Annotated in this window: 293 protein-coding genes, 7 pseudogenes and 1 riboswitch; of the genes and pseudogenes, 128 read left to right on the top strand and 172 right to left on the bottom strand. The window is 72.6% G+C overall.

All coding sequences use genetic code 11. From position 1 onward, the window contains the following. The 4 genes from IE244_RS23645 to IE244_RS23630 form a co-directional block, all read left to right on the top strand. On the top strand, positions 1-270 hold a 270-nt coding region (locus tag IE244_RS23645), incomplete at its 5' end, for an alpha-glucosidase C-terminal domain-containing protein (RefSeq protein WP_191875557.1). Between the two features lie 28 nt (positions 271-298). After that, positions 299-1663 carry a maltokinase N-terminal cap-like domain-containing protein gene (locus tag IE244_RS23640; RefSeq protein WP_191875556.1) on the top strand — a complete coding sequence of 455 codons (1365 nt, stop codon included), beginning with the start codon at positions 299-301 and terminating at the stop codon, positions 1661-1663. A 4-nt stretch (positions 1664-1667) separates the two neighbouring features. Next, positions 1668-3908 carry a 1,4-alpha-glucan branching enzyme gene (gene glgB / locus IE244_RS23635; RefSeq protein WP_191875555.1) on the top strand — a complete coding sequence of 747 codons (2241 nt, stop codon included), beginning with the start codon at positions 1668-1670 and terminating at the stop codon, positions 3906-3908. A 95-nt stretch (positions 3909-4003) separates the two neighbouring features. Continuing rightward, positions 4004-5092, top strand: a complete 1089-nt coding sequence (locus IE244_RS23630) for a glutamate--cysteine ligase 2 (protein WP_191875554.1) — start codon at positions 4004-4006, stop codon at positions 5090-5092. A 15-nt stretch (positions 5093-5107) separates the two neighbouring features. Here the strand turns inward: IE244_RS23630 and IE244_RS23625 are convergent, their stop codons facing one another. Continuing rightward, the gene (locus IE244_RS23625) at positions 5108-5341 is read right to left on the bottom strand and encodes a DUF6480 family protein (RefSeq protein ID WP_191875553.1); all 234 of its coding nucleotides are present in this window, start codon (positions 5339-5341) and stop codon (positions 5108-5110) included. A gap of 150 nt (positions 5342-5491) precedes the next feature. Between IE244_RS23625 and IE244_RS23620 the strand changes: the two genes are divergently transcribed. From IE244_RS23620 to IE244_RS23600, 5 genes are all read left to right on the top strand, one after another. Beyond that, a complete protein-coding gene (locus tag IE244_RS23620) occupies positions 5492-7390 on the top strand; it encodes an AMP-dependent synthetase/ligase (RefSeq protein ID WP_191875552.1) in 1899 nt (632 codons plus the stop codon). A 151-nt stretch (positions 7391-7541) separates the two neighbouring features. Continuing rightward, complete coding sequence (locus IE244_RS23615; protein ID WP_031162477.1) at positions 7542-7976, top strand: ATP-binding protein; 435 nt, start codon at positions 7542-7544, stop codon at positions 7974-7976. 204 nt (positions 7977-8180) lie between these two features. Then, positions 8181-9554 (top strand): NAD(P)/FAD-dependent oxidoreductase, encoded by a 1374-nt coding sequence (locus tag IE244_RS23610; protein WP_191875587.1) that lies wholly within the window; start codon positions 8181-8183, stop codon positions 9552-9554. Positions 9555-9650: 96 nt separating this feature from the next. Then, positions 9651-9860 (top strand): DUF4287 domain-containing protein, encoded by a 210-nt coding sequence (locus IE244_RS23605; protein WP_191875586.1) that lies wholly within the window; start codon positions 9651-9653, stop codon positions 9858-9860. A gap of 96 nt (positions 9861-9956) precedes the next feature. Beyond that, entirely contained in the window at positions 9957-12179 is a 2223-nt protein-coding gene (locus IE244_RS23600; protein WP_191875585.1) for an FUSC family protein, read from the top strand. Between the two features lie 19 nt (positions 12180-12198). Here IE244_RS23600 and IE244_RS23595 read toward each other — a convergent pair whose 3' ends face one another. Beyond that, positions 12199-13050 carry a SigB/SigF/SigG family RNA polymerase sigma factor gene (locus tag IE244_RS23595; protein WP_191875551.1) on the bottom strand — a complete coding sequence of 284 codons (852 nt, stop codon included), beginning with the start codon at positions 13048-13050 and terminating at the stop codon, positions 12199-12201. Between the two features lie 239 nt (positions 13051-13289). Further along, positions 13290-13721 (bottom strand): ATP-binding protein, encoded by a 432-nt coding sequence (locus tag IE244_RS23590; protein ID WP_191875550.1) that lies wholly within the window; start codon positions 13719-13721, stop codon positions 13290-13292. Between the two features lie 120 nt (positions 13722-13841). On the opposite strand from IE244_RS23590, the gene IE244_RS23585 reads away from it, so the two are divergent. Beyond that, positions 13842-14084 (top strand): hypothetical protein, encoded by a 243-nt coding sequence (locus IE244_RS23585; RefSeq protein ID WP_191875549.1) that lies wholly within the window; start codon positions 13842-13844, stop codon positions 14082-14084. A 278-nt stretch (positions 14085-14362) separates the two neighbouring features. Then, complete coding sequence (locus IE244_RS23580) at positions 14363-14821, top strand: cyclic nucleotide-binding domain-containing protein (RefSeq protein WP_031162493.1); 459 nt, start codon at positions 14363-14365, stop codon at positions 14819-14821. A gap of 1 nt (position 14822) precedes the next feature. Here IE244_RS23580 and IE244_RS23575 read toward each other — a convergent pair whose 3' ends face one another. Continuing rightward, positions 14823-16118, bottom strand: coding sequence for an MFS transporter (locus tag IE244_RS23575; protein ID WP_191875548.1), 1296 nt, complete (start codon positions 16116-16118; stop codon positions 14823-14825). A gap of 102 nt (positions 16119-16220) precedes the next feature. Next, complete coding sequence (locus tag IE244_RS23570) at positions 16221-16838, bottom strand: LysE/ArgO family amino acid transporter (RefSeq protein WP_191875547.1); 618 nt, start codon at positions 16836-16838, stop codon at positions 16221-16223. A gap of 66 nt (positions 16839-16904) precedes the next feature. On the opposite strand from IE244_RS23570, the gene IE244_RS23565 reads away from it, so the two are divergent. Both IE244_RS23565 and IE244_RS23560 read left to right on the top strand, forming a co-directional pair. Then, positions 16905-17792, top strand: a complete 888-nt coding sequence (locus tag IE244_RS23565; RefSeq protein ID WP_191875546.1) for a LysR family transcriptional regulator ArgP — start codon at positions 16905-16907, stop codon at positions 17790-17792. A 350-nt stretch (positions 17793-18142) separates the two neighbouring features. Continuing rightward, positions 18143-18391, top strand: coding sequence for a WhiB family transcriptional regulator (locus IE244_RS23560; protein WP_191875545.1), 249 nt, complete (start codon positions 18143-18145; stop codon positions 18389-18391). A gap of 63 nt (positions 18392-18454) precedes the next feature. On the opposite strand, the gene IE244_RS23555 is transcribed toward IE244_RS23560, so the two are convergent. From IE244_RS23555 to IE244_RS23535, 5 genes are all read right to left on the bottom strand, one after another. After that, positions 18455-18904 carry a DUF6098 family protein gene (locus IE244_RS23555; protein WP_191875544.1) on the bottom strand — a complete coding sequence of 150 codons (450 nt, stop codon included), beginning with the start codon at positions 18902-18904 and terminating at the stop codon, positions 18455-18457. Positions 18905-18979: 75 nt separating this feature from the next. After that, a complete protein-coding gene (locus IE244_RS23550; RefSeq protein WP_191875584.1) occupies positions 18980-20815 on the bottom strand; it encodes a sensor histidine kinase in 1836 nt (611 codons plus the stop codon). 49 nt (positions 20816-20864) lie between these two features. Then, the gene (locus IE244_RS23545; RefSeq protein WP_191875543.1) at positions 20865-21572 is read right to left on the bottom strand and encodes a response regulator transcription factor; all 708 of its coding nucleotides are present in this window, start codon (positions 21570-21572) and stop codon (positions 20865-20867) included. A 20-nt stretch (positions 21573-21592) separates the two neighbouring features. Further along, the gene (locus tag IE244_RS23540; RefSeq protein WP_229854293.1) at positions 21593-22132 is read right to left on the bottom strand and encodes a hypothetical protein; all 540 of its coding nucleotides are present in this window, start codon (positions 22130-22132) and stop codon (positions 21593-21595) included. Positions 22133-22173: 41 nt separating this feature from the next. After that, positions 22174-23601, bottom strand: a complete 1428-nt coding sequence (locus tag IE244_RS23535) for a M1 family metallopeptidase (RefSeq protein WP_191875542.1) — start codon at positions 23599-23601, stop codon at positions 22174-22176. Between the two features lie 170 nt (positions 23602-23771). On the opposite strand from IE244_RS23535, the gene IE244_RS23530 reads away from it, so the two are divergent. Next, positions 23772-24119, top strand: a complete 348-nt coding sequence (locus IE244_RS23530) for a DUF488 domain-containing protein (RefSeq protein ID WP_191875541.1) — start codon at positions 23772-23774, stop codon at positions 24117-24119. Positions 24120-24122: 3 nt separating this feature from the next. On the opposite strand, the gene IE244_RS23525 is transcribed toward IE244_RS23530, so the two are convergent. Beyond that, on the bottom strand, positions 24123-25796 hold the full coding sequence (locus IE244_RS23525; RefSeq protein WP_191875540.1) for an FAD-binding dehydrogenase: 1674 nt from the start codon (positions 25794-25796) through the stop codon (positions 24123-24125). Positions 25797-25822: 26 nt separating this feature from the next. Continuing rightward, positions 25823-26464: a TetR/AcrR family transcriptional regulator gene (locus tag IE244_RS23520; RefSeq protein ID WP_229854292.1), complete on the bottom strand. Its 642-nt coding sequence runs from the start codon at positions 26462-26464 to the stop codon at positions 25823-25825. A 105-nt stretch (positions 26465-26569) separates the two neighbouring features. On the opposite strand from IE244_RS23520, the gene IE244_RS23515 reads away from it, so the two are divergent. From IE244_RS23515 to IE244_RS23505, 3 genes are all read left to right on the top strand, one after another. Next, complete coding sequence (locus tag IE244_RS23515) at positions 26570-27199, top strand: alpha-ketoglutarate-dependent dioxygenase AlkB family protein (RefSeq protein WP_191875538.1); 630 nt, start codon at positions 26570-26572, stop codon at positions 27197-27199. A gap of 87 nt (positions 27200-27286) precedes the next feature. After that, positions 27287-28033 (top strand): MBL fold metallo-hydrolase, encoded by a 747-nt coding sequence (locus IE244_RS23510; protein WP_191875537.1) that lies wholly within the window; start codon positions 27287-27289, stop codon positions 28031-28033. A 31-nt stretch (positions 28034-28064) separates the two neighbouring features. After that, complete coding sequence (locus IE244_RS23505; protein ID WP_191875536.1) at positions 28065-29285, top strand: DUF4032 domain-containing protein; 1221 nt, start codon at positions 28065-28067, stop codon at positions 29283-29285. A 1-nt stretch (position 29286) separates the two neighbouring features. On the opposite strand, the gene IE244_RS23500 is transcribed toward IE244_RS23505, so the two are convergent. Next, on the bottom strand, positions 29287-30153 hold the full coding sequence (locus IE244_RS23500) for a universal stress protein (protein ID WP_191875535.1): 867 nt from the start codon (positions 30151-30153) through the stop codon (positions 29287-29289). Positions 30154-30452: 299 nt separating this feature from the next. Between IE244_RS23500 and IE244_RS23495 the strand changes: the two genes are divergently transcribed. Genes IE244_RS23495 through IE244_RS23480 form a run of 4 tightly spaced genes read left to right on the top strand, consistent with a single transcriptional unit; the run spans position 30453 to position 36956 of the window. Next, positions 30453-32129, top strand: coding sequence for an NAD(P)/FAD-dependent oxidoreductase (locus tag IE244_RS23495; RefSeq protein ID WP_191875534.1), 1677 nt, complete (start codon positions 30453-30455; stop codon positions 32127-32129). 13 nt (positions 32130-32142) lie between these two features. After that, positions 32143-33603: an ATP-binding protein gene (locus IE244_RS23490; protein ID WP_191875533.1), complete on the top strand. Its 1461-nt coding sequence runs from the start codon at positions 32143-32145 to the stop codon at positions 33601-33603. Continuing rightward, a complete protein-coding gene (locus IE244_RS23485; RefSeq protein ID WP_191875532.1) occupies positions 33600-33953 on the top strand; it encodes a UBP-type zinc finger domain-containing protein in 354 nt (117 codons plus the stop codon). The genes IE244_RS23490 and IE244_RS23485 overlap by 4 nt, the downstream gene beginning before the upstream one ends. A gap of 45 nt (positions 33954-33998) precedes the next feature. Beyond that, complete coding sequence (locus IE244_RS23480) at positions 33999-36956, top strand: helix-turn-helix transcriptional regulator (RefSeq protein WP_191875531.1); 2958 nt, start codon at positions 33999-34001, stop codon at positions 36954-36956. A gap of 12 nt (positions 36957-36968) precedes the next feature. Here the strand turns inward: IE244_RS23480 and IE244_RS23475 are convergent, their stop codons facing one another. Both IE244_RS23475 and IE244_RS23470 read right to left on the bottom strand, forming a co-directional pair. Then, positions 36969-38186 carry an SGNH/GDSL hydrolase family protein gene (locus tag IE244_RS23475; protein WP_191875530.1) on the bottom strand — a complete coding sequence of 406 codons (1218 nt, stop codon included), beginning with the start codon at positions 38184-38186 and terminating at the stop codon, positions 36969-36971. 384 nt (positions 38187-38570) lie between these two features. Continuing rightward, positions 38571-40352, bottom strand: coding sequence for a M4 family metallopeptidase (locus tag IE244_RS23470; RefSeq protein WP_191875529.1), 1782 nt, complete (start codon positions 40350-40352; stop codon positions 38571-38573). 320 nt (positions 40353-40672) lie between these two features. Between IE244_RS23470 and IE244_RS23465 the strand changes: the two genes are divergently transcribed. The 10 genes from IE244_RS23465 to IE244_RS23420 all read left to right on the top strand — a co-directional run bounded on the left by IE244_RS23465 (position 40673) and on the right by IE244_RS23420 (position 51726). Further along, positions 40673-41839 carry a serine hydrolase domain-containing protein gene (locus IE244_RS23465; protein ID WP_191875528.1) on the top strand — a complete coding sequence of 389 codons (1167 nt, stop codon included), beginning with the start codon at positions 40673-40675 and terminating at the stop codon, positions 41837-41839. A 105-nt stretch (positions 41840-41944) separates the two neighbouring features. Continuing rightward, on the top strand, positions 41945-43231 hold the full coding sequence (locus IE244_RS23460) for a CAP domain-containing protein (protein ID WP_191875583.1): 1287 nt from the start codon (positions 41945-41947) through the stop codon (positions 43229-43231). Between the two features lie 56 nt (positions 43232-43287). Continuing rightward, positions 43288-43965, top strand: a complete 678-nt coding sequence (locus IE244_RS23455) for an AIM24 family protein (RefSeq protein WP_191875527.1) — start codon at positions 43288-43290, stop codon at positions 43963-43965. Positions 43966-44143: 178 nt separating this feature from the next. After that, the gene (locus IE244_RS23450) at positions 44144-45184 is read left to right on the top strand and encodes a tetratricopeptide repeat protein (RefSeq protein ID WP_191875526.1); all 1041 of its coding nucleotides are present in this window, start codon (positions 44144-44146) and stop codon (positions 45182-45184) included. Then, positions 45181-46200: a polyprenyl synthetase family protein gene (locus tag IE244_RS23445; RefSeq protein ID WP_191875525.1), complete on the top strand. Its 1020-nt coding sequence runs from the start codon at positions 45181-45183 to the stop codon at positions 46198-46200. The genes IE244_RS23450 and IE244_RS23445 overlap by 4 nt, the downstream gene beginning before the upstream one ends. 103 nt (positions 46201-46303) lie before the next feature. Further along, the gene (locus tag IE244_RS23440; protein ID WP_191875524.1) at positions 46304-47272 is read left to right on the top strand and encodes a threonine/serine dehydratase family protein; all 969 of its coding nucleotides are present in this window, start codon (positions 46304-46306) and stop codon (positions 47270-47272) included. 204 nt (positions 47273-47476) lie between these two features. After that, a complete protein-coding gene (locus IE244_RS23435; protein ID WP_191875523.1) occupies positions 47477-49045 on the top strand; it encodes a serine/threonine-protein kinase in 1569 nt (522 codons plus the stop codon). 49 nt (positions 49046-49094) lie between these two features. After that, the gene (locus tag IE244_RS23430) at positions 49095-50066 is read left to right on the top strand and encodes an LLM class F420-dependent oxidoreductase (protein WP_191875522.1); all 972 of its coding nucleotides are present in this window, start codon (positions 49095-49097) and stop codon (positions 50064-50066) included. A 122-nt stretch (positions 50067-50188) separates the two neighbouring features. Continuing rightward, complete coding sequence (locus IE244_RS23425; RefSeq protein WP_191875521.1) at positions 50189-51238, top strand: hypothetical protein; 1050 nt, start codon at positions 50189-50191, stop codon at positions 51236-51238. 62 nt (positions 51239-51300) lie between these two features. After that, positions 51301-51726 carry an SsgA family sporulation/cell division regulator gene (locus tag IE244_RS23420; protein WP_191875520.1) on the top strand — a complete coding sequence of 142 codons (426 nt, stop codon included), beginning with the start codon at positions 51301-51303 and terminating at the stop codon, positions 51724-51726. A 42-nt stretch (positions 51727-51768) separates the two neighbouring features. On the opposite strand, the gene IE244_RS23415 is transcribed toward IE244_RS23420, so the two are convergent. From IE244_RS23415 to IE244_RS23390, 6 genes are all read right to left on the bottom strand, one after another. Then, positions 51769-52314 (bottom strand): DUF6328 family protein, encoded by a 546-nt coding sequence (locus IE244_RS23415; protein ID WP_191875519.1) that lies wholly within the window; start codon positions 52312-52314, stop codon positions 51769-51771. Between the two features lie 52 nt (positions 52315-52366). Continuing rightward, the gene (locus IE244_RS23410) at positions 52367-53350 is read right to left on the bottom strand and encodes an aldo/keto reductase (RefSeq protein WP_191875518.1); all 984 of its coding nucleotides are present in this window, start codon (positions 53348-53350) and stop codon (positions 52367-52369) included. 118 nt (positions 53351-53468) lie between these two features. Then, entirely contained in the window at positions 53469-54479 is a 1011-nt protein-coding gene (locus tag IE244_RS23405; RefSeq protein ID WP_191875517.1) for an NADPH:quinone oxidoreductase family protein, read from the bottom strand. A 46-nt stretch (positions 54480-54525) separates the two neighbouring features. Further along, a complete protein-coding gene (locus IE244_RS23400) occupies positions 54526-54891 on the bottom strand; it encodes a MerR family transcriptional regulator (protein WP_191875516.1) in 366 nt (121 codons plus the stop codon). Between the two features lie 65 nt (positions 54892-54956). Next, on the bottom strand, positions 54957-55556 hold the full coding sequence (locus tag IE244_RS23395; protein ID WP_191875515.1) for a TetR/AcrR family transcriptional regulator: 600 nt from the start codon (positions 55554-55556) through the stop codon (positions 54957-54959). 4 nt (positions 55557-55560) lie between these two features. Next, a complete protein-coding gene (locus IE244_RS23390) occupies positions 55561-57045 on the bottom strand; it encodes an MFS transporter (protein WP_191875514.1) in 1485 nt (494 codons plus the stop codon). 491 nt (positions 57046-57536) lie between these two features. Between IE244_RS23390 and melC1 the strand changes: the two genes are divergently transcribed. Beyond that, positions 57537-57917 carry an apotyrosinase chaperone MelC1 gene (gene melC1 / locus IE244_RS23385; RefSeq protein WP_191875513.1) on the top strand — a complete coding sequence of 127 codons (381 nt, stop codon included), beginning with the start codon at positions 57537-57539 and terminating at the stop codon, positions 57915-57917. A 34-nt stretch (positions 57918-57951) separates the two neighbouring features. Beyond that, positions 57952-58773, top strand: a complete 822-nt coding sequence (melC2, locus tag IE244_RS23380) for a tyrosinase MelC2 (RefSeq protein WP_191875512.1) — start codon at positions 57952-57954, stop codon at positions 58771-58773. Between the two features lie 49 nt (positions 58774-58822). On the opposite strand, the gene IE244_RS23375 is transcribed toward melC2, so the two are convergent. Next, positions 58823-59515: a ribonuclease H family protein gene (locus IE244_RS23375; protein ID WP_191875511.1), complete on the bottom strand. Its 693-nt coding sequence runs from the start codon at positions 59513-59515 to the stop codon at positions 58823-58825. A gap of 60 nt (positions 59516-59575) precedes the next feature. Next, on the bottom strand, positions 59576-60370 hold the full coding sequence (locus tag IE244_RS23370; RefSeq protein WP_191875510.1) for a VOC family protein: 795 nt from the start codon (positions 60368-60370) through the stop codon (positions 59576-59578). Positions 60371-60513: 143 nt separating this feature from the next. Here IE244_RS23370 and IE244_RS23365 point away from each other — a divergent pair, with 143 nt between their 5' ends. The 4 genes from IE244_RS23365 (at position 60514) to IE244_RS23350 (ending at position 65192) form a co-directional block, all read left to right on the top strand. Beyond that, positions 60514-61521: a zinc-binding alcohol dehydrogenase family protein gene (locus tag IE244_RS23365; protein ID WP_191875582.1), complete on the top strand. Its 1008-nt coding sequence runs from the start codon at positions 60514-60516 to the stop codon at positions 61519-61521. A 219-nt stretch (positions 61522-61740) separates the two neighbouring features. Then, positions 61741-63183, top strand: coding sequence for a family 2B encapsulin nanocompartment shell protein (locus IE244_RS23360; RefSeq protein ID WP_191875509.1), 1443 nt, complete (start codon positions 61741-61743; stop codon positions 63181-63183). Between the two features lie 19 nt (positions 63184-63202). Continuing rightward, complete coding sequence (locus tag IE244_RS23355) at positions 63203-64255, top strand: family 2 encapsulin nanocompartment cargo protein terpene cyclase (protein ID WP_191875508.1); 1053 nt, start codon at positions 63203-63205, stop codon at positions 64253-64255. A gap of 52 nt (positions 64256-64307) precedes the next feature. Next, entirely contained in the window at positions 64308-65192 is an 885-nt protein-coding gene (locus tag IE244_RS23350; protein WP_191875507.1) for a geranyl diphosphate 2-C-methyltransferase, read from the top strand. 117 nt (positions 65193-65309) lie between these two features. Here the strand turns inward: IE244_RS23350 and IE244_RS23345 are convergent, their stop codons facing one another. Continuing rightward, the gene (locus IE244_RS23345; RefSeq protein ID WP_191875506.1) at positions 65310-65792 is read right to left on the bottom strand and encodes a VOC family protein; all 483 of its coding nucleotides are present in this window, start codon (positions 65790-65792) and stop codon (positions 65310-65312) included. A gap of 121 nt (positions 65793-65913) precedes the next feature. Between IE244_RS23345 and IE244_RS23340 the strand changes: the two genes are divergently transcribed. Next, positions 65914-67116 carry an epoxide hydrolase family protein gene (locus IE244_RS23340; RefSeq protein WP_191875505.1) on the top strand — a complete coding sequence of 401 codons (1203 nt, stop codon included), beginning with the start codon at positions 65914-65916 and terminating at the stop codon, positions 67114-67116. A 23-nt stretch (positions 67117-67139) separates the two neighbouring features. Here IE244_RS23340 and IE244_RS23335 read toward each other — a convergent pair whose 3' ends face one another. Then, on the bottom strand, positions 67140-67589 hold the full coding sequence (locus IE244_RS23335) for a helix-turn-helix domain-containing protein (RefSeq protein WP_191875504.1): 450 nt from the start codon (positions 67587-67589) through the stop codon (positions 67140-67142). Between the two features lie 263 nt (positions 67590-67852). On the opposite strand from IE244_RS23335, the gene IE244_RS23330 reads away from it, so the two are divergent. Beyond that, on the top strand, positions 67853-68740 hold the full coding sequence (locus IE244_RS23330) for an RNA polymerase sigma factor SigF (protein WP_191875581.1): 888 nt from the start codon (positions 67853-67855) through the stop codon (positions 68738-68740). A 2-nt stretch (positions 68741-68742) separates the two neighbouring features. Here IE244_RS23330 and IE244_RS23325 read toward each other — a convergent pair whose 3' ends face one another. Both IE244_RS23325 and IE244_RS23320 read right to left on the bottom strand, forming a co-directional pair. Further along, entirely contained in the window at positions 68743-69207 is a 465-nt protein-coding gene (locus tag IE244_RS23325) for an ATP-binding protein (protein WP_191875503.1), read from the bottom strand. A gap of 285 nt (positions 69208-69492) precedes the next feature. After that, a pseudogene (locus IE244_RS23320) lies at positions 69493-70731 on the bottom strand (DUF6777 domain-containing protein); the annotation flags it as partial. Positions 70732-71007: 276 nt separating this feature from the next. Here IE244_RS23320 and IE244_RS23315 point away from each other — a divergent pair. Continuing rightward, positions 71008-72189, top strand: a complete 1182-nt coding sequence (locus IE244_RS23315) for a streptophobe family protein (protein ID WP_229854301.1) — start codon at positions 71008-71010, stop codon at positions 72187-72189. 5 nt (positions 72190-72194) lie between these two features. Here the strand turns inward: IE244_RS23315 and IE244_RS23310 are convergent, their stop codons facing one another. From IE244_RS23310 to IE244_RS23295, 4 genes are all read right to left on the bottom strand, one after another. Next, positions 72195-73196, bottom strand: coding sequence for a serine/threonine-protein kinase (locus tag IE244_RS23310; RefSeq protein WP_191875500.1), 1002 nt, complete (start codon positions 73194-73196; stop codon positions 72195-72197). Next, entirely contained in the window at positions 73196-73747 is a 552-nt protein-coding gene (locus tag IE244_RS23305) for a hypothetical protein (RefSeq protein ID WP_191875499.1), read from the bottom strand. The genes IE244_RS23310 and IE244_RS23305 overlap by 1 nt, the downstream gene beginning before the upstream one ends. Positions 73748-73799: 52 nt before the next feature. Further along, a complete protein-coding gene (locus IE244_RS23300) occupies positions 73800-76139 on the bottom strand; it encodes an ABC transporter ATP-binding protein/permease (RefSeq protein ID WP_191875498.1) in 2340 nt (779 codons plus the stop codon). Between the two features lie 73 nt (positions 76140-76212). Continuing rightward, positions 76213-76623 carry a hypothetical protein gene (locus IE244_RS23295; protein ID WP_191875497.1) on the bottom strand — a complete coding sequence of 137 codons (411 nt, stop codon included), beginning with the start codon at positions 76621-76623 and terminating at the stop codon, positions 76213-76215. Between the two features lie 313 nt (positions 76624-76936). Here IE244_RS23295 and IE244_RS23290 point away from each other — a divergent pair, with 313 nt between their 5' ends. Beyond that, on the top strand, positions 76937-77320 hold the full coding sequence (locus IE244_RS23290; protein WP_191875496.1) for a nuclear transport factor 2 family protein: 384 nt from the start codon (positions 76937-76939) through the stop codon (positions 77318-77320). 769 nt (positions 77321-78089) lie between these two features. Here the strand turns inward: IE244_RS23290 and mgrA are convergent. Beyond that, positions 78090-79082, bottom strand: a complete 993-nt coding sequence (mgrA, locus tag IE244_RS23285) for an L-glyceraldehyde 3-phosphate reductase (protein ID WP_191875495.1) — start codon at positions 79080-79082, stop codon at positions 78090-78092. Positions 79083-79225: 143 nt separating this feature from the next. On the opposite strand from mgrA, the gene IE244_RS23280 reads away from it, so the two are divergent. Both IE244_RS23280 and IE244_RS23275 read left to right on the top strand, forming a co-directional pair. Beyond that, complete coding sequence (locus tag IE244_RS23280; RefSeq protein ID WP_191875494.1) at positions 79226-80161, top strand: LysR family transcriptional regulator; 936 nt, start codon at positions 79226-79228, stop codon at positions 80159-80161. Between the two features lie 28 nt (positions 80162-80189). Then, positions 80190-80705 carry a mycothiol transferase gene (locus tag IE244_RS23275; protein WP_191875493.1) on the top strand — a complete coding sequence of 172 codons (516 nt, stop codon included), beginning with the start codon at positions 80190-80192 and terminating at the stop codon, positions 80703-80705. Here the strand turns inward: IE244_RS23275 and IE244_RS23270 are convergent. From IE244_RS23270 to IE244_RS23215, 11 genes are all read right to left on the bottom strand, one after another. Continuing rightward, positions 80687-81766: an adenosine deaminase gene (locus IE244_RS23270; RefSeq protein ID WP_191875492.1), complete on the bottom strand. Its 1080-nt coding sequence runs from the start codon at positions 81764-81766 to the stop codon at positions 80687-80689. The genes IE244_RS23275 and IE244_RS23270 overlap by 19 nt on opposite strands. Positions 81767-81799: 33 nt before the next feature. Continuing rightward, positions 81800-82195, bottom strand: coding sequence for a VOC family protein (locus tag IE244_RS23265; RefSeq protein ID WP_191875491.1), 396 nt, complete (start codon positions 82193-82195; stop codon positions 81800-81802). Positions 82196-82336: 141 nt separating this feature from the next. Next, entirely contained in the window at positions 82337-83263 is a 927-nt protein-coding gene (locus IE244_RS23260; protein WP_191875490.1) for a M48 family metalloprotease, read from the bottom strand. Next, positions 83260-83640 (bottom strand): BlaI/MecI/CopY family transcriptional regulator, encoded by a 381-nt coding sequence (locus IE244_RS23255; RefSeq protein ID WP_191875489.1) that lies wholly within the window; start codon positions 83638-83640, stop codon positions 83260-83262. The genes IE244_RS23260 and IE244_RS23255 overlap by 4 nt, the downstream gene beginning before the upstream one ends. Before the next feature lie 303 nt (positions 83641-83943). After that, entirely contained in the window at positions 83944-85266 is a 1323-nt protein-coding gene (locus tag IE244_RS23250) for an aldehyde dehydrogenase family protein (RefSeq protein WP_191875488.1), read from the bottom strand. A gap of 113 nt (positions 85267-85379) precedes the next feature. Beyond that, complete coding sequence (locus tag IE244_RS23245) at positions 85380-86579, bottom strand: RNA polymerase sigma factor (protein ID WP_191875487.1); 1200 nt, start codon at positions 86577-86579, stop codon at positions 85380-85382. A 124-nt stretch (positions 86580-86703) separates the two neighbouring features. Further along, positions 86704-87069 (bottom strand): ATP-binding protein, encoded by a 366-nt coding sequence (locus tag IE244_RS23240; protein ID WP_229854291.1) that lies wholly within the window; start codon positions 87067-87069, stop codon positions 86704-86706. A gap of 218 nt (positions 87070-87287) precedes the next feature. Then, positions 87288-88079: a zf-HC2 domain-containing protein gene (locus tag IE244_RS23235; protein WP_191875485.1), complete on the bottom strand. Its 792-nt coding sequence runs from the start codon at positions 88077-88079 to the stop codon at positions 87288-87290. A 25-nt stretch (positions 88080-88104) separates the two neighbouring features. Then, positions 88105-88725, bottom strand: coding sequence for a sigma-70 family RNA polymerase sigma factor (locus IE244_RS23230; RefSeq protein WP_373305770.1), 621 nt, complete (start codon positions 88723-88725; stop codon positions 88105-88107). Positions 88726-88974: 249 nt separating this feature from the next. After that, positions 88975-89187 (bottom strand): hypothetical protein, encoded by a 213-nt coding sequence (locus IE244_RS23225; RefSeq protein WP_191875588.1) that lies wholly within the window; start codon positions 89185-89187, stop codon positions 88975-88977. A 293-nt stretch (positions 89188-89480) separates the two neighbouring features. Next, entirely contained in the window at positions 89481-89831 is a 351-nt protein-coding gene (locus tag IE244_RS23215; protein WP_191875483.1) for a YciI family protein, read from the bottom strand. Between the two features lie 111 nt (positions 89832-89942). Between IE244_RS23215 and IE244_RS23210 the strand changes: the two genes are divergently transcribed. Beyond that, positions 89943-90983 (top strand): acyl-CoA dehydrogenase family protein, encoded by a 1041-nt coding sequence (locus IE244_RS23210; RefSeq protein WP_191875482.1) that lies wholly within the window; start codon positions 89943-89945, stop codon positions 90981-90983. A gap of 217 nt (positions 90984-91200) precedes the next feature. On the opposite strand, the gene IE244_RS23205 is transcribed toward IE244_RS23210, so the two are convergent. After that, positions 91201-91737, bottom strand: a complete 537-nt coding sequence (locus IE244_RS23205; RefSeq protein WP_191875481.1) for an HXXEE domain-containing protein — start codon at positions 91735-91737, stop codon at positions 91201-91203. Positions 91738-91886: 149 nt separating this feature from the next. Here IE244_RS23205 and IE244_RS23200 point away from each other — a divergent pair. Continuing rightward, positions 91887-92132, top strand: a pseudogene (locus tag IE244_RS23200) (LysR family transcriptional regulator); the annotation flags it as partial. A gap of 299 nt (positions 92133-92431) precedes the next feature. On the opposite strand, the gene IE244_RS23195 reads toward IE244_RS23200, so the two are convergent. Then, a complete protein-coding gene (locus tag IE244_RS23195) occupies positions 92432-92608 on the bottom strand; it encodes a DUF8839 family protein (RefSeq protein ID WP_191875480.1) in 177 nt (58 codons plus the stop codon). Between the two features lie 165 nt (positions 92609-92773). Here IE244_RS23195 and IE244_RS23190 point away from each other — a divergent pair, with 165 nt between their 5' ends. Both IE244_RS23190 and IE244_RS23185 read left to right on the top strand, forming a co-directional pair. Then, positions 92774-94177 carry a cryptochrome/photolyase family protein gene (locus IE244_RS23190; protein ID WP_191875479.1) on the top strand — a complete coding sequence of 468 codons (1404 nt, stop codon included), beginning with the start codon at positions 92774-92776 and terminating at the stop codon, positions 94175-94177. Positions 94178-94256: 79 nt separating this feature from the next. Next, on the top strand, positions 94257-94691 hold the full coding sequence (locus IE244_RS23185; protein WP_191875478.1) for an SPW repeat protein: 435 nt from the start codon (positions 94257-94259) through the stop codon (positions 94689-94691). A gap of 114 nt (positions 94692-94805) precedes the next feature. On the opposite strand, the gene IE244_RS23180 is transcribed toward IE244_RS23185, so the two are convergent. Next, the gene (locus IE244_RS23180; RefSeq protein WP_191875477.1) at positions 94806-96239 is read right to left on the bottom strand and encodes an APC family permease; all 1434 of its coding nucleotides are present in this window, start codon (positions 96237-96239) and stop codon (positions 94806-94808) included. Positions 96240-96356: 117 nt separating this feature from the next. On the opposite strand from IE244_RS23180, the gene IE244_RS23175 reads away from it, so the two are divergent. Both IE244_RS23175 and IE244_RS23170 read left to right on the top strand, forming a co-directional pair. After that, positions 96357-97541, top strand: a complete 1185-nt coding sequence (locus tag IE244_RS23175) for an ROK family transcriptional regulator (RefSeq protein ID WP_191875476.1) — start codon at positions 96357-96359, stop codon at positions 97539-97541. A 107-nt stretch (positions 97542-97648) separates the two neighbouring features. Beyond that, positions 97649-100372: a glycoside hydrolase family 2 protein gene (locus IE244_RS23170; RefSeq protein WP_191875475.1), complete on the top strand. Its 2724-nt coding sequence runs from the start codon at positions 97649-97651 to the stop codon at positions 100370-100372. A 39-nt stretch (positions 100373-100411) separates the two neighbouring features. Here IE244_RS23170 and IE244_RS23165 read toward each other — a convergent pair whose 3' ends face one another. Beyond that, entirely contained in the window at positions 100412-101863 is a 1452-nt protein-coding gene (locus IE244_RS23165; protein WP_191875474.1) for a M6 family metallopeptidase, read from the bottom strand. 210 nt (positions 101864-102073) lie between these two features. Here IE244_RS23165 and IE244_RS23160 point away from each other — a divergent pair, with 210 nt between their 5' ends. Next, the gene (locus IE244_RS23160; RefSeq protein WP_191875473.1) at positions 102074-102337 is read left to right on the top strand and encodes a GlsB/YeaQ/YmgE family stress response membrane protein; all 264 of its coding nucleotides are present in this window, start codon (positions 102074-102076) and stop codon (positions 102335-102337) included. A gap of 8 nt (positions 102338-102345) precedes the next feature. Here IE244_RS23160 and IE244_RS23155 read toward each other — a convergent pair whose 3' ends face one another. Beyond that, a complete protein-coding gene (locus tag IE244_RS23155) occupies positions 102346-103122 on the bottom strand; it encodes a GNAT family N-acetyltransferase (protein WP_191875472.1) in 777 nt (258 codons plus the stop codon). A gap of 40 nt (positions 103123-103162) precedes the next feature. Then, entirely contained in the window at positions 103163-103534 is a 372-nt protein-coding gene (locus tag IE244_RS23150; protein ID WP_191875471.1) for a MerR family transcriptional regulator, read from the bottom strand. A 59-nt stretch (positions 103535-103593) separates the two neighbouring features. Between IE244_RS23150 and IE244_RS23145 the strand changes: the two genes are divergently transcribed. Continuing rightward, positions 103594-104874 carry an MFS transporter gene (locus IE244_RS23145; protein ID WP_191875470.1) on the top strand — a complete coding sequence of 427 codons (1281 nt, stop codon included), beginning with the start codon at positions 103594-103596 and terminating at the stop codon, positions 104872-104874. Positions 104875-104935: 61 nt separating this feature from the next. Here the strand turns inward: IE244_RS23145 and IE244_RS23140 are convergent, their stop codons facing one another. Continuing rightward, positions 104936-105790, bottom strand: coding sequence for a GNAT family N-acetyltransferase (locus IE244_RS23140; RefSeq protein ID WP_191875469.1), 855 nt, complete (start codon positions 105788-105790; stop codon positions 104936-104938). Between the two features lie 138 nt (positions 105791-105928). On the opposite strand from IE244_RS23140, the gene IE244_RS23135 reads away from it, so the two are divergent. Further along, a complete protein-coding gene (locus tag IE244_RS23135; protein WP_191875468.1) occupies positions 105929-106891 on the top strand; it encodes an SDR family NAD(P)-dependent oxidoreductase in 963 nt (320 codons plus the stop codon). A gap of 110 nt (positions 106892-107001) precedes the next feature. On the opposite strand, the gene IE244_RS23130 is transcribed toward IE244_RS23135, so the two are convergent. After that, a complete protein-coding gene (locus IE244_RS23130) occupies positions 107002-107649 on the bottom strand; it encodes a response regulator (RefSeq protein WP_191875467.1) in 648 nt (215 codons plus the stop codon). Next, positions 107634-108857, bottom strand: a complete 1224-nt coding sequence (locus IE244_RS23125) for a sensor histidine kinase (protein ID WP_229854290.1) — start codon at positions 108855-108857, stop codon at positions 107634-107636. Before IE244_RS23125 ends, IE244_RS23130 begins: the two co-directional genes overlap by 16 nt. A gap of 110 nt (positions 108858-108967) precedes the next feature. Between IE244_RS23125 and IE244_RS23120 the strand changes: the two genes are divergently transcribed. Together IE244_RS23120 and IE244_RS23115 are read left to right on the top strand one after the other, a co-directional pair. Further along, positions 108968-109735: an ABC transporter ATP-binding protein gene (locus tag IE244_RS23120; protein WP_191875466.1), complete on the top strand. Its 768-nt coding sequence runs from the start codon at positions 108968-108970 to the stop codon at positions 109733-109735. Beyond that, positions 109735-112158 carry an FtsX-like permease family protein gene (locus IE244_RS23115; RefSeq protein ID WP_191875465.1) on the top strand — a complete coding sequence of 808 codons (2424 nt, stop codon included), beginning with the start codon at positions 109735-109737 and terminating at the stop codon, positions 112156-112158. Before IE244_RS23120 ends, IE244_RS23115 begins: the two co-directional genes overlap by 1 nt. Before the next feature lie 96 nt (positions 112159-112254). Here the strand turns inward: IE244_RS23115 and IE244_RS43025 are convergent, their stop codons facing one another. Beyond that, on the bottom strand, positions 112255-112914 hold the full coding sequence (locus tag IE244_RS43025; protein ID WP_191875464.1) for a chaplin: 660 nt from the start codon (positions 112912-112914) through the stop codon (positions 112255-112257). A 283-nt stretch (positions 112915-113197) separates the two neighbouring features. On the opposite strand from IE244_RS43025, the gene IE244_RS23105 reads away from it, so the two are divergent. Next, entirely contained in the window at positions 113198-114808 is a 1611-nt protein-coding gene (locus tag IE244_RS23105; RefSeq protein WP_191875463.1) for an alpha/beta hydrolase, read from the top strand. A 130-nt stretch (positions 114809-114938) separates the two neighbouring features. After that, positions 114939-115463 carry a DUF4232 domain-containing protein gene (locus IE244_RS23100; RefSeq protein WP_191875462.1) on the top strand — a complete coding sequence of 175 codons (525 nt, stop codon included), beginning with the start codon at positions 114939-114941 and terminating at the stop codon, positions 115461-115463. Here IE244_RS23100 and asnB read toward each other — a convergent pair. Both asnB and IE244_RS23090 read right to left on the bottom strand, forming a co-directional pair. Then, on the bottom strand, positions 115456-117297 hold the full coding sequence (asnB, locus tag IE244_RS23095) for an asparagine synthase (glutamine-hydrolyzing) (protein WP_191875461.1): 1842 nt from the start codon (positions 117295-117297) through the stop codon (positions 115456-115458). The two genes, IE244_RS23100 and asnB, sit on opposite strands and share 8 nt — an antisense overlap. A gap of 280 nt (positions 117298-117577) precedes the next feature. Then, positions 117578-118357: an alpha/beta fold hydrolase gene (locus tag IE244_RS23090; protein WP_191875460.1), complete on the bottom strand. Its 780-nt coding sequence runs from the start codon at positions 118355-118357 to the stop codon at positions 117578-117580. 158 nt (positions 118358-118515) lie between these two features. Between IE244_RS23090 and IE244_RS23085 the strand changes: the two genes are divergently transcribed. Together IE244_RS23085 and IE244_RS23080 are read left to right on the top strand one after the other, a co-directional pair. Further along, positions 118516-119610: a baeRF3 domain-containing protein gene (locus tag IE244_RS23085; protein WP_191875459.1), complete on the top strand. Its 1095-nt coding sequence runs from the start codon at positions 118516-118518 to the stop codon at positions 119608-119610. Positions 119611-119710: 100 nt separating this feature from the next. Continuing rightward, positions 119711-120736 (top strand): Gfo/Idh/MocA family protein, encoded by a 1026-nt coding sequence (locus IE244_RS23080; RefSeq protein WP_191875458.1) that lies wholly within the window; start codon positions 119711-119713, stop codon positions 120734-120736. Here the strand turns inward: IE244_RS23080 and IE244_RS23075 are convergent. Both IE244_RS23075 and IE244_RS23070 read right to left on the bottom strand, forming a co-directional pair. Next, on the bottom strand, positions 120726-122789 hold the full coding sequence (locus IE244_RS23075; RefSeq protein ID WP_191875457.1) for a phosphocholine-specific phospholipase C: 2064 nt from the start codon (positions 122787-122789) through the stop codon (positions 120726-120728). The genes IE244_RS23080 and IE244_RS23075 overlap by 11 nt on opposite strands. 163 nt (positions 122790-122952) lie before the next feature. Beyond that, on the bottom strand, positions 122953-123369 hold the full coding sequence (locus tag IE244_RS23070) for an SsgA family sporulation/cell division regulator (protein WP_191875456.1): 417 nt from the start codon (positions 123367-123369) through the stop codon (positions 122953-122955). A gap of 348 nt (positions 123370-123717) precedes the next feature. On the opposite strand from IE244_RS23070, the gene IE244_RS23065 reads away from it, so the two are divergent. Then, positions 123718-125157 (top strand): PP2C family protein-serine/threonine phosphatase, encoded by a 1440-nt coding sequence (locus IE244_RS23065; RefSeq protein WP_191875455.1) that lies wholly within the window; start codon positions 123718-123720, stop codon positions 125155-125157. A 54-nt stretch (positions 125158-125211) separates the two neighbouring features. Here the strand turns inward: IE244_RS23065 and IE244_RS23060 are convergent, their stop codons facing one another. Beyond that, on the bottom strand, positions 125212-126705 hold the full coding sequence (locus IE244_RS23060; RefSeq protein WP_191875454.1) for a DNA-binding protein NsdB: 1494 nt from the start codon (positions 126703-126705) through the stop codon (positions 125212-125214). A gap of 335 nt (positions 126706-127040) precedes the next feature. Between IE244_RS23060 and IE244_RS23055 the strand changes: the two genes are divergently transcribed. Beyond that, a complete protein-coding gene (locus IE244_RS23055) occupies positions 127041-128186 on the top strand; it encodes an aminoglycoside phosphotransferase family protein (protein ID WP_191875453.1) in 1146 nt (381 codons plus the stop codon). A gap of 298 nt (positions 128187-128484) precedes the next feature. Beyond that, positions 128485-130452: an N-acetylmuramoyl-L-alanine amidase gene (locus IE244_RS23050; RefSeq protein WP_191875452.1), complete on the top strand. Its 1968-nt coding sequence runs from the start codon at positions 128485-128487 to the stop codon at positions 130450-130452. A 16-nt stretch (positions 130453-130468) separates the two neighbouring features. Here the strand turns inward: IE244_RS23050 and IE244_RS23045 are convergent, their stop codons facing one another. From IE244_RS23045 to IE244_RS23005, 9 genes are all read right to left on the bottom strand, one after another. Then, on the bottom strand, positions 130469-130966 hold the full coding sequence (locus tag IE244_RS23045) for a hypothetical protein (RefSeq protein WP_191875451.1): 498 nt from the start codon (positions 130964-130966) through the stop codon (positions 130469-130471). Positions 130967-131123: 157 nt separating this feature from the next. Next, the gene (locus IE244_RS23040; protein WP_191875450.1) at positions 131124-132545 is read right to left on the bottom strand and encodes a 3-hydroxybutyrate oligomer hydrolase family protein; all 1422 of its coding nucleotides are present in this window, start codon (positions 132543-132545) and stop codon (positions 131124-131126) included. Positions 132546-132680: 135 nt separating this feature from the next. Beyond that, positions 132681-133913 (bottom strand): extracellular catalytic domain type 1 short-chain-length polyhydroxyalkanoate depolymerase, encoded by a 1233-nt coding sequence (locus tag IE244_RS23035; protein ID WP_191875449.1) that lies wholly within the window; start codon positions 133911-133913, stop codon positions 132681-132683. A gap of 212 nt (positions 133914-134125) precedes the next feature. Beyond that, a complete protein-coding gene (locus IE244_RS23030; protein WP_191875448.1) occupies positions 134126-135028 on the bottom strand; it encodes a universal stress protein in 903 nt (300 codons plus the stop codon). 138 nt (positions 135029-135166) lie between these two features. Further along, a complete protein-coding gene (locus IE244_RS23025; RefSeq protein WP_191875447.1) occupies positions 135167-135409 on the bottom strand; it encodes a DUF397 domain-containing protein in 243 nt (80 codons plus the stop codon). Positions 135410-135491: 82 nt separating this feature from the next. Then, a complete protein-coding gene (locus tag IE244_RS23020) occupies positions 135492-136658 on the bottom strand; it encodes a thiolase family protein (protein ID WP_191875446.1) in 1167 nt (388 codons plus the stop codon). Continuing rightward, on the bottom strand, positions 136655-137704 hold the full coding sequence (locus IE244_RS23015) for a thiolase family protein (RefSeq protein WP_191875445.1): 1050 nt from the start codon (positions 137702-137704) through the stop codon (positions 136655-136657). The genes IE244_RS23020 and IE244_RS23015 overlap by 4 nt, the downstream gene beginning before the upstream one ends. After that, positions 137701-138642, bottom strand: coding sequence for a Zn-ribbon domain-containing OB-fold protein (locus IE244_RS23010; protein WP_191875444.1), 942 nt, complete (start codon positions 138640-138642; stop codon positions 137701-137703). The genes IE244_RS23015 and IE244_RS23010 overlap by 4 nt, the downstream gene beginning before the upstream one ends. 121 nt (positions 138643-138763) lie before the next feature. Further along, the gene (locus IE244_RS23005; RefSeq protein WP_191875443.1) at positions 138764-139564 is read right to left on the bottom strand and encodes a crotonase/enoyl-CoA hydratase family protein; all 801 of its coding nucleotides are present in this window, start codon (positions 139562-139564) and stop codon (positions 138764-138766) included. 199 nt (positions 139565-139763) lie between these two features. On the opposite strand from IE244_RS23005, the gene IE244_RS23000 reads away from it, so the two are divergent. After that, complete coding sequence (locus tag IE244_RS23000) at positions 139764-141380, top strand: acyl-CoA synthetase (RefSeq protein ID WP_191875442.1); 1617 nt, start codon at positions 139764-139766, stop codon at positions 141378-141380. Here IE244_RS23000 and IE244_RS43020 read toward each other — a convergent pair. The 4 genes from IE244_RS43020 to IE244_RS22985 form a co-directional block, all read right to left on the bottom strand. Then, positions 141335-142006, bottom strand: coding sequence for an alpha/beta fold hydrolase (locus tag IE244_RS43020; protein WP_308436280.1), 672 nt, complete (start codon positions 142004-142006; stop codon positions 141335-141337). The genes IE244_RS23000 and IE244_RS43020 overlap by 46 nt on opposite strands. Next, a complete protein-coding gene (locus IE244_RS43015) occupies positions 141937-142176 on the bottom strand; it encodes an alpha/beta fold hydrolase (RefSeq protein WP_308436279.1) in 240 nt (79 codons plus the stop codon). Before IE244_RS43015 ends, IE244_RS43020 begins: the two co-directional genes overlap by 70 nt. Before the next feature lie 39 nt (positions 142177-142215). Then, positions 142216-143082, bottom strand: coding sequence for an alpha/beta fold hydrolase (locus IE244_RS22990; RefSeq protein ID WP_191875441.1), 867 nt, complete (start codon positions 143080-143082; stop codon positions 142216-142218). Positions 143083-143165: 83 nt separating this feature from the next. Continuing rightward, positions 143166-143615 (bottom strand): hypothetical protein, encoded by a 450-nt coding sequence (locus tag IE244_RS22985; protein ID WP_191875440.1) that lies wholly within the window; start codon positions 143613-143615, stop codon positions 143166-143168. A 142-nt stretch (positions 143616-143757) separates the two neighbouring features. On the opposite strand from IE244_RS22985, the gene paaK reads away from it, so the two are divergent. The 3 genes from paaK (at position 143758) to IE244_RS22970 (ending at position 146512) form a co-directional block, all read left to right on the top strand. Next, complete coding sequence (paaK, locus tag IE244_RS22980; RefSeq protein WP_191875439.1) at positions 143758-145062, top strand: phenylacetate--CoA ligase PaaK; 1305 nt, start codon at positions 143758-143760, stop codon at positions 145060-145062. Positions 145063-145200: 138 nt separating this feature from the next. After that, on the top strand, positions 145201-145533 hold the full coding sequence (locus tag IE244_RS22975; protein WP_191875438.1) for an ArsR/SmtB family transcription factor: 333 nt from the start codon (positions 145201-145203) through the stop codon (positions 145531-145533). Positions 145534-145630: 97 nt separating this feature from the next. Further along, a complete protein-coding gene (locus tag IE244_RS22970; protein ID WP_191875437.1) occupies positions 145631-146512 on the top strand; it encodes a TIGR03620 family F420-dependent LLM class oxidoreductase in 882 nt (293 codons plus the stop codon). Here the strand turns inward: IE244_RS22970 and IE244_RS22965 are convergent. Continuing rightward, entirely contained in the window at positions 146502-147998 is a 1497-nt protein-coding gene (locus tag IE244_RS22965; RefSeq protein WP_191875436.1) for an acyl-CoA synthetase, read from the bottom strand. The two genes, IE244_RS22970 and IE244_RS22965, sit on opposite strands and share 11 nt — an antisense overlap. 209 nt (positions 147999-148207) lie before the next feature. Here IE244_RS22965 and IE244_RS22960 point away from each other — a divergent pair, with 209 nt between their 5' ends. The 3 genes from IE244_RS22960 (at position 148208) to IE244_RS22950 (ending at position 153758) form a co-directional block, all read left to right on the top strand. After that, positions 148208-149671, top strand: coding sequence for a cytochrome P450 (locus IE244_RS22960; protein WP_191875435.1), 1464 nt, complete (start codon positions 148208-148210; stop codon positions 149669-149671). 28 nt (positions 149672-149699) lie between these two features. Continuing rightward, positions 149700-150671: a (-)-alpha-amorphene synthase gene (locus tag IE244_RS22955; protein ID WP_191875434.1), complete on the top strand. Its 972-nt coding sequence runs from the start codon at positions 149700-149702 to the stop codon at positions 150669-150671. Between the two features lie 177 nt (positions 150672-150848). Then, positions 150849-153758, top strand: a complete 2910-nt coding sequence (locus IE244_RS22950) for an ATP-binding protein (protein ID WP_191875433.1) — start codon at positions 150849-150851, stop codon at positions 153756-153758. Positions 153759-153806: 48 nt separating this feature from the next. Here the strand turns inward: IE244_RS22950 and IE244_RS22945 are convergent, their stop codons facing one another. The 7 genes from IE244_RS22945 to IE244_RS22915 all read right to left on the bottom strand — a co-directional run bounded on the left by IE244_RS22945 (position 153807) and on the right by IE244_RS22915 (position 163210). Beyond that, on the bottom strand, positions 153807-155357 hold the full coding sequence (locus tag IE244_RS22945) for an acyl-CoA synthetase (RefSeq protein WP_191875432.1): 1551 nt from the start codon (positions 155355-155357) through the stop codon (positions 153807-153809). After that, positions 155354-156466, bottom strand: a complete 1113-nt coding sequence (locus IE244_RS22940) for an NAD(P)H-dependent flavin oxidoreductase (RefSeq protein ID WP_191875431.1) — start codon at positions 156464-156466, stop codon at positions 155354-155356. The genes IE244_RS22945 and IE244_RS22940 overlap by 4 nt, the downstream gene beginning before the upstream one ends. Positions 156467-156560: 94 nt before the next feature. After that, the gene (locus tag IE244_RS22935) at positions 156561-158126 is read right to left on the bottom strand and encodes a phytoene desaturase family protein (RefSeq protein ID WP_191875430.1); all 1566 of its coding nucleotides are present in this window, start codon (positions 158124-158126) and stop codon (positions 156561-156563) included. A 177-nt stretch (positions 158127-158303) separates the two neighbouring features. Next, positions 158304-160556, bottom strand: a complete 2253-nt coding sequence (locus IE244_RS22930) for a serine/threonine-protein kinase (RefSeq protein ID WP_191875429.1) — start codon at positions 160554-160556, stop codon at positions 158304-158306. 116 nt (positions 160557-160672) lie between these two features. Beyond that, positions 160673-161515, bottom strand: coding sequence for an oxygenase MpaB family protein (locus tag IE244_RS22925; RefSeq protein WP_191875428.1), 843 nt, complete (start codon positions 161513-161515; stop codon positions 160673-160675). Positions 161516-161524: 9 nt separating this feature from the next. Further along, the gene (locus IE244_RS22920; RefSeq protein WP_191875427.1) at positions 161525-162703 is read right to left on the bottom strand and encodes an acyl-CoA dehydrogenase family protein; all 1179 of its coding nucleotides are present in this window, start codon (positions 162701-162703) and stop codon (positions 161525-161527) included. A gap of 135 nt (positions 162704-162838) precedes the next feature. Continuing rightward, complete coding sequence (locus IE244_RS22915; RefSeq protein ID WP_191875426.1) at positions 162839-163210, bottom strand: four-helix bundle copper-binding protein; 372 nt, start codon at positions 163208-163210, stop codon at positions 162839-162841. A 176-nt stretch (positions 163211-163386) separates the two neighbouring features. Here IE244_RS22915 and IE244_RS22910 point away from each other — a divergent pair, with 176 nt between their 5' ends. After that, positions 163387-163752, top strand: a complete 366-nt coding sequence (locus IE244_RS22910) for a DUF6479 family protein (RefSeq protein ID WP_229854288.1) — start codon at positions 163387-163389, stop codon at positions 163750-163752. Positions 163753-163796: 44 nt separating this feature from the next. Here the strand turns inward: IE244_RS22910 and IE244_RS22905 are convergent, their stop codons facing one another. The 5 genes and pseudogenes from IE244_RS22905 to IE244_RS42145 all read right to left on the bottom strand — a co-directional run. Next, on the bottom strand, positions 163797-164252 hold the full coding sequence (locus tag IE244_RS22905) for an RpiB/LacA/LacB family sugar-phosphate isomerase (protein WP_031162782.1): 456 nt from the start codon (positions 164250-164252) through the stop codon (positions 163797-163799). Positions 164253-164646: 394 nt separating this feature from the next. After that, complete coding sequence (locus IE244_RS22895) at positions 164647-166176, bottom strand: ANTAR domain-containing protein (RefSeq protein WP_229854287.1); 1530 nt, start codon at positions 166174-166176, stop codon at positions 164647-164649. A 123-nt stretch (positions 166177-166299) separates the two neighbouring features. Continuing rightward, the gene (locus IE244_RS22890; protein WP_191875425.1) at positions 166300-166764 is read right to left on the bottom strand and encodes an STAS domain-containing protein; all 465 of its coding nucleotides are present in this window, start codon (positions 166762-166764) and stop codon (positions 166300-166302) included. Between the two features lie 339 nt (positions 166765-167103). Next, on the bottom strand, positions 167104-168108 hold the full coding sequence (locus IE244_RS22885; RefSeq protein WP_191875424.1) for a glycosyltransferase family 2 protein: 1005 nt from the start codon (positions 168106-168108) through the stop codon (positions 167104-167106). Further along, positions 168105-168638 (bottom strand): annotated as a pseudogene (locus IE244_RS42145) (carbamoyltransferase C-terminal domain-containing protein); the annotation flags it as partial. The gene IE244_RS22885 and the pseudogene IE244_RS42145, both read right to left, overlap by 4 nt. A gap of 456 nt (positions 168639-169094) precedes the next feature. Here IE244_RS42145 and IE244_RS22875 point away from each other — a divergent pair. Further along, positions 169095-169658, top strand: coding sequence for a hemerythrin domain-containing protein (locus IE244_RS22875; RefSeq protein ID WP_191875423.1), 564 nt, complete (start codon positions 169095-169097; stop codon positions 169656-169658). 209 nt (positions 169659-169867) lie between these two features. On the opposite strand, the gene IE244_RS22870 is transcribed toward IE244_RS22875, so the two are convergent. After that, the gene (locus IE244_RS22870; RefSeq protein WP_229854286.1) at positions 169868-170221 is read right to left on the bottom strand and encodes a DUF3040 domain-containing protein; all 354 of its coding nucleotides are present in this window, start codon (positions 170219-170221) and stop codon (positions 169868-169870) included. A gap of 356 nt (positions 170222-170577) precedes the next feature. Here IE244_RS22870 and dhaK point away from each other — a divergent pair, with 356 nt between their 5' ends. The 3 genes from dhaK to IE244_RS22855 all read left to right on the top strand — a co-directional run bounded on the left by dhaK (position 170578) and on the right by IE244_RS22855 (position 172649). Continuing rightward, positions 170578-171570, top strand: a complete 993-nt coding sequence (dhaK, locus tag IE244_RS22865; protein ID WP_191875422.1) for a dihydroxyacetone kinase subunit DhaK — start codon at positions 170578-170580, stop codon at positions 171568-171570. A 66-nt stretch (positions 171571-171636) separates the two neighbouring features. Next, positions 171637-172236, top strand: a complete 600-nt coding sequence (gene dhaL / locus IE244_RS22860) for a dihydroxyacetone kinase subunit DhaL (RefSeq protein ID WP_191875421.1) — start codon at positions 171637-171639, stop codon at positions 172234-172236. Between the two features lie 2 nt (positions 172237-172238). Next, positions 172239-172649: a PTS sugar transporter subunit IIA domain-containing protein gene (locus IE244_RS22855; protein ID WP_191875420.1), complete on the top strand. Its 411-nt coding sequence runs from the start codon at positions 172239-172241 to the stop codon at positions 172647-172649. A gap of 22 nt (positions 172650-172671) precedes the next feature. Here the strand turns inward: IE244_RS22855 and IE244_RS22850 are convergent, their stop codons facing one another. Continuing rightward, a complete protein-coding gene (locus IE244_RS22850; protein ID WP_191875419.1) occupies positions 172672-173373 on the bottom strand; it encodes a glycoside hydrolase family 75 protein in 702 nt (233 codons plus the stop codon). Between the two features lie 488 nt (positions 173374-173861). On the opposite strand from IE244_RS22850, the gene IE244_RS22845 reads away from it, so the two are divergent. Beyond that, a complete protein-coding gene (locus IE244_RS22845) occupies positions 173862-174836 on the top strand; it encodes a fibronectin type III domain-containing protein (protein WP_191875418.1) in 975 nt (324 codons plus the stop codon). Between the two features lie 181 nt (positions 174837-175017). After that, positions 175018-175557, top strand: coding sequence for a hypothetical protein (locus IE244_RS22840; RefSeq protein ID WP_191875575.1), 540 nt, complete (start codon positions 175018-175020; stop codon positions 175555-175557). A gap of 7 nt (positions 175558-175564) precedes the next feature. Here the strand turns inward: IE244_RS22840 and IE244_RS22835 are convergent, their stop codons facing one another. Both IE244_RS22835 and IE244_RS22830 read right to left on the bottom strand, forming a co-directional pair. Then, positions 175565-176107 carry a PadR family transcriptional regulator gene (locus IE244_RS22835; RefSeq protein ID WP_191875417.1) on the bottom strand — a complete coding sequence of 181 codons (543 nt, stop codon included), beginning with the start codon at positions 176105-176107 and terminating at the stop codon, positions 175565-175567. Between the two features lie 31 nt (positions 176108-176138). After that, positions 176139-178154 (bottom strand): NADPH-dependent 2,4-dienoyl-CoA reductase, encoded by a 2016-nt coding sequence (locus IE244_RS22830; protein ID WP_191875416.1) that lies wholly within the window; start codon positions 178152-178154, stop codon positions 176139-176141. Positions 178155-178327: 173 nt separating this feature from the next. On the opposite strand from IE244_RS22830, the gene IE244_RS22825 reads away from it, so the two are divergent. Next, entirely contained in the window at positions 178328-178741 is a 414-nt protein-coding gene (locus tag IE244_RS22825; RefSeq protein ID WP_031162813.1) for a tautomerase family protein, read from the top strand. Positions 178742-178753: 12 nt separating this feature from the next. On the opposite strand, the gene IE244_RS22820 is transcribed toward IE244_RS22825, so the two are convergent. Next, positions 178754-179125 carry a hypothetical protein gene (locus tag IE244_RS22820; protein ID WP_191875415.1) on the bottom strand — a complete coding sequence of 124 codons (372 nt, stop codon included), beginning with the start codon at positions 179123-179125 and terminating at the stop codon, positions 178754-178756. 107 nt (positions 179126-179232) lie between these two features. Beyond that, positions 179233-180114 carry a hypothetical protein gene (locus IE244_RS22815; RefSeq protein ID WP_191875414.1) on the bottom strand — a complete coding sequence of 294 codons (882 nt, stop codon included), beginning with the start codon at positions 180112-180114 and terminating at the stop codon, positions 179233-179235. A gap of 328 nt (positions 180115-180442) precedes the next feature. Between IE244_RS22815 and IE244_RS22810 the strand changes: the two genes are divergently transcribed. Further along, positions 180443-182521, top strand: a complete 2079-nt coding sequence (locus IE244_RS22810; RefSeq protein ID WP_191875413.1) for a SpoIIE family protein phosphatase — start codon at positions 180443-180445, stop codon at positions 182519-182521. A gap of 22 nt (positions 182522-182543) precedes the next feature. Here the strand turns inward: IE244_RS22810 and IE244_RS22805 are convergent, their stop codons facing one another. Further along, complete coding sequence (locus IE244_RS22805; protein WP_191875412.1) at positions 182544-183323, bottom strand: putative protein N(5)-glutamine methyltransferase; 780 nt, start codon at positions 183321-183323, stop codon at positions 182544-182546. Between the two features lie 313 nt (positions 183324-183636). Here IE244_RS22805 and IE244_RS22800 point away from each other — a divergent pair, with 313 nt between their 5' ends. Genes IE244_RS22800 through IE244_RS22790 form a run of 3 tightly spaced genes read left to right on the top strand, consistent with a single transcriptional unit; the run spans position 183637 to position 187794 of the window. Then, positions 183637-185259, top strand: a complete 1623-nt coding sequence (locus tag IE244_RS22800) for a hypothetical protein (RefSeq protein ID WP_191875411.1) — start codon at positions 183637-183639, stop codon at positions 185257-185259. A gap of 43 nt (positions 185260-185302) precedes the next feature. Beyond that, positions 185303-186556 carry an AAA family ATPase gene (locus IE244_RS22795; RefSeq protein WP_191875410.1) on the top strand — a complete coding sequence of 418 codons (1254 nt, stop codon included), beginning with the start codon at positions 185303-185305 and terminating at the stop codon, positions 186554-186556. Next, on the top strand, positions 186553-187794 hold the full coding sequence (locus tag IE244_RS22790; RefSeq protein ID WP_191875409.1) for a vWA domain-containing protein: 1242 nt from the start codon (positions 186553-186555) through the stop codon (positions 187792-187794). The genes IE244_RS22795 and IE244_RS22790 overlap by 4 nt, the downstream gene beginning before the upstream one ends. Positions 187795-188090: 296 nt before the next feature. Here IE244_RS22790 and IE244_RS22785 read toward each other — a convergent pair whose 3' ends face one another. Continuing rightward, positions 188091-189203, bottom strand: coding sequence for an ABC-2 transporter permease (locus IE244_RS22785; protein WP_191875408.1), 1113 nt, complete (start codon positions 189201-189203; stop codon positions 188091-188093). 126 nt (positions 189204-189329) lie between these two features. Here IE244_RS22785 and IE244_RS22780 point away from each other — a divergent pair, with 126 nt between their 5' ends. Then, complete coding sequence (locus IE244_RS22780; RefSeq protein ID WP_229854299.1) at positions 189330-189728, top strand: MarR family winged helix-turn-helix transcriptional regulator; 399 nt, start codon at positions 189330-189332, stop codon at positions 189726-189728. A gap of 22 nt (positions 189729-189750) precedes the next feature. On the opposite strand, the gene IE244_RS22775 is transcribed toward IE244_RS22780, so the two are convergent. Together IE244_RS22775 and IE244_RS22770 are read right to left on the bottom strand one after the other, a co-directional pair. Beyond that, positions 189751-190512 carry a GNAT family N-acetyltransferase gene (locus tag IE244_RS22775; RefSeq protein ID WP_191875406.1) on the bottom strand — a complete coding sequence of 254 codons (762 nt, stop codon included), beginning with the start codon at positions 190510-190512 and terminating at the stop codon, positions 189751-189753. After that, positions 190509-191432, bottom strand: a complete 924-nt coding sequence (locus tag IE244_RS22770) for an NADP-dependent oxidoreductase (protein ID WP_191875405.1) — start codon at positions 191430-191432, stop codon at positions 190509-190511. The genes IE244_RS22775 and IE244_RS22770 overlap by 4 nt, the downstream gene beginning before the upstream one ends. Before the next feature lie 169 nt (positions 191433-191601). Between IE244_RS22770 and IE244_RS22765 the strand changes: the two genes are divergently transcribed. The 5 genes from IE244_RS22765 to IE244_RS22745 all read left to right on the top strand — a co-directional run bounded on the left by IE244_RS22765 (position 191602) and on the right by IE244_RS22745 (position 196094). Beyond that, positions 191602-192207, top strand: coding sequence for a sulfite oxidase-like oxidoreductase (locus tag IE244_RS22765; RefSeq protein ID WP_191875404.1), 606 nt, complete (start codon positions 191602-191604; stop codon positions 192205-192207). Positions 192208-192298: 91 nt separating this feature from the next. Next, positions 192299-193006 (top strand): ferredoxin reductase, encoded by a 708-nt coding sequence (locus IE244_RS22760; RefSeq protein ID WP_191875574.1) that lies wholly within the window; start codon positions 192299-192301, stop codon positions 193004-193006. Positions 193007-193220: 214 nt separating this feature from the next. Beyond that, positions 193221-193805: an Rv1733c family protein gene (locus IE244_RS22755; RefSeq protein WP_191875403.1), complete on the top strand. Its 585-nt coding sequence runs from the start codon at positions 193221-193223 to the stop codon at positions 193803-193805. A 99-nt stretch (positions 193806-193904) separates the two neighbouring features. Continuing rightward, positions 193905-194873, top strand: a complete 969-nt coding sequence (locus tag IE244_RS22750; protein ID WP_191875402.1) for an acetylxylan esterase — start codon at positions 193905-193907, stop codon at positions 194871-194873. Between the two features lie 477 nt (positions 194874-195350). After that, a complete protein-coding gene (locus IE244_RS22745; RefSeq protein WP_191875401.1) occupies positions 195351-196094 on the top strand; it encodes a GntR family transcriptional regulator in 744 nt (247 codons plus the stop codon). On the opposite strand, the gene IE244_RS22740 is transcribed toward IE244_RS22745, so the two are convergent. Together IE244_RS22740 and IE244_RS22735 are read right to left on the bottom strand one after the other, a co-directional pair. Continuing rightward, positions 196064-196816, bottom strand: a complete 753-nt coding sequence (locus tag IE244_RS22740; RefSeq protein WP_191875400.1) for a class I SAM-dependent methyltransferase — start codon at positions 196814-196816, stop codon at positions 196064-196066. The two genes, IE244_RS22745 and IE244_RS22740, sit on opposite strands and share 31 nt — an antisense overlap. Positions 196817-196820: 4 nt before the next feature. Continuing rightward, positions 196821-197384: a PadR family transcriptional regulator gene (locus tag IE244_RS22735; protein ID WP_191875399.1), complete on the bottom strand. Its 564-nt coding sequence runs from the start codon at positions 197382-197384 to the stop codon at positions 196821-196823. 72 nt (positions 197385-197456) lie between these two features. Between IE244_RS22735 and IE244_RS22730 the strand changes: the two genes are divergently transcribed. Further along, positions 197457-197882: a nuclear transport factor 2 family protein gene (locus IE244_RS22730; protein WP_191875398.1), complete on the top strand. Its 426-nt coding sequence runs from the start codon at positions 197457-197459 to the stop codon at positions 197880-197882. A gap of 3 nt (positions 197883-197885) precedes the next feature. Here the strand turns inward: IE244_RS22730 and IE244_RS22725 are convergent, their stop codons facing one another. After that, positions 197886-198758: a hypothetical protein gene (locus IE244_RS22725; protein WP_229854285.1), complete on the bottom strand. Its 873-nt coding sequence runs from the start codon at positions 198756-198758 to the stop codon at positions 197886-197888. 107 nt (positions 198759-198865) lie between these two features. Beyond that, the gene (locus IE244_RS22720) at positions 198866-199303 is read right to left on the bottom strand and encodes a nucleoside deaminase (RefSeq protein ID WP_191875397.1); all 438 of its coding nucleotides are present in this window, start codon (positions 199301-199303) and stop codon (positions 198866-198868) included. Between the two features lie 498 nt (positions 199304-199801). On the opposite strand from IE244_RS22720, the gene rho reads away from it, so the two are divergent. Continuing rightward, positions 199802-200950 (top strand): transcription termination factor Rho, encoded by a 1149-nt coding sequence (rho, locus tag IE244_RS22715; RefSeq protein WP_229854284.1) that lies wholly within the window; start codon positions 199802-199804, stop codon positions 200948-200950. A 101-nt stretch (positions 200951-201051) separates the two neighbouring features. Beyond that, positions 201052-201885, top strand: a pseudogene (locus IE244_RS22710) (D-alanyl-D-alanine carboxypeptidase family protein); the annotation flags it as partial. Between the two features lie 59 nt (positions 201886-201944). On the opposite strand, the gene IE244_RS43010 reads toward IE244_RS22710, so the two are convergent. The 14 genes and pseudogenes from IE244_RS43010 to IE244_RS22640 all read right to left on the bottom strand — a co-directional run. Then, entirely contained in the window at positions 201945-203330 is a 1386-nt protein-coding gene (locus IE244_RS43010; protein WP_373305767.1) for a glycosyltransferase family 87 protein, read from the bottom strand. Beyond that, positions 203327-204721, bottom strand: a complete 1395-nt coding sequence (mptB, locus tag IE244_RS22700) for a polyprenol phosphomannose-dependent alpha 1,6 mannosyltransferase MptB (protein WP_191875395.1) — start codon at positions 204719-204721, stop codon at positions 203327-203329. Before mptB ends, IE244_RS43010 begins: the two co-directional genes overlap by 4 nt. Before the next feature lie 169 nt (positions 204722-204890). After that, the gene (locus IE244_RS22695) at positions 204891-205829 is read right to left on the bottom strand and encodes a glutaminase (protein WP_031162873.1); all 939 of its coding nucleotides are present in this window, start codon (positions 205827-205829) and stop codon (positions 204891-204893) included. 50 nt (positions 205830-205879) lie between these two features. Then, positions 205880-207292 carry an aspartate ammonia-lyase gene (gene aspA, locus IE244_RS22690; protein WP_191875394.1) on the bottom strand — a complete coding sequence of 471 codons (1413 nt, stop codon included), beginning with the start codon at positions 207290-207292 and terminating at the stop codon, positions 205880-205882. 133 nt (positions 207293-207425) lie between these two features. Beyond that, positions 207426-208442: an asparaginase gene (locus tag IE244_RS22685; protein ID WP_191875393.1), complete on the bottom strand. Its 1017-nt coding sequence runs from the start codon at positions 208440-208442 to the stop codon at positions 207426-207428. Positions 208443-208483: 41 nt separating this feature from the next. Then, positions 208484-209923 (bottom strand): amino acid permease, encoded by a 1440-nt coding sequence (locus IE244_RS22680; protein ID WP_191875392.1) that lies wholly within the window; start codon positions 209921-209923, stop codon positions 208484-208486. Beyond that, positions 209920-210597 carry a FadR/GntR family transcriptional regulator gene (locus tag IE244_RS22675; protein WP_191875571.1) on the bottom strand — a complete coding sequence of 226 codons (678 nt, stop codon included), beginning with the start codon at positions 210595-210597 and terminating at the stop codon, positions 209920-209922. Before IE244_RS22675 ends, IE244_RS22680 begins: the two co-directional genes overlap by 4 nt. Positions 210598-210770: 173 nt before the next feature. Further along, positions 210771-211607: an undecaprenyl-diphosphate phosphatase gene (locus IE244_RS22670; protein ID WP_191875391.1), complete on the bottom strand. Its 837-nt coding sequence runs from the start codon at positions 211605-211607 to the stop codon at positions 210771-210773. Between the two features lie 75 nt (positions 211608-211682). Beyond that, the gene (gene crcB, locus IE244_RS22665; RefSeq protein WP_031162892.1) at positions 211683-212057 is read right to left on the bottom strand and encodes a fluoride efflux transporter CrcB; all 375 of its coding nucleotides are present in this window, start codon (positions 212055-212057) and stop codon (positions 211683-211685) included. Continuing rightward, a complete protein-coding gene (locus tag IE244_RS22660; RefSeq protein ID WP_191875390.1) occupies positions 212054-212434 on the bottom strand; it encodes a DUF190 domain-containing protein in 381 nt (126 codons plus the stop codon). The genes crcB (IE244_RS22665) and IE244_RS22660 overlap by 4 nt, the downstream gene beginning before the upstream one ends. Further along, complete coding sequence (crcB, locus tag IE244_RS22655) at positions 212431-212892, bottom strand: fluoride efflux transporter CrcB (protein WP_191875389.1); 462 nt, start codon at positions 212890-212892, stop codon at positions 212431-212433. Before crcB (IE244_RS22655) ends, IE244_RS22660 begins: the two co-directional genes overlap by 4 nt. Before the next feature lie 66 nt (positions 212893-212958). Then, positions 212959-213927 (bottom strand): SMP-30/gluconolactonase/LRE family protein, encoded by a 969-nt coding sequence (locus tag IE244_RS22650; protein ID WP_191875388.1) that lies wholly within the window; start codon positions 213925-213927, stop codon positions 212959-212961. Between the two features lie 67 nt (positions 213928-213994). Next, positions 213995-214282 carry a helix-turn-helix domain-containing protein gene (locus IE244_RS22645; RefSeq protein ID WP_191875387.1) on the bottom strand — a complete coding sequence of 96 codons (288 nt, stop codon included), beginning with the start codon at positions 214280-214282 and terminating at the stop codon, positions 213995-213997. A gap of 76 nt (positions 214283-214358) precedes the next feature. After that, positions 214359-215093 (bottom strand): annotated as a pseudogene (locus IE244_RS22640) (glycosyl hydrolase 53 family protein); the annotation flags it as partial. A 149-nt stretch (positions 215094-215242) separates the two neighbouring features. Between IE244_RS22640 and IE244_RS22635 the strand changes: the two are divergent. Next, positions 215243-215728 (top strand): hypothetical protein, encoded by a 486-nt coding sequence (locus IE244_RS22635; protein ID WP_191875386.1) that lies wholly within the window; start codon positions 215243-215245, stop codon positions 215726-215728. On the opposite strand, the gene IE244_RS22630 is transcribed toward IE244_RS22635, so the two are convergent. Together IE244_RS22630 and IE244_RS22625 are read right to left on the bottom strand one after the other, a co-directional pair. Beyond that, entirely contained in the window at positions 215687-216028 is a 342-nt protein-coding gene (locus IE244_RS22630; RefSeq protein ID WP_191875385.1) for a hypothetical protein, read from the bottom strand. The genes IE244_RS22635 and IE244_RS22630 overlap by 42 nt on opposite strands. Before the next feature lie 395 nt (positions 216029-216423). Beyond that, positions 216424-217209 carry a helix-turn-helix transcriptional regulator gene (locus IE244_RS22625; RefSeq protein ID WP_191875384.1) on the bottom strand — a complete coding sequence of 262 codons (786 nt, stop codon included), beginning with the start codon at positions 217207-217209 and terminating at the stop codon, positions 216424-216426. A 149-nt stretch (positions 217210-217358) separates the two neighbouring features. Here IE244_RS22625 and IE244_RS22620 point away from each other — a divergent pair, with 149 nt between their 5' ends. Beyond that, positions 217359-218096, top strand: a complete 738-nt coding sequence (locus tag IE244_RS22620) for an SDR family oxidoreductase (RefSeq protein ID WP_191875383.1) — start codon at positions 217359-217361, stop codon at positions 218094-218096. A gap of 70 nt (positions 218097-218166) precedes the next feature. On the opposite strand, the gene IE244_RS22615 is transcribed toward IE244_RS22620, so the two are convergent. Beyond that, a complete protein-coding gene (locus tag IE244_RS22615) occupies positions 218167-218541 on the bottom strand; it encodes a DUF6333 family protein (protein WP_229854298.1) in 375 nt (124 codons plus the stop codon). 403 nt (positions 218542-218944) lie between these two features. Then, entirely contained in the window at positions 218945-219826 is an 882-nt protein-coding gene (locus tag IE244_RS22610) for an NAD(P)-dependent oxidoreductase (RefSeq protein ID WP_191875381.1), read from the bottom strand. A 96-nt stretch (positions 219827-219922) separates the two neighbouring features. Between IE244_RS22610 and IE244_RS22605 the strand changes: the two genes are divergently transcribed. From IE244_RS22605 to IE244_RS22585, 5 genes are all read left to right on the top strand, one after another. Then, a complete protein-coding gene (locus tag IE244_RS22605) occupies positions 219923-220285 on the top strand; it encodes a winged helix-turn-helix transcriptional regulator (protein WP_191875380.1) in 363 nt (120 codons plus the stop codon). Positions 220286-220428: 143 nt separating this feature from the next. After that, positions 220429-221670, top strand: a complete 1242-nt coding sequence (locus IE244_RS22600) for an outer membrane protein assembly factor BamB family protein (RefSeq protein ID WP_191875379.1) — start codon at positions 220429-220431, stop codon at positions 221668-221670. Positions 221671-221994: 324 nt separating this feature from the next. After that, positions 221995-222909, top strand: coding sequence for a hypothetical protein (locus IE244_RS22595; RefSeq protein ID WP_191875378.1), 915 nt, complete (start codon positions 221995-221997; stop codon positions 222907-222909). A gap of 99 nt (positions 222910-223008) precedes the next feature. Further along, a complete protein-coding gene (locus IE244_RS22590) occupies positions 223009-223359 on the top strand; it encodes a VOC family protein (protein WP_031162939.1) in 351 nt (116 codons plus the stop codon). A 72-nt stretch (positions 223360-223431) separates the two neighbouring features. Next, on the top strand, positions 223432-223830 hold the full coding sequence (locus IE244_RS22585) for a MarR family winged helix-turn-helix transcriptional regulator (RefSeq protein ID WP_191875377.1): 399 nt from the start codon (positions 223432-223434) through the stop codon (positions 223828-223830). On the opposite strand, the gene pqqB is transcribed toward IE244_RS22585, so the two are convergent. The 8 genes and pseudogenes from pqqB to IE244_RS42135 form a co-directional block, all read right to left on the bottom strand. After that, the gene (gene pqqB / locus IE244_RS22580) at positions 223827-224723 is read right to left on the bottom strand and encodes a pyrroloquinoline quinone biosynthesis protein PqqB (RefSeq protein WP_229854281.1); all 897 of its coding nucleotides are present in this window, start codon (positions 224721-224723) and stop codon (positions 223827-223829) included. The genes IE244_RS22585 and pqqB overlap by 4 nt on opposite strands. 61 nt (positions 224724-224784) lie before the next feature. Then, the gene (locus IE244_RS22575) at positions 224785-225909 is read right to left on the bottom strand and encodes a hypothetical protein (protein ID WP_191875376.1); all 1125 of its coding nucleotides are present in this window, start codon (positions 225907-225909) and stop codon (positions 224785-224787) included. 47 nt (positions 225910-225956) lie between these two features. Continuing rightward, positions 225957-226355 (bottom strand): SseB family protein, encoded by a 399-nt coding sequence (locus tag IE244_RS22570; protein ID WP_031162948.1) that lies wholly within the window; start codon positions 226353-226355, stop codon positions 225957-225959. 170 nt (positions 226356-226525) lie between these two features. Then, on the bottom strand, positions 226526-227233 hold the full coding sequence (locus tag IE244_RS22565) for a GntR family transcriptional regulator (protein ID WP_191875375.1): 708 nt from the start codon (positions 227231-227233) through the stop codon (positions 226526-226528). After that, positions 227230-227781 (bottom strand): cysteine hydrolase family protein, encoded by a 552-nt coding sequence (locus IE244_RS22560; RefSeq protein ID WP_191875374.1) that lies wholly within the window; start codon positions 227779-227781, stop codon positions 227230-227232. Before IE244_RS22560 ends, IE244_RS22565 begins: the two co-directional genes overlap by 4 nt. Continuing rightward, the gene (locus tag IE244_RS22555) at positions 227778-229292 is read right to left on the bottom strand and encodes a purine-cytosine permease family protein (protein ID WP_191875373.1); all 1515 of its coding nucleotides are present in this window, start codon (positions 229290-229292) and stop codon (positions 227778-227780) included. Before IE244_RS22555 ends, IE244_RS22560 begins: the two co-directional genes overlap by 4 nt. 108 nt (positions 229293-229400) lie before the next feature. Then, entirely contained in the window at positions 229401-229724 is a 324-nt protein-coding gene (locus tag IE244_RS22550) for a DUF2795 domain-containing protein (protein WP_191875372.1), read from the bottom strand. Positions 229725-230003: 279 nt separating this feature from the next. Further along, positions 230004-230267, bottom strand: a pseudogene (locus IE244_RS42135) (MFS transporter); the annotation flags it as partial. Between IE244_RS42135 and IE244_RS42130 the strand changes: the two are divergent. After that, a pseudogene (locus IE244_RS42130) lies at positions 230266-230385 on the top strand (AraC family transcriptional regulator); the annotation flags it as partial. The pseudogenes IE244_RS42135 and IE244_RS42130 overlap by 2 nt on opposite strands. A gap of 112 nt (positions 230386-230497) precedes the next feature. Continuing rightward, the gene (locus tag IE244_RS22540) at positions 230498-231580 is read left to right on the top strand and encodes an NAD(+)/NADH kinase (RefSeq protein WP_191875371.1); all 1083 of its coding nucleotides are present in this window, start codon (positions 230498-230500) and stop codon (positions 231578-231580) included. Between the two features lie 59 nt (positions 231581-231639). On the opposite strand, the gene IE244_RS22535 is transcribed toward IE244_RS22540, so the two are convergent. Both IE244_RS22535 and msrA read right to left on the bottom strand, forming a co-directional pair. Then, positions 231640-232638 carry a hypothetical protein gene (locus IE244_RS22535; protein ID WP_229854280.1) on the bottom strand — a complete coding sequence of 333 codons (999 nt, stop codon included), beginning with the start codon at positions 232636-232638 and terminating at the stop codon, positions 231640-231642. A 225-nt stretch (positions 232639-232863) separates the two neighbouring features. Further along, positions 232864-233385 carry a peptide-methionine (S)-S-oxide reductase MsrA gene (gene msrA, locus IE244_RS22530; RefSeq protein WP_191875370.1) on the bottom strand — a complete coding sequence of 174 codons (522 nt, stop codon included), beginning with the start codon at positions 233383-233385 and terminating at the stop codon, positions 232864-232866. A 230-nt stretch (positions 233386-233615) separates the two neighbouring features. Between msrA and IE244_RS22525 the strand changes: the two genes are divergently transcribed. Then, positions 233616-235334 carry a carbohydrate binding domain-containing protein gene (locus IE244_RS22525; RefSeq protein ID WP_191875369.1) on the top strand — a complete coding sequence of 573 codons (1719 nt, stop codon included), beginning with the start codon at positions 233616-233618 and terminating at the stop codon, positions 235332-235334. Here IE244_RS22525 and IE244_RS22520 read toward each other — a convergent pair. After that, positions 235331-236122: a TetR/AcrR family transcriptional regulator gene (locus IE244_RS22520; RefSeq protein WP_191875368.1), complete on the bottom strand. Its 792-nt coding sequence runs from the start codon at positions 236120-236122 to the stop codon at positions 235331-235333. The genes IE244_RS22525 and IE244_RS22520 overlap by 4 nt on opposite strands. 204 nt (positions 236123-236326) lie before the next feature. On the opposite strand from IE244_RS22520, the gene IE244_RS22515 reads away from it, so the two are divergent. Continuing rightward, positions 236327-238039 (top strand): MFS transporter, encoded by a 1713-nt coding sequence (locus tag IE244_RS22515; RefSeq protein ID WP_191875367.1) that lies wholly within the window; start codon positions 236327-236329, stop codon positions 238037-238039. A gap of 121 nt (positions 238040-238160) precedes the next feature. Here the strand turns inward: IE244_RS22515 and IE244_RS22510 are convergent, their stop codons facing one another. The 4 genes from IE244_RS22510 to IE244_RS22495 are packed head-to-tail and all read right to left on the bottom strand — an operon-like array spanning position 238161 to position 242889. Continuing rightward, positions 238161-239204, bottom strand: a complete 1044-nt coding sequence (locus IE244_RS22510; protein WP_191875366.1) for a 2-hydroxyacid dehydrogenase — start codon at positions 239202-239204, stop codon at positions 238161-238163. A gap of 25 nt (positions 239205-239229) precedes the next feature. Continuing rightward, positions 239230-239835 (bottom strand): histidine phosphatase family protein, encoded by a 606-nt coding sequence (locus IE244_RS22505; RefSeq protein ID WP_191875365.1) that lies wholly within the window; start codon positions 239833-239835, stop codon positions 239230-239232. Beyond that, entirely contained in the window at positions 239832-241346 is a 1515-nt protein-coding gene (locus tag IE244_RS22500; RefSeq protein WP_191875364.1) for an FGGY-family carbohydrate kinase, read from the bottom strand. Before IE244_RS22500 ends, IE244_RS22505 begins: the two co-directional genes overlap by 4 nt. Next, positions 241339-242889, bottom strand: coding sequence for an FGGY-family carbohydrate kinase (locus tag IE244_RS22495; RefSeq protein WP_191875363.1), 1551 nt, complete (start codon positions 242887-242889; stop codon positions 241339-241341). Before IE244_RS22495 ends, IE244_RS22500 begins: the two co-directional genes overlap by 8 nt. 303 nt (positions 242890-243192) lie before the next feature. On the opposite strand from IE244_RS22495, the gene IE244_RS22490 reads away from it, so the two are divergent. The 3 genes from IE244_RS22490 (at position 243193) to IE244_RS22480 (ending at position 246711) form a co-directional block, all read left to right on the top strand. Beyond that, positions 243193-244014: a DeoR/GlpR family DNA-binding transcription regulator gene (locus tag IE244_RS22490; RefSeq protein WP_191875362.1), complete on the top strand. Its 822-nt coding sequence runs from the start codon at positions 243193-243195 to the stop codon at positions 244012-244014. 243 nt (positions 244015-244257) lie between these two features. Next, complete coding sequence (locus IE244_RS22485; RefSeq protein WP_229854279.1) at positions 244258-245580, top strand: MFS transporter; 1323 nt, start codon at positions 244258-244260, stop codon at positions 245578-245580. Positions 245581-245913: 333 nt separating this feature from the next. Continuing rightward, entirely contained in the window at positions 245914-246711 is a 798-nt protein-coding gene (locus tag IE244_RS22480) for an IclR family transcriptional regulator (RefSeq protein ID WP_191875361.1), read from the top strand. An 86-nt stretch (positions 246712-246797) separates the two neighbouring features. On the opposite strand, the gene IE244_RS22475 is transcribed toward IE244_RS22480, so the two are convergent. The 5 genes from IE244_RS22475 to IE244_RS22455 form a co-directional block, all read right to left on the bottom strand. Further along, positions 246798-249236, bottom strand: coding sequence for a GcvT family protein (locus IE244_RS22475; protein WP_191875360.1), 2439 nt, complete (start codon positions 249234-249236; stop codon positions 246798-246800). 208 nt (positions 249237-249444) lie between these two features. Further along, complete coding sequence (locus IE244_RS22470; RefSeq protein ID WP_191875359.1) at positions 249445-250410, bottom strand: ABC transporter substrate-binding protein; 966 nt, start codon at positions 250408-250410, stop codon at positions 249445-249447. 13 nt (positions 250411-250423) lie between these two features. Further along, the gene (locus tag IE244_RS22465; RefSeq protein WP_191875358.1) at positions 250424-252400 is read right to left on the bottom strand and encodes an ABC transporter permease; all 1977 of its coding nucleotides are present in this window, start codon (positions 252398-252400) and stop codon (positions 250424-250426) included. After that, positions 252400-253491: a quaternary amine ABC transporter ATP-binding protein gene (locus IE244_RS22460; protein ID WP_191875357.1), complete on the bottom strand. Its 1092-nt coding sequence runs from the start codon at positions 253489-253491 to the stop codon at positions 252400-252402. The genes IE244_RS22465 and IE244_RS22460 overlap by 1 nt, the downstream gene beginning before the upstream one ends. Before the next feature lie 20 nt (positions 253492-253511). Further along, complete coding sequence (locus IE244_RS22455) at positions 253512-254981, bottom strand: aldehyde dehydrogenase family protein (protein WP_191875567.1); 1470 nt, start codon at positions 254979-254981, stop codon at positions 253512-253514. 215 nt (positions 254982-255196) lie between these two features. Here IE244_RS22455 and purU point away from each other — a divergent pair, with 215 nt between their 5' ends. Next, positions 255197-256057, top strand: a complete 861-nt coding sequence (gene purU, locus IE244_RS22450; RefSeq protein WP_191875356.1) for a formyltetrahydrofolate deformylase — start codon at positions 255197-255199, stop codon at positions 256055-256057. A gap of 137 nt (positions 256058-256194) precedes the next feature. Here purU and betA read toward each other — a convergent pair whose 3' ends face one another. Beyond that, the gene (gene betA / locus IE244_RS22445) at positions 256195-257865 is read right to left on the bottom strand and encodes a choline dehydrogenase (protein WP_191875355.1); all 1671 of its coding nucleotides are present in this window, start codon (positions 257863-257865) and stop codon (positions 256195-256197) included. 152 nt (positions 257866-258017) lie between these two features. Here betA and IE244_RS22440 point away from each other — a divergent pair, with 152 nt between their 5' ends. Continuing rightward, positions 258018-258815: an IclR family transcriptional regulator gene (locus IE244_RS22440; protein ID WP_191875354.1), complete on the top strand. Its 798-nt coding sequence runs from the start codon at positions 258018-258020 to the stop codon at positions 258813-258815. An 18-nt stretch (positions 258816-258833) separates the two neighbouring features. Here IE244_RS22440 and IE244_RS22435 read toward each other — a convergent pair whose 3' ends face one another. The 9 genes from IE244_RS22435 to IE244_RS22395 form a co-directional block, all read right to left on the bottom strand. After that, on the bottom strand, positions 258834-259967 hold the full coding sequence (locus tag IE244_RS22435) for an aromatic ring-hydroxylating oxygenase subunit alpha (RefSeq protein WP_191875353.1): 1134 nt from the start codon (positions 259965-259967) through the stop codon (positions 258834-258836). Positions 259968-260097: 130 nt separating this feature from the next. Then, positions 260098-261261, bottom strand: a complete 1164-nt coding sequence (locus IE244_RS22430; protein WP_191875352.1) for an NAD(P)/FAD-dependent oxidoreductase — start codon at positions 261259-261261, stop codon at positions 260098-260100. Then, positions 261258-261620, bottom strand: a complete 363-nt coding sequence (locus IE244_RS22425; protein ID WP_191875351.1) for a bifunctional 3-phenylpropionate/cinnamic acid dioxygenase ferredoxin subunit — start codon at positions 261618-261620, stop codon at positions 261258-261260. Before IE244_RS22425 ends, IE244_RS22430 begins: the two co-directional genes overlap by 4 nt. A 295-nt stretch (positions 261621-261915) precedes the next feature. Beyond that, the gene (locus IE244_RS22420; RefSeq protein ID WP_191875350.1) at positions 261916-262548 is read right to left on the bottom strand and encodes an MBL fold metallo-hydrolase; all 633 of its coding nucleotides are present in this window, start codon (positions 262546-262548) and stop codon (positions 261916-261918) included. Next, positions 262548-263633, bottom strand: a complete 1086-nt coding sequence (locus IE244_RS22415; RefSeq protein ID WP_191875349.1) for an S-(hydroxymethyl)mycothiol dehydrogenase — start codon at positions 263631-263633, stop codon at positions 262548-262550. Before IE244_RS22415 ends, IE244_RS22420 begins: the two co-directional genes overlap by 1 nt. Positions 263634-263870: 237 nt before the next feature. Next, entirely contained in the window at positions 263871-264224 is a 354-nt protein-coding gene (locus IE244_RS22410; RefSeq protein ID WP_191875348.1) for a hypothetical protein, read from the bottom strand. Positions 264225-264568: 344 nt separating this feature from the next. After that, a complete protein-coding gene (locus IE244_RS22405) occupies positions 264569-265036 on the bottom strand; it encodes a DUF6294 family protein (RefSeq protein WP_191875347.1) in 468 nt (155 codons plus the stop codon). Beyond that, positions 265033-265401 carry a hypothetical protein gene (locus IE244_RS22400; RefSeq protein WP_191875346.1) on the bottom strand — a complete coding sequence of 123 codons (369 nt, stop codon included), beginning with the start codon at positions 265399-265401 and terminating at the stop codon, positions 265033-265035. The genes IE244_RS22405 and IE244_RS22400 overlap by 4 nt, the downstream gene beginning before the upstream one ends. 22 nt (positions 265402-265423) lie before the next feature. Further along, a complete protein-coding gene (locus IE244_RS22395; RefSeq protein ID WP_191875345.1) occupies positions 265424-265768 on the bottom strand; it encodes a hypothetical protein in 345 nt (114 codons plus the stop codon). 282 nt (positions 265769-266050) lie between these two features. Between IE244_RS22395 and IE244_RS22390 the strand changes: the two genes are divergently transcribed. Further along, positions 266051-266392 (top strand): hypothetical protein, encoded by a 342-nt coding sequence (locus IE244_RS22390; protein ID WP_191875344.1) that lies wholly within the window; start codon positions 266051-266053, stop codon positions 266390-266392. A gap of 103 nt (positions 266393-266495) precedes the next feature. On the opposite strand, the gene IE244_RS22385 is transcribed toward IE244_RS22390, so the two are convergent. From IE244_RS22385 to IE244_RS22375, 3 genes are all read right to left on the bottom strand, one after another. Further along, positions 266496-266687, bottom strand: a complete 192-nt coding sequence (locus IE244_RS22385; RefSeq protein WP_229854278.1) for a hypothetical protein — start codon at positions 266685-266687, stop codon at positions 266496-266498. A 220-nt stretch (positions 266688-266907) separates the two neighbouring features. After that, positions 266908-267891: a L,D-transpeptidase gene (locus IE244_RS22380; RefSeq protein ID WP_229854277.1), complete on the bottom strand. Its 984-nt coding sequence runs from the start codon at positions 267889-267891 to the stop codon at positions 266908-266910. Between the two features lie 143 nt (positions 267892-268034). Then, entirely contained in the window at positions 268035-269150 is a 1116-nt protein-coding gene (locus IE244_RS22375) for a glycosyltransferase family 4 protein (protein WP_268252906.1), read from the bottom strand. A gap of 269 nt (positions 269151-269419) precedes the next feature. Between IE244_RS22375 and IE244_RS22370 the strand changes: the two genes are divergently transcribed. The 4 genes from IE244_RS22370 to IE244_RS43005 all read left to right on the top strand — a co-directional run bounded on the left by IE244_RS22370 (position 269420) and on the right by IE244_RS43005 (position 274619). Continuing rightward, complete coding sequence (locus IE244_RS22370; protein WP_229854276.1) at positions 269420-270193, top strand: class I SAM-dependent methyltransferase; 774 nt, start codon at positions 269420-269422, stop codon at positions 270191-270193. A 63-nt stretch (positions 270194-270256) separates the two neighbouring features. Then, the gene (locus IE244_RS22365; protein ID WP_191875341.1) at positions 270257-272944 is read left to right on the top strand and encodes an NACHT domain-containing protein; all 2688 of its coding nucleotides are present in this window, start codon (positions 270257-270259) and stop codon (positions 272942-272944) included. Positions 272945-272985: 41 nt separating this feature from the next. Beyond that, complete coding sequence (locus IE244_RS22360; protein WP_191875340.1) at positions 272986-273828, top strand: SDR family NAD(P)-dependent oxidoreductase; 843 nt, start codon at positions 272986-272988, stop codon at positions 273826-273828. Positions 273829-274118: 290 nt separating this feature from the next. After that, a complete protein-coding gene (locus tag IE244_RS43005; RefSeq protein WP_308436277.1) occupies positions 274119-274619 on the top strand; it encodes a hypothetical protein in 501 nt (166 codons plus the stop codon). A gap of 694 nt (positions 274620-275313) precedes the next feature. Here IE244_RS43005 and IE244_RS22350 read toward each other — a convergent pair. The 3 genes from IE244_RS22350 to IE244_RS22340 form a co-directional block, all read right to left on the bottom strand. After that, positions 275314-276432 (bottom strand): FAD-dependent oxidoreductase, encoded by a 1119-nt coding sequence (locus IE244_RS22350; protein WP_191875339.1) that lies wholly within the window; start codon positions 276430-276432, stop codon positions 275314-275316. A gap of 176 nt (positions 276433-276608) precedes the next feature. Further along, positions 276609-276800 carry a 30S ribosomal protein S18 gene (gene rpsR / locus IE244_RS22345; protein WP_191875565.1) on the bottom strand — a complete coding sequence of 64 codons (192 nt, stop codon included), beginning with the start codon at positions 276798-276800 and terminating at the stop codon, positions 276609-276611. A 36-nt stretch (positions 276801-276836) separates the two neighbouring features. Next, a complete protein-coding gene (locus tag IE244_RS22340; RefSeq protein ID WP_191875338.1) occupies positions 276837-277511 on the bottom strand; it encodes a hypothetical protein in 675 nt (224 codons plus the stop codon). Between the two features lie 228 nt (positions 277512-277739). Between IE244_RS22340 and IE244_RS22335 the strand changes: the two genes are divergently transcribed. From IE244_RS22335 to IE244_RS22290, 10 genes are all read left to right on the top strand, one after another. Continuing rightward, entirely contained in the window at positions 277740-280097 is a 2358-nt protein-coding gene (locus tag IE244_RS22335; RefSeq protein WP_191875337.1) for a hypothetical protein, read from the top strand. Positions 280098-280163: 66 nt separating this feature from the next. Then, positions 280164-281471 carry a CHAT domain-containing protein gene (locus tag IE244_RS22330; protein WP_191875336.1) on the top strand — a complete coding sequence of 436 codons (1308 nt, stop codon included), beginning with the start codon at positions 280164-280166 and terminating at the stop codon, positions 281469-281471. A 435-nt stretch (positions 281472-281906) separates the two neighbouring features. Beyond that, complete coding sequence (locus IE244_RS22325; RefSeq protein WP_191875335.1) at positions 281907-282569, top strand: hypothetical protein; 663 nt, start codon at positions 281907-281909, stop codon at positions 282567-282569. A 138-nt stretch (positions 282570-282707) separates the two neighbouring features. Next, positions 282708-284390: an ABC transporter substrate-binding protein gene (locus IE244_RS22320; protein WP_229854275.1), complete on the top strand. Its 1683-nt coding sequence runs from the start codon at positions 282708-282710 to the stop codon at positions 284388-284390. Further along, entirely contained in the window at positions 284387-285331 is a 945-nt protein-coding gene (locus tag IE244_RS22315; RefSeq protein ID WP_191875334.1) for an ABC transporter permease, read from the top strand. The genes IE244_RS22320 and IE244_RS22315 overlap by 4 nt, the downstream gene beginning before the upstream one ends. Continuing rightward, positions 285328-286320, top strand: coding sequence for an ABC transporter permease (locus IE244_RS22310; protein ID WP_191875333.1), 993 nt, complete (start codon positions 285328-285330; stop codon positions 286318-286320). The genes IE244_RS22315 and IE244_RS22310 overlap by 4 nt, the downstream gene beginning before the upstream one ends. Then, on the top strand, positions 286317-287138 hold the full coding sequence (locus tag IE244_RS22305) for an ABC transporter ATP-binding protein (RefSeq protein ID WP_191875332.1): 822 nt from the start codon (positions 286317-286319) through the stop codon (positions 287136-287138). Before IE244_RS22310 ends, IE244_RS22305 begins: the two co-directional genes overlap by 4 nt. After that, entirely contained in the window at positions 287135-288106 is a 972-nt protein-coding gene (locus IE244_RS22300; RefSeq protein WP_229854274.1) for an ABC transporter ATP-binding protein, read from the top strand. The genes IE244_RS22305 and IE244_RS22300 overlap by 4 nt, the downstream gene beginning before the upstream one ends. Next, entirely contained in the window at positions 288106-289386 is a 1281-nt protein-coding gene (locus tag IE244_RS22295) for an alpha/beta fold hydrolase (RefSeq protein WP_191875331.1), read from the top strand. Before IE244_RS22300 ends, IE244_RS22295 begins: the two co-directional genes overlap by 1 nt. A 53-nt stretch (positions 289387-289439) precedes the next feature. After that, a complete protein-coding gene (locus IE244_RS22290; protein WP_191875330.1) occupies positions 289440-290675 on the top strand; it encodes a M6 family metalloprotease domain-containing protein in 1236 nt (411 codons plus the stop codon). Here IE244_RS22290 and IE244_RS22285 read toward each other — a convergent pair. Beyond that, the gene (locus tag IE244_RS22285) at positions 290662-291651 is read right to left on the bottom strand and encodes a LysR family transcriptional regulator (protein ID WP_191875329.1); all 990 of its coding nucleotides are present in this window, start codon (positions 291649-291651) and stop codon (positions 290662-290664) included. The two genes, IE244_RS22290 and IE244_RS22285, sit on opposite strands and share 14 nt — an antisense overlap. A gap of 243 nt (positions 291652-291894) precedes the next feature. Between IE244_RS22285 and IE244_RS22280 the strand changes: the two genes are divergently transcribed. After that, on the top strand, positions 291895-292716 hold the full coding sequence (locus IE244_RS22280) for an SCO6745 family protein (RefSeq protein ID WP_191875328.1): 822 nt from the start codon (positions 291895-291897) through the stop codon (positions 292714-292716). Here IE244_RS22280 and IE244_RS22275 read toward each other — a convergent pair. From IE244_RS22275 to IE244_RS22265, 3 genes are all read right to left on the bottom strand, one after another. After that, on the bottom strand, positions 292703-293395 hold the full coding sequence (locus IE244_RS22275) for an HAD family hydrolase (RefSeq protein ID WP_191875327.1): 693 nt from the start codon (positions 293393-293395) through the stop codon (positions 292703-292705). The two genes, IE244_RS22280 and IE244_RS22275, sit on opposite strands and share 14 nt — an antisense overlap. A 176-nt stretch (positions 293396-293571) precedes the next feature. Next, positions 293572-296409 (bottom strand): type 2 lanthipeptide synthetase LanM family protein, encoded by a 2838-nt coding sequence (locus tag IE244_RS22270; RefSeq protein WP_229854273.1) that lies wholly within the window; start codon positions 296407-296409, stop codon positions 293572-293574. A gap of 179 nt (positions 296410-296588) precedes the next feature. Beyond that, positions 296589-296789, bottom strand: a complete 201-nt coding sequence (locus IE244_RS22265) for a DUF6229 family protein (protein ID WP_031163102.1) — start codon at positions 296787-296789, stop codon at positions 296589-296591. Positions 296790-297202: 413 nt separating this feature from the next. On the opposite strand from IE244_RS22265, the gene IE244_RS22260 reads away from it, so the two are divergent. Then, positions 297203-297652 (top strand): hypothetical protein, encoded by a 450-nt coding sequence (locus tag IE244_RS22260; RefSeq protein WP_191875326.1) that lies wholly within the window; start codon positions 297203-297205, stop codon positions 297650-297652. 8 nt (positions 297653-297660) lie between these two features. Here the strand turns inward: IE244_RS22260 and IE244_RS22255 are convergent, their stop codons facing one another. Genes IE244_RS22255 through IE244_RS22245 form a run of 3 tightly spaced genes read right to left on the bottom strand, consistent with a single transcriptional unit; the run spans position 297661 to position 302062 of the window. Next, positions 297661-298308, bottom strand: coding sequence for a hypothetical protein (locus tag IE244_RS22255; RefSeq protein ID WP_191875325.1), 648 nt, complete (start codon positions 298306-298308; stop codon positions 297661-297663). Continuing rightward, complete coding sequence (locus IE244_RS22250) at positions 298305-298619, bottom strand: hypothetical protein (RefSeq protein WP_191875324.1); 315 nt, start codon at positions 298617-298619, stop codon at positions 298305-298307. Before IE244_RS22250 ends, IE244_RS22255 begins: the two co-directional genes overlap by 4 nt. After that, entirely contained in the window at positions 298616-302062 is a 3447-nt protein-coding gene (locus IE244_RS22245; RefSeq protein ID WP_191875323.1) for a CHAT domain-containing protein, read from the bottom strand. Before IE244_RS22245 ends, IE244_RS22250 begins: the two co-directional genes overlap by 4 nt. 331 nt (positions 302063-302393) lie before the next feature. Here IE244_RS22245 and IE244_RS22240 point away from each other — a divergent pair, with 331 nt between their 5' ends. Genes IE244_RS22240 through IE244_RS22220 form a run of 5 tightly spaced genes read left to right on the top strand, consistent with a single transcriptional unit; the run spans position 302394 to position 307822 of the window. Then, the gene (locus tag IE244_RS22240; RefSeq protein WP_229854272.1) at positions 302394-303410 is read left to right on the top strand and encodes a GlxA family transcriptional regulator; all 1017 of its coding nucleotides are present in this window, start codon (positions 302394-302396) and stop codon (positions 303408-303410) included. Then, positions 303407-305158 carry a thiamine pyrophosphate-binding protein gene (locus IE244_RS22235; RefSeq protein WP_229854271.1) on the top strand — a complete coding sequence of 584 codons (1752 nt, stop codon included), beginning with the start codon at positions 303407-303409 and terminating at the stop codon, positions 305156-305158. The genes IE244_RS22240 and IE244_RS22235 overlap by 4 nt, the downstream gene beginning before the upstream one ends. Then, positions 305130-305783 (top strand): SRPBCC family protein, encoded by a 654-nt coding sequence (locus tag IE244_RS22230; RefSeq protein WP_191875322.1) that lies wholly within the window; start codon positions 305130-305132, stop codon positions 305781-305783. Before IE244_RS22235 ends, IE244_RS22230 begins: the two co-directional genes overlap by 29 nt. Beyond that, positions 305780-306799 (top strand): ketoacyl-ACP synthase III family protein, encoded by a 1020-nt coding sequence (locus IE244_RS22225; RefSeq protein WP_191875321.1) that lies wholly within the window; start codon positions 305780-305782, stop codon positions 306797-306799. The genes IE244_RS22230 and IE244_RS22225 overlap by 4 nt, the downstream gene beginning before the upstream one ends. Positions 306800-306802: 3 nt before the next feature. Next, positions 306803-307822: a histidinol-phosphate transaminase gene (locus IE244_RS22220; protein ID WP_191875320.1), complete on the top strand. Its 1020-nt coding sequence runs from the start codon at positions 306803-306805 to the stop codon at positions 307820-307822. A 41-nt stretch (positions 307823-307863) separates the two neighbouring features. Here the strand turns inward: IE244_RS22220 and IE244_RS22215 are convergent, their stop codons facing one another. The 7 genes from IE244_RS22215 to IE244_RS22185 all read right to left on the bottom strand — a co-directional run bounded on the left by IE244_RS22215 (position 307864) and on the right by IE244_RS22185 (position 316824). Further along, positions 307864-309960, bottom strand: coding sequence for a SpoIIE family protein phosphatase (locus IE244_RS22215; RefSeq protein ID WP_191875319.1), 2097 nt, complete (start codon positions 309958-309960; stop codon positions 307864-307866). Positions 309961-310230: 270 nt separating this feature from the next. Then, entirely contained in the window at positions 310231-310626 is a 396-nt protein-coding gene (locus IE244_RS22210; protein WP_229854270.1) for a (2Fe-2S) ferredoxin domain-containing protein, read from the bottom strand. A gap of 38 nt (positions 310627-310664) precedes the next feature. Then, positions 310665-310804, bottom strand: a riboswitch (cobalamin riboswitch). Between the two features lie 81 nt (positions 310805-310885). Continuing rightward, entirely contained in the window at positions 310886-312610 is a 1725-nt protein-coding gene (locus IE244_RS22205) for an acyl-CoA dehydrogenase family protein (protein WP_191875318.1), read from the bottom strand. Positions 312611-312696: 86 nt separating this feature from the next. After that, positions 312697-313269: a PadR family transcriptional regulator gene (locus IE244_RS22200; RefSeq protein WP_191875317.1), complete on the bottom strand. Its 573-nt coding sequence runs from the start codon at positions 313267-313269 to the stop codon at positions 312697-312699. Positions 313270-313396: 127 nt separating this feature from the next. Continuing rightward, complete coding sequence (locus tag IE244_RS22195) at positions 313397-314164, bottom strand: thioesterase II family protein (RefSeq protein ID WP_191875316.1); 768 nt, start codon at positions 314162-314164, stop codon at positions 313397-313399. 88 nt (positions 314165-314252) lie between these two features. Next, positions 314253-315863 (bottom strand): GMC oxidoreductase, encoded by a 1611-nt coding sequence (locus tag IE244_RS22190; protein WP_191875558.1) that lies wholly within the window; start codon positions 315861-315863, stop codon positions 314253-314255. Between the two features lie 382 nt (positions 315864-316245). Then, the gene (locus tag IE244_RS22185) at positions 316246-316824 is read right to left on the bottom strand and encodes a LuxR C-terminal-related transcriptional regulator (RefSeq protein ID WP_191875315.1); all 579 of its coding nucleotides are present in this window, start codon (positions 316822-316824) and stop codon (positions 316246-316248) included. Between the two features lie 484 nt (positions 316825-317308). Here IE244_RS22185 and IE244_RS22180 point away from each other — a divergent pair, with 484 nt between their 5' ends. After that, positions 317309-320803 carry an ATP-binding protein gene (locus tag IE244_RS22180; protein ID WP_229854269.1) on the top strand — a complete coding sequence of 1165 codons (3495 nt, stop codon included), beginning with the start codon at positions 317309-317311 and terminating at the stop codon, positions 320801-320803. 48 nt (positions 320804-320851) lie between these two features. Here the strand turns inward: IE244_RS22180 and IE244_RS22175 are convergent, their stop codons facing one another. The 6 genes from IE244_RS22175 to IE244_RS42110 form a co-directional block, all read right to left on the bottom strand. Further along, on the bottom strand, positions 320852-321046 hold the full coding sequence (locus IE244_RS22175; protein WP_191875313.1) for a ferredoxin: 195 nt from the start codon (positions 321044-321046) through the stop codon (positions 320852-320854). 44 nt (positions 321047-321090) lie between these two features. Further along, positions 321091-322305, bottom strand: a complete 1215-nt coding sequence (locus IE244_RS22170; RefSeq protein ID WP_191875312.1) for a cytochrome P450 — start codon at positions 322303-322305, stop codon at positions 321091-321093. Between the two features lie 55 nt (positions 322306-322360). Beyond that, positions 322361-323560: a cytochrome P450 gene (locus IE244_RS22165; RefSeq protein ID WP_191875311.1), complete on the bottom strand. Its 1200-nt coding sequence runs from the start codon at positions 323558-323560 to the stop codon at positions 322361-322363. A gap of 47 nt (positions 323561-323607) precedes the next feature. Further along, positions 323608-324858, bottom strand: a complete 1251-nt coding sequence (ccrA, locus tag IE244_RS22160; protein WP_191875310.1) for a crotonyl-CoA carboxylase/reductase — start codon at positions 324856-324858, stop codon at positions 323608-323610. Between the two features lie 60 nt (positions 324859-324918). Continuing rightward, positions 324919-334974: a type I polyketide synthase gene (locus IE244_RS22155; RefSeq protein WP_191875309.1), complete on the bottom strand. Its 10056-nt coding sequence runs from the start codon at positions 334972-334974 to the stop codon at positions 324919-324921. A gap of 46 nt (positions 334975-335020) precedes the next feature. After that, positions 335021-338528, bottom strand: a 3508-nt coding sequence (locus IE244_RS42110) for an SDR family NAD(P)-dependent oxidoreductase (protein ID WP_229854268.1), incomplete at its 5' end; no start/stop codon positions are given.

Raw genomic sequence — 338528 nt, 5'->3', positions numbered from 1 at the left:
AACGAGCTGCAGTCCTCCAACCCGGCGGTGCTCGCCTTCCTGCGCGAGTTCGAGGACGACCTGGTGCTGTGCGTCCACAACTTCTCCCGCTTCGCGCAGCCCACCGAACTCGACCTCAGGGCGTACGACGGGCGGCACCCGGTCGAGCTGATCGGCGGGGTCCGCTTCCCCGCCATCGGCGAACTCCCCTACCTGCTCACCCTGCAGGGCCACGGCTTCTACTGGTTCCGGCTCACCCGAGTCGCATCCCGCACCGGCCGCCGCCGCTGACCGCCCGGCGCCGAGGAAAGGACGCGTCATGCCGAAGACCATCACCGCACGGCCGAGAACCGCGGCCGGCCTCGAAGGGCCCCTGGTCTCGCTGGGCGGGCTGCTGCGCCACTGGCTGCCGAGGCAACGCTGGTTCGCCGGCAAGGACCGGCCCGTCACCGATCTGACGGTGCTGTCCCTGACCGAGCTGTTCCCGGGGTGCCTGCACCTGCTGGTGCACGCCTCGCACGCGCCCGTGCCCACACCGGGCGGCACTCCCCCGCCCGGCGACTGCTACCAGCTGCTCCTCGGCCTGCGCGACCACCTCGCGCCCCGGCTGGAGCGGGCGTACATCGGGCGGGCCGAACAGGGTCCGTTCGCCGGGCTCGCGGTGTACGACGCGCTGCACGATCCGCGCTCGGCCCATCTGCTGCTGGAGCGGCTGCGGCAGCCCGGCGCGGCCGGCCCGCTGCGGTTCGACGCGGCCCCGGGCGCCGATCTGCCCGGGGGGCTGCCGCCGCGCCTGCTGGACGTCGAGCAGTCCAACTCCTCGATCGTGTACGGCGACGCGTACATCCTGAAGGTCTTCCGCCGGATCCAGCCGGGCGTCAACCCGGACCTGGAGGTGACGGCCGCGCTGGCCGCGCAGGGGTGCAGCCGGGTACCCGCGCCGGTGGCCTGGTTCGGTACGACCGCGCCGCAGCCGGCGACGCTGGGCGTGCTGCAGCCGTTCCTGCCGGACGCGTCCGACGGCTGGACGCTGGCACTGGGCGCGCTCGCCGCGGGCGACGACTTCACCGCCGAGGCCCATGAGCTGGGCCGGGCCATGGCCGAGGTGCACCTGGCGCTGGCCGAGGCGTTCGGTCCGGCCGACCCGCGGGAGAACAGCCGTACGGCACAGGCGATGTGCGCACGGCTGGACGCGGCCGCGCACGCCGTACCGGGGCTGCGGCCCTTCGTGCCCGGGCTGCGGGCCGCGTTCGGGGCCCTCGCCACCTGCGACACCGGGCCGCCCGCCCAGCGCATCCACGGCGACATGCACCTCGGTCAGGTACTGCGGGCGGGCCGCGACTGGTTCGTCATCGACTTCGAGGGCGAGCCGTCCCGGCCGCTCGCCGAGCGGCGCGCCCCGCACTCCCCGGTACGGGACGTGGCGGGGATGCTGCGTTCCTTCGACTACGCGGCCCGGCAGCGCCGCCCCTGGCGACCCGAATGGGCGCGCCGCTGCCGCGAGGCGTTCTGCGCGGGCTACGCGGCCCGCGCCGGCTGGGATCCACGCAAGAAGCACGCGCTGCTGCGCGCGCACGAGACGGACAGGGCGGTGTACGAGGTGCTGTACGAGGCGAGACACCGGCCGGACTGGCTGCCGGTTCCGATGGCGGCGATCAAGCGGCTCGCCGTGTGGGGAGGCTGACGTCATGGCCCTGCGCGACCCCGCGCTTCCCGAGCCGGCCGGTGCCATGCCGGCCACGGCCGTTCCCGCCCCGGGCCACGTCCGGGGCGGCCCCCCGCTCACGGCGCTCGACCCCACCGAGCGCGCTCGGCTGCTCGGCGGTGCCCACCACGACCCGCACGCCCTGCTGGGCGCCCACCCGGTCCCGGGCGGCGTCCTGTTCCGGGCGCTGCGCCCGAACGCGCGGTCGGTGAGCGTCATGACCGACGGGGTGCGCCACGCCCTCCGGTCGGAGGGCGACGGTCTCTTCGCGGCCGTCCTGCCGTACCCGGAGATCCCGTCGTACACGCTGCTGGTCGCCTACGACGAGGCCGAGCAGGAGGTGCACGACCCGTACCGCTTCCTGCCCGCTCTCGGTGAGCTGGACCTGCACCTGATCCGGGAAGGCCGGCACGAGCAGTTGTGGCAGGCGCTCGGTGCCGAGCCGATGACCCACCAGGGTGTGCCGGGCACCCGCTTCACCGTGTGGGCGCCCAACGCCCAAGGGGTGCGCGTGGCCGGGGACTTCACGTACTGGGACGGCACGCAGTACCCGATGCGGTCGCTGGGCGCCTCCGGGGTGTGGGAGCTGTTCCTGCCCGGGATCGGCGAGGGCGACCGGTACAAGTTCGAGATCACCTCGCGGTACGGCCACCGGTTCCTGAAGGCCGACCCGATGGCGCGGCGCACGCAGGTGCCGCCCGACACGGCGTCGGTCGTCGCGGTGTCGCGGTACGAGTGGGGCGACGCGGAGTGGATGGCCCACCGGGGCGACACACCCGTGCACCAGGCGCCGTTCTCCGTGTACGAGGTCCATCTGCCGTCCTGGCGGCCGGGACTGACGTACCGCCGACTGGCGGAGGAACTGCCCGCCTACGTCAAGGAGATGGGCTTCACGCACGTGGAGCTGATGCCGGTCGCCGGGCATCCGTTCAGCGGCTCCTGGGGTTACCAGGTCACCTCCTACTACGCGCCGACGCCCCGCCTCGGCTCTCCGGACGACTTCAAGTACCTGGTGGACGCGCTGCACCGGGCCGGCCTCGGTGTGATCATGGACTGGGTGCCGGCGCACTTCCCCAAGGACGACTGGGCGCTGGCCCGGTTCGACGGGGACCCGCTCTACGAGCCCGGGAACGCCGCGCGCGCCGAGCACCCGGACTGGGGGACGTACGAGTTCGACTACGGCCGGACCGAGGTGCGCAACTTCCTGGTCGCCAACGCCGTGTACTGGTGCGAGGAGTTCCACATCGACGGCCTGCGCGTGGACGCGGTCGCCTCGATGCTCTACCTGGACTACTCGCGCGACAGCGGCCAGTGGGAGCCGAACGTCTTCGGCGGCCGGGAGGACCTGGACGCGGTCGCCTTCCTGCAGGAGATGAACGCCACCGTCTACCGGCGCTGCCCGGGCGTGGTCACCATCGCCGAGGAGTCCACCGCGTGGGACGGCGTCACCCGCCCGACGGACAGCGGGGGGCTCGGGTTCGGGCTGAAGTGGAACATGGGCTGGATGCACGACTCGCTGCAGTACGTCCAGAAGGAGCCGGTGCACCGCAGGTACCACCACCACGAGATGACCTTCTCGATGGTGTACGCCTACAGCGAGAACTACGTGCTGCCGATCTCCCACGACGAGGTCGTGCACGGCAAGCAGGCGCTGGTGTCGAAGATGCCGGGTGACTGGTGGCAGCGGCGCGCGAACCACCGTGCCTACCTGGGCTTCATGTGGGCCCACCCCGGCAAGCAGCTGCTCTTCATGGGGCAGGAGTTCGCCCAGGGAGCGGAGTGGTCCGAGGCGCACGGCCCCGAGTGGTGGCTGCTCGACGACGACTACCACTCGGCCGGTGATCACCGGGGGGTGCGGGATCTCGTGCGGGAGCTGAACACCGTGTACCGGGCGACGCCGGCCTTGTGGCAGCGGGACACCGATCCGGGCGGCTTCCGGTGGGTGCTGTGCGACGCGGCGGACGACAACGTCTTCGCGTTCCTGCGCTTCGCCGCCGACGGCTCGCCGCTGCTCGCGGTGTCGCACTTCTCCCCGGTCGTCCGGCGGGACTACCGGCTGTGGGTCCCGGACGGGGTCTCCGTCTGGCAGGAGGTGCTGAACACCGACGACGTCCGCTTCGGCGGCAGCGGGGTGGGCACCGCGGGACCGCTGAAGCCCGAGAACGGTTCCCTGGGGCTCACCCTCCCTCCGCTCGCCACGGTCTGGCTGGCACCACAGCGCTGAAAGCCGGAGGTGTCGGCGGCCCTCCCAGGGGCAGTCGGGGTCGTACAGACCCACGACTGCCCCTCGTGGCACGGACACGGAAGGGTGGCACCACGTTGCGCACCGTCGGAGTGGAGGAGGAACTCCTTCTGGTCGACCCGGACACCGGCGACCCGAAGGCACTGGCGGCGGCCGTCCTCGCCCACGTCGCCCATGACGATCCCGGCCAGGACGTGTTCGAGAAGGAGCTGTTCCGGCAGATGCTGGAGTTCGCCACCCATCCTCAGTCGGACATGGCGGCCCTCGCCGAGGAGATCGTGCGCTGGCGCAAGGAGGCGGCCCGGCACGCCGGCGGGATCGGCAGCGCGGTGGCCGCGCTGGCCACCTCTCCCCTGCCGGCCAGTCCCTCCCTCAGCGTGAACGAGCGCTACCAGTGGCTCGCCGAGCGGTACGGCATACCGACATGGGAGCAGCTGGTGTGCGGCTGTCATGTGCATGTAGCGGTGGAGTCCGACGAGGAGGGCATCGCGGTCCTCGACCGGATCCGCCCCTGGCTGCCGGTCCTTCGCGCGATCAGCGCCAACTCGCCCTTCTGGCAGGGGCAGGACACCAGCTACGCGAGCTATCGCAGCCGGGTGTGGAACCGCTGGCCGTCGGCCGGGCCGACCGAGCTGTTCGGGTCGGCCGAGCGCTACCACCGGCGGGTGGCGGACATGGTGGCCACCGGTGCCCTGCTGGACGAGGGGATGGTCTACTTCGACGCGCGGCTGTCCGCCCGCTATCCGACCGTGGAGATCCGGGTGGCCGACGTGTGCCTGAGCGCGGACACCGCCGCGCTGATCGCGACGCTCAGCCGCGCGCTCGTGGAGACGGCCGCACAGGACTGGCGGGCCGGGCTGCCGGCGCCCGGCCACAGCGTCAGCCTGCTGCGCCTCGCCGACTGGCAGGCCGCCCGGTTCGGCCTGGAGGAGAATCTGCTCGACCCGGTCACCATGCGGCCCGGGCCCGCGGCGCAGGTGCTGCGGTCGCTGCTGGAGCACACCGGGGACGCCCTCACCCGCTGCGGCGACGCGGAGCGCGCGGAGCAGGGCGTCGCGGAGCTGCTGCGGCGCGGCAACGGGGCGCGCGAGCAGCGCCGGCTGCTGGAGCGGACCGGCAGCCTGCGGGACGTCGTCACCGAGTGCGTGCGGCACACCCAGGGCTGAGCGCTCCGCCCGGCATCAGAGGATGAGCGACAGCGCGTAGCCCAGGAAGCCCACCGCGACCAGGACGACGAGAACGATGATCAGCGTCATCGGCGCCTTCGCCCAGCCTCTGCTCTGAGCGTGCGGCTCCCGGGGCCCGGCCTCGGGCAGGCTGCTCTCGGCGGGCGGGGTCTCGCCGGGCGGGACCGAGCCCCCGGGTTCCAGCCCGGTGGTGCGTTCTGGTTCCGGATCGGGGTTCACATGACTCATGTCCACCGAGTCCCCAGGACACGGCCACATCATCAGCCGATCACGACTTCTCCGTTCCCGGCACCGAACGCGCTCGGCTGGGCTACATTCGAGCACCGCCGACACAGAGCCGATCGGCGGTGTGACCCTCTGTACACCCAGGAGCAGCGCATGCGCGACGTCGCCTTCGCTCCCGCCGTTACCCCGCCGCTCACCGGCGGCCTCGCCGACAGCGTCTTCGACACCGCGGAGCGCGACCCGGCCCTGCCGGTGCTCGCGCACCGGGTGGATCCCGCCGCCACCGTGTGGCAGCAGGTGACGGCGGTCGAGCTGCGGGACGAGGTGGTCGACCTGGCCAAGGGGCTGGTCGCCGCCGGGATCTCGCCGGGCCACCGGGTGGCCGTGATGTCCCGCACCCGTTACGAGTGGACCGTGTTCGCCCACGCGCTGTGGGCCGTCGGCGCCGAGGTCGTACCGATCCATCCGGCCTCCGCGCGCGACCAGGTCGAGTGGATCCTGCGGGACGCCGGCTGTGTGGCCGTGGTCGTGGAGGACGAGCAGGGTGTCATGACCGTCGGCACGGTGTGTGCCGCGCTGCCCCGGCTGCGCCATGTCTGGCAGCTGGACGCGGGCGCGCTGCCCGACCTCGCGCGGCAGGGCGCGGTCGTGCCGTACACCACCGTGGAGTCGCTGCGCCGGATCGTGCTGCCGGACGCCACGGCGGCGGTCGTCTACACCTCCGGTACGACCGGCCGTCCGCAGGGCTGCGCCCTGAGCCACCGCGGTCTCGCCTATCCGTGCGACACCCTGCTGGCCGGCTGGGCGCACACCGCGGCCCCACCGGGTGAACAGGCGTCCGTGCTGGCTTTCCTGCCCTTCTCGCACGTCTACGGCATCATGATCATGCTGACCTGTGTGCGCGGCGGCGTCCTGATGGGGCATGAGCCGGAGCTGAGCGAGACCGCGCTGGCGTCGGCGCTGCACACGTTCCGGCCGACGTACCTGTACGGCGTGCCGTCGGTGTTCGAGAAGCTCTACAAGCGGGTCCTGCGGACCGCGCAGCAGGCGGGCCGGGGTGCCCTGTTCGAGCGGGCCGCGCAGACGGCCCAGGACTTCGCCGCGGCCGAGGAACGCCACCGGCTGGGCCGGGGCCCGGGTCCCGGACTGGAGCTGAGACTGCAACACGCCCTCTACGAGCGGACGGTGTACCGCAGGCTGCGGGCGGCGCTCGGCGGGCGCGTGGTGCGCGGCACCTCCGGCGGCTCCTCGCTCAGCCGTGAACTCACGCTGTTCTACGCGGGCATCGGCGTGTTCGTCCACGACGGGTACGGCCTCACCGAGTCCTCCGGCGGGATCACCATGCAGCCGCTCGGCCGGGAGAAGTCCGGGACGGTGGGCCGGCCGTTGCCGGGCACCGAGGTCCAGGTGGCCGACGACGGCGAGATCCTGGTGCGCGGACCGTCGGTGTTCCAGGGCTATGTCGGCGACGAGGCGGCGACGCGGAGCGCGCTGCGCGGCGGCTGGCTGGCCACCGGGGACATCGGGCGGCTGGACTCCGAGGGCTATCTGACGATCACCGGACGCAAGAAGGACGTCATCGTCACCAGCGGCGGCAAGAGCGTCGCCCCGGCCCCGTTGGAGCAGCGGCTGCGTATGCACCCGCTCGTCCACCAGGCGGTCGTGATCGGCGACGACCGGCCCTGCGTCGGCGCCCTGATCACCCTGGACCCGGAGTTCCTCGCGCACTGGCGGGCCGCCCTGGCGCTGCAGGGGGACAGTCCGGGCCGCGAGACCCGCGAGGAGAACGCGCTGCGGGAGGAGATCGCACGGGCCGTCGCCTCGGCGAACACCGCGGTGTCCCGTGCGGAGTCCATCAGGGTCTACCGTGTCCTGCAGGAGCCGTTCGCCGCGGACAACGGACTGCTCACGCCGTCGTTGAAGCTGCGCCGGGACGCGATCGTGCGGCACTACGCCGCCGAGATCGACGCAATGTACCAGGCGCGGTCCCGGGCGGCGCGCGGTCCGCTGGAGGCGGCGGACTGGGACGAGCCGGACGACGTCTTCCGCTGAGGGGGTGCAGCGTGCGGGCCGCGGGCGGTGCGGACGGATAGGCCGGGCGGGGACGGGAACCCGCAAGCAAGGAATGGGACGGGCACCTACGACCGTCCCGGTCCAGGGGCCCGCCACGGGTTCCTGACCTGCCGGGACCGGGGAATGCGAGATGGCGACGGAGCCGCGTTGGGACGACACACCGTCCGCGGAGGACAGGTACGAGCGCACCTTCTCCTTCGCGGGTGAGCTGCGCAACGTCACGGAGGCGCGGCTGGCCGCGGAGGGGTTCTTGGGCGCGCTCGCCGCGCAGTCGCCCCCGGCCGCGCACGAGTACTGGGACGACATCCTGCTGGTGGTGACGGAACTGGCCGCCAACGTGATCCAGTACGCCCCCGGTCCGTTCGGGCTGCGGATGCGCCGCACGTTCGACGGGGTCCACGTGACGATGCGCGACACGAGCACGACCAAGCCGGAGCCGCGGCCCTTCCACCCGCGCACGGGTGGCGGCGGCATCGGCTGGCACCTGGTGCACACGCTGTGCACGCAGGTCAGCGTCGTCGTCCACGACGAGGGCAAGGACATCCACGTCTTCCTGCCCTGGTGACGGCGTCACGTGTACGACGTGTATATGTGCGACAACCGGTTACTCCACGCGTAGCGGGGGCATGCTGGTGCCCACGCGTTCGTCTGCCTGCCGCGCCCAGCTGGCGGAACGGCTCGGGCCACGGTGGCATCGGAGGTGCCGCACACCACCGACCCGGGGCAGGCGAACGGCGTGGAGTCGGACCGCCTGGAGCCGCAGAAAGGGATGAACACCGTGACACGACCCAGGATCCTGGTGGTTGGCGCAGGCTTCGCCGGCGTCGCGTGCGTCCGCCGCCTGGAACGGAAGCTCGCTCCGGCCGAGGCCGACGTCACCTTGGTGACGCCGTTCTCCTATCAGCTGTATCTGCCCCTGCTGCCGCAGGTGGCCTCCGGTGTGCTCACGCCACAGTCGATCGCCGTCAGCCTGCGCCGCAGCAGGAAGTACCGCACCCGCATCCTGCCGGGGGGTGCGATCGGGGTGGACCCGAAGGCGAAGGTCTGTGTCGTCCGCACCCTCACGGACAAGATCGTCAACGAGCCGTACGACTACATCGTGCTGGCGCCCGGCAGCGTGACCCGCACCTTCGACATCCCGGGGCTGACCGAGCACGCCTTCGGGATGAAGACCCTCGCCGAGGCCGCCTACGTCCGCGACCACGTCATCACGCAGCTCGACATCGCGGACGCCAGCGACGACCCGGCCGAGCGGGCGGCGCGGCTGCAGTTCGTGGTGGTCGGCGGCGGATACGCCGGCACGGAGACCGCGGCGTGTCTGCAGCGGCTGACGCATGCCGCCGTCACACGCTACCCGCGGCTGGACCCCGGCCTGATCAAGTGGCATCTGATCGACATCGCGCCCAAGCTGATGCCGGAGCTGGGCGACAAGCTGGGCCGCAGCGCGCAGGAGATCCTCAAGCGGCGCGGCATCGACGTGTCGCTGGGCGTGTCGATCGACAAGGCCGGCGCGGAGGAGGTCACCTTCACCGACGGTCGCGTGGTGCCGACGCACACGCTGATCTGGACGGCCGGTGTGGTCGCCAGCCCCCTGATGGCCACCCTCGGCGCGGAAACGGTCCGCGGCCGGCTGGCGGTCACCCCCGAGATGTGTCTGCCGGGCCACGACGGGGTGTTCGCGCTCGGCGACTCGGCCGCCGTGCCGGATCTGGCGAAGGGCGACGACGCGGTCTGCCCGCCCACCGCGCAGCACGCGATGCGCCAGGGCAAGCGGGTCGGCGACAACGTCATCGCGATGCTGCGGGGCCAGCCGATGCAGCCGTATGTGCACAAGGACCTGGGTCTCGTCGTCGACCTCGGCGGCAAGGACGCGGTGTCCAAGCCGCTCGGCGTCGAGCTGCGCGGGGTACTGGCCCAGGCGGTGGCCCGCGGCTACCACTGGTCGGCGCTGCGTACCAACGTCGCCAAGACCCGGGTGATGACCAACTGGCTGCTGAACGCGCTCGCGGGCGACGATTTCGTCCGCACCGGCTTCCAGGCCCGCAAGCCCGCCCGGCTGAAGGACTTCGAGTTCACCGACGCGTATCTGACACCGGAACAGGTACGGGCACGGGTGGAGGGCACGGCGGTGCAGAACCCCTGATGTGACGCGGATCACGCAAGGCCGCCGATCACCTTCCGGCGGACCGGCGGTCTTGACCGGTGATCAGTTCACGTCACACGGATGGGACACACCACGATGGCCGAGAAGACCGTCAAGGGCCCGGCGAGCTACTTCCCCTCGATCGAGAAGAAGTACGGCCGGCCGATCGCCGAGTGGCAGGAGCTGATCCGTTCCTCGCCGCTGACCAAGCACATGGAACTGGTCGGCTGGCTCAAGTCCGAGCACGGTGTCGGGCACGGGCACGCGAACGCCCTGGTGGCCGCCACCCTGGCGAAGGGCGAGTAGCCGGGGCCGCCGTGCGATGCTGGGCCGGAGACCGATTTCTGGCACGGGAGAGAGCACGGCGGCGTGAGCACAGCGGGACGGTCGGGACGGGTACGGATGTGGGACCGGCTCGCGGCGTCCGATCCCGGGCTGCTCAGGCTCACCGCGGCACTGCGCACGGTCACCGCGATCACGCTCACCCTCGCCGTCCTGGCCGCCCTGCGGATGCCGGTGCCCCAGTTGGTCGCCGGCGCCATGGCGGCGATGGTGTCGACCTTCGCGATCCGCGAGAAGCAGCGCGGCCCGCAGGCCGTCACGCTCGCGCTCGGGCTGCCGGTGGCGCTGGCCTCGGTGTCACTGGGCGCGCTGCTGCACCAACGGGTCGTCGCCGGGGACCTGTTCTTCGTCGTGCTCATCTTCTGCGCGGTCTACGGCCGGCGGTTCGGCGACCGCGGCACCGCGCTGGGCCTGATCGGCTTCCAGATCTACTTCCTGTCCCTGTTCGTGCGCGCGACAGTTTCCGCGCTGCCCGCGTTGTACGGGGTGATCGGTGTGGCGTTCGCGTGCAGCGCCGCCGCGCGGTTCCTGCTGCTGCCGCAGACCCCGGCGGGCACCCTGGACCGGCTGCGGCGGGCGTTCCGGGCCCGGCTCGCGCAGCTGATCGCCGTCCAGGCGCAGTTGCTGGACGCCGGCCCCGACGACGTGGACAAGGTCCTGGAGGACCTGCGCACCGCCACCGCCCGGCTGCACGAGAGCGCGCTGATGATCCAGGGGCGGCTGGAGGACGGCACCTCCGACGCGGCGGGGGCGCGGCTGCTGCAGCGCCGGGTCGCCGACGCCGAGATCGCCGCCGAGCGGCTCGGCCTGCTGCTGCTCACCGCGCGCAGCGCCGAGCGGACCGACACCCTCACCCTGCATCTGCCGGGAGCCTCGCTGCCCTCCGGCGGGGAGCTGCCGGTGCGGGACGAGGCGACGGCGGCGCTGCGCCGGGACCTGCAGGCGCTGCGGCTGCTGATGCTGCGGCCGGTCGGTGAGGCGAGGGGCACCGCGCTCGCCCAGGTGCGCAACCGGCTGCTCGGCTACCGCGAGGAGGACAACGTACCCAAGGCCGCCCCGGCCGTGCAGGACGTCTTCCGCGGGCTCGGCGAGGCCGCCCGTGCCTCGCTGGGGCTGCGCCTGGCGCTGGACGGGCCGCAGGACGAGTCCGACGACAGCCCGGCGACGACCCGCTCGCGCGAGGAACTGGACGCGGAGGACGCCGCGATCGAGGCGGGCGAGGAGCGGGAGGCGGAGGAGCCGGAGCCGGCGGGGCTTCGGCGGCCGACGACACGGGCCGCGGTCCAGGTGGCCGTCGGCTCCGCGCTGGCCATCGCCGGCGGCGAGCTGTTGTCCAGTCAGCGCTGGTACTGGGCGGTGCTGACGTGCTGGATCGTGTTCCTCAACACCGCCTCCACCGGCGAGATCCTGGTGAAGGGCTACCGACGGCTGCTGGGCACGGTGCTCGGCGTGGTGGCCGGTATCGGGCTCGCCGGGCTGGTGGGGCACCACACGTGGACGGCGTTCGCGCTGGTGCTGGTGTTCATCTTCGCGATGTTCTACTCGGCCCCGCTGTCGTACACGTTGATGTCGTTCTTCGTGACGGCGATGCTGGGGCTGCTCTACACGCTGCTGAACACCTACAGCACGGCGGTGCTGCTGGTGCGTGTCGAGGAGACGGCGCTCGGCGCGGCCTGCGGGGTGATCGCCGCGGCGGTGGTGCTGCCGATCCACACCGACCGCCGTACCAACGAACTCCTCGTCACCGTCCTCGACCGGCTGGCCGAGGTCACGCGGGCCGCCGTCGACCAGTTGAGCGGCGGGGCGGGCGCCGGCCTGGTGGAGCAGGCGCGCGACCTGGACCAGGCGCTGTCCGACCTGCGCGCGGCCACCCAGCCGCTGACGCATCCGATCACTCCCCTGCGCTCACGCCGTGACACCGCCCGGTACGTGGTGGCGTTGCTGGAGACATGCGCCTACCACGCGCGTTCGCTGGCGGCCACGGCGGAGCTGCTGCCGACGCATCCTTCGATCGCGGCGGATCCCCGGCTGCGCGGGGCGTGCGGGCGGATCGTGCACAACATCGAGGCGATCGCCGCGCATGTGGCCGACCCGCAGGCCGCGGCGGAGATCGAGACCGGCCCCAGCATCGCGTCGATGCTGGAGCCGGGGACCCTGCGCGCCCCGCGCTACGGCCGCGTGACCGACCGGGTGTTGCGCCATCTGCAGCGGCTGGACGAGGCGGTCTCGGGACTGGCCCGGCCGCTGGGCCTGGCCACCGAGGCGGCCCGGCCCACGGGGTGACGCTCCGTCGCCCGCGCGCTCAGAGGGGGCCGGCCCCACCGGCGCGGTGGCCCAGGGCCTCGTCACGGACGCGGGCGCAGCTGCGGCTGATCAGCCGGGACACATGCATCTGGGAGATGCCCAGCCGGTCGGCGATGCGGCTCTGCGTCATGTCCTCGAAGAAGCGCATGTAGAGGATGGCCCGCTCCCGCTCGGGCAGCCGGCGCAGCCCTTCCCTGGCGGCCTCGCGGTCGACCACCACGTCGTACGAGGCGTCGGCCGCGCCCAGGGTGTCGGCGAGGCTGTAGCCGTCCTCACCGGCCGACAGTTCGGCGTCCAGGGACAGGGTGCTGAAGCTCTCCAGCGCCTCCATGCCCGCGGTGACGTCCTCCTGGGTGAGGCCGGTGTGAGCGGCGATCGCGGCCACGGTGGGCTCGGGGCTGCCGGGGTTCTGGGTGAGCTCCCGGCGGGCGGCCCGCACCCGGTTGCGCAGTTCCTGCACCCGGCGCGGCACCCTGAGGGCCCACATCCGGTCCCGGAAGTGCCGCTTGACCTCGCCGGTGATGGTCGGCACCGCGTAGCTCTCGAAGGCTCCCCGGGAGGGGTCGAAGCGGTCGATCGCCTTCACCAGCCCGAGCGCGGCCACCTGTCGCAGATCCTCGACGGACTCGCCCCGGTCGCGGAAGCGGCCGGCGATCCGGTGGGCCATGGGCAGCCAGGCGGTGACGAGTTCGTCGCGTACGGCGTCCCGCTCCGGGCCGTCGCCCAGTTCCGCCAGCCGGGCGAACAGCTCCGCGGTGTCAGGGGCGTCGTCATGAGGCCGCCGCGCGGGTGCCGCGGCGGCGGACGTGGTGGGCGTGCCGGAACGGCTTGTCGACATGTCGGTCAGCATGCGGAATCGCTCCTGAACGTGGTTTCAGGGCACACAGCCGGAACGAGGGTTCCGTGGCCTGGCCCGAACGGTGGTGTCAGGGTTCGCCGGGCGAGTCAGCGGCCCGGTCCGCCGGGGAGGGGGGAGCCAGGCAGTCGTACTGATCCCGCTGGGCGCGCGCCTCCGGTCCGAAGCACGAGATTCCGCCTGCCCCCGCCTCCCCGCAGCAAACACCGTGCGGACGGAACTTCCGCACGGGATCAGCGCAGCGGCACGACGGCCGTGATGCGCTTGCCCCCGCAGGGCAGCTCCGCCACCCGCACGTCCCGGGCGAGCCGGCACACGATGGGCCAGCCGCGGCCGCCGGGCCGGGCGTGGCCGCGCGCGTCGGCGGGCGCGGCCACGGGGAGCTCGTCGCTGCGGTCGCTGACGGACACCCGTACGCCACCGGAGTCGACGTCCACGTCGAAGCCCGTGATGCCGCCGCCGTGCAGGATGGCGTTGGTGGTGAGTTCCGAGGCGACCAGAAGGGCGTCCTCCATGGCCTCGGTTCCGCAGCACAGGGCACAGGCCCGGCGGCGCTCGGCCACCACTCGCTGCACCGTTCTGCGGGCGTCGGCCGGCCGGCACGGCAGCCGGCGGCACGGTTCCCGCAGGGTCGCGGAGGAGCTGGTCCGGTGCTTGTCGAGCATCCCTTCCTCCCTGAACGGTGCCGGGATTGCTTGGCTCTCCCTTTCCGGCTGACCCCTGTCGGCGCCGTCAAACACGGTCGGCGGTGCCATCACCGCGGACCGGACGGGTACCCGGGCGGTATGACCGATGTCGTGGACGCGGACGAGTTGTGGCGGCGCATCCGGCGCGGCCGGGAGCGGGCGGCCGCGGAGGAGCGGAGCTGGCGTGAGCGGGCGCAGCATCTGACGGCGACGGACCCGGACGGCGCGCGGGAGGCGGCGGTCCGGGCGCGGGCGTTCGAGGCGGTGCTGCGGGTGCTGGAGGAGATCATCAGCCCGGGCGGGCCACCGGCGACGACGGAAGGCGTGAAACAGGTCACCTGACCTGCTTCTGGTTACCCGAGCCGCCACCAGATGGTTTATCGTTCATACATACGTGATGCCGGAGTGGACCGGAACCGTCCTTCCTCCCTCCCCGCGTCACCGCATACGGCCCTGGCTGGCTTCCCCCGTCCAGCCAGGGCTTCTTACTGCCCGGAAACGGGCGGCCACCGGGAAACCGTGAGAAAGCCGCGTCCGCCGAGGTGCCCGGGACGGCGGCAGCGGCTGAAATGGGCTTAGGGAAAGCACCCGAACCGCCTCCGTGCGAGGAGCCCCGCGCCATGACCAAAGCGATAAAACTGCTGACCGCACTGCCCCAGGCGCAGCGCGAGCGCCTGATGGAACTGGCCAAGGAGATCTCGTTCCCGGAGGACACCCGCATCTTCGAGGCGGGCGGCACCGCCGACCGGTTCTGGGTGATCCGGTCGGGCGCGGTCCACCTGGACCAGCAGGTGACCTCCCGGCAGCGGGTCACGGTCGCCACGCTCGGCGCGGGCGACATGCTGGGCTGGTCCTGGCTGTTCCCGCCGTACCAGTGGGACTTCGGTGCGGTGGCCTTCAGCAACGTACGGGCCTACGAGTTCGACGGGCCCTCGGTGCTCGCGCTGTCCGTGGAGGATCCGCTGCTCGGGCTCTCCCTGGTGCGGACGGTGGCCGAGATCCTCGCCCACCGTCTGGAGACGACCCGCGGCAAGCTGATGGACCAGTACGCCATCCGGCGCCGCACCGGCCTGATGTAGCTCAGATCCGGTACCGGCGCAGCGCCGGGACGGCCACGGCCAGGGCCAGCATCACCACGACGACCAGGGCCCCGCCGCCGGCCACGGCGGCACGCGGGCCGAACGCCGAGCCGGCCGTGCCGTGCAGCACGTCGGCCAGCCGCGGCCCGCCCGCGACGACCACCGTGAACACGCCCTGCATCCGGCCGCGCATCTCGTCGGTCGCCGCCGACAGCAGGATCGCGCCGCGGAACACCATCGAGACCATGTCGGCGACACCGGCCGCGGCGAGGCAGGCCAGCGCCACCCAGAGGTTGCCGCTCAGCCCGAACCCGGCGACGGCCACACCCCAGCCGACGACCGCCCCGATGACCATCCAGCCGTGCCACCGGGCCCGCGAGAACACCCCGGAGAACAGGCCGCCGAGCACCGCGCCGACCGGGATGCCGGCGAACAGCACGCCGAGCGCGAGTCCCTCGCCGTAGGAGTGGTACGTCTGCGCGGCCAGCTGCGGGAACAGGGCCCGGGGCATGCCGAACACCATGGCGACGATGTCGGCGAGGAAGGACAGCAGCAGCACCTTGTGCCGGGACATGTACTGGAACCCGGCGGCTATCGCGCGCACCCCGGCCCGGCGGGCGGCGGCCTCGCCCAGCGGCGGAAGCGCGGGCAGCCGGAAGACGGCCCACACGGTGACGCACAGCGCCAGCGCGTCGATCAGGTACAGCTCGGGCAGCCCGATCACCGGGATGAGCACACCCGCGAGCAGCGGACCCGCCACCAGGCCGGTCTGCATCACCGTGGTGCCGAGCGCGCCCGCGGCCGGCAACTGCTCGGCCGGGACCAGCCGGGCGACGGAGGCGTTGCGGGCGGGCGCGTTGATCCCGAAGAACGCCTGCTGGAGAGCGAGCAGCACCATCAGTACGACGACCGAGTCCAGCCCGGTGACGGCCTGTGCCCAGAACAGCAGCGAGGTCACCGCGATGCCGGTGTTGGTGACCAGCAGCAGCTTGCGGCGGTCCACGGTGTCGGCGACCGCCCCGCCCCACAGTGCGAAGGCCACCATGGGCACGAGGCCGGCGAGGCTCGCGTAGCCGACCCAGGCCGAGGAGTGGGTGATGTCGTAGATCTGCTTGGGCACCGCGACGGCGGTGAGCTGGCTGCCGACGGCGGTGACGATGGTCGACGACCACAGGCGCCGGTAGGCGGGGACGCGCAGTGGACGGGTGTCCATCGCCCAGCGGCGCCAGCCGCGCCGGGGCGGGGCAGCCGCGTCCGGCACGGAGTCGGGTTCGGTGGTGCTCTCGCTGGTGTCCACGGGTGTCCTGTTGGGTGTCCTGGTGCCGACGGAGGTTGCTCGCTACATCTTTTCGCTTCGAGAGCCTAACTACCTCGGCGGCACCTGTGCACGCGGGTTTGTTCAGGATCCGGCCATGAGCGTGGCCCCCAGCGCCAGCATGGTGGCGGCGACCAGGCCGTCCAGGACCCGCCAGGCCGCCGGCCGGGCCAGGAAGCGGCCGAGCAGCCGGGCGCCGAAGCCGAGCGCGGCGAACCAGCACAGGCTGGCGAGCGCCGCGCCGAGCCCGAAGATCCAGCGCAGCGCGCCCCGGTCGGCGGCCAGGGAGCCCAGCAGGAACACGGTGTCCAGGTAGACGTGCGGGTTGAGCCAGGTCATCGCCAGGCAGCTGAGCACCGCCCGGCGCCGGGAACCGGCTGCCACCCCCTCGGTGCTCAGCCCGCCCGTGCCCGGCCCGAGCACCCGGCGGGCGGCGAGGACGCCGTAGCAGAGCAGGAAGGCACCACCGACGAGCCCGACCGCACGGACCGCCCCCGGCCACGCCACCACGACCGCCCCGACCCCGCCGACGCCGAGCGCGATCAGCAGCGCGTCGGACAGGGCGCAGATGCCCACCACGGCGAGGACGGCGTCCCGGCGCACCCCCTGCCGCAGGACGAAGGCGTTCTGGGCGCCGATGGCGACGATCAGGGAGAGGCCGGTGCCGAATCCGGCGGCCGCGGCGGTCAGGGCGTGGTTCATGAGCCTGAACCTAGGAAGCCGATTGGCGCAAAACCAGCTAAAGATTCTTACGTAACCTTAGCGATCGTGATGACCGAGCTTCCCCTGGACCAGGTACGGACGCTGCTCGCCGTGGTGGACGAGGGCACCTTCGACGCCGCCGCGGCGGCCCTGCACGTGACGCCGTCGGCGGTCAGTCAGCGGGTGAAGGCACTGGAACAGCGCACCGGCCGGGTCCTGCTGCAGCGCACCAAACCGGTACGGCCCACGGAGTCGGGCGCGGTGCTGGTGCGCTACGCGCGCCAGCTCGCCCGGCTGGAACGGGACGCCTGGGGCGAGCTGGGGCTGAGCGGTGCCGGAGAACCGACGCGGGTGTCGGTGGCGGTGAACGCGGACTCGCTGGCGACCTGGTTCCTGCCGGCGCTGCCCCGGGCGGCCGGGCTCTGCTTCGAACTGCACCGGGAGGACGAGGACCACACGGCCGCCCTGCTGCGCGAGGGCCTGGTGATGGCGGCGGTGACCACCGCCCCCGATCCGGTGCCGGGCTGCACCGTGCGGCCGCTCGGCCGGATGCGCTATCTGCCGGTCGCCGCACCGGAGTTGAGCCACGCCCTGCTCGCCGGGCCGCCGCTCCCCGACGCCCTGCCCGCGGCGCCCGTCGTGGTCTTCGACCGCAAGGACGACTTCCAGGACGCCTTCGTACGCCGGCTGGGCCGCGGGTCGGCGAGCCGGCTGCGGCACCATGTGCCCACGTCCGAGGGCTTCCTGGACGCCGTCGCGGCGGGGCTCGGCTGGGGCATGGTGCCGGAGGTCCAGGCGGAACCACTGCTGGCCGACGGACGGTTGGTCCTGCTCGCGCCCGGCACCTGGATGGACGTCACGCTGTACTGGCAGCAGTGGAAGCTCGACTCCCCCGCGCTGGCGGCCCTGGCCGAGGCGGTGACGGCGACGGCGGCCGGGGCGCTGCGCCGCTGACCGGCGCGTCACGATTCAGCCGTTCCGCACCGTAGCGGGCATCCCGCCCAGTACGGTGGTCGCGCGTCGGCGCACCCGCAGGCGGCCGGTACGGTCCTCGCCGCTGAACTCCTCGCCGGCACTGCTCGGTCGGGCCCGGCGTCCGCGGACCGGGGTGTCCCCGCCATGGCCGCTGCCCGACCTGTGGACCGCGTACGGCTCCCGCCGGGCCGCGCGCGACGTGGCCGGACCCGGTCCCTCACCCGATTCGACCGCCGGTCCCCCGTTTCACACCGTCCCGACCGGTCACCCGAGTCCGACGTACGCATTCAACCGGCACGGACGACTTCGATCCGATCCAGGAGACTTCCATGGACAACTGGCGCGACCATGCCGCGTGCCGTCACGAGGACCCCGACCTGTTCTTCCCCATCGGCACCACCGGGCCGGCGCAGGTGCAGACACAGCAGGCCAAGGCGGTCTGTGAGCACTGCCCCGTCCGGGAGCACTGCCTGGACTGGGCGCTGGGGACGGGCCAGAGCATCGGCATCTGGGGTGGGACGACCGAACTGGAGCGCCGGGCACTGCGCCGCCGCGCCCGTTCCCGTCCGCACTGCTGACCGGGCGCCCGCGCGGACCGCCGTCCCCCTGTCCCGGCCGGCCGGGACACCGCGGGTCCTGCCTCAGCGGCCGTCGCGCCGCAGGGTCCCCCACTCCCGCTCCTGCCGGCTCACCTCGGCCTTCGCCGCGTCGATGACCTGGTCGGCGATCCAGCACAGCGGCTCGGCATCGGTCACGAGGGGCTCGTTGTCGGGGCCCCGGCCCGTCTCCCGGCCCCGCAGGACCCAGGGACGGACACCGGGGCCCTTGTCGTGCGGCAGGTGCGCGTAGTCGTACAGCCGGCGCGCCACCCACAGCTCCACCGAGCGGTCCTCCCACCAGTCCTCGACGCCGAGCGGATTGGCGGACAGACCGGGCATGGGGACGCCGGTGAGGTCGTCGGTGCTGGAGACGTCGGCGAGGTCGGCACCAGGCCCTCGGGACCAGCGCACGTACAGCCCTCGGTGCTCGTCCACCAGGCGGGCCACCTCTGCGAGCGTGCGCACCACCGGCAGGTCCTGGGTTGCGCTCATGGGCCGACCTCCTCGACAGCACTGCAGCACTGCGCGACCGGAGTACCCCCGGGGCGCGCGGGGAATCCGAAGCGATCACGTGTCGTCGGCGGGCGGGCCGGCCGCGGGCAGCCGCAGCGTGAAGACGGCGCCCTCGCCGGGCTCGCTCGCCGCCTCGGCCGTACCGCCGTGCGCGGCGACCAGGTGCCGGACGATCGGCAGGCCGAGGCCGCTGCCTCCGGTGCGGCGGCTGCGGGACTTCTCCGGGCGCCAGAACCGGTCGAAGACGTGCGGCAGGTCGTCGGGCGCGATGCCCGTGCCGGTGTCGGTGACGGTGAGGACGGCATCGGGGCCGTCACGGCGGGCGGCGAGGGTGACCCTGCCGTCGGCCGGGGTGTGCCGCAGCGCGTTGGAGACCAGGTTGCCGAGCGCCTGCCGCATCCGTACCGGGTCGGCGTCCAGCCAGGCGGTGTCGTCGGCCTCGGTGCGCAGGGCGACCCCGGCGGCGTCGGCTGCGACCCGGTGGGCGGCGGCGACCTGGTCCAGCAGGTCCCCGGCGCGCAGCGGCTCGCGGTGCACCCGCAGCGTGCCGGCGTCGGCGGCGGCGAGGTCCTGCAGGTCGTCGATGATCCGCTGCAGCACGAGTGCCTCCTCGTGCAGCGAGTCCAGCAGGGGCGGGTCCGGCTCGACGACCCCGTCGCGGACGACCTCCAGCCAGCCGCGGATGTTGGTCAGCGGGCTGCGCAGCTCGTGCGCGATGTCGCTGACCATCGCCTTGCGCTGGGCCTCCAGGCGTTCGCGGCGCTCGGCCAGGTCGTTGAAGGCCTCGGCGAGGATGCCGGTCTCGTCGCGGGTGGTCACCGGCACCCGCGCGTGCAGCTCGGGCGGCTGCTGCGCGGCCTCGGTCAGCGCCCGCAGCGGCCGTACCAGGCGGATCGCGACGACGGCGGTCACGGCGACGGTGACGGCGAGGACCAGGCCGGCCGCGCCGATCACCTTGGCCTTGTTGGCCGGTGACATGTCGAACCGCGAGGGGTTCTGGTCGCCGATGCCGAGGAACAGCTCGGCCACCGGGGCCACGTAGGGCTCCAGTTGGGTGCGCCGGGCGGTCAGGACGCACCGCTGGGCGGCCCGCGCCGTGGCCTTGTTGCCCGCCTGGGCGTACTTGGCGATGAGGTGGCCGCCGGCGAAGGGGTCCCTCCCGCTGGGGTCGAAGGTGAGGAACAGCGGCCCGCGGAGGTCCAGCCCGGCCTGGTCCAGGCAGGGCCGCGTGAGGTCCGACAGGTCGTCCAGGGCCTTCTGCTCGGTCGGCGTGGGCGTGTTCAGCCGGCCGTCCTCGCACACCGTCGCGCCGTAGCCGGCGGGCTCGGTGCCGTCCGGGGCCTCGACCACCGGCCGCCCGCTCGCGGTCCTCACGACGGTGGACTGCAGGCCGTAGCGCTCGTAGCACTGCTTGCGCCGGGTGGCCAGCGTGTCGAGGCGTGCGCGTTCCTTCGCCGGGAGCCGGTAGGGGCCGACCACGCGCGGGTCGATGCCGCTGAGCTGGGCGCCGGCCTCGCTGTAGGTGTCGCTGCGCAGCGGGTCGACGGTGGCGGCGGGCCGGGGCGGCAGCGGGGTGCCATGGGGTGCGGAGTCGGCGACGAGGGTGCGGTCGGTGGTGGTGAGGGCGATCCGCCGTCCGGTCTCGGCGGCCAGCTCCCGCACGGTGCGCCGGACGTCCGTCCAGCCGGAGTGGGTGGCGGCGTACCCGCTGAGCCGGGCCAGGATGCTGTTGTCGGCCGCGAGGTCCTGGCCCTGCTCCTCCTTCAGGGCGCTGGTGGTGGTGGTCACCGCGAGCCAGGCGGTGGCGGCCACCGAGCAGACGGCGATCAGCGCGGAGACGGACAGCAGCCGCACGAGCAGCCGTTTGCGCAGCGGGATCCGGCGCCTCACGGACACCGGCCTTGCGTCCCCGGGCTCCCGGCCGCGGGCTTGGGGCGCTTCACGGCCGGGCACCGCTCAGCTTGTAGCCGACGCCGAACACGGTCAGCAGCCGCTTCGGCCGTCTCGGGTCGGCCTCGATCTTGCGGCGCAGGTTCATGATGTGCACGTCGACGGCCCGCTCGGTGGAGGCCCGGTCGAAGCCGCGGGTGCACTGCAGCAACTGCCGCCGGGTGAACACCCGTTCCGGCTCCCCCGCCATGGCCAGCAGGATCTGGAACTCCGCGGGCGTGCACTCCACGGGTACGCCGTCGCGGCGCACCTCGTGCCGTACCGGGTCGACGGTGATCCCGGCGGCCCGTACGGCCGGATCGTCGTCCCGGGTGCCTACGCCCCGTCCGCTGCGTCTGAGCACCGTGCGGATGCGGGCCATCAGCTCGCGCGGGCTGTACGGCTTGGTCATGTAGTCGTCGGCGCCGAGTTCGAGGCCGAGCAGGACGTCGTCCTCGGCGGAGCGGGCGGTGAGCATGACCACGGGGATCTCCGGGTCCCGCACGCCGCCGCGCAGCGCCCGGCACACGCCGAAGCCGTCGATGACCGGGAGCATCAGGTCCAGAACGACGAGGTCCGGCCCGAGCCGGCGAGCGGCGTCGAGCGCCGCCGCGCCGTCGTGCACCACCGTGGCGGTGTGTCCCTCGGCCAGCAGGGAGCGGCGGATCAGTTCGGCCTGCTTCTCGTCGTCCTCGGCGACCAGCACGTGCGCGCACACGAGTTCGGATCCTAGGCGGTTCAGCCGGCCGGCCGTTCGGCGTACCCCATGACGACGTGCAGCCACACTCCCCCGCCCCGGCTCGGGCCGAGGGGCTGGGTCCGGTCCAGCGGTGAGGTGCCGGGCTCGCGGTGGTGGTCGACGGCGATGACGTGGTCGAAGGCTCCGGCGAGGGGTTCGCCCTCGAAGCCGGTGCCGGGCGGGTGGAAACCGCGGGACCGGTGGCAGGGGAGCTTGCTGCCGGGTCCCGGGAGCAGGCTCCCCGCGTCGGAGTGGGTGTAGACGCCGAGCGGGGAGGGCGGGTCGCCGCCCACGTGGTGGGGGCTCCGGCCGCGCAGCGCGTGGTGGGCGGGCCAGGCGGGGCCCGCCTGGCCGGCCGGTGGCGGTGCGCCGGTACAGGACGACCGAGGAGAGCGGGGAGTCCTGCCCCGCCCGGTGACGACGACGGCCTGTCCGCATCGCCCGGGTGTCCGGCGCTCGGTCGCCTCGGCTCCGCCGCCGCAGCCGGTGAGCAGCGGCGGGGAGGCGAGGAGCGCGACGGCGGATCTGCGAGGGATCATGGTGTCGACCCTGGCCGACAGTTGTTTGGAACCGGTCAGGTTCAGGCGCGGTCCGGCTTGCCCTTGGTGTACAGCCAGGTGTGGAAGAGGCCGTCGAGCCGCTCACCCGACGTCCGCTCGGCCAGCCGCACGAACTGTGCCGTCGTTCCGTGGCCGCCGCGGTGTCCGGCCGCCCAGGCGCGCAGGATGCGGAAGAAGTCCCGGTCGCCGACGGTCTTGCGCAGTTCGTGGAGGGTCATGGCGCCGCGGGCGTAGACGGGCGTGTCGAAGATGTTCTCGCCGCTGCCCGGATCGCCGGGCGGGAAGGCCCACAGGTGGTCGTTCGCGGGACGGGCGTAGAGGGCGTCGAAGGCGTCCTGGGCGCTGTCGCCACCGTGCTGCTCGTCGTACAGCCACTCGGCGTAGGTGGCGAAGCCCTCGTTGAGCCAGATGTCCTTCCAGGCGGTCAGCGAGACGGAGTCGCCGAACCACTGGTGGGCGTTCTCGTGGACGAGGGTGCTGATGTCGGGCGCGGAGTCGTAGAGCGGCCTGGTCTGGGTCTCCAGGGCGTAGCCGATGCCCGGGGCGTGGTCGACGATCGATCCGGCGGAGCGGAACGGGTACGGCCCGAACAGCTTGCTCTCCCATTCCAGGACGGACGGCAGCTTCTTCAGCACCGGCGCCGCTCTGGCCGCCTCGCGTGGGTCGACGGCGTTGTACACGTGGATGCCGTCGTGCGTGGTGTACTGCTCGACCTTGAACGTTCCGACGGTGGCGGTGGCCAGGTAGGCGGCCATCGGCTGGGTCTCGCGCCAGTGGAAGGCCGTCTGTCCGTGCGCGGTGCGCCGCCCGACCAGGGCGCCGTTGGCGACGGCCGTGCGGCCCCGCGGGACGGTGATCGTGATGTCGTACGACGACTTGTCCCTGGGGTGGGCGTTCGCCGGGAACCAGGTCATCGCGCCCTGCGGCTCGTTTGCGACGAAGGCGCCGTCGTCGGTGGCGATCCAGCCGTCGGCGGAGCCGTCGGGGTCGGTGACCGGCTTCGGCGTGCCGTGGTAGGTGACCGTGACGTGGAAGCCCCTGCCCGCGCGCAGGGTGTGGCGCGGGGTGACGACGAGTTCCTGGCCATCGCGCCGGAAGGCCGCCGGCGTGCGGTCCACCGTGACGCCGGTGACCTTCAGGCCGGTGAGGTCGAGGTCGAAGCGGCTGAGATCGCGGGTGGCGCGGGCGGTGAGGACGGCCTTGCCGTCGAGGTGGCGGGATGCGGTGTCGTAACGGAGCGTCAGACCGTAGTGCCGTACGTGGTAGCCGCCGTTGCCGCTCAGCGGGAAGTAGGGGTCGCCCGCGCCGGGCGCGCCGGCGCTGCCCGCCGCGGGCCCGGTGGCGCCGATGAGTGCCGCCACGGCGACGGGCACGGTGGCGAGGACCGTCCTGCGGCGCGGGACGGCGGTACGGCGCCGGGCGGGCTGTCTGCGGGGTGGTGGCGTCACGGACGCTCCTCGGGAGGTGGCTGGTGATCGGCTGGCCGACAGACTAGGCGCGCCGGTGCCGGGGACTCGCTCTCCTTCCGGTCAAGTCTCGTCGCGTCACCGCCGGGCGGACCGGTGGCCGCCGGGTTACGCTCGCGTCACCGTCCGCCGTCCCTAGGGGGAGTGAGACCGTGAGCGTCCGCGTGCGCCGGATCTACGAACCGCCCGAGCCCGACGACGGCCTGCGTGTGCTGGTCGACCGGTTGTGGCCGCGTGGCCTCGCCAAGGACGAGGCACACGTCGACGAGTGGCCCAAGGCGCTCACCCCCTCCACCGAGCTGCGCAAGTGGTACCACGGCGGCGGCTCGTACGAGGAGTTCCGCCGCCGCTACGAGGCGGAACTCGACGCCCCCGAGGCCGCCGAACTGGTCGACGGCCTGCGCAAGGCGGGCCGCGGGAAGCGCGTGACCCTGCTGACCGCGTCCAAGTCGCCGGAGCAGAGCCACGCGCAGGTGCTGCTGGAGCTGCTGAAGGGCTGAGCCTCAGCCCGTGTGCCGGGCGGCGTGCCGGCCCGCGGCCCGCCCCGAGAACAGGCAGCCGCCGAGGAACGTGCCCTCCAGCGCGTTGTAGCCGTGCACCCCGCCGCCGCCGAAGCCGGCCACCTCGCCGGCCGCGTACAGGCCCTCGACCGGCGTTCCGTCGGCGCCGAGGGCGCGGGAGTCGAGGTCGGTCTGGATGCCGCCGAGGGTCTTGCGGGTCAGGATGTGCATCCGGACGCCGATGAGGGGGCCCGCGGCCGGGTCGAGGATGCGGTGCGGCGCGGCCACCCGGCCGAGCCGGTCGCCGATGTAGCGGCGGGCGTTGTGGATGCCCTGGACCTGGGAGTCCTTGCTGTAGGGGTGGGCGATCTGCAGGTCGCGCGCCTCGATCTGGCGGCGTACCCCGGCCGCGTCCAGGAGCGGCTTGTCGGTGAGGGCGTTCATCTTGCCGACCAGCTGCTCCAGGTTGCCGGCGGTCACGAAGTCCGCGCCCTTGTCGAGGAAGGCCTGTACCGGCGCGGGCGCGCCCTTGCCGAGCAGCCGGTCGCGCAGCACGGCCCCCCGGTCCTTGGCGGTGATGTCGGGGTTCTGCTCGGAGCCGGAGAGCGCGAACTCCTTCTCGATGATCTTCCGGGTGAGGATGAACCAGGAGTGGTCGTACCCGGCGATGTCCTCGGTGGTGCGCAGGTGCCGGAGCGTGTTGAGGGTGTCGTAGCCGGGCAGGCAGGGGTCGGGCAGCCGGCGGCCGAGGGCGTCCAGCCAGATGGAGGACGGGCCGGGGAGGATGCGGATGCCGTGGCCGGGCCAGATCGGGTCCCAGTTCTGCAGGCCCTCGGTGTAGTGCCACATACGGTCCCGGTTGACCAGCCGGACGCCGGCTTCGGCGCTGATGTCGAGCATGCGGCCGTCGACGTAGGCGGGGACGCCGGTGACCATCTCGGCCGGCGGGGTGCCGAGCCGGGCGGGCCAGTGACGGCGGACGATGTCGTGGTTGGCGCCGATGCCGCCGGTGGTGACGACGACGGCCTGGGCGGTGAGTTCGAAGTCGCCCACGCGGTCGCGGTTGGAGGCGACTCCGCGGGCCGAGCGGTCCTCGGCCAGGACGGTGCCGCGCACTCCGCGTGCCGTGCCGTCCCCGATGACCAGCTCGTCGACCTGGTGGCGGTGGTGGAAGGTGAGCAGTCCGTCCCGCGCGGCCTGGCGGGCGTACCGGACGAACGGTTCGACCACGCCGGTGCCGGTGCCCCAGGCGATGTGGAAGCGGGGTACGGAGTTGCCGTGCCCGCCGGCCCTGAGGTCGCCGCGCTCGGCCCAGCCGACGGTCGGCAGCAGCTCGATGCCGTGCCCCCGCAGCCAGGAGCGCTTCTCGCCGGCCGCGAACTCGACGTAGGCACGGGCCCAGCGCACCGCCCAGGAGTCCTCGTCGTCGAGCCGGTCGAACCCCGCGCTGCCCTGCCAGTCGTTCCAGGCGAGGTCGAAGGAGTCCTTGATGCCGAGGCGGCGCTGCTCCGGGGAGCCGACGAGGAAGAGCCCGCCGAAGGACCAGAAGGCCTGTCCGCCGAGATTGGCGGCGTTCTCCTGGTCGACCAGGGCGACCCGGCGGCCCCGGCTCGTGATCTCGTGCGCCGCGACCAGGCCGGCGAGGCCCGCTCCGACGACGATGACGTCCGCGTCCATCGTGACTGTGTCCTTCCTGAGGGTCCTCATGCGGGGTCGTGCGCGGGTCGATCGGGGGTGCGGCCGCCGTCCGTGAGGAGGGCGGTGAGCAGCTGTTTGAGCCAGGCCCGGGCGGCCTCGACGTCCTTGTCCAGCAGCAGTTGGACGGTGACGCCGTCGTACGCGGCGACGACCGCGTGCGCGGCGCCGTCCACGTCACCCAGCACGGCGGGCAGTCCGGTGTGGCCGCGGGCGCGGAAGAGCCGGTCGGCGATCGCCTCGCGGAGCCGGGCGCGGTGGTCGAGCAGAGCCCGGGCGACCTGGGGGTCGCGGGCGGCGTGCACCAGGAAGTCGGTCTTGACCAGCAGCCAGTCCACGTCGAGCAGCAGCACCTCGGTGACCCGGTCCACGGCGGCCGGCACGTCGAGTCCGGTCCCGTCCTGGGCGAGCGCCTCGGCCACCTGGGCGGCGATGAGCTCGGCGCGCTCCTGGTAGAGCGCGAAGAACAGGGCGTCCAGCGTGGCGAAGTTCGAGTAGAAGGCGCCGCGGCTGAAGCCGGCGGCTTCGCAGAGCTCCTCGATGGACACGTGCCCGAAGCCCTTGGCCGCGAAGACCTGGAACGCGGCGTCGAGCAGCCTGGCCCGGGTGGCGACCCGGCGCCGGGTGACGCGTTTGGGGTGGTCCGGCACCGCGGCACCTCCTTCGGATACGAAACCGTATCCGATACACCGATGTATCGAAAGCCTCGTGAACCAAAAGGAACACATTTTCGATTACCGGAGTACGCTGGCCCCATGTCCACGCATCTCCAGGGCTCCTTGTTCGACCAGACCGACGAGCTGCGGCTCGGCCCCCTCGGCGGGCTGCACCGGACCGAGCTGGGCGCCGGCGCCTGGATCGACGTACTGCCGGGCTGGCTGAGCGGGGCCGCCGCCCTGTTCGAGAGGCTGGCGGCGGACGTCCCGTGGCGCGCCGAGCGCTGGAAGATGTACGACAACATGGTCGCCGTACCGCGCCTGCTGGCCCACTACCAGGCGCAGGACCCACTCCCCCACCCGGTGCTCGACGAGGCGCGCGAGGCGCTGTCCCGGCACTACGCCGGGGAGCTCGGCGAGCCCTTCACCACCGCCGGGCTGTGCTACTACCGCGACGGACGGGACAGCGTGGCCTGGCACGGGGACCGCGGCGGGCGGGCCGCCCGCGAGGACACGATGGTCGCGATCCTCTCCGTCGGCGCACCCCGTGACCTGCTGCTGCGCCCGGTCGCCGGAGGGGGCGCCACGGTGCGGCGCCCCCTCGGGCACGGCGACCTGATCGTGATGGGCGGGTCGTGCCAACGCACCTGGGAGCACTGCGTACCGAAGACCGCCCGGGCCACGGGGCCGCGCATCAGCATCCAGTTCCGGCCGCACGGCGTGGGCTGACGCATCCGGTGTCGCCCCCTTGCGCGGGGCGGTACCCGATCTGGTTGGCTGTGCGCGACGAGCAGCAGCGCAGGCCTTGGGGAGATCATGCGGGCACAGGTACGCCAGGTCGCCGACGACACCTATCTGGTGCACGGCAACAACGTCAACTGGGTCATCCTCAAGGACGGGGACGCCGTCACGCTGGTGGACACCGGGTACCCCGGGGACCGGCAGGGGCTGCTGGAGTCGCTCGCCCAGGTGGGCAGTTCACCGGAGGCCGTCGCCGCCGTACTGATCACCCACGCGCACAACGACCACCTGGGCTCGGCCGAGTACCTGCGCGCCACCCACGGCACGCCGGTCTATCTGCACCCCGCCGAAGTCCCGCACGCCCGCCGGGACTTCCTGCAGCAGGCCACCATCGGTGACGTGGTGCGCAACGCCTGGCGGCCGGGTGTCCTGCCCTGGGCGGTGCACGTGATCCGCGCGGGCGGCACCGACCACAACCCCGTCACCGCGCCGGAGCCGTTCCCGCACGAGGGCCCGCTGGACCTGCCCGGCCGCCCCGTGCCGGTGCACACGCCCGGCCACACCGACGGCCACTGCGTCTACCACCTGCCCGGGGCGGGGATCGTCATCTCCGGGGACGCGCTGGTCAGCGGGCACGCGACCTCGCGGGTCAAGGGCCCGCAGATCCTGCCCGACTTCTTCCACCACGAGCGCCCCGGGGTCGTGGCCTCCCTGGACCTGATCGGCGCGCTCGACGGCGACACCCTGCTGCCCGGGCACGGCCCGGTGCACCGGGGTCCGGTGCGCGCGGCGGCCGAGCTGGCCCGGGACCGGGCCTCCTAGAACGGCAAGGCGGGGCCTTAGGGTTCGTGCCATGGCCCTGCAGATCAACGCCACGAACCCCGAGCATCCCGCGCTGCTGCTCGCCCTGCCGTGGGACGTGCCCCTGGAGGAGTGGCCCGAGGAGTACCTCGTGCCGCTGCCGCGGGGCATCTCCCGGCACGTGGTGCGCTACGCGCACGCCGGGGACGAGGTGATCGCCGTCAAGGAGCTGGCCGAGCGGCCCGCGCTGCGCGAGTACGGGCTGCTGCGGGACCTCGACCGGCTCGGCATCCCCGCCGTCGACCCCCTCGCGGTGGTCACCGGCCGCACCGATGGCGCCGGTACCCCACTGGAGCCGGTCCTGATCACCCGGCATCTGCGCGGCTCGATGCCGTACCGCTCGATGTTCGAGACGACCATGCGCCCGGCGACCATGCACCGCCTGATGGACGCCCTCGCCGCGCTGCTGGTCCGGCTGCACCTGACCGGGTTCGCCTGGGGGGACTGCTCGCTGTCCAACACCCTCTTCCGGCGCGACGCGGGCGCCTACGCCGCCTACCTGGTCGACGCCGAGACCGGCGAACTGCACCCCCGGCTGAGCCCCGGGCAGCGCGAGTACGACCTGGATCTGGCCCGGGTGAACATCAGCGGCGAGCTGCTCGACCTCGAGGCGTCCGGGGCGCTGCACCCGTCCGTCGACCCGGTGGAGTTCGGGCACGAGATCTGCACCCGGTACCAGGGGCTGTGGCAGGAGCTGACCCGCACCTCCGTGTATCCGGCCGGTGAGTACCACCACATCGAACGCCGGATCCGCCGTCTGAACGACCTCGGCTTCGACGTGGCCGAGATGCAGATCGAACACTCCGCGGGCGGGGACACGGTCACCTTCGTGCCGAAGGTCGTCGACGCCGGCCACCACCAGCGCCAGCTGCTGCGGCTCACCGGCCTGGACACCGAGGAGAACCAGGCGCGGCGGCTGCTCAGCGACCTGGAGAGCTGGATGGCCACCCAGGACGACTACGCGCCCGGCGACCCCCTGGCCGCACGCCCGGAGGTGCTCGCCCACCGCTGGGTGCGGGACGTCTTCCGGCCCACCGTGCGGGCCGTGCCGCCGGAGCTGCGCGGCTCCATGGACCCGGCCGAGATCTACCACGAACTCCTCGAACACCGCTGGTACCTGTCCGAGCACGCCCAGCACGACATAGGCCTCGACACCGCCGTCGAGGACTACCTCGAGAACGTCCTGCCGAAGGCGCGGGCCGCCCTGGAGTAGCTCAGCCGTGCGGGACGACGGCCACCGGGCAGTCGGCGTGGTGCAGCATCCCGTGCGCGACCGAGCCGATCCGGGCGCCCACCGCCGTACGGTGCGACCGGCGTCCGACGACCATCAGCTGGGCCCGGCCGGCCACCGACAGCAGCACCTGGCCGGCGCTGCCCATCTCGACGTGCTCGGCCACGGGGACGTCGGGGAACCGCTCCCGCCAGGGCCGGAGAGCCTCGGCCAGGGCCTGCTTCTCGTAGGGTTCGAGACCGCCCGTGTCGTCGAGGAGCTTGAGCGAGCCGGGACTGTAGGCGAAGACCGGGGGCAGGGTCCAGGCCCGTACGGCGCGTACGGTGGCGCCCCGGGCGGCCGCCGTCTCGAAGGCGAACCGCAGCGTGGCCGCGCTGTCCTCGGGGTCGCCGTGCTGGCCGACCACGACGTCCCGCCCGGCGGCCTCCGCCGCGGGCTGGTCCGTCGCGCGGACGAGGACCACCGGCCGGGTCGCCTCGGCGACCACCTGCTGGCCCACCGAGCCCAGCAGGAACCCGACGACGGGTCCGTGCCCGCGCGAGCCCAGCACCAGCATCTCGGCCTCCGCGGCCACCCGGGCCAGCGCGTGCGCGGGCTCGCCCTCGACGACGTCCACGCTCACCTCCAGCTTCGGATGCCGCTCGGAGACGGCGCGCACCGCGTCCGCCACGCCCTCCGAGACCCACCCGTGCTGGGTGTCCCGGTCGGCGGTGGCGAGGTTCTCGGCGTAGCTCCAGGCGTGCACGACGCGCAGGGGCAGCCCGCGGCGTACGGCCTCCCGGCCGGCCCAGTCCAGCGCGGCCAGGCTCTCCTCCGTACCGTCCACCCCTGCCGTGATCGGGCGTGTCATCCGTGCCTCCTCGTCCTCGCCGCTGTCCCGTGGTGCTGCTGCCCGCTGTGGGGCACCGTCGCACACGGCACGATGATCTCTTCCACGACCCGTCGGCCGCACCGCACGGGGGCGGGGCGGCCGGTGCTCTCGCACCCCGGGGCGGCGCGTCCCGCGGCCGGGGGAGCCGCTCCCGGGCTGATCGCGCGGCCTGCCGTATCCCAGGGCGGACCGGGGCGATCGAACATACGATGGCGGGGAACCGGTGCGGTGGTCTCCACGACACCGGCCCGTGGGACAACGCTCGGGGTGGGAGACGTATGGCACAGGCCGCCGACGCAGCGCGGACCGTCATCCTGACCGTGGACGACGACCCGGGAGTCTCCCGTGCCGTCGCCCGCGATCTGCGGCGGCGTTACGGCGAGTCGTACCGGATCGTGCGCGCGGAGTCCGGGGAGTCCGCGCTCGGGGCGCTGCGCGAGCTGAAGCTGCGCGGCGACCTGGTCGCCGTGATCCTGGCCGACTACCGCATGCCGCAGATGAACGGCATCGAGTTCCTGGAGCAGGCGCTCGACGTCTATCCGGGCGCGCGCCGGGTGCTGCTGACCGCGTACGCCGACACCAACGCGGCGATCGACGCGATCAACGTCGTCGATCTCGACCACTATCTGCTCAAGCCCTGGGACCCGCCGGAGGAGAAGCTCTACCCGGTCCTGGACGACCTGCTCCAGGCCTGGCGCTCCGGCCCCTACAAGCCGGTGCCCAGCACCAAGGTCGTCGGTCACCGCTGGTCGGCGCGGTCCTCGGACGTGCGCGAGTTCCTGGCCCGCAACCAGGTGCCGTACCGCTGGTACTCGGTGGAGGAGCCCGAGGGCCGGCGGCTGCTGACGGCCGCCGGGCAGGACGGGCAGCGGCTCCCGCTGGTCATCACCCCGGACGGCACCGCGCTGGTCGAGCCGGAGGCGCCCGAGCTGGCGGCGCGGGTCGGCCTGGCGACGACCCCGACGGCCGACTTCTACGACCTCATCGTCATAGGCGGCGGACCGGCCGGGCTCGGCGCGGCCGTCTACGGGGCGTCCGAGGGGCTTCGGACCGTGCTGGTGGAGCGGTCGGCGACCGGCGGCCAGGCCGGGCAGAGCTCCCGGATCGAGAACTACCTGGGCTTCCCCGACGGGGTCTCCGGCGCCCAGCTCACCGACCGGGCGCGGCGCCAGGCGGCCAAGTTCGGCGCGGAGATGCTGACCGCCCGCGAGGTGACGGGACTGGAGGTGAACGGCGCCGCCCGGGTCGTCCGGTTCGCGGACGGCTCGGCGATCGCCGCGCACAGCGTGATCCTCGCGACCGGTGTGCAGTACCGGCAGCTGGAGGCCCGCGGCTGCACCGACCTGACCGGGTGCGGGGTGTTCTACGGGTCGGCGCTGACCGAGGCTGCCTCCTGCCAGGGCCAGGACATCTACATCGTCGGCGGCGCCAACTCGGCGGGCCAGGCGGCGATGTACCTGTCCCGGGGCGCGAAGTCGGTGACGCTGCTGGTGCGCGGCCCCGACCTGTCGGCCTCGATGTCGCACTACCTGATCCAGCAGATCGACGAGGCACCGAACATCTCCGTCCGCCCGCACACGGTCGTGGACGCGGCGCACGGCTCGGACCACCTGGAGCAGCTGACGCTGCGTCACACGGTGACCGGGGAGAGCGAACAGGTCGACGCGCAGTGGATGTTCGTGTTCATCGGCGCCGCGCCACTGACCGACTGGCTGGGTGACGCGGTGCTGCGCGACGAGCGCGGCTTCATCCTGGCGGGGCCCGATCTGACCGCGGACGGGCGGGCGCCGGCCGGCTGGGAGCTGGACCGGCCGCCGTACCACCTGGAGACCAGCGTCCCCGGCGTGTTCGTGGCCGGTGACGCGCGTGCCGAGTCCGCCAAGCGTGTCGCGTCCGCCGTAGGAGAGGGAGCCATGGCCGTGATGCTCGTCCACCGGTATCTGGAGCAGTCATGAGGGGGGAGCAGTCATGAGCGGCCGGATCATGCCGTGCAGTCCCCAGGAGATCAGGTCGCTCTTCCTCTTCGAGAAGCTGGGACCGCAGCAGCTGGGGCGGCTGTGCAGCGAGGGGCGGGTGGAGCTGTTCGAACCGGGCCCGGTGTACACCGAGGGCGACCCGGCCACCTGCTTCTTCGTGATGATCGAGGGCACGGTGGTGCTCTCCCGCCGGGTCGCCGGCGACGACGTGGAGGTCACCCGCACCTCGCAGCGCGGCGTGTACGCGGGCGCGATGCAGGCCTACATCGGCGACAGGGTGCGGCAGGTCTACAACAACTCGATGCGGGTGACGGAGCCGACGCGGTTCTTCGTGCTGCCGGCGGACATCTTCGCGGACGTCATGACCGAGTGGTTCCCGATGGCCGTGCATCTGCTGGAGGGCCTGTTCTTCGGGTCGAAGAACACCCAGGCGGCGATCGGCCAGCGGGAACGGCTGCTGGCGCTCGGCTCGTTGTCGGCGGGGCTCACGCACGAGCTGAACAACCCGGCGGCGGCAGCGGTCCGGGCCACCGCCACCCTGCGCGAGCGGGTCGCGAAGATGCGCCACAAGCTCGCCGTGATCGCCGAAGCACCCTTCTCCCGTGAGACGTTGGCGAGCCTGATCGAGATCCAGGAGCGCACCGCGGAGCGGGTGGCGAAGGCGCCGGTGCTCAGCCCGCTGGAGGCCAGCGACCGGGAGGACACGCTCACCGACTGGCTGGAGGACCACGGCATCGACCACGGCTGGCAGGTGGCCCCCACCTTCGTGCAGGCCGGGCTCGACGTCGACTGGCTGGAGCAGGTCGCGGCGGCGGTGGAGGCGGAGATCCTGCCGGGCGCGGTGGGCTGGCTCAACTACACCGTCGAGACCGAGCTGCTGATGAGCGAGATCGAGGACTCCACCACCCGGATCTCGCACCTCGTCGACGCGGCGAAGCAGTACTCACAGCTGGACCGGGCGCCGTACCGGGTGGTGGACGTACACGAACTCCTCGACAGCACCCTGCTGATGCTGTCCGGCAAGAGGGGACCCGGCATCAAGGTCGTCAAGGAGTACGACCGCACGGTCCCGCCGGTGCCCGCCTTCCCGGCGGAGCTGAACCAGGTGTGGACCAATCTCATCGACAACGCCGTCTCCGCCATCAACGGCGCAGGCGGCGAGGGCACGCTGACCGTGCGGACCGGGCTCGACCACGAGCGGCTGCTGGTGGAGTTCCGGGACACCGGGCCCGGCATCCCGCCCGAGATCAAGGACCGGATCTTCGACCCGTTCTTCACCACGAAACCGGTCGGCGAGGGAACCGGGCTCGGCCTGGACATCTCCTGGCGGATCGTCGTCAACAAGCACCACGGGACCCTGCGCGTGGAGTCGGTGCCCGGCGACACCCGCTTCCAGGTGCTGCTCCCCCTGACCGCCGAGACGACGGCGGAGGAAGTGGAGGAAACGGCATGAGCGCTGACGACGGAGTGGACCCGGGCGTCCCGCCCAGCGGCACGGGATGCGTGGAGTGCGAGGAGGCCGGCGGCTGGTGGTTCCATCTGCGCAGGTGCGCGCAGTGCGGGCACATCGGCTGCTGCGACGACTCCCCCGCGAAGCACGCCACCGCGCACTATCACGCGACGGGGCATCCGGTGATCCGGAGCTTCGAGCCGGGTGAGGAGTGGTTCTGGAACTTCACCACGGACGAGTTGTACGCCAAGGGACCCGAACTCGCCCCGCCGGCCAGCCATCCTGCCGAGCAGCCGGTGCCGGGCCCCGCGGGACGGGTGCCGGTGAACTGGGCGGAGACGTTGCGGGGGTAGTGACCACGGGACGGGATCTGGGGTTCTCCGTGTCAGGATGGGGGCGTGTCACAGATCGCCTTCAGTGCGCCGCCGTTGATCGGGCGGGACGAGGAAACGGCCCGGCTCATGGGCGTGCTGGAGCGTGCCCGGGGTGGTGTGGCCCGGGCGGTGCTGGTCGCCGGGGACGCGGGCGTGGGCAAGACGCGGCTGCTGGACGAGGTCGCCGGGCGGGCGACGCGGGCGGGGACGACCGTGGTCACCGGGCACTGTGTGGACCTCGGCGACGTCGGCCTGCCGTACCTGCCGTTCACCGAGATCCTCGGCGCGCTCGCCGCTGACGGGCGCTTCACGGCGGTACTGGCCGCGCATCCGGCGGCGGACCGGCTGCTGGGTGCGGGCTCGGACCCGGCGGGCGGGCCGGACGGACGACTGCGGCTGTTCGAGGACGTCGCCGGGCTGCTGGCCGAACTGGCCGCCGTGGCACCGCTGCTGCTGGTCCTGGAGGACCTGCACTGGGCCGACCAGTCCTCGCGGGACCTGCTGCGCTTCCTGCTCAGCCGCGGCGTGCTGCAGCGCACGGGCGGCGGCCCCGACCGGCGCCTGGCGATCCTCGCCTCGTACCGCGCGGACGATCTGCACCGCCGCCACCCCTTGCGTCCCCTGCTCGCCGAGCTGGTGCGGCTGCCGGCCGTGGAGCGGCTGGAGCTGCGGCCGCTGCCGGACGGGGAGGTCGCGCGGCTGGTGCGGGCCCTGGAGGACCGCCCGCTGCCCGAGGCCGTCGTACGGGGCATCGTGGCTCGCGCGGAGGGCAACGCCTTCTACGCGCAGGAGCTGTTCGCGGCGGCCGGCGCGGACGCCGACGGGATGCCCAGCGGGCTCGCGGACCTGCTGCTCATCCGGGTCGAGCAGCTCGCCGAGACCGCCCAGCAGGTGCTGCGGACCGCCGCCGTGGCCGGTCGCCGCGTGGAGCACGAGCTGCTGCGCGAGGCGGCCGGGCTCCCCGAGGACCAGCTGGAGGCGGCGCTGCGCGAGGCCGTCGGACGGCAGTTGCTCGTCCCCGGGGACCGCGACACCTACGCCTTCCGCCACGCCCTCACCCGCGAGGCGGTCTACGCCGACCTGCTGCCCGGTGAGCGGTCCCGGCTGCACGGCGCGTACGCCCGGCTGCTGGCCGCCCGCGGCCACGTCCCGGAGACGGCCGCCGAGCGCGCCCACCACTGCCGGGAGAGCCACGACCTGCCCGGGGCGCTGACCGCCTGTCTCGAGGCGGCCGACCACGCCCGGCGGCTGGGTGCCCCGGCCGAGGAGCTGCGGCACCTGGAGACCGCGCTGGACCTGTGGCCGACCGTGCCGCCCGAGGCACGGCCGAGCGCCGACGGGATCGCCCCCGTCACACTGACGCTGCGGGCCTCCGCCGCGGCCGCGCGGGCCGGGGACTCCCATCGGGCGGTCTCCCTCAGCCGGGCCGCGCTCGCCGACGTCGGCCAGGACGCCGACTCCGCGCTCGCCGCCCGGATCCGCTACACCCTCGCCGGCAACCTGCTCAGCGTGGACCGGCTGCGGGCCGCCTTCCAGTACAGCAGCGAGGCGCTGGCGCTGATCCCCGCCGAACCCCCGTCGCGCACCTGGGTGTGGGCGGTGGCCACCCACGTCATGGCGGCCCGTCACCTCGGCGCCGACGACAGCGTCCTGGGCGTCGCCCACCGCGCCCTGCGCGTCGCGCAGGAGCTGGGCCTGCCCGACGCCCAAGCCGATCTGCTGATCTCCCTGGCCAATCTGGAAGGCGGCGGCCGGCGCTCCGCCGAGGGCCAGGAGAAGCTGCGGCGCGCCCGGGAGCTGGCGCGGTCGGCCGGGCACGGGCCGGTGGAGATGCGTGCGCTGTTCAACGAGGCCATCAGCCGTCTGGAAGCGGGCGAACTCGACGTCTGTCTGCCCCTGCTCGCCGAGGCGCTGGAGCGGGCGCGCCGAACCGGGCTGCTGTCCTCGCCGTATCCGCTGGAGATGCGGTATCTGCAGCTGCTGGCGCTGTACACGCTCGGCCGGTGGGACGAGTGCCTGCGCGCGGCGTCCGAGGCCGCGGCCGTCCTGCCCGCGACGGGCGGCTTCGCGGCGGGGCCCGCGTTGTACGTGGCGGTGGCGCGGGGCGACTCCGGGGCCGCCGAGCGGGCCGAGGCCCTGCTGCAGGGCCCGTTCAACTGGATGGGCACCCTGGTCGCCGGCATCGTCCGCACCGACGCCGCCGCGCAGCACGGCGAGCCGGAGGCGGCCGTGGAGCGGATGCGCGACGCACTCACCGCGCTGGCCGACGACTCCGGGCGGCGGCCCGACGTCACCGTCCGGCTCGCCGCGCTCTGTCTCACCGCGGTGGCCGACCGGACCGTGGAGCTGCGGCGTGCCGGGGACGAACCGGCCCTGCGCCGCTGGGTGGACACCGCCGCCGAGCTGGTCGAACAGGCCCGGGCCTCGACCGCGGGGGACGAGCAGGGCCGTCCGCAGGGACCGGAGGGCCAGGCCTGGCTGGCCCGCGCCGAGGCGGAGTGGGCGACGGCCGGGTCCGGTCCGGATCCGGCCGCCTGGGAGAAGGCGGTCGCCGCGTTCTCGTACGGCGATGTGTACGAGCAGGCACGCTGCCGGCTGCGGTACGCGGAGGCGCTGCTGGCCGTGGAGCGACGCGCGGAGGCAGCGGAGCAGGCGCGTGCGGCGAGGGCCACGGCGGCCGCGCTGGGCGCGGCACCGCTGCTGGAGCGGATCGACGCGCTCACCCGCCGGGGCCGCCTCGCCCCCGCAGCGGCCGGCGCCGCGGCGGCGTCGCTGACCGCCCGGGAGCAGGACGTGCTGCGGCTCCTCGCGCGGGGCCGCAGCAACCGGCAGATCGGCGAGGAGCTGTTCATCAGCGGCAAGACGGCGAGCGTGCACGTGTCGAACATCCTGGCCAAGCTGGGCGCCGCGAGCCGTACGGAGGCGGTGGCGCTCGCCTACCGGCGCGGGCTGATCACCCCGGAGCCGACCGGGTCGGGGTGACCCGGCCCCCGGTCAGCGGGCACAGCGGAGGCTGCGCAGGTCGACGGCGTCGGCCAGTGCCTGCATGCCCTTGTCGTCGGGGTGGAGGTGGTCGCCGCCGTCGAGGGACGGCAGCAGCCGAGCGGGGTCGCGGGGGCTGCGCAGGACGCGGTCGAAGTCGGTGACCGCGTCGAAGTCCCCGCCGGTGCGGATGTACCGGTTCACCTCCCGGCGCACGGCGTCGGCGGCGGGGTCCCACTCGGGCCAGCCCTCGAACGGGCCGATCGTGGCGGCGACCACGCACTTGCCCGCCGCGTGCACCCGGTGGGCGATCCGCCGGTACCCGGCGATCAGGTCCTGCGCGGTGACGCCGGTGTGCGCCTTGACGTCGTTCACCCCCTCGAAGAGGAAGACGGTACGGACCCCGGGCAGGGACAGCACGTCCCGGTCCAGCCGGTTCAGGGCGCTCGGCCCGGCGCCGTCCGCGAGCACCTGGTTGCCCGAGACGCCCTCGTCCGCCACACCCTGGACGGATGCGTGGGCGGTGTTCAGGCGCCGGGCGAGGTAGTCGGGCCAGCGGTGGTTGCGGTCGCCGGTGGAGGCCCAGCCGTCGGTGATGGAGTCGCCGAGCGCGGCGACGGCTCCGGTGTCCGCGCGGGACGGCCGTACGGACACGGCGTCCAGGTACCACCAGGAGCCGGTGGTCGCGCCCCAGTTGGTGGCGCCCTCCTCGCCGGTGTGGTCGCCCGGGCCGGTGTACGACGTCTGCATCGCCATCCAGTGGCCGGTCGCCGGGCCGGCCGCGTCCGGGGTGTGCAGGCTGACGGCCAGGTCGCGGCCGGCCGGCCAGCTGCCGGGCAGCGGGTCGCTCCAGGCGACGGCGCCCGCGGGGACGGTCACCGTGCGGGCGCCGCCGAAGGTGAGCCGCCGGTTGCTGCCGGGGCGCAGGGCCGCGCCCCGGCCGCGCAGACCGGCGTAGGCGCTGTCCAGGGTCAGCGGCCGGTCGCCGAAGGCGTTGGTGACGCGCACGCGCAGGCCGGTGCCGCCGACGCTGGTGTGCACGATCAGCCGGTAGCCCTGCCCGGCGGTGCCCGCACCCATGCGATCGGCGCTCGACGCCCAGGTGACGACCCCGGACGCCCGTTCGGCGGACGGGGGCGGGGCGGCCGCCCGGGCGGCCGGGGACTGGCAGGCGACGGCCGTGAGCAGCGCGGCGGCGACGCGGCAGCCGCGTCCGAGCCGGCCGGTCATCGGACGAAGTCCCGGAGTGTGACGGACCCGCCGGGTCGCCTGCGGACCGCCCGGGACGTGCCTGCGTGTCCCACGGAGGTCATGGTGCCGCCGTCGCAGCGATCGCGCACCTCGGTGGGTTCTGCGTCCCGAAGAGCGGCGAGAGGGGGCGGTGGGTGCTCTCGCCGAGGGTTGTCCGGGGACATCCACTCCTCCAGCCGGCCGGTCCTGGGTGCCGAGTTCCGCGGCCGCCGTGCGGTGGTTGCCGAACCGCGCCCACACCAGTTCCTGAGCATAGGTGATGCGAACCTCGGCGCGCGCGTACACCTCCAGCGGCCCGGACATGCGGGCCCGGACATGCGGATGCCCCGCGCGGGGCGGGGCATCCGGTGGTACGGCCGTCCGTCAGTGGGCGGCCGGCGTGTTGGCGGCGGTGACGTTGACCGCGGCCCACGCCTTGTCCACCGTCTTGTACTCGGTGCTGTTCGCGCCGTACAGGTCCTTGGCCGCCTTCAGCGTCGCGATGCGCGCGTCGTGGAAGTCGGTCGTGGAGACCATGTAGCGGGTGAGCGCCCGGTAGAAGATGGCGGTGGCCTTGGTGCGGCCGATGCCCTTGACCGTGGAGTGGTCGTAGGTGGGCGAGTCGTAGTTGACGCCGTTGATCGTCTTCTTGCCGCTGCCCTCCGCGAGGAGGTAGTACGCGTGCGAGGAGACACCGGAACCGGCGTGCACCTCGGCGCCGTACACGGACGGCGACCAGTAGTCGATCGTGCCCTCGAGCTTGTCCAGCGACGGGTGGTCGAGGCGGCGCAGGAACTTCTGGGCGAGGCCCAGCTTCTCGCCGATCAGGTAGTCCGGCGTGTCCTTGGCGTTCTTGGCGTAGAACTCGACGTTGGAGCCGAAGATGTCCGCGAGGGACTCGTTCAGCGCGCCGGGCTCACCGAACTGGTTGCCGTCCCGGTCGACGTGGGTCGGCTCCAGCTTGGCGGTGGCGTCCACCACGCCGTGGGTCAGCTCGTGACCGGTGACGTCCAGGACGACGAGCGGCTTCTTGAACATCTGGCCGTCGCCGTCGCCGTAGAGCATGCAGTTGCAGGTCGGGTCCCAGAAGGCGTTGGCGACCTTCTTGCCCCAGTGGACCATGCCCTGGGCGGCCTTGCTGTTGTTGGCTATGCCCTTGCGCCCGAAGGTGCTCTTGTAGAAGTCCAGCGTCTTGGTGATGCCGTACTGGGCGTCCGCGGCGGCGCTGGCACGGTTGGCGGTCGTGCCGTTGCCCCACACGTTGGTCGTGCTGGTGAACTTCGTGCCCGAGCTGAACTTCTCGGTGTACGAGCCCTTGGCGTCGCGCGTCTCGGTGCCGTACCGGCTCGGGTCCTTGAGCTGGTAGTGGCCGCGCGAGGTCGCCGTGGTGGTCAGGCCGACGCTGCCCACGAAGAGGGTCTTGCCGGTGCCCTGGGCGCTCGACGGGTAGCGCGTGGCACCGGAGGCGCCGGAGCCGAGCAGGCCGGCCGCGCCGGCGGAGCCGCTGCCCGTGGCCGGGTCGATCGTCTCGCCGTGCTTGCGCAGGCTGTCGAGCAGCTTCGGCGACAGGAACTCGTCGCTGTCGGGCGTGTTGCTGCGCACCTTGCCGGTGACGGCGTCGACGACGACGGTGTTGGAGCCGCCCTCGTCGGTCACGGTCACCTGGTAGGCGAGCGCGGAGGCGCCGTCGCGCGCGTCGACGACGAGCTGGGCGGTGCCCGCGTCGCCCTTGGCGGCCTGGGCGGCCTTGGCGGCGGCCTGGTCCGCGGTCAGCTTGGCCTGCGTGGTGGCCGGCTTGACGGCGTGTCCGGCCGCGCGGGTCACCCCGGCGAAGGCCAGCTTGTGGTCGAGGTGGACGATGAGGTCACCGCCGAGCACGGGCATGCCGTCGTGCGTGCGGACGAACCGGACGTGCCGGGCGCCCTCGGGGTCGAGCATGACGTCCTGGGCGTGCAGGTCATCGCCCTGGGAGACGCCGGTGGCCGAGGCGTGGGCGAAGGCCGCGGTGCGCGCCGCCTCCACCACCGCGGTGGCGTTCGTGGTGGCGGCGGCCGTGGACCGCTCCGCACCCGTGGAGGGACCCGCGAAGGCCGTACCGGCCAGGCCCGTGGCGGCGGTGGTCACCGCGATGGCGACGGCGACGCCGCGTATGTGCGGTCTACGCACTGATCAGGGTTCCTTCGTTCGAAGGCAGCCGGGATCACCAACCGCCTTGCGGCGTGACGCGATTGGGCGTCACGGGGGCTGGTCGGGCCCCGTACCGCCACCCTTGCGGATCAGTCATGTGCACGTAAAGGTGGAATGATCGATTTCGCGACCTTCTAGGGCAATCCTTTACAAATGCGCGCCACAGAGTGATCAGGAGCTGACCAACTGTGTGTCGGCTGTGGAGACGTCGTCTCCATCCCCTAGGTTCCAGGGCCGGAATGTGACCGAAGTCGCATCAAGGACCGTATGGATGCGCATCGCTGAAAGAGAGTCCCGGAATGGTCTCAGCAACGGTGGCACGGGGTGTGGTCCTCGGGGCGGTCGCGCTGTCGCTCCTGGCGGTCCCGGCGCGGGCCGCGACCGCCCGGTCGGACGCGCCGGGGCCAGCGGCGTCGCTCCCGGCTCCCGACACCGTGGGCCTCGACGCGGCACTGCGCTCCGCGGTGGACCAGGGCGCGCCGGGCGCGCTGGCCCGCATGGACGACCACGGCCGGACGTACACGGCGGCGCGCGGAGTCGCCGACCGGACCACCCGGCGGGCCCTCACCGCGGACGACCGGTTCCGCGTCGGCAGCGTCACCAAGACCTTCTCGGCCGTCGTCCTGCTGCAGCTCGTCGACGAAGACCGGCTGGCGCTCGACGCCCCGGTCAACCGGTACCTGCCCGGGCTGCTGCCGGACGACCGGATCACGGTCCGCGACGTGCTGAGCCACCGCAGCGGCCTCTACGACTACACCAACGACCTGTTCGCCGACAGCGTGTCCGGCTTCGAGGCGGTGCGGAACAAGGTCTTCACCTACCGTCAGCTGGTCGGCCTCTCCCTGCAAAAGCCCCTCACCCACGAGCCCGGCACCGCGTACTCCTACTCCAACACCAATTTCGTGGTGGCGGGGATGCTCATCGAGAAGCTCACCGGGCACGACGTGCGGACCGAGTACGAGAACCGCGTCTTCAGGCCGCTGAAGCTGCGGGACACGTTCTACGTCCATCCCTCGACGGTCATTCCGGGCCGGTACGTCCGTGGGTACCTCACACCGGACCAGAGCGGTGAGCCGTTGGTCGACGCCACCGACCAGACGGTGTCGTGGGCGCAGAGCGCGGGGGCGATCATCTCCAGCGCGCGGGATCTCGACACCTTCTACGGCGCGCTGCTCGGCGGCAGGCTGCTGTCCGCCGCGCGGCTCGCCGAGATGGAGCGGTTCACGCCGGTCGACGGCACGACGGCGTACGGGCTCGGGCTGCGGCGGCGCCACCTGTCGTGCGGGGTGTCCGTGTACGGGCACACCGGGGTGGTGCAGGGGTACTCCACGTACGCCTTCGCCACGAAGGACGGTGCGCAACGGCTCACGGCTGTCGCCAGCACGTCCAACAACAAGAAGGTGTCGGACGCGTTGGCGGGGGCCCTGGAGGCGGGGTTCTGCGGGAACTGGGCGGGCAAGGGGTAGAAGGGCGCCCGTGGAACCTTCCGGCACGTGCCGGGCGTTGACCCGTGTGTGACGAGCGAGCTGGTACCCGGGGGCAATCTGGCGCTGCCCCTCGGCGTGGTGCGGATGCGGGTGGCGGGCGGCTTCGATGTGTCCGCTCTGGTCACCGGGGCGGACGGCAGAGTCGCGTCCGACGCCGACTTCGTGTTCTACAACCAGCCTCAGGCGCCGGGTGTCCGGCTGCTCGGTGACACCCTGACCGTCGAGCCGGCCCGGCTGCGCGGCGGTGCGTGCCGGGTCACGGTCGTGCTGAGCGCGGCCGAGCCGGGTACGCCGCTCGGGCGGCTGCCCGCTCCCCGGCTCGACGTCACCGACGGATCCGGGCGTTCGGTGGCCCGGTTCGCACCGCCGCGTCCCGGCCCGGAGACCGTGCTGCTGCTCGCCGAGCTGTATGTGCGCCCAGGCACCGGCTGGAAGGTGCGGGCGATCGGGCAGGGGTACGCGGACGGGCTGGCCGGACTCGCGCGGGACTTCGGGGTGCAGGTCACGGACGACGGCGCAGCGCCGGCCACCGCCGCGCCGGGCGCGCGCGGCCACGCGGCACGGCCCACGGTGACCGAAGTCCGCGCGCCGCACCTCGGCGAAGGCGTCCCGGACGACTTTCTCCGTCTGGTCAACTCCCGCGCGCAGGCCGGTCGCCCGGCCGTCACCCTCGACCCGCGCCTCGGTGCCGCCGCGCGGTCCCACGCCCGGGCCATGGCGGACGCCGGACGGCTCGGCGGCGAGGGGCCGGACGGTGTCTCGGTGCACCAGCGCATCACCGGCGCCGGATACGCGTACGTCACCGTCGGCGAACACCTCGTCTCCGGTCCGCGCACCCCGGCCCGGTTCGTGGACTACTGCCTGCGGTCACCGGGACCCCGGCGCACCCTGCTCGACCCGGCCTTCCGGCACGCCGCCCTGGCCCACGCCGACGGCGGCGACCGGTACTGGACCGCGCTCTGGGCCGCTCCCCTGACCCCGGACGCGCTGTCGCGCACGGGCGCCGAGGTCCTCGCGCTCACCAACGCCGAGCGCGGCCGGGCCGGCCTGCGCCCACTGGCGGTCGACCCGCTGCTCACGGCCGCCGCCCAGGCGCACTGCGCGGACATGGTGGCCCGCGACTTCTACGCCCACGTCTGCCCCGACGGCTCCCAGCCCTGGGACCGGGCCCGCGCCGCCGGAGCCTCCAGGCGCACGATCGGCGAGAACATCGCCTGCGGCCAGCGCTCCCCCGCCGAGGTCGTGGACGGCTGGATGAACAGCCCCGGTCACCGCGCCAACATCCTCAAGCGGGACTTCGGCCACCTGGGCGTGGGCTTCGCGGGCGGCGGCCGGGCGGGCACCTACTGGGCCCAGCTCTTCGGTGGCTGACCGGTCACGTTCCGCGATCTTGGCGGAATGGAACCCTCCGGGACACCATGCCCCCCATGAAGGGTGATCTCTTTTCCAGTGAGCACATGGTGCAGCCGGCCGTCGAGCCCGGCATGTCCGTCGAGAACGCCAAGTGCGTCAAGTACGCCGTGAACGGCGAGATGTACGCCCGCCAGGGCGCGATGGTCGCGTATCGGGGGGACCTGAAGTTCGAGCGCAAGGGACAGGGCGTCGGCGGCATGCTCAAGCGCGCGGTCACCGGCGAGGGCCTGCCCCTCATGGCGGTGCGCGGGCAGGGCGAGGCGTGGTTCGCGCACGAGGCGCAGAACTGTTTCATCGTCGAGGTCGAGGCCGGCGACCAGTTCACGGTCAACGGCCGCAACGTGCTGTGTTTCGACGCCTCGTTGTCGTACGAGATCAAGACGGTCAAGGGCTCGGGCATCGCCGGCGGCGGCCTGTTCAACAGCGTGTTCACCGGGCAGGGCCGGCTCGGCCTGGTCTGCGAGGGCAATCCGCTGGTCATACCGGTCTCCGCGCAGTTCCCGGTGTACGTCGACACGGACGCGGTGGTCGGCTGGACGGCGCACCTGCAGACCTCGCTGCACCGCTCCCAGTCCATCGGCTCCATGCTGCGCGGCGGTTCCGGCGAGGCCGTGCAGCTGATGCTCCAGGGCGAGGGCTTCGTCGTGGTGCGCCCGAGCGAACTGACTCCGCAGAAGGCACAGCAACACTGAACCTTCACAGGGCACCCGGTGGAACCTTCACAGGGTGACCCGTACCCCAGGGGCAACCCCCGTCGACGTGCCTGCGTCTTGATCGACAACAGACCGACACGCCCCGGTCTTCCGGCCGGGGCATATTCCGAGATACCTATGCACGCGATGTATACACGGCGTGTATAGAAAGGTACGCATGTACGGCAAGGCTTTCGCCCCGGAGTACCAGGGCGCACTGACCACCCTGTCCGTGAACTCCTCGCTGGTCGACGTGCTGGCGGAGGGCACCGAGAAGCTGCGCGAGGCCGAACGGTCCGGGCGGCCCGCCGAGGCGGCCCGCTGCGGACTGGCCGTCGCCGAGGCGCACCGGCGGCTCGGTCACGTGCAGGACGCGGACCGCGCCTGGAAGGCGAGTTACCGCGCCGCCCGGGAAGCCGGGGACACCGCCGCGATGGCCTGGGCGCTGTGGAGCGGCGGCACCCTCGCCCGGCAGCGCGGCGCCTTCCCGCTGGCCTGGCGGCTGCTCGGGCTCGCGGCGGAACTCGGGGAGCGCGGCGGCGACATCGTCTGCCGGGGCTACTCACTGGCCGGCCTCGCCGAGACCGGCCGGATCCAGGGCGACTACGCGGCGGTCGGCCGGCTGCACGAGCAGCTGCTGGCCGAGGCACGCCGGCGCGGCGAGGCCCGGCACACGGTGTGGGCGCTGGAGGGCATCGCGCAGATGCACCGCAACACCGGCGACCACGACCGCGCCTACGCGCTGTTCGAGGAGGCGGCGGAGATAGCCGAGCGGGCGGAGGACCGGCGCGGGCACGCCTGGGCACTGCGCGGACTCGCGGACATCCTCTCCGTGCGCGACAAGGACACCGAAGGGGCGCTGGAGCTGCTGTCCCGTGCGGAGGCGGGCTGCCGGGCGATGAACCTGTCCAGCGCCCTCGCCTACAACCACAAGATGCGCGGCAACGTCCTGTACCGGGCGGAACGTTTCACCGAGGCGCGGGAGCTGTACGAGCTGGCGCTGGAGGAGTTCCGGGCGATGAGCGAGCCGCGGGGCGAGGCGCTGGCCCGGCTGGGACTGGCCAAGTCGCTGGCGCAGCTGGGCCGTGACCGCGCCGAGACGGCGGCCGAACTCGCCGACCTCGCCCGGACGCTGGAGCGCAGCGGGCTGAAGCACGCCCGGGAGATGGTGGCCCGGGCCCAGGAGGAGTTCGGCCTCGGCGCGGAGGTCGCCAGGTGAGCGCCGTACAGGCTCCGCCGTCCGCTCCTGAAGTCCTCGCCCGCTGCCGGGACCTGGTGCGGCCTGCGCTGCGGGATGCGGTGGGGCGGCTGCATCCCTGGGTCGCCGAGATGGCGGCGTACTCCTTCGGCTGGTGCGAGGTCGGCGGGGCCCCCGCCGCCGCGCCGGGTGGCAAGGGCGTGCGGCAGGCGCTGGCGGTGCTCGGCGCCGAGGCGGCGGGCGCCGACGGGCGGGCCGGCATCCCGGCCGCGGTCGCGGTGGAGCTGGTGCACGGCTTCTCGCTGCTGCACGACGACATCATGGACGGCGACGCGACCCGGCGCCGCCGCCCCGCCGTGTGGAAGGCCTACGGCACCGGTCCCGCGGTGCTCGCCGGGGACGCCCTGTTCGCGCTGGCGGTGGAGACCCTCTCCGTCGCACCGCGGGGCGCCGGCGCCGTGCGGCTGCTCTCCGCGGCCCTCGCCGACCTGGTGCGCGGGCAGGCCGACGACCTTCTGTTCGCCACCCGCCCCTGCACCGGCCCGGAGCGCGTGACGCCCGAGGAGTACCGGGCGATGGCGGAGGGCAAGACCGGTGCGCTGCTGGGCTGCGCGGCCGCGCTGGGGGCGGCGCTCGGCGGGGCGCCCGAGGCCACGGTGGGCGCGCTGGACCGTGCCGGACGGCATCTCGGCGTCGCCTTCCAGCTGGTCGACGACGTGCTCGGGATCTGGGGCGACCCGGCCGTCACGGGCAAGCCCGTGGGCGGCGACCTCCGGGAGCGCAAGAAGACCTATCCGGTGCTGGCCGCGCTCGGCTCCCCGGCGGCCCGCGGGCTTCCCGGGCTGCTCGGCGCGCCGGAGCGGGCCGAGGAGGCCGCCGCGCAGATCGAGGCGGCGGGCGGCCGTACGGCGGCACTGTCCGAGGCCCGGTCGCACACGGCCGCCGCCCGGGCGCTGCTCACGGGGGCGCCGCTGGCCGCCGAAGCCGCCGGGGACCTGTTCCGGCTGCTGGACCACCTGGTCCACCGCGAGCTGTGACCGTCCGCGCGCCCGGGGTGAAACCGTGTTGACCTCCACGGTCCCGGCGGGTCAGGGTGCGGGGGGCGCGGTCCACACCCCCGCGCCGGAAGGGTGGAGCACCTTGATCGGCATCACGGAGATCGAAGCCGCTGCGGAGCGGATCGCCGGGCATGTCGTACGGACGCCGACCGTCGCGAGCCCGGGTCTGACCGCGCTGCTCGGCGTCCCGGTCACGGCCAAGCTCGAACTGCTCCAGCGCACCGGCTCGTTCAAGGCGCGCGGGGCGACGGCGAAGCTGCTGTCGCTGAGCGAGGCCGAACGGGCGGCGGGCGTGGTCGCGGTCAGCGGGGGCAACCACGGGATCGCCCTCGCGGTGATGGCCGCCGCCCTCGATGTGAAGGCGACCGTGGTGATGCCCCGTACCGCGCCTGCGCGTTCCGTCGAGATCGTGCGGGAGGCCGGGGCGTCGGTACGGCTGACCGACGGCATGGACAGCGCCTTCGAGCTGGTGACGCGGCTGCGGGACGAGGGGCTGACCCTGGTCCACCCGTTCGACGACCCGGTGGTGATCGCCGGACAGGGCACGGTCGGGCTGGAACTGGCCGAAGACGTCGCGGACGCCGACGAACCGACGGACGTCGTGGTCAGCATCGGCGGCGGCGGGCTGATCGCCGGGATCGCGGCCGCGCTCGCCGCCCGACGCCCCCGGGTGCGGGTGTGGGGCGTGGAGACCGAGGGCGCGCAGGCCATGTCCGCGGCGCTGAAGGCGGGCGGACCGGTGCCGGTGCCCCTGTCGTCCCTGGTCACCACACTCAGCGCGCCCGCGGTGTCGCAGCTGACGTACGACCATGTGTCCGCGCTGGTCGAGGAGGTGCTGGTGGTCCCCGACCGGGAGGCCGTGCAGGGCTCGCTGGACCTGGCCGACCACGGCAAGGTGTGGGCCGAGCCGGCCGCGGGCTGTCTGCTGCCGGCGGCCCGCGAGGTGGCGGCACGGGTCGGCGACGGCGCCCGGATCGGCCTCGTGGTGTGCGGGGGCAATACGACACCGCGCGAGCTCACCGGCTGGGCGGAGCGGTTCGGACTGCTGTGAGGCCGGCCCGCACCGGGCACTTACCGTCGGTTACCCACAGGTCGAACGACCATCGGGTACGGCCATCCCAAACTCGCAAGCCCTTTCGAAGAGTTGAATAAAAGGCAGGAACGCGGCCCAGGTCACGGTTTCTTTGAACGCATCCCGGCGCACCCCGCGTACCTCTGTGAGACACACGACACACAACAGGGGTTCCAGCGAGGGATGACCATGGTCAAGGCGCACGTCTCCGCACACGAGTTGGTCGCCGGACGCTACCGGCTCCTGGAGGTCTTCGCCCGCGAGACGAACCGGCTGTGGTGGTACGCCGAGGACGTGGCGGCGGAGCAGCCCCGGCTGGTGGCCCAGACCGCCCTGCCGGAGGGGTCCGCCGAGGACACCGTGCGCCGGGTCACGGCCCGCCTCATCCGCACCTCCGAGACCATGCGGCTGCTGTGCCCCGGCCAGGTCGCCGCGGTCGTCGACGCGGTGGTGGAGACCGGCACCCTGTGGACGGTCACCGAGTGGATCGACGGCACGCCGTTGTGCGAACTCCTCGACCGCGAGGGCGCGTTCCACCCGGTGCGGGCGGCCCGGACCGGCCTGGAGCTGCTCGACGTGCTCCAGGCCGCGCACGACGAGGGCATCACACACGGTGAGCTGAGCCCGGGCCAGGTCTTCGTACGGGACAGCGGCCCGGTCGTCGTCACCGGCTTCGGGCTCGCCGGCGCGACCCTCGTGCCGCGGCTGACGGCGCCGTCGTACGCCTCCCCCGAGCAGGCCCGCGACGAGCGCATCGGGCCGGCCGCCGACCTGTGGGCGCTGGGTGCGCTCCTGTACACGATGGTGGAGGGCCGGCCGCCGTTCCGGGACCGCGGCCGGCCCGACGCCACCCTGAAGGCCGTGGACCGGCTGCCGCTGCGCACCCCGCTGCGCGCCGGCCCGCTCACCCAGTCCGTGCAGGGGCTGCTGCGGAAGAACTCGCGGGAGCGGCTGACCCGCCCGGTCGTCCGTGCGGCCCTGCTCCGGGCCCTCGACGAGGACGCCGACGCCGACCGGCAGCCGGCCCCCGTACCCCGGCTGCGCGGCGCGTACGCGGGCGTGCGCCTCGCCGGACGGGAGCACGGCAGACGAGCTCTGGCGGCGGGTACCGCGCTGGCCGCGCTCACCGTCACCGCCGCCGTCCTGGCCGCGACCCACCAGCTGCCGGGCACCGGAACCGCGCAGACACCGGACCACCCCTCCGCCACGGTCACCCCCACCGGCAGACACACCGGCGGCGGGGGCGGGACGCCGTCCGCGAGCCCCACCCCGAGCAGCCCGCCCGCCCTGCCGGCCGGCTACCACCCCTACACCGCCCCGGAGGGCTTCTCCGTGGCCCTGCCCGACGGCTGGCGGCGGCTGACCACCTCCCGCGTCAGCGGCGCCTACCGCGTCACCTTCGGCCGGGACGCCACCTCCCCCACGCTGGCCGTCACGCACAGCGAGCACGTGGGCCCGGACCCGGTCGCCGTCTGGCGGGACGACGTCGAACCGGATCTGCGACGGCTCCCCGGATACGGCCGCGTCGGCACCGTCCGGGCCGCCACCTACCAGGGGCACCGGGCCGCCGACCTGGAGTGGCTGGCCGGGTCGGGGGACGCGCGGGTGCACACCTTCGGGCGCGGTTTCCTGACGGGCGGCGGCGACGGCTTCTCCCTGCGCTTCACGACTCCGGCCGCGACCTGGGACGACGACGCCAACCGGCTGGCGCTGAAGACGTTCCTGCAGACGTTCCGCACGCCGGCACACTGACCGGCGTCCTGGTCCGTTTTCGAGCCGCCGACCCGGGGACTCGCCCCTTATGGTGCAAATCGGATACACGATGATGACCGAGCAGGCCGGCCCCCGGGACCTGGTGGACCACGTGGTGCGGGCCGAGGAGACCGGCTTCGACTTCTCAGTGATCTCCGACCACTACTTTCCGTGGCTGCGTTCGCAGGGCCACTCCTCCTACGCGTGGAGCGTGCTGGGCGCCGCCGCCCAGGCCACCTCGCGGATTCCGCTGATGACCTACGTCACCTGCCCCATCCTCCGCTACCACCCGGCGATCGTGGCGCAGAAGGCGGCCACGGTGCAGCTGCTGTCCGAGGGCAGGTTCCGGCTCGGACTGGGCGCAGGCGAGAACCTGAACGAGCATGTGGTGGGCGGCGGCTGGCCCCCGGTGGACGTGCGCCACGAGATGCTCGAAGAGGCCGTCGGGGTCATCCGGGCGCTGTTCGAGGGCGGCCATGTCACCCACCACGGACCGCACTACGACGTGGAGTCGGCCCGGCTGTGGGATCTGCCGGACCAGCCGCCGCCGATCGGCATCGCCGTCTCCGGCGAGCAGTCCTGCAAGCTCGCCGGGCACCTCGCCGACCTGGTCATCGCGACCGAACCGAAGCCCGGGCTGCTGGAGGCCTTCGACCGGCACGGCGGCAGCGGCAAGCCACGGGTGGGACAGCTGCCGGTGTGCTACGACCCCGACCGGGACACGGCGGTCAAGCGCGCCCACGCGCAGTTCCGCTGGTTCGGGCTCGGCTGGAAGGTGAACGCCGAACTGCCCCACCCCGACTCCTTCGAGGCCGCGACGCAGTTCGTGACCGAGGACGACGTCGCCTCCTCGATCCCGTGCGGCGACGACCCGGACGTCTTCGTGGAGGCCGTACGGCCCTACGCCGAGGCCGGGTTCGGCGAGGTCGCCCTCGTGCAGATCGGCGGCGACGCACAGCCGGAGTTCCTGGACTGGTCGGCGAAGACCCTGCTGCCCGCGCTGCGGGAGGCCCTCGGCTGACCACGTGGGCCGAGGGACACATCACGACGCGGGACACCACCGCCTGTGCGTCGCTATAGGCTTTCCTGTCCGCATCCGCACCCGGGTGCGGTCCCTTGAGCATCCTCGCAGGAGAGTCATCCGTGACCCTGGTCATCGAGCCGTCCGAGACGTCCGCCCCGGCCGCGCCGCCCCTGTCCGACCTGGTGGCGCGCGACGCCCGGGAGTTCGGCGGCTACGCGCGCACCGGCGGCTGGGCCTTCGCGCTGATGGTGGCCCGCAGCGTCCGGCCGGGCGGACAGCCGGCCGGTGCGACGCCGAAGGTGTCCGCGAAGGAGTTCGCCCAGCTGGCGGGCTGCTCCCCGGAGCGGGTCATGCGCTACTACAAGGCCTGGGACCGGGCCGCCGACGACGGGCTCGTCCCGCACTTCGAGACCCTTGAGCCGGGTCAGGAGGTGGACCTGCCGGACGCGGACGTGTGGCTCGGCTACTACGTCTCCCGCAACAGCGCGACCTCCGAGCGCGGCACCGCGATCGCCGAGGCCGCCGAGGCCGAGGGCATCCGCCCCACCAAGGCGCTGGAGGTCGCCGAGAACCCGACCGCGCTGCGCGCCGCGATCCTCGCCGACCCCTCCACCGCCCGCGCGGCCCGCTCCGCCCTGCTGGACCGGCTCCGGGAGGACCCCGGGCTGCAGGCGGAGCTGGCGCGTGACGTCGTACGGACCGACGACCTGAAGAAGGCCGTCGCGACCGAGAGCCGGGCCGCCGACCGGATCGGCTACGTCCGGCAGATCGCCGAGTCCGGACAGATCCGGACCCCGGCCGGGCAGACCGTCGAGGCCCCGGCCGAGCTGCGCGAGGAGGCCGAGCGTCATCTGTCGCTGATCGACGAACTGGAGGACGGCGAGGACACGGGCGAGTGGGCCACCGAGGCCTACGACACCATGAAGTCGCTCGTCGTCGAGGCGGTCGAGGCGGACCCCGAACTGCGCGTCCAGGAGCGCCGGACGAAGTTCTACAGCAGCCTGCAGAAGGCGACCAGGGCCTTCGAGGAGCTGACCTTCGACGACGCCCGGGACTTCTACGAGGACGACATGGTCCGGCGTCTGGAGGAGCTCCAGCAGGCCATCGGCAGCTGTCTGACCGCGCTGCGCGGATCCGGCGGGAACGCGGGGAATCAGTCTCACGGGTGAGCATCCCGGGCCCCAGGGGGGTACTAGAGGGCTCTACGCCGATTGTTGCCGGAGGCCCTCGCATGACCTCGTTCGTGCACAAGACGCTGGTGGTGCAGCTGCGCGCGGAAGGCACCGGCCGGTGTCCCGTGCTGGCCCATCTCAGCTACGACGCCGACGACCCGTTCGCCGTGACCGCCGTGTTCGGCCATGACGGCCGGGTGCTGGCCTGCTGGCGGCTGGACCGGGAGATGCTCTCCGACGGTCTGGTGCGGCCGGTCGGCGCCGGGGACGTACGGTTGCGGCCCACCGCGACCGCCGCGTGGCACGAGCTGCGCATGGAGTTCCTCGGGGACGCCCGGCCGGACGGCACCCGGCACCGCGCGGTGGTGTTCGCCTGGGCACCCGCGGTCGCCGCGTTCCTGCGGGAGACCCATCGGATCGTCCCGCCGGGGCGGGAACGCGTCCCGGTCGACGAGCTGCTGGCCGAGATCCTGTCCGCGGGCTGAGCGGCCGCCCCGCTCCCGCGTCCGGCCCCGACCGCTCCGCTCCTACGTCCGGTCCCGGTCGGGGGCGCCGCCGGCCGGCCCCGCGCCCGCGGCGCCGTCGGGCGAGCGGGTCGTGTGCCGGTGCCGGGCCCACAGCGGCAGGCCGTACCAGCACACCAGGTACCAGACGACGACAGCCCCCACCAGATACGGCACATAGCCGTTGTGGGTGGCCACCCGCAGGATCAACAGCAGGGAGGACGCCATCGTCACCAGGAGCATGACCAGCCCGACGAACGTCATCCGGGACGCCAGCCGCACCGCCTGCGGCTTCACGCGGCGGCCGGACACCAGGCGGTGCAGGGACACCGGTCCGATGAGGGCACCGGTCGCACAGGCGCCGAGGACGACGGTCACGATGTAGATGACCTGGTCGGTGGGGGCGAGCTGGGCGTACTTGGGCTGGAAGACGACGGTCAGCAGGAAACCGAACAGGATCTGCACGCCCGTCTGGGCGACGCGGACCTCCTGGATGAGTTCGACCCACATCCGGTCGGCCCGCTCCTCCTCGGTCTCGTTGCGCCCCCTGCGCCGTCCTTCCTCCGTCATGCGGTGCGTGTAACCGCGCGGCCGTTCGTTCAAACGGCGCGTGCTCCCCCGGCTACCAGCGGTGCTCGACCTGGTCCTTGATCCGCCTCTCGTACAGCTCGCGGATCGCGGTGAAGGTCTCCTCGGGCAGCGGGGGCAGCTTGGCGGCGGCCGCGTTGGCGCGGGCCTGCTCGGGGGTGCGGGCGCCGGGGATCACCGTGGTCACGCCGTCCTGCTCGACGATCCAGCGCAGCGCCAGCTGGGCCGGGGTGTAGCCCTCGGGGGCGAGCGCGGCGAACTCGGCGGCGGCCTCGACACCGGTCCCGTAGTCGACACCGGAGAAGGTCTCGCCCTGGTCGAAGGCCTCCCCGTGCCGGTTGAAGGTGCGGTGGTCGTTGGCGGCGAACACCGTGTCCTTGGTGTACTTGCCGGACAGCAGGCCGGAGGCGAGCGGCACACGCGCGATGACGCCGACGCCCGCTTCGCGGGCCGCGGGCAGCACCTCGTACAGGGGCTTCATACGGAAGGGGTTGAGGATGATCTGCACGCTCGCCACGTTCGGCCGGGCGATCGCGGTCAGCGCCTCCGCGCAGGTCTCCACGCTGACGCCGTAGGCCGCGACGCGCTCCTCCTCCACCAGGGTGTCGAGGGCGTCGAACACCGCGTCGCAGGAGTAGACGGGCGTCGGCGGGCAGTGCAGCTGGACCAGGTCGACGCGGTCGACGCCGAGGTTGCGCCGCGAACGGTCGTTCCAGGCGCGGAAGTTGTCCAGGACGTAGTTCTCGGGGATCTGCTCGACCCGGCGGCCCATCTTGGTGGCCACCAGCACGTGCAGGTCGGGCCGGCCGCGCAGGAACGAGGCGATGGTCTCCTCGCTGCGTCCGTCGCCGTAGACGTCGGCCGTGTCGAAGAAGGTGACCCCGGCCTCGGCCGCCGCCTCCAGGACGGCCAGGGCCTCCTTGTCGTCCACGTCACCCCAGTCGGCGCCCAGCTGCCATGTGCCGAGACCGACCACCGATGCCCACTGACCCGACCTGCGGATTGCGCGTTCGTCCATGCCGCCAGTCTGACATCCGGCACCCGACCGGGCGGAAGCGGCCGCTCCGGTGGGCGAGCCGTGCACCGGACGCGGCGCCGTGCACGCCATCGCCCTGCCCGGCAGGACACTTGGTGCCTCACAGGTGTTCCTGGCGCCAGGGATCAAGGGCGTGCTTGCCTCGGGTCCGGCCTGCTGCGAGCTGCCGGAGCACCGCCGGCCCCGCGGCCAGGGGATGCACCTCGGGGGTGCCGGGCGGGTACACGCCCTGGGCGATGAGGGCCTCCAGCTCCACGACCAACGACTGGTGGAGGGACGGTGCCTTGTCCGCCAGCGCACCGATGTGCAGGCCCTTGACCTGGACCTGGTGGGTGAAGACCAGGTCGTGCGTGGTCAGCGTGGCGTCGCCGGAAGCGGCACCGAACACGACCACGCGCCCGGTGAAGGGCTTGGTGACCGACAGACTGACGCCGAACGTGGCCTGTCCCACCGATTCCAGGACCAGGTCGACCCCGCCGGTCAGGCGGGTGATCTCCTCGGCCAGATCGGGGCGTGCGCTGTCCAGGACCGCGTCCGCGCCGAGCGCCTGGACGGTGCTGTGCTTGGCCGGTGACGCCGTGGCGATCACGCGTGCGCCGTAGTGTCGGGCGAGGCGGACGGCGGCCTGCCCCACCCCTCCGGCCGCGGCATGGACGAGCACCGCCTCACCGGTCCTGACATCGCCCAGCGGCTTCAGTGCGGCCAGGGCGGTGGCCCAGTTCAGCACCAGACCGAGGGCTGCGGCGTCGCTCCAGCCGGAAGGCACGGGGAGTACGCCGGTCGCCGGCATCGTCATGTACTGCGCGAAGGCGCCCGGGCCGGCTCCGACGACGTGGGTGCCGGTGGGGAGCGGGCTCTCGACGCCCGGGCCGGCACCCACGATCTCGCCGGCGGCTTCGAAGCCCGCCGCATAGGGCGCCCGCGGGCCTCCCTCGTAGGTTCCGCGGCTCTGCATGACGTCGGCGAAGTTGACCCCTGCGGCGCCCACGCGGATCAGGTACTCGCCGGGGCCCGGGACGGGACGCCGCCGATCGGTCGTGAGGGTCAGGTCCTTCGGTCCCTGGTGTGAGTGCTGGACCAGTGCGCGCATCGTCTGCTCGTCGGTGTTCATGCGCCGACCGTAGGAGTCTCACACTTACGTCAAGGTCAAGTGGGCCTCATGGGCCGGCGCGGCGGGCCTTCTGCAGGTAGGCGTCGAGCGCCGCCTGCTGATCGCTGAGAACGGCGATGCGCGCGGCGAGCCGATCGCGGAAGTCCTGCACCTCGTCCAGGAACCGGGCGCACACCGCGTCCGTGTCCCCGTCGGATCCGTCGGTGAGGCCGGGCAGCGCGTCCCTGATCAACCGCACGGGGAGGCCGGAGTCCAGCAGCGAGCGGATGACGAGCACCCGGTCGACGGTGGACTGGCAGTAGTCGCGGAACCCGTTGCCGCACCGGCCGGGGACGATCAATCCCTCGTCCTCGTAGTGCCGCAGCGAGCGTGCGCTGACGCCGCTGAGCCGGGAAGCCTCACTGATCTTCATACCCTGAGGCAACGTCCGGGCGCACCGCGGTCTTCCAGCGCTCGACGCCCGGCAGCGGGACCGTGTCAGGTTCCGGGGGTCAACTGGGCCTGTACCAGCGGTCCGTAGCGGTCGGCGATGGCGTCGATGTCGCTCTCGCGCAGGTGCGGGCCGCGCGCGATGCCGTACATCACGCCGAGGCCGACGAGCGCGGCGACGGCGAGTTCCGCGCGCAGCCCCGGGTCGGGGCCAGTGAGCCGGGCGGCGAGCCGTTCGGTCACCTGGGCGCGGAAGTTGGCGCGCAGGATGTCGCCGTGGTCGCCGTGCAGCGGGGCGAAGGCGATGCGCAGCAGCGGGTCGGCGCCGCGGTCGCGCTGGCTGGACAGGACGTGCCGGGCCATGTGCTGGCCGAGGCCGGACAGCGGGGCGTCCAGCAGCGCGTCGGCGTCGGTGGCGAAGGACATCACGCGGGCGAACAGGGCGTCCCGGTTGCCGAAGTACTTCACGATCAGCGGCGGGCTGACGCCGGCCCGTTCGGCGACGGCCTTGAGCGTGATGTCGGCGTGCGCGTGCCGGGCCAGGAGGTGGCGGGCGGCCTTGAGGATGGCGGCCTTGGTGTCCTCGGCGTCCCGGCGTGCGGGTGCGGTCGGGTCGGTGGGGTCGGTGGGGTCGGTCCGGGTGTTCACGTCCTCATGCTCCCTCCATCGCCTCGGCGCGGGTGCCCCGGGTGGCGCCCTCGGCGCGGCGGGTGCCGTCCGAGGGGCCGTCGCCGGGTATGGAGAGGGCGGCCGCGCAGGCGGCGAGGGCGACGGCGCCCGCCATCGCGAAGGCGAGCAGGTAGCCGTGCAGGGTGGGCACCTGGGCGCCGGCCACGGGGCTGCTGTGGTGGACGAGGACGACGGCGACGGCGGCGCTGGAGGTGGCCTGGCCGATGGTGCGCATCAGGACGTTGACGCCGTTGGCGGAGGCGGTCTGCGCGGCCGGCACGGCCCGCAGGATGAGGGTCGGCAGCGCCGAGTAGGCGAGCGTGGTCCCGGTCGCCACGACGGTGGCACCCACGATGATCATCCACAGGTCCCGGCTGTCGGCGACGCGGACGGCGTAACCGCAGGCGATGACGGCGGCGCCCAGCGCGAGGGTGATCCGGGGGCCACGCGCGGCCGAGATACGGGCCGACAGCGGCGAGAACAGCAGCATGGTCACGCCGCCGGGCAGCAGGCACAGGCCGGTGGCGACGATCGACAGGCCGAGGCCGTAGCCGCTGGCCTTCGGCGCCTGTACCAGCTGGGCGGTGACCAGGGAGTTGGCGTAGAAGGCGAACCCGGTCAGCAGGGCGGCCACATGCGACAGGCCCACCCGTGGCCGGCTGACCAGCCGCAGGTCGACCAGCGGCCGTTCGGCGCGCAGCTGCTGCCACCACCACAGGGCGAGGACGAGTGCGGCCCCGAGGAACAGCCCGAGGACCCGGGGGCTCCCCCAGCCCCAGGTGCCGCCCTGGGAGACGCCCAGGAGCAGGCAGACCAGGCCGGTGGCGAGCCCCAGCGCGCCCAGCACGTCGAACCGGCCGGCCTCGCGAACGGGCGACTCCTTGACCGCCCACCAGGTCGCCGCGACACCGAGCGCGCCGAGGGCGCTGGTGAGCCAGAACATGGTGTGCCAGTCGGCGTACTGGACGACGAGTGCGGCGAGTGGCAGGCCGAGCGCGGCGCCGATGCCGACCGTGGAACTCATCAGCGCCACGGCAGAGCCGCGGCGCTCCGGCGGGAGTTCGTCGCGCAGGATGCTGATCGACAGCGGTACGACGGAGGCGGCGGCGCCCTGGAGCGCGCGGGCGGCGATGAGCACGCCGATGTCGGAGGACAGCGCGCACATGACCGAGCCGACGGTCATCAGCACGAGCGCGCAGGTGAGCACCCGGCGCTTGCCGTACATGTCGCCGGCCCGGCCGAGGACGGGGGTGAGGACGGCGCCGGAGAGCAGGGTCGCGGTGACCGTCCAGGAGACCGCCGCGGGCGAGGCGCCGGTGAGCCGGGGCAGGTCCGGAAGCAGGGGGACGACGACGGTCTGCATGACCGCCATGAGGATGCCGCCCGACGCCAGCACCGGGATGGTGAGCCGGTTCCGCAGCGGGATCGGTCCGGCCGGGGGCGGGGGTGTCGGGGCGGTCTTGTCCATCGGCGCTCCTGCGGGCGACATGACGGCGAGGTGAATGGCAATTCACCTTATCGAGTGAATGGCCATTCACCAACATTCCCGGTCACGTGCCGTGAGCGCTCGGTGCCGCGGCGGGGAGGGCGGGGTGAAGCGGGCGCAACGAGACGGGCACGATCACGGACGGGACACCCGGCCACTCGGAGCGGCCGGGTCACCCCGCAGAGGCGCGGCGTCCACGTCGCCCGATCGCGTCAGTTTGGCGTGGTGAGCCGGACCACTCGGACGGACCGCGGGCGAGAAGGATCGCCGGAAACGCGGCCGGCACGGCAAGGAATTCCCCGTTCCGGAGCGGATCACCACCCAGGCGCGGCAAGATCATCTTCGTTCAACGCTGTACGACATGTAACCAATTGTCCGGATCACAGCCAACCGGTTCCGGGGGATTTCTTCCCGTCACCGAGCCCCCGATAGGCATGCGTCGTCACCACAGGAACACCCTCCAGGAGGACCGCATGCCCGACCTCACCCGGCGCCGCGCGCTCACCGCGACGGCAGCCCTCGCCGCGACGGCCACCGTCACCGCCCTCGCGGCGCCCGCGGCCTCGGCCGCGGGGCACGACCACACCATGCCGATGCCGGACACCTTCAACGAGGTCTACAAGGGCCGCCGGATACAGGGCCGTCCGATGAGCGGAGGCGGCCACCACCACGAGCACGGCGGCGGATACGAGGTGCTGATCGACGGCGTGCCGCTGCACCTGATGCGGAACGTCGACGGCACCTGGATCAGCGTCGTCAGCCACTACGACCCGGTGCGCACCCCGCGCGCCGCCGCCCGCGCCGCGGTGGACGAGCTGCAGGGCGCCGCGCTGCTGCCCTTCCCCGCCAACTGACCGCCCCCGCAAGGACTTCCGGAGCACCCGCACCATGACCGTACGCAAGAACCAGGCCAACCTGAGCGCCGACGAGAAGCGCCGGTTCGTCAACGCCGTCCTCGAACTCAAGCGCAACGGACGCTACGACGAGTTCGTCCGCACACACAACGCGTTCATCATGTCGGACACCGACACGAGTGAGCGGACCGGCCACCGCTCCCCGTCCTTCCTGCCCTGGCACCGCAGATTCCTGCTCGACTTCGAACAGGCGCTGCAGTCGGTGGACTCCTCGGTAGCGCTGCCCTACTGGGACTGGAGCACCGACCGCACGGTGCGTGCCGCGCTGTGGGGGCCGGACTTCCTGGGCGGCACCGGGCGCAGCACGGACGGCCGGGTGATGGACGGCCCGTTCGCCGCGTCGGCCGGCAACTGGCCGATGAACATACGCGTCGACGGCCGTACCTTCCTGCGCCGCTCGCTCGGCACGGCCGTGCGCGAGCTGCCGACGCCCGCGGAGGTGGAGTCGGTGCTGTCCATAGCGACGTACGACATGGCGCCGTACAACAGTGCCTCGGACGGCTTCCGCAACAACCTGGAGGGGTGGCGCGGGGTCAATCTGCACAACCGGGTCCACGTCTGGGTCGGCGGCCAGATGGCCACCGGGGTCTCCCCCAACGACCCGGTGTTCTGGCTGCACCACGCCTTCGTCGACAAGCTGTGGGCGGAGTGGCAGCGGCGGCATCCCGGCGCGTCGTACGTGCCGGGCGGCGGCACGCCGGACGTCGTGGACCTGAACGAGACGATGAAGCCGTGGAACGACGTGCGCCCGGCGGATCTGCTGGACCACACGAAGTTCTACACCTTCGACAGCTGAGACCGCCGCAGACGGCCCACGACGGCCGACGACCGTCGAAGACGGCTGATCAGGCCTCGGCGGTACGGCACTCCGGGTGACCCCAGCCCTGCGCGTTCTTGGCGATGGACTCGCCGGCCGCGTAGGCGCGGCCGCACAGGCAGCGGCCGGAGAACTTCGCCTTGATCGTACGGGAGGACGCTCCGCCGCCGGCGCGGCGGGGCGCCTTCTTGCGCGGGGCCGCCGCCTTCGGGGTGTCGGGCGACGGCGGCGGCTCGGGAGAGCCGAGCGCGCTGCCGGCCGCCTCCTGGACGGTGGCGGCCTGGCTCGCGGCGCGGTCGGCGAAGTCGTTCAGCGGATCGCCGTCGACCTGGTGGGCCGGGACGTAGCGGAACTCGACCGCCCGGCCGTCCAGCAGCGCGTCGATGCGGACGACGAGCTCCTGGTTGGCGACCGGCTTGCCGGCCGCGGTCTTCCAGCCGTTGCGCTTCCAGCCGGGCAGCCAGGTGGTGACGGCCTTCATCGCGTACTGGGAGTCCATGCGGATCTCCAGCGGCACGTCCGGCTCGACGGCCGCGAGCAGCCGCTCCAGGGCGGTGAGTTCGGCGACGTTGTTGGTTGCCCGGCCGAGCGGGCCCGCCTCCCAGCGGACCGCGGTCCGCTCGTCGTCGGAGATCACCCATGCCCATCCGGCCGGTCCGGGGTTTCCCTTCGAAGCCCCGTCGCACGCGGCCACCACACGTTCACGCATGTGCCCGATCATGCCATGGCCGAACGGCCGGCCGTGCTCCTCGTGCCGCGGGCAGCCTGCTGCGGGAGCCGGTCAGACCTCCGTGACCTCCGGCATCTCCCCTTCCGTGGTCGCGATGTCGATCACGGAGAAGTTCGCGCCCTGCGGATCGCTGAGGGCGGCGAACCGGCCGAAGGGACTGCTCATCGGCCCGAAGCGGAGGACACCGCCGAGCTTGGTGGCGCGCGCCACGGCCTCGTCGCAGTCGTCGACGGTGAAGTAGACATTGATGTAGGACGGCACCTCGGGCGGGAAGTCGTCGGTCATCCGCATCCGGCCGAGGACGGTGTCCTCGCCCACGTCGAACATCCGGAAGTCGACGGCCTGGTCCTGGATCTGCTTCATCCGGTACGGGAAGAGGGCGGAGAAGAAGGTGTCGGCCTTCTCGGGCTCACGGGTGAAGACCTCGGCCCAGCAGTAGGCGCCCGGGGTCGCGGTCGCCTCGAAACCCTCGTGGGTACCGCCCTGCCAGACACCGAACACGGCTCCGCTGGGCTCACGGGCCAGGCACATCGTGCCGAAGGTGCCGACCTGCATCGGCTCCATGAGCACCTCGCCGCCGTTCGAGCGGATCTTCTCCGCGGTGGCGGCGGCGTCCGGCGAGGCGAAGTACAGGCACCACTGGGACTGGCCCTCCTGGCCGGGCATCGGCGGGACCACGGCGGCCACCGCCTTGCCGTCCGCGTAGGCCTGCGTGTAGTTGCCGTACTCCGACGACGACTCGCCGAAGGTCCAGCCGAGGACGTCGGCGTAGAACCGCTTGGCCCCCTCGACGTCGCTGAACATCGCATCGGCCCAACAGGGCGTTCCCTCGGGTTGCACGGCCATGCTCGCGGCCCTCCTGGTGTTGTGCTGCCCCCGTGCTCACGCTAGCCAGCCCGCGTTCGGCCCGCGCGCCGAACGCGGGGCTGCCGGACACTGGGGAAGGGGCCCGCTGCTTCGGAAGGGCGGACGTGATGACGACGCCGACGATGCGGGCCTGGTCCGTCGTGCGGCCCGGGCCCGTCGAGGGTGACCCGCTGCGGCTCGTGGAGCGCCCCGTGCCGCTGCCCGGCGCGGACGAGCTGCTGGTGCGGGTGCGCGCCTGCGGGGTGTGCCGGACCGATCTGCATGTCACCGAGGGTGACCTGCCCGTGCACCGGGCGGGAGTGACGCCGGGACACGAGGTCGTCGGCGTGGTGGCGCGCGCCGGACCCGGGGCCGGTGACTTCGCCGTGGGCGACCGGGTGGGCATGGCGTGGCTGCGCCGGACCGACGGGCGGTGCGCGTACTGCGCCCGGGGCGCCGAGAACCTGTGCCCGAGCTCGGAGTACACCGGGTGGGACGCCGACGGCGGCTACGCCGAGTACGCCACCGTGCCGGCCGGCTTCGCCTACCGGCTGCCCGGCGCCTTGGACGACGTGGCGGTGGCACCGTTGCTGTGCGCCGGGATCATCGGGTTCCGTGCGCTGCGCCGGACCGGGCTGCCCAAGGGCGGACGGCTCGGCCTGTACGGCTTCGGCGGGAGCGCGCACCTGTGTGCGCAGATCGCGCTCGCCGAGGGCGCCACGGTGCATGTGATCACCCGGGAGCCGGCCGCCCGCCGGCTGGCCCTGGAGCTGGGCGCGGCCTCCGCGCGGGACCTGCGCGAGCCCCCGCCCGAGCCGCTGGACGCCGCGATCCTGTTCGCCCCGGCCGGCGAGCTCGTCCCGGTCGCACTGCGCGCCCTCGACCGCGGCGGCGTGCTGGCGCTCGCCGGCATCCACCTGAGCGACGTGCCGGCCCTGCACTACGAGACCGAGCTGTTCTACGAGAAGGAGCTGCGCAGCGTCACCTCCAACACCCGTGCGGACGGGCGGGAGTTCCTCGTGCTGGCCGCCCGGTACGGCGTCCGCGCGACGACGCACCCGTATCCGCTCTCCGAGGCGCCCAGAGCCCTGCGGGACCTGAAGGCCGGACGCTTCGACGGAGCCGCGGTACTGGTGCACGACCGTTCCTGACCCCGGCCGCCCGGGCACAGGCGGGACCACCAGCGCGTGATCAAGAAGCGCGCCCCCTTTCGCCCCGGACAGCCGGTTTACGCAACCAAGTCATGCAACCGCCCCCTTTGCGCCGTATCCCGGAGATCACCACGGCTGTTTGGCTTGTGCCTGCGCACTCGCACCTCGCGCACCACCGCCTCTTCACACCCCCTTGTTCACCTCTCCGCTGGAGGGAATGTGTCCACACCGGACAGCGTCGTCGGCTCCGCCGTAGACGAGCCTGAACCCGATCCGACCGCCGACCGGCAGCTCACCAGCCTGAGCACCCGGGCGGCACGCCAGCTCGCCACGACCACCAAGTCCGAACCGCAGATGCAGGCCATCACCTCCCGATGGCTGCTGAAGACACTGCCGTGGGTGGACGTCAAGGGCGGCACCTACCGGGTCAACCGGCGCCTCCAACTGCGCACGGGGCGCGGCCGGGTGAGCTTCGAGCACAACGGCGGGGACGACATCCGGGTCATCCCGCACACGCTCACCGAACTGCCCATCCTGCGCGGCTACGACGACCTGGAGGTGCTGACCGAGGTCGCCGGCCGTTTCCAGGCCCGCGAGGTGCGCGCGGGACAGGTGCTGTTCGAGGCCGGACAGCCGGTCACCGAGGCGTACCTCGTGGTGCACGGCAGGTTCACCCGGTACGCGGCGGGCAAGTACGGCGAGGAGGAGATCGTCGGGGTCGTCACCGACGGCGACCAGATGGGCGACGAGGCGGTCGGGCAGTCCGACCCTCTGTGGCTCACCTCGGTCCGGGCGGAGACCGCGGGCGTGGTGCTGGCGCTGCCCTGGGCCGTCGTCGAGGAGGTCATGGAGCGCGTGCCGTCACTGGGCGCCCATCTCCAGGCGTATGTGGACCGGCAGCAGCTGCCGATGAACCGCAAGGGCGAGGCCGAGGTTCCGGTGCAGGCCGGCCACGTCGGCGAGGAGACACTGGCCGGCGGCTTCGTGGACTACGAGCTCGCCCCGCGCGAGTACGAGCTGTCGCTCACCCAGACCGTGCTGCGGGTGCACACCAGGGTCGCGGACCTCTACAACCACCCGATGGACCAGACCCAGCAGCAGCTGCGCCTCACGGTCGAGGAGATCCGCGAGCGCCAGGAGTGGGAACTGGTCAACAACCGGGAGTTCGGGCTGCTGCACAACATCGACTACGGGCAGCGGATCAGCACCTTCACCGGCCCGCCGACGCCCGACGACATGGACGAGCTGCTGTCCATGCGCCGCAAGACCAAGGTGTTCCTGGCCCACCCCAAGGCGATCGCGGCCTTCTTCCGGCAGTGCAACCGACGGGGTCTGGTGCCCGGCACGGCGAGCGTCGACGGGCACGAGGTGCCGGCCTGGCGCGGGGTCCCGATCTACCCGTGCAGCAAGATCCCGATCAGTGAGAACCACACCACCAGCATCATCGCGCTGCGCACCGGTGAGGCGGACCAGGGTGTCATCGGCCTCTACCAGACCGGCATCCCGGAGGAGTTCCAGCCGGGCCTGAACGTCCGCTTCATGGGCGTCAACGAGCAGGCCGTCATCAACTACCTGGTCACCGCCTACTACTCGCTGGCGATTCTGGTCCCCGACGCGGCGGGGATCCTGGAGAACGTCCAGCTCGGCCGGACCGCCGACTGACACGGCCTGGAGCACAGTCATGAGCACATCCACCCACTCCTACGCGCTGCCCGGGCCGCCGAACATCGCCCAGAGCCTGCGCCCGGCCCGGCGCACCGGAGCCGTCCCCGGACTCCGCTACCGGCCGGCGGTACCCGCCGACCCGGAGAAGGCGGCCGAGGTCGACCGCAGGCTGGAGGCCTGGGCCCGCGAGCTGGACCTGTTCCCCGAGGCCTGGAAGGGGGACTTCTCCGGCTTCCAGTTCGGCCGGGCCGTCGTCCTGCAGCATCCGGGCGGCCTCGACCTCGACCGCCTCACCGCCGCCGGGAAGCTGCTGCTCGCCGAGAACATCGTGGACTCCTGCTACTGCGAGGAGGACGAGGGTCGGGGCGGATCACGGCGGGGCCTCGGCGGGCCGCTGATCATCGCCCAGTCGGCGCTCGACCCCTACCACGGCATCCCGGAGCTGGAGGCGGAGTGGCGGGACGGCATCCAGGCCGACGGGCCGCTGCGCTCCTACCACTTCGCCCTGGCGGACTACGCGACCTTCGCCACGCCCAGCCAGACCGGCCGGTTCGTGCACGACATGGCCCGGCTGCACATGGGCTATCTGGCCGAGGCCGCCTGGATGGAGACCCGGTACACACCGCGGGTCTGGGAGTACCTGGTGATGCGGCAGTTCAACAACTTCCGCCCCTGTCTGTCGCTCGTCGACGCCGTGGACGGCTACGAACTGCCCGAGCCGGTCTACGCCCGCCCGGAGATCCAGCGGATCACCGCCCTCGCCTGCAACGCGACCACGATCGTGAACGACCTGTACTCGTTCACCAAGGAGCTGGCGAGCGATCCGGACCACCTCAACCTGCCCCAGGTGGTCGCGGCCAACGACCGCCGTGGGCTGAAGGCCGCCTATCTGAAGTCCGTGGAGATCCACAACGGGATCATGGAGGCCTTCGAGGAGGAGTCCGCCGCCCTGTCGGCCACCTCACCCGTGATCGCGCGCTACGCCGAGGGCCTGGCCGCCTGGGTCTCGGGCAACCACGAGTGGCACGCCACCAACACCCACCGCTACCACCTGCCCGACTACTGGTAGCAGATCCACAGCTCACCTGAAACACCATCAGCACCACTTCGAGGAGCAACTGTTGACCACCGCCCCTGTCGCCCGGAAGACCAGCACGCCGGCACCGGTGCCGACCCAGTCCACGTACCAGAACCGCGTCGCGGACTACTGGAACGCCGAGGAGAACCCGGTCAACCTCGAACTCGGAAAGATCGACGACCTGTACCACCACCATTACGGCATCGGGGACGCCGACTGGACGGTGCTCGACGAGCCCGATCCCGATCTGCGCAAGGCGCGGATCACCACGGAACTGCACCGGCTGGAGCACGCCCAGGCCGAGCTGCTGGCGGGCCACCTCGGCCCGCTCACGCCCGCCGACCGGGTCTTCGACGCCGGCTGCGGCCGGGGCGGCGGCAGCATCGTGGCGAACCTGCGCCACGGCTGCCACGCCGACGGGGTCACCATCTCCGCCAAGCAGGCCGACTTCGCCAACGAGACGGCCCGCCGGCGGCAGGTCGACGACAAGGTGCGCTACCACCACCGCAACATGCTCGACACCGGCTTCGCGTCGGGCGCGTACGCCGCGTCGTGGAACAACGAGTCCACCATGTACGTCGAGCTGGACCTGCTGTTCGCCGAGCACGCCCGGCTGCTGCGCCGGGGCGGACGCTATGTGACGATCACCGGCTGCTACAACGACACCTACGGCCGGGCCTCGCGCGAGGTGTCCCTGATCAACGCCCACTACATCTGCGACATCCACCCGCGCTCGGAGTACTTCAAGGCGATGGCCCGCAACCGTCTGGTGCCGGCCCACGTCGAGGATCTGACCGAGGCCGCGATCCCCTACTGGGAACTGCGCAAGCAGGCCGACCACCTGGTCACGGGCATCGAGGACACGTTCCTCGACGCCTACCGCAACGGCAGTTTCCAGTACCTGCTGATCGCGGCCGACCGGATCTGAGCCGGGGCCCGGCGTCAGGAACTTCCGTCGGCATGGGACACCGGCCCGGCCCTGGCGGGGAACTCCCGGTATGTGATCACCGAGATCCCCGTCGAGGCCGGGTGGGGCCGATGGCCGCTACTCCCCCGCGTGTGCCCTCTCCAGCGCGGCGACGTCCAGCTTGCCCATGGCCATCATGGCCTTCATGGTGCGGGCCGCCTTCTCCTGGTCGGGGTCGCCGATCAGGTCGGGCATCCGGTCGTAGACGACCTGCCAGGAGACGCCGTACCGGTCCTTGAGCCAGCCGCAGGGGCCGGCCTCGCCGCCGTCCTCGGTGAGCTTGGTCCAGTAGTAGTCGATCTCGTCCTGGTCGGCGCAGAGGATCTGGAAGGACACGGCCTCGTTGAAGCGGAACTGGGGGCCGCCGTTGAGCGCGACGAACTTCTGGCCGTTGGCCGTGAACTCGGCGACCAGCACGGAGCCGGCCGGGCCGGGACCGGCCTCGGTGTAGCGGCCGACGCGGCCGATGCTCGAGTTCTTGAAGACCGAGACGTAGAACTCGGCGGCCTCCTCGGCCTGGCCGTCGAACCACAGACACGTGACGAATCCGTCGCTGGTCATGAGTACCTCCTGAGCGGGGAACGCGGTCATCTGTATCGACCGATCCTCGCGGCGAAACTCATCGGCGGGGGCGCCGGATAATCCGTGCGGGTGAACGGCGTCCGCGCCTAGCATCCCGATCATGACCTCCACGCCTGCCGAACGCATCGAACCCTTCCGGCTCTCCGTCCCGCAGAGCGACCTCGACGACCTGCACGACCGCCTCGACCGGACCCGCTGGCCGGCCGAGCTGCCCGGAGCCGGCTGGGAGTACGGCGTCCCGGCCGGCTATCTGCGCGAGCTGGTCCGGTACTGGCGGCACGAGTACGACTGGCGCGCCGCCGAGGCCGAGTTGAACCGGTGGCCGCAGTTCACCACCACGATCGACGGGACGAACGTCCACTTCGCCCACGTCCGCTCACCGGAGCCGGACGCCACGCCGCTGGTCCTCACCCATGGCTGGCCGGGGTCGGTCGTGGAGTTCCTGGACGTGGTCGGCCCGCTCACCGACCCGGTCGCGCACGGCGGCGACGCGGCGGACGCCTTCCATGTCGTCGTGCCGAGCATCCCCGGCTTCGGGCTGTCCGGACCCACCACCGAACGGGGCTGGGAGGCGCGCCGGGTGGCCGACGCCTGGGTGGAACTGATGCGGCGGCTCGGCTACGAGCGGTTCGGGCTGCAGGGCGGCGACTGGGGCGCGGGGATCTCCCGCGAGCTGGGGCGCGTCCATCCGGAGCGGGTGATCGGCGTCCACCTCAATCTGCTGCCCGGCGCGCAGGCGGCCACCGAGCCGGCCGAGGAGGAGCTGGCCGCGCTGGACCCCGGGGAGCGGGAGCGGACACTGCTGTCCTGGCGCCGGTGGGACGCCTGGCTCCGGGACGGCGCCGGATACGCCGGCCTGCAGTCCACCCGCCCGCACACCCTGGCCTACGCCCTGACGGACTCGCCCGTCGGTCAACTCGCCTGGATCGTGGAGAAGTTCCGGGAGTGGGCGGACTGCGAGGAGCTGCCGGAGGAGGCGGTGGACCGGGACCGGCTGCTGACCAACGTGATGCTGTACTGGCTGACCGGTACGGCCGGTTCATCCGGCCGTATCTACTACGAGCGGGCCCACACCAGCGGCGACCGGGCGTGGCAGCCGGCCGAGCCGTCGACCGCGCCGACCGCGCTGGCCGTGTTCCCGGCCGACCCCCAGATGCCGCTGCGGCACAAGGCGGAGCGCACCGAGAACCTCGTCCGCTGGACCGAGTTCGACCGGGGCGGCCACTTCGCGGCCCTGGAGGAACCGGACCTCCTGGTCCCCGACATCAGAGCGTTCTTCCGCGGGCTCCGCGAGAAGCCGTAGGGGCGTCGTACGGCGGGGCCGGCTCAGGCGGCCAGGCAGAGGCCGGTGGAGGGGCGGGGACGCGCGGCGGCCGGACGGCGATGCGGGGTCGTGTGGCGGGTCAGCTCCGCGTGGGTCAGGGACAGCAGGTCGGCGAGGCCCAGGCCGAGCGCGTGCGCCGCGGCGGCGAGGACCTCCGAGGAGGCCTCCTTGCGGCCGCGCTCGATCTCGGAGAGGTAGGGCAGCGAGATCCTGGCCGCGTCGGCCACGTCCTTGAGGGTGCGCTCCTGTGACCGCCGCTCGCGGCGCAGCACCTCACCGACAAGATCACGCCACAACGGCTCCTTGCCCTCCCGCTGCCCCGCGTTCTCTCGCGTCTCCCTGTTCTGCGTGTTCCCCGTGTTCCGCGCGGGCGAGGACTCGGGGCCCGCCGGGCGGGCGGGCACCGGTCGCAGCGGGATCACTCGGGCTTCGTTGCTCACCTGGTTGGTCACCCGCGCCAGCCTACGAGCCGGGGCCCGCGGGGCAAGGGCGCCGCGTTGCGCCCTGAGGGAAATCGGCGGGGCGTGTTTCGCGCCACTGCGCGACAACGCGTGCATGCCAGAGGTGACCGGGGGTACTCGCCCCGTGAGCGGCACCGTCGGCACACGTCGAGTACCGGGGTTCGGGTACCCGGAACAAAAGGTGGGAAACGGACAAAAACTGGCCGCTCAGGGCAGACGGCAGACGTGGCACCGTGACTTTCGTGGGAGAGGTAATGAACACCGCCGGGATCCGGTCAGAAGCAGAGGTCGCCGAGAGGGCCGAGCAGGACAGGACGGGCGAGGAATCACTGCCTGGAATCGCGGACCCGGCGTCCGTCGCGCCCCGTGACGCACGGGAGCTGTCCCGCCAGTTCTTCCGCCGCCTGACGGAGCTGGAAGAGGGCACGCACGAGTACCAGTACGCGCGCAACACCCTCATTGAGATGAACATGTCGCTGGTGCGGTTCGCGGCCGGACGGTTCCGGGGCCGCGGCGACGACATGGAGGACATCGTCCAGACCGGCATGATCGGCCTGATCAAGGCCATCGACCGGTTCGAGCTGGCCCGCGAGGTGGAGTTCACCTCCTTCGCGCTGCCGTACATCGTGGGCGAGATCAAGCGGTTCTTCCGGGACACCACGTGGGCGGTGCACGTGCCGCGCCGGCTCCAGGAGGCACGGGTGGAGCTGGCCAAGGCGCGCGAGGAGCTGTCCAGCCGGCTGGACCGGGACCCGACGGTGGCCGAGCTGGCGACGCTGATGAACATCTCCGAGGACGAGGTGGTCGAGGCCCAGCTCGCCTCCAACGGGTACAACTCCGCCTCCCTGGACGCCGCGCTCACCGGCGACGGTCCCGAGGACGGCGAGGCGGTGCTCGCCGACTTCATCGGTGTCGAGGAGGAGGGGCTGCGGCTCGTCGAGGACTTCCACGCGCTCGCCCCGCTGATGGCGGAGCTCAGCGAGCGGGACCGGGAGATCATCCATCTCCGGTTCGTCGAGGAGGCCACCCAGGCGGAGATCGGGGCACGGCTCGGCTGCTCCCAGATGCACGTGTCCCGGCTGATCAAGCGCATCATCACCCGGCTGCGCGAGGGGATGCTCGGCGAGCTGGGCTGCGCCTGAGGTCAGCCCGCTTCCGGGCGGCGCAGTTCGAAGCGGGCCTGCACCCGCTTGCCGACCGGTACGCGCTCCGCGGTGACCGCCGAGGCCAGGGCGCACACGATCTCCAGGCCGTGCCGCCCGACGCGCTCGGGATCCTTGGGGTAGCGGCGGGGCAGGGCGGAGCTGCTGTCGTAGACGGACACCGTGACGGCGCTGTCGGTGCCTTCCAGTTCCAGGATGTACGGGCCGTTGCTGTGCCGGTCGGCGTTGGTGACGAGTTCACTCACGAGCAGCATCAGCTCGCCGTCGGCACGCCGGTCGGCGGTGGCGCACCACTCGGTCCGCAACTCCTCCAGGAACCGGGAGGCGAAGGCACGCGCCTCGGCGATGCATCCTGGTTCGCCGGTGTAGTGCGCCGCGCGTCGCAGCGGCTCCACGGGTACGTCGAAACCAGTCGGTATCACTGCCCCGCCCAGATGTTCGGTCATGCTGTCTCTCTCGAAAAATCGGCCCGGCCGGTCGCCTGTCGCACCTGTCCTCGTACCCCGAGCCGGGCCCGGCAGTCCCCCTGGGCGTTCGCCCGCCGCGCACAGTGGCGAGGGTCACGAGGATGTCGTCGCGCCGGGAGCGGAGTTCTCTGAGGACGGCGGCGCGGAGCCGGTCGTCTGCTCCTGCGACGACTCCTCGCCCGAGCTCTCGGTCGCCGGGGAGCCGGCGGACGGCGACGTCGGCCCAGCGGTGGAGGACTCGGGCGAGGACTCCGGCCCGGACGAGGACTCCGGCCCCGACGACTTCGGCTCGACCGGCTTCGACCTCGACGGCGAGGACGAGGGCGACGAACTCGATGAAGACGGCGAGGACGACGAAGAGGAAGAAGGGGACGAAGCGGGCGAGGCGGACTTCGAAGAGGACGAGGCCGGCTTCGAAGGAGGCCGGGAGGACGGGCTCGACGAGAGCGAAGAAGACGACGTCGACCACGACGGCGAGGTGCTCGGCTTGCCCGACGTGGACCGGCAGGGCCGGGGCGAGGGGCCCGGCGTCCCGGTCCTGCCCGGCGAGGGCGGGCACGGCTCCGGCGGGTTCCAGGGGTGCGGGAACACCGGCGGCCTGGCGTGCCGGTCGTGCCGGCCGTCATGGTCGCCGCGCTGCCGGTGGATCCAGTCGTGGTGGGGGGCGTCGTAGAGCACGAAGACGTTGACGACCTTCGGCGCGGGCGTCACCACCACCACGTTCGAGGGCCGGTACGACGGCCAGCGGGTGCCCACCAGTTTCGGTGTGGCCTTCTGGGCCACCGGCGATGCCAGCGGGTTGCCGCAGGCGCAGCGCACCCGGGGCACGCCGTGGCCGTCCACCAGCACGGCGGTGCCCGCCTGGAGCACCGACTGGTAAGCGGTGGCGGCGCCGTCGCGGTAGCCGTGGTTGGTGACCCGGGTGTCGACGCGCAGCTGGACCGGGGTCAGCGAGCGCAGGTAGGCGGGCACGCCGGACGGCTGGACGCCGACCACGGAGGCGAACGCCTTGTTCTTGCCCGGTTCGGCCTGCAGGGCCTTGATCTGCTTCTCGACATCGCAGGAGGGAGCGCTCTGGGTGCCGCCGTACAGGCCGGGCGCCCCGCCCTCGACTCCCGGCACCGCGTTGGCCCCGCCGGAGGCGGCGGGGGCGGAGGGCGGGGGCACGGGCGGGGAGGAAGTCTGCCTCGCGGTCGATTCCGTGAACGGGTCCTGGCCGCTGCTGTTGGCGGACTGCAGGAAGACCTCGCCGCCCTTGGCGGACGAGCCGCCCCCACCCGGACGGGTGAAGACCACCGCGAGGACCACGGCCGCGACGACGGCGGCGCTGAGAGCAGCCACACGCGGTACCGACTTCCACCACGGCCTGTGCGGTCCCCCGGACCCGGCGCCGCCGCCCGGGGGCTGCGCGGGCGGTGGTCCGGAGGGGGGCCGGGAGGAGCCCGACAGCGGGCCGGAGGGCGGTCCGGTCGGGCGGCCGGAAGACGGAGGTTCGGCGCTCACGAGCACTTCTTCCCGTCGCGATCGTCGCGATACGCGGCGCGATACGCGGCGTTTCTCAGTCACATCCCGTGGGGTGCGTTCGGCTGCACGTTGATCCCATTGTGTGTGGCAGTGTGCTGACACGCGCAAGCCGACGCGGACGGCCCACTCGGCGGGCGCGGTGCCCTGCGGCTGCATAGCGTGGCAGGCGTGAGCGCTCCGACCGTCTCCGCGCGGCCCGCCGCCCACCACGGCTGGGCGCGGGCCGTGGCCACGGTGCTGACCGGGCTGGCCGTCATGGTGCTCGTGGCGGCATTCGGGCTGTGGGCGGCCGGAGCGGCGGACCTGCCGGACGGCGCGTTCCCCAGGGTGGTGGTCGCGACCCTGGTCACGGCGGTGGGCGGCAGCGTGGAACTGTCCGGCAACGCGGGCTTCCTGGCGCAGACCCGGGCCGGCATCACCGTGATCCCGTTGTCGGTGACGCTCGCCGGCGCCCTGGTGATCGGCGCGGGCTTCCTGCGCCCGCTGCGGCACCGGGCGGTGGCCTCGGCAGGTGAACTGGCCGGCTGGGCCGCCCGGATCGCGGTGCTGTGGCTGCTCGTGCTGGTCGGCCTGGCCTTCGGTGCCCGGCAGACCTTCGCCGTGGACGTGGGCAGCGGCACCCTGAGCGACCTGACCGGGCTGTTCGACGTGTCGCCGAAGGTGGGGTTCACCGCGAACGTGCCGCTGACCGTGCTGTTCGGACTGCTGTGGCTGGCCGGGGTGCTGCTGCTGGCCCTGCTGGTCGCGTACGGAGCGCCCCTGCCGGCGCGGCTGCTGCGTTTCCAGGAGTCGGTGCGCCCGGCGGCGCACGCGACGGTGGCCCTGCTCCTCGCGTACGTCGCCGTCGGGCTCGTCACCGCGCTGATCACGGCGGCGACCCGCGGGCACGCCCCGGCGACCTTCGCGCTGATCCTGCTCGGCCTGCCGAATCTGGCCTGGCTGGCCCTCACCCTCGGCATGGGAGCGACCTGGAACGGCCGCGTGGACGGCCCGTTCGGCCTGCCGATGCCGCACGTCCTGGACGCGATCCTGCGCACCCCGGACGTGTCCGCGCTGAACCTGCGCTCGCTCACCGCCGACGACGGCCGGTGGTGGTGGCTGGTGGTCGTGGACGCGATCCTGCTGCTGGCCGTGGCCTTCCGCATGGCGGTCCGCTCACCGGCCCGGATCCGCCTGTGGCAGCACGCCGTCCACCTGGCCGTGGCGCTGGCGCTGGCGGTGCTGATGATCTGTCTGACGGGCCGCGTCTCGGCGCACTACGGGCTGTCCCTGCTCGGCATCGGTGACATGGGCGGCGGGCTGTCCGGGGAGCTGTTCCTCAGGCCCCGGCTGTGGCAGGCGGTGGGCCTGGGCGCCGTGTGGGGGCTGGTCGGGGGGTTCGTGGGCGCTCTGCTGGCGCTCCCGGTGCGCCGGCGGGGCGCGGTGGAGCGGCCTTAGGGGCCTCAGGATCCGAACGCCGGCTCCGCCCAGTGCGGGGGCCGTGGAGCCTCGGCCGCCGTGTGGTCCGTCTCCGTGTCGGGCTCTGTGCCGGGCTCCGTCGCCGCGTGGACGTCGGCCGGGGCCGCGCCGGACGCGGTGGCGGCGCGCAGGGCGGAGACGAAGGACAGGCAGGTGTCGTAGCGGGCGTCCGGGCTCTTGGCGAGGGCCCGGGCGAAGACCGGGTCGAGGGCCGGGGCGAGGCCGGGGCGGGCCTCGCTCGGCGGGGGCGGCTCGTCGTACTGGTGCGCCCAGAGCAGGGCCATGTCGTCCTCGCGCAGGAACGGCGGACGGCCGGCGAGGGTCTCGTACACGACGCAGGCCAGGCCGTAGACGTCACAACGGCCGTCGACCGGCCGGCCGGAGATCTGCTCGGGGGCCACGTAGTCGAGGGTGCCCACGAACTGGCCCACGCTGGTGAAGCCGGTCAGGGACAGCGACTTCTTGGTGAGCCCGAAGTCGGTGAGGTAGACGTGCTCGGGATGGTCGCTGTCGATGCCCTCCGCGATCAGGATGTTGCCGGGCTTGACGTCCCGGTGGACCAGACCGTGCTCGTGCGCGGCGTCGAGGGCGGAGGCGACCTGCGCGGCGATCCGTACGGTGTCCGGCAGCGGCAGTGGTCCGCGCAGGTCGAGGAGGCGGCGCAGGTCGCTGCCGGAGACGTACCGCATGGCGATGTAGAGCACTCCGTCCGTCTCGCCGGCCTCGAAGACCGGCACGATGTGCGGGTGGTCGATCGCCGCGGCCACCTGGGACTCGTGGGTGAAGCGCTTGCGGAAGGTGTCGTTGCGGGCGAGTTCGGGGGCGAGCAGCTTGAGGGCGACCGTGCGCTCCAGGCGCAGGTCGCGGGCCCGGTAGACGACGGCCATGCCACCGCGCCCGATCTCGCCCTCGACGAGGTAGCCCGCCACCTGCCGGCCGATCAGCTCCGAGGGCCGGCCGGAGAACAGGCTGGTCTCGCGTGCCATCAGCGCTCACCCTCGGGCGCGACCAGCCGGGTCGGGGCGTGCCCGGTGTCGCCCTCGCCGGTGACCGCCCGGTCGGTGGCGTAGGTGGTCAGCCGCCGTCCGTCGCCGTAGACCCAGCGGCCCTCCTCGGGGTCGTACAGCCACATGGACTCACCGTCCACCACGACCCCGATCCTCAGGTCCCGGGTGCGGTCCTCGAAGTCCTCGCCGTCCAGGGCACCGGCCGCCAGCTCCTCGACCGCGGACCGGTAGTCGGCGAGGGCCTGTTCGGCGCGGGCCAGCAGGGGCCGCGGATCGGCGGTGCCGTCCGGACCGTCGCCGGCGGGCGGGTCGTCGGGTACGGCGACCAGCCGGCGGCCGTCGACCCAGGCGCCCCAGCCGTTGGAACAGCGGACGTACCCCCAGTCGCCGCGCCGCTCCACCAGCTCGACCGGGAGCAGCGGGTCGAGGGGCACGGTGGGCCGGGCCGGGTCGGGCGACTCCCAGGCGGGCATGCCGCGCCGCGGCACGACGTGCGTGGGCTGGAATCCGGGGCTGGGCGCTTTGGTCATCGGGGCGCCTGCTTCCGTGTGTGTGCCGTCGTCGTGGGTGCCATCGTGCCGCCTACCTCCGCATCACGGCGGGCTCGTGCCGGCGCAGCAGCCGGGCGACCGCGAGCCCGTAGAGGGCGGACAGCGCCACCAGCATGGTCAGGTCGAGCAGCCAGACGCCTGTCGAGTGCCGGAAGAGCGGGTCGGCGGTCAGCGTGCCGGGCGCGGTCCGGGACAGCCCGACCGTGCCGGCCATGGCGGCGAGCGCCCAGCGGGAGGGCACGAGCCAGGACAGCTGGTCCAGGCCGGGCACGCCGCTCAGCCTGAGCAGGGCCCCGCAGAGCACGACCTGGACGATGGCCAGCAGCACCAGCAGCGGCATCGTCACCTCCTCCTTGCGCACCAGCGCGGAGACGAGGAGGCCGAGCATCATGGCGGTGAACGCCAGCAGGGCGACGGCCAGGGTGATCTCGGCGAGCGGCGGCAACAGGACGCCACTGCCGCCGGGCGCGTTCAGGTCGACGCCGAGGAGGGCTACCAGGGTGAGGACGACGGCCTGGACGACGCTGATCGTGCCGAGCACCACGACCTTGGACATCAGATAGGCCGACCTGGGCAGGCCGACTGCGCGTTCGCGCTGGTAGACGACGCGTTCCTTGACGAGTTCGCGCACCGCGTTGGCGGCGCCGGTGAGCACGGCGCCGACGCACAGGATGAGCAGCGCGCTCGTCGCGTTCTCCCGGGTGAGCCGTGTGCCCGCGAGGGCCCGGGCCATGGCGCCCATGACGAAGGGCAGCGCGATCATGACGAGCAGGAAGGTGCGGTCGGCGCCGAGGACGGCCGCGTAGCGGCGGACCAGGGTGCCGAGCTGGGCGGCCCAGCCGCGCGGGCGGGACGGCGGCGCGGGGGTGACGGGAGCCGGACCGGGGTGGCGGGGCTGGCTGCTGGACTCGGTGATGTAGTGCCGGTGGAACGGCGACTCCCGGTACTCCCGCGCCCAGTCGCGGTCCTGGTCGCGGTCGAAGGCCTCGAACGCCTCCGGCCACTGGTCGAAGCCGAGGAAGGCGAGGGTGTCGCCGGGAGGGCCGTAGTAGGCCACCCTGCCGCCCGGAGCCAGCACCAGGAGGCGGTCGCAGAGGCTCAGGCTGAGGACGCTGTGGGTGACGACGATGACGGTGCGGCCGTCGTCGGCGAGGCCGCGCAGCATGTGCATCACCGAGCGGTCCATGCCGGGGTCCAGGCCGGAGGTCGGCTCGTCCAGGAAGAGCAGCGAGGGTTTGGTGAGCAGTTCCAGGGCCACGCTGACCCGCTTGCGCTGGCCCCCGGAGAGGCTGTGCACGGGCTGTTCGGCGCGCTGTTCGAGACCGAGTTCCCGGATGGCCTCCGCGACCCGGGCGCGCCGCTCGCCTTGGGTGGTGTCCTCGGGGAAGCGCAGCTCGGCGGCGTAGGACAGGGCGGCGCGCACGGTGAGCTGGGGGTGCAGGATGTCGTCCTGCGGGACCAGGCCGATGCGCTGGCGCAGTTCGGCGTAGTCGCGGTAGAGGTCGCGGCCGTCGTACAGGACGGTGCCGCGGTCGGCGGGCCGCTGTCCGGTGAGGGCGTTCAGCAGGGTGGACTTGCCGGCCCCGCTCGGCCCGACCACCGCGAGCAGGCACTTCTCGCCGACCGGGAAGGACACGTGGTCGACGAGCACCTTACTGCCACCGTCCACGGCGACGGTGAGGTCCTGGACGTCCAGGGCCACTTCGCCGGTGTCGACGTACTCCTGGAGTTCGTCGCCGGCCAGGCAGAACGCGGAGTGGCCGATGCCGACGATGTCACCGGGGCGCACGGGCGCGCGGGCGACGGGCCGGCCGTTGAGGTAGGTGCCGTTGTGGCTGCCGAGGTCGACGATCTCGTACGTGCCGTCGGTGCGGGGGCGCAGTTCGGCGTGGCGCCGGGAGACGACCAGGTCCTCCACCACGAGGTCGTTGTCGGCCGCCCGGCCGATGCGGACCGAGCGCGCGGGCAGCGGGCGGACGCTGGTGGGCCGGCGGAAGGTGCCGGTCAGCTGGGGCAGCGACACCGCGGAGGGACGGCCGGGGGCGGGCCGCGGGGCTCCGGCGAGTACCGCGCGGGGGCCGTCGGCGGGATTGCCGAAGCGGATCACGCTGCCGGGGCGCACGGCCCACCGCTCGATCCTGCGGCCGTCGGCGTAGGTGCCGTTGGTGCTGTGCTGGTCCGTCAGGGTCCAGTGGTCCTGGTCGCAGTGCAGCACGGCGTGGTCCCACGAGACCCGGGCATCGTCGAGGACGATGTCGCTCAACGGGTCACGTCCGACGTGGTAGTCGCGGCCCGGGCTCATCACCGTGGAGCCCGTGTCGGTCTCCAGGACGAGTTCGGGCGCCGTCGGGGCGACCGACCGCTCCGCCATGGCCAGGATTCTACCGATTCGCTCACCTGTACGCCCCTGCCGACGGGCCGGGCTCCAGCGGAATGGACACGTGTCAGGCGACGGGCACCACGAGCACCGGCAGGACGCGCTGCATGCGCAGCGCGTCCACGGACTCGGCGAGCAGTTCGTACTCGGTGGTGTCGTCGCTGGCGGCGATCCGCACCAGCCGTCCGCCCGCCAGCTCGTCGGCCACCAGCTCCTGCCGCGCGTCGTCGGCACACCAGCCGCGCAGCAGGGCGGGCACGTCGACGACCGTGTCCGGGACCGGCACCAGCGCGCCCGCCGGGAAGGCGGGGCCCTCCGGGGTCGGGTCGAGGCGCTCGGCGATCCAGGACGCCCGGTCCCGCAGCCACCACAGGGCGAGGGCCAACGTCGGTGCGCGGTAGGTGCCGAGCGGTACGCCGATGCGCCGGCCGTCGCACATGCCGTACGCCGTGACATGGCACAGGAATTCGTCGTGCATGTCTCACTCCCCCGTCGCCTCGCTGTGTGCCGGCCTGGACCTCGCTCTGCGTGCGGCTCCTGTGCGGTGAAGTGCCCCTGGCGTTCGAGTATCGCCACTCCCGAAACACAGTCACCATGACTTTCCGGCCAGTCTGTTGGCATATTCGCCGCCTGTTCTGGCCGGAATGCACCGGCGCGCACGCCCACGGGGCATTACCCGGCAGGTAATCGACCCGCCGCTCGGATCTCCGGCATGGTGGTCACACCGGATCGGCGAAGCCCCGGATCCGGCCCCGACCAGCAGCAACGACCTCGTTGGAGGATGATTCACCATGTCCGCGAACACCGACCGTTACGAGATCGCCGCCAGCCGTTACTTCGAGGCCTGGAACGCCACCGAGCCCGAGGCCCTGAAGAAGGCGGTCGCCGCCGCGTGGACGGCGGACGGCGGCTACACCGACCCGCTCGCCGAGGTCCGCGGCCACGAGGGCATCGCGGCCGTGATCGCGGCGGCCCACGAGCAGTTCCCGGGGTTCGTCTTCCGCCCGCTCGGCACGGTGGACGGCCACCACGACACCGCGCGCTTCGGCTGGGAGCTGGTGAACGAGGCCGACGGCTCGGCGCCGGTGGCCGGGTTCGACGTCGTCACGCTGGACGCGGAGGGCCGGATCCGGCAGGTCTTGGGCTTTCTGGACCGGGTTCCGGCGGGTGCCTGACGCCGTCTGGCCGACGAAGCGGCCGCCAGAGTACGTCTTGGCCGCGGGGCGGCTCTGGGGACCGTGCCGCTGCAGGAGCGGGATGGGTGAGCGCGCGGCCGCGGGCTGCCAGGGGTGAGCGCGCGGCCGCGGGGGCCGCGGGGCCGCCGGGGCTGAGCGTGCGAGCTCTCGGCCACAGGCCCCCCAGGGGTGAGCGTGCGCCGCCGGGCCGCCAGGGGTGGGGCATGCGAGCGGCGGCCACAGGACCGCCAGCGGTGAGCGCGCGACGGCAGAACCGCCCCAGGCGAGCCCACACCCACAGGACCCCCACGGGCGAGCATGCGGCCGCCGGGCCGCCAGGGATGGGCATGCGCGACGAGCGCGCGGCCACACAACCGCCACAGGCGAGCCCACACCCACAGGACCCCCACGGGCGAGCATGCGGCCGCCGGGCCGCCAGGGATGGGCATGCGCGACGAGCGCCCGGCCACACAACCGCCACAGGCGAACCCGCACCCACAGGACCCCAGGGGCGAGCGCGTGGCTCTGGGGGCTCATGGGCGGGCCCGCGACTCCCGGGGTGGCCCGGGGGCCCAGGTCCCGCAGGGACAGGGACGGTTCGGCCGGACCTGATGCCTTCGGGTCCGCGCGGTCGCCCCCGAGGCGGGCGGACACCTCACCGCAGGTTCGCCTCAGGGCCGGCCGGCGAGGGGCTCGGCTTTGGCCCCCTGTCGGCACCGCCCCCACCCGGCACCGGCCCACCTCCGCTCGTGGTGGGGGCTCGGTGGGTTCAGGCCTTCACGATCGCGTCGATCCGCGCCAGTTCCTCGTCGTCGAAGTGCAGGTTGCGGATCGTGCCCACGCTGTCCTCGATCTGCTGCGGGCTGCTCGCGCCGACCAGCGCCGAGGTGACCCGGTCACCGCGCAGCACCCAGGCCAGCGCCAGCTGGGCCAGGGTCTGGCCGCGGGACTTGGCGATCTCGTCGAGCGAGCGCAGCCGGGCGACCAGGTCCTCGGTGACCGCGTCCGAGTTCAGGAAGGGGCTGTCGCTCGCCGCCCGGGAGTCCTCGGGGATGCCGTCGAGGTAGCGGCCGGTGAGCAGGCCCTGTTCCAGCGGGGAGTAGACGATGGAGCCGACCTGGAGTTGGTCCAGGGCGTCGAGCAGGCCCTCGTCCTCGGGACGCCGGTCGAGCATCGAGTAGCGCGGCTGGTGGATCAGGAGCGGGGTGCCCAGCCCGGCGAGGATGCGTGCGGCCTCGCGGGTCTGCTCCGCCGAGTAGTTGGAGACTCCCACGTACAGCGCCTTGCCCTGCTGGACCGCCGAGTGCAGCGCGCCCATGGTCTCCTCCAGGGGAGTGTCCGGGTCGGGGCGGTGCGAGTAGAAGATGTCGACGTAGTCCAGGCCCATGCGCGTCAGGCTCTGGTCGAGCGAGGAGAGCAGGTACTTGCGCGAGCCCCATTCGCCGTACGGGCCCGGCCCCATGAGGTAGCCGGCCTTGGTGGAGATCACCAGCTCGTCCCGGTACGGCGCGAGGTCGGCCTTCAGGGCCTCGCCGAGCGCGGACTCGGCGGCGCCGGGCGGCGGGCCGTAGTTGTTGGCGAGGTCGAAGTGGGTGACGCCCAGGTCGAAGGCGCGGCGCAGGACGGCCCGCTGCGTCTCGACGGGCCGGTCCGGGCCGAAGTTGTGCCACAGGCCGAGGGACAGCGCGGGGAGCTTCAGTCCGCTGCGTCCGGTGCGCCGGTAGGGCATGTCGGCGTAACGGTCGGGGTGTGCGGTGTACAACGCGACTCCAGAGGGGTTGGCACACGTGTCTTCCCGGCTCCCGGGGGCTTTCGCTCCTGGTCACCGCTCCCACTCTTCCCCGCCCGCCGGGCAGCGGTCCAACAGAAGAATCCGATGGAATTCAGCGACTAGTCTTCTCAATCATGGAACTGCGCCATCTCCAGCACTTCGTCGCCGTCTCCGAGGACCAGCATTTCACCCGGGCCGCCGAACGCCTGATGGTGTCCCAGTCGGGGCTGTCGGCGTCCATCAGGGCGCTGGAGCGGGAGCTGCGGGCGCCGCTGTTCGTGCGCACCACCCGCCGGGTCACGCTCACTGAGGCGGGGCGGGCGCTGCTGGTGGAGGCCGAGCGGATCCTGGCGCAGGTGCGGGCGGCGCACGAGGCGGTGGCCGCGGTGCAGGGAGTCCTGCGCGGCACGCTGGCGCTGGGCACCGAGCAGTGCATCGCGGGTGTCCATCCGGCGCGGTTGCTGGCCGCGTTCCGGGGGCGGCATCCGGACGTGGAGATCCGGCTGCGGCAGGCCGGCTCGGGGGCGCTGGCCGAGGAGGTCACGGCAGGCCGGCTCGACCTGGCCTTCGCCTACCGCATCCAGGCGGACAGCGACCAGCTGCGCTCGGTGGCGCTGACGAGTGAGCCGATGACCGTGCTGTGCCATCCGGGCCATCGGCTGGCCTCGGCCGACGCGGTGCTGGCCCCGGACGACCTGGCCGGTGAGGTCTTCGTGGACTTCCACCCGGACTGGGGCCCGCGGCGCACCACCGACGCCGCGTTCGCCGCGGCCGGTGTCCGGCGCACGGTCGCACTGGAGGTCAACGACGTGCACAGTCTGCTGGACCTGGTGGACGAGAACCTGGGGATCGCGGTCGTACCGCGGCACTTCCGGCACAAGCGGCCCTCGCTCACGGCGCTGCCGCTGAAGGGCGCGGGCGAGGCGGAGTACCAGACGGTGGCCCTGCTGCCGCCGGACCGCGCGACCAGTCCCGCCGCCCGGGCACTCGTCACTCTCCTGGAAACAGGGGGTGGGACGCCGGACCGGGTGCCGCCCGGTGTCCACGGGAGCCGGATTCCGGACGCGTGAGCGCCCGCTGTTTGGGATGGTGGACGCTATGCATGCAAAGGACATCCTCATCGACGGCTACGGCCGCATCCAGGAAGAAGTCCATGCCGCCCTCGACGGCCTCGGACCGGACGAGCTGCACCACCGCCCGGCCCCCGACGCCAACTCCATCGCCTGGCTCGTCTGGCATCTCACCCGGGTGCAGGACGACCACATCGCCGACGCCTTCGACCTCGACCAGGTGTGGCTGTCCCAGGGCTGGGAGAAGCGTTTCGGCCTCGACCTGCCCCGCCATGACACCGGCTACGGGCACAGTCCCGCGAAGATCGCGAAGGTGCGGGTCGAGTCGGCCGACCAGCTGACCGGGTACTACGACGCCGTCCACGAGCAGTCGCTCGGCGCCCTGCGCTCGCTCGCCGCCAAGGATCTGGAACGCGTCGTGGACGAGCGCTGGGATCCCCCGGTCAGTCTGGGTGTGCGCCTGGTGAGCGTCCTGTCCGACGACCTTCAGCACATCGGACAGGCCGCCTACCTGAGGGGGCTGCTTCAGAGCGCTGCCGCGTAACCCGGCAGGACCACGTCGTCGATGAGGGCCTTGCGCTCGTCGAACGGGATGAACGCGCTCTTGAGGGCGTTCACCGTGACCGTGCGCAGGTCCTCGACCGTCCAGCCGGCCTCCTCGACCAGCAGGGACATCTCCCGGGTCATCGTCGTGCCCGACACCAGGCGGTTGTCGGTGTTGAGGGTGACCCGGAAGCCGAGGTCCTTCAGGGCCGTGATGGGGTGCTCGGCGATCGAGGTGGCGCAGCCGGTCTGCAGATTGGAGGTCGGGCACATCTCCAGGGCGATACGACGGTCGCGCACCCAGGAGGCGAGCCGCCCGAGCTTGCCGGCCGCGAGGTCGGGGATGTCCTCGACGAGGCGCACTCCGTGGCCGATGCGCTGGGCGCCGCACACCTGCAGGGCCTGGTGGATGCTGGGCAGGCCATGGGCCTCGCCGGCGTGGATCGTGAAGGGCACGCTCTCGCGGCGCAGGTGCTCGAAGGCCTCAAGGTGGTCGGCGGGCGGGAAGCCGTCCTCCGCGCCGGCGATGTCGAAGCCGACGACACCCGCGTCGCGGTAGGCGACGGCCAGGTCGGCGGCCTCACGGACCCGGTCGAACATCCGCATCCCGCACAGCAGGGTGCCCACGCGCACCGGGGTGCCCGCGGCGGCGGCCTTGGCCATACCGGCGGCGAGGCCCTCCTGGACGGTCTCCACGACCTCGCTGAGCGACAGCCCGCCGTTGGTGTTCAGCTCGGGGGCGTAGCGCACCTCGGCGTAGACGACGCCGTCGGCGGCGAGGTCGAGGACGTACTCCTCGGCGGTGCGCAGCAGGCCCTCGCGGGTCTGCATGACGGCGAGGGTGTGCTCGAAGGTGGCTATGTAGCGGACCAGGTCGCCGGAGTTGGCGGCCTCGAAGTACCAGGCGGCCAGCTCGTCGGGGTCGGTGGTGGGCAGCTGGTGGCCGACCGCGGCCGCGAGCTCGACGACGGTGGCGGGGCGCAGGCCGCCGTCGAGGTGGTCGTGCAGGACGGCCTTGGGGAGCCGGCGGAGGGTCTCGGTGTCGATGCGGGGCGCGGTCATGGCAGGGCTTTCCTCAGGTGGTGCGGTGGGATGTCAGTGGTCGGCCGGCTGGAGCAGGTCCCAGCGGTTGCCGTAGAGGTCCTGGAAGACGGCGACGGTGCCGTACGGCTCGTGGCGCGGCTCCTCCAGGAAGGTCACGCCGGCCGCGGCCATCCGGCCGTGGTCGCGGGCGAAGTCGTCGGTGTGCAGGAAGAACCCGACGCGTCCGCCGGTCTGGTCGCCGATCCGGGACCGCTGGCCCTCGCCCTTGGCGCGGGCCAGGAGCAGAGCGGTGCCGGCGCCCTCGGTCCCCGGCTCCACGACGACCCAGCGGGAACCGTCGGGGCGCGGGGCGTCCTCGGCCAGCCGGAAGCCCAGGGCCTCGGTGTAGAAGCGGATGGCCTCGTCGTAGTCGTCGACGACGAGGGTGACCAGGGCGACGCGTCGCATCGGGACCTTCCGGTGGGGGTGGTTAGCGGGTGAGGTTATACGTAAAACCCCCCGCGCGCCAGTCCTTGTTCTACGCGCGTTGCCCGGCGGTGGTTCCAGGCACGGACGCAGGGCTGCGGGCGGGTGCTCCGGAGGGGTTCGTCAGGGTGTCTCGTCGCCCTGGGCGACCTCGACCCGGTGGTGGAAGTCGGCCATTCCCGCGGCCGAGGCCACGCAGGAGACCGCCGTGCAGGCGATGAGGAGACCGGCGATCGTCCGGCCGGCCCGGGGTGCGCGCGGGGCGGCCAGCAGGGCCTGGACGCGCTGCGGGACGGGGCCGGTGGTCGCGGCGGGCACAAAGCCGGCTCGCTCGGTGCGGGCGGCCTGACCGGCGAGGGCCGCACGGGCGATGGCCCGGGCGATCAGGCGCCGGTCGCCGACCCGGACGGCGGCGGCCTCGTCGGCGGCGCGCTCGGCGGCCAGCCGGATGGTCTCGCGGACCGGGCGCAGGGCCGGATGGCAGTGCGCGGCGAGTTCGGCGGCGGCGAGGAAGTAGTGGTGTCCGCCGTCGTTGTGCGCCCGCTCGTGCGCGAACAGCGCCTCGCGCTCGGGTCCGTCCAGGCTGCGCAGCATCGCGGTGGTGACGACGACGCGGTGCGGGCGGCCGGGCAGCGCGTAGGCGTCCGGGCGGGGCGAGTCCACCACGCACAGGTCGCCGGCCGCGGGGCCGCGCCCGGCCTCCGTCCGGGCCGCACGGAAGGCGCGGGTCTCGCGCAGCACCGAGCGGACGAGGGTCCAGCCGCAGACGGCGAGCGCACCGACGGAGGTCGCGGCGGCCGGCAGGACGACGAGGTCCGAGGCGGTGCGCAGCGGGTGGATCAGCTCGCCGAGCGCGGCGAAGAGGGGGAGCTTGAGCAGCCCGACGAGGACGAACGAGCCGAGCGCGGCCAGCGAGCAGCCGGCGAGGAGCACCGCGCAGGCGGTGACGGCCCACAGCGCGGCGACCGGGGCCAGCCGGTCCAGCGCCCGGCGGGCCAGGGCCGGGAGGGCGAAGGGCAGCAGCAGCGGGAGCAGGAGGAGCGCGGTCATCGTTCGCCGGGTTCGAGCAGGTCTCGCAGAATGCGTTCGTCGTCGGGGCTGAGCTGGGCGACGAAACGCGCGAGGACCGTCTGGCGGTCGTCGTCCCGGTCCAGCTCACTGTGCATCCGGCGGGCGGTGAGGCCCTGGGCGTCCTGGACGTCCCGCACCGGGACGTAGGCGTAGCCGCGGCCCTGGCGGTGCCGCTCGACGACTCCCTTGTCGTACAGGCGGGTGAGGATCGTGGTCACCGTCGTACGGGCCAGGTCCGTGCCGAGGCTCCGCTGGACCTCGCCGGGCGTCCGTGGTGCGCCGGCGGCCCAGAGCGCGGCCATGACGCTCGCCTCGAGTTCACCGGCCGGCCGCCGCTCGTCCTTCGCCTCGGTCATGGAACGTTCCTCACCCCGTCCTCGTCTGCGGTCGTTGCGACCGTCTACACGATGGTAGTCAACCGGACCCTCGAACGGCCGTGCGCCCGGGGCACCCGTCCCCGAGGGGGCGGGGTGCAGGGCGTCCAGCCGTTTCCGGGCGTCCGCCGGTGTGAGGCCCAGGCGCGGCGACGCCCACCACGACGTGGCCGCGGTTCCCGGCACGCCGGCCGCGCCGGGGCGGAACGCGGCGCCGCCCGTCCGCCGCATGGCTGCGATGCCGGTGCGGCGAGCGGGCGGGGAGCCGGTGCGAAGGAGCGCGGTTCAGCCCAGCGGCTTCTCCAGGACGGCCTTGCGGTGGCTGAACGTCTCGATGGAGTACCGGCCGTGGTAGCTGCCCGTGCCGCTCTCCCCCACCCCGCCGAACGGCAGGTCGGAGACGGTGAGATGGGCGAGGGGAAGGCCGTGGCCGAGGCCGCCGGAGGAGGTCTCGGCGGCGATGCGGGCGCGGGTCTCCTCGGACTCGCTGAACACGTACAGCGCGAGCGGCTTGTCACGGTCGTTGATGAAGGCGATCGCCTCGTCCAGGCCGGACACGGTGACGAGGGGCAGGATCGGGCCGAAGATCTCCTCCTGCATGACGGGCGACTTCGGGTCGACGTCCGCGAGGACGGTGGGCGCGATGTACTTGGCCGTACGGTCGCTCGCCCCGCCGACCGCGACCCGGCCGGAGTCGAGGAGGCCGGAGAGCCGGTCGAAGTGCCGCTCGTTGACGATCCGGCCGTATTCGGGCGAGGCCTGCGGGTCCGTGCCGAACAGCGCCTCCACCGCACGCACCAGCGCGCGCTCCAGGGCGGCGGCGGTCTCCGGGTCGGCCAGCACGTAGTCGGGGGCGACGCAGGTCTGGCCGGCGTTGAGGAACTTGCCGCGGGCGAGCCGGTCCGCGACCACGTCGAGGTCGGTGTCCCGGTCCACGAACACCGGGGACTTGCCGCCGAGTTCGAGGGTGACCGGGGTGAGGTGCTCGGCGGCGGCGCGCATCACGACGCGGCCCACCGTGCCGTTGCCGGTGTAGAAGATGTGGTCGAAGCGCTCGGCCAGCAGGGCCGTGGTCTCCGGGACGCCGCCCTCCACCACGGCGACGGCGTCGGTGTCGAGATAGGCCGGGATCAGCTCGGCGAGGGCGGCCGAGGTGGCCGGGGCCAGCTCGCTGGGCTTGGCGACGACCGCGTTGCCGGAGGCCAGGGCGCCGACCATCGGGGCGAGCAGCAGCTGCGCCGGGTAGTTCCAGGGGGCGATGACGAGGACGACGCCGAGGGGGTCGTACTGCGTCCAGGCCCTCGCGTCGGCGCCGAGGTGGGCCGGGACCGGGGCGGGCTCGGGGCGCAGCCACTGCGCGAGGTGGTCGAGGGTGTGGTCGATCTCGCGGACGGTGAAGTCGATCTCGGTGCGGTAGGCCTCGGTGCTGCTCTTGCCGAGGTCGGCGCGGAGGGCGGTGGCGAGGTCGGCCCCGCGCTCGGTGAGCATCGCGCGCAGGCGGCGCAGCTGGCCGGTGCGCCACTCGACGGGCTTGGTGCGGCCGGTGGCGAAGGTGGCGCGCAGACGGGCCACGAGGTCGGCGGGCCGCTCGGGTGCGTGGTGGTTCACGGATGCCTCGCTGGGGTGCACGGGCTGGTTCGGCCCGAGCCTAGGGGTCGGTGGATGTATTTGCCAACCTTTCAGGTTCTCAAGTTCATTCCGGCTGCCCGGGGTGACGAGGGTCACGCGGCGGGGCCGGTCTCCCGTCGGCGTCGCTCCAGATAGGCCCGCTCGGCCTCGCTCGCGGCCAGCTCGGCGGCCAGGCCGTACGCGGTGGCCGCCTCGGTGGTGCGGCCCAGACGGCGCAGCAGGTCGGCGCGGACGGCGTGCAGCACGTGGTACCGGCCGAGGTCCAGGCTGTCGACCAGGTCGAGCGCCACGGCGGGACCCTGGGTCTCGGCCAGGGCGACCGCGCGGTTCAGGGCGACGACCGGGGACGGCGCCACGGCCATGAGCTGGTCGTACAGGCGCAGGATCTGCGGCCAGTCGGTGGCGGCGGCGCTGGGCGCGTCGCCGTGCACGGCGTTGATGGCGGCCTGGATCTGATAGGGGCCGGGCCGGCCGTGGCGCAGACAGCGCCGGACCAGGTCCTGGCCCTCGGCGATGAGGGCCCCGTCCCAGCGGGAGCGGTCCTGCTCGGGCAGCGGGACGAGGACGCCGTCGGCGTCGCGCCGAGCGGGCCGACGGGACTCGGTGAGCAGCATCAGCGCGAGCAGGCCGGTGACCTCGGGTTCGTCCGGCATCAGGGCCGCGAGCAGCCGGCCCAGGCGGAGCGCCTCGGCGCACAGGGCGGCCTCGCCGGTGTAGCCCTCGTTGAAGATCAGGTAGACGACGGCGAGAACACCGCCGAGCCGCGCGGGCAGATCGGTGTCGCGGGGCACGCGGTAGGGGATGCCCGCGTCCCGGATCTTGGCTTTGGCCCGCACCAGCCGCTGGGCGAGGGTCGGTTCCGGCACCAGGAAGGCGCGGGCGATCTGGGCGGTGCTCAGCCCGCCGAGGAGACGCAGGGTCAGGGCGACTTGGGCCTGGAGGGCGAGCGCGGGGTGGCAGCAGGTGAACATCAGGCGGAGCCGGTCGTCGCGCACGGGGCCCTCCTCGGGCGGCGCGTCGGACGCGTACAGGCGGGCGGCCTCGGCGTGCCGGGCGTCCCGGGAGGACTCGCGGCGCAGCCGGTCGATCGCCCGGTTGCGTGCGGTGGTGATGATCCAGCCGGCCGGGCTCGGCGGCACACCGGCCTCGGGCCAGGTGCGTACGGCGGTGGTGAAGGCGTCCTGGACGGCTTCCTCGGCGAGGTCGATGTCGCCGAGGAAGCGGACGAGGACGGAGACCGCGCGCCCGTACTCGGCACGGAAGACGGCCTCGACATCGACGGTGTCCGGCATGGGCGCCCGTGCCCTCCTGTCCGATCACGCCCCGGCCCGTACGACGCCGGCCATGGGGTGGGGTGCGGCCCGGTGGACGGCAGCGGTCCTGCCGGGACCGGCCGTCGCAAGCGTACGGGCTCCGTCATGCCGGGCACCGCAGACAGGCGCGTACTTCCCGGCCGCCGCGGGTCTGGTGGACCTCGGTGGACTGCGCGAGGGAGTCGACGATGCCGGTGCCGCGGCCGTGCTCGTCCGGGGCCACGTCGCGATGGACGCGCTCGACCGCCGTGCCGGAGTCGGTGACCACGATGTGCAGGGTGCCGCCGTCGAGGACGAGCAGCAGCGTCATGCGTTCGCGGCCGTACCGGGCGGCGTTGGCGGCGAGTTCGTCGACGATGAGGACGGCGGAGTCCCGCTCGCTCTCGGGCACGCGCCAGCACTCCAGCAGCTCGGCCGCGAGATGACGGGCGGCGGGGACATGCGCCTCCTGCGCGGGCAGGGTGAGCATCGCCTGGTGGTGGCAGGACCGCGCGGGGAGTGGGCCGGCACGGGGGGAATCGGTCACAAACATGGTCTTCTGGCTCTTCTGCGTAGGAACCTGTATGTGAGCACTCATTGAGTTCTACGGATGGCGAGCACATATGGTTCGAGCCATTCGCCCCTTTTGCGCATCTTGTGGGCATCGATTCGTCCGCTGGGCGGTGAGCCGGTGCACCCCCGCTCGCCTCATGCCCGGATCGTGACCAGCTTCTGGCCGTCGCCCGCGACGATCTCGAAGTGCTCGATGGCGGACGGGGGCATCGGGACCGCCCCGGGGATCGTGGTGCCGACGGGATACTCGCCCGCCCGCCAGGTGGCGGCGTCCGCCCTGGTCCCACCAGCCCCGATCGCCTGCAGCCGGCAGATGATGCCCGCGGGCGCCCCCCGGGCGGAGACCTGCAGCACACTGCCCCACGCCGAGGGCGAGACCCGCACCGAAGCGGTGACGCCGGTGGTGGGGTCGCTTCCCGAGAAGACGCGCGACGGAGCCGGGGTGACCGGTGCGGGCCGTGTCGCCCGACCGGCCACCGGTCCGCCGACCGCCAGCCAGGTACCGCCGACCGCCGCCCCGGCGACCAGCGTCAACGAGGCGGCCGCCCCGGCCAGTTGCCACCGCCAGGTCCTGCGGCGCCGGGCAGCGGCCTGCCGAAGCATCCGGTCGAGCAGTCCCGCCTCGGGAGCCCGCGGCACCGCGGACGGGCCGGGCGGCGCCCGGAACGAGCCCCCGGCGCTCTCCGCCGCCCGCCGCACCAGCTGATCGGCCGGGTCCTCGTCGCCGACGGACACGGGCCGGCCCTCGGCTTCCGCCGCGGTGACCGTCGCGAGCAGCGCCGGAAGTCCGGCCAGCTCGGCGTGTTCCGCCCGGCACGCGTCGCATTCGGCGAGGTGCGCCCGCACCTGTTCCGTCTCCGCCGGGGACAGCACGCCGAGGACATATCCTCCCAGCGCCAGCCGGAGGGCGTCATGGTCCGCGTTCATGGCCGGCACCTCCTCCATGCCGTGGTCATGGCTCGATGCCCCGTTCCCGCACGGCCAGCCGGAGGGCGTGCAGGGCGTAGTACGTCCGCGACTTGACGGTGCCCGGCGGGATGCCCAGCACCTCCGCGGCCTCCGCCACGGTCCGGCCCCGGTAGTACGTCTCCAGCAGGACCGCGCGATGGTCCGGGGACAGCGTCCGGACGGCGTCGGCCACGGCCCAGCTCTGCAACGCCTGCTCGATCCGGTCCTCGCCCGGCGCCTGCTCCGCGGCCCGCTCCAGCGCCTCGCCGCCCACCTCCGCCGGCCTCGCCTGCCGGGCCCGGAGCATGTCGATGACCAGGCGCCGGGCGACCGTGCACAGCCAGGCGCGCGCCGGACCGCGTTCGGGTTCGAACGCGGTGGGGTGCTGCCACGCCCGCAGCAGCGTCTCCTGGACGACGTCCTCGGCCCACTGCCGGTCTCCTGAGGTAAGTCGCAGCACGTAGTGGAACAGTGGGCCTGCGTGCTCGGCATACAGAGCCCGGAGCAGTTCCTCGTCCGTGGTCGAAACGGTCCCGTCACCCGGAACGCGGCGCCCGGAGCGATTCGGATCGGCCGCCTCGCCACGTTTTCGAGCACTCCATGGCATAAGCCGATCATCACGCATATGCGCTGGTTTGTCGTGCCATACCCACTGGCTGCAGAGATGCCCTGAGAAAGATGTGTGTCCACCGAACCGTGCGACACCACTGCCCGTGGAACCAGGCATGCGCCGTCACGGACGGCATCACCTGATCAGTGGGGACTGAACATCATGTACGTCAACTTCCGCCCCTTGGGCCGCCGATCGCGCTGTGCGGCCGGGCTGGCCGTCGCCACCGCCGGTGTACCGGGACTCCTGAGCGCGTGCGGCCAGTCACCCCTTTCCGCGGGCACCGGCTCCCTCGCGCCCGGCCCGGGCCGGCATCGGCCGGCCGGGACGCCCGGCGGCTCGGCGGCTCGGCGGCTCGGCGGCGCCCAGCATGACCATGCCCATGACCTCTCCGGGCAGGGGCGCCGCCGCGCCGGCGTCCGAACACGGCATGACCCGGCGCCAGCTCATGCGGCACGCCTGGAGAAACTCGGTCACCTCGGCACCGCACAGATCGACTTCGTCAGCAAGGACCTCGCCGGCCTGTCGTCGGACACCCCCGGCGTGGTCCCAGGCCGGGGCGGGCACCCGCGCCCACTCCGCAGGTCGTGCCCGCCCGGCAGCTGAAGGAGGCGCTCGGCATCCGCACCGTGGCCTACCGCAGGGGGGACCAGCAGCTGGCGATCAAGGACGAGAGGCTGGCGTGAGCCCCGGGCAGCGCCTCGCCACGCTCCCGGATCACCTCGCGACCGCCTCGTACGGGCCGCGAGATGGTCCGGCGGGATGCACGGCTAGTGCTGGTCCACGAAAGGCCGTACCTCGATGGGCAGCGTCGTGGCGAGGGCGGCCCTGCGGCCCCACTCCAGGGCCTCGTCCAGGTCGGCCGCCCGGATCAGGCACAGACCGCCGAGGTACTCCTTGCCCTCGGCGTAGGGGCCGTCGGTGATGAGGACCTCACCGTCCTTGGGGCGGAGCACGGTGGCGGTCTCGGGGCCGTGCAGACCGCCGGCGAAGACCCAGGCCCCGGCGGCGCGCAGCTCGTCGTTGAAGGCCTCCACATCGCGCATGATCGCTGCGAGCGCGTCGGGGGCGGGCGGGGTGCCGTCGGCCGGCTGGACCACACTGAGCAGGTAGTGCTTCATGACGTCCTCCTGTTGTCTTCAGGGTCTCTCGGGTGCCTGACACCTCCTACACGAACGGTCCGGCCCCGGATCGACACGACGCCGGAAGAATTCCTGGACAGAATTCCCCGCATGACGGCCACCACCGCGCATCCGCTCCTCGACCGCGCCCGCCGGCTCGCCACGGACCTGCTGATCCCCGAGGCCGAGCGCGTCGACCAGGAGGGCGTGCCGGTCAGCCACATCGAGGCGGTGAAACGGTCGGGGCTGCTGGGAGCGGGCGCCCCGGTCGCGTACGGCGGCTCGGGCGCGCCGCCGGACGTGGTCCGCCGGATCGCGGAGATCCTGTCCGGGGCCTGCTGTTCGACGTGGTTCGTGCAGACCCAGCACCACACTCCGGTGCAGACCCTGGCCCAGAGCGGGCTCCCGGTCCGGGAACGGTTGCTGGGCCCGCTGGCACGGGGGGAGCTGCTGTCCGGGGTGGCGTACGCGCATCTGCGGTCGTATCCGCGTCGCGTCCCGGTGCGCGTCCGGCGGGAGGGGGGCGGCTGGCGCTTCGACGGGACCGTGCCCTGGTACACGGGGTGGGGTCTGAACGACGTGATGCTGCTCGCCGGGGTGACCGAGGCGGACGAGGTGCTGTTCGCGTTCGCGGAGGCGCGCGAGCAGGCGGGGCTGCGGGCGTCGGAGCCGATGCGCCTCGCGGCGCTGACGGCCGCGCGCACGGTGTCGCTGGAGCTGGACGGGCTGTGGCTGCCCGAGGAGGCGGTGGCCCTGCGCGCGCCGTACGAGCACTGGGCGCCCGGGGACCGGGCCAGGACGCTGAACGCCACCCCGGCGGTCTTCGGCGTGGCGGAGGCCGCGCTGTCCCTGCTGGCCCCGGAGACGGCCGCGCCGCTCGCGGCCCGGCTCGCCGATGTGCGCCGCCGCGCCTACGCCCTGGCCGACCGTCCGGCGCCGCTGGAGCGGGTCACGGAGCGGCTGGCGGTGCGGGCGGAGGCGTACGAGGTGCTGCGGACGGCCACCACCGCGGCGGTGGTGGCCGGCGGCGGCCGGGCGATGTCCCTGACGAGCCGTGCCCAGCGCCTGGCCCGCGAGGCACTGTTCCTGCTGGTACAGGGCCAGACGACCGAGTCACGAACGGCGCACCTGCACGCCCTGGCAGCCACCTGAACCCGGGACTTCCCGCCACCGGGGACACCACCACGGCCCGCGGTCGGCGCCGGCGCGGCCGCGGCCGCCCTCGGTGCCCGAATCGGGGGCCCGGGCCGGAGTCCCGCGGTCCGTCCTCGGTGTGTTCGCGGGGGACGGAGCCGTCCGACAGCGGGGGCCTTGCCGTCACCCCGACGCGGCCGCGGGCGCCGACGCTGCCGGAGCCGGGTACCCGTCGTCATCGTCTGCGCAGGACGCCCTGGGCCAGTGCGTGGGTGCCGGCCGCGGCCGCCGCGGCGAAGGCGAGGCCCTCGGCCAGCTGGCGAGGCCGGGTGGGGCGCAGGACGCCGGAGCGGCGCAGTCGGCCACGGGCCCACACGGTGAAGGGCAGGACCACCAGGGGCGTGGTCGCGGAGCCCGGGGTGTAGCCGCGCAGGGTGGCCGCCTGGGCCAGATGGACCAGGCCGTGCAGACCGAAGGCGTTGAGCGCCGTCTGGTACACGGCCGAGCGGCCGCCGGTCCGATGCCCGTCGGCCGCCGCTGCGGCCAGCACCACCGCCATCGCGGCGACCGCGGTGCTGAACTCCCGGGTGTCCACGGCCTCCAGCCGCCGCCACACCGTCTCCGGCACCCGGGGGAACCTCTTGCGCAGCTCCGGCACATGGGTGCGCACCCAGCGCGGCACCATCACCACTTCCTCGGTGTCATGCACCGCCCATGCGGCCAGCAGACCCCAAGTGACCGCACTGGACGCGTCGTTCGGCTTCCGTGTCATGAACCCGCAGTCTGCCAGGGCGGTTGATCAACTCGCGAACGGCACCTGGGCCGAGGCGGCGGACACCGTGCCGCCTGGGATGCGTCCACAGTCGCGGCGCGGCGCATGCTGCGGCGGTTCGGACGGAACAGCCGGTATACCTCGCGGCCGTGACAGGGCTGCTGGAGCGCAGGCGTCGGGCGCGCGATGCGCGCGGCGGGTGGGGAGCTGCTGCCGCACATCGTGAGCGTGCTGGAGGCGGTGGACCGGTTGCGGTCGGCGGCCGGCGAGCGGCACCGGACAGCCCGCTGGTGCGGGGCGGCACGGTGAACGCGGCGAGGGTGCCGCTGCTGATCCCCGTGCCGCGCGCGTTGCGGGCCGCGCATCCGGTCACCCAGGTGGAGGTGGTCGGCGCACCACGCTGCTGTCCGGCCGTTCGCCGGCGCCCTCGTGCTCGGCCGACGGCGCGGAGATGGGCGAGCAGCCTCTTCCGGCCGATCGCGGACGGCACCACCCGGGTACTGCTCATGCTCCAGCGCCGGTACGCGGAGTCGGCGCCGCAGGCGGCCGGGATCTGCACGCCGAGTCGGTGCCGCAGGCGGCCGGGGATCCGCACGCCGAGTTCGTACGCCGGGCGGGGGAGCCGACGGCGCCCTGACACGCCGGGCTCCACGGCGACCGCCGTGCCCGGGGCGACGACTCCTCCGTCAGGCGTTCAGGAGCGGCCGTCGTCGTCCCGGGGCTGGGCCACGACGAGGAACGCGTCGGACTTCAGGTCCATCACCACGGTCACCCGCTCGCCCTCGGCGCGGCGCGCGGCCGCGTACTCCTCCGCGGGCCACGATCCGCGGGGGGCTCCGGCGGGGAACCGCTCCAGCACCTTCGCATTCATGACGGTCGGTCACCTCCGAGGTCGGCAGCCGGACGGAACGTACATCCTGTACTTCTGCGGCTGCCCCGTGTCGGTGCCGGCATGCCATCCGGTACCGGAGTACTCCTGATCGTCCGGTCCCTCTCGCCTGCCCCGCCCCGCCGCCCGCGCCCTCGGAGTCGCGCCATGAACACCTCGGTCGTCCTGTTCACCGCCGACCTGCGCCTGCACGACCACCCACCCCTGCGAGCCGCGTCGGCGGGCGGCCGCCAGGTGGTCCCGCTGTTCGTGCGCGACCGCGGTGTGGCCGACGCCGGCTTCGCGGTGCCCAACCGGCTGGCGTTCCTCGCCGACTGCCTGCGGGACCTGGACGCGGGGCTGCGCGAGCGTGGCGGGCGGCTGGTGCTGCGCTCCGGCGAGGTCGTCGAGGAGGTGTGCCGGGTGGCCGCGGCGGCGGACGCCGACGAGGTGCACCTGGCGGCCGACGTGAGCGCCTACGCCCATCTGCGGGAAGAGCGGCTGCGGCGCGCCCTGGAGGCGGACGGGCGGCGGCTGCACGTGCACGACACGGTGACCACGGTGGTGGCGCCCGGCGCGCTGACGCCGGCCTCCTCCGACCATTTCGCCGTCTTCACGCCGTACTTCCGCCGCTGGTCGGCACAGCGGCCGCGCGACCCGCTGGGCGCGCCGCGCTCGCTCTCGGTCCCGGACGGCGTGGGATCCGAGCGTCTTCCGTCCCGTGACGCGTTGCCGGGGGTGTCGGCAGGGCTGGCCGCCGGCGGGGAGGTGGTGGCCAGGAAACGGCTCGCCTCCTGGCTCCGCTCGGGCCTCGCCGCGTACGAGGAGCGGCATGACGACCTGGCCGGCGACGCGACCTCGCGGCTCTCCCCGCACCTGCACTTCGGCACGCTGTCCCCGGCCGAACTCGTCCACCGGGCGCGCAGGGCGGGGGGTCCGGGCGCGGAGGCGTTCGTCCGGCAGCTCGCCTGGCGGGACTTCCACCGTCAGGTGCTGGCCGCGCGTCCCGCGGTGGCCGCCGCCGACTACCGCACCCGGCACGACCACTGGCGCTCCGGCCGGTCGGCCGAGGAGGACGCCGAGGCCTGGCGGCAGGGACGTACCGGCTATCCGGTGATCGACGCGGCGATGCGCCAACTGCGGTACGAGGGCTGGATGCACAACCGGGGGCGCCTGCTGGCGGCGAGCTTCCTGACCAAGACCCTGTACGTCGACTGGCGCGTCGGGGCCCGCCACTTCCTGGACCTGCTGGTGGACGGCGACCTGGCCAACAACCAGCTGAACTGGCAGTGGGTGGCGGGCACCGGCACGGACACCCGGCCGAACCGCGTGCTCAACCCCGTCGCCCAGGGAAGGCGGCACGATCCCGAGGGTGCGTACGTCCGGCGCTGGGTGCCCGAGCTGGCCGGCGCCCCCGGGGCCGCGGTGCACGAGCCGTGGAAGCTGCGGGGAGCGGACCGGGTGGGCATCGGCGCGTACCCGGACCCCGTCGTCGACCTCGCCGACGGCCTGGCCCGCTTCCGGCGAGCCCGGTCAAAGACCGACACGGAGCTACACATAAAGAATAAATAAGAGCAAACTGGGAACATGCGGTGATATCCGCACACCGCACCAGACGCGGTCTGGCCTGCTAAGTCAAAGGAGACGAGTCATGGCCAACCTGCACAGGGGTGATATGACGACCCACCCCGATGTCTCCGAAATGCGGGAACGCTACGCCCGCATGCTCGGCGGTCGTGATGTGGCGCTCGTGGACGGGCCGGTCTTCCTGCTCGGGCTCTACTGCGCGGCATCTCCGTGGATAGTGCACTACACGGTGAGCCAGCCCGCCCTCATGACGCACAACCTGATCATGGGGATCGCCATAGGGCTGCTCGCACTGGGATTCACCCGTGCCCCCGAGCGGATGTACGGCCTCAGCTGGGCCATGTGCGCCATGGGCATCTGGCTGATCATCGCCCCGTGGATCGTGGGCAGCGGCCCGGACGCGGGCGTGATCATCAACAACATCATCATCGGCGCACTCGCGCTCGTACTCGGACTCGTGTGCGCCGGTACGGCGATGAAGAGCTCCCCCAGGGCGTAACCGGAGGCACGAGGGAAGGAAGACACGCAGAAGGTGAGGCCGGTCCGCACGGGCGGACCGGCCTCCGCCGTACCCGTCCAGCGGCCCGGCACCCACCAGCGGGCGCGCCGTGACCTAGCCCATCTCCAGGGCCTTGTACTCCTCGGCGATCTCCCTCGCGCCGAACGGCCACACCTTCTCCCGCCACGCCCAGACGACGAAGGCCACGCCGCCGAGGGCCAGCCAGGCCAGGGACCATTCGACGGGGTGGCGGCCCGGGGAGTTCTTGTCGGCGTAGCCGTAGATCACGCACCAGCCGGCGAACGCGAGGGCGCTCGGCAGGGGGTAGAGCCACATGCGGTACGGGCGGCGCAGGTCCGGCTGACGCCGGCGCAGCACGCTCAGCGCCACGATCTGGGCCAGCGCCTGGACGATCACCATGACCGTGGTCAGCAACTGGATCAGGGTCGCCAGGTCGGTGTGGCGGCCGATCAGGAAGCCGACCGCGGTGATCACGCCCATGGTCGCAAGGCCGAGCGTCGGGAAGCGGTGCCTGGGGTGCAGCTTCTCGTACGGCCGGAAGAAGACGCGGTCGCGGGCGGCGTCGTAGGGCACCCGGGAGCCGCCGAGCAGGCCGGTGAAGACCGAGGCGAAGGCCGTGACCAGGATCAGCACGGTGACCGTGTCGGCGGCGCCCCTGCCCCAGGTCTTCTCCAGCACCGCCGCGGCGACCGAGGTGGAGGCGATGTCGTGCGGGTCGGTCATCCGGCGCCAGTCCACGACGCCGAGGGTGCCGATCTGCAGCAGCAGGTAGATCGCCATGATGCCGAGGATGGAGAAGAGGATCGAGCGCGGCAGGGTGCGGCCGGGGTCCTTGATCTCGGCGCCCATGTACGCGGTGGTGTTGTAGCCGAGGTAGTCGTAGATGCCGATGGTCAGGCCCGCGGCGAAGCCGAGCCAGAAGTGGCCGCTCGTCAGGGCGAAGGCGCGCGCCGGGTAGGTGAAGGCCAGGTGCGGACTGAAGTCGGTGGCCGCGGCGACGATCACCAGGAGCACCGCGGCGATCATCACGGCCCACATCACGGCGGTGATCCGGGCGATGTGCTCGATGCCGCGCCACAGCAGGAGAACGACCAGGGCGATGACGCCGAGGCCGATCAGATCGCCCGCCGTCCGCCCGAGATCCGGGGCCAGATAGCCCAGGTACTGCACGAAGCCGACGACGCCCGTGGACATGATCAGCGGGATGAAGAGCATCGCCGTCCACACGAACAGGAACGGCATCAGCCGGCCTGTGCGGTACTGGAAGGCCTGGCGGAGATAGACGTAGCTGCCGCCGGACCCGGGCATCGAGGCGCCCAGCTCGGCCCAGACCAGTCCGTCGCACAGCGCGAGGACGGCGCCCGCGACGAAGCCGATGACCGCCTGGGGGCCGCCGAACGCGGCGACCATCAGCGGGATCGTGACGAACGGGCCGATGCCGCACATCTGGCTCATGTTGATGGCCGTCGCCTGGAACAGGCCGACACGGCGGACGAAACCACCCGTGGGTGGGGGACTACCGGACATGGGGACTCCTGACGCCACGGGCGGCCTCGGCGGCACCCGGCGGGCTGATGGCCGATAAAGTTAAGGAGCCTTACTAGGGGCGTCAAGTATGCGCCGGGAATACCTGAGAATGGTCCGATGACCGCCAGCGACGTCGAAGAGCAGCCGGAGCAGCCCTGGAGCCGCCGGCGGCTGCGCAGCACCAACGAACGGCTGCTGCTCGACCGTCTGCGCACCCTCGGCGCCGCGTCGCGCGCCCAACTCGCCCGGGAGACCGGCCTGTCGAAGCCGACGGTCTCCAGCGCGCTGGCCTCCCTGGAGACGGCCGGCCTGGTGCACGAGGTGGGCACGCAGGCCCCCGAGCGCGGACGCACCGCCGTGCTCTACGCCCCCGACCCGGCCGCCGGGTACGCGCTCGGCGTGGACATCGGCCGGGGCTGGCTGCGGGTGGCCGTGGTCGACCTGGACGGCACGGTCGTCGCGCGGGCCGACGTACGCAACCGGGCCCGCGCTTCCGCCGCGCTGGCCGACCTGGTCGTGGGCACCGCCCGCCAGGTGATCGCGAATTCGGGCGTGGACCCGGCCGAGGTGGTGCACGGTGTGGTCGGCACGCCCGGCGTCTACGACGCGCGACAGCGGCGGGTGCGGTACGCGATGCATCTGCCCGGCTGGGGGCGGGCGGGGCTGGTCGACCGGATGCGCGAAGAACTGGGCGTCCCGCTGGAGGTGCACAACGACGCCAATCTCGCCGCGCTCGGCGAGTACACCTACGGCGTCGGCACGGGCAGCCGGCTGTTCGCGTACATCCTGATCGGCACCGGCCTCGGCATGGGCGTCGTCAGCGAGGGGCGGCTGTTCACGGGGGCGCACGGGCTGGCCGGCGAGATCGGCTTCCTGCCCTGGCCGGGCCGGCAGAAGCCGGAGCGGCTGGAGGACGCGGTGTCCGGGGTGGCCGTGGTGGAGGCCGCCCGGGAGTTCGGGATGAGCGGGCAGCTCACGGCGAAGACGGTCTTCGACGCGGCCCGGCAGGGCCATCCGGCCGCCGCGCGGGCGGTGGAGCTGGAGGGCGAGCGGATCGCGCACACCGTGGCGGCGGCCGCCGCCGTGCTCGACCCGGACCTGGTGGTGCTCGGCGGCGGCGTCGGCCACAGCGTCGACCTGCTGCTGCGCCCGGTCCAGGAGCACGTACGCACCCTCACCCCACTGCGCCCGCGGATCGCGCCGAGCCGGCTGGGCGAGGACGCGGTCCTGCTCGGCGCGGTCGCTACGGCGCTGGACACGGCCCGCGACCTGGTGTTCGAGCGCAGGACGGCCGGAAGCTGACCGCACGAACACCGCCCGGGGCGACGGTCATTGACACGGCCCGCGCGGCACCCTAGCTTGATCCGGGTTAGTAAAGTTTCCTAACTTTACAAGGCCGGAGCTCTGCCATGTTCCCTCGCCCCTCCCCCACCCGCCGGTACGCCGTCAGCGCGCTGGTCCTCGGCCTGCTCGGCTCCCTGACCAGCGGCGCCTGGGCCGGCGCCCGGCATCCGGCACCGTCGCACGGGTCCGCCCCGACCACCCGCGTCCCCTCCGCGGCGGGCACCGGCACCCCGCTCCAGGGATACGCCATCCAGTCATCGGCGAAGGTGAGCGACTCACCGGCGGCCGTCTCCTCCCCCGGCTATCCCGCCCGGGACTGGTACCCGGCAGGCCCCCGCTCGACGGTCATGGCCGCGCTGCTCGCCGACGGCGTGTACGCCGATCCGTTCTTCTCCACCAACCAGCAGAAGGCGGCGAAAGCGGACTTCCAGGTCCCCTGGTGGTACCGCTCCGACTTCACCGTCGAGGACACCGCGCGGCGCACGTTCCTCGACTTCAGCGGGGTGATCTCGGCGGCCGACGTCTATGTCAACGGCCACCAGGTGGCGAAGGCCGCGGACATCACCGGCGCCTATCCGCACCACGAGCTGGACGTCACCTCGCTGATCAGGCCCGGCACCAACACGGTCGCCTTCCGCGTCCAGCCCAACGAGCCGAACAAGAACCTCACCATGGGCTGGATCGACTGGCTGCAGCCGCCGGCCGACCGGAACATGGGCATCGTCCGGGACGTCGTGGTGCGCCGGGGCGGCCCGGTGGCGCTGCGCGACGCGCACGTCGTCACCCGGCTGGCCGTGCCGTCGCTCGCCTCCGCGGACCTGACGGTGAAGGCGCGGGCCCGTAACGACACCGGCGCCGCGGTCACCGCCGAGATCACCGGACGCATCGGCGCGACGACGTTCACCCGGCAGGTCCCGCTCGCCGCCCACCAGACGAAGACCGTCGTCTTCTCCCCCGCCGACACCCCGGGCCTGCGCCTCACCTCGCCGAAGGTGTGGTGGCCGGCCGGGATGGGCGGGCAGCCGCTGTACGGCCTCGACCTCACCGCGTCCGTCGCCGGTACGACCTCGGACACCGCGCACGAGACCTTCGGCATCCGCGACGTCCAGGCGCCGCTGAACGCCGACGGCGCCCGTCAGTACCGGATCAACGGCCGCAGGCTGCTGGTCAAGGGCGGCGGCTGGTCGCCGGACGAGTTCCTGCGCTGGGACCGCACCTATGCCGAGGACCGGCTGAAGTACGCCGTGGACATGGGGCTGAACACGATCCGTCTGGAGGGGCACCTGGAGCCGGACGAGTTCTTCGACCTGGCCGACCGCCACGGTGTGCTCACCCTTCCCGGCTGGGAGTGCTGCGACAAGTGGGAGGGCCAGGTCAACGGGAGCGGCGAGTCGGGCGACCCGTGGACCGCCGCCGACTACCCGGTCGCCAAGGCGTCGATGGCCGCCGAGGCCGCCCGGCTCCGCGACCACCCGAGCGTGCTCTCGTTCCTGATCGGCAGCGACTACGCCCCCGACGCGACGATCGAGAAGAGCTACCTGGACGCGTTGGAGGCGGCCGACTGGCCCACCCCGGTCGTCTCCTCCGCCTCCGACCGCTCCTCACCACAGCTGGGCAGTTCGGGCATGAAGATGACCGGCCCCTACGACTGGGTACCGCCCGGCTACTGGTACGCCAAACGCGAGGGCGGGGCCACCGGCTTCAACTCCGAGACCAGCGCGGGACCGAGCATCCCCACCCTCGACACCCTGCACCGCATGATGACCCCCGCCGAACTGGACACCCTGTGGAAGGACCCGGACGCCAAGCAGTACCACCGCTCGCCGTCCCCGGTCTTCGGCACGCTCAAGATCTACGACGCCGCACTCACCGGCCGCTACGGCGCCCCCACGAGCCTCGCCGACTACGTGCGCAAGGCACAGCTGGCCCAGTACGAGAACGTCCGGGCCCAGTTCGAGGCGTACGACCGCAACGCCACGGACTCCGCCAAGCCCTCGACCGGAGTGATCCACTGGATGTTCAACAGTGGCTGGACGTCTCTGCACTGGCAGCTGACGGACCGCTACCTGGACCAGGGCGGGGCCTATTTCGGCGCGAAGAAGGCGAACGAGCCGCTGCACGTCCAGTACTCCTACGACGACCGCTCGGTGGTCGTCGTCAACCACCGGCACACCGCGGCGACCGGACTCACCGCACGGGCCACGCTCTTCGACCCCGACGGCACGCAGCGGTACGACAAGACCGTCACCGGAGTGGGCGTGAACGGCGACGGGGCGCACGGCACCGCGCTCACCCTGCCGTCCTCGGTGAGCGGACTGTCGTCGACGTATCTGCTCCGCCTGGTCCTGACGGGCGCGGACGGCAAGGAGGTGAGCCGGAACGTGTACTGGCTCTCCACCCGGCCCGACACCCTCGACTGGAACGGCACCACCTGGTACTACACGCCGACGACCGGCTACGCCGATCTCAAGGGGCTCGGCTCGATGGCGCCGGTGCCGGTGTCGGCGACGGCCGCCACGAAGTCGTCGGACGGTACCTCGACCACGACGGTCACCCTGCGGAACACGGGCGGCGGCAGGACGCCGGCGCTGCTGACGGACGTCCGTCTGGTGGACGGTCAGGGGAAGCCGGTCCTGCCGGTGCGCTGGTCGGACAACCAGGTGAGCCTGTGGCCGGGCGAGTCGGTGACCCTGACCGCCACCTACCGCACGGCCGGCCTGCACGGCTCGGCACCGCGTGTGCGGGTCTCCGGATGGAACACCCCGGAGCGGACGGTGCCGGCGTCATGACGGTGCGGGGGCGGGCCCGGCGGCCCGCCCCCGGCCGGTTCAGCCGACGTCGAGCGCGGTGTCGTCCACGACGAACGAGGTCTGGTACTTGGAACCTTCGGTGCCGGTGAACTTCAGGGTGACGGTCTGTCCCGCGTAGCCGCTGAGGTCGAAGCTGCGCTGGGTGTAACCGGAGGCGGCGTTGAGGTTCGAGTACGTCGCCAGGGTGCCCAGGACCGTGCCGGAGCTGTTCAGCACCTGCACCTTGAGGGTGTCGTAGGCCGTGCTGGTCGTGGTCTCGGCCGTGTCGACGTGCAGAGAGAAGCTGAGTTTCGCCGAGGAGCAGGCGGACGGAATGGTCACCGACTGGGAGAGGGTGTCGGTGGTGGCGGTGCCGTTGCCGTCGAGCCAGGCGTAGTACGAGCCCGAATGGGCCGACTCGCCGCTGGAGTTGGTGATGACCCCGCTGGTGGCGCTCCATGTGCCGTTGCCCGACTCGAAGCCGCTGTTGCCGAGGAGCTGGGCGGCCGTGCAGCTGCCGGTGCCACCGCCTCCGCCGCCGCTGCCGGTGCCGGAACCGGCCAGCCAGGCGGTGGCGTTGAGGGCGAGCGCGGCGTTGGTGGCGCCGGAGTCGTTCCACCCGTCGTACAGGGTGTTACCGGACTGGCCGGTGCCGTCGTCGACCGGGGAGCTGTCGCCCCAGAAGGCGACCCGGCCACTGCCGAAGGTGCTGGTGAGGAAGAAGGCGCCGGTGTTGCCGGAGTAGCCGCTGCGGTAGACCAGGCCCTTGGCGGAGGAGTTGTCGGCGGGCTTGAGGGTGGCGGTCGTGCCGTCGGCGATCAGGCTCTTGGTGACCGTGCCGAAGGAGCCGTGCAGGACCGGGTCGGTGCTGTCGCTGATCGCGGCCGGGTAGCCGGACTTGACGTCGAGCGAGTCGATGGAGAAGCCGAACGGGTCGGTGGAGTCGACGCTGTTGTTCGTCATCAGGTCGTTGAGGATCTCGACCGCGTCCTCGCCGTCGTTGTTGCGGTCGGCTCCGGTGTGGTCGGAGATCATGAACAGACCGCCGCCGTTCTTGACGAAGTTCATGATCGCCGTCTTCTCGGCGCTGGTGAACAGCGTGTTCGGCTCCGGCAGGACCAGCGTGTCGAAGTTCGACAGGTCGGTCGAGGAGGAGCCGCCGTAGCTGAGGCTGGAGCCGGACGGCAGCGTCTTCAGGCTGTAGTCGCCGGCCTTCTGCAGTGCCACGCCCCAGGAGGACAGGGCGCCGGTCCAGTCCGTCTCGGCCGACGGGGAGGAGTCCTGGCCGAGCGGGTCGGGCTGGCTGGTGGAGACGATCCAGTCGGCGTTGCCGGCCGTCTCGGCGTGGGCGTTGTCGAACAGGATGCGGTGCGTGGTCGCCGCGTGGGCGGCGGTGCCGCTGCCGAGCTGGACCGCTGCCCCGGTGAGCAGCAGCCCGAATCCGGCCAGGGCGGTGGTGAGTCTGCGGCGGGATCTCCTGGATCCGAACATCCGGCGAACCTCCATGAGGGGTGGGGAGAGGCGGTGCGGCGCCAAGTCTGCGCGCGTAGAGCCGGCTTGAGGGTTCTACACGCGTCGATTGGTTGAAAGGTACATGGCATGAAGGGGCGGTGAACAGAAAGCCGCGGCAATAACCGGAGCGGACTGCGTCCGCTTACAGCGGGCAGATGGTGAGCGAGAGACAACACCAAAGGGGTGGCCATGGAGATCTCGGGCATCATCAGTGCCGTCATCATCGGGCTCGTCATCGGTGTGCTGGGACGCCTCGTCGTCCCGGGGCGACAGCACATCGGCATGCTGTGGACCATCGTCGTCGGCATCGTGGCCGCACTGCTGGGCTCGGCCATCGCCGCCGGGTTCGGGGTCGCGAACACCAAGGGACCCGACTGGATCGAGTGGTTCATCCAGATCGCCCTGGCCGCGGTGGGCATCGCCGCGCTGGACCGGGCCCGGGTACACCGCTGACGCGGACGTCACCTTCCGTGGAGATAGGGGGTCGTGGTGCTCAGCGCGTGGAAGCCGAGGCGCTGCAGGATCGGGCGGCTCAGGGCTGAGGCGTCGACCTGCAGATAGCGGCAGCCGTGGGCGGCGGCGACGCGGGCCCGGTGGGCGACCAGGGCGCGGTAGACGCCCCGGCCCCGCCAGGCCTCCACGGTGCCGCCGCCCCACAGTCCGGCGAACCGCGTGCCGGGCACCAGCTCCATCCGGGCGGCACTGACCGGTTCGTCGCCGGCGAGGGCGACCAGGGCGACGAGCGTGCCGGGGTCGGCGGCCAGGCGCGCGAGCAGCCGGTGTCGCAGCCCGGTCCCGTCGGTACCGAAGGCCTTCTCGTGGACATCCACGACGAGGTCGACGCCGGCCGGGTCGGTGACCCGTACGAGGCGGACGCCCGCGGGCGGTTCGGCGTCCAGGGCGAGCCGGCCCGTCTCGCCGATCAGCAGGGTCTCCTCGGGTTCGGCCCGGAATCCGGCGGAGGTCAGCCGGGCGCCGAGATCCCCGGGCCGGTCATGGCCGTAGAGCTTCCACTCGAAGCCGCGGCCGAGGCCGGTGAAGCGGTCGATCTGCTCCTGGATCGCCCGGTCCGCGCTCCCCGGGTCCAGGTCGGACCAGAGCACGCCGTTCCAGCCGTGCGCGTCCGCGACCTGACGCACGACCGCGCCGGCCCGTTCGATCCGGGCACCGGGGCCGTCGGGGGTCGCGTTCTCGCGCATGTCACGGTCGTAGCGGGCGAGCACCGCGGAGTGGTCCATGCAACCAGCTCAGCAGGGACGTTCCGGCGGGGCAACGCAATTACCGCGGGTCCGGGCGCACGGCGGCCAGATAGGCGCTGAGCCGGTCGCGATTGCGGGACAGACAGTCGATGCGGGACTGGATGCGCTCGATGTGCCCCTGGAGCAGGGCGGCCGTCTGCGGCGTCACGCACTCGGCGGGCGGGTGCAGAACGCCGGGGCCGGAGAGGTACGGCATGATCGCGCGGATCATCTCGGTGGTCAGCCCGGAGTCCAGCAGGCCGCGGATCTGCTGGACGTCGGCGACGGCGGACTCGGGATAGCTGCGGTAGCCGTTGTCGGCGCGTTCGGGGTGGAGGAGATCCTGTTCCTCGTAGTAGCGCAGCAGCCGGGTGGGGACACCCGTGCGGCGCGACAGCTCACCGATCCGCATGCCTGTCTCCCGGTTCGCGCTTGACCTTCACACTGATGTCAGGCTCCGACCATGGTCGCATGACCGTGTCCTCCACGTCTTCCCAGGTCAAGGGCGTCCCGCTGCCGTGGTCGGGGCTGCTGGCCCTGTCCTGCGCCGCGTTCACCGCCGTCCTCACCGAACTCCTGCCGGCGGGCCTGCTGCCCGTGATGGCGCCCCCGCTCGGGGTCGCCGAGTCGCGGATCGGATTCCTCGTCACCGCCTACGCGGCGGCCTCCTTCCTGGCCGCCGTCCCGGTCACCTCGGCCCTGCGCGGGCTGCCCCGACGGCCCGTGCTGTGCGGTGCCCTGTTCGGCTTCGCCGTCAGCAACGCTCTGGTGGCGCTGTCGTCGTCGTATCCGCTCACGTTCGCGGCGCGGCTGCTGGCCGGCGCGATGGGCGGCACGCTGTGGGCGATGCTGGCGGGCTACGCGTCCCGGATGGTGCCGGCCGAACGGCGCGGGCGGGCCATCGCGATCGTGCTCGCCGGGATCACCCTGGCGCTGTCGCTCGGCGTGCCGGCCGGCACCGCGCTCGCCGGTGCGGTGGGGTGGCGGGCGGCCTTCGGCGCTCTGGCCGTGCTCGCCGTCCTGCTCGTGGCCTGGATACGACTGCGGGTGCCCGGCTTCCCCGGCGAACCCCCGCACGCGCGCGTGCCGCTCACCGGGGTCGCGCTCCGCCCCGGCATCCGCCCCGTGCTGTCGGTGACCCTGTTCCTGTTGCTGGGGCACCAGGCGCTGTACACCTACGTCGCCCCGTTCGCCCGGCATGCCGGGTTCGGCCGTACGGGACTCCTGCTCGCTGTCTTCGGGACGGCCACGGTGGCCGGGATCTGGGTGACCGGAACGCTGGTCGACCGGCATCCGCGGGCGACGCTGCTGTCGGCGCTCGCCCTGCTGGCCGGGGTGCTGCTGGTGCTGGGCCTGGGCGCGCGGACGCATGTGCCGCTGGTCGGGGCGGTGGCCCTGTGGGGTGCGGCCTTCGGCGGGGCGCCGACGCTGATCCAGACCGCGCTGGTGGACGCGTCGGGGCCGGCCGAGGCGGATGTGGCGACCTCGTTGCAGACGACGGTGTACAACGCGGGCATCGCCGCCGGCTCGCTCACCGGCGGGGTGGCGCTGGACGTCCTGGGCGCCGGGGCCCTGCCCTGGACCGCGCTGGTACCCGTGACCCTGGCGCTGGCGACGGTCGCGGCGGGCCGCAGGTACGCCTTCCCCGCCCGGCGGCACACCCACACCCCGCAGGCCGGGGCGCCGGCCGCGCCGGTGCACCAGCGCTCCGCTTGCGCTCCCGCGCCGTGCCGTCGGCCGTCCCGCCCGTGAGGCCGCGCGGGCCGGTGCCCGACGGTGCGCCGCGGTGCTGCCCGGCACGACGTGCCGAAGGTCAGCCCAGTTCGAGGGTGGTGACGCCGAACACGTGGTGCTGGGCGTGCGGGCGGACGGGGCCGGTGTACATGCGGGCGGTCTCGAACGAGGCCTGGAATCCCGCCGCTTCGGCGAGCGCGACGCCGGCCGCGTTCGGCTCGGGCACGTCGATGGCGACCTGGCGTCCGGCGACGTCGGCCGTGAGGGCGGCGAAGAGGGCGCGGGCGTCGTCGGCGGTGTCCGCGAAGAGGGGACCGATGCGCAGGGTGTCCCGGCCGGGGCGGAGCACGCCGTAGCCGGTGAGGCGTGCGCCGTCGTAGCGGACGAGGGCCTGGTGGCCGGGGCCGGTGAGCCACTCGGAGAGGAAGCGCGGACGGTCGGCCGGGTAGCGGGCGCTGTCGTAGGCGGTGATCGTGGCCAGGTCCGCGGGACCGGCCGGGCGGATCCCCGCGGGCGTCTCGCCCTGCGGCGCGGCGCCGGTGAACCGGATGGTGCGGTAGGCGAGTTCGAACCCGGACTGGCGGTAGTTGTCCTGCTGGGCGACGACGCCGTCCAGTCCGACGGTGCGCTCACCGGCATGGGCGAGGGCGGTCTTCCACGTGGTGAGGCCGTGGCCGTGGCCGCGCAGGTCGGGGCGGACCAGGTAGCAGCCCAGGAAGGAGTAGTCCGCGCCGTAGTTCACGACGGAGATGGCCGAGACCGGCTCGCCGTCGATGCGGCCGAGGAAGAACCCGCCGGGATCCTGCGCGAAGAACGCCGGCCCGTCGGACAGTCCGGGATTCCAGCCCTCCGCCGCCGCCCACCCGGCGATCACCGGCCAGTCGGCGAGGGTGGCCTGCGTGACGACGAGGTCGCGGGGGGCCGCAGAGGTCATCGTGTGCTCCGTTTTCCGTCGGGACCAGACTGCCGTGCCGCATCCTTCCGGATCTACGGGGGGCCGCGCCACGGGAAGATCAGCCGTTGCCCGTGCCGGGCTTGACTTCGAGCGCACTCGAATCCGTAGCGTTCGGAGATGAGCACCGCACAGCACAAGACCGGTTCCGGTTTCGGCGCCACCAGCACCGCCGACGACGTCCTGCGGGGCATCGACCTGACGGGAAGGCTCGCCCTCGTCACCGGCGGCTATTCGGGCATCGGTCTGGAGACCACCCGCTCGCTCGTCAGGGCCGGCGCCCGCGTCGTCGCGCCCGCCCGCCGCCCCGTCACGGCCGAGCAGGCGCTGGCCGGCGTCCCCGGCGTGGAGCTGGACGAGCTGGACCTCGGCGACCTGGAGAGCGTGCGCGGCTTCGCCGAGCGGTTCCTGGCGTCGGGACGGACCCTCGACATCGTGATCGGCAGCGCCGGGATCATGGCGTGCCCGGAGACCCGCGTGGGGCCCGGCTGGGAGGCCCAGTTCGCCACCAACCACCTCGGCCACTTCGCCCTGGTCAACCGTCTGTGGCCCGCCATCGCACCGGGTGGTGCCCGAGTCGTCTCCGTCTCCTCCCGCGGCCACCACTTCTCCGGCGTCCGCTGGGACGACGTCCACTGGCGGCGGAGCTACGACAAGTGGGAGGCCTACGGCCAGGCCAAGACCGCCAACGCCCTGTTCGCCGTTCAGCTCGACAAGCTCGGCCGCGACGCCGGCGTCCGCGCCTTCGCCCTGCACCCCGGCGGCATCCTCACACCGCTGCAACGGCACCTGCCCAGGGAGGAGATGATCGAGCGCGGCTGGATCGACGAAGAGGGCAACCCACTCAACCCCGAGGGCTTCAAGACCCCGCCGCAGGGGGCGGCCACCCAGGTGTGGGCGGCGACCTCGCCGCAGCTGGACGGGCTCGGGGGCGTCTATCTGGAGGACTGCGACATCGCCGAACGCGCACCGCGGGGCGACGAGCGCACCGGCGTCAAGGACTGGGCGATCGACCCCGAGCAGGCGGCCCGGCTGTGGAAGCTGTCGGCGGAGCTGACGGGCGTCGACGCGTTCGCCGCGTAGCAGCCGCGCAGCGGGACCCGGGCCGGGTCCGGCCGAGCGTATCGCCGCGCGCACCGTCGGGCGCCCGGTCACCGCGCACACCGGGGCCGGGTCCCGGCGCAGCGGACGGCTCAGGCGCGGAGAAAGGCCAGAACCGCCAGGACGCGGCGGTGCCCGTCCGTGTCCACCGGGAGATCGAGCTTGCTGAAGATGTTGCCGATGTGTTTGTTCACCGCGGCCTCGCTGACGAACAGGTGAGCCGCCATGTTGGCGTTGGAGCGCCCCTCGGCCATGAGGCCGAGCACCTCCTTCTCCCGGGCGCTGAGGCGCTCCAGCGGATCCGGGCGCAGCCGGACGAGCTGGTGGATCACCTCGGGGTCCACCACCGTCCCGCCGGCCGCCACCCGGTCCAGGGCGGTCATGAACTCGGCGACCGCGCCCACCCGTTCCTTCAGCAGATAGCCGACCGCCGCACCTCCGCAGGAGTCGAGCAGCCGCACGGCGTACGACCGCTCGACGTACTGGCTGAGCACCAGCACCGGCAGCCCGGCGCGCTCCTCCCGCAGGGCGACAGCCGTACGCAGCCCGTCGTCGCCGTTGCCCGGCGGCATCCGCACATCGGTGATGACCAGGTCCGGGCGGTGGCGGTGCACGGCTTCGGCGAGGGCGTCGGCGTCACCGACGGCGGCGAGCGTCTCGTGGCCGAACCGCTGCAACAGGCCGACGAGCCCCTCGCGCAGCAGCACGGCGTCCTCGGCGACGATCACGCGAAGTGGCATGGGATCTCCACGTGCAGCAGGGTCGGACCGCCGACCGGACTGGACACCCGCATCCGGCCGTCCAGTGCGGTCAGCCGGTCCGCGAGCCCGGTCAGTCCGCTCCCGGCGTCCGGATCCGCGCCGCCGCGGCCGTCGTCGGTGATCTCCAGGACCAGCAGGTCCGAGTGGTAGCGGCCGTGCACCTCGGCACGCGTGGCGCCACTGTGCCGAGCGATGTTCGTCATGGCCTCGTTGATCAGGTAGTACACATGGGTCTCCAGGGGGCGCGGCAGCCGCCCCGGCAGTTCGAGATCGACCGCGACCGGGATGGGGAAGCGGCCGGCGTGGTCCTGGACGGCGGCGACCAGTCCGTGGTCGGCGAGCACCGGCGGGTGGAGCCCCCGGACGAGACTGCGCAACTCCTGGTGGGCCGCCGCCAGTTGCTCCTCGGCCGCGGTGAGCTGCGCCGCGAGCGGCGATCCGCCGGGGATGTCGAGACGCATCAGTCCGAGCGTCATTGCGAGTGACACCAGCCGCTGCTGCGCCCCGTCGTGCAGGTCCCGCTCGATGCGCCCGCGCTCGGCGTCGAAGGAGTCGATGAGCCGGATGCGCGAGGCCTGCACCTTACGCAGGGACTCACCGAGTTCGGCGTCCCGCGGAGCCAGGAAGGTCCGGGCGAGCGCGGCTCGCGCGCCGGCCCACGATGTGACGGTGTACGGCGAGGCCAGCAGCACGAGGGACGCGAAGACCGCCCATGGCCAGGTCGAGCCGTCCCGCAGCGACGTGAACAGCAGCGCGGGCAGGCCGAAACAGAACATCAGCACCAGCAGATCCAGCCACCACAGAGCCGCGGCGGAGATGAGTGTGAAAAGCAGCTCGCGCCAGGTGACCTGCTCCTGCAGCCGCGTCGAGACCCAGGCCCGCAGGCCCGGCTCCGCCGGCCGGCGGTGCGGGTCCGCCATCGGGTCCAGGTCGACCAGGCGCAGCCGCCGCCGTTCGACGGTCGCCACGCATATCGAGGACAGCACGGCCCCCATGAGCGGGGCCACACCGACCAGGACCACCAGCAGGACCAGACCCACCGCGAGGCCGGTGACGAAGACGGCCACGGCAGCCGCGCCGACCACGACACCGGTCGCCAGATAGGCCAGCGAGCGCCATGGCCAGCTGGAGGTCAGAAAGCTCAGGGGCCGCTGAGCCATGGCCTGCCAGGCCGTTCTGGGACGCATGTGACCACGGTATCCCGGCCGTCCGTCCAACTACGGTGGAGCTGGCTCTACTTGCAAAGTGGTGCGCAGGTCAGTGCGGTGACGCGGGCGCCTCCGGTGCACTCGTCACCATGACAACCACCAGGCAGGAGCCCGCGTCAGACGCGGTTCGGCTCACCACCGTCCACAAGGAGTACGGAGTCGGCGACCACGCCGTGACCGCACTGGACGGCGTTTCCATCGGCTTTCCCCGAGGGACGTTCACCGCCATCATGGGCCCGTCCGGCTCCGGGAAGTCCACACTGCTGCAGTGCGCGGCCGGCCTGGACCGGCCCACCGGCGGCCGTGTGCTGGTGGCCGGTGCCGACATCGGGCAGATGAACGAACGGCAGCGCACGATCTTGCGGCGCGACCACATCGGCTTCGTCTTCCAGGCCTACAACCTCGTGGAGTCCCTGACCGCGGCGCAGAACGTCGAACTGCCGTCCCGTTTCGCCGGGCGCCGGGTCAGCCGCGGGCAGGTCGCCGACGCCCTCGCCGCGGTCGGCCTGGCGGACCGCGCCGGCCACCGCCCCGGCGAGCTGTCCGGTGGACAGCAGCAGCGGGTGGCTCTCGCCCGGGCGCTGGTGACCCGGCCGGACGTCCTGTTCGCCGACGAACCCACCGGCGCCCTGGACACGGTCACCTCGCGCGAGGTGCTGCGGACGATGCGCGGGCTGGTCGACGAGGAAGGCCAGACCACCCTCATGGTCACCCACGACCCGGTCGCCGCCGCGGCGGCCGACGTCGTCGTCTTCCTCAAGGACGGTCGCATCACGGACCGGATGAGCCTCGGGCGCCGTTCGGGCAACCGTGACGCCGCCTCGATCGCCGCCCACATGGCCCGGCTGGAGGCGTGATGCTCGTCCTCGCCAACGTACGCGAACGCTGGAGCGGCTTCCTGGCGGCCTTCGCGGCCGTACTGGTGGGCGTGGCCCTCGTCACGACGACGCTGACCATCTACGAATCGTCCCTGCCCGAGGTCCGGTCCCGGCTGTCCGCCGCGGCCGTGATCGCCCTTCCCGAGCGGGCCGTGGACGAGGACGGCAGCCCCGAAGACCGGGTGCCGTGGAGCCGCGGCGAGGCACAGCCGATCACCGACGGGCTGCGCGAGGTGCCCGGGGTGGCCTCCGTGGTCGTCGACCGCTCCTTCTACGCCCAGGCCTTCCGGGGTGACGAACCGGTGCGGGACGAGGGCGCCGAGGAGGCCGGCCACGGCTGGTCGAGCGTGCGGCTGGCGCCGTACCGGCTGGTCTCCGGGCGAGCCCCGGCCTCGGACGGCGAGGTCGTGGTGGACCGCTCTCTCGGTGTGGCCGCGGGCAGCAGCATCACGGTGAACATCACCGCCGGACGCACCCGGTTCCGCGTCGCCGGCACCGTCGACGGGCCCGGCTACTACTTCACCGACGACTTCGCCGCGCACCAGCAGCCCGGCGTCACCGCCATCGCCCTCCTCACCGCCAAGGACGTCCCACTCGACACGGTCAAGGCCGGGGCCGAGGCCGTCGTCGGCGCCCAGGCCAGCGTCGTCACCGGCGACGGCCGCTCGGCACTCCAGCCGGCGTACGTGACCCACAAGAGGTTCCTGGGCACGCAGCTCATCGGCGCCATGGCCGCGCTCGGCCTGTTCACCACCGTCTTCCTGGTCGCCTCCCTGCTGGTGCTGGCCACCGGTCTGCGCCGGCGGGAACTCGCCCTGCTGCGGTTGATCGGCGCCACACCGCGTCAGGTGCGCGGCATGCTCCTCGGCGAGGCCCTGGTCATCGGTCTGCTCGGCTCGGTGGCCGGGTGCCTGGCGGGCATCGCGGCCGCGCCGCTGCTCCAGGGCATCCTGCGGGGGCTCGACGTCGCTCCGCCCGGGGTGACGCTGCGCGTCGCGCCGTGGCCGCTGTGCACGGCCGCCGCGACCGGCGTCGCCGTCAGTGTCGCCGGAGCCTGGGCGGCCGGCCGGACGGCGGCCGGGGTGGCGCCGACCGAGGCCCTTCTGGACAGCCGCGCCGGCGGAGGCGCCATGAGCCGCACGCGCTGGATCGCCGGTGCCGGCGTGCTCGGCATCGGTGTGGTGCTCGCGATCGTCACCGCCTCGGTGGCCGCCGACCGCCGGATCGACACGGCGATCCTCGCCACGATGGTGTTCATCGTGGCGGCCGCCCTGCTCGCGCCGGTGCTCGTCGGGCCGGTCGGAAGGCTGCTCACCAAGCCGTTCGAGCGGTCCGGTTCGGCCATCGCGCTGCTGGTCCGGGCGGAGCTGCACGCGCACCCGCGCCGGGCCGCCTCCCTCGCCGCCCCGGTGATCGCCGCCGTCGGCTTCGCCGTCGTGCTCAGCGGCATGGTGGAGACCATGCGCGTGGCCTACCCCGCGGGCGACGCCCTCCGGCTCCGCGGGCAGGTCATCGTGACGCCGGACGGCACGCCGGGCAACACCGACGAGGTGGTCGCCGCCAATCCGGTCGGCAAGGCCGCGGTGCCCACGCGCGCGTTCGTCCGTGACAAGGGCGGCCGGCGGTCCGTCATCGATGTGCTCGGCTCGCGCGACCCGCGCTGGGACAGGCCCGGCCAGGCGGTGCTCGGCGCGCGCATGGCGTCCTTCCTCGGCGTCCGGGCCGGCGACGAGCACGACGTGCGGTTCGCCGACGGGGCGACGGTCAGGCTGCGCATCGCGCGGGTCCTCCCGGACGCCCCCGCGCGCGGCGACTTCGTGGTCGCCCGGTCGCTGGTGCGCCGGCACGACCCGGCCGCGCTCACCGACGACATCTTCGTCCCCGCCGGCGCCAAGGCCACCGCCGTCCCCGGTTCGGCCGTGCACGACGCGATGCGGTACGCGCTCGACGACTACGACACCGACGCGAGGCTGACCGACAGCCTCGCCGCCCTGCTGATCGTCATCGCCGTCGGTTACAGCGGCATCGCGGTGGCCAACAGCACGGGCATGTCCGCGCACAGCCGCGGGCGCGACTTCCGGGTACTGGGGTCGGCCGGCGGCACGGTGGCGCAGTTGCTGGTCCTCTCGGTCGCCGAGAGCTCACTCGTCGCCACCGTCGGCGCGGCCCTGGGCGTCCTGGTCACCCTCGGGCCACTGGCCGGCATGGCGTCCGGACTCTCCCAGGCGACCTCCACCGACGTCCGCCTTCACCTGGACGTGGCGACGGTCGCTTCGGTGGCCGGCGGCTCGGTCCTCCTCTCCGTCGTCGCGAGCGTGGCGGTCACCTGGCGCGGCACGCGCCGGCGAACCGGTCACGCGGGGAAGGCGCCGGCACCGCCACGAACAGTCCGCACGGGGTGACGGCGGAGCGGTCCACCGCGCCTGGTGACACCACCGGGCCGTGGACGGACCGGACCCCACCGGGCCGACGTCCGGTGGGGTCTCGGAGGGTGCCGGTCAGCCGGTGTGACCGGAGCGGAAACGGCGGTACAGGGCCGTGCCCGCGAGGAGGAGCGTGGCGCTGCCGGCGACGGCGGGCGTCGTCACGTCCATTCCGGTGTGGGCCAGCACCGCCGACTGCGCGACGGGCTGCACGCGCGGGCCCGCACGGTGCTTCGCGCGCACCGGGGGCTTGGGAGCCGGGGTACGCGGGTGACGGGGGGTACCGGGCGCCTCACCGTTGACGGACCGGTTGCCCCCGGCCGGGTTGCCCACGCCGACCACGTTGACGCTGTTGCCGGTGACGTCGACCGGAAGGTCGACGGGGAGCTGGATGTCGTTGCCGGACACCACGCCGGGCGAGTCCTGCGCCCCGCCGTGCGCGGACGCCCCGCCCGACGCGGACTTCCCGGCCTTGGCGCCCCCGCGGTTCGCGCAGGCGTTGCCGGCCGCCGGGTTGAGCAGCCCCACCACGTTCACGGTGTTGCCGCACACGTTGACCGGCACGTGCACCGGAAGCTGGATGCCGTTGCCGGAGATCAGCCCGGGCGAGCCGGCCGCGGAGCCGTCGGCGCCGGCGCCATCGGCAGCGAAGGCGGCGGACACCGGCAGCGCCAGGGCCATCGCCCCGGAAGCGGCGACGACGGCGATCACACCGTTTCGGGTAGCCCGTCTCATAGTTCCCTGCCTTCCAGAGGTCGTAGCGGGCACTCACCCGCACCTCATAGAACGCAGAAGAACCATCCGAGTTATGGCTTATCGGTCTTTCACCCCGTCGAGCGACACTGTTATCGAACTGCATGTAAAGCCTCTCAATGATCTCCAACGGGCATGGAGGGCGCGAAGGGTACGGCACCGGGCGCCGCCCCGCTCGTCCGGAGGCGGCCCCTCCGGGGCCCGCTTATGGTGGGTCGAGGGCGCCGTCCCCCCGGTCCGCGACAGGCGTCCCGGGAGGCGATCGATGCTGGCCAAGCTGTCCAGACGGCCCGCCGCGCGGCGCTGCGCGGGCGCCGGAGCCCTCGCCCTGGCACTGCTCGGTGCCGGGCTGCCCCGAGCCGCTACCGACCGGCCGGAGCCGCAGCCCGACCTGTCCCGGTTCTACCGGCAGAAGGTGACCTGGGCGGCCTGCAAGGGCCCGGACATGCCGAAGGACCTCCAGTGCGCGAAGGTCACCGTCCCGCTCGACTACGCCCGGCCCCGCGCGGGCACCCTCGACGTGGCCCTGGCCCGCTATCGGGCGACCGGCGCGTCGCGGGGGTCGGTGCTGCTGAACTTCGGCGGCCCGGGAGGCGCGGGCATATCCGAACTCGCCTCCGGCGGCAAGGAGTTCATGGATCTGACCAACGGCTACGACGTGGTCACCTTCGACCCGCGCGGCGTCGGCCGGTCCTCCCCCGTCAGCTGCGGCGAGGGCGGCGACGAGGCCTCGGACGCGGCGGGCGACCGCGCCGACCTCGCCCATCCGCAGGCCCTGCTCACCAAGTTGCGGACGGCTGTCGGCGAGTGCGCCCGGAACTCCGGCCCGGTGCTGCGGCACATAGGCACCGTGAACGCCTCCCGCGACCTGGACGTCATCCGCCAGGCCCTCGGCGACAAGAAGCTCAACTACCTCGGCTTCTCCTACGGAACGCGGCTCGGCGCGGTGTACGCGGCACAGTTCCCGGACAAGGTCGGCCGGATCGCCCTGGACGGTGTGGACACCCTGACCGAGCCGCTGTCCGAACAGGGGGTGGCCGGCGCCCAGGGGGAGCAGACCGCGCTGGACGATTTCCTGGACTGGTGTACGACGGACGTCGCGTGTCCGTTCGGCCAGGACCGGCGGGCGGCCGAGGACCAGGTGGTCCGGCTCGTGCACTCGCTCGACAAGAACCCGGTACCGATGGACTTCGGCGGCACCTTCTCCGGGCAGGACCTGGTGGGCGCGATCGGCCAGGCGCTCTACAGCAAGCAGCTGTGGCCCGCCCTGGAGCGCGCCCTGGCCTCCCTGACGGAGGACGGTGACACGCGGGGCGTGCTGAACTTCGCCGACGGCGGCGCCGCGCCGCCCCGTGGGGGACGTCCGCAGGACGGCGGTCTGGTCGATCCGCAGAACGTCCCGTCGGACAACCTGGCGTCCGCGCTGATGGCGATCAACTGCGCGGACGACCCCGACCGGCCCGACGCGGCCCAGCTCACCAAGGACCTCAGGAGCCTTCGGTCCGCGTATGACGAGGCCTCGCCGGTCTTCGGCCGCTACCGGCTCACCCAGCTGCTCATGTGCTACGGCTGGCCCCAGGGCACCGACTTCATCCGCGACCGGGTGAAGGACGTCCACTCGGCGAAGATGCTGCTGGTGGGCACACGCGGCGACCCGGCGACGCCGTACCGGTGGACCGTGGAGACGGCGGCACGGCTCGGCCCGTCGGCCGTGGTCCTCGACAACAAGGGCGACGGCCACACCGGGTACGGCTCGTCCAAGTGCGTCCACCGGAAGGTCGACGACTTCCTCCTCTACGGCACCCTGCCCCCGAGCGGCAGCTCCTGCCCGGCGGACGGTGGGGAATGGAGCAGCACCCCGAACACCACCAACTGATGACAGTGCCGGCGCAACCGGGTCACAGGTGCGAATCCGGCACAACCTCCGGCGCATCCCGGCCGTCACACTGGGCAGGCGCGCTGAAGCCGCCGCATCCCGTACGTGACCACGACTGGGGGAGACCACCATGCGCATCCGCGCCGCCATCGCCGTGCCCGCCGCCTCGGCCGCCACGGCGGTCCTGCTGCTGACCGCGCCGCAGAGCCAGGCCGCCACGGGCCACGCCCAGCCCGTCCGCTGTGCCGAGAAGTCGCTGACGGTCCGGGCCAGGGCCGCGGCCGGCGACCCGACCGTGGTGCGCGTGAGCGTCACCCACCACGGGCTGCGCGCGTGCGTGGTGGACCGGGTGCCCACGGTGACCTTCGGGGATCTGGACGGCGCCGCCCTGCCGACGCCGCGGGGCGGAGCCGGCAGCTACCGGCTCGCGGCGGGCGGGACCGCCTACGCCGACATCCGGACCATCGGCGATCCGGCGGATCCCGAGGCCCGCCGGACGGACACCATCACCGTGGCCGCCTCGGCCGCGCACTGGGGCCGCTCCTTCACCGCCGCACGGCTCGGCACCGGGAAGCAGGTCCTGGTGTGGGAGCCGGTGACGACGTGGTGGCAGCCCACGGCGGCGGCCGCGGACCGGGCCATCGGGCTCAGCTGAGCGTCACCTCGGGCGTGTAGACCTCCAGCCAGCGGGCGAGGTCCAGGGCGCGCTCCAGGCCTCGCCGGGCCGCCTGGGTGCTGACCGGCGCCTCGCGTTCGGCGGCCTGGCGGAGCCGGTCGCGGTCGATCAGGTCGAAGACCCGGTGGGAGGGCCGGGAGAGCAGTTCCTTGGCCTGTTCCTGCAGGGCGCGGGCGTACCGCGGGTCCTGCGTGGACGGGTACGGGCTCTTGACCCGCTCGTACACCGAGCGCGGCAGGACGTCCGCGGCCGCTTCCCGGAGCAGGCTCTTCTCCCGGCCGTCGAAGGACTTCAGCGCCCAGGGGGCGTTGTAGACGTACTCGACCAGCCGGTGGTCGCAGAACGGGACCCGGACCTCCAGGCCGACGGCCATGCTCATCCGGTCCTTGCGGTCGAGCAGGGCGCGGACGAACCGGGTCAGGTGCAGATGACTCATCCGCCGCATCCGGTACTCGAAGTCGCTCTCGCCGTCCAGCCGGTCGATGGCGGCGACGGCGGTGTGGTAGCCGTCGGCGACGTAGCCGTCCAGGTCCAGGGTCTTGACGAGGTCGGCGCGCAGCACGTCGGCGTCCTCGCCGAAGTGCCGGCCGAAGCTGGCCAGCCAGGGGAAGGTGTCGGCGTGGCGCGCCTCCTCGTCGAAGAACTGCAGGTAGCCGCCGAAGACCTCGTCGGCGGACTCGCCGGACAGGGCCACCGTGGACTTCTCGCGGATGGCGCGGAAGAGCAGCAGCAGCGAGGCGTCCATGTCGCCGAACCCGGCCGGCAGGTCGCGGGCGCGGAGCACCTGTTCGCGTACGGCGGGGTCGGCGAGGGACTGCGCGTCGAGCACGATGTCCTGGTGGTGGGTGCCCGCGAGTTCGGCCACGTCGTGCACGAAGGGGGTGTCGGGGGTGCCGCGCAGTTCGTCGGCGACGAAGTTGTCGGTCTGGCCGACGAAGTCGACGGCGAAGCTGCGTACCTTCTCGCCCTGTTCGCCGAGCTGCCGGGCGGCGATCGCGGTCATGGCCGAGGAGTCGAGGCCGCCGGAGAGCAGGGTGCAGCGCGGGACGTCGGCGACCAGCTGGCGGCGCACGATGTCGTCGAGCAGCGAGCGCACGGTGGCGATGGTGGTGTCGCGGTCGTCGGTGTGCGGACGGGTCTCCAGCCGCCAGTAGACACGAGTGGACAGGCCGGAGCGGTCGACGGTGACGACGGTGCCGGGTTCCACCTCGCGCATGCCGTCCCAGATCGCGTGTCCGGGCGTCTTGACCAGGACGAACAGTTCCCGCAGCCCGTTCAGCGCGACCCGTCGGCGGGCCAGCGGGTTGGCGAGGATCGCCTTCGGCTCGGAGCCGAACAGGACGCCGTCGGGGGTCGGGTAGCAGTAGAACGGCTTGATGCCCATGCGGTCGCGGATCATCACGAGCTTGTCGTGACGGCCGTCCCAGACGGCGAACGCGTACATGCCGTTGAGCCGTTCGGCCACCGCGTCACCCCATTCGAGGTATCCGTGCAGGACGACCTCGGTGTCGGAGTCGGTGGTGAACCGGTGGCCGCGGGCCTGGAGTTCCCGGCGCAGTTCCGTGTAGTTGTACGCCTCCCCGGAGTACACCATGGCGATGGGCCCTTCGGGGGTGTCGAGGGCCATCGGCTGCCGGCCGCCGGGGAGATCGATGATCGCGAGCCGGCGGTGCCCCAGGGCGGCCGGGCCCTGCACCCAGGTGCCGCGGTCGTCCGGGCCGCGGCAGGCCATCGTCTCGGTCATCGCATGCAAAGTGGTGGCCTCGGTGGTCAGATCGCGGTCGAAGGAGACCCATCCGGTGATGCCGCACATGCGCTACCTCCTGCCTCCGGCGCGAGACCGCCTCCCCCTCACCTCAGCCTTCCCAGGTGACCCAGGGACCGGTCCGCAAAACCAGTTGTATCTAGCACCTATATGGTCAGCCTCCGCCGGTTGCCCGAGGCAGTCAACGCGGCCGTAACACCGGCGGCCACCCTCTCCCCCATGATTTCGGCCGTATTTTGCTCGCGTGAAATCCCGTGAAGCCCGCGCCACCGGGCCGGTGCCGTCAGGAACCGGCCACAGGCAAAAACTTCCCCAAGCGCCGCGGGGGTCAGGCCTTTTCCGTCACGAATCCATCCAGTAGGGCGGTCAGCTCGGCCGGCCTCTCCAGAGGCAGCTCATGGCCCGCGTCCAGGATGCGCACGACCGCGTCCGGGTAGGCCTTGGCCATCCGGAGCATCTGCCGCACCGGCAGCTGGACGTCGTGGTAGCCGTGCACCATCAGGGTGGGCGTCCGGATCTCGCCGGCCCGGTCGAGGACGTCGAAGGCGCGCATCGCGCCGTACAGGGTCATCACGACCTCGCGCGGGGTCGCGGCGGAGGCGCGGATGTGCGCGCGGATCTCCTCGCGCGGATAGCCGGGCGCGAAGGCGCGCTGGATGTTGGCGGCGACGAACAGCCGGTACGGCACGAAGGTGGAGGCGGCCATGAGCAGACCCCGGCCGCGGCTGTAGGTCATCCGGCCGATGGAGCCCACCAGCACCATCCGCCGCACCCGCTCGGGATGGGACAGGGCGATGGTCTGCGCGATCATGCCGCCCATCGAGTGGCCGACCAGCACGAACCGTTCGACCTCCAGGTGATCGAGGAGGGCGAGGACGTCCCGCGCCAGCTCCGCGATGGTGCACACGCCGGAACCGGTGCTCTCGCCGTGCCCGCGCAGGTCCAGCCGGATCACCCGGCGTCTGGGCGAGAAGTGCGCGACCTGGTGGTCCCAGCGGTGCCGGTCGGCCGTCCAGCCGTGGACGAACACCAGCGGCACCTCCGGTGCGTCACGGGGACCCTCGTCGTCGTACGTCAGAGCCGCTCCGTCGAGTTCGAGCTGCGGCATGTCAGGCCTCCAGGGTGCGCCACGATCCGGTTACTGGCCGGTACGGTAACGGTCCGCGGGCCGCCGCGTCACCGTGGCCCGGCAGAGAGACCCGACGGTGACCTTCGGTCCGGATTACCCCGAATGCCGTACATGTGAATCGGACCTATCGTGCTGTCATGGAGCACGCACTGAGTCCCGCGACCCTCGCCGAACTCCGGCGCCCGCGCCCGTATCCGGCGGTGTCGGTACTGACCCCGACGCACCGCCGCGAACCCGAGAACGGCCAGGATCCCGTCCGGCTGCGCAACGTGGTCACCGAGGCCCGCAGGCGCCTGGAGTCCGACCCCTCCGTCACCCGTGAGCGGCGCAACGACGTCGTCGCGCAGCTCGACCGGGCACTGACGGAAGTGGACCTGACGCATGCCGAGGACGGCCTGGTGATCTTCGCCGCTCCGGGCGAGCACCAGGTGTGGTCCCTGGCCCGCACCGTCCCCGAACGGGTGGTGCTCTCGGACACCTTCCTCACCCGCAACCTGGTCGCCGCGCAGGCCGCCGAGCGTCCCTTCTGGGTGCTGTCGGTCTCCGCGGACCACGTCACCCTGTGGAGCGGCGGCGAAGACCGCGTGGTGCAGGACCGCACGGGCGGCTTCCCGCTGGAGCGCAGACAGGAGAACTTCGACCCCGAGCGCCAGATGCGCACGGGCGGCCTGCCGAGCACGTTCAGCGACGAAGGCACCCGCCAGTTCCTGCGCGAGGCCGACACCGCCATGAGCACGGTCCTGCGCGACCAGCCCCGGCCCGTGTACGTCACCGGCGATCAGGCGGCGCTGTCCCTGCTGGACGAGGTCGGCAGTGTCGCGAAGGCCGCCGTCCACGTCCCGCACGGCGGCCTCGCGCACGCCGGTCCCGAGGCCGTGTGGCAGGCGCTGCGGCCGGTGCTGGAGGCGGAGGCCCGCAAGGACACCACGGGCATCGTCCGGGAACTGACCTCGGCCCGCGGTCACCGTACCTTCGCGGCCGGTCTCGACGAGCTGTGGCAGAGCGCCCGTGAGGGCCGGGTCCGGCTGCTCGCCGTGGAGGAGAACTTCCGGGCGGACGCCAGCGACCTAGGCGCGCATCTGGTGCCGGCCGAGTCCGGCGACCTCGACGCCCGCGAGGACATCGTGGACGAGATCGTCGAGCAGTGCCTGGAGACCGGCGCCGACGTCCGCTTCGTGCCCGACGGCACGCTGGGCGACGCGAACGGGATCGCCGGAGTGCTGCGGTACTGACACTCCCCCACCGGGTGCCTTCCCCCGGCAACGGCCCCCCGGCGGCGCTCCCTGCCCGGCGTACGCTACGGCGTGATCGTCGGCGTAAGGGAGCGCACGCATGGGTGACCTGCTGGGAGTGGCGGTACTGGGTGCCGGGCACATGGGAGCCGACCACATACGACGTCTCGGCCGCGTGGTGAGCGGAGCCAGGGTCGCGGCCGTGGCCGACCCCGCGGCCGAGCGGGCCGGGGAAGCGGTGGCCGGCCTCGACGGAGTCACCGTGCACACCGACCCGGTGGCCGCGCTCGACGCGCCCGGTGTCGACGCCGTCCTGATCGCCTCCCCCGGTCCCGCGCACGAGGAGGCCCTGCTCGCCGCCTTCGCCCGCGGGCTGCCGGTGCTGTGCGAGAAGCCCATGGTGCCCGACTCCACCGGCGCGCTGAGGGTCGTGGAGGCCGAGGCACGGCTGGGGCGCCGGCTGGCCCAGGTCGGCTTCATGCGCCGCTACGACTCCGAGTACCGCCGGCTGAAGGCCCTGCTGGACGGTGGCGGCCTGGGCCGGCCCCTGATGCTGCACTGCACCCACCGCAACGTCTCCTCCCCCGGCCACTTCAGCAGCGCCATGCTGATCAACAGTTCCGTCTCGCACGAGATCGACGCGGCGCGCTGGCTGCTCGGCCAGGAGCTGACGGCGGTGACCGTGCTGCGCCCGAGGCCCTCCGCGCACGCCCCCGAGGGCCTGCTCGACCCGCAGTTCGTGCTGTTCGAGACCGACGGGGGCGCGCTGGTCGACGTCGAGGTCTTCGTGAACTGCGGCTTCGGGTATCAGGTGCGCTGCGAGGCGGTGTGCGAGCGGGGCAGCGCGCGGATCGGCGACGAGCACACCATGGTGGTCACCACCGCGGGCGGCGCCCGGGAGGACGTGGCACAGGACTACCTCGTCCGCTTCGCCGGGGCCTACGACCGTGAGGTGCAGGCCTGGGTCGACGCCACCCGGCGCGGCGAGGTCACCGGTCCGAGCGTCTGGGACGGGTACGCGGCGTCCGTCGTCGCCGAGGCGGGGGTCCGGGCGCTGGAGACCGGCGGCCGGGTGGCCGTCGGCCTCGCCCCGCGCCCGGACCTGTACGCCGGGGTCAGCCGCTGACGCTGGGCGCGCCCGTCTCCAGGTGCCCGGTGAACCTGCGCGACCAGGTCGCGTCGGAGTCGACCGTCACGGTGAAGTCGTACCAGCCGTTCTGGTACGCCACCGCGTTGAAGAAGTCCTCCGTCGAGGCGCCCGGGGCGACGGTGTAGGTCCAGGGGCCGTCGCTGCGGTAGTGGTCGGAGGTGATGGTGAACCTCACGGACGCCGTGCCCGAGTTGGCCATCTTGAAATAGACGGCGAGCTTGCCCGTGCCCGGCTCGACCGCGTACCGGGTGCTCACCTCCGCCGACTTGCCGGCCTTGGTCGCGTCGCCCTGGAAGCGGCGCAGGAAGCGGTTGGGCCCGACCATGGTGAGGTCGTACGCGCCGTCGCCGTAGCCCGTTCCGATGCTGAACGAGTCGGTGGCGGTGCCGCCGGCGTCGACCGTGTACTGCCAGGGCGTGGTGTCGCGGTAGGCGTGGGGATGGATGGAGAAGTGGGCGGCGCGGGCGGCCGGGCCGCCCTGGTTGGTCATGGTGAACCAGGCGAGGATCTTGCCGGCGGCGCCGAACTCCAGGTGGTCCAGGTAGCCGTTCGGCTGGTAGGGCAGCGCGCGGGCCGGGCGCGTGCCGGGTTCCTGGGAGGGCAGGGCGTTGTCCGTCGGCACCGGGTTGGGCAGCGGGCCGCAGGTGCTCATCCCGATGACGCTGGTCGCGGGCAGGGAGACCGGGCCGTGGACCGGGTGGGCGAAGTCGAAGACGCCGGTGAGGTCGCCGCTGACCTTGCGCCGCCAGTCGCTGATGTCGGGGCACTTGGCGGGCTTGCCCAGGGCGGCGGTCCAGGTCTCCAGGAAACGCAGCACCGAGGTGTGCTCGAAGACCTCCGAGGAGACCCAGCCGCCGCGCGTCCAGGGCGAGACGACGATCATCGGGACCCGGAAGCCGAAGCCGTACGGCACCCCGCCCAGGAACTCGCCCGCCGTTCCGGCGGGCGGTACCGGCGGGGGCACATGGTCGAAGTAGCCGTCGTTCTCGTCGTAGTTGAGGAAGAGGACGGTGGAGTCGAAGACGTCCTGGTCGGCGGCGAGGGCCTGGTAGACGAGGCTGATGAAGTGGGCGCCGTCGCCGGGCGGGGCGTAGGGGTGCTCGGAGAAGGCCTGGTTGGGGACGACCCAGGAGACCTGCGGGAGAGTGCCCGCGACGACGTCGGCCTTGATCGCCGCGGCGATGTCGTCGGGGGTCGAGCCGGTCGCCTTCGGCACCGAGGACATGCCGCGGTCGTACAGCGGGTCGCCCGCCTTGGCGTTCGCGAAGTTCTTGAAGTAGGCGCAGCCGTTGTCACCGTAGTTGTCGGCCGCGTTCTGGTAGACCTTCCAGCTCACCCCGGCGGCCTGCAGTGCCTCGGCGTAGTTCTGCCAGGTCAGGCCGGACTCGTCGCCGCCGTCGTAGGAGGAGGAGTCGACCTTGCCGCTCCACAGGTAGGTGCGGTTGGGGCCGGTCGCGCTGAGCGCGGAGCAGAAGTAGGCGTCGCAGACGGTGTAGTTGTCGGCGAGCGCGTAGTGGAAGGGGATGTCGGAGCGGTCCAGGTAGCCGAGCGAGCGGACGTTGCCGACACCCGCGACCCAGTTGTCCATGCGGCCCTTGTTCCAGGCGGAGTGCTGTGAGGACCAGGAGTGGGGCAGGTCGCCGTTGCACTGGGCCAGGGTCTCGCCGTCCTTGCCGCCGGCGGAGGGCGTCGCGCTGAGCTTCCACGGGTACTGGCGGCCCGTCCCGTTCGGCTGGTTGAAGACCGGGGAGCCGCCGCTGAGGGTGATGCCGCTGCGGTCGTCGAAGCCGCGCACACCCTTCAGACGGCCGAAGTAGTGGTCGAAGCTGCGGTTCTCCTGCATGAGGATCACCACGTGTTGCACATCCCTGATCGTGCCGGTCGCCGTGGTCGCGGCGGCCGCCGTGATGGGGGTACCTCCCAGAGCGAGCGCATCCGAGCTCCGGGGGAGTGTGCCGGCGCCCAGCGCCACACCCGCCGTCACGGACGCGCCGAGCCCCACGAAGCCTCTTCGGCTGATCGGTGTCATTGGCCCCGTCCTCGTCACCGGAGTGCCCCTGCGGCACACCGCGCGCCAGGGTGCCCGTGGTGAGGGACAGGGTCCATACCGGTGCGATGAGGCGGAGGTGAACAGAAGTCGAAGTGGTCCGGGGTTCCCCTCGCACCCCGCCGAAGCGCGGACCCCGCCGGCCCTACACCCCGCCGAACAGGGCGCTCAGTCCCCGCTCCACCACTCCGGCCACGTCCTCCTGCCCGGCCGCCACCGCCGCGTAGGTGCGCAGCAGGAAGCGGCGCAGGGCGGACGCGGGGAACTGCAGCAGCGCCAGGCCGTGGGGCGAGTGGAACTCCACGACGGTACGGGTGTGGCCGTACGGCCATATCTGCACGTCCCCGTGGCCGGCCGGGGCCCGCAGTCCCTGGTCGAGCAGGGAACGCGCGAAGATCCAGGTGACCTCCTCGCCCTCCAGGGCGGCCTCGGCGGGGAAGTCCACACGGACGGCCAGCGGGTCGTCCGCGGTGTAGCGCAGCGTGGCCGACACGGGGATCTCCACGTCGTCGGCGGTGATGAGCTGGGCCTGGGCGGGCTGTTCGACTGTGATGACGTCCATGCCTGTATGGAGTACTCGAAGGCGCCTCGCATGCCGCCAAATCCGGTCAGAGTTCGACGGGTACAAGACGAACGCGGCACCTGGGAACACAGGAGCGACGAACACGTGAGTGAGCGTCCACGAGAAACCGCCCACAGGGGAACAAGTCCCGTACATATCCTACGACTTGAACCGCCGAGCGCGTACGTCATTCGTGCGCGGGGATCACTCCGGGAAGACTCTGGCATATGCCGGAAGCACCACCGTATCGTGTGGTGCCAAATCCCTTACGGGCCGTCGCGGGCTGTGCGAGAGTCGTAACGGTCCCCCCTGTCCTCCCCGGCCGTATCGTCCCCATCGGAGTGCGTCATGCCGTCCCCAGTCTCCGCGGACCACCCAGCCGCCCAGCCACCCGGACGCGGCTCGGTCGAGGCGTTGATCACGCAGACGCGGCGGCTCAAGGGCGATGTGGACGCGGTACGGCGGGACGCCCGGAGCGACGGTGCGGACCCGGAGGAACGCTGGCAGCGCGCCCTGTACGACCTCGCACTGCACCAACTGGACGACCTGGACGCCCACTTGGCCCAGCTGCGGGACGGCCCCGAGGTCGCGCCGGCCGCCCCGGCCGGTCCTGCCGAGGCTCCCGTGGTCCCGCCCGTGCCGACCGCCGGTCAGAGCGGCTCGCTGCTCAGCCGGGTGGGCAGCGCCGAGTGGAACCTCCTGACGGACGAGGCGACCTGGTCCGGGGAGCTGTACCAGATCCTCGGCCTCGACCCGGCCGCCCCCGCCCTCACCCTGGACGAACTGCCCTCTCTGGTCCTGGAGGACGACCGGCCGAAGCTGACCGCGATGGTCACGGACTGCCTGGTCGACGGCAAGCCGATCGACGGCGAGTTCCGCATCGTACGGCCCGACCGCGGTGTGCGGGCGGTGCACATGATGGGCGAACCCGTGCTCGGTGCCGACGGCGGCACCGCCTCGATGTGGGCCGTGCTGCGGGACGTCAGCGAGCTGCGCCGCTGCCGGGGGACGCTGCGCGAGACCCGTGACTCGCTGCAGCGTCATCGCCGGCAGGAGCAGACCGAGCACCGGATGGCGGCCGAGTTGCAGGAAGCGGTGCTGCCGCCCTGGCGCGGCTCCCTGCGGCTCCCGCACCAGGGGCCCCGCACCCTCGACCTCGCGGCCCGCCGGCTGACCGCGACGACGACCACGCCGCTCGGCGGCGACTGGTACGACGCGCTGGAGCTGTCCGACGGCGAGACCCTGCTCAGCGTCGGCGATCTCACCGGGCACGGGGTGACCGTCGCCACCGGCATGGCGACACTGCTCGGCGCCGTACGCGGTATGGCCCTGGCCGGCTCCCGGCCCGGTGAACTGCTCGGCATGCTCAACCAGTTACTGGACGCGACCGTGCAGCCCGCCCTCGGCAGCGCCGTCTGCTGCCGCTACCGGCCCGACACCCGCACCCTGGTCTGGGCACAGGCAGGACACCCCGCCCCACTGCTGTACCGCGACGGGACGGGGCGCCTGCTGCACGCTCCGGACGGCGTTCTGCTCGGCGCCACCTCCGGCGCCGTCTACGGGCAGGCCGAGATGACCCTGGAACCCGGCGACCTCCTTCTGCTGCACACCGACGGAGTGGTGCCGGGGCAGAGCTCGGCCGACGCCGTGGACCGCCTGCTCGCCCTCGCCCCGCGGTTCGACGCGGCGCGCACCGCGCAGGACTGCGTACGCACGGTGGTCGAGGAGTTCGGCGGAACGGGACGTGAGGACGACGCCTGCGTGCTCGTCGCCAGGGTCACCGCATGAGCTGAACGGTGCGTGGGTGGGATGGTCCGGCGCACAGGTCCTGTGCCTGTGCGCTCACGCCTGTGCGCTGGTGTTGCCCTTGGCCCTCGGCTTGGGCAGGGCGAGCCGGATCTCCTCCCGCAGTTCATGGATCTTCGGATAGCCGGCGTACTCGGCGGTCAGCCGGTACATCTGGCGCAGCCGGTCCCAGGTGCGACGCGACGAGTTCGAGCCCATCGACATCAGGGCCAGCCGCGCGTAGCGATCGGCCTGTTCGGGGTCGTCGGCGATGAAGCAGGCCGACGCCATGGACAGATGGTCGAAGATCTTCGAGCGTTCCCGCCCGTCGACGCGCAGGGCCAGCGCCTTCTCCGCGTAGTGCTGGGCGTGCACGGCCGCGTCCGGGTCGAACTCGGCCAGCGTGCGGTAGGCCAGGGCCTGCATGCCGTACAGGTCCTCGTCCTTGAAGGTCTGCATCCAGTCCGGTGTCCGCGCCTCCTGCCGGTCGGAGACGAAGAGGTCCTCCGCCTGGCCGAGGGTGCGGCGCATCGCCTGACCCTTGCCCATCGACGCCTGCGCCCAGGCCTCGATGGTGTGGAACATCGCCTTCGTGCGCGGCTGCAGACCGTCACCCGCGCCGGACTGGGCGAGCTTCATCAGGTCCAGCGCGTCGTCGGGCCGGCCGAGGTGCACCATCTGCCGGGCCGCCCGGGACAGGGCCTCGCCGGCGCGTGGTCGGTCTCCGCCCTCTCTGGCGGCATGGGCGGCGATGACGAAGTACTTCTGCGCCGTGGGCTCCAGGCCGACGTCGTGCGACATCCAGCCCGCGAGGACGGCCAGGTTGGCGGCGACGCCCCACAGGCGCCGCTGGAGATGGGGTGGATGGTGGTAGGCGAGCATGCCGCCCACCTCGTTGAGCTGGCCCACGACCGCCTTGCGCTGAAGCCCGCCGCCGCGGGCCGCGTCCCAGGCGCGGAACACCTCGACCGAGCGCTCCAGTTCCTCGATCTCCTGCGACCCGATGGGGGCGGCCTCATAGCGGTCGAACCCAGCGGGGTCGGCGTGCAGGGGGTCGTCGAGAACGGGGGCGTCGGCCTTCAGGGCCGGGTCGGTGCGCAGCCAGTCGTACATGGCGCTGCTGAGTGCGGATCCCGCGGCGAGCGCGGCACCCGCGCCCACCAAGCCGCGTCGGTTGAGCATGAGGTCCATTCCCGTGAATTCGGTGAGGACCGCGGCGGTCCGTTCGGGCGCCCACGGCACGCCGTCGGGATGTTCCTCGATCCCGTCGCCCTGCCGTTTTCCCGTACGCCCGTGCCGCACCAGACCGAGGTCCTCGATGGTCACGACACGGCCGAGACGCTCGGTGAACAGAGCCGCCAGCACCCGCGGTACCGGATCGCGCGGGATCTCTCCCATGTCGATCCACCGACGGACCCGGGAGGTGTCGGTCGACAGCTGGGGGTGGCCCATGGCCGCCGCCTGCTTGTTGACCAGCCTCGCGAGTTCGCCCTTGGACCAGCCGGCCAGGCCGAACAGGTCCGCCAGACGGGTGTTGGGTTGTCCGCTCACGTCAAGCCCCCAGGTTCTCGGCTGAGTTGACAGTAGCCCGGTGGAGGTTGCCGGGCGACTATTCGCCAGGGTTCGCCAGGGTCCGCCAGATGGTGTGCCACTGGGCATCGGGTGTCGAGTAGGAACGCGCCACCCCGACCCGGTCGCAGCTCGGCCTCGTCGAGCTGTCGGGTGCATTCCCCAGGGTGCACCCGTACGGCCGGGCCGGGCAGGCGCACGCTCGCAGTGCATGCGATCGGAGTACGGGCTCCTCGAACGCCCGGGCCCCGCGCATGTGCGCCGAGCACGGAACCACAGGCAGGCACCGCAGGCACACGAAGGGATCTGTATCTCCCATGTACGCAGCATCGTCCTCCGTGTCCGCCCCGCCCCGGCCGCTGCGCTCCCGCCCGGCGGGCGGCGGACCGTATCTGGACCCGGTGGCGCGACCGGGCGGACCCGTGCCGGTCGCGGGCCGGCCCCGGCGGGTCCCCGGCCAGCCCGGCACCCAACCGCTCAGCGGGAGACTGGACTTGTCCGGCCCCCAGGGTGCGCAGCTGCGCACCGCGATCGCCTCGGTGCACCGGATCTGCCCGGAGTTCGCTCCGGTACAGGTGCTGCGGCGCAGCGGACGGTCCGTCCTCCTCGTCGGGACGACAGGGCGCAGCACGGCCGTGGCCAAGTGTCTGCTGGACCACTCGACCGCCTGGGCCGAGCGGTTCCGCCACGAGATAGCCGCATACCGCTCGTTCGTCCGGCACCGGCCCCCGGTCCGTGTGCCCCGGCTGATCGCGGCGGACCCGGACAACTGCACACTGGTGATCGAGCGTTCGCCGGGCCGGGTGGCGGCGCTCCAGCGGCATCCGGCGGAGGCGCCGCCCCGCGCGGACATCCGGGCCGCGCTCGGCGCGATCTGCCGGGTGAACGCCTGGCGGCCCCCGGCGGGCACGTTCGACATGCCGCTGGACTACGGCACCCGGATCTCCCGGTACCACGAGTTGGGCCTGCTCACCGACCGGGACCTCGGCGACCTGCAGAAGCTGCTGCACGGCATCGCCCACGAGGTGGGCCGCCACGGCATGCTGCAGTTCTGCCACGGCGACGCCCTGCTGTCGAACATCCTGCTGTCCCCGGCCGGTCCAGTGCTGGTGGACTGGGAGCACGCGGGCTGGTACCTGCCGGGGTACGACCTGGCGACGCTGTGGCTGGTGCTCGGGGACGCGCCGGCGGCCCGGCGCCAGATCAGCCAGATCGCCCAGTCGGCGGGGCCGGCCTCACGGGACGCCTTCCTGGTGAACCTGATGCTGCTGCTGACCCGGGAGATCCGTACCTACGAGACGGCCGTGCAGCGTTCGATGCACGACGCGGCCCCGGCGGCGACGGGCCTGGCCCACCCGGGTGCCGTGCCGTCCGGCGAGGAACAGCGGCTGCTGCTCAGGCGGCTGCACGACGACTGCCAGATGGCCCGCAGGGCCGTCCGTGCGGCGGTCGGCACTCGCTGACGGGGACGGAGGTCCGCGGTGCGCCAGAGCGGCGGCGCACCGCGGACCTTCGTATGTCCGGGCCGGGTACCGGGTCGGCGCCGCGGCCTTCGTACGCGCGTCCGACCGTGGCCACTGGTGTACGCCAGTGAAGCCCCGCAGGCCCGCGCGCCGCCGCCGCGAAACGCGCCGGAACCCCTCCGTGACAAGGGAAATCCCTGTCCTGACGGCATCATTGACGGATCGTCGGCAAGCCGGTACCACTGACCCAGCTCGGCGCCGCACGCCCCGCCACGCCCGTCCGTCCCAGGAGGCCGCATTGCGAGGTTCCGCCACCGACCCCACGTCCGCACCCGGCCACAGACACCTGCGGCGGGCCGCCGGCCCCCTGGCCTCCGCGGCCCTGCTGCTGCCCCTGCTCGGCGCGGCTCCCGCGCAGAGCGCCGCGGACTCCACCGACCATCTGCAGGAGGCGTTCGCCACCGCGGCGGCGGACTACCACGTGCCGCAGAGCGTCCTGCTGGCGGTCTCGTACCTGCAGTCCCGCTGGGACTGGCACGCCGGGGCGCCGAGTGTGACCGGCGGCTACGGTCCGATGCACCTCACGGACGCCCGGACCGCGCTCGCCGTCACGGAGCACCTCGCCGAGGGCCCGGGGGACGCCCGCGGCGACACGGCCCGCGCCGCCGTGCACCCCGACGTCCAGGTGCCGGCCGAGTCCGCGCTCCCGGCCCGCCTGAAGACGCTTCGGAAAGCGGCGGAGCTGACCGGCCTGCCGGCCGAGCGGCTGCGCACCGACCCCGCGGCGAACGTGGCCGGCGGCGCCGCCCTGCTCGCCGCCGCGCAGAAGGAGCTGGGCGAACCGCTGAGCGCCGACCCGGCCGACTGGTACGGAGCGGTGGCCCGCTTCTCCGGCGCCGACGACACGGCGACCGCGGCGGCGTACGCGAACGACGTGTACGACGTCCTGCGCACCGGTGAGGAGCGCACCACGGACGACGGCCAGCTGGTCGCGCTGGCGGCCCAGCCGCTGCTGACCGCGGACACCGCCCCGCTGCGGCGGGCAGGCCTGCGCACGCTGCCCCGGGACGGTGTCGAGTGCCCCAGCTCGGTGTCCTGCGAATCGGTCTGGGCGCCGTACGCGGAGTTCGGTGACGGCGACTACGGCAACCACGACCTCGGCGACCGCCCGGTGTCACAGCGCATCAGGTACCTCGTCATCCATGACACGGAAGGCACCTGGGACGGGGTCCTGAACCTGGTCCAGGACCCCACCTACGTGTCGTGGAACTACACCGTGCGTTCCACGGACGGTCTGATCGCCCAGCACGTCAAGGCGAAGGACGTGGCCTGGCACGCGGGCAACTGGGACGTCAACGCCCGGTCCATCGGCATCGAGCACGAGGGTTTCCTCGCCGATCCGGACGCCTGGTACACGGAGGCGATGTACCGGTCCTCGGCCCGGCTGGTGAAGTACCTGAGCGAGAGGTACGGCATCCCGCTGGACCGGCAGCACATCCTGGGCCACGACAACGTGCCCGGTCCGACCGCGTCCTCCGTCCCCGGCATGCACACGGACCCGGGTCCGTACTGGGACTGGCGGCACTACTTCCAGCTGCTGGGCCACCCGTTCAGGCGCAGCCCGGGCAAGTCGTCCGGGCTGGTGACGATCCTGCCTGACTACGCGGCGAACCAGCCGACGTACACGGGCTGCGCCACGAGCGGTGTCGCGTGCGCGGCGCACGGCTCCAGCGAGGTGCGGCTGTACACGGACCACGACGTGAACGCGCCGCTGGTCAAGGACGTCGGTCTGAAGAAGGACCCGACCGTCGACGTGAACGACCTGTCCTCCCGGGTGTCCACGGGCCAGCAGTACGCGGTGGCGGACCGCTGGGGCGACTGGACCGCGATCTGGTACCTGGGTCAGAAGGCCTGGTTCCAGAACCCGCGCAAGGCGGCGACGGCGGTGCCCGCCCAGGGGCTGGTGATCACGCCGAGGGACGGTCTGGCGAGCGTGCCGGTGTACGGCCGCGCGTACCCGGAGAAGGAGGCCTACCCGGCGGACGTCCCCGCCCAGGCGGTCGTCCCGCTGCCGTACACGATCCCGGCCGGACAGAAGTACGTGGTCGGTGACGTGGTGCCCGGCGAGTACTACTACGCGGTCACCTTCACCACCGATGCGCACCGGGTCGTGGTGGGCAAGGACCTGTACTACGAGATCCAGTACGGCCACCGGGTCGGGTTCGTGCGCGCCGCGGACGTGAGCGTCGAGGGCTCGGCGGGCTAGCCGCGCGCCGCCTGCGTCAGCCCTGCTGGAAAAGCTCCGCCGGGAGCGGCTTCAGCAGGGCGTACAGGTCGTCGGTGATGGGGCGGTCCCACGCGGCGATGGTGACGAGGACGCCGTCGCTGCGGTCGAACTGGACGCAGGAGATCCGTGACTCGGACAGCTTCAGCCGCCGCACGATGAGGAGGTTGTCGCCCTGGAGGACCGGGGTGTCCTCGACACCGACGACGGTGACCTCCTCGCCGTTCTCCAGCGCCAGCAGCAGCTGGCCCACCTCGAAGGGGATCTCCCCCTCGGCGACCTCGCGGGCCGGGGAGCCCTCCGGCAGATTGCCGATGATCATGGCGGGACCGCGGCCGCCGAAGAGGTCGTAGCGCAGGAAGACACCCTGGCAGGTGCCGTCGGGGGCGGGCAGCAGGCCCGCGCCGAGGTTGCCCGGCCAGTCGCCCGGGTCCATGGCCAGCACGTCGAAGTCGGGTCCGGCGGGAGTGGCGCTGCGGCGGCGGAGGAACGACATGCGGCCATGGTACGTGCCCGGGCACTGGTGGGTGACCTGGGCTCCGCCGGAAGTACCGTGACAGGCCGTCGATCATCGGCGGCCCGTCGTGGCCGGCCGGGCCCGCTCGGCGCGGCCGCCTGCCGAGCGCGGTCCGCCCCTTCGCGTGCGGGTCCGCTCAGCTCAGGGGGCAGGTGGTGAGGAGCGTGGCGGGGGCCGCGTCGGGCGGGCGGGGGACCGTGCGGTCCGCGGGCGGGAGCACGTTTTCGGTGATCCAGCGTTCCAGGGCCTCGAAGGCCGAGCGGTGGCAGGGCACCATCGGGCGCAGCCGGCCGGGGAAGGCGTCGACGAGCGCGTCGGTGTGGGTACCGTCCTCGATGCGGTAATAGCGCAGCAGGGAGCCCCGTCCGGCCGAGTGGACCATACGGGCGTAGACGTCGGAGTCCTGGCTGATCGGCAACAGCACGTCGAGGGTGCCCTGGAGGGTGATCAGTGGCTTGCCGATGCGTCCGGTGAGGGCGATCCGGCCGACCGCGCGGCGGACGGCGGCGGGGCGGGCCGCGTAGTCGTAGTCGGCGTCGCAGGCGGGGGTGCCGGAGGCGCAGAACGGGGTGCCGGCCTCGGTGGCACCGTCGTAGCCGGGGTCGAGTTCCTCCCGGTAGATGCGCTGGGTCAGGTCCCAGTAGACCTGGTGGTGGTACGGCCACAGGAACTCGGAGCCCGCCGGGAAGCCCGCCTTGTGCAGGGCGTCCCGGGCGGCGGCCGCCGCGGGGCCGCCGGCGGCGTAGACGGGGTAGTGGCGCAGTGCGGGCGGCAGGAAGGTGAGCGGGTTGGGTCCGGCCGTGCGCCAGAGGGTGCCTTCCCAGTCGACTCCGCCGTCGTACAGCTCGGGGTGGTTCTCCAGTTGCCAGCGTACGAGGTAGCCGCCGTTGGACAGACCCGTCGCGATCGTGCGGGCCGGGGGGCGGTGGTAGCGCTGGGTGACCACGGCGCGTGAGGCTCGGGTGAGCTGGGTGAGGCGGGTGTTCCACTCGGCGATGGCGTCGCCGGGGCTGTGGCCGTCCCGGTAGAAGGCCGTGCCGGTGTTGCCCTTGTCGGTGGCGGCGTAGGCGTAGCCGCGGGCGAGCACCCAGTCGGCGATGGCCTTGTCGTTGGCGTACTGCTCGCGGTTTCCGGGGGTGCCGGCGACGACCAGGCCGCCGTTCCAGTGGTCGGGCAGGCGGATGACGAACTGGGAGTCGTGGTGCCATCCGTGGTCGGTGTTGGTGGTGGAGGTGTCCGGGAAGTAGCCGTCGATCTGGATGCCGGGGACACCGGAGGGTGTGGGCAGGTCCTTGGGCGTGAGGCCGGCGTAGTCGGCGGGGTCGGTGTGGCCGGAGGCCACGGTGCCGGCGGTGGTCAGTTCGTCCAGGCAGTCGGCCTGTTGGCGGGCGGCCCCGGGGACCCGGAGGTGGGTGCGGCCGGCGCAGTGGTCGTCCGGAAGGCCGGTGGGTGCCGCCGTGGCCGGCGTGGTCAGGAGCAGGCAGGCCCCGGCGAGGGAGAAGGAGAGGGTGTGGACGGCGGTTCGGCGTGCGGGCCGTCCGGGGGGTGTGGTGGGCATACGGGGTTCCTCCGGCTGTGGGTGGACGGCTGGAGGCTAGGGGCGAGGTGGGCGCGCCGGACATGTGTGGGGCCGCCATGAAGGCGGCCCCCGCAGCGTCGTCGGCCACCATGGCCGGGCCTGGCTGTCCGTCGGTCAGGGGCAGCCGTTGTCGGCGATGGTGTAGTAACCCGTGGGTTGTTCCTTCAGGGTGTGGGTGACGAAGGTGTTGTAGAGGCCCATGTTCTGCTGGGATCCCTTGGCGTACGTGTATCCGCCGCTGGCGGTGGCCCGGCCTGCCTGCACCTGGGCGTAGTTGCTCGCCGTGTGGCAGGAGGCGCCGCCGCCACCGCCGCCGCCCGGGTCGGAGGTGTCGAGGCCGAAGAACCGGGCGATCCAGTAGCCGGCGCAGATCGAGGCCGGGAAGTAGGGGGCTCCGGTGCTGCCGCACTGGTCGGTGCCGGTGCCGGGGTCGACCGGGGTGCCGTGGCCGATGCCGGGGACCCGGTCGACCTCCACGGCGACCGTGCCGTCGGCGGCCAGGTACTGGTCCTGCTGGGTGGCGTCGGGGCCGATGGTCGTGGTGCGGCTCGGGGTCGGGGGGAGGCCGTGCAGGGCCGTCCACTGGTCGCGCAGCTCCGTGGCGTTGCGCGGGACGACCGTGGTGTCCTGGTCGCCGTACCAGATGGCGGTGCGCGGCCAGGGCCCGGTGTACGACGGATAGGCGTCCCGCACGCGCTGGGCCCACTGCTCCGGGCTGAGGTCGACGCCCGGGTTCATGCACGTGTAGGGGCCGTCGTCCCGGGTGCAGTCGTAGGGCAGGCCCGCGACGACCGCGCCGGCGGAGAAGACGTCGGGGTAGGTCGCGAGCAGGACGGCGGTCATGGCGCCGCCCGCGGACAGACCGGTGACGTAGACCCGCTGGGGGTCGGCGCCGTAGGCGGTCACGGCCTGGCCGGCCATCTGCCGTACGGACAGGGCCTCGCCCCGCCCGCGCCGGTTGTCCGTGTCCTGGAACCAGTTGAAGCACTGGCTCGCGTTGTTGGCGGTGCCGGTCTCGGCGAGGACCAGCAGGAAGCCGTCGCGGTCGGCGATCCGGGGCAGGCCGGAGTTGTCGGCGTAGACCTGTGCGTTCTGGGTGCAGCCGTGCAGGGCCACGACGACCGGAGGGTGCGCGGGCAGGGACGCGGGGCGGTACACGTACATGGTGAGGGCGCCCGGGTTGGATCCGAAGTCGCTCACCCGGGTGAGCGCCACGGAGGCCCGGGCGGCGGGTACGGGCCCGGTGAGCGCGGTGCCGAGGACCAGGGCGACGACGGCGAGGAGGCGGGCCAGGAAGCGGGCACGGGGCGGCGCTCCGGGCGGCTTTCGCAACGGTGGCAGCGGCATGAGCGGCTCCTTCGTCAGGACACGTGTCCCGGCCGCTCGTGTGTGGGCGGCGCACACGGCGCCGGGCGTGGCGGAACCGTATGTACGCGGGTGGGCCGCCACCATGGCGCGGGACACCACAGCCGGATCCATGCGGGTCGGCGTCGGGGGGATTGCTGAGTGCCGTGCGCTCTGCTAAGCCCACGCCGCCGCGCCCCGCCGGGCTGCCGGGCTCACGCCTGCGGTGGTCCCGGCGGCACGACCGCGACCGGGCTCGCGGCGTGCAGCAGGACGGCCTGGGTGACCGAGCCCATCATGCGGGCCGGCGCGAGCAGCCGCCGCCGGTGCCGGCCGACGACGACCAGCTCGGCGTCCTTGGACGCGGCGACGAGGTGGCCGGCCGCGTCGCCGGGCAGGGCCTCGGCGTCGGCGCGGACGTCGGGGTGCCGCGTGCGGTGCGGGGCGAGGAAGCCCTCGGCGAGGGCGCGGGTCTCGTTCTCGACGGCGTCCCGGTCGGGCTGGGGCGGCACGAGCTGGCCGGGCGCGGACCAGGTCTGCGTCGGCCACGGGTAGGCGGCGATCACCTGGACGCGGGCCCGCCGCAGGGCGGCCTCGGCGAAGGCGAAGGCGAGGGTGGCCTCGTCCGGGCTGTCGGCGTGCAGGCCGACGACCACGCGCGGCCCGGGCTCGGCCGGCCCCTCCCCGTGCACCTGACGGCCGGGCCGGGGTACGACGACCACCGGGCACTCGGCGTCCCGGGCGGCGGCCAGGCCGTTGGAGCCGAGCAGGAGGCTGGCGAAGCCGCCGCGGCCCCGGGAGCCGAGGACCAACAGCTCGGCGTCGGAGCCGAGTTCCGGCAGCACGGCGCCCGGTACGCCCTCCAGGGCGACGTACTCGACGGCGGGCTCCGCGCCGCGGTCCGCGAGCCGGGTGCGCACGTCGTCGAGGACGGGATCGCCCCCCGCCTCGGGCGGCGCGGCGACCAGCACGTCGGCCTGGCCCCAGGCGGCGTACTGGCGTACGTGCACCACCCGCAGCGGTGCGCCTCGGCGGCGGGCGGCGTCGAAGGCCCACTCCAGCGCACGCAGGCTGTCGTCCGAGCCGTCGACCGCGGCGATGACCGGCGCAGTGCTCATCGTCCCTCACCTTTCGGAACACGACCTTCCCCGTGCTGGGGCCAGCCTGGCGCAGGCGGTGGTCCCAGCGGGGTCCTGTGGGTCGCGTGTCCGGAAATCGGCTCGGAACACCCCCGGTTCAGGTCAGGTGGGTCCGGTTCAGGTGAGGTCGAACTCCCCTTCCCGGGCTCCGGAGACGAAGGCACCCCATTCCGCCGGCGTGAAGATGAGGGACGGGCTCTCCGGACGCTCGCTGTTGCGCATCGCGATGAAGCCCTCGACAAAGGCGATCTGGACATCGCCCAGCCCTCGGCTGCTGGACTGCCACTCGGCCTTGCTGAGGTCCAGCTCCGGCTTGTCCCAGGCCGCGAGCGGCTGCTGCTGGGTGGTGGTCTCGGCCACGTCCGTGCTCCTCCCGGTTCGTCGTCCGCGGCTCAGCCTAGCGACCGCCCACGATGCCCGACAGGCCACGTGGGGAGGACTTTCAGGACTGCGGTGGCCGCGCTCCCACGAGCCACATGGAGAAGAACTGGGAGCCGCCGCCGTAGGCGTGCCCGAGCACCCGGCGGGCGCCGTCCACCTGGTGTTCCCCGGCCTGGCCGCGGACCTGGAGGGCGGCCTCGGCGAAGCGGATCATGCCGGATGCGCCGATGGGGTTGGTGGACAGCACACCGCCCGACATGTTGACGGGCAGGTCGCCGTCGAGTTCGGTCACCCCGGCCTCGGTGAGTTTCCAGCCGCCGCCCTCCTCGGCGAAGCCGAGGTTCTCCAGCCACATGGGTTCGTACCACGAGAACGGCACGTACATCTCGACGGCGTCGATGTCCCGGCGGGGGTCGGCGATGCCGGCCTGCCGGTAGACGTCGGCGGCGCAGTCCTTGCCGGCCTGGGGGGAGACGAAGTCCTTGCCGGCGAACAGGGTGGGTTCGCTGCGCATGGCGCCGCCGAGCATCCAGGCGGGCGGCCGGGGCGCGCGCCCGGCTCCGGCGCGGTCGGTGAGGACCATGGCGCAGGCGCCGTCGGAGGACGGGCAGGTCTCGGAGTAGCGGATGGGGTCCCACAACATGGGTGAGGCCTGCACCTTCTCCAGGGTGATGTCGTGCTCGTGGAGGTGGGCGTAGGGGTTCTTCAGGGCGTTGCGCCGGTCCTTGTAGGCGACGAGGGAGCCGATGGTGTCGGGGGCGCCGCTGCGCCGCATGTAGGCGCGCACATGGGGGGCGAAGAAGCCGCCGGCGCCGGCGAGGAGGGGCTGCTGGAAGGGGATCGGCAGGGACAGGCCCCACATGGCGTTCGACTCGGACTGCTTCTCGAAGGCGAGGGTGAGGACGGTGCCGTGGACGCGGGCGGCGACCAGGTTGGCGGCCACGAGGGCGGTGGATCCGCCGACCGAACCGGCTGTGTGCACCCGCAGCATGGGTTTGCCGACCGCGCCGAGGGCGTCGGCGAGGTAGAGCTCGGGCATCATCACGCCCTCGAAGAAGTCCGGCGCCTTGCCGATGACCACGGCGTCGATGTCGGCCCAGGTCAGTTCGGCGTCGTCCAGCGCCCTTCGCGCGGCCTCGCGGACCAGTCCGGCGATCGACACGTCCCGGCGGGCGGCCACGTGCTTGGTCTGGCCGACGCCTACGACGGCGACGGGCTCCTTGCTCATCGTGGATCCCCTTCGAGTACGGCGACCAGGTTCTGCTGCAGGCAGGGGCCGGAGGTGGCGTGGGCGAGGGCGCGGTCGGACTCGCCGCGGTGGACGCGGGCGGCGGCCTCGCCGATGCGGACGAGTCCGGCGGCCATGACGGGGTTGGCGGCCAGCGCCCCGCCGGAGGGGTTGACGCGGACGTCGTCGCCGAGGCGGAGCGCCCTGCGCAGGATCACCTCCTGGGAGGTGAACGGCGCGTGCAACTCGGCGGTGTCGACGGGCCGTTCGAAGGCGCCGGCCCGCTCGGCGGCGAGCCGGGCGGAGGGCGAGTCGGTGAGGTCGCGCACGCCCAGGCCGTGGGCCTCGATGCGGTGGTCGATGCCCCGGATCCAGGCGGGCCGCTCGCACAGCTGCCGGGCCCGCTCCCCCGCCGCGAGGATCACGGCGGCGGCGCCGTCGGAGACGGGTGGGCAGTCGCCGGTGCGCAGGGGCCGCACGACGTAGTCGCCGTGCGGCTGCGGGCCCTTGAGCTGGGCGTGCGGGTTGGCGGTGGCGTCGGCCCGGCTGCGGGCGCCGACGGCGGCCAGGGCCGGTTCGTCCGTGTGGCCGGCGTCCATGAGGGCCTGCGCCTGGAGGGCGGCGAGGGCTACGGAGTCGGGCCACAGAGGTGCGAGGTAGTACGGGTCGAGCTGGCGGGTGAGCACGTCCCGTACCGAACCGGGCGAGCACTTGCCGTAGGAGTACACGAGCGCGGTGTCGGCGTCGCCGGTGAGCAGCTTGGTCCAGGCCTCGTACAGCGCCCAGGCGCCGTCCATCTCGACGTGCGACTCGGAGACGGGCGGCCAGGCGCCGACGCCGTCGAGGGCGAGGGTGAAGGAGAAGGCGCGGCCGGCGAGGTAGTCGCTGGAACCGGAGCAGGTGAAGCCGATGTCCGCGGTCCTGAGTCCGGTCTGCGCGAGGGCGCCGTGCAGCACCGGCATGAGCATCTCGACCTCGGAGGACTCCTCGGTGGAGCGCCGGTGGTCGGTCTGGGCGAAGGCGACGACCGCGATCTCCCGGGTCACAGCAGCTCCTTGTAGGTGTCGTAGTCGGCGTCGGGTTCGCCGGTGGGCCGGTAGTGGTCGGGGTAGCGGGCGCCCTCGGTCCACACGGGCTCGACGCGCAGGCCCATGCGCACCTGGTCGTAGGGGATGCCGCCGATGCGGGCGTGCAGGGCCAGGTCGGCGCCGTCCAGGGCGATGTGGGCGTAGACGTAGGGCACCTCGATGTCGAGGTTCCTGGCCTTGATGTTGACGATGCAGAAGGTGGTGACGGTGCCGCGGGGACCTACCTCGACCTGTTCCGCTGTGGCCACGCCACATGTGGGGCACGCACCTCTCGGCGGGACGTACACCTTGCGGCAGGAGGGACAGCGTTCGCCGACGGTCCGCTGTTCGGAGAGGGCGTGGATGTAGGCGGACTGGGCGCGGCCGGGTGAGTAGGTGTAGTCGAGGCGGGCGGGGGCGACGATGCCGGTGAGGGGCTCGGTGAACTCGCCGCTGTGGTTCCCCGGCTGCCCGGGCTCTGCGTCGTACGGCTCGAAGCAGGCGATGTCGGTGATGGCGCCGGTGCGTTCGCCGGCCCAGCGGACGCGGACCCGCATGCCGGTGTGCACGGCGTCGGGGCCGGGGGCGGCGAGGGCGTGCAGCAGGGCGGTGTCGGCACCGTCGAGCCGGACCAGGACCCAGGCGAAGGGGGTGTCGAGGGGCTGGCCGCGACGCGGCTCGTGGTTCCAGGCCCATGTGGTGACCGTGCCCGTGGGGGCGACTTCCACCAGGTCGTGGATCTCCTCGGCGGTGCGGGGGTCGTACTCGACGGGCGGGACGAGGGTGCGTCCGTCGGTGGTCCGCACGCCGAGGACGACGCGCTCGCGCAGACCGGTGAGGAAGGCGCTCTGGACGGGGCCGAGGGAGCGGGTGAAGGGGAATTCGACGACGAGGGGGGCTTTGAGCACTTCGGGCATCGGGAACCTGCCTCCTTCGAGCGAGGTCGGTGAGGTCGCGCCCTGCGAGGGCGCGGGGCTGTGTCGCTACGCGGCTCCGCCGCACGGCCCGCTGTGTCCGCACCGCACCTGCGGCGGAGCGTTACGCGCGCTTGTAGACGGGGGGCCGCTTCTCCGCGAAGGCACGGGCGCCTTCCTTGGCGTCGGCGGTGTCGAAGACCGGCCACCCGCGGGCTAGTTCGGATGCGAGCCCGTCGGTCTCCGTCAGCTCGGCGGTCTCGTACACGGACGCCTTGACGGCCTCGACGGCGAGCGGGCCGCAGGCGTTGACCTGCTCGGCGATGCGAAGGGCCTGGTCGAGGGCGGTGCCGTCGGGGACGACGTGGCCGATCAGGCCGATCGCGGCGGCCTCCCGGGCGCTGTAGGGCCGTCCGGTGAGCAGCATCTCCAGGGCGTGGGTGCGCGGGATCTGGCGCTGCAGCCGGACGGTGGACCCGCCGATCGGGAAGAGGCCGCGCCTGACCTCGAACAGGCCGAAGGTCGCGGACTCGCCCGCGACCCGGATGTCGGTGCCCTGGAGGATCTCGGTGCCGCCGGCGACGCAGTACCCTTCGACGGCCGCGATGACCGGTTTGCGTGGGCGATGGTGGCGCAGCATCGCCTTCCAGTGCAGGTCCGGGTCGGCCTTGAGCCGGTCGCGGTAGTGCTCCCCTTCCATGCCGTTCCCGGCGAGCGCCTTGAGGTCCATCCCGGCGCAGAAGGAGCCGCCGGACCCGGTGAGGACGATCGAGCGGATCCCGTCGTCCGCGTCGGCCTCCAGCCAGCCGTCGTGGAGGCCGACGAGCATCGGGAGCGAGAGCGCGTTCCTGGCGTCGGGCCTGTTGAGCGTGAGCACCAGTGTGGCGCCCTCGCGCCGCACGGTGAGGTGTTCCGTCCCGCCCATGGGCTTTCTCCCCTCGGTGAGAACGAGAACAGGTTGCAGGAGGCGGGGAGGCACTTCAAGGGAGCTTCCAAGCTTTTCTGACAGTCAGTCAGATTTCTTTGACGCGGGCCCTTCCCACTTGCCGCGCGCTTTGCTCTGATGACCGGCGAACCGACCGATGCGCCTGTGTTCGTCAGGACTGCCGGGGTCAGGAGGAGCGGTGGAGTACAACCTTGCCGACCTGTTCGAGTCGGTCGTCGACGTGGTCCCGGACCGCGAGGCGCTCGTGTACGTCGACCATCCGGGCACCGGCGCCGAGCGGCGCCTGTCGTACGCGGAGCTGGACGCGGCCGCCAACCGCATCGCCCACCACCTCGCCGACTCCGGGATACACCCCGGGGAACACCTGGGCCTGCACCTGTACAACGGCGTCGAGTACCTGCAGACCGTGCTGGCCTGCCTGAAGGCGCGGATCGTCCCGGTCAACGTCAACTACCGTTACGTCGAAGAGGAGTTGGTGTACCTCTACCGGGACGCCGATCTGGCGGCGCTGGTCTTCGACGCGGAGTTCTCGGACCGGGTGGCGGGTGCGCTGCCGCGCGCGCCGAAGCTGCGGCATCTGCTGCGCGTCGGACCGGAGGCGACCGGGGTGCCGGGCGCGGTGGCGTTCGCCGACGCGGAGGCCGCCGGCTCGGCCGGGCGGGGCTTTCCGGCCCGCTCGGGCGACGACCAGTTCGTCATCTACACCGGCGGCACGACCGGCATGCCGAAGGGTGTGATGTGGCGGCAGGAGGACCTGTTCTTCGCCGGGCTGGGCGGTGGGGCACCGACCGGTGAGCCCGTGAAGACGCCTCAGGAGCTGGCCGAGCGGGTCGCCGCCGGCGGCTCCGGGATCACCTTCTTCCCCACTCCCCCTCTGATGCACGGCACCTCCACGCTGACGGCGTTCATCGGCTTCAACTTCGGCCAACGCATCGTCCTGCACCGCAAGTTCGTGCCCGAGGAGGTGCTGCGCACCGTCGAGCGGGAGAAGGTCACCAGCATGTCACTGGTCGGCGACGCGATGCTCCGGCCGCTGATCGACGCGCTGAGCGGACCGATGAAGGGCACGGACTGCTCCGCCCTGTTCAGCGTGTCCTCTTCGGGCGCGATCATGTCGGAGACGGTGCGCCGGCAGTTCCGGGAGCTGGTCCCGAACGCCATGCTGCTCAACAACTTCGGCTCCTCCGAGTCCGGTTTCAACGGGACGGCGACGGAGGACTCGGGTCCCGAGCGCGGCTTCCGCATCCGGGTCAACTCCCGTACGCGCGTGGTGGACCCGGCGACGCGCGAGCCGGTCGCGGCGGGCGGGATCGGCCGCGTGGCACAGTGCGGTCATGTCCCGCTGGGCTACTACAACGACCCGCACAAGACGGCGGAGACCTTCTTCGAGAAGGACGGACGGCGCTGGGTCCTGCTCGGCGACATGGCGACGGTCGACGAGGAGGGCGTGGTGACCGTCCTCGGCCGCGGCTCGCAGTGCATCAACACCGGGGGTGAGAAGGTCTACCCGGAGGAGGTCGAGCAGGCGCTCAAGGCGCACCCCGACGTGTACGACGTCCTGGTCGCCGGGGTGCCCGACGCCACCTGGGGCAGTCATGTGGCGGCCGTGGTGCAGCTGCGCGCGGGGGCGGCGCATCCGTCGCTGGCCGACATCCAGAGCCACTGCCGTACCCGGCTGGCCGGCTACAAGATCCCCCGCCAGCTGGTCATCACGGAATCCGTCCAGCGGTCCCCGAGCGGCAAGGCCGACTACCGGTGGGCCCGGGAGGTGGCGGTCGCGGCCGACCGGCGGTGACACCCCGGGGTGTCCGGTCCCCTCACCGACCCGATATGACCACTCTGTGCCCATGACGGCGTCTTTCGATCACTTCTGGTGACCGGCGGTCGGACCAGTGCCACCGGCCCTGGTCTCCCGCACCGGCACCGGGCCCCGCTCGGTACCGCGGCTCCGTCGAGTACGCGCTGCACAGCCTCATCGGGTTCGTGCGGCGCTACGGCGACGACAACACCGTGCTGGTCTTCCTGGGCGACCACCAGCCCGTACCGGCCGTCACCGCGCACAGCCCGCGCAAGGACGTGCCGGTCACCCTCGTCGCCCACGACCCCAGGGTGCTGTCCCGGATCACCGGCTGGGGCTGGACGGAGGGCCTGAAGCCCGCGCCGAACGCCCGGGCAGCCGGGGCGGGTCGAGCGGCACGGGGCGCAGACGTCCTCCAGCACCAGCACCAGGTGTCGTACGGCACCGGGATCGCGCTGCGCCAGCAGGTAGGCGACGATGCCGCCCAGCGAAGGGCGCACGGCGTCGGCGCCGGCGAGGCCGAGGGCGGACAGCAGGGCATGGACGTCGTCGCTCATCGTCTCGGCCCGGTAGCCCCCCGGCCCGTCGCCGTGCCCGTGGCCGCGCAGGTCGGGGGCGTGCACCCGGCGGGGACGCGGGGTTCCGCGAGCCGCTCGGCGAGGTGCGCCCAGTCCCCGCCGTCCGCACCCCGGCAGTGCGACAGCACGAGGGACGGGGCGTCCGCCGGGCCCCAGGCCCGGCAGGCCAGGGTGATGCCGTTCGCTTCGACGGTGTGCAGCGCCGCGGTGTCCATGCCGGACACGCCAACCGGGCCCGTCCGCCTCCCGGTCGCCTACTTCGCCGGGGGCGGAACGGCGTCAGCGGGGCCCTCCAGGAAGGTGAGGGTGCGCTTGAGGAACCATTCCGGGTCGTCCAGCCAGGGGTAGTGGCCGGCGCCGGGCTGTACGGCGAGCTCGGCCCGCGCGAAGGTCCCGGCGGCGCGGCGGGCGAGGTCCGGGCGCGGGCCGCCGTCGAGTTCCCCGGCGTGGACGAGGACCGGCGCGGTCAGCGCGGCGAGGGCGGTCCGGGTCGCGTCCGGGGTGAAGGCGCCGTCGCCGAAGTAGTGCTCCGCCGCCTCGTCGTTGGTCTGCTCCGGCTCGGCGTCCGCGTGGGCCCGGGCGGTGTCGTCCCAGCGGCCGTGGAAGAACGGCACGAACACGTCGTCGAAGCCCGCGTCGCCCGCCAGCCAGGCCTGGAAGGCGGGGAACGCCCGCGCGAACCACGGCTCGTCCGCGCGCAGCCGGGCCGCGGCCAGCCGGTCCTCCGGGGTCGCCCGCAGCCCCAGGGCGGACGGGTTGGGGGTGATCAGCAGCAGCCGCCGTATCCGCTGCGGGTGGCGGGCCGCGTAGAGCATGGCCAGGGCCGCGCCCGCCGAGTGGGCGAGCAGGTCCATGTGCTCCAGACCCATGTGCGCGCGCCACGCCTCTACGTCCTCGACCATCCGGTCGCAGCGGTACGTCGCCGGATCCGCAGGGATGGCGGAGTCCCCGGTGCCCCGCAGATCCAGCAGGGCGAGGCGCCGGTGCGCGGACAGTCCGCCGAGGTCACCGAGATAGGCGGAGGCACGCATGGGGCCGCCGGGGAGGACGGCGAGGGGCTCGCCGTCGCCCCTCAGGTGGTAGGCGAGCCGGGTTCCGTCAAGGGCGGTGAAGATCGGCATGAGCATGATCATGTCGGTCCGCCCGGAGCGGCGCAACACTTCACCGCGGGAGCTCACGGCCGGGACGAGAGCGGGGTGCCGCCTCACAAGGCGATGGGCCGGTACGCGAGGAGTTCGTCCACGACGCGCGCGGGCGTGGCGTCCTGCTCGGTCACCCTGAAGGAGTCGGGATGCGCGACGTTCACCTCCAGCACGAGCCGGTAGTAGTCCGCGTCGGGATCTCCGTCCGCGTGTGCGGCCCGCATCCTGCGGACGATCTCGGTCAGTTCGTCCCGGGTGATGTCCGGCACGCGTGGCCACGCCGGCCGGGCGGCCTCCAGCGCGAACTCCCGCAGATCACGCGCCGCCCACCAGTCCAGAAAGGCGCCCGGCCCGTAGGCGTGCCCGGTGGCCACGTTGAAGGCACCGATCGCCCTGCGCCCGGCCTCCTCGTCCGCACGCAGCAAGGTGTCGATCCGTTCGATCTCCCCGGCCAACTCCGTCAGTCGCTCGGCGGGCACGGACGGGGGAAGCAGTTCGCGTCGCAGTTCCACATGCCCATGGTGCGGGGCGGCCCGCACAGAAAGTCGCCGCAGCCCTCTTGCCTGGAGCCGCAGGGCCTGAATTACTGACCCCGAAGGGATCGACCGAATGATCGGTCGTCCGGAATGTGAGGACGGCGAGGGAGACGGCTCCATGGCGGACGCGACGGACCTGCTCGACGCGGGCGAACGGCTCCGGCCCGATGAGCTGCGGGAACTGCAGCTGGAGCGTTTGCGCACCACGCTGCGGCACGCCTACGACAACGTGCCGTTCTACCGGGAGTCCTTCGACAAGGCCGGTGTCCGCCCGGAGGACTGCCGCTCCCTCGCCGATCTGGTCCGTTTCCCCTTCACGACCAAGGCCGACCTCAGGGACAACTACCCGTACGGCATGTTCGCCGTGCCGCGCGAGCGGATCCGCCGGCTGCACGCCTCCAGCGGCACCACAGGACGCCCCACGGTGGTCGGCTACACGGACAGCGACCTTTCCATGTGGGCCGACATGGTGGCGCGGTCGATCCGGGCAGCGGGCGGGCGACCTGGTGACATCGTGCATGTGGCCTACGGCTATGGGCTGTTCACCGGTGGTCTGGGCGCCCACTACGGTGCGGAGCGCCTGGGCTGTACGGTCGTCCCGGCCTCCGGCGGCATGACGGCCCGGCAGGTGCAGCTGATCCGGGATCTGCAACCGTCCGTGATCATGGTGACGCCTTCCTACATGCTCACCCTGCTGGACGAGTTCGAGCGCCAGGGCGTGGACCCGCGCGCCACCTCGCTGCGCGTGGGCGTCTTCGGGGCCGAGCCCTGGACCGAGCGGATGCGGCACGAGATCGAGGAACGGTTCGCGATCGACGCCGTCGACATCTACGGCCTGTCCGAGGTGATCGGCCCGGGTGTCGCGCAGGAGTGCGTGGAGACGAAGGACGGGCTGACCGTGTGGGAGGACCACTTCTATCCGGAGGTGGTCGATCCGATCACGGGTGAGGCGCTGCCGGAGGGCGAGCGGGGTGAGCTGGTGTTCACCTCGCTGACCAAGGAGGCCATGCCGGTCGTCCGGTACCGCACCCGCGACCTCACCCGGCTGCTGCCCGGCACGGCGCGTGCGTTCCGCAGGATGGAGAAGATCACCGGGCGCAGCGACGACATGGTGATCCTGCGCGGGGTCAACCTGTTCCCGACCCAGATCGAGGAGATCGTGCTCCGCACGCCAGGCGTGGCGCCCCACTTCCAGCTCCGGCTGACCCGGGAGGGCCGGCTCGACCGGCTGACCGTCCGCGCCGAGGCCCGCCCGGACGCGGGCGCGGAGGCGCGCGAGGCGGCGGCCAGGTCCATCGTCGCGGCGGTGAAGGACGGCATCGGGGTGTCCGTCGACGTGGAGATCGTGGAGCCGGAGTCGCTGGAGCGGTCGGTCGGCAAGATCCGCCGGATCGTCGACCTGCGCCCCAAGAACGCCGGGTAGGCCATGCGCACGGTGTCCCGGCCCGCGCGCAGCCCGGCACGGCCGGGTCCGCCTCGCCTCCGCCCGGGCTCAGCCCGGCCCGACCTGGGTCGTATCGACGTACCTCGAAACGTCGTCGGCGGCCTATAATCCCGAGCCATGACGGACAGCGCCCCCCTCCCGGACCCGGATCTCGTCAACGCCCTGCGGGCACTGTCCAACCCGATGCGCCTACAGATGCTGCGCTGGCTGCGGGAGCCCGAGCGGCACTTCCCGACGGAGGCCGCCATAGCCGATCCCGCCAAGGTCGGTGTGTGCGTCAGCCACATCCAGGCAAAGGCAGGACTGGCCCAGTCGACCGTGTCCGCCTACATGGCCGAACTCCAGCGCGCCGGCCTGGTCCGGGCCACCCGGGTGGGCAAGTGGACCCACTACAAGCGGGACGAGCAGCGCATCGCCGACCTGGTCGCGGAGCTGGGGCAGACGCTCTGACAGCACCCCTCCCGGACACCGGCGCCTCCTTGCCAAACATATCGAGAATCTGCGATATTGCGATTCACTGATACCTACTCCGCGAGGGAGCACACGGATGGACCTCGGCGCCTTCGGGATCTACACCTTCGACTTCGAGCACCAGCCGGCCGCGCGGATCCGCGACTCCGTCCAGGAACTGGAGGGCCTGGGCTGGCGGACGCTGTGGGTGCCCGAACTCCTCGGGCGGGACGCGTTCACACACGCCGGCTTCCTGCTCGCGGCCACCGGGCGGCTGGGCGTCGTCAACGGCATCGCCCGGATCTGGTCCCGGGAGGCCCGCTGGACACACGGCGCCGCCCTGCTGCTCGCGGACGCCTACCCGGGCCGGCATGTGCTGGGCCTGGGCTTCGGCGGGCAGCCACGCCCCGGCGTCAAGCCCCTCGCCGCCATGGCCGCGTACCTCGACGAGCTGGACGCCATGGAGACCCCCAACCCCCGCCCGGCGCAGCCGGTGCGGCGGCTGCTGGCCGCGTACGGCCCGAAGATGCTGGAACTGGCCCGCGACCGCGCCGACGGGGCCCAGACCTATCACGTGAACACCGACCACACGGCGCGGGCGCGGGAGATCCTCGGACCGGACGCCTTCCTGGCCGTCGAGCACGCGGTACTGTTCGAGGCCGACCCGGTGCGGGCCCGCGCCCTCGCACGCGAGCACCTGCACGGCTACCTCACCACCCCCTACAACCTCGCGAAGTTCCGCCGGCTCGGATACACCGACGACGACCTCTCCGGCGGCGGCAGCGACCGTTTCGTGGACGACCTGGTGTTCTGGGGCGATCCGGACACGGTCGTGCGGAAGCTGCGCGGGCATGGGGAGGCGGGGGCCGATCACGTCGCCGTACAGGTGATCGGTGTCGAGCCCGGCGCATCGGCGCTGCCCGCCTGGCGCCTGCTGGCGGACGCCCTGCTGCCGGAGAAGGCCCCGGCTAACCGCTGAAGCGGTTCCGCAGCGCGCGCTTGAGGATCTTCCCGCTGGCGTTGCGCGGCAACTCGCTGACGAACAGCACCCGTTTGGGCGCCTTGAACGGCGCGAGCTTCTCCTTCACATGGGCGATCAGCCGCTCCTCCGTCACCTCGCCGCGTGGGACGACGACCGCCGTGACGGCCTCGATCCACCGCTCGTCGGGCAGGCCGATCACGGCGGCCTCGGCGACGGCCTCATGGGTGTAGAGAGCGTCCTCGACCTGGCGCGAAGCCACCAGGACGCCACCGGAGTTGATGACGTCCTTCACCCGGTCCACGATCGTGAAGTAACCCTCGGCGTCGCGCACCGCGAGGTCACCGGAGTGGAACCAGCCGTCCCGGAAGGCCTCCGCGGTCTCCTCGGGCTTGTCCCAGTAGCCCTCGCACAACTGCGGTGAGCGGTAGACGATCTCACCGGGCGTGCCGTCGGGCACGTCCTCGCCCTGGTCGTCGACCACCCGCGCGTCCACGAACAGCACGGTACGGCCGCAGGAGTCCAGCCGGCCCTCGTGTTCGTCGGGGCCGAGCACCGTCGCCAGGGGGCCGATCTCGCTCTGCCCGAAGCAGTTGTAGAAGGCGAGCCCCGGCAGACGCTCGCGCAGCCGCTGCAGGACCGGGACGGGCATGATCGACGCGCCGTAGTAGGCCTTGCGCAGGCCGTCGAGGTCACGTGTGGCGAAGTCGGGCCGGTTGGCGAGGCCGATCCACACGGTGGGCGGCGCGAACAGGCTGTCCGCGCGGCCCGCCTCGATCAGGTCGAACAGCCGGTCCCCGTCGGGCGCGTCCAGGATGATGTTGCTCGCGCCGACGGCGAGGTAGGGCAGCAGGAACACATGTGTCTGCGCCGAGTGGTACAGCGGCAGCGCGTGCACCGGCCGGTCCCCGGCGCTCAGGTCGAGGGCGGTGATGGCGCTCAGGTACTCGTGCACCAGGGCCCGGTGGGTCATCATCGCGCCCTTGGGCAGAGCGGTCGTACCCGAGGTGTACAGCAGCTGCACCAGGTCCTCGGTGCGGGGTTCGGGCCCGTCGTACGGCGCGCTGTCCGCCAGCCGGGCGAGGAGCGAGTCCTCGGCGTCCCGGAGCGGCAGCACGCGTACGCCGTCCGGGAGCCGCCCGGCGAGGCCGGGGTCGGCGAGGACGAGGGTGCTGCCGGACTGGCCGACGAGGTACGCCAGGTCGTCCCCGGTCAGGTTCTGGTTGACCGGCACGTGCACCAGGCCCGCGCGGGCGCAGGCGAGGAAGGCGATGAGGTAGGCGTCGGAGTTGTGGCCGTAGGCGCCGACCCGGTCGCCGGGCGTGAGGTTCTGCGCGAGCAGTACCGAGGCCGCCCGGGAGACGGCGTCGTCGAGTTCCTCGTACGTCCAGCGGCGTTCGCCGTACTCCACCGCGAGGCGGGCCGGGGTGCGTCGGGCGCTGCGCCGCAGCACCCCGTCGACCGTGCTGCCGTGTCCCTGCGTCATGACTCATGATCCTCAGTCCGTCACAGAGGCAGGTCAAGCAGCAACGGCTGTTCACCGAATGCAACTTTTGCTTCTGCGTGCTCCTGTGCGCCCCTCTGGAGAAAGGTTTCCGGAAACCAAGCACCGTTGAACTTGGGCAGGACATTCCTCAGGCCAAGTCCGTAGCAGATTCACACATTTCACGTGTCTTCGTCGGGCAGGAGGTACCCATGAGCTGTGCTGTGCCTGAACAGAAACGAACGTGGCGAACAGGTACTGCTCCCGGCATATTCCCACTCCTCGGTCACGGTATCGCCTTCTACCGCCGGCCGCTGGCTTTTCTGAATTCTTTGCCCGCACACGGGGATCTGGTCGAGATACGGCTGGGCCCCCAGCGCGCCTGGATGGTGTGCCATCCGGAGCTGACCCACCAGGTGCTCATGGATCCGCACACCTTCGACAAGGGGGGCCCGCTGTACGACAGGCTCGGCAAACTGATGGGCGACGGTCTCGTCACCTGCCGCCAGCCGGCGCACCGGGACAAGCGCCGGCTGCTGCAACCCGCCTTCCGTCCCTCCCACGTCACCGCCTACACGGACCTCGTCACCGAGGAGTCCGCGTCGGTGTGCGAGACGTGGCAGGCGGGCCGGACGGTGCCCGTCACCGAGGCGATGACGACCCTCACGACCCGCGTGATCAGCCGGGTCCTCCTGTCCGACTCGCTGGACGACACGACCACCGCCGAGGTGCGGGACTGTCTCGCCGATGTCGTCCGTGGCCTCTTCGTCCGCACGGTCGTACCGATCGACGCCCTGTTCCGCCTCCCCACCCCCGCCAACCGCCGCTACCGCCACGCGCTCGTCCGGCTGCACGCGATCATCGACTCGGCCATCGCGGAGCGCCGCCGGGGTGCCGACCGCGACGACGTGCTCGGAACCCTGCTGACGGCCGCGCGCGGCGACGGCGAGGGCGCGGCGATCACCGGCCAGGAGGTCCACGACCACCTGATCACACTGCTGCTCACGGGTGTCGAGACCCAGGCGCTGTGCCTGGCCGCCGCCTTCAGCCTGCTGGCCCGCCATCCCGAGGCGGAACGCCGGCTGCACGACGAACTCGACACCGTCCTCGCCGACGGCCGTCGACCCGGTCCCGACGACCTGCCGCGCCTCGTCCACACCCGCTGCGTCGTCACCGAGACGCTGCGCCACTCGTCGCCCGGCTGGCTCTTCACCCGCGTCGCCACCCGGGAGACGGAACTCGCGGGGTGCCGTCTGCCCCAGGGGGCCACCGTTCTGTACAGCCCCTACCTCCTGCACCACGATCCCTCGTCGTTCCCCGACCCCGAGCGTTTCGACCCCGGCCGCTGGCTGCCGGGGCGGCCCACCGCCGAGCAGCGCCGCGCGCTGATGCCGTTCTCCGCGGGCAACCGCAAATGCCTCGGCGACGAGTTCGCCATGGTGGAGGCCACCCTGGCGCTCGCGACCATCGCCGGCCGCCGGCGCCTGCGCCATCTGCCGGGGCAGGCCGAACAGAAACCGCGGCCCGGAATCACCATGGGACCGCGCTCCCTGGTCATGGTCTGCGAACCGCGGTCCCACCGGCCCGCCGCCACCTCACTCGCGCCCGGAACAACGGCCGCCCCACGCACCTCGGACGCCCGAACGGCAGGTGACCACGTTGTCGACAACACATGAGGAAGTCACACTCGGAGTTCCAGACGGAATGCCGGCCTCCACCCTCCGGGACCTGATCGACTCCCACCTCCACATGCCCTTCCCGTTCGCGCGCAACCCCCATGAACGCGAAGCCGCGGCCGGCGTCGACGCATGGCTGAAGGTGTGGGGGCTGACCGACGCACCCGATGTGGCCGTGATGATCGCCCGCACCCGCCCCGCCGAGCTCGCGTCCTACAACAGCCCCACCATGGACGCCGGCCTCCTCCAGATCATGGCCAACCAGATCGCCTATCAGTTCGTCTTCGACGACCGTGCCGAGGACGTCGGCCGGCGCTCTCCCGGCAGGCTGCTGCCGATGCTGGGCGAGAGCGTCGCGATCCTGCGGGACGGCCGGCCGCCCAGCACCCGTCTCGGAGCGGCCCTGGCCGATCTCCACCGACAGGTCCGGGAACGCTGCACACCCGCGCAGGCCGCGCGATGGGCCTGGAAGAGCCGTGAGTATGTGCACGGGCTGTTGTACGAAGCGGTGGCGCAGGCCCAGCCCTACCTCCTGCGGACCGGGGACTGCACCTCCATACGGTCGCTGACCGCGGGCATCGAACCGTTCTACCCGCTGTCCGAGGCCGCCCAGCCAAACGAGCTGTCCCCTGCCGAGCTCCACCACCCCGTGGTACAGCGGCTGGGCCGCCTGTCGGCCGACGCGGCGGTATGGATACCCGACCTGTTCTCCGCGGTGAAGGAACAGCGCGCCGGCGGCATGATCAACCTGGCCCTGGCCCACCAGCGCGAACACCACTGCACCCTGCAGGCCGCCGTGATGCTGGCCATCCAGCAGATCAACGGCGCGATCGAGGAGTTCCAGCAGCTCTACGCGCAGGTCAAACCGGAGTTGAGCCCCGCAGGCATCGGCTACGTGGAGGGCATGATCGGCTGGATCCGCGGGTGCTACCACTGGTCCCGCACCGTGCCGCGCTACGCGGACGTCGCGTCGGTGCCCGCCGTGTCGCAAGGCACCTGACACGCTCCCGCGACAGCGCCACCGAGAGGTGGCCATTCACGCCCCCTACCCGATCGGCGGACATTATCCCACCTGCGATTCATGATTCACCCTATGGTGCCCAAACCAGCCTGCCGCACCATTGCGAGGCGTACGCTCGGCTTCCCCCGGGCCGAACGAAAGAAGGCGGTACGGCACATGGCGACGGAGCCGCGGCAATCGTTCACGGAGCAACGGACCTTGATCGAGCGCCGACAGGAACTTCAGGCCCTCGACGCCGCGTTCCAGGAACTGCGCCGCACCCCGGACGGGGTGCCCCGGGCGAGCCGCGGAGGACTGCTCGCCTTCACCGGTCCGGCCGGGCTGGGCAAGACGGCACTCATCACGCAAGCACGGGTGCGCGCCGCGGCACACGGATTCACCGTGCTGTCGGGAAGGGGCGGGGAGAAGGAACAGGGGTCGGCGTTCCGCGTGGTGCGCCAGCTGCTGCAGCCCTCGCTGGCACGGATGGACGGGGCGGAACTCCGCACCTTCCTGGGAAGCTGGTACGACATCGTGGCCGCGGTCCTCGGTCTCGAAGCGAGCGGCCCCGCCCCCGCGCCCGACCCGACCGGGGTCCGTGAAGGTCTCGACTGGGTCATGACACGGCTCACCGTGAAGAAGGCGCCCGTCGTCCTGCTCCTGGACGACCTGCACTGGGCGGACCTGGAGTCCCTGCGCTGGCTCTCCTCCTTCGCGGCACGAGTCGACGACCTCCCCCTGCTGATCGTGGTCGCCTACCGGCCCGACGAACTGCCCTGCGCGGCGGACGAACTCCGCGCGCTGGTCGGACACCACGGCGACCGCCCCCACGACCTGGCGCACCTCACCGCCGACGGCGCGGCGCAGATCATCAGGAAGGAAGTCGGTGAGGCAGCCGAGGACGTGTTCTGCAAGGAATGCTGGTCGGCCACCGGCGGGAGCCCGTTCGAAACGGTGGAGCTCGCCATCGGACTCGCCGAGCGGAAACTGAGGGGCACCGAGGACGACCTGCCCGCGATGCGTGAACTCGCCGCCGCGATCAAGGGCCCGGGACTGATCGAGCGTCTGGAACGACTCGACACGGCGACCGTTCGCTTCGCCCACACCGCGGCCGTACTGGGTTCGCCCTTCTCGCCGCGGCTCGCCGCGACCATCGCGGTGCTCGGCGACGAGGCCGCCACCGAGGCTGTCGAGAAGCTGCGCGCGGCCCGGATCCTCACCGACGGCCACGGCCCCGAGGGTGAGCTTGAGTTCCTCCACCCGCTGATCGCCACGACGATCTACCGGTCCATTCGCACCGGCTTCCGCGCCGGTTTGCACAACGCCGCCGCGCAGGCCGTCGTGGCCGCGGGACACGGCCCCACCGCCGCCGCCCGGCATCTGCTGGAGGTCCCCTGCGAGGGCCGTCCCGAAGCTGTCGCGTGTCTGCGCGAGGCCGCTCGGGAGTACCTTCACGCCGGAGCGACCGAGGCCGCCCAGCGCCTGCTGAACCGTGCGCTGCAGGAACCGCCCCTGCCCGAGGACCGTGCCGCGCTCCTTCACGAACTCGCCTGCGCCACGTTCCTGATCGAGCCCATGGCCACGGTGCGCTATCTCCGCCAGGCACTGGCGGAGCCCGACGTCGACCCGGATCTGCGCGCCTCCATCGTCTTTCGGCTGACGCAGGCCCTGGCTCACACCGATCAGCTGGCCAAGGCCGTGACCGTGGCCGCGGAGGAGGCGAGGCAGGCCGCCAGTCCGCGCGTCAAACTGCGGATGCAGGCGGACCATTTCGTATGGAGCATGATCCGTACCGACGACCCCGACTCGCCGGCCCGCTCCCGGACCCTGGCGCGTCTGGCCGAGCAGTTGCCCGGTCGCAGCCTGGAGGAACGCTACATCCTGGGCCTGCGGGCCTGGGATGCCGTCCTGCGGGGCGAACCGCGGCAGACCGCCCTCACCTATGCCGAGAAGGCCCTGCGTGGCGGCATGAGCTGGACCGACGAGAACCGCGGCTTCGAGGTACCCGCCTCGGTCGCCCTCGTGTTCATGTACGGCGACCAACCGCGGCGGGCCGAGGGGCTGTTCAACAAGGGGATCGCCGAATGCGTGGCCATGGGCTGGCGCGGCTCCCACCTGGCCCTCGGTCAGGCCCTGGCCGGCTATATCCGCTACCAGCGCGGCTGCCTGGCCGAGGCCGAGGACCTCGTCCGGGAAGGTCTGCGGATCGCCAAGAAGGTGGAGGGGGCCGTGCCCGCCCAGTGGTACGGCGTCAGCGTCCTGATCCAGACCCTGCTGGCCCGGGGGCGCATCACCGAGGCTCGTGCACTCGCCGACGAACACCACTTCGGGGAGGTGACCCCGAACGCCGTCATCTATCCCGATCCGCGCACCGTGTACGCGGAACTGCTCCTGGCGGAGGGGCGGCACGCGCAAGCGGCGGCGGTGCTGTCCGAGGTCGGGAACTGGCTGGACCAACGGGGCTGGCGCAATCCGGCCTGGTGCCCGTGGCAGCTGCGGCTCGCGAGCGCCCTCGCCCCCACCGCCCGGGACGCGGCACTCGCCCATGCCCAGGACGCCGTCCGCCGCGCCCGGGACTTCGGCGCCGCCTCCATCGTCGGCCAGGCCCTGCACACCCTCGCCGAGGTGACCGGCGGAACGGCGGCACTCGATCTGTACGCGCAGGCCGTCGACCACCTGGAGCAGTCGCCCGCCGCCTGCGAACTCGCCCGCGCCCAGATCGGCCACGGCGCCGCGCTGTCCCGCAACGGGCGGCTGCAGGAGGCCGCCGACCGGCTCTACCAGGGCCTGGAAGGAGCCGTCCACTGCGGAGCCGAGGGACTCGCCGCCCGGGCCAGGGCGGAACTCTCGGCGGCCGGACTGCGCCCACTGCCGTTGCGCTACGTGCAGCCGGACACCCTGACCGCCCAGGAGCGCCGTACCGCCGAACTGACCGTCCAGGGACACCCGGTGGCGGTGATCGCCAAGGAACTGCGCCTGACCGAGCAGGGCGTGCGGCAGTTGCTGTCCAGCGTGTACCGCAAGGTCGGCACCGACGCCGCCGGTCTCGCCGGGTTCCTGGAGGGCGGTCCCCGCCACCGCCCTTGAGGGCGTGCGTGCCGGCGGACGGCGTGCCGGCATCGCGCCGGACCGGGGTCACACCGGCCGGCTCCGCCCCTGCCAGTACGGGTCGCGCAGCCGCCGCTTGTACAGCTTGCCGTTGGGGTCGCGGGGCATCTCGGCGATGAAGTCGACGCTCTTGGGCCGCTTGTAGCCGGCGAGCCGCTGCGCGCAGTGGTCGAGGAGGGACGTGGCCAGGTCCGGGCCGGGTTCATGTCCGGGAGCGGGTTCGACGACGGCCTTGACCTCCTCCCCCCAGTCGTCGTGCGGGATGCCGAAGGCGGCGGCGTCGGCGACGGCGGGGTGGGAGAGCAGCACGGACTCGATCTCGGCCGGGTAGATGTTGACCCCACCGGAGATGATCATGTCGATCTTGCGGTCGCGCAGGAAGAGGTAGCCGTCCTCGTCCAGGTAGCCGAGGTCGCCGACGGTGAAGAAGTCGCCGATGCGGTTCTTGCGGGTCTTGGCCTCGTCCTTGTGGTAGGAGAAGGCGCCGGTGCTCATCTTCATGTAGACGGTGCCGAGCGCGCCGGGCGGGAGCCGGTTGCCGACGTCGTCGAACACCGCGAGTTCGCTGATGGGCCAGGCCCTGCCGACGGTGCCGGGCTTCTTCAGCCAGTCCTCGGCGGTGGCGAAGGCGCCGCCGCCCTCGCTGGCCGCGTAGTACTCCTCCACACAGTGCCCCCACCAGTCGATCATGGCGCGCTTGACGTGGTCGGGACAGGGGGCGGCGCCATGGATCGCGTGCCGCATGGACGAGACGTCGTAGCGGGCCCTCACCTCGTCCGGGAGGGCCAGCAGGCGGTGGAACTGGGTGGGGACCATATGGGTGTGGGTGCAGGTGTGGGTGTCGATGAGGCGGAGCATCTCCTGGGGGGTCCACTTGTCCATCAGGACCAGACGGTGGCCGATGTGCAGGGACGCGCCCGCGAACTGCAGCACGGCGGTGTGGTAGAGCGGCGAGCAGACCAGGTGGACGTTGTCGTCGAACGGCTTGATGCCGAAGATCCCGAGGAAGCCGCCCAGATAGGCCTCCTCGGGCGGCTTGCCGGGCAGCGGGCGGCGGATGCCGCGCGGGCGTCCCGTCGTACCGGACGTGTAGTTCATGACCCAGCCGAGTTCGCGGCCGGAGGGGGCCGACTCCGGCTGCCCGTCGAGGAGTTCGGCGTACGGCCGGAAGCCGTCGGCCGCGCCGACCCCGTACCGGTGCGTGGCCGGGAGCCCGGCCTCGTCGGCGGCCCGGCGCGCCGCGTCGGCGAACCGCTCGTGGGCGATGAGCACCTTGGCGCCGGAGTCGGCGACGATCCAGGCGATCTCGGGGCCGACGAGGTGGTGGTTGACCGGTACCAGATAGAGGCCGGCCTGGGTGGCGGCCAGGTAGGCGGTGAGGAACTCGGTGCCGTTGGGCAGGACGACGGCGAAGGCGTCACCGCGCTGCAGCCCGGCCGCGCGCAGCCCGTGGACGAGCCGGTTGGCGGCATGGTGCAGACGGCCGGCGGTCCATTCCTCGCCGTCGGGGGCGACGAGGACGGTACGGTCGGGCTGCTGGGCGGCCTGGGCCCAGAATCCGGCAGGGGGTGTGCTCACGACTGGCCGCTCCTTCCGGCGATGCGGTTGATGCGGTCCACGGCCTTCTCGAAGCCGCGGGTGAGGTCGTCGACGACGGCCTGGACGCTGCGTTCGCTGGTCATCCGGCCGACGATCTGGCCGACGGGCGTGCCGAGCAGCGGATCGACCTCGTACTTCTGGATGCGGGAGACCGCCTCGGCCACCAGCAGGCCCTGCAGCGGCATGGGCAGGGTGCCGGGGCCGGCCGGATCGTCCCAGGCGTCGGTCCACTCGGTACGGAGCTGGCGTGCGGGCTTGCCCGTCAGGGCACGGGAGCGGACCGTGTCGCCCGACCCGGCGGCGAGGAGCTTGCGGGTGAGGGCGGGCGCGTGCAGATCTGCTTCTGTGGTGGTCAGCCATACAGAGCCCAGCCACACACCCTGAGCGCCCAAGGCGAGGGCGGCGGCTACCTGCTGTCCGCTGCCGATGCCGCCGGCGGCCAGCACGGGCAGAGGGGCGACGGCTTCCACGACCTCCGGGGTGAGCACCATGGTGGCGATCTCACCGGTGTGGCCGCCGGCCTCGTAGCCCTGGGCGACGACGATGTCGATGCCCGCCTCCTGGTGCTTGCGGGCGTGCCGGGCGCTGCCCGCGAGGGCGGCCACCAGCACGTCCCGGTCGTGGGCGCGGGCGACGACGTCGGCGGGCGGGGAGCCGAGGGCGTTGGCGAGCAGCCGGATCGGGTGGTCGAAGGCGACGTCGAGCTGGGTGCGGGCGACCTGTTCCATCCAGCCGGTGATGCGCCAGCCGGACGCCTCGCCCTCGACCAGCTCGGGGACGCCGTACCTGGCGAGGGTCTCGCGCACGAACCGCCGGTGCCCCTCGGGGATCATGGCCTCGACGTCCGCCTCTGTCACACCTTCGACCTTCTTGGCGGGCATCACGACGTCCAGCCCGTAGGGCAGGCCGCCGGTGTGCGCGTCGAGCCAGTCGAGGTCTCGTTTGAGGTCGTCGGGGGCGGTGTAGCGGACCGCGCCGAGCACGCCGAAGCCTCCGGCCCGGCTGATGGCCGCGGCGACGGCGGGGAACGGCGTGAAGCCGAAGACGGCGTGCTCGACTCCCAGTTTCCTGCTCAGCTCCGTCTGCATGGGCGCAGGATGCCGCAGCCGGCCGGACGACGGAAGAGCTTTCCTGACGTCCCGTCAGATTATTTGCGGACCGCTGTGTTCGTCTGTGCCCGTGTCACGCGGTGGCCTCCAGCACCGCCATCGCCGCGTTGTGCCCCGGTACGCCGCTCACCCCTCCCCCGCGCACCGCGCCCGCGCCGCACAGCAGGACGTTCCGGTGCCGGGTCTCCACGCCCCAACGGCCCGTGTCCTGCTGGGCGTAGGGCCAGGAAAGGGCGCGGTGGAAGATGTTGCCGCCGGGCAGCCGCAGGTCCCGTTCGAGGTCGAGCGGGGTCTTCGCCTCGATGCAGGGGCGGCCCTCGGCGTCGGTGGCCAGGCAGTCGGTGAGGGGTTCGGCGAGGTGGGCGTCGAGCTGGGCGAGGGTGGCCTTCAGCAGTTCCTCGCGTACGGCGTCGTTGTCCCGGTCGAAGAGCCGGGCCGGGGTGTGCAGGCCGAACAGGGTGAGCGTCTGGTAGCCGCGCTCGGCGAGCTCGGGGCCGAGGATGGTGGGGTCCGTCAGGGAGTGGCAGTAGATCTCCGAGGGCGGGGCGGCGGGGAGTTCACCGGCGGAGGCCTGGGCGTGGGCGGTGGCGAGCTGCGTGTAGCCCTCGGCGATGTGGAAGGTGCCGGCGAACGCCTCGCGCGGGTCGACTGCCGGGTCGCGCAGCCTGGGCAGCCGGGTCAGCAGCATGTTGACCTTGAGCTGGGCGCCCTCGGCGGGTTCGGGTGCCGCGTCGCCGGTGAGCGCGGCCAGTTCCCGCGGGGAGGCGTTCACCAGGACGTACCGGGCGGCGGCGACGCCTTCCCCGTCGGCCGTGCGATAGGTGACCTCGGCGGCTTCCCCGTCGGTGGCGATCCGGACCGCCTCGTGCCCGGTCGCGACGACCGCGCCCGCCGAACGGGCCGCGCCGGCCAGGGCGTCGGTGAGGGCACCCATGCCGCCGACGGGCACGTCCCAGGCGCCGGTGCCGCCGCCGATGACGTGGTAGAGGAAACAGCGGTTCTGGACGAGGGAGGGGTCGTGGGCGTCGGCGAAGGTGCCGATGAGGGAGTCGGTGAGGACCACGCCCCGGACGAGGTCGTCCTGGAAGTTCTCCTCGACGGCGACGCCGATGGGCTCCTCGAACAGGGTCCGCCATGCGGTCTCGTCGTCGATGCGGCGGCGCAGTTCCTCATGGGTGGGCAGGGGCTCGGTGAGGGTCGGGAAGACGCGCTCGGCGACGTGGGTGGTCATGCCGTAGAAGCGCTGCCAGGCCTCGTACTCGCGCTCGCCGCCGGTCAGCCGGGCGAAGGCCTGCCTGGTGCGCTGCTCGCCGCCGCCGACGAGGAGTCCGGTGGGCCGGCCGTCCCGCTCCGTCGGGGTGTAGGAGGAGATGGTGCGGGAGCGGACGCGGAAGTCCAGGGCGAGATCGCGCACGATCTTCTGCGGCAGCAGGCTGACCAGGTAGGAGTAGCGCGACAGCCGGGCGTCGACACCGGTGAACGGGCGGGTGGAGACGGCGGCGCCGCCGGTGTGCCCGAGCCGTTCCAGCACCAGCACCGAACGGCCGGCCCGGGCCAGGTAGGCGGCGGCGACCAGGCCGTTGTGGCCGCCGCCGACGATGACGGCGTCGTACGCGCGGGTTCCCTCGTTGGCAGACATGGTTCTTGGTAACACGGGATGATCCCGCTCGGCGAGAGCGCGCTTGCGTGGTCCGCGTCGCCGCACGGCGGCCGGCCGCCCCGCGCCGGGGCCCGGCCCCGGCCGGACCGGCCCCCCGGTGCGGCGGTCGCGGCACATGCCGAGGTCAGTCCGGTCGCCGGCCCGTGGGCTCCGCTGTCACCGCCCGCCGGAGGCCCGCTGCCGGCTCAGTACAGCGACCCTCCGGTACAGCTCCACCGCTTCGGCACGGCGGCCGACGCGTTCCAGGCAGTGCGCCTCGTCGTTGCGGCCGGCGAGGGTGTCGGGGTGGTCCGGGCCGAGGATCTGCTCGCGCGCCGCGGTGATACGCCGGTACTCCGTGAGGGCCTGCTCCCAGCGGCCCAGCCAGCCCAGGGCGACCGCGACCTCACGGCGGCTGACGAGCGTGTCGGGGTGCGCGGGCCCCAGGGTCTGCTCGCGGACCAGGCACACGTCCCGGGCCTCGGTCAGGGCGTCCTCCCAGCACCCGAGCCGGCCGAGGTTGACCCCGAGGCCGTGCCGGGCGCGCAGGGTCTCGGGGTGCGTGGGCCCCTGGACGCGGGTGCGGTCCCCGATCAGCTCGCGGTACACGCGCAGGGCGTCCGCGCTGCGACCGAGGCGGCCGAGGCTGAGGGCGGTCTCGTAGCGCGCGGCGAGGGTGTCGGGGTGGTCGGCGCCGAGCACCCGCGCTCTGGCCTCGGCGACCTCCAGGTAGATGCGCAGCGCCTCTTCCCAGCGGCCCGACTGCCCCTGCGCGTAGGCGACTTCGCAGCGCGAGACCAGGGTGTCGGGGTGGTCCGCACCGAGTACCCTGGCCCGGGCGGCGGCCACGTCGAGGGCCGTACGGCAGGCGTCGTCCAGACGGCCGAGCCGGCCGAGGGTGCAGGCGAGGTTGTGGCGGCAGCGCAGGGTGTCGGGGTGTTCGGGCCCCATGACGCGCACCCGGGCGGCCAGGACCTCCGCGTACACCTGGTGGGCCTCGAAGTGGTGACCCAGCCGTCCCAGCGCATAGGCCGTCTCCTGACGGGCGGCGAGGGTGTCGGGATGGTCGGCGCCGAGGACGCGGGCTCTGGTCTCCGCGAGATCCGCGTAGGCGGTCAGCGCCTCGGCGACCCGCCCGGCGCGGAGGAGGGCGAAGGCGGCCTCGTGGCGGCCGGCCAGGGTCTCGGGGTGGTCGGGGCCGAGGAGCGCGGCCCGCTCGGCGGCCACGGCCGCGTGCGCCTCGCCCGCCTCGGCCCACCGGCCGAGCGCGGCCAGCCGGACGGCCTCGCGGTGCCGCTCGGCGCTCTGTGCGGGGAGTGCGGTGCGCTCCGCGGGGAGTGCCGGTTCGGGGTGGCGAGCCTCCGCGGGTCCGATGTGGCCGGCCGCGCGGTTACCCGCGCCCCTTCGGGGTGCGACCGCCCACCGGGCCGACAAGGCCGCCCCCGGGTCCGGGGGCAGCGCGCACAGTCCCGCGCCGAGCGCCTTGTGGCCGGTGGTCATCCCCCCGGTCCAGGACGGCAGGCGAAGTTCACGTGAGACATCCTGGCTCGCCGGGCCCACGGCCGTGCCGGCACCGGCCGTTGCGTGCCCGTCGCGGATCCTGCGTACCAACTCCCGGGCGTCGTATGGCCGTTCCTCGGGTCGTTTGGCCAGCAGGTCGAGGATGATCCGCTCCAGGTGGCCGGGCAGCTCGGGGCGCTGATCGCGCGGGGGCCGGGGCGGGGTGTCGCGGTGGCCGATGAGGATCGCCCAGGCGTCCTCCAGGTCGAACGGCGGTGCGCCGGTGGCGATTTCGTACAGCACGCAGCCCAGCGAGTACAGGTCGCTGCGCTGGTCGACCTCGCCGCCGCCGATCTGCTCCGGGGACATGTAGTGCGGGGTGCCCAGGGCGACGCCGGTGCCGGTGAGCCGGGCGGTGAGTCCGATGTCGTGGCCGAGGCGGGCGATGCCGAAGTCGCAGATCTTCACGGTGCCGTCGGTCAGCCGCACGATGTTGGCCGGCTTCAGGTCCCGGTGCACCACGCCCTGCCGGTGGGTGTAGGCGAGCGCGGCGGCGACCTGGGCGGCGATGTCCGCCACGTCGTCCACGGGCAGCGGATGCCCCTTGTTGTCCTCCAGCAGCCTGCTCAGGTCGCGGCCCTCCAGCAGCTCCATCACCAGGTACGGGGTCCCGTCGGACTCGCCGAAGTCGTGGACGACGGTCACCCCGCGGTGCGAGAGGGCGGCGGCCACCCGGGCCTCGCGACGGAACCGCTCCCTCAGGGAGCGGGTGAGGGATGGATCGTGGCAGGGACCGAGCGGTTTGAGGCACTTCACCGCGACGTGCCGGCCGAGGGACTCGTCCCGGGCCCGCCACACCTCGCCCATCCCGCCCCGCCCGATCAGGTCGAGCAGCCGGTACCGGCCCTGAACCAGCCTGTTCTCCCCCATAGCGATCCGCCGCCCCCGTCGCCGTCCGCCCCGCTGCCGGGGGCCGCCGCCGCGCCACGTCCGGCCGTCCCGCCGGCCCGGTCCGCGCCACACCCCTGCTCGTCCAGTATGGCGGCCTATCGTCCGACTTTGTACGGTGCCGGACGGGCCCCCGGTCCGAGCCTCGCCATGGCCCGCAGGATGTGTTTGGGAGGCAGCTGCCAGCGCACACGTGCCGGAACGCCGCGCAGCAGCGCGCCCGTGGCCCGCAGCCGGCGGGTGACGACGGCGGGTGCGGGGGCCGGTCTGCCGTACAGCTCGTGGGCGTACGGCGGCAGAGCGGCGTACGCCAGCTGCGCCACGCGCCGCCACAGCACCTCGCGCGCCGGGACGAGAAGGAGATGCGTCGGCGGGCGGAGCAGGAAGTCGTCCACGGCGCGCGCTTCGGGTCCCGCCGCCAGCTCCGGCCGCACCGCGCCGAAGTACGCGGCGAGTTCGGCCCGGCTCGCCGGTACGGTCGCCGGGTCCAGGCCCACCAGGCGCGCGCTGACCCGGTGTTCGGCCACGTACCGGTCGGCCTGCGCGTCGGTGAGCGGGAACCCGGAGCGGCGCAGCACGTGCAGATAGGAGTCGATCTCCGCGCAGTGCACCCACAACAGCAGCTCGGGTTCGTCGATGCCGTACCGCTCGCCACTGTCCGGATCGGTGGCCGTCAGCATGCGGTGGATCTTCCGCACCCGCGCACCGGCCCGCTCGGCTGCCTGCGTGGTGCCGTACGTCGTCGTGCCGACGAAGTCGGCGGTGCGCATGAGCCGGCCCCAGGCGTCGCGCCGGAAGTCGGAGTTCTGCATCACGCCGCGGACCGCGCGCGGGTGCAGGGCCTGGAGGTAGAGCGCACGGACGCCGGCGACCCACATCATGGGGTCGCCGTGCATCTGCCAGGTCACGGAGTTCGGCGTGAACAGCCCGGGGTCGCCCATGCCCGCAGGCTAACGCCGCACCCTCGGCATCCCCAGGCCGATCCACGAGATGATCTCGCGCTGGATCTCGTTGTTGCCGCCGCCGAAGGTGAAGATCACCGCCGAGCGGTAGCCGCGCTCCAGCTCACCGTGCAGGACGGCACCCGCCGAGCCCTCCTTCAGGGGTCCCGCGGCGCCGACGATCTCCATGAGGGAGGCGTAGGCGTCGCGGCGGGCCTCGGAGCCGTAGACCTTGACGGCGGAGGCGTCCTGCGGGGTGAGCGTGCCGTCCTGGACGGCCGTGACCATCTGCCAGTTCAGGAGCTTCAGCGCGTCGAGCCGGGTGTGGGTGCGGGCGAGCAGCCGGCGCACCCAGCCCAGGTCGGCCACGCGACGGCCGTCGCAGAGTTTGGTCTCCGTCGCCCAGCGCTGGACGTCGTGCAGGGCGCGGATGGCCATGGTGCCGTGCGCGGCGAGCGTGACACGCTCGTGGTTGAGCTGGTTGGTGATCAGCCGCCACCCCTGGTTCTCCTCGCCGACCCGCCGGGAGACCGGGACGCGGATGTCCTCGTAGTAGCTGGCGGTGGTGTCGTGGGAGGCGAGCGTGGTGATGAGTGTGCAGGAGTAGCCCGGGTCGGTGGTCGGCACCAGCAGCATGGTGATGCCCTTGTGCGGCGGGGCGGCGGGGTCCGTGCGCACGGCGAGCCACACCCAGTCCGCGGTGTCGCCGTTCGTCGTCCAGATCTTCTGTCCGTTGACGACATACGCGTCGCCGTCGCGTACGGCCCTGGTCTTCAGGGCGGCGAGATCGGTGCCGGCGTCCGGTTCGCTGTAGCCGATGGCGAAGTCGATCTCGCCCGAGAGGATGCGCGGCAGGAAGTAGGCCTTCTGTTCCTCGGTGCCGAAGCGCATGAGTGTCGGGCCGACCGTGTTCAGCGCCATCAGCGGCAGCGGTACGCCGGCCTGCGCGGCCTCGTCGAAGAAGATGAACTGTTCCATCGCCGTCATGCCGCGCCCGCCGTACTCCTTGGGCCAGCCGACGCCGAGCCAGCCGTCGGTGCCGAGCCGGCGGATGGTGTCCCGGTAGAACCGCTTCTGCGCGGCCGGGTCGGTGTACCGGGCGTAGGCGCCCGCCGGGACCAGTTCGGCGAAGTAGGCGCGCAGTTCGGCGCGCAGTCGCTGCTGCTCGGGCGTGTGGTCGAGATGCACGGCGCCTCCAGGCTCCCCAAGGGCGGTCCTGACGGCGCACACCGTAGAACGTGTTTCAGAAATAGGGAATGAGGTGTCCCGGGTGAATTCCGTGCCCCTGCCGGCCCGGCCGGCCTCCCGGGGACCGTACGAGGGTCACATGAGGCTCTGCAGGAACTCCGAGCAGGCCTCGGCGCAGGTCCTGCAGGTGACCGCGGCCTGCTCGGCGCCGGGCTGGTCGTCGAAGGCATGGGCGCACTCCAGGCACGTGGAGCGGCACCACTCCAGCCGGATGCGGATCTCGTCCTCGTCCTGCCGGGTCTCCTCGCACAGGACACGGCAGGTGGAATCACACACCTCGGCGCACATGATGCCCAGCCTGCGCACCCGCTCCTGACGGTCGGTGCCGTCCGGGTCGACCAGGCTCGCGCGCACAGCACAGGCCCGGGCGCACTCCGTACAGGCCTGCGCACAGGCGAAGCGGTCCTCCAGGAACCGGTAGAGCTGCTGCGAAGTCGGCGTGGTCACATGGTGCGGGTAGCCGGGGCGCAGCACGGCAAACACCGTCCGCGCCGGAGGATACGCCGGTCGGGCGCCACGCGCCGGGCTTCCGGCGCCCGAGGGCCGCCCGGGTCGCCGTACGTCTGCCCACCGTCACACAAGGTGTCCGGTTCGTCCTGTTCTGGGCGGGGTATTCCTGAGCTATGAGTACCGCATCGATGCAGCTGGCCGCAGCGAGCGGCCTGATGAGCCTCGTCCTGTTCATCGTGGCCGTGGGCGTACTGGCCCTGCTCGCCGGTGGCTTCTGGATGAACTCCCGCGTCAAGTACCGCGAGTCCCCCCGGCCGCGGCCCGAGGAACAGCCCAAGCTGCCGCCGGACGGCCCGGTGCGCGAAGTCCGGCAGAACAGGGAATCCCAGGAGGTTCCGCAGACCCCCAAGGGGGGCCGTCCCCTCACCCCCTACGAGCTGAGCAACATGGACTCCAGGCCGAGCGAGTCGAAGGACCGGCCACGCTGGAGCCGGGGGTCCAGCGGCTCGTTCGGTGGTGGCGGACTGGGCGCCCACTGAATCCCCACCCCACACACCGGCCCGCGCCGGATCGCCGTACGCCGCTAGGAATCCCTCCGGGCGGCGTCCAGGCGGCCGACGCGGGCCACGTTCTGCCGGTCCTCGGGGTCCTGGCTGGGTTCCGCCGCGAACCAGGCGTCGAGGATCTCCTTCAGCAGCGGTTCCGAGGTCAGGCGCAGGCTCAGCGCGAGAACGTTGGCGTCGTTCCAGCGGCGGGCGCCGTCCGCGGTGACGGCGTCCGCGCACAGCGCCGCGCGCACGCCGGGCACCTTGTTGGCCGCGATGGACGCGCCCGTGCCGGTCCAGCAGCAGACCACCGCCTGGTCTGCGGCGCCCTCGGCCACGTCCCGGGCCGCCGCCTCCGAGCAGGCCGCCCACTGCGCGTCGGCGCCCGGCCGCAGCGCGCCGTGCGCGCGCACCGCGTGACCACGGCGCTGCAACTCGGCGAGGAGCAGACGGGCCACGGGTTCGTCCATGTCGGAGGAGACGGAGATCCGCATACCGGCGAGCGTAGCGCGTGCGCCCGGACCGGGCGGGGGGCCAGGAACCATCGGGCGGGAGCCACGGGGCCCACTGCTCGCGGCGAGGCCGGCGGGTGTCCGGCCGGTGGCCGGACCGCGGGGAGCTGCGCGCATGATGTGCGTCTGGGCGCAGGCCGGGGTGGCCGCGGCTCGCCGGCCTCCGGCCCTGCTCTGCGGGTGCACGGTCGCGGTACGTGCCTGTCGGCGGCCGTGACGCGTTCACCGCTGCAGGGCCGGGTTCGTCACTCGCTCACCTCAGCCCGGTCACCGCGTCGCCGTCGCCGCCGGTCATCAGGGCGCGCCCCTGGCCCCGGCGGGCGCCAGGGGCGTCGGCGGGTCCGGTTTGCCGGGCGGTGGGCGAGGGGCGGTGCGGTCAGGGATGGTCGGGGCGCTGGGCCGGGGGCACGCCGCCGCCCTTCTCGCCCTTGTCCGAGCCGTGCGGGCGGGCACTCACGTCCCGCTCGGCCGCTTGGCGGGCCTTCAGCTCGCCGCTGTCCTGCGGCGTGGCGCCTCCCTGGTCACTGCGCCGCTGTTCGGGCTGCTGCGGATCGGACATGCGCCGGACTCCCTCCGGTTGGTGCGTGGTGCGTGCATGCTCCGGGTTCCCAGGGCGGCGCGGGTCACCCGCACCGCCCTCGGCGGGAGCGGCGGGCAAGAGGGCGGAACCCCTCGCCACCCGGTGGAGGTGTTCGAGGGCGTCGAGGAGGACCGAGCGGTTGTACCAGCTCAGCCAGGCCGCCGTGTCCGCGGCCAGCAGGCCGAGGGCCTCGGTCTGGGTGGCGCTCGGCCGGTGGCCGGCGTCGGCCCAGTGCAGGGTGACCACGCCGGTGCAGGAGCCGGACGAGGACAGCACCGGGACGCTGTGCAGCGCGCCGGTGCCCGTGGTCAGCAGGACGCGCCGGAACTCCTCGGAGAGCAGCGCGTCGGCGGCCACGTCGGGCACGCTCACCCGGCGTCCGCGCAGCCGCGCGACCGCGTCGGCCGTGCCCGCGTCCCAACCGCGCACGAGGTGGTCGACGAGCGCGTCCGCACAGCCGTAGTGGGTCTCCACCGTCAGCGTGTTCGCGGCCGGGTCGACGAAGCGCACGTACCCGGCCGGCGCCCGCCCGATGGCCAGTGCCTCGTGCAGCACGGCGTCGATCATCTGTCTGCGGCAGCGGGGGTCCCGGCCGTCGCGGGCCAGGATCCGCAGTTGTGGCACGGGCAGGGAGCACCGGCCCGGGAACCAGACCTCGCCGTCCGGCGGCCGGGCCACCACCACGGCGGAGACGAGGACGCGCAACGGGACGTTGAACCGCTGCGAGGCCTCGCGCAGCACCCGGAAGGCGTTGCCGGAGTCGGGCAGCCCGTAGCGGACCATGAGCACGCCCTGCGCCATGCCGATGACCGGGGCGGTACGGACCCGGGCGCGCAGCGCACGGACCTCCTTGCGCAGATCCTCGTAACTGGGCCGCAGCGGATCCGCCATCTGCGACCGCCAGGCGGGCAGGTCCTCCACGCGGGAGGCGGCCAGGGCCAGCTCCCGCAACGCCTCGTCGAGGGTGGCGTAGAGCCGCACGCCTTTCAGACGGGCCAGGTGCACCGCCTCGCGCACTCCGGGCCGGGCGCGGACGATGATCAGGTCCGGGCGTCCGGTGCGCGAGCGGGTCGTCTCACTGAGCGTGTGCAGCACGGCGGCGCCGCCGAGCTGCACATGAGCCATGTCCAGGACGGGCCGCAGGCCCGCGCGGTCCGCCTCTTCGAGGTGGCCGCGCAGTTCCGCCGACCAGGCCTCGGCTCCCGCCGCGTCCAGGCTGCCCGCCATCCGCAGCAGGAGCGCTCCTTCGGCGGGCAGTCCCTCGACGACGGACGACTCGATGACGAGCGGGGGCGGGGCGGCGGGCGGGTCGGAAGAGGGTTTCATGGCATCACCCGGATCAGTTCGTCACAAAGAGATCGAGCGGCCTCTTCCTGACCACTGTGCACGGTAGGTGTCCGGCCCGCGATCGCGCCATCCACCGCGCCGCGGGTGTGACGGCCCGTGTGTTCACCGCACGGTGCCGCCGGGCCGCGGGTCGGCGCGTCTCTCGGTCGCCACGGGGTCCCGCAGGGAGGTCAGGGCGGACGTCATCGTGGCGTGGGCCCGCACGCCCGGCAGCCCGGAGGCGCGCAGTGCCTCCCGTACGTGCGGCCGGGGCTGTACGACGGGCAGGGCGCGGCCGGAGAAGGCGAGGACCCCGGTCGCCCGGTCGACGGCCCGCACCGCGGCCGCGCAGGCGAGGTACAGCTCGGTCATGTCCAGCACCGGGTGTTCGCCGGCCCTGTCGGCCTGGGTGATGTGCTCGGCGAGCGCTTCGGAGAACTCGCCCGCGTTGGAGGCGTCGACCGTGCCACGGGCCCTGAGGAGGCTGACCGCGCCGGTCTCGGGCCGGTGTTCGTGCACGGTCTGCAGGAGCAGCGGGGCCGGGCCGCCGGGGCGGATCCGGGCACGGGGGCGCTGACCGTCGTCCATGGGGTTCGCCGCTTCCTGGGTGGGGAAGGATCAGGATCAGCCAGCCGCGTCTTGACCGGGGAGTTCACTGTGCCTGCGCCCCGCGCCGGGCGCAACGACTCGGTCCAGGCGTGTCGCGCTTCGGACGGTTCGGCCGGCATACCGCCGTGCGGGTGAACCGCGGACGGCCCGCTGCGGACCGCGAGCCGGCGTTCGTTCCAGGTCCGGCGGTACGGGGTCGCGTCGGCGCGGCACCCGGGCAGTCCGGCGGGGGCAGCCGGACGCTTGCGGGGTCGGCGGTGCAGGACGCGTCCGCCACGGGGGTGCCGTCGCGGTCGAACAGGACGGCACAGAGCGGGGTCACCCGGTGTCTCCCAGCGGTTGTGCGTGCCGGTGGCGGACGACTCCGCGCAGCCAGTGCCGTACCGCGAGGGGCGGTATGAGCACGCTGGTGCCGAGCATCCCGGCGATCTCACGGGCGGATCGGGGTCCGGGCAGGATGCGGTCGAGGGCGAACTCGGCCGTACCGAGCGTCCACAGGGCGGCGCAGGCGATGGCGGCCCTGCGGCGGCCGGCCAGCGCGCAGACGGCCGCGCCTAGGGCGGCACCGGTCACGGCCAGGTGGCGGGACAGCCGGCCGCGGGGCGCCCGGCCGTGGTCCCACCAGTCGCGCCCGTGCAGCCGGTTCCTCAGTGCGTCGTCGGTGCGGGCGCGCTGCGCGGGCAGCGAGGCCCACCCGTGCGCCGGGCGGACCGGGTGCCGGGTGACCCGTCTGCCCCGGACCAGCGACCAGCCGGCCCGCCGGACGCGCTCCGCGAGATCGGCGTCCTCGCGGAAAGCACGCGGGAAGCGTTCGTCGAAGCCGCCGACCCGGGCGAGCGCGGCGGTGCGGTAGGCCATGTCGGCCGTGGCCCAGGCGGCGTTCCCGGCGTTCTCCAGACCCTTGGTGTGGCGTTCCCAGTCCGTGAGCGGGCGGTCGGGCGGCAGGGGGACGCGCAGCCGCCCCTGGATGCCGCCGACCTCCTCGCCGGCCTCCCGCAGGTCCTCGGCGAGCAGCCGGGACCAGTCCGCGCGCACCTGGACGTCGTCGTCGAGGAAGACCGTCCAGGGGGTCTCGACGGTACGCCAGCCGGCGTTGCGGGCCGCGGCCGGGCCCTTGCCGCCGGTGCGCAGTATCCGCAGCCGGTCGAGCAGCGGACCGGCCGCGCGCAGCGGCAGCTCGCCGTCGGGCGCGGGCCGGTCGTCCACGAGGATCACCTCGTGCGGCGGATGTCCCGGAGCCGCGGCGAGCGCACGCAGGCACTCGGCGAGGCAGGGCCGGCCGATCGTCGGCACGACGACGGTGTAGGCGGGCACGTCGGTCATCCGAACGCCTTCCCGCGGCGGATCGCGGACGGGCCGGGCACCAGCAGGTCCCCGGGGGCGGAGCCGAAGCACCGCAGCGCGTCGCGCGGATGGTCGGTCATGGGCCGCCGGACGGTCTCCAGGCCGGTGTCGACGACCACCGGCGGCCCGGTGCGCCGCTCGAAGCCGCCTATCGTCCGCGCGGCCAGGGGATTCCGGGCGCGGTCGACGGCCCGGACGCGGGCCGTGCCGTCGGCGTGGACCACGGCCGGGACCCGGGCCTTCCCGTCGGCGACCAGGTGCGGGCCGGGCAGCGGTCCACCGAGGATCCCGGCCGCCCGCCGGGCGAGGACGATGGGTGCGACCGGCCGGAACTCCTCCCGTACCTCGGCCGCGTGGAGCCGTTCCAGGTCGCCCGCCCTGCCGGGGTGCGCGAGCGGCGAGCTGTGCCCGAGGGCGTGGGGCCCGTACTCGCCGCGGCCTTGGAACCAGGCCACGATCCGGTCGGCGGCCGGCACCTCGGCTGCGACGCCCGCATCCCGCGGGTTCTCGCACGAAGGGGGGCCGAGGGAGCCTGCGCCGCCGGTCACGAGGGCACGCGGCCGGGGCGACGGTGTGTCACCAGTCATGGGGGCCATTCCTTCGTCCACGTCGTCGCGCCCCTGGAACGCTCCTTCCCGGGCGTTCGGCGCGTACCGCGTCGACGGGCCGACATCGGCGGCCCGCTTGAGGGAAGCACCGGGGGAAGGGGGCAGGGTGCGGGTCCCGTGGGTGCGGAGGACCGGCTCCCTGTCCGGCCGCCGCTGGCTGGACGGCACCGGCAGCCGGGTGCGCCTGCCAGGGGGTTTCACCCGGTGGATTTCCCATTCTCCGGGCCCCCGCGTACTCGCGCGACTCCGACGGGCTACCCGTACGTGCGCGCCGTGTAGCGCGCCGCGCGTGGGGCACTCGGCGCGGCGACGGCAGGCCGCCATGGGCCGCCGCGATGTCTCGCAGGAGGTAACGACATGGGTCACGGCGGAAACGTCATCCAGGAGCTGACGACCGACCACCGCGAGGTCGAGGAGATCTTCGGCCGCATCGAGGCGCTGCCGCCCGGCTCCAAGGAACGCAAGGACCTCGCCGACCAGGCCACGATCGAGCTGGTGCGCCACTCGGTCGCGGAGGAGGCCTATCTGTACCCGGCGGTGCGCGAACACGTCTCCGGCGGGGACGCCCTGGCCGACAAGGAGCTCGAGGATCACGCCAAGGCCGAACGGATCATGAAGGACCTGGAGGGCATGCAGGCGGACGACCCCCGGTTCGACACGACGATGGCGCAGTTGATGAGCGAGATCAGGTCGCATCTGACGGACGAGGAGAACAATCTCTTCCCGCGGCTGGAGGCCGCCTGTCCCGCCGACGCGCTGATGGACCTGGGCGACAAGGTGCGCCGGGCGAAGAAGACGGCCCCCACTCGCCCGCACCCGTCCGCGCCGGACACTCCCCCGGCCAACAAGCTCCTGGCCCCGGGTACCGGTCTGGTCGACCGTATGCGCGACGCGCTGTCGGGGCGGGGCAAGCAGAGCTGAGCACGACGACTCGCGGGCGGTGCGGCCGATCCCCGGCCGGACTGCCCGCGTTCACGTGTGTCCGTGCCACAGAGGCCTCACGGAGCCTCACGGAGGCCTCACGCAGCCTCACGGAGGCCTCACGACGGTGGACCCCTCACGGCGGTCGGCAGGCGCCCGTACGGTGGCGCCTGCCGCAAGGACCGGCGCACCGGGGCAGTCGCGCGGCCTCAGAGCCACTCCCTCACCCTCTCTCCCGAGCGGGACCGGCCGCGGGTCAGGCGGCAGAGGAGGCGGAAGGCCTGGAAGAGGGTGAGGGGCCACAGGAAGGCGAAGCAGCACAGCAGCGCGGGGTCGGAGGTGCGGATGCCCATGGCGGCGACGAACGCCGAGGCCATGCTCAGCAGTAGTACGGCCGCGGGCAGCAAGCGCCCGCGCCCTCCGTCTCCCATGCTGCGGGCGAAACGGCGGTCCTGCCGAAGGCCGCTCTCGATCTGCAGCAGCACCAGCCGTTCACGCGGCGACAGCCGTGCCTCGTCGTGCATCTCCCACGTCTCCCAGTCGTCCATCTCCGAGTCGTCCACGGCAACCCCACCTCCTGTGCCGATCGGCGGGCCCCGTCCCCGGACGCCCGAGTGCCCCGGACGACCCGGCCGATGCGGGCCGCGTCCGTCACGCAGGCCAGGGTGGCGGTTCTGGACGCCGGCACGCCATCACGGCGGGTACGACGCCGGGGAGGGAGACCCGGCCCCCGACCCGGCTCGTGCCGCTCGCCCTCGGCGTCGAATAGCCGTCCTGGGCGCTCCGCTCACGATCCGGGCGACGCGGCTCGCGGTCCGTGACGACGGACGCTTGCGCGTGACCTCGTCTGGTACAGGGCCGATACTGCCAGTAGCTCCGTACTCCACCCAGCTCCCGCAAGGCGCACTAGGAGATACCGATGAGGATGCTGATCAACGTGCCGGAGACCGTCGTGGCGGACGCGCTGCGCGGGATGGCGGCCGCGTATCCGGACCTGACCGTGGACGTGGAGAACCGGGTGATCGTCCGCCGGGACGCTCCGGTGGCCGGGCAGGTCGCGCTCGTGTCCGGCGGCGGGTCGGGGCACGAGCCGCTGCACGGCGGGTTCGTCGGCCCGGGCATGCTCTCCGCCGCCTGTCCCGGAGAGGTGTTCACCTCCCCGGTGCCGGACCAGATGGCGCGCGCCGCGGCCGCCGTGGACAGCGGCGCCGGGGTGCTGTTCATCGTGAAGAACTACACCGGCGACGTGCTCAACTTCGACATGGCGGCCGAACTCGCCGAGGACGAGGGCATCCAGGTCGCCAAGGTGCTCGTCAACGACGACGTGGCCGTCACCGACAGCCTCTACACCGCCGGCCGGCGCGGCACCGGTGCCACCCTGTTCGTGGAGAAGATCGCGGGCGCCGCAGCGGCCGAGGGGCAGCCACTGGAACGCGTGGAGGCCATCGGCCGCCAGGTGAACGAGGGTTCCCGCAGTTTCGGCGTGGCCCTCAGCGCCTGCACGACCCCGGCGAAGGGCACCCCCACCTTCGAACTGCCCGACGGTGAGCTGGAGTTGGGTATCGGCATCCACGGCGAGCCGGGCCGGGAGCGGCGGCCGATGATGACCTCCGGGGAGATCGCCGACTTCGCGGTGAACGCGATCCTGGAGGACATGCCCCCGCGCAGCCCCGTACTGGTCCTGGTGAACGGCATGGGCGCCACTCCGCTGCTGGAGCTGTTCGGCTTCAACGCCGAGGTGCAGCGGGTGCTGCGCGAGCGCGGCGTCGCCGTGGCGCGCACGCTCGTCGGCAACTACGTCACCTCCCTGGACATGGCGGGCGCGTCGGTGACGCTCTGTCAGACCGACGAGGAGCTGCTGCGGTTGTGGGACGCGCCGGTGAAGACCCCGGCGCTGCGCTGGGGGATGTGATACGGCGGACGAGGCGACCACCACCGTGGCGCGCCGGTCATCATCCCTACCACGCAAGGAGATCCAGTGCTCGACGCCGACTTCTTCCGCCGTTGGATGGCGGCGACCGCCGCGTCCGTCCACCGCGAGGCGGACCGGCTCACCGCTCTCGACTCGGCCATCGGGGACGCCGATCACGGCAGCAATCTGCAGCGCGGCTTCACGGCCGTGCGCTCCGCGCTGGAGAAGGAGGCGCAGGACACCCCGGGTGCCGTACTGACCCTCGCCGGGCGGCAGCTCATCTCCACGGTCGGCGGCGCGTCGGGGCCGCTCTACGGCACTCTGCTGCGCCGCACCGGCAAGGCGCTGGGCGACGCCGCCGAGGTCAGCACGGAGCAGCTGGCCGAGGCGCTGCGCGCGGGCGTGGACGGGGTGATGGCGCTCGGCGGGGCCGCCCCCGGCGACAAGACCATGATCGACGCACTGGCGCCGGCCGTGGACGCGCTCGCGGACGGGTTCGCCGCCGCGCGGGCCGCCGCCGAGGAGGGCGCGGTGGCCACCACGCCGCTGCAGGCCCGCAAGGGCCGGGCGAGTTATCTCGGCGAGCGCAGCATCGGCCACCAGGACCCTGGCGCGACCTCGTCGGCGCTGTTGATCGCCGCGCTGGAAGAAGCGGCGGAGGGCTGACGGTGAGCGACAAGAGTCTGGTCGGGATCGTGCTGGTCTCGCACAGCGCGGAGGTGGCCACCTCGGTCGCCGAGCTGGCGAAGGGCCTGGCGGGCGGGGCCGCGGCGGTGCCCGTGGCCGCGGCGGGCGGCACGGAGGGCGGCGGCCTCGGCACCAGCGCCGAGCTGATCTCCGCGGCGGCGGCCTCGGTCGACCGCGGCGCCGGGGTCGCGCTGATCACCGATCTCGGCAGTGCCGTACTCACCGTGAAGGCGCTCATCGCCGAGGGCGACGAACTGCCGGACGGTTCACGGCTGGTGGACGCGCCGTTCGTGGAGGGCGCGGTGGCCGCCGTGGTCACCGCCGCCACCGGCGCCGGTCTGGACGCGGTGGAGAGCGCGGCGACGGAGGCGTACGGCTATCGCAAGGTCTGACGCGGCGTCGGGATCCGGCTGGTCACTTGTCCGTGACGAACAGTCTGGCCAGCCGAACTCCCGCCATCGCCGCGGCGGTGTCGTCCTCGATGGGGTCCATGTGCGAGTTCTTGAAGACGATGTAGGTGACGCCGGAGGGCGCCCCGCCGCCGCGCGGGTCGGCCCGGATGCCGAGGCGCCGGGCGGTGGCGTAGGAGGCCTCGCCGATGAGGTCGCGCGGACCGATGTCGCCGACCACGGCGTACTGCACCCGGCCGCGGTAGACGACGGCGGCGATGGATCCGCCCCGCACGCCGTCCTTGCGGGGGTTCCAGATGCGGCTCGGGGCCGGGACGACGATGTAGGGCAGGGTCTCGGCGTTCAGGGTGCGGCCGTCGGACTGCGGGTAGGCGGTCGCGCCGGAGAACTGCGGGTCGGTACGCCGGTTGCAGCGCGCGGTGGACTGTCCGTCGCAGTCGATGTCCAGGTCGGCCTTCCAGAAGACGGCGTCCCGGGTGCCGCAGACGGGCACGGTCGCGGAGCTGTCGGCGTCGGTGCGGTACCGGCCCCGCGAGATCTGGTGACAGTCGCCCAGCCGGGACAGCAGGTCGGTGGCGGCCACGGCACCGCTGCCGCGGGCCGTGGACCGTTCCCCGGGCGGGAGGGCGGCGGCCGGGACGGGCAGCGCGGCCGGGGCGAGCAGGGTGGCGCCGGCAACGGCCAGCGTCAGGGAAGGGACACGCACGACGAGGGACCCTCTCGACGGGGACGGGGCGACATCCAGCACACTGTGGTGCCGGTACACGGCACCGGCCGTCTTGGCCACTCCGAAGCGGCCGGATGGAGCACGGTTCTGACACCCCGTGAGGGACAAACGCGCCCACCGGCGTGACGGGCGGCGACAACAGGGGCCGGGGATCCGGGCCGCAGCCGGTCCGGATCCCCCGGCCACCCGCGCCGGCGCGGGTTCGGCGACGACAGCGTGTCCGCGCCACAGGCATGAACTCCCCCCGGTTCTCGGTGAGTTCATCCGCAGGGGACTCAGCATACGTAACGTCCCGGGACGGCCACCAACGCGGGCCCGCACCGGTCGGCCACGCGGCATCGGGATCCGCCGGCCCCGCGGGACCCGCACCGGTCACCCGTACGGCCCTCTTGCCGCCCCGCGCCCGCCGCGCCATATTGGTCCGGACCTTTATGTGAGTGCCGACGCCGTCCCGAGGAGGCAGAGCCGTGCGACGCGTTCCCTGGCCGCTCGTCCTGGTGTGCGGGGCCCTGCTGCTGATCGCGTCCTGCGGCTGGGGCCGGGCCGGAGACAGCGACGAGGGCCGGGTGCCCGGCCCGCCGACCGGGGTCACCGCACAGGCGGGCAGCGCCACGAGCGTGCACGTCATGTGGAACGCGGTGCCGGACGGGCCCGGTGTGCGTGCGTACGAGGTATATCGCGGCACCACGAAGGTCGAGGAAGTGCCGGGTTCGCAGCACATGGTGGACGTCACCAGGCTCAGGCCGTCCACCGTGTATGTCTTCACCGTGCAGGCCCGGGACACGGAGGGCCGGCTCGGCCCGCCGAGCCGTGCGGTGCGGGCCCGCACCCCGGCCAGGGTGGCGGCGGACCGTTCGGCTCCGACCCGGCCCTCGGGGCCCGCGGGCCGGATCGTCGGCAGCCGCGCGGTCCAGCTGTCCTGGGGCGCGTCCCGGGACGACCGGGGCGTGGTGTCGTACGACGTGTACCAGGGCGGCGCGAAGATCCACGGCGTCGGCGGGGGCCAGACCGCGACCGTGGTGACGGGACTGCGCCCCGGCACCGGTTATGTGTTCACGGTGCGGGCCCGCGACGCCGCCGACAACCTCTCCCCCGCGAGCGCCCCGGTCCGTCTCACCACCCCCGGTCGCGACGACGGCCGGAACACCGCGCCCGACGACTTCACCGCGGCTACCCACCGGGCGGGCGGGGCGTACTACCTCGACCTGTCCTGGGACCCGCCGCGCGCGGACGGGGTGATCGCCGAGTACCAGATCCGGCTCGACGGCACGTCGGCCACCTCGCTGGTGTGGGGCGGCACACCGCCGCGCGGGAGGGCGAGTTACAGCTTCTACGTCGGCCGGAACGCGGGTGAGCGGCACCGGGTGCGGCTGCGGGCGCGGTTGCCGGACGGCACCTGGGGCGGCTGGTCGGCGCAGCGTGAGGCGATCACGGGCGGCTGACGGACGCCCCTGCGCGGCGTGTCGCCTTGCGCCGGACGGAGGAAACCGTCACCTGGCCGGGCGCCTCCCGGGTGCGGGCGGCCCCGCGGCGGCGTTGGCTGCTGCCGAGGCAGCACGGACGCTTCCCTACCCCTGGCGGCGCATGGGACGTACCGCCGACCGTGCCGCCGGAGGCCAGCCCATGCACCCCTCGCGACTCCTCGTCCGCTCCGGTCTGTTCCTGGCGGCCGCCGCGGCGCTCCCGACCGCTCTCGCCTGGCCGTCCGCCGCGGTCTCGGGCATCTCCGTCAGCACCACCGGGTCCGTCGTCTCGGTGGTCACCAGCGCGTGCACCCAGATCAACGGCAGCTGGGGCACCGCGGCCCTGCTCGGCAGCAAGCAGGCGAACTTCGCCCAGGGCCGGCAGGTGGCGCTGTCCGGCACGACCATCAGCCAGTCCGCGGCCTGGTCGGGGGTGAGTCCGGGGACGTACACCGTGGTCGTGGTCTGCTCCAGCGGCAGTACGGCGGGCACCCAGTCGGTGATCGTCTCGGCACCCTCGGCGCCGACGATCTCGTCGACGGCCAAGGAGGCGCCCTCCCGGGGCGTGATGGGCGGCGCGGGCGGCGCCACCCGGGACTACGGGCCGCTGACGCTGGGCGTCGGCGCGGCCCTGGTCGGCTCCGGAGCGATCGCCGCGGGCTGGTACCTGCGCCGGCGTTCGCGGCCGTACCGGCTCTGAGCGGGACTCAGTCGTCGGGCAGTTCGGCGAACTCGGCCAGGGCGTGGGTGAGCCACTGGGTCCAGAAGGTCTCCAGGTCGATGCCGGCCCGCAGCACGAGGTGCCGGATCCGGTCCTCGGGGGCGTCCCGGTCCGGCGGGAAGTCGCGCTGCTCGATCTCCCGGTACTCGGCCAACTGCCGCCGGTGCAGCTCCAGATGGCGGCGCAGATCCGCTTCCAGGCCCGCCGTCCCGACCACCGCCGCGGCCCGCAACCGCAGCAGGAGCACGTCCCGCTGGGGTCTGGGGTCCTGGGCGGCGGCGGTCCAGCGGGCCAGTTCGGCACGGCCCGCGGGCAGCACCTCGTAGCTCTTCTTCTGCCCCCGGGCCGGCTGCTCGGCCGGCAGCGTGCGGATGAGCCCCTCCCCCTCCAGCTTCCCCAGCTCGCGATAGATCTGCTGGTGCGTCGCGGACCAGAAGTAGCCGATCGACTTGTCGAACCGGCGGGTCAGATCCAGTCCCGACGACGGCTTTTCCAGCAGGGCGGTGAGGATCGCGTGCGGGAGTGACATGGGCTCATCCTAGGGACGTGCGTCAGGCGCCCTACAGCGCCGCCGCCAGCTCCGTGCCCTGCTTGATGGCCCGCTTGGCGTCCAGCTCGGCCGCGACGTCCGCGCCGCCGATCAGGTGGACGCTGCGCCCGGCCGCCGCCAGCTCGTCGTACAGGTCGCGGCGCGGCTCCTGCCCGGTGCACAGGACGACCGTGTCGACCTCCAGGACCGTGCTCTCCTCGCCGACGGTGATGTGCAGGCCCGCGTCGTCGATCCGGTCGTAGCGCACGCCCGGGACCATGGTCACGCCGCGGTGCTTCAGCTCGGTGCGGTGGATCCAGCCGGTGGTCTTGCCGAGGCCGGCGCCGACCTTGGTGGTCTTGCGCTGGAGCAGGTGGACCTGGCGCGGCGGCGCCGGCCGGCGGGGGGCCGCGAGACCGCCCGGAGTCCGGTAGTCCATGTCGACGCCCCAGGCGCGGAAGTACGTCTCAGGGTCCTCGCTCGCCTTGTCGCCGCCGTCGGTCAGGTACTCCGCGACGTCGAAGCCGATGCCGCCGGCGCCGAGCACCGCGACCCGGTCGCCGACGGGCGCGCCGCCCTGGAGCACGTCGAGGTAGCCCAGGACGCGGGGGTGGTCCACGCCGGGGATGTCCGGGGTGCGCGGGGTGACGCCGGTGGCGACGACGACCTCGTCGAAGTCGGCCACGGTCTCGGCGGTGACCCAGGTGTCCAGGCGTACGTCGACCCCGTGCGCGTCGAGCTGGTGGCGGAAGTAGCGCAGCGTCTCGTCGAACTCCTGCTTGCCGGGGACCTTGCGGGCGACGTTGAGCTGGCCGCCGATCTCGCTCGCGGCGTCGAAGAGGGTGACGGCGTGTCCGCGCTCGGCGGCGGACACCGCGCAGGCGAGTCCGGCCGGGCCGGCGCCGACGACGGCGACGCGCTTCTTCAGCCGGGTCGGGGCGAGCACCAGCTCGGTCTCGTGGCAGGCGCGCGGGTTGACCAGGCAGGAGGTGATCTGCCCGCTGAAGGTGTGGTCGAGGCAGGCCTGGTTGCAGCCGATGCAGGTGTTGATCGCCTCCGGCGTGCCGGCGGCGGCCTTGGCGACGAACTCGGGGTCGGCGAGCATCGGGCGGGCCATCGAGACCATGTCCGCGTAGCCGCCGGCGAGGAGCTCCTCGGCGACTTCGGGGGTGTTGATGCGGTTGGTGGTCACCAGCGGCACGGACACCTCGCCCATGAGCTTCTTGGTGACCCAGGTGTAGGCGCCGCGCGGCACGGACGTGGCGATGGTGGGGATGCGGGCCTCGTGCCAGCCGATGCCGGTGTTGATGATCGTCGCACCGGCGGCCTCGACCGCCTTGCCCAGCGTGATCACCTCGTCAAGGGAGGAGCCGCCGGGGACCAGGTCCAGCATGGAGAGGCGGTAGATGACGACGAAGTCCTCGCCGACGGCCTCGCGCACCCGCTTGACGATCTCGACGGGGAACCGCATCCGGTTCTCGTACGACCCGCCCCAGCGGTCGGTGCGCTGGTTGGTCCGCTCGGCGATGAACTCGTTGATGAGGTAGCCCTCGGAGCCCATGATCTCCACGCCGTCGTAGCCGGCCCGGCGGGCGAGGCGGGCGGCGCGGGCGTAGTCGTCGATGGTGCGCTCGACGTCGGCGTCGGACAGTTCGCGCGGCACGAACGGGCTGATCGGCGCCTGCAGCGGGCTCGGGGCGACCAGGTCCTGGTGGTAGGCGTACCGCCCGAAGTGCAGGATCTGCATCGCGATCCGGCCGCCTTCGCGGTGCACGGCGTCGGTGACCACCCGGTGCCGCTCGGCCTCCGCCTCGGTGGTGAGCTTGGCGCCGCCCTCGTAGGGCCGACCCTCGTCGTTGGGTGCGATGCCGCCGGTGACGATGAGGCCGACGCCACCGCGGGCGCGGGCCGCGTAGAACGCCGCCATCCGCTCGAAGCCGCGCTCGGCCTCCTCCAGACCGACGTGCATGGAGCCCATGAGCACGCGGTTGGGCAGCGTGGTGAAGCCCAGGTCGAGCGGGGTCATCAGATGCGGGTAACGGCTCATCGGGCCCTCCGTGCGCGGTGTCGTCGCCTCTGTTGTAGAGGACACCCGCCTCCTTATGCAACTAGTTGCACAAACCCGGGGAGTGACACCAGCCACTCTGTGCCCACTCTCTGTACCTACTGGTATGTACACTGGCCGTCGCACGCACACCCGCTCCGAAAGGACGTCCCGCCATGCCCTTCGTCCGGATAGACGCGCTCGGCACCGACCCCGCCCGGCTCGGCACGCTCGGCCAGGCCGTCCAGGACGCCCTCGTGGAGACGCTAGGCGTCCCGCCCGACGACCGCTTCCAGGTGCTGACCGGCCACGACGGCGTCACCAGTACGCTGCGATACGACGACTACCTGGGCCTGCGCAAGGACGACGCGGTGGTGTTCGTGGCGATCACCATGCGCTCGGGCCGCACCCCGGAACGCAAGCGCGCGCTGTACCGGAGGATCGCCGAGCTGGTGCACGAGCGCACCGGCACCGACCCGCGCAACGTCCTCGTCACCGTCACCGAGAACACCTCCGTCGACTGGTCCTTCGGTGACGGCGAGGCGCAGTACGCCCCGGCCGGCGCGGAGCCGGCCGGGGCGCTGCCGTAGCGGGAGGGAGGGTCAGCGGCTCTGCAGCCGCAGGTGCAGATCCCTCTCCTGGTCACCGGAGGCCGTGCAGGTCTCCTCGACGGTGAACATCGAGTCCAGGGTGTGCCGGAACCGGTCCACGGCCCAGTAGCCGCCCTGGACGTCCGCCTGCACGTCCGCGCCGAGGTGGACCGGCGGGCAGCCCGCGCCACGGGGGTCCGCGACGTCGTACGTACCGAGCCACACCATCGGCCGGACCTCGTGGAGCTGCTGCGGGATCTCGTCCGCGCCCCGGTCGGACGCGAAGCAGGAGCTCAGCGCGTCGAAGACGAGACGGGCGTCCTCCTTGGAACCGCTGATCTCCACCGTGACGGTTTCCGGATGCGACCGCTCCGTGTGTGCCATTGATCGCTCCTTTCGTGGCCGCGCTGCGGTGGAACGGGGTACCCCGCCGAACCGCGTCCACCCCTCAGGAAAGCACCACCGGCCGGTCCGCACACCCTCAGCGGGGCTCAGCCGCGCGTGAACTTGTAGGTCTTGCTGTCGGTCAGGACGCAGAAGCCGGGAGACATCACGATCACGCGCAGGATGCCGGTGCGCCGGTCGTAGTCGACGCCCTCCGCCTCGAACGTGCCGGAGCAGGAGCTGCGCAGCGGCAGCTGGCGCAGGGCGGTGACATGGCCGGTGACGTCCCCGGAGCCGTTCGGCGCGGCCGACAGGTCGATCTGGAGCAGCGGCTTGGTGATGCCGAAGAGACTGCCGTCCGGGTCGTCGGAGGAGCACAACAGGGTGGTGGGGCCGGAGAAGTCGCAGCCCTGGACGTCACGGACGGCGTGGTCCAGGCGGACCGTGGAGGCCTGTGGGAGGTTCGCGGAGGGCGAGGTGGACGGGTTGACGCCGGGGGCCGGGAAGACCAGCAGGCGGTTCATCGTGCCCCACTCGCCCGAGAGCATCCACTGGCCGTCGGGCGAGATCGCGTCCCACGAGTTGTTCAGGGCCTCACCGGGGCTGAGCGTGTGGACGTACTCCGACCAGGTGCCGTCGGGCGCCTGCACCCGGTACATCTTCGAATTGCCGGAGTCCTGCTGATAGGGCTCGATGTAGTAGCCGTTGTACGAGGCGTCAGGGTCGCCGACATGGTTCCAGCCGCGACTGGAGACATCGAGGGGGATGGTGCCGATGCCGGTGTACCGGTTGGGGCTGTTCGCCGGGACCTCGACCGAGGTCAGCCCCTGGCTCTCGGTGAGGGGGCGGGCCCGGTCGGAACCGGTCTCCGTCCAGGTGTCGGCCGCGGCGGCGGACCCGGGTGCGGCGAGCGACACGACGGCGGCGGTGGCGAGGGTGACGAGTCCGGCGAGAGCTGCGTGACAACGTTGCCGGGCGGGCGCGGGCATGGCCGACTCCTCGGACGGGGGCGGGGACACAAGGGCGGGGGGCGAGCACACTCGATCGGCCGACAGTCTGGCGTGCCGCCGTGGTCATGTACAGGCCAATGAAGCAACATGAGCGTGAACTCTCCCGGCCGGCCGCCCCGGCGTGCACGATGTCCGGGAAAGGAGGCCCGCCCCGGCGTGGCGGCTTCGGCGGACGTGCACCGCCGCGGTGAGAGATGGTGGAGCTAGCCGGCGAACGCGCCGGGGAGTCGGGTGTGAGCGCGGTGGAACAAGGGGAGTCGGCACGGGGGACGACGTGCCGTGCCAACGGGCGAAGGCGGTGCATGGCATGAGTGCAGCCGAGGCTCCGGCGACGGAAGGCGGCGAGCCGGTACGCGGGCCGGTACGGCCCGGCGGTCTGCTCGACGTACTGGGCGTCGCCTCGGTGGTGCTGGACACCACCGGGCGGATCGTGCTGTGGAGCCCGCAGGCGGAGGAGCTGTTCGGGTACAGCGCCCGTGAAGCCCTGGGCCAGTACGCCGCCCGGCTCATGGTCCACGAACGGCACCAGGAACTGGTCGGCAAGCTCTTCGCCGATGTGCTGCGCACCGGGGAGAGCTGGGCCGGCGGCTTCCCGATCCGGCACAAGGACGGCAGCACCCGCCTGGTGGAGTTCCGCAACATGCGGCTGCTCGACGCCCGCGGTGACGTGTACGCGCTCGGTCTGGCCGCCGACCAGTCGACGGTACGGCGGCTGGAGCAGGAGGTGGCGCTGTCCGAGCGGATGGTGAAGCAGTCACCGGTCGGCTACGCGGTCCTCGACACAGAGCTGCGGTTCGTCTCGGTCAACCCGGCCCTGGAGAAGATCAACGGGGTCCCGGCCGCCGAGCACGTGGGGCGGACACTGCGCGAAGTGCTCCCCATGCTGAACTCCGAGCCGGTGGAGACCGACGCCCGGCGGGTGCTGGCCACCGGCCTGCCCGTCATCGACAACACGCTGATCGGCCGCACTCCCGCCGACCCGGACGAGGACCACGCCTGGGCCCACTCGCTGTACCGGCTCGAGGACACCATGGGCAACGTGCTCGGGGTCGTGGTCTCCGTGGTCGACATCACCGCGCAGTACCGGGCCTCGCAGGAGGCGGAGGCCGCCCGCCGCCGGCTCGCCATCATCGCCGACGCGTCCGCCCGGATCGGCACCACCCTGGAACTGGAACGCACCGCCTGCGAGCTGGCCGACGTCGCCGTACCGGAACTCGCCGACGTGGCCGCGGTGGACCTGCTCGAAGCGGTGGTGGAGGGCCGGCGCAGCACGCTGGGCCCGTCGGAGCCGGCGGTGATCCGGGCTCTCGCGGTGCGGCCGGAGGGGGGCTCGGAGGCGGTGCTGGCGGCCGACCCGCCCGGCCAGATCGCCCGGTACGCCCCGGACCGCCTGGTCACCGAGTGTGTGCGCTCGGGCGAGGCGGTGCTGGTGCCGTACGTGAAGGACGAGGACCTGCCACGCATCGCCCGCTCCGCCGAGGCGGCCGAACTGCTGGCCCGGGCGGGACTGCACTCGTACCTCGCGGTGCCGCTGATCGCCCGGGGCGAGGTGCTCGGCGCCCTGGACCTCAAACGCATCGCCAATCCGGCGCCGTTCGACGAGGACGACGTGCTGCTCGCCCGGGAGCTGGCCGCCCGGGCGGCCGTGCAGATCGACAACGCGCGCTGGTACCAGAACGCCCGCAACACCGCGCTCACCCTGCAGCGGAGCCTGCTGCCCGGCCATCCGCCGCTCATGACCGGTCTGGAGGTGGCTTCCCGCTACCAGCCCGCCGGGGCCACCGTCGAGGTCGGCGGCGACTGGTTCGACGTCATCCCGCTGGAGGGCGGAAAGACGGCGCTCGTGGTGGGTGATGTGATGGGCAGTGGGATCAGCGCCGCCGCGACCATGGGCCGGCTGCGCACGGCGACCACCACGCTGGCCGCCCTCGACCTCGACCCCGCACTGCTGCTGGAGCACCTGGACAAGACGACGTCCGCCCTGGACCACTCCATCGCGACCTGCGTGTACGCCGTCCACGATCCGCATCTGCGGCAGTGCCGGATCGCCAACGCCGGGCACCTGCCGCCGGTCCGGGTCCGCCCGGGCCGGCCGCCGGAACTGCTCGAACTGCCCACCGGGGTCCCGCTGGGCGTGGGCGGCGTCGGCTTCTCCACGGTCACCGTCGACTTCGAGCCCGGCGACGAGCTGGTGTTCTACACCGACGGACTGGTGGAGACCCGCCACCACCCCCTGGACGAACGCCTGGACTTCCTGCTGTCCCTGCTCGACGACCCCGCCCGTCCGCTGGAGGAGACCTGCGACTTCCTCCTGCGCACCCTGCATCACCCCGACAACCACGACGACGTCGCGCTGCTGATCGCCCGGGCTCAGCAACTGCCGTGACAGGGGCGTGGGATGACGGAGGCTACGGCCGTACGCCGATCACCACGTGCGCGGACAGCTCCTCCGACACCGCCAGCCGGGTCGTCAGACCCGCCCCGCTGAAAGCCCGTACGGCTGCCGGTGCCTGGTGTGCGCTGGTCTCGGCCAGCAGACACCCGTCCGGTGCGAGCCACTCGGGCGCCCCGGCGGCCACCCGGCGCAGCACGTCCAGGCCGTCCTCTCCGCCGTCCAGGGCGACCCGCGGCTCGTGGTCGCGGGCCTCCGCCGGCAGCAGGGGCAGTTCGGCGGTGGGGACGTAGGGAACGTTGGCGCTGAGGATGCCGACACGACCGCGCAGTGCGGTGGGCAGCGCGTCGTACAGGTCGCCGGTGTGGACCCGGCCCCCGAAGGCGGCGAGGTTGCGCCGGGCGCACCGTACGGCGGCGGGGTCGATGTCGGCGGCATGCACTTCGGCACCGTCGAGGGCGGCGGCGAGGGCCGCGCCGAGTGCGCCCGAGCCGCAGCACAGGTCCACGACCACGCTCGCGTACGGCGCCTGGGCCAGCGCCTGGTCGACCAGGAACTCGGTACGGCGACGGGGGACGAACACCCCCGGCTCCAGGGTGATGCGCAGCCCGCGGAACTCGGCCCAGCCGAGGACCTGTTCCAGGGGGAACCCGGCGACCCGCCGGTCCACCATCGAGGACAGTTCGTCCGCGGAGCGCGCGGTGGCGCGGATCAACTCCGCCTCGTCCTCGGCGAAGACACACCCGGCGGCACGCAGCGCGGAGACGACTGCGGTGAGAGAGCAGGAAGATGGCATGGAGGCGAAGGGCCTTTCGGAAGCGCGAGAACTGCAGGGCGCTCCCGCGGTCACCGCTGCCGGTGCACCGCGCCGTCCTGAGGAGAGAGCACCCCGGCTGACACAGCGGTGATGGGTCCCACCTCCTCGCCGATCGGGGCCGCGAACCGTCCGCGACCGGACGGCCACCATACCCCAACGCCCGCGACCGGGCCGCTGTGGCGGAACGATGGAAAACCGGGTGACGCGGCGCCGGGCACGCGGTTAGGCTCGCCGCGATGACGACTCAATCGACTCAGAGATTGGGGGTCCCGTCCGCGCAAGGTGAGCGCTGATGCTCCCTTCGACGTACGGGGACTCCCGGCTTTCGTTGTGGCTGCGCGTGCGCGAGTACGCCGTGCCACCATCCATGATCGAGACCGCGACCGGCCGCCGCGAGGCCGGTGACTGGGCCGGTGCCTGCGCCGCCGCCCGGATCGACGTGGACCTCGACCTGCGTTCCGTCGCCCGGACTCACGGCCGTCGGATGGCGGACCGGCTGCGCGCCGACCTCCGCCATCTCGCCCCGGATCTGCTGCGCTGGCACATGCCGAGGATCGCGCCCGACGGGCTGCTGCGTCCGGGCCTGACCCTCACCCTGGCGCGGTACGACCGGCCCGGCCGGGCCGGCCCACTCCACCTGGTGGCCCGTACCCCGCCGGCCTGGGCGGGCGCCGGCCAGCGGATCAGTATCTCGGTGTGGGACCCGGCGCGGCCGCCGGCCGGCGGTCATCCGCATCCGCACCCCAACCGGCGCTACCGACTCGACCTGCACCGCCATCTGTGGGACGCCCGCACGGCCGCCGACCTGCGCGAACGCGCAGGGGCCGACGGGGGCGTGCCCCCGCGGGCACGCGACCGCGCAGAGGCTGATGGGAGCGTGCCGCCGCAGGCCGGTCCGCTCGGGCTCGTACCGCCGGCCGACGGCTGTGCCGTGGGCCGGTGGGCGGCCGAGGCAGCCCTCCTGCTCACCGCCGAGGGCCGCTGCGTCGGCCCGTTCGCGGTACGGCTCGGCGGCCGACGCCGGCTGGCGCTGGAGCTGGAGCCGGTGGCGGATCCGGGCGGTGGCCGGGAGGCCACGAACCGCTCGACTCCCGCCGCACCGGGGGCCGGTGGCACCGTCCGACGGAATGCCCGCGGCGCTCCGGACAGTGGCCCCGAGCCGGCTGGCCGCCGGGTCCCGTGGGCCGACGGCCACAGCGGCCCTGATCCGGCCGTCGCGCATCCGCCTCATGGACACCCTTCGCCGGGTCCTGCCGGTGTCGCACTCGCGCTGCGGGTCCTGACGCAGCCGCCGCCGGGCGGGTTCTCCGCGCTGCCCGTGCTGCCCGACGCGGCGACCTGGGTGCTGCCCGACCTGGAGCTGCTCCGCGCCGGGCTGCTCGCACCGGGGCAGCTGCACCCGCTGGTCGCCGCCGCGCTGACGCCCGGATGGGAGCGGGTCGACCCGGTGCCCGTCGGCGACCCGGCCGCGGGAGCACGGCTCGTGCCATGCCGGGGAGCCACGCACCGCATCGGTCTGGTCGACGGTGTCCTGGCCCCGTTGGACCACGATCCGGCCGAGATCCGGCGCGAGGAACTGCTGGCCGCACTCGGCGGCCCACCGCTGCCCTGCCTGCGGGCCGTCGACGAGGCGCACCGGCGTCCGGACTGCCTGGCCGGGGTCCGGGAACGGCTGGACCACGGTGACACCGCCGGCGCCCTGGCCGTGGTCGAGGCTCTGCTGGGCCCCGGCGCCGTGCTGCGCGACGGTCCGCTGCGGGACGCACTGGCGGTGGCCGCCGAGCGGCGCGTCGCCCACGGGCTGTACCGGGCGGGTCTGACCGGCTCCGGCCGCACCTCCGCCGCCCCGGTTCGCCGCCCCGCCCGAGGCCGGCGCCTCACCCGGCGCCAGGCCGACACCGTCACCTTCTACTGAACTCCCTTCCTCTCTCCCCTACTTCACACCCAGGTGATCCTTCATGACCTCATACGCCTCCGCCACCCTGTCCGCAGAGCAACCGGACACCGCCCAACTGGCCGTGGCAGACGACCTGTTGACCCTGCTCCGGGACACCACCACCGAACCCCGCACGGACATCCAGCTGGAAGCGCTGACCCTGGCCGTGGCCGCCGACCTCCCGGTGCTGCTGTGGGGTGAACCCGGCATCGGCAAGACAGCGGCCCTGAACCAGCTCGCCACGGCCCTGAACCTGCCCCTGACCACGGTGATCGCGAGTGTCCACGAGCCGTCCGACTTCTCCGGGCTGCCCGTCGTGGGGGACGATCCCGCGGTCCAGGGCGTGCCGATGGCCCCGCCGGACTGGGCGGTACGGCTGGTGCGGGCCGGACGGGGACTGCTGTTCCTGGACGAGCTGTCCACCGCTCCCCCGGCGGTGCAGGCGGCCCTGCTGCGGCTCGTGCTGGAGCGGCGGATCGGTGCCCTGCGGCTGCCGCCCGGGGTGCGGATCGTGGCCGCCGCCAACCCGCGCTCCTCGGCGGCCGACGGCTGGGAACTGAGCCCGCCGCTGGCCAACCGGTTCGTGCACCTGCAGTGGACCCACGACCACGACGTCGTCGTACGAGGCCTGGGCGGGACCTGGCCGCGGGCGGCCCTGCCCCGGCTCGACCCCGAGCGGCTGCGCGAGGCCGTGGCCTTCGCGCGGCGCGCGGTGTGCGCGTTCCTCGTCGCACGGCCCGGACTCGTCCACCGGCTGCCGGAGGGTGACAGCCGCCGGGGCGGTGCGTGGCCGTCGCCCCGGAGCTGGGAGGCGACCCTGCGCCTGCTGGCCTTCGCGACCGCCGCCGGATCGCCGCGGGACGTGCTGTCGCTGCTGGTCCGGGGCACCGTGGGGGACGGTCCGGGACTGGAGCTGCTGGCGAGCCTGGACCGGATGGACCTGCCCGATCCCGAGACGCTGCTCGCCGACCCGGCGGGCGCCGAACTGCCCGAGCGCGGGGATCTGCGGCAGGCCGTGCTGGACGGCGTGGTGGACGCGGTGCGCAAACGGCCGGAGCGGGCCCGCTGGGACGCCGCCTGGGCGTTGCTGGTGCGGGCGATGGAGACCGGGGCTCCGGACGTGGTGGTCGTACCGGCGACCACACTGGCCTCGCTGCGCCGGGACGACTGGGACGTGCCGGCGGCCGTCGAGCGGCTCGCCGGGGCGGTGTCGCTGTCCCGGCGGGCCGACGAGGCCGCCCGCCACGCGGCGCGGACCGCCGGGGCTCGCCGATGACGGCCGGCACACCCGGCCGGCTGGATCTCGGCAAGCTCTTCGCCGCGCGGCTGCACGCGGCCCGCGCCCGCCCGTACCTGGCCACCGCCCTGTTCGCGCTGCGGCCGGTGGAGTCACGGGAGGTGCCGACCATGGGGGTCGACCGGTACTGGCGGTGCTATGTCTCACCGGTGTTCGTGGACCGCACGCCGGTGGCGGAACTGGCCGCGGTGTGGGTGCACGAGGTGGCGCACCTGCTGCGCGACCATCACGGGCGCAGCGAGCGGTACGCCCGCGAGCACGGACTGTCCGGTCCCGCGGAGCGGCTGCGGATGAACATCGCCGCGGACTGCGAGATCAACGACGATGTGTACGGCGACGGTCTGGTGCGGCCCGAGGACGCCGTGACACCTCAGCGGGTAGGGCTGCCTTCGGGCTGGTTGATGGAGGACTACCTGCCCGGGTTCCGGCTCGGGCCCCGACTGGAACGGCTGGCCTGGCTGGACTGCGGCAGCGGCGCCGACGGGCAGGACCGGGCGTGGGAGCTGGGGCCGGACGGCGCGCACGGGCTGAGCGAACAGGAGCGGGACGCGGTCCGGTTCCGGGTGGCGCGGGGCATCAAGGGGGATCCCGGCACCGCGCCGCGGGGCTGGCGGCGGTGGGCGGAGGAGGTGTTCCATCCACCGCAGCCGTGGCGTCAGTTGCTGGGCTCGGCACTGCGCTCGGCGGTTTCCGGACCGGGAGCGGGCGAGGACTACCACTACGGCCGGCCGGCGCGGCGTTCGGCCGGGCTCCCCCGGATCGTCCTGCCGAGTCTGCGGCGCAGGCCGCCACGGGTGTGCGTGGTCGTCGACACCTCGGGGTCGGTCAGCGACGCCGAACTGGGCAGCGCGCTGCTGGAGGTGGCCGCGATCTGCCGGGCCGTGGGCGGTCGGCGGGACCTGGTCTCCGTGCTGTCCTGCGATGCCGCGGCCCAGACCGTGCAGCCGCTGTGCCGGACGGAGGGCATCGAGCTGGTGGGCGGCGGCGGGACGGATCTGCGCACCGGGTTCGCGCGGGCCCTGCGGACGCGTCCCGACGTGGTGGTCGTCCTCACCGACGGGCAGACGCCATGGCCGGCGGCGCGGCCGTCCTGCCGGACGGTGGTGGGCCTGTTCCCCCGCACCGGCGGCTCGTACGACGAGGACGACCCGGACTACCGGCCGGACATGCCACCGGCCTGGGCCCGGGTGGTGACGATCGGGTCGGCGCGCCCCTGAAGGGCGGTGGCCCCGGAGCAACCGGCAAGACTCGCGAGGGACCACCGGCGCCAGACAGCCGACAGCACACGGAGCGCCGGTGGCTGCAGACGGCCGGCAGCGCACGGGGCGCCGGTGGCTCCAGACGGCCGGCAGCGCACGGGGCGCCGGTGGCGACACGGCAACCGGCCGCGGCCCGAAAGGCCGGCGGCGGGGTGGGGCCGGCGAGGGAGGGACGGCAGGCGCCCTGGAAAACCGGCAGGGAGCCCCGCCCGGTGCTGGGCGGTGTGCTCCCTGTCTCCCCGGTCGGCACCGGGTCAGACGCCGACCGTCTCCTCGACCTCTTCCTCGGCCTCCTCCTCGGCCGCCCGCTCCGCCGGCCGCGTGGCCGCCGCCGGGGCGGGCACCGTCACGGCCCCGACCTCGGTCACGGCCTCGGTCGCCGGGGCGGTGTGGCCGGCGGCGTGCCGGGCCTTGCGGGGTCGCTCGTACAGGGCCGCGATCCCGGTCACCACCAGGCCCGCCAGCAGCCAGGCCACGAGGGTCCACACACTGCGGGACAGACCGTCGTCGCCGAAGTACAGCAGGCTGCGCGCGCCTTCGACGAAGCCGGCGCCGTTCCAGAAGGCGTGCAGGGTGCCGAAGAAGCCGTTCTGCAGTTCAGGCCGGAACAACCCGCCGGAGCTGGTGAAGTTGAGCATCACGAACAGCACCATCATCGTGAGCGTGGTCCACCGCTTCAGGAAGGTGTGCAGGCCGAGGCCGACGAAGAGGATGCCGGCGGAGTACAGCCAGGCCATGCCCCACGCGCCCGCGAGGTCGTGGTGCGCGAGGTGGAACACCGGTCCGGCGAGCAGCGCGCCGATCCCGCTGACCGCGGCGGAGACCCCGAGCGTGAGCACCGCCCGCGCCCGCATCGCCAGGGCCGCGCCCGCGGCACCGAGGGCGGCGACGGAGGCGTAGGAGCCGATGCTGAGGGCGATCAGCAGGAAGAACAGGCCCTGGCCGGTGGGGTCGTCGGCGACGGGCTCGGCCACGTCGGTGACCTTCAGCGGCATGCCCTCCTTGGCGGCGACCGGGGTGAAGACCTTCTCGACGGCCGTCGCGCCCATGTCGGAGGCGGCGCTCGCCACGAGCAGCTCGGGCGCCTTGGGGCTCGGCACATAGGCGCCGGTCACCGTGCGGGACTTCAGCAGGCCGACGGCGTCGGCGCGGGTGGCGACCGTGCGGACGTCGAGCTTGTCCCCGGCGGTGTCCTTGACCGTCTGGGCGAAGACCTTGGCCTGCGGGGCGGTGCCGACGACGGCGACGGGCAGGTGGTGCGGCTCGGGGGTGACGAAGGCCCCCATGTATGCCAGCCCCATGCCTATGCACATCAGCAGCGGGGTGATCAGGTGCGTCAGCACATGGCGCAGCGCCGGTGACCTCATCGCGGCGACCTCCCAAATGGTTGGCTTATACAACTCTCGGATCAAGTTGTACTATACAACTAGAACGCCGGAGGAGGTATTCCCGTGAGCGCAGCGGAGTCGGCCGTCGAGACGATCCAGCGCGAGATGACCATCTTCGCCCGCCGGGCGCGTGCCTCGGCGGGCCGTATGCACCCCGAGCTGTCCCTGGTGTCGTACACCCTGCTCGGCCATCTGGAGGAGCAGAGCGGCTGCCGGGCGACCGACCTGGCGGCGCACTACGCGCTGGACAAGTCCACGGTCAGCCGCCAGGTGGCCGCGCTGGAGCAGGCGGGGCTGATCGAACGCCGCCTGGACCCGGAGGACCACCGGGTCCAGGTGCTGCATCTGACGGAGGCCGGCCGGGAGATCCTCGCCCAGGTCACCCGCAGCCGCCGGGCCGCGTTCCGCGAACGGCTCGCCGACTGGCCGGCGGAGGACCTGGTGCGCTTCGCGGCCTATCTGGAGCGGTACAACGCGGACCCGGGCGCCAAGGGGTCCGGCTGAGCCCCGTCCTGTCCAACGGCGCTCAGGCCACCGGTACCGCGGTCCGCCCGTCCACCGGCCGCTGCGGGGCGCGGGCCGCGAGGAACGCCGTACGACGGCGCAGCCGGAAGCCCAGGGACTCGTACAGCCGGATCGCGCCCGCGTTCCCGGCGCTCGTGTGCAGGAACGGCGTCTCGCCGCGCTCCCGGATGCCGTGCGCGACCGCGAGGATCAGCCGGGTGGCGAGGCCCTCGCCGCGGACGGCGGGATCGGTGCAGACCGCGCTGATCTCGGTCCAGCCCGGCGGGTGCAGCCGCTCCCCCGCCATGGCGACGAGTGCGCCGCCCCGGCGGATGCCGAGGTAGGTGCCGAGTTCGACGGTGCGCGGCAGGAACGGTCCGGGGCGGGTACGGGCCACGAGGTCGAGCATCTCCGGCACGTCCGCCGGGCCGAGGCGGACCGCCTCCGCGTCCGGCGCGGCGGCCAGGCCGTCGTCCACGAACTGCACGCCGTCGATCCGGAAGGTGGTCTCCCAGCCGTCCGGCAGTTCGCCGCGGTAGCCCGGCAGCGGGATCTCCGCGCCGGGGCCGGCGAGCGCGGCCAGGTCGGCCCAGTCCCGCGCGTCCGGCGTATCGGGCAGCGCCAGCCACGGGGAGACATCGACCGGGTAGCGCAGCACCCGGCCCCGCCGCTCGGCGAAGCGGGCGTGCGGGCCGGTGAGCGAGGCCAGGGCCGGGTTGTCGAGGACGTGCGGGGCCTCGGCGGCGCTCCGGTCGCCGACGCCCGCGCCGGCGGTGACGCTCACGCGGCCACCTCGATCACGATCTTGCCGAGGGCGTGCCCTTCCTCGACGGCCCGCAGGGCCGCACCGGCCTCCTCAAGCGGGAGGACGCGGGTGACGTGCGGCTCCAGGTCACCGCGTACGACGAGCCCGGCGACCGCGTCCAGCACGGCCGCGGTGCGGGCCCGCTCGATCCGGGCGCCCCCCAGGGCGGTGACGGCGTCGAGCGGTGCGGCGGCGCTGACCAGCCTGCTCCGGTCCTTCAGCAGTTCGGCGGCCTCGGCGAGCGCCTGGCCCCCCACCAGGTCGTACACCGCGTCGATCCCGTCGGGCGCGGCGGCCCGCACCCGCTCGGCCAGGCCGGGCCCGGATGACACGTGCACGGCGCCCAGCGCCTGCACGACGTCCTTCTTGCCCTCGCTCGCCACGCCCACGACCCGCAGTCCCACGGCGCGGGCGATCTGCACGGTGGCACTGCCGACCCCGCCGCCCGCGCCCGTCACCAGCAGGGTGGCCCCGCGGGGCAGGGCGAGCTGGCGGACGCCGTCGTAGGCGGTGGCCGCGGCGACCGGGAGGGTGGCGGCGTCAGGGAAGGACAGCGCGGCCGGCTTGTGGGCGGCCACGCCGGCGGTCAGCAGGGCGTACTCCGCGTAGGCACCGCCGACGGTGCTGCCGAACACCTCGTCACCGACGGCGAAGCCGGTGACTCCCGCGCCGAGCTCCGCCACGACACCGGCGGCCTCACTGCCGAGGACCGCGGGAAAGACGCGCTCGGGGTCGCCGGGACGGCGGAAGCCCTCGCGCAGCTTCCAGTCGACGGGGTTGACTCCCGCCGCACGGACCGCGATCAGGATCTGGCCGGGACCGGGGCGCGGCCGGTCCAGGTCGGTCAACGCCTCGGTCTCCGGTCCGCCGTCCCGCGTGTGCACATACGCCTTGGGCATGCTCTTCCTCGCTTCGCTCGCGCTGTCACCGGTGAACCGGTGCCGGCACCGAGCCCAAGGCGGAAGCGTCGCGGGGCTATTCCCCCCGCCCGGAAGAGTTCATACGGGCGCAATGATCCACGCGATGACCAGGGCCGGAGCACCCGGAACGACAGCGTACGGTTGAAGGATGAACGTTACGCGAGGCTTCACGGGCCGTCCGCGCGTCCACAACCCCGGGCTGCCGCCCGGACAGTACGACGCGGGTGCGGACTGGCCCGTCCTGTCCGCCGAGGTCACCCCCGACCTCGCGCCGGCCGACTGGTCCTTCCGCATCGACGGTCTGGTCGAGCGGCCGCACACCTGGGACTGGGACGCGGCACACGCGCTGCCGGCCTCGGCCTACGACGGCGGCATCCACTGTGTGACCGGCTGGTCGAAGTTCGGCGTGCGGTTCGGCGGTGTCTCGCTGGACGCGTTCTTCGCTGTGGTGCGGCCCCAAGTGTCCGCCACCCATGTGCTCGCCCGATCCCACACCGGCTACACCGCCAACCTGCCGCTCGCCGACCTCACCGGCGGCCGCGCCTGGATCGTCTGGGAGTACGACGGCACGCCGCTGCCGTCCGAACACGGCGGCCCGGCGCGGCTGCTGGTGCCCCACCGCTATTTCTGGAAGAGCGCCAAGTGGATCGCGGGCCTCACGCTTCTCGACCACGACGAGCCCGGGTTCTGGGAGCGCAACGGCTACCACGAGCGCGGCAATCCCTGGGAGGAGCAGCGGTACTCCGGTGACTGAGACGCCGACGACACACCCGAGCAGCCCGGCCGGGGCCTCCCCCGCCCCCGGCGCGGACGTTCCTGCGAGGCGGTTCGCGGTCCCCGGCCGCATCGCCGTGAGCGAGCAGGCGGCGGCGGTGTGGCAGACGGCCACACTGACGGAGATCCGGCGCGAGACGCCGCAGACGGCCACCTTCCGGCTGGCGGTACCGGACTGGGCGGGGCATCTGCCGGGCCAGCACCTGATGCTGCGGCTGACCGCGCCGGACGGTTATGTGGCCCAGCGCCACTACTCGATCGCCTCGGCGCCGGACGACTCCGGGCACATCGAGCTGACCTTGGACCATGTGCCGGACGGCGAGGTCTCCGGCTGGTTCCACACGGTCGCCCGCCCCGGGGACACGGTCGAGCTGCGCGGACCGCTGAGCGGATTCTTCGCCTGGCCCGGTGACCGGCCCGCGCTGCTGCTCGGGGCCGGCTCCGGGATCGTCCCGCTGATGTCGATGGTGCGGCACCACCGGCGGCGCGGCCTCACCGTGCCGCTGCGCATGCTGGCCTCCGCGCGCAGCCCCGAGGAGCTGATCTACGCCTCGGAGCTGGGCGCGGAGACGACACCCCTGTTCACCCGCAGCGCGCCCCACGGGGTACCGGTGGGACGTATGGCGGCCGCACATGTGGCACCGCTCCTGGCCCAGCAGCCTCCCGGTGGGTGGGAGGCCTATGTCTGCGGGTCCAACGGGTTTGCCGAGCACGCGTCCCGGCTGCTGGTCGCGGCGGGCCAGCCGGTGGACCGGATCCGCATCGAGCGCTTCGGCTGATCCGGGGCGCGCACCACGGTCGGTCGCGCGAACGCGGGGCGCACTGCGCGTTCCGTGCTCCAGACGGACTGGAACTCGCGGTTCGCGGTGTGAACGAGGTGCTCCGTACGGGGTACGAGACGGGTGTGGGTGCCCGTGTGCGTGAGCGGCGGGGGTGACGGACTCGGGGAGCGGTTCGCCGGCTCTCCGGCCCCGACGGAGCGAGGAGGTGGACATGCGTACCCGGGTGCATGGCTGGCGCTGGCGGCGCAATCCGCTGCGGCGCAGCTCGGATGTCGTGGAAGCGTGGACGGTGCTGATCGTGGCCGTCCTGCTGTTCGTCGTCGCGCCGCTCGTCGGCGCCGCCGCGGGCCTGCGCGCGCACGGTGAGGCCCGGACCCTCGCGGCCGCACAGCGGGCCGAGCGCCACCTGGTCCGCGCGCGGGTGATCGGCGACCCGCCCGAGCGGCCCTCCGCCGTGCAGGGCGACCGCGAACACCCCTACCGCGCCGAGGTCCGCTGGACCGAGCCCGGCAAGGGGGCCCGGACGGCGTGGGCCCGGGTGCCGGCCGGGACCCGGACCGGTGACACGGTGTCCGTGTGGTTCGACGCCCAGGGCCGCAATGTCGCACCGCCGGCGGGCGACGCGGCCGTGTGGCAGCACGCGGTGACCGTCGGGGTGTGCGCGGCGGGCGGTGCGGCTGCCGTCGTCCTCCTCGGGCACGCCGTCGAGCGCCGGATCGCGCTGCGCCACCGGCTGGCGGAGTGGGAACGGGAGTGGGCGCGGACCGGTCCGCGGTGGACCCAGCCACGGACGTGACGGCGATCCGGCCGCCGAGGGCGCAAAGGCTTACTGGTCAGCCCACGGCCCCGCACGTACGGTGAGCTGACGCTGACTCCCTCACAAAGGCGGTTGTCGATGGCGCTCTTCGACCTTCCCCTCGACGAACTCCGCACGCACCGCAGCGAGTCCACCGAGCCCGAGGACTTCGAGGCCTTCTGGGACAAGACGCTTGAGGAGGCGCGCGAGCACGAGCTGGACGCCCGCTTCGAGCCGGTGGACACCGGGTTGTCGACGGTCCGGGTGTACGACGTGACGTTCGCCGGGTTCGACGGACACCCGGTCAAGGGCTGGCTGCGGCTGCCGGCCGGCGCGACCGATCCCCTGCCGGTGGTCGTCGAGTTCATCGGCTACGGCGGCGGGCGCGGGCTGCCGCACGAGAACCTGCTCTGGGCGTCGACGGGCCGCGCGCACTTCGTGATGGACACGCGTGGTCAGGGCAGCGCGTGGGGAGCCGGGGGCGGCACCGCGGACCCGGTGGGCGCGGCACCGGCCTACCCCGGGTTCATGACGCGGGGCATCGACGCACCCGAGAACTACTACTACCGCCGGGTGTACACGGACGCCGTGCGCGCCGTCGAGGCGGCCCGCTCCCACCCGCTGACCGACGCGGCGCGCACCGTGGTGCTCGGCGCCAGTCAGGGCGGCGGCATCTCCCTGGCCGTCGGCGGCCTGGTCCCGGACCTGATCGCGGTCGCCCCGGACGTGCCGTTCCTGTGCGACTTCCCGCGTGCGACGGTACTGACGGACCGTCACCCGTACCGGGAGATCGGCCTGTTCCTCAAGACGCACCGTGGCCGCTCGGCCGAGGTGCGACGCACGCTGTCGTACTTCGACGGCGTGCACTTCGCGGCCCGGGGCCGGGCGCCGGCGCTGTTCTCGGCGGCACTGGAGGACCAGACCTGCCCGCCGTCGACGGTGTTCGCCGCGTTCAACGCCTGGGCGCACGAGGACAAGACGATCGAGGTCTACGACTTCAACGACCACGAGGGCGGCGGCCCCTTCCACGAGGCGGAGAAGGTGCGCTGGCTGCGCTCGTACACCTAGGCCGCGGGCGGCACCGGGCCCTTCCCACCGGTCCGACCCGTCGGTACGCTCTGGCCACCCGGGTCGCAGCGCCGCGACCCGGGTTTTCCCGCCCGTGCGGCGGCTCGCCGGGTGCGGCTTCGAGGGCGCGACCGGGATCGGGCCGGCTCCGTGGCCGATCGGCGCCCAGGCGCGTAGGGCCCGAACCCGCCGGCTTTCGGTCATGACGGGTGCGGCGGGTCCGGTGAGCCCCGGGCCCACAAGGCAGGCATACCGTGGGGCACGCGAGGGACCGGATGGCTCCGGGCATCGCCGACGGCCCGCGGAGGACGGCACCGCTCGACGCCCCGGACGACAGCGCTTCGCGACGGCGGGACAGCCTGGGCGGGTTTCGGCCGAACCGGTAGACCGCTCTTCCCTTGTGGTTTAGACCAATGCTAATTGTGGTCGCGCAACGAGTCCGCACGACTACTTCTTGTCACAACAGGAGGGCGCGGCATGGCCCGCACCACCCCGCACGAACCCGCCCAGAACGACGACCTGCCCCTGTACGGGCGGATCGCGGCGCTGCTGCTCGACGAACTGCGCGACGGCACCATTCCGCCGGGCGAACGACTGCCGGGCGAACGACACCTGGCCGCCCACTTCCAGGTCAGCCGGGAGACCGTCCGGCAGGCACTGGAGATGCTGCGGCGCAGCGGTCTGGTCGCCACCGACCGGCGGGGCAGCCACGCCGCGCTGCCCGCCCGGCCGGTCGACGCACCGGGAACGCCGGCCTTCCCGCTGGGCGCCCGCTCGGCGGACCCGTCCGCGGTCGACCGGTCCACGGTGACCTGGGAGACACCACCGCCGGAACACGCGCGGGCGCTGGGCCTGGCACCGCACCGGCCGACACTGGTGCACCGCTACCGGTCGGCCACACCGGACGGCCGCTCACTGCGGACGGCGGTGACGTCGTTCTCGGCGGTGGCGCTGGCCGAGGTCACCGAGCTGGCCCGCTACCGGGGCCGGGCCGACGGTGCCACTCCCGCGCATCTGCGGTGCGCCTACGACTGGATGCGCAAGGCGGGTCTGTCCCTGCATCACCGCGATGCCATCAGCCAGGTCGACGGCGCTTCCTCGGTGCGCGTGACCCGGCGCGTGCACGACCAGTACGCCCGGCCGCTGGAGATCACCGACCTCGTCGTGAACGCCGAACGTGACACCCTGGTCTACGAGTTCACGCTGCCCGCGGCGGGCTGAGTCCGCCGGGCCTCGACCAGCCGGGCCCGTGGGCTGCCGTCGCCGCGCCGTCCGAACCCGGGCAGCGCGTGCAGTTCGACGACGAACCCGGCCCGGCCCAGCTCGCCGAGCACGTCAGTGAGCCGGAAGGCCCGGTAGTACATGACGAACGGCGGCCGCCACAACGCGTTGCGCACCCGCATCACCGCGTCGAAGCCGAGCAGCGCCCAGAAGGCGGGCCGTGCCGGACGGGGCGGGGCGAGCACCGGAAAGGCGAACCGGCCGCCGGGCCGCAGGACGGAGTGGACCTGGGCGAAGAGCCCGGGCAGCTCGCGCGGCAGGAAGTGGCCGAACGCCCCGAAGGACACCACGAGATCGAAGGCGGCCCGGAACGGCAGGGCACGGGCGTCGCCGCGCACCCAGGCGACCCCGGGCCCGTCGGCGGGCCGCACCCGGTGCCGGGCGACGTCGAGCATGCCCGCGCTGAAGTCGACCCCGGTGACACTCCGGCGGCACAGCCCGGTCAGCGCTTCGACGCCCGCGCCGGTACCGCAGCACAGGTCGAGTCCGTCCTCGAACGGGCCGAGCGGGACCAGCGCCTCCGCCACCGCCTCCAGCACCTGGTCGGGTGTCCGGAAGGGGGTGTGGTCGAACTTGGGGGCGAGCAGGTCGTAGCCGTGCTCCACCGACGACAGCGCCTGCACGGCCAGTTCACGCAGCCGGGGGCCTTCAGGACCGAACATCTGCTCAGCCTAGGGCCACCCGCTCGGCCAGGACCACGAGGACCCGGTCGCACCAGCGCAGGTTCTCCTCCTCGAAGCCGATCCCGGCCATGAGGGTGAGGTAGGGGCCGACGCGGTCGGCGTCGCGGAGGTACTCGTCCTCGGTGCGGCCGTCGAGGAGGCGGGCCTGCACCCGCCGGTAGCGGTCGAGCTTTCCGCGGGACCACCCCCTGCGCTCCTCGACCAGCGCACGGGTGGTCTCGGGGTCGCCGCCGTCCATCGCCTGGATCTTGATGAGGAGTTCGTCGCGGACGGCGGTGGGCCGCTTCGGCGGCTCGGCGGCGAACGCGCTCAGCTCCGCCCGGCCCGCCTCGGTGAGCGTGAACATCCGCTTGTTCGGCCGCCGCTCCTGCTGCACCGTCCGGGCCTGGACCAGCCCGTCCTGGGCCAGGCGCTCCAGCTCCCGGTAGAGCTGCTGCGGGGTGGCGGGCCAGAAGTTCGCGAGCGAGACGTCGAACGACTTCGACAGCTCGTAGCCCGATGCCTCGCCCTCCAGCAGGGCGGCCAGGACGGCGTACTTGAGCGACATATGGACAGGCTATCAGTCGTTGATTAATCTCATCGGCACCTATTCAATAAATTGACTATGTGAGGTGGTCCGATGCGCGCGTTCCGTGAGGCGGTGGAGGCCGGGGACATGGACGCCGTCGAGGCGCTGCTGGCCGAGGACGTCGTCTTCACCAGCCCGGTCGTCTTCAAGCCGTACCCGGGCAAGGCGATCACCGCGGCGATCCTGCGCGCGGTCTCCCAGGTGTTCCAGGACTTCCGGTACGTCCGCGAGATCGGCGACGCGGCCGGCGCCGACCAGGCGCTGGTCTTCACGGCCCGCGTCGGCGACCGCGAGCTGACCGGCTGCGACTTCCTGCACGTGAACGAGGAAGGCCTGATCGACGACTTCATGGTCATGGTCCGCCCGTTGTCCGGCGCCCAGGCCCTCGCCGAGGCCATGGGCGCGCGCTTCGACCAGATCGTCAAGGATGCGCGGGCACGGTCGGCCCAGGGCCGGCCCGGCGACGTGCGGGGTTGAGGGTCAGCCCCGCAGCCGGCCCAGCGTGGACGTGGCGTCCTTCTTCAGCCAGCCGTCGACCTCGCTGAGCGAGGGCGGGTTCTTGTCCTGGTCGTAGGAGGAGAGGTAGACGCTGTAGCTCATCGTGTAGGTCACCCAGCCGTCGCGGACCGCGAGCGTGGCGTAGCGTGAGCCGCTGCTGGAAGAGCCGCTGGTGGTGTCCTGGCTGACGAGGTAGGCCTCGTCGCCGATGCCGCTGACCGTGGAGACGTCGTAACCGGTGTGGCTGTCGCCGTAGTTCTTCCACGTGGCCGTGAACTCGGGCCCCGGGTCGGTCTTCTTGTGCAGGTCCAGCTGCATGGACAGATAGGCGTCGGCGTACGACGAACCGGTCTTCTTCAGGCCGAGGCTGCAGTAGCTCTCGTCCAGCGCCGCGTTCTTGAGCGAGGTCTTGGTCGGCGAGGAGTCGCCCTCGGGATACTCGCCCTTGAAGGAGGAGTAGTCGGCGCTGGAGCACATGTTGGAGGGCGCCGAGTAGCCCCGCAGGTCCGCGCTGTCGCCCTTGCCGCCGACGAGGAGAACACCGGCCGCCCAGGCGGCGGAGGCGACGACCGCGCCGACCGCGGCCCAGAGCACCGCCTTGCCGGCCCCGCCGCCACCGGACGCGGGCACGGGCGCCGCGGGACCGAACTGGGCGGCCTGGGCGTAGGGATGCCCCGGCTGCGACGGCCCCGGCTGACCGAACTGGCCGGGCAGCGGCTGGACGGCGGGCTGGCCGATCACCGTGGGCTGCGCGTAGAACGGGCCCGGCTGCGGGGACTGCGGGTTCGGATAGGGGTAGGCCGTCGGCTGCGGCGGGACCGCCGGCTGCTGCGGGGGCTGTGGTGGCGTGGACATGTCCTGAACATAGTCGACGGTTGGCGGTGAAGTCCCTCGACGTCCTGGATCGTTACGGTCTGGGGATATCTGGGCGGCCTGCCCGGCCTGCGGGTGACGAGGCGGTGTCAGTTGGGCCGGTGGTAGGTGTCGAAGGGGACGCGTGCCTCGTCGAACAGAGCCGGGCCGTCCTGCGCCACCGTCGGCCAGTCGCCCGACTGTGGGTTGAGCGCCACGAGTTGCTCGGTGGAGAGCGCGTAGACGACCCGGCCGATGCCGGAGCGGACGATGCCGCCGGCGCACATGCCGCATGGCTGGCAGCTGGTGTACATGGTGGTGCGCGCGGCCGTGTCCGGAGCGAGTTCACGGGCAGCCCAGCGGGCGAGCTTCAGTTCCGGGTGGGCGGTGATGTCGTCGTCGCGCCGTACCGTGTTGTGGGCCTCGGCCAGGATCGCGCCGTCGGGGCCGGCCAGCAGGGAACCGTACGGTGCGTCGCCCAGGGTGACCGCGCGGGCCGCGATGGCGATGGCGCGCCGCAGGAGGCTCTCGTCGGCAGTGGTGATCATGATGGTTCCTCGAAGTCCGTCACGCTGACGCCACGTTGTATGCCCCGAGGGTATGCCGGTGATCACGGCAGACGGAATCCGGCCGGTCCTGACCAGCGGCAGATCCGCGCTCCCGCTGTAGTGCGGCCATCCCCTCGACCCCGCCGGGCATCCCGCGCCGACGGTCTCCGGGCAGCAACCGGAGGGCGGCTCACGCGGGCTCAGGAGGGAATGGACGCGGACGTCCTCTTGTTGACCCGGGCGAACGCATGGGTATAGTGCGGTCAGTGCATGTGCGTGTCCCGTCGTACGGACACCGATGCGGTTCTCTCTCCACCAGCCCCTCGGCCGAGGCTTCCGACCGGCCCGGGCTTCTTCTCCGCAGCACCTCGTGACCAGGGCGTCCGTGCCGTACCCGAGGTGCCGTTCCCGCCGCCCGGAGGCAGCTGTCCGCTCCTCCCGCTCGCGGCCTCTCCCCCTTCCCGCCTGTCTTCTTCCGTCCGTGAAAGGACTCCCGCCATGACCATCACACTCGAACACCCTCCCGTGGTCCAGCAGCCACCGGCCTCCCCGCTCGTCACCGGTGTTCTGGACATCGACGCGCACGGGAAGGGGCACCTGCGGGCCGCGAGCCTCCTCTCCTCCCCCGCCGACCCGCAGGTCCCTTCGGCCCTGATCCGGCGCCACGGGCTGCGCAAGGGCGACCTCGTCGAGGGCGTCCGGGGCACCCAGCGCGCCCTCACCGAGGTCACGCGCGTCGACGGCCGCGAACCGGCGGGCCTGCGCGGCCGGCGCCACTTCCGCGACCTCACCCCGCTCCACCCGCACGACCGCATCCGTCTCGAACACCCCGCGTCCGGACCGGCCGGCCGGGTCGCGGATCTCTTCGCACCGGTCGGCAAGGGACAGCGCGGGCTGATCGTGGCTCCGCCGAAGAGCGGCAAGACCGTGCTCCTCCAGCAGCTCGCGGCCGCCGTGGCCGGCAACCACCCCGAGTGCCGGCTGATGGTCCTGCTGCTGGACGAGCGCCCCGAGGAGGTCACCGAGATGCGCCGCTCGGTGCGCGGCGAGGTGTACGCCTCCACCTTCGACCGGACGCCCAAGGAGCACATCGCCCTCGCCGAACTGGTCGTCGAGCGGGCCAAGCGCCTGGTGGAGGCCGGTGAGGACGTCGTCGTCCTGCTGGACTCGCTGACCCGGCTGTGCCGGGCCCACAACAACGCCTCCGCCGCCGGCGGCCGCACCCTGAGCGGCGGTGTCGACGCGGGCGCGCTGCTCGGCCCCAAGCGGTTCTTCGGCGCCGCCCGCCAGGCCGAGGAGGGCGGCTCGCTGACCATCCTGGCCACGGTCCTGGTGGACACCGGCTCCCGCGCCGACGGCTACTACTTCGAGGAGCTGAAAAGCACGGGCAACATGGAGCTGCGGCTCGACCGGGAAGCCGCCGCCCGCCGCCTCTTCCCCGCCGTGGACCTCGACGCCACCGGCACCCGCCGCGAGGAACTCCTGCTCAGTGCGGCCGAGTTGACGGCCACACACGGCCTGCGCCGGGTGCTGCGCACTCGTGAGGGCGGTCCGTCCGGCCTGGAGACCCTCCTGGAGCGGCTGCGCTCCACTCCCGACAACGCCACGTTCCTGCGGCAGATCCGGCCCACCCTGCCCGGCGGCTGACACCACCCGCGGCCGGCCGGGGTGCGGCATCCGGGTTGCTCCCCTGGGCCGAACGGCCCCGACAGCGCGAGGGATGACGCCCCCGTTCGTACGTTGATCATATGTTCACAGCCCTTTCTCATCGGGCGGCCGTGTCGGCTTGTTCCCTGTGCGTGGCGGGCGTGCTGGCACTCGCGCCGGCCACCGCCTCCGCGCAGACCCGCGCCGGGGAGCCCGCCCCGCCAGGCCCCCGGGCGGCGATGCCCGGGCCGTCCCTGCTCTACCGCTCCGGCACCCAGGTCCGGCCGCGCCAGGGGGTGCCCGAGGTGCCTGAGGTGTCGGCGCTGTCCTGGGTGGTGGCCGACGCGGACAACGGGGAGGTGCTCGCCGCGAACGACGCGCACCGCAAGCTGCCGCCCGCGAGCACCCTGAAGACGCTGTTCGCCCTCACCGTGCTGCCGACGCTGCCCGCCGGGATGCAGCACACCGTGCAGAACGCGGAGCTGGCGGACATCGGCCCGGGCAGCAGCCTGGTCGGCGTCGAGGAGGGACACTCCTACCACGTGGCCGACCTGTGGCGCGGCGTCTTCCTCAGCTCCGGCAACGACGCCGTGCACGTGCTCGCCTCGCTGAACGGCGGCTGGCAGGCCACGGTCACGCGGATGCAGGCCAAGGCACGCTCGCTCGGCGCCCTGGACACCCATGTCGTGTCCCCCGACGGCTACGACGCCCCCGGCCAGGTGTCCTCCGCCTACGACCTGGCGGTCTTCGGCCGGGACGGGCTGCGCAATCCCGACTTCGCCCGCTACTGCTCCACCGCCCAGGCGCAGTTCCCCGGTGAGGGCTCGTCGTACGGCATCGAGAACACCAACCGGCTGCTGACCGGCGAGGACGGGGTGGCGCCGTATCCGGGGCTGATCGGCATCAAGAACGGCTACACCACCAACGCGGGCAACACCCTCGTGGCCGCGGCCCGCCGGGGCGGGCACACGCTGATGGCGACCGTGATGAACCCTCAGGAAGGCGGCGGACTGACCGTGTACGAGGAGGCACGCCAACTGCTCGACTGGGGCTTCGCGGCGGCCGGGCGGGTCGATCCGGTCGGCTCGCTGGACGGGCTGCGCGCCAAGTCGTCCCCGGCGTCCGCCGCGCCGGTGGCCGCGGCCACCTCATCGGCGCAGGACGACCCGGACTGGTCGGGCACCGCCGTCGTCGTGGGGCTCTCGGGGCTCGGCGCGGGGGCCGTGGCGCTGGCGTTGCGGGCCAGGGGCCGCAGAGGCGCGCGCGACTGACCCGTCGGCAGGCCGAGCAGCAGACCCAGCGTGATCCATGTGTAGGTGTTGCTGCCGAGGAGGCCGCCGATGCCGGAGGCGTCGTCGTACCACAGCCAGACCACGCTCGTGCACAGCACCGCATACAGGGCGCTCGCGATCCGCGGGCGTCCGGCGCGCACCAGTACGGCGAAGGACGGCAGCAGCCACACGAGGTGGTGCACCCAGGTGATGGGGCTGACCAGGCAGGCCGCCGCCCCGGTGAGCGCGAAGGCCGCCGTCCAGTCGCCGGCCGTCACCGCCCGGCGGGCCCGCCACGCCCAGACGCACAGGGTCAGCAGGACCGCCGTCGCCCACAGCGGGCGGCTGGGTTCGCCGAGGCGGGCCAGCACGCCCTGGAGCGACTGGTTGGACACATAGGCGAGCCGGCCCACCCGGCCGGTGTCCCACAGCGCCTCGGTCCAGTAGACCCGGGACGCCCCGGGGTCCGCCCAGGCGGCCAGCGCGCTCGCGACGGCGGCGACGGCCGTGGCGAGGCCGGCCGCCCGGCGCCGCCCGGAGAGCAGCAGCAGGCCGATGAACAGGGCGGGCGTGAGCTTCACGGCGGCGGCGAGCCCGATCCCGGCGCCCGCCAGGCGGTCCCGGCCGGTCGCCAGCAGCAGGCAGTCACCGAGGACGAGGGCGAGCAGCGCCAGGTTGACCTGGCCGAAGCTGAAGGTGTCCCGCAGCGGTTCGAACAGGGCGAGCAGGCACAGGCACAGCGACCAGCGGTACCAGCCGTGGCGCCGCCAGTCGGGCCCGGCCAGGACTCGCAGGACCACCGCCAGGGCGGCCAGGTTGACCAGCAGGGACGCCACGATCGCCGAGGTCCGGTCGAGCAGGGCCAGCGGCAGCATGGCGAGCGCCGCGAACGGCGGGTAGGTGAAGCCGTAGGAGGTGCCCGGCACCCGGTAGTCGTAGATCCGGCCGCCGTGGTGCGCCCAGGTGTGCACGGTGCCGTAGTAGACGCGCAGGTCGAAGAAGCCGCGCAGCAGCGGCACGGTGGCGGTGAAGACCGTGACGGCCACGGCGAGGGCGAGCACCAGCAGCACGCGGCCGCGGTCCGTACGGGGTCGCAGCGGCCCGCTCACGCCGTGCGTCCCGGAGCCGGGGCCTGCGCCGCCTGGTGGGCCTGCCACAGGACGACCACGCCGAGCACCCCGCCGGAGACGGCGAGTACCAGCTGGCCGAGGTCGGCCGGACCGCCGCTCGGCAGGACGGCGAGGGCGAGGACGCCGGCCAGGGCCGCGACCCGGTGCCGTACCGAGGTGTCGGGCGCGCCGGCGGCGATGAGGAACAGGCCCCACAGCACGTACCAGGGGCGGATCGCCGGGCCGAACACGGCGACCGTGAGCAGGCTGAGGCCGAGGGCGTACACCGGTCTCGGGCGCAGCCGGAGCCAAATCAGCGCCACGGCGACGGCGGTGGCCGCGAGCCCGAGCAGGTGCCAGGCAGGAACGGCCAGCGGGGCCAGGCTGCTGCCGAGGTGTTTCAGCAGAGCGCCGGTGGCGCGGCCTGCCAGGCTGGTCAGGGCCCAGTTCTGCGGGGAGACGGGGGTGGTCAGGGCGCCGATCCAGCCGTAGCCGGTGCCGGCGACGGCGGTGGCGGCGACCGTGGTCAGGGCGGAGGCGGCCGCCGTGGTCAGGACGGCCGGCAGCGGGCGGCGGCCGGCCCGGATCTGCAGGGCCAGGACGGCGAGCAGGCCGAGGGCCGCGGGTGCCTTGACCAGCGCGGCGAGGGTGACGAGGACGGCCCCGACGGCGGGCCAGCGGCCACGCGCGGCGACCAGCCCGAGGCCGAGCATGCCGAGCATGATGGCGTCGTTGTGGGCACCGGCCACCAGGTGCAGCAGGACCAGCGGATTGAGGGCGCCGAGCCACAGCGCGGCGGCGGGGTCTGCGCCGCTGTGCCGCGCCAGGCGGGGCAGCGCCGCCGCCATCAGGGCCACGCCGAGCAGGGCGACCAGGCGCATGCCCAGCAGGCCGGCCGGGAGCTGGCCGCGGGTCAGGCCCGCCAGGGCGGAGGCCACGGCCAGGAAGGCGGGCCCGTAGGGGGCGCCGGTGTGCTGCCACATCGGGGCGACCTCGTCGGCGAGCGGGCCGCCGAGCATGGCGGGCCCCTGGGCGTAGACGTCCATGTGGGCGTCGGCCATGGCGCCCTGCGCGAGGTAGCTGTAGACGTCCCGGCTGAACAGCGGCGGTGCGAGCAGCAGCGGGGCCGCCCACACGGCGAGCACCAGCAGCAGGGCGCGCGGGGTGGGCGGCTGGGGGCCGCGTACCAGGCGGCCGAGCAGCACCCAGGCGGCGACGAGCAGCACGACACCGAAGTACACCCCGACCAGGCCGAGCGCGGCCTTGACCGAGGCGGAGGCCAGCACGTCCTGGACGGGCAGGGCACCGGAGGTCTCACCGCCCAGCGCGAGGGAGGCGGTGCCGGCCAGCCCGAGCAACTGGCAGCGGCGGAGATCGACGGGGAATGCCATGGCCAACACTGGGGCAGCGTGTCAACGCCGGATGGCCGGAAGGCGACGGTGGCCCTGCCGGGTGGGGGCGACGATGTAACTGGTGAGTGCGGGTGGGTGGCCGGCTGCGGGTACGCCGGGGCTTGTGCTCCGCCAGGTTCTCGGCGCCGCCCGATGGAAAGGGGCGTCCTCAGAACACCGACAGACCCGTCAGTGTCGTGAACAGGTCCAGGGCCGCCACGCCGGCCACCGAGTTGCCGCGTTCGTCCAGCCCCGGGCTCCACACGCACAGGGTGCACCGGCCCGGTACGACCGCGATGATCCCGCCTCCGACCCCGCTCTTGCCGGGCAGCCCCACGCGGTAGGCGAAGTTCCCGGCCGCGTCGTACGTCCCGCAGGTCAGCATCACCGCGTTGACCTGCTTGGCCTGGCTGCGGGTGAGCAGGCGGCTGCCGTCGGCGCGGATGCCGTGCCGGGCGAGGAAGCCGGTGGCGAGAGCCAGGTCGGCGCAGGAGGCGGTGATGGAACACTGCCGGAAGTACTGGTCGAGCAGGGTCGGCACGTCGTTGTCGATGTTGCCGTAGGACGCCATGAAATGGGCGAGGGCGGCGTTGCGGTCGCCGTGGGCGGTCTCGGAGGCGGCGACCTCCTGGTCGAAGTCCAGGGAGGTGTTGCCGCTCTCGGCGCGCAGAAAGGCCAGCAGCTCCCCGGCCGCGTCCCCGGTACGGGTCTGGAGGCGGTCGGTGACGACGAGGGCGCCCGCGTTGATGAAAGGATTCCGCGGGATGCCGTTCTCGTACTCCAGCTGGACCAGGGAGTTGAAGGGGTTGCCGGAGGGCTCGCGGCCCACGTGCTCCCAGAGCTCGTCCCCCTCGCGGGCCAGGTCCAGGGCGAGGGTGAAGACCTTGGTGACGGACTGCGTGGAGAACGGCTCGCGCCACTCCCCCACCCCGTACACCGTGCCGTCCAGCTCGGCGACGGCCATGCCGAACCGGCGGGGATCGAGCGCGGCGAGAGCCGGTATGTAGTCGGCGGCCCGGCCGCGGCCGGGCGTGCGCTCCATCTCCTCGGCGATGCGCTCCAGGACCGGCAGGAAGGTGAGGGACGACGTCGTTGTCATGATCACCATTGTGCCTCCCGCTCGGTCCCGAAGCGCAATCGGCCGTACGTCGCCGCAGGTCAAGCGGCCGGTGCCCCGCTGCCCGCGACGACCTCGGGGCGCAGCAGCTCGGCGAGCCGCTCGGCCGGCAGCAGGCCCTTCTCCAGCACCAGTTCGGCCACTCCGCGGCCCGTGACGAGGGCCTCCTTGGCGATGTCGGTCGCGGCGGTGTAGCCGATGTGCGGGTTGAGCGCGGTGACCAGGCCGATGGAGTTCTCGACCGTGGCGCGCAGCCGCTCGGTGTTGGCGGTGATGCCGTTCACGCACCGCTCGGCCAGCGTCAGACAGGCGCTGCGCAGGTGCGTGATCGACTCCGACAGCGAGTGCAGGATGATCGGCTCGAAGGCGTTGAGCTGCAGCTGTCCGGCCTCGGCGGCCATGGTGATGGCGACGTCGTTGCCGATCACCTCGAAGGCGACCTGGTTGACCACCTCGGGGATCACCGGGTTGACCTTGCCCGGCATGATGGACGAACCGGCCTGGACCGGCGGCAGGTTGATCTCGCCGAGGCCTGCGCGCGGCCCGGAGGACAGCAGCCGCAGGTCGTTGCAGCTCTTGGAGAGCTTGACCGCGATCCGCTTGAGCACGCCGGACATCTGGACGAAGGCACCGCAGTCCTGGGTGGCCTCGACCAGGTTGGCGGCGGTGACCAGGGGCAGCCCGGTGATCGCCGACAGATGGCGGCGGGCGGCCTCGGCGTAACCGGCGGGCGCGTTGAGCCCCGTGCCGATCGCCGTGGCGCCCAGGTTGATCTCATGGATCAGCTCGACGGCCTCGGCGAGACGGCTGCGGTCCTCCTCGATCATGACGGCATAGGCGGAGAACTCCTGGCCGAGCGTCATCGGCACCGCGTCCTGCAACTGGGTACGGCCCATCTTGAGCACCTCACGGAACTCGACGGCCTTGCGGGCGAAGGCGTCCTGCAGGACGGCCATCGCCTTGAGCAGTCCACGGACCGCGAACACTGTCGCCACCTTGACGGCGGTCGGGTAGACGTCATTGGTCGACTGGCCGAGGTTGACGTGCTCGTTGGGGTGCAGCCGGGTGTACTCGCCCTTGGCGTGGCCGAGCATTTCCAGCGCGCGGTTCGCCACGACCTCGTTGGCGTTCATGTTCGTGGACGTGCCGGCGCCGCCCTGGATGACGTCGACGACGAACTGGTCGTGCAGCTTGCCCGCCCGGATCTCCTGGCAGGCGGCGACGATCGCGCGCGCCTTCTCCGGCTCCAGCAGGCCGAGTTCCTCGTTGGCGAGAGCGGCGGCCTCCTTGACGGCGGCCAGGGCGTCGATCAGATGCGGGTAGGCGGAGATCGGGGTGCCCGTGATGGGGAAGTTCTCCGTCGCGCGCAGGGTGTGCACACCCCAGTACGCGTCGGCGGGCACGTCACGGTCACCGAGCAGATCGTGTTCGCTGCGGGTGAGGGCGGCGGTCATGGGGAAACGGTCCTCTTTCTGAGGTACGGAGGTGAAGGCGCCCCGTCAGGGGCGCGGGGAACTGCGCGGTCGGCCACAGACGGCCGACAGACCGGCGACGGCCCGCGGTCCCCGTTGTGACAGCGGCGCATCCCTACGCGCAGGCAGGAAGCTCGACAGGGTCCAGCGCACGCACCGCACGCACACACCCCACCGGCTCCCCACCCCCGAGCAGCGGCTCCCCCGCGAACTCGGTCAGCAGCCGGGGATCCACGCCCGCGCGCGCGAGCGCGGCCGCGGCCACCGGAATCCGCGCCCGGTTCGCCCCGTCGGCGATCTTCACGGCGATCGCACGGCCGTCCGGCAGCGCAGCGACCTGCACGCCCTCGAACCCGTCCTTGGCGAGCAGCCCCGGGACGGCCCGCATCAGCGCGGCCACGTCCCGCCCCGAGCCGGAGGCCATCTCGGCGTGCGAGCGCATCGCGTCGGCGACCCGCGCCTCGGGCGTGCCGGGGGCGGCCGAGGCGATGCGGGACAGGGCACGGGCGAGCCCGTGCAGGGAGATGGAGAAGAGCGGCGCGCCGCAGCCGTCCACGGTGACCCGGGCGACCCGCTGGCCGGTCAGGTCCTCGACGATCTCCTCGATCGCCTGCTGCAGCGGGTGCCGGGGATCGAGGTAGTCCTCCAGGGACCAGCCGTTGAGCCTGGCGGTCCACAGCATGGCCGCGTGCTTGCCGGAGCAGTTCTGGGCGAGCCGGGAGGGCGTGCGGCCCTCGCGCACCCAGACGTCCCGGACCGCGGGGTCGAACGGCATGTCGGGGACGTTGCGCAGGTCGTCCTCGGTGAGCCCGGCGAGTCCGAGGATGCGCCGGGTGCCGGCGAGGTGGCGTTCCTCGCCCGAGTGGCTCGCGGCGGCCAGCGACAGCAGCTCGCCGTCGAGCGGCAGTCCGGCCCGCAGCATGGCCACGGCCTGCAGCGGCTTGACGGCCGAGCGCGGGTAGAAGGCGGCCTCGATGTCGCCGAGCTGGAACTGCACCCGTCCGTCGGCGCCGAGGACGACGACGGAGCCGTAGTGGATGCCCTCGACGACCCCGCCGCGGACGAGGTGGGCGACGGGAGCGTGGAGGGGTTCGCGTATGACGGGTGCGTCGGCGGGGGAACTGCTGTACATCACTGCCTGTATCGAGGGGTCGGGGCGGTCCGGGTCGCGGGTCACGCGTCGGCGCCGGTGGACATGCGCGCTATGCGGCCGCGGATGCCGTACCAGCCCGCGACCAGCACTGCGACGATCAGCGGCAGACAGAGCACGGTGGTGCGTCCGGCGCCGCCGTCGGCGTACATGAGGACCAGGACGGAGGCGAGGAACGCCAGCGTCACGATTTCGGTCCAGGGGGAGCCCGGCAGCCGGTAGGACGGCCGGGTCAGTTCGCCCTTCCGGGTCTTCCGCCAGAAGAGGACGTGACAGAGCATGATCATGCCCCAGGTCGCGAGGATGCCGATCGCCGCGAAGTTGAGGACGATCTCGAACGCGTCGGCGGGGACGACGTAGTTGAGGCCCACGCCGAGGACACACATACCGCTGGTGAGCAGGATTCCGCCGTACGGGACCTGGCTGCGGCTCATCTTCGCGGTGAACCTCGGGGCCGAGCCGCTCATGGCCATGGAGCGCAGGATGCGGCCGGTGGAGTACAGCCCGGAGTTCAGCGAGGACATGGCCGCGGTCAGCACGACCAGGTTCATCACGCCGCCGGCCGCCGGGACACCGATGTGCGACAGGACGGTCACGAAGGGGCTCTCGCCGGCGCTGTACTTGTTCCAGGGCAGCAGCATCGAGAGCAGGACGACGGAGCCGACGTAGAACAGGCCCACGCGCCACATGATCGAGTTGATCGCCTTCGGCATGATCTTCTCGGGGTTCTCGGTCTCGCCGGCGGCGACACCGACCAGCTCGACGGAGGCGTAAGCGAAGACGACGCCCTGGATGATCAGGAGCATGGGCAGCAGGCCGTCGGGGAAGACGCCGCCGTTGTCGGTGATCAGAGCGGGGCCGGGGTGGTGACCGTCGACCGGGTGCTGGGTGACCAGCAGGAAGATGCCGATCGCCATGAAGACCACGAGCGCGCCGACCTTGACGATCGCGAACCAGAACTCCAGTTCGCCGAAGATCTTGACCGAGATCAGATTGACGGTCAACACGACGGCCAGGGCGATCAATGCGATCAACCATTGAGGGATGTCCGAGAACATGCCCCAGTAGTGCGTGTACGTGGCGACCGCGGTGATGTCGGCGATGCCGGTGGTCGCCCAGTTCAGGAAGTACATCCAGCCCGCGGTGTAGGCGCCCTTCTCGCCCAGGAACTCCCGGGCGTAGGACACGAAGGCCCCGGAGGAGGGGCGGTACAGCACGAGCTCGCCGAGGGCCCGGACGACCAGGAAGGCGAAGACGCCGCAGACGGCGTACGCGATGAACAGGGAGGGTCCGGCGTCGGCGAGCCGGCCGCCCGCGCCGAGGAAGAGGCCGGTGCCTATGGCACCGCCGATGGCGATCATGTTGACGTGCCGGTGCTTCAGGCCTTTGCTGTAGCCGGCGTCTCCGGCGTCGACATGGCCGGACGAGGGGCGCGTCTCGTCTTTGAGGTGCTGCTCGCTCACGCCTCGGGTCCGCCTTCCATGGGGAGGTCCGTGCGCTGGGGACGCACGATGTCGGTGAGGGTCGTCTCGACGCGGTCCAGATGGTGGCTCATGGCCTCCACCGCGTCGTGCTCGGAACCGTCGATCAGCGCCTCGACGATCGCCCGGTGCTCGCGGTTGGACTGCTCGCGGCGCCCGCCCAGCTCGTTGAGGAAGGCCGACTGACGCGCCAGTGCGTCACGGATCTCCTCGATGACCCGGCGGAAGACCGGGTTCTGGGCGGCCTCGGCCACGGCGAGGTGGAAGAGGGTGTCCATCGCGACCCAGGCGGTGGTGTCCGTCTCCCGCTCCATGCGGTCGAGCAGGTGGGCCAGGTGGTCCAGGTCCTCCGGGGTGCGGCGTGCGGCCGCGTATCCGGCGACCGGGATCTCGATGTGCCGGCGCACCTCCAGCAGGTCGCTGGCCGCGTAGTCGCCGAACGTGGGGTCCTCGACGGCGTTCGCGACGACGAAGGTGCCCTTGCCGGTCCGGGAGACCGTCAGGCCCATCGTCTGCAGGGCGCGCAGCGCCTCGCGCAGCACGGGCCGGGACACCTCCAGCGTGCGGCACAGCTCGGCCTCGGAAGGGAGCTTGTCGCCTATGGCGTACTCGCCGCGCTCGATGGCACCGCGGAGGTGGGCGAGGACCGCTTCCATGGCGCTGACGCGCCGCGGGGCCCGACCACCTGTCTGGCTGTCTGACAGGTTCACGGGAGCGATCCTGCGGGTTGCGCGCCCGGACTGTCAAGGCATCCCGTAAGGAAACATTCACGGGGTGCGGCGCCTGAATGCAGGCATCCGCACCCCGTGGGTGATCAGCAGGGTTTCACTCAGGCGTTGAGCGTGCCCGTGGCGAGCAGGCCGAGCAGGCCCACGCCGATGACGATGCGGTAGATCACGAAGGCGTTGAAGGAGTGCTTGGCGACGAACTTCAGCAGCCACGCGATGGAGGCGTAGGCCACCACGAACGACACGATGGTGCCGACGGCCAGCGGCGCGGCGCCCACGCCCGCCCCGAGGGCGTCCTTGAGCTCGTAGATGCCGGCGCCGGTCAGGGCGGGGATGCCGAGGAAGAACGACAGACGGGTGGCGGCGACACGGTCCAGGTCCAGGATGAGCGCGGTGGACATGGTGGCGCCGGAGCGGGAGAAGCCGGGGAAGAGCAGGGCGAGGATCTGGGAGCAGCCGACCCACATCGCGTCCTTGAACGAGGTGTCGTCCTCACCGCGCTTGTGCCGGCCCATCTGGTCGGCGGCCCACATCACGGCGGAGCCGACGATCAGGGAGCCGGCGACCACCCAGAGCGAGGCGAGGGGGCCGTCGATCAGCGGCTTGGCGGCGAGGCCGACCACCACGATCGGGATGGTGGCGGCGATCACCCACCAGGCGAACTTGTAGTCGTGGTGGTAACGCTCCTCGCGGTGGGTCAGACCGCGGAACCACGCGGAGACGATCCGCTTGATGTCCTTGAAGAAGTACACGAGCACGGCGGCGATGGCGCCGACCTGGATGACGGCCGAGAAACCGACGACGGACTTGTCGTCGACGGGAATGTCCATGAGCCCCTCGGCGATCTTCAGGTGACCCGTGGAGGACACCGGGAGGAACTCGGTCACCCCCTCGACTACTCCGAGGACGACGGCCTGACCGACGGAGATGGCGCTCATGGGATCCAGTTCTGGGGAGAGTTGGTCGACAGTGCTGTAGACAGTACTTGTTGTGCCCGGCCGGGTGGCAAGCGCCTAGGCCCACAGGGCGCCGGCGAGCGAGACACCCGCGAAGGCCGCGGCGAGCCCGGCCACCACGCTCGCGACGACGTTGACGGCAGCGTAGAGGCCGGAGCCGGCCTCGGTCAGCCGCAGGGTCTCGTAGGAGAAGGTCGAGTACGTCGTCAGCGCGCCGCAGAACCCCGTGCCGATGAGAAGCTGCAGGTGGGGCCCGGCGGCTCCGGCCGAGACGGCCCCCGTGAGCAGCCCCAGGACCAGCGAGCCGGTGACGTTCACCACGAAGGTGCCCCAGGGGAAGACCGAGTCGTGCCGGGCCTGCACGGCGCGGTCGGTGAGATAGCGCAGCGGTGCGCCGACGACGGCTCCCGCGATGACGAGCAGCCAGTTCACAACGACTTCTTACCCTTCGGATCCGTGTCCCCCGTGACACCGGAGCGCCCCACGTACCGGACGACCTCGCACTCCTCCAGGGTCACGAGGCCTTCGTCGACGAGTTCGTCGAGTTGCGGCAGGAACGCCCGTACGCGCTCCTCGGTGTCCACGACGACGACCGCCACGGGCAGGTCCTCGCTCAGGGACAGCAGCCGGGAGGTGTGGATGCGGGAGGAGGCGCCGAAGCCCTCGATGCCCCGGAAGACGCTCGCTCCGGCGAGTCCTGCCGTGTGCGCGCGGTGCACGATCTCGGAGTAGAGGGGCTTGTGGTGCCAGGTGTCGTCCTCACCGATGTAGACGGTCAGCCTGAGGGCCCGGCCGCTGAGCGATGTCATCGCTGCCTCCTGATCAGCACCCGGCGGGCGGCGGCCGAGGCGAGCCACACCGCGGCGAGGGCCGCGCACAGCGTCGCGGCGAGATAGGCGAACCCGGTTCCCGGGCGGCCGGCGTCGGCCAGCCTGCGGATGTCGACGGCGTAGGTGGAGAAGGTGGTGAAGCCACCGAGCACACCGGTGCCGAAGAAGGGGCGGACGAGTCGGTGGGCGGCCCACACATCGGTGATGAGCACCATGAAGACACCGATCACCGCGCAGCCGATGAGATTGGTCCAGAAGGTCGCCCAGGGGAAGCCGCCGGGCGGTGTGGGCCAGGTCAGGGTGAGCCCGTAGCGGGCGCACGCGCCCAGGGCGCCGCCGGCCGCGACGACGGCGACGACGGGTGTCTGGGTACGCCACTCGGACCGCCGCCGTGGCGTGGGGCGGACACGGAGGCTCTCGGCTTCCGGGGCTGTCATGCTGGTGCGTCTCCTGTTCGGCCTGCCCCGACGGGTGATCACGGCCGGCACCAGCGTACCGCCGTGTCAGAGGGCGGCGGGCCGGGCGCAGACCGCGACGCCGGGCTCGCGGAGGCTGCCGAGGACGAGGTGGTCGCCGGTCGCGCAGACGCTGGTGACCATGCGGAAGCCGGAGCGGCGGCGGGTCAGGTGGTGGACGGTGCGTCCGGTGTCGTCGAAGGCCATGACCCCGATCGCTCCGCTCGGGCGGTAGGGCGCGTGGACGGCGGCCCGGGCGGCGGCGCCGCGCACGCCGGGCGGGGTGCGGTGCAGGAGGTCGAGCGGCGGGACCCGCGGACTGGCGAGCGCGACCCAGAGCGGGCCGTCGGGGCCCTCGCGCCAGAGGTTGTCCGGCATACCGGGCAGCGTGGCGAAGGGTTCGATGTGGCCGGCGCGCGGGCCCGTGAGGTGGTAGCGGGTGAGCCGGCAGGCACCGGTCTCGGCGATCACCAGGAAGGAGCCGTCGCCGCCGACCGCCAGCCCGTTGGCGAACTGCAGCCCCTCCAGCAGGACTTCCGGCTCACCGCCGTCGGCCGCAAGGCGCAGCAGCCGTCCGGTACCGGTGTGTTCGACGATGTCGCCGATCCACTGGCCCAGCGGGTAGCGGCGGCTGGAGACGGTGACGTACACGGTGCCGTCCGGCACGGCGACGACGTTGCTGCAGAACCGGAGCCGCTCGCCCGCCACCGAGTCCGCGAGGACGTGGACGGTGCCGGCGCCGCCATCGACGGGATCGACCCGCAGCAGGCCGCGCTCCGCGTCGCACACCAGCAGGCCCCCGTCCGGGAGCGGTTCGAGTCCGAGCGGACGGCCGCCGGTCTCGGCCAGCACCTCCACGCGGGCCGTGCGCGGGTCGCCGAGGTGGTGGACGCGCAGGATCCGGCCGTCCTCCGCTCCGGTCAGCACGCGTCCGTGCGCGTCGGCCACCACGTCCTCGGGGCCGCGGGCGCCCAGGGAGACGTAGTGGAGCGGGACGAGTGCCGTGGGTCGGTCCATGCGCGGTGTGCCCTTTCGCCGTCGGTCGCCGCCTGTGCCCGGCCACTCTGTCCTGCCCGGCGGCCTCTCACCACCCCTTCTCGAACATCCGGGCCACCTCGGCGATGCGGATCTCGTCGCGCCGGTAGTAGGTGCGGCAGCAGCTGCGGCGGGTGCGCAGCAGGCCGAGGCGGGTGAGGAAGTCGAGGTGGGCGAGGGCGGTCCGGCGCGGCACGCCCAGCTTGACGGCCACGGCCCGCGCGGTGACGCCCGTCTCGGCGAGGTCTCGGCGGAGGTACGCCGGGAAGTGCTCCGCCGGGTCCTTGAGCCACTCCAGGATGGTCCGCCGCACCCGGCCCGAGGGAGTTCCCATCATCCGTCCGCCTCCGTCCCCGGCCTCCTCGTACGCAGTCTTCCCACTGTCGCCCGGCCGATTCCGTCGCGCACGGGAGTCATCGTTCGTTGTCCGGTACCGAACGGCCGTGCGACCGCGAAGCGCCGGGCGGCCCCGGAAAACAGGGCGGGGCCCGGCCTCCCCTGCGGCCGGGCCGCGCATGGGTGGTTCGGCGGTGGCTGAACCACGTCATGGAGGACATCGCCTTGTCGTCGTAGCCGAACAGGCCCGGTTCTCGCAGCCGTTGCCCGAGGTGGCGTCGGCCGGGTCCCAGCCGTCTCCGGTGCCGGCGGTCCACGTCGCCTCCCAGTAGAAGACGCCGGGGCCGCGGCCGTTCGGGACGGCTTCCACGATGCTCACCACGTCGTTCATCCACTTGGTCTGGCCGGCCACGGTCGCCGGGTAGCCGCTCACCAGCTCGCCGCTGGTGTCGATCTGGTTCCCCAGGGAGTCGTCCCGGGCCGGCGTGAACGGGTAGGCCGTCTCGGCGACGAACACCGGCTCGCCGTAGCGGGAGGCCGCGTCCTCCAGGGGGGTCTGGAAATCGGAGAGCGGGCCGCGCCGGTGGCCGTCGTACGACAGGCCGGTCGCGTCGGACTTCACCCGTGCGCGGCCGCGTTGTCGGACCACCACTCCGTGCCTGACTTGTCACCGCCCTTGGCCAGGTGCAGCGCGACGGCCATGCATGGCGCGTCCACGCGGCCGGCTTGGTCTGTGCGCCCGGGTCGGCCCAGGTGTCCGAGTAGTGGAAGTCGACCTTCATGCCCTGGGACTTGACGCACTTGGCCGCTGACGTGGATGGAGCGGGAGACCGCTGTGAGCCGCTGAGGCGGGCAGGCGGGGACGGCTGCCGTCCGGCTGGAGACGGGCCGGTGGCGGACTGCTGGTCGCCGCGGCCGTAACCTACGACTCCGCACGTTCTGGACGAGGGGTGTGTTCTGGATGAGGAGATGGCTGGAGGGGCTGTTCGGAAGGGGGCGGCCCTGCACCCTGACTGCGTCCACCCCGGGGGCCCCGGTGTGGGCCGAGCCGGAGATCCCCGATGAGGAACGGGCCGTCCTGCTCGTCGGCATCCTTGACGACCCGATGGCTCGCGAGGACGAGAAATACGACGCGGCGGGCTGTCTGGAGTTCCTCTCCGGTCCGCTCGTCGAGTCGGGCCTGGCCCGGATCATCCGCGCCGAGGGCTTCACGAGCGTGCTGGCCCAGCACTGCGCGGAGTCCCTCGGCGGGATCTGGGCCAGGACCGGTCGGGTGGACCCCGCCTTCATGGCGGAGCTGCGCGGGCCGGCGAAGGACGAGGTCTTCGGCATCCTCGGCATCCGCGCCCCGCACCTGCTGCCTCCCGGCGCCGGTCGTGCGGCCCGGCGCCGGGAGGGGTGTGAGCTACTTGCCGAGGACGAGGGTGTTGTCGCACCCGAGGCGTGAGCCGACGTTGGTGGTCTGCTGGCCGGGAGAGCCCTTGCCGTTGGGCTGGTTGCCCTCGCGGCCGTTCTCGAATCCGGACTCACCCTGTACGTCGACGTTCTCTTCGGCCACCGTGCATGAGGTGCTCTGGCTGATGAGGACTGTCTCGCTCTCTCGACCCTGGTGTCCCTTCGCGTGTGAGTGCCCGTTTTTGTGCCCGTGCCCATGCCCCTGCCCGTGGGCGTAGGCGGTGCCGGTGCCGAGGAAGCCGACGGTGGCGAGAAGGGCGGCCACGACGGCGGTCTTGCGAGGCTTGCGCATGTCTTCTCCGAGCGTTGAAGCGGATGCGTATGCGATCCACCACGTCATAAGGTGACGAGAGGTTAATTCGCACATGTCCGGGATCTGCTCGTCGGCACGCCGGATCGTCTGATCAACGAGCACGGGCGCCGGCCCGGCGGCCGGCCCAAGTCCCTTGTGCGGTCAAGGCATCGCGAGGGGGAACGGGGGCTCAGGTGTTCTGCGCAGAACCACCCGTGTGGCCGCGCCACGAGCGCGGCACGGCGTGGGCTGTTCGGCGCTGTACGGGGAACACCGAGGAGACTCCCGTGCATTGTCGACGAGTTCCTCTCACGACGGCCAGCGGTCGTGCCTCCGGGCACCTGCGGACCCGTACGTGAACCTCTCGGCCGTGTATGACGGGCCGACGATCACACTTACGCCCTGTCGGAGTAGATCACCAGTGTCTGTTCCGGTTGTTCGGCCAGATGGAATGCGGTGTAGGCAAAGTCGACGATCCCGCGTCCGGGGAGCCGTATCCGCTTCCGTCCGCCGTGCCGGGCCTGCACGTCGTACTGCGGCCACCAGGCCCGCACTTCAGGGCTGCCCGCGTTCAGTTCGTCGATCAGCCGGGTGTACCGGGGGGCGCCCGGGTGGCGCCCGGCAAGTGTCCTCAGCCGGGCGAGCAGGCCGCGTGCCTCGATCTCCCAGTCGGCCAGAACGTTCCGGGCGACAGGTTCGAGGAACACCCATCGGGCGAAGTTGGCTTGCCTGTCAGCCGCGTTGAGGCGCGGGAACAGGTCGTCGGCCGCCTGGTTGTGGCCGAGCACGTCGTAGTTTCCGCCGATGATGTACGCCGGATGCGGCTGGAGCAGGAGCGGGACAGCTGCCACATCGGCGGTGAGGGACTCCCGTTCTTCGGGTTCGACCGCAGGCGCGCGCCCGGCGAGCCGGAAGAGATGACCGCGCTCGTGCCGGTCCAACTGCAGTGCCGAGGCGAGGGCGTCGAGCACCTGGTCCGAGGCGTGGACGTCCCGGCCCTGCTCAAGGTACGTGTACCAGGTGGCGCTGATGCAGGCGAGCAGCGCGAGTTCTTCCCGGCGCAGGCCCGGTGTCCGTCGTCGGCCGGTGTGCGGCAGCCCCACTTGGTCAGGGGTGATCCGCTCTCTGCGGCTACGTAGGAAAGCGCCAAGCTCACGGCGCTGATTGGGCTGTGACGGCATGCTGGATGGTATCTCCGGTTCCAGAATGACCGCGTTCTGGATACCAGGCTGAAGACCTCACAGACTGTCTCCCGAGTGGGGGGTGCAGCTCTCACCGGTGACCTGTGGGTCACCGGCTACCGGTACTTCAGGAAGACGAGGAAGACAACGTGTCCGGAATCGACGGCAAGGTCGTGGCGATCACGGGAGCCAGCAGCGGTATCGGCGAGGCGACCGCACTGCTGCTTGCCGGGCGGGGCGCGCGGCTCGTCCTGGGTGCGCGCCGGTCCGAGCGCCTCGCGAACCTGGTGGCGCGGATCGAGAGCGCGGGTGGCACGGCCGTGCAGACCCGCACGGACGTGACCCGGCGGGACGACCTGCACGCCCTGGTCGCACTGGCCGGCGAGCGATTCGGCCGGCTCGACGTGTTGGTCAGCAATGCCGGGGTGGGCACGATCTCGCCTCTGGACGATCTACGGGTCGACGAGTGGGACCGGATGGTCGACGTCAACGTCAAGGGCGTGCTGCACGGGATCGGCGCGGCGCTGCCGGTCTTCCGGGCCCAGGACACAGGCCACTTCATCACCATCGCCTCCACGGCCGCATTGCGCATCGTGCCGACCATGGCGGTCTACGCCGGCACGAAGTTCGCGGTCCGCGCCATCTGCGAAGGCCTGCGCCAGGAAGCCGGTGGCTCGCTGCGGGTGACCACCGTCTCGCCCGGCGCCGTAGCCACCGACTTCGCCGAGGCGTCAACGAATCCGCAGGTCCGAGCACAGATCACGGAAATGCGCGACCTGATCGCGATCCCGCCCGAGGCGATCGCCCGCGCCGTCGCTTTCGCCATCGAGCAGCCCCCGACCGTCGACGTCAACGAGATCGTCGTCCGGCCCACCGCCCAGAACTGACGTCGCTCAGCTTCGAGGCGCATGCCGGATCCGACCTCGCCTCGGGCGCCTGTGGAAGTCGCACGTCGTTTCAGTCCTCCGGCCGCCAGACCTCGTCCATCTCGTCCTGTTCGCAGACGGCCAGGACGCGCACTTCGGGATGCGCCTGGGCCTGGTACTCGAAGGCGTTGTCGAGGCTGTAGCCGGTGGTGCCGTTCTCGGCGAACGCGGGGTCGTTGATCTGCACAGCGGTGCCCCAGCAACCGACAGTGACGGTGTTGAGGTCGTCGAGGGTGTGGGGTGTGCGCAGGTACAGACGCGGGATGGACGGGAGTTCTTCCACGCCGGCGGCAACGGTGGGTGGTTCACTGACCACTTCGCGGGCACGGGCAGGGTCGTGGCCCGGTGCGGTGAGGATGGTGTGCTGGTCGTAGCGCGGCGGGGCCGGGGGGTGGACGCGGGTGATCTGGGTGAGGCTGTGAGGCGGCCAACGACCCGAAGTCGCCCAAGCGGAACATCACCAAGCTCCGCTTCCACAAGCCGTCCCCGACCGGGGAGCCGGCCGGCACGCCGTCTCGGACGTCGTCGCCCGAGCCGACGGCCTCGGCCGGGATCAGCAACGGACCCACCCCGCCCGGCATGGGTGACGACGATGGGGGCGGGGGCACGCAGGCCGGCATCGTCGCCGGACTGGGCGCGCTCCTGCTCGTGGCCGGCGCGACCCCGGTGTGGTTCAAGCGCCGTACGGCTTCCGGCCGGGAGCAGCCCGAGGAAGCCCTGACGGCGAAGGTCCCGCACCCGAGTCATCATCGGCGCGGGGCCTTCGCTCTTCTCAGCTGCGAACGGGGGGACGGCCCCCGCCGGGCTGGTCAGCGCGCCAGCAGGTCGATCAGGCCCGTCAGGCTCTCGTCGCCGCCGCCCTCGGCCAGGCGGCGGCGCATCAGCTCGAAGTAGGGGCTGAGCAGTTCCGCGCTGACGCCCTGCTCCTCGGCGGTCCTCAGGAAGGTCGGCGTGCCGGCCACCTGCATGGCGAGACGGGAGACGACACCCCTGGTGTAGTCACCGGTCCGCAGCTGGTCGGCGGTCTGGTGAACCGCCGGGGCCATGGCGACGAGCCAGTCGGCGAGCAGCGGAGCGAGCGTCGCGGGGTCGATGCCCTCCTTGCGGATCAGCGCGAAGGCGTGCGCGGTCCCGGCGAACATCCCGTACATGGCGCTGAGCAGGGCCACGTCGTACAGGGCTGCGAAACCGGCGTCCTCACCGACGTAGGTGGTGCCGGCCGGGACGCCCAGCGTGTCCTGGTGCCGTTCGAGCAGTTCCCGCGAGCCGCTGTAGAAGACGTGACCGCCGGCCCCTGGGGCACCGATCATCGGAGGGACAGCCATGATCCCGCCGTCCAGGTAGCGGGCGCCGCGGTCACGTGCCCACGCGGCGCGGACGCGGGCCTGGGCAGGGGTACCGGTGGTCAGGTTGACCACGTCCCTGCCGGCCAGATCGGTGCCGGACAGCGTCTCGCCGACCGAGGCGTCGTCCCGCAGACAGACGATGACGAGGGTGTTCGCCGCCACCGCCTCAGCGGCGCTGTCCGCGACGCTCGCGCCCTCGGCGGCGAGCGCGGCGGCGCGGGCCGGCGTGCGGTTCCAGACGGTGAGCGGGTGGCCGGCGGCAAGCCAGGTGCGGGCCAGCGCGCTGCCCATCGCGCCGAGGCCCAGCAGCGTGACGGAGGTCTTCTCAACGGTGTTGTGTGCCATGCCGATTAGGCTGGCCACAGGCCCGTGGGTGATCAAGTACGCACTTCGGAGTGGGTGGTTACCTCGGGGTGAGCGAGCACGTCAGAAGGGGTGGGCATGACGACGCTGAACCGGCCGGGCGCACCAGACGGACACGTCTGCGGGATCGACACCGCGATGGAGGTGATCGGGGGCAGGTGGAAGGTGTTGATTCTCTGGGCACTTCAGGAACACCCCCACCGCCGCTTCGGGGAGCTGCGCCGGCTGCTTCCGGGCATCACCGAGAAGGTGCTGGCCTCTCATCTGCGCGAGATGGAATCGGACGGCGTCGTGCGCCGCGTCGCCTATGAAGAGGTGCCGCCCCGCGTCGAGTACTCGCTCACCGAGGACGGCACGCGCCTCAACGCCGCTCTCCAGCCGCTGGCTTCCTGGGGACGCGAGCGGAGGACCGCCCCGGGGAGGGAAGCGAGGGTGAGGTAGGTCTTTCGGGCAAGTGCGGGTCGTAGCCGCTCGTTGTGGGCGCGATCAGCACGGCCGCCTCGTGGCCGTGCTGTGGAGGGGAGACGATGTGAACGTCGGCCGAAACCGCTGCCGGCCACGACAGTGACCCATATCGTCGCCATGTGAATCGTCCTGCCGATGTCATCAGCACGCAGTCCGGGCACCGCGTGCGACAGCTCGTGGGTCAAGTGCGGGGAGCGGCCGCGGACAGGCAGCCGGGGCCGGGGCACCTCACCCGCCGCGCAGCCCTGCGCTTCGGTCTCGGTGCCGGCGCCGTCATCACGGCCGGCTGCGGTGGTGGCGGCGGTCGGGGCGGTAGTGGTGGTGGCGGCCGTGGTGGCGGGGATGCCGACCCACCCCGTCCGTGGCGCCACGCCACCCTTGGCGAGGTGAGATCGTCGCCCGCGGTCGTCGGCGGGGTCGTGTACATCGGCAGCGACGACAAGCACGTCTACGCCCTGGACGCGGCCACCGGCGCACAGAAGTGGGCCACCCCCACCGGCAACGAGGTCCGTTCGACCCCCGCCGTCGTCGGCGGGGTCGTGTACATCGGCAGCGACGACAAGCACGTCTACGCCCTGGACGCGGCCACCGGCGCACGGAAATGGGCCACCCCCACCGGCAACGAGGTCCGTTCGACCCCCGCCGTCGTCGGCGGGGTCGTGTACATCGGCAGCTATGACGGCTATGTGTACGCGCTGGACGCGGCCACGGGCGCGAAGAAGTGGTCTTTCCAGACCGGCAGCTGGGTGAAGTCGTCACCTGCGGTCGTCGACGGGGTGGTGTACATCGGCAGCACCGACAGGAACGTGTACGCCCTGGACGCGGCCAGCAGCGCCAGACAATGGGCCTTCACGACCCTCCGTGAGGTCGAGTCGTCGCCCGCGGTCGTCGACGGGGTGGTGTACATCGGCAGCAACGACGGGCACATGTACGCGCTGCACGCGGCCACCGGTACCAAGAGGTGGTCCTTCTCGACCGGCGGCGAAACGATCGGTGCAACGCCCGCGGTCGTCGGCGGGGTGGTGTACGTCAACAGCGACCTGAGCGTGCACGCCCTGAGCGCGGCCACCGGGGCCAGGAGGTGGACGTCCGACCTCAACGGCACAGGCGGGTCGCCCGCAGTGGCCGGCGGGATGGTGTACGTCAGCGTGGGATCCGGCCTGTGCGCCCTGGACGCGGCCACCGGGGTGAAGAAGTGGGCCTCGCGCATGCGGGACATGGGCGTGTCGTCGCCCGCGGTCGTCGGCGGACTGGTGTACACCGGCAACTTCGACAAGAACGTGTACGCGCTGGACGCGGCCACCGGGGCAGGCCCCGCATCACCCTCCGCATCCGTCTCTACGCCCGCTCCGCCGGGGTAGTTGTCCGAGCCGTCCTGTCCTAGGGTGCTGAAACCCGTTCTCGGCGCGAGCGGTTGGCGAGGCCACGCGTTTCGGTCGCAGGAAAACCTGGGGGATTCCATGTCCACGACTCCACCCGTCCCACCGCCGTCGTCCGACCCGGGCCCACCGCGGCCCGGGGGAGATGCCGTAGGGCCTGTCCCCGCACCGCGCGCCGACCCCGTCCACAACGGCGCCCCGGAGCCCGAGCCGGAGGCCCCCGCCCCGTCGCCCGGACGGACCGCCTGGCACGTCCTGGCCGACGAACGCCTTCCTGGGCTCCGCTCACTTCCGCCCAGACACCGCGTGCTGTACGTGATGGTCGCGGCGGTCGTCGTCCTGGGCGGAATCCTGTTCGCCTACTACGCGAACTACGAGCTGGACCGGACCACGGCCACCGACCGAGCCCGCTCGGACAAGAAGGCGGAGAAGTCCGTCGACGACGAACTCCCCGCCTTCGTCTCGACCATCACCCCCCGTGACTACGCACAGGACATGCCCGAATCGGTCGTCGTGCTCCTTGACCGCCCGCTGACCGCGCGGGAACAGGCCACCCTCACGGCCACAAAGGGTGATGCCTCGCAGGTCTGGACGCTCCTGAAGCGTCTCGGCGGCCGGATCGTCGAGTACCCCCAGACCTTCCAGAAACCTCTGGAGGACGGTCATCGCGTACCGGAGGGCATGACTCAGACGTTCAACCTGAATCTGAACAGCGACCGCACCGCCGGGCTCACAATCAATGGCATGACCGCCGTGAAGGACATGTGCAGCGCACCCACCGCGCAGACCGTGGTCGACATACCACCGGCCGGCTCCGAGCCCCGGCAGGGCCTGATGTGGGACCTGTCCGGCGGGTCGGCGAACCGACCGCACGGGCCGTACGTCCTCGACGAGGGCGAGTCCCAGGGGGAGCTGTACTTCCGCCACAACGCCGTAGACCTGGGCAACGGCCAGGCGAACATGCCGTTGCGTATCCAGCCCGAGGTCTCCGTCCAGACGTGCAAGTGGCACATCAGCGTCTCGTACACCGACACGTCCGGCCCCCACACGCAGCGCATCCCGAACGGTACGGGCACGTTCACGACCGAGGCCGTACCGCACAAGCCCGTCCAGTACTTCAGGTACGTACCGGCGACGGGGTGGGGCTGCCTCGGCCGGACGAGCCAGAAAGGCTGCACGGCCACCCAGGAGCTTGAGCGGACAGGGGCCGCCCGGCCTTGAACGGTCAGGATCGGAGAAGCCATGGCGGGCTCCCCGGCCTTAGCGTGAAGTGCACCGGCGGACGACCCGCCGGGCCACGCACCCCAGAAGGAGAGTCCCATGACCGCCGGCCTGCAGACGATCATCTACCCCGTCAAGGACAAGGACCGGGCCAAGGCCCTGTTCACCGTCCTGCTGGGCGTCGAGCCGTATGTCGACGAGGCCTACTACGTCGGTTTCAAGGCCGAGGGGCAGGACGTCGGCCTCGACCCGCACGGGCATGCCCAGGGCCTGACCGGTCCGGTGCCGTTCTGGCACGTCACCGACCTCAGGGAGCGGCTCGCGGGGCTGCTGGAGGCGGGTGCCGAAGTCGTCCAGGACGTGCGGGACGTCGGCAACGGCCGGCTGATCGCCTCCGTGAAGGACGCCGACGGCAACCTCGTCGGCCTCCTTCAGGACCCGGCCGCCTGAGGCACGGCCGCGAAGCACACCCGCACTAGTTGCACACTCAATGATTGGCTGGATCGGTGCTACGGTGCGGGTATGGCAGTCAAGACGGCCGACGCCCGGCTTGAGGAACGGTGGCGGGACATCCTCGCGGTGCACGCGCACACGATGTGCGAGATCGACCGGGCTCTGCACCCGCACGGGCTGGGTGCCAGCGACTTCGAGGTGCTGGACATCCTGGCTGCCGAGTCGCCCGCGCAGGGCGACCAGTGCCGGGTGCAGAACCTGGTCGGCCGCGTCCATCTCAGCCAGAGCGCGCTGTCCCGGCTCATCGGCCGGCTGGAGAAGGACGGGCTGGTGGAGCGCTCGGTGTGCGCGGAGGACCGGCGCGGGGTGTGGGTGGCGCTCACCTCCAGGGGCCGCGCCCTGCACGCCGAGGTGCTGCCCCTGCAGCGTGCCGTGCTGGAGCGCATGCTGACCGGGCAGGAACGCTAGAGCACCAGCTCCGCACCGTCGGGCAGGACCTCCACGCCCTCCTTTGCGGCACGCGCGCGTGCCGCCGACGCCGGGTCGAGGAGCGGGTTCGTGTTGTTGAGGTGGGTGTAGATCCGGCGTGCGCCGGGATGCCGGGCCAGGCCGGCGAGCGAGCCGTCCGGGCCCGTGACGGGCAGGTGACCCATGGCGGCCTGCCCGGCGCCGGACCGCACCGCCGTGCCCATCTCGTCGGCCGCGAAGAACGTGCCGTCCAGCAGGACGCAGTCGGCCTGGGCGCACAGCTCCTCCAGCGCCGGACTCCAGGCCCCCACACACGGCGCGTACACCAGCACTCCCCCGCTGGCCAGGTCCTCGACACGGTACGCCGTCACCCACGGGCAGGCCGGGTCCGGCGTCGGCGCCGGCACGTACTTCGGGATCTTCATGCCCACCGGATGGGCCGTGACGACCAGCCCGCCGGCCAGCACGAACCCGCCGTCGGCCAGGCTGTCCGCCCATTCCCAGCGGGCGTAGCGGTCCAGCGCGGCGCGCGCGGGCGCCAGGACGGCACGGACCGGCGGGGCGGCGTAGACCTTCAGGTCCGCCGCTCCGCGCAGCTCGGACAGGCCGGTGACGTGGTCGGCCTCCGCGTCGGTGAGCAGGACACCGCGCAGCGGGGTGTCCCGGGGACCGGGGCCGGGCCACAGCGCCGGTGTGGCGGTGAGCTGGGTGCGCAGGTCCGGCGAGGCGTTCAGCAGCCACCAGTCCCGGCCGTTGCCGGTGACGGCGGCGCACTCCTGCATGCGGGAGGGCAGCTTGCCGTCCCGGGCGGCGGCGCACAGCGCGCAGGCGCAGTTCCACTGCGGGAAGCCGCCCCCGGCGGCGGTGCCCAGCAGGACGACCCTCACGAGCATCGGCTCCTTCCCACGCTTACGGATACGTCTCCGGTGGGACCTTCCCGTCTCGGGCCGGGGACTACCCGGTGGCAGGGGGAAGTTCCGGCCGTCCTTCGCCGGGCGGGTCGGCCGGGCGCCGGTCGGCGGGACGCAGCGGCGGGATCGGGCCGTCGGGGAAGTCCCGGGGACCGGTCCACAGCGCGGGTACGGCGTCACAGCGGCGGCACAGCTCGTAGGCGATCGCCTCGTAGTTGACCCGCCAGCCCCGGAAGTGCGGCCAGGCCTCCTTCGGCCGACGCTCGGCCCGGAACCCGGCCGACTCCAGCATCGCCACGGCCGCGTCGAACTCCGCGAAGGTGAGCCGGATGGAGGCGTCCGGCGGCGGGTCGGCGTCGAAGGGGATGCGCAGGGCACGCGCGATGTCGCGCAGGGCCGTGAAGCCGGCCCGCAGCACCAGCCGGGCCTCGGGCGGGGCGAGCCGTGGCTCCAGGGCGAGGTGTGTCGCGGCCGCGTCCATCACGGCGACGAGCCCGACCAGCCAGCTGCGGTACGGGCGCGGGGAACGGAAGGTCAGCAGGACGGGGTACGTCGAGTGGCTCTCGCCCATGTCCGAGGCGAGCCGCTCCCAGGCGCGGTAGAGGGCCGGCAGCGCGGTCTCGGTGTCGACCAGCCACTGCCGGGCGAGGATCTCCGGCCCCCACGCGGGCTCGCCGGCCCGCGCCTGCAGCAGGGTGACCTCCAGTTCGCGGCGGTTGTAGGCCGCGTACAGAGTGGGCAGGTAGGCGATCTGCAGGGCGATCAGGACCGGTCCGGTGGCCGCGGCGACGAAGTCCAGCACCGACAGTTTCAGCCGGGCGCCGCTGGCGAAGCCGAGCGTGAACAGGCTGGACCCCGCTTCCCGGAAGGCGTTGGTCCAGGACAGCGGGGACAGCGCGTACAGCAGGAGGCCGAAGCCCAGCAGCGCCCCGGCGAGCCAGGCGGTGAGCATGCCGATGAGCATCAGCGGGGCGAGCCAGGTCTGGGCGCGGTCGATCGCGGCGTAGTCCTTGCGGACGGCGAGGAGCCGCAGGAGCCGGCGCAGCGTCCACCAGAGCCGGAACACCAGCACGGAGTAGAGGCCTCGCGGTACCACCAGCGTGCGGATGATGCTGCTGAGGACCAGGACGAGGATGACGGCTCCGGCCGCGCCGGAGATGTATTCCATGGGCCCATTTTCACGCCCGAGGGAGTGGGCGCCCTACGGGCCGCTCGTCATCGGGCCAGCAGCGTGCGGACCCCCTGTGACGTGAGGGTCAGGGCGTGGGTGGAGTTGCCGTCGATGGCCAGCGAGAGATCCTCCTCGGGCCATTGGGAGGCCAGGGCGCCCAGCGGTATGAGGCGGTAGCGGGAGACGAACGGCAGCAGTTCGGCCATCTCGCCCTCGGTGGTGAACACGGGGACGACCGGGTCTCCGCCGGGCTGTTCGAGGACGGGCAGGGCCACGCTCGTGGCGTCGGCGCCCTCTCCGTCGATCGCGTCGTCCGGGACGGGGACGAGTACGTCGCTGTGGGCGAGGACGTCCAGCGCGGCCTGGTCCTCGGCGTTCGTGGCCAGCGCGTCCAGCGCCTGCTGGGCCGGCGTCGGCAGGTCGTCGTGTGCGGGTGTCTCCATGGCAGATCCCCAGGTAGCGGCGGTGGTACGGGCCACCCGGGGCGGTTGCGCACCGGGCGTGCTCCCGCCTCGCGTACCCGGTGGGCGACGGGGCATGCGTGAGGATCACCGGCGGGTCCGGTGGGGGCCCGGCGGTGATCCGGGGGAACCACAGCCGGCAGCGGTGCGGGTCAGCCGTAGGTGAGGGTCAGCTGGAAGTGGCGGGGGTCGAGGAGACTGACGGCGTGCTCGACGAAGGAGCCGTCGGCCGCCCGGCTCGTCCGCCGTGACTGCAGGAACCAGTCCCCCGGCGTGCGCCGCAGCAGCTCCGCCTCCCGGGCGTCGAGGGGCCGCCCGCAGATCCGCTGCTCCCCGTGGTCGGGCCGCAGTCCCGCCCGCAGCAGCAGTTCCGTGAGCGACTCCTGGCCGAGGCCGCGGGCGGGCAGTTCGCGGATCAGCGGCACCGGCGGCAGGAAGCTGCGCTCGTACGACACCACGGTGCCGCCCGCGACCAGCTCCCGGGTGCGCTCCACACGCACGAAGGCGTCCTTCTCCAGACCGAGTTCCGCGGCGAGGGCGGCATCGCGCGTCTCGTGTACGCCGAGGGTCCGCACGGTGGTGTCCGCGCCCCGCGGGCCCAGGGCCCGGGCCCAGCCGGACCCCTCGTCCAGCGGGCGGCCGTCGTAGCGGACGTAGGAGCCCTTGCCGGTGCGGGTGGTGATCAGGCCTTCCCTGGACAGTTCGGCGAGGGCCGCGCGGACGGTCGTACGGCTGACGCCGAACCGCTGGGCCAGGGTGTGCTCGCCGGGCAGCCGCTCTCCCGCCGGGCGGCTGCCGTCGCGGATCTCCCGGGCGAGGATCCGGCTGATCCGCTGGTGCTTGAGCGGGACGCCGGTCACGGTCCGGGCTCCGCGAGCAGATCGTCGACGGTGGTGACCCGGATCAGCGGCCGGTACAGCTCCATGATCTGCAGGGCCTTGAGGTGGGAGTCGTCGTCCACGCCGGCGCAGGCGTCCGCGACCACCAGGACCTCGGTGCCGGCGTCGGCGGCGGCCAGGGCGGTGGACAGCACACAGCAGTCGGTGCTGACACCGGCCAGGATCAGGCGCTCTCCCGGGCCGACGCGGGCGGCGAGCTGCGGGGTCCACTTGCCGAGGGTGGTGGCCGTCACGACGTGGCCGGCCAGGTCGGCGAACTCCTCGGACAGCTGCCAGAGTCCGGAGTCCGGGGGCTGGAGGGCGAAGGCCCACTGCGCGTAGTAGGCGCGCCAGGCGCCGGTGGGTTCGCCGGGCGCCTGGAAGCGGGTGAAGGTGACGCGGTCGGCGAAGGCCGGCAGCAGGCTGCGGACGCCCGCCACCGCGTCGGCGTACCGGGGAGTGGCCCAGGGGCTCGCCGGGTCGGCGAAGACGCGCTGCATGTCGATGACGGCGAGGTGTCCGGCGGTCATGGGTTGAGCACCCCCTCGTCGGTGACCCGGCTGGGCGCCTGTGCCTCCTGGGCCCGCACCCGGCCCCGGCCCAGCAGCAGGGTGCCGGCGAAGGCCAGGGCCAGCGCTGCCAGGACACCCAGGTTGGCGTACGCCCAGGCGCCGGTCCTGCCGCCGAGGCCGAACGGGCCGAGCAGGTACCCCTGCCAGGTGAGCCAGCTCGCGGCGGTGTTGGTGACCAGGCCCCAGCCGACGGCCGTGGCGGCGAGGGTGAGCAGCAGGGGCGGCAGGGGGATGTCGCCGTACCGGCCGTGCGGGCGGTAGAGGTCGCCGTCGTCGTAGTCGCGGCGGCGCAGGGCGATGTCGGCGAGCATGATGCCGCACCAGGCGGCGATCGGGACGCCGAGGGTGGTGAGGAAGCCCATGAACTGGCCGAGGAAGTCGTCGGCGAAGAAGACGATGTAGACCGAGCCGGCGATCATCAGGACGCCGTCGAAGAGCGCGGCCAGGTATCGGGGCACGCGCAGGCCGGCGGAGAGCAGCGCCAGGCCCGAGGAGTAGATGTCGAGGACGGCGCCGCCGACCAGGCCGAGTACGGCGACCACCGCGAACGGCACCAGGAACCAGGTGGGCAGGATCGTGGTCAGCGCGCCGATCGGATCGGCCGCGACGGCCTTGCTCAGGCTCGGGGAGGAACCGGCCAGCAGCAGGCCGAAGACCAGCAGGAGCAGCGGGGCCGCGGAGGCGCCGAAGGTGGTCCAGCCGATCACTCCGCGGCTGGAGGAACTCCGGGGCAGATAGCGGGAGTAGTCGGCGGCGGCGTTGACCCAGCCGAGGCCGAAGCCGGTCATCATGAACACCAGCGCGCCGACGAACTCCTGCGCGGAACCGGCCGGGACGGCGCTGACGGTGTGCCAGTCGACGTGGTCGACGACGAGGGCGACGTAGACGAGCGTGAGGACGCCCGTGACCACGGTGATGACCGTCTGCAGCCGCATGATCAGGTCGAAGCCCATGACGCCGCCGACGACGGTCAGCGCGGCCACCACCAGGAGGGCGACCACCTCGGTCTGCGTGCCGCCGCCCCAGCCGAGGCGGCTGAAGACGGTGGCGGTGGCCAGCGTGGCGAGCGCGGTGAGGACGGTCTCCCAGCCGACGGTGAGCATCCAGGAGATCACGGACGGCAGGCGGTTGCCGCGCACTCCGTAGGCCGCCCGGCTGAGGACCATGGTGGGCGCGGAGCCGCGTTTTCCGGCGACCGCGACGAACCCGCACAGCAGGAAGGAGACGACGATGCCGAGCACACCGGCGGTGAGGGCCTGCCAGAAGGAGATGCCGAAGCCGAGCGCGAAGGCGCCGTAGCTGAGTCCGAGCACGGAGACGTTGGCCCCGAACCAGGGCCAGAACAGCGTGCGCGGGCTGCCCTTGCGGTCCACGTCCCCGATCACGTCGAGCCCGTGTGTCTCCACCTGTATCGGGCGGGCGGGGGATCTTCCGCCGGTGCTTCTGATCGGGTCCTGCGGGTCCGTCATCGCCGAGCCACCTGTCCTACCTGTCCAGACGTGTCTGGTCCCGCACGCTAGGCGGGGGCGCAAGGGGCGTCAAGGGACGGCGGGCGGTGCCGGGTCGCCGGCGTCGGTTCAGCGGTCGAACTCCTCGTGGATCGGCGTCTTCGGCTCCTCCCACAGATGCTGGGCGACGCCGGGCTTGCCGCCCTCGCGGCCCCGCACCGCACGTGGAGCGGCGGTGTGGCCGAGATCCGGGTCCGGATCCACCCGGACCGACCTCGCCACGTCCTCGCGGCCCGCGTACCGTTCGGCGGGGATCCCGCGCAGGACCCTGACCACCTCGTCCGACGCGCCCGCCGCACGCGCGGCCGTGACCAGGCGCTCCCTGTCGGCCGGGTACGCCACGTCCTTCAGCGCGGCCAGCACCTCGGGGACGCTGGTGTGTGCCGTGCTCATGACTCCTCCCTCACTCGTCGCTCTGCTCGGCGTCCTGTCCGCGGTGTCCGGCCCCTCAGCCTGGGACGGAGTCGTGCGCGGCGGCTGCTCCGCCTGCGCGTCACCCGTCTCCCGCCCGCCCTCCGCCCGGAGGGCGTGGACTCGCTCATCGGACCTCCCGCGTGCGTGCCTGCTGCGAAGCCTTCGAGTACCCGTCGGCCCGGGACCCATGACCGCGGAGGATCCGTGCATCCGCGGACCCGGCCCGAGCGGCCGGCGCCGGACGGAGGCCGCGGCGGCTCACCAGGAGGTCTTGGGACGGGCCTCCCCTCCCTTGCCGGCCTCACTTCCGGCTCCGGTTTCGGCCGCCGGCGCTCCGGTCGGCGGACGGGGAGGGCCCGGCTCGGACAGGGTGCGCAGCAGCAGCCGGCTCAGCACCGGCATGAGGACGAGCGGGGCGAGGGCCGTACGCAGGGAGGTGGCGTCGGCGAGCCGGCCGATGAGCGGGCTCGCGAGACCGCCGACGCTGACGGCCAGACCGACGGTGCCGGCGGCCGTGCCGACCACGGTGGCGCACCGGTGCGGCTGGGCCTCGGCCAGCGCGTTCATCGACGTCTTCCGCCGGGCCTTCGGCCACACGCCGGGCTTGCGTCCGGACGACGGCGACGGCCCGGTCGGCTGACGCCGCGCGGAGGTCCAGGACCCCGGCGACGGGCGCCCGCGTGGCGCGTGCCGTGTGGCGGCGGTTCGCGGGCGAGGATGGCGAGGGGGCGCAGCCGGCTGGGAGGCGGTATATGACGGTGAACCGGGTCGGCCTGGTGGTGCACGGCGGCCGTGCCGAGGCCGTGGCCGCCGCACGGACGGTCCGCGCGTGGTGCGCGGAGCACGCCGTGGGGTGCGTCGCCATCGACGTGTGGCAGGAGGGGGCGCGGCACAGCGCCCGGGAGGAGGTCGACGCGGCGGACGATCCGGACCTCATCGTCACCCTCGGCGGCGACGGCACGTTCCTGCGCGGCGCCCGGCTGGCGGCCGAGAACGACGCCCTGGTCCTCGGCGTCGACCTCGGCAGGGTCGGCTTCCTGACCGAGGTCCCGGCCTCGGCGGTGCGCGCGGCGCTGGACGCGGTCCGGGCCGAGCGGATCACCGTCGAGAGCCGGATGCTCCTCACCCTGCGGGCCTCGTGCCGGCTGGAGGTGCCCGCGCAGATGGAGGCGCTGCTGCGGTACGGCCGCGGGCCGATGCTGCCGCCGCCCCGGGTGCGCAGGGAGTGCGTGACGGGTGACGACTGGGGCGTCGCGCTGAACGTCACGGCCCTGAACGACGTCGTCGTGGAGAAGCTCGCCCGGGACCGGCAGGTGTCGGTGGGTGTCTATCTGGCGGGGCGGCTCCTGGCCTCCTACTCCGCGGACGCGCTGCTGGTGGCCACGCCCACGGGCTCCACGGCGTACAGCTTCGCCGCCGGCGGCCCGGTGGTCTCGCCACGCGCGGAGGGTCTGGTGTTCACGCCCGTCGCCCCGCACATGGTGTTCAACCGCTCGGTCGTCGCCGCCCCCGACGAGCCCATCGCGCTGCGGATCCTCGAGCGGTCGGGCCAGGCCGCCGTGAGCATCGACGGCCAGCTGCGCGGTGTGCTGAGTCCCGGGGACTGGATCGGCGTGTACGCCGCGCCGCGCCGGCTGAAGGCGGTCCGGCTGGGTCCGGTGGACTTCTACGGCCGTCTGCGTGAGCGCATGAACCTCACCGACGCGCCGGCCGCGCTCGCCGACGGTCAGGCCGCTCCCCTGTGGCCGGTCACCACGCCTCCGCCGGGCGACCTCGCCCACCTGGCGCTGCCTCCGGCTCCGGAGGACCCGGCTCGGCCGTCCGGGAATGCGTAGGTGCGCGCGCCTCTCGGGTGCCGTGGGCGTCCGGGGGCGCCTGTGGTGCCGTGACCAGGTCACGGATGTCCGTCCCGGGCACGCGTGTCGCCGGCGGCCCCGGACGCCGTGGCGGATCCGTGGGTCCGGACGAGTGCCGGCAGCATCACCGCGCCCGCCGCGACGGCGACGGCGTGCAGTGCGGCCGCGAGGGCGGCGTGGTCCGGCAGGGCCGTGCCGGCGGGGTGCGCCAGCGCCGCGTGGAGGACGAACGGGAGTCTCCAGCCGCTCCACGCGCACAGCGACCCCGTCCCCAGCCAGCCGAGCGTCAAGGGGACCCAGCGGGGCAGCCGGGCGGGCCGGCCGCGGCCGACCGCCCAGGTGGCGGCCGAGGCGATGAACGCCCACAGCCCCCACACACCGCTCAACAGGCGCTCGCGGGAACCCTGTTGGCCTGGACACGGGACACCGGCCGTACCGCCGAGCGCCCAGTAGACCCAGACCGCCGCGACCAGCGCACCGGCGACCACCGCCCACCGCACGGGGCGTGCGAGGCCGCCGCTCGCGTCGCCCACCCGGCCGGCGAACACGCCGGGCCGGCGCCGCCGGAGGTGGGCGGGCAGCGCGACGGCCAGGCACAGTCCCATGCCCACGAAGCTGGTCTGGATCAGCGCGGCCTCCCAGCCCGGCATGACCGGCCCGCCGTCGCCGTGGTGCGAAGGCACGCCGGCCGAGGGCCCCAGCAGGGAGTCCAGGACGGCGTACGGCAGCAAGGGGACGAGGAAGCCCGTACCCACCCAGGCGACACCCGCGACCCACGGCACCGGCAGGCGCAAACCCCAGGGCCGTACCAGGGCGAGGGCCAGGGCGATCCCGAGGCCGGCCATGCCGATGGTCACGGCGTTGAGCGCGATCCACCCGGCCAGACCGAAGCCGTCACCGATCGGCAGCACCCCGGCGAGCGCGCCGGCCACCCATGAGATCTTGATCAGCGCGTACGGCGTCATCACCACCGCCGCTCCGTACGCCGCCAGCCGCCCCAGCCGGTCGAAGCGGTCGCACGAGTCCAGCCGGTCCACCGAGTTCCCCCCGCCGTCACCGGCAACGGGCCGTCCGCGTCCCGCTGCCTTCGGTGACCCACACTCGTCGCCGGCTGCGGCGGTCACATCGTGCGCCGGTGGGATCACCCTCCCCCGTCCGGCGGAGGAAGGGCCCTCCCGTGAGCCGGCCGGGGCGTGGGACGGGGCGAGCCGGCCCGGGCCGGATGCGTGCCGAGAAGCCCGGGAACGGTCCGCGAGTACCCGTCAGTCGGTCGTCGACGAGCCGCGCCGCGGCAGCTTCCAGTTCGGTCGCGGGAAGTGGCAGGTGTAGCCGTTGGGATAGCGCTCCAGGTAGTCCTGGTGCTCGGGTTCGGCCTCCCAGAAGTCGCCCACGGGCTCCACCTCGGTGACCACCTTCCCCGGCCACAGTCCGCTGGCCTCGACGTCCGCGATGGTGTCGACGGCGACGCGGTGCTGCTCCTCGTCGCCGTAGAAGACGGCGGACCGGTAGCTGCGTCCGATGTCGTTGCCCTGACGGTCCCTGGTGGTCGGGTCGTGGATCTGGAAGAAGAACTCCAGGACGTCGCGGTAGCTCGTGACCGTGGGATCGAAGAGGATCTCGATGGCCTCGGCGTGATCGCCGTGGTTGCGGTACGTGGCGTTCGGTGTGTCACCACCGCTGTAGCCGACGCGCGTGGACACCACGCCCGGCTGTTTCCGGATCAGATCCTGCATGCCCCAGAAACAACCGCCTGCGAGTACGGCCCGCTCGGTTTCCACGGTCATCGGTCACTCCTGACGTTCGAGCCCGGCACCGCTGTCGACATGCCGGTTCACACGGTCACCCAGCCTAATACCGCCCACGAACAGCCAACCGGTGAAGTCCACAGGACCTAGTTGGTCTAGTCCTCTTGACGGGGTCACACCCCGGCTGTTTGGTATGTACCAACGCTCGACCCTCTGCACGGCACCACCCCACCACTCCCCACGAGGGGCACCCCGAAGGGGGGAATGTCATGCACCTGGCAAGATTGGGATCCGCGGCTTCCACGTGCGCGCTCGCACTCGCGACCACCGGCGCGCTGGTCGCCGTCGCACCCGCCGGCAACGCGGCGGCGGGCGGCGTCTACTCCGTGGCGCCCTACGTCGACATGTCGAACGGTCAGGAAGGGCTGCTCGACACCGCCCTCACCGGACACCGCCTCAAGGCCTACACCGCCGCCTTCGTCCTCGGCGAAGGCTGCACCCAGATCTGGGGCGACACCCTCCCCGTCGGCAACGACTCCTACACCGACCCCGAGATCGCCAGGGCGAAGTCCGAGGGCGCCTCCGTCATCCTGTCCTCCGGCGGGGCGAGCGGCGAGCCGCTCGCCTGGACGTGCTCCACCCAGAGCAGCATCGACGCCGGATACCAGGCCCTCGTCGACGACTACGGCGTGAACCAGCTCGACTTCGACGTCGAAGGCGCCGCCGTCGCGGACACGGCGGCCGCGGCCCGCCAGATGCGGGCGATGAAGGACCTCAAGGCGTCCGACCCGGGCCTGCGGTTCTCCATGACCCTGCCCGTGCTGCCGAGCGGACTGACCGACGACGGCGTCAACATCCTCAAGGCCGCGAAGGACGCGGGCATCCAGATCGACGTGGTCAACATCATGGCCATGGACTACTACGCCGGCACCGGTACCGGGATGGGGCAGGCCGCGGTCTCCGCCGCCAAGGCCACGCTGGCCCAGATGCAGTCCGTGGACTCCGGCTACACCTACGCCAACCTCGGGATCACCCCGATGATCGGCAAGAACGACGACGGTTCCATCTTCACCCTGGCGGATGCCCGCACGGTGGAGAGCTTCGCCGAGCACAACGGGGTCGGGCGCCTGGCGTTCTGGTCGGTCAACCGGGACCAGCCGTGCGGCGGAAGCGCCAACTCGCTGCCCACGTGCAGCGAGATCGGCCAGAGCAGCCTCGCGTTCACGGACGCGTTCGTCCCCTACGAGGGCGGTTCCGGCGGCGGGGGCGGAGGCACTACCGGCGACTTCTCCCTGGCCCTGACCCCCGGCTCCGCGTCCGTCGCCCAGGGCGGTTCCGCGACCGCTGCCGTCTCCACGGCCGTCACCTCCGGCGGCGCCGAATCCGTCGGTCTCTCCGCCTCGGGCGCGCCCTTCGGCGTCGGCGTCTCCTTCAGCCCGAGCTCCGTCACATCCGGCGGGACCGCGACGCTGACGGCCACGGTCGGCCCGTCCGTGGCCCCCGGCACCTATCCGATCACCGTCACCGGCACCGCCGCGACCGGCAGCCACAGCGCGACCTACACCCTCACCGTCACCGCCGGCGGGAGCGGGGGCGGCGGGGACGGGGGCCCACTGACCAACGCCGGGTTCGAGACCGGCAGTCCGAGCCCCTGGACCTGCACGGGTGGCAGCACGGTGGTCGCCGGAACGGCCCACACCGGCGGCCACTCCCTCCTGGTCGCCCCGGGCTCCAGCAGCACCGGCGAATGCGACCAGACCGTCACCCTGTCCCCCCACCACAGCTACACGCTCACCGGCTGGGTCCAGGGCCCCTACGCCTACATGGGGGTCGGCGGCGGCGCCACCGCCGGCTCGTGGTCCAGCGGCACGGACTGGAACCAGCTGACCGTCACCTTCACCACCGGCGACAGCGGGACCGTGACCGTGTACGTCCACGGGTGGTACGGCCAGGACGACGTCCACGCCGACGACTTCGCTCTCGGCTAGGCATCAGCCACCCCGCCGCACGCCCCGGGGCCGGGCAGGTAGCTCGCCAGGCCGCGCAGGATGATCTCCACACCGGTGTCGAACCTCTCGTCGGACGAGTCCGACACGATCAGCCCGGCCAGGGCGCGCAGATGGGGGAATTCCGCCGCGGGCAGGGACGCGAAGTACTCCCGCATCTCGCCGGCCATCCCGGACCAGTCGGGGCGGGCCAGGGAGGAACCGTCGCCGCCGTGCCGAGCCGCCCGGTCCTGCCACATCCCCTCCTCCAGGACGAACCCGTCGATGTACGTGGAGATGAGGTCGCCGGCCTCCGCGGCGATACGGTCGGGCAGCCCGGCGGTGCGGAAGATGGCGAGCAACGCCTCGACGTGCGGCAGCAGTTCCGCGGTGAAGGGGACGTGGGCCATGGAGATCCTGGCCATGTCCCGGTGGGACAGCAGGCGCCGGCGTCCCGCGCGGGCGTAGTCCCGCACCTGCTCGCGCCACCGCTCCGGGTCGGGTTCGGGCAGTGCGAAGCCGTCGAAGAGCCGGGTGTACATCAGCTCCAGAAGGTCGTCCTTGGAGCTGACGTACGCGTAGAGGGCGGAGACGGTGACCCCGAGTTCGGCCGCGACCTGGCGCATCGACAGCCCGTCGAGCCCCTGGCGGTCCAGCACGGTGAAGGCGGCCTCGACGACCCGTTCCCGCGACAGCGGTGCGCGGGTGGGGGTCACGTGGGTACGCGCGCGGCGCTCGCGCTCCCAGGGGGATGGAGGGGGCGTAGGGGTCTCGGCGGCCTCGTCGGTCATGGGGGCCAGTCTATCGGGCGGGAGAACACTGTTCTCCCGCGGTGAGCGGCGTTCAGGTCAGACGCGATATATCTTGTCCCGGCGCAGGGCTTGCGCTATATCTTGATGAACGCCGTTCTCCAACTGAACGCCGTTCTGTTACGGTGAACAGTGTTCTCTCGCTTGTGCCGAGAAGCCCGTCCATCCCTGTCGTGAGGAGTTCCGATGTCCACCACCGGTGTCGCGTCCGCCGAGACGCCCACCGACACACCAGCGCCCTACCGGTGGCGCTGGGCTGCGCTCTTCGTCATTCTCGCGGCCGAGGTGATGGATCTCCTCGACGCCGTCGTCACGAACATCGCCGGACCCTCCATGCGGGCCGACCTCGGTGGCGGTGCCTCCACGCTGCAGTGGCTCGCCGCCGCGTACACGCTCTCGATGGCCGTCGGGCTCGTCACCGGCGGACGGCTCGGGGACATCCACGGGCGCCGCCGGATGTTCCTGGTCGGGGCCGCCGGGTTCACCGTGGGATCACTGCTGTGCGCGCTGTCGGTGTCCCCCGAGATGCTGATCGCCGCGCGCGTCGTCCAGGGGCTGTTCGGCGCGGTGATGCTGCCGCAGGGCCTCGGCATGATCAAGGAGATGTTCCCGCCGCAGGAGTCGCAGAAGGCCTTCGGCATGTTCGGCCCGGTCATGGGACTGTCCGCGGTGTGCGGACCGATCCTCGCGGGCTGGCTCGTGGACGCCGACTACTTCGGCACCGGCTGGCGGATGATCTTCCTGATCAACCTGCCGCTGGGCGTCGCGGCCTTCCTCGGTGCCCTGCGCTACCTTCCCCGGGGCCTGTCCGGCACCAGGCCGCGCCTGGACATCCCCGGCATGCTCCTGGTGTCCCTGGCCGCGCTGCTCATCATCTTCCCGCTGGTCCAGGGCCGTGAGTACGACTGGCCCGTGTGGACGTTCCTGATGATGGCCGCCTCGGTGGTCGTCTTCGTCGCCTTCGGCGCGTACGAGTCGCGCCGGAGCAAGGCCGGCCGGGACCCGCTCGTCGTCCCCAGCCTCTTCCGCAAGCGGGGATTCAGCGGCGGCATGACCCTTGGCCTGGTCTTCTTCTCGACCATGCAGGGCTTCATGCTGGTGTTCAACCTCTACACCCAGATCGGCCTCGGCTACTCGCCGCTCAAGGCGGGACTGGTGATGGTGCCCTGGTCGGGCGGCATGATCGTCGGCTTCGGTGTCGCCCAGGGCATCGCCCGGTTCGGACGGGCCGTCCTGCAGGCGGGAGCGCTGGTCATGGCGGTAGGCGTGTTCGGTGTGTGGCTGACCCTCGACATGGCCGGCTCCGGCGTCGGCCCCTGGCAGCTCGTGCCGTCGCTGCTCGTCACCGGCATCGGCATGGGCCTGCTCATGGCGCCGTTCTTCGACATCGTGCTCGCCAGCGTCGAGCAGCACGAGACGGGCTCGGCGTCCGGCACGATGACCGCGATGCAGCAGCTCGGCGGCGCGTTCGGCGTGGCCGTCCTCGGCACCGCGTTCTTCGGTCTGCTGGGCGGCGGGATCGCCAGCGCCGTCGACCACCACTCCGGGGGGCTGCGGGGGCAGCTGGCCGCCGCGCACGTCGCACCCGCCGCGCAGGAGCGCCTCGTGGCGGACCTGCGCAGGTGCGCCTCGGACCGCGCCGTCGCCAAGGATCCCGCCGCCACCCCGGCGTCCTGCACCCGTCTGGAGAAGGACACGCGCGCGGCGGTGACCTCGCCCCAGGCCGGCACCCGGATACCCGGCGCGCTGCGGGCGACCGCGTCGTCGGCCTTCCGGAGCGGTTTCGGCACCGTCATGAAGACGATGCTGTGGGTGGTCGACGGCTTGCTCGCCCTGACCTTCCTGCTCGCGTTCCTCCTGCCGCGCCACGCGCGCCCCGAGGGGGCCGGCGGGCACTGAACCGGGTGCGCCGGCATCGGACGGCGGGACGGCCGGGCAGCCCCTGCTGGGGCATGCCCGGCCGTCCCGGCTGCACCGGCGCCGTCCGCCGGGCGGTGCGTCCCCTGTGCGGAAAGCGGGCTCAGCCCTTCAACGCCTCGGGGTTGGCGCAGTGGGCCAGCGGTTCCTGCCGGAGGAAGCGGGCGGCCTCGGCGGCGACGATCCGGGCGGCCTTGTGGGCGACCTCGCGGCTCGCGCCGGCGATGTGCGGGGTGAGGACGACGTTCGGGGCCGACACCAGACGCGAGCCGGCCGGTACAGGTTCGACGGGGAACACGTCGAAGCCGGCGGCAGCCAGCTGTCCCGAGTCCAGCGCGTCGCGCACCGCGTCGTAGTCGACCAGGGCGCCCCGGGCGCAGTTGACGAGGACCGAACCCCGCGGCATGGCCGCGATCTGGGCCTGCCCGATCATGCCGCGGGTCTCGTCCGTCACCCGCGCGTGCAGGGAGACGATCCGGGAGCTGCTCAGCAACTCGTCCAGCGACACCAGCCGTGCCACGCCCCGCACCGCCTCCGGCCGCACATAGGGGTCGTGCACCAGGACCGTGGCCCCCATGGCGGTCAGGACCCGGGCGACGCGCGAGCCGATGGCGCCGAAGCCGACCAGACCCACGACCGAGCCGTCGATCTCGACGCCGCAGCGCGTGTAGTCGTAGTAGTCGCCGCGCCAGACGCCCTGCCTGAGGTCGGTGTGGACGTCACCGATCCCGCGCGCGGCGGCGAGGATGAGCGCGAGGGTGTGCTCCGCGGTGGCGACGGCGTTGCGGCCGGGGGCGTAGCAGACGGCGACGCCGTGACGGGTGGCGGCCTCCAGGTTGGCGTTGACGGGCCCGCCCCGGCTCACGCAGAACAGCTCCAGATCGGGGCAGGCGGCCAGCACCCGTTCGGTGAGGGGTGCCATCTGCGTGACGCAGATCCGTACGCCGCGCAGCGCCTCGATCATCTCCTCCTCGGTTCCGGATGCCTCGTCGACCTCGGCGATCTTCCCGAAGGGGGTGTGCGGCCAAGGAAGTTGGAGCTGCCGGACGTCCAGGTCGGTACGGGCGGGCACTGCGGCGCGCAGTTCCTGTTCGAGCAGCCCGGGCAGGACGAAGTGGTCGCCGGCGGCGAGGACGGTGGTGGGCACGGCGTTTCTCCCGGAGAGCGGTGGATCAGCGGACGGGTGCGTTGAGGCGGAGCAGGGACGCCTGGTCGTCGCGCAGCCGCAGTTCGGTCAGCGCGCCGTTGTGCAGGGCGGGGAAGACCTGGCGGTAGCGCGCGAGGGGAATGCCGAGGAACCGGCAGAGCACCAGGCGCAGCAGGGTGGAGTGGGCCACGACCAGGACGCGGCCGTCGGGGAGTTTGTGCGCGGTCTCGTGCAGACAGCCGACGGCGCGGTCGGCCGCCGCGGCGGGATGCTCGCCGCCGGGCAGGTGGTGGGCGACCGGGTCGGTCAGGAAGGCGGCGAGCGCCTCGGGGAAGGCCTCGGCCATCTCGGCGCGGGTGAGCCCGTCGCCGCGGCCGAAGTCCACCTCGTACAGGCGCTCGTCGATCCAGGGCGTGAGGCCGAGCGCCGCCGCCGCGGGCTCGGCGGTCTGCCGGGCCCGGGACAGTGGTGAGCAGAGCACGGCGTCCAGGTGCTGCCCCGCGGCCCAGGCCGCGAGGTCCGCGGCCTGCCGGCGGCCGAGTTCGGTGAGCGGCACGTCCGTGCGGCCCGCGTAGCGGTTGTCCGCGTGCCAGACGGTCTCGCCGTGGCGTACGAGGACGAAGTCGGTCACGGTGCGGCCTTTCCGCGCGCGTGGTCGGCCACGGCCGGTGCCAGCCAGCCGCGGCGGACCAGCGCGTCGACGAATCCGAGGTAGACGGGGAGCAGGCGCCCGGTGCGGGCGGCGTCGGGGTGGAGTTCCCCGCGCAGACGCACCATGGCGCCCGCGGCCTCGTCCAGCGTGGCACCCGAGGCGGTGGCGGCGAGCACCGCCATGCCGAGCGCGCTCTCCGCCTGCTCCGGAAGGCGGGCGGTACGGCCGAGCACGTCGGCGCGCAGCTGCGCCCAGTAGCGGTTGCGGGCTCCGCCGCCGGTGAAGGTGAGCGGGCCGTCGACCGGGGCGCCGAGGTGGTCGAGGTAGTCGAAGCAGAGCCGTTCGAGCAACGCGACGCCCAGCAGGCAGGCGTGGAACTCCTCCGCGGCGCCCGAGGGCGCGCCGAGGACGAAGGACTCGGCCTCGGGGGCACGGAACGGGAAGCGCTCGCCGCCCGATCCGACCAGCGGGTAGACGACGGCGGTGGAGCCGGTGGCGGCGGCCCGCGCGGTCAGCGCGTCCAGATCGGCGGGGCCGGCTCCGGGGAAACGGTGGGCGAGGACGCCGGCGCCGCTGCTGGAGGCGCCGCCGGGCAGCCAGCTGCCGCCGGGGCCGCGGTGGCAGTAGACCACGCCGCCCGGATCGCGGACGAGGTGGGGGCTGGCTCCCTTGAACACCAGGGTGGTGCCCAGCACCGAGTTCCAGGAGCCGGGCGTGAGCGCGCCGGCTGCGATCTGTGCCGCGCAGCCGTCGGTCATGCCGGCGGTGATGAGGGTGCCGGCGGGGATGCCGGTCTCGTCGGCGGCAGCGGCGCACACCGTGCCGAGGACCGTTCCGGGCCGGACGACGTCGGGCAGCAGCTCGCCCGGGACGCCGAGGGCGTCGAGTTCGGTCATGGGCCATCGCTCGGCCACCAGGTCGTAGCCCGTCTTCAGGGCGTGGCTGGCGTCGCTCGCGACCTGGTGTCCGGCGAGTCGCCAGGTGATCAGATCGGCCTGGTGCAGCAGCCGGGCGCCCGTCGGGAGCCGGCGGCCGCCCGGCCGGGCCGGGTCGTGCAGCAGCCAGAGCAGTTTGGGCAGCGCCCAGGACGGCTGCATGGCACGGTAGCCGAGTCCCTCCCACACCTGTGCGCCGTGCGTGTTGACGCCGTCGGTGTACGCGTCGGCCCGGCGGTCGTCGTACATCAGGCCCGGAGTCAGCGGGACCCCCGCCGCGTCGGCCAGGAGCACCGTCCCGGAGGTGGCGTCCACGGCCAGGCCCCGTACCCGGCGGGGGTCGATGCCGGTCAGGGCCTCGCGGCAGGCGGCGGCGAGGGCGGACCACCACTGCTCGGGGTCCTGCTCGTGGCGTACGCCCACGCGGCGGCCGGTCAGCGGGCGGGCGGCGGCGCCCAGCAGGCGGCCGGTGCCGTCCACGGCGACCGCGCGGGCGCTCTGGGTGCCGAGGTCGAGTCCGAGGTGGACGGCGTCGGGTGACAGGGCGTCAGACATGCGGGGTCTCCGGGGTGCGGGGCGGGGAGGCGGCCGGGACCGCGGCGGCGGCCCGGGCGGCCGGCGCGGGTGCCCAGCCGAGGGAGCGGGCGGCGTCGCGCCAGGTGAGGTAGGAGTCGTAGAACCCGTCGTAGAACGCGGCGCGTTCGGCGTCCGGTTCCCAGCTCGCGCGCATCCGGACGTACTTGGCGGCGGCGCTGTGCATGCTGCTCTCCGCCCCGGTCAGGACGAGGCCGGTCAGGAACGCGCCCTTGGCGCCCAGCTCCGTGTCGGCACCACGCGCCGTCGGCACGCCGGTGACGTCCGCGATGAGCCGGCACCAGGCGTCGCTGGCGGATCCGCCGCCGCACAGGCGCAGTTCATGGACGTCGGTCCCGGACGCGGCCAGGCAGTCGCGGACGACGAGGGACAGTCCCTCGAAGACGGCGCGGGCGACATGGGCGGGGGTGTGGTCGAGGGACAGGCCCCAGAAGACCCCGCGGGCGTGCGGGTCGAGGAACGGGGCGCGCTCACCCGCCGGCGACAGGTACGGCAGGAACGCCAGTCCGCCCGCGCCGGGTTCGGTGCCGAAGGCGAGCCGGCCGAGGTGAGCCGGGTCCTCGACGGCGAGGGTGCGGCAGGCCCAGTCGAGGACCTCGGTGCCGGACAGGGTGGGAAAGGCGCGCAGGACGCGTTCGCGACCGCGATAGGCGATGTTGATACCGCAGGGCTCTCCGCCGGTGTCCGGCTCGCGGGTGACGATCTCGGTGCACAGGGTGGTGCCGAGGATGGTGCACGCCTGACCGGGGTTGACGGCCCCGGCACCGCGGGCGGTGGCGGCGATGTCGTAGGGGGCCATGACGACGGGCAGCCCGGCGGGCAGGCCGAGTTCGGCGGCGGTGTGCCGGGTGATCTCGGCGATGCGCTCGTGCTCACCGAGGATCCGCGGCAGCAGCGGCTCGGCCCACCTCATCGCGAAGAGGTCGAGGATCACCGGGTCGTAGGCGCCGGTGGCGTGGTCGAGGAAGGGCGCCGACGCGTCGGACTCGTCGATGGCGGTGACCCCGGTGAGCTTCAGGAACAGCCAGCCCGCCGCCGTCAGCGCGGTACGGGAGCGCCGCAGTCGCTCCGGGTCGTGCGCGGCGAGCCAGCTGAGCACCGCGTTCGGCATGCCGCTGCAGGTGAGCGAGCCGTTGCGGCGGAACGCCTGCTCCAGCACACCGTCCGCCTGCCAGCGGGTGAGCAGGTCGCCGGCGCGTCCGTCGGACCACAGGATCGCCGGGCCGGTGGGGCGGCCGTCGCCGTCCACGAGCCAGCAGCCGTCGCCCTGGGCCGTGAAGCTCACCAGCCAGACCGGGTCCTGGGCGGGGCCGGGCTGCGCCAGGACGCTGCGCACGGTGAAGACGACCCCGTTCCACACCGCCTCCATGTCCTGCTCCGCCCAGCCGGGACGGGGCCGCAGCACCTCGGTGCCGATGCGGGAGACGGCCAGTTCCTGGCCCTGGTCGTCGAACACGACGGATTTGATGACGGAGGTGCCGACGTCGATCGTGAGAACCGACATGACTTCAATACCTGCCCCTTCTAGGCCACGCCCACGGAACGGACCTCGTGGATCCGACGGTCCGGCCACGCACGGTTCGGCTCGCGGAAATCAGGGAATCGCGGATCAGAAGCAGCCGTCAATCGGTCTTCCGGCTTATCCCGCGGCCGGAGCGGCACGTCGTGTGAAATTCCCGGCCGGGCCGGGTGCGCCACGTGGCGCATGCGCCGCTCGCCGCGGCACCGGCCAGGTCACGGCCCGCCTCCGCCGTGTTACGTTCATGTGGGATTCTCACGAGGCTCTTCTCAGGAAGGAGCGGCGGCCATGGCCGGTCCGGACGCCCGGACGGACGCCCAGGAGGGGCGCCGGAACCGGGTGCGTGAACGCGTCACGGGCAAGGGGTTCGTCCGGACCACCGACCTCGCGGCCGAGTTCGGCGTGAGTGTCATGACCATCCACCGTGACCTGGACGCCCTCCAGGCGCAGGGGTGGCTGCGCAAGGTGCGCGGCGGGGCGAGCTGTCTGCCCTCGGCGCAGTTCCACGGCAGCGCCAGCGAGCGCCTGTCGACGATGGTGCACACCAAGCAGCTGCTGGCGCGGGCCGCCGCGGAGGAACTCGCGCCCGGACAGGTCGTGATGATCGACGACTCCACGACCTGTCTGCATCTGGTCCGGCATCTGTCCGAGCACACCCCCATCACGGCGATCAGCAACTCGCTGCCCGTCATCTCGGCGCTGGCCCGCGAACCCGGTGTGGCGCTCGTCGCCCTGGGCGGCACCTACTTCCCGGCCTACGACGCCTTCATGGGCGCGCACACGGCACACAGCGTGGAGGCGTTCCGGGCGGACGTGCTGTTCATGTCCACGACGGCGGTGACCGGCGGCCGCTGCTATCACATGTCGCCCGAGACCGTGCAGGTCAAGCGGGCCATGATGGCCGCCGCCTCGCGCCGGGTGCTGATCATCGACCACACCAAGTTCGCCCATCAGGGCCTGTACGCGCTCGCTCCGCTCACCGACTTCGACCTGGTGATCGTGGACGACGCGGTCCCGGCGGGAGAGGTACGGCGGCTGCGCGACAGCGGAGTCCACGTCCGCGCCGTCGCCGGAACGCCCGCGGCGCCCCGCTCGCACGACGCCACGTGAACATCACACGGTTCTCACTTGGCGCACCCCCCATGGCGGCACTCCGCACACGGCCCTGACCAGCGGCGACCGGTCCTGCGCCGGGCCGGGCACAGAGGGGCGGAACGGCAACCTCACACGACGGGTCACACGGCCGGCGAGGTCTTTCCCACGACGGATTGACCCCACCCCTGAGCGGACTTTTCATCGGTCCCACGCCGTACGGCACTCCGCTCTCCCTATTTCCGCAAGAAGGTGTCCGCCGTGACCGTCCCCCTGAATCCCCCTTCCGTGACCGCGAAAAGCGGGCCCCATCACTTCCTGGACCGTATCGGCATTCCGAAGGCCCTTTCCTGGGGTTTTCTCGGTGTTCTGATCTTCATGATCGGCGACGGTGTCGAATCGGGATTCCTCTCGCCCTATCTGCTGCACGACGGCGTCTCCAAGGAGCGCGTGGCGCTGCTGTTCACCGTGTACGGCGTGACGGCGAGCGTGTCCGCCTGGTTCTCCGGTGCGCTCTCCGACCTGTGGGGCCCGCGCCGCGTGATGATGCTGGGCCTCGGCATCTGGGCCACGCTGCAGGTGGCCTTTCTCGGCATCGCGGTCCCGACGCACCACTACGGGCTGCTGCTGGTCAGCTATGGTCTGCGCGGCTTCGGTTATCCGCTCTTCGCCTACGGCTTCCTGGTGTGGGTGACGGCGGTGACGCCCCGGCACCGGCTCGGCTCCGCCGTGGGGTGGTTCTGGTTCGCCTTCACCGGCGGGCTGCCCACCCTCGGCTCGCTGGTCGCCAGTTTCACGGTGCCGTGGATGGGCACGTACCGCACCCTGTGGTTCGCGCTGGCCCTGGTGGCGGTGGGCGGCCTGATCGCCGTACTCCTCGTGCGCGAGCCGACGGGCAGGAGCCGGCTGGCGCCCCCCGGTGAGCGCCCGGTGGCCACGCTGCTCGGCTCGCTCTCCATCGTCTGGCGCAAGCCGCGCATCGGCGTCGGTGCGGTGGTGCGCACCATCAACACCGCCGCGCAGTTCGGGTTTCTGGTCTTCCTGCCGGTCTTCTTCACCGACACGCTGGGCTTCTCCCTGACCGAGTGGCTGCGGCTGCTGTCGGCGATGTTCGCCACCAACATCTTCTTCAACCTGCTGTTCGGCCTCGTCGGCGACCGGCTGGGCTGGCAGCGCACCGTCGCCTGGTTCGGTGGGGTGGGCTGCGCGATCACCACGCTCCTGCTGTACTACGGCACGGTGGCCTCCGGTGACGACTTCGCACTGGCCATGGTCCTGGTGAGCCTCTTCGGTGCGACGCTCGCCGGATACGTACCGCTGTCGGCGCTCATGCCCTCACTGGCACCGGAGCACAAGGGCCAGGCGATGTCGGCGCTGAATCTCGGCGCGGGGGCCAGCACGTTCGTGGGCCCGGCCGTGGTCGCCCTCTTCCTCGGGCCGCTCGGCGTCCAGGGCGTGATGTGGATCTTCGCCGGCCTGTACCTGGCGAGCGCCGGCATGACCCTCTTCCTCACCCTGCCCGCGCAGGACTCCACGGCCGGCGCCCCCGCGGCGCCGGCGCCGAGCCGAGCCGAAAGCGTGTAGCCACCCGCCGGTTCACGCACCGCTCCCCCGCTACCGGCACCGCGTCATCGCGACTCCTCGTGGACCATGCACTCGTCGGCCACATGGTGCGGACGGCGCGGGGACCTTCACCCCGGCCGGCAGAGGCCATGGCGGCCCTCGCCCCGTCATGGCGTCCGGGCTCACCGTGGCGGCCGGCGGCAGGGCGTCACGAGCGCCGCCGGCCCTCGGTGCGACACGCTCACAAGGGCGGGCCGTCACGGCGACCCGTGGGGGGCGAGCCGTGGTATACCGGCGTTCACCCCGGTGTTCCGGCCGCCGCGTTTCACGGCACAGCGCACGTATAGTTGCGCCATGAGCAACTACACCGCAGACAGCGAAACAGCAGCTCCCGCGGTGAGCGGGGTGCAGTCCGTCGACCGTGCCGTCAGCGTCCTGGAGATCCTCGCCCAGCGGGGTGAGGCGGGTGTCAGCGAGGTCGCCGCCGAGATCGACGTCCACAAGTCGACGGCGTTCCGCCTGCTCGGGGCGCTGGAGGCGCGCGGCCTGGTCGAGCAGGCCGGCGAGCGGGGCAAGTACCGGCTCGGTTTCGGCATCGTACGCCTGGCGGGGGCGGTCACGGGCCGGCTCGACATCACCCAGCAGGGCCGCCCGGTGTGCGAGCGCCTGGCCGAGGAGATCGGCGAGACCGTCAACATCGCGGTCCTGCAGGAGCACTACGCGGTCAACCTCTACCAGGTGCGCGGCCCCGGAGCGGTCGGCACCCACAACTGGGTCGGTCAGCTCACCCCGGTGCACGCCACCTCCAGCGGCAAGATCCTGCTGGCCCACCTGCCGGCGAAGGAGCGCGCCCGGGTGCTCGCGGCATCCGGACCGCAGAAGCTGACGCCGCACACGCTGACCGCCAGGACGAAGCTGGAGAAGAACCTCACCGAGGCGCGGGAGCGCGGGTACGCGGTGACGCTGGAGGAGCTGGAGATCGGGCTGCACGCCATGGCCGCCCCGATCCGTTCCCGGGACGGCGAGGTCATCGCCGCCCTCAGCGCCTCCGGCCCGGCGTACCGCTTCACCGAGAAGCGCATCCACGAGCTCGCTCCCCTGCTGCTCAAGGGGGCGGAGGAGATCAGCCACCGGATGGGTCACGTGGGCTGAGCCTCCCCCGCCCGCCGCGGGGCACGCCGCCGTCGGCCGGGCGGGCCGCACCCCGTACGGGTCACGGCCGCACCTGTTCCCCTCGGTCAGCCGCGCAGACGGGACATGGCCGGGTCGAACAAGGGCTCCTCGGCGACGACCGCCTCGACGCGCTGGTCGAAGTAGCCGATGTGCACGGTGGTTCCCGGCACGGCGAGTTCCGCCGGCAGCCACGCGTACGCGATGCCCTTGCCGATCGTGTAGCCGTACGCGGCGCTGGTGACGTACCCGACGGCCCGTTCGCCGTCGTACACGGGCTCCTTGCCCATCACGACCGACCGCGGGTCCTCGATGGTCAGGCAGGTCAGCTTCCTGCGCACGTCCGCCTTACGGCGCTCCAGCGCCGCCTTGCCGATGAAGTCGCCCTTGTCGAGCCTGACGGCGAAGCCGACGCCGGCCTCGTAGGGGTCGTGCTCGTAGGTCATGTCGGTGCCGAAGGAGCGGTAGCCCTTCTCCAGGCGGAGGCTGTTGAAGGCGCCGCGGCCGGCGACGATGCCGCCGAGCGGTCCGGCCGCGGCCCACAGGGTGTCCCACAGCTTCTGGCCCAGGTCGGCGGTGGTGTACAGCTCCCAGCCGAGTTCGCCGACGTACGACAGGCGCATCGCGGTGACCGGGACGGAGCCGATGTGGGCGCGCTTGGCGCGGAAGTACTTCAGGCCGTCGGCCGAGAAGTCGTCGTCCGTCAGCGGCTGCAGGACCTCGCGGGCCAGCGGACCCCACAGGCCGATGCAGCAGGTGCCGGGGGTGATGTCGCGGACCTGGACGCGGCCGTCGGCGGGCAGGTGGCGGGTGAACCAGTCCAGGTCCAGGTTGCCGTTGGCGCCGACCTGGAAGAGGTCGCGGGCGAGGCGGGCCACGGTGATGTCGCTGCGGATGCCGCCGTCGTGGTCCAGCAGCAGGGTGTACGTCACCGACCCGACGGACTTGGCGACCCTGCCGGTGACCAGGCCCTCCAGGAAGTCGGCGGCGCCGGGGCCGCTGACCTCCAGGCGCTTGAGGGCCGTCATGTCGTACAGCGCGACGGTCTCCCGGGTGACCTGGGCCTCGGCGCCGACGATGGGTGACCAGTACCGCGCGGCCCAGTCGTTGGGGGTGGGGATGTTCCTGCCCTCGACCAGCGGCGCGTTGGCCTCGTACCACTGGGGGCGTTCCCAGCCGTTCGCCTCCAGGAAGAACCCGCCGTGTCGCTGCTGGCGGGCGTAGAAGGGGCTGGTGCGGATCGGGCGTGGTGCACCCGAGGGCTGCAGGGGGTGGAGGATGTCGTAGACCTCGGCGAAGTTGCGGCAGTCGCGCGCCAGGACGTACTGCGGGGTCAGCTGGTGCGGCTCGAAGCGGTTGACGTCGCACTCGTGCAGGTCGAAGGAGGAGCAGTGGCCGTCGACCAGCCATTCGGCGACGGCCCGGCCGACGCCCGCGGAGTGGGTGACCCAGACGGCCTCGGCGACCCAGAAGCCCTTGACGTCCGGGGACTCGCCGAGCAGCGGGAAGCCGTCGGTGGTGAAGGAGAACAGGCCGTTGATGCCCTCCTCGACCTTGGCCTCGCGGGTCGCCGGGAGCAGGGACTGGGTCTCGGTCCAGGCGTCCTCGAAGTCCTCCTCGGTGAACTTCAGGACCGACGGCATCTCCTCGGCCTCGTCGAAGGAGAGGATGTCGTCGGCGGAGACGGGCATCGGCCGGTGCCCGTAGGAGCCGATGCCGATGCCGTCGAAGCGGTCGCGGTAGTAGAGGTCGGCGTCCTGGTGGCGCAGGATCGGGCGGACCGCCTCCTCGGTCTGGCCGGCGAGGGCGGGGACCGGGCCGGTCCAGGCGAGCTGGTGGGCGAGCGGCGTGAGCGGCAGGTTCATCCCGGCCATGCGGGCGATCCTCGGGCCCCAGATGCCGGCGCAGCACACCACGATGTCGGCGGGCAGCTCACCCTGGTCGGTCACGACGGCGGTCACCCGGCCATCGTCCTGCCGGATGTCGAGGACTTCGTGGCGCGCGAGGAAGCGCACGCCGCGCTCGGTGGCCCGGCGGATCTGCGCCTCGACGGCGAGGACGGCCTTGGCTAGGCCGTCGGTGGGGACCAGGAGGCCGCCGAGGACCTTGGCGCGGTCGACGAGCGGGTGCTGCTCCACGCACTCGTCGGGGGTCAGCAGGCGGCCCTCGATGCCCCAGGCGGTGATCCAGCCGTGGCGGCGGTGGAGTTCGGCGAGCCGCTCGGGAGTCGTCGCGATCTCCAGGCCGCCGACCTGCAGGAAGCAGGGCTCGCCGGCGACGTCGAGGGAGCAGAACTTCTCCACCGTGTAGCGGGCCAGCTCCGTCATGGTCTTCGAGGGGTTCGTCTGGAAGACCAGGCCCGGGGCGTGCGAGGAGGATCCCCCGGTGGCCGGGAGGGGGCCCTGGTCGACCACGGTCACTTCGGCCCAGTCGCGTGCGGAGAGCTCGTCCGCGAGGGCCGCTCCCACGACACCCGCTCCGATGATGACCACCCGGGGTCCCGCCATCGCCCAACCTCCGCATCTCAATGTTGCCCTTCACGCAACTTGATTCAGGTTGCGCAACTCAATGTGCCCCCCGCGGAAGGGGGTGTCAAGGGGGCCGTGACGTCGGAAAACGCCCCGGAACACCGCCCCGGGACACGGCAATGCCCGGCGGGCGGTGCGCACCTGGAACGCACCGCCCGCCGGGCGTGTTCGACCTGCCGGGGCCCGGTTACTTCAGCCAGGCCTCGACCTTGTCGCGGTGGGCGTCGACCCACTTCCTGGCCGCCGCGTCGTCGGTCATCTTGTCCACCGCGATGTACCTGGCCACGGTGTTCTGGTCGTCGTTGGTCCAGTGGAAGTTCTTCACCAGCCGGTACGCCGGGCTGTCCGACCTGGCGAACTGCGCGCTGACGATCTTGTCCAGGTCGTAGACGGGATAGTCACAGGCGATCTTGGCAGCGTCGGCGTCGCAGCCCGTCCGGTACGGGGGGAGGTTGACCTTGACCAGCGGCACCTCGGACAGGAACCACTGCGGCTCGTAGAAGTAGCCGATCACCCACTGCTTGTTCTTCTCGGCGGTCCGGTACGCCTGGATGAGGGCGGTCTCGCTGCCCGCGTACACCACCTTGAAGTCGAGTTTCAGGTTCTTCACCAGGGCCGCGTCGTTGGTGACGTAGGACGGGTCGCCGTCGAGCAGTTGGCCCTTGCCGCCGGACTCGGAGGTCTTGAAGTCGGCCGCGTACTTGTCGAGGTTCTTCCAGTCGGTGATGTCCGGGTGGGCCTTGGCGAGCCACGGCGGCACGAACCAGCCGATGACGCCCTTGTTGCCGGTGGTGCCCGCCTCGACGGCGGTCTTCTGTCCGGTGATGTACTTCTTCTTCAGATCGTCATGGCCCCAGTTCTCCAGGACGGCGTCGACCTCACCGGTTCCGAAGCCCTGCCAGGCGATCTCCTCCTTCAGGTCCTTCTTGGTGACCTTGCAGCCGAGGTCGTGCTCGGCGACGTACGCGACCACCGCCGCGTCCGCCTGGTAGCCCACCCAGGGGTTGACGGCCAGGTTGAACGTGCCGCACTTGCCACCCGAGCCCTTGGCACCCGCCGAGGAGGGGTCGCCGACCTTCGCCCCCGCGCACGCCGTGAGGGTGAGGCCGAGGACGGCCAGGCCGGCCGTGCCGGCTCGCCAGTGTCTTGCCATGGTGTCGTGCTCCTTATGCCCTGGTGCGTCGGGCCGCAGCCTGAGTGATCCGGTCGAACATGACTCCGAGCAGTACGATGGCGAGTCCCGCCGCCAGCCCCTTGCCGTACAGCTCTCCCTGCGAGAAACCGGCCACGACGTCGTAGCCGAGGGCGCCGGCCCCTACCAGGCCGCCCACCACAACCATCGACAGCACATAGATCAGACCCTGGTTGGTCGCGAGGGTCAGGGCGCCGCGTGCCATCGGCAGTTGGACCTTGGTGATGATCTGCCAGGTGTTGCACCCGGCCGAGGTGGCCGCCTCCACGGTGGACTCGGGCACGTTGCGCACACCGTCCGCGATGATCTTGATGGCGACCGGTGCCGCGTAGACGACGGCCGCGACGATCGCGGTGAACCGGGTGGCACCGAAGAGGGCCAGGAACGGCACGAGATAGACGAACGGCGGCATGACCTGCGCCGCGTCCAGGGTGGGCCGCACCAGCCGGTCCACCAGCGCGCTGCGTCCCATCCACACGCCGAAGACCGCGCCGAGCAGCATCACCAGCACCGTGGCCACGGCGGTCGAGGCGAGCGTCGTCATGCTGTCCGACCACAGGCCCGTGCCGACCAGCAGCCCGACGCACACCGCGGCCGTCACCGCGGCCCACCGGCCGCCGAGCACCGCGCCGAGCGCGACCAGGGTGACGCCGACGAGCCACCACGGGGAGTCGGTGAGCAGCGTCTGGAACGGGTTGAGCAGGCCGTTGGTGATCGCGTCCCGCACGGCGTTGGTCACGCCCGAGAGATGGTCCTGCAGCCAGGTGGTCGCCGTGTCGGCCGCGCTCGCGATGTGACCACCGGTGCCGCCGTTGCCGGGGAACTCGGCCGCCCAGACGTAGGTGTGGGACAGGTAGACCAAGGCGGCGGCCCCGATCCCGCCCGCCACCAGCAGCGGCCGGCGCCACCGCAGGAGCCGCCCGCCCGTGCGGCGGGCCGCCTCGGTGCGTGCGGCCGCCGCGGTGGTGACCCGGTCCAGCACGATGGCCATGACGACGATGGCGAGGCCGGCGTTGAAGGCGGTCCCGACGTCGAGCGACTGCAGGGCCTGCACGACGGTCTTGCCGAGGCCGGGGGCGTCGATCAGGGCGGCGATGGTCACCATGGCCAGGGCGGCCATGATGGTCTGGTTGACGCCCATGACCACGGTGCGCCTGGACATCGGCAGCAGCACCTTCAGCAGTTGCTGCGCGCGTGTCGTGCCGAGCGAGTCCGCCGCCTCGACGGTGGTCTCGGGCACGGAGCGGATGGCGTGCGCGGTGATGCGGATGGCGGGCGGCGCGGCGTAGATCACCGTGGTGATCACGGCGGAGGCCCCGCCGATGAGGAAGATCAGGGTCAGCGGGGCGAGGTAGACGAAGGTCGGCATCGTCTGCATGAAGTCCAGGAAGGGCGTCATGATCCGGTTGAAACGGTCGGAGAGGCCGGCCCACACGCCGATCGGGATGCCGATGAGCAGCGCCACGGCGACCGCCGACAGCGTCAGCGCCAGCGTGTCCATGCTCTCCTGCCACAGGCCCTGCAGCCCGAAGAAGGTGAAGCCTGCCACGGCCAGCAGGGCGACCCGCCAGTTGCCCAGGGCCCAGGAGACGTAGCCGGTGAGCCCGACGACGCCGAGCCAGCCGATCTGCGGCACCGGGCGGCTGCCGGTGGGCTGGGAGATCAGTGACTGGACGAAGGTGACCAGGTTGTCGATGGCCAGGCGGATCTCGTTGAAGAAGTACAGGAAGACCGGGTTGGAGTTGCGGCCCGCTCCGATGCTGTCGTTGAGGTCGTTCAGCCGGCGGTGCAGACCGGTGAGATCGGCCGCCGCGAGGGTCAGTGTCTGCCGGCCGCGCAAGGCGGCGAAGAGCACCAGCCAGACGATCAGGATCGCGGCCACCACCATGGGGCGGCTCACCCTCTGGCGCAGGGGCGCGGCCGGTGCGGCCGTCTCGGCGGCGACGGCCATCACGCACCGCCACCCTGTCCGGCGACCACGGAGAGGATCTCCTCGTCGCCGACGATGCCGAGCAGCTTGCCGTCCTCGACGACCTTGACCGGCTTCTCGGCGGCCAGCACCGCGCGCGTGGCCTCGCGCACGACGACGTCCGGGCCCAGTTCGGGGCCGTCGAGTGCGTCCCCGGGTTCGGCGGGGCGCATGATCCAGCGCAGGGTGAGGACGTCGCCGCGCGGCACGTCCTTCACGAAGTCCCGTACGTAGTCGTCGGCGGGGGCGCCGACGAGTTCGTCGCCGGTGCCGCACTGGACCGTTCTGCCGTCGCGCATGATCAGGATGCGGTCGCCCAGCTTCAGGGCCTCGGAGAGGTCGTGGGTGATGAACACCATGGTCTTGCCGACCTCGTGGTGCAGACGGATGACCTCGTTCTGCATGTCACGGCGGATCAGCGGGTCGAGCGCGGAGAACGGCTCGTCGAAGAAGAGGACGTCGGGGTCACCGGCCAGGGCGCGGGCCAGGCCGACGCGCTGCTGCATGCCGCCGGAGAGCTGGTCGGGGTAGGAGTTCTCGTATCCGGCGAGGCCCACCAGTTCGACGACCTCCAGGGCCTTCCTGGTCCGCTCGGCCTTTCCCAGGCCCCGTATCTCCAGGCCGAAGGCCACGTTGTCGACCACCCTGCGGTGGGGCAGCAGACCGAAGTGCTGGAAGACCATGGAGAACTTGCTGCGCCGCAGTTCGCGCAGCCGTCGGGGGTCGGCACCCCGGATGTCCTCGCCCTCGAAGACGACCTCCCCTGCGGTGGGTTCGATCAGCCGGGTCAGACATCGCACCAGGGTGGACTTGCCGGAGCCGGACAGCCCCATCACGACGAAGACCTCGCCGGGCGACACATCGAAGCCCACGTCGCGCACGGCGGCGGTGCAGCCGGTGCGGTCCATGAGCTCGCGGCGGGTCAGCCCGCACAGTTCCTCGGAGTCCGGCACCTGGTCCGCCTTCGGCCCGAACACCTTCCACAGCCGGCGCACGGAGATGACCGGGGTGCGCTCCTCGGGGTCCTGGGACGTGTCGCGCCGCTGCGACACCTCGGTCTGTGCTGGGGTCACGTTCGACCTCTTTTCGGCGTTCAGCCGCGGAACCAGTGCTGCGGCCGGGGTTGGATGTTCTGCCAGACGTGCTTGGGTTCGCGGTACTCGTCGAGGCCGGTCGGCCCCAGCTCGCGGCCCACGCCCGAGTGCCCGAAGCCACCCCATTCGGCCTGCGGCACATACGGGTGGTAGTCGTTGATCCAGACGGTGCCGTGGCGCAGCCGGCGCGCGACCCGCTGGGCCTTGCCGGCGTCCTGCGTCCAGACGGCACCGGCGAGTCCGTACTCCGTGTCGTTGGCGATGCGGACGGCGTCGTCCTCGTCGTGAAAGCGCTCGACGGTGAGCACGGGCCCGAAGGACTCCTCGTGCACCACGCGCATGTCCTGACGGCACTCGTCGAGGACAGTGGGGGGGTAGTAGAAGCCGCCGGCGAGCGCGGGGTCGTCGGGGCGGGCGCCGCCGCAGCGCAGTACGGCGCCCTCGGCGAGGCCCGCGGCGACGTACGCCTCGACCTTCTCCCGGTGCTGTGCGGAGATCAGCGCGCCGGTCTCGGCCTCGGGGTCGAAGGGCCCGCCGAGCCGGATGCGCCGGGCCCGGCGGACGACCTCGTCCACGAAGGCGTCGTGCAGGGAGTCCTCCACGATCAGCCGGGCGCCGGCCGAGCAGACCTGGCCCGAGTGCAGGAAGACCGCGGTGAGCGCGAAGTCCACGGCGGTCTCGAAGTCGGCGTCGGCGAAGACGACGTTGGGGTTCTTGCCTCCCAGTTCGAGGGCGACCTTCTTCACCGTCGCGGCGGCGGTGGCCATGATGCGCCGCCCCGTCTCCAGCCCTCCGGTGAACGACACCATGTCGACAGCCGGGTCTTCGGCCAGCGGAGCGCCCGCCTGCGCTCCGGCACCCAGCACGAGGTTGGCGGCGCCCCCCGGGAGCCCCGCCTCCTCCAGCGCCTTCATCAGCAGGATCGAGGTGGAGGGCGTCAGCTCGCTGGGCTTCAGGACCACGGTGTTGCCGGCCAGGAGTGCCGGGGCGACCTTCCAGGAGGCCTGCAGCAGCGGGTAGTTCCAGGGGGTGATCAGACCGCAGACGCCGACGGGCTCGTAGGTGACCCGGCTGACGGCGTCGTCGCGGCCGGTGTCGACCACCCGGCCAGCGCTGGTTCCGGCGATGCCGCCGTAGTAGCGGAAGCAGGAGACGACGTCGGCGATGTCGTACTCGCTCTCGATCAGCCGTTTGCCGGTGTCCAGCGACTCGGCGCGGGCGAAGTCCTTGGCGTCGCGTTCGATGAGGTCGGCGGTGCGCAGCAGTACGGCGCCACGCTCGCGCTCGGGGGTGTGCGGCCAGGGGCCCGCGTCGAAGGCGCGCCGTGCCGCGGCGATCGCCGCCTCGGTGTCGGCACGTGTCCCTTCGGACACGGTCGCGACCGTCGTACCGTCGGCGGGGCAGCGGATCTCCCGGTGGCCGCCGGCCACCGCCTCGCGCCATTCACCGTCCACGTACAGGTCTGCCACGGCGGAGCCCTCGCCCTCTTCGTTGCGCATCGCGCATCGAATTGCTTGTTGAGGAACCCTGTCCGAAGGGCCGACGTACGTCAAGGGTTCCTGCCGTATTCACAAGGGGCGGACGTCCCGGTCTTGACCGCCAAAGGTCCCAGAGCGAACTATGTTGCGTATCGCTCATCCAGTTGTGCATTACGCACCGATGCAGCACCGACGGAGGCCCGTGCATGTCCCCTCGACCGCGACCTGGCCATGAATACGTCCTCACCCTCGCGTGCCCGGACCGGGCCGGACTGGTCCATGCCGTCAGCGGCTTCCTCGTCCGGAACTCCGGCAACATCCTGCAGAGCCAGCAGTTCGACGACCGTCTCCAGGACCGCTTCTTCATGCGGGTCCACTTCGAGGTGTCCGACCCCGACGTCACCCTGGAGCAGCTGCGTGACCGCTTCGGCCCCGTCGCCGAGGCCTACGCCATCTCCTGGGTGCTGCGGGACGCCGCCACGCCGACCCGGACGCTGATCATGGTGTCCAGGTACGGTCACTGTCTGAACGACCTGCTCTTCCGCCGCCGTGCCGGCTCCCTCAACATCGAGATCCCGGCCATCGTCTCCAACCACTGGGACTTCGAGGCCCTGGCGGAGACCTACGGCGTCCCCTTCCACCACATCCCGGTGACCAGGGAGACCAAGCCCCGGGCAGAGGCCCGCCTGCTGGAGCTGGAGGTCGACGTCGTGGTGCTGGCCCGGTACATGCAGATCCTCTCCGACGACCTGTGCAAGGAACTGGAGGGCCGCGCGATCAACATCCACCACTCCTTCCTGCCGAGCTTCAAGGGCGCGAAGCCCTACCAGCAGGCGTACGCGCGCGGGGTGAAGCTGGTCGGCGCGACGGCACACTATGTGACACCCGACCTGGACGAGGGACAGATCATCGAGCAGGACGTGGTCCGTGTGGACCACTCCCTCGCCCCCGACGACCTCGTCACGGTCGGCCGCGACGTGGAGGCGCAGGTCCTGGCGCGTGCGGTGCAGTGGCACACCGAGAGCCGCGTCATGGTGGACGGCAACCGCACGGTGGTCTTCCGCTAGGCGACTGCACGGACGGACGCGACTTCACGGACGGACGTGCCTTCGCAGGCGGATGCCGGACGGGCTGGATTCCCGTCCGGCGTCCGCGTTCGGTCCCCGAGGCCCATGAGGCCCCGGAGCCGCTCCAGGAGCGCTGCCTACCCGGTCTGCTTCTGGGCGTCGCGGTGCCGGTAGTAGGCGGCCTTGGAGGGCTCCAGCGGCTCCTTGCCGAGGATGAGGTCGGCCGCCTTCTCGGCGATCATCATCACCGGGGCGTAGATGTTGCCGTTGGTGACGTACGGCATCACCGACGCGTCCACCACCCGCAGCCCCTCCAGCCCGTGCACCCGCATGCTCAGCGGGTCGACGACGGACATCTCGTCGGTGCCCATCTTGCAGGTGCACGACGGGTGCAGGGCGGTCTCGCCCTCCCTGGCCACCCAGGCGAGGATCTCCTCGTCGGTCTCGACGGAGGGGCCGGGCGAGACCTCGCCGCCGTTGTAGGCGCCGAGCGCGGGCTGGTTGAGGATCCGGCGGGCCACCCGGATCGCCTCGACCCACTCGCGGCGGTCCTGCTCGGTGGAGAGGTAGTTGAACCGCAGCTCGGGGTGGACCCGGGGGTCCCTGCTCTTGATCTTCACCGAGCCGAGGGCGTCCGAGTACATGGGCCCCACGTGCACCTGGTAGCCGTGGTCGCCGGCCGGCGAGGAGCCGTCGTAGCGGACCGCGACGGGCAGGAAGTGGAACATCAGGTTGGGGTAGTCCACGTCCTCGTTGCTGCGCGCGAAGCCGCCCGCCTCGAAGTGGTTGGTGGCCGCGGGCCCCTTCCCGAACAGCCACTGCAACCCGATGAAGGGGGCGCGCCACTTCGCCATGTACGGCTGCATGGAGACGGGTTGCCTGCAGGCGTACTGGACGTAGACCTCCAGGTGGTCCTGCAGGTTCTCGCCGACGCCCGGCAGGTCGTGGACGACGTCGATGCCGAGGGCGGACAGCTCCGCGGCGTTGCCGACGCCGGAGAGCTGCAGGAGCTGCGGGGAGTTGATGGCACCGCCGCAGAGGACGACCTCGCCGGCGCGGACCTGCTGGGGTGCGCCCTTGCCGCGCCGGTACTCCACGCCGACGGCCCGCTTGCCCTCGAAGAGCACCCGCGTGACGAGGGCGCGCGTGTGCACCGTGAGGTTCGGCCGCTTCATCGCGGGCTTGAGGTAGGCCTTGGCGGCCGACAGGCGGCGCCCGCGGTGGACGTTGCGGTCGAACTTGGCGAAGCCTTCCTGCCGGTAGCCGTTGACGTCGTCCGTGGGGGCGTAGCCCGCCTCCTCGGTGGCCTTGAGGAAGGCGCTGAAGAGGGGGTTGGTCGCCGGGCCGCGCTCCAGGACGAGCGGACCGTCGTGGCCGCGGAACTCGTCGTCGGGGTCGGCGGCGAGACAGTTCTCCATCCGCCGGAAGTACGGCAGACAGTGGGCGTAGTCCCAGGTCTCCATGCCGGCGTCGGCGGCCCAGCGCTCGTAGTCCAGGGGGTTGCCGCGCTGGAAGATCATGCCGTTGATGCTGCTGGAGCCGCCGAGCACCTTGCCGCGGGCGTGGTAGATGCGCCGGCCGCCCATGTGGGGCTCGGGCTCGGACTCGTACTTCCAGTCGTAGAAGCGGTTGCCGATGGGATAGGTCAGCGCCGCGGGCATGTGGATGAACACGTCCCAGGGGTAGTCGGAGCGGCCGGCCTCCAGCACGAGCACCCGGTTCGCGGGGTCGGCCGAGAGCCGGTTCGCCAGTGCGCTGCCGGCTGATCCACCGCCGACGATGACGAAGTCGTAGTGCAGGAGAGCCATGGTGCCTCGTCTCGCTCGCGTCGTCGAAGTGCGACGCATGCTAGTACGGGTGTCGCTATACGCACCAGGTTGCGAGCAACGCAACTTCCAGGCTCTCTGGATTCCGTCACATTACTTGCAAGCGTGTTGTTTACTGCGCGTATAGTTCCGCTATGAGCAACTACAGTCCGGATATCGAAACGACCGGCCCGCCGTCCGGCGGGGTGCAGTCCGTGGACCGGGCCATCAGCGTCCTGGAGATCCTGGCTCAGCGCGGCGAGGCGGGCGTGAGCGAGGTGGCCGCCGAGATCGAGGTGCACAAGTCGACGGCGTTCCGCCTGCTCGGGGCGCTGGAGGCGCGCGGCCTGGTCGAGCAGGCCGGGGAACGGGGCAAGTACCGGCTCGGTTTCGGCATCGTACGGCTGGCCGGGGCGGTCACGGGACGCATCGACATCACCCAGCAGGGGCGTCCGGTGTGCGAGCGCCTGGCCGAGGAGATCGGCGAGACGGTCAACATCGCCGTGATGCAGGAGCACTACGCGATCAACCTCTACCAGGTGCGGGGTCCGGGCGCCGTCACCGCGCACAACTGGGTGGGGCAGCTGACCCCGCTGCACGCCACCTCCAGCGGCAAGATCATGCTGGCCCATCTGCCCGCCGGGGAGCGCACCGCGCTGCTGACGGAGGCCGGCCTCAGGAAGGTCACCCCCCGCACCATCGGGTCGAAGGCGAAGCTGGAGAAGAACCTCGCCGAGGCGCGGGAGCGGGGCTACTCCTGGACGCTGGAGGAGCTGGAGATCGGGCTGCACGCCGTGGCCGCGCCGATCCGCGACCGGGACGGCGACGTCATCGCGTCGATCAGCGCCTCCGGGCCCTCGTACCGGTTCACCGAGGAGCGCCTGCACCAGCTGGCTCCGGTGCTGGTCAAGGGCGCGGAGGAGATCAGCCACCGGATGGGGTACCTGGGCTGAGCGCCCGGGCCCCCTGCGCTACTCGGGCTGCCGTGTCCCGAGGCGCTCGTGCACCCAGTCATGGAAGGCGCCGATGTGGTGCTCGCTGGGCACGAGCACGCCGCCCTTGGCGTACAGCCGCGAGCTCATGCCGGGCTGGGTGCGCTCACAGGCGTCGAAGTCCTGGCGGTTGACCCGGTCGAAGAGCTCCACGGAGCGGCTGACGTCCTCGCCGCCGTCGACGACGTGCGGGAGGAAGAGCCAGTCGCACTCGACGACCGTGCGGTCGACGGCGACCGGGTACATACGGTGGAAGATCACGTGGTCGGGCACCAGGTTGATGAAGACCTGCGGCTTGACGGTGATCGCGTAGTAGCGGCGGTCCTGGCCCTCGGCGACGGAGGGGATCCGGTCCAGGCCCTCGGAGCCGTCGACGGTGAAGCCCTTGATCTGCGCACCGAACTCGGCGCCGTGGCCGACGTAGTACTGGGCGGCGTAGCCGTCCGCGAACTCCGGGAGCACCTCGGTGAGTTCGGGGTGGATCGTGGCGCAGTGGTAGCACTCCATGAAGTTCTCGATGATCAGCTTCCAGTTCGCCCTGACGTCGTAGACGATCCGCCTGCCCACCGAGAGACGGTCGATGCCGTAGCGCTCGATCGACTCGACGTCACCGAGGCGCTGGACCACCGCGCCGATGACGTCCTCCTCGAAGGAGGGCGGGTTCTCCGCCAGGCAGACCCAGACGTAGCCGAGCCACTCGCGCACCGCCACGCCCACCAGGCCGTATTCGGTGCGGCCGACGTCGGGCATCTTGGTGAGGTTGGGCGCCGCGACGAGCTTGCCGTCGAGGTCGTAGGTCCAGGCGTGGTACGGGCACTGGAAGGCACGCCTGACCTCGCCCGACCCGTCGGTGCACAGTCTGGCTCCGCGGTGCCGGCAGACGTTGAAGTAGGCGCGGACCGAGTGGTCCCGGGCGCGGGTGACGAGGATGCTCTCGCGGCCCACGTCGACGGTGCGGAAGGCGCCCGGTTTCGGCAGGTCCGCGGCGCGTGCGACGCAGAACCACATCGCCTCGAAGATGCGCTCCTGCTCCTGGGCGAAGAGGCCCGGGTCCGTGTAGGCGGAGCCGGGGAGGGTGGCGATCAGGCTGTCCGGCAGGCTGGTCGAGGTCACGGTGCACTCCTCGGGAAACGTCGTGGGTCGGCAGGTCACGCGCCGGGAAAGAGCGACTTCGCATGATGTTGCTCATCGGGCAACATCGTGTGTGATGTGCAACGCACAAGGGGCGGCCGTGCGGGCGGTGTCAAGCCGCGGCCGCGCTGAGCTGCTTGCGCCAGCGGGTGAACAGCCGCGGCTGGTTCATCCCGAGTACGGCGACCGGGCTGCCGGCCCGCCGGTAGACGGCCAGGAAGCTGCGGTCGTCGGCGGCGCCCTCCTCGACCGTCACACTGTCGGCGCCGACGGCATGGCCGACGAACTGGATCTTCACGCCGTACTGGTCGGACCAGAAGTACGGAGGCCGGGGCGCGCCCGGCTGTGTCGCGCCGTACGCGAGCAGCGTGGCCACTGCGGTGTCGGGCCGTTCCAGCGCGCCCGTCCAGTGCTCGACCCTGCGGTGGCCTTTGGTGCGCGGGTCGTACCAGTTGGCGCAGTCGCCGACGGCGACCACCCCGGCCACGTTGGTACGGCCGTCGGAGCCGCACTTCACGCCGTTGTCGAGTGTCACGCCGGAACCTTCCAGCCACTCGACGCACGGGCGCGCCCCGACGCCGACGACGACGAGGTCGGCGGGAACGCTGCGGCCGTCCTCCAGCAGCACGGCGTCCACCCGGTGCTCCCCGCTCAGCCCCTTGACCCCGACCCCGCACAGCAGCCGTACGCCGTGGTCGGCGTGCAGGGCGGAGACGATCCGGCCCATGGTCTCGCCGAGCGGTCCGGCCAGCGGTGTCGGCGCCGCCTCGACCACGGTGACGTCCAGGCCGAGGGCGTACGCCGTGGAGGCGACCTCGGCCCCGATGAACCCGCCGCCGATCACCACCAGCCGCCCACCCCGGGTCAGCTCCTCCCGCAGGGCGCGGGCGTCGTCGAGGGTGCGCAGCACATGGACTCCGGCGAGGCCTTCGCTGCCGGGGAGTGTGCGGGCGGCCGCTCCGGTGGCGATGACCACGCCGTCGGCGCGCATCCCGCGGCCGTCGGCGAGCCGGATCGTCCGGCCGGTGAGGTCGAGTCCGGTGGCACGGACGCCGAGCACCCACTCCGCCCGGAGGTCCTCGTCGTCGCGCTCCAGCGCCAGGTCCGCCTCGCCGAGGGTGCCGGCCAGGAACTCCTTGGACAACGGCGGCCTGTCGTACGGGCGGTGCGGCTCGTCCCCGATGACGACCAGCCGGCCGTCGTACCCCCGTTGCCGCAGCGAGCGCGCGGCCGACAGACCGGCCAGCGAGGCGCCCACCACGGCAACGGTCCTCACGCGGGGCCCCCGGCCAGGCGGGCGGCGACGCACGGCGGCAGGTTGGGCGCCTCGGTGGACAGCCGCACGTAGACCATGCCGTCCTCGACGACGACCTCGTGGGTGCGCACCGGGAGCTTGGCCGGCGGTGCGTCCACGGCTCCGGTCCTCAGGTCGAACTTCGAGGCGTGCAGCGGGCATTCGACCTCGCAGCCCTCCAGCCAGCCGTCGGCCAGCGACGCGTCCTGGTGGGTGCAGGTGTCGTCGATGGCGAAGAGCTCGCCGTCGTCGGTGTGGAACACCGACACCGGTGGGTCGACAGGGAGCCGATGGGCCTCGCCTCGCGGCAGATCCACGAGACGGCACGCGGGAATCATCATGACACCTCGGTGCGTATAGCGAAACGGATTGCGATTAACGCAACGCCAGTCTGAGGGCCGCTCTGAACCGCTGTCAAGGCGTGCGGAGGCCGGGTTGCGCGGCGCGCGACGGGGGTTTTCAGGGCAGGCCGAAGCGCGTGCGAAAGCGCAGGTCAACAGGCAGATCGAGGGGTGCCGAGGGTGCGCCGACGGCCCTGCCGCCGGTGCCGTCCGCGAGGGCCGTCACCCGGGCAGGGCCGCTTTTCGCCGGTCTGCTTTTCGTCGGCCGGCCTTTCGCCGGCTTCTCATCGCGCGGTCAGAAGCCGCGGTCGATCCACTCCTGCAGGTGCGGCGCCTCGGCACCGAGGGTGGTGGTGTCCCCGTGGCCGGTGTGGACGACGGTGTCGCCCGGCAGCGTGAGCAGGCGGTCCCGGATCGAGGCGATGATGGTCGGGAAGTCGCTGTACGACCGCCCTGTCGCCCCGGGCCCGCCGGAGAACAGGGTGTCGCCGCTGAAGAGGGCGCGAAGACCGGGAGCGTGCAGACAGACCGCCCCGGGCGCGTGGCCCGGGGTGTGCAGCACGGTCAGCTCGATACCCGCGGCGGGGATGCGCTGCCCGTCGGCCAGTTCCCCGTCGGGCGCCCGGTCGGGATGGGTCTGCTTCCACAGCGGCAGATCGTCGGGGTGCAGCAGGATCGGGGCGCCGGTGCGGGCGGCGAGACCGGGTGCGGCGTCGATGTGGTCGTTGTGCGCGTGGGTGCACACGATCGCGCGCAGGGTGCGCCCGCCGAGGGCCCGGTGGATCGCGTCGGCGTCGTGTGCGGCGTCGATGACGACCGCCTCGTCGTCGTCCCCCACGATCCACACGTTGTTGTCGACGTCCCAGGTGCCCCCGTCGAGGTGGAACCGGCCGGAGGTGACGAGGCGTTCGATGCGGGCGCCCGCCATCAGAGGACCACCACGGAGCGCAGCACATCACCGTGGTGCATGCGCTCGAATGCCTTCTCGACCTCGTCCAGCGCGATGGTCTCGGTGACGAACGCGTCCAGGTCCAGGCGGCCCTGCAGATGGAGGTCGATGAGCATGGGGAAGTCGCGGGAGGGCAGGCAGTCCCCGTACCAGGACGACTTCAGTGCCCCGCCCCGGCCGAAGACGTCCAGCAGCGGCAGCTCCAGCTTCATCTCCGGGGTGGGTACGCCGACCAGCACCACGGTCCCGGCGAGATCGCGCGCGTAGAAGGCCTGCCGGTAGGTCTCCGGACGGCCCACCGCCTCGATGACGACGTCGGCGCCGAAACCGCCGGTCAGCTCGCGCACCGCGTCGGCCACCTCGGTCTCCCTGGAGTTGACCGTGTGGGTCGCGCCCAGCTTCTCGGCGGTGGCCAGCTTGCGGGCGTCGATGTCGACGGCGATGACCTTCGCCGCACCCGCCAGCTTCGCCCCGACGATCGCCGCACCCCCGACACCGCCGCAGCCGATGACCGCCACGCTGTCGCCGCGCCCGACGCCTCCGGTGTTGATGGCCGCGCCGATGCCCGCCATCACGCCGCAGCCCAGCAGCCCCGCGACCGCGGCCGACGCGGCAGGATCCACCTTGGTGCACTGCCCGGCCGCGACCAGTGTCTTCTCGGCGAAGGCGCCGATACCCAGAGCCGGCGACAGCTCCGTGCCGTCGGTCAGGGTCATCCTCTGGCGGGCGTTGTGGGTGTCGAAGCAGTACCAGGGGCGGCCCCTGCGACAGGCACGGCACTGCCCGCACACCGCACGCCAGTTCAGGATCACGAAGTCACCGGGGGCCACGTCGGTGACCCCGTCGCCGACCGCCTCGACCACCCCCGCCGCCTCGTGCCCGAGCAGGAAGGGGAAGTCGTCACTGATACCGCCCTCGCGGTAGTGCAGATCGGTGTGGCAGACGCCGCAGGCCTCGATCCTGACCAGCGCCTCGCCCGGGCCGGGGTCGGGCACGACGATGGTTTCCAGACTGACGGGGGCGCCCTTGCTCCGTGCGACGACAGCACTGACCTGCTGGGACATGGCCACTCCTCGGCTGACAGAGGGACAGGATGTTGCCTATTACGGCACTCATCTCATGTTTCGCAACACAGCATCGCGGAGCGCACAGCACCGGTCAAGGATCCGTCAGACGATCCCCCGCGCCTCGATCCCACCAGGCAGCCGGTTCACCGGTCGGTGGCGGCGGGCGGGCCGCCAGGTCGGCACGGGCGCACCACACCCCTGGGTGGAGGACATGCCCCCCGCAGCCGGAGATGATCAGATGCCGGGACTGAGCCGGAGCGCCGACCAGGTGTCGTCGATGGCCACCTGCCGCACGGGCCGCACGCCCTGCTCGGAAAGTGCGGCGGCGAGGGTGTCGCGGTCCAGGTCCGTTCCGAGCCGCCCGCCCTTCGGATAGGCCACCCAGGCGAGGGCATCGCGCCGCGCGGCGGCGGGCGCCGCCTGCGCACTCTCCCCCGGAAGGTCGTCCGAGCCGGCCAGGAAGGCGAGCACCACATCGGCCGAAGCCGCCTCAGCCGCGGCCTCGACCTCCAGGTGGACGTCGTCGGGCTTGCCCAGAACGGCGACACTCTGACCGGGCTTGATCTGCAGCTTGCTGACGACGGACATCTCCCTGATCCTCCCACTCCGGGTGCGGCTCCGCACACCGGAGAGGCTGACCGGTCCGTGCGTGCGGGCGACAGAGACCGTCATGATCCCGGCGCGGGGACGCTCACGGAGAGAAGGCTTTCCCTTGTCGTCGAGGGAGCGTGATGTCGATGCGGTCCCGGCGGGCCTGGAGAACCGGAAGGCCGACGCCTCGGGGAGGTGTGTCGACTCCGTTCGTGACCGCGGGAGTCGGAGAGGCGCCGGCTGTTTCGGGGGCGGCGGCTTGCCGTCCTAGGTACGCCGCGTCCGGCCGCCGAAGTGGCCTCGCGCAGCGCACAGCAGGCCCGCCGCCGCGTGGGGACGGCTCAGCAGGAGGCCCACTGCGTCACCCTGACCGTGGCGTCGTAGACGCTCGGTTCATAGGTGCCGTTCGCCGTCCAGTCGTGCTTCTTGCTGGCCCACATGGGTGGGCTGTCGTAGGTGGACGTGGTGAACAGGCCCTGGCCCGCGGAGTTCTTCAGCTCGAAGCGCGCATGCCACACATCGCCGCTGAGGGTGAAGTCCGTCCAGGTCCGCGCGCTGAACGTGAGGCGGCCGTCCGCGTACAAGCGGAGGTACCCACCGGTCTGGTGACAGTCACCGACCTTCAGGTCCCCCCAGCTGAACCACTTGTACGCGTCATCGGCGAGTCCGCTCCGGTACCCGGTCGACACACCCGAGCGAACAGCGTCGCTGTCCAGGGCGGCCCACGCCGGTGTGTGGAGGACGAGGACGGCCCCGAGAACGGCGACCATCGTCGTCACGAGTCGGCCGACGTGCCGGACAACGGTCATGACCGGGCTCCCTTCGAGGCCAGGGCGGTCGAGCCCAGACGGACCCCGAAGGCCTGGACGCCGGTGGGCGCGTCCCAGGTGGCGCCCACCCCGACCAGCGCCCACCCTCCGCTGCACGAGGAGTCCCCGTACAGGAAGGCCGTGTCGGTGGTGTCGTTGGAGAACCTGATGGCCCCGCCCACGAGCGGGAGGCAGGTGTCGCTCTGTGGTTCGTCGACACGGAAGCCCTGTCCGGCCGCCGTGATGTACGTGTAGCTTCCGCCGGCGGCTTGAGCGCTGCCGGGCACCGCGACCAGCAGCGCGAGCGCGAAGCCGGCCGCAAGGGCAGGTGTCCGCAGGCGGCGGAGTGCGAATGACAGTGTCACGATTCCCCTCTCTTTCGCCCAGTCAGCAGCTGCCGCACTGGTATTCCGAGAACCACGGCTGCGAACACACCAGTCCGTCGCAGTCCCGGCACCACTGGCCGCACAGCAGCCGGTGGTTGGGAGCGTCGCAGCGTGAAGTCCCGCTGTTCTCGCACACCGGTACCCTCACGCGGCCCTTCTTCCCGGACTTGACCGCCGCCGCTGCCCGGCGGTCCAGCTCGGTACGGGCCTGGTCAGGGGTGTAGCAGTGATGTCGGTGGAGCTTGGCCGGTGGACCGGCCGCCAGCGCGTCGGCAGCGGCCGTGGCGGGCATGCCGAGGGCGAGGCCCAGGGCGAAGAGAGCTGGTAAGGCTCGGCTGAGTCTCATCACGCTGCCAGGCTGCCCACCCGCCAAATGGGCTACTCTCGGGCCAAATAGGTCATATAAACGGCGCCCAATGTGCCGGGTCCGGGGCCCAACTCCGGTGCGTTCGAGGGGACTTCGAGGGGACTTGATCCAGAGCCCGTCATGCCGGGTGAGGGGATCCGGCCCTCCGATCACGGAGCTGGTTGTTGCAGGTGCACCCTCGGATGTCTCAGGTTCACACCTGGGCGCGTGTGCCCTTCACTGATCACAGGAAGACAGCAACTCGCTCTCACGGGGGTACACATGCACAGCACGAAGCGCATCCTCGCGGCCGGCCTGGCCTCGACGGTCTCCGCCCTCGCTCTCAGCGTCGCCGGTGTGGCGGTTCCGGCGCAGGCCGCCGCTGCCCAGGGGACCGTCGACTGCGAAGGCTGGGTGCACAACAACGATCCGAACGTCGGCATCGCCGGCTGCCAGAACAACACCGACCACACCGTCACGTTCCGCGCCGAGATCGTCTGCGGCTGGGCCCCGGACGTCTCCGGCAACTGGGTGACCCTGAACCCGGGGCAGTACAGCGAGTCCACGGGCTCCTGCGCGTTCTACAGCACGGGGGTCGGCAGCGTGGGCTGGACCATCCAGTGACACACCGCCGTGCGGGCGCCGTCGGTCGGCGCCACGCATCGCGGCCGGCATGAACGACCCCACCGTCGCGCGGGCCCCGCGGCTGCCGCGAGCGGTGGGGTCCTCATGCCTGTGTGCGCAGCCATGTGTCGCCCGTGCGGAGCCAGAGTGAGCCGTCGCGGCCCTGCCCGCAGCGCAGGACGACTCGGCCGGGCACCCGAAGCCGGCGGCGGCTGGTCACCGCCCACGTGGTGCCGTCGAGTTCGGCACGTACGAGTTCGACGGACCGCTTGTCGTGGTTCCGGCGGGTGAGCACCGCCCGGTGGCCACGGACCGCGAATCCGTCCGGCCGGGGGATGGTGTCTCCAGACTCCGGGAGTCGAGCCGCCCGGAGGGAACCACCCTACCGGCCCTCGGTCCGTCCCCCTCCGGTGACGGGGCGACCTGCGGCCGCCCTCGGGCTGAAGGGCCGGGTACGACGGTGGCCGCGCCCGTCGGCGCCATCGGGCGCTGACGGGCGCGGCCACCGCACCGCGTCACAGCGCTCCGGTCGTCCCCTCCCCGGACGCGCTGCCGGCGAGCCACTCGTCCCACCCCAGGTTGAAGGCGGCGTAGCCGTTGTCGGCCGACGCCTTGGCCCGGGGCGATCCGGTGATGGTCACGGGGTCGCCCTGCTTGACCTGGCCGTAGAACCACTTGGCGTCCGACAGCGACAGGTGGACGCAGCCGTGCGAGCCGCGGGCGCTCCCGCTGCCCGGGTTGGGGTCGCCGGTCGAGTAGTGCACGTAGGTGCCGGACTGGGTCAGGTGCACGTCCCAGGGCAGCGTGAGGTCGTAGAAGTTGGGGCTGCCCTTGTCGCAGCTGATGCCCACGCTGCAGGAGGTCATGTGGACCTTCTCCTGCTTGTCGATGACGGCCATCGTGCCGTTCCACGTCGGGTACTGGGCGCTGCCCGCGTTGATCGACAGGGTGCGGACCAGCTTGCTGTTCCGCGTCACCTTCATGGTGTGGCCGGTCACCGAGACATCCGCGCGCACATCGTCGCCGACCTTGAAGGTGTGCGTGTAGCTGCGCACGCCGTAGCGTCCGTTGCCGTTGCTGATGCCCTTCATGTCAGCGTCGATCTTCACCTGCGTACCGGAGGGCCAGTACTCCTTCGGCCGCCAGTCGGCGCGCTTGTCGCCGAACCAGTGCCAGGCGCCGACCACCGGCTGCGAGGTGCTCACCTTCAGGTGCTTCTCCACCGTGGCCCGTGCCTTCGCCGCCACCGGGTTCGTGAAGACCACCGAGATCGGCATGGCCACGCCGACCGTGGTTCCCGTCTGCGGGGTGATCGTCTCCAGCAGCATCGGCGGCCCGGCGGGCTTCGTCGGCGACGGAGAGGCGCTCACGCTCGGCTTCCCCGACGCCTTGGCGTCGCCCCCGCTCGCCTTGTCACTGCCGCCGCCGCAGGCACTCGCGCCCACCAGCATCGCACCCGTGACGAGTGCGACCCCTATGCCGCTCTTGCGCCGTCCCACGTCCTGCCCCGCTCTCTCGCTCCTCGGCCCTGACGGGCCCGACTCCCTGTCAGACAGACGAGCCACGGGCCACAGTTGCGCGCGCCGTGTAAAAGATCTCTCAAAAATCGGTGCGTCGGCGCGCACCGCCGGACCGGAGACGCTCAGTTCTCACCGGTCCGCTGCCGCACCCGAACCTGAGCCACCGCGAGCAGGACCTCGGCCGTGCGCCATGCGGTCGTCTCCCAGCGCAGGCGGGCCACGAGGTCGGCCGCCTGGGTCCCGAGCCGTCTGCGCAGGTCGTGGTCGGCGAGAAGCCGCCCGATGGCGGTGGCGAGTTGGCCGGGGGCCACCAGCAGTCCCGTGACGTCGTGCGTCACGGCGTCGCGGTGGCCCGGTATGTCGGTGACGACGGCAGGCGTCCCGCAGGCGGCGGCCTCACTGATGGTCAGACCCCACCCTTCGGCCGAGGAGGCGCTGACCAGCACCCAGGCCGAACGGTACCGGCGGATGAGTTCGGCCTGGTCCACGTGCCCGAGGAAGGTGACCGTGGCCGAGTGGCCGAAGCAGGAACGGCTCAGCCGCTGCAGGGCGGCGCGTTCGGGGCCGTCACCGATCACGTAGAGCCGGGCCGACGGACAGCGCTCCACCACATGGCGCATCGCCCGGATCACCAGCTCGATCCGCTTGGACTTCACTGTCCTGGCCACCACCAGCACCGACGGAAAGGGAGACCGGCCGTCACCTGCTGGGCCGGCTCCCGGCGGAGCGGCTGTGAACGCCCGGTCGACCCCCGGAGGGATGACGGTGATGGACGACAGCGGCAGACCCAGGCGCCCGACGAGATCGTCGCGCGTGGAGTTCCCCGGAGTACAGATGCGGGCGCGCCCGTACAGGCGTGGGGCCAGGCGTGCTTCCACCAGCCAGCCCAGGCGTCCGAGGAACGGCCCGAAGTGCTCCTGCCACACGTTTCCGTGTACATGGTGCACCCAGGTGACGGTGGGGCCCACGGCCCACAGCGGCGCCCACCAGGGAACACCGTTCCACACCTCCACGACCGCCGTACCCGGCCGCCGTAAGAGCCTCGGCTCCGCGACGAGTGCCGGGAACACCGTGAGTTTCCCGCCCCGGCGCACGACTCGGTATCCGTCCCGGAACACCTGACCCGGAAGTCCCGGTGCGCTCGAAGTCCTCAGTATCACCTCGACACCCGCGTCGGCCCAGACCTTCGCCATGGCGCTGGTGTGGTATTCGGAGCCGCCGGCGGCGGTGTCCTGCACATCACGCCACGCCAGTACGAGAATCCTTCGGACAGCTGCTTCTTCAAGGCCTTTCCTGAGGCTTTCCGGGCCGGTGATCCAAGGTGTTTCGTGCGGGCGCAAACCTGGTCTCCTGTCTGCCGCACGGAGCCGGACCGACCGGCCGGAGAGGGAACGGACGGGTCCGCGTTCCTGTCAACTTCACGCCCGCCACGACATCTTGACAGCCCTGTGGTTGCGTGTCACTCTCGGTTGCACTCTTTGGTTGACGTCGCAATCGGGGTCGTCGAATGAGGTACCGGTGCACGTCACCCACAGCCGAGGAAAGCGTCAGCGAGATCCTCCCCCGGGTCGCCGGCTGGCTCACACCGACGCAGGCGGCAATTCTTTCCGAGCTGGCATCCCGTATTCCCGCGGGTACACACATCGTGGAATTTGGATCATTTCTCGGGCGCTCCACGCTCTCACTTCTTTCGGGTGCCGCCGAAGGCGTCGCCCTGTACGCCGTCGACCCTTATGCCGGTGACGAAGTCGGCCCGAGACCGGGAAGGGCGGCACATTCCGGTGCCGATCCCGAGACGACCCATCTGGAGTTCCACAGAAACCTCGGACTCGCCGGTGCCGAGGGGCGCGTGACGCATTTACGGATACGGTCCGAACAGACACCGGACGATGTGCTGGAGGCGGCGGGGCTGGTCTTCGTCGACGGTTCGCACCGCTTCCGTGACGCGGCACAGGATCTGCGGCGTGTCTGCGGTCGGCTGCCACCCGGGGGCTGGCTCGCCGTTCACGACGCGTTCTACTCCGTGGGGGTCACGCTGGCGATCACGACCGTACTGCTGCGTCGCCCGGACTTCACCTATCGGGGACGCAGCGGAAGCCTGGCCGTCTACCGGCGTACCGGCCCGGGCCCCGACGGCGGTGGCGCACGGCCGAGCCGCGGCAACCGGCTCCGTCAGGTGGCCGAGTTGCCCACGCTCGGCGGTGTCTGTGTCCGCAAGGCGGGGCTGCTGATCGCGGCGGCCTGCTCGGCCGGCGACATCGACGCACGGTGGCCGCACTGAGTCCGGCGGTGCGGCACCGCGGTGCCGGGGCGCGGGACGCGCGCAGAAGGGATCGGTGGCCGGGTGCTGAGGAGGAAGCTGCTGGCCGCCCTGGCCGGAATCGGTGAGCTGAGGCCGTTTCGGTGGCCGTCCGCACGGCGGCACCGCATCACGTCCCTGGCGCTGGCGGTGCTCGTGGTCCTCGCGGGGATCCTCGGCTACGGACCGCTCACGGACGGTGCGGCCGACGACGTCTGTACCCGGCAGCCGGTGGCCTGCGGGCTGGTGACCAACCTGCTGTCCAGCATCATCGTCGCCTTCCTGGTGTCGCTGCTGTGGATCGGCACGATCTCCCGCTGGATCGTCCTTCGCCGTCATCTGCGCCGGATCCGCGAGAACCCCCGGCGGCTGGGGGCCGAGCTCGGGCCTGGCACGGGAGCGGACGACTTCATCGAACCCCCGGGTGTGCTCGCCATGCTGGAGGCGGAGCTGCGGTCCGGCGCTGCCGGCGTGCCGCTGATCGTCACAGGGGCTGCCGGCTCGGGCAAGACGATGCTCCTGGGTCGGCTCGCCGTGCGCCTGGCGGAGCAGGGGCTCGTACCCGTGATGCTGTCGATGCGTGGCCGGCATCCCGAGGACAGCGTCACCGCCCTGGCGAGGGCCACCTTCCTGAGCCAGATCGACCGCTTCGTCACCCGGGAGCGCGACGGCGAGCAGATCTGGCGCAAGGCGGCCGACCAGCGCCGCGTCGTCGTCCTCGTCGACTCGCTGGACGAGATGGGGAGCGACATCGGTTTCGTCGACGTGCGGGAGCTGACCCGTGCTCTGCTGGACCGGGTGGTGGACGAGGACGTCGGCCTGGTGCTGGCCGCGCGGCCGGAGTCGCTGCCGGCCGTGCTGCCCGGCTACCGGTTCCCCATGCCCGCGCTGCCGGTCGAGGAGACGGTGGCCCGGCTCGTCGAGTGGGGCGTCCCCGCTCCGCTCGGCAGCGAGCTCACCACCCGGCTGGCGCTGCACCAGGTTCCCTTCTACGCCGTCCTGTGCCGCGAGCTGGCCCTGGCCGAACTGTCCGAGGTCGCCGGCCTGCCCGGCCCCGTTCTCGGGCGCCGGGTCGCACTTCTCGACTCGGTGATCGCCCGGCGCACGGCCGATGCGGCCGTCTCCGAGGACACCCTGCGGGTGCTCGGTTCGATCGCCTGGACACAGATCCGGTTCGGGCACACCGTGTGCGGCGTGGAGGACTACCTGTCCGCCGGCGAGTCACCCGGTCTGGGCCGACGACCGCGGAACCGCGGGGAACTGCTGGCGGTGCTGCGTGCCGCCCAGTCGGTCGGCGTGTTGCGCATGGGCCTGCCCCAGGGTCAGATCGCCTTCCGGCATCCGCTGCTCCTCAGCCACGTCGCCTCGCTGAGCGTGGTCGACGGCCTGGGCAGCGGTCGCGGGCGGCGCTTCCTCGCCGCGGTGCTGGCCCGCACGGTCATGCGGGAGCCCATCATGGCCCTGGAGACGGCGCTGCTGCGTCAGCCCTCCCCCGCGTGTGCCCGCCGGCTGATGAGCATGGCCGAGGAGCTGCCACCGGTCGCACCGGTGCTCAGAAACCTCTCCCTGGTCAACATGCTCGCCTCGGTGGCCGCCGCGCTGTCGGACCGGCGCCTGAAACGGCGGTGTCTGCGGCTCTACCGTCGGCTGTGGACGGGTGCCCGGCCCGCCGACCGAGGGGCGGCGGTCCCGTACGTCGGTCTGCTGGACGTCGGACGCAGCGGCGCGTTCCTCTGGTCGATCCTGGATCTCGACGACCAGTACGTGGCTCGCTGGGCCTGCGCCCAGCTGCTGGCCGAGCCGGACGTCGAGCGCTTCATGCGTCTGGCCGAGTTCGTGGACGGCTTCACCGCCCGCATGCGGGCACCCGACGGCCCGACAGAGGGAAGCGACATCGTCGAACGGGCGTTCTGGTTCATCCCCGCACTCGCCGACGGTCTGCCGGCGGGCCCGGCACGGGACCGGGCGGCGGGCCACCTGCTGGAACTGCGACGCTGCCTGGAGCAGCTCACCCTTCGGGACGCGCCGGGCGCGCTCGGCGCGGAGTCGTCGCTGGCCCAGGGGTACAAGCTGGCCGCCTTCCGCCACCCCGCGCTGCCGCCGGACGCGGGCGCCTGCGAACTGCTGCGCTCCGGCAGGTTCTGGTACGCCCGGCTGGAGGCGGTCCAGGCCGTCGGCCGCCGACTGCACCACAACCCCGGCGACCGGCGGGCCCTGGGCGCCCTGCGCGACGCCCGGCGGGACAGCCACCCGTTCGTCCGGGCCATGGCAGCGCTCGCCCTGCGCTGCGCGGACGAACCGTGGTCCCGGCTGCTGTGGTACTCGGAGGAGAGTCTGAGCGGATCCGCCGTGTCGGCGCTGGCCCCCGAGGCGTTGCAACTGCTGGGCGAGGTCACCCTCTGGCTCAACCACAACGAGAAGGCCGAACAGGGCAAGCGCGACGCCAACAGTCTGCGGAGCAGTCTCCCGCGGTGCATGTCGGCCCGGGCGTCCCGCTCGCGTCTCACCGCGGACGGGCCCTGCGGTGAGGAGTGCGGCTTCGGCCTGTGCCCCTACACCGCCGAGGCGACCGGCCGCCATTCGCGTGATCTGCTCAACGAGGCCATCTGCCGTTCCATCCGGCAGGCCGGACTGAGGGCCGGCACGCCGGCCTGGTACGACTCCTCACGACGGAAGGAGTACACCGCGATATGGAAAACGCTGGAGACCTTCTACCAGAACCGGATGCGGTAGGTCCCCGATCGGGGGGACGGCGTTTCCAGGGCAAGCGGGTCATGGTCACCGGTGCCGGTCACGGGATCGGCCTGGCCGTCGCCCGCTCCTTCCTGCGTGAGGGGGCCACCGTCTGCGCGGTCGACGTCTCGGAGGAGAACCTGACCCGGCAGCTCGGCGGTGCGCAGGGAGCCGAGCTGGTGTGCGCGGACCTCGGCGGCGACCCGCGGCCGCTGGTGGCACGGCTGGTCTCGGGGAACGCGATCGACGTCCTGGTCAACAACGTCGGCGTGCGGTCCGGGAAGTCCTTCCTGGAGATCGAGCCCGAGGACCTGCGCAGGACCTACGCCACGAACATCGAGGGGCCGTGGTTCCTGACCCGCCAGTGGGTGCGGCGATGGCTTGACACCGGTCGGCGCGGATCCGTCGTCTTCGTGCTCTCGCTGCACTCCGACGCGATCCGTATGAACCCCGACTACAGCACCTCCAAGGCCGCGCTGGCCATGCTCGTCAAGGAACTGGCCGTGGAGCTCGGGCCGCACGGCGTACGCGTGAACGCGGTCGCCCCCGGTGCCATCGACACCTGGTCGGACGGCAGCGAACGGTCCCGCGCCCATGTCGAGCGCTCCAGCCGTGCCGTGCCGCTCGGCCGACTCGGAGCCACCGACGACGTCGCGCCATGGGTGCTGGCCCTCAGCGACGAACGGGTGGCGGCGTACACGACCGGATCGGTGATCACGGTGGACGGCGGGCTGGGGCTGCACAACTGGCTGCTCGATCTGTACGCGGACGCGGCGGACGAACGCGACAGCACACGCTTCGGCGCGGACACCCCTGCGTCGCCGCCGGGGCCGTCCGCCACCCCCGGACAGGAGTGGACAGGAGTGCACGGTCAACACCCCTGACGGGCCTGGATAGTGGACACCGCGTCGCACGAGTCCGTGCGCCATGAACCTCCCACGCACACCGCCGGGGCACACGCCTCCCGGCCCACGGCAGTCAGCGGCGCTCGCGGTGCTCGCCGCGGCCCAGTTCACCGTCATGCTCGCCACCTCGATCGTGAACGTGGCCCTGCCGCAGATCCGCGCCGGGGTCGGCCTGTCGGACAGCGGCACCACCTGGGTGGTCAACGCCTACGGCCTGGCGTTCGGAACGCTGCTCCTGGCGGGCGGCCGATCTGCTCGGTCGCCGCCGGGTGCTGGCCGTCGGCCTCGCCGTGTTCGCGGCCGCCTCGCTGGCAGCGGGAGCCGCCGCCGCACCGGGCGTGCTGATCGCGGCCCGCGCCGTTCAGGGCCTCGGTGCCGCCGCCATCGCCCCGGCCGCGCTCGCCCTGGCCGTGGACCTGTTCCCGGACGGCCCGCCTACGAGCGCAGCGTGGAGTGCTTCCACGCCGCGGCAGCACTGTTCACCCCGCGGATCGAACCGGTCCGCATCCCCTACGAGGGCGGCGCCCTGCCCGGCTGTCCGTACCGGGCCGGCGCCTCCACCACCGCCCGGCCGACCGTGGTCATGCACAACGGCTTCGACGGCACGGCCGAGGAGATGCACTTCTTCGGAGCGATGGCGGGTGCGGAGCGCGGCTACACCGTCCTCGTCTTCGAAGGCCCGGGGCAGCCGGGACCGCTGGACCGCGACGGGCTGGTCTTCCGGCCGGACTGGGAGAACGTCGTGGGCCCCGTCCTCGACTTCGCGCTGACCCTGCCGGAGGTCGACCGGGACCGGGTCGCGCTGCTCGGCGACAGCATGGGCGGACTGCTCGCCCCCAGGGCGGCGGCCTTCGAACGCCGGCTGGCCGCGGTGATCGCCCTCGACGGCGTCTACGACCTCGGCCAGGCGGTCACCGACGTCGTACCCGGCGACCGGGAGGAGGCCGAACGGCGGGTGCGCGCGGTCGCGGACCCCGGACTCGACGCCCGGCTGGACCACTTGACGGCCACCGACCCGGTCATGCGGTGGGCGTTGAACCACGGCATGTACGTGATGGGTACCGACACTCCCCGAGCCTTCGGTGCCGCGTATCTCGACTACCACCTCCGCGACGGACTCGTCGAGCGGATCGAGTGCCCCACGCTGGTCTGCGAGGCCGTCGAGGACCTGTTCTTCGCCGGACAGGCCCGGCAGCTCTACGACCACCTCACCTGCCCCCGGACCCTGGTCGAGTTCACCGCGGCGGAGGGCGCCGACGCGCACTGCCAGGCAGGCGCCCAGCGACCGGCTCTCGCCCGCATCTACGCCTGGCTGGGCCCTCTTCGGGAACGAGGCTTACTGACGACCGGCCCGCGTGTGGGGCGGGGTCCGGCCTCAGCGGCAGGGACTGGTCGAGCTGATGCTCGCCGGCATGGCCCCGCGCCCGAACTCCGGGCGCGGGTCATGCCGGGGATCCGCGAGGCTCACCGGTCCTTCTTGATCAGGCCTTGGGCCGTGGTGTCGCCGGAGTCGATCCCAAGGATCTCGGCGCCCTCGAATGTGGGGACCTCGGTGCTGCGGGGGAACATGGCCTGCTCGTACTCGGTGAGCGCGGCCTCGATGTCATCGGGGTGCGCGGCGAGGGCGTTGCCGAGTTCGGCGCCGTCGAGCATGGCCAGGTTGGCGCCTTCGCCGTTCGGGGCCGCGAGGTGGGCGGCGTCGCCCAGCAGGGTCACCCCGGGCACCCGGTCCCACCGGTGCCCGGTCGGGAGAGCGTAGAGGGGGCGCAGGACCGGTGCGGTGTCGCCGTCGGTGATCAGCGCGGTGAGCTCCGGTGCCCAGCCGTCGAACTCCTCCGCGATCCGCGCGGTGGCCCCGGCGGCATCGGTGAAATCGATGGCGGCGAACCAGTCCTGCGGCTCGGACAGTCCCACGTAGGTGTGGAGGGTGTCGCCGGTCTCCCGGTGAGCGAAGATCTCCCTGCCCGGTGTGGGCACGATCATCGACCCGCCGCCGACCGTCTTTGCGGCGGCTGGGTGCCGGGTGTCGGCGTCGAACAGGTAGAACTCGACGACCGACTTGCCGATGTACTCGGGTATGGCGGTCGAGAGCAGCGGCCGGACCCGTGACCACGCGCCGTCCGCGCCGACCAGCAGGCTGGTGAGGACGGTGCTGCCGTCGGCGAACGTCACCTCGTGGCGGCCCTCGCCGAGGGTACGGGCACCGCTGACCTTGTGCCCCCACCGTACGGTGCCGGCGGGGAGTGAGTCGAGCAGGATCTGCCGCAGGTCGCCGCGTTGCACCTCGGGGCGTCCGCCCGTGCCGTCGTCGGCCTTGTCCATCAGGACGGTCCCGTCCGGGGCGAGGACCCGCAGTGCCTGGCGGCCCTCCAGGACGATGGCGTGGAACTCGTCCATCAGGCCGGCCGCCTCGACGGCGAGCTGCCCGTTGTAGTCGTGGATGTCGAGCATCCCGCCCTGCGCGCGCTGCGCAGGGGAGGATTCCGCCTCGTAGACCGTGGCCGGGATGCCGTGGACGTGCAGGACGCGGGCGAGTGTGAGTCCGCCGAGTCCGGCGCCGATGATCGTGACGGGAGTGCGCATGATGGCTCCTTCGGAATCGGGTCGTCCGGTGAGCTCCGGCCGGCCGTCTCCAGAAAGGTGCCAGGCCCCGCCGACGAGTCGCCGACAGCCGACTGACAGCCCTCCGACAGGTCACCGACACCGTCGGGTGCCGTGCGGCGGCCGGCAGCCGGCACCGGAGGGCGACGGCGACACGGCTACCGGGAGGCGTGGGGCAGCAGCGCCGTCTCGCGTGCGTTCTCGGCGGCCCGCGCCGTCTGCCGCTGCTGCCGACGCGTCAGGTGGGTCACCGGGCGGCTGCGGATCCTTCCGCGGTCGGAGAGGAACTTCCGCAGCACATCGGGATCCTTGAAGCCCTCGGAAAGCCGGCCCGGCTGCCTCGCGGGGATACGGACCGCGAGGCAGCCGGGCGTGCGATCGGCGGATCAGCCGTGGACGACGAACGTCCTGGCCCTACCCGAGCGGCTGGAGCAGGAGCGCTTCTCCTGCTGGGTCATCTTCCTGGACTTGACGACCACCGCGTTGCTCCGGCCGTCCGTCCCGTTCGGGGCAGGCCCCGTGATGACGTCGGGGACGAACCAGAAGTAGTGGCCCCACTTCCGGTCGTCGTAGTGGGTCTGCCATGTGCCGGAGACGGTCTGCATCACCTGCGCACGGGAGATCCAGCCCACCTCCCCGGGCTTGACCGTCATGTTGACGGAGCTGGTCTCCGAGTGGCTGCTCGACCAGGTGTGGCTGTAGGTCGCCGTCACGCTGAGGTCGATGATGTCCGCGATCTTGCCGCCGGCGGTCACGGACACGCCTGCCGAGTCCGTGGAACCGACGGTGTCGGACCAGGTCATCGACTGGGTGGCAGACGAGGTGCTGCAGTTGTAGAGCGAGTCGGACACCCGGTGGAAGCCTCCGAGATACGCCTGGCCCAACTCGGGGTCGTTGAAGGTGCACTTCCCCGCGCCCGAGTCGCAGTCGGCTATGAGCTGCGCCCGGGTCGGCTGGTCATCGGCCGAGGCCGGACCGGCCATCGCCGCGACCATGCCCAGGGCAGCCGCTGAGAGCGCCAGCACCTGTCCGCCGTGGCGCATCCTGCGGTTGTTCGCCATACATGTGCCTTTCGCTGTGCATGAGGGGGGTCGGTGATCACCGGTGGAGCGACTGAGGAGTCACCGCGATCACCTCCTGTTGCGATCCAGAGGACGCAACAACTGGCTTATCTACACCATGAGTTGACGGAAGCCCAACCGCAGGCGCCGAAGGATTGCCTCCCGGGGGCCAGGCGGGCACCGTGGAGACCGACGTCGCCGGCTCCGCCTGTCCCAAGGAAGTCGCCCGTGGGAATTCGCAGCTCTGTGCAGATCATGGCCCTGTCGGTACGTCTGGACGCGCGGCTCAAACAGATCGACCTCACCGCTGGCACAGCCGGGCTGGTGGCGCTCGACGCGGCCCTGGAAGACGCGACACGGCTGAGGCGGTTGCTCGAACAGAGCCGCGAGACGCACGTGATCTCCACCGTGGTGCTGATCAGGTTTCACAGCCTTCGCCATCACCTGCTTCCCCTCGGGGAGGGCACAGGGGATCTGCACATCGCCGCCCGTCTGGTGGATGCGGCGCTGAAGTCGAATCCGGCGCTCGTCCCCGGAGCTCTCCGGGCCTGCCGGAACGCCGACGAGGTCGCGGCTCTCCTGGTCTGCGACCGGGTTCGGCGGATGCTCACCGAGGCGGACGCCACGAGCGACCGCTCTTCGCTGGACCAGGCCATCGGTCTGGTGCGTGCCGCCCTCCCCTGTATCTCCACGGCAAACCCGCAGCGGGGAGTGGTGGCTTCGCTGCTGTCCGCGGCGTACCTCACACGGCACCAGCGTTTCCACGAGCCGGAGGACTGCGACGAGGCCGTCAACGCGGGACGGGAGGGAGTGCGGTGTTCGGCCACACCGTCCGACCGGGCCCGCGCACAGTTCCACCTCGGCCGCGCGTTGCTCGCCGCGTTCGCCCGCACCACCGCCGCCACCGAACTGGAAGAAGCGATCGGTCTGCTCAGGGCCTCGGTCTCGGCCACCCCGAAGACGGACCCCGCACACGAACCGCGGCGCGACCTGCTGGCTGCCGCCCTGCAGTCGGCCGAGCATGTCGAGGGGCTGCTGGACGACGGCGTCGCGATCAGCCGGGCCGTCATGGAGATCACGGGCGACGGCGATCCGTACCGGGCGCAACGCCTGGAAGGCCTGGGCTTCTTCCTGGTCGGCCGGTACTACAAGTCCGGCTCCCTCTCCGACTTGGACGAGGGCATAGCCGCGTTGCGCGAAGCCGTCGCCGCGTCCTCGGCCGATGACGACGGACTCCCCTGGCGCAACCTCCAGCTGGGGGAATCGCTGCTCCTCCGGGCCCAGCACACCGGCGCCCCCGGCGACCTGGACGACGCCGTCGCGATCACCCGCGTCGCGCTGTCCCTCATACCGGAGGGCGACCCCCGCACGGCCGACTACCTCACCGCACTCGCCGGACAGTTGAGGGTCCGGGCCGAGCGCGGCTTCTCCGTCGAGGACCTGGACGAGGCCATCACGCTGGGCCGGGCGGCCGTGGCCCGCGCCGGGACGGACCGATCCCACGCGCGGGAGGGGAGCCACGGCCTGATCAATCTGAGCGGCGCGCTCGGCACCCGGTTCGCCTGGTTCGGGGCCCTGTCCGACCTTCGCGAGGCCATCGACGTCAGCCGGGCCGCCGTGGCCGCCGCCCACTCCGGAAACCGAGCGCTGTGCCTGTCGAACCTCGGCGCCAACCTGCAGCGGCTCTTCGTCTGGTCGCAGGAGCCGGCCGATCTCGACGCGGCGTTGGAGACGGCGCGCGCGGCAGTGGAGGCATGTCTGCGGTCGGACCAGGACCGCAAGCGGTATCTCGCGAACCTGGCCGCCCTGCTCAGCATGCGCGTGACCCTGGGCACGGGACCGTCCGGAGATCTTGACGAGGCGATCGCGGCGAGCCTGGCGGCCCTGGAGCTGACACCGGTGGGGCATGAGGACCGCCCGCGCTGGCTCGCCGGCCGAGCGCTGATGCTGCGCAGCCGGGCCGAGCGCGACCGGGCCGCGACAGAAGCGGCCGAAGCCGTCACGCTCGCGCAGACGGCCCTGGACGAGCTTCCCGCCGTCCACGCCGACAGGGGCCAGCTGCTGTCCGTCGTGGCGTCCTGCCTCGATCTGCACGCGGAGTTGGCCGCATCGCCCGCCGACGCGCGCCGGGCGATCGGGCTGTGGAGCGAGGCGGCGGAACTGGCGGCGTCGCCGGTGATGGCGCGCATCACGTCCGCGCGGGCCGCCGCCTACGCGGCGGCGTCGCTGGAGCCGGGGGGCACGGCGGCGGCCGACCTGTATGCGAAGGCGGTATCCCTGCTGCCCCTGGTCGCCTCGCGCGCGATCGAACGCCGCAGCCAGGAACAGCGGCTCCAGAGCGTGGTGGACGTGGCGGGCGACGCCGCTGCCTGCGCCCTGGCGACCGACCGGGCCGAGCGGGCCGTGGAGCTGCTCGAACAGGGGCGGAACCTCATCTGGAACCAGACCCTGGACGCGCACGACGACTTCGCCGACCTGCGTGCGCACCACCCTGAACTGGCCGATCGGCTCCGTGCCGTCTCCTTGGGGCTCAGCGACACGCGTCTCGACGAGACCGGCTTGTTCCCACCCCTCGCACCGCCCTGAGCGGGTAGCGCGGCAACGCCGGTGATCGACAGGAGTCCGCAACGCGCGGGGAATCGGGGATCCGACATGACGAGTGCCCCACGGCCCGAGGCGGCCGCCGCACACACGGCCGAACGACGCATGGCCCTGGCACGCGAGTGGGACCGGCTCATCGAAGAGATCCATGGGCTCGACGGGTTCCAGGACTTCCTCGCACCACGGCTGGGCACCCTCCTGCCCACCGCGCGCTCCGGCCCCGTCGTCGTCCTCAACACCAGCCGGTGGCGCTGCGACGCGCTGGTGGTCACCACGGGCGGGGTCCAGGCCGTGCCTCTGCCCCGGCTGACCGTCGAGTCGATCGCCGAGCGCACCGTGACCCATCTCGAAGCGCTCCAGGAAGTGGAGCTGGCCGTCCACGACCTGCAGACGGCCCGCCTGGAGTACGGCCGGGGCGAGCCCATGTCGGCCGCGGCCAGGCACCGTTCGCGGGCGATGGTGGCCCTGCACCGCGCTCTGGAGAGGCGCGAGACGACGCTGGTGTCGCTTCTGCGGTGGCTGTGGGACACCGTCGCCGAGCCGGTGCTGGGATTCCTGGGCTTCGTCGAGCCGCCCGGCGGCGACACCGCCGCATGGCCTCGGCTGTGGTGGTGTCCCACCGGTCTCCTCACCCTCCTGCCCGTGCACGGCGCCGGCTACCACGACGGAAGCCGCCGCACCGTCCTGGACCGTGTGGTGTCGTCCTACACCCCGACGCTGCGTGTGCTGGCGGAGGCCCGGCGGCCGCTCGGCTCGCGCCCCGACGACGAGCGCCTGCTGATCGTGTCGCTTCCCGACGATCCCGACCAGGCGCCGCTGACCGATGTCGCCCGTGAACGAGAGCTGCTCCTCTCCCTGTTCCCGGACCGGCACACCTTGCTGGAAGGCGCCGACGCCACGGTGCAGGCCGTACGTTCGCAGCTCCCACGACACCGGTGGGTGCACTTCAGCTGTCACGGGGGCCAGGACCTGCTGGACCCGTCCCGAGGGGGCCTCGCGCTCCACGGCGGCGACGTTCTCCGCATCACCGACTTCGGCGCCCAGCGGCACCGCGGCGAGTTCGCGTTCCTGTCCGCCTGCCAGACCGCCACCGGCGTGGCGACGCTCCCCGACGAGACCATCACGTTGGCGGCGGCCATGCACTACACCGGCTACCGGCAGGTCATCGGGACGCTGTGGTCGGTGTACGACGACATCGCCGCCGACGTCGCCACGGCGGTGTACTCGGACCTCACCTCCACCGGCCGTTTCGAGCCCGCCCGCTCGGCCCGCGCCCTGCACACGGCGGTGCGCGCGCTGCGTGACGACCGGCGCCTTGCGCCCGGTGTGTGGACACCGTTCACTCATACCGGGCCCTGAGGGACCGTCACCCGGAGACGGACCGCAGCCGTTCGTCCGTGGCCTCCCCCGACCCGTCACCCGTACCGGGCCCCGAACCGGGGCCCGCCACCGCGACCGCCCCTCAGGAGTGACCATGGCCTTCGCCCTGCCTGGCCGGAGGCGTCGTCGACCGCTGCCCTACCGGGAGACGACCGCCGCGGAATACGGAGCGCATGTGGCGCGGACCTTCACCGTGACCGAGCCGAGACCCGACACTCTCATCCTGAGCGGGCGCTGCCCCCGCTGCGCGGCGGCCATCGACGTTCCGGTCGTCAGCGGCGTCTTCCGGGCCGGCGGCCCCCGGTTCGGCCGACGACAGCGGGGGGCGCCGGACGGTGCGGCACGGTCGCGGGTCGAACTGATGATGTGCACGTGCGACGAGGATCACCCCGACCGGCCGGAAGGCCGGTACGGATGCGGCGCCTACTGGACCGTGCGCGTACCGGCGGCACCCCGGTGAGCCGCCCGCTCTCCCCGGACCCCACCCCGGCCACCCATGCCGACCTGCGCCTGGCGCAGGAACGCGACCGGCTGCTGCGCACGGAACTGCCCCGCGTACGCGCGGCGGCCGCCGCGTGGCGCAACGGGCTCGGCGGGCTGCTCGCCGCCCTCGTGGGGTTCAGCCTGGTCAGGGGCCGCTCGGACATCGGTCAGCTGGCCGAGCGCTGGGCCGTGGCCGTGGGGTTCCTGCTCCTGGCGGCGTTGGTCGTCGGCACGTCGGGAGCACTGATGCTGCTGCGGGCCGCCCACGGAAGGCCGGCCGTCACCGCGGCCGAGGATCTGCTGCCCTCCCCCGTCGGTGACCATCTCGAGGCGCTCGACTGTGCCAAGGCCCTGCGCAGTGGGATCGCCCTCACCCTCGCCTGTGCGCTTCTCCTGCTGAGCGCGGTGGCGACCACCTGGTACGGACCGGAGCGTACTGGCCCGATGACCCAGGTCACCACGCCCTCCGGCACGTTCTGCGGGTCCACGGTCCGGGTCGGTCACGGCACCCTGGTGCTCAGGACCGCGGCCGGCGAGGTCACGGTCGACCTCGCACGCGTCTCGACCCTCAGCGCCGCCACGGCATGTCCCTGAGCGGCCCGGCGGGTTCGGCCCGCTCCCTGCGTCCATAACCCGATGTTCTGGGGATTCGAGAGCTGGTCGTCGGGACCGGGCCCCTCCACCCTTGGCCCAAGCCCGCTGTGCAATGTCACATCACATAGGAGCTCAATCGTGAGAGCACGACGATCCGGGATGGTCATGGCCGCCGCCCTCGGGCTCGTCGCCGTCGCCGGCTGCGGAGGAGCCGGCGGAGGCGACGGGCAGGGCGGACCTGCGAGCAGGGGAGGCACCCTGCACGTGCTGTCCAGCACCGACCTGGAGCACCTGGACCCGGCCCGCAACTACGTCACGTCCTCCGAGGACGTGGGCCGCCTCCTCTACCGGACGCTGACGACATACGCGGCGGCACCCGGGCCGGCCGGAGGAAGGATCGTGCCCGATCTGGCGACGGACACCGGACGGCCGAGCGCCGATGCCCGCACCTGGACCTTCACGCTCAAGGCGGGGGTGAAGTTCGAGGACGGGCGGCCCATCACCAGCCGGGACGTCAAGTACGGGGTCGAGCGGACGTTCGCCGCGGAACTCCCCGAAGGGCCGCCGTACGCACGGATGTGGCTTGCGGGAGGCCGGAGTTACCACGGCCCCTACAAGGACAGGCGCGGGCTCGCCTCGATCCGGACGCCTGACGACAGGACGATCGTCTTCCGGCTCGACCGGCCGGTGGCCGACTTCGGTTCGGCGGTGTCGCTGCCGATCTTCGCCCCGGTTCCGCGGGACAAGGACACCGGGGTCCGTTACGACAGCAGGCCGTTCTCGTCCGGCCCGTACAAGATCGGGGACTTCGAACCCAAGAAGCGGCTCACGCTGGTCCGGAACACGCACTGGAGCCGGGCCACCGACACGGTGCGCAAAGGCCTGCCGGACAAGATCGTGATCGATCTCGACCTCGATCCGGCCGTCGTCGACCAGCGGCTCATCGCCGCTCAGGGACAGGACGCGGACGCCGTCGCCTTCGCGCCCCTCGGTCCGGCCTCGGTCGGGCCGGTGATGGCCAACCCCGCGGTACGGGCGCGACTGGTCACCGGCGAGTCGATCAACACGCGCTACCTGAGCATCAACACCCGGCACAAACCGCTGGACGACGTCCGGGTGCGGCGGGCGATCGCCTACGCGCTGGACAAGGACGCGCTGCGCACCGCCCGGGGCGGCCCGATCGCCGGCAAACTGGCCACCACCCTGCTGCCGCCGTCGCTCCCCGGCGCCGTCCCCGACGACCCCTTCCCGAGCCCCGGCGGCAAGGGCGACCCGGCCAAGGCCAAGGCGCTGCTCGCCCAGGCGGGCCACACCTCGGGCCTGACCCTCACGCTCGACACCCCGGCCACCGCGGGCGGACAGACGCAGGGCGAGGCCGTACAGGCGTCCCTGGCCAGGGCCGGGATCAAGGTGACCATCAACGCGATCAGCTCGTCGGCGTTCTACAGCACCGTCGGGAACACCTCCCAGGAGCACGACCTGGTGATCGACGGCTGGACCCCCGACTGGCCCGGCGCCTCCACCTATCTGCCCCTCGTGTTCGACGGCCGGCTGATCACCCCCGAGGGCAACAACGACCACGCCCAGTACAACTCGCCCACCGTCAACGCCCGCATCGACGCGATCGCCCGGATGAAGACCCCGGCCGCCGCCGCGACGGCGTACGGAGAACTGGCCCGGCACATCATGCGGGACGCGCCGGTCGTGCCCTTCCTGTGGGACAAGGCAGCCGTCCTGACCGGACCTCATGTCAGCGGCGCCTACGGGCACATCGCCTACGTCGGCGAGCTGGACCTGGTCTCGCTGGGGCTGCGCAAGTGACCGGGACCCTTCCCGCCCCGGTGCCGTCCGCCGCACCACCGCACGTCGGACCGCGCGAGTCGTCCCTGCTGCGCCGGCTGCTGGCCCAGCGCTCCGCCGCGGTCGCGCTGACGGTGGTCGTGCTCCTGGTGCTGGTCGCCCTCGCGGCCCCGCTGATCGCCTGGGCCGCCGGCACCTCCCCGACCGACTTCCATTCCGAAGCGGTGGATCCGGCGCTCGGCGGACTGCCCCGCGGCACCGGGGGCGGGATCAGCGCCACGCACTGGCTGGGCGTCGAGCCCGGCAGCGGCCGGGACATCCTCGCCCGGGTCGTCTACGGCGCCCGGGTCTCACTGCTGATCGCCCTGCTCGCCACCGCGGTGTCGGTGGCGCTCGGCACGGCGCTCGGACTGGTCGCCGGGTTCTTCGGCGGCTGGACCGACACCGTCGTCGGCAGGCTGATGGACCTGCTCATGTCCTTTCCCGCCCTCATCTTCATGATCGCGCTGATCTCCGCGGCGCCGGGTGTGAACCGGCAGCTGCTGCTGGTCGTCGTGCTCGGCTTCTTCGGGTGGCCGTACGTCGGGCGGATCGTGCGCGGGCAGGCCATGGTGCTCGCGCGGGGTGAGTTCGTGGCCGCGGCGCGGGTGCTGGGCGCCTCCCGGCGCGCGCTGCTGGCCCGGGAGGTACTGCCCAATCTGAGCGGGCCGGTCCTCGTGGTCGCGACCATGTCGATCCCCGGCTACGTGGCCACCGAGGCGGGCCTGTCCTTCCTCGGCATCGGAGTGCGCCCGCCGACCCCCTCGTGGGGGCAGATGATCGCCTCCGCCGTGCCGTGGTACGCCGCCGACCCCGTCTACTTCCTCGTCCCGGGCGTCTTCCTGTTCGTCACCGTGCTCGCCTTCAACGTGCTGGGTGACGCGGTACGGGACGCACTCGATCCCCGGAGCCGCCGACGATGATCCTCTATGTCCTGCGCAGGCTGGCCGCGACGGCGGCGATCCTGCTGGTGGTCTGCGCGGCCACCTTCGCGATCTTCTATCTGATGCCCGCCGACCCGGCCCAGGGCGCCTGCGGAAAGGCCTGCAGCCCGGAGCGGATCGCCGAGATCCGCACCACGCTCGGTCTGAACCACTCGGTGTTCGTGCAGTTCCGCGACTATCTCGTCGGCATCGTGGCCGGCCGCGGCTTCGGCACGGGGGCACATGCCGTGAACTGCCCTGCCCCCTGCCTGGGCTTCAGCTTCCAGACGGATCAGCCGGTGTGGCGGATGCTCACGGACCGGCTGCCGGTCAGCGTCTCCATCGCCGTGGGCGCGGCGGCACTGTGGCTGATCGTCGGGGTCACGGCGGGGGTGGTCTCGGCACTGCGCCGGGGCAGCCTGTGGGACCGGGCGGCGATGACGGCGGCGCTGGGCGGGGTCTCGCTGCCCGTGTACTTCACCGCGCTGGTGCTGCAGTACCTCCTCGTCGTCAAGCTCGGTCTGCTGCCCTATCCGCAGGCGGTCCCGCTCACCGCGGACCCGGTCGGCTGGGCGGGGTCGATGGTCATGCCGTGGATCACGCTGGCGATGCTCTACGCCGGCATCTATGCCCGGATCACCCGCGGCGAGATGCTGGACAGCCTCGGCCAGAACTACGTCCGCACCGCCCGCGCCAAGGGCCTGTCCGAGCCGGCCGTGCTACGTCGCCATGCGCTGCGGCCGGCGCTGATGCCCATCGTGACGATCTTCGGCATGGACCTCGGCGCGCTCCTCGGCGGCGCGCTCATCACCGAGTCCGTCTTCGGTCTGCCTGGTGTGGGCAAGCTCGCGGCCGATGCGATCAACAGCGCCGACCAGCCGGTGATCCTCGGGGTGACGCTCTTCGCCGCGTCGTTCGTCGTGCTCGCCAACGTCGCGGTGGACCTGGTCTACGCGCTCCTGGACCCGAGAGTGAGGGCCGTGGGATGACCCTGCTGACCGTACGTGATCTGACCGTGGACTTCGCGGGCGGCGTACGCGCCGTCGACGGACTCGATCTGGACCTGGCCGCCGGGGCGGTGCTCGGCGTGGTGGGTGAGTCCGGCAGCGGCAAGTCCGTGACCAGCCTGGCCGTCATGGGTCTGCTGCCGGATGCCCGTGTCACGGGTGAAGTCCGGTTCGACGGCCGGCGGTTGACCGGACTGGACGGGCGGTCGCTGCGCCGGCTGCGTGGCGACCGGATCGCGATGATCTTCCAGGATCCGCTGTCCTGTCTGAACCCCTACTACCCGGTGGGCTTCCAGATCGCCGAGGCCTACCGTGCGCACCGGCGGGCCGGGCGCCGCGAGGGGCACCGGGTCGCGGTGCGGATGCTGGACCGGGTCGGCATTCCCGAGCCCGAGCGGCGTGCCCGCGCGTATCCGCACGAGTTCTCCGGCGGTATGCGCCAGCGCGTGATGATCGCGATGGCCCTGTGCCTGGAGCCCGACCTGCTCATCGCCGACGAACCGACCACCGCGCTCGACGTGACCGTGCAGGCCCAGATCCTGGAACTGCTGCGGGAGCTGCGGGAGATGTCCGGCACCGCCGTCATGCTCATCACCCATGACATGGGCGTGGTCGCCGGACTGGCCGACGAGGTCGTCGTGATGTACGGCGGCCGTGCGGTCGAACGGGGCCCGGTCCGCGAGGTGTTCTACCGTCCGCGTGACACCTACACCAAGGGCCTGCTCGCCTGTGTGCCCCGGGTCGACGGGCCGCTGCCCGACCGGCTGCCCACCTTGTCGGCACGGGAGGTGACCGCGTGAACGCACCGCTGCTGCAGGCGCGCGACCTGGTCAAGCGGTTCCCGGTACGGCACGGCCTGACCAGACGGCTCGCCGGACAGGTCAGGGCGGTCGACGGTGTGTCGGTGCGGGTGGACGCGGGAGAGACACTGGGTCTGGTCGGCGAGTCCGGCTGCGGCAAGTCCACCGTCGCCCGGTTGCTGACCCGGCTCATCGAGCCGACCTCGGGCACGGTCTCGGTGTCCGGACGGGAACTGACCACGCTGGACGGGCGGTTGATGCGGCCCGTGCGCCGCGACCTGCAGATGATCTTCCAGGATCCGTACTCCTCGCTCAACCCCCGTCACACCGTCCGGCAGATCCTGACCGCCCCGTACCGCTACCAGGGGCTGACCCCCGACGAACCGGTGGAGGAGCTGCTGGAGCGGGTGGGCCTGCGGCCGGAGCACGCCGCCCGCTACCCCCATGAGTTCTCCGGCGGCCAGGCGCAGCGCATCGGGATCGCCCGGGCGCTGGCGCTGCGGCCGAGGCTGGTGGTGTGCGACGAGCCCGTCTCGGCGCTCGACGTGTCGGTCCAGGCCCAGATCCTCAACCTGCTCAAGGACCTGCAGCAGGAGTACGGGCTCGCCTACGTGTTCATCGCGCACGATCTCGGCGCGGTCCGCCAGATCAGCACGCGCGTCGCCGTGATGTACCTGGGCACGGTCGTGGAGACGGCCGACCGGGACACGCTCTACGGCCGCGCCGCGCACCCGTACACGCACGCCCTGCTCTCGGCCGTACCGCTGCCCGACCCGGACGCCGAACGGGCCCGTGAGCGGATCGTGCTGCGCGGTGACCTGCCCAGTCCGCTCGCTCCGCCCAGCGGCTGCCCGTTCCGCACGCGTTGCCCCCGGGCGGCCGACCGCTGTGCCGCCGAGCGGCCCCTCCTGCGCACGATCGCCTCGGGCCACGAGGTCGCCTGCCACTATCCCGAGGGAAGGACCTGATGAGCCTCAGCTACCGCCTGCCCGGTCTCGCCGTGACCGACCACACCTTCACCGTGCCGCTCGACCACGCCGACCCCGCGGGATCCTCGATCCAGGTGTTCGCCCGGGAACTGTCCGACCCGGCCCGCGCCGGCGAGCGGCTCCCCTGGCTGCTGTTCCTGCAGGGCGGCCCCGGAGGCAAGTCGCCCCGACCGCTGAACGCCGCCACCGGGTGGCTCACCCGTGCCCTCAGGAGCCACCGGGTGCTGCTGCTGGACCAGCGCGGCACCGGCCGGAGCACGCCGGTGACGGCCCGGTCGGCCGAGCGGTTCTCCGATGCCGGCGAGTTGGCCGGACACCTGGCTCTCTTCCGCGCGGACTCGATCGTCGCCGACGCGGAGCTGATCCGGCACGAGCTGTGCGGCGACGAGCCATGGGAGACACTCGGCCAGAGCTACGGCGGCTTCGTCACCCTGACCTACCTGTCCCAGGCCCCCGAAGGACTGCGTTCCTGCTACATCACCGGCGGCCTGCCCGGCCTGGACGCCACCGCCGACGACGTGTACGGGGCCACGTACCCCCGGGTCAGGGAGAAGGTGACCGCGTTCTACGCCCGTCACCCGGGTGACCGCGATCTGGTCCGGCGCATCGCCGACCTGCTCGACCGCCGGACCGTCCGGCTGCCCGACGGAGACCGGCTCACCGTCCGGCGGCTGCGCACCCTCGGTCTGATGCTGGGCATGGGCGACGGAGCACAGCGCCTGCACTGGCTGCTGGACGAAGCCCTCGGCACCGACGGCGCACTCTCGGCGACCTTCCTGCAGCAGGTGACGAACCTGACCGGGCTCGTCGACAATCCCCTGTTCGCCGTGCTGCAGGAGGCCTGCTTCGCACAGGGCGGGCGGCCCACGGACTGGGCCGCCGCCCGCGCGCTCGCCGGCCGCCCGGAGTTCGCCGAGGACGCCGACCCGCTGCTGTTCACCGGCGAGATGATCTATCCCTGGATGTTCGAGGAGATCGCCGGGCTGCGGCCGTTCCGCGACGCGGTCCGGCTGCTGGCCGAACGAGCCGACTGGCCCGAGCTGTACTCGCCGCCGCGGCTGGCGGCCAACCAGGTGCCGGTGGCCGCCGCGATCTATCACGACGACATGTACGTCCCGCCGGAGCTGTCACTGCCGACCGCGCGGTCGGTCGGCGGGCTGCGTGCCTGGGTCACCAACGAGTGGGAGCACGACGGGGTGAGCGCGTCCGGCGAAGGTGTGCTGTCCCGTCTGATGGACATGGCCGCCGGACGCGCCTGACATCCCCGCACCGACCGGACGAGACGGACCGGCCGCAGGAGAGAAGAGGAGACATGTCCGGATCCCCCCACAGGCTCAGGGCCTTTGCCGCGGGTGCCGCCGCGACGGCGTTCCTGTCGTTCGGCGCCGCCGCCGCGGCCCCGACCGCCGCCCAGGCCGCGGCCACCGCCCGGCCCGTGCTCGCCGTGCCCGAGCACGGCGCGGCTCCGGCCACGGAGTGCGCCCTTCCCGGCCGGACCGGCTGGACGGACGAGGGCCACACCACCGACTACACCACCCAGTTCCAGCGCCCCCTCGGCACCAGACACGTGCTGATGCTGTTCGTCGACTTCCCCGACGCCCAGGCCTCGGGCTCCACCTCCGGCTACTACCGGCAACTCGCCCCGGCCGCCGACTGGATGAAGCGCGACTCCTACGGACGGACCACGCTGGACATCACCCCGCTGGGCCGGTGGATCCGGATGCCGCAGGACTCCACCAGCTACGGCTTCCAGCGCGGAATCACCTTCGAGCAGCACGAGGCGTACGTCCGGCAGGCGGTGGCCGCAGCCGACCCGTACACCGACTTCTCCCGGTTCGACATGGTCTACGTCGTCCCGGTGAGGTCCGCCTCCGCGATCAGCTTCTCGCCGACGTACCTGTACGACCCCACGACCGCGGGCGTCAGCGCCGACGGCACACGCATCAAGTGGGCCGTGACGTTCGGGCAGGACATGTGGCACTGGGGCTTCAAGGTCGCCGACCACGAGACCAGCCACACCTTCGGACTGCCCGATCTGTACGCCTTCACCGGCACCGACTACCACCGCTTCGTCGGCGGCTGGGACCTCATGGGCGACATCGCCGGCGCCGCCCCGCAGCACCTCGGCTGGGAGCGGTGGAAGTTCGGCTGGATCGACGACCGCCAGGTCGCCTGCCTGCCCGCGAGCGGAAGCCGCACGGTCCGCCTCAGGGCCGTGGAAAGCCCCGGCGGTACGAAGATCGCGGTGATCCGCACCGGCGAGACCACCGCGTACGTCGCCGAATCCCGCAGGGCCGTCGGCGCGGACGGGCAGGCCTGCTCCACCGGAGTGCTGATCTACCAGGTGGACACCTCCCTCCAGACCGGCTACGGCCCGGTCCGGATCGTGAACGGCGATCCCGGCGCCACCCCGCCCCCGGGCTGCCGGGCACTGGACATGGCGGCCTTCCGCCCCGGCCAGTCCTTCACCGACCCGGCCACGCGTGTCCGGATCGACGTCGAGGGCGGCGACGCGCTCCAGGACGAGATCTCGATCACCAAGCAGTGAGACCGCCGGCTCTCCCGGACAACCGCGGCAGCTCCGGATGGCGGCGCCGCCATCGCGCGTACGCCGGTGCGGCGGCGCAGGCGGCGAGGTACCCCTCGGCCACCCTGCGGACGACCACGTCGCCGTGTGCGGCCAGCGGCCCGTCGCGGCGCCAGCCGAGTACATGGCGGTACCAGAGCGGGCTGCGGAAGAGGGGGCGCACCGCGACGCCGGGCACCTCGGTGAAGGTCGCCTGGCACAGGCTGACGGCCAGCCCCGCCCGCACCACGTCGATCAGTTGCTGGCCTTCGGCCTCGTAGGGAGCGTGAGGCTGACGGCCCGTCCGGGAGAAGACGGACGACCAGTACTCCCGGGTGCGATCACCGTCCGGGTGGGGCAGGGCCCAGTCCTCCCCGATGAGTTCCTCCAGGCGCACCTCGTCACCCGCGGCGAGCGGGTGGGCGGACGGCAGGAGGGCGAAGACGGGCTCGGTGGCGACCGGGCACAGGACGACCGCCTCGCGCGGCGGGAGTTCATGGCCGGGGTTGTCGCCGAGTACCGCCGCCTCCAGCCGTCCCGCCGCGAGGTCGTCCAGCAGGGGCGAGGGGGAGCGCCGGCACCGGGTCGTCACCTCCGCGCCGGGGATCAACTCCCTGGTCGCCACGATGAGTTCGGTGAGCAGCGGCGCGCCCGCCGACCCGAGGCGTATCCGGCCCGGGGTGGTTCCGCAGCGAGCCGCGCGGACGGTGTCGGAGAGCAGGCCGTCGATGCCCGGCAGGATGGCCCGCGCCCGGGGCAGGACCAGTTCACCCAAGGCGGTGGGTACGGCTCCCGCCTGCCCTCGGTCGAAGATCGCTCCGCCCAGCATGGCTTCGATACGCCGGAGTTGGGCGCTGAGCCCCGGCTGGGTCATACGCAGTGACGCGGCGGCACGGGTCAGGCTTCCGGCCTCCGCGATCGCGCAGATCACACGCAAGTGCCGTACCTCTAGATCCATGGCGCGGATGGTAGGGAGCGGCGAGGGCCTTCCGTCAGGGGGCGGCGCGGCATGGTCCCATATGAAATGTCACATGCCGTCCAAGTGTTATGGGACACGCCGCACACATGAGGCCGGCTCACGCCCTTGACAGGCCACTCTCCCCACTGAAGGCTACCGACCAGTTGGTATGCTGCGCGGACGCCCGGTGCGTACGGAACAGCAGCGCACACCCCGTTCGCCGACTTCCCGAAGAGGTGACCCATGAAGGCAGCGCGTGCGGCCTGGCGCGGACTCGAACCCGTACACGGCATGATCTACTTCGTCCCGGAGGCACGGCGACGGTACGGAGACCTGGGACTGAGCGCACGCGCCGGGTACTTCGCCTCGCGGAGCGCCGCGTTCGGCCGGGCATCCGCCGAGCTGGTCATCTCGACCTTCTACAACTTCAATCCCGATCTGGTGCGCCAGGCACTCGACGGGGCCTGGGACGCGACGACGCCGCAGCAGGTGCTGGAGGCGCGGTACGCGGCGGCGGGCGAAGCGCTGCGGCGGGCCGGGATCCACGAGCTGCCGCACCTGGCGGAGGTCGTGGAGCTGACCCGCCGGGCAGCCGAGGCGGCCTGTGAACACGCGGAGGGCCGCCCGTTGTTCGCCGCGCACGCCGCGCTGCCCTGGCCGCAGGAGCCGGTGCTGCAGCTGTGGCACGCCCAGACGCTGCTCCGGGAGTTCCGTGGGGACGGCCATGTCGCGTGTCTGCTCAGCGAGGGCGTCGGGGGCTTGGAGGCCCTGGTTCTGCACGCCGCCACCGATGAGATTCCCGTCGACTTCCTGAAGGCGAGCCGTGCCTGGCCCGAGGACAAGTGGGCCGGCACCCAGGAGCGCCTGCGCGAGCGAGGCCTCCTCGACGGCGACTCCCTCAGCCCGGCTGGCGTGCTCCTGCGCCGCCAGATCGAGGAGCGCACCGACCGTCTGGCCCTTCCGGCCTACGCCGCCCTGGGTGAGGGCGGCTGTGAGCGCCTGGCCGAACTCGGGAGCCCCTTCGGCCACGCCGTGCTCGAAGCGGGCCTTCTCACACTCGGCTGACCCCGCATCCCTCCCGCTGCCGGGTACGCGATCCGCCGGTCGCGAAGTCCAGGATGTGCGGGACCGCCTCACGCAGACTGGCGAAGTGGCGGTGCACGCCTTCCACCGCGACATCGGTGTTCACGCCCCAGACCGTCATCCCGGCCCCCCGTCCGGACCGCACTCCGGACGGGGCGTCCTCGATGACCAGACAGTCTCCCGGCTCGGCACCCAGCCGCTCGGCGGCCCGCAGATACGGGACGGGCGAGGGCTTGCCCTCCTCGACGGCGGCGGCGTCGACTATCAGGTCCGGCACCGGCAAGCCGGTCCGCAGGAAGCGGCCGCGCACCCGGTGCTCGTAGTTCGAGGTCACCAGCGCCCAGGATCCGGGCGGCAGCCCGTGCAGCAGCTCCGACGCACCGTCGAAAGCCGCGTAGACGCCGGACCGGACGTCCTCGTCCTCCAGCTCGTGCAGCGTGGCCAGGCACGCGCGGGGATCCCGGTCCGGGGCGACCTGGGCGAAGGTCTCCATGGGCCGTGTCCGCAGCGCCACCCGGTAGACGTCGTCCGCGTCCAGCCCGTAGCGCTCCGCCCATGTCCCCCAGACCCGGCGCTGGTTGCTCACCGCGTCGATCAACGTGCCGTCGACATCGAACAGGACGTACTTCGTGCGGGCGGGCCCCGCGGATCCACTGGTCACCCATCGATCATGCCAGGCGGCGAGGCCGCGTCCCAGGTGCCTGTCCCGCCCCCGGGGCGGAACGATCGGCTCGTCCCCTCGCGCGCCCGGTGTCAGGCCGTCCACGCCCTACGCGGCAGACGCTCGCCGCACCTTCACGGTCACGGACCGCCCGGTGCCCGGCCGCTGTTCCGGCTTCAGTCCAGGAGCAGGCAGTTGGGCAGGTCCGCCGCGGGATGCATGCGCAGGAGCGTGTGCAGGACACCGGCGAGGCCGGACATGAGGCTGGGCGAGAACGCCTCGCGGGCCAGGCCGCCGACGGGGCCGCGCTGTTCGAGACCGGTGAGGATCTCCGCGTCGAGGTCGAGCGGGTCGCCGAAGCCCAGGGAGGTGAGGAACTCCCAGAGGCCGAGGTCGCCGTGGCAGAGGGTGTGGCTCCACCCGAAGCCCTCGGCGGCGCAGGCGCGTGCGGCGCGTTCGGCCATGTCGAGGTGGACGGGATCGCCCGTGCGCCGGTGCAGGTCGAGCATGCCGATGCCGATTCCCGCACTGCCGTGGCACCAGCTGGTGAAGAAGTCCTCCTCGGCTCCGATCCGGACGTCGAGCCAGTTGCCCTGTCCGGGCCGCCAGAGCGACTCCTGGAAGGCGAAGGCCTGCTGAGCCAGGTGCCTCCAGCCGTCGCGTTCGGCCACGGAGCCGGCGTCGCTGAGGGCGAGCCGGGCCAGCGCCCAGCCGATGCCGGTGGCGCCGTGGGCGAAGCCGCCGATGCCCTCGGGGTTGAGCCGGGTCGTCCAGCGGGCGCCGCTCTCGTCGAGCGCGGCCAGCCCGGTCAGCCGGCGCCCGATGTGTGCGGCGGCGGCGAGCCACCGGTCCTGCCCGGTCGCGGTGGCCAGGTCGAGCAGGGGGACGATCGCGCCCGCGGCCCCGTTGAGGAGGTCCACCTCGATGTCGTTCTCGACCAGCTCAGCGCCCTCGGTGAGCAGCCGGGCGCGCTCGGCGGCCCGCTCCAGCAGGGAGTCCTCGCCGAGCACCCGGTGCAGCGCCAGCCAGGTCCACACCTGGGAAGCGGCGCCGCTGAAGGCTCCGGCCGACGGCGTCGGCGTGCGGTCCTCGGTGCCGAGCAGCACGCGCAGGGCGCCCTCGAACGTCTCGGCCACGCCCGGGATGTCGTCGGCCCGGCCGGCCCGTACCTCGGTCAGGTACTCCGCGAGCGTCAGCGCGACCCCGCCCTGCCCGGTGTAGAGGTCGGCGGGCAGCACCCGGATGGACCATCCGGCGGGAGTGAAGACGGGGCTGATCCAGGTGACGGTACCGTCCGCGCCGCGCACCGCGCCGTCGCACAGCCGCCGTACCATCTGCGCGGCCAGGTCCCGGCGGCGCCGCTCCCGGTCGCGCGCGTGCGGGTCGCGGGCGGCGGCCTGCACCCGGGCGGGCAGCGAACGCTCGTTGAGGTAGGCACCCACCAGCGCGTCCTGGATCACCGCCTCCTCCAGCGCCAGATCGGCGGTGCGCCAGTCCTCGACCGTGTCGTGTACGGACGTCGCGTCCACGGCGAAGGTGAACATCGGTACGTCCCCGGCCAGCAGGTCCGCGATCTCGCTGTCGAGGGTCGCCCGGTCGGCGGGCGCTCCGGGCAGCACCTCGGCGTTGCGCCGCAGGATGTCCCGGGCCCGCTCGACCGCTGCCGCCTCGTCGTGCAACGACGCCGGATGCCACAGCATCCGCCCGATGTCGACGTACGCCTGCGTCGGCCGCCGGATACGCCGCGCCTGGGTGCCCTCGAAGCGCTGCAGCAGCCGGTACGGGTCCCGGCCGGGCCGGTGCAGGTGCGCGGTCATCTCGCGAAAGCCGGTGAGGATCCGGTCCCAGTACGTGCTCAGGACGGGTGTGGGGCTGGGGTGGTTGCCGGTGGCGGGCATCGCCACCAGGTCCACCTGGAAACGGGCCGCCGCGGTGCCGCCGTCCGCGATCACCGGGTTCGGGATGAGCGGCTGCTGGCCGGGCAGCGCCCCGACCCCGGAGATGTCCACTCCGCCGAGTGCGAATCCGGTGCCGCGCACGGGCAGCAGTCCGGTCCGCAGCACCGTACGGCGAATCGCCGCCGCGGCCACGTCCACCGCGTCGCCCCGGTCGCCGGGCGGGAACGGCGCCGGGGCGTCGAAGAGTGTCTCGGCGTCCACGATCACCGGCACCGGACCGGCGGCGATCATGTTCTCGGCGTGCATGTCGGTGCCGCCGGTGAACCGGAGGACGGCCAGCCAGTGTCCGACAGCGCGGTAGAACGCGGCGAGTTCGGCGTCGTCCACGCAGTACCGGTGGGGGACGAACTCGGCCCAGCCGTAGCCCTCACGCGCCAGCGTGCGCGGCACGCGGATGCGCTCGTCCGCCGCCGGGGCACCGGGGAAGTCCGCGAACAGCTCGTCCAGCAGGGCGCCCAGTGCCACGTCGATTCCGGACGGCCGGGGCTTGTACATGACGCTTCCGCCCGCGAGGTCGACCCGGCTGACGGTCAGTCCGCCCCGGTGGCTGTCGCCCGCGCCGAAACCGACCGCGCGCAGCTCTCCCGGTGAGCGGCCCAGCAACGGCGCCAGCAGTGAACGGTCCGCGGCGAGCCGTGTCGCGAACGCCGCCGTCGCCGCCACCGACAGCCGCGCCACGGACGCGATCCGCCGGCCGAGGCTCGGGTACCGGCCGGCCAGCCGGTCGAGGTAGCCCGGGTCGCTGGCCTGCTCGATGAACGCGGACCAGGTCTCCTTGTCGGTGACGGGCTCCCCGGCACCCGCCGTTCCCACGTCACCCGCCGTCAGGCGCAGCGCGTGCAACTCGATCAGGAACAGGCGGGAGAGCTTGGCGTGCAAGGACCTGAGGAGGGCGGTGTGGCCGGCCTCCAGCACCACGTCCCGTTCTCCCCGGCCGAGTGCGTCCACGTCGGCCAGCCGCCGGGCCAGTTCGTCCCGCCAGGGCCGGGCGATGCCTCGTACGGGTTGGGTGAACCATTCCGCCTGGTCTCGCGTCTCCAGCCCCGAACCGCTCACCGTCCGCCTTCCCCGTGCCACCGTCGACGCGCCTCGAAGGCGCCCGGACGGAGCGTGGGGAATCGTTTCACCAGACCCGTCCCCCACACTCCTGCTCGCAGAAACTCACCCCGAGAAAGCGCTACGCAAGCGCAGGCCCTCACAGGGCACCGAATGCCTCGAAGGGCGAGGCCGACGTGTCAGCAGCACCAACTGCCGTGCGATCCGCTCGGGCTGGAACAGAAGCCGTAGAGGGAGTCGCTCGGGTCGGTCAGTGCGGCCTCGGCAGCCGTGCCGCCGACGTACAGCGGCCCGGCGGGGTTGGACTGGCCGTACGCGCTCTCGGCGCCCGACAGCCAGGCTTCGATCACGGCGGTGTGGGACACGCGGGTCTGGGGCATGGGTGGCCTCCGGACGTAGGAATGGGGCGGATTGCCCAGCCCTGAGTATGGCCGTTTCCGAACGCACGTCAGATGTCCGATTCGGCCACACGCAGGTGGTGCTGGTGCGGCGCCGCACCGTCTCCGGGGCCGACGAGGGGCTACGACGGCCACACCGTGCGACGTTCCGGGCAACGGCGGACTCCAGCGCACGGCACGGTCAGGGCGTGGGAGGTGGCGGAAAGAGGCCTCGACGTGCGGGGGGGTCGCGTGCGTTGCCGGCCGATCGGGCGCCCGCCGTCCCGACGCGAACGTCGTGCGTACGGCGCGGCCGTTCTCCTCGCCCGCCCGTGCAACTCTCCGGCCCCGCGGCCGGTCTCAACCACCGTACGGACCCACCCGGCCTTCCGTACAACTCACCCCAGGGGGAACACATGAGCATCGTCCGCAACCCCAGCCGCACCCTCGCGACCGCGGCCGGCGCCCTCCTCATGGCGGCGGCCCTCGGGACCGCCGGTGCCGGAACGTCCGCCGCCGAGGCCGCGGCGCCGCGGAGCCGGCTGATCGCCTCGTCCGTCCTCGGCAGCGACTACAAGGTCACGCTGACCGCGCTGCGGTCGACGCAGGACCAGTACGCCGCCTCCGTGCGACTGCGCGTCTACACGCGCACCGACGGCGGCTGGAAGGAGTCGGACCGGGTCACCGTGGGCGACGTCGACGGGTGGTTCTGGTACCCGCTCACGGGCAGCGGTGCCGTCTGCGCGTTCTCGACCGCGAGCACGGAGCCCGCGCCGCTCACCGTGAGCCTGCTGGTCACTCCGTCCATCGGCTGCTCCCGGCCCGCGCACTACGTCGTGAAGCATGGCAGGGTGTCCGCCGGCTGACCCGCCGCCTACCCGGCGGCGGGCGCGGGGCAGGAGGCGACCGGGGTGAGGGAGTCGGCCCGGGACAGGACCACGGTCGTGGCGACACCCCCCACCTTCAGCACGACCGTTCCCCGGCCGGCCGAGACGACCTCTCCGCACAGGGAGGTGGCGCCCTGCCGGACCAGCAGCCCCGGAGGGTCTTTCGGCGGGGCGTACCAGGTCACTCCGACCGCGGTGACCAGCAGTGCCGTGCACAGACAGGTCAGCACGGTGCCCGTGCGCAGGAAGCGGGCACTGGCCAGTGCCTCGTCGTGGTCCTCGACCTCCAGCGGCCGCCCGGTCGCGTCGTCGGCCTCGGACAGCCAGCGGGCGTACGGACGACCGTGCGCGGCGCGCAGCAGGCAGAAGGCGCCCGCTCCCCCCACCGTCAGGGCGGCCAGGAGCAGCAGTCCGACGGCCGTGGCCCAGCCGGGGGTGATCTGTCCGACGTCGCTGCGGCCTTTGATCAGGCTGAACCCCACGAGTCCGGCGAGGATCGCACCGAGCCCGTTGCGCCAGGCCACGGCGGCCTCGCGGACCCGGTCCAGCTCCCGCTCCAGGGCCCGGCGCACCGATCTGGCCCGGCGCAGCTGGGCGGCGGTCGGGGTGGGTCCGGGCAGCAGACCCCCGCTCATCCGCCCGCTCCGGCCGGGAGCTTCAGGCTCCAGAACGCACCGCAGCCGGGCCCGCCGTCCGGGGAGCCGTCGTACACCGCCTCGGCCGTACAGAACATCACGACCGGACGGCCGGGTGCCGCAACCGCTCCCGCGCCGTCCCGGAACAGTTCTTTCACCAGCGTGAACTCCATCTCCTGACCGCACCGCGGGCAAGGCCCGGACAGCACGAGCGCGGAGCCGAAGTCCTCCAGGGAGAAGGTGACCGCGGCGCGCTGCGCGAACTGCGGGTCGGTGCCGTGCTGATAGGGCAGGGGGGACGCTGCGCTCATCGGTGCTCTCCCGTGGGGTTCCGTCGGGGCCGTCCGTCCGGTGAACCGGTGCCGGCATGGCCCGTGTAGGTGAACGCCCCCCAGTCGGAGAGCGATGCGAAGGGGCGGGCGGGGGCCTGCGGGGGCGGGGCGGGCGGGGCCTTCGCGACGTCCGGGCCGCGCAGCACGCGCAGTCGCTCGGCCAGCGCGCCGTGCGGCAGGTCCCGTAGCGCGACCTGGGCGGCACGCAGCGCCTCCGCCGGTGCTGTCCCTTCGGCCCACCGGTCGACGAAGCCGGTCATCACCAGGCACGCGGCGAGGTCGTTGACCGGCCAGGACGCCGACACCACCCCCCGCGCGCCGGCGCCGATGAGGGTGCTCGGCAGGCCGACCACCTCGTCGGGCAGCTCCCGGCCCGCCACGGAGGTGGCGCATGCGGAGAGGATCACCAGGTCGAGTCCGGCGCGCAGGTCGAGCAGATCCCGTACGGCGAGGCGCGCGCCGCCGCCGAGGACGAGCGCGGAGGACAGGGGCTCGGCGGGGTCCGTCTCGGCGTGGCAGGCGAAGTGGGCGACGCCACCGCCCTGTCGGAGCCACTCCAGCACCCGCTCGGGTGTGGCTTCCTCGTCCACCAGCACCAGGGACTCGTCGAACCGGCCGGCGGCCGCCCGTACCTCCCGCTCGGCGAAGGGGAGTGCACGCAGGCCGGTGCCGCGCCCGACCGCCACTCCGAGGTACCGGGGTGCCCAGGCGGGTCCGCCCGTGGGCAGCACGCGCATGCAGGGCGCGAAGCCGACGGCGTGGCCGTCGAGCAGGAACCGGGGCGGCCGTCCGGCGCCGGGTGCGGCGTACGCCGTCTGCCACGGCAGGTGCACCAGCTCTCCCACGGGGATCAGGGTGAACGGCGCGCCCTGCCCGGGCACCACGTGGGCCAGGACGTCCTCCCAGGCCCACCGGGCGAACCGGTCGAGCCGCTCGCTGTCGCGCCACGTCCCGTCCTGCCAGGGGGCGAGCGCGGTCGCGCCCAGTCCGTCGAGGGGCGTGGCCCCTACGGCCGACTCCGCGACGGTGAAGGCCACGCCTGTTTCCGCGCCGGGAACGAGGTAGACGACGGTGCCGCTGCCGATGCGCGCGTCCGTGCCGGTCGGGCCGTCGGCCGTCCGGCCCAGCCGCAGGCGTTCGGCCAGCAGCAGGGCCCGGGTGTGTTCCAGGCGGGTGACCGCGCCGACCGCGTCGCCGGACCGCCAGGCCGCCACGGCCACCGCGGCGGGGAGACCGCGCGAGGTGCGCAGCCAGGTCTCCTTGGCCGCGCGCTGTCCCTGCTCGGCCACGAGCCGTCCCACCGCCTGCTCGGCGAGGTCGAAGGCGGCCACGGCCTGCGGATGCCGCTCCAGCCGGGTCTGCCACAGGCCCCACTCCATCGCGCCTTCCGCCGCGGCGGCCGGATACCGGTCACGGGCCACCTCGTAGCCCTGCCGGTAGCCCTCCTCGGCCTCCTCCAGCAGCTCCGGATCGGCGGTCAGCGCATGGCGCAGCCGGCACAGCCCGGCCCGTACGAACACGGCCGACACCCAGGTCCGCGACGCGGGGTGGGCCTCGGCGCGGGCCGCCTCGGCGTGGCCCGCGGCCTCCTCGGCCAGCGCCGCCGAACCGGTGCGTTCCGCCTGCGCGCCCAACGCGAGTGCCAGTCCGATGCGGGCGTTCACGGGCGAGCCCGCCTCCGGACCGCCCTGGGCGGTGGCCTCCCGTTGGGCGGCCACCGCGCGGGCCAGTTCCCGGGGATCGCCGGTGGCCTCGTAGCGCGCCTGGTGGGCATGGCCGAGGTTGTTCAGGACGGCTCGGCGTTCCGCCGGGTCCGCGGGCTGCGCCGCAGCGGCCAGCAGCCGCTCCACCGCCTCGTCCAGGTCGGCGGCCGTGCCACGCCGCTCGTACCGCTGGTGCAGGGCCACGGCCAGCCCGCTGTGCGCGGTGACGGTGTGCGGGGATCCCGGGCGCCTCCGGTCCGCGGCCTCCTGCCACAGCGCGACGGCCTCGTCCAGGTCGCCCATCGAGCCGCGCGCGAGGAACCGCTCGTACAGCCCGACCGCGAGGTTCCCCGCCGTCCGGGGCCGGTCGGGCAGCCCGCCCGGATCGGCCAGCGCCCGCCGCAGCAGATCCACGCCCCGGTCCAGGGCGTCGGCGTCGGAGGTGAGGCCCGCGAGCCGGACCAGCGCGCTGCCCCAGGCGTCGCGGAAGGAGGCGACCAGCTGTCCGCCCCCGGGCGGCAGATACGGTGCCGCCGCCTCCAGCTTCCGGCAGGCTTCCTCCCATTCCTGCGTGCCGCCGCCTCCGCCCTGCGCCTGCCGGGCGATCCGCGCCTCGGCCGCGGCGACGGTGGCAGCGAGGTACAGCGGGGACCGGGATCGCAGGGTCGCGGCCGCCTCCTCGGCCAACTCCACCGCCCGGTCGAGCAGTTCGGCCCCGTCGGCCGAAGCGGCGGCGGTCTCCCGGAGTACGACCGCGAGGTTGAGCTGCGCTCCGGCGCGCGCGGTGGAACCCTGTGGCAGTCCGGCCAGAGCCCGTTCGAGTGCCGTGCGGGCCCGTGCCAGGCCGTCGCGGGTGCCCAGCAGGCGGTAACGCTCGAAGTGGGCGATGCCCAGGTTCACCGCGCGCGCCGCCGGGTTCTCCGCCTGGGCGACCGGCCCGCAGGGATCGAGCAGCCGGATCACCTCGTCGAAGTCCTCCTCCGACTTGCGCCACACGGCCCGTACGAGCAGGGTGCGGGCGAGCCCCTTCTCCGGTGCGGCGCGCAGGCCGGGGTCGTCGCCCGCGAGGTCCAGCGCCTTTCGGGCACGGTCGAGGGCGTGGGTCAGCAGGCGTTCGTCGTGGTCGAGTTCGGCCTGTTCACGCAGGCATTCGCCCAGCACGTCGAGGGCGGAGATCCAGGTGTGCAGTTCCTCGGGGTCCTCGTCGCCGGCCGAGGGCGCCTCGCCCGCGGTGTCGAGTTCCCGCTCCAGCAGGGCCCGGGCCGTCTTCAGGTCGGCCGGGTCCCCGTCTGCCGCGAACCGGTCGGCCAGGCACCGCCCCAGGTGCGCCGCGGCCATGAGGCGCGGCCAGGTGCCTTCGTCGGCCACGGCCAGCACCGCCCGGAACAGGCCGATCGCCTCCCGGGCGTCGTCGAGGTCCCCGCGCTCCGTGAACCGCGAGTGGAGGGCGACGCCGAGGCGGAACTCCGCGTCAGGCCGGTCGTCGCTGTCACCGTCGAGCTCCGTCAGGGCGGCGCGGAAGTGGCGCACGGTGCCGTCCGGATCGCCCAGCCGCTCGCAGACCGCGCCCACCATCGCGTACCACGACTGCCGTTCCCCCGGCGCGAGGTCCGCGGGCGGACCGGCCGCGGCCCGGTCCCGAACGGGGCCCAGCACCCGCTCGGCGAGTTCCGGGGGCGGCACCCGCAGTTCCATCAACTCCGCCAGCGTCAACCGCACTTCGCTCCCCTGCGACGTCCGCGCTCGGCCCAGGTCCGTGCCGAGATCCTACGGGGCGTGGCGAGTCCGTACCGGCCGATGGGGAAAGACCCGGCGCAGTCCCCACGGGCCATCGACGACGCGCCGCCGGTCGCGTCCGGCACGGGGGCGGCGGCGCGGCCGCGGCGCACGGCCGTACCGGCGCCCTGTGAGCTGTCTCACCCCGCGCGGCCCGCGCGGTGCCCAAACCGCCTTGCCAGCGCCCTTCCCGACCGTCCGACGCCGCTCGTTGGCCGGATACGTCAGTAATCTGTCATTGCAGCCAGTGCGATTTCCGATACAGGCTGTGACCGTGTTGGAGCGACGTGTTGTTGTGGTGGTGTACGCGGGCGCGATGGCCCTGGACATCACCGGACCGATTGAAGTGTTCGATACCGCGAACCGGCTCCTGGGCCCCTCGGGCACCGCCTACCGGACCGAGTTCGTCTCCGCCGACGCACCCCTGGTGCGCACGAGTTCGGGGGTCGTGGTGGAGGCCTCGCCCCTGGAGGACGGGCAGGGCCCGATCGACACCCTCCTCGTGCCGGGCGGATGGAGTCTCAACAACGCTCTCGGGGACCAGGCGCTCGTGTCCTGGATCGGCCGGGCGGCGGCCCGGTCGCGCAGAGTGGCATCCGTATGCGGCGGATCCTTTCTGCTGGCCGAGGCGGGCCTCCTCGACGGCAGACGCGCCACCACGCACTGGGCGTACAGCGAGGCGATGGCGTGCCGCTACCCGGATGTGACGGTGGACGCCGAGCCGATCTTCGTCTGGGACGGCCCCTTCGTGACCTCCGCGGGCGTCTCGACGGGCATCGACATGGCGCTGGCCCTGGTGGAGGCCGATCACGGATCGGCGCTCGCGCTGGAGACGGCACGGTTTCTGGTGCTGTTCCTCAAGCGGCACGGAGGACAGTCCCAGTACAGCGCCGTCCTCGACGCCCAGTTGGCCGACCATCCGCCGATCCGGGCCGCGCAGGAGTGGATTCTGGAGAACCTGGACAGCCCGCTGCCCGTGGCCGAGATCGCGCGGCAGGCCAACATGAGTCAGCGCAACTTCGCCCGGGTCTTCCGGCGCGAGGTGGGCGCGACACCCGGCCAGTACGTCGAGCGGACGCGTATCGCCCGCGCCCGCGAACTGCTGGAGACCACCGACCTGACGATCAGCCAGATAGCCGGCCGCTGCGGATTCGCCGCCACCGAGACGTTCTTCCGCTCCTTCGGACGCACCCTGGGACTCACCCCCAGGGAATACCGGCACCGCTTTCAGGTGATCTCGCCGTCCGGACTCATCGACCACCGTCACGAGAGGGAGGGAAGCCCCGCATGACCACCATGGCCCCGGAGGCGGGCGCGGGAGGAACGGTACGCGTGGTCGACTACCTGGCCGGGGAACTCGCCAGGGCCGGCGTCACCCACGTGTTCGGCGTCGGCGGCGCGAACATCGAGGACCTGTACGACGCGGTGCACCGCGGCGGCGCCGTCCGCGGTGTCGTCGCCAAACACGAGTTCTCCGCCGTCACCATGGCCGACGGATACGCACGGACCACCAGGCGCGTCGGCGTCGTCGCCGCCACCTCGGGCGGCGGGGCGATGAACCTCGTACCGGGTCTGGCGGAGGCGTACGCCTCCCGGGTACCCGTGCTGGCCCTGGTGGGCCAGCCGCCGACCGGCCAGGAGGGGATCGGTGCGTTCCAGGACTCCAGCGGCAGGTCGGGCACCTTCGACGCGCGGGAGGTCTTCGCGCCCGTCTCCCGGTTCTGCGCCCGGGTCGAAGACCCGGACTCGATCGGCGAGTTGCTGCCCCGGGCGGTCGCCGCGGCGCAGTCCGACCCGCGCGGACCGGCCGTACTGCTGCTGCCCAAGGACGTGCAGCAGGCACGGATCCAGGTACCCGCCCGCCGCGCGGTCCCGGCACCGGGAGGTCCCGCGACGGCCCGCGCGGCGCGGCTCGACACCACTGCCGTCGCCGCCGTGTCGGACGCCCTTCGCGGGGCCGGTCACGTGCTCGTCATCGCCGGCGAGGACGTGGCCGCCGCCGACGCACGTGAGGAGCTGGCGGAACTGGCCCGATGCCTCGGGGCGTGGGTGGCGGTCACGCCGGACGCCAAGGACGTCTTCGACAACCGCGATCCACGGTTCGCGGGCGTGGCCGGGGTGATGGGCCACGCCAACGTCGAGGACTGTCTGCGCCGGGCCGACCTGTGCCTGCTGGTCGGCACCCGGCTGCCGCTCCTGGCACGCGGCGGTCTCGACGAGGCGCTGGCCGCCACCGACGTGGTCTGTCTCGGCCCCGAACCGCCGTTCGTGGCAGGCACCGCACTCGGCGGGAACCTGCGGGACGCGCTGCGCGCGGTGACCGCCCGGCTGCCGTCGCACACACGTCCCTGCCCGCCGCACGCCGGCCCCCTTCCCACCCCGCTGCCGGGTCCGCTCGTCCAGGCCCGCGAGGGGACCGTCCCCCAGGCCCAGGCGGTCGCCGCGGTGGAGGCGGCACTCCCCCAGGACGCCCACGTCTTCGTGGACGCCGGCAACACGGGGGCCGGCGCGGTCCATCTCCTGCCCGCTCCGCGCCACGGCCGCTTCGTGGTGGCGGTCGGCATGGGCGGCATGGGCTACACCTTCGGCGCCGGCATCGGCGCCGCGCTCGCCACCGGCCGGCGCACCTACGTCCTCGCCGGCGACGGGGCCTTCTTCATGCACGGGATGGAAGTGCACACCGCCGTGGAGTACGACGCACCCGTCACGTTCGTGATCTTCAACAACAACGCCCACGCCATGTGCGCGCTGAGGGAGGAGTTCCTCCAGGGCGGCGGGCGCGGCGACGACCTGTTCAGCCGGACCGACCTGGCCGCCGGGGTGGCCGCCGCCTTCCCGTCCCTCGATGCCACGGCAGCCGCCGACGCGGCGGAACTGCGCGCGGCACTGCTGCGCGGCAACGCGGGCGGCGGCCCGGCGTTCGTCGCAGTGGAGTGCGACCCACGGGAGATCCCCCCGTTCCTTCCCTTCCAGTCCTTCACCGAAGCCGCCGAGAGCAAGGAGAGTTCAGATGAGCGAGCCGTCGTCCACGTTGGCTGACATCCCCGGTCTGGTCCGGATCGAGAACACCGGCAAGGAGGAACTGACCGCCCACTGCATGGAGCTCACCCACGCGGTCTACCCCCACCACCAGGTCTACGGGCAGTACTGCACCATCCACGAACACGTCGACTGCCCCCCGGAGCAGGCCTACGACTACCTGCGCCAGGGGCACCACCTGGAGGAGTGGACCTGCAGTCTGCGGGACTTCGCGCCCACCGGCACACCAGGGCTGTGGGTCGGCCACGACCGCCTGGAGGACGACACCAGGATCTACTGCAGGGTGGCGGCGAACCCCGAGGCCATGACCGTGGACTACCACTGCTCCTGGGACCAGGGCGAGAAGCTGTGGATGATCTACCTGATGCGCGTCGTCCCGGCCCGCCTGGTACTCGACAAGCCGGGTTCGGTGATCACCTGGACCAACTGCCGGCACCCCTACTACGACGACAACCCTCACCCCGGCCTGGCGCCCCGCCCCGACCGGCCCTGGGTCGGCGACTACTGGGATCTCTTCTACGCGGGACACACCGTGGAGATGCGCAATCTCAAGGCCATCCTGGAACACCGTCACCGCGGCGGTCTGCCGGTCGGTTCGGCTCCGGCGAGGACGGTGGCTCAGTGACCACGGTCAGCCTCACCGACGTCGCGAGCTATCTGCCCGGCGAGCCCGTCCCCGCGGAGTTCTACACGGACTTCCCCGGAGCCGAGGACAAGCTCCGCAACCACCCCATGTTCAAGGTCCCGCCGTTGCGGCACCACGTGGCCGGGGACGAGACCAACGCGGACATGGTCGAGCGCGCCGTGCAGCCGCTGATCGAACGGCACGGTGCGGCGGAGATCCGGGGCGTCGACGTGCTGCTGGTGCACAGCCAGTTGCCGGACCTGCCGTTCGTGGGCGCCGGCACCGAGGTGGCGCGTCGGCTGGGCCTGAACCCGGAGTGGCTCGTGGACGTGGCCAACGCGGGCTGCGCCTCCTTCGTGCACATGGTGAAGCTGGCCCGGCAGATCCTGACCTCCACCGATGCGAAGACCGCGCTGATCTGCAACGCGCAGAGCGCCGCGGGGCAGTGGTTCACCCAGTCCGAGGTGCGTAAACTCGCGCAGGCGGCGATCCCGGGCGACGGGTGCGGCGTGGGGTACGTGACGACGTCGGCCGAGTCGCCGGTCCTCGACGTGGAGACCCGGCACATCGGCGAGTACGCCGGCGACATGACCCTGGCGGTCGACGACGGCCGCAAGTACTGGGAGCCAGGAGAGTCCCAGCTGCGGATCGGATTCACCGACGCGAGCGTCGCCAAGGTCCTCGCACGCGGGAACCGCCTGGTCCCCGAGGTGGTCATGGAGCTGTGCCGGCGGATCGGCGTGGCGAGCACCGACATCGACGTCCTCATCACCAACCAGCCCAACCGCACCTTCCTGCGGAACTGGCGGGAGGCGCTGCAGCTGCCGGCCGAACGGCACCTGAACACCTTCGACGCCTACGGGAACCTGTTCGGAGCGGCGCTCCCGGTCACCCTGGACCGCGCGCTCAGCTCCGGGCAGGTGGCGGACGGCGACCTGATGGTGCTCGGGGGATTCGCCCACGCGGGTGACTTCGCCGGTGCCGTCGCCGTGCGCTGGCACGGCGGGCGGGACTGAGCCGTGGACGTCCCCGTACTGCACCGGCTCGCCCTGAACGAGAGCCCGTATCCCCCACTGCCCTCGGTGCGCGAGGCGATGCAACGAGCCGTCGCACAGGCCCACCGCTACCCGCAGTTCCACCCCGACGACCTCACCGAGCGGATCGCCGCGTGGTGCCGGGTGCCCTGCGACCGCGTCGCGGTGGGCAGCGGATCGGTCGGCGTGGCCCTGCAGTTGCTCCAGGCGGTGGTCCGGCCCGGCGACGCGGTGGTCCACGCCTGGCGCACGTTCGACGCCTACCCCCTGCTGGCCGCCATGGCCGGTGCCCGCTCCGTCCCGGTACCCCTGGCGCCGGACGGACACCAGGATCTGAGGGCCCTGCTCGCGGCGTTCGACCACCGCACCCGCGTCGTGGTGCTGTGCAATCCCCACAACCCCACCGGAAGCCTCGTCACCGCCGGCGCGCTGTCGGCGTTCCTGTCCCAGGTCCCCCGGCACGTCACGGTGCTCCTCGACGAGGCGTACGTGGAGTTCGCCCGCGGCCCCGACCTGCCGGACACGCCCGCGCTCCTGGACGCGCACCCCAACCTGCTGGTCCTGCGCACCTTCTCCAAGGCCTACGGCCTCGCCGCCCTGCGGGTGGGCTACGGGCTCGGCGCCCCCGGTCTGGTGGAGCGGATCCGCCGGCACCAGCTGCCCTTCGGGATCAACGCGGTGGCGACAGCGGCGGTCAAGGCCTCACTGCGTGCCGAGAGCGAGCTGCGCCTGCGTGTGGACACCGTCGTCGCCGAACGTGAACGGCTCCGGTGTGAACTCGTGTCCCTCGGTTGGCGCGTCCGCCCCGGCCACGCCAACTCCGTCTGGCTCGCCGCGCCCGATCCGGTCGACGAGGGCGCCGCGGCACTCACCGACGCCGGTGTCCAGGCGCGCCACTACCCCGGCGAGGGAATCCGGCTGACCGTCGGCGACCGGAACGCCAACGACACCGTGCTGGGCGCGCTGGCGGGAGTGCGCGCGCACCGGAGCGCGTCGCGGACCTGAGGGCGTGCGGGCGAGGTGCCGCGGCAGGCCGGGGCCGGGCGTCACGGTTGGGTCCCCCGGGCGTCCGGCTGCGGTTGTGCGCGGGCGATGAGCAGCGCGACGTCGTCGTGGCCGGCCGGGTGCCGGAGCTGCTGCAGCAGCCGGTCACAGGTCTCCTCCGTGGAGTGGTCCGGGCCGGTCAGGAGGCGCAGGAGGTCGTCCAGGCGTTGGTCGATGGGGTCGCTTCGGGTTTCGACCAGGCCGTCGGTGTAGAGGACCAGTTGATCGCCGGGGCGCAGGTCGAAGGTGGTGGTCTCGAAGGGGACGCCACCGACGCCGAGCGGGGTGCCGGTGGGGAGGTCGAGGAGTTCCGGTGCTCTGCCGGCCCGGATCAGGACCGGGGGCAGGTGGCCGGCGGAGGCCACCTGCAGACGGGCGTGGTGGGGGTCGTAGATCGCGTACACGCACGTGGCGATGTACGGGTCCAGGCCACTGGTGATCTTGTCGAGGTGGGTGAGGATCCGGGCGGGGCCGAGGTCGAGGTCGGCGAGGGTGGAGGTGGCGGTGCGCAGACGTCCCATGGCGGTGGCCGCGGGGATGCCGCTGCCCATGACGTCGCCCACCGTGAGTGCGGTGCGGTCGCCCTCCAGGGGGATGACGTCGTACCAGTCGCCGCCGACCTCGCTGAACGCCTGCGCGGGCCGGTAGCGGGCGGCGACCTCAAGGCCGGGGTGCCGGGGCGAGAGCTGCGGGAGCAGGCTGCGCTGGAGGGTTTCCGCGGCGCTGCGGATGTGGTGGTGGAGGACGGCGTTGTCGATGCTCAGGGCCGCGGTGGAGGCGAGTTCGCAGGCGAGTGCGAGGTCGTCCTCGTCGAAGGGCACGGGGTTACGGGCGCGGGCCAGACCCATGACGCCGATGACCTGTTCCCGTGCGATGAGGGGAACCGCGATGTCGGTGTGCACACCGGCCCGCGCGAGCAGGGAGGCGGCCTCGGGGTCGGTGGCGATCCGGGTGTGTTCGCCGCTGTCCAGGTGGGTGATCAGATGGGGCTTGCGGGTGCGGACGCAGTACGCCGCCGGGTGGTCGGCGTGGTACGTGGTGAGCCGGCCGGGCGGCACGATCGCCTGAGCGGCGTTCGTGGGGTAGGCGGTCTTCACCGCCAGGGCGCGGAACAGCGCCGGGCCCTCGCCGATGTCCGTGCGGCCCGTCTGCAGGACGGAGTCCAGGAGGTCCACCGCGACCATGTCGGCCAGGCCGGGCACGACGACGTCGGCCAACTCCTGCGCGGTGCGCTCCACCTCCAGGGTGGTGCCGATGCGGGCCGAGCCGTTGGCCACCAGGCGCAGGCGCTGCTGGGCCCGGTCGGCCCTTCTGGCCGCCTGGTACCGGTCGGTGACGTCGACCACCACGTTGGCGACGCCCAGGACGTTCGCATGCTGGTCCTCCAGCCGGTACAACGACACCGCCCAGGCGTGGTCGCCTTCCGGGTCGGCGCGTGTGCGGCCCACCACCTGCCGGTCGACCACGGGGACTCCGGTCTCCAGGACCCGCCGCATGGCGGTCTCGGCGTCCTGGAAGGCCGCACCGGGCAGGATCTCGCCGAATCTGCGGCCCACGTGCTCGGCCTCGGCCACTCCGTGCATCGACGCCAGGGCGGGGTTGACCACCACGTACCGCAGGTCGGTGTCCAGGATCGCCAGCCCGATCGGCGCCTGGGTGACCAGCCGGGTGGACAGGGCCACACCCCGTTCCACCTGCCGGAGGGTGGTCCGGTCGGTGGCCAGGCCCAGGGCGTAGTGGTCGCCGGTGTTGTCGGTCAGCCGCATGTTGCGGAACTCGACCATCCGAGTGCTGCCGTCCTTGTGCCGCACGGGAAACGCGCCTGCCCAGCCCCGGCCCGTCTCCATCACCTCGGCGAACAGCATGATCGCCGCATCCCGGTGTTCCGGTTGCAACAGCAGCAGGGCCGCGTACTGCCCGAGCGCCTCACTGCCGGTGTAGCCGAAGAGCTGCTCGGCCTGCGGGCTCCACATGTCGATCCGCCCGTCGGCCTCCAGCAGCACCGCGGCGACACCCAGCAGATCCATCAGGCCGCTCGGGCCCGAGTCCGCGTCCTTCGGACCACCCGGTCGCTGTGGAGGTTGTTGCGCTGGGCTCATCACAGTGGCTCCTTTCACCTGCTGACCTCACCGGCGTGCCGGTCCCACGGCGAAGGTCAGGGGAAACGTCCTTCCTGCAGGTCAGCCACCGTTTCCACGATGCTCCACGGGGCCTGCGAGGGCCAGTGGGACGCGCCGTGGGGACCGCACCGTCCGCTCCGGGGACACGCGGGGCCGCGCACAGCGGGACGACACGCAGTGCCATGGAGATCCGTGGCCGGCCGGAGAGCCGGGCCTCGCTGGAGAACCGGGTCGCCGCGGGCCCGGGCGTCAGGAACCCGCGGTGCGCCGCGGTGGGGTGAAGACGTACAGGTCGAGGATGTCCGGCAGGGGCGCCACCCCCGGACCACCGGCGCGCACCCAGGTGACGATGTCCTCGGTGGCGTCCTGATCGTTGACGAGCCCGAGCCACACCGGCCGCGCCCCGGCGGCCCGGCCCGCGGCGGACGGCTGTACGACGATGACGTTGGCCTGGTCACACACATCGAGGCAGTCGGAGACGCGCACCGGCACCTCCGCCCGCAGCCGCGCGGTCTGCGCCGCGTGATCGACCCCGGTCACCTTGGGGCTGCCGCAGCAGCAGTCCCGGCACACGACGACCCGGCACGGCACCGTTCCGCCGGCCTCGTGCTTGCCTGATGTCCCTGCCGTCGGCCTTCCGGGCACGGCGCCACTCCCCTCCCGGGGAGATCCGCCCCGGTTCTGCTGAAGGAGGCGACCGCGTGAGTCTCCTGGCTTCCGGTGCGCCACTCGCCCCGCTGCGGGGAGTGGCTCACCGGTCACAGTGGCGGGACCGTGCCGGATTCACACCGGCTTCCTCGGAACGCCGTCGCCTTTTGTCGCCGGTCATCATCTCATCAACAGCGAGTGTGCCGAGCGGCGGCCGCTCCCACGCGGCTCGGCCACCGATGCGGCGCGGGAGCGGCTACGGAGCCATCTCGTACGCTCCGGACAGCGCCTCGACCCGCTGCCAGACCCGCTCCGTGCGTGCCGCGTCGACGACCGGCCGCCGGATCGAGGCCAGCGCCCAGTCCCGCTGCTGCTCGGTTGCCGAGTCCTTGCCGTGCAGTTCGACGGCGTGCGCGGAGAAGTCCCGCACGAGGACGGCGAAGAGTTCGTCGAGCACGTCCTCGTCGAGACCGGTCAGGGCGGCCTGCTCCAGGACGAGCTGTCCGTGCACGACGAGGGCGAAGAGCTGACCGACCGCGAGGACGAGGTCGAGGTCGCGGCTCTGCTCCGCGTCGGGGGCGGCGGTGGTGACGAACTCGCAGAGGGCGTCGGCCTGTTCACGCAGGCGGGTCACGTTGGGCAGGTGCGCGTACGCGTCGAAGGCGGGCCGCCAGTCGTGGAAGCGCACCGAGCCGAGGCCACGGGCCGGTCCCTGCCGGAACAGGAAGTCGTCGTCGGCCGCGTCGAGGCGGGTCGGCACGGCGGGGTACTCGACGGCGTCGAGGAGATGGCTGCGCATGAACTTCAGGATCAGCGCCAGGTTGACGTGGACGGTGCCCTCCAGCTTCGGAAGTCCGCGGATCTCCACGGCCGCCTGGCCGAAGTAGTTGTCCTTCTCGAAGCCCTTGGCGGCGATGACGTCCCACATGAGGTCGATGACCTTCTCGCCCTCCGTGGTCACCTTCATCTTCGTCATCGGGTTGAAGAGCAGGTAGCGGCGGTCGTCGGGGCCGGCGGAGCGGAAGTAGTCGACCGCGCGGTCGCTGAACGACTTCATGCCGACGAGCCTGACGTACGCGTCGGTCAGCTCCCGCCGCACGTGCGGGAAGCTGGTGACGGGGCGGCCGTAGAGGATGCGGTTGTGGGCGTGGGTGACGGCCTCGTACATCGCGTGCTCGCAGATGCCGATCGAGGCGGTGCACAGGTTGAACTTGCCGACGTTGACGGTGTTGAGGGCGGCGTCGAAGGCGGCGCGGCCCGTGTGCAGGACGTCCTCGGCGGCTACGGGGTAGTCCTCCAGGCGGAACTCGCTGACGAACTTGGAGGAGTCGACGACGTTCTTGACCAGGTGGTAGGCGGGGTGACGGCTGTCGGCGGCGAAGAACACGTAGCCGTCGGGGCCCTCGACGTCGCTGCGGCGGCCGAAGACGGAGACGAGTCCGGCCGCGTTGCCGTTGCCGATGTAGTACTTGGATCCGGTGGCGCGGAAGCCGCCGTCGCCGTCGGGCTCCAGCAGCATGTCGGTGGAGTAGATGTCGGCGCCGTGCTCCTTCTCGGACAGGCCGAACGCGAACACCTCTCCCCGGGCGAGGAGTTCCGCGGCGCGGGAGCGGGCGGCGGCGTTGTCGCTCTGCCAGACCGGGCCGAGGCCGAGGATCGTGACCTGCCAGGCGTACCAGTAGTCCAGGCCGTAGAAGCCCAGGATCTCGTTGAGCGCGGCGATCCGGGCGGTGTCCCACCGCTTGTCCGGCTCCCCCTCCCCCACGGCGGACGACGGCGTCAGGAAGGTGGCGAACAGGTTCTCCTTGGCCGCGAAGGCCAGGAAGTCACCGAGCCACGCGCGGGTCCGGTAGTCCTCGATCAGCCGCCCCTTCCCGCGCTCCTCGAACCAGTCGACGGTGGCGCGCAGCAGGCGGCGCGTTTCGGGGTCGAAGTGCGCGGGGTCGTAGGTGCGCGGGTTGAACAGCAGCTGGTCGGCCATGGTGAGGACGCCTTTCGGCTGGTGGACGAGTGGGAAGGGGGCTCTGACGGCTGGACCGGCGGGACCTGCGGGCGGTACGGCGGCGATCAGTGGCCCGGACCGAACCGGGCCAGCGTGGCCAGGACGTCGTCGAGCCAGTCGATCATCATCCGCTCGTACCTGATGCCGCCGCGCAGTACGACGTGCTGCAGCTCCCGCTCCGCGTCCGGCGGTGCCTGCGGACCGGTCGCGTCCGCCTCGGACCTCGGGAAGTCCCGCGCCTCTCCCGCCAGATAGTGCGCCAGCCGGTCCCGGTGTGCCTGCCGGTGCCGCTCCACCTCGCGGATCAGGGCGGCCGGATCGTCGAACGCGGCGCCCCGGATCTTCACGGCCAGGTCGTGGCGGACGCTCTCCGGCTCGATCGGATCGTGCAGCCAGGAGGACAGCGCGGCCCGGCCGAGGTCGGCGACGGAGTACTCCTTCTTGTCCGGCCGGCCCTGCTGCGGGACGTCCCGGACGTCGATCCATCCGTCGTTCTCCATGCGCTTGAGCACGCGGTAGATCTGTTGGTGCGTCGCGGTCCAGAAGTAGCCGATGGACCGCTCGAAGCGCCGGGCCAGCTCATAGCCGGACCCCGGCTTCTCCAGGAGCGACACCAGGATCGCGTGTTCGAGCGCCATGCCGTCGATCCTGCTATGCAACTCGTTGCATAGCAAGCCTCGCCCGCCTCGATGCGACGCGGCTCACCCCCGCGCGGCCCCGTCCCAGCGGCGGAGCTCCCTGCATCCGCCCGCATGCGTCCGGTCCTCAGGCCCGCTCGGGCACCGCCAGCTGGGCGGCCATGAGGCGGACGACCTCCGTCTGGTGCTGGGCCAGGAAGAAGTGGCCGCCGGGGAAGACCTTCAGCGTGAAGGGGCCGTCGGTGTGCCCGGACCAGGCGTCCGCCTCCGCCACGGTGACCTTCGGGTCGTCGTCGCCGACGAGGCAGGTCACCGGGCAGCGCAGGGGCGGCCCGGGTTCCCAGACGTACGTTTCGGCTGCGCGGTAGTCCGCCCGGATGGCCGGGAGGATCATGCGCAGGACCTCCTCGTCGCCCAGCAGCTGGGGGTTGGTGCCGCTCAGGCCGCGCATCTCGGCGACAAGCCCGTCGTCGTCGCGCAGGTGGACGGTCTCGTCGCGGTGCGTGGACGGGGCCCGGCGGCCGGAGGCGATGAGGGCGGCGGGCGTGATGCCCCGCTCCCGCTCCAGCCGTCGGGCGATCTCGTAGGCGAGGGAGGCGCCCATGCTGTGGCCGAACAGGGCGACGGGCTGGTCGGTCCAGGGCAGGAGGGCCTCGTAGATCTTGTCGGCGAGCGCCGGCACGGAGTCCAGCAGCGGTTCGGTGCGGCGGTCCTGGCGGCCGGGGTACTGCACGCACAGCACGTCGACGCTGTCGGGCATGGACCGGGAGACGGGGAAGTAGAAGCTGGCGGAGCCGCCCGCGTGGGGCAGGCAGACCAGCCGGACCCGGCTGTCGGGGCGCGGGTGGAACCTGCGGATCCAGAGGCCGTTGTCCTTGGTCAGCGGGGAGTGCACGGAATCGTTCCTTTTCGGTCGGGGTGCGAGCACCCACCGTGGCGGGGCATCGCCGGGAGGAGATGGGGCGGGCCCCGCCCACCGCTCGTCAGGAGTTCGCGACGTCCTCCTTGATGATGCGCTCGACGTTGCGCTCCGCCAGCGCCGTGATGGTCACGAACGGGTTGACGCCGATGCTGCCGGGGATGAGCGAGCCGTCGGTCACGTAGAGGTTCCTGTATCCGGCGACGCGGCCGTAGTTGTCGGTGGCCTTGCCGAGGACGCAGCCGCCGAGCGGGTGGTAGCAGAAGTCGTCGGCGAAGGCCTTGATCTGCTTGCCGAAGAGGTCGTACCGGTAGATGGTGGTGTTGGCCTTGTTGATGCGGTCGAACAGCGACTTGGCGGCTGCGACCGCGGGCGCGTTCTGGTCCCGGGTCCAGCGCAGGTCGGCCCGGTCCTTGGCGGCGTCGTAGACGAAGGTGCCGCGCTCCGGGTTCTTGGTGATGGCCAGGTAGAGGCTGACCCAGGTCTCCACACCCGCCGGCATGGGCGCGATCTCGGCGAAGACCGGGCTGTTCGGGTTGTCCCAGTCGTCGATGCCGAGGGCGGGGATCGACGACTGCTTGGTGCCCGTGGGGTTCCACATGTGGTTGGCCCGGGCGGTCATGATGTTGCCGTTGGGGCCCCAGCCTCCGCCGACCTCAGGGCTGAGGTTCGGGAGAGTACCGGTCTCCCGGGCGCGCAGCAGCAGTTCGGTCGAACCGAGGCTGCCGGCGCCGAGGAAGAGGTGACGACAGGAGACCTCCTTGGTGGCGAGCAGCTTGCCGTCGGCGTCCCGCTGCTCGACGGTCAGCAGGTATGTGCCGTCGTTCTGCTGACGAATCGTCCTGACCTGGTGCAGGGTCTCGATGGTGACCTTGCCGGTGCCCAGGGCGGCCGCCAGGTAGCTCTTGTCGAGCGAGACCTTGCCGTGGTTGTTGCCGTAGATGACCTCGGCGGCCAGTGCGGACTTGGGCACCGTGCCGTCCGCCTCACGGCGCATGTAGTCCCAGTCGTAGACGTTGGGCACGAAGGTGGTGCCCAGGCCCGCGTTCGAGGCCTGCTGGCGCGAGACCCGCGCGAACGTGTACCAGTCGGTCTGCTCGAACCAGCTCTTGTCGACGGTGTTGACCCGGAGGGTGGAGTTCGCGCGCGGGAAGTACTTGGTGTACATCTCGTCGGCGTCGACCTGGGGCAGCACCTCCTCGAAGTACGAGCGCCGGGGCGTGACCGCCATGCCGCCGTTGACGAGCGAACCGCCGCCGACACCGCGTCCCACGTACACGGACATCTGGTCGAAGTTGACCCGGTCCAGCACGCCCGCGTAGGGATCGATGTCCCGGTTGGCGAGGTCGAGCCACAGGAAGGAGCCGAGCGGGGCCTCGGTGCGGTTCTTGAACCAGCTGGAGCGCTTGTCGGGCTTGAGCATCCCGCAGAACACGTTGCCGTCCGGACCGGGCTGGTTCCACAGCTGACCCATCTCCAGCATCAGGGTGGTGACCCCCGCCTCGCCGAGACGCAGGGCGGAGACGGCCGCGCCGTAACCGGTGCCGACCACGACCGCGGGGACGAACGTGCCGCCGGAACCGCTGGTCGCGGTGGCGGCGGCCGCCCGGGGCGCCGCGGTGATGGTGGTCTGTCCCGCCAGTGCGGCGGCGCCCAAGGCGGCCATGCCGAGCATGCGGCGGCGCGACAGAGGCTGGTGTGCGATCACGCTGTGTCTCCTGAGCTTCGGATGAGGGAAGGGATGAAAAGGGAGGGCCGGCCGGAGCGGCGCGGCCTCGGGTGGAACGGACCGTGGGGAGATCGCTCGGCGGCGGTCACCGGCCTCCGGACCCGGCACGCCGGCCTGTGGAGCCGGGGCCCGGAGGTTCCGTCGCCCGGGGTGCGGAGGTGGGCGAGGGGATGCGGAAGAGGGCGTCGGGGTGCGGCGCCCTCCCGGTGCGGGCAGTGCTCAGGCACCCGTCTGCACGGGCAGCGGGGGCAGGGCGCGGCGCCCGGTCGGCGGGGAAGCTGCCGCCGTCACCGGCGCGAGCGGGCGCCCGGTGCGGGCCCCGTGCCGCTCACTTCACGAAGTCGTCCACGATCTCGGGCGGCCAGGTGCCGACCTTGAGTACGCCCATGGAGTAGGCGCGGGAGACCAGCGCGGCACGGTTGGGCACCTTCAGCTTCCGCAGCAGGCAGGTCACGTGGTACTCGACGCCCTGCCGGCTGAGGTAGAGGCTCGACGCCAACGGAACGGTGGAGACACCGGCGGCGATGCCCTCCAGGATGCGCGCGTCCATCGCGGACAAAATCGCCTTGCGTTTGGTCACCACACGTGTCCCCTCGGCGTCCCCTGCCGTGGGCATCATGACCAGGATCGCGGTCGTGTCGGGCAGGCCACCGCGGACCGCGACCGCCGTGAGGGGAACGGTGAAGGCGGACTCCTCGCCGGGCCCCACCGCAATGACGGGCGTGACGAATCGCTGGTGCTTCCCTTCCAGCAAATTGGAGAATTGGCGCACCAGTGGCTGCTGCACGCTCGGGTGCACCACGTCACGGAAATTGCGGCCGCATATGTCCTCGGACGAGCCGCTGAACTGCCGGAAGAACTCCTGGTTCGCCTGCTGGATGGTCAGGGTTTTATCGAGGCTCGCCATGCACAGGGCCGGAGCTGCAGGTGCTGGACTCAGCAAGAGTGGGGCTCCCTGTCAGGAAACTTGAGGGCGAAATCAATTCGAGGCTGGTGAGCGGCCGCGAAGGCCGTCGACAGGGGCGCCATCGGCCCTGGGACCAGCGGGTACTCCAGTTGTCGTCATCGTGCGCCACCGACCTTGCGGGGCGCTGGTCGAGCCGCTGGTGGCCCCTTGCCGTCGCCCGCCATCGTTTTCAGGACCCGGTGTCGAAATCCTTGCCGAACACCTGCCGCTTTCTTGCCAATCGACGGGCCTCCGCCCTGGAAGGCGCTTTCCCTGTGTCAAGATCCATAGGAGACACGGGGGTACGACCAGCCAGCTCGAAACCGTCCGTCAGCCAGCCGTATCCGCGAGAACGATGGGGACCACCATGCCCACACCTCCGACCGCAAACGTGTTACCCACGGAAACCGACCAGGCAGAGCTCATATTGAGTGTTCTGGGGCCCATGTCGGCGCGGCACAACGGGCATGATCTGCCGCTCGGCCCGCCACGCCGGCGGACCCTGCTCGCCCTGCTGCTCGTCCGCATCGGCCGCGTGGTGCCCACCGAACTGCTCGTCGAGGAGCTGTGGGGCGACACGGCGCCCCGTCAGGCCGTCGCCACACTCCAGAGCCATGTCTCCCATCTGCGCCGGGCCCTGCATCCCGTGGCGGGATCAGGCCGACTTTCGGTGCTGCGCCACCGGACGCCCGGTTACGTCCTCGATCTCGATCCCGAACATGTCGACGCCTGCCGCTTCGAGCGTCTGGTCACCGACGGACGGCGGCTGCTGGAGCAGCGCGATCCGCACACCGCGCAGGCCCGGCTCACCGAGGCCCTGGGGCTGTGGCGCGGCTCGCCGTACGCGGAGTTCGACAGCCATCCGCCGCTCAGCGACGAGGCCACCCGACTCGAGCAGATCCGGCTCACCGCGGTGGAGTCCTGCGCGGAGGCGCGGCTGACTCTCGGCGCGGCCGAGGAGGTCGCCGCCGATCTGGACGGGGAGGCGCGCCGTCATCCGACGCGCGAGCGGCTGGTCGGCCACCTCATGACGGCACTGTCCCGGCTCGGGCGGCAGGCCGAGGCGCTTGAGGTGTACGAGCGGACGCGCAGTCATCTGGTCGAGGAGTTCGGTGTGGACACCGCAGCCGAGCTACGCCGGGTCAGAGACGCGATCCTGCGCCAGGAGCCGGGAGCGAGCGCCCCCGCGAAGACACTCTCCGCCGCACCGCTCGAGTCCACCGGAGCGTCACCTGTCCTGCTCGTGAGGAAGGAGACGGGCGACGACGGAGTACCGCAGTCCGCGGGCTTCGAGGGCTCCGGGGACGGCAGGACGGCCGTCACGCCGCGGGGGGACGGCCGGGCGGTGGCCACCGGTGACGCCGACGGGACGGTCGACGCCGTCGCGGCCGTCGGACGCGAGGGGATCATGGGGGCCGACGCGCGCCCGGAGGCGCGCACCGAGGGGCCGCCGGGCGGGCGGACGGACGGCACCGGCACGCAGGCCGGGACGGACCGGTGGCGGCCGCTGCCGGGGCCGGAACAGGAACCGGCGGGCGGATCGCAGAAGTTCGAGTCGGGGTGGACGGCTGCCCCTTCGCCGTTCACCGGCCGCAGCCAGGAGCTCGACCGCCTGACCACCGCTGCCGCGAGCGCGGTCGTGGGCCACGGCCATGTGGCCGGCGTCCTCGGCCCTCCGGGCGTCGGAAAGACCCGCCTGCTGCTCGAACTCGCCGCCCGTCTGGAGAGCATGGACACGCAGGAGAAGGGCTCCCGTCTGGACGTGGTCTGGAGCCACTGCTTCCCCGGCGAGGGCGTCCCCGCGTACTGGCTGTGGACCCAGATCCTGCGCCGGCTGTCCGCCACCCGGCCGGATGCCTTTCGCGAGGCGACGGAACCGTTCGGCGCCCTGCTCGCCCCGCTGATGCCCGAGCGGTCGGCGGACCGGACCGGGGGCCCGAGATGGGCTTCCGACTGGAGCCAGGCCCGCTTCCTCGCCCACGACGCGGTCTGCGAGGTACTGCTCACCCTCGCCGGGCGACACCCGCTCGTGCTGCTCCTCGAAGACCTGCAATGGGCGGACACCGCCTCCCTCGACCTGCTCAGGCTGCTGAGCACCCGCTGCCAGGGGCATCCGCTGGGCATCGTGCTCACCGCCCGGGAGTTCGAGGCCGAGTCGGACGCGACGCTGCGCCGGATGGTCTCCGACGTGCTCCGCGGCCCCAGGACCGAGACGCTGCGGCTCCGCGGGCTCTCCCGGCAGGCCGTCGGCGCCCTCGTCGAAGCACACGCGGGGTCCGGGGTGGACCCGAAGGTCGTCGAGGTGCTGCACCGGCGCAGCGAGGGCAACCCGTACTTCGTCATGCAGCTCCTCTCCCTCGTGGGCGACGCGCGCAAGCTCCATCGCCCGGACGCGGTCGACGCGCTGCTGGCTCACATTCCCACCGGCGTACGTGAGGCGCTGCACCAGCGGTTCGCCGCACTGCCCGAGCCGGTCCTGCGGGTGCTCCGGCTGTGCGCCGTCATCGGCGCCGAGGTGGACACCGACCTGTTGCACCGGACCGCCACGCACGACGAACCGGTCATCGTGGGCCTTGAGTCGGCCATCCGTGCCGGCCTGCTCGGGGAGGACCCGCACCACCCGGGGCGGCTGCACTTCGCTCACGCGCTGGTCCAGGAGACGCTCGTCGACGAGCTCCCCCGTGAGGACCGCCACCGGTTGCACGCCAGGGTCGCCGACGCCCTGTGCGCACGCCGGCGCGGACAGGTGGGGGACGAGGAGGTCGAGCGGGTCGCACACCACAGCTGGCACGCCAAGAGCGCACTGCGCGCCGCCGAGGTGCTGCCCCGGCTGCTGCTCGCCGCCGAACACGCCGAGCAGTCCATGGCGTACGAACAGGTCGAGATCTGGCTGCGCCGCGCGGTACACCTGATCGGCTTCCTGCCGCCGGACGACTCCGCCACGGTGAGCCTGGAACAGACGCTGCACATCCAGCTCGGCCAGGTACTCGCCACCACGCGCGGCTACGGGCACCCCGAGGCCGAGGCGGCACTGACGCGCGGTCGCGCCCTCAGCACGGCCACGCATGCCCCCGAGGACCCGTCGGTGCTCTGGGCGCTGTGCGCGGCAGACCTGGTCACCGGCCGCTACGACGCCTCACGGCAGTTCTCCGGCCTGCTGCGGGACATCTCGCGGCAGACCCGGGAGCCCGTGGCGGCGCTCGGTGCGGCGTACGGCGAAGGCATCGTGTTGCACGTGCGCGGAATGCTGCCGCAGGCGCTCGCCGAACTGGAGCGCGCCGTCGGCATGGCGGATCGTTTCGCCGACGAGGGTCACGTGCTGGCCCGTACCTTCCAGCACGACCCGCGCGTCTCCTGCCGCTCCTACGACACCTTCACCCACTGGCTCCTGGGACACCGGAAGACGGCCCGCGCGCGCCGGCGTGAGCTGTTGAGCCTCACCGAGTACGACAGCAGACCGTCCGACCGCTCCTTCGCGCTGTACGTCGACGGGGTCGTGGCGGCCTGGGAGGGTGACACCCGCACCGCGCTCTCTTCGAGCGACGAGGGCGTCCGCGTCGCGGGCGAACACGGACTCCTGTACTGGAAGGCGATGCTGGGCGTCGTCAAGGGGTGGGGCCTGGCGCACGCCGGGGACCAGGACGAGGGCCTCGCCCTCGTCCACACCTCACTGGCCGAACTGGGCCAGTCCAGGACGTACCTGCGCCACCCGCTCCACCTGGGCCTGTTGGGCCAGGCGCAACATCACGGCGGACGCATCGAGGAGGCGAGAACCACCTTCCAGACGCTGCTGGCCGCTGTCGAACAACGCCGTGAGCGCGTGTACCTCCACCCGGCACTGCCCGCGACCCCGCTGCTCCACGAACTGCTGGGCCACGGTGCCGACGACCCGGTCAGGGACCGGGGCCCAGGACGGGACGGGCCCGGCTCGGGTCGATGAGCGGGGTGGAGCCACGCCCTGCCCGTCCGTCGGCTCGTCCGCTGCCGGTCAGTCCTCGAAGACCGCGACCGCCTGGACCGGACAGGCCATGGGGACGTCGCGCACGCGCTGGTCCCCCGCCCCGTCCTCACGCCCCGGGACCAGGGCGACCAGCGCGTCGTCGTCCTGCGTGAAGACGCCGGGTGCGGTCATGACGCACTGGCCGGAGCCGATGCACCGGTCGCGGTCGATGGTGATGCGCATGGCGTGGCCCGCCACCCTTTCTTCCGTTCCGTCCGGCCGGGCCGTCACCAGGTGACGGGGAGCTCGACCGGGCCCTGGGCGTCGTGGCCGGCCTTGATGGGCACCTCGTCCAGGGGTACGGCCAGCCGCAGGCCCGGGATGCGGGCGAAGAGCGTGCCCAGGGCGATCTCCAGCTCGGCGCGGGCGAGGTTCTGCCCCAGGCACTGATGGATGCCGTGGCCGAAGCCGACGTGGTGACGTGCGTTGCGCCGGGCGTCGAAGACGTCGGGGTTCTCGTACGCCCTGGCGTCGCGGTTCATCAGCGTGATGGAGACCAGCACCGCGTCCCCGGCCCTGATGGTCTCGCCGCCGACCTCGATGTCCTCCTTGGCCAGCCGGACCATGTAGTCGGAGACGGAGGTGAACCTCAGGAGCTCCTCGACCACCCCGGAGATCGCACCGGGGTCCTGCAGCAGCACGTCGATCTGCTCGGGGTGCTGCATGAGCGTGAGGGCCCCGAGGGCGATCGCGTTGACGGTGGTCTCGTGGCCGGCCACCAGCAGGACCAGCGCGATCATGACCACCTCGTTGTGGTCCAGCTCGCCCTCCTCCAACTGGCGTGCGATCAGCTCGTCCAGCAGGCCGTCCCCGGGCTCGGCCTGCTTCTTCATGACCAGGCCGTGCAGGTACTTGTACAGCTCGCCGAAGGCCGCGTCGGCCTCCGCCGACGTCGCGGCGCCCACGAAGTTGCGGGAGCACTCCTCGAAGAAGTCGTGGTCGCCGTACGGGACGCCGAGGAGCTCACAGATCGCCATGGAGGGCACGGGCAGCGCGAAGGCCGACACCAGGTCTGCGACCGGCCCCTTCGCCAGCATGTCGTCCAGGAGCCGGTCGACGAGGCTCTGCAGCGAGGGACGGATGGCGTTCATGCGCTTGACGCCGAAGCTGGGGATCAGCATGCGCCGCTGCCGGGCGTGCAGCGGGTCGTCGACGCCGATCAGCGGGAACGCGAGCCCGCCGCGTCCCTCGGTGCGCTGGACGACGACGGGGAAGACCGGATGACCCCAGTCCGAGGACAGCCGGGGATCGACGAGCAGCGCCCGTCCCTCGGCGTGCCCGGTGATCAGCCACGCCGGCCGGCCGTCGAACAGCGTGACCCGGCTCAGCGGGCTCTCGCCCCGCCAGTCGGCATAGGCCTTCGGCGGCTGGTACGGGCAGGTCCTGTCCTGGGGGAAGGAGCGGGTCGGCGTTCCCGTGAGGCGGATGTCGGTGTCGGTCATGTGGTGCCTTTCGAGCAAGGGGCGGTGCGGGCGTGCGTCGAGATGTGAGGCCGGGTCACCAGGTGACGGGCAGCTCGTGCACGCCGTAGAAGACCATGTCGGTGCGGAAGCGGAGCTCCTCGACGGGCTTGGCCAGGCGCAGGGTCGGGAAGCGGCGGAAGAGGGTCTCGAAGACGATCTGCAGCTCGATGCGGGCGAGTTGCTGGCCGATGCACTGGTGGGCGCCGAAGCCGAAGGCCAGGTGCGGGGCGGGGCGGCGGGTGATGTCGAAGCGCTCCGGCTCCTGGACGAAGGCGGGGTCGAAGTCGGCGGCGAGGACGTGCGCGACGACCTGCTCGCCCTTGGCGATGCGCACACCACCGAGCTCCACGTCCCGGGTGGCGACGCGCTCGCCGCCGAACTGGCCGATGGTGAGGTAGCGCAGCAGCTCCTCGACCGCGTTGCCGACCAGCGACGGGTCCTCGCGCAGCAGGGCCAGCTGGTCGGGGCGGTCGAGGAGCAGCGCCGCACCGAGGCCGATCATGCAGGCGGTCGTGTCGTGGGCCGCGATCAGCAGGGTGCCGGCCGCGTTCATGAGGAACATGTCGTCGACGACGCCGTCGGGGTCCTCGGTGGTGATCAGCGCCGAGATCAGGTCGTCCCCGGGCTCGGCCCGGCGCTCCTGGACGAGCTGGTAGAGCAGTCCGCCCAGGCGCATGCCGGCGGCCTCGGTGGCGGCGGCGTCCTGGTCGACCCGCATCATCGCCTCGGCGATCTCCTGGAACTCCGCCCGGCGCTCGACCGGGACGCCGAACAGGTCGGAAATCACCATGGAGGGCACCGGGTTGGCGAAGGTCTTCACCAGGTCGACCGGACCACCCCCCGCCTCGATGGCGTCGAGGTGCTCGTCGACGATGCGCTGGATGTTCGGCCGGAGCGCCTGCATGCGCCGGACGGTGAACTCCCTGGCGAGCAGCTTGCGGTCCGACGTGTGCTCCGGCTCGTCCTGCCACAGCAGGCTGCCACGGCCGGGTTTCTGGGTGACGACACCGTCCTGGGTGTGCAGCGCGTGGGGCACCTGGACGCTGAACGAGGGGTCGCGCAGCAGCGCGCGCACCTCCTCGTAGCCGGTCACCAGCCACGCCTCGTGGCCGCTGGTGAAGGTCGCCCGGGTCACCGGGGCGGCCGCCCGGACGTCGGCGATGCCGTCCGGCGGCAGGAACGGGCAGCTACGGGCCTTGGGGACGGCGGGCGCGGCGGCGGTGGGCTCGGGCATGGCTCTCCTTGGAGCTTGTGGGTGGGGGGGTCGTACGACCGGGACGGTCAGGCGGCGGCGAGCGCGGTCTCGCCGCGCCGGGGCGCGTTCACGAGGACGGCCATGTTCCCGGAGGGGTGCACGTTGTCGTGCATCATCTGGTGCATGCGCCCGATGTCCTGGAAGCCGTCGCAGGCGGACAGGCAGGGGTCGAGCTTGCCGGCGCCGACGAGCTCGATGACCTCGCGGCACTCGCGGGTGCCGGCGTAGTGCGAGCCCTGGAGGCGCTTGGAGCGCATCCACAGGTGGCGCAGGTCGACGTCCCCGTTGTAGCCGGAGGTGCCACCGCAGATCACCACCATGCCGGCGTTGTCGCACAGGTACATGGAGGTGGGCAGGGTGTCCTGGCCGCTGTGCTCAAGCACGATCCGCGGGGACCTGCGCTCACCGAGGATCTCCCAGATCTTCTTGCCGACCCCGCGGGCTCCGCGCAGGAACCGCGCCGAGGCCTCGGCGTCCCCGACGTCGGGCAGCCGGCCCCAGTGGTCGAAGTCGCGGCGGTTGATGGTGCCCGCCGCCCCGAGGCGGCGGCAGTACTCGGAGCGGTCCTCGCTGGAGACCACGGCGATCGGGACGCCGCCGGCCAGCCTGACGAGCTGGATGGCCATCGAGCCGAGGCCGCCCGCGCCGCCCCAGATCAGCACGGGGTCGCCGGGGCGTACCGTGTTGCCCTGCCAGCCGAACAGCTGCCGGTAGGCGGTGGGCCCGGTGAGCAGGAAGGCCGCCGATTCCTCCCACGACAGATGGGCGGGCTTGGGGTGGCACTGGTACTCGTCGACGCGGCAGAACTGGGCGAAGGAGCCGTAGTTGGTCTCGTACCCCCAGGCCTTGATGCTCTCCGAGACCAGGGGGTCCCTGCCCAGCCGGATGTCCTCGGCGGTCTCGTCCCACTGGCCGCTGGTGAGCAGCACGTGGTCACCCACCTTGACGTTGCGGACGCCTTCGCCGACGGCCCACACCACGCCGGAGGCCTCCGAGCCTCCGATGTGGAAGTCCTCAGGCTGGCCCTGGCGCTGCCGCATCCCGATGACGTCGACCGGCTGGCCCAGCGAGGACCACACGTTGTTGTAGTTGATGCCGGCTGCCATCACATAGACCAGCACCTGGCCCCGGCCGACCGCGGGGGTGTCGACGACCTCGGTACGGAACGCCTGCTTCGGCTCTCCGAAGCGGTTCTGGCGGATCACCGAGGCGTACATCTGCGGCGGTACCTCACCGAGCGGCGGGGTCTCGCCTATCTCGTAGAGAGCCTTGGTCATGATTTCTCTCCCACATCTGCTCTGTCTGGTTCCGGGGTGGCCGCGGTGGTCGCGGGCCGGTCATGCGGTCGTCGCGTCCGCGGGTGCGGCGGGGCCGGACGGATCGGTGACGACGCCGGCCAGCCAGGAGTCCACAGCCGCCGCGGTGGTGCCGGCGTGGTCCTCCAACATGGAGTAGTGGTTTCCGGGCACTTCGACGATCGTGTCCACGTGCTCGGGCGGTGCCGCGCGCCCGTCGCCGTCCGTGTCGCCGGCCGGCATCGGCTCGCTCGCCCGTACGAGCAGGGTCGGCGCGGCGATCTCCGGCGCGGCCCAGTCGTCGAACAGGCGCATGTAGCGGCCCATCGCGGTGAGTTGTTCGCCGCCGGACCTCATGAAGTCCAGGCGCTGCGACTGTGCCTGGGCCATCGCGTTGAGCACCTGGTGGTCGAAGGGGACCTCTCGGCTGAAGCTGTCGACCATCACCACGGCCGCCGGCTGCTCGCCCATGGCCTCCAGGTGGGCCGCCACGCCGTGGGCGATCCAGCCGCCCGAGGAGTAGCCGAGCAGGACGACCGGCTTGCCGCCGGCGCACTCCCGTACGGTCCGCGCGTGCAGCCGGAGTACGGCGTCCAGGTCGGACGGGACCGGCTCGCCCTTCTCGTAGCCGGGGTGGACCAGCGCCCACAGGTCCAGCCGGTCGCGGAAGGGGGTGGCGAACCGCGCGTACTGGTGCGCCCCGGCCGGTACGACGTACGGCGCGAAGCAGATCAGCGCGAGAGGGCGGTCGCCCTGCGACAGCCGTACCGGGGCGGGCGGCTGGGCCAGTTCCTCGGGCCGCTCGAACGAGGGCCGGAAGCGGGCCGCCTCCATCAGCATGCCCATGGCCTCGGCGGCCGTCCCGTTCTCGCTCGCGTGCCGGTAGAGCTGCACCAGCATGTCGGTGGGCCGCTCCTCCGCCGTGCCGCGGCCGGCGCCCCGGAGCCGCGTCAGCAGGTGTCTGGCGAGCCTGGCGGGCGTGGGGTGGTCGAAGGCCAGTCCGGCGGGCAGGTGGAGACCGGTCGCGGCCGCCAGGCGCCGGCGCAGGTCGATCGCGGTGAGCGAGTCGAAGCCGAGCTCCAGGAAGTGCGCGGTGGGCAGCACGTCCTCGGCCGACGCGTGACCGAGGACGACGGCGCTCTGGGAGCGGACGTGTTCCAGCAGCCGCTCCTCCTGCTCGGCCGGGGCGAGTGAGGCCAGCTCGGTCGCCAGCGCCGCTCCGGTGCCGGTCTCCTCGCCGGCGGCCTGCTCGGCCTCCAGCAGCCGCTGTACGTCGGGCAGGTCGGCCAGCAGCGGGCTGGGCCGTCCCACCGTGAAGGCGGGCAGGAACTTCTCCCAGTCGATCGGCGCGACGGTGATGGCCGCCTCGTCGTGCTCGACGGCCTGGCGCAGGGCGGAGATCGCGAGCTCGGGGGCCATGACGCCCAGGCCACGCCGCTCGCCGCGCTCCTGGACCGCCTCGTCGACCATGCCGCCGCCCGCCCAGCCGCCCCAGGCGACCGAGGTGGCGGTGAGGCCGCGGGCCCGCCTGCGCAGTGCCAGGGCGTCGAGGAAGGCGTTGGCCGAGGCGTAGGAGGCCTGCCCACCGCTGCCCCACACGCCGGCACCGGAGGCGAAGAGGACGAACGCGTCCAGTTCGCGGCCGGCGAGCAACGCGTCGAGGTGGAGGGCGCCGGTGACCTTGGCGGCCGCGGATTCGGCGAACTCGTCGAGACCGGCGTCGGCCAGCATGGACGAGCGTGCCGTGCCGGCGGCGTGCAGCACCGCGGTGAGCGGGTGCCGTGACTCGATGCCGGCGAGCAGCCGCGCGAGCGCGTCACGGTCGGCGATGTCGCAGGCGGCGATGGTCACTTCGGCACCCAGGGCGGTCAGCTCCGCGTGCAGTTCCCGCGCGCCGGGGGCGTCGAGCCCGCTCCTGCTGGTGAGCACCAGGTGCTGCGCGCCCGCGCCGGCCAGCCAGCGGGCGAGGTGCCGGCCCACACCGCCGGTTCCGCCGGTGACCAGGACGGTGCCGCGGGGCTGCCACGGTGTGGCGGGCTCCGCGTCGGCGGGCCGGGCCCGGAGCATGCGCCGGCCGTACACGCCGTCGGCACGTACGGCGAGCTGATCCTCGTCGTGCCGGGCCAGCACCCCGGCCAGGCGGCGCAGCGCGTGCTCGTCCAGCTTCTCGGGCAGGTCGACGAGACCGCCCCAGCGCCGGGGCAGTTCGAGTGCGGCGACGAGGCCGAGGCCCCAGAGCTGTGCCTGGGCGGCGTCGAACACCGGGTCGGTGGCTCCGGTGGACACCGCTCCGCGGGTCGCGCACCACAGCGGTGCCTGGACGTCCGCGTCGCCCAGCGCCTGCACCAGGGTGACGGTCGTGGCGAGGCTCGCGGACAACGTCGGGTGGGCGGGGTGGCAGCCGGGGGCGAGGCCGAGCATCGACAGGACGCCGGCGGGCTGTTCGCCGCCGAGTTCCTCGACGAGCCGTTTCGCGGCCTGCGCGCGGTCGCAGTCGACGGGGAGTTCGACGACCCGCACCTTGGCGCCGTGTGCGCCGAGCACGCCGACGACGCAGGGCGCCCACTGCTCGTTCGCCAGTCCGGCGGGGAGGACGGCGAGCCACAGGCCGTCCAGGCCCGGGGCCGGGTGGTCGGTCAGCCGCCGGAAGGAGACGCGGTAGCGCCAGCCGTCCACCGTGGACTTCTCGCGGCTGCGGCGACGCCATGTGGACAGCACCGGCAGCGCCGGGCCGATGAGCGCGGCGTCGTCCGCCCCGAGTTCGGCGGCGAGCCCGGGCAGGTCCGTGTTCTCGACCAGATCCCAGAACCCGGCCTCGGCCGGATCGGTGCCCGCCGGTACCGGGTCGGCGCTCTCCAGCCAGTACCGCTGCCGCTGGAACGCGTACGTCGGCAGGTCCACGGGCCGGACCGGACGCCCGGCGAAGGGGACCGCCAGGTCCGCGTGTACGCCGCTCACGTGCAGTTCGGACACGGAGCGCAGGAAGCGGTCCATGCCGCCGTGGCCTCGGCGCAGCGAGGCGCCGGTCACGGCGTCGGCACCGGCGTCCTCCGCGATCTGCTGCACCGCGTCGGCCAGCAGCGGGTGCGGGCTGCACTCGACGAACACCCCGTGCCCGTCCGCCAGCAGCGTCCGTACGGTCCGTTCGAACTCCACCGTGTGCCGCGCGTTGCGGTACCAGTACGCGGCGTCCAGGGCCGTGGTGTCCAGCACCGTGCCGGTCACCGTGGAGTAGAAGGGGACGTCCGCCGCGCCCGGCGTGACCGGGGCCAGCAGCTTGAGCAGTTCGGGGCGCAGGCCCTCGACCTGGGCGGAGTGCCCGGCGCCGGTGGCGCCGCGGACCTTGCGCACGCGCACGCCCTCGGCCTGGAGTTCCGCCAGGAGTTCGTCGACCGCGTCGGGCTCTCCGGAGACGGTCAGGGCTGCGGGCCCGTTCACGGCGGCGACCGACAACCGGTCCCCGTACTTCTCCAGCCTCGCGCGGGCCCGGTCGGCGGGCATGGCGACCGCCAGCATCGCGCCCTTGCCGATGAGCTTGGTCAGCGAGCGGCTGCGCAGGGCCACGATCCGGGCCGCGTCGTCCAGCGTCAGCGCGCCGGCGACGTACGCGGCGGCGACCTCGCCCTGTGAGTGGCCGACGACGGCGGCGGGCGTCACACCGTGGGAGCGCCACAGGGCGGCCAGTGACACCATCACCGTGAACAGCGCGGGCTGGGCGACCTCCACCTCGGCCACGTCCGGCGCACCGGGCTCGGCGCGCAGGACGTCGAGCAGCGGCCAGTCGAGGTAGGGGGTGAACGCCTCGGCGCAGGCCCGCGCCTGCTCGGCGAAGACCGGGGAGGTCTCCAGCAGGTCCCGGGCCATCTCCGTCCACTGCGAGCCATGGCCGGGGAAGACGAAGGCGACCTTGCCGCAGGCCGCCGCGGTGCCCTGGACCACGCTGTCCGCGGGTTCGCCGGCGGCGAGCGCCGCGAGCCCGGCCCGCAGCTCGTGCCGGTCGTGGCCGACGACCACGGCCCGCTGCTCCAGCTGCGTCCGCGTGGTGAGCAGGGCGCGGCCGATGTCGGGCAGGGAGAGCCCCTCGGTGCGGTCCAGGTGGTCCAGCAGCCGGCGGGCCTGCTCGCGCAGTGCCCGGGCGGTCTTCGCGGACAGCGCCCACGGGACCACGTCCAGGGGCCGGGCGGCGGTCGCGTCCCGCGCTGCGGGGGCCTGCTCGCCCTCCGTGGCGGGCGCGGTCTCCGGGGCCTGCTCGATGATGGTGTGCACGTTGGTGCCGCTCATCCCGAACGAGGAGACGGCCGCACGCCGGGGCCTGTCCTGGTCGGGCCAGGCGGTCTGCTCGGTGAGCAGGCGCACGGTCCCGCCGGACCAGTCGACGTCCGGGGTCGGCTCGTCGACGTGCAGCGTCCGCGGCAGGACGCCGTTGCGGATGGCCATCACCATCTTGATGACGCCGCCGACGCCCGCGGCCGCCTGCGCGTGGCCGATGTTGGACTTCAGCGAGCCCAGCCACAGCGGCCTGCCCTCGGAACGCTCCTTGCCGTAGGTGGCCAGCAGCGCCTGCGCCTCGATCGGGTCACCGAGCCGGGTTCCGGTGCCGTGGGCCTCCACGGCGTCCACCTCGTCGGGGGCGAGCCGGGCGTTGGCCAGCGCCTGCCGGATGACCTGCTGCTGGGCCTTGCCGCTGGGCGCGGTCAGGCCGTTGGACGCGCCGTCCTGGTTGACCGCGCTGCCCCGGACGACGGCCAGGACCTGGTGGCCGTTTCGGCGGGCGTCGGACAGCCGCTCCACCAGGACCAGGCCCACTCCCTCGGCGAAGCCGGTGCCGTCGGCGGACGAGGAGAAGGCCTTGCAGCGGCCGTCGGCGGACAGCGCGCGCTGCCGGCTCGACATCGTGAACGCGGACGGACCGGCCATCACCATCACGCCGCCGGCCAGTGCCATGGAGCACTCGCCGCCCCGCAGCGCCTGCACGGCGAGGTGGAGGGCGGTCAGCGAGGACGAGCACGCGGTGTCGACGGTGACCGACGGCCCCTGCAGGCCGAAGGTGTAGGAGAGCCGGCCGGAGATGACGCTGGCCGCGTTGCCACTGGGAAGGTAGCCCTCGACGCCGTCGGGCACCTTGAGCGGGCGGCCGGTGTAGTCCTGGTAGCCGGAGCCGACGAAGACGCCCGTGGCGGTGGAGCGCATCGTGTCGGGGGCGATCCCGGCGCGCTCGAAGGCCTCCCAGGTGGTCTCCAGCAGCAGGCGCTGCTGCGGGTCCATGGCGACGGCCTCGCGGGGGCTGATGCCGAAGACCGCGGGGTCGAACTCGTCCGCGTCGTAGAGGAATCCGCCGTGGGTGGTGTAGGTGGTGCCGGGGTGGTCGGGGTCCGGGTGGTAGAGCTGCTCGATGTCCCAGCCGCGGTTGCCGGGGAAGCGGGAGATCGCGTCGCGGCCGGTGGAGACCAGCTCCCACAGGTCCTCGGGCGAGCGCACGCCGCCGGGGTAGCGGCAGGCCATCGCGATGATGGCGATCGGCTCGTCCAGTACTGCGGCGGCCGCCTCGGCCGTGGCCTTCGCGTCCTGGCCGCCGGTGAGTTCGGCGAGCAGGTGGTCGGCGAGGTCGGCGGCCGTGGGGTGGTCGAAGACCAGCGTGGTGGGCAGGACGAGGCCGGTGGCCTCGTTGATCTTGTTGCGGAGTTCCACCGCGGTCAGGGAGTCGAAGCCGAGGTCCCTGAAGGGCCGGTCGGCATCGACGGCGCCCGCCGTGCGGTGGCCGAGTACGGCGGCGGCGTGCGTGCGCACGAGGTCCACGAGGGCGCGTGCGCGGTCTTCGTGCGACAGCCCGGCCAGGCTCTTGTCGAGTGCCCCGGAGCCGTGGCCCGTCCCGGGGACGTCCTGCGCGAGCGTCGCACGCACCTCGGGGAGGTCGCCGAGGAGCGGGCTGGGCCGGCCGAGGGTGAACGGCACGATGAAGCGCGACCAGTCCACGTCGGCCACGGTCAGCAGGGTCTCGTCGCGGTCGAGCGCGCGCTGCAGGGAGGTGATCGCCGACGCGGGGGTCATCGCGCTCAGGCCGCGGCGGCGCAGCCGCTCCTCGTCGTCGCCGTCCTCGACCATGCCGCCGTCGGCCCAGGGGCCCCAGGAGACGGCGGTCGCGGTGCGGCCGCGGTCGCGGCGCTGCCGGGCGAGAGCGTCGAGGTAGGCGTTGCCGGCGGCGTAGGCGGCCTGGCCGCCGCTGCCCCAGACGCCGGAGATGGAGGAGAAGAGGACGAAGGCGTCCAGCTCCTGGTCGCCCAGCAGCTCGTCCAGGTGCGCCGCGCCGCCGGCCTTGGCGGCGAGCGCGGCGGCGAAGGCGTCCGGCGTGGTGGCGTCCACCAGGCCGGCGTCGGCGACCCCGGCGGCGTGCACGACGGCGGTGACGGTGTGCTCGGCGAGCAGGGCCGCCACGGCGTCGCGGTCGGCCACGTCGCAGGCGGCGAGCGTGACGCGGGCGCCGAGGGCCTCCAGCTCGTCCCGCAGGGCGGCGGCGCCCGGGGCGTTTGCGCCCCGGCGGCTGGTGAGGACGAGGTGTCCGGCGCCGCCGCGCGCCAGCCAGCGGGCGACGTGGCCGCCCAGTGCGCCCGTACCACCGGTGACGAGGACGGTGCCGCGGGGCTGCCAGCGGCGGGTGGCGGCCCGTGCCGGTGCGTGGGCCAGCCGCCGGGCGAAGACGCCCGAGGAGCGGACGGCGAGCTGGTCCTCCTCCCACCGGCCGGTCAGCGCCTGTCCCAGCACGTCGGCCAGGCGTGCGGCGGCTCGCTCGTCGACGGACTCCGGCAGGTCGATCAGGCCGCCCCAGCGCCGGGGCAGCTCCAGGGCGACGGTGCGGCCCAGGCCCCAGACCTGGGCGTGCCGGGCGTCGCGTACGGCGTCGGAGCCGCTCACGGCCACCGCGCCCGAGGTGAGGCACCACAGCGGGGCGTCGACGCCCGCGTCGCCCAGGGCCTGGACGAGCATCAGGGTGGGCAGCACGGGGTCGCCGGTGACGAGCAGGGACAGTACGCCGTCGACCGGCCCGGTCCCGGCGAGCTCGCCGGCCAGACCGGCGCGGTCGCTCGACGCGCCGACGACCAGCGTCTTCAGCGTGGCGCCGCGAGCGGTCAGCGCGGTGCGGACCGCGGCGGTCTGCTCGTTCTCCTCCTCCGGCACGGCGACCAGCCAGGTGCCGCCGAGGCCGGCCGGTGCGAGCGCGCCCAGGCGCTTCCACGACTCGCGGTAGTGCCGGTCGTCGACGGCGGACTGTTCCCTGCGCTGCCGGCGCCACGACGACAGCCTCGGCAGCACGTCGCTGAAGGCGTCCTCCGCCCCGATGTCCAGGGTTTCCGCGAGGGCCTGCAGGTCCTCGCGCTCCACGGTGTCCCAGAACTCCGCGTCCACCGGGTCCACCGCCGCGGCGGGCTCCGGGGCCTGCACCCAGTACCGCTCGTGCTCGAACGCGTACGTCGGCAGGTCGGTCTGGTGCGCACCGGCGAAGAAGACGCTCCAGTCCACCGCGACGCCGTGCGTGTGCAGACCGGCCAGGGCCGTGACGAGAGCCTGCCGCTCGGGGCGGTCGGCCCGCAGCATCGGGACCGTGACGGCGTCGTCCAGGCAGCCCTGTGCCATGCCGCTGAGGACACCGCCGGGGCCGATCTCGATGAAGGTCCGCACGCCCAGGTCGTGCAGGGTACGGACGCCGTCGGCGAAGCGGACGGCCTCGCGGACGTGCCGGACCCAGTACTCGGAGGTGTAGGCCTCGACGAGCTGACCCGTGAGGTTGGAGACGACGGGTAACCGCGGCTTCTCGAAGGCCAGGCCACCGACGACCTCGGCGAACTCCTCCAGCATCGGGTCCATCAGCGGCGAGTGGAACGCGTGGCTGACCTTCAGCCGGGACGTCTTGCGGCCCTGCTCGGCGAAGGCCGCGGCGAGCGCCAGGGCCGCCGTCTCGTCCCCGGAGACCACCACCGACGAGGGGCCGTTGACCGCGGCGACGCTCACCCCGTCGGTGAGGCGGGGCAGGACTTCCTCTTCCGTGGCCTGCACGGCGACCATCGCGCCGCCCGTGGGCAGCGCCTGCATCAGCGCGGCGCGGGCGGACACCAGCTTCGCCGCGTCGTGGAGGGACAGCGCACCGGCGACGTGCGCGGCGGCGATCTCGCCCACGGAGTGGCCCACGACGAAGTCGGGCCGGACGCCCAGGGATTCGAGGAGCCGGAACAGGGCCACCTCGACCGCGAAGAGCGCGGGCTGGGTGCACCCGGTCCGGTGCAGTGTTTCGGCGTCGACGTCGACGGGGGCGTCCAGGTGCGCGCACACCTCGTCGTAGGCCATGGCGAAGGCGGGGAACGCCGCGTACAGCTCGCGCCCCATGCCGATGCGCTGCGAGCCCTGCCCGGAGAAGAGGAAGCCGGTCTTGCCGCCGGCCGGCCGTCCCAGCAGCACCCGGGCCGATGGGGTTCCGGCGGCCACGTCCTGCAGCCCCAGGAGGAGTTCCTCGCGGCTGTCGCCCACGACCGCGGCCCGGTGACGCATGGCCGCGCGGGTCGTGGCCAGCGACAGCCCGACGTCCTGCGGCCGGACCTGGCCCCGTGCGACGGGCAGCAGCCGGGCCGCCTGGGCCCGCAGCGCCGCGTCGCTCCTGGCGGAGAGCACCCACGCCAGGGGGCCGTCGGCGGGAGCCCCCGCGGGCTCCTCGTCCTGGGCCGGCGGGGCCTGTTCGATGATGGTGTGGGCGTTGGTGCCGCTGACCCCGAAGGACGACACGGCGGCCCGGCGCGGGTGATCGGTCTCCGGCCAGTCGACGGCCTCGGTCAGGAGCCGCACGTCACCGGCCGACCAGTCCACGTGCGGCGTCGGCTCGTCCACGTGCAGCGTCCGCGGCAGCACACCGTGGCGCATGGCCATGACCATCTTGATGATGCCGCCGACACCCGCGGCCGCCTGGGCGTGACCGATGTTGGACTTCAGCGAGCCCAGCCACAACGGCAGTCCTTCGGGCCGCTCCCGGCCGTACGTGGCGAGCAGCGCCTGCGCCTCGATCGGGTCACCCAGCCTCGTCCCCGTACCGTGCGCCTCCACGACGTCGATCTGGGCGGGAGACAGGCCGGCCGAGGCCAGGGCCTGGCGGATGACCCGCTGCTGCGCGGGACCGTTCGGCGCGGTCAGGCCGTTGGACGCGCCGTCCTGGTTCACGGCGCTCCCGCGTACGACGGCCAGCACCCGGTGGCCGTTGCGGCGGGCGTCGGACAGCCGCTCCACCAGGAGCATGCCGACGCCCTCGGCCCAGCCGGTGCCGTCGGCCCCGGCGGCGAACGGCTTGCACCGTCCGTCCGGGGCCAGCCCGCGCTGCCGGCTGAACTCCACGAACGCGGTGGGCGTGGTCATCACCTGCACACCGCCGGCCAGCGCCATGGAGCACTCGCCGCCGCGCAGCGCCTGGATCGCCCAGTGCAGCGCCACCAGCGACGACGAACACGCCGTGTCGACGGTGACCGCCGGGCCCTCCAGGCCGAAGGTGTAGGCGATGCGGCCGGACATCACACTGGCGGAGTTGCCGGTCCCGAGATGGCCGTCGGACTCGCCGCCCACCCCGACGAGGAGGTTGACGTAGTCCTGGTAGCCGGAGCCGACGAAGACTCCGGTACGGCTGCCCCGCACCGACTCCGCGTCGATACCGGCCCGCTCGAACGTCTCCCACGTGGTCTCCAGCAGCAGGCGCTGCTGCGGATCCATCGCCACGGCCTCACGCGGACTGATCCCGAAGAACCCAGGGTCGAACTCCCCCGCCTCGTACAGGAATCCACCGCGACGCGCGTACGTCTTCCCCGTCGCCTCCGGATCCGGATCGTAGATGCCGTCCACGTCCCAGCCCCGGTCCGCCGGGAACTCCCCGACCGCGTCACCACCGGCGGCCACCAGCTGCCACAGGTCCTCGGGCGAACGCACCCCGCCCGGATACCGGCACGCCATCCCGACGATCGCAATGGGTTCCTGGTCCTTCTCCTCGACCTCGCGAAGGCGCTCCCGGACCTGACGAAGGTCTCCGGTGACGCGCTTGAGATACTCGAGGAGCCTGTCTTCGTTGCTGCTCATCCGCCTCATCCGTCCTCGGCTGTCGTTAAAGGTAGAGCGCCAAGAACTAGGAATTTTCTAGATCTTGATCGATCAGATCGAAGATGTCGTCGACCGTCGCGTCCTGGAGCTGTCGCTCGGCATCGGCGGATTCCGCGCCCTGGCCGCCGGCGGAGTTCACCAGGGACAACAGCTCCTGCAGCCGCCTGCGCACCCCTGACCGGACCGTCTCCTCGGCACTGGCGGCCGTCGAGATCACCGACTCCAGACGGTCGAGCTCGCTGAAGACCGACACCTCGTCCGGGCCCGTCTCGCCGGCGAGTTCGCTCCCCAGGTGGCGGGCGATCGCCTCGGGCGTGGGGTGGTCGAAGACCAGTGTCGCGGGCAGGGTCAGACCGGTGTCGGCGCTGAGCAGATTGCGCAGCTCCACCGCGGTCAGGGAGTCGAAGCCGAGGTCCCGGAACGCCAGGTCCGGTTCCACCGCCGCGGAGCCGCTGTGGCCGAGTACGGCCGCCGCGTGCGCGCACACCGTGTCCACGAGCAGGCGTTGCCGTTCGCCTTCGGACAGCCCGGAGAGCTTCTCCTGCAGCGCGGACGGCTCCGCCGACTGCTCGGCGGGCTCCGCCGCGAGGGCGTTCCTGACCTCGGGCAGGTCGCTGAGCAGCGCGCTCGGCCTGCTGACGGTGAACGGGACGACGAACCGCTCCCAGTCCACGTCCGCCACGGTGACCGTGCCTTCCCCGCCGCTCAGCGCACCGTGCAGCGCGGAGATCGCCCGGTCCGGCCGCAGCACGGTCAGGCCGCGCTGCCGCAGCCGCTCCTCGTCCCCGGCGTCGGCGACCATGCCGCCCTCGCCCCACGGCCCCCAGGCGATCGCGGTCGCGGCGAGGCCCCGGGCCCGCCGGTGCTGCGCCAGGCCGTCCAGGAAGGCGTTCGCGGCCGAGTACGCGGCCTGTCCGCCGCCTCCCCACACACCGGAGATGGAGGAGAACAGGACGAAGGCGTCCAGCTCCTGATCACCGAGCAGTTCATGGAGGTGCACGGCCCCGAGGGCCTTCGCGGCGACCGTCGCCGAGAAGTCGCCGAGGCTCGTCTCGGCGAGCATGCCCGCCTCGGCGGTGCCGGCCGTGTGGACGACGGCGTTCACCGGGTGCGCGGCGAGGAGCGCGGCCAGCGCCGCCCGGTCGGCCACGTCACAGGCGGCGACGGTCACACGCACGCCCGCCTCCTCCAGCTCGGCCCTGAGTTCGGCCGCCCCGGGGGCGTCGGGGCCCCGGCGGCCGACGAGCACCAGGTGCTCCGCCCCGGCACCGGCGAGCCAGCGGGCCACATGCCCGCCCAGCGCACCCGTACCACCGGTGATCAGGACGGTGCCGCGCGGCGACCACGAACCGTCGCTCCGGGCTGCGGGCAGCCGCGACAGGCGCCGCGCGAACACCCCACGGTCGCGGATCGCGACCTGGTCCTCGGCCGACTGTCCGAGCACCGCGGCGAGGCGGCCGGTGACCCGGTCGTCGACCGTGCCGGGAAGGTCGACGAGACCGCCCCAGCGCGGCGCGTGCTCCAGCGCCGCCACCCGGCCCAGACCCCAGACCTGGGACTGGTACGGGTCCGCCACCTCGTCGGCGGTGCTCACGCCCACCGCGTCGCGGGTCGCGCACCACAGCGGGGCGCCGATGCCCGCATCGCCCAGGGCCTGGACGAGCAGGACCGACAGCGCGACACCGGTGGTCAGTGCGGCGGCCGCCGGGGCGGCCCCGCCGTCGACGGCGAGCAGCGACAGGACGCCCGCCACGGTCTCGTCACCGGCCGCTCGGACGAGCTGTGCGGTCAGCTCCTCGCGGTCCGTGGCCGGTTCGACCGGGACCGGCAGCGGGGCCAGGCCCCGCTCGGTCAGCCCGCCGAGGCAGGCGGTGACCCAGTCGTCGCCGAGTCGCGGGGCACTGACCGGAACCAGCCACACACCCTTCCGGGCAGGGCCCTCCGGTGCGGGGTCGGGTATCGCCTTCCAGGTGACGCCGTAGCGCCAGCCGTCCACGGTGGACTGTTCCCTGCGCTGCCGGCGCCACGACGACAGCCTCGGCAGCACGTCGCTGAAGGCGTCCTCCGCCCCGATGTCCAGGGTCTCTGCGAAGGCCTGCAGATCCTCGCGCTCCACGGTCTCCCAGAACTCCGCGTCCACCGGATCCGCCACCGCGCCGGCGGCAGCGGTTTCCGGGACGTCGACCCAGTACCGCTCGTGCTGGAAGGCGTAGGTCGGCAGGTCGGTCTTCCGCGCACCGGCGAAGAACGCGTTCCAGTCGACGGACACGCCGTGCGTGTGCAGATGGGCCACGGCCGTCACGAGTGCCTGCCGCTCGGGGCGGTCGGCCCGCAGGACGGGCACCGTGGCGGCCTCGTCCACGCAGCCCTGCGCCATACCGCTGAGGACGCCACCGGGGCCGACCTCGACGAACGTGGTCACGCCCAGTTCGTGCAGGGTGTGCAGGCCGTCGGCGAAGCGGACCGCCTCACGGACGTGCCGGACCCAGTACTCGGGCGTGTACGGCTCGGCCAGCCGGCCGGTCAGGTTCGAAACGACCGGGATCCGCGGCTCGTTGAACGCCAGATCGCGGACGACCTGTGCGAACTCCTCCAGCATGGGATCCATCAACGGCGAGTGGAACGCGTGGCTCACCTTCAACCGTGAGGTTTTGCGGCCCTGTTGGGTGAAGACCTCGGCGATTGCGGTGACCGCCTCGTCGGCTCCTGAGATCACGACGGAGCGCGGACCGTTGATCGCCGCCACGCCGACCTCGTCGGTCAGGTGCGTGAGCACTTCCTCCTCGGTCGCCTGGACCGCGACCATCGCACCCCCCGCGGGCAACGCCTGCATCAACGCCGCACGCGCCGACACCAGCTTCGCCGCATCCCCGAGCGACAACACACCCGCCACATGCGCGGCCGCGATCTCACCCACCGAGTGACCGGCCACGAAGTCCGGCCGCACACCCCACGCTTCCAGGAGCCGGAACAGGGCCACCTCGACCGCGAAGAGCGCGGGCTGGGTGCACCCGGTCTGGTCCAGTGTCTCGGCATCGACATCGACCGGCGCGTCCAGCCGCGCACACACCTCGTCGTACGCATCGGCGAAGACCGGGAACGCCTCGTACAACTCCCGCCCCATACCGAGGCGTTGCGAACCCTGACCCGAGAACAGGAAACCGACCTTGCCTCCCGGCCGGCCCTGGACCACTCCGGGCGACGGCGTTCCGGTTGCCAGGCAGCCCAGTTCGCGGCGGAAGTCGTCACAGCTCTCGCCGATGACGGCCGCCCGGTGGCGCAGGGCGCTCCGGGTGGTGGCCAGCGAGAAACCGACGTCGGCCGGTGACGTGCCGTCCTGGACGAAGGCGAGCAGCCGTCGTGCCTGCTCGCGCAGTGCGGCGTTGCTCTTGGCGGAGAGCACCCACGGCAGGAGGGCCGGGGCCGGGACGGCGGTGGCTTCTTCGTCCTGGGCCGGCGGGGCCTGTTCGATGATGGTGTGGGCGTTGGTGCCGCTGACCCCGAAGGACGACACGGCGGCCCGGCGCGGACGC

It is taken from the genome of Streptomyces filipinensis (genome assembly GCF_014649495.1).
Taxonomy (GTDB): domain Bacteria; phylum Actinomycetota; class Actinomycetes; order Streptomycetales; family Streptomycetaceae; genus Streptomyces; species Streptomyces filipinensis.
This window is presented reverse-complemented; position numbering and strand designations above follow the sequence as displayed.

Excerpts from the sequence above, each read along its gene's own strand:
- IE244_RS23640 (WP_191875556.1), top strand. The coding sequence starts at position 299 with ATGCCGAAGACCATCACCGCACGGCCGAGAACCGCGGCCGGCCTCGAA.
- glgB (WP_191875555.1), top strand. The coding sequence starts at position 1,668 with ATGGCCCTGCGCGACCCCGCGCTTCCCGAGCCGGCCGGTGCCATGCCG.
- IE244_RS23625 (WP_191875553.1), bottom strand. The coding sequence starts at position 5,341 with ATGAGTCATGTGAACCCCGATCCGGAACCAGAACGCACCACCGGGCTG.
- IE244_RS23620 (WP_191875552.1), top strand. The coding sequence starts at position 5,492 with ATGCGCGACGTCGCCTTCGCTCCCGCCGTTACCCCGCCGCTCACCGGC.
- IE244_RS23615 (WP_031162477.1), top strand. The coding sequence starts at position 7,542 with ATGGCGACGGAGCCGCGTTGGGACGACACACCGTCCGCGGAGGACAGG.
- IE244_RS23610 (WP_191875587.1), top strand. The coding sequence starts at position 8,181 with ATGAACACCGTGACACGACCCAGGATCCTGGTGGTTGGCGCAGGCTTC.
- IE244_RS23605 (WP_191875586.1), top strand. The coding sequence starts at position 9,651 with ATGGCCGAGAAGACCGTCAAGGGCCCGGCGAGCTACTTCCCCTCGATC.
- IE244_RS23600 (WP_191875585.1), top strand. The coding sequence starts at position 9,957 with ATGTGGGACCGGCTCGCGGCGTCCGATCCCGGGCTGCTCAGGCTCACC.
- IE244_RS23595 (WP_191875551.1), bottom strand. The coding sequence starts at position 13,050 with ATGCTGACCGACATGTCGACAAGCCGTTCCGGCACGCCCACCACGTCC.
- IE244_RS23590 (WP_191875550.1), bottom strand. The coding sequence starts at position 13,721 with ATGCTCGACAAGCACCGGACCAGCTCCTCCGCGACCCTGCGGGAACCG.
- IE244_RS23585 (WP_191875549.1), top strand. The coding sequence starts at position 13,842 with ATGACCGATGTCGTGGACGCGGACGAGTTGTGGCGGCGCATCCGGCGC.
- IE244_RS23580 (WP_031162493.1), top strand. The coding sequence starts at position 14,363 with ATGACCAAAGCGATAAAACTGCTGACCGCACTGCCCCAGGCGCAGCGC.
- IE244_RS23570 (WP_191875547.1), bottom strand. The coding sequence starts at position 16,838 with ATGAACCACGCCCTGACCGCCGCGGCCGCCGGATTCGGCACCGGCCTC.
- IE244_RS23560 (WP_191875545.1), top strand. The coding sequence starts at position 18,143 with ATGGACAACTGGCGCGACCATGCCGCGTGCCGTCACGAGGACCCCGAC.
- IE244_RS23555 (WP_191875544.1), bottom strand. The coding sequence starts at position 18,904 with ATGAGCGCAACCCAGGACCTGCCGGTGGTGCGCACGCTCGCAGAGGTG.
- IE244_RS23540 (WP_229854293.1), bottom strand. The coding sequence starts at position 22,132 with ATGATCCCTCGCAGATCCGCCGTCGCGCTCCTCGCCTCCCCGCCGCTG.
- IE244_RS23525 (WP_191875540.1), bottom strand. The coding sequence starts at position 25,796 with ATGGACGCGGACGTCATCGTCGTCGGAGCGGGCCTCGCCGGCCTGGTC.
- IE244_RS23515 (WP_191875538.1), top strand. The coding sequence starts at position 26,570 with ATGTCCACGCATCTCCAGGGCTCCTTGTTCGACCAGACCGACGAGCTG.
- IE244_RS23510 (WP_191875537.1), top strand. The coding sequence starts at position 27,287 with ATGCGGGCACAGGTACGCCAGGTCGCCGACGACACCTATCTGGTGCAC.
- IE244_RS23505 (WP_191875536.1), top strand. The coding sequence starts at position 28,065 with ATGGCCCTGCAGATCAACGCCACGAACCCCGAGCATCCCGCGCTGCTG.
- IE244_RS23500 (WP_191875535.1), bottom strand. The coding sequence starts at position 30,153 with ATGACACGCCCGATCACGGCAGGGGTGGACGGTACGGAGGAGAGCCTG.
- IE244_RS23495 (WP_191875534.1), top strand. The coding sequence starts at position 30,453 with ATGGCACAGGCCGCCGACGCAGCGCGGACCGTCATCCTGACCGTGGAC.
- IE244_RS23490 (WP_191875533.1), top strand. The coding sequence starts at position 32,143 with ATGAGCGGCCGGATCATGCCGTGCAGTCCCCAGGAGATCAGGTCGCTC.
- IE244_RS23485 (WP_191875532.1), top strand. The coding sequence starts at position 33,600 with ATGAGCGCTGACGACGGAGTGGACCCGGGCGTCCCGCCCAGCGGCACG.
- IE244_RS23475 (WP_191875530.1), bottom strand. The coding sequence starts at position 38,186 with ATGACCGGCCGGCTCGGACGCGGCTGCCGCGTCGCCGCCGCGCTGCTC.
- IE244_RS23465 (WP_191875528.1), top strand. The coding sequence starts at position 40,673 with ATGGTCTCAGCAACGGTGGCACGGGGTGTGGTCCTCGGGGCGGTCGCG.
- IE244_RS23460 (WP_191875583.1), top strand. The coding sequence starts at position 41,945 with ATGCGGGTGGCGGGCGGCTTCGATGTGTCCGCTCTGGTCACCGGGGCG.
- IE244_RS23455 (WP_191875527.1), top strand. The coding sequence starts at position 43,288 with ATGAAGGGTGATCTCTTTTCCAGTGAGCACATGGTGCAGCCGGCCGTC.
- IE244_RS23450 (WP_191875526.1), top strand. The coding sequence starts at position 44,144 with ATGTACGGCAAGGCTTTCGCCCCGGAGTACCAGGGCGCACTGACCACC.
- IE244_RS23435 (WP_191875523.1), top strand. The coding sequence starts at position 47,477 with ATGACCATGGTCAAGGCGCACGTCTCCGCACACGAGTTGGTCGCCGGA.
- IE244_RS23430 (WP_191875522.1), top strand. The coding sequence starts at position 49,095 with ATGGTGCAAATCGGATACACGATGATGACCGAGCAGGCCGGCCCCCGG.
- IE244_RS23420 (WP_191875520.1), top strand. The coding sequence starts at position 51,301 with ATGACCTCGTTCGTGCACAAGACGCTGGTGGTGCAGCTGCGCGCGGAA.
- IE244_RS23415 (WP_191875519.1), bottom strand. The coding sequence starts at position 52,314 with ATGACGGAGGAAGGACGGCGCAGGGGGCGCAACGAGACCGAGGAGGAG.
- IE244_RS23410 (WP_191875518.1), bottom strand. The coding sequence starts at position 53,350 with ATGGACGAACGCGCAATCCGCAGGTCGGGTCAGTGGGCATCGGTGGTC.
- IE244_RS23405 (WP_191875517.1), bottom strand. The coding sequence starts at position 54,479 with ATGAACACCGACGAGCAGACGATGCGCGCACTGGTCCAGCACTCACAC.
- IE244_RS23400 (WP_191875516.1), bottom strand. The coding sequence starts at position 54,891 with ATGAAGATCAGTGAGGCTTCCCGGCTCAGCGGCGTCAGCGCACGCTCG.
- IE244_RS23390 (WP_191875514.1), bottom strand. The coding sequence starts at position 57,045 with ATGGACAAGACCGCCCCGACACCCCCGCCCCCGGCCGGACCGATCCCG.
- melC1 (WP_191875513.1), top strand. The coding sequence starts at position 57,537 with ATGCCCGACCTCACCCGGCGCCGCGCGCTCACCGCGACGGCAGCCCTC.
- melC2 (WP_191875512.1), top strand. The coding sequence starts at position 57,952 with ATGACCGTACGCAAGAACCAGGCCAACCTGAGCGCCGACGAGAAGCGC.
- IE244_RS23375 (WP_191875511.1), bottom strand. The coding sequence starts at position 59,515 with ATGATCGGGCACATGCGTGAACGTGTGGTGGCCGCGTGCGACGGGGCT.
- IE244_RS23370 (WP_191875510.1), bottom strand. The coding sequence starts at position 60,370 with ATGGCCGTGCAACCCGAGGGAACGCCCTGTTGGGCCGATGCGATGTTC.
- IE244_RS23365 (WP_191875582.1), top strand. The coding sequence starts at position 60,514 with ATGCGGGCCTGGTCCGTCGTGCGGCCCGGGCCCGTCGAGGGTGACCCG.
- IE244_RS23355 (WP_191875508.1), top strand. The coding sequence starts at position 63,203 with ATGAGCACATCCACCCACTCCTACGCGCTGCCCGGGCCGCCGAACATC.
- IE244_RS23345 (WP_191875506.1), bottom strand. The coding sequence starts at position 65,792 with ATGACCAGCGACGGATTCGTCACGTGTCTGTGGTTCGACGGCCAGGCC.
- IE244_RS23340 (WP_191875505.1), top strand. The coding sequence starts at position 65,914 with ATGACCTCCACGCCTGCCGAACGCATCGAACCCTTCCGGCTCTCCGTC.
- IE244_RS23330 (WP_191875581.1), top strand. The coding sequence starts at position 67,853 with ATGAACACCGCCGGGATCCGGTCAGAAGCAGAGGTCGCCGAGAGGGCC.
- IE244_RS23325 (WP_191875503.1), bottom strand. The coding sequence starts at position 69,207 with ATGACCGAACATCTGGGCGGGGCAGTGATACCGACTGGTTTCGACGTA.
- IE244_RS23315 (WP_229854301.1), top strand. The coding sequence starts at position 71,008 with ATGGTGCTCGTGGCGGCATTCGGGCTGTGGGCGGCCGGAGCGGCGGAC.
- IE244_RS23310 (WP_191875500.1), bottom strand. The coding sequence starts at position 73,196 with ATGGCACGCGAGACCAGCCTGTTCTCCGGCCGGCCCTCGGAGCTGATC.
- IE244_RS23305 (WP_191875499.1), bottom strand. The coding sequence starts at position 73,747 with ATGACCAAAGCGCCCAGCCCCGGATTCCAGCCCACGCACGTCGTGCCG.
- IE244_RS23300 (WP_191875498.1), bottom strand. The coding sequence starts at position 76,139 with ATGGCGGAGCGGTCGGTCGCCCCGACGGCGCCCGAACTCGTCCTGGAG.
- IE244_RS23295 (WP_191875497.1), bottom strand. The coding sequence starts at position 76,623 with ATGCACGACGAATTCCTGTGCCATGTCACGGCGTACGGCATGTGCGAC.
- IE244_RS23290 (WP_191875496.1), top strand. The coding sequence starts at position 76,937 with ATGTCCGCGAACACCGACCGTTACGAGATCGCCGCCAGCCGTTACTTC.
- IE244_RS23280 (WP_191875494.1), top strand. The coding sequence starts at position 79,226 with ATGGAACTGCGCCATCTCCAGCACTTCGTCGCCGTCTCCGAGGACCAG.
- IE244_RS23275 (WP_191875493.1), top strand. The coding sequence starts at position 80,190 with ATGCATGCAAAGGACATCCTCATCGACGGCTACGGCCGCATCCAGGAA.
- IE244_RS23270 (WP_191875492.1), bottom strand. The coding sequence starts at position 81,766 with ATGACCGCGCCCCGCATCGACACCGAGACCCTCCGCCGGCTCCCCAAG.
- IE244_RS23265 (WP_191875491.1), bottom strand. The coding sequence starts at position 82,195 with ATGCGACGCGTCGCCCTGGTCACCCTCGTCGTCGACGACTACGACGAG.
- IE244_RS23260 (WP_191875490.1), bottom strand. The coding sequence starts at position 83,263 with ATGACCGCGCTCCTCCTGCTCCCGCTGCTGCTGCCCTTCGCCCTCCCG.
- IE244_RS23255 (WP_191875489.1), bottom strand. The coding sequence starts at position 83,640 with ATGACCGAGGCGAAGGACGAGCGGCGGCCGGCCGGTGAACTCGAGGCG.
- IE244_RS23245 (WP_191875487.1), bottom strand. The coding sequence starts at position 86,579 with ATGCCGGACACCGTCGATGTCGAGGCCGTCTTCCGTGCCGAGTACGGG.
- IE244_RS23240 (WP_229854291.1), bottom strand. The coding sequence starts at position 87,069 with ATGCTCACCCTGCCCGCGCAGGAGGCGCATGTCCCCGCCGCCCGTCAT.
- IE244_RS23235 (WP_191875485.1), bottom strand. The coding sequence starts at position 88,079 with ATGAACGCGGACCATGACGCCCTCCGGCTGGCGCTGGGAGGATATGTC.
- IE244_RS23230 (WP_373305770.1), bottom strand. The coding sequence starts at position 88,725 with ATGCGTGATGATCGGCTTATGCCATGGAGTGCTCGAAAACGTGGCGAG.
- IE244_RS23215 (WP_191875483.1), bottom strand. The coding sequence starts at position 89,831 with ATGAAGCACTACCTGCTCAGTGTGGTCCAGCCGGCCGACGGCACCCCG.
- IE244_RS23210 (WP_191875482.1), top strand. The coding sequence starts at position 89,943 with ATGACGGCCACCACCGCGCATCCGCTCCTCGACCGCGCCCGCCGGCTC.
- IE244_RS23205 (WP_191875481.1), bottom strand. The coding sequence starts at position 91,737 with ATGACACGGAAGCCGAACGACGCGTCCAGTGCGGTCACTTGGGGTCTG.
- IE244_RS23195 (WP_191875480.1), bottom strand. The coding sequence starts at position 92,608 with ATGAATGCGAAGGTGCTGGAGCGGTTCCCCGCCGGAGCCCCCCGCGGA.
- IE244_RS23190 (WP_191875479.1), top strand. The coding sequence starts at position 92,774 with ATGAACACCTCGGTCGTCCTGTTCACCGCCGACCTGCGCCTGCACGAC.
- IE244_RS23185 (WP_191875478.1), top strand. The coding sequence starts at position 94,257 with ATGGCCAACCTGCACAGGGGTGATATGACGACCCACCCCGATGTCTCC.
- IE244_RS23180 (WP_191875477.1), bottom strand. The coding sequence starts at position 96,239 with ATGTCCGGTAGTCCCCCACCCACGGGTGGTTTCGTCCGCCGTGTCGGC.
- IE244_RS23175 (WP_191875476.1), top strand. The coding sequence starts at position 96,357 with ATGACCGCCAGCGACGTCGAAGAGCAGCCGGAGCAGCCCTGGAGCCGC.
- IE244_RS23170 (WP_191875475.1), top strand. The coding sequence starts at position 97,649 with ATGTTCCCTCGCCCCTCCCCCACCCGCCGGTACGCCGTCAGCGCGCTG.
- IE244_RS23165 (WP_191875474.1), bottom strand. The coding sequence starts at position 101,863 with ATGTTCGGATCCAGGAGATCCCGCCGCAGACTCACCACCGCCCTGGCC.
- IE244_RS23160 (WP_191875473.1), top strand. The coding sequence starts at position 102,074 with ATGGAGATCTCGGGCATCATCAGTGCCGTCATCATCGGGCTCGTCATC.
- IE244_RS23155 (WP_191875472.1), bottom strand. The coding sequence starts at position 103,122 with ATGGACCACTCCGCGGTGCTCGCCCGCTACGACCGTGACATGCGCGAG.
- IE244_RS23150 (WP_191875471.1), bottom strand. The coding sequence starts at position 103,534 with ATGCGGATCGGTGAGCTGTCGCGCCGCACGGGTGTCCCCACCCGGCTG.
- IE244_RS23145 (WP_191875470.1), top strand. The coding sequence starts at position 103,594 with ATGACCGTGTCCTCCACGTCTTCCCAGGTCAAGGGCGTCCCGCTGCCG.
- IE244_RS23140 (WP_191875469.1), bottom strand. The coding sequence starts at position 105,790 with ATGACCTCTGCGGCCCCCCGCGACCTCGTCGTCACGCAGGCCACCCTC.
- IE244_RS23135 (WP_191875468.1), top strand. The coding sequence starts at position 105,929 with ATGAGCACCGCACAGCACAAGACCGGTTCCGGTTTCGGCGCCACCAGC.
- IE244_RS23130 (WP_191875467.1), bottom strand. The coding sequence starts at position 107,649 with ATGCCACTTCGCGTGATCGTCGCCGAGGACGCCGTGCTGCTGCGCGAG.
- IE244_RS23125 (WP_229854290.1), bottom strand. The coding sequence starts at position 108,857 with ATGCGTCCCAGAACGGCCTGGCAGGCCATGGCTCAGCGGCCCCTGAGC.
- IE244_RS23120 (WP_191875466.1), top strand. The coding sequence starts at position 108,968 with ATGACAACCACCAGGCAGGAGCCCGCGTCAGACGCGGTTCGGCTCACC.
- IE244_RS23115 (WP_191875465.1), top strand. The coding sequence starts at position 109,735 with ATGCTCGTCCTCGCCAACGTACGCGAACGCTGGAGCGGCTTCCTGGCG.
- IE244_RS43025 (WP_191875464.1), bottom strand. The coding sequence starts at position 112,914 with ATGAGACGGGCTACCCGAAACGGTGTGATCGCCGTCGTCGCCGCTTCC.
- IE244_RS23105 (WP_191875463.1), top strand. The coding sequence starts at position 113,198 with ATGCTGGCCAAGCTGTCCAGACGGCCCGCCGCGCGGCGCTGCGCGGGC.
- IE244_RS23100 (WP_191875462.1), top strand. The coding sequence starts at position 114,939 with ATGCGCATCCGCGCCGCCATCGCCGTGCCCGCCGCCTCGGCCGCCACG.
- asnB (WP_191875461.1), bottom strand. The coding sequence starts at position 117,297 with ATGTGCGGCATCACCGGATGGGTCTCCTTCGACCGCGATCTGACCACC.
- IE244_RS23090 (WP_191875460.1), bottom strand. The coding sequence starts at position 118,357 with ATGCCGCAGCTCGAACTCGACGGAGCGGCTCTGACGTACGACGACGAG.
- IE244_RS23085 (WP_191875459.1), top strand. The coding sequence starts at position 118,516 with ATGGAGCACGCACTGAGTCCCGCGACCCTCGCCGAACTCCGGCGCCCG.
- IE244_RS23080 (WP_191875458.1), top strand. The coding sequence starts at position 119,711 with ATGGGTGACCTGCTGGGAGTGGCGGTACTGGGTGCCGGGCACATGGGA.
- IE244_RS23075 (WP_191875457.1), bottom strand. The coding sequence starts at position 122,789 with ATGACACCGATCAGCCGAAGAGGCTTCGTGGGGCTCGGCGCGTCCGTG.
- IE244_RS23070 (WP_191875456.1), bottom strand. The coding sequence starts at position 123,369 with ATGGACGTCATCACAGTCGAACAGCCCGCCCAGGCCCAGCTCATCACC.
- IE244_RS23065 (WP_191875455.1), top strand. The coding sequence starts at position 123,718 with ATGCCGTCCCCAGTCTCCGCGGACCACCCAGCCGCCCAGCCACCCGGA.
- IE244_RS23055 (WP_191875453.1), top strand. The coding sequence starts at position 127,041 with ATGTACGCAGCATCGTCCTCCGTGTCCGCCCCGCCCCGGCCGCTGCGC.
- IE244_RS23045 (WP_191875451.1), bottom strand. The coding sequence starts at position 130,966 with ATGTCGTTCCTCCGCCGCCGCAGCGCCACTCCCGCCGGACCCGACTTC.
- IE244_RS23040 (WP_191875450.1), bottom strand. The coding sequence starts at position 132,545 with ATGCCCACCACACCCCCCGGACGGCCCGCACGCCGAACCGCCGTCCAC.
- IE244_RS23035 (WP_191875449.1), bottom strand. The coding sequence starts at position 133,913 with ATGCCGCTGCCACCGTTGCGAAAGCCGCCCGGAGCGCCGCCCCGTGCC.
- IE244_RS23030 (WP_191875448.1), bottom strand. The coding sequence starts at position 135,028 with ATGAGCACTGCGCCGGTCATCGCCGCGGTCGACGGCTCGGACGACAGC.
- IE244_RS23020 (WP_191875446.1), bottom strand. The coding sequence starts at position 136,658 with ATGAGCAAGGAGCCCGTCGCCGTCGTAGGCGTCGGCCAGACCAAGCAC.
- IE244_RS23010 (WP_191875444.1), bottom strand. The coding sequence starts at position 138,642 with ATGCCCGAAGTGCTCAAAGCCCCCCTCGTCGTCGAATTCCCCTTCACC.
- IE244_RS23005 (WP_191875443.1), bottom strand. The coding sequence starts at position 139,564 with ATGGGCGGGACGGAACACCTCACCGTGCGGCGCGAGGGCGCCACACTG.
- IE244_RS43015 (WP_308436279.1), bottom strand. The coding sequence starts at position 142,176 with ATGGACACCGCGGCGCTGCACACCGTCGAAGCGAACGGCATCACCCTG.
- IE244_RS22990 (WP_191875441.1), bottom strand. The coding sequence starts at position 143,082 with ATGCCGATCTTCACCGCCCTTGACGGAACCCGGCTCGCCTACCACCTG.
- paaK (WP_191875439.1), top strand. The coding sequence starts at position 143,758 with ATGGCGGACGCGACGGACCTGCTCGACGCGGGCGAACGGCTCCGGCCC.
- IE244_RS22975 (WP_191875438.1), top strand. The coding sequence starts at position 145,201 with ATGACGGACAGCGCCCCCCTCCCGGACCCGGATCTCGTCAACGCCCTG.
- IE244_RS22970 (WP_191875437.1), top strand. The coding sequence starts at position 145,631 with ATGGACCTCGGCGCCTTCGGGATCTACACCTTCGACTTCGAGCACCAG.
- IE244_RS22965 (WP_191875436.1), bottom strand. The coding sequence starts at position 147,998 with ATGACGCAGGGACACGGCAGCACGGTCGACGGGGTGCTGCGGCGCAGC.
- IE244_RS22960 (WP_191875435.1), top strand. The coding sequence starts at position 148,208 with ATGAGCTGTGCTGTGCCTGAACAGAAACGAACGTGGCGAACAGGTACT.
- IE244_RS22955 (WP_191875434.1), top strand. The coding sequence starts at position 149,700 with ATGCCGGCCTCCACCCTCCGGGACCTGATCGACTCCCACCTCCACATG.
- IE244_RS22950 (WP_191875433.1), top strand. The coding sequence starts at position 150,849 with ATGGCGACGGAGCCGCGGCAATCGTTCACGGAGCAACGGACCTTGATC.
- IE244_RS22940 (WP_191875431.1), bottom strand. The coding sequence starts at position 156,466 with ATGCAGACGGAGCTGAGCAGGAAACTGGGAGTCGAGCACGCCGTCTTC.
- IE244_RS22935 (WP_191875430.1), bottom strand. The coding sequence starts at position 158,126 with ATGTCTGCCAACGAGGGAACCCGCGCGTACGACGCCGTCATCGTCGGC.
- IE244_RS22930 (WP_191875429.1), bottom strand. The coding sequence starts at position 160,556 with ATGGGGGAGAACAGGCTGGTTCAGGGCCGGTACCGGCTGCTCGACCTG.
- IE244_RS22925 (WP_191875428.1), bottom strand. The coding sequence starts at position 161,515 with ATGGGCGACCCCGGGCTGTTCACGCCGAACTCCGTGACCTGGCAGATG.
- IE244_RS22910 (WP_229854288.1), top strand. The coding sequence starts at position 163,387 with ATGAGTACCGCATCGATGCAGCTGGCCGCAGCGAGCGGCCTGATGAGC.
- IE244_RS22905 (WP_031162782.1), bottom strand. The coding sequence starts at position 164,252 with ATGCGGATCTCCGTCTCCTCCGACATGGACGAACCCGTGGCCCGTCTG.
- IE244_RS22895 (WP_229854287.1), bottom strand. The coding sequence starts at position 166,176 with ATGAAACCCTCTTCCGACCCGCCCGCCGCCCCGCCCCCGCTCGTCATC.
- IE244_RS22890 (WP_191875425.1), bottom strand. The coding sequence starts at position 166,764 with ATGGACGACGGTCAGCGCCCCCGTGCCCGGATCCGCCCCGGCGGCCCG.
- IE244_RS22885 (WP_191875424.1), bottom strand. The coding sequence starts at position 168,108 with ATGACCGACGTGCCCGCCTACACCGTCGTCGTGCCGACGATCGGCCGG.
- IE244_RS22875 (WP_191875423.1), top strand. The coding sequence starts at position 169,095 with ATGGGTCACGGCGGAAACGTCATCCAGGAGCTGACGACCGACCACCGC.
- dhaK (WP_191875422.1), top strand. The coding sequence starts at position 170,578 with ATGAGGATGCTGATCAACGTGCCGGAGACCGTCGTGGCGGACGCGCTG.
- IE244_RS22840 (WP_191875575.1), top strand. The coding sequence starts at position 175,018 with ATGCACCCCTCGCGACTCCTCGTCCGCTCCGGTCTGTTCCTGGCGGCC.
- IE244_RS22835 (WP_191875417.1), bottom strand. The coding sequence starts at position 176,107 with ATGTCACTCCCGCACGCGATCCTCACCGCCCTGCTGGAAAAGCCGTCG.
- IE244_RS22830 (WP_191875416.1), bottom strand. The coding sequence starts at position 178,154 with ATGAGCCGTTACCCGCATCTGATGACCCCGCTCGACCTGGGCTTCACC.
- IE244_RS22825 (WP_031162813.1), top strand. The coding sequence starts at position 178,328 with ATGCCCTTCGTCCGGATAGACGCGCTCGGCACCGACCCCGCCCGGCTC.
- IE244_RS22820 (WP_191875415.1), bottom strand. The coding sequence starts at position 179,125 with ATGGCACACACGGAGCGGTCGCATCCGGAAACCGTCACGGTGGAGATC.
- IE244_RS22815 (WP_191875414.1), bottom strand. The coding sequence starts at position 180,114 with ATGCCCGCGCCCGCCCGGCAACGTTGTCACGCAGCTCTCGCCGGACTC.
- IE244_RS22810 (WP_191875413.1), top strand. The coding sequence starts at position 180,443 with ATGAGTGCAGCCGAGGCTCCGGCGACGGAAGGCGGCGAGCCGGTACGC.
- IE244_RS22805 (WP_191875412.1), bottom strand. The coding sequence starts at position 183,323 with ATGCCATCTTCCTGCTCTCTCACCGCAGTCGTCTCCGCGCTGCGTGCC.
- IE244_RS22800 (WP_191875411.1), top strand. The coding sequence starts at position 183,637 with ATGCTCCCTTCGACGTACGGGGACTCCCGGCTTTCGTTGTGGCTGCGC.
- IE244_RS22795 (WP_191875410.1), top strand. The coding sequence starts at position 185,303 with ATGACCTCATACGCCTCCGCCACCCTGTCCGCAGAGCAACCGGACACC.
- IE244_RS22790 (WP_191875409.1), top strand. The coding sequence starts at position 186,553 with ATGACGGCCGGCACACCCGGCCGGCTGGATCTCGGCAAGCTCTTCGCC.
- IE244_RS22785 (WP_191875408.1), bottom strand. The coding sequence starts at position 189,203 with ATGAGGTCACCGGCGCTGCGCCATGTGCTGACGCACCTGATCACCCCG.
- IE244_RS22780 (WP_229854299.1), top strand. The coding sequence starts at position 189,330 with ATGACCATCTTCGCCCGCCGGGCGCGTGCCTCGGCGGGCCGTATGCAC.
- IE244_RS22770 (WP_191875405.1), bottom strand. The coding sequence starts at position 191,432 with ATGCCCAAGGCGTATGTGCACACGCGGGACGGCGGACCGGAGACCGAG.
- IE244_RS22765 (WP_191875404.1), top strand. The coding sequence starts at position 191,602 with ATGAACGTTACGCGAGGCTTCACGGGCCGTCCGCGCGTCCACAACCCC.
- IE244_RS22755 (WP_191875403.1), top strand. The coding sequence starts at position 193,221 with ATGCGTACCCGGGTGCATGGCTGGCGCTGGCGGCGCAATCCGCTGCGG.
- IE244_RS22750 (WP_191875402.1), top strand. The coding sequence starts at position 193,905 with ATGGCGCTCTTCGACCTTCCCCTCGACGAACTCCGCACGCACCGCAGC.
- IE244_RS22745 (WP_191875401.1), top strand. The coding sequence starts at position 195,351 with ATGGCCCGCACCACCCCGCACGAACCCGCCCAGAACGACGACCTGCCC.
- IE244_RS22740 (WP_191875400.1), bottom strand. The coding sequence starts at position 196,816 with ATGTTCGGTCCTGAAGGCCCCCGGCTGCGTGAACTGGCCGTGCAGGCG.
- IE244_RS22735 (WP_191875399.1), bottom strand. The coding sequence starts at position 197,384 with ATGTCGCTCAAGTACGCCGTCCTGGCCGCCCTGCTGGAGGGCGAGGCA.
- IE244_RS22730 (WP_191875398.1), top strand. The coding sequence starts at position 197,457 with ATGCGCGCGTTCCGTGAGGCGGTGGAGGCCGGGGACATGGACGCCGTC.
- IE244_RS22725 (WP_229854285.1), bottom strand. The coding sequence starts at position 198,758 with ATGTCCACGCCACCACAGCCCCCGCAGCAGCCGGCGGTCCCGCCGCAG.
- IE244_RS22720 (WP_191875397.1), bottom strand. The coding sequence starts at position 199,303 with ATGATCACCACTGCCGACGAGAGCCTCCTGCGGCGCGCCATCGCCATC.
- rho (WP_229854284.1), top strand. The coding sequence starts at position 199,802 with ATGACCATCACACTCGAACACCCTCCCGTGGTCCAGCAGCCACCGGCC.
- mptB (WP_191875395.1), bottom strand. The coding sequence starts at position 204,721 with ATGGCATTCCCCGTCGATCTCCGCCGCTGCCAGTTGCTCGGGCTGGCC.
- IE244_RS22695 (WP_031162873.1), bottom strand. The coding sequence starts at position 205,829 with ATGGTGATCATGACAACGACGTCGTCCCTCACCTTCCTGCCGGTCCTG.
- aspA (WP_191875394.1), bottom strand. The coding sequence starts at position 207,292 with ATGACCGCCGCCCTCACCCGCAGCGAACACGATCTGCTCGGTGACCGT.
- IE244_RS22685 (WP_191875393.1), bottom strand. The coding sequence starts at position 208,442 with ATGTACAGCAGTTCCCCCGCCGACGCACCCGTCATACGCGAACCCCTC.
- IE244_RS22675 (WP_191875571.1), bottom strand. The coding sequence starts at position 210,597 with ATGGAAGCGGTCCTCGCCCACCTCCGCGGTGCCATCGAGCGCGGCGAG.
- IE244_RS22670 (WP_191875391.1), bottom strand. The coding sequence starts at position 211,607 with ATGAGCGCCATCTCCGTCGGTCAGGCCGTCGTCCTCGGAGTAGTCGAG.
- IE244_RS22660 (WP_191875390.1), bottom strand. The coding sequence starts at position 212,434 with ATGACATCGCTCAGCGGCCGGGCCCTCAGGCTGACCGTCTACATCGGT.
- crcB (WP_191875389.1), bottom strand. The coding sequence starts at position 212,892 with ATGACAGCCCCGGAAGCCGAGAGCCTCCGTGTCCGCCCCACGCCACGG.
- IE244_RS22650 (WP_191875388.1), bottom strand. The coding sequence starts at position 213,927 with ATGGACCGACCCACGGCACTCGTCCCGCTCCACTACGTCTCCCTGGGC.
- IE244_RS22645 (WP_191875387.1), bottom strand. The coding sequence starts at position 214,282 with ATGATGGGAACTCCCTCGGGCCGGGTGCGGCGGACCATCCTGGAGTGG.
- IE244_RS22635 (WP_191875386.1), top strand. The coding sequence starts at position 215,243 with ATGAGGAGATGGCTGGAGGGGCTGTTCGGAAGGGGGCGGCCCTGCACC.
- IE244_RS22630 (WP_191875385.1), bottom strand. The coding sequence starts at position 216,028 with ATGCGCAAGCCTCGCAAGACCGCCGTCGTGGCCGCCCTTCTCGCCACC.
- IE244_RS22625 (WP_191875384.1), bottom strand. The coding sequence starts at position 217,209 with ATGCCGTCACAGCCCAATCAGCGCCGTGAGCTTGGCGCTTTCCTACGT.
- IE244_RS22610 (WP_191875381.1), bottom strand. The coding sequence starts at position 219,826 with ATGGCACACAACACCGTTGAGAAGACCTCCGTCACGCTGCTGGGCCTC.
- IE244_RS22605 (WP_191875380.1), top strand. The coding sequence starts at position 219,923 with ATGACGACGCTGAACCGGCCGGGCGCACCAGACGGACACGTCTGCGGG.
- IE244_RS22590 (WP_031162939.1), top strand. The coding sequence starts at position 223,009 with ATGACCGCCGGCCTGCAGACGATCATCTACCCCGTCAAGGACAAGGAC.
- IE244_RS22585 (WP_191875377.1), top strand. The coding sequence starts at position 223,432 with ATGGCAGTCAAGACGGCCGACGCCCGGCTTGAGGAACGGTGGCGGGAC.
- pqqB (WP_229854281.1), bottom strand. The coding sequence starts at position 224,723 with ATGCTCGTGAGGGTCGTCCTGCTGGGCACCGCCGCCGGGGGCGGCTTC.
- IE244_RS22575 (WP_191875376.1), bottom strand. The coding sequence starts at position 225,909 with ATGGAATACATCTCCGGCGCGGCCGGAGCCGTCATCCTCGTCCTGGTC.
- IE244_RS22570 (WP_031162948.1), bottom strand. The coding sequence starts at position 226,355 with ATGGAGACACCCGCACACGACGACCTGCCGACGCCGGCCCAGCAGGCG.
- IE244_RS22560 (WP_191875374.1), bottom strand. The coding sequence starts at position 227,781 with ATGACCGCCGGACACCTCGCCGTCATCGACATGCAGCGCGTCTTCGCC.
- IE244_RS22555 (WP_191875373.1), bottom strand. The coding sequence starts at position 229,292 with ATGACGGACCCGCAGGACCCGATCAGAAGCACCGGCGGAAGATCCCCC.
- IE244_RS22550 (WP_191875372.1), bottom strand. The coding sequence starts at position 229,724 with ATGAGCACGGCACACACCAGCGTCCCCGAGGTGCTGGCCGCGCTGAAG.
- IE244_RS22540 (WP_191875371.1), top strand. The coding sequence starts at position 230,498 with ATGACGGTGAACCGGGTCGGCCTGGTGGTGCACGGCGGCCGTGCCGAG.
- msrA (WP_191875370.1), bottom strand. The coding sequence starts at position 233,385 with ATGACCGTGGAAACCGAGCGGGCCGTACTCGCAGGCGGTTGTTTCTGG.
- IE244_RS22525 (WP_191875369.1), top strand. The coding sequence starts at position 233,616 with ATGCACCTGGCAAGATTGGGATCCGCGGCTTCCACGTGCGCGCTCGCA.
- IE244_RS22520 (WP_191875368.1), bottom strand. The coding sequence starts at position 236,122 with ATGACCGACGAGGCCGCCGAGACCCCTACGCCCCCTCCATCCCCCTGG.
- IE244_RS22515 (WP_191875367.1), top strand. The coding sequence starts at position 236,327 with ATGTCCACCACCGGTGTCGCGTCCGCCGAGACGCCCACCGACACACCA.
- IE244_RS22500 (WP_191875364.1), bottom strand. The coding sequence starts at position 241,346 with ATGTCTGACGCCCTGTCACCCGACGCCGTCCACCTCGGACTCGACCTC.
- IE244_RS22495 (WP_191875363.1), bottom strand. The coding sequence starts at position 242,889 with ATGTCGGTTCTCACGATCGACGTCGGCACCTCCGTCATCAAATCCGTC.
- IE244_RS22490 (WP_191875362.1), top strand. The coding sequence starts at position 243,193 with ATGGCCGGTCCGGACGCCCGGACGGACGCCCAGGAGGGGCGCCGGAAC.
- IE244_RS22480 (WP_191875361.1), top strand. The coding sequence starts at position 245,914 with ATGAGCAACTACACCGCAGACAGCGAAACAGCAGCTCCCGCGGTGAGC.
- IE244_RS22475 (WP_191875360.1), bottom strand. The coding sequence starts at position 249,236 with ATGGCGGGACCCCGGGTGGTCATCATCGGAGCGGGTGTCGTGGGAGCG.
- IE244_RS22470 (WP_191875359.1), bottom strand. The coding sequence starts at position 250,410 with ATGGCAAGACACTGGCGAGCCGGCACGGCCGGCCTGGCCGTCCTCGGC.
- IE244_RS22465 (WP_191875358.1), bottom strand. The coding sequence starts at position 252,400 with ATGGCCGTCGCCGCCGAGACGGCCGCACCGGCCGCGCCCCTGCGCCAG.
- purU (WP_191875356.1), top strand. The coding sequence starts at position 255,197 with ATGTCCCCTCGACCGCGACCTGGCCATGAATACGTCCTCACCCTCGCG.
- betA (WP_191875355.1), bottom strand. The coding sequence starts at position 257,865 with ATGGCTCTCCTGCACTACGACTTCGTCATCGTCGGCGGTGGATCAGCC.
- IE244_RS22440 (WP_191875354.1), top strand. The coding sequence starts at position 258,018 with ATGAGCAACTACAGTCCGGATATCGAAACGACCGGCCCGCCGTCCGGC.
- IE244_RS22425 (WP_191875351.1), bottom strand. The coding sequence starts at position 261,620 with ATGATGATTCCCGCGTGCCGTCTCGTGGATCTGCCGCGAGGCGAGGCC.
- IE244_RS22420 (WP_191875350.1), bottom strand. The coding sequence starts at position 262,548 with ATGGCGGGCGCCCGCATCGAACGCCTCGTCACCTCCGGCCGGTTCCAC.
- IE244_RS22415 (WP_191875349.1), bottom strand. The coding sequence starts at position 263,633 with ATGTCCCAGCAGGTCAGTGCTGTCGTCGCACGGAGCAAGGGCGCCCCC.
- IE244_RS22410 (WP_191875348.1), bottom strand. The coding sequence starts at position 264,224 with ATGTCCGTCGTCAGCAAGCTGCAGATCAAGCCCGGTCAGAGTGTCGCC.
- IE244_RS22405 (WP_191875347.1), bottom strand. The coding sequence starts at position 265,036 with ATGACCGTTGTCCGGCACGTCGGCCGACTCGTGACGACGATGGTCGCC.
- IE244_RS22395 (WP_191875345.1), bottom strand. The coding sequence starts at position 265,768 with ATGAGACTCAGCCGAGCCTTACCAGCTCTCTTCGCCCTGGGCCTCGCC.
- IE244_RS22390 (WP_191875344.1), top strand. The coding sequence starts at position 266,051 with ATGCACAGCACGAAGCGCATCCTCGCGGCCGGCCTGGCCTCGACGGTC.
- IE244_RS22370 (WP_229854276.1), top strand. The coding sequence starts at position 269,420 with ATGAGGTACCGGTGCACGTCACCCACAGCCGAGGAAAGCGTCAGCGAG.
- IE244_RS22360 (WP_191875340.1), top strand. The coding sequence starts at position 272,986 with ATGGTCACCGGTGCCGGTCACGGGATCGGCCTGGCCGTCGCCCGCTCC.
- IE244_RS22350 (WP_191875339.1), bottom strand. The coding sequence starts at position 276,432 with ATGCGCACTCCCGTCACGATCATCGGCGCCGGACTCGGCGGACTCACA.
- IE244_RS22340 (WP_191875338.1), bottom strand. The coding sequence starts at position 277,511 with ATGGCGAACAACCGCAGGATGCGCCACGGCGGACAGGTGCTGGCGCTC.
- IE244_RS22330 (WP_191875336.1), top strand. The coding sequence starts at position 280,164 with ATGACGAGTGCCCCACGGCCCGAGGCGGCCGCCGCACACACGGCCGAA.
- IE244_RS22325 (WP_191875335.1), top strand. The coding sequence starts at position 281,907 with ATGCGGCGCCTACTGGACCGTGCGCGTACCGGCGGCACCCCGGTGAGC.
- IE244_RS22310 (WP_191875333.1), top strand. The coding sequence starts at position 285,328 with ATGATCCTCTATGTCCTGCGCAGGCTGGCCGCGACGGCGGCGATCCTG.
- IE244_RS22305 (WP_191875332.1), top strand. The coding sequence starts at position 286,317 with ATGACCCTGCTGACCGTACGTGATCTGACCGTGGACTTCGCGGGCGGC.
- IE244_RS22295 (WP_191875331.1), top strand. The coding sequence starts at position 288,106 with ATGAGCCTCAGCTACCGCCTGCCCGGTCTCGCCGTGACCGACCACACC.
- IE244_RS22290 (WP_191875330.1), top strand. The coding sequence starts at position 289,440 with ATGTCCGGATCCCCCCACAGGCTCAGGGCCTTTGCCGCGGGTGCCGCC.
- IE244_RS22285 (WP_191875329.1), bottom strand. The coding sequence starts at position 291,651 with ATGGATCTAGAGGTACGGCACTTGCGTGTGATCTGCGCGATCGCGGAG.
- IE244_RS22280 (WP_191875328.1), top strand. The coding sequence starts at position 291,895 with ATGAAGGCAGCGCGTGCGGCCTGGCGCGGACTCGAACCCGTACACGGC.
- IE244_RS22265 (WP_031163102.1), bottom strand. The coding sequence starts at position 296,789 with ATGCCCCAGACCCGCGTGTCCCACACCGCCGTGATCGAAGCCTGGCTG.
- IE244_RS22260 (WP_191875326.1), top strand. The coding sequence starts at position 297,203 with ATGAGCATCGTCCGCAACCCCAGCCGCACCCTCGCGACCGCGGCCGGC.
- IE244_RS22255 (WP_191875325.1), bottom strand. The coding sequence starts at position 298,308 with ATGAGCGGGGGTCTGCTGCCCGGACCCACCCCGACCGCCGCCCAGCTG.
- IE244_RS22250 (WP_191875324.1), bottom strand. The coding sequence starts at position 298,619 with ATGAGCGCAGCGTCCCCCCTGCCCTATCAGCACGGCACCGACCCGCAG.
- IE244_RS22235 (WP_229854271.1), top strand. The coding sequence starts at position 303,407 with ATGACCACCATGGCCCCGGAGGCGGGCGCGGGAGGAACGGTACGCGTG.
- IE244_RS22230 (WP_191875322.1), top strand. The coding sequence starts at position 305,130 with ATGAGCGAGCCGTCGTCCACGTTGGCTGACATCCCCGGTCTGGTCCGG.
- IE244_RS22215 (WP_191875319.1), bottom strand. The coding sequence starts at position 309,960 with ATGAGCCCAGCGCAACAACCTCCACAGCGACCGGGTGGTCCGAAGGAC.
- IE244_RS22205 (WP_191875318.1), bottom strand. The coding sequence starts at position 312,610 with ATGGCCGACCAGCTGCTGTTCAACCCGCGCACCTACGACCCCGCGCAC.
- IE244_RS22200 (WP_191875317.1), bottom strand. The coding sequence starts at position 313,269 with ATGGCGCTCGAACACGCGATCCTGGTGTCGCTCCTGGAGAAGCCGGGG.
- IE244_RS22190 (WP_191875558.1), bottom strand. The coding sequence starts at position 315,863 with ATGCTCGGCATGGCCGCCTTGGGCGCCGCCGCACTGGCGGGACAGACC.
- IE244_RS22185 (WP_191875315.1), bottom strand. The coding sequence starts at position 316,824 with ATGGCGAGCCTCGATAAAACCCTGACCATCCAGCAGGCGAACCAGGAG.
- IE244_RS22180 (WP_229854269.1), top strand. The coding sequence starts at position 317,309 with ATGTCGGCGCGGCACAACGGGCATGATCTGCCGCTCGGCCCGCCACGC.
- IE244_RS22175 (WP_191875313.1), bottom strand. The coding sequence starts at position 321,046 with ATGCGCATCACCATCGACCGCGACCGGTGCATCGGCTCCGGCCAGTGC.
- IE244_RS22170 (WP_191875312.1), bottom strand. The coding sequence starts at position 322,305 with ATGACCGACACCGACATCCGCCTCACGGGAACGCCGACCCGCTCCTTC.
- IE244_RS22165 (WP_191875311.1), bottom strand. The coding sequence starts at position 323,560 with ATGCCCGAGCCCACCGCCGCCGCGCCCGCCGTCCCCAAGGCCCGTAGC.
- ccrA (WP_191875310.1), bottom strand. The coding sequence starts at position 324,858 with ATGACCAAGGCTCTCTACGAGATAGGCGAGACCCCGCCGCTCGGTGAG.
- IE244_RS22155 (WP_191875309.1), bottom strand. The coding sequence starts at position 334,974 with ATGAGCAGCAACGAAGACAGGCTCCTCGAGTATCTCAAGCGCGTCACC.